General features: G+C 75.5%; 403 protein-coding genes, 4 tRNA genes, 2 pseudogenes and 3 riboswitches (1 of these 412 running past the window's edge). Of the genes and pseudogenes, 174 read left to right on the forward strand and 235 right to left on the reverse strand.

Annotation, left to right across the window (positions count from 1 at the left end):
• Positions 1 to 149: 149 nt before the first annotated feature.
• A complete protein-coding gene (locus FS882_RS02355) occupies positions 150 to 1331 on the reverse strand; it encodes an acetoin utilization protein AcuC (RefSeq protein WP_158370474.1) in 1182 nt (393 codons plus the stop codon).
• 134 nt (positions 1332 to 1465) lie between these two features.
• Here FS882_RS02355 and FS882_RS02360 point away from each other — a divergent pair, with 134 nt between their 5' ends.
• The 5 genes from FS882_RS02360 (at position 1466) to FS882_RS02380 (ending at position 7377) form a co-directional block, all read left to right on the forward strand.
• Positions 1466 to 2842 carry a TrkH family potassium uptake protein gene (locus FS882_RS02360; RefSeq protein WP_158370478.1) on the forward strand — a complete coding sequence of 459 codons (1377 nt, stop codon included), beginning with the start codon at positions 1466 to 1468 and terminating at the stop codon, positions 2840 to 2842.
• A gap of 124 nt (positions 2843 to 2966) precedes the next feature.
• Entirely contained in the window at positions 2967 to 3602 is a 636-nt protein-coding gene (locus FS882_RS02365; protein ID WP_158371161.1) for a potassium channel family protein, read from the forward strand.
• Positions 3599 to 4831 (forward strand): ROK family protein, encoded by a 1233-nt coding sequence (locus FS882_RS02370; protein ID WP_262348016.1) that lies wholly within the window; start codon positions 3599 to 3601, stop codon positions 4829 to 4831. The genes FS882_RS02365 and FS882_RS02370 overlap by 4 nt, the downstream gene beginning before the upstream one ends.
• 115 nt (positions 4832 to 4946) lie before the next feature.
• Positions 4947 to 6227: a PP2C family protein-serine/threonine phosphatase gene (locus FS882_RS02375; protein WP_262348017.1), complete on the forward strand. Its 1281-nt coding sequence runs from the start codon at positions 4947 to 4949 to the stop codon at positions 6225 to 6227.
• 121 nt (positions 6228 to 6348) lie between these two features.
• Positions 6349 to 7377, forward strand: a complete 1029-nt coding sequence (locus FS882_RS02380) for a magnesium and cobalt transport protein CorA (protein WP_222848105.1) — start codon at positions 6349 to 6351, stop codon at positions 7375 to 7377.
• A gap of 111 nt (positions 7378 to 7488) precedes the next feature.
• Here the strand turns inward: FS882_RS02380 and mmsB are convergent, their stop codons facing one another.
• The 18 genes from mmsB to FS882_RS02470 all read right to left on the reverse strand — a co-directional run bounded on the left by mmsB (position 7489) and on the right by FS882_RS02470 (position 30305).
• Positions 7489 to 8670, reverse strand: a complete 1182-nt coding sequence (gene mmsB / locus FS882_RS02385) for a multiple monosaccharide ABC transporter permease (RefSeq protein ID WP_158370481.1) — start codon at positions 8668 to 8670, stop codon at positions 7489 to 7491.
• Positions 8667 to 10205 (reverse strand): multiple monosaccharide ABC transporter ATP-binding protein, encoded by a 1539-nt coding sequence (gene mmsA / locus FS882_RS02390; protein ID WP_158370489.1) that lies wholly within the window; start codon positions 10203 to 10205, stop codon positions 8667 to 8669. Before mmsA ends, mmsB begins: the two co-directional genes overlap by 4 nt.
• A gap of 110 nt (positions 10206 to 10315) precedes the next feature.
• A complete protein-coding gene (gene chvE / locus FS882_RS02395; RefSeq protein WP_158370491.1) occupies positions 10316 to 11458 on the reverse strand; it encodes a multiple monosaccharide ABC transporter substrate-binding protein in 1143 nt (380 codons plus the stop codon).
• 434 nt (positions 11459 to 11892) lie between these two features.
• Positions 11893 to 13401: an L-arabinose isomerase gene (araA, locus tag FS882_RS02400; RefSeq protein ID WP_158370494.1), complete on the reverse strand. Its 1509-nt coding sequence runs from the start codon at positions 13399 to 13401 to the stop codon at positions 11893 to 11895.
• A complete protein-coding gene (locus tag FS882_RS02405; RefSeq protein WP_158370497.1) occupies positions 13398 to 14150 on the reverse strand; it encodes an L-ribulose-5-phosphate 4-epimerase in 753 nt (250 codons plus the stop codon). Before FS882_RS02405 ends, araA begins: the two co-directional genes overlap by 4 nt.
• Positions 14151 to 14175: 25 nt before the next feature.
• Positions 14176 to 15789, reverse strand: coding sequence for a xylulokinase (locus tag FS882_RS02410; RefSeq protein WP_158370499.1), 1614 nt, complete (start codon positions 15787 to 15789; stop codon positions 14176 to 14178).
• 325 nt (positions 15790 to 16114) lie between these two features.
• Positions 16115 to 17152 carry a LacI family DNA-binding transcriptional regulator gene (locus FS882_RS02415; protein WP_316043610.1) on the reverse strand — a complete coding sequence of 346 codons (1038 nt, stop codon included), beginning with the start codon at positions 17150 to 17152 and terminating at the stop codon, positions 16115 to 16117.
• 8 nt (positions 17153 to 17160) lie between these two features.
• Positions 17161 to 18078 (reverse strand): pyrroline-5-carboxylate reductase, encoded by a 918-nt coding sequence (proC, locus tag FS882_RS02420; protein WP_158370501.1) that lies wholly within the window; start codon positions 18076 to 18078, stop codon positions 17161 to 17163.
• Positions 18079 to 18140: 62 nt separating this feature from the next.
• Positions 18141 to 18473: a YnfA family protein gene (locus FS882_RS02425; RefSeq protein WP_158370503.1), complete on the reverse strand. Its 333-nt coding sequence runs from the start codon at positions 18471 to 18473 to the stop codon at positions 18141 to 18143.
• A gap of 121 nt (positions 18474 to 18594) precedes the next feature.
• Positions 18595 to 20817, reverse strand: coding sequence for a biotin/lipoyl-binding protein (locus FS882_RS02430; RefSeq protein ID WP_158370506.1), 2223 nt, complete (start codon positions 20815 to 20817; stop codon positions 18595 to 18597).
• Positions 20810 to 21694: a DUF5666 domain-containing protein gene (locus FS882_RS02435; protein WP_158370509.1), complete on the reverse strand. Its 885-nt coding sequence runs from the start codon at positions 21692 to 21694 to the stop codon at positions 20810 to 20812. Before FS882_RS02435 ends, FS882_RS02430 begins: the two co-directional genes overlap by 8 nt.
• 50 nt (positions 21695 to 21744) lie before the next feature.
• A complete protein-coding gene (locus FS882_RS02440; RefSeq protein WP_158370511.1) occupies positions 21745 to 22977 on the reverse strand; it encodes an ABC transporter permease in 1233 nt (410 codons plus the stop codon).
• A complete protein-coding gene (locus tag FS882_RS02445; protein WP_158370513.1) occupies positions 22974 to 23705 on the reverse strand; it encodes an ABC transporter ATP-binding protein in 732 nt (243 codons plus the stop codon). Before FS882_RS02445 ends, FS882_RS02440 begins: the two co-directional genes overlap by 4 nt.
• Positions 23698 to 24972, reverse strand: coding sequence for an efflux RND transporter periplasmic adaptor subunit (locus tag FS882_RS02450; protein ID WP_158370516.1), 1275 nt, complete (start codon positions 24970 to 24972; stop codon positions 23698 to 23700). Before FS882_RS02450 ends, FS882_RS02445 begins: the two co-directional genes overlap by 8 nt.
• Positions 24973 to 25232: 260 nt before the next feature.
• Positions 25233 to 26795, reverse strand: coding sequence for a methyltransferase (locus FS882_RS02455; protein ID WP_222848106.1), 1563 nt, complete (start codon positions 26793 to 26795; stop codon positions 25233 to 25235).
• A 57-nt stretch (positions 26796 to 26852) separates the two neighbouring features.
• Entirely contained in the window at positions 26853 to 27515 is a 663-nt protein-coding gene (locus FS882_RS02460) for a histidine phosphatase family protein (protein WP_262348018.1), read from the reverse strand.
• Complete coding sequence (locus tag FS882_RS02465; RefSeq protein ID WP_158370519.1) at positions 27512 to 27964, reverse strand: hypothetical protein; 453 nt, start codon at positions 27962 to 27964, stop codon at positions 27512 to 27514. Before FS882_RS02465 ends, FS882_RS02460 begins: the two co-directional genes overlap by 4 nt.
• Positions 27965 to 28010: 46 nt before the next feature.
• The gene (locus FS882_RS02470) at positions 28011 to 30305 is read right to left on the reverse strand and encodes a sodium-translocating pyrophosphatase (protein WP_158370526.1); all 2295 of its coding nucleotides are present in this window, start codon (positions 30303 to 30305) and stop codon (positions 28011 to 28013) included.
• Between the two features lie 258 nt (positions 30306 to 30563).
• Between FS882_RS02470 and FS882_RS02475 the strand changes: the two genes are divergently transcribed.
• Together FS882_RS02475 and FS882_RS02480 are read left to right on the forward strand one after the other, a co-directional pair.
• A complete protein-coding gene (locus tag FS882_RS02475) occupies positions 30564 to 31100 on the forward strand; it encodes a SigE family RNA polymerase sigma factor (RefSeq protein WP_158370529.1) in 537 nt (178 codons plus the stop codon).
• A complete protein-coding gene (locus tag FS882_RS02480) occupies positions 31097 to 32674 on the forward strand; it encodes a PQQ-binding-like beta-propeller repeat protein (protein WP_158370531.1) in 1578 nt (525 codons plus the stop codon). Before FS882_RS02475 ends, FS882_RS02480 begins: the two co-directional genes overlap by 4 nt.
• 53 nt (positions 32675 to 32727) lie before the next feature.
• Here FS882_RS02480 and FS882_RS21515 read toward each other — a convergent pair whose 3' ends face one another.
• Entirely contained in the window at positions 32728 to 33678 is a 951-nt protein-coding gene (locus tag FS882_RS21515) for a GGDEF domain-containing protein (protein WP_158370534.1), read from the reverse strand.
• An 805-nt stretch (positions 33679 to 34483) separates the two neighbouring features.
• On the opposite strand from FS882_RS21515, the gene FS882_RS21520 reads away from it, so the two are divergent.
• Both FS882_RS21520 and FS882_RS02495 read left to right on the forward strand, forming a co-directional pair.
• Complete coding sequence (locus tag FS882_RS21520) at positions 34484 to 35017, forward strand: SigE family RNA polymerase sigma factor (protein WP_262348019.1); 534 nt, start codon at positions 34484 to 34486, stop codon at positions 35015 to 35017.
• On the forward strand, positions 35014 to 35694 hold the full coding sequence (locus FS882_RS02495) for a hypothetical protein (protein WP_158370537.1): 681 nt from the start codon (positions 35014 to 35016) through the stop codon (positions 35692 to 35694). The genes FS882_RS21520 and FS882_RS02495 overlap by 4 nt, the downstream gene beginning before the upstream one ends.
• 8 nt (positions 35695 to 35702) lie before the next feature.
• On the opposite strand, the gene FS882_RS02500 is transcribed toward FS882_RS02495, so the two are convergent.
• From FS882_RS02500 to FS882_RS02510, 3 genes are all read right to left on the reverse strand, one after another.
• Positions 35703 to 36050, reverse strand: coding sequence for an STAS domain-containing protein (locus tag FS882_RS02500; RefSeq protein WP_154729830.1), 348 nt, complete (start codon positions 36048 to 36050; stop codon positions 35703 to 35705).
• A gap of 145 nt (positions 36051 to 36195) precedes the next feature.
• Positions 36196 to 37986, reverse strand: coding sequence for an urea amidolyase family protein (locus FS882_RS02505; RefSeq protein ID WP_262348020.1), 1791 nt, complete (start codon positions 37984 to 37986; stop codon positions 36196 to 36198).
• Between the two features lie 13 nt (positions 37987 to 37999).
• Positions 38000 to 38773 carry a LamB/YcsF family protein gene (locus tag FS882_RS02510; protein WP_158371179.1) on the reverse strand — a complete coding sequence of 258 codons (774 nt, stop codon included), beginning with the start codon at positions 38771 to 38773 and terminating at the stop codon, positions 38000 to 38002.
• Between the two features lie 99 nt (positions 38774 to 38872).
• On the opposite strand from FS882_RS02510, the gene FS882_RS02515 reads away from it, so the two are divergent.
• Positions 38873 to 41461, forward strand: a complete 2589-nt coding sequence (locus FS882_RS02515; RefSeq protein ID WP_410053258.1) for a DEAD/DEAH box helicase — start codon at positions 38873 to 38875, stop codon at positions 41459 to 41461.
• A 117-nt stretch (positions 41462 to 41578) separates the two neighbouring features.
• Here the strand turns inward: FS882_RS02515 and FS882_RS21795 are convergent.
• From FS882_RS21795 to FS882_RS02550, 7 genes and pseudogenes are all read right to left on the reverse strand, one after another.
• A pseudogene (locus FS882_RS21795) lies at positions 41579 to 41980 on the reverse strand (Rv3654c family TadE-like protein); the annotation flags it as partial.
• Positions 41965 to 42282: a TadE family type IV pilus minor pilin gene (locus tag FS882_RS02525; protein WP_262348021.1), complete on the reverse strand. Its 318-nt coding sequence runs from the start codon at positions 42280 to 42282 to the stop codon at positions 41965 to 41967. The pseudogene FS882_RS21795 and the gene FS882_RS02525, both read right to left, overlap by 16 nt.
• Before the next feature lie 41 nt (positions 42283 to 42323).
• A complete protein-coding gene (locus FS882_RS02530) occupies positions 42324 to 42578 on the reverse strand; it encodes a DUF4244 domain-containing protein (RefSeq protein ID WP_262348022.1) in 255 nt (84 codons plus the stop codon).
• Between the two features lie 517 nt (positions 42579 to 43095).
• A complete protein-coding gene (locus tag FS882_RS02535) occupies positions 43096 to 43656 on the reverse strand; it encodes a type II secretion system F family protein (protein ID WP_158370544.1) in 561 nt (186 codons plus the stop codon).
• Entirely contained in the window at positions 43653 to 44522 is an 870-nt protein-coding gene (locus FS882_RS20820) for a hypothetical protein (protein ID WP_187365098.1), read from the reverse strand. Before FS882_RS20820 ends, FS882_RS02535 begins: the two co-directional genes overlap by 4 nt.
• Positions 44519 to 45769 (reverse strand): TadA family conjugal transfer-associated ATPase, encoded by a 1251-nt coding sequence (locus FS882_RS02545; RefSeq protein WP_187365099.1) that lies wholly within the window; start codon positions 45767 to 45769, stop codon positions 44519 to 44521. The genes FS882_RS20820 and FS882_RS02545 overlap by 4 nt, the downstream gene beginning before the upstream one ends.
• A gap of 11 nt (positions 45770 to 45780) precedes the next feature.
• A complete protein-coding gene (locus tag FS882_RS02550; RefSeq protein WP_158370555.1) occupies positions 45781 to 46662 on the reverse strand; it encodes a pilus assembly protein FlpE in 882 nt (293 codons plus the stop codon).
• A gap of 180 nt (positions 46663 to 46842) precedes the next feature.
• On the opposite strand from FS882_RS02550, the gene FS882_RS02555 reads away from it, so the two are divergent.
• Together FS882_RS02555 and FS882_RS02560 are read left to right on the forward strand one after the other, a co-directional pair.
• A complete protein-coding gene (locus tag FS882_RS02555; RefSeq protein WP_158370557.1) occupies positions 46843 to 47718 on the forward strand; it encodes an HAD family hydrolase in 876 nt (291 codons plus the stop codon).
• Positions 47719 to 48059: 341 nt separating this feature from the next.
• Complete coding sequence (locus tag FS882_RS02560; protein ID WP_187365100.1) at positions 48060 to 48791, forward strand: TetR/AcrR family transcriptional regulator; 732 nt, start codon at positions 48060 to 48062, stop codon at positions 48789 to 48791.
• Here the strand turns inward: FS882_RS02560 and FS882_RS02565 are convergent.
• From FS882_RS02565 to FS882_RS02585, 5 genes are read right to left on the reverse strand one after another with little or no spacing between them, the layout of a single operon-like run.
• Complete coding sequence (locus FS882_RS02565; RefSeq protein ID WP_222848107.1) at positions 48749 to 49033, reverse strand: ferredoxin family protein; 285 nt, start codon at positions 49031 to 49033, stop codon at positions 48749 to 48751. The two genes, FS882_RS02560 and FS882_RS02565, sit on opposite strands and share 43 nt — an antisense overlap.
• Positions 49030 to 50343, reverse strand: coding sequence for an FAD-dependent oxidoreductase (locus tag FS882_RS02570; protein WP_158370563.1), 1314 nt, complete (start codon positions 50341 to 50343; stop codon positions 49030 to 49032). The genes FS882_RS02565 and FS882_RS02570 overlap by 4 nt, the downstream gene beginning before the upstream one ends.
• 5 nt (positions 50344 to 50348) lie before the next feature.
• A complete protein-coding gene (locus FS882_RS02575) occupies positions 50349 to 51290 on the reverse strand; it encodes an electron transfer flavoprotein subunit alpha/FixB family protein (protein WP_158370565.1) in 942 nt (313 codons plus the stop codon).
• A gap of 32 nt (positions 51291 to 51322) precedes the next feature.
• Complete coding sequence (locus FS882_RS02580; RefSeq protein WP_158370567.1) at positions 51323 to 52099, reverse strand: electron transfer flavoprotein subunit beta/FixA family protein; 777 nt, start codon at positions 52097 to 52099, stop codon at positions 51323 to 51325.
• 46 nt (positions 52100 to 52145) lie between these two features.
• Positions 52146 to 53288 carry an acyl-CoA dehydrogenase family protein gene (locus tag FS882_RS02585; RefSeq protein WP_158370569.1) on the reverse strand — a complete coding sequence of 381 codons (1143 nt, stop codon included), beginning with the start codon at positions 53286 to 53288 and terminating at the stop codon, positions 52146 to 52148.
• A gap of 191 nt (positions 53289 to 53479) precedes the next feature.
• Between FS882_RS02585 and FS882_RS02590 the strand changes: the two genes are divergently transcribed.
• The 3 genes from FS882_RS02590 (at position 53480) to FS882_RS02600 (ending at position 58056) form a co-directional block, all read left to right on the forward strand.
• Complete coding sequence (locus FS882_RS02590; RefSeq protein ID WP_158370571.1) at positions 53480 to 55036, forward strand: acyl CoA:acetate/3-ketoacid CoA transferase; 1557 nt, start codon at positions 53480 to 53482, stop codon at positions 55034 to 55036.
• Positions 55037 to 55108: 72 nt separating this feature from the next.
• Entirely contained in the window at positions 55109 to 56386 is a 1278-nt protein-coding gene (locus FS882_RS02595) for an OFA family MFS transporter (RefSeq protein ID WP_158370573.1), read from the forward strand.
• Between the two features lie 71 nt (positions 56387 to 56457).
• Positions 56458 to 58056: a class I adenylate-forming enzyme family protein gene (locus tag FS882_RS02600; protein ID WP_158370575.1), complete on the forward strand. Its 1599-nt coding sequence runs from the start codon at positions 56458 to 56460 to the stop codon at positions 58054 to 58056.
• Between the two features lie 12 nt (positions 58057 to 58068).
• Here FS882_RS02600 and FS882_RS02605 read toward each other — a convergent pair whose 3' ends face one another.
• Positions 58069 to 58962, reverse strand: coding sequence for a Fic family protein (locus FS882_RS02605; protein WP_262348023.1), 894 nt, complete (start codon positions 58960 to 58962; stop codon positions 58069 to 58071).
• Positions 58963 to 59050: 88 nt separating this feature from the next.
• Here FS882_RS02605 and FS882_RS02610 point away from each other — a divergent pair, with 88 nt between their 5' ends.
• From FS882_RS02610 to FS882_RS02635, 7 genes are all read left to right on the forward strand, one after another.
• Complete coding sequence (locus tag FS882_RS02610) at positions 59051 to 60493, forward strand: NAD-dependent malic enzyme (protein ID WP_158370577.1); 1443 nt, start codon at positions 59051 to 59053, stop codon at positions 60491 to 60493.
• Between the two features lie 66 nt (positions 60494 to 60559).
• A complete protein-coding gene (gene rlmC / locus FS882_RS02615) occupies positions 60560 to 61684 on the forward strand; it encodes a 23S rRNA (uracil(747)-C(5))-methyltransferase RlmC (protein ID WP_158370579.1) in 1125 nt (374 codons plus the stop codon).
• A gap of 63 nt (positions 61685 to 61747) precedes the next feature.
• Positions 61748 to 62584, forward strand: a complete 837-nt coding sequence (locus FS882_RS02620; RefSeq protein ID WP_158370581.1) for a formate/nitrite transporter family protein — start codon at positions 61748 to 61750, stop codon at positions 62582 to 62584.
• Positions 62585 to 62873: 289 nt separating this feature from the next.
• On the forward strand, positions 62874 to 64286 hold the full coding sequence (locus FS882_RS02625) for a hypothetical protein (protein WP_158370583.1): 1413 nt from the start codon (positions 62874 to 62876) through the stop codon (positions 64284 to 64286).
• Between the two features lie 130 nt (positions 64287 to 64416).
• Entirely contained in the window at positions 64417 to 66456 is a 2040-nt protein-coding gene (acs, locus tag FS882_RS02630) for an acetate--CoA ligase (protein ID WP_158370585.1), read from the forward strand.
• 120 nt (positions 66457 to 66576) lie between these two features.
• Positions 66577 to 66648 carry a putative leader peptide gene (locus tag FS882_RS21800; RefSeq protein WP_374225953.1) on the forward strand — a complete coding sequence of 24 codons (72 nt, stop codon included), beginning with the start codon at positions 66577 to 66579 and terminating at the stop codon, positions 66646 to 66648.
• A gap of 89 nt (positions 66649 to 66737) precedes the next feature.
• Positions 66738 to 68159: a dicarboxylate/amino acid:cation symporter gene (locus FS882_RS02635; RefSeq protein WP_158370587.1), complete on the forward strand. Its 1422-nt coding sequence runs from the start codon at positions 66738 to 66740 to the stop codon at positions 68157 to 68159.
• Positions 68160 to 68327: 168 nt separating this feature from the next.
• Here FS882_RS02635 and FS882_RS02640 read toward each other — a convergent pair whose 3' ends face one another.
• The 4 genes from FS882_RS02640 to FS882_RS02655 are packed head-to-tail and all read right to left on the reverse strand — an operon-like array spanning position 68328 to position 72702.
• Positions 68328 to 69515: a glycoside hydrolase family 1 protein gene (locus FS882_RS02640; protein ID WP_158370589.1), complete on the reverse strand. Its 1188-nt coding sequence runs from the start codon at positions 69513 to 69515 to the stop codon at positions 68328 to 68330.
• Positions 69516 to 69560: 45 nt separating this feature from the next.
• Positions 69561 to 70454 (reverse strand): carbohydrate ABC transporter permease, encoded by an 894-nt coding sequence (locus tag FS882_RS02645; RefSeq protein ID WP_158370591.1) that lies wholly within the window; start codon positions 70452 to 70454, stop codon positions 69561 to 69563.
• Positions 70455 to 70468: 14 nt separating this feature from the next.
• A complete protein-coding gene (locus tag FS882_RS02650) occupies positions 70469 to 71425 on the reverse strand; it encodes a carbohydrate ABC transporter permease (protein WP_158370593.1) in 957 nt (318 codons plus the stop codon).
• A gap of 5 nt (positions 71426 to 71430) precedes the next feature.
• On the reverse strand, positions 71431 to 72702 hold the full coding sequence (locus FS882_RS02655) for an extracellular solute-binding protein (RefSeq protein WP_187365101.1): 1272 nt from the start codon (positions 72700 to 72702) through the stop codon (positions 71431 to 71433).
• A gap of 169 nt (positions 72703 to 72871) precedes the next feature.
• Between FS882_RS02655 and FS882_RS02660 the strand changes: the two genes are divergently transcribed.
• Positions 72872 to 73966 carry a LacI family DNA-binding transcriptional regulator gene (locus FS882_RS02660; RefSeq protein WP_158370595.1) on the forward strand — a complete coding sequence of 365 codons (1095 nt, stop codon included), beginning with the start codon at positions 72872 to 72874 and terminating at the stop codon, positions 73964 to 73966.
• Positions 73967 to 73990: 24 nt separating this feature from the next.
• Here the strand turns inward: FS882_RS02660 and FS882_RS02665 are convergent, their stop codons facing one another.
• Positions 73991 to 74884 carry a LysR family transcriptional regulator gene (locus FS882_RS02665; RefSeq protein ID WP_158370597.1) on the reverse strand — a complete coding sequence of 298 codons (894 nt, stop codon included), beginning with the start codon at positions 74882 to 74884 and terminating at the stop codon, positions 73991 to 73993.
• A gap of 120 nt (positions 74885 to 75004) precedes the next feature.
• Between FS882_RS02665 and FS882_RS02670 the strand changes: the two genes are divergently transcribed.
• Positions 75005 to 76318 (forward strand): MFS transporter, encoded by a 1314-nt coding sequence (locus FS882_RS02670; RefSeq protein ID WP_158370599.1) that lies wholly within the window; start codon positions 75005 to 75007, stop codon positions 76316 to 76318.
• Positions 76319 to 76370: 52 nt separating this feature from the next.
• Here FS882_RS02670 and FS882_RS02675 read toward each other — a convergent pair whose 3' ends face one another.
• Positions 76371 to 77630: an NAD(P)-binding domain-containing protein gene (locus tag FS882_RS02675; RefSeq protein ID WP_158370601.1), complete on the reverse strand. Its 1260-nt coding sequence runs from the start codon at positions 77628 to 77630 to the stop codon at positions 76371 to 76373.
• 198 nt (positions 77631 to 77828) lie between these two features.
• On the opposite strand from FS882_RS02675, the gene mshD reads away from it, so the two are divergent.
• Positions 77829 to 78728, forward strand: coding sequence for a mycothiol synthase (mshD, locus tag FS882_RS02680; protein WP_158370603.1), 900 nt, complete (start codon positions 77829 to 77831; stop codon positions 78726 to 78728).
• 26 nt (positions 78729 to 78754) lie between these two features.
• Here the strand turns inward: mshD and FS882_RS02685 are convergent, their stop codons facing one another.
• Entirely contained in the window at positions 78755 to 79771 is a 1017-nt protein-coding gene (locus tag FS882_RS02685; protein ID WP_158370605.1) for a zinc-binding alcohol dehydrogenase family protein, read from the reverse strand.
• Between FS882_RS02685 and FS882_RS02690 the strand changes: the two genes are divergently transcribed.
• The 3 genes from FS882_RS02690 (at position 79770) to FS882_RS02700 (ending at position 83534) form a co-directional block, all read left to right on the forward strand.
• Entirely contained in the window at positions 79770 to 79976 is a 207-nt protein-coding gene (locus FS882_RS02690) for a helix-turn-helix domain-containing protein (RefSeq protein WP_316043611.1), read from the forward strand. The two genes, FS882_RS02685 and FS882_RS02690, sit on opposite strands and share 2 nt — an antisense overlap.
• Positions 79977 to 80337: 361 nt before the next feature.
• A complete protein-coding gene (locus FS882_RS02695; protein ID WP_187365125.1) occupies positions 80338 to 82551 on the forward strand; it encodes an RNA degradosome polyphosphate kinase in 2214 nt (737 codons plus the stop codon).
• Positions 82548 to 83534 carry an NUDIX hydrolase gene (locus FS882_RS02700; RefSeq protein ID WP_158370611.1) on the forward strand — a complete coding sequence of 329 codons (987 nt, stop codon included), beginning with the start codon at positions 82548 to 82550 and terminating at the stop codon, positions 83532 to 83534. The genes FS882_RS02695 and FS882_RS02700 overlap by 4 nt, the downstream gene beginning before the upstream one ends.
• A 69-nt stretch (positions 83535 to 83603) precedes the next feature.
• Here FS882_RS02700 and FS882_RS02705 read toward each other — a convergent pair whose 3' ends face one another.
• The 4 genes from FS882_RS02705 to FS882_RS02720 all read right to left on the reverse strand — a co-directional run bounded on the left by FS882_RS02705 (position 83604) and on the right by FS882_RS02720 (position 86766).
• Positions 83604 to 84092 (reverse strand): septum formation family protein, encoded by a 489-nt coding sequence (locus tag FS882_RS02705; protein WP_158370613.1) that lies wholly within the window; start codon positions 84090 to 84092, stop codon positions 83604 to 83606.
• Positions 84093 to 84176: 84 nt separating this feature from the next.
• Positions 84177 to 85181, reverse strand: coding sequence for an inorganic phosphate transporter (locus tag FS882_RS02710; protein WP_158370615.1), 1005 nt, complete (start codon positions 85179 to 85181; stop codon positions 84177 to 84179).
• A gap of 6 nt (positions 85182 to 85187) precedes the next feature.
• Entirely contained in the window at positions 85188 to 85808 is a 621-nt protein-coding gene (locus tag FS882_RS02715) for a DUF47 domain-containing protein (protein WP_158370617.1), read from the reverse strand.
• Between the two features lie 352 nt (positions 85809 to 86160).
• The gene (locus tag FS882_RS02720) at positions 86161 to 86766 is read right to left on the reverse strand and encodes a hypothetical protein (protein ID WP_158371186.1); all 606 of its coding nucleotides are present in this window, start codon (positions 86764 to 86766) and stop codon (positions 86161 to 86163) included.
• A gap of 283 nt (positions 86767 to 87049) precedes the next feature.
• Here FS882_RS02720 and FS882_RS02725 point away from each other — a divergent pair, with 283 nt between their 5' ends.
• A complete protein-coding gene (locus FS882_RS02725) occupies positions 87050 to 88507 on the forward strand; it encodes a sugar porter family MFS transporter (protein WP_158370619.1) in 1458 nt (485 codons plus the stop codon).
• Positions 88508 to 88658: 151 nt separating this feature from the next.
• Positions 88659 to 89420 (forward strand): ABC transporter ATP-binding protein, encoded by a 762-nt coding sequence (locus tag FS882_RS02730; protein ID WP_262348025.1) that lies wholly within the window; start codon positions 88659 to 88661, stop codon positions 89418 to 89420.
• Positions 89421 to 89432: 12 nt separating this feature from the next.
• Here the strand turns inward: FS882_RS02730 and FS882_RS21525 are convergent, their stop codons facing one another.
• Together FS882_RS21525 and FS882_RS02740 are read right to left on the reverse strand one after the other, a co-directional pair.
• Positions 89433 to 91385 (reverse strand): ATP-binding cassette domain-containing protein, encoded by a 1953-nt coding sequence (locus FS882_RS21525; protein WP_158370621.1) that lies wholly within the window; start codon positions 91383 to 91385, stop codon positions 89433 to 89435.
• Positions 91382 to 92479: an ABC transporter permease gene (locus tag FS882_RS02740; protein WP_158371192.1), complete on the reverse strand. Its 1098-nt coding sequence runs from the start codon at positions 92477 to 92479 to the stop codon at positions 91382 to 91384. The genes FS882_RS21525 and FS882_RS02740 overlap by 4 nt, the downstream gene beginning before the upstream one ends.
• Positions 92480 to 92596: 117 nt before the next feature.
• Between FS882_RS02740 and FS882_RS02745 the strand changes: the two genes are divergently transcribed.
• On the forward strand, positions 92597 to 93226 hold the full coding sequence (locus tag FS882_RS02745) for a TetR/AcrR family transcriptional regulator (protein ID WP_158370623.1): 630 nt from the start codon (positions 92597 to 92599) through the stop codon (positions 93224 to 93226).
• Positions 93227 to 93348: 122 nt separating this feature from the next.
• On the opposite strand, the gene FS882_RS02750 is transcribed toward FS882_RS02745, so the two are convergent.
• From FS882_RS02750 to FS882_RS02765, 4 genes are all read right to left on the reverse strand, one after another.
• Positions 93349 to 94095 (reverse strand): alpha/beta fold hydrolase, encoded by a 747-nt coding sequence (locus tag FS882_RS02750; RefSeq protein ID WP_187365102.1) that lies wholly within the window; start codon positions 94093 to 94095, stop codon positions 93349 to 93351.
• Between the two features lie 82 nt (positions 94096 to 94177).
• Positions 94178 to 95212, reverse strand: a complete 1035-nt coding sequence (locus tag FS882_RS02755; RefSeq protein ID WP_158370627.1) for a LacI family DNA-binding transcriptional regulator — start codon at positions 95210 to 95212, stop codon at positions 94178 to 94180.
• Positions 95213 to 95410: 198 nt separating this feature from the next.
• Entirely contained in the window at positions 95411 to 97993 is a 2583-nt protein-coding gene (locus FS882_RS02760; protein WP_158370629.1) for an ATP-dependent Clp protease ATP-binding subunit, read from the reverse strand.
• Positions 97994 to 98185: 192 nt separating this feature from the next.
• Complete coding sequence (locus tag FS882_RS02765; protein WP_262348026.1) at positions 98186 to 99301, reverse strand: Fic family protein; 1116 nt, start codon at positions 99299 to 99301, stop codon at positions 98186 to 98188.
• A 288-nt stretch (positions 99302 to 99589) separates the two neighbouring features.
• Here FS882_RS02765 and FS882_RS02770 point away from each other — a divergent pair, with 288 nt between their 5' ends.
• Positions 99590 to 99958 carry a DUF488 family protein gene (locus FS882_RS02770; protein WP_158370631.1) on the forward strand — a complete coding sequence of 123 codons (369 nt, stop codon included), beginning with the start codon at positions 99590 to 99592 and terminating at the stop codon, positions 99956 to 99958.
• Positions 99959 to 100068: 110 nt separating this feature from the next.
• On the opposite strand, the gene FS882_RS02775 is transcribed toward FS882_RS02770, so the two are convergent.
• Both FS882_RS02775 and FS882_RS02780 read right to left on the reverse strand, forming a co-directional pair.
• On the reverse strand, positions 100069 to 101697 hold the full coding sequence (locus FS882_RS02775) for a methyl-accepting chemotaxis protein (RefSeq protein WP_158370633.1): 1629 nt from the start codon (positions 101695 to 101697) through the stop codon (positions 100069 to 100071).
• 161 nt (positions 101698 to 101858) lie between these two features.
• Positions 101859 to 102683, reverse strand: coding sequence for a hypothetical protein (locus FS882_RS02780; RefSeq protein ID WP_158370635.1), 825 nt, complete (start codon positions 102681 to 102683; stop codon positions 101859 to 101861).
• Positions 102684 to 102893: 210 nt separating this feature from the next.
• On the opposite strand from FS882_RS02780, the gene FS882_RS02785 reads away from it, so the two are divergent.
• Positions 102894 to 103766, forward strand: a complete 873-nt coding sequence (locus tag FS882_RS02785) for a Cof-type HAD-IIB family hydrolase (protein ID WP_158370636.1) — start codon at positions 102894 to 102896, stop codon at positions 103764 to 103766.
• 36 nt (positions 103767 to 103802) lie between these two features.
• Here FS882_RS02785 and FS882_RS02790 read toward each other — a convergent pair whose 3' ends face one another.
• The 3 genes from FS882_RS02790 to FS882_RS02800 are packed head-to-tail and all read right to left on the reverse strand — an operon-like array spanning position 103803 to position 105482.
• The gene (locus FS882_RS02790) at positions 103803 to 104276 is read right to left on the reverse strand and encodes an acyl-CoA thioesterase (protein WP_262348028.1); all 474 of its coding nucleotides are present in this window, start codon (positions 104274 to 104276) and stop codon (positions 103803 to 103805) included.
• Between the two features lie 28 nt (positions 104277 to 104304).
• A complete protein-coding gene (locus FS882_RS02795) occupies positions 104305 to 104784 on the reverse strand; it encodes a VOC family protein (RefSeq protein WP_316043612.1) in 480 nt (159 codons plus the stop codon).
• Between the two features lie 56 nt (positions 104785 to 104840).
• On the reverse strand, positions 104841 to 105482 hold the full coding sequence (locus FS882_RS02800) for a TetR/AcrR family transcriptional regulator (protein ID WP_262348029.1): 642 nt from the start codon (positions 105480 to 105482) through the stop codon (positions 104841 to 104843).
• 184 nt (positions 105483 to 105666) lie between these two features.
• Between FS882_RS02800 and FS882_RS02805 the strand changes: the two genes are divergently transcribed.
• Positions 105667 to 106677 carry an ATP-binding cassette domain-containing protein gene (locus FS882_RS02805; protein ID WP_158370638.1) on the forward strand — a complete coding sequence of 337 codons (1011 nt, stop codon included), beginning with the start codon at positions 105667 to 105669 and terminating at the stop codon, positions 106675 to 106677.
• Positions 106674 to 107516, forward strand: coding sequence for an ABC transporter permease (locus FS882_RS02810; RefSeq protein WP_158370640.1), 843 nt, complete (start codon positions 106674 to 106676; stop codon positions 107514 to 107516). The genes FS882_RS02805 and FS882_RS02810 overlap by 4 nt, the downstream gene beginning before the upstream one ends.
• 73 nt (positions 107517 to 107589) lie before the next feature.
• Here FS882_RS02810 and FS882_RS02815 read toward each other — a convergent pair whose 3' ends face one another.
• Positions 107590 to 110886, reverse strand: a complete 3297-nt coding sequence (locus FS882_RS02815) for an AfsR/SARP family transcriptional regulator (protein WP_158370642.1) — start codon at positions 110884 to 110886, stop codon at positions 107590 to 107592.
• Positions 110887 to 111108: 222 nt separating this feature from the next.
• On the opposite strand from FS882_RS02815, the gene upp reads away from it, so the two are divergent.
• The 3 genes from upp (at position 111109) to FS882_RS02830 (ending at position 113398) form a co-directional block, all read left to right on the forward strand.
• Complete coding sequence (upp, locus tag FS882_RS02820; protein ID WP_154730806.1) at positions 111109 to 111744, forward strand: uracil phosphoribosyltransferase; 636 nt, start codon at positions 111109 to 111111, stop codon at positions 111742 to 111744.
• A 261-nt stretch (positions 111745 to 112005) separates the two neighbouring features.
• Positions 112006 to 112335, forward strand: coding sequence for a hypothetical protein (locus FS882_RS02825; RefSeq protein WP_158370644.1), 330 nt, complete (start codon positions 112006 to 112008; stop codon positions 112333 to 112335).
• Positions 112336 to 112732: 397 nt separating this feature from the next.
• A complete protein-coding gene (locus FS882_RS02830) occupies positions 112733 to 113398 on the forward strand; it encodes an NAD(P)H-binding protein (RefSeq protein ID WP_158370646.1) in 666 nt (221 codons plus the stop codon).
• 93 nt (positions 113399 to 113491) lie between these two features.
• Here the strand turns inward: FS882_RS02830 and FS882_RS02835 are convergent, their stop codons facing one another.
• The 7 genes from FS882_RS02835 to FS882_RS02865 form a co-directional block, all read right to left on the reverse strand.
• Positions 113492 to 113791: a DUF1540 domain-containing protein gene (locus FS882_RS02835; RefSeq protein WP_158370648.1), complete on the reverse strand. Its 300-nt coding sequence runs from the start codon at positions 113789 to 113791 to the stop codon at positions 113492 to 113494.
• A gap of 165 nt (positions 113792 to 113956) precedes the next feature.
• Positions 113957 to 116356 (reverse strand): HAD-IC family P-type ATPase, encoded by a 2400-nt coding sequence (locus FS882_RS02840; protein ID WP_158370650.1) that lies wholly within the window; start codon positions 116354 to 116356, stop codon positions 113957 to 113959.
• A 50-nt stretch (positions 116357 to 116406) separates the two neighbouring features.
• On the reverse strand, positions 116407 to 117687 hold the full coding sequence (locus FS882_RS02845; RefSeq protein WP_158370652.1) for a YihY/virulence factor BrkB family protein: 1281 nt from the start codon (positions 117685 to 117687) through the stop codon (positions 116407 to 116409).
• An 83-nt stretch (positions 117688 to 117770) separates the two neighbouring features.
• Positions 117771 to 118391 (reverse strand): TM2 domain-containing protein, encoded by a 621-nt coding sequence (locus FS882_RS02850; protein WP_158370653.1) that lies wholly within the window; start codon positions 118389 to 118391, stop codon positions 117771 to 117773.
• 70 nt (positions 118392 to 118461) lie between these two features.
• Positions 118462 to 119046, reverse strand: a complete 585-nt coding sequence (locus tag FS882_RS02855) for a DapH/DapD/GlmU-related protein (protein ID WP_262348030.1) — start codon at positions 119044 to 119046, stop codon at positions 118462 to 118464.
• Positions 119043 to 120092 (reverse strand): zinc-binding dehydrogenase, encoded by a 1050-nt coding sequence (locus FS882_RS02860; protein ID WP_187365103.1) that lies wholly within the window; start codon positions 120090 to 120092, stop codon positions 119043 to 119045. The genes FS882_RS02855 and FS882_RS02860 overlap by 4 nt, the downstream gene beginning before the upstream one ends.
• A gap of 110 nt (positions 120093 to 120202) precedes the next feature.
• A complete protein-coding gene (locus FS882_RS02865; protein WP_158370654.1) occupies positions 120203 to 120832 on the reverse strand; it encodes a Type 1 glutamine amidotransferase-like domain-containing protein in 630 nt (209 codons plus the stop codon).
• Positions 120833 to 120916: 84 nt separating this feature from the next.
• On the opposite strand from FS882_RS02865, the gene FS882_RS02870 reads away from it, so the two are divergent.
• From FS882_RS02870 to FS882_RS02885, 4 genes are all read left to right on the forward strand, one after another.
• Positions 120917 to 121279, forward strand: coding sequence for a PadR family transcriptional regulator (locus FS882_RS02870; RefSeq protein WP_158370656.1), 363 nt, complete (start codon positions 120917 to 120919; stop codon positions 121277 to 121279).
• Positions 121272 to 122027, forward strand: a complete 756-nt coding sequence (locus tag FS882_RS02875) for a hypothetical protein (protein ID WP_158370658.1) — start codon at positions 121272 to 121274, stop codon at positions 122025 to 122027. Before FS882_RS02870 ends, FS882_RS02875 begins: the two co-directional genes overlap by 8 nt.
• Positions 122028 to 122108: 81 nt before the next feature.
• Positions 122109 to 122747 carry a DedA family protein gene (locus FS882_RS02880; RefSeq protein WP_222848109.1) on the forward strand — a complete coding sequence of 213 codons (639 nt, stop codon included), beginning with the start codon at positions 122109 to 122111 and terminating at the stop codon, positions 122745 to 122747.
• 99 nt (positions 122748 to 122846) lie between these two features.
• Positions 122847 to 123152, forward strand: a complete 306-nt coding sequence (locus FS882_RS02885; protein WP_262348031.1) for a hypothetical protein — start codon at positions 122847 to 122849, stop codon at positions 123150 to 123152.
• A gap of 87 nt (positions 123153 to 123239) precedes the next feature.
• On the opposite strand, the gene nrdF is transcribed toward FS882_RS02885, so the two are convergent.
• The 5 genes from nrdF to FS882_RS02910 form a co-directional block, all read right to left on the reverse strand.
• Entirely contained in the window at positions 123240 to 124214 is a 975-nt protein-coding gene (nrdF, locus tag FS882_RS02890; RefSeq protein WP_147795262.1) for a class 1b ribonucleoside-diphosphate reductase subunit beta, read from the reverse strand.
• Positions 124215 to 124348: 134 nt separating this feature from the next.
• Positions 124349 to 126520, reverse strand: coding sequence for a class 1b ribonucleoside-diphosphate reductase subunit alpha (gene nrdE, locus FS882_RS02895; protein ID WP_187365104.1), 2172 nt, complete (start codon positions 126518 to 126520; stop codon positions 124349 to 124351).
• On the reverse strand, positions 126490 to 126906 hold the full coding sequence (nrdI, locus tag FS882_RS02900) for a class Ib ribonucleoside-diphosphate reductase assembly flavoprotein NrdI (RefSeq protein ID WP_158370664.1): 417 nt from the start codon (positions 126904 to 126906) through the stop codon (positions 126490 to 126492). Before nrdI ends, nrdE begins: the two co-directional genes overlap by 31 nt.
• An 81-nt stretch (positions 126907 to 126987) precedes the next feature.
• Positions 126988 to 127233 (reverse strand): glutaredoxin-like protein NrdH, encoded by a 246-nt coding sequence (gene nrdH / locus FS882_RS02905; RefSeq protein WP_147795259.1) that lies wholly within the window; start codon positions 127231 to 127233, stop codon positions 126988 to 126990.
• 499 nt (positions 127234 to 127732) lie between these two features.
• Complete coding sequence (locus FS882_RS02910; RefSeq protein WP_158370666.1) at positions 127733 to 128407, reverse strand: hypothetical protein; 675 nt, start codon at positions 128405 to 128407, stop codon at positions 127733 to 127735.
• 205 nt (positions 128408 to 128612) lie between these two features.
• Here FS882_RS02910 and FS882_RS02915 point away from each other — a divergent pair, with 205 nt between their 5' ends.
• From FS882_RS02915 to FS882_RS02935, 5 genes are all read left to right on the forward strand, one after another.
• Positions 128613 to 129356 carry a GntR family transcriptional regulator gene (locus tag FS882_RS02915; RefSeq protein ID WP_158370667.1) on the forward strand — a complete coding sequence of 248 codons (744 nt, stop codon included), beginning with the start codon at positions 128613 to 128615 and terminating at the stop codon, positions 129354 to 129356.
• Entirely contained in the window at positions 129353 to 131149 is a 1797-nt protein-coding gene (gene atzF, locus FS882_RS02920; protein ID WP_158370669.1) for an allophanate hydrolase, read from the forward strand. Before FS882_RS02915 ends, atzF begins: the two co-directional genes overlap by 4 nt.
• 50 nt (positions 131150 to 131199) lie before the next feature.
• Positions 131200 to 132183, forward strand: a complete 984-nt coding sequence (locus tag FS882_RS02925) for an ABC transporter substrate-binding protein (protein ID WP_158370671.1) — start codon at positions 131200 to 131202, stop codon at positions 132181 to 132183.
• Positions 132184 to 132244: 61 nt separating this feature from the next.
• On the forward strand, positions 132245 to 133162 hold the full coding sequence (locus tag FS882_RS02930) for an ABC transporter permease (RefSeq protein WP_158370673.1): 918 nt from the start codon (positions 132245 to 132247) through the stop codon (positions 133160 to 133162).
• Positions 133163 to 133193: 31 nt separating this feature from the next.
• A complete protein-coding gene (locus tag FS882_RS02935) occupies positions 133194 to 134009 on the forward strand; it encodes an ABC transporter ATP-binding protein (RefSeq protein ID WP_158370675.1) in 816 nt (271 codons plus the stop codon).
• A gap of 98 nt (positions 134010 to 134107) precedes the next feature.
• Here the strand turns inward: FS882_RS02935 and bla are convergent, their stop codons facing one another.
• From bla to FS882_RS21805, 6 genes are all read right to left on the reverse strand, one after another.
• On the reverse strand, positions 134108 to 135148 hold the full coding sequence (gene bla, locus FS882_RS02940) for a class A beta-lactamase (RefSeq protein WP_222848110.1): 1041 nt from the start codon (positions 135146 to 135148) through the stop codon (positions 134108 to 134110).
• The gene (locus FS882_RS02945) at positions 135138 to 135587 is read right to left on the reverse strand and encodes a heat shock protein transcriptional repressor HspR (protein WP_158370677.1); all 450 of its coding nucleotides are present in this window, start codon (positions 135585 to 135587) and stop codon (positions 135138 to 135140) included. The genes bla and FS882_RS02945 overlap by 11 nt, the downstream gene beginning before the upstream one ends.
• Positions 135588 to 135648: 61 nt before the next feature.
• Positions 135649 to 136662 (reverse strand): DnaJ C-terminal domain-containing protein, encoded by a 1014-nt coding sequence (locus tag FS882_RS02950; RefSeq protein ID WP_158370679.1) that lies wholly within the window; start codon positions 136660 to 136662, stop codon positions 135649 to 135651.
• 127 nt (positions 136663 to 136789) lie between these two features.
• Entirely contained in the window at positions 136790 to 137419 is a 630-nt protein-coding gene (locus FS882_RS02955; RefSeq protein WP_158370681.1) for a nucleotide exchange factor GrpE, read from the reverse strand.
• Positions 137416 to 139278 carry a molecular chaperone DnaK gene (gene dnaK, locus FS882_RS02960; RefSeq protein WP_158370683.1) on the reverse strand — a complete coding sequence of 621 codons (1863 nt, stop codon included), beginning with the start codon at positions 139276 to 139278 and terminating at the stop codon, positions 137416 to 137418. The genes FS882_RS02955 and dnaK overlap by 4 nt, the downstream gene beginning before the upstream one ends.
• Positions 139279 to 139557: 279 nt before the next feature.
• The gene (locus tag FS882_RS21805) at positions 139558 to 140520 is read right to left on the reverse strand and encodes a cold shock domain-containing protein (RefSeq protein WP_158370685.1); all 963 of its coding nucleotides are present in this window, start codon (positions 140518 to 140520) and stop codon (positions 139558 to 139560) included.
• Between the two features lie 103 nt (positions 140521 to 140623).
• Here FS882_RS21805 and FS882_RS02970 point away from each other — a divergent pair, with 103 nt between their 5' ends.
• The gene (locus tag FS882_RS02970) at positions 140624 to 141040 is read left to right on the forward strand and encodes an HNH endonuclease (protein WP_158370687.1); all 417 of its coding nucleotides are present in this window, start codon (positions 140624 to 140626) and stop codon (positions 141038 to 141040) included.
• Positions 141041 to 141136: 96 nt separating this feature from the next.
• On the forward strand, positions 141137 to 142690 hold the full coding sequence (locus FS882_RS02975; RefSeq protein WP_158370689.1) for an SDR family NAD(P)-dependent oxidoreductase: 1554 nt from the start codon (positions 141137 to 141139) through the stop codon (positions 142688 to 142690).
• Between the two features lie 10 nt (positions 142691 to 142700).
• Here FS882_RS02975 and FS882_RS02980 read toward each other — a convergent pair whose 3' ends face one another.
• Positions 142701 to 143570, reverse strand: coding sequence for an AraC family transcriptional regulator (locus FS882_RS02980; RefSeq protein WP_158370691.1), 870 nt, complete (start codon positions 143568 to 143570; stop codon positions 142701 to 142703).
• Between the two features lie 162 nt (positions 143571 to 143732).
• On the opposite strand from FS882_RS02980, the gene FS882_RS02985 reads away from it, so the two are divergent.
• From FS882_RS02985 to FS882_RS03000, 4 genes are read left to right on the forward strand one after another with little or no spacing between them, the layout of a single operon-like run.
• Positions 143733 to 144140, forward strand: coding sequence for a PadR family transcriptional regulator (locus FS882_RS02985; protein WP_158370693.1), 408 nt, complete (start codon positions 143733 to 143735; stop codon positions 144138 to 144140).
• A 1-nt stretch (position 144141) separates the two neighbouring features.
• A complete protein-coding gene (locus FS882_RS02990; RefSeq protein ID WP_158370695.1) occupies positions 144142 to 144507 on the forward strand; it encodes a DUF1048 domain-containing protein in 366 nt (121 codons plus the stop codon).
• Positions 144504 to 145304, forward strand: coding sequence for an ABC transporter ATP-binding protein (locus tag FS882_RS02995; protein ID WP_158370697.1), 801 nt, complete (start codon positions 144504 to 144506; stop codon positions 145302 to 145304). The genes FS882_RS02990 and FS882_RS02995 overlap by 4 nt, the downstream gene beginning before the upstream one ends.
• Entirely contained in the window at positions 145301 to 146077 is a 777-nt protein-coding gene (locus FS882_RS03000; protein ID WP_147795241.1) for an ABC transporter permease, read from the forward strand. Before FS882_RS02995 ends, FS882_RS03000 begins: the two co-directional genes overlap by 4 nt.
• Positions 146078 to 146090: 13 nt before the next feature.
• Here FS882_RS03000 and FS882_RS03005 read toward each other — a convergent pair whose 3' ends face one another.
• The 5 genes from FS882_RS03005 to FS882_RS03025 form a co-directional block, all read right to left on the reverse strand.
• Positions 146091 to 146930: a class II glutamine amidotransferase gene (locus tag FS882_RS03005; protein WP_158370699.1), complete on the reverse strand. Its 840-nt coding sequence runs from the start codon at positions 146928 to 146930 to the stop codon at positions 146091 to 146093.
• Positions 146931 to 147025: 95 nt separating this feature from the next.
• Positions 147026 to 147241, reverse strand: coding sequence for a hypothetical protein (locus FS882_RS03010; protein ID WP_158370701.1), 216 nt, complete (start codon positions 147239 to 147241; stop codon positions 147026 to 147028).
• A gap of 126 nt (positions 147242 to 147367) precedes the next feature.
• On the reverse strand, positions 147368 to 148036 hold the full coding sequence (locus FS882_RS03015) for a TetR/AcrR family transcriptional regulator (RefSeq protein ID WP_187365105.1): 669 nt from the start codon (positions 148034 to 148036) through the stop codon (positions 147368 to 147370).
• A gap of 198 nt (positions 148037 to 148234) precedes the next feature.
• Positions 148235 to 149494, reverse strand: coding sequence for an Nramp family divalent metal transporter (locus tag FS882_RS03020; RefSeq protein ID WP_158370705.1), 1260 nt, complete (start codon positions 149492 to 149494; stop codon positions 148235 to 148237).
• 99 nt (positions 149495 to 149593) lie between these two features.
• Entirely contained in the window at positions 149594 to 150235 is a 642-nt protein-coding gene (locus FS882_RS03025; protein ID WP_158370707.1) for a hypothetical protein, read from the reverse strand.
• A 126-nt stretch (positions 150236 to 150361) separates the two neighbouring features.
• Between FS882_RS03025 and FS882_RS03030 the strand changes: the two genes are divergently transcribed.
• Positions 150362 to 151489: a GNAT family N-acetyltransferase gene (locus tag FS882_RS03030; RefSeq protein ID WP_158370709.1), complete on the forward strand. Its 1128-nt coding sequence runs from the start codon at positions 150362 to 150364 to the stop codon at positions 151487 to 151489.
• A 35-nt stretch (positions 151490 to 151524) separates the two neighbouring features.
• Here FS882_RS03030 and FS882_RS03035 read toward each other — a convergent pair whose 3' ends face one another.
• From FS882_RS03035 to FS882_RS03045, 3 genes are read right to left on the reverse strand one after another with little or no spacing between them, the layout of a single operon-like run.
• On the reverse strand, positions 151525 to 152580 hold the full coding sequence (locus FS882_RS03035; RefSeq protein ID WP_158370711.1) for an ABC transporter ATP-binding protein: 1056 nt from the start codon (positions 152578 to 152580) through the stop codon (positions 151525 to 151527).
• On the reverse strand, positions 152577 to 154349 hold the full coding sequence (locus FS882_RS03040; protein WP_158370713.1) for an ABC transporter permease: 1773 nt from the start codon (positions 154347 to 154349) through the stop codon (positions 152577 to 152579). Before FS882_RS03040 ends, FS882_RS03035 begins: the two co-directional genes overlap by 4 nt.
• A 15-nt stretch (positions 154350 to 154364) precedes the next feature.
• Positions 154365 to 155477 (reverse strand): thiamine ABC transporter substrate binding subunit, encoded by a 1113-nt coding sequence (locus tag FS882_RS03045; RefSeq protein ID WP_158370715.1) that lies wholly within the window; start codon positions 155475 to 155477, stop codon positions 154365 to 154367.
• A 73-nt stretch (positions 155478 to 155550) separates the two neighbouring features.
• A riboswitch (TPP riboswitch) is annotated at positions 155551 to 155684 on the reverse strand.
• Between the two features lie 113 nt (positions 155685 to 155797).
• Between FS882_RS03045 and FS882_RS03050 the strand changes: the two genes are divergently transcribed.
• Both FS882_RS03050 and FS882_RS03055 read left to right on the forward strand, forming a co-directional pair.
• Positions 155798 to 156082 (forward strand): DUF4235 domain-containing protein, encoded by a 285-nt coding sequence (locus tag FS882_RS03050; protein ID WP_158370717.1) that lies wholly within the window; start codon positions 155798 to 155800, stop codon positions 156080 to 156082.
• Positions 156083 to 156197: 115 nt separating this feature from the next.
• Entirely contained in the window at positions 156198 to 156980 is a 783-nt protein-coding gene (locus FS882_RS03055; RefSeq protein WP_262348033.1) for a class I SAM-dependent methyltransferase, read from the forward strand.
• A gap of 7 nt (positions 156981 to 156987) precedes the next feature.
• On the opposite strand, the gene mnhG is transcribed toward FS882_RS03055, so the two are convergent.
• Genes mnhG through FS882_RS03085 form a run of 6 tightly spaced genes read right to left on the reverse strand, consistent with a single transcriptional unit; the run spans position 156988 to position 163786 of the window.
• Positions 156988 to 157392: a monovalent cation/H(+) antiporter subunit G gene (mnhG, locus tag FS882_RS03060; protein WP_158370718.1), complete on the reverse strand. Its 405-nt coding sequence runs from the start codon at positions 157390 to 157392 to the stop codon at positions 156988 to 156990.
• Complete coding sequence (locus tag FS882_RS03065) at positions 157389 to 158024, reverse strand: monovalent cation/H+ antiporter complex subunit F (RefSeq protein WP_158370720.1); 636 nt, start codon at positions 158022 to 158024, stop codon at positions 157389 to 157391. The genes mnhG and FS882_RS03065 overlap by 4 nt, the downstream gene beginning before the upstream one ends.
• A complete protein-coding gene (locus FS882_RS03070; RefSeq protein WP_158370722.1) occupies positions 158021 to 158602 on the reverse strand; it encodes a Na+/H+ antiporter subunit E in 582 nt (193 codons plus the stop codon). Before FS882_RS03070 ends, FS882_RS03065 begins: the two co-directional genes overlap by 4 nt.
• Entirely contained in the window at positions 158599 to 160149 is a 1551-nt protein-coding gene (locus FS882_RS03075) for a Na+/H+ antiporter subunit D (RefSeq protein ID WP_147795228.1), read from the reverse strand. The genes FS882_RS03070 and FS882_RS03075 overlap by 4 nt, the downstream gene beginning before the upstream one ends.
• A complete protein-coding gene (locus FS882_RS03080) occupies positions 160146 to 160688 on the reverse strand; it encodes a Na(+)/H(+) antiporter subunit C (RefSeq protein WP_158370724.1) in 543 nt (180 codons plus the stop codon). Before FS882_RS03080 ends, FS882_RS03075 begins: the two co-directional genes overlap by 4 nt.
• Positions 160685 to 163786: a Na+/H+ antiporter subunit A gene (locus FS882_RS03085; protein WP_158370726.1), complete on the reverse strand. Its 3102-nt coding sequence runs from the start codon at positions 163784 to 163786 to the stop codon at positions 160685 to 160687. The genes FS882_RS03080 and FS882_RS03085 overlap by 4 nt, the downstream gene beginning before the upstream one ends.
• Before the next feature lie 305 nt (positions 163787 to 164091).
• On the opposite strand from FS882_RS03085, the gene FS882_RS03090 reads away from it, so the two are divergent.
• On the forward strand, positions 164092 to 166452 hold the full coding sequence (locus FS882_RS03090) for a (Fe-S)-binding protein (protein ID WP_158371214.1): 2361 nt from the start codon (positions 164092 to 164094) through the stop codon (positions 166450 to 166452).
• A gap of 168 nt (positions 166453 to 166620) precedes the next feature.
• Here the strand turns inward: FS882_RS03090 and FS882_RS20825 are convergent, their stop codons facing one another.
• Both FS882_RS20825 and FS882_RS03095 read right to left on the reverse strand, forming a co-directional pair.
• Entirely contained in the window at positions 166621 to 166788 is a 168-nt protein-coding gene (locus FS882_RS20825; protein WP_187365107.1) for a hypothetical protein, read from the reverse strand.
• A 284-nt stretch (positions 166789 to 167072) separates the two neighbouring features.
• Positions 167073 to 168623 (reverse strand): MFS transporter, encoded by a 1551-nt coding sequence (locus FS882_RS03095; protein ID WP_158370728.1) that lies wholly within the window; start codon positions 168621 to 168623, stop codon positions 167073 to 167075.
• 85 nt (positions 168624 to 168708) lie between these two features.
• Between FS882_RS03095 and FS882_RS03100 the strand changes: the two genes are divergently transcribed.
• The 3 genes and pseudogenes from FS882_RS03100 to FS882_RS21545 all read left to right on the forward strand — a co-directional run bounded on the left by FS882_RS03100 (position 168709) and on the right by FS882_RS21545 (position 173106).
• The gene (locus FS882_RS03100) at positions 168709 to 169227 is read left to right on the forward strand and encodes a TetR family transcriptional regulator (RefSeq protein WP_158370730.1); all 519 of its coding nucleotides are present in this window, start codon (positions 168709 to 168711) and stop codon (positions 169225 to 169227) included.
• Between the two features lie 468 nt (positions 169228 to 169695).
• A pseudogene (locus tag FS882_RS03105) lies at positions 169696 to 172434 on the forward strand (cation-translocating P-type ATPase); the annotation flags it as partial.
• A gap of 72 nt (positions 172435 to 172506) precedes the next feature.
• Positions 172507 to 173106 (forward strand): type II toxin-antitoxin system Phd/YefM family antitoxin, encoded by a 600-nt coding sequence (locus FS882_RS21545; protein WP_410053261.1) that lies wholly within the window; start codon positions 172507 to 172509, stop codon positions 173104 to 173106.
• Between the two features lie 67 nt (positions 173107 to 173173).
• Here the strand turns inward: FS882_RS21545 and FS882_RS03110 are convergent, their stop codons facing one another.
• The 6 genes from FS882_RS03110 to FS882_RS03135 all read right to left on the reverse strand — a co-directional run bounded on the left by FS882_RS03110 (position 173174) and on the right by FS882_RS03135 (position 179403).
• Entirely contained in the window at positions 173174 to 173974 is an 801-nt protein-coding gene (locus FS882_RS03110) for an SDR family NAD(P)-dependent oxidoreductase (RefSeq protein WP_158370734.1), read from the reverse strand.
• Positions 173975 to 174043: 69 nt separating this feature from the next.
• Positions 174044 to 175924 carry a glycoside hydrolase family 15 protein gene (locus FS882_RS03115; RefSeq protein WP_158370736.1) on the reverse strand — a complete coding sequence of 627 codons (1881 nt, stop codon included), beginning with the start codon at positions 175922 to 175924 and terminating at the stop codon, positions 174044 to 174046.
• Positions 175925 to 175955: 31 nt separating this feature from the next.
• Positions 175956 to 176849, reverse strand: a complete 894-nt coding sequence (locus FS882_RS03120; protein ID WP_158370738.1) for an SDR family oxidoreductase — start codon at positions 176847 to 176849, stop codon at positions 175956 to 175958.
• Between the two features lie 171 nt (positions 176850 to 177020).
• Positions 177021 to 178118, reverse strand: a complete 1098-nt coding sequence (locus FS882_RS03125) for a hypothetical protein (protein WP_262348034.1) — start codon at positions 178116 to 178118, stop codon at positions 177021 to 177023.
• Between the two features lie 7 nt (positions 178119 to 178125).
• Positions 178126 to 178701: a dCTP deaminase gene (dcd, locus tag FS882_RS03130; RefSeq protein WP_158370739.1), complete on the reverse strand. Its 576-nt coding sequence runs from the start codon at positions 178699 to 178701 to the stop codon at positions 178126 to 178128.
• A gap of 171 nt (positions 178702 to 178872) precedes the next feature.
• Positions 178873 to 179403: a hypothetical protein gene (locus tag FS882_RS03135; RefSeq protein ID WP_158370740.1), complete on the reverse strand. Its 531-nt coding sequence runs from the start codon at positions 179401 to 179403 to the stop codon at positions 178873 to 178875.
• Between the two features lie 188 nt (positions 179404 to 179591).
• Between FS882_RS03135 and FS882_RS03140 the strand changes: the two genes are divergently transcribed.
• The 3 genes from FS882_RS03140 (at position 179592) to FS882_RS03150 (ending at position 183197) form a co-directional block, all read left to right on the forward strand.
• Positions 179592 to 182084, forward strand: coding sequence for a GH36-type glycosyl hydrolase domain-containing protein (locus FS882_RS03140; protein ID WP_158370741.1), 2493 nt, complete (start codon positions 179592 to 179594; stop codon positions 182082 to 182084).
• Between the two features lie 121 nt (positions 182085 to 182205).
• Positions 182206 to 182276: transfer RNA gene (locus tag FS882_RS03145), tRNA-Gly, on the forward strand.
• A 216-nt stretch (positions 182277 to 182492) separates the two neighbouring features.
• Positions 182493 to 183197 (forward strand): hypothetical protein, encoded by a 705-nt coding sequence (locus FS882_RS03150; RefSeq protein WP_158370742.1) that lies wholly within the window; start codon positions 182493 to 182495, stop codon positions 183195 to 183197.
• On the opposite strand, the gene FS882_RS03155 is transcribed toward FS882_RS03150, so the two are convergent.
• Positions 183159 to 183671 carry an Lrp/AsnC family transcriptional regulator gene (locus FS882_RS03155; protein WP_158370743.1) on the reverse strand — a complete coding sequence of 171 codons (513 nt, stop codon included), beginning with the start codon at positions 183669 to 183671 and terminating at the stop codon, positions 183159 to 183161. The genes FS882_RS03150 and FS882_RS03155 overlap by 39 nt on opposite strands.
• A 126-nt stretch (positions 183672 to 183797) precedes the next feature.
• Here FS882_RS03155 and FS882_RS03160 point away from each other — a divergent pair, with 126 nt between their 5' ends.
• Positions 183798 to 184346, forward strand: coding sequence for a DUF2000 domain-containing protein (locus FS882_RS03160; RefSeq protein WP_158370744.1), 549 nt, complete (start codon positions 183798 to 183800; stop codon positions 184344 to 184346).
• 874 nt (positions 184347 to 185220) lie between these two features.
• Here the strand turns inward: FS882_RS03160 and FS882_RS03165 are convergent.
• Positions 185221 to 185784: a DinB family protein gene (locus FS882_RS03165; RefSeq protein ID WP_158370745.1), complete on the reverse strand. Its 564-nt coding sequence runs from the start codon at positions 185782 to 185784 to the stop codon at positions 185221 to 185223.
• A gap of 156 nt (positions 185785 to 185940) precedes the next feature.
• On the opposite strand from FS882_RS03165, the gene FS882_RS03170 reads away from it, so the two are divergent.
• The 3 genes from FS882_RS03170 (at position 185941) to FS882_RS03180 (ending at position 188780) form a co-directional block, all read left to right on the forward strand.
• On the forward strand, positions 185941 to 186639 hold the full coding sequence (locus FS882_RS03170; protein WP_158370746.1) for a heme oxygenase (biliverdin-producing): 699 nt from the start codon (positions 185941 to 185943) through the stop codon (positions 186637 to 186639).
• A gap of 89 nt (positions 186640 to 186728) precedes the next feature.
• On the forward strand, positions 186729 to 187361 hold the full coding sequence (locus FS882_RS03175) for a TetR/AcrR family transcriptional regulator (protein ID WP_158370747.1): 633 nt from the start codon (positions 186729 to 186731) through the stop codon (positions 187359 to 187361).
• 93 nt (positions 187362 to 187454) lie between these two features.
• Positions 187455 to 188780 carry a sensor domain-containing diguanylate cyclase gene (locus FS882_RS03180; RefSeq protein WP_262348035.1) on the forward strand — a complete coding sequence of 442 codons (1326 nt, stop codon included), beginning with the start codon at positions 187455 to 187457 and terminating at the stop codon, positions 188778 to 188780.
• A 226-nt stretch (positions 188781 to 189006) separates the two neighbouring features.
• Here FS882_RS03180 and FS882_RS03185 read toward each other — a convergent pair whose 3' ends face one another.
• The 7 genes from FS882_RS03185 to FS882_RS03215 form a co-directional block, all read right to left on the reverse strand.
• Positions 189007 to 191055 carry an NHL domain-containing thioredoxin family protein gene (locus tag FS882_RS03185; RefSeq protein ID WP_158370748.1) on the reverse strand — a complete coding sequence of 683 codons (2049 nt, stop codon included), beginning with the start codon at positions 191053 to 191055 and terminating at the stop codon, positions 189007 to 189009.
• Positions 191056 to 191142: 87 nt separating this feature from the next.
• Complete coding sequence (locus tag FS882_RS03190; RefSeq protein WP_187365108.1) at positions 191143 to 191361, reverse strand: hypothetical protein; 219 nt, start codon at positions 191359 to 191361, stop codon at positions 191143 to 191145.
• 43 nt (positions 191362 to 191404) lie between these two features.
• The gene (locus tag FS882_RS03195; RefSeq protein ID WP_158370751.1) at positions 191405 to 192415 is read right to left on the reverse strand and encodes a hypothetical protein; all 1011 of its coding nucleotides are present in this window, start codon (positions 192413 to 192415) and stop codon (positions 191405 to 191407) included.
• 76 nt (positions 192416 to 192491) lie between these two features.
• On the reverse strand, positions 192492 to 192719 hold the full coding sequence (locus FS882_RS03200) for a DUF6458 family protein (protein ID WP_158370753.1): 228 nt from the start codon (positions 192717 to 192719) through the stop codon (positions 192492 to 192494).
• Between the two features lie 156 nt (positions 192720 to 192875).
• Positions 192876 to 194990 carry an alpha/beta fold hydrolase gene (locus FS882_RS03205; RefSeq protein WP_262348036.1) on the reverse strand — a complete coding sequence of 705 codons (2115 nt, stop codon included), beginning with the start codon at positions 194988 to 194990 and terminating at the stop codon, positions 192876 to 192878.
• 12 nt (positions 194991 to 195002) lie between these two features.
• Positions 195003 to 197105 carry a cytochrome c oxidase assembly protein gene (locus tag FS882_RS03210; RefSeq protein WP_158370755.1) on the reverse strand — a complete coding sequence of 701 codons (2103 nt, stop codon included), beginning with the start codon at positions 197103 to 197105 and terminating at the stop codon, positions 195003 to 195005.
• Positions 197105 to 197863 (reverse strand): copper resistance protein CopC, encoded by a 759-nt coding sequence (locus FS882_RS03215; protein ID WP_187365109.1) that lies wholly within the window; start codon positions 197861 to 197863, stop codon positions 197105 to 197107. Before FS882_RS03215 ends, FS882_RS03210 begins: the two co-directional genes overlap by 1 nt.
• Positions 197864 to 198014: 151 nt before the next feature.
• Between FS882_RS03215 and FS882_RS03220 the strand changes: the two genes are divergently transcribed.
• From FS882_RS03220 to FS882_RS03230, 3 genes are all read left to right on the forward strand, one after another.
• Complete coding sequence (locus FS882_RS03220) at positions 198015 to 198704, forward strand: UPF0758 domain-containing protein (RefSeq protein ID WP_158370759.1); 690 nt, start codon at positions 198015 to 198017, stop codon at positions 198702 to 198704.
• Positions 198701 to 199126 (forward strand): NUDIX hydrolase, encoded by a 426-nt coding sequence (locus FS882_RS03225; RefSeq protein ID WP_158370761.1) that lies wholly within the window; start codon positions 198701 to 198703, stop codon positions 199124 to 199126. The genes FS882_RS03220 and FS882_RS03225 overlap by 4 nt, the downstream gene beginning before the upstream one ends.
• Positions 199127 to 199247: 121 nt before the next feature.
• Complete coding sequence (locus tag FS882_RS03230; protein WP_158370763.1) at positions 199248 to 199724, forward strand: PPOX class F420-dependent oxidoreductase; 477 nt, start codon at positions 199248 to 199250, stop codon at positions 199722 to 199724.
• A 121-nt stretch (positions 199725 to 199845) separates the two neighbouring features.
• On the opposite strand, the gene FS882_RS03235 is transcribed toward FS882_RS03230, so the two are convergent.
• The 8 genes from FS882_RS03235 to hisC all read right to left on the reverse strand — a co-directional run bounded on the left by FS882_RS03235 (position 199846) and on the right by hisC (position 209061).
• A complete protein-coding gene (locus tag FS882_RS03235; protein ID WP_158370765.1) occupies positions 199846 to 201423 on the reverse strand; it encodes a dihydrolipoamide acetyltransferase family protein in 1578 nt (525 codons plus the stop codon).
• Between the two features lie 78 nt (positions 201424 to 201501).
• Positions 201502 to 202479 carry an alpha-ketoacid dehydrogenase subunit beta gene (locus tag FS882_RS03240; protein WP_222848120.1) on the reverse strand — a complete coding sequence of 326 codons (978 nt, stop codon included), beginning with the start codon at positions 202477 to 202479 and terminating at the stop codon, positions 201502 to 201504.
• A gap of 11 nt (positions 202480 to 202490) precedes the next feature.
• Complete coding sequence (gene pdhA / locus FS882_RS03245; RefSeq protein WP_158370767.1) at positions 202491 to 203618, reverse strand: pyruvate dehydrogenase (acetyl-transferring) E1 component subunit alpha; 1128 nt, start codon at positions 203616 to 203618, stop codon at positions 202491 to 202493.
• A gap of 153 nt (positions 203619 to 203771) precedes the next feature.
• Complete coding sequence (locus FS882_RS03250) at positions 203772 to 204506, reverse strand: hypothetical protein (RefSeq protein ID WP_158370769.1); 735 nt, start codon at positions 204504 to 204506, stop codon at positions 203772 to 203774.
• A gap of 76 nt (positions 204507 to 204582) precedes the next feature.
• A complete protein-coding gene (locus tag FS882_RS03255; RefSeq protein ID WP_158370771.1) occupies positions 204583 to 205023 on the reverse strand; it encodes a response regulator in 441 nt (146 codons plus the stop codon).
• A 2-nt stretch (positions 205024 to 205025) separates the two neighbouring features.
• Positions 205026 to 206651, reverse strand: a complete 1626-nt coding sequence (locus FS882_RS03260) for a sensor histidine kinase (RefSeq protein WP_158370773.1) — start codon at positions 206649 to 206651, stop codon at positions 205026 to 205028.
• Positions 206648 to 207883, reverse strand: a complete 1236-nt coding sequence (locus FS882_RS03265) for a PP2C family protein-serine/threonine phosphatase (RefSeq protein WP_262348037.1) — start codon at positions 207881 to 207883, stop codon at positions 206648 to 206650. Before FS882_RS03265 ends, FS882_RS03260 begins: the two co-directional genes overlap by 4 nt.
• A 113-nt stretch (positions 207884 to 207996) precedes the next feature.
• Positions 207997 to 209061 (reverse strand): histidinol-phosphate transaminase, encoded by a 1065-nt coding sequence (hisC, locus tag FS882_RS03270; protein WP_158370775.1) that lies wholly within the window; start codon positions 209059 to 209061, stop codon positions 207997 to 207999.
• A 112-nt stretch (positions 209062 to 209173) separates the two neighbouring features.
• Here hisC and FS882_RS03275 point away from each other — a divergent pair, with 112 nt between their 5' ends.
• The 3 genes from FS882_RS03275 (at position 209174) to FS882_RS03285 (ending at position 212566) form a co-directional block, all read left to right on the forward strand.
• Positions 209174 to 209557, forward strand: coding sequence for a phage holin family protein (locus FS882_RS03275; RefSeq protein ID WP_158370777.1), 384 nt, complete (start codon positions 209174 to 209176; stop codon positions 209555 to 209557).
• Between the two features lie 171 nt (positions 209558 to 209728).
• Positions 209729 to 211066, forward strand: a complete 1338-nt coding sequence (locus FS882_RS20830) for a hypothetical protein (RefSeq protein ID WP_187365110.1) — start codon at positions 209729 to 209731, stop codon at positions 211064 to 211066.
• Positions 211067 to 211174: 108 nt separating this feature from the next.
• On the forward strand, positions 211175 to 212566 hold the full coding sequence (locus tag FS882_RS03285; protein WP_262348038.1) for a chaplin family protein: 1392 nt from the start codon (positions 211175 to 211177) through the stop codon (positions 212564 to 212566).
• 216 nt (positions 212567 to 212782) lie between these two features.
• Here the strand turns inward: FS882_RS03285 and FS882_RS03290 are convergent, their stop codons facing one another.
• Positions 212783 to 214339 carry a GAF domain-containing protein gene (locus tag FS882_RS03290; RefSeq protein ID WP_158370781.1) on the reverse strand — a complete coding sequence of 519 codons (1557 nt, stop codon included), beginning with the start codon at positions 214337 to 214339 and terminating at the stop codon, positions 212783 to 212785.
• A gap of 261 nt (positions 214340 to 214600) precedes the next feature.
• Here FS882_RS03290 and purB point away from each other — a divergent pair, with 261 nt between their 5' ends.
• Positions 214601 to 216064, forward strand: coding sequence for an adenylosuccinate lyase (gene purB, locus FS882_RS03295; protein ID WP_158370783.1), 1464 nt, complete (start codon positions 214601 to 214603; stop codon positions 216062 to 216064).
• Positions 216065 to 216323: 259 nt separating this feature from the next.
• Here purB and FS882_RS03300 read toward each other — a convergent pair whose 3' ends face one another.
• Positions 216324 to 217580, reverse strand: a complete 1257-nt coding sequence (locus FS882_RS03300) for a glutamyl-tRNA reductase (RefSeq protein WP_158371224.1) — start codon at positions 217578 to 217580, stop codon at positions 216324 to 216326.
• A 52-nt stretch (positions 217581 to 217632) separates the two neighbouring features.
• Here FS882_RS03300 and hemE point away from each other — a divergent pair, with 52 nt between their 5' ends.
• The 10 genes from hemE (at position 217633) to FS882_RS03350 (ending at position 230791) form a co-directional block, all read left to right on the forward strand.
• Complete coding sequence (hemE, locus tag FS882_RS03305; RefSeq protein WP_158370785.1) at positions 217633 to 218787, forward strand: uroporphyrinogen decarboxylase; 1155 nt, start codon at positions 217633 to 217635, stop codon at positions 218785 to 218787.
• A gap of 55 nt (positions 218788 to 218842) precedes the next feature.
• On the forward strand, positions 218843 to 220438 hold the full coding sequence (locus tag FS882_RS03310) for a protoporphyrinogen/coproporphyrinogen oxidase (protein WP_158370787.1): 1596 nt from the start codon (positions 218843 to 218845) through the stop codon (positions 220436 to 220438).
• A gap of 66 nt (positions 220439 to 220504) precedes the next feature.
• Positions 220505 to 221491, forward strand: a complete 987-nt coding sequence (gene hemC, locus FS882_RS03315; protein ID WP_158370789.1) for a hydroxymethylbilane synthase — start codon at positions 220505 to 220507, stop codon at positions 221489 to 221491.
• On the forward strand, positions 221488 to 222435 hold the full coding sequence (locus FS882_RS03320; RefSeq protein ID WP_158370791.1) for a uroporphyrinogen-III synthase: 948 nt from the start codon (positions 221488 to 221490) through the stop codon (positions 222433 to 222435). Before hemC ends, FS882_RS03320 begins: the two co-directional genes overlap by 4 nt.
• A complete protein-coding gene (hemB, locus tag FS882_RS03325) occupies positions 222432 to 223481 on the forward strand; it encodes a porphobilinogen synthase (protein WP_158370793.1) in 1050 nt (349 codons plus the stop codon). Before FS882_RS03320 ends, hemB begins: the two co-directional genes overlap by 4 nt.
• A 5-nt stretch (positions 223482 to 223486) precedes the next feature.
• On the forward strand, positions 223487 to 224818 hold the full coding sequence (gene hemL, locus FS882_RS03330) for a glutamate-1-semialdehyde 2,1-aminomutase (protein WP_158371226.1): 1332 nt from the start codon (positions 223487 to 223489) through the stop codon (positions 224816 to 224818).
• 302 nt (positions 224819 to 225120) lie between these two features.
• Positions 225121 to 226791: an ABC transporter substrate-binding protein gene (locus tag FS882_RS03335; RefSeq protein ID WP_158370795.1), complete on the forward strand. Its 1671-nt coding sequence runs from the start codon at positions 225121 to 225123 to the stop codon at positions 226789 to 226791.
• A gap of 73 nt (positions 226792 to 226864) precedes the next feature.
• The gene (locus FS882_RS03340) at positions 226865 to 227998 is read left to right on the forward strand and encodes an ABC transporter permease (RefSeq protein ID WP_158370797.1); all 1134 of its coding nucleotides are present in this window, start codon (positions 226865 to 226867) and stop codon (positions 227996 to 227998) included.
• 1 nt (position 227999) lies between these two features.
• Positions 228000 to 229073, forward strand: coding sequence for an ABC transporter permease (locus tag FS882_RS03345; protein ID WP_158370799.1), 1074 nt, complete (start codon positions 228000 to 228002; stop codon positions 229071 to 229073).
• The gene (locus FS882_RS03350; RefSeq protein WP_158370801.1) at positions 229070 to 230791 is read left to right on the forward strand and encodes a dipeptide ABC transporter ATP-binding protein; all 1722 of its coding nucleotides are present in this window, start codon (positions 229070 to 229072) and stop codon (positions 230789 to 230791) included. Before FS882_RS03345 ends, FS882_RS03350 begins: the two co-directional genes overlap by 4 nt.
• Before the next feature lie 97 nt (positions 230792 to 230888).
• Here the strand turns inward: FS882_RS03350 and FS882_RS03355 are convergent, their stop codons facing one another.
• The gene (locus tag FS882_RS03355; protein ID WP_158370803.1) at positions 230889 to 231278 is read right to left on the reverse strand and encodes a VOC family protein; all 390 of its coding nucleotides are present in this window, start codon (positions 231276 to 231278) and stop codon (positions 230889 to 230891) included.
• Positions 231279 to 231381: 103 nt separating this feature from the next.
• Here FS882_RS03355 and FS882_RS03360 point away from each other — a divergent pair, with 103 nt between their 5' ends.
• Both FS882_RS03360 and FS882_RS03365 read left to right on the forward strand, forming a co-directional pair.
• The gene (locus FS882_RS03360; protein ID WP_158370805.1) at positions 231382 to 232344 is read left to right on the forward strand and encodes a nuclease-related domain-containing protein; all 963 of its coding nucleotides are present in this window, start codon (positions 231382 to 231384) and stop codon (positions 232342 to 232344) included.
• A 101-nt stretch (positions 232345 to 232445) separates the two neighbouring features.
• Positions 232446 to 233570, forward strand: a complete 1125-nt coding sequence (locus FS882_RS03365) for an NADH:flavin oxidoreductase/NADH oxidase (protein WP_410053259.1) — start codon at positions 232446 to 232448, stop codon at positions 233568 to 233570.
• 25 nt (positions 233571 to 233595) lie between these two features.
• On the opposite strand, the gene FS882_RS03370 is transcribed toward FS882_RS03365, so the two are convergent.
• The gene (locus FS882_RS03370) at positions 233596 to 234282 is read right to left on the reverse strand and encodes a DUF2510 domain-containing protein (protein ID WP_158370807.1); all 687 of its coding nucleotides are present in this window, start codon (positions 234280 to 234282) and stop codon (positions 233596 to 233598) included.
• 201 nt (positions 234283 to 234483) lie between these two features.
• Here FS882_RS03370 and FS882_RS03375 point away from each other — a divergent pair, with 201 nt between their 5' ends.
• From FS882_RS03375 to FS882_RS03390, 4 genes are all read left to right on the forward strand, one after another.
• Positions 234484 to 236679: a glycoside hydrolase domain-containing protein gene (locus tag FS882_RS03375; RefSeq protein ID WP_158370809.1), complete on the forward strand. Its 2196-nt coding sequence runs from the start codon at positions 234484 to 234486 to the stop codon at positions 236677 to 236679.
• Between the two features lie 55 nt (positions 236680 to 236734).
• The gene (locus FS882_RS03380; RefSeq protein ID WP_158370811.1) at positions 236735 to 238060 is read left to right on the forward strand and encodes a glycosyltransferase; all 1326 of its coding nucleotides are present in this window, start codon (positions 236735 to 236737) and stop codon (positions 238058 to 238060) included.
• A gap of 146 nt (positions 238061 to 238206) precedes the next feature.
• On the forward strand, positions 238207 to 238407 hold the full coding sequence (locus tag FS882_RS03385) for a hypothetical protein (protein WP_158370813.1): 201 nt from the start codon (positions 238207 to 238209) through the stop codon (positions 238405 to 238407).
• A gap of 43 nt (positions 238408 to 238450) precedes the next feature.
• Positions 238451 to 239176, forward strand: coding sequence for a hypothetical protein (locus tag FS882_RS03390; protein ID WP_158370815.1), 726 nt, complete (start codon positions 238451 to 238453; stop codon positions 239174 to 239176).
• Between the two features lie 55 nt (positions 239177 to 239231).
• Here FS882_RS03390 and FS882_RS03395 read toward each other — a convergent pair whose 3' ends face one another.
• Entirely contained in the window at positions 239232 to 239687 is a 456-nt protein-coding gene (locus FS882_RS03395; protein ID WP_158370817.1) for a hypothetical protein, read from the reverse strand.
• 196 nt (positions 239688 to 239883) lie between these two features.
• Between FS882_RS03395 and FS882_RS03400 the strand changes: the two genes are divergently transcribed.
• Both FS882_RS03400 and FS882_RS03405 read left to right on the forward strand, forming a co-directional pair.
• Positions 239884 to 240942 carry a TIGR03885 family FMN-dependent LLM class oxidoreductase gene (locus FS882_RS03400; protein ID WP_158370818.1) on the forward strand — a complete coding sequence of 353 codons (1059 nt, stop codon included), beginning with the start codon at positions 239884 to 239886 and terminating at the stop codon, positions 240940 to 240942.
• Positions 240939 to 242699: an alpha-amylase family protein gene (locus tag FS882_RS03405; protein ID WP_158370820.1), complete on the forward strand. Its 1761-nt coding sequence runs from the start codon at positions 240939 to 240941 to the stop codon at positions 242697 to 242699. Before FS882_RS03400 ends, FS882_RS03405 begins: the two co-directional genes overlap by 4 nt.
• A gap of 101 nt (positions 242700 to 242800) precedes the next feature.
• Here FS882_RS03405 and FS882_RS03410 read toward each other — a convergent pair whose 3' ends face one another.
• Positions 242801 to 244081, reverse strand: coding sequence for an alpha/beta fold hydrolase (locus FS882_RS03410; RefSeq protein ID WP_222848121.1), 1281 nt, complete (start codon positions 244079 to 244081; stop codon positions 242801 to 242803).
• Between the two features lie 135 nt (positions 244082 to 244216).
• Between FS882_RS03410 and FS882_RS03415 the strand changes: the two genes are divergently transcribed.
• The 3 genes from FS882_RS03415 (at position 244217) to FS882_RS03425 (ending at position 246707) form a co-directional block, all read left to right on the forward strand.
• On the forward strand, positions 244217 to 245041 hold the full coding sequence (locus FS882_RS03415) for an SDR family NAD(P)-dependent oxidoreductase (RefSeq protein WP_158370822.1): 825 nt from the start codon (positions 244217 to 244219) through the stop codon (positions 245039 to 245041).
• Positions 245042 to 245204: 163 nt separating this feature from the next.
• A complete protein-coding gene (locus FS882_RS03420; protein WP_158370824.1) occupies positions 245205 to 246299 on the forward strand; it encodes a phosphotransferase enzyme family protein in 1095 nt (364 codons plus the stop codon).
• 30 nt (positions 246300 to 246329) lie between these two features.
• A complete protein-coding gene (locus FS882_RS03425) occupies positions 246330 to 246707 on the forward strand; it encodes a nucleotide pyrophosphohydrolase (RefSeq protein WP_222848112.1) in 378 nt (125 codons plus the stop codon).
• A 7-nt stretch (positions 246708 to 246714) separates the two neighbouring features.
• Here the strand turns inward: FS882_RS03425 and FS882_RS03430 are convergent, their stop codons facing one another.
• Positions 246715 to 247605 (reverse strand): ribonuclease Z, encoded by an 891-nt coding sequence (locus FS882_RS03430; RefSeq protein WP_158371234.1) that lies wholly within the window; start codon positions 247603 to 247605, stop codon positions 246715 to 246717.
• 269 nt (positions 247606 to 247874) lie between these two features.
• On the opposite strand from FS882_RS03430, the gene FS882_RS21310 reads away from it, so the two are divergent.
• Positions 247875 to 248516 (forward strand): excalibur calcium-binding domain-containing protein, encoded by a 642-nt coding sequence (locus FS882_RS21310; protein ID WP_262348039.1) that lies wholly within the window; start codon positions 247875 to 247877, stop codon positions 248514 to 248516.
• Between the two features lie 11 nt (positions 248517 to 248527).
• Here the strand turns inward: FS882_RS21310 and FS882_RS20835 are convergent, their stop codons facing one another.
• Positions 248528 to 248704 carry a hypothetical protein gene (locus tag FS882_RS20835; protein ID WP_187365111.1) on the reverse strand — a complete coding sequence of 59 codons (177 nt, stop codon included), beginning with the start codon at positions 248702 to 248704 and terminating at the stop codon, positions 248528 to 248530.
• Between the two features lie 218 nt (positions 248705 to 248922).
• Positions 248923 to 249345 carry a DUF2809 domain-containing protein gene (locus tag FS882_RS03440; RefSeq protein WP_158370826.1) on the reverse strand — a complete coding sequence of 141 codons (423 nt, stop codon included), beginning with the start codon at positions 249343 to 249345 and terminating at the stop codon, positions 248923 to 248925.
• Positions 249346 to 249453: 108 nt separating this feature from the next.
• Here FS882_RS03440 and FS882_RS03445 point away from each other — a divergent pair, with 108 nt between their 5' ends.
• Entirely contained in the window at positions 249454 to 250221 is a 768-nt protein-coding gene (locus FS882_RS03445; RefSeq protein WP_158370828.1) for an HNH endonuclease family protein, read from the forward strand.
• Positions 250222 to 250332: 111 nt separating this feature from the next.
• Here the strand turns inward: FS882_RS03445 and FS882_RS03450 are convergent, their stop codons facing one another.
• Together FS882_RS03450 and FS882_RS03455 are read right to left on the reverse strand one after the other, a co-directional pair.
• The gene (locus FS882_RS03450) at positions 250333 to 251076 is read right to left on the reverse strand and encodes a M50 family metallopeptidase (RefSeq protein ID WP_262348040.1); all 744 of its coding nucleotides are present in this window, start codon (positions 251074 to 251076) and stop codon (positions 250333 to 250335) included.
• Positions 251073 to 251780 (reverse strand): DUF2993 domain-containing protein, encoded by a 708-nt coding sequence (locus tag FS882_RS03455; RefSeq protein WP_187365112.1) that lies wholly within the window; start codon positions 251778 to 251780, stop codon positions 251073 to 251075. Before FS882_RS03455 ends, FS882_RS03450 begins: the two co-directional genes overlap by 4 nt.
• A gap of 240 nt (positions 251781 to 252020) precedes the next feature.
• On the opposite strand from FS882_RS03455, the gene FS882_RS03460 reads away from it, so the two are divergent.
• From FS882_RS03460 to FS882_RS03470, 3 genes are all read left to right on the forward strand, one after another.
• Positions 252021 to 253952, forward strand: a complete 1932-nt coding sequence (locus tag FS882_RS03460) for an FAD-dependent oxidoreductase (protein WP_158370832.1) — start codon at positions 252021 to 252023, stop codon at positions 253950 to 253952.
• Between the two features lie 177 nt (positions 253953 to 254129).
• Complete coding sequence (locus tag FS882_RS03465) at positions 254130 to 254369, forward strand: antitoxin (RefSeq protein WP_147795162.1); 240 nt, start codon at positions 254130 to 254132, stop codon at positions 254367 to 254369.
• Between the two features lie 8 nt (positions 254370 to 254377).
• On the forward strand, positions 254378 to 255790 hold the full coding sequence (locus FS882_RS03470; RefSeq protein ID WP_158370834.1) for a glucose-6-phosphate dehydrogenase: 1413 nt from the start codon (positions 254378 to 254380) through the stop codon (positions 255788 to 255790).
• Here FS882_RS03470 and FS882_RS03475 read toward each other — a convergent pair.
• Both FS882_RS03475 and FS882_RS03480 read right to left on the reverse strand, forming a co-directional pair.
• Complete coding sequence (locus FS882_RS03475) at positions 255777 to 258317, reverse strand: ABC transporter permease (RefSeq protein WP_158370836.1); 2541 nt, start codon at positions 258315 to 258317, stop codon at positions 255777 to 255779. The two genes, FS882_RS03470 and FS882_RS03475, sit on opposite strands and share 14 nt — an antisense overlap.
• Positions 258317 to 259111, reverse strand: a complete 795-nt coding sequence (locus tag FS882_RS03480; RefSeq protein ID WP_158370838.1) for an ABC transporter ATP-binding protein — start codon at positions 259109 to 259111, stop codon at positions 258317 to 258319. The genes FS882_RS03475 and FS882_RS03480 overlap by 1 nt, the downstream gene beginning before the upstream one ends.
• A gap of 187 nt (positions 259112 to 259298) precedes the next feature.
• Here FS882_RS03480 and FS882_RS03485 point away from each other — a divergent pair, with 187 nt between their 5' ends.
• The gene (locus FS882_RS03485; protein ID WP_158370841.1) at positions 259299 to 259742 is read left to right on the forward strand and encodes a hypothetical protein; all 444 of its coding nucleotides are present in this window, start codon (positions 259299 to 259301) and stop codon (positions 259740 to 259742) included.
• A 71-nt stretch (positions 259743 to 259813) separates the two neighbouring features.
• On the opposite strand, the gene FS882_RS03490 is transcribed toward FS882_RS03485, so the two are convergent.
• The 5 genes from FS882_RS03490 to FS882_RS03510 all read right to left on the reverse strand — a co-directional run bounded on the left by FS882_RS03490 (position 259814) and on the right by FS882_RS03510 (position 266979).
• Positions 259814 to 262942, reverse strand: coding sequence for an AAA family ATPase (locus tag FS882_RS03490; protein WP_158370843.1), 3129 nt, complete (start codon positions 262940 to 262942; stop codon positions 259814 to 259816).
• Positions 262942 to 264135 carry an exonuclease SbcCD subunit D gene (locus FS882_RS03495; RefSeq protein WP_158370845.1) on the reverse strand — a complete coding sequence of 398 codons (1194 nt, stop codon included), beginning with the start codon at positions 264133 to 264135 and terminating at the stop codon, positions 262942 to 262944. The genes FS882_RS03490 and FS882_RS03495 overlap by 1 nt, the downstream gene beginning before the upstream one ends.
• Positions 264136 to 264229: 94 nt before the next feature.
• Complete coding sequence (locus FS882_RS03500; protein ID WP_158370847.1) at positions 264230 to 264595, reverse strand: STAS domain-containing protein; 366 nt, start codon at positions 264593 to 264595, stop codon at positions 264230 to 264232.
• A 214-nt stretch (positions 264596 to 264809) separates the two neighbouring features.
• Positions 264810 to 265322, reverse strand: coding sequence for an aminoacyl-tRNA deacylase (locus tag FS882_RS03505; RefSeq protein WP_158370850.1), 513 nt, complete (start codon positions 265320 to 265322; stop codon positions 264810 to 264812).
• Between the two features lie 10 nt (positions 265323 to 265332).
• A complete protein-coding gene (locus FS882_RS03510) occupies positions 265333 to 266979 on the reverse strand; it encodes an ATP-binding cassette domain-containing protein (RefSeq protein ID WP_158370852.1) in 1647 nt (548 codons plus the stop codon).
• Between the two features lie 263 nt (positions 266980 to 267242).
• Here FS882_RS03510 and FS882_RS03515 point away from each other — a divergent pair, with 263 nt between their 5' ends.
• The 4 genes from FS882_RS03515 (at position 267243) to hrpA (ending at position 275936) form a co-directional block, all read left to right on the forward strand.
• Positions 267243 to 267659 carry a hypothetical protein gene (locus FS882_RS03515; protein WP_158370854.1) on the forward strand — a complete coding sequence of 139 codons (417 nt, stop codon included), beginning with the start codon at positions 267243 to 267245 and terminating at the stop codon, positions 267657 to 267659.
• Between the two features lie 107 nt (positions 267660 to 267766).
• Positions 267767 to 268270, forward strand: a complete 504-nt coding sequence (locus tag FS882_RS03520; RefSeq protein ID WP_158370856.1) for a hypothetical protein — start codon at positions 267767 to 267769, stop codon at positions 268268 to 268270.
• Between the two features lie 287 nt (positions 268271 to 268557).
• Entirely contained in the window at positions 268558 to 271290 is a 2733-nt protein-coding gene (locus tag FS882_RS03525) for a glycoside hydrolase family 3 C-terminal domain-containing protein (protein ID WP_158370858.1), read from the forward strand.
• A 179-nt stretch (positions 271291 to 271469) separates the two neighbouring features.
• Positions 271470 to 275936: an ATP-dependent RNA helicase HrpA gene (gene hrpA, locus FS882_RS03530; protein WP_158370860.1), complete on the forward strand. Its 4467-nt coding sequence runs from the start codon at positions 271470 to 271472 to the stop codon at positions 275934 to 275936.
• Between the two features lie 80 nt (positions 275937 to 276016).
• Here the strand turns inward: hrpA and FS882_RS03535 are convergent, their stop codons facing one another.
• The gene (locus FS882_RS03535; RefSeq protein WP_158370862.1) at positions 276017 to 277405 is read right to left on the reverse strand and encodes an MFS transporter; all 1389 of its coding nucleotides are present in this window, start codon (positions 277403 to 277405) and stop codon (positions 276017 to 276019) included.
• A 239-nt stretch (positions 277406 to 277644) separates the two neighbouring features.
• Between FS882_RS03535 and FS882_RS03540 the strand changes: the two genes are divergently transcribed.
• From FS882_RS03540 to FS882_RS03550, 3 genes are all read left to right on the forward strand, one after another.
• Complete coding sequence (locus FS882_RS03540; RefSeq protein WP_158370864.1) at positions 277645 to 278238, forward strand: DNA-3-methyladenine glycosylase I; 594 nt, start codon at positions 277645 to 277647, stop codon at positions 278236 to 278238.
• A 95-nt stretch (positions 278239 to 278333) separates the two neighbouring features.
• Positions 278334 to 278543, forward strand: coding sequence for a ribonuclease PH (locus FS882_RS03545; protein ID WP_262348041.1), 210 nt, complete (start codon positions 278334 to 278336; stop codon positions 278541 to 278543).
• Entirely contained in the window at positions 278540 to 278917 is a 378-nt protein-coding gene (locus FS882_RS03550) for a hypothetical protein (RefSeq protein WP_158370866.1), read from the forward strand. The genes FS882_RS03545 and FS882_RS03550 overlap by 4 nt, the downstream gene beginning before the upstream one ends.
• Positions 278918 to 278919: 2 nt before the next feature.
• Here FS882_RS03550 and FS882_RS03555 read toward each other — a convergent pair whose 3' ends face one another.
• The 14 genes from FS882_RS03555 to FS882_RS03620 form a co-directional block, all read right to left on the reverse strand.
• Positions 278920 to 279879 carry an SMP-30/gluconolactonase/LRE family protein gene (locus FS882_RS03555; protein WP_187365113.1) on the reverse strand — a complete coding sequence of 320 codons (960 nt, stop codon included), beginning with the start codon at positions 279877 to 279879 and terminating at the stop codon, positions 278920 to 278922.
• Positions 279880 to 279916: 37 nt separating this feature from the next.
• Positions 279917 to 280840, reverse strand: a complete 924-nt coding sequence (locus tag FS882_RS03560; RefSeq protein WP_158370870.1) for a dihydrodipicolinate synthase family protein — start codon at positions 280838 to 280840, stop codon at positions 279917 to 279919.
• Positions 280841 to 280893: 53 nt separating this feature from the next.
• A complete protein-coding gene (locus FS882_RS03565) occupies positions 280894 to 282633 on the reverse strand; it encodes a dihydroxy-acid dehydratase (RefSeq protein ID WP_158370872.1) in 1740 nt (579 codons plus the stop codon).
• Entirely contained in the window at positions 282630 to 283469 is an 840-nt protein-coding gene (locus FS882_RS03570; protein ID WP_158370874.1) for an SDR family NAD(P)-dependent oxidoreductase, read from the reverse strand. The genes FS882_RS03565 and FS882_RS03570 overlap by 4 nt, the downstream gene beginning before the upstream one ends.
• Entirely contained in the window at positions 283466 to 284890 is a 1425-nt protein-coding gene (locus FS882_RS03575; protein WP_262348042.1) for a hypothetical protein, read from the reverse strand. Before FS882_RS03575 ends, FS882_RS03570 begins: the two co-directional genes overlap by 4 nt.
• Positions 284887 to 285696 carry an HpcH/HpaI aldolase family protein gene (locus FS882_RS03580; protein WP_158370876.1) on the reverse strand — a complete coding sequence of 270 codons (810 nt, stop codon included), beginning with the start codon at positions 285694 to 285696 and terminating at the stop codon, positions 284887 to 284889. The genes FS882_RS03575 and FS882_RS03580 overlap by 4 nt, the downstream gene beginning before the upstream one ends.
• Entirely contained in the window at positions 285693 to 286700 is a 1008-nt protein-coding gene (locus FS882_RS03585) for a hydroxyacid dehydrogenase (protein WP_262348043.1), read from the reverse strand. Before FS882_RS03585 ends, FS882_RS03580 begins: the two co-directional genes overlap by 4 nt.
• Positions 286697 to 287794 carry a dihydrodipicolinate synthase family protein gene (locus tag FS882_RS03590; protein WP_158370880.1) on the reverse strand — a complete coding sequence of 366 codons (1098 nt, stop codon included), beginning with the start codon at positions 287792 to 287794 and terminating at the stop codon, positions 286697 to 286699. The genes FS882_RS03585 and FS882_RS03590 overlap by 4 nt, the downstream gene beginning before the upstream one ends.
• Complete coding sequence (locus tag FS882_RS03595; protein WP_158370882.1) at positions 287794 to 288816, reverse strand: NAD-dependent epimerase/dehydratase family protein; 1023 nt, start codon at positions 288814 to 288816, stop codon at positions 287794 to 287796. Before FS882_RS03595 ends, FS882_RS03590 begins: the two co-directional genes overlap by 1 nt.
• A gap of 48 nt (positions 288817 to 288864) precedes the next feature.
• On the reverse strand, positions 288865 to 289767 hold the full coding sequence (locus tag FS882_RS03600; RefSeq protein ID WP_262348044.1) for a carbohydrate ABC transporter permease: 903 nt from the start codon (positions 289765 to 289767) through the stop codon (positions 288865 to 288867).
• Positions 289764 to 290699 (reverse strand): carbohydrate ABC transporter permease, encoded by a 936-nt coding sequence (locus tag FS882_RS03605; RefSeq protein ID WP_158370884.1) that lies wholly within the window; start codon positions 290697 to 290699, stop codon positions 289764 to 289766. The genes FS882_RS03600 and FS882_RS03605 overlap by 4 nt, the downstream gene beginning before the upstream one ends.
• A 7-nt stretch (positions 290700 to 290706) precedes the next feature.
• Positions 290707 to 291969 (reverse strand): ABC transporter substrate-binding protein, encoded by a 1263-nt coding sequence (locus FS882_RS03610; RefSeq protein ID WP_158370886.1) that lies wholly within the window; start codon positions 291967 to 291969, stop codon positions 290707 to 290709.
• A 91-nt stretch (positions 291970 to 292060) separates the two neighbouring features.
• A complete protein-coding gene (locus tag FS882_RS03615) occupies positions 292061 to 293464 on the reverse strand; it encodes a Gfo/Idh/MocA family protein (protein ID WP_158370888.1) in 1404 nt (467 codons plus the stop codon).
• A 180-nt stretch (positions 293465 to 293644) separates the two neighbouring features.
• The gene (locus FS882_RS03620; protein ID WP_158370890.1) at positions 293645 to 294511 is read right to left on the reverse strand and encodes an IclR family transcriptional regulator; all 867 of its coding nucleotides are present in this window, start codon (positions 294509 to 294511) and stop codon (positions 293645 to 293647) included.
• Positions 294512 to 294688: 177 nt separating this feature from the next.
• Between FS882_RS03620 and FS882_RS03625 the strand changes: the two genes are divergently transcribed.
• Positions 294689 to 295552 (forward strand): Gfo/Idh/MocA family oxidoreductase, encoded by an 864-nt coding sequence (locus tag FS882_RS03625; RefSeq protein WP_187365114.1) that lies wholly within the window; start codon positions 294689 to 294691, stop codon positions 295550 to 295552.
• A gap of 234 nt (positions 295553 to 295786) precedes the next feature.
• Here the strand turns inward: FS882_RS03625 and FS882_RS03630 are convergent, their stop codons facing one another.
• A complete protein-coding gene (locus tag FS882_RS03630; protein ID WP_262348045.1) occupies positions 295787 to 298015 on the reverse strand; it encodes a peptidase C14 in 2229 nt (742 codons plus the stop codon).
• A gap of 230 nt (positions 298016 to 298245) precedes the next feature.
• A riboswitch (SAM riboswitch) is annotated at positions 298246 to 298342 on the forward strand.
• Positions 298343 to 298347: 5 nt separating this feature from the next.
• Between FS882_RS03630 and FS882_RS03635 the strand changes: the two genes are divergently transcribed.
• Positions 298348 to 299412, forward strand: coding sequence for a methylenetetrahydrofolate reductase (locus FS882_RS03635; RefSeq protein ID WP_158370894.1), 1065 nt, complete (start codon positions 298348 to 298350; stop codon positions 299410 to 299412).
• Positions 299413 to 299420: 8 nt separating this feature from the next.
• The gene (metE, locus tag FS882_RS03640) at positions 299421 to 301769 is read left to right on the forward strand and encodes a 5-methyltetrahydropteroyltriglutamate--homocysteine S-methyltransferase (RefSeq protein ID WP_158370896.1); all 2349 of its coding nucleotides are present in this window, start codon (positions 299421 to 299423) and stop codon (positions 301767 to 301769) included.
• Positions 301770 to 301847: 78 nt separating this feature from the next.
• Here the strand turns inward: metE and FS882_RS03645 are convergent, their stop codons facing one another.
• The 6 genes from FS882_RS03645 to FS882_RS03670 all read right to left on the reverse strand — a co-directional run bounded on the left by FS882_RS03645 (position 301848) and on the right by FS882_RS03670 (position 307588).
• On the reverse strand, positions 301848 to 302306 hold the full coding sequence (locus FS882_RS03645) for an Hsp20/alpha crystallin family protein (protein WP_154730851.1): 459 nt from the start codon (positions 302304 to 302306) through the stop codon (positions 301848 to 301850).
• A 162-nt stretch (positions 302307 to 302468) separates the two neighbouring features.
• The gene (locus FS882_RS03650) at positions 302469 to 302912 is read right to left on the reverse strand and encodes a (deoxy)nucleoside triphosphate pyrophosphohydrolase (RefSeq protein ID WP_158370898.1); all 444 of its coding nucleotides are present in this window, start codon (positions 302910 to 302912) and stop codon (positions 302469 to 302471) included.
• Between the two features lie 114 nt (positions 302913 to 303026).
• Positions 303027 to 304367 carry an ABC transporter substrate-binding protein gene (locus FS882_RS03655; RefSeq protein ID WP_158370900.1) on the reverse strand — a complete coding sequence of 447 codons (1341 nt, stop codon included), beginning with the start codon at positions 304365 to 304367 and terminating at the stop codon, positions 303027 to 303029.
• Positions 304368 to 304397: 30 nt separating this feature from the next.
• Complete coding sequence (locus FS882_RS03660) at positions 304398 to 305279, reverse strand: carbohydrate ABC transporter permease (RefSeq protein ID WP_158370903.1); 882 nt, start codon at positions 305277 to 305279, stop codon at positions 304398 to 304400.
• Positions 305276 to 306187 carry a carbohydrate ABC transporter permease gene (locus FS882_RS03665; protein WP_158370905.1) on the reverse strand — a complete coding sequence of 304 codons (912 nt, stop codon included), beginning with the start codon at positions 306185 to 306187 and terminating at the stop codon, positions 305276 to 305278. Before FS882_RS03665 ends, FS882_RS03660 begins: the two co-directional genes overlap by 4 nt.
• Positions 306188 to 306466: 279 nt before the next feature.
• The gene (locus FS882_RS03670; RefSeq protein WP_222848114.1) at positions 306467 to 307588 is read right to left on the reverse strand and encodes a YeiH family protein; all 1122 of its coding nucleotides are present in this window, start codon (positions 307586 to 307588) and stop codon (positions 306467 to 306469) included.
• Between the two features lie 70 nt (positions 307589 to 307658).
• On the opposite strand from FS882_RS03670, the gene FS882_RS03675 reads away from it, so the two are divergent.
• Positions 307659 to 308612 (forward strand): LysR family transcriptional regulator, encoded by a 954-nt coding sequence (locus FS882_RS03675; RefSeq protein ID WP_158370907.1) that lies wholly within the window; start codon positions 307659 to 307661, stop codon positions 308610 to 308612.
• On the opposite strand, the gene FS882_RS03680 is transcribed toward FS882_RS03675, so the two are convergent.
• The 8 genes from FS882_RS03680 to FS882_RS03715 form a co-directional block, all read right to left on the reverse strand.
• Positions 308609 to 308839 carry a helix-turn-helix domain-containing protein gene (locus FS882_RS03680; RefSeq protein ID WP_154727738.1) on the reverse strand — a complete coding sequence of 77 codons (231 nt, stop codon included), beginning with the start codon at positions 308837 to 308839 and terminating at the stop codon, positions 308609 to 308611. The two genes, FS882_RS03675 and FS882_RS03680, sit on opposite strands and share 4 nt — an antisense overlap.
• The gene (locus tag FS882_RS03685) at positions 308839 to 309450 is read right to left on the reverse strand and encodes a hypothetical protein (RefSeq protein WP_158370910.1); all 612 of its coding nucleotides are present in this window, start codon (positions 309448 to 309450) and stop codon (positions 308839 to 308841) included. The genes FS882_RS03680 and FS882_RS03685 overlap by 1 nt, the downstream gene beginning before the upstream one ends.
• A 168-nt stretch (positions 309451 to 309618) precedes the next feature.
• Positions 309619 to 309858: a helix-turn-helix domain-containing protein gene (locus tag FS882_RS03690; RefSeq protein WP_154727746.1), complete on the reverse strand. Its 240-nt coding sequence runs from the start codon at positions 309856 to 309858 to the stop codon at positions 309619 to 309621.
• 248 nt (positions 309859 to 310106) lie between these two features.
• Complete coding sequence (gcvH, locus tag FS882_RS03695) at positions 310107 to 310478, reverse strand: glycine cleavage system protein GcvH (protein WP_158370912.1); 372 nt, start codon at positions 310476 to 310478, stop codon at positions 310107 to 310109.
• Between the two features lie 66 nt (positions 310479 to 310544).
• Entirely contained in the window at positions 310545 to 311720 is a 1176-nt protein-coding gene (gene gcvT / locus FS882_RS03700; protein ID WP_158370914.1) for a glycine cleavage system aminomethyltransferase GcvT, read from the reverse strand.
• Positions 311717 to 314731: an aminomethyl-transferring glycine dehydrogenase gene (gcvP, locus tag FS882_RS03705; RefSeq protein ID WP_158370916.1), complete on the reverse strand. Its 3015-nt coding sequence runs from the start codon at positions 314729 to 314731 to the stop codon at positions 311717 to 311719. Before gcvP ends, gcvT begins: the two co-directional genes overlap by 4 nt.
• A gap of 200 nt (positions 314732 to 314931) precedes the next feature.
• Positions 314932 to 315047, reverse strand: a riboswitch (glycine riboswitch).
• Between the two features lie 77 nt (positions 315048 to 315124).
• On the reverse strand, positions 315125 to 315646 hold the full coding sequence (locus FS882_RS03710; protein WP_158370918.1) for a hypothetical protein: 522 nt from the start codon (positions 315644 to 315646) through the stop codon (positions 315125 to 315127).
• Positions 315643 to 316728 (reverse strand): lactate/malate family dehydrogenase, encoded by a 1086-nt coding sequence (locus FS882_RS03715; RefSeq protein WP_158370920.1) that lies wholly within the window; start codon positions 316726 to 316728, stop codon positions 315643 to 315645. Before FS882_RS03715 ends, FS882_RS03710 begins: the two co-directional genes overlap by 4 nt.
• Before the next feature lie 208 nt (positions 316729 to 316936).
• Between FS882_RS03715 and FS882_RS03720 the strand changes: the two genes are divergently transcribed.
• Complete coding sequence (locus FS882_RS03720) at positions 316937 to 318973, forward strand: DUF4214 domain-containing protein (protein ID WP_158370922.1); 2037 nt, start codon at positions 316937 to 316939, stop codon at positions 318971 to 318973.
• A 48-nt stretch (positions 318974 to 319021) separates the two neighbouring features.
• Here FS882_RS03720 and FS882_RS03725 read toward each other — a convergent pair whose 3' ends face one another.
• The 4 genes from FS882_RS03725 to FS882_RS03740 all read right to left on the reverse strand — a co-directional run bounded on the left by FS882_RS03725 (position 319022) and on the right by FS882_RS03740 (position 323108).
• Positions 319022 to 319417, reverse strand: coding sequence for a zf-TFIIB domain-containing protein (locus FS882_RS03725; protein ID WP_158370924.1), 396 nt, complete (start codon positions 319415 to 319417; stop codon positions 319022 to 319024).
• Positions 319418 to 319508: 91 nt separating this feature from the next.
• Complete coding sequence (locus tag FS882_RS03730) at positions 319509 to 320693, reverse strand: pyridoxal phosphate-dependent aminotransferase (protein WP_158370926.1); 1185 nt, start codon at positions 320691 to 320693, stop codon at positions 319509 to 319511.
• A 250-nt stretch (positions 320694 to 320943) separates the two neighbouring features.
• A complete protein-coding gene (locus tag FS882_RS03735; RefSeq protein WP_158371248.1) occupies positions 320944 to 321456 on the reverse strand; it encodes a low molecular weight protein-tyrosine-phosphatase in 513 nt (170 codons plus the stop codon).
• Between the two features lie 104 nt (positions 321457 to 321560).
• Positions 321561 to 323108 (reverse strand): SulP family inorganic anion transporter, encoded by a 1548-nt coding sequence (locus FS882_RS03740; protein ID WP_187365115.1) that lies wholly within the window; start codon positions 323106 to 323108, stop codon positions 321561 to 321563.
• 158 nt (positions 323109 to 323266) lie between these two features.
• Here FS882_RS03740 and FS882_RS03745 point away from each other — a divergent pair, with 158 nt between their 5' ends.
• Positions 323267 to 324151 (forward strand): SDR family oxidoreductase, encoded by an 885-nt coding sequence (locus tag FS882_RS03745; RefSeq protein WP_158370928.1) that lies wholly within the window; start codon positions 323267 to 323269, stop codon positions 324149 to 324151.
• Between the two features lie 201 nt (positions 324152 to 324352).
• Here FS882_RS03745 and map read toward each other — a convergent pair whose 3' ends face one another.
• From map to FS882_RS03760, 3 genes are read right to left on the reverse strand one after another with little or no spacing between them, the layout of a single operon-like run.
• Complete coding sequence (gene map / locus FS882_RS03750; protein ID WP_158370930.1) at positions 324353 to 325123, reverse strand: type I methionyl aminopeptidase; 771 nt, start codon at positions 325121 to 325123, stop codon at positions 324353 to 324355.
• Positions 325124 to 325154: 31 nt separating this feature from the next.
• Complete coding sequence (locus FS882_RS03755; protein ID WP_187365116.1) at positions 325155 to 325760, reverse strand: TetR/AcrR family transcriptional regulator; 606 nt, start codon at positions 325758 to 325760, stop codon at positions 325155 to 325157.
• Complete coding sequence (locus tag FS882_RS03760; protein WP_158370932.1) at positions 325753 to 326610, reverse strand: alpha/beta fold hydrolase; 858 nt, start codon at positions 326608 to 326610, stop codon at positions 325753 to 325755. The genes FS882_RS03755 and FS882_RS03760 overlap by 8 nt, the downstream gene beginning before the upstream one ends.
• A gap of 61 nt (positions 326611 to 326671) precedes the next feature.
• Between FS882_RS03760 and FS882_RS03765 the strand changes: the two genes are divergently transcribed.
• Positions 326672 to 327247: a GNAT family N-acetyltransferase gene (locus FS882_RS03765; RefSeq protein WP_158370934.1), complete on the forward strand. Its 576-nt coding sequence runs from the start codon at positions 326672 to 326674 to the stop codon at positions 327245 to 327247.
• A 347-nt stretch (positions 327248 to 327594) separates the two neighbouring features.
• Positions 327595 to 328230, forward strand: a complete 636-nt coding sequence (locus FS882_RS03770; protein ID WP_158370936.1) for an NADPH-dependent F420 reductase — start codon at positions 327595 to 327597, stop codon at positions 328228 to 328230.
• Positions 328231 to 328274: 44 nt separating this feature from the next.
• Here the strand turns inward: FS882_RS03770 and FS882_RS03775 are convergent, their stop codons facing one another.
• Complete coding sequence (locus FS882_RS03775) at positions 328275 to 328670, reverse strand: winged helix-turn-helix domain-containing protein (RefSeq protein WP_147795124.1); 396 nt, start codon at positions 328668 to 328670, stop codon at positions 328275 to 328277.
• A gap of 236 nt (positions 328671 to 328906) precedes the next feature.
• Here FS882_RS03775 and FS882_RS03780 point away from each other — a divergent pair, with 236 nt between their 5' ends.
• The gene (locus FS882_RS03780; RefSeq protein ID WP_187365117.1) at positions 328907 to 331459 is read left to right on the forward strand and encodes an Ig-like domain-containing protein; all 2553 of its coding nucleotides are present in this window, start codon (positions 328907 to 328909) and stop codon (positions 331457 to 331459) included.
• Positions 331460 to 331632: 173 nt separating this feature from the next.
• Here the strand turns inward: FS882_RS03780 and FS882_RS03785 are convergent, their stop codons facing one another.
• Together FS882_RS03785 and FS882_RS03790 are read right to left on the reverse strand one after the other, a co-directional pair.
• A complete protein-coding gene (locus FS882_RS03785; protein ID WP_262348046.1) occupies positions 331633 to 332541 on the reverse strand; it encodes an endo alpha-1,4 polygalactosaminidase in 909 nt (302 codons plus the stop codon).
• Positions 332538 to 333485, reverse strand: a complete 948-nt coding sequence (locus FS882_RS03790) for an LLM class flavin-dependent oxidoreductase (protein ID WP_158370940.1) — start codon at positions 333483 to 333485, stop codon at positions 332538 to 332540. Before FS882_RS03790 ends, FS882_RS03785 begins: the two co-directional genes overlap by 4 nt.
• Positions 333486 to 333578: 93 nt before the next feature.
• Here FS882_RS03790 and FS882_RS03795 point away from each other — a divergent pair, with 93 nt between their 5' ends.
• The gene (locus tag FS882_RS03795; RefSeq protein ID WP_158370942.1) at positions 333579 to 334142 is read left to right on the forward strand and encodes a dihydrofolate reductase family protein; all 564 of its coding nucleotides are present in this window, start codon (positions 333579 to 333581) and stop codon (positions 334140 to 334142) included.
• Positions 334143 to 334158: 16 nt separating this feature from the next.
• On the opposite strand, the gene FS882_RS03800 is transcribed toward FS882_RS03795, so the two are convergent.
• Both FS882_RS03800 and FS882_RS03805 read right to left on the reverse strand, forming a co-directional pair.
• Complete coding sequence (locus FS882_RS03800; protein WP_158370944.1) at positions 334159 to 334752, reverse strand: dihydrofolate reductase family protein; 594 nt, start codon at positions 334750 to 334752, stop codon at positions 334159 to 334161.
• Between the two features lie 41 nt (positions 334753 to 334793).
• A complete protein-coding gene (locus FS882_RS03805; protein WP_158370945.1) occupies positions 334794 to 335564 on the reverse strand; it encodes a DUF1206 domain-containing protein in 771 nt (256 codons plus the stop codon).
• A gap of 129 nt (positions 335565 to 335693) precedes the next feature.
• Between FS882_RS03805 and FS882_RS03810 the strand changes: the two genes are divergently transcribed.
• Entirely contained in the window at positions 335694 to 336143 is a 450-nt protein-coding gene (locus FS882_RS03810; protein WP_158370947.1) for a hypothetical protein, read from the forward strand.
• 7 nt (positions 336144 to 336150) lie between these two features.
• On the opposite strand, the gene FS882_RS03815 is transcribed toward FS882_RS03810, so the two are convergent.
• The 7 genes from FS882_RS03815 to FS882_RS03845 form a co-directional block, all read right to left on the reverse strand.
• A complete protein-coding gene (locus tag FS882_RS03815) occupies positions 336151 to 336729 on the reverse strand; it encodes a YdeI/OmpD-associated family protein (RefSeq protein ID WP_158370949.1) in 579 nt (192 codons plus the stop codon).
• Between the two features lie 58 nt (positions 336730 to 336787).
• Entirely contained in the window at positions 336788 to 338005 is a 1218-nt protein-coding gene (locus tag FS882_RS03820) for a sensor histidine kinase (protein ID WP_158370951.1), read from the reverse strand.
• Complete coding sequence (locus FS882_RS03825; protein WP_262348047.1) at positions 338002 to 338667, reverse strand: response regulator transcription factor; 666 nt, start codon at positions 338665 to 338667, stop codon at positions 338002 to 338004. Before FS882_RS03825 ends, FS882_RS03820 begins: the two co-directional genes overlap by 4 nt.
• Positions 338668 to 338689: 22 nt before the next feature.
• The gene (locus FS882_RS03830) at positions 338690 to 339643 is read right to left on the reverse strand and encodes a universal stress protein (protein ID WP_158370954.1); all 954 of its coding nucleotides are present in this window, start codon (positions 339641 to 339643) and stop codon (positions 338690 to 338692) included.
• Between the two features lie 108 nt (positions 339644 to 339751).
• Positions 339752 to 340468 carry a GTP pyrophosphokinase family protein gene (locus FS882_RS03835; RefSeq protein ID WP_158370957.1) on the reverse strand — a complete coding sequence of 239 codons (717 nt, stop codon included), beginning with the start codon at positions 340466 to 340468 and terminating at the stop codon, positions 339752 to 339754.
• Between the two features lie 151 nt (positions 340469 to 340619).
• Positions 340620 to 341222 carry a DNA-binding response regulator gene (locus FS882_RS03840; protein ID WP_158370960.1) on the reverse strand — a complete coding sequence of 201 codons (603 nt, stop codon included), beginning with the start codon at positions 341220 to 341222 and terminating at the stop codon, positions 340620 to 340622.
• A complete protein-coding gene (locus tag FS882_RS03845; protein ID WP_158370962.1) occupies positions 341219 to 342496 on the reverse strand; it encodes a sensor histidine kinase in 1278 nt (425 codons plus the stop codon). Before FS882_RS03845 ends, FS882_RS03840 begins: the two co-directional genes overlap by 4 nt.
• 152 nt (positions 342497 to 342648) lie before the next feature.
• Between FS882_RS03845 and FS882_RS03850 the strand changes: the two genes are divergently transcribed.
• Complete coding sequence (locus tag FS882_RS03850; protein WP_158370965.1) at positions 342649 to 343146, forward strand: small multidrug efflux protein; 498 nt, start codon at positions 342649 to 342651, stop codon at positions 343144 to 343146.
• A gap of 136 nt (positions 343147 to 343282) precedes the next feature.
• Positions 343283 to 344044 carry an SRPBCC family protein gene (locus tag FS882_RS03855; RefSeq protein ID WP_158370967.1) on the forward strand — a complete coding sequence of 254 codons (762 nt, stop codon included), beginning with the start codon at positions 343283 to 343285 and terminating at the stop codon, positions 344042 to 344044.
• A gap of 65 nt (positions 344045 to 344109) precedes the next feature.
• Here the strand turns inward: FS882_RS03855 and FS882_RS03860 are convergent, their stop codons facing one another.
• The 4 genes from FS882_RS03860 to FS882_RS03875 form a co-directional block, all read right to left on the reverse strand.
• Positions 344110 to 345825 carry a glycoside hydrolase family 13 protein gene (locus FS882_RS03860; protein ID WP_158370970.1) on the reverse strand — a complete coding sequence of 572 codons (1716 nt, stop codon included), beginning with the start codon at positions 345823 to 345825 and terminating at the stop codon, positions 344110 to 344112.
• 71 nt (positions 345826 to 345896) lie between these two features.
• Complete coding sequence (locus FS882_RS03865; protein WP_158370972.1) at positions 345897 to 346775, reverse strand: carbohydrate ABC transporter permease; 879 nt, start codon at positions 346773 to 346775, stop codon at positions 345897 to 345899.
• A complete protein-coding gene (locus FS882_RS03870; RefSeq protein ID WP_158370975.1) occupies positions 346775 to 347701 on the reverse strand; it encodes a carbohydrate ABC transporter permease in 927 nt (308 codons plus the stop codon). The genes FS882_RS03865 and FS882_RS03870 overlap by 1 nt, the downstream gene beginning before the upstream one ends.
• Complete coding sequence (locus FS882_RS03875) at positions 347698 to 349020, reverse strand: ABC transporter substrate-binding protein (RefSeq protein WP_158370978.1); 1323 nt, start codon at positions 349018 to 349020, stop codon at positions 347698 to 347700. Before FS882_RS03875 ends, FS882_RS03870 begins: the two co-directional genes overlap by 4 nt.
• A 116-nt stretch (positions 349021 to 349136) precedes the next feature.
• On the opposite strand from FS882_RS03875, the gene FS882_RS03880 reads away from it, so the two are divergent.
• Positions 349137 to 350351: an ROK family protein gene (locus tag FS882_RS03880; RefSeq protein ID WP_158370981.1), complete on the forward strand. Its 1215-nt coding sequence runs from the start codon at positions 349137 to 349139 to the stop codon at positions 350349 to 350351.
• A 178-nt stretch (positions 350352 to 350529) separates the two neighbouring features.
• Here FS882_RS03880 and FS882_RS03885 read toward each other — a convergent pair.
• Positions 350530 to 350612: transfer RNA gene (locus tag FS882_RS03885), tRNA-Leu, on the reverse strand.
• A gap of 246 nt (positions 350613 to 350858) precedes the next feature.
• Between FS882_RS03885 and FS882_RS03890 the strand changes: the two genes are divergently transcribed.
• From FS882_RS03890 to pknB, 7 genes are read left to right on the forward strand one after another with little or no spacing between them, the layout of a single operon-like run.
• The gene (locus FS882_RS03890; protein ID WP_158370984.1) at positions 350859 to 351572 is read left to right on the forward strand and encodes an FhaA domain-containing protein; all 714 of its coding nucleotides are present in this window, start codon (positions 350859 to 350861) and stop codon (positions 351570 to 351572) included.
• 21 nt (positions 351573 to 351593) lie between these two features.
• The gene (locus FS882_RS03895) at positions 351594 to 352094 is read left to right on the forward strand and encodes an FHA domain-containing protein (RefSeq protein WP_158370986.1); all 501 of its coding nucleotides are present in this window, start codon (positions 351594 to 351596) and stop codon (positions 352092 to 352094) included.
• Positions 352095 to 352102: 8 nt separating this feature from the next.
• Positions 352103 to 353434: a Stp1/IreP family PP2C-type Ser/Thr phosphatase gene (locus FS882_RS03900; protein ID WP_158370988.1), complete on the forward strand. Its 1332-nt coding sequence runs from the start codon at positions 352103 to 352105 to the stop codon at positions 353432 to 353434.
• Positions 353434 to 354909 carry an FtsW/RodA/SpoVE family cell cycle protein gene (locus FS882_RS03905; RefSeq protein ID WP_158370989.1) on the forward strand — a complete coding sequence of 492 codons (1476 nt, stop codon included), beginning with the start codon at positions 353434 to 353436 and terminating at the stop codon, positions 354907 to 354909. Before FS882_RS03900 ends, FS882_RS03905 begins: the two co-directional genes overlap by 1 nt.
• On the forward strand, positions 354906 to 356363 hold the full coding sequence (locus tag FS882_RS03910) for a peptidoglycan D,D-transpeptidase FtsI family protein (protein WP_158370992.1): 1458 nt from the start codon (positions 354906 to 354908) through the stop codon (positions 356361 to 356363). The genes FS882_RS03905 and FS882_RS03910 overlap by 4 nt, the downstream gene beginning before the upstream one ends.
• Positions 356360 to 357754 (forward strand): serine/threonine-protein kinase, encoded by a 1395-nt coding sequence (locus FS882_RS03915; protein ID WP_158370994.1) that lies wholly within the window; start codon positions 356360 to 356362, stop codon positions 357752 to 357754. The genes FS882_RS03910 and FS882_RS03915 overlap by 4 nt, the downstream gene beginning before the upstream one ends.
• A complete protein-coding gene (pknB, locus tag FS882_RS03920) occupies positions 357754 to 359754 on the forward strand; it encodes a Stk1 family PASTA domain-containing Ser/Thr kinase (protein ID WP_158370996.1) in 2001 nt (666 codons plus the stop codon). The genes FS882_RS03915 and pknB overlap by 1 nt, the downstream gene beginning before the upstream one ends.
• A 183-nt stretch (positions 359755 to 359937) precedes the next feature.
• Here pknB and FS882_RS03925 read toward each other — a convergent pair whose 3' ends face one another.
• The 5 genes from FS882_RS03925 to FS882_RS03940 form a co-directional block, all read right to left on the reverse strand.
• On the reverse strand, positions 359938 to 360801 hold the full coding sequence (locus FS882_RS03925; protein WP_158370998.1) for a hypothetical protein: 864 nt from the start codon (positions 360799 to 360801) through the stop codon (positions 359938 to 359940).
• A gap of 436 nt (positions 360802 to 361237) precedes the next feature.
• A complete protein-coding gene (locus tag FS882_RS03930; protein WP_158371001.1) occupies positions 361238 to 361861 on the reverse strand; it encodes an aminodeoxychorismate/anthranilate synthase component II in 624 nt (207 codons plus the stop codon).
• A 2-nt stretch (positions 361862 to 361863) separates the two neighbouring features.
• A complete protein-coding gene (locus tag FS882_RS20840) occupies positions 361864 to 362025 on the reverse strand; it encodes a hypothetical protein (RefSeq protein WP_187365118.1) in 162 nt (53 codons plus the stop codon).
• Complete coding sequence (locus FS882_RS03935; RefSeq protein ID WP_158371003.1) at positions 362025 to 362876, reverse strand: class E sortase; 852 nt, start codon at positions 362874 to 362876, stop codon at positions 362025 to 362027. Before FS882_RS03935 ends, FS882_RS20840 begins: the two co-directional genes overlap by 1 nt.
• Complete coding sequence (locus FS882_RS03940) at positions 362873 to 363850, reverse strand: DUF881 domain-containing protein (protein WP_262348048.1); 978 nt, start codon at positions 363848 to 363850, stop codon at positions 362873 to 362875. The genes FS882_RS03935 and FS882_RS03940 overlap by 4 nt, the downstream gene beginning before the upstream one ends.
• Before the next feature lie 121 nt (positions 363851 to 363971).
• Between FS882_RS03940 and FS882_RS03945 the strand changes: the two genes are divergently transcribed.
• Complete coding sequence (locus FS882_RS03945; protein ID WP_158371006.1) at positions 363972 to 364220, forward strand: cell division protein CrgA; 249 nt, start codon at positions 363972 to 363974, stop codon at positions 364218 to 364220.
• 257 nt (positions 364221 to 364477) lie between these two features.
• On the opposite strand, the gene FS882_RS03950 is transcribed toward FS882_RS03945, so the two are convergent.
• On the reverse strand, positions 364478 to 365173 hold the full coding sequence (locus FS882_RS03950; protein WP_316043614.1) for a rhomboid family intramembrane serine protease: 696 nt from the start codon (positions 365171 to 365173) through the stop codon (positions 364478 to 364480).
• A 163-nt stretch (positions 365174 to 365336) separates the two neighbouring features.
• A complete protein-coding gene (locus FS882_RS03955; protein ID WP_158371011.1) occupies positions 365337 to 365879 on the reverse strand; it encodes a peptidylprolyl isomerase in 543 nt (180 codons plus the stop codon).
• A 149-nt stretch (positions 365880 to 366028) separates the two neighbouring features.
• Here FS882_RS03955 and FS882_RS03960 point away from each other — a divergent pair, with 149 nt between their 5' ends.
• Together FS882_RS03960 and FS882_RS03965 are read left to right on the forward strand one after the other, a co-directional pair.
• The gene (locus FS882_RS03960; RefSeq protein WP_187365119.1) at positions 366029 to 366985 is read left to right on the forward strand and encodes a hypothetical protein; all 957 of its coding nucleotides are present in this window, start codon (positions 366029 to 366031) and stop codon (positions 366983 to 366985) included.
• Positions 366986 to 367207: 222 nt separating this feature from the next.
• Positions 367208 to 367858 carry a hypothetical protein gene (locus tag FS882_RS03965; RefSeq protein WP_158371014.1) on the forward strand — a complete coding sequence of 217 codons (651 nt, stop codon included), beginning with the start codon at positions 367208 to 367210 and terminating at the stop codon, positions 367856 to 367858.
• 238 nt (positions 367859 to 368096) lie between these two features.
• On the opposite strand, the gene FS882_RS03970 is transcribed toward FS882_RS03965, so the two are convergent.
• The 11 genes from FS882_RS03970 to dnaA all read right to left on the reverse strand — a co-directional run bounded on the left by FS882_RS03970 (position 368097) and on the right by dnaA (position 380464).
• A tRNA-Ala gene (locus tag FS882_RS03970) sits at positions 368097 to 368172 on the reverse strand.
• Positions 368173 to 368240: 68 nt separating this feature from the next.
• Positions 368241 to 368360 (reverse strand): DLW-39 family protein, encoded by a 120-nt coding sequence (locus FS882_RS21315; protein ID WP_218707942.1) that lies wholly within the window; start codon positions 368358 to 368360, stop codon positions 368241 to 368243.
• 26 nt (positions 368361 to 368386) lie between these two features.
• Positions 368387 to 368460: transfer RNA gene (locus FS882_RS03975), tRNA-Ile, on the reverse strand.
• 70 nt (positions 368461 to 368530) lie between these two features.
• Positions 368531 to 369280 carry a DUF3566 domain-containing protein gene (locus FS882_RS21320; protein ID WP_222848115.1) on the reverse strand — a complete coding sequence of 250 codons (750 nt, stop codon included), beginning with the start codon at positions 369278 to 369280 and terminating at the stop codon, positions 368531 to 368533.
• On the reverse strand, positions 369277 to 371892 hold the full coding sequence (gene gyrA, locus FS882_RS03985) for a DNA gyrase subunit A (protein ID WP_158371017.1): 2616 nt from the start codon (positions 371890 to 371892) through the stop codon (positions 369277 to 369279). Before gyrA ends, FS882_RS21320 begins: the two co-directional genes overlap by 4 nt.
• Positions 371893 to 371942: 50 nt before the next feature.
• Positions 371943 to 373943: a DNA topoisomerase (ATP-hydrolyzing) subunit B gene (gyrB, locus tag FS882_RS03990; RefSeq protein ID WP_262348061.1), complete on the reverse strand. Its 2001-nt coding sequence runs from the start codon at positions 373941 to 373943 to the stop codon at positions 371943 to 371945.
• A 277-nt stretch (positions 373944 to 374220) separates the two neighbouring features.
• Positions 374221 to 374814 carry a DUF721 domain-containing protein gene (locus tag FS882_RS03995; RefSeq protein WP_262348049.1) on the reverse strand — a complete coding sequence of 198 codons (594 nt, stop codon included), beginning with the start codon at positions 374812 to 374814 and terminating at the stop codon, positions 374221 to 374223.
• 4 nt (positions 374815 to 374818) lie between these two features.
• Positions 374819 to 376081: a DNA replication/repair protein RecF gene (recF, locus tag FS882_RS04000; protein ID WP_158371022.1), complete on the reverse strand. Its 1263-nt coding sequence runs from the start codon at positions 376079 to 376081 to the stop codon at positions 374819 to 374821.
• A gap of 10 nt (positions 376082 to 376091) precedes the next feature.
• Positions 376092 to 377024, reverse strand: coding sequence for a phosphogluconate dehydrogenase (NAD(+)-dependent, decarboxylating) (gene gnd, locus FS882_RS04005; RefSeq protein ID WP_158371024.1), 933 nt, complete (start codon positions 377022 to 377024; stop codon positions 376092 to 376094).
• A 163-nt stretch (positions 377025 to 377187) separates the two neighbouring features.
• A complete protein-coding gene (gene dnaN / locus FS882_RS04010; protein WP_158371026.1) occupies positions 377188 to 378318 on the reverse strand; it encodes a DNA polymerase III subunit beta in 1131 nt (376 codons plus the stop codon).
• Between the two features lie 709 nt (positions 378319 to 379027).
• The gene (dnaA, locus tag FS882_RS04015) at positions 379028 to 380464 is read right to left on the reverse strand and encodes a chromosomal replication initiator protein DnaA (RefSeq protein WP_222848128.1); all 1437 of its coding nucleotides are present in this window, start codon (positions 380462 to 380464) and stop codon (positions 379028 to 379030) included.
• A gap of 498 nt (positions 380465 to 380962) precedes the next feature.
• Here dnaA and rpmH point away from each other — a divergent pair, with 498 nt between their 5' ends.
• From rpmH to FS882_RS04055, 8 genes are all read left to right on the forward strand, one after another.
• Positions 380963 to 381100 (forward strand): 50S ribosomal protein L34, encoded by a 138-nt coding sequence (rpmH, locus tag FS882_RS04020; protein ID WP_010849920.1) that lies wholly within the window; start codon positions 380963 to 380965, stop codon positions 381098 to 381100.
• A gap of 34 nt (positions 381101 to 381134) precedes the next feature.
• Positions 381135 to 381494, forward strand: coding sequence for a ribonuclease P protein component (gene rnpA / locus FS882_RS04025; RefSeq protein WP_410053262.1), 360 nt, complete (start codon positions 381135 to 381137; stop codon positions 381492 to 381494).
• Positions 381491 to 381808 (forward strand): membrane protein insertion efficiency factor YidD, encoded by a 318-nt coding sequence (yidD, locus tag FS882_RS04030; protein ID WP_158371034.1) that lies wholly within the window; start codon positions 381491 to 381493, stop codon positions 381806 to 381808. The genes rnpA and yidD overlap by 4 nt, the downstream gene beginning before the upstream one ends.
• Before the next feature lie 19 nt (positions 381809 to 381827).
• A complete protein-coding gene (gene yidC / locus FS882_RS04035; protein ID WP_158371037.1) occupies positions 381828 to 383177 on the forward strand; it encodes a membrane protein insertase YidC in 1350 nt (449 codons plus the stop codon).
• A 51-nt stretch (positions 383178 to 383228) separates the two neighbouring features.
• Positions 383229 to 383741, forward strand: coding sequence for a protein jag (locus FS882_RS04040; protein ID WP_158371039.1), 513 nt, complete (start codon positions 383229 to 383231; stop codon positions 383739 to 383741).
• 2339 nt (positions 383742 to 386080) lie between these two features.
• Positions 386081 to 386857: a 16S rRNA (guanine(527)-N(7))-methyltransferase RsmG gene (gene rsmG, locus FS882_RS21550; RefSeq protein ID WP_262348050.1), complete on the forward strand. Its 777-nt coding sequence runs from the start codon at positions 386081 to 386083 to the stop codon at positions 386855 to 386857.
• On the forward strand, positions 386854 to 387843 hold the full coding sequence (locus FS882_RS04050) for an AAA family ATPase (RefSeq protein WP_316043615.1): 990 nt from the start codon (positions 386854 to 386856) through the stop codon (positions 387841 to 387843). The genes rsmG and FS882_RS04050 overlap by 4 nt, the downstream gene beginning before the upstream one ends.
• Positions 387840 to 389066, forward strand: a complete 1227-nt coding sequence (locus tag FS882_RS04055; RefSeq protein WP_158371042.1) for a ParB/RepB/Spo0J family partition protein — start codon at positions 387840 to 387842, stop codon at positions 389064 to 389066. Before FS882_RS04050 ends, FS882_RS04055 begins: the two co-directional genes overlap by 4 nt.
• Before the next feature lie 128 nt (positions 389067 to 389194).
• On the opposite strand, the gene FS882_RS04060 is transcribed toward FS882_RS04055, so the two are convergent.
• From FS882_RS04060 to FS882_RS04095, 8 genes are all read right to left on the reverse strand, one after another.
• Entirely contained in the window at positions 389195 to 390157 is a 963-nt protein-coding gene (locus FS882_RS04060; protein WP_158371044.1) for a D-alanine--D-alanine ligase, read from the reverse strand.
• 136 nt (positions 390158 to 390293) lie between these two features.
• A complete protein-coding gene (locus tag FS882_RS04065; protein ID WP_262348051.1) occupies positions 390294 to 391634 on the reverse strand; it encodes a PLP-dependent aminotransferase family protein in 1341 nt (446 codons plus the stop codon).
• A gap of 128 nt (positions 391635 to 391762) precedes the next feature.
• Complete coding sequence (gene trxA, locus FS882_RS04070) at positions 391763 to 392104, reverse strand: thioredoxin (protein ID WP_158371047.1); 342 nt, start codon at positions 392102 to 392104, stop codon at positions 391763 to 391765.
• An 8-nt stretch (positions 392105 to 392112) separates the two neighbouring features.
• On the reverse strand, positions 392113 to 393174 hold the full coding sequence (trxB, locus tag FS882_RS04075; RefSeq protein WP_154727666.1) for a thioredoxin-disulfide reductase: 1062 nt from the start codon (positions 393172 to 393174) through the stop codon (positions 392113 to 392115).
• A 97-nt stretch (positions 393175 to 393271) separates the two neighbouring features.
• Positions 393272 to 396193, reverse strand: coding sequence for a protein kinase family protein (locus tag FS882_RS04080; RefSeq protein WP_158371049.1), 2922 nt, complete (start codon positions 396191 to 396193; stop codon positions 393272 to 393274).
• A 143-nt stretch (positions 396194 to 396336) separates the two neighbouring features.
• Positions 396337 to 398052 (reverse strand): murein biosynthesis integral membrane protein MurJ, encoded by a 1716-nt coding sequence (gene murJ, locus FS882_RS04085; protein WP_158371052.1) that lies wholly within the window; start codon positions 398050 to 398052, stop codon positions 396337 to 396339.
• A complete protein-coding gene (locus FS882_RS04090) occupies positions 398049 to 400358 on the reverse strand; it encodes a DUF6049 family protein (RefSeq protein WP_158371055.1) in 2310 nt (769 codons plus the stop codon). The genes murJ and FS882_RS04090 overlap by 4 nt, the downstream gene beginning before the upstream one ends.
• Positions 400355 to 400903, reverse strand: coding sequence for an NUDIX hydrolase (locus FS882_RS04095; protein WP_154727845.1), 549 nt, complete (start codon positions 400901 to 400903; stop codon positions 400355 to 400357). The genes FS882_RS04090 and FS882_RS04095 overlap by 4 nt, the downstream gene beginning before the upstream one ends.
• A 297-nt stretch (positions 400904 to 401200) precedes the next feature.
• Between FS882_RS04095 and FS882_RS04100 the strand changes: the two genes are divergently transcribed.
• Positions 401201 to 402640: a CCA tRNA nucleotidyltransferase gene (locus tag FS882_RS04100; protein WP_410053263.1), complete on the forward strand. Its 1440-nt coding sequence runs from the start codon at positions 401201 to 401203 to the stop codon at positions 402638 to 402640.
• 43 nt (positions 402641 to 402683) lie between these two features.
• Here the strand turns inward: FS882_RS04100 and FS882_RS04105 are convergent, their stop codons facing one another.
• A complete protein-coding gene (locus FS882_RS04105) occupies positions 402684 to 403979 on the reverse strand; it encodes an MFS transporter (protein WP_158371057.1) in 1296 nt (431 codons plus the stop codon).
• Positions 403980 to 404039: 60 nt separating this feature from the next.
• On the opposite strand from FS882_RS04105, the gene FS882_RS04110 reads away from it, so the two are divergent.
• Positions 404040 to 404516: a hypothetical protein gene (locus FS882_RS04110; protein WP_158371059.1), complete on the forward strand. Its 477-nt coding sequence runs from the start codon at positions 404040 to 404042 to the stop codon at positions 404514 to 404516.
• A 7-nt stretch (positions 404517 to 404523) separates the two neighbouring features.
• Here the strand turns inward: FS882_RS04110 and FS882_RS04115 are convergent, their stop codons facing one another.
• The 7 genes from FS882_RS04115 to FS882_RS04145 form a co-directional block, all read right to left on the reverse strand.
• On the reverse strand, positions 404524 to 405498 hold the full coding sequence (locus tag FS882_RS04115; protein ID WP_158371062.1) for an NADH-quinone oxidoreductase subunit I: 975 nt from the start codon (positions 405496 to 405498) through the stop codon (positions 404524 to 404526).
• 3 nt (positions 405499 to 405501) lie between these two features.
• Positions 405502 to 406185, reverse strand: coding sequence for a molecular chaperone (locus FS882_RS04120; RefSeq protein WP_158371064.1), 684 nt, complete (start codon positions 406183 to 406185; stop codon positions 405502 to 405504).
• Positions 406186 to 406232: 47 nt separating this feature from the next.
• Positions 406233 to 408671, reverse strand: a complete 2439-nt coding sequence (locus FS882_RS04125) for a DMSO/selenate family reductase complex A subunit (protein WP_158371067.1) — start codon at positions 408669 to 408671, stop codon at positions 406233 to 406235.
• Positions 408672 to 408682: 11 nt separating this feature from the next.
• Positions 408683 to 409621: a dimethyl sulfoxide reductase anchor subunit family protein gene (locus tag FS882_RS04130; RefSeq protein WP_158371070.1), complete on the reverse strand. Its 939-nt coding sequence runs from the start codon at positions 409619 to 409621 to the stop codon at positions 408683 to 408685.
• A complete protein-coding gene (locus FS882_RS04135; protein WP_158371072.1) occupies positions 409621 to 410244 on the reverse strand; it encodes a DMSO/selenate family reductase complex B subunit in 624 nt (207 codons plus the stop codon). Before FS882_RS04135 ends, FS882_RS04130 begins: the two co-directional genes overlap by 1 nt.
• Before the next feature lie 355 nt (positions 410245 to 410599).
• A complete protein-coding gene (locus FS882_RS04140; RefSeq protein ID WP_158371074.1) occupies positions 410600 to 411694 on the reverse strand; it encodes an inositol-3-phosphate synthase in 1095 nt (364 codons plus the stop codon).
• Positions 411691 to 412347 carry a PadR family transcriptional regulator gene (locus FS882_RS04145; protein ID WP_158371076.1) on the reverse strand — a complete coding sequence of 219 codons (657 nt, stop codon included), beginning with the start codon at positions 412345 to 412347 and terminating at the stop codon, positions 411691 to 411693. Before FS882_RS04145 ends, FS882_RS04140 begins: the two co-directional genes overlap by 4 nt.
• A 342-nt stretch (positions 412348 to 412689) precedes the next feature.
• On the opposite strand from FS882_RS04145, the gene FS882_RS04150 reads away from it, so the two are divergent.
• The 6 genes from FS882_RS04150 to FS882_RS04175 all read left to right on the forward strand — a co-directional run bounded on the left by FS882_RS04150 (position 412690) and on the right by FS882_RS04175 (position 417532).
• Entirely contained in the window at positions 412690 to 415095 is a 2406-nt protein-coding gene (locus tag FS882_RS04150; RefSeq protein WP_158371077.1) for a transglycosylase domain-containing protein, read from the forward strand.
• A 188-nt stretch (positions 415096 to 415283) separates the two neighbouring features.
• Positions 415284 to 415577, forward strand: a complete 294-nt coding sequence (rpsF, locus tag FS882_RS04155; protein ID WP_147795064.1) for a 30S ribosomal protein S6 — start codon at positions 415284 to 415286, stop codon at positions 415575 to 415577.
• Positions 415578 to 415646: 69 nt separating this feature from the next.
• Complete coding sequence (locus FS882_RS04160; protein ID WP_147795063.1) at positions 415647 to 416186, forward strand: single-stranded DNA-binding protein; 540 nt, start codon at positions 415647 to 415649, stop codon at positions 416184 to 416186.
• A 113-nt stretch (positions 416187 to 416299) separates the two neighbouring features.
• A complete protein-coding gene (gene rpsR, locus FS882_RS04165; RefSeq protein ID WP_013772910.1) occupies positions 416300 to 416536 on the forward strand; it encodes a 30S ribosomal protein S18 in 237 nt (78 codons plus the stop codon).
• Positions 416537 to 416550: 14 nt separating this feature from the next.
• A complete protein-coding gene (gene rplI / locus FS882_RS04170; RefSeq protein ID WP_147795062.1) occupies positions 416551 to 417000 on the forward strand; it encodes a 50S ribosomal protein L9 in 450 nt (149 codons plus the stop codon).
• Between the two features lie 226 nt (positions 417001 to 417226).
• Positions 417227 to 417532: a hypothetical protein gene (locus FS882_RS04175; RefSeq protein ID WP_158371079.1), complete on the forward strand. Its 306-nt coding sequence runs from the start codon at positions 417227 to 417229 to the stop codon at positions 417530 to 417532.
• A 7-nt stretch (positions 417533 to 417539) separates the two neighbouring features.
• On the opposite strand, the gene FS882_RS04180 is transcribed toward FS882_RS04175, so the two are convergent.
• Positions 417540 to 418856 (reverse strand): MATE family efflux transporter, encoded by a 1317-nt coding sequence (locus FS882_RS04180; RefSeq protein ID WP_262348052.1) that lies wholly within the window; start codon positions 418854 to 418856, stop codon positions 417540 to 417542.
• Between the two features lie 343 nt (positions 418857 to 419199).
• Between FS882_RS04180 and dnaB the strand changes: the two genes are divergently transcribed.
• The 3 genes from dnaB to FS882_RS04195 all read left to right on the forward strand — a co-directional run bounded on the left by dnaB (position 419200) and on the right by FS882_RS04195 (position 422988).
• Positions 419200 to 420570: a replicative DNA helicase gene (gene dnaB / locus FS882_RS04185; RefSeq protein ID WP_154727855.1), complete on the forward strand. Its 1371-nt coding sequence runs from the start codon at positions 419200 to 419202 to the stop codon at positions 420568 to 420570.
• A 113-nt stretch (positions 420571 to 420683) separates the two neighbouring features.
• Positions 420684 to 421928 carry an MFS transporter gene (locus FS882_RS04190; RefSeq protein WP_158371082.1) on the forward strand — a complete coding sequence of 415 codons (1245 nt, stop codon included), beginning with the start codon at positions 420684 to 420686 and terminating at the stop codon, positions 421926 to 421928.
• 88 nt (positions 421929 to 422016) lie between these two features.
• Complete coding sequence (locus tag FS882_RS04195) at positions 422017 to 422988, forward strand: NAD-dependent epimerase/dehydratase family protein (protein ID WP_158371084.1); 972 nt, start codon at positions 422017 to 422019, stop codon at positions 422986 to 422988.
• Between the two features lie 83 nt (positions 422989 to 423071).
• On the opposite strand, the gene FS882_RS21325 is transcribed toward FS882_RS04195, so the two are convergent.
• Complete coding sequence (locus tag FS882_RS21325) at positions 423072 to 424106, reverse strand: hypothetical protein (RefSeq protein ID WP_158371085.1); 1035 nt, start codon at positions 424104 to 424106, stop codon at positions 423072 to 423074.
• Between the two features lie 256 nt (positions 424107 to 424362).
• Between FS882_RS21325 and FS882_RS04205 the strand changes: the two genes are divergently transcribed.
• Entirely contained in the window at positions 424363 to 426930 is a 2568-nt protein-coding gene (locus FS882_RS04205; RefSeq protein ID WP_158371086.1) for a helix-turn-helix transcriptional regulator, read from the forward strand.
• 178 nt (positions 426931 to 427108) lie between these two features.
• Positions 427109 to 428239 (forward strand): glycosyltransferase family 2 protein, encoded by a 1131-nt coding sequence (locus tag FS882_RS04210; RefSeq protein ID WP_187365120.1) that lies wholly within the window; start codon positions 427109 to 427111, stop codon positions 428237 to 428239.
• Positions 428240 to 428280: 41 nt separating this feature from the next.
• On the opposite strand, the gene FS882_RS04215 is transcribed toward FS882_RS04210, so the two are convergent.
• On the reverse strand, positions 428281 to 428907 hold the full coding sequence (locus FS882_RS04215; protein ID WP_158371089.1) for a phosphatase PAP2 family protein: 627 nt from the start codon (positions 428905 to 428907) through the stop codon (positions 428281 to 428283).
• 102 nt (positions 428908 to 429009) lie between these two features.
• Between FS882_RS04215 and FS882_RS04220 the strand changes: the two genes are divergently transcribed.
• Positions 429010 to 430002, forward strand: coding sequence for an SDR family oxidoreductase (locus tag FS882_RS04220; protein WP_158371091.1), 993 nt, complete (start codon positions 429010 to 429012; stop codon positions 430000 to 430002).
• Positions 430003 to 430020: 18 nt separating this feature from the next.
• On the opposite strand, the gene FS882_RS04225 is transcribed toward FS882_RS04220, so the two are convergent.
• Complete coding sequence (locus tag FS882_RS04225) at positions 430021 to 431019, reverse strand: Lrp/AsnC family transcriptional regulator (protein WP_187365121.1); 999 nt, start codon at positions 431017 to 431019, stop codon at positions 430021 to 430023.
• Positions 431020 to 431118: 99 nt separating this feature from the next.
• Between FS882_RS04225 and FS882_RS04230 the strand changes: the two genes are divergently transcribed.
• From FS882_RS04230 to FS882_RS04285, 12 genes are all read left to right on the forward strand, one after another.
• Positions 431119 to 432645: an MFS transporter gene (locus FS882_RS04230; protein WP_187365122.1), complete on the forward strand. Its 1527-nt coding sequence runs from the start codon at positions 431119 to 431121 to the stop codon at positions 432643 to 432645.
• Entirely contained in the window at positions 432642 to 433907 is a 1266-nt protein-coding gene (locus FS882_RS04235) for a M20 family metallopeptidase (RefSeq protein WP_158371098.1), read from the forward strand. Before FS882_RS04230 ends, FS882_RS04235 begins: the two co-directional genes overlap by 4 nt.
• A 29-nt stretch (positions 433908 to 433936) precedes the next feature.
• Positions 433937 to 435325 carry an L-serine ammonia-lyase gene (locus FS882_RS04240; RefSeq protein WP_158371101.1) on the forward strand — a complete coding sequence of 463 codons (1389 nt, stop codon included), beginning with the start codon at positions 433937 to 433939 and terminating at the stop codon, positions 435323 to 435325.
• 97 nt (positions 435326 to 435422) lie between these two features.
• Positions 435423 to 436316, forward strand: a complete 894-nt coding sequence (locus tag FS882_RS04245) for an aldo/keto reductase (RefSeq protein WP_158371104.1) — start codon at positions 435423 to 435425, stop codon at positions 436314 to 436316.
• Positions 436317 to 436666: 350 nt separating this feature from the next.
• Positions 436667 to 436756, forward strand: coding sequence for a potassium-transporting ATPase subunit F (locus FS882_RS21555; RefSeq protein ID WP_147795050.1), 90 nt, complete (start codon positions 436667 to 436669; stop codon positions 436754 to 436756).
• The gene (gene kdpA / locus FS882_RS04255; protein WP_158371107.1) at positions 436756 to 438426 is read left to right on the forward strand and encodes a potassium-transporting ATPase subunit KdpA; all 1671 of its coding nucleotides are present in this window, start codon (positions 436756 to 436758) and stop codon (positions 438424 to 438426) included. The genes FS882_RS21555 and kdpA overlap by 1 nt, the downstream gene beginning before the upstream one ends.
• A 5-nt stretch (positions 438427 to 438431) precedes the next feature.
• A complete protein-coding gene (kdpB, locus tag FS882_RS04260) occupies positions 438432 to 440609 on the forward strand; it encodes a potassium-transporting ATPase subunit KdpB (RefSeq protein ID WP_158371110.1) in 2178 nt (725 codons plus the stop codon).
• Positions 440610 to 440634: 25 nt separating this feature from the next.
• Positions 440635 to 441243, forward strand: a complete 609-nt coding sequence (kdpC, locus tag FS882_RS04265; RefSeq protein ID WP_158371112.1) for a potassium-transporting ATPase subunit KdpC — start codon at positions 440635 to 440637, stop codon at positions 441241 to 441243.
• Between the two features lie 3 nt (positions 441244 to 441246).
• A complete protein-coding gene (locus tag FS882_RS04270; RefSeq protein WP_158371115.1) occupies positions 441247 to 443742 on the forward strand; it encodes a DUF4118 domain-containing protein in 2496 nt (831 codons plus the stop codon).
• A complete protein-coding gene (locus tag FS882_RS04275) occupies positions 443739 to 444473 on the forward strand; it encodes a response regulator (protein WP_158371117.1) in 735 nt (244 codons plus the stop codon). Before FS882_RS04270 ends, FS882_RS04275 begins: the two co-directional genes overlap by 4 nt.
• Positions 444474 to 444588: 115 nt before the next feature.
• On the forward strand, positions 444589 to 444894 hold the full coding sequence (locus FS882_RS04280) for a DUF6457 domain-containing protein (RefSeq protein WP_158371119.1): 306 nt from the start codon (positions 444589 to 444591) through the stop codon (positions 444892 to 444894).
• Positions 444891 to 445130, forward strand: coding sequence for a MoaD/ThiS family protein (locus FS882_RS04285; protein WP_158371122.1), 240 nt, complete (start codon positions 444891 to 444893; stop codon positions 445128 to 445130). Before FS882_RS04280 ends, FS882_RS04285 begins: the two co-directional genes overlap by 4 nt.
• Positions 445131 to 445166: 36 nt before the next feature.
• On the opposite strand, the gene FS882_RS04290 is transcribed toward FS882_RS04285, so the two are convergent.
• Positions 445167 to 445814: a class I SAM-dependent methyltransferase gene (locus tag FS882_RS04290; protein WP_158371124.1), complete on the reverse strand. Its 648-nt coding sequence runs from the start codon at positions 445812 to 445814 to the stop codon at positions 445167 to 445169.
• A 54-nt stretch (positions 445815 to 445868) separates the two neighbouring features.
• Positions 445869 to 446765 (reverse strand): DMT family transporter, encoded by an 897-nt coding sequence (locus tag FS882_RS04295; protein WP_158371127.1) that lies wholly within the window; start codon positions 446763 to 446765, stop codon positions 445869 to 445871.
• A 39-nt stretch (positions 446766 to 446804) separates the two neighbouring features.
• Here FS882_RS04295 and FS882_RS04300 point away from each other — a divergent pair, with 39 nt between their 5' ends.
• The 3 genes from FS882_RS04300 (at position 446805) to soxR (ending at position 448253) form a co-directional block, all read left to right on the forward strand.
• Positions 446805 to 447326 carry a MarR family winged helix-turn-helix transcriptional regulator gene (locus FS882_RS04300; RefSeq protein WP_158371129.1) on the forward strand — a complete coding sequence of 174 codons (522 nt, stop codon included), beginning with the start codon at positions 446805 to 446807 and terminating at the stop codon, positions 447324 to 447326.
• 92 nt (positions 447327 to 447418) lie between these two features.
• Entirely contained in the window at positions 447419 to 447745 is a 327-nt protein-coding gene (gene fdxA / locus FS882_RS04305; RefSeq protein WP_158371132.1) for a ferredoxin, read from the forward strand.
• A 1-nt stretch (position 447746) separates the two neighbouring features.
• Entirely contained in the window at positions 447747 to 448253 is a 507-nt protein-coding gene (soxR, locus tag FS882_RS04310; RefSeq protein WP_158371135.1) for a redox-sensitive transcriptional activator SoxR, read from the forward strand.
• Here the strand turns inward: soxR and FS882_RS04315 are convergent.
• The 3 genes from FS882_RS04315 to FS882_RS04325 are packed head-to-tail and all read right to left on the reverse strand — an operon-like array spanning position 448226 to position 451382.
• The gene (locus FS882_RS04315) at positions 448226 to 448900 is read right to left on the reverse strand and encodes a glycosyltransferase (protein ID WP_262348053.1); all 675 of its coding nucleotides are present in this window, start codon (positions 448898 to 448900) and stop codon (positions 448226 to 448228) included. The genes soxR and FS882_RS04315 overlap by 28 nt on opposite strands.
• A gap of 35 nt (positions 448901 to 448935) precedes the next feature.
• Positions 448936 to 450294, reverse strand: coding sequence for a bifunctional PIG-L family deacetylase/class I SAM-dependent methyltransferase (locus FS882_RS04320; RefSeq protein WP_158371138.1), 1359 nt, complete (start codon positions 450292 to 450294; stop codon positions 448936 to 448938).
• On the reverse strand, positions 450288 to 451382 hold the full coding sequence (locus FS882_RS04325) for an acyl-CoA dehydrogenase (protein WP_262348054.1): 1095 nt from the start codon (positions 451380 to 451382) through the stop codon (positions 450288 to 450290). Before FS882_RS04325 ends, FS882_RS04320 begins: the two co-directional genes overlap by 7 nt.
• Positions 451383 to 451620: 238 nt before the next feature.
• Here FS882_RS04325 and FS882_RS04330 point away from each other — a divergent pair, with 238 nt between their 5' ends.
• Positions 451621 to 452115 (forward strand): hypothetical protein, encoded by a 495-nt coding sequence (locus FS882_RS04330; protein WP_158371140.1) that lies wholly within the window; start codon positions 451621 to 451623, stop codon positions 452113 to 452115.
• Positions 452116 to 452148: 33 nt separating this feature from the next.
• Here FS882_RS04330 and FS882_RS04335 read toward each other — a convergent pair whose 3' ends face one another.
• Both FS882_RS04335 and FS882_RS04340 read right to left on the reverse strand, forming a co-directional pair.
• The gene (locus tag FS882_RS04335; RefSeq protein WP_158371143.1) at positions 452149 to 453135 is read right to left on the reverse strand and encodes an aldo/keto reductase; all 987 of its coding nucleotides are present in this window, start codon (positions 453133 to 453135) and stop codon (positions 452149 to 452151) included.
• 73 nt (positions 453136 to 453208) lie between these two features.
• Positions 453209 to 454120 carry a helix-turn-helix transcriptional regulator gene (locus tag FS882_RS04340; RefSeq protein ID WP_158371145.1) on the reverse strand — a complete coding sequence of 304 codons (912 nt, stop codon included), beginning with the start codon at positions 454118 to 454120 and terminating at the stop codon, positions 453209 to 453211.
• A gap of 101 nt (positions 454121 to 454221) precedes the next feature.
• On the opposite strand from FS882_RS04340, the gene FS882_RS04345 reads away from it, so the two are divergent.
• Both FS882_RS04345 and FS882_RS04350 read left to right on the forward strand, forming a co-directional pair.
• A complete protein-coding gene (locus FS882_RS04345) occupies positions 454222 to 454674 on the forward strand; it encodes a cupin domain-containing protein (protein ID WP_410053260.1) in 453 nt (150 codons plus the stop codon).
• Positions 454671 to 455051: a DUF2255 family protein gene (locus tag FS882_RS04350; RefSeq protein WP_158371147.1), complete on the forward strand. Its 381-nt coding sequence runs from the start codon at positions 454671 to 454673 to the stop codon at positions 455049 to 455051. Before FS882_RS04345 ends, FS882_RS04350 begins: the two co-directional genes overlap by 4 nt.
• 19 nt (positions 455052 to 455070) lie before the next feature.
• On the opposite strand, the gene FS882_RS04355 is transcribed toward FS882_RS04350, so the two are convergent.
• Complete coding sequence (locus FS882_RS04355) at positions 455071 to 455487, reverse strand: GNAT family N-acetyltransferase (protein WP_187365123.1); 417 nt, start codon at positions 455485 to 455487, stop codon at positions 455071 to 455073.
• 97 nt (positions 455488 to 455584) lie between these two features.
• Between FS882_RS04355 and FS882_RS04360 the strand changes: the two genes are divergently transcribed.
• Both FS882_RS04360 and FS882_RS04365 read left to right on the forward strand, forming a co-directional pair.
• Positions 455585 to 457069: an amidase gene (locus FS882_RS04360; protein WP_158371152.1), complete on the forward strand. Its 1485-nt coding sequence runs from the start codon at positions 455585 to 455587 to the stop codon at positions 457067 to 457069.
• A gap of 61 nt (positions 457070 to 457130) precedes the next feature.
• Positions 457131 to 457328 carry the start of a sugar O-acetyltransferase gene (locus tag FS882_RS04365; RefSeq protein ID WP_158371154.1) on the forward strand. The gene runs 393 nt beyond the window's last position, so 198 of the gene's 591 nt are visible here — the first part of the coding sequence; its start codon is at positions 457131 to 457133; its stop codon lies beyond the right edge, outside the window.

Raw genomic sequence — 457328 nt, forward strand, 5'->3', positions numbered from 1 at the left:
GGGGGCGCCCCGCCGGGGGGGGGGGGGGGGGGGGGGGGGGGCGGGGGCCCGCGGAGCGGGGCGGGGCGGGGGCGCGTGGGGCGGGGCCGGGGCCCGCGGGGCGGGGCGGGGCGGCGGGGCGGGGCGGCGGGGCCCGCGCGCCCGCGGGGTCAGTCGTGCAGGGGGTCGAGGCCCAGGGGCGGGAACGCCACCCCGCGGGTGGCGCGGACGGCGCGGTCGACGTCGTCCGCCGGGTCGAAGCCGCCCGCCCACGACCGCCACGCCAGGGCCGCGCCGTCGGACATGGAGCCCGGCGCCTCCCGGCCGTACAGCGCGACGACCTGGTCCAGCCACGCCTGCGGCATCCGCGTCGCCGGGTCGACCGGGGCGTGCGCGGCGACCCCGAGCAGGTGCGTCCACGCCCGGGGCACGACGTCCACGACCGCGTACCCGCCGCCGCCGAGGGCCAGCCACCGCCCACCGGCCACCTCGTGCGCGAGGTCGTGCAGCCACGTCGACACCAGCCGCTGCGCGTCGACGGACACGTCCAGGTCGGCGATCGGGTCCTCGACGTGGGTGTCGCAGCCGTGCTGGGTGACGAGCACCTGGGGGGCGAACGCCCGGAGCACCGGCGGGACGACGGCGTCGATCGCGCGGAGCCACCCCGCGTCGCCGGTGTGGGACGGCAGCGCGAGGTTGACCGCGCTGCCGGGCGCCCCGCGGCCGCCGTTCTCGTCCGGGAACCCGGTGCCGGGGAACAGCGTCGCGCCGCTCTCGTGCACGGACACGGTGAGCACCCGGGGGTCGTCCCAGAACGCCCGCTGCACGCCGTCGCCGTGGTGCGCGTCGACGTCGACGTAGGCGACCCGCTCCGCGCCCGCGGCGAGCAGCGCGCGGATGGCCACCGCCGCGTCGTTGTAGACGCAGAACCCGGCCGCCGCCCCGGGCATCGCGTGGTGCATCCCGCCGAACAGGTTGACCGCGTGGTCCACGCGCCCCTCCCACACGGCGAGCGCGGCCTCGCGGCTGCCGGAGACGATCCGCGCCGCCGCCTCGTGCATGTGCGGGAAGACCGGGTCGTCCTCGGTGCCGATGCCGCGGGCGGGGTCGCCGGCACCACCGCCGGACGCGCGCCGCACGGCCGCCACGTACTCCGGCTCGTGGACGGTCTCGAGCTGCGCGTCGGTCGCCGGTTCGGCGCCGACCACCTCGACGCCCGCCCGGTCCAGCAGCCCGAGCGCCCGCGCGAGCCGCACCGTGAGGTCGAGCCGCAGGGGCGCCATCGGGTGCCCCGGGCCGAAGTCGTAGTCGAGGAGCTCGGGTGTCCACACCACGCGCACCCGGGCCGTCATGACCACACCGTAGCCGCTGACCAGCCGCACCCACCCGGGCGTGCCACAGTGGTGCTCCCCGCGCGCTCGCACGCACGGGCGCACGCGGCGGCGACCTGCCCCGCGCGCGGGCGCGGTGCACGGCAGGAGGGTGGATGGCACGGGGCCTCCCCGGGGTGCTCTGGTCGGGGCGCGAGCTCGTCGACCGGCTGGCCCGCCAGTCCCCCGCCCGGCTCGCGCTGGGCGTGTTCGCGTCGGTGATCGCGCTCTTCACGGCGCTGCTGTCCATGCCCTGGGCGACGGCGTCGGGCGAGCGCGCGCCGTTCGTCGACGCGTTCTTCACCGCGACGTCCGCCGTGTGCGTCACCGGGCTGGTCACCGTGGACACCGGCACGTACTGGTCGACCGCGGGCCAGGTCACGATCCTGGTCGGCATCCAGATCGGCGGCCTCGGCGTGATGACCCTGGCCTCGATCCTCGGCCTCGCGGTGTCCCGGCGGATCGGCCTCACCCAGAAGCTGCTCGTCACCTCGGAGACCAAGACCACCCGGCTGGGCGAGGTCGGCTCGCTGGTGCGGACCGTCATCGTCACGTCGGTGGTGCTCGAGGTGGCGATCGCGCTCGTGCTGATCCCGCGGCTCCGGATGCTCGGCGACGCCTGGGGCGAGGCGGTCTGGCACGGGGTGTTCTACGCGGTGTCGGCCTTCAACAACGCGGGCTTCATCCCGACGACCGAGGGCCTCGCGCCGTACGCCGCGGACTGGTGGGTGCTGCTGCCGATCATCGTCGGCGTGTTCATCGGCTCGCTCGGCTTCCCGGTGATCCTCAACATCGCGCGCACCTGGCGCCGCCCCCGCCGCTGGAACCTGCACTCCAAGCTCACCGTGACCACCAGCGTCGCGCTCGTCGCGTTCGGCGCGGTCGTCGTCGCGGCGTTCGAGTGGACCAACCCGAGGACGCTCGGCGGCATCGGCTGGAACGAGACCCTGCTCGCCGCGCTGTTCGCGGGGGTGATGCCGCGCTCCGGCGGGTTCTCCACGGTGAACGTCGCCGACATGCACGAGGGCACCTGGCTGCTGAACGACGCGCTGATGTTCGTCGGCGGCGGCTCCGCGTCGACCGCCGGCGGCATCAAGGTGACGACGCTCGCGGTGATGCTGCTGGCCATCGTCGCGGAGGCGCGCGGCGACCGGGACGTGGAGGCCTACGGGCGGCGCATCCCGCGCGAGGCCCTCCAGGTCGCCATCGCGGTGTCGCTCGTCAGCGCGACGATCGTCCTCACGGCCTGCCTGTTGCTGCTCGCGATCACCGGGCTGACCCTGGACGTGATCCTGTTCGAGGTGATCTCGGCGTTCGCCACCTGCGGGCTGTCCACCGGGATCACCGCCGACCTGCCCGACGCCGGCAAGTACGTGCTCGCCGTGCTCATGTTCATCGGCCGGACCGGCACGATGACGCTCGCCGCGGCCCTCGCGCTGCGGAGCCGTCGTCGGGTCGTCCGGTTCCCCGAGGAGAGGCCGATCATTGGATGACCTGACCCGCACCGGCGCGACCGGCCTGGGCCCGCTCGCGGGCGAGGGGAGGCCCGGCGGGCGCCGGGGAGACCGCGGCGCCCCCGAGGGCGCGCGCGCGAAGGGCCCCAAGCGCGAGGCCGGCATCCTCGTCATCGGCCTCGGCCGGTTCGGCTCCGCGATCGCCGCGACCCTCGACCGGCTCGGCCAGGACGTGCTGGCCGTCGAGCGGGACCCCGACCTGGTGGCGCAGTGGACCGGCCGCATCCCGCTGGTCGAGGCGGACGCCGCCAACCCCGAGGCGCTCGAGCAGGTCGGCGCGCGCGAGTTCTCCGTGGCCGTCGTCGGCGTCGGGTCGTACCTGGAGGCGTCGGTGCTCATCACCGGCAACCTCGTCGACATGGGCACGCCGCAGATCTGGGCCAAGGCGATCAGCACCGAGCACGCCCGCATCCTGCAGCGCATCGGCGCGCACCACGTGGTGCTGCCCGAGGCCGACGCGGGGTCCCGGGTCGCGCACCTGGTGTCCGGGAAGATGCTCGACTACATCGAGGTCGAGGACGGGTTCACCATCGTCAAGATGAAGCCGCCGCGCGAGACGCAGGGCTTCACGATCGGGCAGTCGAAGATCCGCGAGCGGTACGGGGTCACCGTCATCGGCGTGAAGAGCCCCGGGATCGACTTCGTGTACGCGACCCCCGAGACCCGGATCGCGGCGAACGACCTGCTGATCGTCTCGGGCCACGCGGAGCTGCTCGAGCGGTTCGCGGCGCGGCCGTGATCCCGGCGCCGGGGTGGCGCGGACCCGCCGCGCGCCCCGAGCCGGCGCCCGCCGGCCGCGACGCCGGGGCCGACACCGCGCCCGCGCCGCGGGACAGCCGCGGCCTGCTGCTCGCCGCGCTGCGCCGGGAGGACGGCCGGACCCAGGTCGAGCTGTGCCGCGCGACCGGCCTGGCGCCGGCGACCGTCTCCGCCGCCGTCGCCGCGCTGGCGGCCGAGGGCCTCGTGCGGGTGTCCCCGACGACCCGGTCCGGGCGACGGGCCACGCAGGTGCGGCTCGCGCCGGCGGGCGCGCTCGTCGGGGTGCACTGCTACCTCGACGAGGTCCGGGTCGTGCTCGACCTCGGCGACGGCGCGCCGGTCGAGGCGGCCGTGCCGCTGCGCGCGGCGACCGGTCCCGGGCAGCAGCCGGCCGAGCACGCCGTGCTCGCGGCCCGGGCGCTGCTGGACCGGGTGCTGCGGGACACCGGCACCGACCCCGCGTCGGTCGCCGCGGTCGGCGTCGGCGTCCCCGCGCCGGTCGAGGTGCGGACCGGGCGCGTCGCGGGGGCGGGGGTGCGCGCGGGCTGGGGCGGCATGGTCGCGGCGCCCGCGCTGCTCGCACCGGCGCCCGGGGTGCCGGTGCTGTTCGACAACGACGGCAACCTGGGCGCGCTCGCCGAGGCGCGGCTGGGCGCCGGCCGGGGGCGGTGGTCCGTCGTGCACGTCGCGCTGGGCGAGGGCGTGTCCGGCGGGGTCGTGGTCGGCGGCGAGGTGGTGCACGGGCGGACGGGCACCGCGGGCGAGCTCGGCCACCTGACGATCGACCCGGACGGTCCGGTGTGCTCGTGCGGCAACCGCGGCTGCCTGCAGGTGCTCGCGGGCGCGTCCGCGGTGCTGGACCTGCTCGCCGCGAGCCACGGGCGGCTGACCGTCGCGGAGCTGCTCGCGCAGGCGGCGGCCGGGGACCCGGGGTGCCGACGGGTGCTGTCCGACGTCGGGCGGCACCTCGGCACGGCGCTCGCCTCGGTGTGCACCGTGCTGGACCCGGACGTGCTGGTGGTCGGCGGGTCGCTCGCCGGGGCCGGGGACGTGCTGCTGGACCCGCTGCGCGAGGTGCTCGCCGAGCGCACCGCGGTGACCGCGGGTGCGGTCGTGGAGGTGGTCGCCGGGCGGCTGGGCGTCGGTGCGCCGGCGCGCGGCGCGCTGCTGCTGGCCCGGGACGCGGTGCTCGGGGGCGTCGGCGGCTGAGCCGCACGTCCGTGCACGTGTGCGGCAGCACGTCCCCCGGGGCTCATCCCGGGCCGGGGGATGCCGATGTATCCGGCAGGACAGGAGCGTCGCGCAGACCCGTAGGAGGTGACCGGTGCCGACCCGCACGACCACCCCCTCGGTGCCGACCCCCCGCGAGCCCGCGGGCGACGGCTCCGCCGTCGAGGCCCCCCTCGCCGGGCCGCCCGCCGGCCTGCCCGGCCCGGACGGCGGCCCGGGCCCCACGGTCGTCGTCGCGCCCCTCGACGCGTCGTCGGCCCCCGCTGCCCGGAGCCTCGCGCAGCGCCTGGCCGCGCTGGAGCAGGTGGGCGCCGTGCGCGGCGCGCCCGAGCCGCGGTTCGAGCGCGTCGTGCGCCTCGCCCGCCAGCTCTTCGACGTGCCCACGGCGTCCGTGTCGCTGGTCGGCGCCGGCGAGCCCGCCCCCGCCCCGATGGTCGTGCCCGCCGAGCTGGGCGGGACCGCCGTGCCCGCGACGGGCGCCGACGGCGGTGCCGTCCTCGAGGACCGGGGACCCGGCGCCCGGCTGCGGTTCTACGCGGAGCACCCGATGGTCGGCGGCGACGGCCGCCGGCTCGGCACGCTGTGCATCGCCGACACCCGGCCGCGCCGGTTCACCGCCGACCAGTCCGCACTGCTCCGCGACCTCGCGCACTGGGTGGCCAAGGAGCTGAGCGTCGACGCGGAGCTGGAACGCGCCCAGCAGGTGCAGATGGGCCTGCTCCCCCGCGAGTCCCCGCGCGTCGACGGCTACGAGCTGGCCGGCGCCTGCCTGCCGAGCAACCAGGTCGGCGGCGACTTCTACGACTGGTACCCCGCCGACGACGGGGTGGTGATCAGCCTCGCCGACGTCATGGGCAAGGGCCCCGCCGCCGCGATCCTGGCCGCCGCGGTGCGGGCCGTGCTGCGCGGGTCCGCCCAGGGCGAGGCGGTCGACCGCGCGATGCTCCAGGCGGGCGCCGTGCTGCACGCCGACCTGTCGGGCGCCGGGCTGTTCGCGACCGCGTTCCACGCCCGCCTGGAGGCGGCGACCGGCCGGGTCACCTACGCCGACGCGGGGCACGGCCTGACGCTCGTGGTGCGCGCCGACGGCACGTGGGAGCGGCTGGACGCGCTCGGCCTGCCGCTCGGCGTCACCGACGAGCCCACCCGCGCGCTGGGCGAGACGCACCTCGGGCCCGCGGACCTGCTCCTGACGTTCAGCGACGGGGTGCTCGACCTGTTCGACGGGTCGCTGCGCTGCGTGCCGCTGCTGGTGGGCGAGCTGCTCGACTGCCCGAGCGCCGAGGAGGCCGTGCAGCGCGTGCTGCGGCTCGCGGCGGTGAGCGAGGGCCGGCCGGACGACGTCACGGTCGTCGCGCTGCGCCGCGCGGCCTGAGCCGGGCCGATCGGATCCATCGGCACCGGCACGCCGGGGCGTGTCCGCACGAACGGGTCCATTCGCGCCTGCGGACGGGCGCGCGCGGGACGACCGCGCCCCGCGGACCTATCGTGAGGGCGTGACGGACGTGCAGCGCACCGGGGCCGACGCCGCGATCGGCGACTGCGGCCTCTACACCGGGGGCGAGCGGGTGCCCGGGCGGGTCCCGCTGCGGAAGGCCGCGCACGCCGCCGACGCCACCGACGGCTACGTCTGGGTCGGCCTGCGTGAGCCCACGGACACCGACATCGCCGAGGTCGCCGAGGAGTTCGCGCTGCCGCCGCTGGCCGTCGAGGACGCCGTGCACGCCCACCAGCGCCCCAAGCTCGAGATCTACGACGACGTCGTGTTCGCCGTGCTCAAGCCGGTCCGGTACGTCGACCACGTGGAGGTCGTCGAGGTCACCGAGATCGCGATGTTCCTCCGGCCGCAGGCGGTGGTCTCGGTCCGGCACGGCGAGGGCGGGGTGCTGCGCCAGGTGCGCGCCGAGCTCGACGCCGGCGTGCCCGCGGACGAGGACTTCGGTCCCGCCGGCGTGCTCTACCGGACCGCCGACCGCGTGGTGGACGCGTACGAGGTCGCGCTCGGCCACATCGACCTGGACGTCGACGAGATCGAGCTGCAGGTGTTCGGCCCCGGCGACGACGACCACTCCGAGCGGATCTACAAGCTCAAGCAGGAGGTCGCGGAGTTCCGCCGGGCGATGCTGCCCCTGCAGCGGCCGCTGGAGCGGCTGGCGGCGGGCGAGGTCCCGCACGTGCCCGCCGCGGCCGCGCCGTACTTCCGGGACGTGCACGACCACCTGCTGCGGGCCGTGGACCAGATCGAGGTCATCGACCGGCAGCTCACCGACGTGCTGCAGGCGAACACCGCGCGGGTCACCACCGGCCAGAGCCGGGTGGCGCTGCGGCAGAACGAGGACATGCGGAAGATCTCGGCGTGGGCGGCGATCGCGCTGGTCCCGACGGCGGTCGCCGGGATCTACGGGATGAACTTCGAGCACATGCCGGAGCTCGGCACGCGGTACGGCTACTTCGTGGTGCTCGCGGTCATCGCGGGCGCGTGCGTCGCGCTGCACCGCGCGTTCCGCCGCAACGGCTGGCTCTGACCCACCGGGTGGACCGGTGTCCCCCGCTCGGGACCCCGGACGCGACGAGGGCCGGGACCCGGGGTCTCCCCCCGCGTCCCGGCCCTCACCGGCCGTGCGCTGCGCCCGAGGTCAGCGGGCGGCGCCCGCGCGGCGCTTGTTGTAGATGTCGAACGCCACGGCCAGCAGGAGCACGAGGCCCTTGACGATCTGCTGCGTCGACTGCGGCACGCCCATCAGCTGCATGCCGTTGGACATGACGGCCATGATCAGACCACCGACCATGGCGCCGGTCACGCGGCCGACACCACCGGTCGTCGACGCGCCACCGATGAAGCAGGCGGCGATGGCGTCGAGCTCGAACATGTTGCCCGCGCCGGGCTGGGCGCCGTTGGAGCGGGACGAGTAGATCGCACCCGCGACACCGGCCAGGAAGCCCATGTTGACGAAGATCCAGAAGTTGACCTGCTTGACCTTCACGCCGGACAGCTGGGCGGCGTTGAGGTTGCCGCCGATCGCGTAGACGTGGCGGCCGAACACCGTGCGGGTGGTGACCGTGTTGTAGGCCAGGATCAGCACCGCGAGGATGATCAGCACGATCGGCAGGCCGCGCGAGTGCGCCAGCTGCCAGGCGAACGCCATGACGACGACCGCGATCGCGACGATCTTCAGGATGAACAGCGGCAGCGCCTCGACCGACTGCTGGTAGCGGACGCGGCCCATGCGGGACCGCCAGGCGGAGTACGCGTAGCCGACGATCGCGATCGCGGCGATGATCAGCGTGAAGGCGTCGTAGCCGTTGCCGCCGAGCAGGCCGTTGAGGAAGCCGCCCGCGACGCGCTGGTAGTCCGCCGGGAACGGCGACAGCGAGATGTTGTTCAGCACCTCGTAGGTGAGGCCGCGGAACAGCAGCATGCCGGCCAGGGTCACGATGAACGCCGGGATCCCGACGTACGCGACCCAGAAGCCCTGCCACGCGCCGACGAGCAGGCCCACCACGAGGGCGGCGAGGATGCCGACCCACCACGGCTGGCCGTTCTTGATCACCAGGATCGCGGACACCGCGCCGGTGAGCGCGACCACGGAGCCCACCGACAGGTCGATGTGGCCGCCGATGATGACGATCACCATGCCGATGGCCAGGATCAGGATGTACGAGTACTGCAGGACGATGTTGGTGATGTTGCCCGGTGCGAGCAGCACGCCGTCCGTGAGGATCGCGAAGAGCACGATGATCGCGACGAACGCGATGTAGATGCCACTCGTCCGCAGGTTCTTCGTGAAGATGTCCCGCAGGCCTTCCACAGCCGTCATCGAACCGTTTCCTTTTCCTTCGTCATGAGCTCCATGAGGCTCTCCGGGGTGGCGACCGCGCGCTCCTGCACGCCGGTGATCCGGCCGAACGCGAGGGTGTAGATGCGGTCGCAGATGCCCAGGAGCTCGGGCAGCTCGGAGGAGATGACCACGACGGCCTTCCCCGCGTCCGCGAGCTTGTTGATGATCGTGTAGATCTCGTACTTGGCACCGACGTCGATGCCGCGGGTCGGCTCGTCCAGGATCAGGACCTCGGGGTCCGTGTAGATCCACTTGGACAGCACGACCTTCTGCTGGTTGCCGCCCGACAGCTTGCCGGTCAGCGCCATGACGGTCGGCGACTTGATGTTCATGGACCGCCGGTACTCCTCGGCGACCTTGATCTCCTCGTTGCCGTTGACCCAGCCGGCCTTCGACAGCTTCGAGAGGGCCGCGGCCGAGATGTTCCGGCGGATGTCCTCGATCAGGTTGAGGCCGTAGGTCTTGCGGTCCTCGGTCGCGTACGCGAGCCCGTGGCCGATCGCCTCGCTGACCGAGCGGGTCTTGATCTCCTTGCCGTGCAGGAAGACCTTGCCCGTGACGTTGCGGCCGTAGGACCGGCCGAAGACGCTCATCGCGAGCTCGGTGCGGCCCGCGCCCATCAGGCCCGCGATGCCGACGATCTCGCCGGCGCGGACGTTGAAGGACGCCCCGTCGACGACCACGCGGCCCGGCTGCGTGGGGTGCTCGACGTGCCAGTCCACGACCCGGAACACCTCCTCGCCGATGTGCGAGACGTGCTCGGGGTACCGGTGCTCGAGGTCGCGGCCGACCATGCCCTTGATGATCCGGTCCTGGGTGACCTTGTCCTCGACCATGTCGAGGGTCTCGATCGTCTTGCCGTCCCGGATGATCGTCGTGGAGTTCGCGATCTCGGCGATCTCGTTGAGCTTGTGCGAGATCATGATCGACGTGATGCCCTGGCCCTGCAGGTGCCGCAGCAGGTTGAGCAGGTGCTCGGAGTCCGAGTCGTTGAGCGCCGCGGTGGGCTCGTCGAGGATGAGCAGCTTCACCTTCTTGGACAGCGCCTTGGCGATCTCCACGAGCTGCTGCTTGCCGACGCCGAGCTGGCCGATCGGGGTGGTCGGGTTCTCGTCGAGGCCGACCCGGGCGAGCAGCACGGCCGCCTCGGAGTTCGCCTGGTTCCAGTCGACGAGGCCGTGGCGCGCCCGCTCGTTCCCGAGGAAGATGTTCTCCGCGACCGAGAGGTACGGCACCAGAGCGAGCTCCTGGTGGATGATCACGATCCCCTTGTCCTCGGAGTCGTTGATCGAGGCGAACTCGACCGTCTCCCCGTCGAAGCGGATCTCCCCGTCGTAGGTGCCGTGCGGGTACACGCCCGACAGCACCTTCATGAGGGTGGACTTGCCGGCCCCGTTCTCCCCGCAGATCGCGTGGATCTCCCCGCGCTTGACGTTCAGGTTGACGTCCTGCAGCGCCTTGACCCCGGGAAAGGTCTTGGTGATGGAGTGCATTTCCAGGATGTGGTCGCTCATGCGGCCTCGACCGTCCTCAGTCGTGTCGGGCGATGGAACACGTCGCCGCGGGGCCGGCCGGCACGCGTGGTGCCGGCCGGCCCGCGTCGGTCACGCGGTGGGTCGGGAGGTCAGGAGGCCTGACCCGCCGCGACCTCCTCCTCGGTCCAGTAGCCCGAGTCGATGAGGAGCGACTGGATGTTGTCGGCGTAGACGATGTCCGACTCCAGCAGGTACGACGGGACGACCTTCACGCCGTTGTCGTAGTCCTCGGTGTTGTTCGCCTCGGGCTCGTCGCCGTCGAGGAAGGCCTGCGCCGAGACGACGGCCTGCTCCGCGAGCTTGCGGGTGTCCTTGAAGATCGTCGAGAACTGCACGCCGTCCTTGATGAGCTTCACGGAGGCGATCTCGGCGTCCTGGCCGGTCACGATCGGCAGGCCGGCCTCGATGCTGTCGCCGTAGCCGGCGTTCTGCAGCGCGGTGATGATGCCGCGGGAGATGCCGTCGTAGGGCGAGAGCACGCCGTCGACCTTCGAGCCGTCCGAGTACGTGGAGGTCAGCAGGTCCTCCATGCGCTTCTGGGCGGTCTCCTGCAGCCAGCGCAGGGTCGCGACCTGCTCGATCTCGGTCTGGCCCGACTTCACGACCAGCGTGCCGTTGTCGATGTACGGCTGCAGCGTGTCCATCGCGCCCTGGAAGAAGAAGTGCGCGTTGTTGTCGTCCAGCGAGCCGGCGAACAGCTCGATGTTGAACGGGCCGGCGGCGCCGGCCTCGGAGCCGTCCGCGTTGAGGATGCCCAGGCCGACGAGCAGCGAGGTGGCCTGCTGGACGCCGACGTTGTAGTTGTCGAACGTGACGTAGAAGTCGACGTTCTCGGTGTCGCGGATCAGGCGGTCGTACGCGATGACCGGGATGCCCTGGTCGGCGGCGGCCTGCAGCTGGTTGGCCAGCGCGGTGCCGTCGATCGAGGCGACGATCAGGAGGTCGGCGCCCTTCGTGATCATCTGGTCGATCTGCTGCGCCTGCGTCGGGATGTCGTCCGCCGCGTACTGCAGGTCGACCGTGTAGCCGGCCTCCTCGAGCTGGCTCTTCACGGCGTCGCCGTCGGCGATCCACCGCTCGGAGGTCTCGGTCGGCATCGCGACGCCGATCGTGAGGTCGCTGGGGTCCGCGTTGGTCTCGTCGCCCGTGGTGCTGCCGGCGCCGCCGCCGGAGCACGCCGCCAGGCCGAGCGCGAGAACGCCGCCGAGCGCGACGAACCGGATGCTCTTCATGTCCTTCTCCTCCTCGAGAGGGTTGCTGACCTCGTCGTCATGGGCGCGGATTCGCACCGTCGCCCGTCCTGCCCTGCGCCGCGTGCCGGGGTTGACCTCCCCGCCACCGGCGAGCACGTGCACACTCTCGCGGGCTTGACTTCAAGAAGTCAAGCCAAAGGAACGGGGCCCAGGTTGCAGATGGATAACGGTCGACGAGACCGGCCAGCAGTGGCGCGTCGCCGCAGGTCAGCGCCATTTTTCGCCACCTCGCCGGCCCGTCCGGTCACAGCAGGATCACCCGGCCGGCGCACCTGCTTGGGTTCGGTTCGCGAACTCAACGCGCCGAACGGGCGAACGGCAGGTGAGCGCTCACACGACGACGGCCCGCCCCCGCAGCAGCGGGGACGGGCCGTCGGGACGGGCGCGGCGCGGTGCGCCGGCGCGCCCGGGGCTCAGAAGCCCTGGGCGATCCGGTAGTACACCTGGTTCCAGCGCACCTGGTCGCGGAAGCCGCGCCGGGTGGTGTCCTGGTCGATCACCAGCAGCTCGGTGCCGGCGATGTCGGCGTAGATCTCGAACGCCTCGACGCCTGCCGCGGTCGACATCACCGTGTGGTGCGCGCCGCCGGCGGTCAGCCAGGCCTCGGCCGACGTGGCGAAGTCGGGACGGGGCTCCCAGACCGCGCGGGCGACCGGCAGGTTCGGCAGCTCCTGCGTCGGCGGCACGACGTCGACCACGTTCGCGGTCATCCGGAACCGGTCGCGCATGTCGGCCAGCGACACCACCACGGCCTCGCCCGGGTCCGCGTCGAACACCATGCGGACCGGGTCCTCCTTGCCGCCGATGCCGAGCGGGTGGATCTCCACCTTCGGCTTCGACGTGGTCAGGGAGGGGCAGACCTCGAGCATGTGCGCGCCGAGGATCTTCTCGGCGCCCGGGGTCAGGTCGTAGGTGTAGTCCTCCATGAGCGAGGCGCCGCCGGGCAGGCCCTCGCCCATCACCTTGGCCGCGCGCACCAGGACGGCGGTCTTCCAGTCGCCCTCGGCGCCGAAGCCGTAGCCCTTCGACATCAGGCGCTGCACCGCGAGGCCCGGGAGCTGGCGCAGCGCGCCGAGGTCCTCGAAGTTCGTCGTGAACGCCTTGGCGCCCACCTCGGTCAGGAAGGTCTCGAGCGCGATCTCCTGGCGGGCTGCGTACCGCAGCGACTCGTGGCGGTCGCCGTCCCGGCGCAGCTCCGGCACGACGTCGTAGAGCTCCTCGTACTCCGCGACCAGCGCGTCGACGTCGGCGTCCGCCACGGCGTCCACGGCGGCGACGAGCTCGTTGACGCCCCAGGTGTTCACCGAGACGCCGAACCGCAGCTCGGCCTCGGTCTTGTCGCCCTCGGTGACCGCGACGTTGCGCATGTTGTCGCCGAACCGGACCAGCTTGAGCTCGTGGGTCGCGGCCCAGCCCGCGGCGGCGCGCGCCCAGGTGCCGACCCGCTTCGCCACGGCCGGGTTCGACGCGTGGCCGACGACCGTCGTGCGGGCGACGCCCAGGCGGGACGCGATGTACGCGTACTCGCGGTCGCCGTGCGCGGCCTGGTTCAGGTTCATGAAGTCCATGTCGATGCTGTCCCACGGCAGCTCGACGTTCGCCTGCGTGTGCAGGTGCAGCAGCGGCTTGCGGAGCTGGTCCAGGCCGGCGATCCACATCTTGGCCGGGCTGAACGTGTGCATCCAGGTGATGACGCCCAGGACGCGGTCGTCGGAGTTCGCGTCGAGCATCGCCCGGCGGATCGACACGGAGTCCTTGAGCACCGGCTTCCACACGATGCGGACCGGCACGTCGGCGGCCTCGTCGAGGGTGCGGGCCACCTCCTGGGACTGCTCGGCGACCTGGCGCAGGGTGTCCTCGCCGTAGAGGTCCTGGCTGCCGGTGAAGAACCAGACCTCGCGGTCGGCGTAGGGCTTGGTCATGCGTCCTGCTCCTTCGTGTTGGCGGCAGCCTCGGTGCTGCCCTGGCCGTAGACGTTCTGGTACCGCGCGTACAGCGAGTCGACCTTGTCCTGCGGGATCGGCAGCGGGTCGCCGAGCTGCCGGGAGATGTGCACGGTGCGCGCGACCTCCTCGACCATCACGGCGGCCTTGACCGCCGCCTTGGCGTCCTTTCCGATCGTGAACGGGCCGTGGTTCTGCATCAGCACCGCGGGGCTGCGGGACCCGCGCAGCGTCTCGACGATGCCGCGACCGATCGAGTCGTCGCCGATGAGGGCGAACGGGCCGATCGGGATCGGGCCGCCGAACTCGTCGGCCATCATCGTCAGCACGCACGGCACGGGCTCGGCGCGGGCGGCCCAGGCCGTCGCGTACGTCGAGTGCGTGTGCACGACGCCACCGACCTCGGGCATGTGCGTGTACACGTAGGCGTGCGCCGCCGTGTCCGACGACGGGCTGCGGGTGCCGTCGACCAGGTTCCCGTCGAGGTCGCAGACGACCATCGACTCGGGGGTGAGCTCGTCGTACGTCACGCCGGACGGCTTGATGACGAGCAGGTCGGCGGCCGACGGGCCGGCCGGGTCCACCTGGACGCGCTGGGACACGTTGCCCGCCGTCCAGACGATCAGCTCCCAGCGGGGCAGCTCGGCGTGCAGGGTCGCGACGACCTCGCGGGTGCGCGCGACCGCCTCCTGCACCTCGGCCGGGTAGTCGGCGAGGGTCCGGGTCATGGGGTTCTCCTCCAGTGGTGGGTGGTCAGAGGGCCTCGGTCGCCGCGCGCTCGACGGCCAGGCCGGCGCGGTAGCGGTCCAGGAACTGCTCGTAGCCGGCGACGTCGCCCGCGTCGGGGGTGACGGTGTCGACGTCGGCGCCGGCGAACACGCGCTCGGACAGGTAGGTCGGCAGGTCCTGCTCCGCCGCCGCGTCGAGGTACGCGGCCAGCACCGCGATGCCCCACGCGCCGCCCTCGGCCGCGGTCTCCCCGACGGCGACCGGCGCGTCGATCGCGGCCGACAGCAGACGCTGCGCCACGCCGGCCGTCCGGAACATGCCGCCGTGCGCGAGCATCGCGTCGATCGCCACGCCCTCGCCCCGCAGCACGTGCATGCCGAGGCTCAGCGTGCCGAACGCCGAGTACAGCTGCGTCCGCATGAAGTTCGCGAGCGTCAGCCGGCTGTCGGGGGTGCGCACCACCAGCGGGCGGCCCGCGTCGAGCCCCGTGATCGGCTCGCCGGACAGGTAGTTGTAGGCCAGCAGGCCGCCGCCGTCGGCGTCGCCCTCGAGCGCGGCGCGGAACAGCGCACCGAACACGTCGTCGGCCGCGGCCGGCGCGCCGAGCGCGGTGGCGAACTCGCCGAACAGCCCCGCCCAGGCGTTGAGCTCGGACGCCCCGTTGTTGCAGTGCACCATCGCGACCAGGTCACCGGCCGGGGTGGTCACCACGTCGAGCTCGTGGTGCACCCGCTCCAGCGGCTTCTCCAGCACGACCATCGCGAAGATCGACGTGCCGGCGCTGACGTTGCCCGTGCGCGGGGCCACCGAGTTGGTCGCGACCATGCCGGTGCCGGCGTCGCCCTCGGGCGGGCACAGCGGGATGCCGGCCTGCAGCGAGCCGCTCGGGTCGAGCAGGGCGGCGCCCTCCGCGGTCAGCCGGCCGGCGTCGGCGCCCGCGGGCAGCACCTCGGGCAGCAGGTCCCGCAGGTGCAGGCCGGGGCGGCGGGTCGCGACGATCTCGTCGACCTGGGCCAGCATCGTGGCGTCGTAGTCGCGGGTCGTCGGGTCGATCGGGAACATGCCGGACGCGTCGCCGACCCCGAGGACCTTGCGGCCGGTGAGCTTCCAGTGCACGTAGCCCGCGAGCGTCGTGGCGAAGTCGATCCGGGGGACGTGCGCCTCGTGGTCGAGGATCGCCTGGTAGAGGTGGGCGATCGACCAGCGCAGCGGGATGTTGAAGCCGAGCTTGTCGGTGAGCTCCGCGGCCGCGCGGCCGGTCGAGGTGTTGCGCCAGGTGCGGAACGGCACCAGCAGCTCGCCGTCGGCGTCGAACGGCAGGTAGCCGTGCATCATCGCCGAGACGCCGAGCGCGCCGAACGTCGTCGGGCGGACGCCGTACCGCTGCTCGACGTCGGCGACGAGCGTGGCGATCGACTCCTGCAGGCCCGCCCAGACGGCGTCGAGGGAGTAGGTCCACACCCCGTCGACGTACTGGTTCTCCCACTCGTGGCTGCCCGTGGCGACCGGCGCGTGGTCCGGGCCGATCAGGCAGGCCTTGATCCGGGTGGAGCCGAGCTCGATGCCGAGCGAGGTCCGGCCGTCCGTGATCGCGGCGGCGACCTCGTCGCGGCGTGCGTCGTCGTGGTCCTGCGCCATTGCGTGCTCCGTCCTCGCCGTTCGGGCAGCACTGCCCGCTCGCCTGCGATGTTCCCGCACGCGGCGGTCCGCCGCGTCCTGCCCCCGATGTTAGCGCTCACACGCCGCGCTTCCAACCGCCCTGCTCGCGCCCGCCGCCGCCGCTGCGACCCCCTCCCCGCCGAGTCTCCACTTCGCGCCTGTGCGACACGGGGCCTGCACAGGCGAGAAGTGGAGACTCGGCGCACGCGTGACGCGTGGGCGGGGCGTGGGCGGAGCGCGTGGCGCGGGCGGGGCGCGTGGCGCGGGCGCGCCGCGGGCGCGGCGCGCGGCGCGCGGCGCGGGGTCAGCGCGCGGGCGGGGCGGCGGTGCTCGCGCGGGGGACCAGGGTGGCGGGCAGGAGGGTGCGCGGCGGCGGGTCACCCGCCAGGGCGCCCACCAGGGCCCGGATCGCGCTGCGGCCCAGGGCCGGGAAGTCCTGCCGCACCGTCGTCAGCGGCGGCACGAAGTACGCCGCGCCGGCCTCGTCGTCGAAGCCGACCACCGACACGTCCTGCGGCACCCGCAGCCCGCGCTCCCAGAACGCGCGCAGCAGGCCGAGGGCGAGCTGGTCGTTGGCGGCGAACACCGCGGTCGGCACGCCGGCGTCCGCCAGCCGCAGGCCCTCGCGGTAGCCGGACTCGGCGGACCAGTCGACCTCGACCGGCTCCGGCGACGGCACCCCGGCCGCGGCGCACGCCTCGCGCCAGCCGGCGAGCCGTTCCTGCGCGTCGAACCAGTCCTGCGGCCCGGCCAGGTGCACGACCTCGCGGTGCCCGAGGTCCACGAGGTGCCGGGTCGCCGCGCGGGCGCCCTCGCGCTGGTCGACGCCCACCGCCACGACGTGCGCGGGACCGGGGACCGGCTCGCCCGACGTCACGGAGACGACGGGGACCGGCACCTGGAACGCCGCGACCGCCTCCGCCACGTCGACCTGCGGGGCGATGATCGCGATGCCCTCGACGGCCTGGTCCAGGAAGTGGTCCAGCGCGCCGCGCATCGTGCCGGCGTCGAACCGGTCGATGGCGGCGACGCTCACGTAGTAGCCGACCTCGCGCGCGGCGCTCTCCAGGCCGATGAGCGTGCTGGTGGGACCGTGGTGCACCGACGACGTGGTGACGACCCCGAGCGCTCCCGACCGCCGGGTGACCAGGGCCCGTGCCGCGCTGTTGCGGCGGTAGCCGAGCTCCGCGATCGCGGCGAGCACCCGCTCCCGGGTCTCCGGGCGGACGCTCGGGTGGTCGTTGAGCACCCGCGACACGGTCTGGTGCGACACCCCGGCGAGCGCGGCGACGTCGCTCATCGCGGGCGGGCGCCGTGCCGGGGCACCCGGCGTGCCGGTCACGGCGCGACCTACCGGTCCCCGCGCGGGGCGTCCGCCTCGGCGGCGGCCGGGGCGGACGCCTCGGCGGATGCCGGGGCGTCGGACCGGCCGGCGGGCGCCGGAGCCGCCGCCGCGCCGAGCTCCCGCGAGCGGTCGTGCGCCGCGCGGGCCGCCGCGACCACGCCGGCCCGGACCCCGTGCGCGTCGAGCGCGGCGACGCCGGCCACGGTCGTCCCGCCCGGCGAGGACACCCGCTCGCGCAGCACGACCGGGTGGTCGCCCGTCTGCGCCGCCAGGGCGGCCGAGCCCTCGACGGTCGCGACGGCGAGCCGCGTCGCCAGGTCCCGGGTGAGGCCGAGCAGGACGCCGGCCTCGGCCATCGCGTCGATCAGGTAGAACGCGTACGCCGGGCCCGAGCCGGAGATGGCCGTGACCGCGTCGAGGTCCTTCTCCGCCACGCGCACGACCAGCCCCGTCGCGGCGAGCGCCCGCTCGGCGAGGTCGAGGTGCTCGTCGGTGGCGTGCGTCCCCGGTGCGATCGCGCTGGCGCCCTTGCCGACCAGCGCCGGGGTGTTCGGCATGACCCGGACCACCGGGGTGCCCGCGGGCAGGGCGGCCTCGTAGACGGCGACCGGGATGCCGGCGGCGACCGAGACGACGAGCGTCCCGGGCCGGAGCGTCGGGGCGATCTCCGCCAGCACCTCCGGCACGACTTGCGGCTTGACCGCGATCAGCACCAGGCCGGCGCCCTTGACCGCCTTGGCGTTCGGGTCGGCGGCGCGGACGCCGTACCGGCCGGACAGCTCCATCGCGCGGGCGGCGCTGCGCTCGGTGACGTCGACGTCGTCGGCCGTCCAGCCGGCGGCGAGCAGGGCCGTGACCAGGGCCTCGCCCATGACGCCCCCGCCGAGGACCGCCGCGTGCGGTCGTGCCGTGGTCTGCGTCATCGGGTGTCCTCCGGTGGTCGTCGTGCGGGTGGGGCTGGCGGCGAGCCTAGCCCCGGTGGCGGTCAGGCCGGCCGCGGCGCGTACATGATGACCGCGACCCCGGCGAGGCACAGCAACGCCCCGAGCACGTCCCACCGGTCGGGGCGGAAGCCGTCGGCGACCACGCCCCAGAGCAGCGAGCCGGCGACGGACACCCCGCCGTACGCCGCGAGGATCCGCCCGAAGCTCGCATCCGGCTGCAGGGTCGCCACGAAGCCGTACAGCCCGAGCGCGATCACGCCCGCGCCGATCCACACCCAGCCGCGGTGCTCGCGCACGCCCTGCCAGACCAGCCAGGCCCCGCCGATCTCCAGCAGCGCGGCGAGCGCGAACAGCAGCACCGAGCGCAGCGGCATGCGGGTCCCTCCCCCGCCGGGCCACGGGCGGGCGCCGGCGGGTCCAGGGTGGCAGAAGGGCGCCCGGCCGGTGCCGCGCAGGGGGTACGCAGGACCGGCCGGGCGCGTCGAGGGCCCGGGATCAGCTCCCGGGCGGGCCACCGGCCGGGAGCTGGCCGCCGCCGAATCCGCCACCGCCGGGGAAGGACATCTGGCCCTGGCCCGACGACGAGTCGTCGGTGCTGCCGCCCAGGCCGGAGAGCCCGCCGCTGGACTCCGAGTCGTCCGAGACCAGCGACTGACTCAGGTCCGCCAGCACCACCTGGTCGCCTTCGGACAGGCCGGACACGATCTCGGTGAGCTCGGCTCCGACGGCCCCGCGCTCCACCTCGACCGACTCGACCGTCCCGCCGGCCAGCACCTGCACCGTGGCGGTCGAGCCGTCCAGGTGCACCGCCGACGACGGCACCGTGAGCGTCTGCTCGGACGCGGCGACCGCGATGGACACCTGCGCCGACGAGCCGTTGTAGAGGGCCACGTCCGCCGGGTCGACCGCGATGTCCACGGTGTAGGTCGGGTCGGACGACGTCGTGGACGCGTCGAGGACGCCGATGCCGGTGACCGTGCCGGTCAGGTCCTCGTCGCTGGTGCGCACCGAGAGGGCGGCCTCCTGGCCGACCTCGACCAGGTCGACCTGGCTGAGCGGCACCGTGGTGGACACGGTGTACCCGTCGTCGCCGATGACGGTGATGACCGCCGACGTCGAGGACGCCTCGACCTCGTCGCCCGCGGCGATCGACACCGCCGCGACCGTGCCCGCGATGGGGCTGGTGAGGTCGACCAGGTCCAGCCTGCTCCGCGCGATCGCGAGCTCGGCCTCGGCCAGGTCGATCGCGGCCTGGTCGGCGAGCAGGTCGGCGGCGGTGGCGACGGTCGAGCCGCCCACGGCACCGGACGCGCCCGATCCGGAGATGCCGGAGGGCGCCGAGCCCGTGGTGGCGGACGCGTCGTCCGAGGACGACAGGCCCGTGCCGGACGACGACCCGCTCGGTAGCGCGGCGCCCTGGTCGGCGGTCGCCGAGCCGTCGGTGCCGGTCGTGCCGCCCGTCGTGCCGCCGGTCGACGGCGCCGCGCCGGTGCCGTCGACCGAGCCCGAGGCGGCCGAGGCCAGCGCGTCCTGCGCCGCCGTCACCGCGGTGTCGAGGCCGGTCACGAGGGTCATGAGGCTGGTCTGCACCTCGTCCACGGTCGTCTGCGCCGCGAGCACGGCGGTGATCGCGTCCTGGCACGACGTGAGGTCGTCGGTGGTCGTGCTGGTGGTGAACGCGGCGCCGGTGATCACCGCGCCCGCCGTCGCCGCGGCTCCGGCCGCGGTGGCGTCCTCGGTCGGCGCGTCCTGCGTCGGCTCCTCGCTCGGCTCCGTGGTCGGCTCCTCGCTCGGCTCCGTGGTCGGCTCCGTGGTCGGCCCCTCCGTCGATCCGTCGCCGGCGCCGTCACCCGCGCCGTCGCCGGACCCGTCGCCGTCGCCGTCGCCGGACCCGTCGCCGTCGCCGTCGAGCACCGCCTGGCACGCCTCCTGCGCGGCCGCCGTCGCGGCGGACGCCTCCGCCAGCGCCGCCTGCGCGGTCCGGTACTGCGCGAGCAGCGCCTGCTGCGCGGCCGTCACCGCGGCGATCGCCCGCGTCACGGCGGGGTCCGCCGCCGACTCGCCGCCGCCGGTCGAGCCGTCTCCCGTCGACCCGCCGGTCTGCGCGTCCCCGTCGGTCGCCGCGGCGTCCGGGGCCGAGCCTGTCGAGGCCGTCCCGGACGACCCGGACCCCGTCGCCCCGGTCGTCGACGACCCCGACCCGCCCGAGGCGGACGAGCCGGTGCTGGACGCGCTGCTGCTCGAGCTGCTGCCCGAGGTCTGGGAGTCGAGGTCGTCCTCCAGCTGCTGCTGCGCGTCGGCCACCGCCTGCTCGGCCTGCTCGACGGCGTCCTCCAGCGAGACGGTGTCGAGCGTGGCGAGCACCTGACCCGCCGTGACGGTGTCGCCGACGGCCACGTCGACCGCGCCGACGGTGCCCGCGACGGAGAACGCCCGGTCGTACCGGCTGGCCGAGGCGACGGTGCCGGTCGCGTCGATGGTCTGCTCGATGGTGCCGAGCTCAGCGGTGGCGGTCCGGTAGCCGCTGCCCTTCGCGCTGGTGACGGCGATCGCCACGCCGCCGCCGACCAGGCTGAGCGCGGCCGCTGCGGCGACCCCGCCGAGCACGAGCCGCCGGCGGCGCGTCGCGCGCCGGGTCAGGGCCTTCGGGGTCAGGGGCGTCGCGGGGGCCGCGTCCGCCCGCCGGCGGCCCGCGCGCCGCCTCAGGCTGTCACGCATCGTCGCCCTCGCCCCCGGTCGAGCCGGACGCGCCCGGGAAGCCGCCGCGGCCGCCGAACCCGGTCGAGCAGCCGCCGTCGGTCGCGTCGGACAGCGTGAGGCTGGTCGCCGCGACCTGGCCGCTGCTGTCCGCCTCACCTTGCGCCGTGACGCACCGCCCCACCGCGATGGCCGAGGCGTCGGCCGCGACCGTGCTGGTGAACGTGGTCGCGTCGTCGACGGTGATGGTCGCGGCCGTCGTCGCGTCGTCGGCGCCGGGCGCCCCCGCCGGCTCGACGGTGATCGTGCTGCCGTCGACCGCGGTGACCAGCCCGGCGGTCGCGCCGCCGAACCCGCCACCGGAGCCGCCGCCGGGGACGTCCGTCGGCGCGCCGTCGGGCATCTCGGCGCCCTCGGGCAGGTCGGTCGGCATCCCGCTGGGCATGTCGCCGGCCGACGGGAACCCGCCGGCCGAGCCGCCGCCGAAGCCGCCCGTGCAGCCGTCGTCGGTCGCCGCGGTGATCGCGACCGACGTCGCCGCCGCGCCCTCGTCGCCCGAGGTGAACGCGACCACGCACGACCCGACGGTGACGTCGGACAGCGCGCCGGTGACCGTCTGGCTGATCGTCGTGGTGGCGTCCCACGCGACGGCCGTCTGGCCGTCGTCGCCCTGCACCTGCAGGAGGGCGTCGGTGACGGCGGCGATCTCACCCGAGGTGCCTCCGCCGCCGGGCATCCCCTCGCCGCCCCGACCGGACGGCGCCTGGGTCTGCGCGGCGTCGCCGGCGGCCGCGGTGCCGGTGGACCCGGCGTCGGTGCCGCTCGAGCAGGCCGCGAGCAGGACCAGGACCGCCACGGCGGCGGGGGCGGCCAGCAGACCGGTACGGGTGCGGGACATGTCTCTCCTCGTGGTGGTGGTACCGAAGGGGGCCGCGGGTCGCACGGGCCTCACTCCGACCGCAGGGCGTCGATGGGCGCGAGCTTCGCGGCCCGGGTGGCGGGGTAGACCCCGAACACGAGGCCGATGGCCATCGCGACCGCGACCGAGCCGCCGACGGCGGCGCCCGAGATGACGATCGACGTGTCGAGCAGGTCCGGCAGGGCCTTGGCGGCGACGACGCCGAGCGCCGCGCCGAGCAGGCCGCCGGCCAGGCCGAGCACGCCGGCCTCGACCAGGAACTGCCGCCGGATGGCCCACGGCGGTGCGCCGAGCGCCTTGCGCAGGCCGATCTCGCGGGTCCGCTCGGTGACGGAGACCAGCATGATGTTCATGACCCCGATGCCGCCGACCAGCAGCGACAGCGCCGCGATGCCGGTGAGCAGGACCGTCAACGTCCGGTAGACGGAGGTGGCGGTGCTGACCAGGGAGTCCTGGCTGTCGATGCTGAAGTCCGCGCCGTCCGCGTCGGTGATGTCGTGCAGGTTGAGCAGGAGCTGGTTCGCCTCCTGGTACGCCGCCGCGAGCTGGTCCGCCGAGGCGGCCTGCACGTAGATCGTGGTGAGCGAGTTCCGGTCGAAGCCGCCCGACACCGTGTCGGAGGCGGTGGTCAGCGGGATCACGACCAGGTCGTCCAGGTCGGCGTCCGTGCTGGAGCCCGCGGTGCCGAGGACCCCGACGATCGTGAACGCGGTGCCCGCGATCGTGAGCTGCTGGCCGACGACGTTCGTGGTGCCGAACAGCTCGGTGGCGGTGGTCGCGCCGATGACGGCCACGGTCGCGCCCTCCGCGTCGTCGTCCGCCGTGAGGAACTCGCCGGAGGTGACCGCGCGGGACCGCACGTCGAGCCAGTCCTCGGTCGTGCCGACGACCGTCGTCGTCCAGTTCGTGTCGTTCGCCTCGACGGACAGCGACGACTCCTTCTCCGGGGCGACGGCGCCGACGTCGGGCGCGTTCACCTCGGAGGCCAGGGCGTCGGCGTCGGACCGGGTCAGCGTCGCGCCGGTGCCGAACCCGCCCCGCACGCCGTCGGAGTCGGTCGACGACCCGGGCGTGACGATCAGCAGGTTCGACCCCAGCGCGCTGATCTGCCGGCTGACGTCCTGCTGCGTGCCCAGGCCCAGCCCGACGGTGAGGATCACCGCGGCGATGCCGATGAGGATGCCGAGCACGGTCAGCATCGAGCGCAGCGTGTGCCCCCGCACCGCGGCCCAGCCGGTGCGCAGGGTCTCGGACCAGGTCATCGCGGGTTCACCTCGTCGGACTGGATGAGGCCGTCCCGGACTGTCACGATGCGCCGGGCGTGCTCGGCGACCTCGAGCTCGTGGGTGATGAGCACGATGGTGCGGCCCTGGGCGTGCAGCTCGTCGAAGAGCGCGAGCACGTCCTCGGTGGACCGGGAGTCGAGGTTGCCGGTGGGCTCGTCCGCCAGGATCAGCGCGGGCTCGCCCACCAGGGCACGGGCGACGGCGACGCGCTGCTGCTGCCCGCCGGACAGCTCGCCCGGGCGGTTGTCCAGCTTCTCGCCGAGCCCGACCCGCTCGAGTGCGGCAACCGCACGCTCCTGGCGCTCGGCGGCCGGCACCCGGCCGTAGACCAGGGGCAGCTCGACGTTCCGCCACGCGGTGAGCGAGGGCAGCAGGTGGAACTGCTGGAACACGAACCCGAGCCGCCGGTTCCGGACGTCGGCCAGCTCGACCTCGTCCAGCTCGCCGACGTCCTCCCCCGCCAGCCGGTACTCCCCGGCGGTCAGGACGTCCAGGCAGCCGACGATGTTCATCAGCGTCGACTTGCCGGAGCCCGACGGGCCCATGATCGCGACGTACTCGCCGGCGCCGATGGCCAGGTCGACGCCCCGCAGGGCCTCGAACTCGATGCTGCCGGTGCGGTACGTCTTGCGGGCGCCGGCGAGCGCGATGACGGTCCCCTCCGGGTCGGCCTCTGCCGGGCGGTCCAGGACGAGCTCAGCCATTGCCGCCGCCCGGGAAGCCGCCCTGCGAGAAGTCGGGCATCTCGCCCGACGAGAAGTCCGGCATCTCGCCGCCGCCGGGCCATTGCTGCGTGTCGCCGGAGCCGTCCCCGGAGCCCGAGGCCCGGGGGCTGAACGTGGTGACCAGCACCTCGTCGCCCTCGGCGAGGCCCTCGATGATCTCGACGAGGTCGCCCGAGGTCTCGCCGACGGTGACCGCCGTGGTGACCGTCCCGCCGTCCGCACCCTCCTGCGTGACGACGGACCGGCCGTCCTCGGTGGTCACCGCCGACCCCGGCACGGTCAGCACGTCGGTGCGGCGCTCGTAGATGATCGAGACGTCCACCGACTCGCCGTCGTGCAGCCCCTCGGGGGTGCCGGTGACCGCCACGGTCACCGGGTAGGACGCGACGCCGCCGGAGCTGCTGGACAGCAGCCCGATCTCGGTCACGGTGCCGTAGACGGTGTCGGTCGAGCTGCTGGTCGTGAGCTCCGCCTGGTTCCCGACCGACAGCAGGGCCACGTCCGACTCGCTCACGCTGACGCTGGTCTGCCACGCGTCCGTGCCGACGACGACGAACTGCGCGGTGCTGGCCGACGTGGTCGAGGACGACGACCCCGTCGCACCGCTGCCGCCCGTCGTGCCGCCGGCGCCGGTGCTCCCCGTGCTGCCGGTGCTCCCGCTGCCCGACGACAAGCCCGAGCCGGCGATCACGTCCCCGACCTCGAGGTCCACGGTGGTGAGGAGCCCCGACACCGGCGCGGTCAGCGTCGCGCCGGCCATGTCGGCCTCCGCGGCGTCGACGGCGGCCTGCGCGACGTCGGCCTGGGCGGAGAGCGCGGCGACCTGCGCGTCCGAGGAGTCCGAGCCGTCGGCCTCGTCCTGGGCGTTCGACAGCGACGCCTGCGCGCTCGCCAGGTCCGCCCTCGCCTGCAGCAGCGCGGCGTTCAGCTGCAGCGTGTCGACGGTGGCGAGCTGCTGGCCCGCGGTCACGGTGTCGCCGACCGCGACGTCGACGGAGGTGACGGTGCCGCTGACCGCGAACGACACGTCCTCCTGGACGGTCGGGGTCAGCGTGCCGGATCCCGAGACCGACTGCTGGATCGTCGACAGGCTCGCGGCCACGGCGGTGGTCGTCGGGGCGGCGGCCTGCGCCGGCGCCGTCTCGCGGAACCCGAACCAGTACACCCCGCTCCCGGCGACGCCCACCAGCAGCGCGACGGCCACCACCCGCACCCACGGTCGGGTGCGCCTCCACAGCGACAGCATGTTCTCCCTCGGTCCGTCGGGGACGCGTCGCGCCTGCGGACCAGTGCCGCGGGGCCGTCCCGGCTGGTCAGGACCGTAGGGAGGGAGCCTGGACCGGCCGTAGCACCGACCTGTGCCCAGCCTGTGCGGGCGGTGCGGTCGAGGGGCCGCGCGAGGGGGCGGGTGGATCCACTCGTACCGACACGCCCGGGCGTGTCCGTGCGTATGGATCCATCCGCCGGACGGTGGCGCGCCGAGCGGATCCCTCCGGCGGGCGGGGGTCAGGCCGGGAGGAGGAGCCCGTCCGCCACCAGGCCGCGGACCTCGGGCAGCACGTCCGCCGCGACCGCCTCCGCGTCGACGCCGAGCAGCGCGCCCAGGGCGCCGACGATCTGCCCGACCGTCAGCTCGCCGTCGCACGCGCCCACCAGGCCCGCGAGCGCCGTGCCCGCCTGCACCGTGCGCCCGAACCCGCCGCCCTGGCGCAGCAGCACGATCTGCGGGTCGACGTCGCCGGGCCGCAGGTACCGCTCCTCGGTCACGTCGCCCGGCACCAGCAGCCGCTCGGCCGCGAGCGCCGCGTCGTCCCGGCGCCGGAGCCAGTCGTGGGCGGCGAGCGACGCCCCGATCGCCGGGCCGAGCGGCTGGCGCACGGTGCCGGTGACCTCCTCGAGCCGCCGCAGCCGCGGGCCGTCCGCCAGGTCCGCGGCCGGCCGGCGCAGCACGACGATGCCGAACCCGATGCCCTCGACGTCCCGGGACGCGAAGTCCGCGAGCCAGGCCGCGTACCGGGCGCGCCACGCGGCGGGGTCGCGGTCGGGGGTGGTGCCGCCGTCCCGGATCCAGGTCTCCGCGTACTGGGCGGGGTCCTGCAGCTCGCGCTGCACCACCCACCCGTCGAGCCCGGACGCGTCGAGCCAGGCGCCGACGCGCTCGTCCCAGGACTCGCCGCGGCGCACCTCCCAGTTGCCGAGCAGCTGGGCCACCCCGCCGGGGGCCAGGACGTCGCCGACGGAGGTGATGAGGTCGGAGACGATCGCGTCCCCGGTGCGGCCGCCGTCCCGGTACTCGTAGGTCGGCACGTCCGCCGCCGCGCGCGGGGTGATGACGAACGGCGGGTTGCTGACCACCAGGTCGAACCGCTCCCCGGCGACGGGCTCCAGCATCGACCCGAGCCGCAGCTCCAGCGCGCCGGGTGCCAGGCCGGCGAGCGCGGCGTTGAACCGCGCGAACCCGAGCGCCCGGCCCGAGATGTCCGTGCCGACGACGACCTCGCTGTGCCGGGCCGCGTGCAGCGCCTGGATCCCGCAGCCGGTGCCGAGGTCGAGGGTGCGGGCGCTCGGCTCGCGCACGGTCACCTGGGCGAGCGTCGTGGACGCGCCGCCGACCCCCAGCACGTGGTCGGTGCGCAGCGCGCCGCCGGTCGCGAGCTCCCCGAGGTCCGAGGCCACCCACCAGTCGACGGCCCCCGCCGCGTCCTCGGCCTCGTAGGGGCGCAGGTCGACCCGGGCGCGCACGGCGTCCTCCGCCCCGGCGCCCGCCGCGGCGACCAGCCCGAGCCGCTCCGCCCCCGCCACGCCGAGCGCGGGCAGCGCACGGGCCAGGCGCGCCGCGGGCACCGGCACGCCGAGCACGAACGCGCGGACCAGCGCCGCCCGCGGCTCGTCGCCTGCGGTGGCCAGCAGCGCGGGCACCGGCTCCTCCCGGTGCAGCGCGGCGCTCGCGACCGGGCCCAGCAGCTCCTCGACCCCGGGCACGGTGAACCCGGACGCGGCCAGGTCGGCCCGCAGGGCGGCGACGAGCGCGGGGTCGGCGGTCAGGGGCTCGATGGGTGCGGCGTCCACCGGACCATCCTCCCCGACGCGGCAGGGCGGGGCGGCGGCCGCCCCGCGTCCCCCGCCTCAGACCGGCAGCGGCTCCCCGCCGGGCCCGTCGCCCCCGGCGGGCGCGGCGTGCGGCACCACCTCGTCCTGCCAGCGGGTCGCGTACCACCCGGTCGGCCCGCCGGTCTCGAGCGTCACCACGCCGGTGTTGTCGAGCGACCACCGCCCGGCCGTCGCGGCGTCGAGGTTCCCGGCGCGGGTCATGGCCCACAGCCGGATCATCGCGCCGTGGCTCACCGCCGCGACCGTCGCGGCGCCCGTGCGCAGCATCTCGTCCACCACGGCGTCGAACCGGTCGAGCGTCTCGCGGCCCGACTCCCCGCCCGGCATGACCGCGTCGAGGTCGCCCGACGCCCACGCCACCATCGTCGACAGGTAGCGGTGCACCGACGCCTCGTCCGTGCGCATCTCCAGGTCGCCGGCGAGCACCTCGCGCAACCCTTCCCGCACCCCGACCTCGAGCCCGTGCGGCCGCGCCACCTCCGCGGCCGTCGCCCGCGCCCGGTCGAGCGTCGAGGCGTAGACGGCGTCGAGCGGCGCGGCGGCCAGCGCCCGGCCGACCGCGCGGGCCTGCCGCTCGCCCTCCGCGGTGAGCGCGGCCCCGGGCGCGGCGGTGTCGAGCGCCGAGACCAGGTTGGACGCGGTCTGGCCGTGCCGGACGAGGTGCAGCCGCACGGTCACTCGCAGTTCTCGGTGGTGAACGAGCTCAGCTCGTCGCTCGCCGCGGACAGGTCCTCCGAGTCGGCCGACTCGGCGAACTCCTGCAGCGCGGCGGTGAACGCCTCCTGGTCGGACGGGTCGATGTCGGACAGGGCGTCGTCGAGGTCGGCGAACGTCGAGGTGAACACCTCCCACGAGTCGGCGATCTCGTCCGGCGCCTCGACCTCGTCGAACTGGTCGCGCGCGGAGCCGATCGCGTCCGCGAAGGCCTGCGGGTCGTCGCTCAGCGACCCGGCCGCGGTGATCTCCGACATCGCGTCCTCGCCCGCGGAGCAGAACGCCTGCACCCGGTCGTCGTCGCCGGAGCAGGCGGCGAGCGGGACGGCGAGCGCGAGCAGCGCGGCGCCCGCCGCGGTGCGGCGGAGGGCTCGGCGGGACGGGCGGACGGCGGCGGCGCGGCGCAGGGTCATGGCCCCCACCCTGCCGGACCGCCCGCCGGGCGTCGAGGCGGACGCATCACGCCCGCAGCGGCACCTCGCGCTCCAGCCGGGCCTCCTCGTCCACCCGCGCCGCCCGCAGCCGCGACAGCACCACCGCCGTGGCCGCGATCAGACCCGCCGCGATCGCGATCGCGAGCCGGAGCACGTGGTTCGCGTCCTCGCCCAGGCTCACCGCCACGACGGCCGGAGCGATCAGCAGCGCGACCAGGTTCATCACCTTGATCAGCGGGTTGATCGCGGGGCCCGCGGTGTCCTTGAACGGGTCGCCGACGGTGTCGCCGATGACCACCGCGTCGTGCGCCGGGGACCCCTTGCCGCCGTAGCGGCCGTCCTCGACCAGCTTCTTGGCGTTGTCCCAGGCGCCGCCGGAGTTCGCGAGGAACACCGCCATCAGCACACCCGCGCCGATGGCCCCGGCCAGGAAGCCGGCGAGCGGGCCGATGCCGAGCCCGAACCCGACCGCGACCGGGGCGGAGGCGGCGAGCAGCCCTGGCGTGGCGAGCTCGCGCAGCGAGTCCCGGGTGCAGATGTCGACGACCTTGCCGTACTCGGGGCGCTCGGCGCCGGTCATGATCCCGGGGTGCTCGCGGAACTGCCGCCGCACCTCGTACACGATCGCCCCGGCCGCCCGGGTCACGGCGTCGATCGCCAGGCCGGAGAACAGGAACACCGTCGCCCCGCCGAGGATCACGCCGACCAGCGTCACCGGGCTGATCACCTGGTAGTCCGTCATCGCGAGCACGATGTCCCCCGGCACCCGCGTCAGCTCCAGGTCGCCGAGCGCCCCCGCCACCGCGTCCGCGTAGGACCCGAACAGCGCCGTCGCGGCGAGCACCGCCGTCGCGATCGCGATGCCCTTCGTGACGGCCTTGGTCGTGTTCCCGACCGCGTCGAGGTCCGTGAGGATCTGGGCGCCCTCCTCGGTGACGTCGCCGGACATCTCCGCGATGCCCTGCGCGTTGTCGCTGACCGGGCCGAAGGTGTCCATCGCGACGATGACGCCCACCGTCGTGAGCAGGCCGCAGCCCGCGAGCGCCACCAGGAACAGCGACAGCGAGATCGACCCGCCCGCCAGCAGGAACACCCCGCAGATCGCCGCGGCGATGGTGCCCGCGGTGTAGACGGCGGACTCGAAGCCCACGCCGATCCCGGACAGGACCACGGTCGCGGCCCCGGTCTGCGAGGTGCGCGCCACGTGGATCGTCGGCTTCGAGGTCGTGCCGGTGAAGTAGCCGGTCAGCCAGAGGATCACCCCGGCGAGCACGACGCCGATCGCGACCGCGCCGGCCGCCACGACCCGCGGGTCGCCCGGGTGGTCGCCGAGCCCGGCCGTCCCCGCCAGGTCGGCGAACGAGGACGGCAGGTAGACGAACGCCGCCACCGCCGCGAGCACCGCGCCCGCCACCGCGGCCACCGCGAACCCGCGGTTGATCGCGGTCAGCCCGCTCTCGTCGCCGCGCACCCGGGTCACCACGACCCCCAGCGCCGCGACCACCGCGCCGATCGCGGTCACGATCAGCGGGAACACCAGCCCCTCCTCGCCGAACGCGGCCCGGCCGAGGATCAGCGCCGCCACCAGCGTCACGGCGTAGGACTCGAACAGGTCGGCCGCCATCCCCGCGCAGTCGCCGACGTTGTCCCCCACGTTGTCCGCGATCGTCGCCGCGTTGCGCGGGTCGTCCTCGGGGATGTGCTGCTCGACCTTGCCGACCAGGTCCGCGCCGACGTCCGCCGCCTTGGTGAAGATGCCGCCGCCGACCCGCATGAACATCGCCAGCAGGGCGGCCCCGAAGCCGAAGCCCTCCAGCACCGCGGGCGCCTCACCCCGGTACAGCAGCACGACCACCGCCGCGCCCAGCAGGCCGAGCCCGACGACCGACATCCCGACGACGCCGCCGGTCCGCAGCGCGATCCGCGCCCCGTTCGCCCGCCCGCCGGGCAGCGACGCCGCTGCGGCGACCCGCACGTTCGCCCGGGTGGCGAGCCACATGCCCAGGTACCCGATCGACGCCGAGAACCCGGCCCCCACCAGGAAGAACACCGAACGGCCGATCTTCACCCCGGCGTCGCCGGGCAGCAGGAACAGCAGCGCGAAGACCACCACGGCGAACAGCACCAGCGTGCGCAGCTGCCGCGACAGGTACGCCGCGGCGCCCTCCTGCACCGCCGCGGCGATCGCCCGCATCGACACGGACCCCTCGTCCGCGGCCAGGACCTGCCGGCGCAGCACCACCGCCACGACGAGGGCGGCGACCGCCACGGCCGCGATGACGGCGACCACCACGAGGCTTCCGGACCCGAGCTCGACCATGCATCCTCCTCGGACGCGGGGCACGGCCCTGCCCGAGCCGCCCCCGGTACGCGCCGCTCCGTTGCCGCGCGAGAGGACGCCACTGTAGCCAGATATGTCCGGTTGGGAAGGGGGTGGGCCCGCCTCGTCGGCGCGCAGGCTGCGCTGACCGGGTGAACGCCGCCGGGACCCCAACGTTCGCGCCGACCTGCTCGTCCCACCTCACGACAGGATCGCTCCGGCCGCCCCGCGCGGGCGGTCGACGACGAGGGGGACCACGTGGCGTGGCAGGAACAGGTGACGGAGTTCGTCGCCGCACGCGGCCCGGCGCTGGTCGGGTACGCCCGGCTGCTGACCGGTGACCACGACAGCGCGCAGGACCTGGTGCAGGACGCGCTCGCCAAGGCGTGGTCCCGCTGGCGGGCGGGCGCCGACATCGAGTCGCTCGAGGCGTACGTCCGGAAGGCCGTGCTGACCACCTACCTGGACCAGTACCGGCGCCGACGCCTCTGGCAGGGGCGGGCCCACCTGCTCGTCACGCCCGAGGCCGAGGCGCCCACCGCCGCGGCGACGGAGACCGCGACCGACCTGGAGTCCGCGCTCCGGCACCTCGGGCCGCGCGAGCGGGCGTGCGTGGTCCTGCGGTTCTACGAGGACCTGACCGTCGCGGGCATCGCGGACCGGCTCGGGATCTCGGACGGTGCGGTGAAGCGCTACCTGTCGGACGGCACGAGGCGCCTGGGCGCGCTCATGGGGGAGGTGCGCCCGGCCGCGGAGACGGTCGAGGTGCGGACGGCGACGGAGGACCGGCGATGAACGAGCACGACCTGCACGGTGCGTTCGGCGACCTCGCCCGGCGGGGGGCCGACGACCAGGCGGCGCGGCTGCGCAACGGCGCGGGGCTGTCGGCGGCGGACATCACCCGGCGAGCGGCCCGCGCACGCCAGCGGCGTGCCGGCGCGAGCGCGGTGACCGGCGTCGTGGTCGTCGCGGGTCTGGTCCTCGGCGGCGGCGCGCTCACCCACCGGCCCGAGCCGCAGCCGGCGGACACGCCGAGCCCGACGGTGACCCGGCCCTCCCCGGCACCGAGTCGGACACCGGCACCCACCCCCACGTCGTCGCCGACGTCGACCGGGTCCGCCCTCGACACCGGCGACCCCGTCGCCGACGTCGTGCCGATCGGCCTGCTGCGCCGCTACGCGGGCGCACCGCGGGTCGCGTGGACGGTCCCGGGCGCGGAGCTCCGGCCGCCGGGCAGCGAGGACGCCTTCACCGGGCTCGGCGACGTCACCGCGAGCATGCACGCCTTCAGCCCCTTCCGCGCGGTCGCGGCCGGCGGCGGCTGGATGGTGGCAGCCGGCGGCTTCTCGGACGAGCGCCTCGTCACGGTCGACTCGGCGTCCGGCGGCCTCGGGTGGGTCGCCGACGGTGGCCCCGACGGCGTCATCTCCTGCGGCGGCGGCTACGACGGGCTCATGGTGTGCCTCGGACGGGTGGGCACGTCGACAGACACGGAGGTGCAGCTCCGCGATCCCGCCACCGGCGCCGTCGTCCGCACGGCCGGGTCCGGGGGGCACGGGCTCGCGGTCGTCGGCGACATCGCGCTCGTGTTCGACTCGAACGACACCGACGTGCACCTGCGCACCATCGACCTCGCCCCCGGTGCGACCCGGCGCGAGACCACCGCGGCCGGGCTGGTCCAGCCCGACATGCCCGTCGGCGACGGCGTCGTGTCGTGGGAGAGCGCCGGGTCGCTCGTCCTCGTGCACGGCTACCAGTACAACCTCGCCGTCGACGTCACCGACCTCTCGGTGCGGGCGCGGACGCTCACCGTGCCGACGGCCGTCCGTGCGGACGGCTGGGTCACCGGTCCCGGCGCCGACGAGTCCCTGCGAGCCGTCGGCCCGCAGGGACAGGAGGTGCCGCTGCCGGGCGGCGCCGACGTCGCCACTCCCTCGGTGTGGGCTCCGACGACCGGGGCAGTCGTGCCTCTGCTCACCGGGAGCAGCCCGTACGACGGCGCCGCGGACCGTGTCACGGCTCTCGACACGGGCTCGGGGGCGACCCTCTGGTCCGTGCCGGGCGTCTGGAGCGCGGACGGGGTGGTGGGGGAGACCGCCCTGCTGCGCGGGGACGGCGTCCTGGTGGCGGTCGACGTCCGGACCGGGGCCGAGCGCTGGCGCTCCGCGACGTCGGGCGAGCTGGTCGGGTTCGACGGCACCCGGGTCGTCATCGGCACGGACGACGGGTCCTCCCGCGCAGTGGCCCTCGACCTGAGCGACGGCAGCGAGACCTGGTCGCTCCCGCTGCCCGACCAGCGCGTGGAGCAGGTCGACGGGACGCTCGTGGGCATCGGCGCGGACGGGTCGCTCAGCGCGCTCCTCCCGTGACCCGGCAGGGGTGCCGGCCGACCGGGCGCAGGGGGCCCGGTCGGCCGGCACCGTCAGCCCGGCACGCCCACGGCCGGCAGCGGATCCGCCTTGCGGGCCAGCATCCGCCGCTGGGCCTCCTGGACGAGCGCGTCGGCGTCCGCGGCACCCGGCGCCGAGGCCACCCAGGCCAACCGGACCGGGGGCTCGTCCTGCGCCCGCGGCAGCAGCGCGCGGCCCACGCCCTCGACGACCCGCGCGACCTGCTCCTCCGCCTCCGCTACGGGCACGCCCGGCAGCAGCACCACGGCCATCAGCTCGTCGCTGCCGGTACGGCCGACCAGGGCGCCGGCGGGGACCCCCTCGGCGAACCGCGCGGCGAGCAGCCGGAGCAGCGTGTCGCCCGCCGCACCGCCGAACCGCGCGTTCACACCGGCGAACCCCTCGACGTCGGCCTGCACCAGGAGCAGGCGCCGACCGCTCCCCGGCAGCAGCCGAGCCCACTCCCGCAGCGTGTGCAGCACCAGCTCGCGCCCCGGCAGCCGGGTCAGCGGGTCGTGCAGCGACCGCTCCGACAGCGCGGCGACGAGCGCCCGCACCAGGTCGGACGTCGCGACCGCTCCCCAGGTGCCGGACCGGACCAGCACGTCGTCGTAGCGGGTCTCGCCGGACCGCTCCATCGCCCGGGTCGCCGACTCGACGATGCCGGTGCGCTCGTCGACCACCAGCGGCGACCAGTCCGCGACCTCGCCGACGGGGCGGCGCGCCAGCACCGCCCGCCCGTAGCCGAGCCGGCCGGTCTGCGAGTCGGTGAACCGTGCGCGCGACACCATGCCGATGCTGCCGTCCCGCTCGTCGGCCACCGCCAGGCAGGGCAGGTGCGGCGAGCGGAACAGCACCTCGACCTCGCTCATCGGCAGGTCGCGGTCCACCACCGCCACCGGCACGGCGATCTCGCCCACGGAGCGGTGCACCCCGCCGACGGCGCGGGAGGTGCGGACGAGGAGGTCGACGTCGTTCGGCACGACCGTATGGTGCCGCCCGCCGAGGCCCCACCGGCCCCGTTGCCGGGTCCGGCGGCGAGTGTTCGCGCGCCGTTCACCTCGGGCGGGCTCCTCGGGGCTGCTTCCGGGGACGCGGACGCGCCCGGCCCGGTGGCCACCGGCAGGCCGACACCCCGCCCCACCCGGACACCGAGCCCGACGCCCTCCGGGCCCCCGCTCGTCGAGCTGCCGGCGCTCGACCCGGCGCTCCCGCTGGGCGCGTGCGGGTCCGGTGCGGCGGCGGCACCCGCCGCGCCCGTGCCCGGGGGCCTGGGGGTCGAGGTCACCGCGACGACTCTCGTGGGCGTCGGCGACGCCCTCGCCGTCACCGCGAGCCCGACCGCCGAGGTGGACCGCGGAGGTGGACCGGCGTCGTGGTCGGCTGGGCGACCCAGGAGACCGACCTGCCCAACCAGTCGTTCACCGTCGGAGCGGGTGGCGTCGTCGACGTCTCCGCGTCGCGCACGCTGCGGCTGTGCGACGACGAATCGGCCGGCCTGGACTTCTCCGCGCTCCCAGCGGGCGACTACCAGGTGGTGGCCGTGGTGCCAGGTGGTGGCCGTGGTGCCCGAGATCGTCCCGGACCTCGCCGACCCCTGGGACGCGTACACGGCGGTCGTCGTCTCGGCACCGTGGGACCTCGCCGTGCGGTGATCCGGGTGAGCGCGGTACCGGGGCGGTGCCGGCGCCGTCCTCCTGCGGCCGTTCGGGCGACCCGCACAACCTATCGGCCGCACCGTTCGTCCACCTGTCGAGAGGATCGGCGGGACGTCAGGAGGGCGGCACGGTGCACGACGGGGACGAGGCGATCGCGGTGCTGGCCCGCGAACGAGGCCGCGCGCTCGTGGGCTACGCGTACCTGCTCACCGGAAGCGTCCGCGACGCCGAGGACCTGGTGCAGGACGCCCTGGTGAAAACCATGGTCCGCTCCCGCGGCGGAGTCGACCTGGACATCGTCGAGGGGTACGTGCGGCGCTCGATCCTCACGACGTTCGTCGACGGCCACCGTCGACTCCGGCGGTGGCGCGAGGCGGTGCCCCTGCTGGGGCACGCGAGCACGCTGCCCGCCCCGGACGCCGCAGACTCCGTCGCCGCGCAGCTCGACGTGCGGGCGGCCCTCGCCGGCCTACCCCGGCGCCAGCGCGCCTGCGTCGTCCTGCGGTACTTCGACGACCTCCCGCTCGCCGACATCGCGGACACGCTCGGGGTCAGTCTCGGCGCCGTCAAGCGGTACCTGTCCGACGGCACCCGCCGGCTCGAGCAGCATCTCGGCCCCGTCCACGGTCGTCCCCCGCACCAGCCAGAGAGGACCTCGCTGTGACCACCGACCTCAGCCGAGCGCTCGACGACCTCGCCCGCAGCGCCGCCTCGCTCGCCGACCTCGGTCCGGTGGACCACCTCGTCGCCCGTCGCCGCCGGCGGCGTGCGGCCCGTCGGGCGTCCGCCGGTGCGGGAGCGCTGGCGGTCACGGGCGCACTCGTGCTCGCCGTGTCGACGGGCCCGGGCTGGCGTCCCGACGGCCTCGGGCCGGCGGCGACCGCCTCGTCCCCGGCGACGGCGGCCTCTCCCACCCCGACGGCGCCGGGGGGCGGCGCGGAGCTCCCCGGCTGCGGAGAGCCCGTCCCGCGGGAGTCGCAGACGCTCTCACCCGCCGTGTCGATCGTGCGCGCGGCCATGGGCAGCGAGCTCGATGTCGTGGTGTCGCTGCGCGTGCAGGGTGCCTCGGCGGCGGACCTGGAGGACGCAGACGTCCGGATCTACGTGCTCTGGGACATCGACCACTCCGACGGCGATGACGACGGCGACTACATGCTGGCGCTCCTGGACGTGCCGCCGGGAGGCTGGACCGACGCGCCGGGAGGTGCGACGCGAGACGTCACCGGCACGCCCGAGGGCTGCCCCGGCATCCAGCCTGGTGGCAACCGCCTCGTGGCGGCCATGAGCACGCCCGACGGCACCGTCGTGTCGGGCGTCGCGCAGGCCGAGCGGCGGGGGTGACCTGCGGGTCAGCCCTCGCGGTCGGCGGCCAGCGCCTCGTCCACCGTCTCCCGGATGGTGAACACCTGGGTCAGCGCCGTGATGCGGAAGACCTTGAGCAGCCGCTCGGAGTCGATGACGAGCTGCAGCCGCCCGTCGAGCCCCCGGACCCGCTTCAGCACGCCCACCAGGAGGCCGAGCCCCGTGGAGTCCATGAACCGCACCTCGGTGAGGTTCACGACCAGGTCCACGTGCCCGGCGTCGACCAGGGCGGTGAGCTTCTCGCGCAGCGCGGGCGCGGTGTACACGTCGATCTCGCCGGTCACGTCGACGACGGTCCTGCCCTCGACGGTCCTGCTCGCCACGCTGACGTCCACAGGAGCTCCCCTCTGTCTTCCGGGAGCATTCAAACAGACCGCGCGCCCCGGACCGGCGTGTTGCGTGCTCACGCGTGTCCGTCACCCGCCCCCGGCCGCGGCACCGTCGGGTCGGCGGGTGCGCGCGGGACCCGCGGCGGCGTGGTCAGCGCGTGGTGGCGGGCCCGTCGAGCGCGGCGAACACCACCGCGTCGCCCGGACGGAGCTGAGCGGCGAGGTCCCGCGACCGCGGCTCGACGACCGCGACGACCGGGTAGCCGCCGGTCACCGGGTGGTCCGCGCCGAACACCACCGGTCTGCCGTCGGGCGGCACCTGCACCGCGCCCGGCACCAACGGCTCGGAGGGCAGCTCCCCGCGGTCCGCGCGCGCGACCGGCGGGCCGTCGAGGCGCAGGGCGACGCGGTCGCTCGCCGGGGTGACCGCGTACCCGGCCCCGAGCAGCCGGTCGAACGCGTCCGGCTCGAACCAGTCCGCGCGTGGCCCCGGGGTGACGCGCAGCACGGCGGTCTCCGGCCAGTCGCGCGGCGGGTCGGCCCACGGCTGGGCGGCGTCGACGACCTCGGCGCCGACGGGTAGCACGTCGCCGGCGCCCGGCGCAGCGGGCCCGAGGCCGGCGAGGCGGTCTGCCGCGCGCGACCCGAGCACCGGCGGCACGTCGAGCCCGCCGCGGACCGCCACGTACAGCCGCAGGCCACGCGTCGCCGTGCCGGTGCGCAGCACGCCGCCCGGCGGGACGCGCGTCGCGGCGTGCGGGGCGACCGGGACCCCGTCGACGTCGGCCGGGACCTCGGCGCCCGCGAGCGCGACCACCCCGCCGGCCGGGAACCGGAGCACCAGGCCGCCGAGCAGCACCTCCAGGCCCGCGGCGCCGGGGGCGTTGCCGACGAGGCGGTTCGCCAGCCGGAGCGCGCCGGCGTCGGCCGCGCCGGACCTGCCCACGCCGACTGCCGCCAGGCCCGGACGGCCGCGGTCCTGGACCAGGGTGAGCGGGCCCGGGAGGAGGACCTCGACGACGGCGCGGGAGGCTCGCTCGGCGCGGGGGCCCCGCTCGGCGCGCCGGGCGCCGCCGGCGCGCGGGCGTGGAGCGGTGAGCGCACCGGTCCCGGCGCGTGCACCGGGCTCGAGCGGGTCGGGGCGCGGGCCGGGCGTCGAGGCGCCGGGGCCGGTCTCCGCGGTCATCGGCTCCGCCACCGAGGCGAACCGCACGCGGGTGCCCGGGCGGAGCAGGGCGGGCGGGTCGCGGTCGACGTCGAACAGCGGCACGCCGCAGGTGCCGAGCAGCATCCACCCGCCGGGAGTCGCCGCCGGGTAGACGGCGGCGAACTCGCCCGCGATCGCCACCGCGCCCGCCGGGACGCGCTCGCGCGGCGTCGCCCTCCGCGGGACGTGCAGGGCGGGGTCGAGCCCGGTCAGGTAGGCGAACCCCGGCATGAAGCCGCCGAACGCCACCGTGTACTCCCCCTCGGCGTGCCGGCGGACGACCTGGTCCTCGGTCAGACCCGTCACCCGGGCGACCTCCGCGAGGTCGGCGCCGTCGTAGCGGACGGGGAGGACGACGGCGGCCGTGCGGTCCGTGGCGGCGTGGTCCGAGGCGGCACCGTCCGTGGCCGCACCGTCCGTGGCCGCACCGTCCGTGGCCGCGCGGTCCGTGGCCGCGCGGTCCGTGGCGGCCGGGGGCCGACCGGCGCGGGCCGCGGCGACGGCCGCCCCGGCCGCCTCCGTCAGCACGTGGGCCGCAGCGCGGGCGTCCCCGGGCGTCGCGAACCGCACCAGCACCGTGCGCGCGGCGGGGACGACGTCCACCGCACCGGGCGGCGGGTCGCCCCGCAGGGCGTCGTCGAGCGCGCGGACCGCCGCGAGGTCGGGCAGGTCGGCGAGCAGCGCGTCGACGCCGTACGGCACGACCCGCACCCCGTCCGCCGTCGGGGCCGTCACCGGCAGCCCCCGATCACGGCGCGGCCGGGCGCAGCTCGACCCCGGCCGCCTCGAGGGCCGCGCGGACGGCCCGCGCGACCGGCACCGCGCCCGGCGTGTCCGAGTGCACGCACAGCGAGGCCGCGTCGACCCGCACGAGCGTCCCGTCCACCGCCACCACGGCCCCGTCGGTCGCGATGCGCACCGCGCGCTCGGCCGCCTCGCCCGGGTCGGTGACGAGCGCGCCGGGGCGGTCGCGCGGCACCAGCGTGCCGTCCCCGAGGTAACCGCGGTCGACGAACGCCTCGGTCACCGTCGGCAGCCCGGCCGCACGCGCGTGCCGGAGCACCGCCGACCCGGGCAGGCCGACGACCGCCAGCGAGGGGTCGACGCCCACGACCCCCGCGACGACCGCCGCCGCCTGGTCCTCGTCGTGCACGATCCGGTTGTAGAGAGCCCCGTGCGGCTTGACGTAGCCGACCCGCGCCCCGACGGTCCGGGCGACGGCCTGCAGCGCGCCGACCTGGTAGGCCACCTCGGCGGCGAGCTCGCCCGGCGGCACGTCGAGCCGGCGCCGGCCGAACCCGACGAGGTCCCGGTACGCCACGTGCGCCCCGACCGCGACACCGCGGGCCCGTGCCGTCGCGCACCGGGCCGCCATGATCGACGGGTCACCGGCGTGGAAGCCGCAGGCGACGTTCGCGCTCGTGACCACGGACAGCAGGGCCTCGTCCGTCCCGGGCTCGCCGAGCGTCCACGGGCCGAGCCCCTCGCCGAGGTCGCAGTTCAGGTCGATGTGCGTCGCCACGTGCCCATCCTGCCCCGCGCGCCGCGGCGGGCCGGGATCGCGTGCGGCGTGCGAGCCCCCCGGTACGACGCGGGGCCGCCGAGGGGCGAGGATGGTGCCGTGGTGGGGACCGGCGAGCTGCTCGACGTGCTGCTCGCCGCGGGCCGGCGGGCCGACCGCCTGACGCACGTGCGTCACCTGCCCGCGCGCGAGGGCACCGCGGTGGACTGGCCCGCCTGGGCGGACGCCGACCTGGTGGCCGGCTACCGGGCGCTCGGCGTGGAGCGACCGTGGCGGCACCAGGCGCAGGCCGCCGACGCGGCGTGGTCCGGGCACCACACCGTCCTGTCGACGTCGACCGGTTCCGGCAAGTCGCTGGCGTTCTGGCTGCCCTCGCTGTCGGCGGTCCGGGCGCAGGCCGCGGCGCGCGCCCTCGACCCCGGCCGCATCGAGACGGCGGCCCGCCGCGGGTCCGTCCTCTACCTGTGCCCGACCAAGGCGCTCGCGGCCGACCAGCGGCACGCGCTCGACCGTGTGCTGTCCGCGGCGCGGCTCCGGGACGTCCGGGTCTCGACCTGCGACGGCGACACCGCGCAGGAGGAGCGGCGCTGGGTGCAGGAGCACGCGGACGTGGTGCTCACCAACCCCGACTTCCTGCACTTCGCGCTGCTGCCGCAGCACCGCCGGTGGGCCCGGCTGCTGGGGTCGCTCCGGTACGTCGTGCTGGACGAGTGCCACGCGTTCCGGGGCGTGTTCGGTGCGCACGTCGCGGCCGTCCTGCGGCGGCTGCGCCGCGTCGCCGGGACCTACGGCGCCGACCCGGTGTTCCTGCTCGCGTCGGCGACGACCGCCGAGCCCGCCGTGAGCGCCGCCCGGCTGATCGGCGTCCGGCCCGAGCAGGTCGTCTCCGTCGCGGACGACGCCTCGCCGGCAGGCAGGAAGACCGTGGCGCTGTGGCAGCCGCCCGAGGTCGCGCCCGCCGAGGGGCCGTGGAGCGGGCTGCTGCCCGAGGACGACCCCTGGGCGCTGCCGCTCGACGAGCCGCCCGTCGACGTGGACCGGGCGGGCGACGGGCGACCCGCCGGAGTCGGGAGCGGCGAGGACGACCCGGCCGCCCGCACCGCCGCGCCCGCTCCCGGGCCCGACGCGGGCTCGGTCGGCCCGGCACGCGAGGGCTCCGGTCCGCTGGGCACGGGCGAGGACCTGGTCGCCGACGACCCCGACCGCCCGCGCAGGTCGGCGACGGCCGAGGTCGCCGACCTGCTCGCGGACCTCACCGCGGCCGGCGCCCGGACCCTCGCGTTCACGCGGTCCCGCCGCGCCGCGGAGTCGGTCGCGACGGTGACCCGGGAGCACCTGCGCGAGGTGGACCCCGAGCTCGCCGCGGCGGTCGCCGCGTACCGCGGCGGGTACCTGCCCGAGGAACGGCGCGAGCTGGAGCAGGCCATCCGGACCGGACGGCTGCGCGCGCTCGCCACCACGAACGCCCTCGAGCTGGGGGTCGACATCTCCGGCCTGGACGCCGTCGTGATCGCCGGCTGGCCGGGTACGCGGGTGTCGCTCTGGCAGCAGGCGGGGCGGGCGGGGCGGGCAGGCGCCGACGGGCTCGTGGTGCTGGTCGCGCGCGAGGACCCCCTGGACACCTACCTGGTCCACCACCCCGAGGCGGCGCTCGACGCCCCCGTGGAGGCGACCGTCTTCGACCCCGGCAACCCCTACGTGCTCGCCCCGCACCTGTGCGCCGCGGCCGCGGAGACCCCGATCCGCGCCGAGGAGCTGGACCTGTTCGGCCCGGGGACACGGGAGCTGCTGGACGTCCTCGTCGCCCGGGGTGCGCTGCGCCGCCGGCCGTCCGGCTGGTACTGGACGCACGCCGAGCAGGCCGCCCGGCTGACCGACCTGCGGGGCACCGGGGGCGACCCCGTGCGCGTCGTCGAGTCCACGACCGGGCGGCTGCTCGGCACCGTCGACTCCGCCGCGGCCGACTCGACCGTGCACGCCGGTGCGGTCTACGTGCACCAGGGAGCGACCTACGTCGTCGACGCGCTGCGCCTGGAGGACGGCGTGGCGCTCGTCGACCGGCGCGACGTCGACTACGGCACGTGGGCGCGCTGGGTCACCTCGACCGAGATCCGCTCGGTCACGGCTGAGCGCCGCTGGGGGCCCGTGACCTGGGGCTTCGGCGCGGTGGACGTCACGACCCAGGTCCTGAGCTTCCAGCGCAAGCGGATCCCGGACATGGAGGTGCTGGGCTCCGAGCTGCTCGACCTCCCCGCCCGCACGCTGCCCACGACCTCGGTCTGGTGGACGGCACCCGTCGAGGTGCTCGAACGTGCGGGGATCACCGTCGAGACGGCTCCCGGTGCGCTGCACGCGGCGGAGCACGCGTCCATCGGGCTGCTGCCGCTCCTCGCCACCTGCGACCGGTGGGACCTCGGCGGCGTCTCGACCGCGCTGCACGCCGACACGGAGCAGGCGACGGTGTTCGTGCACGACGCGTACCCCGGAGGCGCGGGGTTCGCCGAGCGCGGGTACGACCTGGGCGCGGTCTGGCTGCGGGCCACCCGGCAGGCGATCGCGACCTGCCCGTGCCGCACGGGGTGCCCCGCGTGCGTGCAGTCGCCGAAGTGCGGCAACGCCAACAACCCGCTGGAGAAGGCGGCGGCCGTGCGGCTGCTCGACGCGGTCCTCGCGCACGCGCCGGCCTGATGCCGTGCGGGGCCACGTCGCCGCGCGTCGGGGCCCCGAGGACGCCCGCCCCGGGGGGCACGGGCGGAGACGGCGCGGGCCGAGGCGGCGCGGGCCGAGGCGGCGCGGGCCGGCGGTCGCCTCGGCCGAGGCCTGCCCGACGGCCGTCCGCACCTCGGCCCGGACCTGGACGTCCCTCCCGGCGACGACGGCGCACCGGACGAGCGCTGCACCGTTCCGCTCGACGACCGTCCGGGCGAGCTCGCAGGCGTCGCCGTGCCCCCGGAGCAGGCGGGCGGCAGCGGCGAGCGCGCCCAGGTCCGCGGCGGCCTGCGCCCGGCCCCGCGCCTGCTGGACCACGCCGAGCATCCCGAGCGCCCCGGCGAGCACCGCCGTCACCGCCGCGAGCGCCACCACGAGGACAGCGGCCGAGCCGCGGTCGCGCACCGCCGGGCCCGTCCGCCTTTCCGTCCTGCCTGCCGGGGTGCCGACCGGACCGCTCCGGACACCCGGCCCCGCCCGGCTCACGGCTCCACCCACGCGGCGGCGGTTCCTCGCACCGTGACCGCGCCGACCAGCGGGAGCGCCGGCCCGACACCCGCCTCGACGGTCACCACGACCCAGGCGTCGTCCCGGGCGACGGCCGTCCGGGCTCCGGGGCCGGCCACCCGCGCCGCCGCAGCCGCGACGGCGGCGTCGCCCTGACCGATCGCCGCGACCCGGGCCGCCACGCGGGCCGCGTCCGCGCACCGGAGCTGGGTCACGGCGCTCGCCGCGAGCGCCACCACCACCCCGATCAGGACGGCGACGACCGGCAGGAGGACCGCGAACTCGGCGGTCACCGAGCCACGATCTCCCTGCGGGTCACGCCGCGGGCGCCCGGTCACACCGCCAGCGCGTCGCGCACGAGGTTCGTCAGCGTCTCCCGGATCTCCGCGCTGCGGAGGATCACGACCAGGAGCCCGGCGAATCCCACCGCGGCGATCATCACGACGGCGTACTCCGCGGTCGCCAGGCCGGCATCCCGGGTCGTGCCGCCGAACCTCGCCCGCACCCGCCGCAGGCCTGCCGGCGCCGTCCGCGCCGCCTCCATCACGCGGCGGCGACACCGCTGCCAGCCCGTCCGCGCGCTGCTCACCTGCTGCATCTCGTGCCTCCCGTGGTCACTGCCGACCGCTCGTCGGCCGGCAGGACCGACCCTGCCGAGGCCGGGGCCCGGGACGCCGAGCCGGCTGGCGCCTCCTGGGGACGGCGCACGTCCCCGCACCTGTGGAGGACTCGGCGCCCGCTCCTCACCACGGGCACGGCCTCCGGGAAACCCGGAGGGCCCGGGCACAGCCGACGGACGCCCGGCAGCGCCCACGTCGTCCCGGGCAGCGACGGGCAGGGCAGCCCGGCGACGGGCAGGGCGGCCCCACGCCGCGCCGAACAGGCAGCGCCGGGCAGCGCCATGCCCACGCCGGGCAGCGCCGGGCAGCGCCATACCCACGGGGCAGCGCCGGACTCCGAGCGAGCATCGGACACGTCGACCGAGTAGCCGGCGGCTACTCGCTCGCCGTGTCGGATGCCCTGTCGGTGCCTCTGCGGGCGGACGTCGAGCACGACCCCGGGGTCGGCGTTCACGGGGTGGAGCAGCACACGGCACCGAGGGCACGTCAGAGGAGACCGCGGCCGAGGGACGCCAGCACGGGGACGAGCCCGACCAGCACGAACGCCGGCAGGAAGCACAGCCCGAGCGGGAGGACGAGCCGCACACCCAACCGGCCCGCCGCCTCCCGCGCCGCGCGGTCGCGCGTCCGCCGGAGCTCGGCGGCCGCGGCCCGCAGCGCCGGACCCGCCGGCGCTCCGGTCCGCCACGCCGCCTCGAGGCCGTCGAGCACGGCTCCGAGTGCCGGGGCGTGCACCCACGCGGCCGTCCAGGGCTCCCCGAGCAGCAGCGCCGTGCCGGCCCGGTCGAGGTCCCGGCCGACCGCCCCGCCGAGCGCGCTCCCGACGGCCGCGAGGGAGCCCGGGACGCTCGCGCCGGCGCGCACAGCCACTGCGAGCAGGTCCACGACGGTCACCAGGTCGACGGCGAGCGTGTCCTCGTGCGCTCCGTGGGCGCCGGTCCGCGCGGCGCCGCGGGCGACGGCGCCCGGTCCGGGTCGGCGGGCCGCCGGAGGCCCGAGCAGGTGCACCACCATGCCGGCGAGCAGGACGAGCAGCGCCTCGCTCACCGCGCGTCACCACGCGCCGACCCGCGCGTTCCCGAGACCCCGCGTCCACCCGCGCCCGCAGAGCCACCCGCAGAGCCGCCCGCAGAGCCGCCCGCAGCCGCGCCGCCACCCGACCCGGCACCCGGGCCCGAGCCCGCCGACCGGGCGCCCGCGACCAGACGGCCGGTCCACCGGCGTCCGACCAGGGTCAGCACGAGTCCCCCGACGCCGGCGGCCGAGCCCGCTCCCCCGCCGAGCAGGACGCCGAACGGGTCGGCACCGAGCAGGGTCCCGAGGACGACCCCGAGCGCGGGGAGCCACGTGAGCAGGGAGGTGGTCTGCCGGGGTCCGGCGAGGGCGCTCTGCACGGCGGTCTCGGCGTCCGCGTCGGCGGCGAGCGCGCGGGCGCACTCCTCCAGCACGCCCGCCGTGGGGGCGCCGAGCTCGGCGGCGAGCCGGCCGGCCGCGAGCACGCCCGCGACCCGTCGCCGCAGCAGGTCCGACGTCGGGTGGGCCGGCGGCGCGCGCCGGTGCGGGGGCAGGACCGCCGCGAGGACGTCCTCGGCGGCGGGCGCGCCGGACGCGACGACGGGGACCCCGAGGACCAGCCGCCAGGCGTCGGCCGGTGCGCGGCCCGCGCGCACCTCGGCGGCCACCGCCGTGACGATCGCGATCAGGAGCACCGAGGGGTCGGTGGCCGGGCGCCCCCACCGACGCCGGCCCTGTGCCCGCCCGACCGGTTCCGCGGCACCGGCGGTGACCAGCCGCGCACCCGGGCCGGCGACCACCCGCCGCCGCGGCGCCGCTCCGGGCCCGGTCCCCAGCAGCACGGCGAGCGCGAGCAGCGTCGCCACGAGCAGCGCGCCCCCTGCGGTTCCCCCGGTCACCCGGGTGCGTCCCGCACGGGGGTCGACCTCGGCACGTGACCGACCGGGCCGCGGGGACGACCGGCGTCGGGGCGACCCCGGTGACCGGCTCGCCGGGCGAGGTCAGCCCACCCGGGCCCGGCGGTCACGGCCCCGTCGGGACCGGCCGTCAGCGCCGTGCGCACCACGAGCGTCCCCCGCTCGACGTCGCGCTCGACGGTCGCGATCTCGGCCACCCGGCGCAGGCCGCCGTCCCGGCGCAGGTGTACGACGGCGTGCAGGGCGCTGGCCGCCTGCGCCGCCAGCGCCTCCCGCGACAGGCCGGCGAGCGCGCCGAGCGCCTCGAGCCGCGCGGGGACGTCGGTCGCGGCGTTCGCGTGCACGGTGGTGCAGCCGCCGTCGTGCCCGGTGTTCAGCGCGCTGAGCACGTCGCGCACCTCCGCGCCGCGGCACTCGCCCAGGACGACCCGGTCGGGTCGCATCCGCAGGGACTCGCGCACCAGGTCACCGAGGTCGACGCCACCCGCGCCCTCCACGTTCGGCCGGCGGGCGAGCAGCCGGACCACGTGCGGGTGCCGCGGGGCGAGCTCGCCCGCCTCCTCGACGCAGACGATCCGCTCCCCCGGGTCGGCGAGCGACAGCAGCGTCGACAGCAGCGTGGTCTTGCCCGTGCCGGTCGCGCCCGAGACGAGCAGGTTGGCCCGCCCCGCGACCAGGCCGCGGAGCACGGTGTCGACCCCGGCGGGCACGGTGCCGTCGCGCACCAGGTCCTCCAGGGTGAACGGCCGGTGCCGCACCACGCGCAGCGACAGGAGGGTGCAGCCGTCGGCGACCGGGGGGAGCACCGCGTGCAGCCGCGTGCCGTCCGGGAGCCGGGCGTCGGCCGCGGGACGGGCGTCGTCGAGGCGCTGCCCGGCCGCCGCGGCCAGCCGCACCGCCAGGCTGCGGACCCGCGCGGCGTCCCCGAGGTCGACGGCGGCCCGCTGCAGCCTGCCGGCGCGCTCCACCCACACGTCGCGCGGGCCGTTCACGAGGACGTCGGTGACGGCCGGGTCGTCGAGCAGGGGCTGGAGCGGCCCCGCCCCCACGATCTCGGCTCGGACCACCCCGTCGAGCTCGGCCAGGGCCGCGCTGCCGAGCACCCGTCCGCTGTCCCGCAGCGCGGCGGACACGCGCGTGCCGGTCACGGGGCCGCCCTCGGCCGCGAGCCGGTGCCGGACGCCCGCGACGAGGTCGGCGACTCCCGGGGCGCCGTCCGCGTCGCGCACGCCGCCGCCGGTCACGTGAGGCGCCGCGCGAGCCGCGCCACGGCGCGCGCAGCAGTCGGCGAGAGCGCCGGGCCGACCCCGCTGTCGACGGCCGCGCCGAGCCCGCGCGCCCACGGCAGCGCCGCCACGACCGGGAGCCCGACGGCAGCGGCGACCTCCTGGACGCCCAGTCCGCCCGGCGCCGGTCCGCGCGCGACGAGGCCCACCCGTCGGCCGTCGCCAACCAGACCGTCCCGGAGCAGCCGCGCCCCCGCGACCGCCGGGACGTCGCGCGGGACGACGACGAGGACCGTCCGGCACGCTGCGAGCAGCGTCGCCCCGCGGGCGTCCTGGCGCGGCGGCGGATGCCGAGGCGGATGCTGCGGCTCGCCCGGTGGCCCACCGGGCGACGCGCCCGCCGCGCCGCCCCCGACCCCGTCGCCCTCGACCGGCGAGCCGCCCGTCGTGCTCCCCGCTGCGGCGCCGGCCCCGGTCCCGGCCCCGGCCCCGAGCAGCGCCGCCCGGTCGAGGTCGAGCACGACCGACCCGTACGCGGCCCGGAGCGCCCGGAGCACGTCGGCGAGCGCGGCCGCGGGGGGTGGGCCGGGCCGGGCGTCGTCGGTCGGCAGCACGCCGCACCGGCCCCACCGCATGAGGTTCCCGGCGAGCAGCACCGGGTCCACCGCGCCGCGGGCCCCGGCGAGGTCCGGCCACCGCAGCCCCGGGTGGGCCTCGAGACCGAGGACCGTGTCGAGCGAGGGGCCGGGCCCGGTGTCGACGAGCACGGTGGTCCCCCGCCGCGCCAGCTCGGCCGCGAGCGCCGCCGCGGTCACCGTCGCCCCGGCGCCGCCGCGCGCGCCGACCACGCCCACCACGCCGGCGCCACCGGCCGGTCGCTCGCCGCCCCTGACCATCGCCACCTCCGTCCGTCGTCGGGCACGCCGCCCGCGACGACCCGCCCGAGCCGACGCTGCCGTCCTGCACCGGCCGGCGTCCCGCCGCCGGGCCCCGACCTGGGGACGACGCACGCCCCGGGCCCCTGTGGTCGTCCGGGTGAGGCTCGATACCCTCGATCCAGGAGGCACCCGTTCCCCATGAGCCCCGGCCACACCTCGCCCACGTCCCCCACCGGTGGCGCGCCGACCGCACGCGCCGCCGCGTTCTTCGACCTGGACAAGACGGTCATCGCGACGTCGGCGGCGAGCGCGTTCGCCCGTCCGTTCCTGTCGGGCGGGCTGCTCACCCGGCGGGCGGCGCTGCGCTCGGCGGCGGCCCAGCTGGCGTTCCTGCTCGGCAGCGCGACCGAGGGCCGCACCGAGCGGGTGCGGGCCCAGCTCTCGGCGATGGTCACGGGCTGGGACGTCGAGCGGGTGTCGGCGATCGTCGCCGAGAGCCTGCAGGACGCGATCGGACCGGTGGTCTACGCCGAGGCGCTGGACCTCGTGGCCGAGCACCACGCCGCCGGGCACGACGTGGTGGTCGTCTCGGCGTCGAGCGCGGAGCTGGTGCAGCCGATCGCCGAGCTGATCGGCGCGGACGAGGTGATCGCCAGCCGGATGGGGGTCGCCGACGGGCGGTACACCGGGGAGATCGCGTTCTACGCCTACGGCCCGGCCAAGGCCGGCGCGATGCGGGACCTGGCGAGCCGCCGCGGGTACGACCTGGCGGCCTCGTCCGCGTACACCGACTCGGCGACCGACGCGCCGATGCTCCGGGCGGTCGGCCACGGGTACGTGGTGAACCCCGACCGCGCGCTGCGCCGGCTCGCCGCGGAGGAGGGCTGGACGCCGCTGGTGTTCCGCCGGCACGTCACGGTGCCGGCGGGCCGACGGTTCGCGACGCTGCGGCAGCTCACCGGACCGGTGGCCCGGGACCGCGTCGCGCTCGGCGTCACCGCGGCCCTCGTGGTGGTCGCGGCGGCGACCGCGTGGGCCGCGCTGGCCGCTCGGCGGCGGCGACCACGCCGGTGACCCCCGGGGTCGTCCGGCATCCGGGCAGCGGTCCCGCCATCCGGGCAGCTGACCGCGTCGACCTGGGACTTCGCCCGGAACCCTTCCCCCGGGCGCGCGGGTCGGCTGGAATGGGCAGCACAACAGAACGGCCCGAGGGAACCCACGCGCGATCCGTCCACGCATAGGACGCGTCGAACGGGCTCGACCCCGTCTCGACTGACCACGTGCACGCCTGATAACCCCCGCGGTCGTCCGTTCGGCAACGGCGTCCTCCCCGGGCGCCGTTGTTCGTGCCGGGCCCGGCGCCGACGCACGGACGGCGTCACCGCCCGACGACGACGGCGACTACCCTCCGACGGGTGACCTCGCCCGACGACCAGCGCCCCCCGGGGCGTCCCCGGGCGCCCGACCTGGAGCGGCGCGCGCTCGCCGCGGTGCTCGACGTCTTCGGCGAGAAGGGCTGGACCGGGCTCACGATCGCCGAGGTCGCGTCCCGGGCCCGCGTGGGCAAGTCGTCGCTGTACCTGCGGTGGCCAAACAAGACGGCGATGCTCGCCGACGCGCTCCGGCAGGTGCAGGCCGAGCCCGCGCCGGCCGGCCCCGCGGACGGCGCGACGCCGGAGGCCGACGAGTCAGCCGACGGCCGCGGCGCGGGCGACTCGCTCCGCGACTACCTCGTCGCCCACGCGCAGCGGCGCGCGGACCTGTACCTCGGCGAGGACGGGCTGGCCATGCTCCGGCTGTACGTCGAGGCGCGGGCGTTCCCCGTCCCCCTCGCGGACGTCCGGCACGAGGCGATCACGCGGTTCGTGCTCAGCGAGCGCGAGCGTGTCGAGCGGGCGGTCCGGGAGGGGGAGCTGCCCCCGGGCACCTCGGCCGTGCACCTCCTGGACGCCATCGAGGGGTCGGTGCTGATGCACGTCCTGGTAACGCCGCCGCACCTGATCGACCGGGTGCGCGCCACCATGCCGGCGTACCTGGAGCGCCTCGTCGACCTGCAGCTGGCCGCCGCCACGGCAGCCGAGGCCGACCCGCCCGCGCCCCCGGCTCAGCCCTCCCGGAAGCGGATCCCGAACCCCCCGCGCGGGTAGCGCCAGGTCAGCGCCCCCGGCGCCGCGACCGCCAGGCAGGTCCCGCACTCCAGGCACGCGGCGTACTCGACGTCGATCTGCCCGTCCCGCTCGGAGTACACACCGGCCGGGCAGACGGCGATGATCCGCTCCCCCGTCCCGGTGGTCCGGCAGAGCTCCTGGTCGACGACGATGTGGGACTCCTCCTCGTCGACCTCGTACCGGTTGGCCCCGAGCCGTTCCGGGATCGTCTGCGCCTTCACAGGGCACGCACCCCCGCCCATCCGTCGCTGAGCACCGTCCGGAGCCCGATCCCGGACCGGCCGAGGGCCGTCCGGGCGACCGCCGCGAGGTGCTTGCGCGGCGTGGTGTCGAGGCTGAACACGTCGTGGAACAGGCCCGCGGCGAGCTCGCCGTACGCCCCGTACATCCGCGGGCGCTCGAGGAACTTCGGCGCCCGGGCGTAGGTGCGCAGGTCGCGCCCGACGAAGCCCTCGTCGAGCCGCCTGCGGTACCCCGCGAGGCCGGCGGCGGTGACGTCCCCGGCGGCGATCGCCTCGGCGACGGCGTCCCCGGCGGCGATCCCCGACCCGATGGCCAGGTCCATCCCCCGGACCGTCAGCCCGGAGTTGATCGTGAGCCCGGCGGCGTCGCCGACCACGACGAGGCCGTCCGTGGCGAGCGTGCCGAGCATCGCCAGGCCGCCCTCGGCCACGAGGTGCGACCCGTACTCGACGACCTCGCCGCCCCGGAGGTAGGGCGCGAGCCCCGGGTGCTGCACGAGGTGGTCGAAGATCCCCGCGGCGGTGTGACCCGAGGCGAGGAGGTCGTCCAGGCGCAGCACGACGCCCACCGACAGCGACTCCGTGTTGGTGTAGAGGAACGCCCCGCCCCCGACGCCGCGGGTGCAGTCGCCGACCAGCGCGTGCGCGGCGCCCTCGTCGCCGGTGAGGCCGAACCGGTCCTCGATCACGCTGCGGGGCAGCCGGACGACCGCCTTCACGCCGACGGCGAGGTGGTTCAGCGGCTCCTTGCCGCGCAGCCCGGCGTCGCGGGCGAGGAACGAGTTCACCCCGTCCGCCGCCACGACGACGCGGGCGCGCAGCTCGTCCTCGCCGGCCCGGACGCCGCGCACGCGCACCGCGCCCGGCTGGGCGCCCGGCTCGGTGAGCAGCTGGTCGACCCGGACGCCGGGCATCAGGTACGCCCCGGCCTCCTCGGCCCGCTCCGCGAGCCACGGGTCGAACTTCGCCCGCAGGACCGTCACCGCGTTCACCGGCTCGGCGAGCCGCTGCGACGCGTAGTCGAGCGACACCGCCGAGTCCGGGGTGAGGAAGGTGGTGACGTGCCGGGTGATGCGCCGCTCGACGGGCGCCTCGTCGGCGAACCCGGGCAGCACCTGGTCCAGCACGCGGCCGTACAGCACGCCGCCGGACAGGTTCTTGGACCCCGGGGCCTCGCCGCGCTCGATCAGCGCGACGGACAGGCCGGCGGTCGCCAGCCGGTGCGCGGTGACGGAGCCGGCCGGGCCGGCCCCCACCACCACGACGTCGAAGTCGGGCTCGTCGGCCATGGCGGTCAGGCCTCCAGGGCCGCGGCGAGCGCGGGCAGGACGGTGTAGAGGTCACCGACGACGCCGTGGTCGCACTGCGCGAAGACCGGCGCGTCCGCGTCCGAGTTGATCGCGACGACGACCTTCGCGCCCGCGACGCCGACCATGTGCTGGACCTGGCCGGAGATGCCCGCGGCCACGTACAGGTCCGGGGCGACGTGCTGGCCGGAGATGCCGATGTAGCGGTCCTTGGTCAGCCAGTCGTGCCCCTCCGCGAGCGGCCGCGAGCAGGCCACCTCGGCGCCCAGCGCCGCGGCCAGCCGCTCGACCAGGGCCAGGTCCTCGCGCGCCTTGAGGCCGCGCCCGATGCCGACGACGACCCGGGCGCCGCCGAGGTCGACCGACGCACGGCCCGAGGCCCGCTCCTCGCGGACCCGCACGGCGGCGGCGGGCACGGGCGCGGCGACCTCCTCGACCGCGACCGGTGCCGCGGGCGCGGCGACCCCGCCCGGCGCGACCGTCACGACCGCCGGGCCGCCCGTGACCCGCTCGGTGCGGACCGCGATGCCGCCGTGCACGTCGCGGCGGACCTCGACGGCGTCGGCGGTCGCGCTCACGCTCGTCGCCCCGGTCAGCACCGGTGCGCCGCACCGCGCGGCCACGGCGCCGGCGAGGGCCCGGCCGCCGTCGCGGGTGGTGGCCACGACCAGGCGCGGCGCGGCCCCGGCGACCACCTCGGCGACGGCGCCGGCCAGCGCCTCGACCGGGACCCCGTCCCCGGGCTCGCCGAGCCACAGCACCCGGTCGACACCGGACGCGGCGACGGCGTCGGCCACCGCCCGCGCGCCGGCGACGACGGCCACGACCGCTGCGCCCGGCGCCGCGGCCGCGCGGGCCACCGCGACCGGTCCCGCGACCGCCGCGTCGCCGTCCACCAGCACCAGGACGTCCTGCGTGCTCTCGTTCATCGTGTCTGCTCCTTCTGGCTGCGGGCCGGCGGTCACAGCGCGCCGGCGGCGCGCAGCGCGTCGACCAGCTCGGCGGCCGCGGCGGCCGGGTCGGCGGTGGTGATGACGTGCCGGCCGCGGGCGCTGGGCGCGGGCCGGGCGGTGCCGACGACCTCCGTGGCGGCGACCGGCGCCGGCACGTCGAGGCCGGCGAGCGCGAGCACGTCGGTGGGCTTCTTCGCGGCCCCGAGGATGTCCTTCATCCCCGGGACGCGCGGGACGACCGCGTCGGCGGCGACCGCGAGCACGGCGGGGCCGGTGACGTCGAGCACCTGCACGCCGCGGTCGGTGGCGCGCTCGACGACGAGGCCGCCGTCGGCCGCCTGCACGTCGCCCACGGCCCCGAGCCCGGGCCAGCCGAGGTGGCCGGCCAGCGTCATCGGCACCTGCCGGTCGCCGTTGTCCACGGACTCCGGCCCCGTGAGCACGACGTCCACGTCCCCGACGGCCCGGACGGCCGCCGACAGGACCGCGGCGACCGCGGTGCTGCCCAGGCCCGCCAGCGCGTCGTCCGCGACGAGGACCAGCCGGTCCGCCCCGCGCGAGAGCATGGCCTTGCGGGCCAGCGGGGTGTCCGAGGCGGCGGGCCCGACGGACAGGGCGACGACCTCGCCGCCGGTGGCGTCCGCGAGGCGGCGGGCCACCTCGAACGCGACGGGGTCGTGCTCGCTGACGGCGCTCTTGGACCGGCTCCAGTCGACGGTGCCGTCCGGGCGCACCTCGGCGTCCTGGGGGTTCGGCGCCCACTTGCAGGCGACGACGATCTTCATGGTTCTCTCCTCCGGCGGGCGGTGGTCGGTGGGGTGCAGCGGGTGCTCAGCTGTGGTCCTTGACGATCTGCCGGCCGGCGATGTGCACCATGATCTCGTCGGTGCCGCCGCCGAACCGGTGGCCGCGGATGTCCCGCCAGAGCCGGGAGACCCGGGTGCCGACCGTGACCCCGACGCCGCCGAACACCTGCATCGCCTCGTCCGCGACCTCGAACGCCGCCATCGCGCAGTACCGCTTGCACAGCGCGCCCTGGCTCCTCAGCGGGACGTCCCGGTCGAGCATCCAGGCGGTGCGCAGCACGAAGTTGCGCATGTTCTCGACCTTGATGGCCATGTCCGTCAGCTTCTGCTGGATGAGCTGGAACTGGCCGATCGGCTTGCCGAACTGCACGCGCTGGGCGGCGTAGGTGGCGGCGTCCTCGTAGGCGCACTCCGCCAGCCCCCAGCACTGGGAGGCGATGACGAGGCGCTCCATCTCGAAGTTCCGCATGAGCTGCTTGAAGCCGGCGCCCTTCACGCCCACGAGGCACGACTCGGGCAGGGTGACGTCGTCGAGGAAGATCTCGCAGGAGTCGGAGATGTGCCAGACGATCTTCTCGAGCGGGTTCGTCGACAGGCCGGGCGCGTCCATCGGCACCAGGTACATCGAGATCGCCTCGCGGGGGTTCGCGACGGCCGGGTCCTTCGCCATGAGCAGCAGGTACCGCGACTGCAGGGCGTTGGTGATCAGCGTCTTGGTGCCGTTGAACGTCACCACCCCGTCGTGGTGCACGGCGGTGGTGGACATCGCGGCGTTGTCGGAGCCGGCGCCGGGCTCGGTGAACCCGAGCGCGAACGGCACGTCGCCGGAGGCCAGCAGGCCCAGGATCTCCTGCTTCTGCTCCTCGGAGCCGAACTCGAGGATGTCCATCGCCTGCAGCAGCTCGAGCCCGTAGCCGTTGTTCAGGCCCTGCCGCGCGACCCGCGCCGCCAGCAGCACGAGCGTCGTGGCGTCGACGGGGGTGCCGCCGTACTCCTCGGGGAAGCCGAGGGACGCGAAGCCGGCCTCGTGCAGGGCCTTGCGGAACGCCGTCGGCGGCGTGTGCGTCGCGTCCAGCTCGGCGATGTACGACTCGGGGCACTCGCGCTCGAGCAGGTCGTCGAGGCTCGAGAGCAGGAGCTCCTGCTCGTCCGTCAGGCCGAAGTCCATGGTGCTGCACCCTCCTGGTGGTGGCGCCGGCTCGCGTCGTCGCGGCCGGGGCGGGCGGGGCGGTGGACCCCCGCGCTCGTCCATCGTGCGGTGGCGCCGACCGCCCGTCCGGGGACGATGGTCCCAATTTCCGACTCTCCCAGTCCGAAATAGTCGGCGTCGCAGCACACTGCCGACGAAGGAGTCCGCCCGTGGCCCAGATCATCACCGCCGACGAAGCCGCCGCCCTCGTCCCGGACGGCGCCACCGTGGCCCTGTCCGGGTTCGGCCTGGCGTGCGTGAACGAGGAGACGATGGCCGCCGTCGAGCGCCGCTTCCTCGCCACGGGCGCCCCGCACGGCCTGCACGTCGTGCACGCGAGCGCCGTGGGGAACCGCCGCGACAAGGGCATGAGCCACTGGGGCCACCCGGGGCTGGTCCGTCGCTGGATGGGTGGCATCGCGATCGCCTCCCCCGCGTTCGCGCAGCTCATCTCCGAGGACGCGGTCGAGGCGTACAACCTGCCGCAGGGTGTCATCACCCAGCTCTACCGGGAGATCGCCGCGCACCGCCCCGGCGTCATCACGAAGGTCGGGCTCGGCACCTTCGTGGACCCGCGGGTCGAGGGCGCGCGGATGTCGGCCCGCACCACGGAGGACTACGTCCAGGTCGTGGAGCTGGCCGGCGAGGAGTGGCTGTTGTACCCCTCCTTCCCGATCCAGGTCGGCCTGATCCGCGGCACCGTCGCCGACACCCGCGGCAACCTGACGCTGAGCAAGGAGGGCCTCAAGATGGAGGTCCTGCCGATCGCCCAGGCGGTGCACAACTCGGGCGGCGTCGTCATCGCGCAGGTCGAGTCGGTCGCGGAGGCCGGCTCCCTCGACCCGAACGACGTCACGGTCCCGGGCCTGCTCGTCGACTACCTCGTGGTCTCCGAGCCCGAGAACCACTTCCAGACCGAGAACACGCACTACAACCCGTCGTTCTCCGGCCAGCTGCGCGTCCCGCTGTCGTCCGTGGCGTCCATCCCGCTCGGCGAGCGCAAGGTGATCGCCCGCCGCGCCGCGATGGAGCTGCGCCGCGGGGCGGTGCTGAACCTCGGCGTCGGCATCCCGTGCGACGTCGGCTCGGTCGCCGCGGAGGAGGGCGTGAGCGACCTGGTCCTCGGCACCACCGAGGCCGGCGCGGTCGGCGGCGTCCCCGCCGGCCTCCAGGACTTCGGCCACTCCTGGAACCCCGAGGCACTGGTCGACCACCACGCCCAGTTCGACTTCTACGACGGTGGCGGCCTCGACGTCGCGGTGCTGGGGCTCGCGCAGACCGACGCGCACGGCAACGTCAACGTCTCGAAGTTCGGGAGCCGGGTCGCGGGCTGCGGCGGTTTCATCAACATCTCCCAGTCGGCCCGCACGCTCGTGTTCGCCGGCACCTTCACCGCCGGCGGCCTCGAGACCGAGGTCCGCGACGGCACGCTGCGCATCGTCACCGAGGGCCGGGCGCGCAAGTTCCTCGCCGACGTCGAGCAGATCACCTTCTCCGGCGCCGTGGCCACGAAGGCCGGGCAGCGCGTGCTGTACGTGACCGAGCGCGCCGTCCTCGAGCTGCGGGACGGCCGGATGACCGTCACCGAGATCGCACCCGGGATCGACCTGCAGCGCGACGTGCTCGACCTCATGGACTTCGTCCCGGACGTCGCGGCCGACCTCCGGACGATGCCCGCCGGGCTGTTCTCCGAGACGTGGGGCGGGCTGGCCGACCTCGTCGGCTGACCCGTCCCGGCACCACCGCTCCCGCACCACCTCTCCCGCGCCACCCCCTCTCGCCGGAAAGGCACCACCGCCATGACCTCGACGACGACGTCGACCCCTCCGATCAACCGCTGGACCGTGCTGTGGTCCTCGGTCGCCGTGCTCATGTGCACGGGTGCGATCTACGCGTTCTCCGTGCTCGCCGGCCCGCTCAGCGAGGCGCACGGCTGGACGATGCCCCAGGTGATGATGGCGTTCACCATCAACGCGGCGGTCGGCCCGATCCCGATGATCGTCGGCGGCGTCCTCACCGACCGCGGCTGGACCCGCTGGCTGGTCCTCGTCGGCGGCCTGATGTTCGCCGCCGGGTTCGCGCTCACCGGCGCGGCCTCGTCGCTGACGGCGCTGTACCTGTCCTACGGGGTGCTCGCCGGCCTGGGCCAGGGCCTGGCGTACTCGGGCTGCCTCGGCAACACGATGAAGCTGTTCCCCGACCGGCGCGGTCTGGCCGCCGGTCTCATCACCGGTGGCATGGGCGCCGCGTCCGTCATCGCGGCCCCGGTCGCGAACGCGATCATCGCCGGCCCCGGCGTCCGGTCGGCGTTCGTCTGGATGGGCGCCGCGTACGCCGTCGTCGTGGTCGTCGCCTCGCTGTTCCTGCGCGCCGCGCCGGTCGGGTTCACGCCCGCCGGGTGGACCCCGCCCGCGGGCCGCCCCGCCCTCGCCGTGCCGTGGCGGCGCACCCTGGCCACCCCGGTGTTCTGGGCGATCTTCGTGATGATGGCGTTCGGCGCGTTCTCCGGGCTGATGATCGCGTCCAACGCCTCCCCGATCGGGCAGAACATGTTCGGCCTGACGGCGGCGACCGCCGCGGTGTTCGTCTCGGTGTACTCCGCCTGCAACGCCCTGGGCCGCGTGCTGTGGGGCGCGGTGTCCGACCGGCTCGGCTACACGACGGCGCTGTCGATCATCTACGGGGTCGTGGCCCTGTGCCTGCTCGTGCTCGTGCTCGTGTCCTCGACGGCCGGGTTCGCCGTGGGCATCATCGGCCTGGGGCTCTGCTTCGGCGGCGTCATGGGCGTGTTCCCCGCGCTGACGATGACGAACTTCGGCCCCCGCTACCAGGGGGTCAACTACGCCATGGTGTTCGTCGCGTACTCGGTGTCCGCGTTCTTCGCCCCGCGGCTCGCGTCCGGCATGGCCGCGGACCGCGGCGGCGACTTCACGGTGCCGTTCGTGGTCGCCATCGTGCTCGCGCTGGTCGGCGTCGGCCTGGCCACCGCGTTCCGCGGGATCCAGCGCGCGCACCTCGCCCGGATGAGCGCCGCCTCGCCCACCGCGCCGGCGCCCGCGCCCGCGGCGGCCCGCTGACCCACCCGCCCGTCCCCGGCCGGCCCACCCCCACGGGGGACGGGCCGGCCGGCCCGCACCCGGAGGAGCCGATGCCCGTCGACCTGAGCACCGCCGCCGCGCTCGAGCAGGTGGCGGTGCACGACCCCGCCGCGCCGAGCCTGGTGTACGGCGCGACGGTCACCTCCGCCGCGGAGCTCGCGGCGACGGTCCGCGCCCTGGCGGACGCCCTCGGCGCCGCCGGGGTCGCGCCCGGGGCGCGGGTCGCCCACGTCGGCCGGAACTCCGCCGCGCTGCTCGTGACCCTGCTCGCCTGCGCGTCGCTGCGGGCCGTCGCCGTGCCGCTCGGGTTCCGCGCCTCGGCCGCCGAGCTCGCGGCGCTCCTCGACCGCTGCGAGCCGGCGGTGGTCGTGGCGGAGCCGGCACACGTCGCCGACGCCGACGCGTGGCCGGGGGCGGGGGGCGCGCTGCGCGTGCAGGTCGACGACGACCCCCTGGCCGGTCCGCCGGTCCCCCGCCCCGGCTGGCGGCCGTGGTCCGCGCTGCTCGCCGCGGGCGACCCGCAGGCGCCCGCCCGGCACCGCGCGCGCCCGGACGACGCCGCGCTGCTGCTGTTCACCTCCGGGTCCTCGGGCCGGCCCAAGGGCGTCCCCCTGACGCACGCCAACCTCTGGTGGAGCGCCGTCGGGGCCGACGCGGCGTTCGGCACCGGCCGGGGCGGGACGACCCTCGCGGTCGCGCCGATGTCGCACATCGGCGGCCTGAACGGGCTCGCGCTGCGCACGCTCGGGACCGGGGGCACCGTCGTGGTCCGCCGGGCCTTCGACGCCGACGCCGTCCTGACCGACGTCGCGCGGCACCGGGTCACCTCGCTGTTCGGGGTCCCGTCGATGTACGCCGCGCTGGCCCGGTCGCCGTGGTTCGCCGGGACCGACCTCAGCAGCCTGCGCACGGCGCTCGTCGGCGGCGCCCCGCTGCCCGCGGCGTTGCTGCGCCGGTACCTCGACCGCGGTGTGCCGCTGCTGCAGTCGTGGGGCATGACGGAGACGGCGCCCGCCTGCACCTGCGTCCCCCGGGACCGGGTCGCGGACCGGGGCACCACGGTCGGGCAGCCGCTCGCGTTCGTCCGGCTGCGCCTCGTCGACCCGCGCACCGGCGCGGACGTCGAGCAGCCCGGCGAGCCGGGCGAGCTGTGGGTGTCCGGCCCGCAGGTCACCGCCGGCTACTGGCGCGACCCCGCGGCGACCGCCCGGGCGTTCCCCGAGCCGGGCTGGTTGCGCACCGGGGACGTCGCGGTGCGCGACGCCGACGGCGGCTACCGGGTCTGCGGCCGGATCGGCGACGTGATCAACACGGGCGGGGAGAAGGTGCACCCGGCCGAGGTCGAGGCGGCGCTCGACGGCTGCCCCGGTGTCGGGCAGTGCGCCGTGGTCGGCGTCCCGGACGAGGTCTGGGGCGAGACCGTCGTGGCCGTCGTCGTCCCCGCGCCCGGGACGGTCCCGGACCTCACCGACCTGCGGACCCACGCGGCGCGCACCATCGGGCGCCACAAGCTGCCGCGCCGGCTGGTCCTGGTCGACGCGCTGCCGAGCACCGCCACGGGCAAGCTCGACCGCGCGCGCGTGCGCGAGCTGGCCCGGGCGGACGGGACCCACGCGGAGCACCTCCGGTCGAGCACCGCGGAGGTGTGACTCCCGCGGCGCTCAGGCGGCGGGTCCCAGCCGACCCGCGAGGACCGCGTCCGCGACCGCCCGCGCCTCCCCCGCGCCGGCCACCACCGCGTCGGCGTAGCCGGTCAGCCACGCGGCCACCCCGTCCGGGGTCCCGGTGGCGAACCGCGCCGCTCCCGCCAGGTACGGCGGCAGCGCGGCCGCCCAGGTCGGCTCGGGCAGCACCGCGCCCGTCGGGTCCAGCCCGCGCACCGCGAGCAGCACCCGCGCGGCCGCCCGCGCCACCACCCCGTTGCCCTGGGCGAACGGACGCAGCGCGAGCACCTCGCCGTGCACGACCGCGGCGACCAGCAGCGCCGGCGCGCGCGTCGAGGCGACGGTCCGGGTCAGCAGCGCGACCCGCGCCGCCGCCGCCCCGCCGTCCGGCGCCTCGCCGAGCCCGGTCAGGTCCTGCGGGAGCGCGCCGGCGCCGCGCAGCCGCCCGAGGTCCGCGTCCGGCCCCCACCCCGCGGCCGCCGCGGTGTGCAGCCGCGCCAGCACCTGGCTCAGCGGCGGCAGCGCCCCCGCCGAGGGCGCGCCGAGGTCCGGTCGCCAGCCGGCGGCGAGCACGGTGGCGCGCAGCGCGCCCGCCGCGACCGCGAGCGCCGCGTCGCCGTCGGCGGGCCCGGGCCCCGGGGAGCCGGTGGCGACCGCGCGCAGGGCGTCCAGCGGCACCCGCGCCCCGTCCGCCGCCGCGCTCGCCCGCGCCGCGCGCAGGTCCGCCTCGGCCCGCACCTCGCGCCACCGCCGCCGGAACGCCTCGTGCCAGCGCAGCTCCTCGCAGGCCGTCCTCGCTCGATCCACCGCGTCCCGGACCCCCGGCAGGTCGAGCAGCGGCGCGAGCGGGTCGTCGCCCGCGGGCGGCGGGGGCGGGGCGACGGGCAGCACGCCGCCACCCTACGAGCGCCGACCGGGAGCGCGGCGCGCCGAGGTCCCGACGTGGGCACCGCACCGTGTTCCGGGTCACACTGACCCCATGCCCTCGACGCCGAGCGTGTCCTCGTCCATCACCGCGCGCCTGCACGTGGAGGCCAGGCCCACGGCCGTCTCCGAGCTGACCTCCGCGATCGAGCAGACCGGCGGGATCGTCACCGCGCTCGACGTCACCGCGTCGGGGCACGAGCGGCTGACCGTGGACGTCACCTGCGCGACCAGCGGTGAGGAGCACGCCGCGCAGATCGTCGCGGCCCTGCGCGCGCTGCCCGGCGTGGACGTCGAGCGGGTCAGCGACCGGACCTTCCTCATGCACCTGGGCGGCAAGCTGTCGATCGAGTCGAAGGTGCCGCTGCGCAACCGCGACGACCTGTCGATGGCCTACACCCCGGGGGTCGCGCGGGTGTGCGAGGCGATCGCCGCACGGCCGGACGACGCCCGCCGCCTGACGATCAAGCGGAACACCATCGCCGTGGTCACCGACGGCAGCGCGGTGCTCGGGCTCGGCGACATCGGGCCGCTGGCGTCGCTGCCGGTGATGGAGGGCAAGGCGGCGCTGTTCAAGCGGTTCGCCGGGATCGACGCGTTCCCGCTCGCCCTCGACACCCAGGACGTCGACGAGATCGTCGAGACCGTCGTCCGGGTCGCCCCGGTGTTCGCCGGGATCAACCTGGAGGACATCTCGGCGCCGCGGTGCTTCGAGATCGAGCGGCGGCTCCGCGAGCGCCTGGACATCCCGGTGTTCCACGACGACCAGCACGGCACGGCGATCGTCGTGACCGCCGCGCTGACGAACGCGCTGAAGGTCGTCCGCAAGGAGATCGGCCAGGTCCGGGTCGTGCTGTCCGGCGCGGGCGCGGCCGGTACCGCGGTGCTCAAGCTGCTGCTCGCCGCGGGCGTGCACGACGTGGTGGTCGCCGACATCGACGGCATCGTGCACGCCGGGCGCGAGCTGGCGTCACCCGAGCTGCGCTGGATCGCCGAGCGCACCAACCCGCGCGGCGTGACGGGCGAGCTGCGGGGCGCGCTCGCCGGGGCGGACGTGTTCATCGGGGTGAGCGCCCCGAACATCATCACCGGGCAGGACCTCGCGACGATGGCCCCGGACGCGATCGTGTTCGCGATGGCGAACCCCCGGCCGGAGATCGACCCGGCCGAGGCGGCGCGGTACGCGGCGGTGGTCGGCACCGGCCGCAGCGACGTCGCGAACCAGATCAACAACGTGCTCGCGTTCCCGGGGGTGTTCCGCGGACTGCTCGACGCCCGGTCGCACGTCATCACCGACGCGATGCTGCTGGCCGCGGCGCGGGCGCTCGCCTCGGTGGTGACCGACGACGAGCTGAACCCGGCGTACATCATCCCGAGCGTGTTCCACCCGGACGTCGCCTCGACCGTCGCCGCCGCGGTCGCGCAGGTGGCGGGTGCGACGGCCGGGCCGCGGGCAGACACGGGGTCGGTGGCGGTCGTCCCGGTCCCGGGGATCTAGGCCGCGGCCTCCCCCGGCGACGCCCCCGCCCCGGGGCGCCGCGCACCGCGCCCGTAGGATCGCCCGGTGCAGTGCCACCACTTCGACGCCGCCCGGTGTCGCTCCTGCACCTGGATCGAGCTGCCCTACGCCGACCAGCTCGCCGCCAAGCAGGAGCGCTGCCGGGAGCTGGTCGACCCGTTCGGCCCGCTCGACTGGCAGCCCCCGGTGGCGAGCGCGGAGTCCGGCTTCCGGAACAAGGCGAAGATGGCCGTCGGCGGCACCGTCGAGGCGCCCACGCTGGGCATCCTCGATTCCGGGGGTGTCGGCGTCGACCTGCGGGACTGCGGCCTCTACCCGGCGTCGCTGCAGGCCGCGCTGCCGGTGCTCGCGGAGTTCGTGACGCTCGCCCGGCTCGTGCCGTACGACGTGCCGACGCGGCGCGGCGAGCTCAAGTACGTGCTGGTCACCGAGTCCCCCGACGGCGAGCTGATGGTGCGGTTCGTGCTGCGGTCCTCCGAGGCGCTGCCGCGGCTGCGCAAGCACCTGCCCTGGCTGCTGACCGCCCTGCCCCGGGCCGTCGTCGTCTCCGCCAACCTGCTGCCGGAGCACAAGGCGGTCCTCGAGGGCGAGCAGGAGGTCGTGCTCACCGAACGCGCCACCCTGCGGATGCGGGTCAACGACGTCGACCTGCACCTGCGGCCGCAGAGCTTCTTCCAGACCAACACGGACGTCGCCGCGGCCCTGTACCGGATCGGGCGGGAGTGGGTGGACGCCGCCGAGCCGCGCTCGGTGTGGGACCTGTACTGCGGGGTGGGCGGGTTCGCGCTGCACGTCGCCCGGCCGGGTCGCGCGGTCGTCGGCATCGAGACGTCGGCCGAGGCGGTGGCGAGCGCCGAGCAGAGCCGCGCCGACCTCGGCCTGCCCGACGTGCGGTTCGCCGCGGGCGACGCGACGGCCTTCGCCCTCGGGGCCGGCGCCGCGCCGGACCTGGTGATCGTGAACCCGCCGCGGCGCGGCATCGGTCCCGCCCTCGCCGGCTGGCTGGAGGACTCGGGCGTCCGGGACGTCGTGTACTCGTCGTGCAACGCCGCGTCGCTCGCGCGCGACCTGGCCGGCATGCCGTCGCTGCGCCCCCGCCGGGCCCGGCTGCTCGACATGTTCCCCCAGACGGGTCACTACGAGGTCGTCGTCGCGCTGTCCCGGGGCTGAACCAGCGGCCGGGCGTGCCTTTCGTCCCACGTCTGGGGCGTCGCGGCGCTGGACCCTGATCGCATGCTCAGCGTCGCCGAGGCCCTCGACTACCAGACGCAGGCGGCCCGGACGAAGACGGACCTCGCCCGCCGCCCCGGCGTCTACCTCGTCAACACGATGCTCGCGGGGGCCTACATCGGCCTCGGCGTGGTCATCATGGCAACCGCCGGCGGGCCGCTCGCCGATGCCGGGTCCGGGTTCACCCCGCTGGTCCAGGGCCTCGTGTTCGGTGTCGCCCTGACGATCGTCGTCGTCGCCGGCGGCGAGCTCGCCACCTCCGGGATGATGGTCTTCACCCAGGGCGCGATGCGCGGCACCATCTCCTGGGCTCGCGCCGGGGGCACGCTGCTCGCCTGCCTGGCCGGGAACCTGCTGGGCGCGTTCGTGCTGGCCGTGATCCTGCACCTGTCGGGGGCGCTCGGCCCCGACCGCCCGGCGGGCCGGATGATCGCGTCGATGATCGCCCACAAGGCCGAGGAGAGCGGCACGGAGCTGTTCTTCCGCGGCGTCATGTGCAACCTGATGGTCTGCCTGGCCATCTGGTGCGCGGGCCGGCTGCAGAACGAGGTCGCCAAGATCATCGTGATCTTCGCCTGCGTGATGGTGTTCATCACCTCCGGCTTCGAGCACGTGGTCGCCAACATGACGACGTTCTCGTTCGGCCTGGTCGGCGGGCTGGAGGGCGCCACGGTCGCCGAGTTCGGGCGGAACGTGCTGCTCGTCGGGCTCGGGAACCTGGTCGGCGGCGGGCTGCTCGTCGGCGCCGCGAACGCGGTCGCGGCCGCCCCGGCGCGCGTGCCGGCCACCCCCGTCGAGCCGGAGCCGGAGCGCGAGCCCCTGGCCGCCGCCGCGCGCTGAGCCCGCGCACCGGTCGAGCACCGGTCGAGTGGAAGGTCTGGCCCGACACGCCGACGGTGTGTCGGGCCAGACCTTCCACCGGCGGGGCCACGCACCGGCTCCCGGGCCCCCAGATCGCACCCGATCCGGACATCTCGGGCGCGCCGGAGGGCAGGTGGCGAGCAGGCCCTCTACCGTCGGACGGAGAACGGACGTGACCAGCACGGCCGCGTCGACACCGAAGCCGCTGCGCGGGAGGCGCCTGACGCTCCTGCCCCGCACACCGTGAGCCGGCGACAAGGGAGCAGAGATGAGCAGCACCTCGGACCGCGAGCAGGACGACACGACGTCGACCGCGCCCGACCCCGCGGAGCAGCCGGCTCCCGAGCCGGGCACGGTCGACGAGGCCGGCACGACCGGAGCGACCCCGGAGGCCGGCGCGACCGCGGCGAACACCGGCACCCCGCCCCGTTCCGCGACCGTCCCGCGTTCGCCGAGCGCGCCCACCACGCCGACCGAGCGGGTGCCCACGGTCCCCGCGTCGGGTGCGACGTCCCGTGACGCGACCGCCCCGACCACGGCCTCGCGGGGCGCCGCCGCACCGGCACCGGCCACCGCGACCGCGGCCCGGACGACCGACCCCGCCCCCGGCGCCACCGGCACCCCGTCCCGCGGCACGAGCACGCACCGGGCCGTCCGCCCGGCGCCGACCCCGCCGGCGCCGGAGGTCCCCCCGGCCTCGGCGCTGCCGAGTGCCGCGCACACCCCGGGCACGCCCGGCGGACCGGGCACCCCGGGCGGGCCCGGCACCCCCGGCGGGCCCGGCACCCCCGGCGGCCCCGGCTCCGCGCGGTTCGCCGCCGACGGCTCCGGCGCGCCGACCGCCCCGCTGCCGACCACGCCCGCGGGCGGCGTCGCCCCCGGCGCCGCCGTCGCGGCGTCCACGCCGACCACCCCGGCCCCCACCGAGCCGGTCCGCACGAGCATCCGCGGGGCCGAGGCGCGCGCCGCGGCGGTGCTCACCCGGGACTCCGACGACGGCTCGAGCCCGGCGGCCCCGGGCGGGGACGGCGCCGGCGGGCTGCCCGGCACCGGGCCGTCCGACGCCACGGTGCCCTACGGCGACCCGTCGGCCCCCGCGCCGGCCGGCCCGCCCGCGCCCGTGATCCCCGGCGCGCAGCACCCCGGCGCGGAGGACGAGCACCCGGCCCGCCCGCGCGGCCGGCGCGCCGCCGCGGCGGCCTCGGTCCCGTCGGCCGAGCCCGCCCACCGTCCCGGCGGGGGTGCTCTCCGGCACGTGCTCGGCGCGCTGGTCGGCCTGGTCGTCGGCGCGCTCGGCGTGTGGACGGTGCTGTTCGGCCAGTCCCGCGTGCTGGCGGCGCAGGCGCCCGGCTGGGACGCCTCGTACGACGCGCTCGGCGTGGTGCTCGTGACGGCCGGCGTCCTGGTGCTGGCCGTCGTGCTGGGCCTCGGCCTGTGGACCCCGACCGTCCCGATCACCGCGGGGCTCGTCGCCTCGGTCGTCGGCGTGGTGCTGCTCTACGTGCCCGCGACGACGCACGTGGACGTCGTCCGGTGGGTCGCCACGGAGGGCACCGAGTACTCGGTCGTGCGGGCGACCGTCACCGCGACGTCGGGCACGGTGTTCGTCGTGGGGGCGCTGCTGCTCGTCGCCGGTCTGGTGCTGGCCGCGGCGCGCCGCCGCTGGCTCCCCCGGGTCTGACGCTCGAGGGCCCCGGCGCCCACGCCAGCGACGACGCACTCGCCAGGGACGAAAGTCCTACTAGAGTGCCGAGAGACGCGGCATCCGAGCCGCGCCAGATCGCACCGACGTCGTTGCGCTGGAGGCACACGTGGCCCTCGACAGCTCCACCCCGCAGTCCGCACCCGACGGGGCCCCCACCCCCGCGGACGGCACCGCCCCGGACGCCCCCGCGCCGGGGCTGGAGAACCTCCTCACCGAGGACCGCCGGTTCCCGCCGGACCCGGCGTTCGCCGCGCAGGCGAACGCGCACGCCGAGCTCTACTCCTGGGCGAACGCGGCGCGGCTCGAGTTCTGGGCGGAGCAGGCACGCTCGCTCCTCGACTGGGCCGAGCCGTTCCACGAGGTGCTCGACTGGTCCGGCGCCCCGCGCGCCCGGTGGTTCGGCGACGGCCGGCTCAACGCCGCGTACAACGCGGTCGACCGGCACGTCGCGGCGGGCCACGGGGACCGGGTCGCGCTGCACTTCGAGGGCGAGCCCGGCGACACCCGCACGCTCACGTACGCGGACCTGCAGCGCGAGGTGTCCCGCGCCGCGAACGCGCTCACCGCCCTGGGCGTGCAGACCGGCGACCGGGTGGCGATCTACCTGCCGCTGATCCCGGAGGCCGTCATCGCCATGCTGGCGTGCGCCCGGATCGGCGCCCCGCACTCGGTGGTCTTCGGCGGCTTCTCGGCCGAGGCGCTGCACACCCGGATCCTCGACGCGGACGCCCGCGTGGTCATCACGGCCGACGGCGGCTACCGGCGCGGCGCCCCGAGCGCCCTGAAGCCCACGGTGGACGAGGCGCTGGCCAAGGGCAGCGGCGACGTCGTCCGGAGCGTGCTCGTCGTCCGGCGGACCGGCCAGGACGTGCCCTGGACCGAGGGCCGCGACGTCTGGTGGCACGACGCCGTCGACGGCGCGTCCGACACGCACGAGCCGGTCGCGGTCGAGGCGGAGCACCCGCTGTTCATCCTCTACACGTCGGGCACCACCGGGAAGCCGAAGGGCATCTTCCACACCACGGGCGGCTACCTGACCCAGGCGGCGTGGACGCACCTCAACGTCTTCGACCTCAAGCCCGAGACGGACGTCTACTGGTGCACGGCCGACGTCGGCTGGGTCACCGGGCACACGTACGTCGTCTACGGGCCGCTGATCAACGGCGCGACGCAGGTCATCTACGAGGGCACCCCGGACACCCCGCACCGCGGCCGGTGGTGGGAGATCGTGCAGAAGTACGGGGTGTCGATCCTGTACACCGCGCCGACGGCCATCCGGACCTGCATGAAGTGGGGCGAGGACGTCCCCGGGCAGTTCGACCTGTCGAGCCTGCGGGTGCTGGGCTCGGTCGGCGAGCCGATCAACCCCGAGGCCTGGACCTGGTACCGCCGGGTCATCGGCGGCGACCGCACGCCCGTCGTCGACACGTGGTGGCAGACCGAGACCGGCGCGATCATGATCAGCCCGCTGCCGGGGGTCACCGTCGCCAAGCCGGGCTCCGCCCAGACCCCGCTGCCCGGCATCGCCGCGGACGTCATCGACGACGACGCGCACCCGGTGCCGAACGGCTCGGGCGGCTACCTCGTGCTCACCGAGCCGTGGCCGGCCATGCTCCGCGGCATCTGGGGCGACGAGCAGCGGTTCCGGGACACGTACTGGGCCCGGTTCCCCGGGATCTACTTCGCCGGGGACGGCGCCAAGAAGGACGAGGACGGCGACATCTGGCTGCTGGGCCGGGTCGACGACGTGATGAACGTGTCCGGGCACCGGCTGTCGACCACCGAGATCGAGTCGGCGCTGGTGTCGCACCCGTCCGTCGCGGAGGCGGCCGTCGTCGGCGCGCACGACGACACCACCGGGCAGGCCGTGGTCGCGTTCGTGATCCTGCGCGGCGGCGCGGCCGAGCAGTCGCCCGAGGACACCGCGACCGAGCTGCGCGCGCACGTCGCGCAGCAGATCGGCCCGATCGCCAAGCCCCGGACGATCCTCGTGGTCCCGGAGCTGCCCAAGACCCGGTCCGGGAAGATCATGCGCCGCCTGCTGCGGGACGTCGCCGAGCACCGGCAGGTGGGCGACGCGACGACCCTGGCCGACTCGTCGGTGATGGACCTCATCCAGCAGGGCCTGGCGGCTCCGAAGGGCTGACCGGGCGCGCCCGCCGTAGACTGGACGCGTGCCCCGCCGACGTGCGGGGCACGCGTCGGTCCGCCACCGTCCTCCGGGCGGGGCCTCGGCCGGCGGGGACCGGAGCAGCAGGGGGCGTCAGTGACCGGGTGGGACCTCACCGCGCGTCGCGCCGTCGACCTGCGCCGGGTCGCCAGCGCGCTCTGTCGCTGAGCAGCCGCCTCCGTCCCCCCGCCCGCGTCACGCGGGCCTCCTCCCACCCCACGGGCGCGCCCCGACGCGCGCCCGCGAAAGGCTGCTGCATGTCCTCCACCGCTCCTGCGGTGCGGGAGCGCTCGCGCGTCCGCACCCTGCTCGGCACCTTCGGCTTCCAGATCATCGCGGCGCTCGTGCTGGGCGTCGCGCTCGGCTGGGTCGCGCTCGCGATGGGCCCGGTGAACGCGGGCACCGACGCCGAGTCGCCGAACTGGCTCACCAGCACGCTCGACACGGTCGGCTCGTCGTTCGTCACGCTGCTGCGCGCGATCGTCCCGCCGCTGATCTTCGCCGCGATCGTCGCGTCGGTCGCCAACCTGCAGAACGTCGCCAACGGCGCCCGCCTGGCCTGGCGGACCCTGATGTGGTTCGCGATCACCGCGCTGATCTCCGTGGTCATCGGCATCGGCCTCGGCCTGGTGCTGCAGCCCGGCAACCACACCACGATCAGCCTGGACGACGCGAAGGAGCCCGGCCGCACCGGCTCCTGGACCGACTTCCTCGACGGCCTGATCCCGGGGAACCCGCTCGGCCTGGGCGCGAGCACCACCGCGGCGGACGACGGCTCGCTCAGCACGTCCGTCAGCTTCAACGTCCTGCAGATCGTCGTGATCGCGATCGTCGTCGGCATCGCGGTGCTCCGCACCGGGTCGAAGGCGCAGCCGTTCCTCACGTTCGTCCGGTCCGCGCTGGCCGTGATCCAGAAGGTGCTGTGGTGGATCATCCGCCTGGCGCCGCTCGGCACGCTCGGCCTGGTCGGCAACGCGGTCGCGTCGTACGGCTGGGACTCGCTGGCGTCGCTCGGCCGGTTCGCGATCGCCGTGTACGTCGGCCTCGCGCTGGTGCTGTTCGTGGTCTACCCGGTGATCCTGCGCGCGAACGGCCTGGGCGTGGCGCGCTGGTTCCGCGGCGCCTGGCCGGCCATCCAGCTGGCGTTCGTGTCCCGGTCGTCGATCGGTACCCTGCCCGTGACGCAGCGGGTGACCGAGCGGAACCTCGGCGTGCCGTCGGAGTATGCGTCGTTCGCCGTGCCGCTGGCCGCCACGACCAAGATGGACGGCTGCGCGTCGATCTACCCGGCGATCTCGGCGATCTTCGTCGCGCAGATCTTCGGCATCGACCTGTCGGTGCTGGACTACGTGCTGATCGCGTTCGTGTCGGTCGTCGGCTCCGCCGCGACCGCCGGGCTCACCGGAGCGATCGTGATGCTCACGCTGACGCTGTCGACCCTCGGCCTGCCGCTGGCCGGCGTGGGCCTGCTGCTCGCGATCGACCCGATCCTGGACATGGGCCGCACGGCGGTGAACGTCGCCGGGCAGACGCTGGTGCCGACGATCGTCGCGAAGCGCGAGGGCATCCTCGACCGCGCGCAGTACGACACCGCCCAGGCGGAGGACCTGTTCACCGACGACGAGGCAGAGCCCGAGCCGGCCCCGACCCGCTCCCCGGAGCCGGCCGCCGCCCGCTGAGGCGGACGGTCCGTCGCCCCGAGCCCGCCGAGATAGGACCGTCACGCCGAGATAGGACGCCCGACGGCCCTATCTCGGCGTGGACGTCCTATCTCGGCGCAGCGGGGCGCTCGGCGCAGTGGGGCGCTCGGCGCAGCGAGGGGCCGGCGCAGCAGCCGGCCCGGCGCGTCAGCGCGCCGGGTGCGTCAGCGTCCCCGTGCGGGCGACCTCGCCCAGCCAGTGCGCGCTGGGCTTCGGGGTGCGCTCGAACGTGTCGCGATCCCAGCCGATCAGGCCGAACGTGGGCGCGTACGAGCCCCACTCGTAGTTGTCGAGCGCCGACCAGTGCAGGTAGCCGCGGACGTCGATGCCGTCGGCCATGGCCTCGTGCACGCCGACCAGCGCGTCGTGCGTGTAGTCGATCCGGCGGGCGTCGTCCTGCGTGGCGATGCCGTTCTCCGTCACCACGACCGGCACACCGCCGGTGCGCTCCCAGGCGTTGCGGATGCCGATGCCGATCGCGGGCGGGAAGTACTCCCACCCCGTGAGCGTGGTCTCGGCGCCCTCGGGGACCGGCAGCGGGTTGCCCTGCGGGTCGATGAACGTGCGCAGGTAGCCCTGCACGCCGATCCAGTCGTCGCCCTTCGCGGCGTCGAGGAAGATGTCCTCCCGCGGGTAGCCGTAGGCCTTCGTGGCCTCCTCGGCACCCGGCGCCGCGTGGTACGCCTGGGTCGCCACCGACCAGCCCGACCGCACCTGCGGCAGCTGCGCCAGCACCCCGCGCGACCGGCGGTGCGCCTCGATCAGCGCGTCGGTGATCTGCGGGTCCGGCGCGGGCAGCCGGGAGGCCGTCATCTCGGTGCCCTCCTCGCCGCGGGTCATGGCGACCATGTTGGGCTCGTTGATGGTGCACACCCACTCGACGTCGTCGCCGAGGACGGGCAGCGCGATCTCGGTGAACCGCTCGAACAGCGCCGGGGCGTCGGGGTTCCGCCAGCCGCCGCGCTTCGCGAACCAGCGGGGGTGCGTGAAGTGGTGGAGCGTCACCGACGGCGTGAGGCCGTGCTCGCGGCAGGTGTCGACCATGCGGCGGTAGTGCGCGAGCTGCGCCTTGGACACGAAGCCCGGCTCCGGCTCGATCCGCGCCCACTCGATGCTGAACCGGTACGAGTTGAAGCCCAGCGACGCGAGCAGCGCGATGTCCTCGGGGTACCGGTGGTAGGAGTCGGCGGCGTCGCCGGACGGCTCGGCGAGGTCGGTGCCCGGCGCGTGCTCGCGCACCCACCAGTCGGAGTTGACGTTGTTCCCCTCGACCTGGTGCGCGGCGGTGGAGGCGCCCCAGAGGAAGCCCTCGGGGAACTGGCGGCTGACGGACATGCGGGTCCTTCCGGTGGTGCGGTGTGCGAGGTACGGGGGTGCCGGCTACTTGAGGCCGACGGTGGCGATGCCCTGGACGAAGTACCGCTGCAGCGCGACGAACAGCAGCAGGATCGGCGTGATGACCAGCACCGCGCCGGCCAGCAGCAGGCCGTAGTCGGTCGCCTGCTGGCCCGTCGAGTACAGGGAGAGCGCGACGGGCAGCGTGTACATGTCCTGGCTCTGCGCCGCGACGAGCGGCCAGAGGAAGTTGTTCCACGAGCCGAGGAACGTGAGGATGCCGAGCGTCGCGAGGGGCGGGCCGCACAGCGGCATGACGACCCGCGCGAAGATGCGCAGCTCGCCGGCGCCGTCGATCCGGGCGGCCTCCATCAGCGGCTCGGGGATGCCGAGCATGAACTGCCGCATGAGGAACACCCCGAGCGGCTGGGTCAGGAACGGCAGGATCAGGGCCGGGTAGGTGTTGAGCAGCCCCAACGAGGTGACCTGCACGAACAGCGGCACGAACGTGACGACGCCCGGGACCATCAGCATGACCATGACCAGGGCGAACAGCGCCTTCTTGCCCGGGAAGTCCATCTTGGCCAGCGCGTAGCCGACCATCGAGCAGAACAGCAGGTTCCCGAGGACGGTCACGACCGCGACGATCACCGAGTTGGTGAAGAACTGCCCGAAGTTCAGGTCGGTGAACCACCGGCCGAAGTTGTCGACCGTCGGGTCCTGCGGCCAGATGGTCGGCGGCTTCGTGAGGATCTCGCGCTGCGTCTTGACCGAGCCGAGCACCATCCAGACGAACGGCAGCAGCCAGAGCAGCACGCCGACGACGAGCACGGTGTAGGTGAGCGCGCGCCCGGTGGGCAGCCGACGGCGGCGCGTCCGGGCCGGCTGCGCGAGCCGGTCGACGGCCGGGTGCGGCGACGGCGGGGTGATCGTGGACATGGTGCGGATCCCCCTCAGTCCTGCGACCGCAGCAGCCGGAACTGCAGCAGGCTCAGGAGCGCGATGGCCAGGAACAGCACGTAGGACGCCGCGGAGGCGAACCCGTACTTGCCGAAGCCGAACTGCTCGAACGTGTAGAAGGCGGTCGACAGCGTGGAGTCGAGAGGGCCGCCCTGCGTCATCACGAAGGCCTCCTCGAAGAACTGCAGGTAGCCGACGGAGATGAGCACCGCGCCGAGCAGCAGCGTCGGGCGGAGCAGCGGCAGCGTGACGCTGCGGAACCGGCGCCACGGGGACGCCCCGTCCATCACCGCGGCCTCCTGGACCTCGGCAGGCACGGACTGCAGGCCGGCCAGGAAGATCACCATGAGCGTGCCGACGTTGCGCCAGACGGCCATGAGGATCAGCGACGGCAGGGCCCAGGTGGTCGAGCTGAGCCAGTTCGGCCCCTCGATCCCGACCCAGCCGAGCGCCGTGTTGAGCAGCCCGTCGGGCTGCAGGATGTACCGCCACACCACCGACACGGCGACGATGCTGGTCACGACCGGGGCGTAGAACCCGACGCGGAACGCCGACCGGAACCGGCTGATCCCGGAGTTCAGCGCGACCGCGAGCGCCAGGGCGACCGCCATCGTCACGGGGATGCCGACGATCACGAACGTGCCGGTCACGCTGAGGGACTTCAGGAACCGCGCGTCGCCGAACAGCGCGACGTACTGGTCGAGGCCGACGAAGTTCACCGCGAACGGCGTGCGCACGTCCCGCGACGTGAAGTCCGTGAACGACATCGCGAACGACGACACCAGCGGCACGAGCATGAAGAACCCGAACACCAGGACGAACGGCAGCGCGAACATCCACGCGACCATCCCCTGGCGCCGGCGGCGGGCGGCGGCCGGCCCGCGGGAGGGGGCCGGCGCCCGGCCGGGTCGCGTGGACCCGGCCGGGCGGGGTGCGGCTGTGGTGGTCATGGGGGTCAGCCCACGCCGATCGACGTCGCCTGCTGCTGCAGCTCCGCGAGGGCCTCCTCGGGCGCCTCGCCGCTGACGGTCATCCGCTCGAGCACGGAGTCGGCGGCCGCGCCGACCTGCACCCACGCGGTGTTCACCGGCGGGGCCTGCGTGTCCTCGAGCTGCTCGCCGAACACGGCCAGCTTCTGGTCGTCGGCCAGCGACGGGTCGTCCCACGCGGACTGCTGCGACGGCAGGTCGCCGGTCACGTCGTACCACTGCACCTGGACGTCCGGCTGGGTCAGCCAGTCGACGAGCTTCCACGCGGCGTCGACGTTGTCGGAGTCCTGGAACACCACCAGGTTGGAGCCGCCCGCGAACGAGGTCGACGACTCGCCGGCCGGGATGCGCGCGGTGGCGTACTTGTCCTCGAAGCCCTCGCCGCCGAGCGTCGCGAGCTGGCCCATCATGAACGGGCCGTCGATGAGCATCGGGGTGGTGCCGGCGACGAACTCCGCCTCCTGGGCGCCCGCGCTGCGGTCGGCCGAGGCGTTGGCGATCCCGTCCGAGAAGAACGACGTGTAGTACTCGTAGGCCTCGACCATCTCCGGGGTGTCGAGCGTCCACTCGGTCTGGTCGTCGTTCATCAGGCTCGCGCCGTTCGACCACGGGGCCCACAGCGAGCCCTGGAACGAGTCGTTGCCCGCGGACTGCAGCCGGATGCCGTAGTCGGCGCCCGCCTTCGCCTGCATGTCGGCGGCCATCTGCTTGAGGTCCTCCTGCGTGGCCGGCGCCTCGGTCCAGCCCGCCTGCTCGGCCAGGTCGGTCCGGTAGTAGAGGACGCGGGTGTCCACGTACCAGGGGACGCCGATCGCCGTGCCGTCCAGCTCGGCGGTACCGAGGGAGCCCTCGAAGATGCCGCTGGTGTCGATGGCGTCCGGGACCGGGGCGAACGCGTCGCCGAACTCGGCCATCCACGTGGTGCCCATCATGGCGACGTCCGGGGTCGTGCCCGCGGCGATCGCGGTCTGGAACTTGTCGCGCGCGGCGTCCCACGGGATCGGCACGACCTCGATGTCGACGTCCGGGTTGGCGTCGGTGAACTCCTGCACGAAGTCGGGCAGGGCCTCGCCCTCGGCACCCATCGCCCACACGGTCAGCTCGCCCGAGGCGGCGCCCTCGGACAGGGTCGCGGCGTCGGTGGCCGCGCCGCCGGTGTCGTCGGAGCGGCCGCACGCGGTCAGTGCGGTCAGGGCGAGCGCGGTCGCGACGGCGACGCGCGCAGCGGGACGGATCATGGTGCGTTCCTCCTCGAACGGACGGGGCGGCGCGGTCGGCGGGCGCCTCGCGCTTCTATGCGCTTAGATCATGGGAGATGTTATGCGCATAGAATGACCGGCGCAAGGGGGACCGGCTCGGGGCGCCGGAGCCCCTACCATCGTGCGGGGCCCCCGAGGAGGTGGTGCAGTGCCGCGTCGACCGACCGTCTACGACGTCGCCGAGCGCGCGGGGGTGTCGATCGCCACCGTGTCGTTCACGTTCCGCCAGCCCGAGCGGGTGCGCGACTCGACCCGCGCCGCGGTGCTCGTCGCCGCGAGCGAGCTCGGCTACGTGCCGAACGCGAGCGCACGGGGCCTCGCGCACGGGCGCACCGGCGCGCTCGGCCTGTACTCGTTCGACCTCATGCTCGCCGCGCCGCAGAAGGGCGCCGACGGCGCGCTGCCGGTCGCGACCCCGATGCCGCCCGACGACACCGACCCCGACGCCGACCCGCGCGCCTTCCCGCTGTACGTGGACGAGGTGCAGCGCGGCTTCGAGCTCGAGTGCTGGCAGCGCGGTCAGGCCCTGCTGCTCAGCAGCGGCAGCGGGTCCGGCGCGTCCGTGACGGAGGTCGCCGGCCGTGTCGACGGCCTCGCGGTGTTCCCCGGCCCGACGCCCGTCGGCACGCTGGAGAACGTCGCGCGGCGCATCCCCGTCGTCGCGTTCAGCACCCCGCCGGTCGCCGACGGCCTGCACCACATCGGCGTCGACAACCGCGCCGGGATGCGGGACGTGGTCGACCACCTGGTCCGCGACCACGACCTGCGGGACCTGGGGTTCGTCGGCCGGCTCACCACCCCCGACTACGCGGAGCGGTTCGCGGGGTTCCGCGAGGCCGTCGCCGCCGCCGGGCTGCCCGAGCCCGCCGAGCCGCTCGACCCCACCGACCTCGCCGAGCCGCACCGGTTCGAGGTGCTGGCCGCGCTCGCCGCCGAGGACCGGCTGCCGCGGGCGCTGGTGTGCGCGAGCGACCAGCTGGCCCTCGGCGTGCTCGACCTGCTCGCCGCGCGCGGGGTCCCCGTGCCGGAGCGGGTCGTGGTGACCGGGTTCGACGGCATCCTCGCCGGACGCCTGGCGCGGCCGTCGCTCACGACCGTGCGGCAGCCGATGGCCGCGATGGGGCGGCTCGCGGTGCAGGTGCTCGTGCGGCACGCCGGGGCGCCCGCGCAGGAGCCGGAGTCGCACCGGCTGCCCGTGCGCGTGGTGCGCCGCGAGTCCTGCGGCTGCCCGCCACCGGCCTGAGCCGGCGGGGGACGGGCGGCGCGGTCAGCCCGCCGCGTGCTCGCGGACGTGGCGGACCAGCGCGGCCGTCGCCGCGGACGGCCGCCGGTCGCGCGGCACCGCGAGCGCCAGCGGCCAGCGCGGCCCGGTGGCGAGCGCGACCGCCGGGAGGTCGGGCGCGGCCTCGGCGGTGAACCGCGGCACGATCGCGACCCCCAGCCCGTGCCGGACGTAGCCCGCCACGGTCCCGATGTCGGCGACCTCGACGGTGACCCGCCGCTCCAGCCCGGCCGCGGCGAACGCCGCGTCCGTCGCCACCCGGTTGCCGTAGCCGGCGGGCGAGTCGATGAAGTCGAGCGCCGCGACCTCGGCGAGGTCGACCGGGCGCCCGCCCGCCCGGTCCGCGAGGTCGTGACCCGGGGGGACGAGGAGGTCCATCGGCGCCGAGGCGAGGTCGAGCAGCCGCACGCCCGGCGCCGCCCCGCCCGGCACGGACACGAACGCGAGATCCAGGTGCCGGTCCGCCACCGCGGCGGCCAGCCCCGCCGAGCCCGAGGTGGACGCGCTGAGCCGCAGCGCGACGCCCGGGTGCGCGCGGTGGAAGGCGCCGAGGAGCGCGGGCACGTCGACCAGGCCGACCGACGGCATGGTCCCGACCCGCACGGTCCCGGTGAGCCCGCCGCGCACCAGCTCGACCGCCTCGCGGGCGTCGCGGGCCGCGTCCAGGGCGGCCCGGGCGTGCGGCAGCAGGGCCGCCCCGGCGTCGGTCAGCGCGACCCGGCGGGGCCCGCGGGTCAGCAGCGGCGCGCCGACCTCGCGCTCGAGCGCCTGCACCGACGCGGACACGGCGGACTGCACGAGCAGCAGCCGCCCGGCCGCGGCGGTGAACGTGCCCTCCTCGACGACCGCGACGAACGCGCCGAGCTGACGGAGCTCCATCGACCCAGGCTATCGCTGTCGGCGATGGCAGGTATCCAGGATCAGTGTTGGACGCGATGGGTCGGCGGGGCGCACCGTGGCGGGGCACGCGCACCCCGACCGAGAGGACGGCCGCCCGACATGTCCACCCCCACGCTCCACCGCTCCGGCCGGGCCGCCGCGCCGACGGTGGCCGACCGCCCCGCGTCCGCGACGAACGCGCCGCACGCCGCGCCCGCCGCCCCGCCCGCGCCCACCGCGTCCGCCGGCCGGCACCGCGCCGGCTTCTGGCTGGTCGCCGCGGCCTTCCTCGCCACCATGGCGTTCTCGACCGTCCCCGCGCCGCTCTACCCGCTCTACCAGGCGGCCGACGGGTTCTCGACGTTCACCGTCACCGTCGTGTTCGCGGCGTACGCGGTGGGCGTCGCGCTCGCGCTCGTGCTCGCGGGTCACGTGTCGGACTGGCTCGGGCGGCGCCGGGTGCTGCTCCCCGCGCTCGCCCTGGAGCTCGCCGCCGCCGCCCTGTTCCTGTCCGGGACGGGCCTGGCGACGCTGCTGGCCGCCCGGTTCGTCAGCGGGCTCGGCGTCGGGATGCTGACCGCGACGGCCACCGCCCACCTCGCCGAGCTGCACGCCGCGCACCGGCCCGGGGACGGCGGGCACCGGCCGCAGGTGGTCGCCGTCGTGGCGAACATCGGCGGGCTGGGCGCCGGGGCGCTCGCCGCCGGGGCGCTCGCGCAGACCGGCGTCGCCCCGCTGCGGCTCTCCTACGCGGTGTTCGCCGGGCTGCTGCTGCTCGGCGTCGTCGGCGTGCTGATCGCGCCGGAGACGGTCCGACGCCCCGCGGCCCGCCCCACGTACCGCCCGCAGCGCCCGCGCCGGGCGGGCGGGGACCCCGCCGCGCAGCGCCTCGCGTACGCCGCGGCGTTCGCGTCGTTCGCGGTGTTCGGGGTGTTCACGTCGGTCGCCCCGGGGTTCGTGGGCGGCACGCTGCACCACACCTCGCGGCTCCTCGCCGGGCTCGTGGTCTTCGTCGTGTTCGGCGCCGCGGCCGCGGTGCAGGCGGCCACCACCCGGGTGCGGCCGGCGACGCGCCTGCGGGCGGGCCTCGTCGCGCAGGCGGGCGGGCTGGTCGTGCTGACCGCCGGGATGCTCGCCGCGAGGCTCGACGTGTTCCTCGTCGGCGGGCTGGTCACCGGTGCGGGGGCCGGGCTGCTGTTCGCGGCCGCGTCGGGCACGGTGGCGGCCCTCGCGGCGCCGCACCAGCGCGGCGAGGCGCTGGCGGGGCTGTTCCTGGTGGCGTACCTCGGGCTGAGCCTGCCCGCGATGGGCCTCGGCCTGCTGGCCCGGGTCCTGCCGCAGGCGACGGCGATGGCGCTGCTGGCCGGCGCGCTGCTGGTGCTGCTCGCGGCGCTCGCCGCGGCGGCCCACCGCACGCGCACGCCCCGCCCCTGACGCCCTCCCGCCGGGTCTGGCGCAGCGGGCGGCGGGCGGGTGGCGCGCGGCGTCAGACGCCCAGGTAGCGGCGGAGCTGGCGGACCGCGGCGCGGCCCGCGCGGTTCGCGCCGACCGTGCTCGCGCTGGGCCCGTACCCGACGAGCTGCACCCGCGGGTCCGCGACGACGCGGGTGCCGTCCATGACGATCCCGCCGCCGGTCCCGCGCAGCCCGAGCGGCCGCAGGTGGTCGAGCGCCGCGCGGAACCCGGTCGCCCACAGCACCGCGTCCGCCGCCACGTGCACCGGGCCCGTGACCCAGCCGTCGGCGAGCGGGCCCGCCGCGGCGGCCTCGTCCCACTCCGCCCCGTCGGGCACCAGCCGGGCGAACACCGGCCGCGCCACCAGGACCCCGCGGGCGATCCCGTCGCGGTACTCGTCGGTGAGCGGCAGACCGGTCGCCGCGACGATGCTCTGCGGGGGCAGCCCGGCGCGGGTCCGCTCGTCGACCCGGGCGACCGCCTCGCGCCCGAGCTCCGGGCTGAACCCGGCGTCCCGCCAGTCCGGCGGGCGGCGGGTGACCCAGGTGGTGGACGCCGCGACGGGGTGGATCGCGAGCAGGTGCTGCACGGCGGAGATGCCCCCGCCGACGACGAGCACCCGGCGGCCGGCGAACTCCTCGGGCGACCGGTAGTCGTGGGTGTGCCGCTGGATCCCGGCGAACGAGCCCGCGCCCGGGTAGGTCGGCCAGAACGGCCGGGTCCAGGTGCCGGTGGCGTTCACGAGGGCGCGCGCGTGCCAGGTGCGGCGCACCCTCCGCCGCGCCGTCGCCGCCTCCGCCCGGCAGGCCCCGGCCCCGCCGCCCAGGCCGTCGTCCGGGTCGGGCGCGGGTGCGGGCACGCGCTCCGTCTCCTCGGTCTCGACGGCGAGCAGCCGCTGCGGCCCGCCGACGTCGCGGACCCGGCGCACCTCGACGGGCCGGCGCACCGCCAGCCCGAGGTCGCGCTCGTAGGAGCCGAAGTACCGGGTGAGGGCGCGGCTGGCGGGCTCGTCGGTGTCGAAGGTGGGCAGCGGCCGGCCGGGCAGCTCGTAGACGCCGTTGACCGTGCGCATCGTGAGGCCGGGCCAGCGCTCGCGCCACGCCCCGCCGGGCCCGGCGGCCGCGTCGAGCACCACGTAGGTCGGACGGCCGACGTCGGCGCTGCCGTCGGACGTGGCCGACGCCGGCACGAACCCCGAGCGCGCCAGGTGGGCCGCCACGGCGAGCCCGGCCTGCCCGGCGCCGACGACCACGACGTCCGCCGAGGCGGCGTTCGGGATCTCGTCGGGCATGACTGGTCCAACGCGGCGCCGGCGCCGGTCGTTCCCCGTGCGCGCCGCCGCGCACCGATCGACCGCGGTGGAGCGCGTCGACCGCGGTACCTCCGGCTGCCGCGCTCGGCGGCACCTGCCGCGCTCGGCGGCTCCCGGTGCCGCGGCGGCGCACGGCCGGTGCACGCGGTCGTCCGCGCAAGGTGGTGGGATGGGGACGTGCCCGATCTCACCAGCCGCACCGGCGCCCTGCCCGCCGCCACCGCCGCCGCCGTGCGCGACCTCGCCGCCGCCGCGGGTGCGCACGACGGGGTCGCCCCGCTCTCCGAGCAGCCGCTGCTCTGGCTCACCGGCGGCGGTCCGGACGTCGTGCACCTGCTGGCCGGCGAGGACGCGGCCCCCGTGGGCTACGCCCAGGTCGACCTCCGCGACCCGACCCTCGCCACCGCCGAGGTCGTCGTCGCCCCGGCCGCGCGCCGCCGCGGCACCGGCACCGCCCTGCTCGACGCCGCCCTGGCCGCGACCCGGGCCCGTGGGGGCGAGGCCGTGGCCGTCTGGGCGCACGGGGACGTCGCGCCCGCGCGGGCGCTCGCCGCGGCCCGCGGCCTGCCGGCCGTCCGCGAGCTGTGGCAGATGGCCCTCGACCCACTGGTGGCCCCGGACCCGGACGCCGCTCCGCTGCCCGCCGGCGTCACGGTGCGGGCCTTCGAACCGGGGCGCGACGAGGAAGCGTGGGTCGCCGTCAACGCGCGCGCGTTCGGGCAGCACCCCGAGCAGGGCCGGCTGACCCGCGCGGACCTCGAGGCCCGCCAGGCCGAGCCGTGGTTCGACCCGGCCGGGTTCCTGCTCGCCGAGGAGGACGGCCGGCTGGTCGGCTTCGGGTGGACCAAGGTCGCGGAGCCCGGCGAGGGCGAGATCTACGCCCTCGGCGTCGACCCCGCCGCCCAGGGCCGGCGGCTGGGCCCCGCGCTCACCGCGCGGATGCTGGCGCACCTGGCCGGGCGCCGGGTACCGCGCGTGGTGCTCTACACCGAGGGAGACAACGCACCGGCGATCCGGGTGTACCGGGCGGCGGGGTTCGACCGGTCCGCTGTGGACGTGGTGTACCGGGTCGGGTGACCCGGGGCCTCGGGAGCGTCCGCGCGTCAGGCCTCGACCACGACCTTGCCGATCGTCCGCCCGGACTCCACCAGCCGGTGCGCCTCCCGCAGCGTCTCGGGCGTCAGCCCGCGCAGCCGCGTCGTGGCGGTGGTCCGCAGCCGCCCGTCGTCCACGAGCGACGCCACCCGGTCGAGCAGGTGGTGCTGCTCGACCAGGTCGGGGGTCTGCTGGACGGGGCGCGTGAACATCAGCTCCCAGTGCCAGGCGATCGACTTGGCCTTGAGCGGGACGACGTCGAGGGTCCCGGGGTCGTCGATCGCGACGACGGAGCCGAACGGGCGGAGCAGGTCCGCGTAGAGCGGGACCTGCCCGGCGGAGTGGGCGGTGATCACGGCGTCCAGCCCGTCCGGGGCCGCCTCGCGGACCTGGGCGCGCAGGTCGCCGCGGTGGTCGACGACGGCGTCGGCCCCGAGCGAGGTCACCCAGTCGACGCCCTCGGGCCGCGACGCGGTGGCGACGGTGCGCACGCCCGGCAGCAACGCCTCGGCGAGCTGCAGCACCATCGACCCGACGCCGCCGGTCGCCCCCACGACGAGCAGGGTGCCGGTCGAGCCCTCGGTGAGCCGCAGCCGGTCCACGAGCATCTCCCAGGCCGTGATCGACGTGAGCGGCAGCGCCGCGGCGTCGGCGTCCGAGAGCGACGCCGGGGCGCGCCCGACGATCCGCTCGTCGACGACGTGCAGCGCGGCGTTCGTCCCGGGCCGGTCGATGGTGCCGGCGTGGAACACCCGGTCCCCGGGGGCGAACAGCGTCACCTCCGGTCCCACCTCGCGCACCGTGCCCACCGCGTCGAAGCCGAGCACCAGGGGCTCCCCGTCCGGGCGGAAGGACGCGCGGCGCTTCACGTCCACCGGGTTGGCCGACACCGCGGCGACCTCGACCAGCAGGTCGTGCGGGCGCAGCTCGGGCAGCGCGGCGTCGACCGCGACGAACGCGTCCGGGTCGTCGACGGGCAGCGGGCGGAGGGAGGCGATGGCGGGCGTGGTGCGCGTCGTGGTCATGCCCGCACTCTCCGCCCCGCCCCGTGGTTGCCGTCAAGACGGGCCCCTGCGGTTCGGCGAGCTCCGCGCGCGGCTCGAGGGCATCAGCCCGAAGGTGCTGACCGCGACGCTGCGCCGGCTCGAGGAGCACGGCCCGCTGACGCGCACGGTGTTCGCCGAGGTGCCGCCGCGGGTCGAGCAGCACGTGGGCCACGCCGCGCCGTAGCCGCGCGCGCGGGTCGCCGTTCGGTCACCCGTCGGACACCTCGTGGTGCCACCATGTGGGGATGACCGACGCCACCTCCTCCGACGGCACGCCCCGCAAGGCGAGCACGCGCCGCGCCGCGTCCGCCGCCACGGCGGCCGCCGGCCGCACCAGCACCAGCACGGGACGCACCTCCGCCCGGGGCAGCGGTGCGCGGTCCACCGGCACCCGCGCCGCGGCGTCCCGGTCGCGCGGTGCCGCCGCCGCACCCGCCGCCGCCCAGCCGGCCCGCCCCGAGGCCGACGGTCAGCCCGGCCAGCCCGGCCAGCGCCCCCGCACGCTCGCCCCCGAGCTGGCGGCGCACATCGCCGAGCACATCGACATGCCGGACGCCCCCCGCGCGCCCGCCGCCGCGCCGCCGGCCGAGTCCGCGGCGCTGCCCGCCGACCGGTTCCTCGACCGCGAGGTCAGCTGGCTGGCGTTCAACCAGCGCGTCCTGGAGCTCGCCGAGGACGAGACCCAGCCGCTGCTGGAGCGGGTGCGCTACCTGGCGATCTTCGCGTCGAACCTGGACGAGTTCTTCATGGTCCGCGTCGCCGGCCTGAAGCGCCGCATCGCCACCGGCCTGGCCGTGACGGCGGCCTCGGGCCTGAGCCCGCGCCAGGTGCTCGAGGAGATCAGCGTGCGCGCGCACGAGCTCGCCGCCCGGCACGCCCAGGTGTTCGCCGACCAGGTGCAGCCGGAGCTGGCGACCCAGGGCATCACGCTCGTGCGCTGGGAGCAGCTGGGCGAGGCCGAGCAGGACCGGCTGCGCAAGTACTTCCGCAAGCAGATCTTCCCGGTGCTGACCCCGCTGGCGGTCGACCCGGCGCACCCGTTCCCGTACATCTCGGGGCTGTCGCTGAACCTGGCCGTCGTGGTGGTGAACCCGTCGACGGGCAAGGAGCACTTCGCGCGGGTCAAGGTGCCGCCGCTGCTCCCCCGGTACATCGCGGTCGACTGGCGCGGCCGCCCGACCGACGCGGCGGGCTCGACCGACCGCGGCCCGATGTCGTTCGTGCCGGTCGAGGACGTGATCGCCCAGCACCTCGACCAGCTGTTCCCCGGCATGGAGGTCAGCGAGCACCACACGTTCCGCGTCACCCGCAACGAGGACGTGGAGGTCGAGGAGGACGACGCGGAGAACCTGCTCCAGGCGATGGAGAAGGAGCTGCTGCGCCGGAAGTTCGGCCCGCCGGTCCGCCTGGAGATCGCGGACTCGATCAGCCCGCGCATCCGGTCGCTGCTGGTCCGCGAGCTCGGCGTCGCGGAGGACGAGGTCTACGAGCTGCCCGCCCCGCTGGACCACACCGGCCTCAACCTCATCGCGGACCTGGACCGGGCGGACCTGCAGTACCCGCGGTTCGTGCCGACGACGCACCGGTTCCTGGCCGAGGTGGAGAGCGCCAACCCGACGGACGTGTTCGCGGCGATCCGCACGCGCGACATCCTGCTGCACCACCCCTACGACTCGTTCTCCACGTCGGTGCAGACGTTCCTCGAGCAGGCCGCCGCCGACCCCAAGGTGCTGGCGATCAAGCAGACGCTGTACCGGACGTCGGGCGACTCCCCGATCGTGGACGCGCTGATCGACGCCGCCGAGGCCGGCAAGCAGGTGCTCGCCCTGGTCGAGATCAAGGCCCGGTTCGACGAGCAGGCCAACATCGAGTGGGCCCGCAAGCTGGAGCAGGCCGGCGTGCACGTGGTCTACGGCATCGTCGGGCTGAAGACGCACGCGAAGCTGTCGCTGGTCGTGCGCCAGGAGTCCGACGGCCTGCGCCGGTACTGCCACGTCGGCACCGGCAACTACAACCCGAAGACCGCGCGGATCTACACGGACCTGGGCCTGCTCACCTGCGACCCGGACGTCGGCCAGGACCTGACCCGGCTGTTCAACCAGCTGTCGGGGTACGCGCCGAAGTCGCGGTTCCACCGGCTGCTGGTCGCGCCGCGCTCGGTGCGCTCCGGGCTGATCGAGCGGATCGACCGCGAGGCGGAGGCCGCCCGCGCGGGCCGGCCGTCCTGGATCAAGCTCAAGGTCAACTCGATGGTCGACGAGGAGACCATCGACGCGCTCTACCGCGCCTCGCAGGCGGGCGTGCCGGTGGACCTGTGCGTGCGCGGCATCTGCGCGCTGCGACCCGGCGTGCCGGGGCTGTCCGAGACGGTGCGGGTGCGGTCGATCCTGGGCCGGTTCCTGGAGCACTCGCGGGTCTTCGCGTTCGCCGCGGACGCCGGGGTCACCGAGGAGGTGGCCGACATCGGCCGCGAGGGCGGGACGCTGCTCCCCGGCCCGGAGGTCTACATCGGGTCGGCCGACCTGATGCACCGCAACCTGGACCGTCGCGTCGAGGCCCTGGTCCGGCTCTCCGACCCGGACCAGGTCGCGGAGCTGGTCGGCCTGCTCGACGAGTCGATGGCCGACGAGACCTCGTCGTGGCACCTCGGCCCGGACGGCGCCTGGACCCGGCACGCGCAGGGCCCGGACGGGCCGCTGCGCGACCTCCAGTCCACGCTGATCTACCGCCAGCGCCGCCGCCTGGGCTCGGGCCGGTGAGCGCCGGGCCGACCGCGCTCGTCCGTGCGGCGGGCGCCCTCGTCTGGCGCGTCCGCCAGGGCCGCCTGCAGGTCGTCCTCGTGCACCGCCCGCGGTACAAGGACTGGTCCTGGCCGAAGGGGAAGCTCGAGCCCGGCGAGCACGTGACGACCGCCGCGGTCCGCGAGGTCGAGGAGGAGGCCGGGCTCGAGATCGTGCTCGGCCGGCCCCTGCCCGGGCTGGAGTACGAGCTGGCGGACGGCCGGCACAAGCGGGTCCACTACTGGGCGGCGCAGGTCGCCGGCCGCCCCGACCGCCCCGCGGTGCACGCGCGCCCGCCGGCGGCCCACGCGTCGCGGGACGAGATCGACGCGGTGCGCTGGGCCGACGCGGACGTGGCCCGCAGGCGGCTGACCCGCGCGGACGACCGCATCCCGCTCGACGCCCTGGTGGCGGCCCACGAGGCCGGCACGCTGGACACCCGCGCGGTCCTGGTCGTCCGGCACGGCCGCGCGAAGAGCCGGTCGTCGTGGAAGGGCGAGGAGGGGACCCGCCCGCTGACCGACGTCGGCCGGCTCCAGGCCGGCGCGCTGGTGCCCGTGCTCTCCGCGTACGGCGTCGCCGACGTCGTCACCAGCCCCTGGCTGCGCTGCTGCGCGACCGTCGAGCCCTACGCCACGGCCGCCGGCCTGACGCCCGACCGGCGCGACCCGCTCACGGAGGCGGACCACGCCGACTCGCCGGAGAAGACCGCCGCGACCGTGGCCGCGGTGCTGCGCACCCGGTCGGACCTCGCGCTGTGCACCCACCGGCCGGTGCTGCCGACGGTGCTGGACGTGGTGCGCGCGCACGCCCCGGCGGCCGTCCGGCGCCGGCTCCCGGCGCAGAACCCGTACCTGCGGCCTGGGCAGGTCCTCGTGTGCCACGTCGTGCGACCCCACGGCAGCGGCCCGGACGAGGTGCGGGTCGAGGACGTCGAGCTGCACACGCCGCTGGGCAGCTGACCGGGCCGTGCACGACGGCGCGCCACCCCTCCCGGGGGTGGCGCGCCGTCGGTGGTGCTGAGGCCGTGCTCAGATCGCGGAGCCCTCCAGCGACCCGGTGACCGGCTCCTCGGTCATGAGGATGCACTGCACCACGCGGTCCCCGTCCTCCCAGGACACCTCGCTCGGGGTGAGCGGGCCGGCGCCGAGGGTGGAGGACTCGTAGGCGAGCCCGACGAACGGCTCGAAGGCCTCGACGCAGAACTGCTCCGCCTGCGCGTCGATGTCGGCCGGGTACTCGTCGCCGGACAGGCTCGTCTCCGCGTAGACCTCGCCGTCGTGCTCGTCGGCGCACGGGACCGTCGGCAGCGACTGGACCTGGGTGTCGGTCACGTCGGCGACGTTGAGGCAGTCGCCCACCTGGAGGGAGAACACGTTCGCCTCGGCTGCGGCGGTGATCTCGCCGGTCGACTCGTCGCGCTGGGCCTCGTCCGCCCCGCAGGCGGACAGGGCGAGGGCCGCACCCGCCGCCATGGACACAGCGGACATCCAGCGCACGGTCAGGTTCTTCGCAGTCATGGGACGAGTGAATCGTCTCCGCGGCCGGGTGTCCAGCTCGTCCCTGTCCGGGAACCGTCCGGGCGCTCGCGCGCGGCGCCCGGCTCAGTTGAGGAAGGGGCTCAGCATGAAGTAGACGAGCGCGGCGACCGCGGCGGCCGCCGGGATGGTGAGCACCCAGGCGATGCCGATGTTCTTCGCGACGCCCCAGCGCACCGCGGACAGCCGCTTGGTCGCGCCCACGCCCATGATCGCCGAGGTGATCGTGTGGGTGGTCGACACCGGCGCGTGCAGCGCGAACGCGTTCACGTAGAGCACCACGGCGGAGACCGACTCGGCGACGAACCCGCGGGCCGGGTCGAGCTCGATGATCTTCCGGCCCAGGGTGCGCATGATGCGCCAGCCGCCGGAGTAGGTGCCGAGCGAGATCGCGGCGGCGGCGGCGAGCTTCACCCACAGCGGGATGCCCTCGTCCGGGTTCGCCCACCCGACGGTGAGCAGCGCCATGAAGATCACGCCCATGGTCTTCTGCGCGTCCTGCAGGCCGTGGCCGAGGGCCATCGCGGCGGCCGACACGGTCTGCGCGAGGCGGAACCGCCGGGTCGTGCGCGACGGCGACGCGTTCCGGATGAGCCAGAGCAGGCCGACCATGACGAGGAACGCCAGGAAGAACCCGATCAGCGGCGAGAAGACCATCGGGAGGACGACCTTGTCCACGATCGCCGAGCCGTAGATCACCAGGCCACCCGCGAGGCCGGCGCCCACGAGGCCGCCGATGAGCGCGTGCGTCGAGGACGACGGCAGGCCGAACCACCACGTGATGAGGTTCCACACGATCGCGCCGACGAGCGCGCACAGCACGACCACGAGCGCCTGGTGCGGTGACGCGTCGCTGAGGTCGACGATCGACGTCGCGATCGTCTCCGCGACCTCGGTCCCGAGCAGGGCGCCGGTGAAGTTCATGACGGCGGCCATGAGCAGCGCGGCCCGCGGCGTCAGCGCGCGCGTCGACACCGAGGTGGCGATCGCGTTGGCGGCGTCGTGGAAGCCGTTGGTGTAGTCGAAGCCGAGGGCCAGGGCGACCACGACCACGACGAGCGCGAGTTCCACCGGGACTCAGGACTCCTTGAGCGCGATGGTCTCGACCATGTTCGCGACCTTCTCGAAGGCGTCCGCGGCGTCCTCGAGCTTCTCGACGACCTCCTTGAGCTTCATCAGGAGGATCGGGTCGGTGATCTCGTCGAACATCTGCGCGAGCAGCTTGCGGTGCGACTTGTCCGCCTGGTTCTCGAGCCGGTTGACCTCGACCCAGTACTCGGCGAGGTTCTCCATCGAGCGCAGCCGGGGCATCGCCTCGGCGGTCAGCTCGGCCGAGCGCTGCAGCACCTGCACCTGGTCGGCGACCCGCGGGGGCAGCTCGTCGATCTTGTACAGGACGATGAGGTCGGCGGCCTCCTCCATGAAGTCCATGCAGTCGTCGAGCGCCGACGCCAGGCCGTAGATGTCGTCCCGGTCGAACGGCGTGACGAACGTCTGGTTCAGCCGCCGCATGATCGAGTGGGTCGCCTCGTCGGCGAGGTGCTCGACGTCGCTCATCTGCTTGGCGAGCGCCTTGCGGGTCGCACGGTCCGCGCCCAGCAGCTCGGCCAGCAGGTTGGCTCCGGTGACCAGGTGCGCCGCGGAGGCGGCGAGGAGGTCGAAGAACGAGGTGTCGCGCGGGGTGAGGCGCAGGCGCACGGGAGGCTCCGGCAGGAGATGGGCTTGGTCAGGCACAGGCTAGGGCAGCCGCGGGGTGAACTCACAACCCCGCCGGTGAACCCACGGTGAACGCACGGCATCCTCAGCGTGACGCACGGCCGCCCGGAGCGCGCGTGGGACGGAGGTCACACGCGCCGCGCCGGGCGGAGAGGGTGAGGACGCCGGACCGGGAAGCGCCTCTCGGCGCGAGGCCGCTCGGAGCGGCTTGAGTTGGAGCCCGGGGCTACCGCGGCCCGGCGTCGGTGACGAGTTTACGCGTCGTCCGCGGCGGCGTCCTGGTCGGAGCGGGTGAGCATGTTCACGGACCCGGCGGGAACAACCGCCGCGCGTCTCACTCCAGGGAGCCGGCCCGCCACAGGTGCGCCGCCTGCTCCAGCTCCTCCGCCGTGCGGACCAGCGAGCCCGCGCTCCGGGTGAGCCGCGCCGAGGCGTCGTCCCCGGTGAGGTCGAGGTGGTCCGCGTCGAACGCCGCACCGGTGGCGAGCACCCGGCAGAACGCCGCGCCGCGCTCCAGGGTGACGGCCAGGTCCCCGGTCCACACGCCCGACAGCACCGCGTCCAGCAGCACGCGCAGCTCCTCGGGCCCGGGCGGGCTGACCACGCCGACGACGACGTGGTGCACCGGCGCCGCCTCCAGCCCGAGGCGGTACCGGTCCGCGAGCGTCGCCGGGTCGCGCCGCACCCACTCGCGCAGCACGTACAGCCGCCAGAGCGTGCCGGGCAGCGTCGTGGCGGGGCTGTCGGACCAGAGCGCGGCGACGACGTCGAGGCCCTCCGTCTCGACCAGTCGCACCAGCCGCTCGACCAGCGCGGGGTCCTCCTCGCCCTCCGCACGCCCCCGGTGCACGATCGCCGCCGCCGTCGTGTGGGCGACCTGCGAGCGCAGCGCGGGGTCGACGTCGCCGGGAAGCTGGTCGGCGTCGCGGGGGTCGAGCATGGCGGGGCGGCGGAACCGCGGGCGGTCGTGGGACGTCACCCGTCGATTGTCCGCCGGATCGGGGCACCCGTCGCGACCGCGACCGGAGCACGCACCCCGCCCGCGCCCCCGCCGTGCACCCCGTCGCCCGCCGGGTTACGGTTCCCGCCGCGCATCGCCACCCGGCCCTCCGGGTGCGGGATGCGCTGCGCGGGTGAAAGGTGAGAACGCCTCGACCGGCGCCCGACGACGTGCTCCGGCCCAGGTGGTTCTTCGCAGGACGAGCGGAGCAAGGAGAGACGTCATGGCCGAGAGCAGTGCCCGACCCTCGACGGGCAGGCACCCGTCGCACAACAAGGCGATCGGTCTCGCGGTGGCCGCCGCGGTCGGCGGCTTCCTCTTCGGGTTCGACTCGTCCGTCATCAACGGCGCCGTCGACGCGATCCAGGGCCAGTTCGACCTGGGCGCGACCCTGACCGGCTTCGCCGTCGCCGTCGCGCTGCTCGGCTGCGCCGTCGGCGCCTGGGCGGGCGGCCGGCTCGCCGACCACTGGGGCCGCACCAAGGTCATGGTGCTGGGCTCCGTGCTGTTCTTCGTGTCCTCGATCCTGTCCGCGATCGCGTTCAGCGTCTGGGACCTGATCATCTGGCGCATCCTCGCCGGCGTCGGCATCGGCATCGCGTCGGTGATCGCCCCGGCCTACATCGCGGAGATCGCCCCCGCGGCGCTGCGCGGCCGGCTCGGCTCGCTGCAGCAGCTCGCGATCACGCTCGGCATCTTCGCCGCGCTGCTCTCCGACCAGCTGCTGCAGGAGGCCGCGGGCGGCGCGTCCGAGGAGCTGTGGCTGGGCTGGGAGGCCTGGCGCTGGATGTTCCTGGTCGCCGTCGTGCCCGCCGCGGTCTACGGCATCCTCGCCCTGCGCATCCCGGAGTCGCCGCGCTACCTGGTCGCGAAGGGCCGCCGGGACGAGGCGGTCGCCGTCCTGCAGAGCGTGCTCGGGCCGGACGAGGACGCCCGCGAGCGGGTCGCCCAGATCGAGAAGACGATCGAGAAGGACAAGGAGCTCGAGGAGCAGGCGACCCTGCGCGGGCCGCGCTTCGGCCTGCTGCCCGTGGTGTGGGTCGGCATCCTGCTGTCGGTCTTCCAGCAGTTCGTCGGCATCAACGTGATCTTCTACTACTCGACGACGCTGTGGCAGGCCGTCGGGTTCGACGAGAGCCAGTCGTTCCTCGTCTCCACGATCACCTCGGTCACCAACGTGGCCGTGACGTTCATCGCGATCGCGCTCATCGACAAGGTGGGGCGCCGGCCGATCCTGCTCACCGGGTCGGCGGGCATGACGATCTCGCTCGCGATCATGGCGCTGGCGTTCACGCAGGCGTCCGGGTCGGGCGAGGACGTGTCGCTGCCGTCGCCGTGGGGCCCGGTGGCGCTCGTCGCCGCGAACGCGTTCGTCGTGTTCTTCGGCGCGTCCTGGGGCCCGCTGGTCTGGGTCCTGCTGGGCGAGATGTTCCCGAACCGGATCCGCGCCGCCGCGCTCGGCGTCGCCGCCGCCGCGCAGTGGATCGCGAACTTCCTCATCACCGTGACGTTCCCGCCGCTGCTCGACACCTTCGGCGCGACGGGGCCGTACCTGATGTACGCGGTGTTCGCCGGCCTGTCGTTCTTCTTCGTGCTCGGCAAGGTCCCGGAGACCAAGGGCGTCGAGCTCGAGGACATGGAGGACCTGCCCCCGGCGAGGCGCCGCGCCGCGCGCACCTGACGCGCGCGTTTGCCAGCGACCGAGCCCCTCGCGGAAACTTCGCGAGGGGCTCGGTCGTTGTCACCGACGGCCGTCATCGCTCGAAGGGACACGCTGTGGGTACGCCGCACGACCACGCCGACCGGACCGACGCCGCACCGGGGGTGACCCGGTGAGCGCCGCGCTGGCCGCGCACGACGTCTGGGCGGGCTACGGCGGCGCCGCGGTGCTCCAGGGCGCCTCGCTGTCGGTCGCCCCGGGCGAGACCGTGGGCCTGATCGGCCGCTCCGGCGCGGGCAAGTCGACCCTCGTGCAGGTGCTGCTCGGCCGGCACAAGCCGACGCAGGGCCGCGCCACCTACGGCGCCCGGCCCGTCACCAGGATGTCCCGCAAGGAGACCAAGGCGTTCCGGTCGACGGTCCGCGCCGTGCACCAGGAGGGCCTGGTGGGCGTCGACAGCCGCACCTCGGTCGCCAAGGTGCTCCAGTCCACGCTGAACGACTCCCGCAAGGCGGGGCGGGCCACCGGGCTGGAGCCCGAGGACGTGCTGGCGCGCGTGGGGCTGGAGCCGCGGTTCCTCGACCGCACGCTGCACTCCCTGTCCGGCGGCGAGAAGCAGCGGCTGGCGCTCGCCGACGCGCTGGCGACGCGCCCCGAGATCCTCGTGCTGGACGAGCCCGCGACCGCGCTCGACCCGGCGCTGCGGGAGGCCGTCGCCGACCAGGTGGCCGCCATCGCCGCCACCGGGGTCGGGCTGCTCGTCGTGTCGCACGACCTGCGGCTGGTCGACCGGCTCGCCGACACGGTGCACGTCCTGGGCGAGGGCCGGATCGTGGAGACGGGGTCGATGCGGTCGCTGCTGTCCGACCCGCAGGCCGCCGAGACCCGCGAGCTGGCCGAGGCGTACCCGGAGGCCGTGGGCGCGTTCCGCTGACGGCGGCCGGGGTCAGCGCGCGCCGAGCGTGAGCACCTCCTCGAGCCGCGCCGGCACCGGCCGGGCCTCGCCGCGCACCCCCGCGCCGGCCAGCGCCCGCTGGACGTCGGCGCGGTCCACCCCGGCGACCCGGACGGCCCGGCCGGCCACGGTCACCGGCAGCCCCGCGGCGCTCAGCGCGCCGAACGCGTCCGCCCAGTCCGGCGTCACCACCTCGACCGCGGTCGTGCCGTCGAGCACGTCCGCCAGCGTCCCGGCGGCCACGCGGCGGCCGCGGGACAGCAGCACGAGCGCGTCGCACTGCTCGGCCTCCTGCATGTAGTGCGTCGTGACGAGCACCGCGACCCCGGCCTCGGCCTGCTCGTGCACCGTGTCCCACAGCGCGGCCCGGGCCAGCGGGTCGACGCCCGACGTCGGCTCGTCCAGCACCAGCAGCTCCGGGGCGTGCGACAGGGCGGCCGCGAACGCGAGCCGCCGCTGCAGGCCGAGCCCGAGCGACCCGACCAGCCGGTCCCGCTCCTCCGCCAGGTCCGCCGGCGGCTCCGGCACCTCGTCCAGGCCGTAGGCCGCCGCGACGAACGCCAGGTTCTCCGCGACGGTGAGGTCCGCCGCCAGGCCGAGACCCTGCGGGACGTAGCCGATCCGGCGCCGGGTGTCCCGCGAGGGCGCGCCGCCGAGCACGCGCACGGTGCCGGACGTCGGGGCGAGCAGGCCCAGGACCGTGCGGATGAGCGTCGTCTTGCCGGCGCCGTTCGCGCCGAGCAGGCCGAGCACCTGACCGGGGCGCACCGTCAGCGAGACGTCGTCGACGGCGCGGAAGCCGCCGAAGGCGGTCACGACGTGGGCGGCCTCGACCGCCGGCGCCGCGGCCGGGCCGGGCGTTGCGGCGGCGCCGGACGCCGCGGCCGGGCCGGGCGTCGCGGCCCGGCGCTCGGCACCGGCCCTGTCGTGCACCTGCGCCGAGCGGGCATCCGACACGTCGAGCGAGTAGTCGGCGGATACTCGCTCGCCGTGTCGAGTACCCCCTCGGGGCGCGGCGGACGCGGCGGACGCGGCGGGCACGGCGGGTGCGGCGGCGGGTGCGGCGGCGGGTGCGGCGGCCGGTGCGGCGGCCGGGGCTGCGGCGCCGCGCCGCTCCAGGGTCAGCGCGATCACCGCGTCCTCGAGGTCGGCCGGCGCCTCGCCCTCCCCGGGCGCGACGAGCGCGTGCACGGCGCCCCCGCGGCGCCACTCCGCGACCGGCGCCGCCGCCGGGCCCGCCGGGCGGCCGCCCGCGCCGACCGCGCGCACCGTGATCGACCCCCGGACCCGGGACGCCGCCTCCGCCGGGTCGCCGCGGTAGACCGCCACCCCGCCGTCCAGCACCAGCACCGTCGCCGCGCGCTCCGCCTCGTCGAGGTACGTCGTCGTCACCAGGACCGCGGTGCCGCCGGCCGCCGCGGCGGACAGCATCCGCCACAGCTCCACCCGGCTCACGGGGTCGACGCCGGTGGACGGCTCGTCCAGCACCACGAGCGCGGGCTCCGGCAGCATCGCGAGGCAGAACCCGAGCTTCTGCCGCATCCCGCCGGACAGCTCCCGTCCGAGGCGGCGCGGCACGTCCACCAGGCCGGCCGCCGTCAGCAGCCGGTCCCCGCGGTCGCGGGCGGTCGCGGCGTCGAGCCCGTAGGCCCGCGCCACCAGGTCGACGTTCTCCGCCACGCTCAGGTCGCCCCACACCCCGGACGTCGCGGGGAGGAAGCCGGTGCGCCGCGCGTCGGCCCGCCGCACCTCCCCCGCGTCGGCGACCTCGCGCCCGACCAGGAGGCGGGCGAGCGTCGTCTTGCCCGCGCCGTCCCCGCCGACGACCGCCGTGATGCGGCCCGCCGGGACGGGCAGCGTGAGGGCGTCGAGCACCGTCCGCCCGCCGCGCCGCACGGTCACGTCCGCGACGCCCCACGGCGCGCGGGCGGCCACGGCGGTCACCGCCCGGTCCCCGCGGCGTCGGCGGCGGCCTCGACCGGCGCGCTCGCGGTACCGGCGTGGCCACCGCGCGGCCGGCGCGGCGTGATCGACGCGCGGAACCGCCACACGGCCGCCCCGAAGACCAGCACCGCCATGCCCGCGAGCACCACGACCGGCAGCCACAGCGCGTCGATCCCGGCGCCGCGCAGCATCACGCCCTGGGACACCTGCGTGAAGTAGGTGAGCGGCAGGCAGTACCCGATCCAGCGCACCCCGAGCGGCATCGCGTCGAGCGGGAAGATGATCCCGGACAGCAGGATCTGCGGCAGCAGCACGAGGATCGCGGCCTGGATCGCCTGCCCGGCGTTCTGCGACACGGTCGAGATGAACACCCCGATGCCGAGCACCACGAACAGGAAGATCGCCCCGGCGAGGGCGAACAGCGCCACGTTCCCCGTGAACGGCACGCCGAAGATCACCATGCCCAGCACCGTCACGACGACGAGGTCGAGCGCGGCGAGCAGGAAGTACGGCGCGATCTTGCCCACGATCACGTCGACCGGGCGCAGCGGCATCACCGCCAGCTGCTCCAGGGTCCCGGCGGCCCGCTCCTTCACCAGGCCGATGCTGGTGATGATCGTGCCGATGAACGTGAGGATCAGGCCGATCAGCGCGGGCACCATGACCCACGAGGTCTCCAGGTCGGGGTTGAACAGGATCTCGGGCCGCACGGCGTCGGCGAGGCGCGCGACCACGACGTTCGCGGCCTGGGCGGCGAACAGGTTCGTGCCGTCGATCAGCACCTCCGGGACGGTCGCCGCCCCCTCCCCGGTGACGACCGCGACGTCGTACCGGTTGGCGGCGAGCGCGTCGACGGCGTCGGCCCGGTCGTCGCCGGGGAGCACGTCCCGGACGTCGAGCGTGCCGCCCGCGGGGGAGCCGGCGATCCGGTCGGCCGCTTGCGTGGCGCCCGGGCCGACGACCAGCGTGGTGAGGCTGTCGACGGTGAAGTTGGCGGCGAAGCCGAAGATCGTCAGCAGCAGCAGTGGCAGGACGACCAGCATCGCGACGGTCCGGCGGTCCCGGCGCAGCTCGCGGAACTCCTTGAGGATCATGGCGCGCACGGCGCTCGCCTCCCGGTATCGGGGCGTCTCCGACGGCGCCCGTCCGCGTCCCACCGTAGCACCGAACCGGAACATCCGGTTCCGCTTACAGCCGCCTATCCTGAGCCGGTGAGGGCGGACGCGGCACGGAACCGGCAGCGGGTGCTCGACGCCGCGCGCGCCCTGTACTCGGCGCGGGGGCTCGACGAGCCGATGGAGGCGGTGGCCCGCGCCGCCGGCGTGGGCGTCGGCACCGTCTACCGGCACTTCCCCGACCGGTCCGCGCTGGTCCGGGCCGTCGTCGCCGACCGGCTGACCCACGTGGGCGGCCTGCTCGACGCGGCGCGCACGGGCCTGGCCGGGGACGACCCGCTCGCGGCCTGGGAGCAGTTCCTCACCGGGTTCCTCGACTCCGGGCTGCCGCTGCTGCTGCCCGTGCTGGTCCCACGCGCCCGGGACGCCGACGTGTTCACCCCGGAGCTCGTGGAGCGCCGCGCGGCCACGGCCACCGCGGCGGCCGGCGTCGTCGGCACCGCGCAGGCGCTCGGCCTGGTCCGCGCCGACGTCGGCGTGCCGGAGATCCTGCTGACCTTCGCGTCCGCGCTGCGCCCGCTCCCCGGGCTCCCGGACGAGCTCAACGCGGCGCTGCTCGCGCGGCGCGCGCCGCTGCTGCGGGCCGCGCTGCGGCCGGGCGGGGACCCGCTGCCGGGGCGGCCGGTCGAGGTGGCGGACCTGCTGGCGGCGATCGGCGGGCCCTGACGCCGACGTCCCGGGCCGCTCGCCGGTCGAGTGGAGCGTTCTGCCCGGACACGCCGGGCGTGTCGGGCAGAACGCTGCACCGGACCCCGCTGGAGGGCCGGTCGGGGCGCGCGCGAGCCCTGTCAGGACCCGTGGGCCGCCAGGAACCCCCGCACCAGCCGGACGAACGCCCCGGGGTCCGACATCGGCAGCCCGTGGTCGGCGCCCGGCACGACCACGCACTCCCCCGCGGGCAGCGCCGCCGCGATCGCCTCGGTGTGCGCCCGCCGGACCACGTCGTGCTCGCCCGCGGCCACCAGCACGGGCACCCGCACCCGCGCGAGCGCCCGCAGCGGGATGCGCGGCTGCCGGACCATCAGGTCGGTCACCTCGGCCCGCGCCCGCGCCGCCGGGTCGACGAGTCCGCGCGCCCGCTGCCCGATCCAGGCCGCCGTCACCTCCGCGCGCGTCCGCGCCGTCAGACCGCCGGGGTCGACGTTCGCCCCGTAGACGACCAGGGACCGGACGACCCCCGGGTGCCGCAGCGCCAGCATGAGGCCGACGTTGCCCCCGTCCGAGTAGCCCACGACGTCCGCGGCACCGGCACCGTGCGCCGCGTCGGAACCTCCGGTGGCCCGTGCACCCCCGCCCGCGCCCGAGGCCGCCGCCAGCACCGCCGCCGCGTCGTCGGCCATCCGCGCGATCGTGAGCGGCCCGCTCCCCCGCGGCGAGCGCCCGTGGCCGCGCGCGTCGGGCGACAGCACCCGGTGGTCGCGGGCCAGGTCGCCGGCGACGGGCGCGAGCGAGGCACCGTCCTCCCCGTTCCCGTGCAGCAGCAGCACCACCGGGCCCGATCCCGCGTCCGCCACGTGCAGCCCGGTCGCGTCCACGTGCCCGACGGTACCGCTCACCGGGTGCGCGGGACCCGGCGGGGCGGACCCGCCGGGTCGGCGGTCCAGGGCGCGCGCCGCGTCAGCCGGCCGCGATCCCCGGGGTGGAGCCGCGCAGCACGACCTCGCCGGCGAGCGGGACGAGCACCGGCTCGGCGGCGGCCGGGAGCAGCGCCAGGCGCGTCACCTCCTGCCCGATCCGTCCGAGCGGCAGCCGGACCGTCGTGAGCCCGGGCAGCACGTCCTGGAGGACGTCGATCCCGTCGAACCCCGCCAGCGCGAGGTCGTCCGGCACCCGCACCCCGGCCCCGTGCGCGGCGGCGAGCGCCCCGGCGGCCATCGCGTCGGTCACCGTGAACACGGCGTCCAGGTCGTCGAGGCCGTCGGCGAGCAGCCGGGACATCGCGTCGTGACCACCGGCGCGCGTGGCGGGGGCGGGCAGCACCCGCGCCGCCGGGACGGGCGCGCCGAGCGCGGCCAGCGCCGCCAGGAAGCCGTCGCGGCGGTCGGCCGTGGCGGCGTGCCCGTCGGACCCGCCCAGGACCGCGAACCGCCGGTAGCCCCGCTCGTGCAGGGCGCGCGCGAGATCGGCGGCGCCGTCGCGGTTCGCGGGCTCGACGCTGTGCACGCCGAGCCCGTCACCGCCGACCGCGGCCACGGCGCCACCGATGCCGCGGAACGACTCCAGCGCGGCCCGCACGGGCTGGTCGGCCCCGACGTCCTCCGCCCGGCCGCCCGCGAGGACGACCGCACGCGCTCGCTGCCGCTCCAGCAGGCGGACGATCTCCACCTCGCGCGCGGCGTCGCCGCCGGTCGAGGCGAGCGTCAGCGTGAGCCCGGCCCGGTCGGCGGCCTCGGCGACGCCTGCGGTGATCGCCGCGTAGTACGGGTCGGCGATGTCGGGGACGACCAGGCCGAGCGAGGTCGTCCGCCCCCGGGCCATCGCCTGCGCGATGCCGTCCGGCGAGTACCGGAGCCGGGCCGCTGCTGCCTGGACCCGCTTGCGCAGGTCCTCCCCGACGGTGCGGTTCGCGGAGCCGTTCAGGGCGCGCGAGGCGGTCGCGAGGGAGACCCCCGCCTCGCGGGCCACGTCGCTCAGCGTCACCTGTCCGGGCATGCCAGCCACGGTAGGCGTTTCCCCTCGCGGCCTCCCGGGGGCGGTGGGTGCAGGCACCCAGGTCAGAGCGCCGCGGGCGGGTGAACCGGGCCGGGCCGCCGGCACCCCCGGTCACCCGCCGCCGGCGACCCGGTCCCGGACGCGCCGAGGGCCGGGCCGCACCCCTGGGGTGCGACCCGGCCCTCCGTGGTCGGTGCGTCAGGCGGGCAGGAGGCCCGTGCCGCCGTCACCGGACGACGCGATCGGCGGTGCCGGCGGGACGTCCGTGCCGGAGCCCGGGGTCCCGGCGGTGCGGGCACCCGCGCCGACCGGCTCCTTCGAGCGCGGCCCGCGGTCCTCGCCGCGGAACACGAACTCGCCGAGGAGGCCCTCGCCGTGCGCGTCCACCACGATCTGCTGACCCGCGTGCAGCTCGCCGAACAGGATCTTCTCGGACAGCGCGTCCTCGATCTCCCGCTGGATCGCACGGCGCAGCGGCCGGGCGCCCAGGACCGGGTCGTAGCCCTTCTCCGAGAGCAGCTTCTTGGCCGCCTCGGTGAGCTCGATGCCCATGTCCTTGTCCCGCAGGCGGGCGTCGAGCTTGGCGATCATCAGGTCGACGATCGCGAAGATCTCCGGCTGCGAGAGCTGCGGGAACACGACCACGTCGTCGACGCGGTTGAGGAACTCCGGACGGAAGTGCGTCTTGAGCTCGTCGTTGACCTTGGACTTCATGCGCTCGTACGACGTCGACAGGTCGCCGCCGGCCTGGAAGCCGGTCTGGACGCCCTTGGCGATGTCCCGGGTGCCGAGGTTCGTGGTCATGATGATCACGGTGTTCTTGAAGTCGACCACCCGGCCCTGCGAGTCGGTCAGGCGACCGTCCTCGAGGATCTGCAGCAGCGAGTTGAAGATGTCCGCGTGCGCCTTCTCGACCTCGTCGAACAGGACGACCGAGAACGGCTTCCGGCGCACCTTCTCGGTGAGCTGGCCGCCCTCGTCGTACCCGACGTAGCCGGGGGGCGAGCCGAACAGCCGCGAGACCGTGTGCTTCTCCGAGAACTCGGACATGTCGAGCTGGATCAGCGCGTCCTCGTCCCCGAACAGGAACTCGGCGAGCGCCTTGGCCAGCTCGGTCTTCCCGACGCCCGTGGGGCCGGCGAAGATGAACGAGCCACCGGGGCGCTTCGGGTCCTTGAGCCCGGCGCGCGTGCGGCGGATGGCCTGCGAGAGGGCCTTGATCGCCGACTCCTGGCCGACGACCCGCTTGTGCAGCTCGTCCTCCATGTGGAGCAGGCGGCTCGACTCCTCCTCGGTGAGCTTGAACACCGGGATCCCGGTGGCCAGCGCCAGCACCTCGGCGATGAGCTCCTCGTCGACCTCGGCGACCGCGTCCAGGTCGCCCGACTTCCAGGCCTTCTCCTTCTCCTGGCGCTTGAGGCCGAGCTGCTTCTCGGCGTCGCGCAGGCGCGCCGCCTTCTCGAAGTCCTGCTCGTCGATCGCGGACTCCTTGTCGCGGCGCGTCTCGGCGATCTGCTCGTCGAGCTCGCGCAGCTCCGGCGGGGCCGTCATGCGGCGGATGCGCAGGCGGGCACCGGCCTCGTCGACCAGGTCGATCGCCTTGTCCGGCAGGAACCGGTCGTTGACGTACCGGTCGGCCAGGGTCGCGGCGGCCACCAGGGCGCCGTCGGTGATCGAGACGCGGTGGTGCGCCTCGTACCGGTCGCGCAGGCCCTTGAGGATCTCGATGGCGTGCTGCAGGTTCGGCTCGGAGACCTGGATGGGCTGGAACCGGCGCTCGAGGGCCGGGTCCTTCTCCACGTACTTGCGGTACTCGTCCAGGGTCGTCGCGCCGACGGTCTGCAGCTCGCCGCGGGCCAGCATCGGCTTGAGGATGCTCGCGGCGTCGATCGCGCCCTCGGCGGCACCCGCACCCACGAGGGTGTGGATCTCGTCGATGAACAGGATGATGTCGCCGCGGGTGCGGATCTCCTTGAGGACCTTCTTCAGGCGCTCCTCGAAGTCACCGCGGTAGCGGGAGCCGGCGACCAGGGCGCCGAGGTCCAGCGTGTAGAGCTGCTTGTCCTTCAGCGTCTCCGGCACGTCGCCCCGGACGATGTCCTGGGCCAGGCCCTCGACGACGGCGGTCTTGCCGACGCCGGGCTCGCCGATCAGCACCGGGTTGTTCTTGGTGCGGCGGGACAGCACCTGCATGACCCGCTCGATCTCCTTCTCGCGCCCGATGACCGGGTCGAGCTTGCCCTCGCGCGCGGCCTGCGTCAGGTTGCGGCCGAACTGGTCGAGGACGGCGGAGCCCGAGGGCTGGCCCTCCTGCGGGCCGCCGGCGGCCACGGGCTCCTTGCCCTGGTAGCCGGACAGCAGCTGGATGACCTGCTGGCGGACGCGGTTCAGGTCGGCGCCGAGCTTGCCGAGCACCTGGGCCGCGACGCCCTCGCCCTCGCGGATGAGGCCGAGCAGGATGTGCTCGGTCCCGATGTAGTTGTGGCCGAGCTGCAGCGCCTCGCGCAGCGACAGCTCCAGCACCTTCTTGGCACGCGGCGTGAACGGGATGTGCCCGCTCGGGGCCTGCTGGCCCTCGCCGATGATCTCCTGCACCTGGGCGCGCACCGCGTCGAGCGAGATGTTGAGCGACTCGAGCGCCTTGGCCGCGACACCCTCCCCCTCGTGGATGAGACCCAGGAGGATGTGCTCGGTGCCGATGTAGTTGTGGTTGAGCATCCGCGCCTCTTCCTGGGCGAGGACGACCACGCGACGGGCTCGGTCCGTGAATCTCTCGAACATGTGCACTCCTCACGAGCGGCGTGCTCGCCGGCGCGGTCGGGCTCTGCGGCCCGGTCTCCCACGCACGGCGAGGCGGCGTTGTTCGATGCTAACGGCGGGGGGTGCGTCGGGCGTCCCGTGTTCGCCCCTGGCGTGAAGAGGGCACTGTCAGCATCCCCGCCCCGAGCGCACGAACCCACGGCAGTGGTCCGGTCAGCGGCCGGGCCGCCGCCGCCCCGCCCGCCGGGCGAAGGCCTCGATCGCGCCCAGCACGTCCGGCGCCTGCCAGGTGCGTCCCCACCGCGCAGCCGACATCGGGGCCAGGACCCCCGCGTCCACGAGGGAGTTGATCGCGTTGAGCGCCGCGCGCCCGCTGGTTCCGGTGAGCTCCGCGGCCACGTGCGCATCGACGACGGGCCGGGCGAACAGGCCGTCGGCGAGCCGCCACGCCGCGGCATCGCTCCGCGCGCGGATGGTCTCCCGCCACCGTGCCCGGATCGCCTCGATGTCCGCGGCCAGCGCGCGCCCGTTGACCACCGCGGCCAGCGCCGCCTCGGCGACCTGCTCGACGACGGGACCGATGTCGCCCGCGCGGTAGGCGGTCAGAGCCCGGAAGTAGGCGCCCGTGTCGCGGAGGAGGCCGGCGGAGACGGGGACCGTGGTGCCGACCGCGACCCCCGCGCGGCGGAGCATCGTGTGGAGCAGCACGCGGCCGGTGCGGCCGTTGCCGTCGATGAAGGGGTGGATGGTCTCGAACTGGGCGTGCACGAGCGCGGCGTGGACGACCGCCGGGATGTCGGTGCGAGCGGCGAAGGACTCCAGGTCGTCGATCAGGCGCGGGATGTGCTCGTGGTGGGGCGCGACGTAGTCGGCGCCGTGCGGGGACACGCTCGAGGCACCGATCCACACCTGCTCGTCGCGCCACCGCCCGGAGTGGTCCGGCTCGTCGATCAGCAGGCGATCGTGGATCGCGAGGATCAGCTCGGACGTCACGACGTCGCCGGCGTCGATGGCCGCCGACATGGCGCGGGTGTTCGCGACGATGAGCCGCGCGTTCGACCTGTCACCGAGTCCGAGCTCCGCGAGCGCGATGTTCCGCGCGCTCGACGTCAGGTGCTCGATCTGCGACGACGAGGCGGACTCGCTCCGCAGCAGGATGGCCGGCATCGGCAGCGGCAGGTGAGCCACGTCGGCATCGAACCGCGCCATCTCCGCCGCGACGTCGTGCGTCAGGACGAGCAGATCAGGTTCGAGAGGAACCGGGACGTCGGCGATCTCGGGGACGACTGCGGCCTTGTAGGGCCGATCGAGTCGGATCCGCTCGAACACGGTGAGCCGCCCCGGGTCGATGCTTGACGTCCAGGGGCGTTCTTCCGCGCCGATGGCCGGCCACGGACTCGGGGCGGCGGGTACCGGGGGCACGGGAGTGGTGCGCACGATCGGCTCTCCCTTCGGCGCGCTACGGGCACCTTTGGAAGGTTAGACCATCTTCCTTCCACAAACGCCGTTGCTTACTGACGGTTTCCTCGCAGGCCGCGCGGCATGGGGCGGCCTGCCCGATCGTCACAGCGCGCCTCGGCCGCGCAGACCCGTCCGGGAAGCCGGGTCCGCGGCAGGATGGGGACCGTGGACGAGGTCGGGGTCGGGCGGGTCTACGAGGCCGGGGACGGCAGGCGGCGGCGGGTGCTGGTCGACCGGCTGTGGCCGCGCGGCGTGCGGCGGGACGACCCGCGGGTGGACGAGTGGCTGCCGCGGGTCGCGCCGAGCACGGAGCTGCGGCGGTGGTACGAGCACCGGGCGGAGGTCCACGACGAGTTCGCCCGGCGGTACGCCGCGGAGCTGGCCGACGGCGAGGGCGCCGAGGCGCTGGCCCACCTGGCGGACGTGGCGGCCGCCGGCCCGGTGACCCTCGTGACCGCGACGCGCGAGGTGGCGCTGAGCCACGTGCCGGTGCTCGCCCGCCTGCTGGCCGATCGGGCCCGCTGAGCCCTTCGCGGGGACCACGACGCCCGCGACCGCGCACGCGACACGTCGAGCGAGCATCCGCCGGGTACTCGCTCGACGTGTCGGTTGCCCGCTCGACGCGGCCGCCGCTCTCAGTACGTGAAGCGGGCGACCCGGCCGCGCAGGTCCTCGGACATGCGCGCGAGCTCGCCGATGGCGTCGCCCATCTGCCCGAGCGTCTGCGAGGACGTCGCCGTCGCCGACGCGACGCCCGTGATGTTCACCGCGATCTCGCCGGAGCCGGTCGCGGCCTCGGCCACCGACCGGGACATCTCGGTGGTCGTCGCGGTCTGCTCCTCCACGGCCGAGGCGATCGTCAGCTGGTAGTCGTTGATGGTCGCGACGATCTCCGCGATCTCGCCGATCGCCGAGACCGCTCCGGCGGTGTCGCCCTGGATGGCCTCCACCCGCCGGACGATGTCCTCGGTCGCCTTGGCCGTCTCCTGCGCCAGCTCCTTGACCTCGCCGGCGACGACGGCGAAGCCCTTGCCGGCCTCCCCGGCCCGCGCCGCCTCGATCGTCGCGTTCAGCGCCAGCAGGTTCGTCTGCTCGGCGATGCTCGTGATCACCTTCACCACGTTCCCGATCTCCTGGGACGACGCCCCCAGCCGCGCGACCTGGTCGTTCGTCACCGCCGCCGCGTCCGTCGCCTGACCCGCGACCTTCGCCGCCTGCGAGGCGTTCTGCGCGATCTCCCGGATCGAGGCCCCCATCTGCTCGGCACCCGCCGCCACCGTCTGCACGTTCCGCGACACCTGCTCCGCGGCCGCCGCCACCACACCCGCCTGCGCGGAGGTCTCGTCCGACCCGGCCGCGACCTGCGACGAGGCAGCCGACAGCTCCTCCGCCGCGGCCGCCACCGCCTGGGAGGTCTCCACGACCCCGGCCATCGTCGCGCGCAGGCTGGTCTGGGCCGAGGACAGGGCCGACGCCATCTCGCCCAGCTCGTCGCGCGAGCGCACGGCGGGCTCGCGGGTCAGGTCCCCCGTCGCCATCGCCTCGACGGACGCGCGCACCCGGGATGCGGCGCGCGCCATGGTCCCCGAGACGCGCAGCCCGGCGAGCAGCGCCGCGAGCACGCCGGCGACGAGGAGCACGGCGGTCACGACCCGGCCGGTCGCGGCCGCGGACGCCGCGTCGTCGGTGGCCTGAACGGTGCGCTCGCGCAACGAGTCGAGCAGCGCCGTCGTCGCGTCCCCGATCGCGTAGTAGACGTCGTACGCGTCCCCGGTGACGAGGGCGTCACCGGCGTCGAGCGCCTCGGGCGTGCCCTCCTCGTACGCGGCGACGACACGGTCGTCCGCGGCGAAGAAGTCCTGCCACAGCGACGCGATCTGCTCGAACGTCGCGGACTCGTCCGCGGTGAGCAGGTCGGTGTCGACGGCGTCCAGCGCCGCCTGCAGGGTCTGCACCGACTCGAGGTAGCCGGCGCGGTTGGCGTTGTCCGCGGCGACGGCCTCCGGCCCGCCGATCCGCCGGGTGTCCCAGGCGTACGCCACCTGCCAGCCCGAGACGTCCGCGTTCATCGTGCGGACCTCGCCGACCTCGGTCGAGACCTCCTGGAGCTCCGCCAGCCGGTCGTTCGCCGCCGACACGCGGCCCAGGAACACCTGCGACCCCACCCCGGCGACCACGGCGGTCGCCACGCCGATCGCCGCGACCCCCAGGACCTTCGCCCGGAGCCCGCTCCACCGCCCTCGCCCGTTCGGCACCGCGCCCATCGTCCGACCTCCGCTCGCCCGTCCCCCGTCGACGTCCGGATCGGCGGGGGCGCGGCCGGACTGAGCCCCCCGGCGGGCGAACCCGGGAGGCGCCGGTCACAGACGGCGACGGGCCGGGCACGCCGCGTCGGCGCGCCCGGCCCGTCGCCGGAGCGGGTCCCTCAGAACCCGAGGCTGCTCATGTCCGCGATCTGGTCGGCGGTCGGCGCGGTGATGTCGACCGGCTCGCCCCAGCCCGAGAACGTGACGTCGGTGGTGGCCCCGGCGACCTCGGTGGTCACCCGGCGCATCTGGTCGTCCGCGTCGATCCAGTAGCTGTAGGTCAGCTCCGGCGGCATCGTGGTGCCCGCGGCGGCGAGCTGCTCGGCGACGGCGGGGTCGGTGAGCGCGGACGAGTCGACGACGACCGCGTACTCCTGCGCGAGCGCGCCGCCGACCTCCTGCGGCTCGCCGACCTTCTCGAACGACTTCACGGCGTCCGCGAGCCCGGCGAGGGTGCCCGTGGGGTCGAACTGCCCCTCCATGCCGGCGAACGACTGCGACAGCGGGTTGCTGGTGTCGTCCGGGTCGATCTGGAGGTACTTGTCCCCGGTGAGCTCCGGCATCTGCATGTAGACGATGCCGCCGACCATCTTGAAGTCGATGGTGCCGGTCCCCGGGACCTCCATGGTCATGGCCAGGTCCTGCGCGCCGTCGGTGTACCGGATGACGCCCTTCGCGGTCTGCGAGGCCCCGAAGCCCGTCGTCGTCATGTCCATCGTCACGGTCCCGGCGGCCTGGGCCGCGGCGGTGACGCGCTCGACGAAGTCGTCCTTGGTCAGGTCGAAGTCCGACTCGACCTCGGCGACCTCCTCGGCCGGGGCCGAGGCCTCGGCGCCCGCGGCGGGCTTCTCCGCCTTCTCGCCGGAGTCGGAGGAACAGGCGGACAGGCCCAGGACAGCGACCGCCGTCAGGGACAGGGCGGCGATGCCACGCGTGACGCGCATGGGAAGGACTCCTCGGTCGTGGGGAGCCGGCCGCCGACGGCGCGGCACGGGCGCACGACGTCGCCGCCGCCCCCTGCGCGCCGGCCGCGCGGCGCGGCTCGGTGCCCGACGACCGTATCCCGCGCCCCAGTCCCCGTGCGCCCGCTGTGCGCCGGCTGGACGCCGCGTCACCCGGACGGACCACGGGGCGCCGGCTGCGAGACTGGACGCATGCCCACCGCCACGACCGCCACCGAGCCCGTCCTCGACCCGCCCGTGCTGCCGGACGTCGACCAGGTGCGCCTCGTCGTCTCCGACATGGACGGCTCGCTCCTGGACGAGCGCGGCCGCGTCCCCGAGACGTTCTGGCCCGTGCTGGACGAGCTCGAGCGGCGCGGGATCGCGTTCGCCCCGGCCAGCGGGCGGCAGTACGCGAACCTGCGGGAGCTGTTCGGCCCGCGCGGGGACGACCTGGTGTTCATCGCGGAGAACGGCTCGTACGTCGTGCAGCACGAGGAGGCGCTGTCCACGGACCCGCTGCCCGCGGAGGTCGTGCCGGAGGTGGTCGGGCGGGTGCGCGAGCTGGCGGCCCGGGGCGCCGACGTCGGCCTGGTGCTGTGCGGGCAGCGCGCCGCGTCGATCGAGCGGGTGGGCGACGCGTTCGCCGAGCACGCCCGCCGGCACTACGCGCGGCTGCAGGAGGTCGACGACGTCACCGCGGTGGACGACGTGGTGCTGAAGATCGCGGTGTTCGACTTCGGGTCGGTCGAGGACGCCACGGCCCCGGCGTTCGCCGACCTCGCCGACCGGCTGCGCGTCGTGGTGTCGGGGCAGCACTGGATCGACGTGATGAGCCCGGCGGCCGACAAGGGCCACGCGCTGCGCCGGGTGCAGGAGCGGCTGGGCGTGACGCCGGAGCAGACGATGGCGTTCGGGGACTACCTGAACGACGCCGGGCTGCTGGACGCGGCCCGCTGGTCGTGCGCGATGGACAACGCGCACCCGGACGTCCGGGCACGGGCCCGGTACGTCGTGCCGGCGAACAGCCGGAACGGGGTCACCCGCACGCTGGCCGCCGCCCTGGGCATGCCGCCGGTCGCGTGACGGCCGGCGCACCGCGGGGCGCCGCGCGCCCGGCCGTCACCAGGCGTGCAGCACCGGCGCCTCGCCGGGGTACGTCTCGAACACCGCGCGCTCCGCGGGCGTGAACGGGCGCGGCTCGTGCGTCCCGCGGTCGAGCTGCACCATCCGGGACCGCGCGCGCAGGTAGACGACGGGCTCCGCCCCGCCCGCGCCGGCGACGTCCAGCACCTCGTAGCCGAAGTCCACCGACGACCGGCCGGTGCGCGGCACCCACACGTCGACGGCGATCGGCTCCGGCCGGAACGCGAGCGGCGCGAGGTACTCGATCTCGTGCTTGACGACGACCAGCAGCGAGTCGGTGGGCCGGCCCGCGGGGTCGACGCCCATCGACGAGAACAGCGCGAACCGGGCGTCGTCGAGGAACCGGAGGTAGGCCGCGTTGTTGACGTGCGCGAACAGGTCGACGTCCGACCACCGCACCTGCATCGTCACGCGTCCGCGCCGGCCGGGGGTGGGGGCGGTGTCTGTCACCGGCCCAGGGTAGGTCGCCCGCGCGGGCTCAGCCGTCCGCCGCGGCGCGCAGGGCCGCCACGTCGAGCTTCTGCATCCCGAGCATCGCCTGCATCGCCCGCTGCGCCCGGGCGGGGTCCGGGTCGCCCAGCAGCTCGCCGAGCGCGCGGGGGACGATCTGCCAGGACAGGCCGTACGGGTCCTTCAGCCAGCCGCACTGCGAGGGCTCACCGCCGCCGGCGATCAGCCCGTCCCACAGCCGGTCGACCTCGTCCTGGGTGTCGACCGACACGAAGAACGAGAACGCCTCCGTGAACCGGAACTGCGGCCCGGCGTTCAGCGCCTCGACGGGCAGGCCGTCGAGCTCGAAGGACACCGACATCACCCGGCCGGCCATCCCGTCCGGTGCGCCCTCGGGGTACGTCCGGGTCTCCGTCACCCGCGAGTTCGGCAGGAGCGAGGTGTAGAGCGCGGCGGCCTGCTCGGCCTGGGAGTCGAACCACAGGAACGGGTGCACGCTGGTCAGCACGGGACGCCTCCTCGTCTCGGGTGGACCCAGTGTGCCCCGGGGCCTCGTGCCCGGCCCTACGCCGGCTCGGCCAGGGCCGCGAGCGACCGGGCCGCGAACCGGGCCGTCCGGAGCGCCGCCTCGGTGTCGCGGTCGGCGAGCCAGACCGTGGTCAGCCCCTCCGTCGCCATCACGAGCGCCCGCGCGGCCTGGTCGAGCGGCACGGTCCAGCGGCACCGCGCCGCGAGCGCCGCGGTCGACAGCGTCGCGCGCGCGGACTCCTGGTAGACCGCGTACTGGGCGACGAGCGCCCCGCGCTGGCCCGGCGTCCGCATCGCGTACAGCGCGAGCTCGAGCAGCGCCTGCTCCCGCTCCGGGCGGGCGACCAGGTGATCGACGTAGCGCTCCAGGCCGCCGGCGATGACGTCCTCGAGCGCCGGCGGCCCCGCGGGACCGTCGACCGCTCCGTCGCCGCCCGCCGTGGCGACGGGCAGCAGGCCGGTCTCCGCGGCGCGGCGCTCCTGCTCGGTCACCTCGACGATGACCGCCTCGAGCAGGTGCTCGCGGGACGGGAACGCGTAGTGCAGGCTCGCCAGGGACATGCCCGCCTCGGCGACGACGGCCCGTGTGGTCGCCGCCGCGACGCCGTCCCGGGCGATCACCCGGACCGCTGCGTCGACCAGCTCCCGGCGCCGCTCCGCCACCGCCATCCGCGGCATGCCCCACCCCCTCGACCCGGTCGGGAGTGTGGCGCACGCCCGCCCGCGCGTCACGGCGCCGCGCGGGCGCCCGGGCCGACGTCAGCCGCACGGGTGGTCGCCGGCGGGCGTGTCAGCGGGACGTGAGCGTCGTGTGAGCGGCGGCCCGGAGGGTGGTGGCCGTCAACCAGGGAGGACCACCACCATGACCACATCCACGGGCGGCAGCACGTGGGCCGTCGAGGCCCGCGGGCTCGTCAAGACCTTCGGCGACAACCGCGCGGTCGACGGCATCGACCTGCAGATCCGGACCGGTGCCGTCTACGGCTTCCTCGGCCCGAACGGCGCCGGCAAGACCACGACCATCCGCATGCTCGCGACGCTGCTGCGCCCGGACGCCGGCACCGCCACCGTGTTCGGCCGGGACGTCGCCCGCGAGGCCCAGGCCGTGCGGTCGCTGATCGGCGTCACCGGCCAGTACGCCTCCGTCGACGAGAGCCTGTCCGCGACCGAGAACCTCGTGCTGTTCGCGCGGCTGCTCGGCCTGTCCCGGGTCGACGCCCGCCGCACGTCGGCGGCGCTGCTCGAGGAGTTCGGGCTCACCGAGGCGGCCGCGCGCCCGCTGAAGAACTTCTCCGGCGGCATGCGCCGGCGCCTCGACCTGGCCGCCTCGCTCATCGCGCAGCCGCCGCTGATCTTCCTGGACGAGCCCACCACCGGCCTCGACCCGCGCACCCGCCTGCAGATGTGGGAGACCGTGCGCCGGCTGGTCGCCGGCGGGTCGACCGTCCTGCTCACCACCCAGTACCTCGACGAGGCCGACCAGCTGGCCGACCGGATCGCCGTCATCGACCGCGGGCGGCTCGTGGCCGAGGGCACGGGCGCGCAGCTCAAGGCCTCCGTCGGCACCTCGCGGCTGCAGATCGGCCTGGCCGAGCCGGCCGACGAGCCCGAGGCGCTGCGGATCGCCCGCTCGGTGCTCGGCGTCGAGCCGACCCGCGCCAGAGACGGCCGGCTGTCCGCCCCCGTCCCCACCGCCGACTCCGCCGGCGACCTGCTGGTCGCCCTGCGGTCCGCCGGCATCCCGCTGCACGACATCGCCGTGCAGGAGCCCACGCTCGACGAGGTGTTCCTCACGCTGACCGGGCACGCCTCCACGGCGCCCGCGCCGGCCGAGGACGCCGCCGACCGCGACCTCGAGGAGGCCCGCGCATGACCACGCTCACCCCGACCCGACCGGCCGCCCCGGCGGTCGACCCGCAGGCCCTGGCCCGCGCCGCCAGCAACCGCGTCACCCTCGGCGCCACCGTCCGGCAGTCGTTCTCGATGGGCTGGCGCGGCCTGCTGAAGGTCCGCCGGACGCCGGAGCAGCTGTTCGACGTGACGCTGCAGCCGATCCTGTTCACGCTGATGTTCACGTACATCTTCGGCGGCGCGATCGCGGGGGACGTGCAGTCCTACCTGCCGTTCTTCATCCCCGGCATCCTGGTGCAGACGGTCATCACGACGTCCGTCGTCACCGGCGTGCAGCTCCGCGAGGACATGGACAAGGGCGTGTTCGACCGGTTCCGGTCGCTGCCGATCGCCCGGATCGCCCCGCTGGCCGGCGCGCTGCTCGCCGACACCATCCGCTACCTCATCGCCACGACGCTGACGATGGTGATGGGCCTGATCATGGGCTGGCGGCCGGACGGCGGCGCCGTCGGGGTGGTCACCGCGGGGCTGCTGGTGATCGTCAGCGCGTGGGCGCTGTCCTGGATCTTCGCGTTCTTCGGCGTGATCGCCCGGTCCGCGTCGTCGGTGCAGGGCATCTCGATGATCGTGCTGTTCCCGCTGACCTTCGCGTCGAACGCGTTCGTCCCCGCAGACACCCTGCCCGGGTGGCTGAGGTCGTTCGTCGACGTGAACCCGGTGTCGCACCTGGTGACGGCCGCGCGCGACCTGACGGTCGGCAACGGGATCACCGCGGACGCGGGCTGGGCGCTGCTCGGGGCCGCGGTCGTCGTGGCGGTGTTCGCGCCGCTGACGGTCCGGGCGTACATGCGCCGGGCCTGAGCGGTCCGCGCGGCGGCCGCCCGGCCCTCGCGGCGCCCGGCCCCCCGCGGGGGGCCGGGCGCCGTCGCCCGCGTCAGGCCGCGCCGACCCCCGCCGCGCGCAGCAGCGCGAGGGCGCGGAGCACGTCGTCACCGTGCCCGAGCGCCGCGGCCCCGGCCCGCGCCCGCGCCACGGCGGCCTCGCCGTACCGGGCGGCCGCGAGCGCCAGGTGCGGGGCCAGCACCCCGCACGGGAAGTCCTGCCGCGCGCCGATGCGCTCGGCCAGCGCGAGCAGCTCCAGGCCGCCCGGGTCCTCGGGCGCCACGGCGATCCGCCACGACCCGACCCCGGTCAGCAGCGTGCCGAGCACCGGCCGGTCGGTGAACCCCGCCCGGCCGGTGAGGTCGTCCTCGCGGATCGCGCGCACGGCGTCCCGGATCGCCGGCTCGTCCGCCCGGCCCTCCAGCACGTGCGCCGCGAGCGCCGCCCCGACCGCGACCAGCACCCACGGACCGGAGTTCCCCCGCGATGCGGCGCGCGCCAGCAGCGCCCGGTACCGGGCCAGCCCGCGGTCCACCTCGCCGCGCCCGCGCTCGGCCTCCGCGAGCCCGAGGCCGGACATCACCTCCGCGTCGCGCACGTCGGTGGTCGCCCGGGCCACGTCCTCGAAGACCCGCTCCGCCTCGTCCCACTCGCCCAGGCTCAGCAGGGTCACGCCGTAGACCTGCTCCAGGCTGTCCTCGAACGCCTGGACCATCAGGTCGCGGTGGGTGATCTGCGGGGCCGCGAGGGCCGTGCGCGCCGCGGTCAGCCAGTCCATCGCCTCCCGGGGGCGCAGGCTCTGGCTGTACGCGCCCGCCAGCGACACCGCGGCCATGACGGCGGTCCACGGGTCGTCCGTGTCGACGGCCAGGTGGTAGGCCTCCTCGGCGTACCCGATCGACGCCGTGAGGTCCGCGTCGTTCTCCGCGAGCGACCAGGACGCCAGCAGCGCGAGCCGCCGGCTCGGCAGGTCGGTCGAGGCCCGCGCCCGGCCGAGCAGCCGGAGGAGCGCCGGGGGGTCCGCGAACCGGTCGACGGCGTCGGCCAGCAGCCGCGCGACCGGGCGCAGGCCGCCCACCGCCGCGGCGCGGCGCACCGCGAGCCGCGCGCGGGCCCCGGCCCGCAGGTCGCCGAACATCAGCTCGGCGCCGGCCAGCATCGCCAGGGCGAGCACCGCGGGCTCGGGGTCGCGGTCCGGCGTCCAGCCGTCGCTCGCCGCGAGGACGCCCCGCTGGACGTCGTGCAGCTCCTCGTGGGCGCCCTGCAGCATCCAGCGCAGCCCGACGACGGCGAAGATCGCGAGCACCGTGCCGGGCCTGCGGGTGCCCGCCGCGAGCTCGCGGCGCAGCAGCGCCACCAGGTTGTCGTGCTCGACGTCGCCGACCGGGTCGAGCAGCACCCGCTCGGGGCTGCCGGCGCGCCGGACGATCCCCGACGCGACGTCGTCCGCCCAGTCCAGGACCGCGTCCCGCACCCGGTCCTCCTCGCCGAGCGCCGCGACCTCGCGCTGGCCGAACTCGCGCACCGTCTCGAGCATCCGGTACCGGACCTCGCCGGTGCGCGGCTCCTCCTCGACCCCGAGCAGCGACTGCGCGACCAGCGCGTCCAGGTCGTCGAGCACCGCGGACTCGCCGGCCTCCCCCGCGACCAGCGCGAGCGCCGCCGGCAGCCCGAAGCCGTCCGGCAGCACGGCCGCCCGGCGGCACAGCGCCCGCTGCCGCTCCGTGAGCAGGTCCCAGGACCACGCGATGACCGCCAGCAGGGTGCGGTGCCGCTCGGGCGTGCCCGCGCCGCCGGACACGAGCAGCGCGAACCGGTCGGACAGCCGGCGCTCCACCTCGGCGACCGTGAGCGACCGCGTCCGCGCCGCGGCGAGCTCGATCGCGAGCGGCAGGCCGTCCAGGCGGGCGCACAGCCGCTCGACGACGTCCGCCGGGAGCGTCACGCCCGGGCGCACGGCGGTCGCCCGTTCGGTGAACAGCCGGACCGCCGCGCCGGGGCCGCCGTCCGCGTCCCGGGTCGGCAGCGGGTCCAGCGGGTGCACCCGCTCCCCCGGCACGCCCAGCGGCGCGCGGCTGGTCGTCAGCACCTGCACGCCGGGCAGCGTGCCGACCACCTCGGCGACCCAGGTCGCGACCCCCTGGAGCACCTGCTCGCAGTTGTCCAGCACGAGGAGTGTCGGCTGCTCGCCGAGCCGGTCGAGCACCCGCTCCGCCAGGGTGCGCAGCCGCTGGTCCGCCACACCGCCGCGCCGGGCCGCCGCCTCGGGCACCTGGAGCGCGCCCGCCAGGGCGGGCAGCACGTCCGGGTCGTCGCGCACCGAGGCGAGCTCGGCGACGTACACCGCGCGGGACCGGCCGGCGGCGCGCCGGGCGACCTCCTGCACCAGGCGGGTCTTGCCGAGGCCGCCGGTGCCCAGCACGGTGACGACCGGGGCGGCGCCGAGCAGCGCCTCGACGGCCGCGATGTCGGCGTCCCGGCCGATCAGCGCGTTGGGGGCGACGCGGAGCCCGTGGGCGGCCGGCGCGGGCGGGAGGACCGCCGCGGGGACCGGCGCGCGGGCGGGAGCCGGGGCGGGCGGGAGCGGGGCGGCCGCCGTCCCGGCGAGCAGCTCCAGGTGGAACGCCGCGACCTCCGGGGCCGGGTCCGTGCCGAGCGCCTCGCGCAGCCGCTCCCGGTACGACCCGAACGCCGCGACCGCCTCGGTGCTCCGGCCCGCCGCGTGCAGCGCGCGCATCCGCAGCAGGTGCGCCCCGTCGTCGAGCGGCGCGAGCGCCAGCAGGTCCTGGGCGGCCGCGAGCGCGCCGCCGTCGCCGAGGTCGAGCAGCGCGGCCGCCCGCACCCGCAGCAGGTCCCGGCGCAGCGCGTCCGCGCGGGTGGCCAGGGCGTCGACCAGGTCGGGCGCGGTGGCGCCGGTCCCGGGCTCCCCGTCCCACAGGGCGAGGGCCGTCCCGGTCGCGGCCGACGCCGCCGCCGCGTCGCCCGCCGCCAGCGCCGTCCGGGCGGCGGCGAGCGCGTCCGTCGCCCGGAGCAGGTCCACGCCGTCGCGGTCCGCGCCGAGCGCGTAGCCGGCCGCGGTGGACGCGAGCAGGCCCGGGTGCGCGCCGCGGAGCCGGGACACCAGCGTCTGGAGCGCCGCGCGACCCGACGCCGGGGCACCGTCCGGCCAGGTCTCGTCCACCGCCCGCGCCGTGGACAGCCCGCGGGGCTCGAGGGCGAGCGCCAGCAGCAGGTTCGCGCCCAGACCGGTCACCGGCAGCAGCGCGCCGTCCGGGCCGGCCGCCCGGACCTGGCCCAGGACGGCCAGCCGCAGCGGCCCTGCGGCGGGCTCGGGCGCGGGACCAGGCACCGCGGCAGTCTAGGTCGCGCACGCCCCTCGGCCGGCGCACCTCACCACCCGGGTGGTCGGGCCCGCCGTCCCCGGCGGGAGCGGGCGCCGCACGTGGATGCGCAGCGGCGACGGTGCAGGCAGGGGGCTGCGCCGTCGCCGCGCGCTGCTGCCCATCGTGGTGCCGGTCACGCCGCGGCGCCCGGGACGTCGGTCCCGGGGCGCGCACGGTAGGTTGGGGCCATGCGCCTGCACGTCGCCGACCACCCGCTCGTCGCCCACAAGCTGTCGGTGCTCCGGAACAAGGAGACGTCGTCCCCGACGTTCCGCAAGCTCGTCGACGAGCTGGTGACCCTGCTGGCGTACGAGGCGACCCGCGACGTCCGCACCGAGCCGGTCGAGGTCGTGACCCCCGTGGCCACCACCACCGGCGTGAAGATCGCCGAGCCGCTGCCGCTCGTCGTCCCGATCCTGCGCGCCGGCCTCGGCATGCTCGACGGCATGACCCGCCTCATGCCGACGGCCGAGGTCGGGTTCCTGGGCATGCAGCGCGACGAGACCACGCTCGAGGCGATCACCTACGCCAACCGGCTGCCCGAGGACCTGACGGGCCGGCAGTGCTTCCTGGTCGACCCGATGCTCGCGACCGGCGGCACGCTGGTCGCCGCGATCGACTACCTGTTCGCCCGCGGCGCGCGCGACGTCACCGCCGTGTGCCTGCTGGCGGCGCCCGAGGGCCTGAAGGTGGTCGAGGAGGCCGTCGGCGACCGGGGCGACGTCACCGTGGTCGTCGCGGCCGTGGACGAGCGCCTGGACGAGAACGCCTACATCATCCCGGGGCTCGGCGACGCCGGGGACCGGCTGTACGGCGTCGTCTGACGCCCCGCGGCGGGCCGCGCCCGCCGTCATCCGGTCTCGGCCGCTGAGACCCTGCACGGAAAGCCCTTGGCGCCCCGCCCGGCTGCTGCCACCATCGGGGGCGTGATGCTCCGCCGACGCCCGACCGACGCCTCCCGGGCGTCCGCCGGCGTCCGCCCGGGAGCGCATCGCACGCGCTGTTGGTCCTGACGCACCGCCGTCCCCCCCGACCACACCCCGGCCGCCCGCCCGCACGCGGCCCCGCGCACCCCGGAGCACACCGTGGCACGACCCCGCACCCCCGCAGCCCCACCGGCACCCCGGCCGGGCGCCGCGCCCGCGGACCCGCACGCCGCGGGCACCGCCGGCCGCGCCGGCTTCGTGCTGTACGTCGGCCTGCAGGGCGACGGCCCGGAGCTCGACGCCGGGCACGCCGCCGACCTGGCCGAGGTGGCCGAGGCGCTGCGCGACCTCGCTCGCGACCTGCTGCCGACCGCGGAGACGTTCACCGCGCTCTCCCTGGTGCCGACCGGCCGCGAGGACGACGTGCAGAGCATCCGGCGCCGGCTCGCGGGGCTCCGGCCCCTCGGCGGCGCGGCCGGGATCGCCTGAGCCACAGCACCCGGCCGTCACGCAGCGGCCTCCCGGTCCCGGCCTGAGTGCTCCACCCGGTCCGGGTCCGGGACCCCTCACTGGGGGCCGATCGGCCACCCAACCTGGCGCGTCCTGCTACTCATCGGTGTGCAACGGGCCCGGTTCCCGCCTAGCGTGATCAGTGCGACGACCACCGCGGACCGGGCCCTCGGGCCAGGACCCCACGAGGTCTCGCGGTCGCCCGACGTTCGCCCCCCTGGCGTCGGGCGACATGGCCGGTCCTCGGTCCGAGCACGACATGGCCCCCTGCCAGGGCCGGGGACCGGCCGCCCGAACGTGCGGCGCCACGGCGCGCCGCACACGCGCGGCCCGGGCAGCGGGTGCGGCGCCCGGGCCGCGCTCCTACCGTGGACGCATGCGCATCGCCATCGCCGGAGGCCACGGTCAGATCGCCCGCCGTCTGAGCAGGCTGCTCGCCGAACGGGGTGACACGCCGCTCGCGATCGTCCGGAACCCGGACCACGTCGCCGACGTCGAGGCCGACGGGGCGACCGCCGTGCTGCTCGACCTGGAGCAGGCGGACGCCGCCGCGCTCGCCGCGCAGCTGTCGGGCGCCGACGCGGTCGTGTTCGCCGCGGGTGCCGGCCCGGGCAGCGGGGCCGAGCGGAAGGACACCGTCGACCGCGGTGCCGCCGCCCTGCTCGCGGACGCGGCCGAGCAGGCCGGGGTCCGGCGGTACCTGCTGGTGTCCTCGGTCGGCGCGGGGTCGGAGCCGCCGGCCGGCACCGACGAGGTGTTCGCCGTCTACCTGCGCGCCAAGACGGCGGCCGAGGAGGACCTGCGCCGCCGGGACCTCGACTGGACGATCCTGCGCCCGGGGGGCCTCACGGACGACGCCGGCACCGGGCACGTGCGCCTCGGCGCCGAGGTCCCCCGCGGGCAGGTGACGCGTGACGACGTGGCGGCCGTGCTCGTCGGACTCCTGGACGAGCCGCGCACGGCGGGCCTGGTGCTCGAGCTGTCCGAGGGCGCCACCCCCGTCGCGGCGGCGGTCGCCGCGGCCACCGAGCGCGAGGACTGACCGCCGGGGCGGGCCGGACCTCGCCCGGCCCCGGACGCAGCGCGGCCCCGCCCCCGGCGAGGGGGACGGGGCCGGCGCACCTCGGCGCGCGGGTCAGACCGGGCTGTAGGTGAGGCAGTCGGCCAGGTCGTGGCCGGCGCCGACGCGCACGGCGTCCGCCGCGCAGGTGAGGTGCTCGTTGTGCGTGCAGTCCGCGCGCTGGCAGGCGCCGACGTGCGAGCCCACCCGGTCGAGCCCGCCCTTCACGTTGAGCGGGATGAACGTCGCGCACTTCGCGTCACCGGCCGAGCCGGCGATCGTGATGGCCGCGGCGCTGCAGGCGTGCTCGTGGTTGTACGAGCAGCCGTCGACCGAGCACTCGGAGACGGGGGGCTGCTCCATGAGGGTGCTCATCGCGGGACCTCCGGGTCGTGGGGGCGTGCCGTTCCTGACGGGACGACGGTAGGTCGCGCATTTCCGGGCGTCTAGCCAGGAAGGCCTTCCTCACTCGCGTCGCCGCAGGTCAGGGCCGTTGCCGCCCGCGAGATCAATCGCCGTCGGGCGCGGTGCCCACATTCTTCAACGAGGGCGTGACGTATTTCCGCCCCCGCCGCCCTCGTCCGGACCGCGCCGTGCGCCCGCCCGCCGGAGCAGCGCCGCCGTGACCCGGCGCAGCAGCACGCCGACCAGCGCGGCGGGCACCGCGACCGCCCAGACCCGCGCGTCGGTGGGGTCGAGGACGAACAGCCGCTGGCCCAGGGGCGTGCCCACGGCGAGGGCCATGCCCAGCACCATCGCCGCGACCAGGCCCACCTTCCAGGGCCGCAGCGGCCGGGCCACCTCGACCAGCACGTCGAACGCGGTGAGCACGAGCGCGAGGAACGCGGCGGTGGCGGCCCGGACGTGTGCGTCCTGGCCGTCGCCCACCACCGCCCGCGCCACCGCGTAGGCGCCGTAGGCCGCGGCGGCGACCGCGACGCCGCCGGGCACGGCGGAGGTGAGCACCCGGCGGACGAACCCGGGACGGGCCGGCTCCTCGTTCGGGGCGAGGCCGAGGACGGTCGCGGGGATGCCGATCGTGAACCAGGCGATCAGCGTCACGTGCCGGGGCAGCAGCGGGAACGGGACCGTGGTGACCGCGACGACCAGCGCCAGCAGGATCGAGTAGACGGTCTTGGACAGGAACAGCGTCGCGACCCGCTCGATGTTGGCGATGACCCGGCGACCCTCGGCCACGACGTGCGGCAGCGTGGCGAAGTCGCTGTCCAGCAGCACGATGCGTGCGACCGCGCGGGCCGCCGGGCTGCCGTTGCCCATCGCCACGCCCACGTCGGCGTCCTTGAGCGCCAGGACGTCGTTCACGCCGTCCCCGGTCATCGCGACGGTGTGCCCGCGGGCGGTCAGCGCCCGCACCAGGCCGCGCTTCTGCTCCGGCGCGACCCGCCCCAGCACCACCGCGGACTCCGCCGCGTCCGCGAGCGCCGCCGGCTCCTCGGGCAGGTCGCGCGCGTCCAGCACGGCGCCGGCGGGGAGCCCCACCTGCCCGGCCACCGCGGCGACCGCGTTCGGGGCGTCGCCGGAGACGACCTTGACCGCGACGTGCTGCCGCGCGAAGTACGCCAGCGTGCCCGCGGCCTCGGGCCGGATCCGCTGGTCCAGCACCACCAGGGCCGCCGCGGTCCGGCCCGCGGGCAGCGCCGCCGCGTCGAGGGGGCCGTCCAGCTCGGCGAGCGCCAGCACCCGGCGGCCCTGCGCGGCCTCCGCGGCGACCCGGTCGAGCGCCGGGTGCCCGGGCAGCAGCAGCACGTCCGGGGCGCCCAGCGCCCAGGCCCGGCCGTCGCCGGTCCGCACGCCCGCCCACCGTCGGGCGGAGGAGAACGGCACGGCGTCGGCCGCGGGGGGCCCGGGGCGGTCCCCCACGTGCTCGATCACCGCGCGCAGGCTGGCGTTCGGCCGCTCCTCGGCGGCGCCGAGCGCGGCGAGCACGGCCGCCACCTGCCCCTCGTCCAGCGCCGGGTCCAGCACCTCGACGGCCCGGACGCGCATCCCGTCCTCGGTCAGGGTGCCGGTCTTGTCGAAGCACACCACGTCGACCCGGGCGAGCGCCTCCATGGCCGGCAGGTCCTGGACCAGGCACTGCCGCCGGCCGAGCCGGATCACGCCGACCGCCATGGCGACGCTCGTCATCAGCACGAGCCCCTCGGGCACCATCGGCACCACGGCGGCCACCATGCCGCGCAGCGCGTCGCTCGGGGCCTGGTCGTTGATCCACAGCTGGTTGACCACGGTGAGCGCCGCCACCGGCACCAGCGCCCAGGTGATGTACCGCAGGATGCGGTCGATGCCGGCGCGCAGGTCCGACGACGGCTTCTTGAACGCCGACGCCTCCCTCGCGAGCCGCGCGGCGTACGCGTCCTCCCCGACCAGGCTCGCGCGGAGCACCCCCGACCCGGCGACGACGACGCTGCCGGACAGCAGCCGGTCGCCGGGCGCGGGCAGCACCGGCTCGGACTCGCCGGTGAGCAGCGACTCGTCGACCTCCAGGCCCGCGGTGCCGACGAGCTCGCCGTCGACGGGCACCTGGTCCCCCGCGGCGAGCCGGACCAGGTCGTCGACGACCAGCTCCGCGGGGTCGAGCTCGGCCACGCCCTCGGCGCGCTGCACGGTCACCGGCGACCGGTTGAGCAGCGCGAGCCGGTCGAGGGTCCGCTTCGCGCGGATCTCCTGGACCATGCCGGCGGCGCTGTTCACGACGATGAGCAGGCCGAACAGGCCGTCGAGCAGGTGGCCCGTGCTCAGCACCACGAGGAACAGCACCAGGTAGATCGCGTTGACCCGCGTCAGGGTGTTGCTGCGCACGATCTCCGCGAGGCTGCGGCTCGTGCCGGTCTCGACGCGGTTGACGTCGCCCCGGGCGACGCGCTCGTCCACCTCGTCGCGCGTCAGCCCGCCGAGCGCCACGGCCTCCTGGTGCACCATGCCCTCGACGGTAGCGGTGCCCGCGGGCGTCTCGGCGCCGTCGCGCACCGCTACTCAGCACGCGTGGCGGGACCCGCGGCCGCCGGGCCCGCACGCCGCGCCCGCGGCCGGGCGGCGTCCACCTCCGCGTTGAGCACGCCGCCGAGCAGCACGGCGATGCTCGACAGCCAGATCCACAGCGCGCCCGCGAGCACCAGGCCGAGCATCTGCGCCGCCGCCTGCACGACGGCCGCGCTGCCCGCGTCGGCGCCCGGCGTCTCGGGCACCGCCACGCCCACGTACGCGACGAACCCGGCCGAGACCAGCAGCACCCCGAGCGTCCCGACCACCGCCCCCGGCAGGCACCGTCGCCAGGTGCTCACGACGTTCGGCGCGTACCGGTAGAGCAGGACCAGGAACGTGCCGCCGAGCGCGAGCACCGCCGGCCAGCGGAGCACCGACCACGCGGCGCGGAACGCGTCCCCGAGCCCCAGGCGCGCCGCCAGGACGTCGCCCCCGCCGAGCAGGGGCCCCACCACGACCAGCAGCAGCACCGCCACCAGGGTGACCAGCGCGCCGATCGTGAACCCGAACCCGAGCAGGTACTGCGTCACGACGTTCTGCCGGGAGGTCACCCGGTACGCGTCGTCGAGCGCACGCACCGCCGCCCGGAACATGCGGCTGGCGAGGTACAGCGTGACCACGAGCGCCCCCAGCGCGAACCCGCCGCGCTCCTCGTCCAGCAGGCCGTCGACCAACGGGGCGAGCACGTCGCCGGCCACCTGCTGCGCGAAGACCGTCGCGAGCCCGTCCACGACGGTCGTGCGGATCTCCTCCACCTGCGCGTCGCCGAGCAGCGGCCGGAGGTACCCGAGGCTGGCGCCGAGCGCGGTCGCGATCGGCACCAGCGAGATCAGGGCGTAGTAGGTCATCTCGGCGGCGAGACCGGTGATCCGCACCTCCCCCGCCCGCACGACGGAGCGCACGCCGATCGCCGTGACGTCCCAGCCGCGCACCGTCCCCGGGTGCCGGTCGGCCAGCCGGACGGCCCGCTCCGCGAGGGTCGGCCCGCCCGCGTGCCGCGCACGGCGCCGGGCCAGCGGCGGCCGCAGGGCGCCGACCACCCAGCCGGCCGCGGCGATCGCCAGCGCCCCCGCGACCGCCGCGGCGGCGCCGCACAGCACGGCGCGTCCGGCCCCGGTGCCCACCGGCGCCAGCGCGATGCCCGCCACGCCCGCGGCGGTCCAGGCCAGGATCGTCGTCGCCGGGACGGGCAGCCGGTCCCGCACCCACGCGAGCCGCCGCGCCAGCACCGCCACGGCGAGGCCGACGAGCACGAGGACGAGGAGCACGGCTCAGGCCCGGGCGACCGGCGCGGGAGTCGTCATGCGCCCGACCCTACGGTGCCCGGCGCCCCGCCACCGGGGCGTCCCGGCTACCGCAGCAGGCGGCCGTACTGGTCCCGGCCCCCGGTCGTCAGCAGCACGATGCCGTCGACGACGGCCCACAGCCAGACGGCAGGGGCGACGACGAACCCGATGAGCACGACCATCAGGACGCAGCCGAGGAAGAACCCGAGCAGCTGCGCCAGGCCGATGCCGATCTGCCCGGCGTAGAGCCGGCCGACGCCGCAGACACCGACCAGCGGCAGGAGCAGCTGCAGCAGACCCGCGGTCGTCTTCGACTTGTCGGACCAGGCGAGGCCGGTGAGCGGGTCGACGCCGTACGCCACCGGGTAGGCGGACGCGTACCCCGGGGCGGCGTACGGGGCGACCGCGTACCCGGGTGCGGCGTAGCCTGCCGGGTAGGCCTCGGGCTGCTGGGCCGGGTAGGGCTGCTCGGCGGAGGTGCCGGCGTACGGGGCGGCGGCGGAGGGGTCGCCGTACGGGGCGGCGGCGTACGGATCGGTGTACGGCTGCCCCGGGTACGGGTCGGCGGAGGGGGCGGCCGGGTAGGCGTCCGGCTGCCCGGCGTCCGGCCCGTACGGGGACGGCCCGGGCGCGGTCCCTCCGGGCTGCGGGTCGCCAGGGGCAGCTGTCGGGTGCTCGTCGCTCATGGCCGGACCCTAGCGCGACGGCGCCGGCACCCCGGTCCAGCAAGCCGCGGGACGCGAGCGGGGCTCGGCGTCAGGACGCGGTCGAGTCGAAGCCGGTCGGGCGCACGACGCGCGCCGGCACCCCGGCGACGACGACGTCCGGCGGCACGTCCCTCGTGACGACGGCACCCGCGCCGACCACCGCCCCGTCGCCGATCGTGACGCCGGGGACGACCGTGACCGAGGCGCCGATCCACACCCGACGGCCGATGACCACCGGTGCGGGTGTCATGTCGGCGCGCCGGGCCGGGTCGAGGGCGTGGTTCAGGGTGGTCAGCGTCGTGCCGTGGCCGATCAGCGTGTCGTCTCCGATCCGGATGCCGCCGGTGTCCTGGAGCCGGCAGCCCTGGTTGACGAAGACCCGGGCGCCCAGCACCAGGTTCTTGCCGAACTCGGTGGAGAACGGCGGGAACAGCGTGACGGACGCGTCGACCGGTCGGCCGGTGAGCCGGGACAGCAGGTCGCGGACCTCGTCCGGAGTCCGGTACCCGGCGTTCAGCTCGGCGACCGTCCGGAGGGCCTCCTGCGCGGCGTCGTGCATGAAGGCGTGCTCCGCGGAGCCGCCGACGATCGTCCGGCCGGCGTCGACGTGCGCGAGGAAGTCGGCGAGGTTCACGGGCGGAGCATGACCTTGAGCGCCTCGCGCGCGTCCATCGCCCGGTACGCGTCGGCGGCGTCGTCCAGCGGCACGGTGCGGTCGAACACCCGGCCCGGGTCGATCGTGCCGTCCAGGACCTGCGTGATCGCGTCCTCGAGGTAGGCGCGCACCGGGGCCGGGCCGCCGTTGAGCGTGATGTTGCGGCCGAACAGCGACCCGAACCCGACGGGCGCCTCCTCGTACTGCGGGACGCCGACGCGGGAGATCACGCCGCCGGCGCGCACGACACCGTAGGCCTGCTCGTAGGCCGGCATGTGGCCGACCGCCTCCAGCACGACGTGCGTGCCCTGCCCGTCCGTCAGGTCCCGGACGCGCGCGACGCCCTCCTCGCCGCGCTCGGCCACGACGTCGGTCGCGCCGAACTCGCGGCCCAGGTCGGTGCGGGCGGCGTGCCGGCCCATGAGGACGATCCGCTCGGCACCGAGCTGCCGCGCCGCGAGCACCGCCGACAGGCCGACCGCGCCGTCGCCGATGACCGTGACGGTCTTCCCGGCCTCGACGCGGCCCATGTGCGCGGCGTGGTAGCCGGTCAGGTACACGTCGGACAGGGTGAGCAGGGAGGCGAGCAGCGACTCGTCCGCGGCCGCGGGGTCGACGTCCGGGACCACCACGAGGCTGCCGTCGGCCAGCGGGATGCGGGACAGCTCGGCCTGCAGGCCGTCCGTCTGCGGGGTGGCGTAGAACCCGCCGTGCGGGCACGCGGTCTGGAAGCCGTCGCGGCAGATCGGGCAGGTGTTGTCGCTGAACGCGAACGGGGCGATGACGAAGTCGCCCTTCGTGACCGAGGTGACGGCCGCACCGGTCTCCTCGACGACGCCGATCAGCTCGTGGCCCATCGACTGGCCGCGCTCGGAGGCGGGCATCGAGTGGTACGGGTGCAGGTCCGAGCCGCAGACGCACGCACGGACCGTGCGGACGATCGCGTCGGTGGGCTGCTGGATGACGGGCTCGGCGGTCTGCTCGACGCGGACGTCGCCCGCGCCGTACAGGAAGGTGGCACGCATCGGGTGGGGGATCTCCTTCTGGGGTGGATCGGGATGCCCCTCCACCCTGCCCCCTCGCGGGCCCGGTCTCACGCCGGGAGCGGGGCCCTGTCAGTACCCCTCTCGACGGGTCAGGCCGAGGCGACGACCTTCCACCCGGGCCCGGTGATCAGCAGCGCCTCGTCGTCGCACAGCGGCACCAGCTCGTGGTCCGAGCCGTACCGGTCGAGCGTCCGGCCGATCAGCTCCAGCGGGTACGGCGGCAGCTTGCCGTCCGCGTGCGGGACGACGACCGCGTCCGTCAGCCCGAGGCCGCGGCGGTCGGTCAGCCCCGGCGCCTCGGCGGGGTCGTCCATGAGCGTGGCCGGCTCGGCGCTGGGACCGGCGACGATCGACCCCGCGCTGGAGCCGATGTAGGGCAGCCCGCCGCGGACGCGCTCGGCGACCACCGCGTCGGCCCCGGACGACCGCAGGGCGTCGAGCAGGGCGAACGTGTTGCCGCCGGCGACGTAGAGGGCGTCGACGCCGTCGAGGGCGTCGGCGACCTCCCCTGTCGTCGCACCGGTGAGGCGGACGTCGACCACCGCGTGCCCGAGGCCGGCGACCCGGTCCCGCTCGGCCACCGCCCAGGGCGCGGCCGCGTCGGCGCGGGCCGCGTCGGGGACGTACCCGATGGTGAGCGGGCGGTCGGCGCGCGCGTGGTCGGCGAGGAAGGCGGGCACGGCGCCGTGGCCGAGCGAGAGCAGCAGCAGAGAGGGCACGGTCGCGACGGTACGCGGTGCTGGCGCGGTGCGGCCGGGCGTCACTATGTTGCGTGCCGATCTAGTCAGCCGTACGATCTAGTCGTGACCGAGGACCGGGAGTGGCCGGGCGAGTGGCTCCGCGGAGTGCTGCCCCAGGCGGTGCTGCGCGTGCTCGACGACGGGCCCACCTACGGGTACGCCGTCGCGACGCGGCTGGCGGAGGCCGGCATCGGCGACATCAAGGGCGGCACGCTCTACCCGCTGCTCGGGCGCCTGGAGGCCGCCGGCCACCTGACCGTCGAGTGGCGCGCCGGCGACGGCGGCCCGGGCCGCAAGTACTACGAGATCACCCCGGAGGGGCGCCGCCACCTGCACGACCTCGTGGGGCGCTGGCGGCGGTTCGCCGCGGTCGTGGACACCCACCTGACCGCACCGCCCCCCGGACGAGAGGACACCCGTGCCTGAGACCCACCGCCCGACCGACGCGCAGCGGATCGCCCCCGACGTCGACCCCCGCTGGGTGGAGGCGTTCGTCCTCGAGGCGCGGCTGCGCGACGTCCCGGGCGACCGCATCGGCGACGCGCTGGCCGAGGTCGGCACCCACTGCCGGGACAGCGGCGAGCCCGCGGACGTCGGCTTCGGCGACCCGACCGCCTACGCCCGCGCCGTCGCCGAGACGTTCCCCACCCCGCGCCCCTCGTGGCTGCCGCACCTCGCGCCGCTGGTGGTCGAGATCGCCGGGATGGTCGTCGTGATCACCGCGGTGGGCGAGCTCGCCCGCGGCCGCGACGTGACCGTCACCTGGGGGCTGCTCGCCGTGCTCGCCGTGCTGGTCGCGGGGTGCGGGGTGGTGGGGCTGCTCGGCGACCGCCTCCTGGAGCTGGTCGTCCGGCGCCCGCTCGTCGCCGCGGTCGGCCTCGGCGCCGCCGCGACCGCCGTCCTCGTGCCCGCCGCCCTGCTGCTGCAGATCGACGCGCCGATCGCCGTCCTGCCCGCGCCGGTCGCCCTGGCCGGGGGCCTCCTGCTGCTGGCCGCGGGGATCGCGGCCGACGTGGCGCTCGCCCGCCGCGGGCGGACCGCCGACCCGGTCGTCGGCCCGGGCGAGCAGACGACCCCGCGCCGGGCCGCCCCGCTGCTGCCGCTCACGGTCCTGGCGTGGACCGCGATCGGGTGCGTCGTCGTCGGCGTCGTCGGCGCGACGTCGGGCGGCTGACCCCGCGAGGGAGGCGCGCGTCACCCCGCGCTCACCCGTCCGCGTCATCCCATGTCTCGTCGGCGGGCGGATACTGGACGGGTGAACCTCCTCGACCCCGGCAGCCTCCTCACGGCGTTCGGGGTCGGCGGGATCTTCGTGATCCTGCTCCTCGAGACCGGCTTGCTCGTCGGGTTCCTGCTGCCGGGCGACACGCTGCTCCTGGCCGCAGGCGTCTTCGCCGCCGGACCCGACCCGCGCCTGCCCCTGGCCGGCGTGCTGCTCGCCGCGACCGCCGGCGCGCTGCTCGGCGCCCAGGGCGGCTACCTCCTCGGCCGCGCGGGCGGGCGGTGGGTCACCCGGACCTCCCCCGACGGGCGGCTGCACGCGGCGCTCGACCGCGCCGGCGCGATGGTCGAGCGGTACGGGACGGCGCGCACGATCGTCCTCGCGCGGTTCATCCCGGTCGTCCGCACCGTGATCAACCCGCTCGCCGGCATGACGCAGGTCCCGGCGCGCACGTTCACCGTGTGGCAGGTCGTCGGCGGCGCCGTGTGGGCGTGCGCGATCCCGCTGGCCGGCTGGGCGCTCGGCACCCGGGTCCCCGGGCTCGAGCGCTACGTCACCGGGCTGGTGGTCGTGGCGGTCGGGCTCACCGCGGTGACGAGCCTGGTGCAGTGGCTCCGGACGCGCCGCCGGGCGGGCGTCGCGACGACGGACGACGTCGCGGGCGGGCGGTAGCACAGCCGACCGCCCGGGGGTCACGACCTTCGGGACCCGATCGCGCTTCCCGGGCCGGGAGACTCGACGGACCCGCCCCCGGACGTCAGGACGACCCGCGTGACCGCCCCCCAGCCCGACCCCGCGTCGGACCCGACCGCCCCCCGCGCCATGACCGTCACCGTGGTCGCCCCGGACCGGGTGCTGCTGTCGGGGCCGGCGGTGCGCGTCACGGTGCCGTCCGTCGCGGGCTCGCTCGGCATCCTCGCGCGGCACGAACCGGTCGCCGCCCTGCTCACCGCCGGCGCCGTGCGGGTGGTGCCGGCGGACGGGCCCGAGGTCGAGCTGCACATCACCGGCGGGTTCGTCGTGGTCGACGACGACCAGGTGACCGTGCTCGTCGACGCGACGCGCGCGGACGGCTGACGGCGCCGGGCCGCGCGGCGCGACGACGACGCCCCGCCGAGCGCGGGGCTCGACGGGGCGGTCGGTGCTGCGGCGGTCAGGCCGGGATCAGAAGTCCCAGTCCTCGTCCTCGGTGTTCACGGCCTTGCCGATGACGTACGAGGAGCCCGAGCCGGAGAAGAAGTCGTGGTTCTCGTCGGCGTTCGGGGACAGGGCGGACAGGATCGCCGGGTTGACGTTCGTCTCGTCCTTCGGGAACAGCGCCTCGTAGCCCAGGTTCATCAGGGCCTTGTTGGCGTTGTACCGCAGGAACGCCTTGACGTCCTCGGTGAGGCCCAGGGGGTCGTACAGGTCCTGGGTGTACTCCACCTCGTTGTCGTACAGCTCGAAGAGCAGCTCGAAGGTGTAGTCCTTCAGCTCCTGGCGCTCGGGCTCGGTGAGCTTCTCGAGACCCTTCTGGAACTTGTAGCCGATGTAGTACCCGTGCACGGCCTCGTCGCGGATGATGAGGCGGATCAGGTCGGCCGTGTTGGTGAGCTTGGCCCGCGAGGACCAGTACATCGGCGCGTAGAAGCCGGAGTAGAACAGGAACGACTCGAGCATGGTCGAGGCGACCTTGCGCTTGAGCGGCTCGTCGCCCCGGTAGTAGTCGAGGACGATCTCGGCCTTGCGCTGCAGGTTCGGGTTCTCCTCCGACCAGCGGAAGGCCTCGTCGATCTCGCGCGTCGAGATCAGCGTCGAGAAGATCGACGAGTAGGACTTGGCGTGCACCGACTCCATGAACGCGATGTTGGTGTACACCGCCTCCTCGTGCGGGGTCAGCGCGTCCGGGATGAGCGAGACGGCGCCGACGGTGCCCTGGATCGTGTCGAGCAGGGTCAGGCCCGTGAACACGCGGGTCGTCATCTGCTTCTCGACGTCGGACAGCGTCGCCCAGGACTGGATGTCGTTCGACACCGGCACCTTCTCGGGGAGCCAGAAGTTGCCGACGAGCCGGTCCCAGACCTCGACGTCCTTCTCGTCCTCGACGCGGTTCCAGTTGATCGCCTGGACCCGGTCGACCAACTTCAGCTTCTCGGCCATCACTGCTCCATGTCGTGTCCGGTGCCGCGCCGTCCGCGGCTCGTGCGGGTCCGTCCCCGCCTCGGTCTGCCCCCTATGGTGCACCCTCGCGCGAGCGCGCCGGCCGGGTCAGGACCCGGCCGGCGCACGTCGCGTCAGAGCATGCAGGAGACGCAGCCCTCGACCTCGGTGCCCTCGAGTGCCATCTGCCGCAGGCGGATGTAGTAGATCGTCTTGATGCCCTTGCGCCAGGCGTAGATCTGCGCCTTGTTGATGTCGCGGGTGGTGGCGGTGTCCTTGAAGAACAGCGTCAGCGACAGGCCCTGGTCCACGTGCTGCGTGGCCTCGGCGTAGGTGTCGATGATCTTCTCGTAGCCGATCTCGTACGCGTCGTCGTAGTACTCCAGGTTGTCGTTCGTCATGAACGGCGCCGGGTAGTACACGCGGCCGAGCTTGCCCTCCTTGCGGATCTCGATCTTCGACGCGATCGGGTGGATCGACGACGTCGAGTTGTTGATGTACGAGATCGAGCCCGTCGGCGGGACCGCCTGGAGGTTCTGGTTGTAGATGCCGTGCTCGCGCACCGACTCGGCCAGCTCGCGCCAGTCGTCCTGCGTCGGGATGTGCACGCCGGAGGTGGCGAACAGCTCGGCGACGCGGGCGGTCTTCGGCACCCAGGTGCCCTCGACGTACTTCTGGAAGTACTCGCCGGTCGCGTACTTCGAGTCCTCGAAGCCGGCGAACGCCTGGCCCCGCTCCTTGGCGAGCAGGTTCGAGGCACGGATGGCGTGGTACGCCACCGTGTAGAAGTAGATGTTCGTGAAGTCCAGGCCCTCCTCGGACCCGTAGAAGATCCGCTCGCGCGCCAGGTACCCGTGCAGGTTCATCTGCCCGAGGCCGATGGCGTGGCCGCCGCGGTTCGCCCGCTTCACGGACGGCACCGACTCGATGTCGGTCTGGTCGGACACCGCGGTGAGCGCGCGGATCGCGGTCTCGACCGAGCGGCCGAAGTCCGGCGAGTCCATCGCCAGCGCGATGTTCATCGAGCCCAGGTTGCAGGAGATGTCGCGGCCGACGTGGTCGTACGACAGGTCCTCGTTGAAGGTCGAGGGCGTCGAGACCTGCAGGATCTCCGAGCACAGGTTCGAGTGCGTGATCTTGCCCTTGATGGGGTTGGCCTTGTTGGCCGTGTCCTCGAACAGGATGTACGGGTAGCCCGACTCGAACTGCAGCTCAGCCAGCGTCTGGAAGAAGTCGCGGGCCTTGATCTTCTGCTTGCGGATGCGTCCGTCGTCGACCATCGCGCGGTAGTTCTCGGAGACGTTCACGTCGGCGAACGGCTTGCCGTAGACGCGCTCGACGTCGTACGGCGAGAACAGGTACATGTCCTCGTTGTTCTTGGCCAGCTCGAACGTGATGTCCGGGATGACGACGCCCAGCGACAGGGTCTTGATGCGGATCTTCTCGTCCGCGTTCTCCCGCTTGGTGTCGAGGAACCGCATGATGTCCGGGTGGTGCGCGTGCAGGTACACGGCGCCAGCGCCCTGGCGGGCACCCAGCTGGTTCGCGTAGGAGAAGGAGTCCTCGAGCAGCTTCATCACGGGGATGACGCCGGACGACTGGTTCTCGATGTGCTTGATCGGCGCGCCGTGCTCGCGGATGTTGGAGAGCAGCAGGGCCACGCCGCCACCGCGCTTGGACAGCTGCAGGGCGGAGTTGATGCCGCGCGCGATCGACTCCATGTTGTCCTCGATGCGCAGCAGGAAGCAGGACACGGGCTCGCCGCGCTGCGCCTTGCCGAGGTTGAGGAACGTCGGGGTCGCCGGCTGGAAGCGGCCGGACACGATCTCGTCGACGAGCTGCGTCGCGAAGGTCTCGTCACCCTCGGCCAGCGCGAGCGCCACCATGGTGACGCGGTCCTCGAAGCGCTCCAGGTACCGCTTGCCGTCGAACGTCTTGAGCGTGTACGAGGTGTAGTACTTGAACGCGCCGAGGAAGGTCTGGAACCGGAACTTCTTCGAGTACGCGTGCTTGAACAGCGCCTTGATGAACTCCGGGGTGTACTGCGCGAGGACCTCGGCCTCGTAGTACTTGTTCTCGACCAGGTAGTCGAGCTTCTCCTCGATGTCGTGGAAGAAGACCGTGTTCTGGTTGACGTGCTGCAGGAAGTACTGCCGCGCCGCCTCCCGGTCCTTGTCGAACTGGATCTCCCCGTTCGCGCCGTAGAGGTTCAGCATCGCGTTGAGCGAGTGGTAGTCCATCTCGGGCGTGATGGTGATGACCTCGGTCGCGTCGGTCATGCCGGCGTCGGTGAGTGTCGCTGCCAAAATCGTCCCCATCCCTCTCGGACGCGTCGCACGTCCTCGGTCGTTCCCATGAGCTCGAAGGCGTACAGGTACGGGACCTGGCACTTCGCCGCGATGATGTCTCCGGCCATGCAGTAGTGCGCGCCGAAGTTGGTGTTCCCCGCCGCGATGACGCCGCGGATCAGGGAGCGGTTGGTCGCGTCGTTGAGGAACTTGACGACCTGCCGCGGGACCGCGCCGCCCTCGTTGCCGCCGCCGTACGTGGGGACCACCAGGACATAGGGGTCCCGCACGTGCAGGAACGGCTCCGTGGGGCGGAGCGGGATCCGCGTGGCGTCGATGTCCAGCTTGTCGACGAACCGGCGGGTGTTCTCCGAGACGGAGGAGAAGTAGACCAGGGAGCTCAACGCCCCACCCCTCCTCGCCCCGGGTGGATCGTGGACCCGTGCGGCCGTGCCGCCCGGGTCACCGGGCGGCGCACGGCCGCGTCAGGCGACGGAGACCGCGGCGCGGTCGGCGAGCGCCTTGATCTGGTCCGGGCGGTAGCCCGACCAGTGGTTGCCGTCGGCCACGACGACCGGGGCCTGCAGGTGGCCGAGGGACATGACGTAGTCACGCGCGTCGGCGTCCTCCGTGATGTCCACGACCTCGTACTGCAGGCCGGCCTTGTCCATGGCGCGGTAGGTCGCGTTGCACTGGACGCAGGACGGCTTGCTGTAGACGGTGATGGTCATCGCTGTCTCCCCGGTGTGAAAAGGCCTGGCTGGTACGTGCGCCCCCGCGCCCGCCCCGCATGCTGCTGGTGGTGCTGTGGTGCCGCTCTCGGGCCGCCCGGTCCGGGCTGCGGGCGTCTCGTCGACGTCCCGGCGCCTGGTGTCCAGCGGCGAGTCATGACACTACACCTAGTGGTGCGTCCGGCAAGAGACCACTAGGGCTGGTGTTACACACATGTCGTTTCCACAGGCTGTGCACCGCCGTCCCGGTGTCCGACTTCATCCACAGGCTACGGGCGACCACTGACACTCCCGCGCGCGGCGAGGCCTGCTGGAAGGCCTGGTCGTCCACAGGTATCCCCAGGTCACGCACAGGGCGGCGCACATGTGGACGACCGTGATTCACCCGCACGGCGGGGTGACGCACGTCGCCTGCGGAGCCGGGCGGGATCTCGTCGCGGCACGGCGTGTCGTGGGCGCGTCGGCGTGTCGCGGCACGCCGACGCGGCGAGGGGGCGCCTCACCCGGACCCGGTCAGGATCACCATGCCCTTGCTGCCGCGCGGCTCGCGGAAGCCCTCCGCCTCCAGCTCCGCCTGCTGCCGGTCGGACGCAGCCGCCGCCCCGACCGTCTCTCCCGGCCCCGCGACCGCCCGGCACAGCGCCGCGGCGTCCGCGAGCGCCGCCGCCCGGTCCGCGCCGGGGTCCCGGAGCGCGACGCGCCCGAGCCACCACGTCGTGCGCACCTGCGGCGCGATCCGGAACAGCCCGCGGCGCTCCTCGGGCGTGCGCTCGGCGCGGTTCCGGAGCCACTGCAGCACGGCGAGGGTCAGCAGGTAGCCGTAGAGCGCGCCCGCGGCGATGAACACCGCGATCGGGGGCATCCCCCCGACGAGCGGCCGGAACAGCAGCCAGATCGCGGCTCCGATCGCGATCGCGACGCCCGGGGAGATCGTGCGGCTCAGCGACACCGTCGTCCTGCGGTCGTCGCGGTGGTACCGGTTCCGGCCGACCGTGAGCACCCGGGCGGGCCAGCACCACGCCGTCAGGACGGTCCGCACGGCGCCGCGCGCGCCCCGGGGCACGCCGTCGGCCGCGAGCGTCCAGGCCACGCCCGCGAGATCGCCCGCTCGGACCGGCTGCCAGCCCACGCTCGCCGCGGCAGCTCGGCGCTCGTCCCGGCTCGGACCCGTCATGGCGGCAGCCTGCCGCAACGCGCCGCAGCCCGCACAGCGACCGCGCTCACGTGAGCACAGAGTCGCTCACGTGAGCGAAGAACGGCTCACCACACCCCCCCGCGCGCGGGCGCGGTGAGCAGCTGTCGACCCCCGCGCAGATCGTCACCTGCCCGCAACATCCGCCGCCACGTGCGGAAACATGTACCCGGTTCTGTATACAGACATGAGTACAGACGTGGTCCCCGGCGCGGGACAGGCAGCCGCGGCCGGCCCCGAGGGGTCCGGCACCTCGCGCCGCGAGCGCGTCTACCTGACCATCCGCGACGAGCTGATGAGCGGTCGGGTCTCCCCGTACGAGCGGCTGACCGAGGAGCGGCTGGCCGAGCGGCACGGCGTGTCCCGGACGCCGGTGCGCGAGGCGCTGGCCCGCCTGCTGGCCGACGGGATCGTCGTGAAGCGCGAGAGCGGCCTGCACCTGTACGTGCCGAGCTTCCACGAGCTGACCGACCTGTACGAGCTGCGGATCACGCTGGAGCTGCGGGGCCTGACCCGGGCGCTCGAGGACCCGACGGTGCACCACGACCGCACCCGCCTCGAGGGCGAGCTCGCGCACTGGTACGGCTTCCGCGACGACCGGCCGGCGCCGGACGCCGGGTTCGTCAGCCAGGACGAGCGGTTCCACTTCACGCTGCTCGACTCCTCCGGCAACCCGGCGCTGACCCAGGCGCTGGCGCAGACGAACCGCCGGATCCGCTCGGTGCGGATGTACGACTACCTCACCGAGGACCGGATGGCCGCGACCATCGACGAGCACATCGGCATCGCCGAGCTCGTGGTGCGCGACCGGCTGCCGCAGGCGCTGGAGGCGCTGCGCGCCCACGTCGGCGCCTCGCGGGAGGTCGTGATGGAGCGCGCCGCCGCCGCGCTGGAGATGACCCGACTGATGGCCCGCGAGGAGCAGCGATGACCGCCACGACCACCACCCCCACGACCGCCGGCGGCACCGCCCTCGACCGCGTCGACCGCGCCTACGCCGCCCTGGAGGCGGCCGGTCGCCCCGACGTGTGGACGCTGGTCCGCGACCGCGCCGACGTCGAGGACGAGGCGCGTGCCGTCGACGCCCGCGTCGCCGCCGGCGAGGACCTGCCGCTGGCGGGCCTGGTGCTGGCGGTGAAGGACAACATCGACGTCGCCGGCCTGCCGACGACCGCCGCGCACCCCGCGCACCAGGTGGTCGCCGCGCGGTCCGCCACCGTCGTGGACCTGCTGCGCGCCGCCGGCGCCGTCGTCCTCGGCAAGACCAACCTCGACCAGTTCGCGACCGGGCTCACCGGCAGCCGCAGCCCGTACGGCGCGGTGGCGAGCGCCGTGGCGCCGGACCGGGTGTCGGGTGGCTCGTCCTCGGGCTCGGCGGTCGCGGTCGCGCTGGGGATCGCCGACCTGGCGCTGGGGACCGACACCGCCGGCTCCGGCCGCGTCCCGGCCGCGTTCAACCGCGTCGTCGGCATCAAGCCGACGCTCGGGCTGGTGCCGAAGGACGGCGTCGTGCCGGCGTGCGCGTCGTACGACTGCGTGACCGTGCTGGCGCAGGACCTCGACCTGGCCCGGCGGGCGATGGCCGTGATGGCGGCGCCGAGCGCGCTCGACCCCTCGTCGCGCACCTGGCCGGCGGACGTCCGGCTGGCGGCCCCCGCTGCGCCGGTGGTCGCGGTGCCGCGCGACGCCGACCTCGCCGAGGTCGCCCCTGGCGTGCGGGCGCGGTTCGACGCCGCGGTCGCGCGGCTCGTCGAGGCGGGCGCCACCACCCGGGTCGTCGACCTGACCCCGTTCCTCGCGGCCGCCCGGCTGCTGTACGGCGGCGGGCTGGTCGCGGAGCGGTACGCCGCGTTCGGCGCGTACCTCGCGGAGCACCCCGAGGGCGCGGACCCGTCGGTCGCCCGCATCGCCGCCGACGCCGGCCGGGTCTCCGCGGCCGAGTACCAGGCGGCGCGGGACGAGGTCGCCGCGCTGCGGGTGGCCGCGATGGCGGCGTTCGACGGCTGCGACGCCCTGCTCGTCCCGACCGCGCCGGAGCACCCGACGCTCGCCGAGGTCGCCGCCGCGCCCCTCACCACCAACGCGCGGCTCGGGCTGTTCACCAACTTCGTCAACCTGTTCGACATGGCCGGCGTCGCGATGCCGCTCGGCCCGACCGGCGCCGGCGAGGCGGGCGTCACCGTCCTCACCCGGGCGTTCGACGACCAGGTGGCGCTCGACCTCGCCGCGCTGCTGGAGAAGGACGGCCGGGCCGACGACGCGGGATGGCGCGCGCAGCCGGCGGCCGACGCCCCGGCGCCCGCTCCCCTGCCGACGGCCGGCGTGCCGGTCGTCGTGTTCGGCGCGCACCTGCGCGGCGAGCCGCTGCACCCGGAGCTGGTGGCGCTCGGCGCCCGCTGGGTCGGCCCCGTCCGCACGGCGCCCGACTACCGGATGCTCGCGCTGGCCTCGACCCCCGCGAAGCCGCTCGTGCACGCGGTCGCCCCCGGGACCGGTGGGGCGCTGGCGGGCGAGGAGTACCTGCTCACCCCCGACGCCCTCGGCCGGCTCCTGCTGTCGATCCCGGCCCCGCTCGGCCTCGGCCGGGTCCGGACCGACGACGGCCGTGAGCTCGTCGGCTTCGTCGGCCAACCCGGCGCCGCCCCGGACGCCGCGGACGTGACGCACCTCGGCGGGTGGCGCGCGGCCCTCGCCGCGAGCGCCGCTGTCGCCCCCACAGCCTGACCACCCCGACCCCTCCCGACCCCCTGCACGCCGAGAGAGAAGAGACCCCCGTGCGCCTCAGCCGCCCCCTCGTGACCGCCTCCGCCGTCCTGCTCGTCGCCGGCCTCGCCGCCTGCTCCCCCGACTCCGCGGGCGCCGCCCCGGTCGACGGCGACGGCCCGACCGTGGTCACCGTCGGCACCCTCAAGGGCCAGCCGCACCTCTACGCCCCGTTCCTCTACGAGGACCTGGCCCCGGAGGGCGTCGAGTTCGAGGTCGTGCAGTTCGACACCTCGCCCGACATCAAGAACGCCGTCGTCAGCGGCAACATCGACTTCGGCGTCGCGGGTGTCCCGTCCGCCGTGTCGGGCGCCGCGGCGGGGCAGGACGTCGTCGTGGTGGCCGCCGCCGCCGACGGCGGCTCCGGCATCATCGGCCGCGAGGGCCTGGACGGCGTCGAGTCGCTGGCCGGCCTGACCGTCGGGTACCCGCAGGGCTCGTCGCAGGAGATCCTGCTCCGGCTGACCCTCGAGGCCGCCGGGATGGACGCCGACTCCGACCTCGAGCTGGTCAACCTGCCGTTCTCCGACATGGCCGGCGCGCTGGCGGCCGGGCGGATCGACGCGTTCGCCTCCGCCGAGCTGGGCCCGTCGACCGCGCTGCAGGCCGGCGCGGTCGAGGTGGCATCGCCGTACGACACCCCGGTGGGGCGCGTGAACATCGGCCTCTACACGACCGGCGAGCTCATCGAGAGCGCCCCGGAGCTCGTGCAGCAGGTCGTCGACACCCACGTGCGGGCCACCGAGCAGATGGCCGCCGACCCGCAGGCGTGGGCGGACGGCGTGGTCGCCGAGTTCGGCATCGACCAGGCCGTCGTCGACACCGCGGTGCAGAACATCTGGCCGCGCTGGGAGATCGACGACGAGTACGCGGCCCAGGTCGGGGCGCTCGTCGAGCAGATGGCCGCCCTGAAGCAGATCGACGGCGAGGTCGACGTGGACGCGCTGCTCGACACCACGTTCGTCGAGGCCACCGAGGCCGGCGGCGACTCCTGACCACCCGGTGCGCCGGCCCGGCCCGCCCGGGCCGGCGCACCCCGCCCGCGAGGGAGACGACATGACCAGCACCCAGGCCACCCCGGCCGCCCCGGCCACCGCCGCGCCGGCCCGCGCCGCGCAGGCCGCCACGCCCGCCGTCCCGGCGACGGCGCGCCCCGAGCGCCGAGCCCGCCGCCGCCCCCGCGTCGGCCCGCTCCTGCTCGCCCTCCCCGTGCCCGCCCTCGTCCTGGTCCTGTGGACCGTCGGCGTCCAGCAGGCCTGGGAGCTGCCGTTCGGCATCAAGATGGGCTTCCTGCCCACCCCGCTGGAGGTCGGCCGCCGCCTGGTCGACCTGGCCGTGGGCGGCATCGTGGACGACGCGTTCAGCGGCACGCTGCTCGCCCACCTCTGGGCGTCGACGCAGCGCGTGCTCGCCGGTTTCGCCCTGGCGGTCGCGCTGGCCGTGCCGCTCGGCGTCGTGATGGGCCGGTTCTCCCTCGCGTTCCGGATGCTCGAGCCGACGGTGAACCTGGCCCGGCCGATCCCGGTCACCGCGTGGGCACCGCTGACGCTGCTGATCATCGGCTACGGCGACGGCTCGGCGATCTTCCTGGTGTTCCTCGCCGCCTTCTTCCCGGTGCTGCTCAACACGATCGCCGGCGTGCGCCAGGTGCCGGTGCGGCTCCTGGAGGCGGCGGCGATGCTCGGCACCAAGAAGGCCCAGGTGCTCTACAAGGTGGTGCTGCCCGCCTCGATGCGGTCGATCGCCAGCGGCCTGCGCGTCGCCCTCGGCCTGGCGTGGGTGATCCTCGTCGTCGGCGAGACCGTGGGCATCAACACCGGGCTCGGCGCCATGATCACGCAGGCCCGCGACCAGTCGAAGACCGACCTCATCGTCGCCGGGATGGTCGTCATCGGCCTGTGCGGCTTCGTGGCCGACCGCCTGCTCACCGGCCTCCTCGCGCTCGCGACCCGCGGCCGCCCCACCCTGACCTGACGCGCCCCGTCCGACCCGACAGGAGACGACCATGCCCCGCATCGGCACCGTCCGTTCCCGCCAGCCCGCCGACGTCCGCGTCGCCGGCCTCGGCAAGCAGTACCCGACCCGCTCCGGCGGCGCCGTCGTCGCGATGGCCGACGTCGACCTCGACGTCCCGGCCGGCGAGTTCGTCTGCGTCGTCGGCGCCTCCGGCTGCGGCAAGAGCACCCTGCTCCGGATCCTCGCCGGCTTCGAGGACGCCACCTCGGGCACCGTCGAGGTCGCCGGGGCGCCGGTGGCCGGCCCCGACCCCGAGCGCGGCGTCGTGTTCCAGGACTACGGCCTGTTCCCGTGGCTGTCCGTCCGGGAGAACATCGCGTACGGCCCGAAGCAGGCCCGGCTGCAGCGCTCCGTCGTCACCGAGCGCACCGACCGGTTCCTCGCCGCCGTCGGCCTGACCCGGTTCGCGGACAAGTACCCGAGCGAGCTGTCCGGCGGCATGCAGCAGCGCGTCGCCATCGCCCGGGTGCTCGCCAACGACCCGTCGCTGCTGCTGATGGACGAGCCGTTCGGCGCGCTCGACGCCCTGACCCGGTCGACGCTGCAGGGCGAGCTCTCCCGGATCCACCGCGACACCGGCACGACCGTCCTGTTCGTGACGCACTCGATCGAGGAGGCCGTGTTCCTGGCCGACCGCGTCGTGGTGATGGCGGGCGGCGCGTCCCACGGGGTCCCCGGGCACGTGAAGCAGATCGTCCCGATCGACCTCGCGGGCGACCGGGACGTGACCTCCGCAGAGTTCAACGCCCTGAAGCGCCGGATCTCCGCCCTGGTCCACGAGGAGGTCGCGGCCCCGGCGGCGTGAGCCGGCCCTCGCGCGGCGGCCCGACCGCCCAGACCCGCCGAGAGAGGACCTGCGCGCCGAGATAGGACGCTCGAGGGCCCTATCTCGGCGCGCAGGTCCTATCTCGCGGCTTCGTCGTGTGCGTGCGCGTCGTAGGCGGCGAGCACCGTCGTGGCCGCCGCCGCCAGCACCGCGTCGTCCGGCTCGGCGGCCTCGTCCGGGTGGTCGGTGAGCACCGCCAGCACGATCGGGGCGCGGCCGGGCGGCCAGAGGACCGCGATGTCGTTGCGGGAGCCGTACCGGCCGGCGGTGCCGGTCTTGTCGCCGACCGTCCAGCCCTCCGGCGTCCCCGCGCGGATCGCGTCGAGGCCCGTCGTGCTCGCGGTGAGCCAGCCGACGTACGCCTGGCGCACCGCGGGGTCGAGCGCGTCCCCGAGGGCGTACGTCGCCAGCCCTTCGGCCAGGGCGCGCGGGGTGGAGGTCCGCGCCGGGTCGCCCGGCGTGAATCGGTTGAGCTCCGGCTCGGCCGCGTCGACCAGGGTCACGGTGTCGCCGCGGGCCGCGAGCGCCGCCTCGAGCGCGGCGGGTCCGCCCAGGTGCCGGAGCAGCACGTTGAGCGCGCCGTTGTCGCTGTCGGTCACCGCCGCCGCGCCGAGCGCGCCGATCGTCAGGTCCGTGCCCGCCGCGCCGGCGGTGACCGGGGCGTGGCCCACGTCCGCGACGTCCTCGGCGGTCACGGTCAGCGGCCGGTCGAGCACCGAGGCGGGCTGCCCCGCCAGCAGCTCGCCGGCCGCGAGCGCCTTGAGCGTCGACGCGTAGCCGAACCGCTCGTCGGCCCGGTACGCCACCGTGTCGCCGGTGCCGGTGTCGTGGGCGTACACGCCGACCCGGCGGCCGGTCGACCGCTCGAGCGCCGCGAGGTCGGCCTCGACCGCGGCGGTGAGGTCGGCGGGCGCGACGGCGGTGGGAGTCGCGGTCGGCGTCGGTGCGGGGACCTCGGCCGCGCGTCCGTCGCGCCCGCCGGGCGGGTCGGACGTGCAGGCCGCGGCGGTCAGCGTGAGGGCCACCGCGAGCGCCGCGCGGGCCAGCGCGGCCGCGGGCAGCCCGGCACCAGCCCGGCGCGCGGCGCGCACCCGGCGCACCCGGCGCTCAGCGCGCACCCGGCCGCCAGAGCACGATCGCCCCGCGCGCACCGACGGCCCGCGGGTCCTCCGAGGGCGCCCCGCCGTCCGCGGCCCCGCGGCGGCGCTGACCACGCCCCATCGCCACGACGTCGCCGGACGGGTGCGCCGTGAACACCCGGCGTCCCGGCTCGGCGAACGCGCGCAGGTACTCCACCTGGCGGCGCAGCCGCTCCACCTCGGACTCGAGCTCGAGGATCCGCTTGATGCCGGCCAGGTTCACGCCCTCCTCCTGGGAGAGCCGCTGCACCTCGCGCAGCGTGGCGATGTCGCGCAGCGAGTAGCGCCGGCCGCGCCCGCGGGTGCGGCCGGGCTGCACCAGCCCGAGCCGGTCGTACTGCCGCAGGGTCTGCGGGTGCATGCCCGCGAGCTCGGCGGCGACCGAGATCACGTAGACCTGCGCGTCCTCCGAGACCATCCCGCCACCTCCTCCGGTCGGTCGGTCGGCGCGCCGCGGGGGCCCCGGGCGCGCCGGCCGGTCAGTCCTTCGCGCGCGCCAGCAGGTCGGCCCGCGGGTCCTCGCCGGACGTCGCGATGCCGAACGCCTGCACGGCCTCCTTCGCGGCGGCGCTCAGCCGCTGCGGGACGACGACCTGCACGGTGACCAGCAGGTCCCCGGTGCCGCTCGTCGTCGTGACGCCGCGGCTCTTGACCCGCAGCGTCCGGCCCGACGGGGTGCCCGCCGGGATCTTCAGACGCACCTGACCGCCGTCGAGGGTCGGCACCGGCACCTCCGCGCCGAGTGCGGCCTCGTCGAACGCGACCGGCAGGGTCACCCGGAGGTTGTTCCCGTCCAGCGCGAACACCGGGTGCGGCGTCACGCGCACGGTGACCTCGAGATCGCCCGGGGGCGCGCCGTTCTCCCCGGGGCGGCCCTTGCCGCGCAGCCGGATCTTCTGCCCGTCCCGCACGCCGGCGGGGATGCGGGCCTTCACGGTCCGCCCCTCGACGCCGAGCGCCACGGTCGAGCCCTCCACGGCCTGCCGGAACGGCAGGGTGGTCACGGCCGCCAGGTCGGCGCCCCGCCGGGCGGTGCGGCCCTGGCCGAAGCCGCCGCCCCCGCCGAACAGGCCGCCGAGCAGGTCCTCGAACCCGCCGCCGCCCGCGCTCGCGCCGCCGGTGCCCGCGCCCTGCGGGAACCGCACGCGGGTGCCGCCGGCGCCGCCGCCGAACACGCCGCCGAACAGGTCCTCGAAGCCGCCGTTGGCGCCACCGGCGCCACCCGGGCCACCCGCGCCCGCGCGGAACCGCGCGCCGCCGGCCATCGCCCGGAGCTGGTCGTACTGCTGCCGCTGCTCGGGGTCGGAGAGCACCGCGTAGGCCTCGCCGACCTCCTTGAACCTCGCCTCCGCCGCCGCGTCCCCCGGGTTGTGGTCGGGGTGCATCGTGCGGGCGAGCTTGCGGTACGCCTTCTTGATCGTGGCCGCGTCCGCGTCCTTGGCGACGCCGAGCACGGCGTAGAAGTCCTTCTCCAGCCAGTCCTGACCGCTCACGACGCCTCCTTCCGCTCTCTCGTCCGGTTCCCCGGGGCCTGCGTCCGGCCCCGGACCGGGGTGGACCCCACGGCCGGGGCCGCGCCGTGACGACGCGGCCCCTGCCGGTGGGTCCTGATGATGCCCGTCACGCCTCCGGGTCGACGACCGCCACCCGGGCGGCGCGGATCACGCGCTCGCCCATGCGGTAGCCGGGCTGCAGCACCTGCTGCACCGTCGGCTCCGTGACGTCGGCCGAGTGCCCGTGCATGAGCGCCTCGTGCACCTGCGGGTCGAACGGCTCGCCGGCGGCGCCGTAGCGCTCGATGCCGAACCGCCCCAGGGTGCCCTCGAGCTTCTCCGCGATCGACGCGAACGGCCCGACCAGGTCGCCGTGCTGGCGCGCCAGCTCGATGTCGTCGAGGACGCTGATCAGCGCCTCGGCGACCGACGCGACGCCCTGGTCCCGGGCGGTGAGCGCCTCGGCCTTGGACCGCTTCACGTACGCGGAGTACTGCTGCTCGAGGTTGAAGTAGTCGGCGTTCCGCCGCTGCAGCTCGTCGAGCCGCTCGGCGGCGAGCTTCTGCGCCTCGACCAGGCCCTCCAGCACCACGGCCTCCTCGGCGGCGGTCGCCGCCGCCTCGGCCTCGGCCAGGACCTGCTCCTCGGCGGTCGGCTCGCGCAGCTCCCCGGTCTCCGGGTCGATGCGCCGCTTGTCGGTCACGCGCGGGGCCTCCTCCTCGGGATCGCGCCCCTGCGGGTTCGGCTGGTCGGTCACTTCTTGTCACCCTCGTCGTCGACGATCTCGGCGTCCACCACGTCGTCGTCCTGCGCGGACGACGCGTCACCCGCCGGGGCCTGGTCGGCGGCCGGCTGCTCGGCGGACTGGTTCGCCGAGTAGAGCGCCTCGCCGATCTTCTGCGACGCGGTGACCAGCGCGGTCTGCTTCGCGGTGACCTCGGCCAGGTCCTCGCCCTCGAGCGCCTTCTTCAGGTCGTCGACGGCCGAGCGGACCTCGGTCTTCACGTCGTCGGACAGCTTGTCGTCGTTGTCGGTGAGCAGCTTCTCCGTGGAGTAGACCAGCTGCTCGGCGGAGTTGCGGGTCTCCGCCTCCTCGCGACGCTTCTTGTCCTCGGCGGCGTGCGCCTCGGCCTCCTTGACCATGCGGTCGATCTCGTCCTTCGGCAGGCCGGAGCCACCGGAGATCGTCATCGACTGCTCCTTGCCCGTGCCGCGGTCCTTGGCGGACACGTGCACGATGCCGTTCGCGTCGATGTCGAAGGTGACCTCGATCTGCGGGACGCCGCGCGGGGCCGGGGCGATGCCGGTCAGCTCGAACGTGCCCAGCGGCTTGTTGTCCCGCGCGAACTCGCGCTCGCCCTGGAACACCTGGATCAGCACCGACGGCTGGTTGTCCTCGGCCGTCGAGAAGATCTCGCTGCGCTTGGTCGGGATGGCCGTGTTGCGCTCGATGAGCTTGGTCATCACACCGCCCTTGGTCTCGATGCCGAGGGACAGCGGGGTCACGTCGATCAGCAGGACGTCCTTGCGGTCGCCCTTGATGACACCGGCCTGCAGCGCGGCGCCGACGGCCACGACCTCGTCCGGGTTGACGCCCTTGTTGGGCTCCTTGCCGTCGGTCAGCTCGCGCACGACGTCCGCCACGGCGGGCATGCGGGTCGAGCCGCCGACGAGCACGACGTGGTCGATGTCGGCGACCTTGATGCCCGCGTCGCGGATGACCGCGTGGAACGGCGCCTTGGTCCGCTCGAGCAGGTCGGCCGTCATCTGCTGGAACTGCGCCCGGGTGAGCTTCTCGTCCAGGTGGATGGGGCCGTTCTCGCTCATCGAGAGGTACTGCAGGCTGATGTTGGTGCTGGTCGCGGACGACAGCTCCTTCTTGGCCTGCTCCGCCGCCTCGCGCAGACGCTGCACGGCGATCTTGTCCTTCGCCAGGTCGACGCCGGTGGAGTTCTTCACCTGGCCGACCAGCCACTCGACGATCCGGTTGTCCCAGTCGTCGCCGCCGAGGCGGTTGTCGCCGGAGGTCGCGCGGACCTCGATGGTCGAGAAGTCGTCGTCCTTGCCCACCTCGAGCAGGGAGACGTCGAACGTGCCGCCGCCGAGGTCGAAGACGAGGATCAGCTCGTCCTCCTTGCCCTTCTCCAGGCCGTAGGCCAGGGCCGCCGCGGTGGGCTCGTTCACGATGCGCAGGACGTTCAGGCCGGCGATCTGGCCGGCGTCCTTGGTCGCCTGGCGCTCGGCGTCGTTGAAGTACGCCGGGACCGTGATGACGGCGTCGGTGACCGGCTCGCCCAGGTACTCCTCCGCGTCGCGCTTCAGCTTGCCGAGGACGCGGGCGGAGATCTCCTGCGCCGTGTACTTCTTGTCGTCGATCTCGGTCGTCCAGTCCGTGCCCATGTGGCGCTTGACGGACGCGATGGTGCGGTCGACGTTGGTGACGGCCTGCCGCTTGGCGACCTCACCGACGAGGACCTCACCGGTCTTGGAGAACGCCACGACCGAGGGGGTCGTGCGCGCGCCCTCCGCGTTGGCGATGACCGTGGGCTCCCCGCCCTCGAGGACGGCCACCACGGAGTTGGTGGTGCCCAGGTCGATGCCGACTGCTCGTGCCATGTCTGTGCTCCTTCGTTCGTGCTGCGTCGTCGGGCGCTGCGGCCGTCCCGGGGCGGGGCGGGTGGCGCCTTGAGCCTGCTGCACTCAAGTCTGCGTCGCGGTCGATCACGGTGCAACTCCGCGGCTGCGAACTTGAGTCCACCCCACTCAACTCCCGACCACCCCGGAATGTTCCCGCCCCCGCCACGGACGCTGAGGACGCAGAAGATGCGGGGTTCGACGTGCGTGAACCCCGCATCTTCTGCGGTCTCGACGAGCCCGGCACGAGCCGGGCGCGGGTCAGATCAGCTCGACGCGGTCCGCCTGCGGGCCGCGGTCGCTCTGGCGGACCTGGTACCGGACGCGGTCCCCCTCGAAGAGCGCCTCCTCGCGCTGCAGGACCGAGACGTGCACGAACAGGTCCGGGCCGCCGTCGTCCGGCGTGATGAAGCCGAAGCCGCGCTCCGCGTCGTAGCGCGCCACGACGCCCTGGCCGCCGCGCTGCGGCGCGCGGGACGGCGCCGGGCCGCGGCCGGAGTCGCGCCGGTCCGACCCGCCGCGACCGCCGTGGCCGCCCCGGGACGGGCCGCCGACCAGCCGGACGCCCTGGGCCTGCAGGCCCTTCTCGCCCTCCGAGGCGCGGTAGGTCACCCGGTCGCCCTCGACGAGCTCGGCCAGGTCGCCGTGCAGCGAGCGCGCGTGCACGAAGATGTCCTGCTCCCCGGAGTCGGGCGTGATGAACCCGAAGCCCTTGCCCGCGTCGTACCAGGTGACGGTGCCGTCGGCCCCGTCGTTCTTCGTGGCCGCGCGGCCCGGGCCCCCCGCGGCGTCGGCACCGAGCGGCAGCAGGTGGTCGGCCTGCGGCCCCTTCTCCCCCTCGACCACGAGGAACGCGACGCGCTGGCCCTCGGCGATCACCCCGCCGCCGACGATCGCGGAGGAGTGCACGAAGATCTCGCCGTCGCCGCTGTCGGGCGTGATGAAGCCGTAGCCCTTGGCCGGCTCGTACCAGTTGACGGTGCCGAGCCGCCCCGGCGCGGCGTCGGTGGCGACGTCGCCGGTGACGCGGACCTCGCGGGCCTGCGGGCCCCGGTCGCCCTCGCCGATCTCGAACTCGACGGTCTGCCCCTCGCGCAGCGACGCCGGGCCGTCCTGGCCGACGATCTCGGACGCGTGGACGAACAGGTCCTCGGCGTCGTCGCCGAGGGCGAGGAAGCCGAACCCTCGCTCGGTGTCGAACCAGCGGACGGTTCCCTGCGGCACGGTGGTACTCCTCGGGTGGTGACGGCGGTTGCTGCGCACCAGTGTCCACCGGTCGGCGGCGCGGGACGAACCCCGAGGCGCCGGCGGGCGGTAGCGTCGCCGCGTGGTCCGCCGTCGCAAGGTCTCGTCGGGAGCGTCGCCGTCGACCCGGGCGCGGTACGCGAAGCGCCGCCGGCGCCGGGTCGCCCTCGCCGACAACGACCTCAGCACGACGGACTGGGCCGACCTCGTCGCGGCGTGGGGCGGCGCGTGCGCGTACTGCGGGGCACCGTCGACGGCGCTGCAGCGGGACTGCGTCCTGCCGATCTCGCGCGGCGGCCGGTACACCCTGGACAACGTGGTGCCGGCGTGCGCGTCGTGCAACGCGAGCAAGCACAACGACGAGGTCACCGGGTGGCTCCGGCGGAAGAAGCTCGACGAGCGGGCGTTCCTGGTCCGGCAGGCGACGATCGTGCGGGCGCTGCGCCCGATCGGGCGCGCCGACACGGCGGACCAGGCCGACCCTGCCGGACCGGTGTGACCAGACGCACCGTGGGCTCGCGGGGGTCCGCCGCGTAGGATCCTCCGGGCCCCGCGCGACCGCGGCGCCTTCTCCCCACCCCAGGACGGACGGCGCATGAGCGCGCAGACGACCACGCCCGCGCAGCACCCGGACGGGCCCGCCGACGAGGCCCTCGACCCCGCGTCCGCCGACCTCGTCGCGGCGGCCGACGCGCCCGGCGTCGACCCCGCCGAGTTCGCCACCTTCCTGCGCGTCGCCGACCAGGTCGCCGCCCTGCCGCAGACGCACCCGCAGCACGCCGCAGCCCGCCGCGCCGCGTCCGCGATGTTCAAGGCCGCCAAGAAGCACCGCCGCGGGGAGAAGCGCCGGCTGGTCGCCGAGGCCGACGCCGCCGTCGTCGCCGCGACCGCGACCGGCAGCCCGGGCCGCATCGACGACGAGACCGCCGGCATCCAGATCACCTCGTCGGCGACCGGCGCCATCGCGGGGACGCTCATCCGGCCGCGCGCCTGCTACGTCTGCAAGCAGGACTACACGGTCGTCGACGCCTTCTACCACCAGCTGTGCCCGGACTGCGCGGCGCTGCACCACGCCAAGCGCGACGCCCGCACGGACCTCGCGGGCCGCCGCGCGCTGCTGACCGGCGGCCGCGCCAAGATCGGCATGTACATCGCGCTGCGGCTGCTCCGTGACGGCGCCGACCTGACGATCACCACCCGGTTCCCCAAGGACGCGGTCCGCCGGTTCAGCGCGATGGACGACTCCGCCGACTGGATCGACCGGTTGCACGTCGTCGGCATCGACCTCCGCGACCCGGCCCAGGTGGTGTCCCTCGCCGACCACGTCGCCGCCCAGGGCCCCCTGGACATCCTGATCAACAACGCCGCGCAGACGGTGCGGCGGTCGCCGGGCGCGTACGCGCGGATCACGGACGCCGAGGACGCCCCGCTGGACACGCACGCCGCGCGGATGATCACGACCTTCGGCCGCACGAGCGACGCACACCCCCGCGCGCTCGCCGGGTCGGTGAGCGACCTGACCAGCCCCGCCCTGGCGATCGAGCGGGCCGGGCGCGCCGCCGCGGAGGAGCTGACCGCGCTGTCGCTGACCGCCGAGGCCGCGAGCCTGGAGCGGCTGGTCGCGGGGACGTCGATCGACGCCGGCGGGCTCATCCCGGACGTGGCGGAGACCAACTCCTGGGTGGCGACGGTCGACGACGTGGACCCGATGGAGCTGCTCGAGGTCCAGCTCTGCAACCAGACCGCGCCGTTCATCCTGGTCAGCCGCCTGCGCTCCGCCATGGCGGCGTCGCCGGCCCGGCGCACCTACATCGTGAACGTGTCGGCGATGGAGGGCGTGTTCGCCCGCGGGTACAAGGGCCCCGGCCACCCGCACACGAACATGAGCAAGGCCGCGCTCAACATGCTCACCCGGACCAGTGCCGGCGAGATGTTCGCCGACGGCATCCTCATGACCGCCGTCGACACCGGGTGGATCACCGACGAGCGCCCGCACCCGACCAAGGTGCGGCTCGCCGAGGAGGGGTTCCACGCGCCGCTCGACCTGGTCGACGGCGCCGCGCGCGTCTACGACCCGATCGTCCGCGGCGAGGCGGGCGAGGACCTGTACGGCTGCTTCCTCAAGGACTACGCCCGCTCCCAGTGGTGACCCGAGCCCGTCAGGCCGGCTCCACCGGGAGCCAGAGCTCGACGGTCGCGGTGCTGAGGTCGTCGGCGCGGTCGAGGACCGCCACGACCTCCGGGCCCGGCCGCAGCCGCCACGGGTTCGACGGGAACCACTCGGTCGCGGTCGCGGCCCACACGCGCTGCAGCGTCTCCGGGTAGGGCCCGGCAGCGCGGAAGACCGCCCACGACCCCGCCGGCACCGGCAGGACGTCGAGGTCGTCCGGCACCTCGACCGCGTCCGAGACGGCGACGCCGTGCAGGTACGTCAGCTCCGTGCCCTCGCGCCGGTCCGGGTCGAGGTCGGCGCTCACGGCGAGCAGGCCGGCGGGCTCGGCGTCGCCCAGCGCCTTGAGGCGCGCGTGCTGCTCGGGCGGGAGCGACGCGACGTGCTGCTGGATCGCGGGGTTCACCCCCTCGTGCACGAGCGGGACGCGGGCGGCGTGGCCCGCGAGACGGAAGTCGGGCCGGGAGACGAGTCGGACGTCCATGGGTGCTGCTCCTTCGACGGTCAGGCGGAACCTGAGACGGGGTTGGGTCCGGAGGGGGCCGCCGTCGCGCCGGACCTGGCCCGGGCTGGCGCCGTGCACCGCGCGGAACGCGCGGCCGAACGCCTCGGCCGACCCGTAGCCGTACCGCACGCCGATCCCGAGCAGGTCGCCGCTGCCGCCGACGACCTCCGCGGCCGCGACCGTCATCCGCCGGCGGCGCACGTACTCCGACAGCGGCATCCCGGCCAGCGACGAGAACATCCGCCGCAGGTGGTACTCGGTGGTGCCGAGCGCGGCGGCGACGCGGGGGACGTCGAGCTCCTCGTCGAGGTGGTCCTCCACGAGATCGACGAGCCGGTTGAGCGAGGCGATCACGGTGCTCCCTTCCGCTACCCAGCCTGCCGACCGCCCCGGTGACGCCGCCCGACCATCCTGGCCCGATCCGATCAGGACTCGTAGGTATTCAGTGTTGCCAAGTACCGGTACCTAGCGTTACGTTGTACCGGTAGTCAGCGACACCGAGTACAGGAGCCCACGATGGCCAACCAGATGACCGAGATGCTCAAGGGCACGCTCGAGGGCATCGTCCTCGCGATCCTCGAGGCGCGGCCGGCGTACGGGTACGAGATCACCGCGCAGCTGCGCGACGAGGGGTTCGTCGACCTGGCCGAGGGCACCGTGTACGCGCTCCTGGTCCGGATCGAACAGCGCGGGTTCGTCGACGTCGAGAAGGTCCCGTCCGAGAAGGGACCGCCGCGCAAGGTCTACTCGCTCAACGCCGCGGGCCGCGCCCAGCTCGACGGGTTCTGGACCACCTGGGCGTTCCTCGCGGGGCGGATCGAGCACCTCCGCGCCGCGCACGCCGACCGCACCGGCACCGGCTCCACCAGCACCGACTCCGGCACCACCCACCGCACCACCGACCGCACCGAAGGGGACGACTGACATGGTCGCGAAGTGGATCGAGGCCCTCACCGGCTCGCTCGAGCAGAAGAAGCAGTACCGGCAGGACATGGCGCGGATCAAGGCGCTGCCGGAGCCCTACCGCACCGCCGCGAAGGCCACGCACCGGTACCTCATGTACTCCGGCGGCGTCACCGACGGCGACACGATGGTCACGATGTTCACCGACCTCGCGGACCTGTGGGAGCGCGCGGCGACCGACGGGACCCCCGTCCGCGACGTCGTGGGCGACGACCCGGTCGAGTTCGCGGAGACGTTCGCCCAGGCGTACGTCGGCGACCGGTGGATCGACAAGGAGCGCGCCCGCCTGACGAAGGCGATCGACGAGGCCGAAGGGGACGCCCGATGAGCGCCGGAGCCGCCGGCGCCCCGGGCCCGGCCGTCGCCGTCCGCGGCGTCGAGAAGTCGTTCGGCGACCTGCGCGTGCTGCGCGGCGTCGACCTCGAGGTGGCACCGGGGACGATCGTCGCCCTGCTCGGCTCCAACGGGGCGGGCAAGACGACCCTCGTCCGGATCCTGTCCACGCTGCTCAAGCCGGACGCGGGCACGGCGACGGTCCACGGGTTCGACGTCGTCGGCCAGGCCGCGGAGGTCCGGGAGTCGATCAGCCTCACCGGCCAGTTCGCGGCCGTCGACGGGATGCTCACCGGCCGGGAGAACCTCCGGCTGGTCGCCCGGCTCCGGCACCTGCCCGACCCGGGGGCGGTGGCGGACCGGCTGCTCGACCGGTTCGCGCTCACCGAGGCGGGCGGGCGCCGGGCGTCGACCTACTCGGGCGGCATGCGGCGCCGGCTGGACATCGCGATGAGCCTGATCGGCGACCCGCCGGTGATCTTCCTCGACGAGCCGACGACCGGGCTGGACCCGCAGGCCCGCAACGAGGTGTGGCGGACCGTCGAAGAGCTCGCGACCAGCGGCACCACCGTCCTGCTCACCACGCAGTACCTGGATGAGGCGGAGCGCCTCGCCGACCGGATCGCGATCCTGCACGAGGGGACGATCATCCAGGACGGCACGCTCGCCGAGCTCAAGCGGCTCCTCCCGCCCGCGCGGGTCGAGTACGTCGAGAAGCAGCCCACGCTCGAGGACGTGTTCCTCGCCCTCGTCGGTGCCGGCAGCACGCCGGCCGGGAAGGACCCGCGATGAGCGCCACCGCCACCACCCACGTCGTCGGCGACACCGTCGCCCTCACCGACCGGTCGCTGCGGCACATCCTGCGCAGCCCCGACACGATCATCACGACCGCGGTCACCCCGGTCGCCCTGATGCTGCTGTTCGTCTACGTGTTCGGCGGCGCGATCCACGGCGGGTCCACGGCGTCGTACGTCGACTACCTGCTGCCGGGCATCCTGCTCATCACGGTCGCGTCAGGCGTCGCGTACACCGCGTACCGGCTGTTCCTCGACCTGCAGGGCGGCATCGTCGAGCGGTTCCAGTCCATGCCGATCGCCCGGCCGAGCGTCCTGTGGGCGCACGTGCTGACCTCGATGGCGGCCAACCTGACGTCGGTCGTCCTGGTCGTGGGGATCGCGCTGCTCATGGGGTTCCGCACGGGGACGACCGTCCTCGCGTGGCTCGCCGTGGCGGGCATCCTGGTGCTGTTCACGCTCACGCTGACCTGGATCGCCGTCCTCGCCGGCCTGTCCGCGAAGACCGTCGACGGGGCGAGCGCGTTCTCCTACCCGCTGATCTTCCTGCCGTTCATCAGCTCGGCGTTCGTGCCGACGGACTCGATGCCGACCGCGGTCGCCTGGTTCGCCGAGCACCAGCCGGTCACCGCCGTGGTCGACTCGATCCGGGCGCTGTTCGCCCAGGAGCCGGTCGGCGGGGACCTGTGGGTGGCGCTGGCGTGGCTGGTCGGGATCCTGGTGCTGGCGTACGCGCTGTCCGTGCGGGCGTACCGGCGCAAGGTGGGCTGACCCCGGGCCGGGGTCAGGCCGTCGCCAGGACGGGCGCGAAGGGCACCAGCTCCTCGCGCCCGTCCTCGACGACGAGGCAGGTGCTCTCCGGGACCTCGAGCCAGGCGCCCTTGAGGTCGCCCAGCGGCTCCGAGACCACGATCCGGGTGTCGTCGGACAGCCCGTGCAGGACCGGGTTGTCCGGGTACTGCGCCCGCAGCACCGCGACGTCCCGGTTCCGGAACAGCGACCGCGACCGGCCCTCGGAGGAGTACCGGAACGTCCACAGCCGCTGCCCGTCCGTCGTCGCGAACGTCCCCTGCACCGGGAACGCCACGCCGTGCCGGAGGGCGACGTCCTCGATCAGGCCGACCGCCCGGGCCACGGCGGCCGGCGGGTCGTCGGTCAGCCCGAAGGTCAGCGCCAGGTAGAACAGGGCCTCCGAGTCCGTGGAGCCCTCGATCAGCGGGTAGAGGTCCGGGTCGACGGCCATGCGCAGGTCCCGCTTCAGGGTGCTGAACCCGTTGATCACGCCGTTGTGCGCGAACAGCCACTGCCCGTGCCGGAACGGGTGGCAGTTGGTCTGCTGCACCGCGGTCCCGGTCGTCGCGCGGATGTGGGCGATGACCATGCCGGAGCGGATGTGCTGCGACAGCTCGCGCAGGTTGCGATCGCTCCACGCGGGCTCGATGCTGCGGAACAGCCCGGGGATCGGCGAGTGGTCGTCGTACCAGCCGACGCCGAACCCGTCGCCGTTCATCGGCTCGACGCCCAGCCGGCTGTGCCGGCTCTGCATCACGAGCGAGTTCTCCGGCTTGTAGAGCAGCTCGTCGAGCGTCACCGGCGAACCCGTGTACGCGAGCCATCGGCACATGGCGGCCTCCCCCTGTGGGTGGGCCCGCGCCGTCGCCGGCCCCTCGGGGCCACTGTGCACCGGGGCCTCGCAGGTAGGCCCCGGTGCGCTCGGGGTCAGTCCTCGGTGGGCGCCTGCACGGCCGGCGCGGGCTGCCGGCGACGCATCAGGACGGAGCCGAGCGAGACCGCCGCGGCGGCGCCCATCGCGGCCAGCACGAGCCACGTGCCCGCCTCCCGCTGCATCGCGACGACGCCGAGGAGGAGCAGCAGGCCGCCGATGCCGAGGAGGGCGGTGGCCGGGTCGGTCGTGGTGTTCTTGTCGGTGTTCATGCTGGTCAGCCTAGGTTCGCGCCCCGGTGCGACGCCTCGGGCGGGCGGCGGATCTTCGCGCTCGGCCGCGCGGGCGAGCCCGGCGCCGCCGGGTCCGTCCCGCGGCGGAGCGGCGGCGCGCCCGGCCTACGCCTCGGGGTCCCAGCGGGACGGCACGAGGTCCGCCAGCAGCGTGCGGTGCGCCCACCGGGCCCAGGCGAGCGCGCTCCACCCGCCCCGCCGCACGAGCGCGTTCCACGTCTCCGGGCCCAGTACGAGCGCCACCACGTCGGTCGCCCGCTCGACGTCGAGCCCCGGGCGCAGCACCCCGTCTCGGTCGCACGCCTCGACGAGCAGCCGGTGCACCGCGCGCCGGCGCGCCTCGTCGCGCTCCCACGCCGCGTGCAGCACCGGGTCGCCGACGGCGTGCGCGCGCACGAGGTCCTGCACCCCGGCGGCCCGCCCCAGCAGCTCGGCCGCCCCGCGCGCGTGCAGGAAGACCCGGCGGGCGGGGTCCGGCTCGGCGACGACGGCGCGCACCCACGGCTGGTCGGCGAGGTCGGGCGCGGCGTCCCGGCGGTCGGCCCCGTCGACGGCGTGGTCCAGGCAGCCGACGAGGATGTCGGACTTGGAGGGGTAGGAGTAGTAGACGGTCTGCACCCCGAGGCCGGCGGCGCGGCCGACGGCCGTGATCGTCGTCGGCCCGTACCCGTCGGTGAGGAACAGCCGGGTGGCGGCCTCGGCGATCCGCGCCCGGGAGGCGGCGGCCCGGGCGGCGCGCCCGTCCCGCGGTGGTGCGGTGTCGCTGCTGGTCACGTGGGTAACCGTAGCAGCGCTACGCATTCCTTTCGGTAGCGCCGCTCCCACAACCGCGCGACCCTGTCGCCGGATGAGCAGTCGATGTCCCCGTCGCGGCGATCGAAGCGACATCTCCTGCCCGCTCGGCAGGGTTCTGGCTGGTCAGAGGGCAGGCACGGGGGCGCAGGGTTGTCGGAGTTCCGCTACCGAAACAGGTCAGTGGCCCGTCGCCAGGAGCAGCAGCAGGGCCAGGTTGAGGGCCACGACCAGGGCGACCACGACCACCAGGACCACCTGCAGCCGCGGGCCGTTCGCGTACCGGCCCATGAGGGACCGGTCCCGGTTCAGCCGCACCAGCGGGATCACCGCGAACGGGATGCCAAAGCTCAGCACGACCTGGCTCACCACCAGCGTCCACGTCGGGTCCGCACCGACGGCGAGCAGCACCAGCGCCGGGACCAGCGTGATCGAGCGCCGCACCAGCAGCGGGATGCGCCGGTGGATCAGCCCCTCCATCACGGCCGCGCCGGCGTAGCAGCCGACCGACGTGGACGCGAGCCCCGACGCCAGCAGCCCGATCGCGAACACCACGCCGACCACCGGGCCGAGCGCGCCGCTGATCGCCGCGTGCGCGCCCTCGATGGTGTCGGTGCCCTCGACGCCGCGCAGGTTGGCCGCGGCGAGCAGCAGGAGCCCGATGTTCACCGTGCCGGCGAGCGTCAGCGCCGCGCCGACGTCCCACCGGGTCGCCCGGAGCAGCCCGGACCGCGCCGACTCGTCGGGCACCCGACCGAACCGGTCCCGGCTCAGCGCGGAGTGCACGTAGATGGCGTGCGGCATGACCGTGGCGCCGAGCATCGACGCCGCGAGCAGCACCGAGTCCGTGCCGGCGAACCGCGGGACCAGGCCGCCGAGCATCTCGCCGGGATCGGGCGGGCCGACCAGGAGCCCGGCCAGGAACCCGACGACGATCACCAGCAGCAGCCCGACGACCACCGTCTCGAACCGCCGCTGCCCGTACCGGTTCTGGGTCGCCAGCAGCAGCATCGAGACGACGCCGACGATCAGGCCGCCGAGGACCAGCGGCAGCCCGAACAGCAGGTGGAGGGCGATCGCGCCGCCGACCACCTCGGCGATGTCGGTGGCCGCCGCGACGACCTCGGCCTGCGCCCAGTACGCCAGCCGCGACCGGCGCCGCAGCCGCTGCCCCAGCACGCCGGGCAGCGAGTCGCCGGTGACGATGCCGAGCTTGGCGGACTGGTACTGCACCAGGACCGCCATCACGTTGGCGCCGACCAGCACCCACAGCAGCAGGTAGCCGTAGCGCGCGCCGGCAGTGAGGTTCGCCGCGACGTTCCCCGGGTCCACGTAGGCGATCGCCGCCACGAAGGCAGGGCCCAGCAGGGGCAGCACGCGGCCGCGCCGCACGGCCTGCCGATCGGTCGTGGTGGTCACCGCACCTCCAAGTTCGGACATCCGAACTCAGTGTAGACACGAGAGTTCGGATACCCGAACTCTCCTCGGTGCCGCGCCACCGCGCACGCGGGACGAGCCGGCAGACGGCCCGCCGCCGGGTCAGGCCGCGGCGGGCTCGACCTCGCGGCGCCACCGGCCGTCGACCCGCGCGAACCCGACGCGCTCGAGGTACGGCCCGGTGTCCCGCGCGTCTTCGGCGACGACGAGCGACCGCAGCCCCGTCCCGGCGAACACCCCCGACCGCCGGTAGACGAACTCGCCCGGCGCGAAGTCCCGGAACCGCGGCGTCACCCAGTCCAGCTCGACCTCGCCGACCCCGTCGCCGGCGTCCCGGACGACGACGACGCCGACGGTCTCGTCGCCGCGCAGGACCAGGTAGGCCCAGCGGGAGTCACCCGCCGCGTCACCCGGAAGGCCGAACGACGGGTAGTACCGCGCGATGTCGTCCGCGTGCACCCCGAGCACGTGCCGCAGGTAGTGGTCGCCCGCCCCGACCGGCACCACCTCGTACACGTCGGCGTCGTGCCGCTCACGCGTCAGCCGCCACAGCCAGTACGCGTCGATCACCGCGATCACGCCGTTCATGGCCGCGAACGGCCAGATGCCGACGATCGTGTTGTACGCGGTCGCGATGACCGAGCCGGCGAAGTTGAGCCACCGGAACCGCAGGACCCGGGCCTGCATCAGCGACACCACGACGAGGACGGACCCGACCCACCCGATGATCTCCAGGACTGGCATGGCGCGAACCGTACCCGTCGCCGGGAGGCGCGGCCCGGGACCCGGTTCCGGTAGCAGCGCTCCGGAAACCGCGGGCCTGCCGGAATTCTGTGGCCCGCCGCGACGGTCCTGACGACCATGGGGGCCATGTCCGCCTCCGCCACCACCCGGCCGCACCTGGTCCCGCTCCCGGTGCCCGCGGCGCTCGACGCCCCGGACGCCTGGCTGCTGCACGGCCTGGTGGAGGCGGCGAACGCCGCCGTGCTCGACGCCTGGGGCGACCTCGACCACGCGCGCACACCCGCCGAGGTCCTGGCGGGCCTGCGGCACCAGGAGTACGACGAGAAGCTGCGGTTCGTCGCGCTCGACGCCCCCGTCCACGACGGGCCGGCGGACCCGGCGCGCGTGCTCGGCTACGTCGCGCTCAACCTGCCCCGGCAGGACAACACCCACACCGGCTTGCTGCAGCTCGACGTCCGGCCGAAGCACCGCGGGCGCGGGATCGGCTCCGCGCTGCACGACCTCGGGGTGTCCACCGCCCGCGCGCACGGGCGCAGCATGCTGACGACGTCGACGGACCACGCGTCGGAGCCCGACGCCGCCACGGACGCCCTGGTACCCAGCACCGGCACCGGCCGCGTCCCCGCGGCGCACCCCGGCGTGACGTTCCTGGTCCGCCGCGGCTGGGACCTGGAGCAGGTGACCCGCCGCTCGGTGCTCGACGTGCCGCTCCCGGCGGAGCGCCTGGCCGCGCACACGGCGCAGGCGGCTGCGGCGGCCGGGCCGGACTACCGGGTCGTGCTCTGGGAGGGCCGGTGCCCCGACGAGCTGCTCGACCGCTTCGCCCTGCTCCAGACCCGCATGAGCACGGACGCCCCGGCGGGCGGGCTCGACCTGCGCGAGGACGTCTGGGACGGCGCGCGGGTGCGCGTCGCCGAGCGGTCGTTCGTCGAGCGCGGGATGACCTACCGGGTCGCGGCGGCGCTCCACGGGCCGACCGGCGCGCTCGCCGCGTTCACCGCGCTGGTCAGCCGACCGGACACGGACGCGTACGTGTTCCAGGACGACACGCTCGTGCTCCGGGACCACCGCGGGCACCGGCTCGGGATGCTGGTCAAGACGGCGAACCTCGCCCGGCTGGCCGAGGTGCAGCCGGGCGCCCGCCGGGTCGGGACCTGGAACGCCGAGGAGAACGCGCACATGCTGGCGATCAACGTCGCGCTGGGCTTCCGCCCGGCAGGCGGCGCCGGCGAGTGGCAGCTCCGGCTGGGCTGAGGCGCGCGCCCCGCCTGACGGTGGAACGACCCGGGTCAGGCGCCGACGACCGCGACCGCGCCCTCCTCGGCCGCGACCCGCACCCGGTCCCCCGGCTCCGGCGCCCCGGCCCCGCCCGCGGGCAGCGCCGCGGTGACCCGGGCGTCCTCGGGCTCCAGCACCGCGACGACCTCCGCCCGGCCGCGCCGGGTCCGGCGTTCCGCGACGACGGCCGCGCGCACCGGGGTCGCCGACCCGGGCTCGGGGTCGGCGGGGCCGAGCACCCGCCAGCCGCCTGCGGCCACCGCGAGCGCCGCGCCGCCGCCCGCCGCGTCACCCGCGCCCAGGAACGTCCGGTACCCCAGGAACTCCGCCACCTCCCGCGAGGCCGGCCGCCGCCACAGCGTCTCCGGCGCGTCGACCTGCAGCAGCCGGCCCGCGGACATCACCGCGACCCGGTCGGCGACCGTCGCCGCCTCGTCCTGGTCGTGGGTCACGAACAGCGCGGTCGTTCCGGTGGCGACGAGCGCCCGGCGCAGGTCGTCGGCCAGCCGCTCGCGCAGCGACCGGTCGAGCGCGGACAGCGGCTCGTCGAGCAGCAGCAGCCGCGGCCGGGGCGCGAGCGACCGGGCGAGCGCCACCCGCTGCCGCTCGCCGCCGGACAGCGTGGCGACGGGACGCCGGCCGTAGCCGGGCAGGCCCACCAGCTCGAGCAGCTCCGCGACCCGCGCGGCCCGGTCCGCCCGCGGCAGGCCGCGCAGCCCGTAGGCCACGTTGCCCGCGACGTCCCGGTGCGGGAACAGCTGGCCGTCCTGGAACACCAGGCCGAACCCGCGCCGGTGCACCGGCACCGCGGCCAGGTCGACGTCGTCCCAGGCCACCGCGCCGGAGGTCGGCGGCTCCAGGCCGGCGACGGCGCGCAGCAGCGACGACTTCCCGCAGCCCGACGGGCCGAGGAGCGCGAGCACCTCGCCCAGGGGGACGTCGAGCGCGACCCCGTCGACGGCCGTCACCGCCGGGGCGCCCCGGCCCGCGCCGGAGTAGCGCACGACCAGGTCGCGCACCGCCAGGCCGCGACCCGCCGGACCCGCACCGGACCCCGTCCCCGTCACAGCTCTCCTCCCGCCGGCCCGCGGAACCGCTCCGCGAGCGCCATCACCCCGGCCGTCAGCACCGCGAGCACCACGCTCGCCGCGAGGGCCATCCCGTAGTTGTCGGCGCCCGGCTGCCCGATGAGCCGGAAGATCACGACCGGCAGCGTCGGCAGGTCGGGCCGGGCGAGGAACGACGTCGCGCCGAACTCCCCCAGCGACACCGCGAACGCGAACCCGACGGCCAGCCCGATCGACCGGGCGGCGAGCGCGCCGTCGACGCCGAGCAGCACCCGGCCCGGTCCCGCGCCGAGCGTGCCGGCCGCCTCGCGCAGCCGCGGGTCGATCGCCCGCAGCACGGGCAGCACGGTCCGCACCACCAGCGGCACGGCGACCACGGCCTGCACGACCGGCACCAGGATCCCGCTGCTCCGCAGGTCGGTCTGGATGCCGAACGGGTGGCCGAGCGTGAGCAGCGCGCCGAACCCGACGGTCACCGCCGACACCCCGAGCGGCAGCATGAACGCCCCGTCCAGCACGCCGACCGCGCGGCGCGCCGCCCGGGCCCGGGGTCGCCGGGACACCACGAGCGCGACCAGGCAGCCGACGAGCAGCGCCAGCAGCGTCGCGTCGACGGCGATCCGCAGCGAGTTCCCCAGCGCCTCCCACACGGTCACCGTCAGCGCGTTCCGGCCGCCGGTGGTGCCGAGCGCCCGGTAGTGGTCGAGCCCCCACCCGTCGCCGGTGCGCAGCGACCCGAGCAGCAGCGCGCCGAGCGGCAGCGCCAGCAGCACCAGCACGACCCCGGTCACGACCGCGGGCACCGCGTGCGGGCGGGTCGGCCCCGCGCCGGACGACCCGGGCGCCACCAGCGACAGCGCCCGCTCCCGCCGCGCCCGAGCCCGGCCGGCCACCGCGAGCGCCGCGACCACGACGACCACCTGCACCACCGACAGCACCGCGGCGGCCCGCAGGTCGAGGAACTGGGTGGTCTGGATCCAGATCTCGGTCTCGACCGTGCCGTACCGCATCCCGCCGAGCACGAGCACCGTGCCGAACGCGGTCGCGCAGAACAGGAACACCAGCGACGCCGCCGACACGATCGCGGGCGTCAGCGCCGGCAGCGTCACCGTCCAGAACGCCCGGGCCGGCGACGCGCCGAGCGACCGCGCGGCCTGCTCGGGTCGCGGGTCGAGCCGCTGCCAGAGCCCCCCGACCGTCCGCACGACCACCGCGTAGTTGAAGAACACCAGCGCCGCGACGATCGCGGCGAACGTTCCGTCCAGGTGCAGGAAGCCGAGCGGCCCGTTCTCCCGGAGCAGCGCGCGGAACGCGACGCCGACCACCACCGTCGGCAGCACGAACGGCACCGTCACGAGCGCCCGCAGCGCGCCCACGCCGCGGAACCGGCACCGGTACAGCACGTACGCGCCCGGCACGCCGAGCAGCACGGACAGCACCGTGCCGATCGCACCCTGGGCCAGCGTCAGCCCGACGATGCGCCAGGTGCGCGGCCGGGAGAACACGTCCGCGAACCCCGACAGGTCGAGCGCGCCGTCCGGCAGGAAGCCCCGCCCGACCAGCGACAGCACCGGCCAGGCGAAGAACGTGCCGAGGAACAGCAGGGGAACGGCGGCGGCGAGCGCCCACGCCCCGGCGCGGCCGAGCGCCCAGCCCCGGGACGGCGCGCGGAGCGGCGGGCGCCCCGCCACGGCGCCGGCCGGCCCCGGGCGCGCGGGCACCCCCGGCCGGCCCGTGCCGGTCGGGGGCGTCCGCGTCGCCGTGCTCATCGGGTCAGCCGCGCCTCAGCCGACGACCAGGTCGGTCCACTCGCGGACCCAGGCGTCGCGGTTCGCCGCGATGTCGTCGAGCGGCACCTCGTACGGCGCGTCCGACAGCGGCGCCCACTGCGCCCACGCCTCCGGCAGGTCGACGGTCGTGCTCACCGGGTACATGTACATCGACCCGGGGATGTCGGCCTGGACCGCGTCGGACAGCAGCCAGTCGACCAGCTGCTGCGCGCCCTCGGGGTTCTGGGCGCCGGCCAGCACGCCGGCGTACTCCACCTGCCGGAAGCAGGTGCCGAGCAGCGCGCCGGTGGTCGGCTCGCCGCCGCCCTCGGGGATCGTCTCGGGCGGGCTCGACGCGTAGGACAGCGCGATCGGCCGCGGGCCGCCCCCGCCGCCGCCGGAGAAGTCGGTGTAGTAGGCGTCCGACCAGCCCTCGGCGACCTTCAGACCGTTGGCCGTCAGGTCGGTCCAGTACTGCTGCCACCCGTCCTCGCCGAAGGCGCCGACGGTCGCCAGCAGGAAGGCCAGGCCCGGGCTGCTGGTCGCGGCGTTGGTGACGACGGTCAGGTCCTTGTACTGCGGGTCCGTCAGGTCCTCGAGCGTCGTCGGCTCCGTGATCCCCCGCTCGGCGAACCAGGCGTGGTCGACGTTCAGGCACACGTCGCCCCTGTCGACGGCGGTGAGCGAGTGCGACCCGTCGGGCGCGTACGCGGCGGCGTCGGCCGCCGCGGGCGCCTGCGACTCGTACGGCTCCAGCACGCCCTCGTCGATCGCCCGCGAGGCGAAGGTGTTGTCGATCCCGTAGACCACGTCGCCGAGCGGGGCGTCCTTGGTGAGGATCAGCTGGTTGACCAGCGCGCCGCCGTCGCCGGGCGCGACCTGCTTCACGGTCAGGCCGGTGTCGGCCTCGAACTGCTCCAGCAGGCCGTCGCTCACGTGGAACGAGTCGTGCGTGACCAGCGTGACGGTGCCGCCGGCGGCGCCGGAGCCGTCGTCGGACGCGGCGTCGGAGCCGGAGCCCGACCCGGTCACGGAGCAGGCCGTCAGGGCCAGGACGCCGGCGAGGGCGGCGAGCCCGGCCGTGGTGGTGCGCCGGGGTGCCCGGCTGCGTGCGCGCGTGCGCGCCATGGTGGTTCCTCCTCGATGTGCACCGAGGGGGTCGCACCGCACCACCGCGCCCCGGGGAGCGCGACGGCACGGGGCGACTGAGATCCCGACTCCCTACGCCGGTGCTAACCGGATCAGGTGCGAGGGTCTGCGGATTCCGTCCGCACTCTCAGCGTCGGTCGGGCCGCGGTGTCGCGCACGGCCCGGGACGCTCCCCTGTCGTTCGCCGCCGACACTACACCGGCGCGGCGCGGCCCCCGTCCGGCGCGGGCTGACCTGCGGGGGCGCACCGGCGGCGCTAGCGTGGGGCGGAGCACAGCCGTCCCGACGCAGGAGGTCCCGTGGCCGACGAAGAGACCCAGTCCACGTTTGCGAAGATCACCGGCCTGGTGGTCGCGGGCGCCGTCGCCTGGATCGCGGGCAAGGCCGTGGACGCGGCGTGGAAGGCGGCGTCCGGGCACAAGCCGCCCAAGCCCGAGGACGACGACGACCCGCGCATCGCCGAGGTCGTCGCGGCCGCCGCGGTCACCGCCGCCGCCGTCACGGTCGCCCGCGTGTTCGCGACCCGCGGGACGAAGAAGTTCGTCGAGCGCGTCGACAAGAACCGCCGGCTCCCGAAGGCCTGACCCGGGGCCCCTCGGCACCGGGGTCGTCGCGCCGTCGACGGCCGGAGGTCCCGCCCGCGGGGCGCGGGCGCGCCCTAGCCTGAGCACCCCGTCCAGACGAAGGTGCAGGTCAGCCGTGTCCCACCCCTCCTCCCGGCCCGCCGTCGGCGCCGGCCGCTCGGTGCACACCGTCGACGACGTCCTGGCCCTCATGGACCTGCTGTTCGCCGAGCGCGCCGACCGGTGGACCGACCGCGGCGGCGCCGACTTCTGGGACCGGTTCTACGCCGACCGCGGCCGCCCCGTGCCGTTCTTCCGCTGGGCGCCGGACGAGAGCCTCGTCGCCTGGGCCGCCGACGGCCGGCTGCCGCTCGCTCCCGGCACCCGCGTGCTCGAGCTCGGCTGCGGACCCGGCCGGAACGCCGTGTGGCTCGCGCAGCAGGGGTGCGCCGTCGACGCGCTGGACCTGTCCGCGACGGCCGTCGCGTGGGGCCGGGAGCGCGCCGCCGAGGCCGGGGTGGACGTGCGGTTCGCGCGCGCCGACATCTTCGGGTGGCAGCCGCCCGCGGAGCCGTACGACCTGGTCTACGACTCCGGCTGCTTCCACCACCTGCCGCCGCACCGCCGCGTGTCCTACCGCGCGCTGCTGGAGCGCACGGTCCGCCCCGGGGGCCGGTTCGGGATCGCGTGCTTCGCGACGGGCGAGGACGGCCACGACGACCGCGGCGGCACCGGGGCCGACGACGTCGACCTGTACCGGGAGGGCGGGCTGGGCGGCGGGCTCGCCTACCGCGCCGACGACCTGCGGCGGGCGTTCGCCTGGCTCGACGAGGTGGAGCTGCGCCGGATGCGCCCGGCCGCCGACGCGGACGACGCCTTCGGCGAGGACTTCCTCTGGGCGGGGCTGTTCCGCCGCTGACGCCGCGTCAGCCCCGGTCGCCCGAGCCCGGTGCGTCCTCGGGCGGCGTGCCGCGCAGCGTGGCCTCGTCCTGCGCCTCGGTGAGCTCGTCGACCACCAGCAGGTCGCGGCGCACCTTGCCCGTGCGGTAGCCCGCGCGGCCGACCAGGTGCGCCGCGACGGGCGCCGTCAGCATCTGGAACAGGGCCACGAGCACCAGCGCCCACACCGCCCCGCCGGAGCGCAGCCGGAGCGACAGCCCGATGAGCACCAGGATCAGCCCGAGCACCTGCGGCTTCGTCCCGGCGTGCATCCGGGACAGCAGGTCGGGGAACCGCAGGACGCCCACGCCGGCGGCGAGCGCGAGCAGCGCGCCCCCGATCAGGCAGATCGACGCCACGACGTCGGCGACCACGTCCCAGTCCCAGCTCATCGGTCGCTCCCCTCGTCGTGCGTGCCGCGGGCGGCGGCGTCCTGGTCCGCGGCGGTGTCCTCCGCCGCCAGCTCGTCGCCGTCCGACCCGCCGCCGTGCTCGCCCGACCCGTGCTCGTCCACGTGCGGCTCGTCACCGTGCTCGCGCCGGTCCTCGTCGGGCACGACCTCGGCGCGGCGCGCCTCGTCGCCGTGGGCGGCGTGCTCGGCGCGGACCTCCTCGGGGTCCGACGCGGGCCGGGGGGCGTCGGTCGCGGCGCCCTCGGCCTCGCGGGCCCGGCGCGCGCGGCGGGCCTCCTCGGCCTCGTCCTCGGCGCGGATCCGCTCCGCCTCCTCGGCCGCGATCTCCTCGCGGGTGCGGACCCGGCCCTCGCCCGCGGGCTCGACGGACGCGAACCGCGCGATCGTGGTGGAGCCGACGAAGCCGACCAGGGACAGCACCACGAGGATCGGCACCACGTCCGCGCGACGCTCGGCCGAGGCGTAGAGCGCGACGGCCGCGACCACGACGGTCACGATGATGTCGAGCGCCACCGTCCGGTCCAGCATCGACGGCCCGCGCTCGGCGCGGATCAGCGCGAGGACCCCCGCGACCGTCAGCAGCGCGGCGCAGATCAGCAGCACGGCGGTCACGCGCGCACCTCCTGGCGTCGGGACGACCGGCCGCCGGGCGTCAGGCCCGCCTCGCGGAGCTCGTCGTCGGAGGCGAACGCACGCAGCACCCGCTCCTCCTGGTCGAGGACGTTCTGCCGGGCGCGCTCGACGCCGCCGGACTGCTCGACGTCGAGGACGTGCAGGTAGAGCATGCCGGTGAGCCGGTGCGCCTCGACGACCAGCGAGCCGGGCACGAGCGAGCAGAGCTCGGCGGTCATCGTGAGGTACAGGTCGGAGTGGTTCCGGAGCTGGACGCCGATCACGGCGCCGCGCGGGGTGTGCCGCGGCCGCAGCGCGACCCAGGACACCTCGACGGACGCGTGCAGCAGGTCCCAGGCGAACCGCCCGATCAGCACGAGCAGCGGCCAGGGGCGCACGGTGCCGTGGAAGTCGATCGGCGTCATCCGGAGCAGCCCGGTCACCGCGACGGCGATCACGGCGCCGGCGAGCACGTTGCCGACGGACAGGTCGCCCCAGAGCAGCACCCAGACGACGACGAGCCAGACCATGGTCGGCCACTGGGCGGCCAGCTTCTTGCGGCGCGGGTGCAGGCTCACGCGTCGTCACCCCCGTGCGCCACGTCGACGGACTCCCCGGAGCCGCGGCCGCCCTCCGGCAGCACCGACTGGATGTACACGGACCGGTCGGCCAGTGCCCCGGCGGCACGCTCGGCGTAGCCGTACAGCGGGCCGGCCCCGACGGTCAGCGCGAGGCCCAGCACGACGAGCGCGGCGGCGGAGCCGACCATGCCCTTCGGCAGCGTGGCGTCGGGCAGCGGCTCGGGCGGCGTCTGCCAGAACGCCTTGTTCCACGCCTTGATCAGCGCGTAGAGCGTGAGCAGCGAGGTGGCGACACCGCCGACCACCAGGGTCAGCGCGAGCCACGAGCCGTCGGCGACGCCGGCCTGCAGCAGGCCCACCTTGCCGAGGAACCCGGACAGCGGCGGGATGCCGCCGAGGTTCATCGCCGGGATGAAGAACAGGATGGCGAGCACCGGGGCGAGCTTGGCCAGGCCGCCGAGCGAGTCGAGCGACGTGGACCCGCCCCGCCGTTCGATCAGCCCCGCGACCAGGAACAGCCCGGTCTGCACGATGATGTGGTGCGCGACGTAGTAGATCGACGCGGACCAGCCGGCCTCCGAGGCGAGCGCGATGCCGAAGAGCATGTAGCCGATGTGGCTGACCAGCGTGAACGACAGCAGTCGCTTGAGGTCGTCCTGCGCCACCGCCCCGAGGATGCCGACCACCATCGTGGCGAGCGCCGCCCACATGAGGACGTCGTCCATCCGGCCCTCGGGGAACAGCAGGGTCTGGGTGCGGATGATCGCGTAGACGCCGACCTTGGTGAGCAGGCCGGCGAACACGGCCGTCACCGGCGCGGGCGCCGTCGGGTACGAGTCGGGCAGCCAGGCCGACAGCGGGAAGATCGCCGCCTTGATGCCGAACGCGAGCAGCAGCAGCACCTGGAGCAGCAGCCGCACCCCGGGGTCGATCTCCGGCAGCCGCTCGGCGAGCTGCGCCAGGTTGACCGTGCCCGCGGCCGCGTAGGTGAGGGCGATCGCGATGAGGAACAGCAGGGACGACAGCAGCGCCACGACCACGTAGATGCTGCCCGCGCGGATGCGCTCACCGGTCCCGCCGAGCGTCAGCAGCACGTACGAGGCGGCCAGCAGGATCTCGAAGCCGACGTAGATGTTGAACAGGTCGCCGCTGAGGAACGCGTTGGCGACGCCCGCGGCCAGGATCAGGTACGTCGGGTGGTAGATCGAGACGGGCGCGGCCTCGTCGCCGTCGGCCTCGCCCTGGGCGAGCGAGTACAGCTGGACGCAGAGCGTCACCGCCGCGGACACCGTCAGCATGAGCGCCGACAGCCGGTCCGCGACGAGGTCGATGCCGACCGGTGCGGCCCAGCCGCCGATGTCGACCACCAGCGGGCCGTCGTCGGCGAGGACCAGGAGCGTCGCGGCGACGACCAGCACGATGCTCAGCGCGATGACGCTGATGATGCGCTGCAGCCGCGGCCGCCGGTACAGGGCGAGCGCGAGGCCGGCGCCGAACAGCGGGACCACGACGGGCAGCGGCACCAGCCAGGTGTACTCGGTCATCGGCTGCCCTCCCCGCGGTCGTCGGTCGGTCGGTCGTGCTCCCCGGCGGCGCTCCCGACGCCGGCCGGCGAGGGGCCGCCCTCGTCCGTCTCGTCGCGGGTCTCGGCGGCCTCCTCGTCGAGGGTGGTCGTCGACTCCTCGGTGTCGTCGTCCTCGAAGGCGCGCTGGTCGCGGGCGGCGAGCCGGGCGATGCGGCGGTCCTCGACGTCGTCCTGCACCTCGTCGTGCCGGTGCAGCTGCCAGGACCGGTAGGCCATCGCGAGCAGGAACGCCGTCATGCCGAGCGTGATGACGATGGCGGTCAGCACCATCGCCTGCGGCAGCGGGTCGGCCATGTCGCGCTCGAGCTCCAGCCCGACGATCGGCGGCCGGCCGGCGGCGCCGCCCGCGACCAGGAACAGCAGGTTCGCGCCGTTGCCGATCAGGACGACCCCGATCAGCACGCGGGACAGGCTGCGCTCCAGGAGCAGGTACACGCCCGCCGTCACCAGGACGACGATGACGCCGACCAGGACGAGGTTGGGGCTCATGTCGATCATCGCGGGCCCTCCCGGTCGTCGTGGTGCTGCGGGGCGACCCGCCCGGCGGCGACCGCGTCCACCCGGACCTCCTCGGCGGGCTCGGCGTCGCCGCCGACCGCCTCGGGGTCGCCGTCCTGCTCGGCCTGCCGGTCGATCTCGGCGCCGAGGCTGCGGAGGATGTCGAGCACCAGGCCGACGACGACGAGGTACACGCCGACGTCGAAGAACAGGGACGTCACCAGGTGGATGTCGCCGATCAGCGGCAGCGAGACGTCGATGATCCAGGACTGCAGCACGGTGCCGCCGAAGATGAGCGCGCCCAGGCCGACGCCCGCCGACAGGAACAGGCCGCTGCCCAGCAGCAGACCCGGCTGGACGGGGGCCGCCTCGCCGAGCTCGTACCGGCCGCCCGCGAGGTAGCGGACGATCAGCGCGATGCCCGTGACGAGCCCGGCCGCGAACCCGCCGCCCGGGGCGTTGTGCCCGGAGAACAGCAGGAACAGCGAGTACACGATCATCGTGTGGAACAGCAGCCGGACGACGACCTCGAAGACCACGGACCGGCGGCGCGGCGCCAGCGTCCGGCCGGCGCGGAGCCACTCGCGCGGCTGGTAGCCGGCGCGCGCCTCGACCGGCTTGCGCAGCGCGGCCTGCGGGTCGTCCTCGCTGCCCCACACCGCGCGGTGCTCGGGCGCGTCGCCCGCGCGGAAGATCGCGCCCGACCGCTTGCGGAGGAACACGAGCGAGGCGACGCCGGTCGCCGCGACCAGCAGCACCGAGATCTCGCCCATCGTGTCCCAGGCCCGGATGTCGACCAGGGTCACGTTGACGATGTTCTTGCCGCCGCCGAACGAGTAGGCCTCCTCGGCGAAGTCGACCGACACCGGGATGTGGATGCGCGCGCTCGGCACGATCAGCGCGAGCGCGCCGACGGTCAGGCCCACCGACAGCGCCACGACCAGGCGGACCCAGCGGGACGCCACCAGGGGCCGGTCGGAGAAGTACGGGGGGAGCCGGCGCATGACGAGCACGAACACGACGAGGGTCACCGTCTCGACCAGCACCTGGGTCAGCGCGAGGTCCGGCGCGCCCTGCAGCAGGAACAGCGCCGCGATGCCGTAGCCGGACACGCCGAGCAGGATGACGGCCTTGAGCCGACGGCGCGCGCGGGCGACCAGCACGGCGGCCACCGCGACGAAGGCGCCGATCACGAGCTGCGCGGGCCGGTCCCAGGCCCGGGTCTCCGTCGGCAGCGAGGTGAACCGCACCAGCGGCACGCCCACGGTCACGACGAACACCACGAGGATGCCGCCGAGGTAGAACGGCAGCGAGCCACGCTGGGTGATCGCGGTGACGTCCGCGGCGACGTCGTCCAGGCGGCGCATGAACCGGCGGTAGAGCCGGTCGGCCTCGGGGACGTGCGGCACGGCGGCCTGCGCCGCCTCGACGGGGCCCCGGGCCAGGAACAGCAGCACGCCGACCGCGAGCACGACGACCGTGATCGCCAGGGTCGGGGTGAAGCCGCCCCAGAGCAGCAGGTGGCCCGGCTCGCCCTCGGGGTACCGGTCCGCCTGGGGCGCCAGCAGATCGTCGCCGACCTTCGGAGCCAGCGCGACCACGAGCCCCAGCACCGCGAGCAGCATCGCCGGCCACACGAGGAGCAGCGACGGGCGGCCGACGGCGGCGGGCTCGGCCCGGTCGTCCTCGGCCGGGGCGTCGAGCTCGGGGACGCTGCGCTCGTCGCGCGCGGCGGGCTCGTGCTTCGCGGCCCGCGCCTCGCGGGCGAGGGTGAGCGCCTTCACCGCGGCGGGCGACAGCACCGGCTTGGTGGCGAACGCGCCCCACCACAGACGCAGGCCGTACGCGACGGTCAGGGCCGACCCGACCGCGACGAGCACGAGCACGACGAGGTCCAGCGGGTGGCCGCCGTGACCCAGCGCCTCCAGCGCCGCCTCCTTGGCGACGTACCCGGCGAACGGCGGGGCGCCGATCATCGACAGCGTGGCGAGCGCGCCCGCGACCGCGGTGATCGGCAAGGCCCGGCCGACGCCGGACAGCCGGCGCAGGTCGCGGGTGCCGGTCGCGGCGTCGACGACGCCGACCACGAGGAACAGGGCGGCCTTGAACATGGCGTGCGCGCCGACCAGGGCGAGGCCGGCGAGCGCCGTGGCCTTCGTGCCGTAGCCGACCAGCAGCACGATCAGGCCGAGCTGGCTGACCGTGCCGAACGCGAGGATCAGCTTGAGGTCGTGCTGGCGCAGTGCGCGGTAGCCGCCGAGCAGCAGCGTGCCGCCGCCCATGACGACCACCATCCACCGCCAGGCCGGCAGCTCGGAGTACGCCGGGGCGAACCGCGCGACCAGGTACACGCCGGCCTTCACCATCGCCGCCGCGTGCAGGTACGCGGACACCGGTGTGGGCGCGGCCATCGCGGCCGGCAGCCAGAAGTGCGTCGGGATCAGCGCGGCCTTGCTCATCGCGCCGACCAGCAGGCAGACCACCGCGGCCGTGACCATGGCGCCGTGCGGCGGGTTCGCGAGCGTCTCGGAGATCCGGTACGTGCCCGCGGCCTCGCCGAGCAGGATCACGCCGACGAGCATCGTCAGGCCGCCTGCGGTCGTGACGACGATGGCCTGCATCGCCGCCCGGCGGCTGGCCTTGCGCTCGTGGTAGTGCCCGATGAGCAGGTAGGAGAAGACCGTGGTCAGCTCCCAGAACACGAACAGCAGCAGCGTGTCGTCGGCCGTGACCAGGCCGAGCATCGCGCCGGCGAAGGCGACCAGCACCCCGCTGAACCGGCCGAGACCGCTCGCGCCCGCCTTGAAGTAGGCCGAGCAGTAGACCAGGACGATCGCGCCGACGCCGCCGACCAGCAGCGACATCAACCACGAGAGCGTGTCCAGCCGGAACGACAGCTCCATGCCGAGGCCGGGGATCCACTGGACCACCTGGGTCGGCCCGTCGCCGTCCAGCACGCGGCTGGTGAGGGAGAGCGCCCACACCGCCACCGCGGCGGGGGCGAGCGCGAGCACCCAGAACGCCTTGCGGCCGATCCACGCGACGAGCGCGGGCGCGACCAGGGCAGCGACGAGGTGCACCGCGAGGAGCTGCAGCACGTCCGCTCCGTCCTGTCGTGGGCGGGTGGTCGGTCGGTCGGTCGCGCCGATCCGGGCCCACGGTGGGCCTGGGGCGCCCGCGGCGGTTCGACGGCTGTGGTGTTGTCAGCGGGCAGGTACAGGGACGCACGGCGGCACCGCGCGCGCAAGCGTGCGGAGGCCGACCGTGGTCGAGGGATTACCTGGACTCTATCAAGTGATGGCGCAGCACCACCGGGCGGCGGGCGTGTGGGACCTCACCCGGGACCTCCGGTCGCGGGGTCGCCGCCCCGGGCGATTAGCGTGACCACGTGGACCTGCTGCGGATGACCTGCCTCGTCGTGGTGCTCGCCGCCACCGTCGTCGGGGTCGCGACGTTCGCTCTCGGCGCACGGCGGCTCACCCGCACGATCCGGGTCGGGCGACCGGCGCCCGGCCGGCTCCGGCCGGTGGGTCGGCGGGCGTGGCTCGTCGTGCGGGAGATGGTCGGGCACGGCCGGTTCCAGCACACGCCGGTGGTCCGCGCCGCGCACTGGGTCGTCATGGTGTCGTTCCCGGTGCTGTTCTTCACGCTGGTCGCCGGGTACGCGCAGGTCGTGGACCCGCGGTGGGCGCTGCCGCTGCTGGGGCACCTGGCGCCGTGGGAGTGGCTCACCGAGGGGATCGCCTGGCTGTCGCTCGCCGGGATCCTCGCGCTGATCGCGGTGCGGGTCCGCCGGACGCCGCGGGGGCTTCCGGCGACGCCCGCGCGCGCCGTGGCGGCCGTCGGCGCGGGGACCGGCGACGGATCGGGGCCGGTGGCGGACCCGGGGTCCCTGCCGCAGCGGCGGTCGCGGTTCTTCGGCTCGAGCACCGCCCAGGCCGTGGTCGTGGAGGCGACCGTGCTGCTCGTGGTCCTGGCGGTCCTGCTGCTGCGCGGCCTGGAGCACGAGCTCGCGGTACGCGACGGTTCCGCGCTGGCGAGCGCCTGGCACTTCCCGACCACCGCGTGGATCGGCGGGCTGTGGTCCGGGGCCTCGACCGGTGCGGTCGAGGCGGCCGTCGTCGTGTGCGCCACCGTGAAGATCCTGGTGTCGATGGCCTGGTTCGTCGTCGTCGGGCTCCAGCCCACGATGGGCGTCGCCTGGCACCGGTTCCTGGCCGTGCTGAACGTGTACGCCCGCCGGTCGGCGTCGGGCGCGCCGGCGCTGGGACCGCTGGAGCCGGTGCGGGTCGGCGACGTCCCGCTGGACGTGGCGGCGCTCGAGGACCTGCCGGACGACGCCCGGCTCGGCGCCCGCGCCGTCGAGGACCTGACCTGGAAGCAGCTGCTCGACGTCTCGACCTGCACCGAGTGCGGGCGGTGCCAGGACCAGTGCCCCGCGTGGGCGACCGGCAAGCCGCTGTCCCCCAAGCTGCTGACGCTGGCGCTCCGGGACCACGCCGCCGCGACGGCGCCGTACCTGCGGGCCGCGCGCGGCGGCGCCGACGTCGAGCCCGGGCACGTCGACGTCGACCTGGTCGCGTCCGGCGTCATCGACGCGGAGGCGCTGTGGGCGTGCACCACCTGCGGCGCGTGCGTCCAGCAGTGCCCCGTCGACATCGAGCACGTCGACACCATCGTCGACATCCGGCGCTACCAGACCCTCATGGAGTCGGCGTTCCCCGCGGAGCTCGGCGGCACGTTCACCAAGCTCGAGCGGCGCGGCAACCCCTGGGGCCTGCCCGCGCGGCAGCGCCTCGACTGGGCGAAGGGGCTGCCGTTCGACGTGCCCGTCGTGGGGGCGGACGTGGCCACGGCCGCCGAGGTCGACTACCTGTTCTGGGTCGGCTGCGCGGGGGCGTACGAGGAGAAGGCGAAGCGCACCACCCGGGCCGTGGCCGAGCTGCTGCACACCGCGGGCGTGACGTTCGCGGTGCTCGGCGACGGCGAGGGCTGCACCGGCGACCCGGCCCGGCGCGCGGGCAACGAGGTGCTCTACCAGATGCTGGCCTCGGCGAACGTCGAGACGCTGGCCGCGGCGGAGGCACGGGCCGTCGTCGTCACCTGCGCGCACTGCTTCAACACGCTGTCCCGGGAGTACCCGCAGCTCGGCGGGCGGTACGACGTCGTGCACCACACCGAGCTGCTGGACCGGCTGGTCGGCGAGGGGCGGCTGACGCCGGTGGCGGCGCCGGACGCGCAGGCGCAGCGCGTGACCTACCACGACCCCTGCTACCTCGGCCGGCACAACGAGGTCTACGAGCCGCCGCGCGAGCTGCTCGCCGCGCTCCCGGGGGTCGAGGCCGTCGAGATGCCGCGCACGCGGGAGCGGTCGTTCTGCTGCGGGGCCGGCGGGGCGCGGATGTGGATGGAGGAGTCCCTCGGCACCCGCATCGGCACCGCCCGGGCCGAGGAGGCGATCGCGACCGGCGCCGACGTCGTCGCGACCGCGTGCCCGTACTGCACGGTGATGCTGACGGACGGCGTGGCGGCGGCGGGCGGCGCCGGCGCGGGCGGCGCGGCCGCGGGCGGCGCGGGCGGGGCGGACGCGGGCGGCGCGGGCGGGGCGGACGCGGGCGGCGCGGACGCGGGCGGGGCGGACGCGGGCGGCACGGCCGCGGGCGGCACGGCCGCGCAGCCGGGCGTCGACCGCGGCGCGGTCGGCGTCCCGGAGGTCACCGACATCGCCCTGCTGCTCCTGGACCGCGTGCGCGCCGCCCGCTGACCCGCTTCACCTCGCCGAGCGCTGCCATCTCGCCGAGTCTGCAAAACGCGCCTTTGCAGGAGCGGGCGCTCACAGGCCGGAAGCGGAGAGTCGGCGGGAGGGGTGGCGCGGGAGGAGAGTCGGCGGGAGGGGTGGCGCGGCGGGCATCGGGGTGGCGGGGCGCAGGGGTCAGCGCGGGGCGGAGCGGCGGGCGCGGACGGCCCGGACCGCCACCACCACGCCCGTCAGCACCAGCAGCACGCCGATGCCCTGCAGACCCGGGGAGTCGTCCGCCTCACCGGCGACCACCGCCGCGGCGCCGAGCAGGACGGCGAGGGCGGCGAGCACGTACGACATGGGGACCTCCGGGACCGACGCGCGCGGCGGGTCCGCGACGCACGATCGACTGTCGACCGCGATCGATCGACGGTCAACCGATCGCACGAGACGCACGCACACCCTCCACCGACCGCGGTGCTCCCGCCGCGCCCCACTCCCGCCGCGCACCGCACCGCCCCGCGCACCGCACCGCGCACCGCACCGCCGAGGTCGCAGAACCCGCGGGGTTCCCGCGCCCGGAAGCCCGCGCCTTCTGCACGCTCGGCGTGGGCGCCTCGCGAGAGGCCTCGCGGGAGGGCGGGTCAGAGGGCGGTGGCGCGGCGGAGGGTCACGAACGAGACGAGCGCCGCGCCCACCGCGACGACCGCGCCCACCGCGGCGGCGTGCTGGGTGCCCGCGTCGAACGCCAGGCGCGCCGACTCCAGGAGCGCCTCGCCCGTGCCGGCACCGACCTCGCCCGCCACCCGGGTCGCGCCGCCGAGGGTCTCGGCCGCGGCGTGCGCCTGGTCGGTCGTCAGCGTCTCCGGGAGCGCCACGCGCGCCCGGTAGGTCGCGTTGAGCACCGAGCCGAGGATCGCGACGCCCAGGGTGGTGCCGAGCTCGTAGGCCGTCTCGGAGATGGCGGACGCGGCGCCGGCCTTCTCCGGCGGGACGGCGGTGGTGATCTGGTCGTTGGTCAGCGTCTCGGCGAGGCCGACGCCCAGGCCCATCACCACGAACGTCACGGCGACCGTCGCCGGCGTCGGGACGTCGCCGACCAGGGTCAGGACGCCGTAGCCGACGGCGGCCAGCAGGAAGCTCGACCCGATGAGCACGCCCGGCCGGACGTACCGCACCAGCCGCACGGCGAGCAGGCCCGCGGCGACGGACGCGACGAGCCCCGGCAGCAGCACCAGGCCCGCGTCCATCGGGCTGAGCCCGGCGGCGAGCTGGAGGAACTGGGACACGATCACCAGCAGGCCGGAGAACCCGAGCACCGACAGCAGGTTGGCGGACACCGCGCCGGAGAAGACCGGGTTCGTGAACAGCCGGACGTCGAGCATCGGGGAGGCGAGCCGCCGCTGCCGCCGGACGAACGCCCACCCCGCGACCAGGCCCACGAGCACCGAGGCGCCGGTGGTCGGCGTCAGGCCGTGCTCGCCCGTCGCGATGATCGCGTAGACCAGCGGCAGCATGGTCGCGAGCGCGAGCACGCTGCTCCACGGGTCGAGCGGGCCGGGGGCGGGGTCCTTGGACTCGGGCACGAGCGCCGCGGCGAGCGGCAGCAGCACCAGGAGCACGGGCACGTTGAGCAGGAACACCGAGCCCCACCAGAAGTGGGTGAGCAGCGCGCCGCCCACGATCGGGCCGAGCGCGGCACCGCCCGCGAAGCCGGACGCCCAGACGGCGATGGCGAGCCGCCGCTGCGCGCGGTCGAGGAACACGTTGCGGATCAGCGACAGCGTGGACGGCATCAGCGTGGCGCCGAACAGGCCCAGCGCGGCGCGGGCGGCGATCAGCATCGCCGGGCTGGTCGACCACGCCGCGAGCAGCGAGACGACCGCGAACCCGGTCGCGCCGATCATCAGCAGCCGCTTGCGCCCGACGCGGTCGCCGAGGCTGCCCATCGGGACCAGCAGGCCCGCGAGCACCAGCGGGTACGCGTCGACGATCCACAGCAGGTCCGACCCGGACGCGCCGAGCGCGGCCGTGATCGACGGCAGCGCGAAGCTCAGGACCGTGTTGTCCACGGAGATGAGCAGCACCGGGAGCATGAGCACGGCCAGCACCGCCCAGGGGCGGACGGGACGGCCGCGGTGCTGGAGCGGCGCCGGGACGGCGGCAGTGGGACCGGTGGTGACCGGGGCGGACATGACGACCTCGTTCGTTTCGTACGTGCGGACCGACGGAACTGTACCGTCTGGACGGTAAAGCGTCACGGCCGGTACGGTCATTCCCATGTCCGCGACCCGCGACCGCCTCCTCGACGCGTTCGAGGGCCTGCTGATCGCGCACGGCCCGCGCGCCGCCACGCTGGACGCGGTCGCCGCGGCGGCCGAGGTGTCCAAGGGCGGGCTGCTCTACCACTTCCCCAGCAAGGCCGCGCTGGTCCAGGGCCAGCGCGAGCGCCTGGCGGGGCTCGGCGAGGCCGACGTCGCCGCGATGCGCGCGGCGCCCGAGGGCGCGAGCGAGTACTACCTGCGCGAGTCCCAGCAGTCCGGCGGGCCGCTCGACCGCGCGCTGATCGCCTTCGCCCGGCTCGCGGAGGAGGCGGGCGGCGACGCCACCGCCGTCCTCGACGACCTGCGCCGGCACTGGTTCGAGGCGCTGGCCGACGAGCTCGGGGACCCGGCGCTCGCCCACGTGGTCCAGCTCGTCGGCGACGGCATGTACTACAACGCGGTCACCGGGGTGCGGGACGACACCGCGCTCGCCGACGCGCGCGCGGTGCTCGGCCGGCTGCGCGGCAGGGCCTGAGCGCCCGCACCCGGGGACGACGACGGCCCCGCGGCGGGTGCCGCGGGGCCGTCGGAAGCGGTGTGCCGCCCGGTGCGGAGGGCACCGGGCGGGACGGGTCCGGCGCGTCAGATCCGCACGCGCCGGGGGTTGCTCACGCTCGTCCAGGTGATGTCGTCGAACTCGGTCTCCGACGCCTGCTGGTCCGTCGTGCTCATCTCCATGACTCGCCCCCCTCGATCCGGTGTGTCGGTGCCATCCTGCGTCGCCCGCCCGCCCGCCGCACCCCCGGCGGGTGAACTCCGCGTAAAACCTCCCGGCCGCTCTCACCCGCCGGACCGTGGGACCGACGTCCCGACCGATCCCGCTGACGCGCATGGCATCACGCGCGTGATCAGCGCCGCGCCGCACGGAGAAACCCGTCCCCGCTCGATCGACGGCGACGCGGCGTGCCACCATGGCTCGGACGCCGAACGGTCAGGTGGTGACATGACGACCTCAGCCCTCACGACGCCCTCGCCCGCGGACACCGCGGGCGTGCGCTCCCCCGCGGGTCCCGCGCCCTACGCCGAGACCCCGGAGGCGGTGCTCGCCGAGCTGCGCAGCACCCCCGCGGGCCTCCGCGAGACGGACGCCGCGCGGCGCCTCGCGGAGCACGGCCCGAACCGGCTGCCGGAACCGCCGGGGAGGAGCTGGCTGCGCCGGCTGCTCGGCCACTTCGACGACATCCTCATCTACATCCTGCTCGCCTCCGCGGTGCTCAAGGCGCTCCTCGGCGACTGGATCGACTTCGCCGTCATCCTCGCCGTCGCCGTGATCAGCGCCGCGCTCGGCTTCCTGCAGGAGGGCCAGGCCGAGCGGGCGCTCAAGGGCATCCGGACCATGCTGTCGCTCGACGCCCAGGTGCGCCGGGACGGCGAGTGGCAGGTGGTCGACGCCGACTCGCTCGTCCCGGGCGACGTCGTGCGCGTGCGGTCCGGCGACCGCGTGCCCGCCGACGTGCGGCTGATCGAGTCCACCAACCTCCAGGTCGAGGAGGCGGCCCTCACCGGCGAGTCCGTCCCCGCGAGCAAGCACGTCGAGGCGGTCGGGCCCGACGCCGGCCTGGGCGACCGCGCCTCGATGCTCTACTCCAGCACGATCGTCACCGTCGGCACCGGCACGGGCGTCGTCACCGCGACCGGCGGCGGCACCGAGATCGGCCGGATCCAGTCGCTCATCGCGGACGCCTCGGACGACCTCGACACCCCGCTGTCGCGCAAGCTGGCCCAGTTCGGCAAGACCCTGTCCCTGGGCATCCTCGGCATGGCCGCGTTCATGCTGGTGGTCGGCCGCGTCATCCACGACTGGGACGTGCCGGAGCTCATCTCGGCGGCGATCGGCTTCGCGGTGGCCGCGGTGCCCGAGGGTCTGCCCGCGCTGGTCACGGTGACCCTGGCGCTCGGGGTGCAGCAGATGGCGCGGCGCAACGCGATCACCCGCAAGCTCACCGCCGTCGAGGCGCTGGGCTCGGTGACCACCATCTGCTCGGACAAGACCGGCACCCTCACGAAGAACGAGATGACGACGCGCACCGTCGTCACCGCCGCCGCGACCTACGACGTCGAGGGTCTCGGCTACGCGCCCGAGGGCAGGATCACCCGGGACGGCGAGCACGCACCGCTGGGCGCGCACCCGGACCTCGCGGCCCTCGTCGCGACCGCTGCGTCCGCCAACGACGCCCGGATCGTCCAGGACGGCGGCCTCTGGAAGGTCGTCGGCCAGCCGACCGAGGGCGCCATCGCGACTCTGGCCCTCAAGGCCGGCGTCGACCGCGCGGGCGTCGAGCGGGTCGCGGTGCTGCCGTTCGAGTCCGCCACGAAGTACATGGCCACGCTCGACCGCGTCCCCGGCGCCGGCACCCGGATCCGCGTCGTCGGCGCCCCGGACCGGCTGCTCGACCGGTGCAGCCACCAGCGCGCCGCCGACGGCGGCACCGAGCCGCTGGACCGCGCCCGGTGGGAGGCCGTGATCGACGGGCTCGCGTCCCAGGGCCTGCGGACGCTGGCCGCCGCGGAGCGCCCCGTCGCGGACGGCACCAGCACCCTCGACGTCGCGGACGTCGAGGAGGGCCTGGTGTTCCTCGGCATGTTCGGCATCGTGGACCCGCCGCGGCCCGAGGCCGTGCAGGCCATCGCGGACTGCCACCGCGCCGGCATCCGGGTCAAGATGATCACCGGCGACCACGTCGGCACCGCCACCGCCATCGCCCGCGAGCTCGGCATCGCCGCCGCGGACGGCGACGTGCACGCGCTCACCGGCGCCGAGCTCGAGGCGATGACCCAGGAGCAGCTGCGCCAGCGGGTCCGCGACGTCGACGTGTACGCGCGCACCAGCCCGGAGCACAAGATCCGGATCGTGCGGGCCCTGCAGTCGCACGACGAGGTCGTGGCGATGACGGGCGACGGCGTGAACGACGCCCCCGCCCTCACCCGGGCCGACATCGGCATCGCGATGGGCATCAAGGGCACCGAGGCCACCAAGGAGGCCGCGGACATCGTCCTGGCGGACGACAACTTCGCGACCATCGAGCGGGCCGTCGAGGAGGGGCGGCGGATCTACGACAACATCGCGAAGTCCGTCGTCTTCCTGCTGCCCACCAACGGCGCGCAGTCGCTCGTCATCCTGGTCGCGGTGCTGTTCGGCCTGACGCTGCCGCTGTCCCCGGTGCAGATCCTGTGGGTCAACCTCGTCACGGCCGTCACGCTCTCGCTCGCGCTGGCGTACGAGCCGGCCGAGCCCGGCGTGATGTCCAGGCCGCCGCGCGCACCCGGAGGGTCCGTCATCTCGGGCCGGTCCCTGCGGCAGGTCGTCATCGTCTCGCTGCTCATCGGCGGCGCGACCCTGGCCGTGTTCTTCATCGAGCGCGCCCGCGGCACCGACTACGCGGTGGCCCAGACGACCGCCGTCACGATGCTCGCGCTCGGCCAGCTCGCGTACCTGTTCAACTGCCGGTTCCTGGGCGAGTCCAGCCTCACCCTGCGCGTGCTGCGCGGGAACCGGGTGGTGTGGACCGCGACCGGTGCGCTGATCGCGCTGCAGATCCTCTTCACCTACGTGCCGTTCATGAACGCCTGGTTCGACTCGGCGCCGATCGGCCTGCGGGAGTGGGGGCTGACCCTCGGGTTCGCGATCGTGGTGTTCCTGCTCGCCGAGGGCATGAAGGCCGTGACCCGGGCGATCGACGCGCGGGGCGCGGCCCGGACCGCCGCCGCGGCGGAGACCGGGGGCGCGCTCCCGGGCGCGCCCGTGCCCGGGGCCGTGGCGCTCGACGACGCCGCGGCCCGGCTGGCCGAGCTGGTGCACGCCGTCGAGCACGGCGACGAGGTCACGCTCACCCGCGACGGACGCCCGGTGGCGCGGATCGTCGCGGTGGCCGGCGCCGCGCGGCGGACCAGCGGCCGGGGGACCGCCGCCGGCGCCACCGTCGCAGCCGAGGTGAGCACGACGGCGATCCAGCTGTCGCCCCCGGACGAGTCGGGCGCGAGCCCGGCACCGGAGGCGGGGGCACCGGGCGACGGGCGGCACACGGCCGGCGACGAGACGGTCGGGGCGTCCGCTCCGGAGGCGCCCGCGGCTCCCCCCGCGTCCGCTCCGGACGTGACCCCGGCGCCCGCCGCGGAGGAGCCCGCACCGGCCGCGCCGACCCGGGTGAGCACCCGCGCGCCCGAGCCCGGGGCGCCGGCCCCGGCGGCCACGGACGCGACCATCGTCCTCGACCCGGTGCCGGCCGCCGGGCCGGGCCCCGATCCCGCCGCCGACCCGGAGCGCCCCGACCCGCCGCGGCGCCGGTCCCGGCGGGAGCTCGCCGCCCCGACCGAGCCCCTGGGCGCGGTGCGGCCGGAGACCGACGGGGACTGAGCGACGACGCGCCGACGGGGCCGTCACCTCCGGGTGGCGGCCCCGTCGACGTCCCGGCGGCGACGCGTCAGATCGTCGCGACCGACCCCGAGTCGACCCGGTAGTTCGACCCGTTGACGAAGGACGCGCGCTCGGACACCAGGAAGCCGATCACCGCGGCCACCTCGTCGGCCCCGCCCCGCCGCTTCGCGGTGAGGAACGGCCGCTCCTCGTCGAGGAACGACGCGATCGCCTCGTCCCGGTCGGTGCCGCGCTCCTCGGCCCGCTGGTCCATCATCGCGTCGGTCATCGGCGTCGCGATGAACGCCGGCGACACGGCGTTCACCAGCACGCCCTCCGGGCCGTAGGACTTCGACAGCCCCTTGGCCAGGGAGAGCACCCCCGCCTTGGACGCGCAGTACGGCAGCTCGTCGACGTAGGGCTGCACGCCGTCCTCGGACGCCAGCAGCACGACCCGGCCCCACCCGGCCGCCCGCATGGGGGCGAGGACCGCGCGCACGACGCGCACCGCCGCCAGCAGGTCGACCTCGATCGTCCGCGCCCAGCCGGCGTCGTCGATCTCGTGGAACAGCCCCTGCGCGCCCGTCACGCCGGCGGCGTGCACCAGGATCTCCGGCGCGCCGAACGCGTCGCCGGCGCGGGCCACCAGCGCCTCGACCTCCGCCGGCACGGTGACGTCGGCCAGCACCGGCAGCAGGCGGCCCGGTCCCGCGCCGAGGTCGGCGACCGCCGCCTCCAGCGCGGCCGCGTCCTGGTCGGTCAGCACGACGCGGGCGCCCTCCTCGAGCAGCAGGCGGGCGGTGGCGAGACCGATGCCGGAGTCGCCGCCGGTGACGAGCGCGACGCGGCCGGTGATGCCCAGGTCCATGGGGTCCTCCTCGGGTTCGGGTGCGGCGCGGGCCGGTGGGCGGGCGCCGGTCGTGCTGCCGCCGGCGGGTCAGCCCGCCGGCGGGTGGTCCTCGGCCAGCGCGGGTGCCAGCGTCAGCGCGGCCTGCACGAGCGCCAGGTGGCTCAGCGCCTGCGGGACGTTGCCGAGGAAGTCGCCCGTCGCCGGCTCGATCATCTCGGGCCACACCCCGACGTCGTTCGCGAGCGCCAGCAGCTCCGTCATCCAGTCCGCCGCCTCCCGGGGTCGCCCGACCAGCGCCAGCGCCGCCACGCCCCAGAACGCGCACGCGACGAACGCGCCCTCCTCCTCGGGCATGCCGGTGTACCGGTGCAGCAGCGGGCCGGAGCCCAGCTCGGCCCGGAGGGCGTCCACCGTGCGGCTCATCCGCTCGCCGGTGTCGAAGCCGCTGCGGGCGTGCAGCAGCACCGAGGCGTCCAGCCGGTCCGAGCCCGGGTGCATCACGTACGCGCCGCGCTCCTCGGACCAGCAGTGCTCGCCCACCCAGCGGGCGATCCGGTCGGCCTCGGCGCGCCAGCGGTCGGGCTCTCCGGGGATCTGCCCGAGCTCGGCGAGGTGCACCGCGCAGCGCAGCGCCTGCCAGCAGCCGAGCTTGGACGAGGTGTAGTGCTGCTCCTCGGTCAGCTCCCACATGCCGGCGTCCGGCCGGTGCCACGCGTCGGCGGCCTCGTCGGCGACGGCGGCGAGCAGCCGCCCGGTCTCGGCGTCCAGCAGGTTGCCGGCGTCCACGTACCCGCGGACCACCGCGAGGACGTCGCCGTACACGCCGAGCTGGAGCTGGCCGTCGGCGCGGTTGCCGGTCACGACCGGGCCGGTGCCGCGCCAGCCGGGCACGTCGTGCTGCTCGGGCGGGGGCGGGAGGGAGCCGTCGAGCCCGAAGAAGATCCGCGTGCCGTGCGCGCGCAGGGTGCGCAGGGTCCACGAGATGGCAGCGTGCACCTCCTCGCGCAGCCCGAAGCCGATCCACGCGTCCAGCGTGTACGCGGCGTCCCGCACCCAGGCGTACCGGTAGTCCCAGTTCTTCCCGCCGGACCGGCTCTCCGGCAGCGAGGTCGTGGCCGCCGCCGCGATCGCGCCGGTCGGCTCGTGCAGCAGCAGCTTCAGGGCGAGCGCGCTGCGCTGCACCGCCTTGCCCCACGGCCCGTCGTAGTGGAACTCGCGGGTCCAGGCGCGCCAGTTGTCGACCGTCCGGTCGATGCCGCGGTCGACGTCCTCCGGGTCGGGCACCAGGACCGGCTCGCGCTCGGTGCCCACCACCGCGACCAGGTGCCGGGAGCCGGGCGTCGCCTCGAACGCCCCGGCGCACGCCTGGTCGTCGACCACGGACGTCATCTCCCCGAGCGTCCGCACGGTGAGCGTCACGCCGTCGGCGCGCAGCACCGGGCCGAGGTGGGTCCGCTGCACCCACGGCGAGGCGCTGCCGAGCACCGTCCCCGGCGCCACCCGCCACGCGACCGGGACCGAGCCCGCCAGGCCCTCCACCCGGGCCGCGAGCTCGCTCCACGGCAGCCGCCCCGCCACGCCGGTGTTCATCGCCTGCGTCACCCGCACCCGGCCGCCGGCGGTGTCGTACGTCGTGACCAGCACGTTCGTACCGACGACGTACTGCCGGCGCAGCCGGTACGGGACCGCCGGCGCGATCTCGACGTACCCGCCCGCGTCCGCGTCCAGCAGGGCCGCGAACACCGGCGGCGTGTCCAGGTCGGGCACGGGGAACCAGTCCACCCGCCCGTCGTCCGCGACCAGCGCGACCGTCCGGCCGTCGCCCAGCGCCGCGTACGCGCGCAGGTCGACGTACCCGTCGGTGCGCGGGGTCGGGTCGCGCGGCTCGTCCGCCGCCGCGTGACCCGACCCCTGCGTGCGCGTGCCGGCGTCGCCGTCGAGGTTCTCCAGCCCCGGCTGCTCCGTCACGCGCGCCCCGCCGGGCCGGTCGCCGCACCCGTCACGGGGTCGGCATCCCCCCGTTGACGTTCAGCGTCTCGCCGCTGACGTAGCTCGACTCCTGCGAGGCGAGGAACACGTACGCGGGCGCGAGCTCGGCCGGCTGACCGGCGCGGCCGTACGGCGTCTGCGTGCCGAAGTCCGGCAGCTTCTCCGGCGGCTGGCCGCCGGCGGTCTGCAGCGGCGTCCAGATCGGACCCGGCGCCACGACGTTGACCCGGATGCCCTTCGGGGCCAGCTGGCCGGCCAGCGCCTTGGAGATCGTGTTGATCGCCGCCTTGGTGGTCGCGTAGTCGACCAGGATCGGCGCCGGCTCGTAGGCCTGGATCGAGGACGTGGTGATGATGCTCGCGCCCTTCGGCAGGTGCGGCACCGCCTCCTGGACCAGCCAGTAGAGCGCGTACACGTTCGTCTTGAACGTCTCGTCGAACGACTCCGGCGTGAGCTCGGTGATGTCCTCGACGTACTGCTGGCGCCCGGCGATGATCGCGAGCGTGTCCAGGCCGCCGAGCTCGTCGAGCGCCGTGCGGACCAGCGACCGGGTGTAGTCCTGGTCGACCACGTCACCGGGCGCGAGGACGATCTTCCGGCCGGCGTCGCGCACGAGCTGTGCGACGTGGTCGGCGTCCTCCTGCTCCTCGGGCAGGTACGACAGCACGATGTCGGCGCCCTCGCGGGCGAACGCGATGGCGACCGCGCGGCCGATGCCGGAGTCGCCGCCGGTGATGATCGCCTTGCGTCCCTCGAGCCGCCCCGAGCCGCGGTAGGTGTCCTGCCCGTGGTCGGCCTTCGGCCGCAGGTCGGCGTCGAGCCCGGGGCCGTCCTGGCTCTGCTCCGGCGGCTCGGGCATCGCGTACTGCGCGATCGGGTCCTGGAACGTGTACTGGTCGGCCATGAGGCGTCCTTCCCGTCCGGCGATGAGAGCGAAAGGCGACGCCCGCCGGTGTCGTGCAACCGGCGGGCGTCGTCCCGCGTTCATCGTGTGCCGGTGGGCCGCAGCCCGCAACCGCGGGGCGGTCCGGCGGGCCGCTGCGGCGCGGCGTGGGCCGGGGTGCGCCGGGGTCGGCTAGAGGTCGGCGGGGTCCACCAGGAAGCCCGCCATGTCGGCGATCTCCCCGCCCACCTCGGCGTGCACCTCGCGCGCGACGCCGCGCACCACCCGCGCCGCGCGGCCGCGGGCGACCCGGTGCGGCAGCGACGGACGCTCGGACTCCAGCTGCTCGACGTCCGGCGCCTCCCAGCGGACCCGGTACGCGACGACCTCGCCCTGCGCCCAGTCGACCGCGGCCAGCGCCAGGGGCACCTCCGCCTCGGCGGCCACCTCGACGACCACGATGCCGTCGACCCCGAGGTCGACCTGCAGGCCGAACGCCTCGGACGGCGGCGGGTTCTCGCGCATGTGGGCGTCGAACGCGTCCGCCTCGGCGTGCAGCCGCCGGCGCTCCTCCGCGTCGGCGACGCCCGCCCCCACCCGGTCGCGCCCGGCCAGCGCGGCACCCGCCTGCTGCGGCGACGCCCGGCGCGCGTCGGGGGCGGGCGGCACGTCCAGCGCCGCCCGGGACGACACCCGGCGGGCGGCCTCGAGGACCGTCCCGGGCTCCACCCAGCGGTCGGTGAGCACCGTGAGGTCGAGGGCGGCGTCCATGTCCGGCTCCAGCACCACCCCCGAGTCGACCCGCAGCGCACCGCCGAGCCGGCGGGCCACGGCGACGAGCCACTGCACGACGCGCTGCTCCTCGCGCACCGGGCCGGCGGTCCCGAACGCCCGGCGCAGGCCGTCCCGGTCGCCGCCGAACGCGGGCTGCTCGGCGCGCTCCCGCGGGCAGTCCACGACCCAGGCGACGCGCGCGTCGGACGGCAGCCCCCAGCGCGCGAGCTGCGCGGGCTCCAGCGCGAACGGCCCGGTGAGGGTCGACAGCCGGCCGAGCCGCAGCACCCCGGGGGTCGCCGCCGGGGCCGCGGTGCGTGCGGCCCCCGACGCGCGCCGGCCGGACGGCACGCGCGGCGGGCGCTCCCACCGCGCGGCGGCGAACCTGCTGGTCGCGAGCACGTCCAGCTCGTCCGGCACGACGCCCTCCGGCAGCACGAGCAGGTGCCGCCCGGGCGGCGGCGTGACGCCCGCCGCGGCGGGGACCTCGGGCAGCGGCGGCAGCGACGCGGTCACGGCCGGGTCAGACCTGGGTGCGGTGGAAGTGCTGCCAGGAGCGGGAGGCCGTCGGCCCGCGCTGACCCTGGTACCGGGAGCCGGTGGCGCCCGAGCCGTACGGGGCGAGCGCCGGCGAGGACAGCCGGAAGAAGCACATCTGCCCGATCTTCATCCCGGGCCACAGGGTGATCGGCAGCGTCGCGACGTTCGACAGCTCGAGCGTCACGTGGCCGGAGAAGCCCGGGTCGATGAACCCCGCGGTCGAGTGCGTGAGCAGGCCGAGGCGGCCCAGCGAGGACTTGCCCTCCAGCCGGGCGGCGATGTCGTCGGGCAGCGTCACCTGCTCGAACGTCGAGCCGAGGACGAACTCGCCGGGGTGCAGGACGAAGGGCTCGTCGCCGTCGACCTCCACCAGCCGCGTGAGGTCCGGCTGGTCCTGCGCCGGGTCGATGACCGCGTACTTGTGGTTGTCGAACAGCCGGAAGAAGCGGTCGAGGCGGACGTCGACGCTCGACGGCTGCACCATCGCGGGGTCGTGGGGGTCGAGGACCACCCGACCGGAGTCGAGCTCGGCGGTGATGTCGCGGTCGGAGAGCAGCACGGGACCACGGTACCGGGGCGGGCGGGGCGGTTGAGATCGGGCTTCCGTCCCCGGACGATGCTTCGCTAGAGTGCCCCCATCGCCCGGGGAGCTGATCCTCGTGGAAGTCGAGGGCCCGAGACCCGTCCGGAGGACGTGGCGTTCGGGCCCTACGCACGTGCGGGGCGCCCCTCACACGTCGACGACCGCCGCCGTGAGCGGAGCGGCCCGCCGCCGCCGCTCGCCCCCGCGGGCCCAGCACCACGCCACAACGTCCGGGAGCGCGAGCAGCGGTTCCTGCCCGGCTCGCCGGTGCTCGTAGCTCAGCCCTTCTCGGCGCCCAGCCGCGCGCGTGATCTCGAGCAGGTCCCGGCGGTCGCGGGCGTCCTGGGTCTCGTCGGACTCCAGCACCAGCCGGTCGCACCCCGTAGCGAGGTCGGTGACCAGCCGCGCGAGGCAGGCGCGTCGCCTGGCGATCTGGGTCCGGGCGGGCGGTCCGCCCGCCGAGTAGATCGTCGTGCCGAGCCCGAGCTCCGCGAGGGCGCTCAGGATGATCCGACGGCGGCGGTCGGACTCGTGCTTCATGTGGACGCGCGACTGCCGCGGGAGCACCAGGCGGCGGACCTCCTGGCGGGCGCCGTGGACGCTGCCGACGTCGACGATCGTGGCCGCGAGGAGGTAGTCGCGCGCCTTCGACTCGTCGACATACGCGTGGGACGTCACGACCGGCCCCGCTGGTGTCCGCGCATCCCGGGACGGTAGGCGCCCGTTCCCGGCACTGAGTGGGACCTCCGCTCCGGGCCGGGACCACCGCCCGCCGGAAGCGTTTCGACCGTGCGCTACGCTGACCGACGCACGCCGCGTGGGAGCGCTCCCGCAGCGGCCACCACTGACGACCGGAAGGCGCGACGATGCGGTACGGCCACTTCGACGACGAGGCACGCGAGTACGTCATCACGACGCCGCGCACCCCGTATCCCTGGATCAACTACCTGGGCTCGGAGGAGTTCTTCTCGCTGCTGTCGCACACCGGCGGCGGCTACTCCTTCTACCGCGACGCGAAGATGCGCCGGCTCACGCGCTACCGGTACAACAACATCCCCACCGACGAGGGCGGCCGGTACTTCTACGTCCACGACGGCGGAGACGTGTGGACGCCGGGCTGGCTGCCGGTCAAGGCCGAGCTCGACCACTACGAGGCCCGGCACGGCCTGGGCTACTCCCGGATCACCGGCGAGCGCAACGGCCTGCGGGTCGAGACGCTGTTCTTCGTGCCGCTCGGCGAGACCGCCGAGGTCCAGCACGTGACGCTGACCAACACCTCCGACGCCGAGAAGACGGTCAGCCTGTTCTCGTTCGTCGAGTTCTGCCTGTGGAACGCCCAGGACGACCAGACCAACTACCAGCGCAATCTGTCGCTGGCCGAGGTCGAGGTCGAGCTGGACGGCCCGCACGGGTCGGCGATCTTCCACAAGACCGAGTACCGCGAGCGCCGCGACCACTACGCGGTCTACGGCGTGAACACCCGCGCCGACGGGTTCGACACCGACCGCGACGCCTTCACCGGCCCGTACAACGGGCTGGGCGAGGCGGCCGTGCCGCACGCCGGCAGTGCCACCGGCTCGATCGCGTCCGGCTGGTACCCGATCGGCTCGCACCAGGTCGACGTCACGCTCGCCCCGGGCGAGAGCCGGTCGCTGACCTACGTCCTCGGCTACGTCGAGAACCCGCACGAGGAGAAGTGGGCGCCCGCCGACGAGGCCGCCGGCGTCCCGGCGATGCAGCGGGTGAACCGCGAGCGCGCGCACGCCCTGCTGTCCCGGTTCGCGACGACCGAGCAGACGCTCGCCGCGTTCGAGGCGCTCCGGACGTCGTGGACCGACCTGCTGTCCACCTACTCGGTGACGAGCACCGACGAGAAGCTCGACCGGATGGTCAACATCTGGAACCAGTACCAGTGCATGGTCACGTTCAACATGTCCCGCTCGGCGTCGTACTTCGAGACCGGCATCGGGCGCGGCATGGGCTTCCGGGACTCCAACCAGGACCTGCTCGGCTTCGTGCACCTGGTCCCGGAGCGCGCGCGGCAGCGGATCATCGACATCGCGTCGACCCAGTTCCCGGACGGCTCGGCGTACCACCAGTACCAGCCGCTGACGAAGCGCGGGAACAACGACATCGGCTCCGGCTTCAACGACGACCCGCTGTGGCTGATCCTCGGCGTCGCCGCGTACATCAAGGAGACCGGCGACTGGGGGATCCTCGACGAGCCGGTGCCGTTCGACAACGAGCCCGGGTCCGAGGTGCCGCTGTTCGAGCACCTGACCCGGTCGTTCCGGTTCACCGTCGAGAACCGCGGGCCGCACGGCCTGCCCCTGATCGGGCGGGCCGACTGGAACGACTGCCTCAACCTCAACTGCTTCTCCACCGAGCCGGGCGAGTCGTTCCAGACGACCGAGAACCAGGCCGGCGGGGTCGCGGAGTCGGTGTTCATCGCCGCGATGTTCGTGCACATCGGCCCGGAGTACGCCGAGCTGGCCGAGCGCCGCGGGCTCGCGGACGTGGCCGCCGAGGCGCGCGCCGCCGTCGAGGAGATGCGCGGCGCGGTGCTGGAGCACGGCTGGGACGGCGAGTGGTTCCTGCGCGCCTACGACTTCTACGGCAACCCGGTGGGGACCGACGCCAAGCCCGAGGGCAAGATCTGGATCGAGCCGCAGGGCTTCGCGGTCATGGCCGGCATCGGCGTCGACCCCGCCGACCCCGCCTCGCCCGCCAGCCCGGCGGTCCGCGCGCTCGACTCGGTGCACGAGCACCTGGCGACGCCGCACGGGATGGTCCTCCAGTGGCCCGCCTACACGAGCTACCAGATCGAGCTCGGCGAGGTCTCCACCTACCCGCCGGGGTACAAGGAGAACGGCGGCATCTTCTGCCACAACAACCCGTGGGTGATCATCGGCGAGACGGTCCTGGGCCGCGGGGAGCGCGCGTTCGACTACTACCGCCGGATCACGCCCGCCTACCGCGAGGACATCTCCGACGTGCACCGGCTCGAGCCGTACGTGTACGCCCAGATGATCGCGGGCAAGGAGGCGGTGCGGCACGGCGAGGCCAAGAACTCCTGGCTGACCGGCACCGCCGCGTGGAACTTCGTGGCCGTCTCCCAGTACCTGCTGGGCGTGCGCCCCGAGCACGACGGCCTGGTCGTCGACCCGCAGATCGGGCCGGACGTGCCGTCCTTCACCGTCACCCGGGTCGCCCGCGGTGCCCGGTACGAGATCGCCGTGACCAACGCCGGCGCGCCGGGTGCGCGCGGGCGGCTGGTCGTGGACGGGGTCCCGGTCGAGGGGTCGACCGTCCCCTACGCGCCCGCGGGGACGACCGTGCGGGTGGAGGTCACCGTCTGAGGACGCGTGACGCGCGCTCCGGGCGCCTGCGTGTGCGGGCGTCCGGAGCCGCTATGCTGGACGCGCGTCCTCCCCGAGGGGACGCGTCGACCGCCCGGCTCGAGCAGCCGGGGACGGTCACGCGGGTGTAGTTCAATGGTAGAACTTCAGCTTCCCAAGCTGATAGCGCGGGTTCGATTCCCGTCACCCGCTCTCCCGACAGGGCCAGGCCGGCAGCCGCCGCGCCTGGCCCTTCGCCGTTCCCGGCGCCGCTCTCGCCCCGGCGCTCCCGTCGCCGCCACCCTCGGCCGGTCCCCCTCACACCGAATGAGGCAATCCCGTGTAACGCGGTGATTCCCCCTACTCAACGAGCGAGGGGCTGGATCGCCGCCGCCAACCTTCCCAGGGCCAGCCCGACGGAAGGACCGCATGAAGCACGAGATCTCCCGGATCGACCTGCGCCTGCCCGAGCGGTGGCGCGGGTGGCGGCCGGGCGACGCGCCGCGGGTCGCGCAGCGGTTCGCCGCCGAGCTCACCTCGGGCCCCGTCGCCGCCGCGCGGCTCCGCTCCGCCCTCGAGGCGGTCGACCGCGCCGTCGTCGGCCTGAACGCCCGGCACGTGCGCGCCGGCGCGTGGGTGCCGGAGCCCACCGGCGACGTGGTCGCGGGGCTCGCGTGCGAGATCCTGGCCGAGGTGCCCGCCGGGCCGGCCGCGGCGACGGCGCACCTGCACCGGGTGCGGCGCAAGATCGCCCGCTCCCGGCGCACGGCGACCCGCATCACCTACCACGCGGCGTCGCTGCGGGAGGTGCCGGCCGGGGACGCGGTGGTGACGCTGCGCAGCCACGGCGTGCTGCGCCACGAGGTGATCTGGACGGTGTTCCCGCCGGGAGCCGCCGAGGCGGTGGAGCTCCGGTTCGACACCCGGTCCTCCGAGCGCTACCAGGACGTCGTCGCCCACGCGGAGACGATCGCGCTCCGGCTCCGCGTGGGCCTCACGGCGCGGCGGGCGACGTCGTCCCGCCCCCTGACGACCGCGGTGCCGCGGCAGGCCGCCCGACGCACCGGCCCCGCCGCGACGCCGCCGTCCGCCGGCTCACCGCCCCCGGGGGCCCTCCCCGCCGGCGCGCGCTGACCGGACCGCGCCGGGCGCCGGGTCCACCCGGCGTCGGCGGATGTGCTCGAAGACGACCGAGGTCCGCACGTCCACGACCTCCGGGCGCTCGGTGAGCCGGTCGATGACGAACCCGTAGAGCGCCTCGTTGTCCGGCACGGCCACGTGCACCAGGAAGTCCTCGGTGCCGGTCGTGACGAACACCCCGAGGGTCTCGGGCAGGGCGACGACCCACGACCGGAAGCCCTCGATGTTCCGCCGGGTCGGGGGACGGATCCGCACGGCGACGAGCGCCTGCACGGGCCGCCCGATCGCCGCGAGGTCGACGTCGAGGGTGGCACCCCGGATCACGCCGCGGTCCCGGAGCGCGCGCGTCCGGTCCAGCGCGGTGGTCGGTGCGACGCCCACCGCGGCGGCGACGTCGCGGTTGGTGCGCCGTGCGTCCGCCTGCAGCTCCCGCAGGATCGCCGTGTCGAGTGCGTCGAGATCGGCCATGACGGGAGCCTATCCGTACGTCGTACGGAGTGACTCGACATCGGTCGTACCGGTGCCTAGCGTCACTGCTCGTCGCCGGACGGCGACCGCCGCGCTCCGCGGCGCCACCCGCCTCGAGAGGTCGCCGTGCCCGCCACTCCTGCGCCCGCCACCGCCCCCGCGCCCGCGCCCGTCCGCACCCCCGCCACCGCCTCCCCCGCCGCCGCGGCCGCGCCGTCCGTCGGCTTCGAGCCCGACGAGATCCGCCTCGACGAGCCCACGCGCTCCGCCCGGCTGAAGTGGGTGGTCGTCGTCGACGAGCAGCTCGACCCCGGCCGCGCCGCGAACGCGGTCGCCTGCGTGACCGCCGCGACGGTCACCGGCGTGCACGGCCTGCTCGGCCCCGCCGCCGCCGACGCCGAGGGCGGCCAGCACACCGGCCTGCCCTGGACCGGCTGCACCGTGCTGGGCGCGCCCCGCGCGGCCCTCGCGGAGCTGCGCGCGAAGGCCGCTGCCGCACCCGGCGTCCACGTGGCCGACATGCCGGCCATCGCCCAGCAGATCCGCGTGTACACGGAGTACCTGGCGGCGATGGCCGCGCGGCCCGCGGACGCCCACGACTACCTGGCGCTGAGCATCGTGGGACCGAAGAACCGCATCGATCGCCTCGTCGGGAAGCTGCGCCTGCTGTCCTGACCGCGCCCGTCCCCAGACCGGCGCCCCGTGACCGCCGCCCGTCCCCAGCCGTGCAGCACGCGTGCACACCGCGTCCACAGCTCGCTGTGGGCGTCCCCCGCACGATCCACGGCTCCGTGCACAAGGTGGGGACAAGTCCTGTGGACAGATCCGGGCATATCACCCGACCGCGTGGTCCGAGGGGCTGTCCGAGCGACACGAAGATGTGGACAACCCCGACCACCCTGTGGGTAACCCCGGCCCGGGCACGGAGAAGGGCCCCTCGGAGTAAGCGTCCGAGGGGCCCTCCCCGATCGTCGTCCCTACGCCCCCGACGGATCGGGGACCGGCGGCCGCTCTGACGGTGCGGCTCCGCCCCGGCACCCGGCGGCGACCTCGGGGGGCACCAGCCGCGGGCGGGGCGGCGACGATCCGACCCTCGGGGTCCTGCGGGCCGCTGCGTCGTCATCCGCAGCTCGTCGGGTCGCCCCGCCGAGGTGGTCCGTCGTTCTCCCTCCGGTCCCGACCCCGCCGGTCCCGCTCCGCCGGGCACCCGCCGAGGCGGGCCTCCCTGCGGTGGACGGTGCGTCCGTCGAGGTCGTTGGAAGAGTTCTAGACCAGCCGCGAGGACGGCCGCAAGGGCTTCCGGCGGCCAATTCTCGTCCACCGCCGGGTGCACATGTTGTCCACAGCGTCACCTGCAGGATCATGCGGTGTTCACAGGGTTGTGCACAGAATCTGTGGATGACGGCGCGATCTCGCGTCGGGCCAGGACGGGTCCGGCGCGCCTGCCGCCGGGACGCCGGTGCGGCCCGTAGCGTCGTCCACGGATCGAGGCCCCTCGGAGTAAGCGTCCGAGGGGCCTCGCCGCGCCCGAGGGGCCTCGCCGCTCCCGTCAGGCGCGCACGTCGTGCAGGTGGTGCACCACGTCGTGCAGGAAGTACTGCCCCAGCGTGGTCACCGTGAACGTCGAGCCGTTCGACCGGCGCCCGACGCGGTCCCACTGGTCCGGGCGGACCGCGGCGAAGCCGGCGGCGAGCGCCGCTGCGGCGTCCGCGAGCTCGTCCGACACCCGGCCCGGGTCCTGCCGGTCGTACCGCTCGGCGACCGCGGTGGCGTCCTGGTCCCAGTTGGGGAACAGCGGGTCGTCCTCGTCGAGCATCAGGCGCAGCCGCTCCGCGAACACCCGGTGCACGTCGCGCACGTGGGCGCCGTACTCGAGCGGCGACCAGGTACCGGGGCCCGGCCGGTCCCGGACGTCCAGCCGGTTGAGCGCCGCGCGCCACCGGGGCACGAGGTCGTGCACCGTCCCGGCGATGTCGGGGCCGGCCACGTCGGTCCCCGCGAACCCGCACTCCGGGCACCGCTCGGAGATGACCCAGGTCCAGTCCTTGGCGTCCGGGTCGGCGGGGCGGTACTCGTCGGCGGGGTCGGCGTCGGGGGGCGTCGCGGCGGTCACGTCACGCACCGTATCCCGAGCCCCCACCGGCCGGGCGGCGACGGCGGCGGCGCGGTGCACTACCGTCCACGGACGGAGGGTAGGCAATCCTTACTTGGTGCGGTACGTTCTGACGCGGCGTCATCTCGACGCCCGCCGCCGCCCCCGGGAGCACGCATGACCACGACGCAGGACCTGCCCGCCGCCACGCCGCGCACCCCGGGCGCCGCCCCCACCGACGCCGTCCCGCTGTCGGCGCTGCTCCGCGAGGGCACCCGCCCGGAGCACGAGGCGGCCGAGGGCTCGACGTTCGTCGAGGACCTGCTGGGCGGGCGGCTGACGACCGCCGCGTACGTCGACCTGGCGCTGCAGCTCCACGCGGTCTACACGGCGCTGGAGGAGGTCGGCGAGCAGGTGCGCCGCACCCCGGCCGGGTCCGGCGTCGTGTTCGACGAGCTGCGGCGCGTGCCCGCGGTCGAGGCGGACCTCGCGCACCTCGCGGGTCCGGGCTGGCGCGAGCGCGCCGTGCCGCTGCCCGCCACGGCCGCCTACGCGGCGGCGATCCGGGCGGGCGGCGCCGACGTCGGCGCCTACGTCGCCCACGCCTACACCCGGTACCTCGGCGACTTGTCGGGCGGCCAGGTCATCGGCCGGATGGTCCAGCGGCACTACGGCGTCGCGGACGAGGGCGTCGGGTTCTACGCCTTCCCCGCGATCCCCAAGCCCAAGCCGTTCAAGGACCTGTACCGCGCGCGGGTCGACGCGCTGGACCTGACGGACGCGCAGCGGGCCGCGGTGGTCGACGAGGCGCGGTCCGCGTTCCGGCACAACCGCGCGCTGTTCGCCGCGCTGGCCGACGTGCACCGGGCCGCCTGACCGCGCGGGGCCGGTACTCCCGCGACACCTGCACACCCCCGTCACACGCGCCAGGGCGATGTGCTGACGTTTCGTGCGAGGATGTCAGCATGCCCAAGATCATCGGCGGGTCGCTGCACGAGCACCGCGAGCAGACGCGGCTCCGCCTGTTCGGCGCCATGTCCCGGCTGATGGCCGAGCGCGGGTTCGACTCGATCACGCTCGCCGACATCGCGCAGGCGGCCGGCGTGGGCCGGACGGCGGTGTACAACCACTTCGCCGACAAGGAGTCGATGCTCGTCGGCTTCATCATGCACGAGACCGGGCAGTACGTGGCCGCGCTCGAGGCCGAGCTCGCGGGCATCGACGACCCGACGGAGCAGCTCCGCGCGTACGTCCGGGCGCAGTGCGAGCTCAAGCGCGACTACCACCTGGCCCCCGGCCCGGACCTGCGCTCGGTGCTGTCGCGCGGCACCCAGCAGCGGGTCCGCGAGCACGTGGTGCTCGTCGAGGCGCTGCTGCGCCGCGTGCTGTCGGCCGGCATCGAGTCCGGCGCGTTCCCCGAGCAGGACCTGGGCACGACGGTGTCGCTCGTCAACGCCTGCCTCAGCAGCCGGACGCTGCCGGACGACCAGCCCGCCCGCGAGCGCGCGATCGAGTCCACCGTGCTGTTCGTGCTCCGCGCCGTGGGCGCCGGGGAGCGGGCCGCGGCCGGGCTGCTCCCGGAGGCCGTGCCCGCCTGACCCGCGCCGACTCCGTCGTCCCGCGTTCACCCGCACGGCGGAGCGCCGGTGCGTCCACGTGTGGCGGCGAGCCCGACACGCGATGATGTGCGCGTGACCGACGCCCCGCCGCCGGCCCGGACGAGCGCGCCCCGCGGTGGCGGGGACGACGCCCGGCACTTCGCGCTGCTCGCGCACCGCCTCGGGGGCGCGACCGCGCTCGGCGAGGTGCACGAGGCCGCCGTGGTCGCCGCGCGCGACCTGCTCGACGTCGAGGTGGCCGCCGTCGCTCGGCTGGAGCAGGACGACTGGCACGTGCTCGCCGCCGAGCCCACCGACGAGCTGCCCGCGGCCGAGGACGTGCTGCGCGACGGCGAGGCCGTGCGCGCACTGGTCCGGCGACGGGAGACCTGGCTGTCCGCGCCGGGCGACGCCCCGGGCCGGCCGCGCCCCGCGCTGGTGGCGCCCGTGGTCGTCAACGGCGACCTCTGGGGCGTGCTGTGCGCCGTGCGCGACGAGCGCGCGCCCACGTTCACCGCGGACGACGCGGCCCGCGGCGAGGTGCTGGGCGCGCTCCTGGGGGCCCAGATCGCGCGGCTCGACCTCGCGGAGCAGGTCCGGCACCTGGTGTCCGACGACGCGTTGACCGGCCTGAGCACCCGCCGCGTGGCCGACGAGGCGGCGCAGGCCGCGATCGACTCCGGCGACGAGACCTGCATCGTGATGTGCGACGTCGACGGCCTCAAGCGGGTGAACGACGAGCTCGGCCACGACGCCGGCGACGAGCTGCTGCGCAGCGTGGCGGGCGTGCTGCGCCGGGCGGGCGGCGGGCTGCCGGGGTCGACGGTGGCCCGGATCGGCGGCGACGAGTTCTGCGTGGTGACGTCCGGCATCCCGCGGACCACGGTCGTGCAGGTGATGGACGCGACCGTCGGGGACAGCGCCCTGCCGTTCGGGGCGTCGCTGTCCTACGGCATCGCGTCCTCGGCGCGCGGCTCCCTCGGCGCGGCTCCCACCCCCCGGTCGCTGTTCCGCCGCGCGGACGCCGCGCAGTACCACGCCAAGCGGAGCCACGCAGCGGCGCGGGCCCGGCAGTACCGCGCCGACGACCCGGGAGCCGTGCTCGGCCGCACCGTCGCGGCCACCGTCACCGCCCTGTCCGCGACCGGCCCCGCCCCGCTGTCCCGGCTGTGCGCCCTGGCGGCGGCCGCGACCGAGGCGATGGGCGGGTCCGGCTGGTCCGTGCAGCGCGAGGACGGCCCCGAGCCGGTGCTCGTGGCGCGCGGCGGCACCGGCTCGCTGCACGTCTCGGGCGTCCGGCAGGTCGAGCTGCGGCGCGCGCCGTGGGCCGTCACCGTCGAGTCGACCCTGCCCGACGACCGCACCGTCACGACGACGCTGCAGACGCTGCTCTCGCTGGCGGTGCTGGGCGCGTCCTGACCCCGCGCCGGACGGGCGCGGGGCCGGGCGCAGGGCCGCCGGGCGCAGGGCCGCCGCCGGTGCGCGCAGGTCGCCGAGGGGGTACTCGACACGTCGAGCGAGTACCCAGCGGGTACTCGCTCGACGTGTCGGTTGCTCGCTCGGCGCTGGCAGCGGACGCGGCCGGCGCGGCGGCCGGCGCGGCGGGCGGCGCGCGGCGCGGCGGGCGGCGCGGCGCGGCGGGCCGTCAGCCGTGCAGCGGGAGGGACAGCTCCGCCGGAGCGCCCGCGGTCACGCGGACCGGCACGCCCCAGTCCTGCGAGTTCAGGTGGCACGCGGGGAACTCGATCGCCGGGTCCGCGTCGCAGCTCGCCGCGCGCGCGGTGACGTGCAGGACGCCCTCGGCCACCGCGGGGTTGATCCGCAGCGTCCGGGTGAGCGGCACGTCGTCGCCCGCGCCGTCGAGCAGCAGCTCCGCCGGCGTCGCGGACACCCGCAGCATCGTGGACGGGCCGAACCGGTCGTCGTACTTCTGCCCGGCGGCCGGCGTGAACACGACGTCGAGCGCCAGCTCGCCCGGGGCGATGTCGGTGACCGGACGCTGCGTCCGGTGCGCGCCGGCGTCGAGCACCTCGCCCGCGAGCGTCGCCGGGAGCGCGATCCGGGTCAGCCGGTGCGCGGCGGACTCGACGACGAGCAGCGTGACGCCGCCCGCCTCCGCGTCGGCCTGCACGACGATGCCGCTCGGCTCGGCCAGGCCCGTCGCGAGCGTGCTCACCTCGCCGGGGCCGTCGCCGCCGGTCGCCGGCGCCCAGCGGCGCACCGCCCCGTTGTAGGTGTCGGCGACGACGACGGACCCGTCCGGCAGCACCGCCACCCCGAGCGGGTGCTGCAGCAGCGCCTGGTCGGCCGCGCCGTCCCGGTGCCCGAAGTCGAACAGGCCCGCGCCGACCGCGGTGCCCACCACCGCACCGGACCAGGCGTCCGCGGGGCCGGTGGGCGCGGTCCGGGCGGCGGCGAGCGCGGCGCCCGCACCGACCAGGCCCGCGAACCCGCCGGTCGCCGGGGCGGCCTCGGCCGTCGCGACGGCCGGGGTCCCGGGGTCGATCCAGCGCAGCGCCGACACCTCGGAGTCGGCGAGCCACACCCGGCCGTCGGCGGCGAGCGCGGTCCCCGACGTCTGGGCGAACCACGCCTCGCGCGGGTCGCCGTCGGTCAGGCCCTCGTTCATCGTGCCGGCGACGGGCTCGACGACGCCGTCCCGGGGGTCGAACGCCCAGAGCTGGTGGTTGCCGGCCATCGCGACCAGCGCGGTGCCGGTCTGCGGGGACCACACGACGTCCCACGGCGAGGACAGCGGCACGGAGGTCGCGGCCCGGGCCCCGCCGGCGCGCCACAGGTCGGTGCGACCGGGCAGCGGCGACGGCACGGTGGGCTCGCCGACCAGGTACTGCTCGCCGGTACCCGCGACGGTCGTCACCGCGCCGTCGGACAGCCGGACGCCGCGCAGCGCGTGGTTCACCGTGTCGGCCACCAGCACGTCGTAGCCGACCTCCGCCGCGACGTCCTCGGGCAGCAGGGTCAGGCCGTTGGGCTCGCTGAACCGCGCGTCGTCCGGGCCGCCGTCGACCAGCCCGCGCTCGCCCGAGCCGATCCGGCGCAGCAGCGTCTCGCCGTCCGCCGCGAGCTCGGCGAGCGAGTGGTGCCCGGCGTCGGCGACCAGCAGCGTGCCACCCGGCAGCGCGACCGCCTTCGCGGGGAACCGCAGCGTGCCCGCGGTGGGCTCCGGCGGGACGTACGGGCCGCCGCCGCGGTGCAGCGTGCCCTTGGCCTCGTGCTCCGCGACCAGGTCCCGGACCAGGCGCTCGACGTTGCTCTGGTGCCCCTCGCCCGCCATCTGGGCGACGATGTAGCCTTCGGGGTCGATCACCACCAGGGTCGGCCAGGCGCGCGCGGTGTACGCGGACCAGGTGACCAGCTCCGGGTCGTCCAGCACGGGGTGGTGCACCTCGTACCGCTCGACGGCGGCCGCCAGCGCGACCGGGTCGGCCTCGTGCACGAACTTCGGGGAGTGCACGCCGACGATCACCAGGACGTCGCGGTACTGCTCCTCGAGGGCGCGCAGCTCGTCGAGGACGTGCAGGCAGTTGATGCAGCAGAAGGTCCAGAAGTCGAGCAGCACGATCTTGCCGCGGAGGTCCGCGAGCGCGACGTCCTGGCCGCCGGTGTTGAGCCAGCCGCGGCCGACGAGCTCGGACGCGCGGACCTTGGGGAGACGGGTGCTGCTGGTGGTCACAGGAGTAGTGAACACGACGCGGCCCGCGGATCGTCCCGCCGGCCGCGGACCGGGACCGCGCCGGTGCCGGGCGACCCGGACGCGGCGTCAGCCGAGCGGACGCACGGCGCCGACGACGCGCACCTGGACGGCGACGCCGTCGACCGCGGCGGGGACCGCGGCGGCGTCGGCGCTCGTGGCCACGCTGACCCGGAGGCGGTAGCCGCCCTCGGCCCGGGCGAGCCCGATCCCCCGCACGCCGGGGCGGCCGTCGAGCTCCCGCCGCAGCCGCAGCTTGGCGGTGCGGGCCCGGTCGATGTCCGCCACCTGCACCACCGCCCTCGCTCCGAGCCGGGCGGTGGTCGCCGGGTCAGGCGGCGGGCGAGCCCAGCAGCCGGGCGCCGAGCGCCGTCAGCACGGCGTCGATCGGGTTGACGTACGTCAGCCCGGTCCCATTGTCGCCCCCGGTCTCGGAGCCCGCAAAGAGCAGGCCGAGCGCGACGCCGTCGGCGCGGTAGACCAGGGAGCCGGAGTCGCCGCCGCGGGAGAACGGGCCCGTGCCGGTCGACTCGACCTCGATCTGGTCGTCGAACCGCAGCTCGCCCAGCTCCTCGCCGTACCCGACGACCACCTCGTCCAGCTCGATCGCGGACACGCGCCCGCGGGTGACGGCGGTCGTGCGGCCGATCTTCGCGACCTCCTCGCCGCCGACCGCGACCGCCGTCGTGGTGACGAGGCCGACCGGGTACGTCGGGTCGACACCGGGGTCGTCCAGCAGGGCGACGGCGGCGTCGACGGTGGCGACCCGGCCGGGCGCCAGCGGGACCGTCGCGGCGAGCGTGCCCACCCGGTCGGCCGGGGCGGTGCCGCCGTCGGCGGGCCCCGGTTGCAGGACGACGTCCCCCGCCCGCGCCCGCGGGGAGCCGGCGAGCACGTGGTAGTTGGACAACGCGTGCACGGCACCGTCGACGGTGACGAACGCGCCGAGCGTGCCGGCGGTGACGTCGACGTGCGCGATCGACACCCCGGGGCGCAGCGGGCGGACGCGGCCCGTCTCGCCGACGGCCTGCGCGGTCGCGACCGGGGGCCGCGGCGCGGGGACCCGGCGCAACGGCCGGATGCGGCCGGTGCGCCGCACGTCCGCGGCGGGACCCACCTGCTCCGCCACCCGTCGCGCGACGCTCCGCACGCCGGGCAGCCCGAGCCGGTAGCGCACCGCGACCCCGTACGACCCGTCGGCCCGCGGCGCCAGGCCGAGGGCGACGGCCGACCGGCCGGGTGCGCCGTCGTCGGCGGCCGCGGCGACGACGCCGTGCTGCGCGAGGTCCTGCAGGTAGCCGACCAGCTGCTGCTTCAGCCGGCGCGCCTCGTCCTGGTCCATGCGTCCTCCCCCTCGGCCGGTCGGTCGGTGGCCGGCGGGGACATCCTCACGCCGGCCACCGACACGCCCCTGCGGGTCAGGCCGCCGGGGGCGGGGTGCGGCCGTCGTACCGCTCGACGACCTCGCGGTGCGAGGTGTGCGCCCGCTGGCTGTTCAGGACCAGCGCGAGGATCAGCGCGAGCACGCCCGCGCCCATGCAGATGTAGCCGATGACCGTGAGGTCCACGTTCGCGATGTTGTCGCTGACGCCGAACGCGAGGATCGCGCCGATGACGATCAGGGCGATGCCGCCGCCGATGCCCATGGTCGGACTCCTTCCCGGCCCGGGCGGGGGTGCCCGGGGCTCCGGGACCGAGTCTGGCGGCGGACGCCCTGCTCCGCGCGTCGAGCGACCCGGTCGGGTGACCGCCCGGACGAGCCGGGCCGCCCGGGCCGCGGTCCCGCGGCCCGGGCGGCGCCCTCAGCCCAGGACCTCGGGCAGCGGCGGGAGCTCCTCGCCGCTGAGCCCGAGCACGTGCTCCGCGAGGAACGCGTCGACGACCTGGTACCAGACCTTCGCGTGCTGCGGGCTGAGCACCCAGTGGTTCTCGTCCGGGAAGTACAGGAACCGGTGCGGGGTCCGCCCGTTCTCGTCCGCGGCGAGCGCCGACCTCGACAGCAGCTCGTACCAGAGGCGCAGGCCCTCGCCGATCGGGACCCGGTAGTCCTTGTCGCCGTGCACGACCAGCATCGGGGTGACGATCTTCTCCACCGACAGGTGCGGGGAGTTCGCCAGCGCCATCTCCGCGGTCATCTCCCGCTCCCAGTAGAAGGAGCTGTCGGTGGTCGGCCCGAACTGGTCGAGGGCCCACAGGCTGGCGTGCGTGACGATCGCCCGGAACCGGTCGGTGTGCCCGGCGACCCAGTTGGCCATGTAGCCGCCGAACGAGCCGCCCATCGCGGCGGTGCGGGTCTCGTCGACGTCCGCGCGCGCGACGGTGGCGTCGGTGATCGCCATGAGGTCGGTGTACGGCGCCGCGCCCCAGGCGCCCCAGCCGCGCTGCACGAAGTCCTGGCCGTAGCCGGTGGACAGCGCCGGGTCCGGCAGCAGGACGGCGTAGCCGCGGGCCGCCATGATCCACGGGTTCCACCGCCAGGACCACGCGTTCCACGAGTTCAGCGGGCCGCCGTGGATCCACAGCAGCAGCGGCGCCGGCGACGCCGCGGACGCGCCCTCCGGCAGCACCAGCCACGCGCGGACCTCGGCGCCGTCCTCGGCGGTCGTGCTGACCTCCGTGAGGGTGCCGGGCAGCGCGGGCAGCGGCGCGGGCGCGGGCAGCGCCACCGCCTCGACCGGCTGCCCGGTCGAGAGCGCCGCCGCGAGGTCGATCCGGACCGGGTGCGACGGGGCCGCGTAGGACACGCGCAGGGCGTACAGCGTCGCGCCGTCCGGGCTCACCCGCAGGTCGCTGAACACGGCGTCGTCGGCGGTCACCTGCGTGACGACGTCCGCGCCGAGCGCGACGTGGAACACCGGACCGCGGCCGAGGTGGTCCGCGCCGACCAGCAGGCCGGCGCCGTCGCGGGTCCAGGCGATCTCGTGCGGCCAGCGGTCCCAGTCCGCGGCGACCCGGCGCGGGGCGGCGTCGGCGGCGTCCAGGTCGGCGACCCAGAGCTGCACCTGCGGCGCGGCGGTCGGCGTGGTGATCGTCTCCCGGAGGTACGCGACCCGCCGGGAGTCCGGGGACACGACGGGGCCGGCGACGTCGGCCGCCGTGTCGTCGACCAGCACGCGGCGGGTGCCGGTGGCGACGTCGATCGCCACGAGCTGCTGGCGGACGGTGCCGCGGGCGCCCGGGCGGGCCCAGGAGGTGACGAGGGTGCGGCCGTCCGGGGACAGCACGGCGTCCTGGTGCTGCAGCGCCGCGCCGGCGTCGGGGGCGAGGTCCCGCAGCACGAGCCGCGGCGCGGCGGCGCCGGCCTCGAGCGACGCGTCGACGGTGGTCAGGTCGCCCGCGAACAGCCGCGGCTGCGCCGGGCCCAGGTCGTGGTCCCAGTACCGCACGGGGTAGGAGGAGTGCAGGATCGCGGCGACCTTGGCGTCCTTGCGGGCGCCGATCAGCCGCTCGTCGTCGGCGTCGTCGGCCGCGCTGGGCAGCACGTCGGACGGGACGACGACCACGGGCGCGTCCTCGGCGACGACGACGCCCCCGATGCCCGCCCTGCGGGACGCGACGACCCGGGCCTCGGCACCGTCGGCCGGGAGCAGCCAGAGCGCGGCCGGCGGCTCGTCGTCGGGGGCGTCGGCGTCGGCGTCCGGGCGCGCGGACGTGAACAGCAGGTCCCCGGACGACGCGAACCGCGCGGACGACTCGCCCTTCGCGGACCGGGTCAGGCGGCGCGCCGGGCGGTCACCCTCGGGGTCCACCTCCCACAGCGCCGTGACGTAGCGCGTGCGCTTGGCGTCGAGCGTCGACACGGCGGTGACGAGCCGGGTGCCGTCCGGGGACAGCGCCAGCCCGGACATCCGGGGCAGGGCGACGTAGGCGTCGAGGTCGTGGAACGGGCTGGGCGGCGTGGATCGGCTCTCGGTCACCCCGCCGTCCTATCACGGCTCGCGGGGCGCTCCCCCGGCATCGCCCGTCCCGCGCGGGTCCCGCTGCGCCAGCCGGGCGAGCATCGCGTTGTACTCGTCCATCTCGGTGTCGCCGTCGCGCTCGACCTTGCGGTCCCGGCGCTTGGCGGTGCGCTCGTCGTCCCGTGCCCAGGCGAACGCCACGGCCACCGCGAGCGCCAGGGTCGGCAGCTCGCCGATGCCCCAGGCGACGCCGCCGCCGCGCTGCTGGTCGACGATCGCCGACGGCCCCCACTCGCGGCCCAGCAGACCGAACCAGTCCGGCACCAGGAGCACGTCACCCGTGGTGAGCGCGACGCCGAAGAACGCGTGGAACGCCATCGTGGCGAACAGCAGCAGGAGCCGCTGCGGGTACGGCGGGCGGTTGGGCCCCGGGTCGATGCCCACCAGCGCGTTGACGAACAGGTACCCGGCGAGCGAGAAGTGCAGCACCATCGCGTAGTGGCCGACCTCGGAGGTCAGCGCCCAGCGGAAGACGTCGGTGTAGTAGAAGACGATCATCGACCCGGCGAAGTTCACCGCGGCCACGACGGGGTTCGCGAGGAACCGGCCCCACCGGCTGTGCACCAGGCCCAGCAACCACTCCCGCGGCCCCCGCGACGCGTCGGCGCCGCCGCGCCCGGCACCCGACCGGCTGGCCCGCGACGGCAGCGCCCGCAGCGCCAGGGTCACGGGCGCCGAGAGCGCCAGCAGCACCGGGATCACCATGGCCAGGATCATGTGCTCGACCATGTGGGCGCTGAACAGCACGTGCCCGTACATCGCCGGCCCGCCGGAGGTGGTCCAGAAGAACAGCAGCATGCCGGCCACCCAGGACGCCGTGCGTCCCCAGGGCCACGCGTCCCCTCGACGGCGCAGCCGGAGCACCCATCGCAGGTAGACGACGATCCCGGCCACCGCCGCGGACGCGAGCAGCACGTCCCACCGCCACTGCGTGATCCAGGACAGCGTGGTCGGCTCGGGCGGCAGCGCGTGGCCGGTGACGATCTCCGCGGGGGTGGGGTCGGTGATCGGGTCGTCCGGCACCGGCGGCGGCGAGGAGCCGAGCGCGACGGCGACGCCGGAGACGGCGCCCATCACGGTGAGCTCGACCAGCACCAGGCGCCAGAACAGCCACGTGGCCGGCGCCCGCTCGTCACCGCGCAGCCGGCCGACGACGCGGCGGCGGTGCGCCAGGCCGAGCAGCCCGAGCACGCCGAACAGGGCGATCTTCACCAGCAGCAGCACGCCGTACCGGGTCGTGAGGTCGTCCCACGAGCCGAGCCGGATGACCGAGTTCACCGTGCCGGACACCGCGACGGCGGCGAAGCACCAGGCGGCGATGACGGAGAACCGCGCGACGGCCGGGGCGAGGTCGGCGCCGAGCCGGTGCGCGAGCGGGGACAGGGCGAGCAGGGTGCCGATCCACAGGGCCGCGCCGACCAGGTGCAGGAACATCGACGACGTGGCGAGGTCGTGGCTCGCGGCACCGGCGGCGTGCCCGGTCTGCGCCGACTGCCAGAGCGCCACCAGCACCAGGCCGGCGATCCACGCGGTGCCCACGGGCGAGGTGGTCATGAGCGCGAGCGCCGTCGTGACGGCCGCCGCCACCGCGACGAACAGCAGCACCCGGCCGAGCTCGAACTGGGTGACGAACTGGCCGAGCTCGCCGCCGAACGCGGGGTCGGTGGGCGACAGGCCGGCGACGTTCGCGTAGGTGAGGACGAGCTCGACCACGGCGGTGAGCGTCCACACCGCGGCCGCGACGGCGGTGATCCCGGACGCCGCGCGGACGACGGCCTCGTCCCGCCGCACCAGCACGGTGGCGAGCAGCACCAGGCCGCCGAGGGTCGCGGAGGCGGCGAGCTCGGCGCCCGTCGACGCGATCGGCAGCCCCCAGCGCACGAGGGCGCCGGGGTCGCGCAGGGCGGTGGGGGCGGCGGCGCCGGTGAAGGCGATGCCGGCGACGACCGCCGCCAGCGCGGCGACCGCGAGGGCGGCGAGGCGCAGCCAGTCCGCCGAGCGCCCCGGGCCGTCCGCGGCGCGCGGGCTGCGGGCGGTGCGGGGGCCCGCCGGGGCGGTGACGCCGGGCGCCATCAGCCCTCCGCCCGGCCGTCCCCGCCGGTGGGCCCGGTCGGGCCGGTCGGTCCGTCGGTGCCCGCGGGGCCGTCGGCCGGGTGCGACCGGCGCCGCTCCCGCACCACGAACACCGCCACCGCGCCCGCGGCGAGCACGGCCACGACGATCGCGGCGACCATCCCGGCGGCGATCCCGGCGTCCTCGTCCTCCGCGAGCTCCTGCTGCGGCGCGAGGGTCGCGGAGGCGGTGGCCTCGGCCCGGGGCTCGGCCGTCGGCGCGGCGGTCGGCTCGATCGTCTCGGGCGCGGCCGGGACGGCGGCCTCCGCGCCGGACGCCGCCGTGAAGGCGAGCGTCCCGGACAGCGGGTGGCCGTCCGCCGAGGTCACGCGCCACTCGACGGTGTACGCCCCGGCGGGCAGCCCGGTGGACAGCGCCTGGGACACGGTGTTGTCGACGAGCGCGGCGTCCCCCGAGCTCACCACGCCGCCGTCGGGGCCCAGCACGACGATCTCGGTGCCCAGCGACTGCGCCGGCTGGTCGAAGGTCAGCGTGATGCTCGCGGGCGGCGCGTCCACCGTCGACCCGTCCGCCGGGTCGGTCCCCAGCAGGGAGTTGTGCGCGTCCGCGCGGCCCGCGGTCAGCAGCACCGCCGCGAGCGCCAGCAGCACCGCGGCGAGGGCGGCGAGCGCACGGGGCACCGGGGCGGGCGCCGCGACGGCGCGGGCGGAGCGGGCGGGCGCGGCGGGGGTGCGGGTCGTGCGGTCGGAGGGGATCACGGCTCCATCATCACCCGGGGCCGCCGTCCGCCGCGCCACGGGTGGCGCGGATCACCCGCTGCGACGCCGGCGGCGATCGGGGGCGGTCGGGCGGGGAGCCGGCCTGTGGACAACCGGATCGGGGCCGGGTGCCGCCCCTAGGGTCGAGGAGGTGAGGACCCCGATGCTCGCCGACCTCGACCCGGACCAGCGGCCCCGGGAGCGGATGCTGCGCCTGGGCGCGGACGCGCTCTCCGACGTCGAGCTCGTCGCGCTGCTGCTGGGCTCCGGCCGCCGGGGCTCCAGCGCCCTCGACACCGCCCGGGACCTGCTCCTGGCGCACGGCGGCCTGGCCGGCCTCGCGCGCGCCGAGCCGCCGGACCTGCTGCGCTCCCCCGGCGTCGGCCCCGCCAAGGCGACCCGCGTCGTCGCCGGCCTCGCGCTCGCCCGCCGGTTCGGCACCTCGACCGACCGCCGGGCGACCGTGCGCACGCCGGCCGACGTCGCGCGGCTCGCGGCGCCCCTGCTCACCGGGCCCGCGGACGGGCGCGTCGTGGCCGTCGTCGGCGACCGCGCGGCCCGGCTGCTCGGCGCCGTGGTCGTGCCGGCCGCGTCCGCGCACGCGACGCCGCCCGCGGTGCGGGAGGTGCTGGCCGAGACGCTGCGTCGCGGTGGCGTGACGCTCGCGCTCGCCCACCGGCACGAGCCCGACGACCCCCGGCCGCACCCGGTCGACGCGCAGGCGGCGGACGCCGTCGCCGACGCGGCCGCGCACTGCGGCGTGCGGCTGCTGGACAGCCTGGCGCTCTGCGGCGAGGGGTGGACGTCGGTGCTGCCGGCACCGGGGGTGGGGGCAGGATGAGCGACGTGACCGACGCGCAGCCCACCCTCCGGATCGCCGCGGCGGTCATCGTCGACGACGCGGGCCGGTGGCTCCTCGTCCGCAAGCGGGACACCGCCGCCTACATGCAGGCCGGCGGCAAGATCGAGCCGGGCGAGGACCCGCGCGCCGCGGTGGTCCGGGAGATCGGCGAGGAGCTCGCGGTGGTCGTCGACCCGACCCTGGTCCGGGACCTCGGCCGCCGGGACGCCCCGGCCGCGAACGAGCCGGGGCACCGGCTCGAGGCGCACGTGTTCGCCGTCGACGGGGTGACCGGCGCCGTGCCGACCGCCGAGATCGCGGAGGCGGTGTGGGTGACGCCGGCCGAGGCGGCGCGGCTGCCGCTCGCGCCGCTGACCGTCGACCTGCTGCGCGAGGCGGGCGCGGCGTCAGCCCCACGATGAGCTCCTCCGGCCGCGAACGAGGACTCCCTCAGGTCGGACTGCCCAGCCTCGGAGCGTGCTCGCCCGGAGCCGCTGCCCGCCGCGGACTGGCGGCGTCCTCCGCCCGGCCTAGGGTCGGGGCATGGCCCGCTCCATCGCGACGAACACGACCGTCGACCTGCCCGCGCTGCTGGACTTCGTCCGCACCCGGCACCACCTGCTGCTCGCGACCGCCCGGCGCGACGGCCGCCCGCAGATCTCCCCGGTCAGCGGCGGCGTCGACGACCAGGGTCGCATCGTCATCTCGACCTACCCCGGCCGCGCCAAGGCGGTGAACGCCGAGCGCGACCCCCGGGTGTCGGTGCTCGTGCTGTCGGACGACTGGGACGACGCCTGGGTGCAGGTCGACGGCGACGCCGAGGTGCTGCACATGCCGGAGGCCGAGGACGCGCTGGTCGACTACTACCGGTGCATCGCCGGCGAGCACCCCGACTGGGACGAGTACCGCGCCGCGATGCGCGTGCAGGGCAAGAGCCTGATCCGCGTCACCCCGACCCGCTGGGGCCCGGTCGCCACGGGCGGCTTCCCGGCGGAGGTCGCCGCGCGCCTGGACGGCTGACCGGCCGCCGCGTGCGCGAGCGCGGCAGGTCGCGCCGAACGCGGGCGCCCGAGCTACCGCGGCCGGCGGGGACCACCGCGCTCGGCGGGGGCCACCCGCGCGGCGGAGGCTCCGGCGCCGGTCAGCCCCAGACCAGCGCCTGCGCCGGGTCCTCCAGGACCGCCGCGACGTCGGCCAGCACCATCGAGCCGAGCGCGCCGTCCACGAGGCGGTGGTCGACGCTCAGCGCGAGCTGCGTGACGTGCCGGACCTTGATCTTGCCCTTGTGCACCCACGGCTGCTCGCGGATCGCCCCGAACGCCAGGATCGCGGCCTCGCCCGGGTTCAGGATCGGGGTGCCGGTGTCGATGCCGAACACGCCGACGTTGGTGATCGTGATCGTGCCGTCCGACATGTCCCGCGGCGTGACCTTGCCCGCGCGCGCCGTGGACGTCAGGGCGGCGAGGCCCTCGGCCAGGTCGTGCAGGCCGAGCCGGTGGGCGTCCTTGATGTTCGGCACCACCAGGCCGCGCGGGGTCGCCGCGGCGATGCCCAGGTTCACGTAGTGCTTGTAGACGATCTCCTGCGCCGCCTCGTCCCAGGACGCGTTGACGTCCGGGTGCCGGCGGACCGCGAGCAGCAGCGCCTTGGCGGCGATCAGCAGCGGGGTGATGCGGACGTCCGCGAACTCCTTGTCCTGGCGGAGCCGCTGGACGAGCTTCATGGTCCGGGTGACGTCGACGGTCTGGAACACGGTGACGTGCGGGGCCGTGAACGCGGAGGTCACCATCGCCTCGGCGGTGCGCTTGCGGACCGACTTCACCGGGACACGGGTCTGCCGGCCGTCGGGCGACACGGTGCCGGACGCGAGCCACGGCTGGTCGTCGGCGGGGTAGGTCGCGAGCACGCGCGCCTCGGCCGCGGCCTGGTGCGCGAGCACGTCCTCGCGGGTGACGATGCCGCCCGGGCCGGTCGGCACCACGGAGTCGAGGTCGACGCCGAGGTCGCGGGAGAGCTTGCGCACCGGAGGCTTGGCCAGCGCGCGCCGGCCGGAGACGGCGGCGGGCTCGCCCGTGGCGACGGCGCCCGGGCGGACCGTCGGCATGGCGGCCGGCGCCGGGGAGGCGGACGGGGCCGCGGGTCCGCGCGAGGCGCCCGGCCCGGCGGTCGCGGGCCGCACCGGCGCCGCGCCCGTGGTGGCGTCCGGGCCGGCCGCGCCGGCGTCGACGTCGCCCTCGGCGGAGGTGAACCGGGCCCGGCGGGCGGTCGGCGCGGCGGCCGTGCCGTAGCCGACCAGCACCGCCCCGCCCGGCTCCTCGGACTCCGCGGCCGCGGAGGCCGCGGGCTCGGCGGCGACGGACGCGTGCCGTGCGACCGGGGCACCGGCCTGCACCGGGTCGGCGTCGGACGTCGGCCCGTGCACCGGCACCTCGGGCCCCGCGCCCGGCGCGGCGTCGGCGGGTGCCTCGCCGGTCGGGTCGGTGTCGATCTCGATGATCGGGGTGCCGACCTCGACCGTGGTGCCCTCCTCGACCAGCAGCCGCGTCACCACGCCCGCGAACGGGCTGGGCAGGTCCACCAGCGACTTCGCGGTCTCGATCTCCACGATCGTCTGGTTGATGGCGACGGTGTCGCCCACGGCGACGTGCCAGGCGGCGATCTCGGCCTCGGTCAGGCCCTCGCCCGCGTCGGGGAGGCGGAACTGCTGGAAGGACGGCACGGTCGGTGCTCCTCGGGGTGGTGCGGGCGGTGGTCGGCGGGGGCGCGGGCCGCGCGGGCGGCGCGGCGCGCCCGGCGGTCAGGAGGCGAGCACGCGGTCGACGGCGTCCAGGACGCGGTCGAGCCCGGGCAGGTACTCGTGCTCCAGCTTGGCCACGGGGTAGGGGGTGTGGAAGCCGCCGACCCGGAGGACCGGCGCCTCGAGGTGGTAGAAGCACTCCTCGGTGACTCGCGCGGCGACCTCGGCGCCGGTGCCGTAGAGCACCGGGGCCTCGTGGACGACGACGCACCGGCCGGTGCGCCGGACCGACGCGGCGACGGTCGTGATGTCGAGCGGCGAGATGCTGCGCAGGTCGACGACCTCCACGCTGCGGCCCTCGGCGGCCGCGGCGTCGGCGACGCGCAGGGCGGTGGCGACCGTCGGGCCGTGCGCCACGAGCGTGACGTCGGTGCCCGGGCGGAGCACCCGCGCGCCGTCCAGGACGGAGTCGGCGGCCAGCGGGTCGGCGTCCGTGTCGACGTCGCCCTTCTCCCAGTACCGGCCCTTGGGCTCGAAGAACATCACCGGGTCCGGCGAGGCGACGGCCTGCTGGATCATCGTGTAGGCGTCCTGCGGGTCGGACGGGCTGACCACGCGCAGGCCGGCGGTGTGCGCGAACAGCACCTCGGGCGACTCGCTGTGGTGCTCGACCGCGCCGATGCCGCCGCCGAACGGCACCCGGATGACGACCGGGAGGTTCAGCCGGCCGCGGGACCGGTAGTGCATCTTCGACAGCTGGGTCGTGATCTGGTCGAACGCCGGGAAGATGAACCCGTCGAACTGGATCTCGCAGACCGGGCGGTAGCCGCGCAGCGCGAGGCCGATCGCGGTGCCGACGATGCCGGACTCGGCGAGCGGGGTGTCGACGACCCGGTCCGTGCCGAAGTCCTTGGCCAGCCCGTCGGTCACCCGGAACACGCCGCCGAGCGCGCCGATGTCCTCACCCATGAGCAGGACCTTCGGGTCCCGCTCCAGCGCGGCCCGCAGGCCCGTGTTGATCGCCTTGGCGAACGTCATCCGCTGCGTGCTCACCGGTGCTCCCCTCCCGCGAACGAGGCCTCGTACCGCTCGAACCAGGCGCGCTCGGCGTCCACCACCGAGTGCGGGGTCGCGTACACGTGGTCGAACATCGTGCTGGTGGCCGGGCGACCGAGCGCCCGGACGTACGTCCGGATCTTCTCGCCGAGCGCGTCGGCCTCGGCCGACAGCCCCGTCCGGAAGTCCTCGGACAGCTCGCCGGTCGCGGCGAGGTGCTTCTCCAGCCGGTCGATCGGGTCGCGCTGCCGCCAGTAGTCCTCCTCCGCCGCCGACCGGTACCGGGACGGGTCGTCGGAGGTGGTGTGCGCGCCCATCCGGTAGGTGAAGGCCTCGACGAGGGTCGGGCCGCCGCCGGACCGGGCGCGCTCGAGCGCCTCGGCGGTCACGGCGTAGGTCGCGAGCACGTCGTTGCCGTCGACCCGGACGCTCGGCACGCCGAAGCCCGGGCCGCGCGCGGCGAGCGGGACGCGCGCCTGGCGGGTCGTCGGCTCCGAGATCGCCCACTGGTTGTTCTGCAGGAACAGCACCAGCGGGGCGTTGTTCACGGCGGCGAACACCAGCGCCTCGTTCACGTCGCCCTGCGCTGTCGCGCCGTCGCCGAAGTAGGTGACGACCGCGGTGTCGCGCTCGGGGTCGCCGGTGCCCACCGCGCCGTCGCGCTGCACGCCCATCGCGTAGCCGGTGGCGTGCAGGGTGTGCGACCCGATCACCAGCGTGTACAGGTGGAAGTTGAACTCCTCCGGGTCCCAGCCGCCGTGGTCGACGCCGCGGAACAGCTGGAGCAGCTGCGTGAGGTCCAGGCCCCGGGTGTGCGCGACGCCGTGCTCGCGGTAGGAGGGGAACACGTAGTCCTGCGGGGCCAGCGCGCGGCCGGAGCCGACCTGGGCGGCCTCCTGCCCGAGGGACTGCGCCCACAGGCCGAGCTCGCCCTGCCGCTGCAGCGCCGTCGCCTCCGTGTCGAAGCGGCGCACGAGCACCATGTCGCGGTACAGGCCGCGCAGGGCGTCGGCGTCGAGGTGCGCGACCCGGGCGCTGTAGTCGGGGTGGTCGACGCGCTCGCCAGCGGGGGTGAGCAGCTGGACCAGGCCGTCGTCGGTGAGCGGACCGCTGGTGCCCACGGTTCTCCTTCGGCTGGGTGGCGCCCCCGCGTTCTCCGGGGGCCGGTCGTAACCTACGCCAGCGTAGGCTACGCAACCGTAGGTCCAGGGCCCCGGGCGGCGTCAAGACGGGCGTGCCCCCGTTGTGGGGTCCCGACAACCCCCGTGCGCGGCTCAGGTGGGGCCGGGTCCCCGGCGCTGCTGCCCGGGCCACGCCGGGGCGGGGCCGGTCCGCGCGCGGCCGGCCGACGACGCGGCGGAGGGGTCCGCGCCGGGAGCCGCCGGCGGAACCGCGGGGGAGCTCGGCCCGGGCGGCGCGGCGTACGGCCCCGGCGCGGGCGGCCCGGCGAAGGGGCCCGGCCCGGGCGGCGCGGCGGAGGGGCCCGGCGCGCCCGGCGCAGGCGGGTACCCCGGCGCGGCGGGCGGGTACGCGGGGCCGACGGCGCCCGGCACCGGAGAGGGCGGAGCACCGTGCACCGCCCCGGCGCCGGGCGCCTGCTGGTAGCCGTCGGCGTACGGCCCTGCACCCGGCGCGGCGAGCCCGGGCGGCACGCCGTACCCGCCGGCGGCGGACACCCCGGGCACGGCGGCGCCGGGCAACCCCGGGGCGCCGCGCGCACCGGGGCCGGGACCACCGCCCGAGCGCGCCCTCCGGCCCTGCACCTGCAGCTCCATCACCCGCAGCTCCAGCTGCTCGACCCGGCGCTGCACCGGCCAGGCGCGCACCACGAACAGGATCATCACCACCAGCGAGACGACCGGCAGCACCAGTGCCAGGCACCACCACCGGGAGTAGCCCGCACGGGCCGCGACGGTCGCGTACGCCCACAGCCACAGCGCCGTGACCACCAGCGCGGACACCAGCAGGAGCTCCAGCGGCAGCTCGTCGACGAACGCGTACGGGTCCATCCCACCGAGACTGGCCCGCGCGGGCACCACTCAGCGGCCACCTAGCCCGGCACCGGAGCCGGAGGGCTCGCGCAGGTCAGCGCTGGGGCAGGCGCACGACCTCGACGAAGAACTCGTCGATCTGGCGGACGACCTCGATGAACCGGTCGAAGTCGACCGGCTTGGTGACGTACGCGTTGGCGTGCAGCGAGTAGGACCGCACCACGTCCTCCTCGGCCTCCGAGGTGGTCAGCACGACGACCGGGATGCTGCGCAGCGCGTCGTCGCCCTTCATCGCCTCCAGGACCTCGCGGCCGTCCATGCGCGGGAGGTTGAGGTCGAGCAGCACCAGGTCGGGCGTGGGGGCGTCGGCGTGCTCGCCCTCCTTGCGCAGGAACGCCAGCGCGCTCACGCCGTCGGAGACCACCTGCAGCCGGTTGGCGACCTTGTTGTCGTCGAACGCCTCGCGGGTCATCAGGACGTCGCCCGGGTCGTCCTCGACGAGCAGGACGTCGATCACCTTGCCGCTGCGTGCCACGTTCACTCCGATCCCTCGGCCCGGGGGCCGTCCTGGTCCTGACGGTCGGTCGGCTCCGGCTCCGGGTCCGCGACGGCGGGGAGCGTCCAGCGGATGCTGGTGCCCGGGCCGTCGGCGTCGCCGAGCCAGATCCGACCGCCGTGGTACTCGACGATCTTCTTGCACAGGGCCAGGCCGATGCCGGTGCCCTCGTACACGTCCTTGGGGTGCAGCCGCTGGAAGATCACGAAGACGCGTTCCGCGTACTGCGGGTCGATGCCGATCCCGTTGTCCCGGCACTCGAGCTCCCACGAGTCTCCCACCCGCCGGGCGGTGATCCGGACCTCCGGGGTCCGGTCGGGGTCGCGGAACTTGATCGCGTTGCCCACCAGGTTCTGCAGCAGCTGCACCAGCAGCGGGCGCTCGCCCCGCACGACGGGCAGGCCGTCGCGCGTGACGACGGCCCCGGTCTCCTCGACGAGGTTGTCGAGGTTGTCGAGCGCCGAGGCCAGCGCCTCGTCCAGCGGCACGTCCGCGAGCTCGCCGCCGACCCGCCCGACCCGGGAGAACCCGAGCAGGTCCTGGATCAGCTGCTGCATCCGCTTCGCGCCGTCGACGGCGAACGCGATGTACTGGTCCGCGCGCTCGTCCATCTGCCCGCCGTACCGCTTCTGCAGCAGCTGGGTGAACGAGGCGACCTTGCGCAGCGGCTCCTGCAGGTCGTGCGACGCGACGTAGGCGAACTGCTCGAGGTCGCGGTTGGACCGGCGCAGCTCCTCCGCCTGGTCCGCGAGCCGGTCGTGGGCGTCGGCGATCTCCGCGCGCTGCGCCTCGACGGCCTGCACCTGGGCGACGAGGCCCAGCCGCATCCGCTCGACGGTGTCGGCCAGGTCGGCGATCTCGCCCGGCCCGGTGGTCCGCACGGGGTGGTGCAGGTCGCCCTCGCTCACGGCGCGGGCGTCGGCGGCGAGCGCGTCGAGCGGCTCCGCGATCCACGAGCGCAGCGTGCGCCACAGCACCGCGCCCGCCACGGCGCCGGCGACCACGAGCGCGACGAGCGAGCCGATCACGACCCGCGTCCACATCGCCAGGTCCGCCGCGGCCCCGTCGCGGCGCTCCCGCAGCACGTCGAGGTACTCCTGGACGGCGGTGCGTGCCTCGTCGAACAGCGCGCGCCCGCCCTCGACCTCCTCGGCGGTGACGGCGGCCGGCCCGCCGGCGGCGACCGCCGCGATCGTCGGCTGCGCGAACTCCTCGTCCCACCGCTCCGCCGCGACGACCGCCGCTGCCGCGGCCTCCCGGACGGGCGCGGACGAGTCGCCCCGGGCGACCGCGTCGAACGCGTCGGTGGCGTCCTGCGCGTTCTCGTACGGCTCGAGCGTGCCGTCGAAGCCGGTGAGCGCGTAGCCGCGCACGGCCGTCTCGCCGTCGACCAGCTGGGTGTACGCGGTCTCGGCGCTGGTGATCGCGTCGAAGTACCGCTCCGTCACGAGGTCCTGGGCGTCGAGCATGCGCCACAGGGCGACCCCGGACCCGATGAACACGAGCGCGAGGACGACGGCGGCCGCGACGAGCGCCGCGCCGAGCCGGCGACGCAGCGTCGTGCGGGGCCGCGCGGCGGTGCCGGCGGCCGGTGCGGGAGCGGTCACGACGCGGGCCCGTCCCAGCCGAGCACCACGACGGCCGTGTCGTCGACCAGCTCGCCGCCGTGCCGGCGGCGCACCTCGCGCAGGACGTCCTCGACGGGGTCCCGGGCACCCGTCGCCAGCACCTGGTCCACCAGGTCGAGCAGCCCGGCCTTGCCGATCCGCTCCTGCGTCCCGCCGATGGTCGCCTCCAGCACGCCGTCCGTGTACATCATCAGCCGCCACCGGCCGCCCAGCTCCAGCCGCTGCGGGCGCCAGACCCCGTCGACCGGGATGCCGAGCGCGCGCCCCCGCAGCTCCCGCGGCAGCAGCTCGGACCGCCGGCCGGTCGCCGGGTCGCCGAGCAGGAACGGCACCGGGTGGCCCGCCAGGTACAGGTCCACCGTCGCGCGGTCGGGCGCGATCTCGACCATCGACATGGTGGTGAACACCTCGTCGCGGGTCCGCTCGGACGCCAGCACGCGCTCGAGCAGCGGCAGCAGGTCGGGGGTCGCGGTGCCGGCGAGCACGAGCGTGCGCCAGGCCGTGCGGAGCACCGCCCCGAGCGCCGCCTCGTCCGGGCCGTGGCCGCACACGTCGCCGACGATCGCCAGCACGGTGCCGTCGGGGCGCTCGAACACGTCGTAGAAGTCGCCGCCCAGCACGCCCTCCCGGCCCGCGCGGTAGCCGACCCGCACCTCCAGCCGCGCGTCCCGCACGGACGGGCGGGGCAGCAGCGCGCTCTCGAGCCGCACCGTCTCCTCGGCCCGGACCATGCTGCGGTACAGCTCCCGGTCGACGGCCTGCAGGCGACGCCGCTGGACCGCGTACCGCACGGACCGGCCGAGCAGCTCGCCGTCGACCTCGCCCTTGACCAGGTAGTCCTGCGCGCCGGCCGCGACCGCCTGCAGCCCGGTCTCGGTGTCGGTGCGGCCGGTCAGCACGACGACCGCGGGGGCGCCGGCCGCCAGCAGCGTCTGCAGCGCGCCGAGACCCACGGAGTCCGGCAGCCCGAGGTCGAGCAGGACGCAGTCGACGTCGAGGCGGGCCGTCGCCTCGTCGAGCGTCCGGGCCCGCACCAGGCGGACGTCGAGCCCCGCGTCGCTCAGGTGCTCCTCGACGAGCACCGCGTCGCCGTCGTCGTCCTCGACGAGCAGCAGCGCGATCGGGCCGCCGTCCACGGGGTCGACGGGGTGACCGGCGCGGCCGGGCCACGCGGGCGGCGTCGCCACGCCCGGCGTCGTGCTCTCGGTCACCCCTCCACCTCTCTGCTCGTCGCAGCATAGGCGAGGCCCGGACCGGCGCGCGGCGAGGACGCCGGGCTCGTCGGCCCGGTGACCTGCGCGCACACGGTCCCGGCCGCCGTCGGTCAGTGACGAAGGTCGCGCGCGACCCGCAGCACGACGTCGGTCGCCTCGGGCTCCCCGACGCTGATCCGGACGCCGTCACCCGCGAACGGCCGCACGAGCACCCCCGCGCTCGTCGCGGCGTCCGCGAACCGCGCGGTGCCCTCGCCGAGCGCCAGCCAGACGAAGTTCGCCTGGCTGTCCGGGACGTCCCAGCCGTGCTCGCGCAGACCGGCGAGCAGGCGGGTGCGCTCGCGCACGATGCCGTCGACCCGCTCCAGCAGCTCGTCCTCCGCGCGCAGCGAGGCGACGCCCGCGAGCTGCGCCAGGTGCGACACCCCGAACGGGGTGGCGGCCGCGCGGATCCCCGCCGCGAGCCGCGCGTCCGCGACCGCGAACCCCACCCGGAGACCGGCCAGGCCGTAGGCCTTCGAGAACGTGCGGAGCAGCACCACGTTGGGGTGCGCGGCCAGCACGCCGAGACCGTCCGGCGCCTGCGGGTCGCGCACGAACTCGACGTACGCCTCGTCCAGCACCACCAGCACGTCCCGCGGCACCGCCGCCAGGAACGCGTCCAGCTCGTCGGCGTGCACGGCCGGCCCCGTCGGGTTGTTCGGCGTGCACACCAGCACCACGCGGGTCCGCCCGGTCACGGCGGCCGCGAGCGCCGGCAGGTCCAGCCGGCCGTCCGCGCCGACCGGCACCGGGACGCCCGTGGCCCCGGCCAGGGTCACCGCGATCGGGTACGCCTCGAACGACCGCCACGGGTGCACCACCTCGTCGCCGGCGTCGCAGAACGCGCTCAGCACGTGGCCCAGCACCGCCACCGAGCCGCAGCCCGCGACCACCTGGTCCGCCTGCACCCCCAGGTGCGCCGCGACGGCCTCGACGAGCTCGGTCGCGTACATGTCCGGGTAGCGGTTCACGTCCACCGCGCCGTCCGCGATCGCCGCCACGACGGACGGCAGCGGCGGGTACGGGTTCTCGTTCGAGGAGAGCTTGAACGCGGCGGCGCCGACGGGGACCCGGGCGCCGGGGACGTACGGCGGGAGGCTCGCGAGGGCGGGGCGGAGGGGGACGCGCTTCACGCGGCCAGGATGCCACCGCCGGGTGCCGGCCGGGACCCGGGGTCACGGTCCGGGCAGGTCCCGTCCGCGGTGAGGGCTGCGGGTGAGGGTGCCTCGATGGCAGGATCGGCGCATGAGCTTCGTGCTGCGGGTCCTGATCAGCGGCGTCGCCCTGTGGCTGGCCGAGGTGCTGCTGCCGGGCATCAGCATCGTCGGCGCCGACACCACGTGGGGGCGGGTCGGCGTGCTGCTCGCCGTGGCGCTCGTGTTCGGCATCGTGAACGCCGTCGTCAAGCCGATCGTCAACATCATCTCGATCCCGCTCTACATCCTCACGCTGGGGCTGTTCACGCTGGTCGTCAACGCGCTGATGCTCATGCTCACCGCGTGGATCACCGAGCAGACCGACTGGGGTCTGCGGATCGACGACTTCGGCGACGCGTTCGTCGGCGCGCTGATCGTGTCGGTCGTCTCCTTCGCGCTCAGCGTGGCCATCCCGCGCAGCCGGGAGCGCTGAGCCCGCGGCTCCTTCCCCCGCGTCGTCGCAGGTCGCGGGCGCCGCGTCACCCGGACGGGGGATATCACCCGCTCCGATGTGTTGCCCGCCCCGCCGGGCGCTCCTACCGTCGACGGGGTCAGGGCCCGCCAGCGTCGGGGGGACCGCCACGGAGACTCGGGGGGAGTCGCCATGACAGCGCGACCGGGTGCCGCACAGCGTGCGCGCTCGCTCGCGTCGCGATGGGCCCGCCGAGGTCTGTACGCGGCGGGCGGGCTGACGCTCGCCGGTGCCGCCGTGGTCGCGCTCGCCCCTGCAGCCGCCGCCGACGAGGTGCCGCCGCCCACGTCCGGGACCACCTCGCTGCTCGGCGGGGTGGGCGACCTGGTCGGCGCCGTCGTGGAGCCCGTGGGCGAGCACGTCGTGGCGCCCGCGGTGCAGGCGGTGCTGCCGCCGGCCGCGGCCACCCCCGCTCCGCCAGCCCCCGCGGCCGACCCTCCTGCCCCCGCGCCCGCCCCGCCGACCCACGCGCAGCCTGCGGCGCCGGCCGCGCCGACACCCTCGGCGGCCGGACCCGCCTCGGCGGCGCCCGCCGCGGGGCACGCCGCACCGGCGGCCGGGTCGGGCGCGGCCGCGGTCGTGGCCTCGACGCCCGACGCGGGCACGCCCGCCGCGGACGCCCCCGGGCTGCTCGGCGCGGTGACGTCCGCCCTCGGCGACGCCGTGGTCGTTCCGGTCGTGGACGCCGCGTCCCCGCTGGTCGACGACGTGCTCGACGACCTGGTGGCCCCCGCCGCCCGGGCGACGGAGCCGCTGGCGCCGGCGCTCGGCCCGGTGACGTCGGGCGTCCTGGCCCCCGTGGTCGACGCCGTGCCGGTCCCGGTGCTCGTCGCGCTCGTCCCCGTGCTGACCCCCGTGGCCGACGCCGTCGCGCCGGCCCTCGCGCCCGTCGTCACCCCGGTGGTGACGGATCTCGTCGGTCCCGTGCTGGGGAGCGTCGGAGGCACGCCCCTCGGGGACGCGCTCGCGCCCGTCCTGGGCGTGCTGCGCCCGGTGACCGAGACCCTCGCGCCGCCGACGGTGACGCCACCGACGGCGCCGCCCGCGGTCCCGGCCGGCCCCGATGCCGCCGCGGCCGCACCCGGGGATCCCGACCTCGCGGCGCTGCAGCCCTGGACCGGTGCCGGTCCCGTCGCCCTCGGTGAGCGGACCGGCGCCCCGGCGGACGCCCCCGCCGACCGCGGGGCCGAGGCCCTGCGCCCCGCTTCCTCCGGCGTCGACGACGCCGCGCGCTCGGCGTCCGCGCCGGTGGGCGGCGGCGACCACCCCGTCCCGCCGGCACCGAGCGCGCCGGCCCCGTCCGGCACGGGCGCCTCCGGGAGCCCGCTGCGCACGTCGGCCGGCCAGGACGTCCTGGCGGTCCTCACGACCCTCGCGCTGGTCCTGGGCGGGTCGCGGCTCCTCGCCGTCGCCCGCGGCCGCGTCGAGCTCCCGCTGCGTCTTCGCGACGTCCCCGTCTTCCCCGCCTGAGTCGGGCCCCGGCGCCCGCGGCATCCGTGCCGCCGCGCCCCACGGGCCCTCGCGCCGCACGCCGGCGCACCGACTCAGGATCAGGGGAAGACCACCATGCACAGGAACATGAAGCGAGCGGTGCACACCGCCCTGCTGGCCGGCGGCCTCGTCGTCGCCGGGGCCGTGTCGGCGTCCGCCGCCGACGACGACGGCCTGCTGTCCGGCCTCGGCATCGAGGCACCCGTCGACGTCTCCGTGGACGTGTCCGGCCTCGCCGCCGGCGTCCTCGGCGACGCGACGACCACCACGGCGGCGGTGCCCGTCGAGCCCGCCGCACCGGCGCCGGCCCCCGCGGCCACCGCCGGCGGGGGCACCTCCGACGGGGTGGCCTCCGGCACCGCCGTCGCCGCCCCGGTGCACGTCCCGGTCGACGTCTCCACGGTCGCCGTCGGCGTCCTCGGCGACGCGACGGCCACCGCTCCGGCACCCGCGGCACCCGCGCCGGCTGCCGCGCCCGCCCCGACGGCGACGGTCGGGGGTGGGGACGCCGACGGCATCGCCTCCGGGACCGGGGTCGCCGCCCCGGTGAGCGTGCCGGTCGACGTCGACGGGGTCGCCCTGGGCGTCCTCGACGACGCCTCGACCACCGGCACCGGCACCGGCACCGGCGACGCGACGGCGATCGACGGCAGCACCGCCACGGTCGGCGGCGGCGACTCCGACGGGATCGCGTCCGGGACCGGCGCAGCCGCGCCGATCAGCATCCCCGTGACCGTCGGCGACGTGGCCCTCGGCCTGCTCGGCGACGCGTCCAGCACGTCGCCCGGCACCGGCACCACCGGCACCAGCACCGACGGCCCCACCGCCACGGTCGGCGGCGGCGACTCCGACGGGATCGCGTCCGGGACCGGCGCAGCCGCGCCGATCAGCATCCCCGTGACCGTCGGCGACGTCGCCATCGGCCTGCTCGGCGACGCGTCCAGCACGTCGCCCGGCACCGGCACCACCGGCGCCGACGGCCCCACCGCCACCGTCGGTGGCGGTGACTCCGACGGCCTGCTGGGCGGGATCGGCGTCGTCCTGCCGATCGAGGTCCCGGTCGCGATCGGGGACATCGCCCTCGGCCTCGTCGGCGACGCGACGGTCGCCGACGAGGTCGGCACCGACCCGGCCACCGACCCGGGCACCACGGACCCGGGCACCGGCCTGGGCACCGACCCGGGCACCACGGCCCCCGGCACGACCCCGGGCATCGCGGACGGCACCGGCACCACGGACGGCACCACGACGGTCTCCGCGGTGACCTCCCTGTCGGACGTCCTCGCGGCTGCCGACGTCGCCGCCGCGCTCGAGGACGCGGCCGGCACCGCCGCCACGGCCGGCACGGCCGTGGCGGCCACCGCACCGGCCGCGCTGGCCTCGACGGGGGGCCCGGCCGTCCTGACCGGCCTCGCCGCCCTGGGGCTGCTGGCCCTCGGCCTGCTGCTCCGCCGGGTCCCGCGGGTGGTGCTCGTCTGACCACCCGCCGCTAGACCCGTCGGCCGGCGGCGGGTGCGGGACCTCCGCCGGCCGACGGACTCACGTCCGCAGACCCCGCAGCCCGGGGACGGCACACGCTGACGCCGACCCCGGAACCGACGAGTGGAGTGCAACCGGCCACCGCGGCCGGCGACGGGTGCGGGCCCGTCGCCGGCCGGCGGCGCGCCTCGGGGCGACCGGAACGCGCCCCGGGGCTCAGGAGGCGCGGAAGGACCGCGCCATCTCGCGCTGCTCGTCGAGCACCTCGCCGATCCGGGCCTGGACCTCGTCCATCCGCCGGATCGTCGTGCTGACCGACTCGATGCCGCGGGACACCGCGGCGGTGTTCGCCTGGATGTCGGCGACCTGCTGCTCCACCCGCGACGTCGCGGTGGACGTCCCGCCCGCGAGCTCCTTGACCTCCGTGGCGACGACCGCGAACCCACGCCCCGCCTGCCCGGCGCGGGCGGCCTCGATGGTCGCGTTCAGCGCGAGCAGGTTCGTCTGGTCGGCGATCGACGAGATGACGCGGATGACGTCGCCGACCGCGGAGGACGACGCCTCGAGCGTGCGGACCTCCTCCGCCATGGCGGCGGTCTGCGCGACGGCCTCCTCGGCGACGCGCACGGCCTCGGCCGCGCTCTCCGACAGCCGGGCGACGCTGCCGAGCAGTGCCTCGGACGCCCCGCGGTCCCGCTGCGAGGCCCGGAGGATGTCGACGCGCTGGGACACCAGGCGGGCGACGTTGCGCAGCGAGCTGCGCCGGCTGTCGGTCAGCTCGATCGTCTCCGTGGTGAAGAAGTCCATCGTGCCGAGCACCTCGTCGCCGACGACCACCGGGATGCACACCCCGGACCGGACGCCGGCGCGCTGCGCCGCGGGGGCACGCACGCAGTCGGTGAGCTCGCCGAGGTCCCGGACGAACACCAGGTCCCGCGCCCGCCAGGCGCGACCCGCCAGGCCCACGCCCTCCGCGAAGCTCGCGGCGAGCGTCACCCGGCGGAACTCCTCGCCCGCGGTGCCGGACTCGACCGCGAACCGCAGCACCCGCGCCTCGGGGTCCACCGCCCAGTAGGAGCCGTAGTCCCAGCCGAACTCCTCGCGCACGGTGTCGAGGGCGACCCGCAGCGCCTGCTCCTCGTCGGTGCACTGGCCGACCTTGGCCACCGAGGTCGTCACGGCCTGCTGGTCGCGGGCCACCTGGGCGATGGACTCCGCCGCGCGACGCGCCTCGAGCGCCTGCGACACCGTGCGCGCGAGCACGTCGAGGACCAGCACCTGCGCCGGACCCTCGGCCCGCCGCTCGGTGGACAGGAAGTCGAGGACGGCGACGACCTCCCCGCGGTGCCACAGCGGCATCGTCATCGCGCCGCGCGCACCGGCGCGCAGGAACACCTCGCCGCGGGTGCAGTTGGTCGCGTGCTCCCGCAGGTCGGCCACCGGCAGCACCCCGTCCTGCTGCCAGGCGAGCCCGCACAGCCCGACGCCCTTCGGCATCCGGTACCCGGGCGTCATGTCCGTGAGCTCCCGGGACAGGTGGCCCGTCTGCGCGACGAACACCAGGGCGCCCTCTCCCGGGTCGACCTGCCAGGCCGACGCGTAGTCGAAGCCCAGCGCCGCCCGGATCGTCTCGACGATCTCGGGGAGGTCACCACCGCCCGACGACGCCCCGAGCGCCCGGACGACGTCGTCGAGCGCCCGGAGCTCCCGCTCGACCGCGACGCCCTCCGCCGGCTCCGTCGCGACGCCGCGGCGCCCCCTCAGTCCCGCCATGTCCGTACCCCTCGCTGCTGTGCCCGCGCGGCCCTGCGTCTGCTCCGCACGGCGTCCCCCTGAGTGGCCTCCGTATCGGCAGCGGCGGCGCACCTGTGAGGGGTCGGGCGAGCGCTCTCCGCCGACCGGCCCCGCGGCGTCACCCGCGCGGGCGGCCCCGACGACCGCCCCCGCCGCCCTGACCTGCCCCGACGGAGGACGCGCGTCCGCGGACCGCGCGGCCCGGATCACCCGCCTGCGCGCCGTGGGAGGATGCGGCCCATGCCCGCGCACGAGAGCAGCCCGTCCGCCGCGCCCGCCCGCACGTCGCTCGCCGACGTCGAGCCGCCGATCGCCCTCGGCCCGCTGGACGGGCGGTACCGCCGGACGGTCGCCCCGCTCGTGGACCACCTCTCCGAGGCGGCGCTGAACCGGGAGCGCGTGCACGTCGAGGTCGAGTGGCTGATCCACCTGACGACCCACGGCGTCGTGCCCGGCGCCCCGGCGCTGTCGGCAGCCGAGCAGGCGTACCTGCGCGCGGTCGTCACGGACTTCGGCGCCGCCGACGTCGCGCGGCTGGCCGAGATCGAGCGCACCACCGTGCACGACGTGAAGGCGGTGGAGTACTTCCTCAAGGAGCGCATCGCGGCCGCGCCCGCGGTGCTGGGCGAGGGCACCGTGCTGCCGGCCGTCTCGGAGCTCGTGCACTTCTGCTGCACCAGCGAGGACATCAACAACCTGTCCTACTCGCTCATGGTCCGCGGCGCCGTGCGCGACGTGTGGCTCCCGGCGGCGAGCGGGCTGGTCGACGACCTCGCCGCGATGGCGCGCGACCTGGCCGACGTGCCGCTGCTGGCGCTCACGCACGGCCAGCCGGCCACGCCGACCACCCTCGGCAAGGAGGTGGCGGTCCTCGCGCACCGGCTGCGTCGGCAGCTCCGCCGGGTGGCGGGCGCGGAGTACCTGGGCAAGCTCAACGGCGCGACCGGCACCTACGGCGCGCACGTGGTGGCCGTCCCGGGCGCCGACTGGCCGGAGGTCAGCCGGACGTTCGTCGAGCACCTCGGCCTCACCTGGAACCCGCTCACCACCCAGATCGAGTCGCACGACTGGCAGGCCGAGCTGTACGCCGACGTCGCCCGGTTCAACCGCGTGCTGCACAACCTGGCGACCGACGTCTGGACCTACATCTCCCGGGGCGTCTTCACGCAGATCCCGGTGGCGGGCGCGACCGGCTCCTCGACGATGCCGCACAAGGTGAACCCCATCCGGTTCGAGAACGCCGAGGCCAACCTCGAGGTGTCCTGCGCCCTGCTGGACTCGCTCGGCGCGACCCTGGTGACGAGCCGGCTGCAGCGCGACCTCACCGACTCCACGACGCAGCGGAACATCGGGCCGGCGTTCGGGCACTCGCTGCTCGCGATCGACAACGTGCGCCGGGGCCTCGCGGCGCTGTCGGTGGACCGGGACCTGCTGGCGCGCGAGCTCGACCAGAACTGGGAGGTGCTGGGCGAGCCGGTGCAGTCGGCGATGCGCGCGGCGTCGGTCGCGGGCGTCACCGGGATGGAGAACCCGTACGAGCGGCTCAAGGAGCTGACGCGGGGTCGCCGGCTGACGGCGGACGACATGCGGGAGTTCATCGCGGGCCTGGGCCTGCCGGCCGACGTCGAGGCACGCCTGCAGGCGCTGACGCCGGCGTCGTACACGGGCCTGGCCGCGGACCTGCTCCGCTACCTCGAGGACTGACCCCGGCGCGACGGCGGCCCCGCGCCCCCGGTCCGCGCCCGCAGACCTCGCCCGCAGACCTCGCCGAGATAGGGCCTCCGCGCCGACGTAGGACCGCGGGACGCCCTCTCTCGGCCGAACGGTCCTATCTCGGCGAGCGCGGGCGCGCACGGGGCTCGGCGAGCGCGGGCGCGGGCGGGGCTCGGCGCGCGCGGGGCTCGGCGCGCGCGCGGCTCGGCGCGCGGGGCTCGGCGGGCGCGGGCGCGGCGGGCCGCGGGGGTCAGCGCGCGGGGGTGGCGGCCGCCGCGGCGCGCGGGACCTCGACCGCCGCCAGGTCCGCCAGGGCCGCGGCGTAGGCGGCGGCGTCGCCGGCGCGGGCGGCCTCGCGGGCGCGCACGGTCGGGCCGTGCAGCGCGGAGCGGACCCGCCGGCGCAGCGCACGCGCGTCGGGCTCCGGCAGGTCCGCGACGGCCAGCCCGAGCTCCTCGAGCACGCGGCGGCGCTCGGCGACGACGGGCGGGTTCCACTGCCGGGTGCGCAGGTCGCGCTCGAAGGTGGCCGCCTGCTCCTCGACGAGCGCCCGGGCCTCCGCCACCGTCGCGGAGTGCCCGTCGGGGGCGTGCTCCGCGACCGTGGTGAGGCTGACCAGCCGGACGCCGGGCAGCTCGCCGACCGCCGGGTCGACGTCGTGCTGCAGCGCGAGGTCGAGGACCGCGAGCGGCCGCGCGCCGAGCGCCGCCTCGGCGGACCGGGACCGGATCAGCGCGTCGACGTCGAGCACCTTGCCGGCGGCGCCGCTGCACGCCACCACCAGGTCGACGCCGGCGAGGCTCGCGGCGAGGTCGTCGGTGGCGGCGGTGACCCCGCGCTGCGCGGCGAACTGCCCGGCGCGCCCGCTGGCGGAGTACACGAGGACGTCGCGGCAGCCGCGGGCCTTGAGCGCGGCGAGGCTGGCGCCGGCGTAGGAGCCCGTGCCGATCAGCAGGCAGCGCACGTCGGACCAGTCGGGCAGGCCGTCCTCGACCAGGTCGAGCGCGACGCCGACGACGGAACGGCCGGCCGCGCCCAGGCCCGTGCGGCCCTCGACGGCGCGGGAGGTCCGGGAGGCCGCCTGGAACAGGCCCTCGAGGTCGGAGGTCGTGGTGCCGTCGCGGCGGGCGGCGGTCAGCGCGCGCCGCACCTGGCCCGCGATCTCCCGCTCCCCGACGACCATCGACTCCAGGCCGGAGGCGACCGCGAACAGGTGCTCGACCACCCCGGGACCGGTGGCGGGGGCGAGGGAGTCGGCGACGCGCTCGGGGGTGTAGCCGGAGCGCGCGGCGACGGTCCCGGCGACGGCGGACCGCGCGGCGTCGGCGTCGGCGGCGTCGGCGACGTCCAGGTACAGCTCGAAGCGGTTGCAGGTCGCCAGGACGACCGCCCCCGCGATCGACTCCGACGCCGTCACGATCTCCCGCCCGACGGCGTGGGTGTCGGCGGACAACCGCTCCAGCACGGACAGGTCGAGGTCGTGATGGCTGGCCACCAACGACAGCATCACCACGCCAAGAATTTAATCACTCCAGGGAAGACGGGGCACAATCGTGGTGATGTCGACTCCGTCACGCCCCGACGCGCCCGCGAGCGCCCCGGCGACCCCCGCCCCCGCCCTCCCGTCGCACCCGGACGGCACCGGCCTGCCCGCCGACCACCCGCTGGTGGACGGCCGGACCGCGCACGCGCCCCTGGTGGACGCCTACCGCGGCCGGACCCCGGACCGGCGCCCGGTGTGGTTCATGCGCCAGGCCGGCCGGTCGCTGCCCGAGTACCGGGAGGCCCGGAAGGGTACGGCGATGCTCGACGCCTGCCTGACCCCGGACCTCGCGTCGGAGATCACCCTGCAGCCGGTGCGGCGGCACGGGGTGGACGCGGCGATCTTCTTCTCGGACATCGTGATCCCGCTGCGGCTGGCCGGCGTGGACGTCGACATCCAGCCCGGCGTCGGCCCGGTCATGGGCTCCGCGGTGCGGACCGCCGACGACGTGGCCCGGCTGCGCGCCGAGCACCCGGCGGAGTCCCTGACCCCCGAGGTGCTCGCCCCCGTCGTCGAGGCCGTGCGGCTGACCACGGCCGCCCTCGGGTCGACGCCGCTCATCGGGTTCGCGGGCGCGCCGTTCACGCTGGCCGCCTACCTCGTCGAGGGCCGGCCGTCCCGCGACCACCTCGCCGCCCGCACCCTGATGCACGCCGACCCGGCGACGTGGCGGTCCCTGACCGAGTGGGCCGCCGACGTCACGGGCGCGTTCCTCCGGGCCCAGGTGCTCGCCGGCACCAGCGCCGCGCAGCTGTTCGACTCCTGGGCGGGGTCGCTGTCGCTGGCCGACTACACCGAGCGCGTCGCGCCGGCCTCGACCCGGGCGCTCGCGCACGTCGCCGACCTGGGCGTGCCCCGGGTGCACTTCGGCACCGGGACGGGCGAGCTGCTCGCCGCGATGCGGGACGTCGGGGCCGACGTGGTGGGCGTGGACCACCGGATCGGCCTCGACGAGGCGGTGCGCCGGCTCGACGGCCGCGTCCCCGTGCAGGGCAACGTCGACCCGGCGCTGCTCGCGGCGCCGTGGCCGGTGCTGGAGGCGCACGTGCGGGACGTGGTGGCGCGCGGCGCGACCGCCCCCGGGCACGTGGTGAACCTGGGCCACGGCGTCCCGCCGGAGACGGACCCCGACGTGCTCACCCGCGTCGTGCAGCTCGTGCACACGCTCTGACGGACGGGTCCGGGGTCCCACGCTGCGTGGTGCCCCGGCGCGGCAGGCTGGACGGATGAGGAAGGACGCGGCCACGAACGACGACGACCGGGCAGCCGGCACGACGGGACCCGCCCCCCGGGGCGCGGACGCGGCGCCGGACCCCACCCCGGCACCGCCCGCGGAGCCGGGCGCGGGGCGCGGCGCGGGGGCGCCGACCGGGCCGTGGGACGCGGTCGTCGTCGGCGGCGGCGTCGCGGGCCTGGTCGCCGCGCGCGAGCTCGCGCTGAGCGGGCTGCGGCCGCTGGTGCTGGAGGCGTGGCGGTCCCCCGGCGGCGTCGTCGGCCGGCACGAGGTCGACGGGCTGGCGCTGGACGCCGGGGCGGAGTCGTTCGCGACCCGCGGCGGCGTCGTCGCGGCGCTGGCGGACGAGCTCGGCCTGGCCGACCGCGTGGTCACGCCCGAGCGGCACGGCGCGTGGGTGCGGCTGCCCTCCGGTGCGGGACCCCTCCCCCGCACCGGCCTGCTCGGCATCCCCGCCGACCCGTGGGCGGCGGACGTCCGCCGGACGATCGGGCTCGCGGGCTCGCTCCGCGCCTCCCTGGACCGGCTGCTGCCCGCGCGGCTCGGCACCGCCGAGGGCACGACGCTCGGCGCCCTGGTGCGCGCCCGGGCCGGTCGGCGGGTGCTCGACCGCCTGGTCCGCCCCGTCGTGGCGGGCGTGCACGCCGCGGAGCCCGACGACGTCGCCGCGGACGCCGTCGCCCCCGGTCTCGTCGCGGCCGTGCGCCGCGAGGGGTCGCTCGCCCGCGGGGTGACCGCGCAGCGCGCGCTCGCACCGGCGGGCTCGGCGGTCGCCGGGTTCCGCGGCGGGCTGCACGTGCTGGTCGACGCGCTGGCCGCCGACCTCGCCGCGCACGGCGGGGCGGTGCGCACCGGCGCCCCCGTCCAGGCGGTCACCCGCGCCGGCGACGGGTTCGCCGTCACCCTCGACGGGCCGGACGGGGCCGCGGAGACGCTGACGACCCCGCGCCTGGTGGTCGCCACCCCGCGCGCCGTCGACCTGCTCGCCGGCGTCGCCCCGGCGCTGACGGGCCTGACCACCGACCCGGGCGCGGACATCGTGCTCGTCACCCTGGTGCTGGACGCGCCCGCCCTCGACGCCGCGCCACGCGGTACCGGGGTGCTGGTCGCCCGCGGCGTGCCGGGCGTGCGGGCCAAGGCGCTCACGCACGCGACGGCCAAGTGGGCGTGGCTGGCCGAGGCGGCCGGCCCGGGCCGGCACGTCGTCCGGCTGTCGTACGGCCGCGCCGGCGAGGACGCCGGCGCGGCGGACGCGCTGCCGCGGGACCCGGACGCGCTCACCGACCTCGCGCTGCGGGACGCCGCCGCCGTGCTCGGCGTGCCGCTGCGCCGCGAGCAGGTGCGCGCCGCGGCCCGGGTGCGCTGGCGCCAGGGGCTCCCCGTGCCCAGCGCCGCCCACCGGGAGACCGTGCGGCGGGTCCGGGCCGCCGTCGCCGACGTCCCGGGCCTGGCCGTCGTCGGCGCGTGGGTCTCCGGCAACGGGCTCGCGTCCGTCGTCCCCGACGCCCGGGCGACCGCCGCCGCCCTGGTCACGGCGACCACCGGCCCCGCGGCCGCGGCCGCCCGCCCCGCCGCGCCGGGGGCCTGACCCGTGCGCGGCAGCCCGCGACCCGCGGTTTCGACAGATCCGCGCGGGGTGGCCGAGACTGGGGGCATGCCCCAGACGGTCCGGGTCGGCACCCGTGCGAGCGCGCTCGCCCTCACCCAGACGGGGCACGTGGCGGACGCGCTGACCGCCCTCGGCGCCGGACCGCACGAGCTGGTGCGGGTCCGCACGGACGGCGACCGGCTCACCGGCTCGCTCGCCACGCTCGGCGGCACCGGCGTGTTCGTCACCGCCCTGCGCGACGCCCTGCTGGACGGCCGGTGCGACGTCGCGGTGCACTCGTTCAAGGACCTGCCGACCGCCGTCGCCCCCGGCCTGGTCGTCGCGGCGGTCCCGGTCCGTGAGGACCCGCGGGACGCCCTGTGCGCCCGCGACGGCCGCACGCTGGCGACGCTGGCCGAGGGCGCGGCGGTCGGCACCGGCTCGCCACGCCGCGCCGCGCAGCTGCGGGCCGCGCGCCCCGACCTGCGGGTGGTCGACATCCGCGGCAACGTCGACACCCGGCTGCGCCGGATCGAGGACGACCTGGACGCCGTGGTGCTCGCGCGGGCCGGCCTGGCGCGCCTCGGGAGGCTGGACGCCGTGACCGAGGCGCTGCCGTTCGACGTGATGACCCCCGCGCCCGCGCAGGGCGCGCTGGCGGTCGAGGTCCGCGCCGAGGACGCCGTCTCGGGCACGCCGCTCGCCCGGGCGCTGGCGGCGCTGGACCACCGGCCGACGCACCTCGCCGTGCTCGCCGAGCGCGCGCTGCTCAGCCGGCTCGAGGCGGGGTGCGCCGCGCCCGTCGGCGCGCACGCGCGGATCGGTGCGGACGACGAGCTGACGCTGGAGGCGGTCGTGCTGCGCACCGACGGCACCGAGGCGCTGCGTCGCACCGCGTCCACCACCCTCGCGGGCGGCGCCTCGGGCCCCGCGGGCGCGGACCCCGCCGCGGCCGCCGGGCGCGCCGCGCTGGCCGCCGCCGCGCTCGGCACCCGGCTCGCCGAGGACCTCCTGGGCGCCGGCGCCGCCGGGCTCGCGGAGCTCGGGGCGTGACGGGCCTGCCGGCCGACGGCGCGCCCGCGACGGTGCCCGCCGGGCCGCTCGCGGGACGGACGGTCCTGGTCCCGCGCGCGACCGAGGGCCTGGACCCGCTGGTCATCGCCCTGCACGCGGCGGGCGCGGACCCCCTGGTGGTGCCGCTCATCCAGACCGTCCCGCCGTTCGACCCCACCGAGCTCGACGACGCGCTGCTCGCGCTCGAGGTCGGCTACTACGGCTGGGTCGCCGTGACGAGCGCCGCCGCGGTGCCCGTGCTCGAGGACCGCGCCGAGGAGACCGGGCACACGCTGGCCGGCCTGCTCGACGGCGTCCGGGTGGCAGCCGTCGGCGGCAGCACCGCCCGGGCGCTGCGCGAGGCGGGCGTCCGCGTCGACCTGGTACCCACGGGCCGGTCGTCGGCCCTGGCGCTGCTCGCCGCCTGGCCGCCCGCCGACGAGGAACCCGCCCGGGTGCTGCTCCCGCTCGGCGACCTCGCCGCCCCGACGATGGCCGAAGGGCTGGCCGCGCGCGGCTGGCCGGTCGACGTCGTCGTCACCTACCGCACCGTGCCCGGCCCCGCGCCGGAGCCGGACGTGCGGGACGCGTACGCCGCGGGGCGGGTGGGCGCCGTGCTGCTCACCTCGGGCAGCACCGCGCGGAACCTGCTGTCGATGCTCGGGGCGCCGCCCGCGGGCACGCTGGTGTGCTGCATCGGCGAGTCCACCGCCGCGGAGGCGCGGCGCGCGGGGCTGCCGGTGCACGCCGTCGCCGACGACCAGACCCCGGGCGGACTGGTGGCCGCGCTCGCGCGCGCCGCCGCGGCCGAGCACCGCGGGGACGACGCCCAGGACGCGGGCGCCCCCGCCGACGAGAGCCCGGTCGCGGCCCACCCCGCCGCCCCGGGCGACACCCCCGCCGCCGCACCCCCGGCGGCCCACCCCGACGGAGAGCACGCATGACCGCACCCGGACCCGACGCCCCCACCCTCCCGCTGCCCGCCGCCGCCGCGGCCGCGGCCGCCCGGCCCGGACGGGTCCGCCCCCGCCGGCTGCGCGGCACCGCCGCCCTGCGGCGCTCGGTCAGCGAGGTCCGCCTGCACCCGGCCGACCTGGTGCTGCCGATGTTCGTCAAGGAGGGGCTCGAGGAGCCGGCGCCGATCGCCTCGATGCCGGGCGTCGTCCAGCACACCCGCGACTCGCTGCGCCGGGCCGCCGCCGAGGCCGCCGCGGCCGGCGTCTCGGCCGTCAACCTGTTCGGCGTCCCGCTGATCCGCGACGCGGTCGGCTCCGGCGCCACCGACCCCGACGGCGTGCTCAACCGGGCCATCGCCGACGTGCGGGCCGAGGTCGGCGACGCGCTGGTGATCCAGGCGGACCTCTGCCTCGACGAGTTCACCGACCACGGCCACTGCGGCGTGCTGACCGCGGACGGCCGGGTGGACAACGACGCGACGCTCGAGCGGTACGCGGAGATGGCCCTGGTCCAGGCCGAGGCGGGCGCCCACATGGTCGCGCCGAGCGGCATGATGGACGGCCAGGTCGGCGTGATCCGCGACGTGCTCGACGCCGCCGGGCGGGACGACGTGGCGGTGCTGGCGTACGCCGCCAAGTTCGCGAGCGTCCTGTACGGGCCGTTCCGCGACGCGGTCGAGTCGACGCTGGAGGGCGACCGCCGGACCTACCAGATGGACCCGGCGAACCGCCGGGAGGCGCTGCGCGAGGTGGCCCTGGACATCGAGGAGGGCGCGGACCTCGTCATGGTGAAGCCCGCCGGCGCGTTCCTGGACGTGCTGGCCGACGTGGCCGCCGTGAGCACCGTGCCGGTCGCGGCGTACCAGGTGTCCGGCGAGTACGCGATGGTCGAGGCCGCCGCTGCGCAGGGCTGGCTGGACCGCCGCCGCGCGATCACCGAGTCCGTGCTCGGCATCCGCCGGGCGGGGGCCGACCAGGTGCTGACGTACTGGGCCGTCGAGCTGGCCCACTGGCTGCGGGAGGAGTGGCGGTGACCGAGGTGACGAGCACGAGCACGTCGAGCACGAACGAGGGGCTGTTCGACCGGGCGCGGGGCGTCGTGCCCGGCGGCGTGAACTCGCCCGTGCGCGCGTTCGGGTCCGTGGGCGGGGCTCCCCGGTTCCTGGCGTCCGCCCGCGGCGCGTACGTCACCGACGTCGAGGGCCGCGAGTACGTGGACCTGGTCGGGTCCTGGGGTCCCGCGCTGCTCGGGCACGCGCACCCGGAGGTCGTCGAGGCCGTCCGCGAGGCCGCGGGTCGGGGCCTGAGCTTCGGCGCCCCCACGCTGGCCGAGGTCGAGCTCGCCGAGGCCGTCCGCGCGCGGGTGCCCGCCGTCGAGCGGCTGCGCCTGGTGTCCACCGGCACCGAGGCGACCATGACCGCGATCCGGCTGGCCCGCGGCGTCACCGGCCGGGACACGGTCGTGAAGTTCGCCGGGCTGTACCACGGGCACTCCGACGGCCTGCTCGCCGCCGCCGGCTCGGGCCTCGCGACGTTCGCCCTGCCGGGCTCCGCGGGCGTGCCCGCGGCGATCGCCGCCGAGACGATCGTGCTGCCGTACAACGACGTCGCCGCCGTCGAGGCCGCGTTCGCCGAGCACGGCGCGCGGATCGCCGCGGTGATCACCGAGGCCGCGCCCGCGAACATGGGCGTCGTCCCGCCGGAGCCCGGGTTCAACGCCGCGCTCTCCCGGATCACCCGGGAGCACGGTGCCCTGCTCATCCAGGACGAGGTGCTGACGGGCTTCCGGGTCGGTCCCGCCGGCTGGTGGGGCCTGGAGGCCGCGCGCGAGGGCTGGTCGCCCGACCTGCTGACCTTCGGCAAGGTCGTCGGCGGCGGCATGCCGGTCGCGGCGCTCGGCGGCCGCGCCGAGGTGATGGACGCACTGGCCCCCGTCGGCCCGGTCTACCAGGCGGGCACGCTGTCCGGGAACCCGGTGGCCGTCGCCGCGGGCCTGGCCACGCTCCGCCTGGCCGACGACGCGGTGTACGCGGCGGTCGACCGGGCGTCGGCGACCCTGCGGGCCGCGGTGGACGAGGCGCTCACCGCAGCCGGCCTGCCGCACGCCGTCCAGCACGCCAGCAACCTGTTCAGCACGGTGCTCGGCACCGACGCCGGCGCGCGGGACTACGCCCAGATGCTCGCGACCGAGTCGTGGCGGTACCCCGCCTTCTTCCACAGCCTGCTGCGGGACGGCGTGTACGCGCCGCCGTCCGCCTTCGAGGCGTGGTTCGTGTCGGCGGCGCACGACGACGCGGCGCTGGGCCGGGTCGTCGAGGCGCTGCCGGCGGCCGCCCGTGCGGCGGCCGCGGCGACGCCGCCGGCGGCCTGACGCCTGACCCGGAGGGAGCCCGACCTACCAGGAGGTCGGTATTTCGTCGCGGCAATCATTCCTACTCATCAGTAACATCGCGCTCCGGGTGCCCTGACCTGGACCTTTTCAGTTCCGAAATGTCCGCGTAACACGGGAATGTTCGAAAATCTCACATCCTGTGCTACTCCTATGACCCACGTCACGGGCGCCCCGAGCGCCCGCGACCACGCGACACCCCCCACGCGACCGGGGACGCGCCGCCGGGTCATCCCGGGCGGCCGCGCCCCGGCTGGACCTCCTTCAGGGAAGAGGTACACGCAATGACTGCGGTTCCCCTCGGCCGCCGGCGCGGCATCGTCTCCGCGGCCGGCCTGGCCGCCACCGCCCTCGTCCTCGCCGCCTGCGGCGGCGGCTCGGACGGCGGCGACGACACCTCCGACGGCGGCAGCTCGTCCGGCGGCGGCTCGCTGCTGATCGGCACGACCGACAAGATCACGACGATCGACCCCGCGGGCTCCTACGACAACGGCTCGTTCGCCGTGATGAACCAGGTGTACCCGTTCCTCATGAACACGCCCTTCGGCAGCCCGGACGTCGAGCCGGACATCGCCGAGTCGGCCGAGTTCACCTCGCCGACCGAGTACACGGTGACCCTGAAGCCGGGCCTGACCTTCGCGAACGGCAACGACCTCACGTCCTCCGACGTGAAGTTCACGTTCGACCGCCAGCTCGCGATCTTCGAGTCGGGCGCGGACGACGGCAACGGCCCCGGCTCGCTGCTCTACAACCTGGACAGCGTCGCGGCCCCGGACGACACCACCGTCGTGTTCACCCTGAAGTCCCCGGACGACCAGGTGTTCCCGCAGATCCTGTCGAGCCCCGCGGGCCCGATCGTCGACGAGGAGGTCTTCGCCGCCGACGCGCTGACCCCCGACGACGAGATCGTCGACGGCCAGGCGTTCGCCGGCCCCTACACGATCACCGGCTACAGCCAGAACGACCTCGTGTCGTACGAGGCGAACCCGGAGTACCAGGGCCTGCTCGGCGCGCCGAAGAACGAGGAGGTCTCGGTCACGTACTACGCCGAGGCGTCCAACCTGAAGCTCGCCGTGCAGCAGGGCGACGTCGACGTGGCGTTCCGCAGCCTGTCCGCGACCGACATCGAGGACCTGCGCGGCGACGACAACGTCAAGGTCGTCGACGGCCCCGGCGGCGAGATCCGCTACATCACGTTCAACTTCAACACCCAGCCGTACGGCGCGACGACGCCGGAGGCCGACGAGGCCAAGGCGCTCGCCGTCCGCCAGGCCGTGGCCGACCTGATCGACCGCGAGGAGATCGCCGACCAGGTCTACAAGGGCACCTACACGCCGCTGTACTCGTACGTCCCCGAGGGCCTGACCGGCGCCACCGAGTCGCTCAAGCCGCTGTACGGCGACGGCGAGGGCGGCCCGGACGCCGACAAGGCCGCGTCGACCCTCGAGGCCGCGGGCGTCGAGACCCCGGTCCAGCTGTCGCTGCAGTACAGCAACGACCACTACGGCCCGTCCTCCGGCGAGGAGTACGCGCTGATCAAGGACCAGCTCGAGTCCACCGGCCTGTTCACGGTCGACCTGCAGACCACCGAGTGGGTGCAGTACGCCAAGGACCGCACCTCGGACGTGTACCCGGCCTACCAGCTCGGCTGGTTCCCGGACTACTCGGACGCGGACAACTACCTGACGCCGTTCTTCCTCACGGAGAACTTCCTGGGCAACCACTACGACAACCAGGAGGTGAACGACCTGATCCTGCAGCAGGCCGTCACCGCCGACGCCGGCGAGCGCACCGCGCTCATCGAGCAGATCCAGGACGCGGTCGCCGCGGACCTGTCCACGGTGCCGTACCTCCAGGGCGCCCAGGTGGCCGTCGTCGGCGCGGACGTGACCGGCGCCGAGGACACCCTCGACGCCTCGTTCAAGTTCCGCTACGGCGCACTCTCCCTCGGCTGATCCGACCGACACCACGCCCGGCGCGGGCCGCTCACCCGAGCGGCCCGCGCCGCGGCGTCACCGGGAAGAAGAGATGACCTCCACCTCCACCACCGGTCCGCTGCAGCCCACCGGCGCAGCGGACGCGACCGCCACCGGGGGCGGCGCGACGCCCGGCCGCAAGGAGCCGCGCACCCGCGGCGCCGGCGGCGGACTCGGCCGCTACCTGCTCGTGCGGTTCCTCCTGATCATCCCGACCGTGTTCATCCTGGTCACCGTCGTGTTCGTGCTGATGCGCGCGACCGGTGACCCGATCACGGCCGCCCAGGGCGGGCGCCTGCCCGCCGACCAGCTCGCCGAGCGGATCCACCAGGCCGGCTACGACCGGCCGATCCTCGTCCAGTACGGGGAGTACCTCGGCGACCTCCTGCGGGGCGACTTCGGCACGACGCTCAGCGACAGCCGGCCGGTCACCGAGGTGCTCACCACCTTCGGCGCCGCCACCCTCGAGCTCGCGTGCTACGCCCTGCTCGTCGCGTTCGTCGTCGGCATCCCGCTGGGCCTGCTCGCCGCCTACTTCCGCGACCGGTACCACGACGCCGTCCTGCGCGTGTTCGCCATCGCCTGCTACGCCACGCCGGTGTTCTTCGCCGGCCTGCTGCTCAAGCTGGTGTTCGCCGTCCAGCTCGACTGGCTCCCCGTCTCGGGACGCGCGTCGACCCGCTCCGAGATCGAGATGCGGCAGCTCGACGACCCGACCGGCATCTACCTGATCGACGCGATCCGCACCGGCAACGGCGAGGTCGTCGCGGACGTCCTGCAGCACGCCGTGCTGCCGGCCATCGCGCTCGGCCTGCTCACCGCCGGCGTGTTCCTGCGGCTCGTGCGCACCAACGTCATCGGCACCCTCGGCTCCGGCTACGTCGACGCGGCCCGGTCGCGCGGCGTCCGCGAGTCCCGGCTGCTGCGCAAGCACGCGTACAAGCCCGCGCTCATCCCGATCATCACCGTGGTCGGCATGCAGGTCGCGATGCTGCTCGTCGGCGCGGTGCTGACCGAGACGACGTTCGAGTGGCGCGGCCTCGGCTTCCAGCTGTCGCAGTACCTGCAGGCGCGCGACTTCGTCGCCGTCCAGGGCATCGTCGTGCTGCTCGCCGTGATCGTCGCCGTGACGAACTTCCTCGTCGACGTCATCGCCGCGCTCATCGACCCGAGGGTGAGGTACTGACATGGCGACCACCCCCGCCGCCCCCGAGGCGGCTCCGGCCGCTCCCGCCGCCCCGGCCCGCCGCGGCTGGCGGCGGCTGCCCGTCGTGCACCAGCTCCGGCAGAGCGTCGGCCTCCAGCGCGGCATGCTGATCGCCGGCCTGGTGCTCACCGGCCTGCTGGTCCTCACCGCGCTGCTCGCGCCGCTGCTCGCCCCCTACGGGTTCAACCAGCTGCGCGACGCCGACGGCCCGTTCGGCGCCCAGCAGCCGCCCTCGGCCGAGCACTGGCTCGGCACCACCGTCGGCGGCTTCGACGTGCTGTCCCGGGTGATCTACGGGTCGCGCACCGCGCTGCTCGTCATGATCATCGCGATCGCCGCCTCGCTGTTCGTCGGCGTGCTGCTCGGCCTCGTGTCCGGCTACTTCGGCGGCTGGCTCGACCGGGTGCTCGTCGTGATCGCGGACGCCGTGTACGCGTTCCCGTCCCTGCTGCTCGCGATCGTGCTCGCCATCGTCATCAGCGGCGGCCAGTCCGACATGTGGGGCGGCGTCCTCGCCGCGGCGCTCTCGATCACCGTCGTGTTCACGCCGCAGTACCTGCGGGTCGTGCGGGCGGAGACCATCCGGATCAAGTCCGAGGCCTTCGTCGAGTCGGCCCGCGTCATCGGCGCGAGCAACACCCGGATCATGACGAAGCACGTGCTGCGCAACGCGACCCGCACGCTGCCGCTGATCATCACGCTGAACGCGTCCGAGGCCGTGCTCACCCTCGCGGGGCTCGGCTTCCTCGGGTTCGGCATCGAGCCGACCCAGGCCGCCGAGTGGGGCTACGACCTCAACCGCGCCATCGCCGACGTCACGTCGGGCATCTGGTGGACCTCGGTGTTCCCGGGCGTCGCCATCGTGCTGTCCGTCCTGGGCATCACCCTGGTCGGCGAGTCCCTGAACGACCTGGCGGACCCGCGGCTGCGCACCCGCCGCGCGTCGGCCGACGTGACCGGCGACGTCGCCGCGACCTCGGTCGTGCCCGGCGGCGCGCTCACCGCCCCCGGCGGCCTGGAGGGCCTCGAGCCCGGGACGGAGGCGGCCCGATGACCGCACGCATCGACACCGCGCCGCACCAGGGCGCCCCGGCCGCGCCGGTCGTCGAGATCACCGACCTGTCGGTGTCCTTCGCGACCGACGCGGGCGACGTCCGCGCCGTCGACGGCGTCTCGCTGACCGTGGCGGCCGGCGAGGTGCTGGCCGTCGTCGGCGAGTCCGGCTCCGGCAAGTCGGTGACGGCCAAGACCCTCCTGGGCCTGCTGCCGTCCACCGCGACCACCCGGGGCGCGGTCGTGCTGTCCTCCCGGGACGGCGCCGTCCGCAGCGACGTGGTCGCCCTCGACGGCTCGGCGCTCCGCCAGGTGCGCGGCCGGGACGCCGCCATGGTGTTCCAGGAGCCGTCGACCGCGCTGAACCCGGTCTACCCGATCGGCTGGCAGATCGTCGAGGGCCTGCGCGCCCACCAGAAGATCAGCCGGTCCGAGGCCCGGGCCAAGGCCGTCGACATCCTGCGCCGCGTCGGCATCCCCGACCCCGAGCGCCGGATCGACCACTACCCGCACCAGTTCTCGGGCGGGCAGAAGCAGCGCATCGTCATCGCCCAGGCGCTCGTGCTCGACCCCGGCGTGATCATCGCCGACGAGCCGACCACCGCCCTGGACGTGACCGTGCAGGCCGAGATCCTCGACCTGCTCCGGCGCTGCCGCGACGAGTTCGGCGCGGCGATCGTGCTCATCACGCACAACATGGGTGTGGTCGCCGACCTCGCGGACCGCGTGGCCGTGATGTACCAGGGGAAGATCGTCGAGCAGGCGCCGGTGCGCGACCTGTTCGCCGCCCCGCAGCACGCGTACACCCGGTCGCTGCTGGACGCCGTGCCGCGGATCGGCGGCGGTGGAGCGCACGCCCGCGCCCGGGCCGCCGCCCGCCCCGTCGGCTGGGCCGAGGAGATGCCGGTGGTCGAGGCGCGGGACCTCGAGATCGTCTACCCCGGGCGGCTGCGGCAGCCCGGGTTCCGGGCGGTCGACAGGGTCTCGCTCGCCATCCGGCCGGGCGAGGTCGTCGGCCTGGTCGGCGAGTCCGGCTCCGGCAAGACGACGATCGGGCGGGCGATCGCCGGCCTCACCCGGGTCACCGGCGGGTCCCTGCAGGTGCTCGGGCTGGAGATGAACGGGGTGCGCGAGCGCGCCCTGCGGCCCGTGCGGCCGCGCATCGGGTTCGTGTTCCAGGACCCGGCGACGTCGTTCAACCCGCTGCTCACCATCGCCGAGTGCGTGGCCGAGCCGCTGGTCGTGCACGGCCGGGCGCGCGACGCCCGGGCGGCGCGGTCGCGGGTCGACGAGCTGCTGGAGTCCGTCCAGCTGCCGCGGTCCTACGGCGACCGGTTCCCGCACGAGCTGTCCGGCGGCCAGCGCCAGCGCGCGTCGCTCGCCCGGGCGCTCGCGCTCGACCCCGAGCTGCTGATCGCGGACGAGCCCACCTCGGCGCTCGACGTCTCGGTGCAGGCGCGGGTGCTCGAGCTGTTCTCCGAGCTGCAGGAGCAGCTCGGGTTCGCCTGCCTGTTCATCAGCCACGACCTGGCCGTGGTGGACCTGCTCGCCGACCGGATCGCGGTGCTGCACCGCGGCAGGCTGGTCGAGGAGGGCACCGGCGAGGAGGTGCTGGGCGCACCCCGCGAGGAGTACACGCAGCGGCTGCTGGCGAGCCTCCCCGTCCCGGACCCGGACGAGCAGGCCCGGCGGCGCGAGGCGTGGCGGGCGCTGGCCTGACCCACGCCCCGCCGCGGCACCCGCAGGGGCGCGCACCCGGGACACCCCGGGGGCGCGCCCCTGCGGCGTCCCGCCTCCGGGAGCCCGGCGGCAGCGGTCAGGCGGGGAAGACGCAGAACTCGTCGCCCTCCGGGTCCGCCAGGACCACCCACGTGTCGTGGTCGGCGACCACCGCCGCGCCGCGGGCCACCAGGTCCGCGACGCCCGCCGCGAGGTCCGGCACCGTCAGGTCGAGGTGCACCCGGTTCTTCACGGTCTTCGGCTCGGGGACGCGCTGGAACCAGATCCGCGGCCCGGGCCCGGGCGGAGCGGGCTCGACCAGCACCGTCGGGTCGTCCTCCGGGTCCTCGACCCCGGCGGCGCGCAGCCGGGCGAGCTCGTCCTCGTCGTACGGCGCCACGCGGTAGCCGTCGAGCGTCCCCGCCCACCAGCGCGCGAGCGAGGCGGGGTGCCGGCAGTCGACGACGACGTCGCGCAGGGCGGCCATGCGCCGAGCCTAGGGCGGGCCGCCCGGACCGCGCTTCCCCTCCGCGGCACCCGGATGCGCCGTTCCGCTCAGCATCCTGCCCCGGGGTGTCGATAGGTCCCGTGTGGAGCAGGGGATCGGCACCGAGCCGACCGCGCGGCGCACGCGCCGGCGCGGGCTGTGGCGCACGGCGGCACGCAGGGCGTCCGGCGTCCCCTCGGCGCGCCCCGAGGCCGACCGCTCCGACGACTGGTTCGACGCCTGGCTGACCGACGCCGCCGACCTGGCGGGCGCCCGGCGGGCGCTCGCCGAGGCGGAGGCCGCCGGGTGGACGGTGCTGCGCGACCTGCACCGGCCCGGCAGCACGGACGCCACCGTCGAGCACGTCGCCGTCGGCCCCGGTGGCGTGGTCCTCGTCGAGACGCTGCGGTGGACCGGCGAGGTCACGGCCCACGACGGCACCCTGCGGCACCGCGGCTACGGCCGGACCGCGGACGTGGCGGCGGTCGCGGACGCGGCGGGCGCCGTCACCGCGCTGCTCGCCCCGGCGCACCGGCGGGCCGTGCGCGCCGTGGTGTCGCTCGCCGGCCGCGACCTCGACCCCGCGGCGGTCCGGGGCGGGGCGACGGCGGTGGGCGAACCGCAGCTCGCGGCCCACCTGGCCGCGCTGGAGACGGTGTTCTCCGCGGAGGACGTGACGCTGGTCGCCGAGTACCTGGCCGCCGAGCTCGGCGGGGCCGCCAGCCCGGAGCAGCTCACCGTCGACGACGTGTTCCGACCCCCCGCGGTCTGGCAGCCGGACGTGCGAGCGACGGCCCCGTCGGAGCCGGCCGCGGCCCAGGACGGGCCCGAGGCGGGCACGGGCCCCGCGGGCCGGCCCCGCGCCGGAGGGCCGCCGCGGTACACGCAGCCCCCCAACCGGCAGGTCGCCGGCCTGCACGCCGGTCAGCACGAGGACGGCCCCGACCGGACCGCGGGGTCGCCGCGCGGCGCCGTCGGCGACGGGCTGCTGCGGGTCGGCCTGCTGGTGCTCGGCCTGCTGACGGCGGGCAACGTCCTGCTCGCCTGGCTCGACGCCGCGCGCTGACGAGATGCGCGTCGGCACCGTGGGTGCGCGCACCGTGTGACCTGCGTCACCTGCGCGCAGCGACGGGATGACGGGCGTCGCCCGCACGGTTCGATCCAGACGTGAGCCTCCTGATGAGCCCCCTGACGCTGCGCGGCACCACGTTCCGGAACCGGGTCTGGCTGGCGCCGATGTGCCAGTACTCCGCCGCCGGCGACGGGGTGCCCACCGACTGGCACCTCGCGCACCTCGGCGCCCGCGCGGTCGGCGGGTTCGGCCTGGTGCTCGCCGAGGCCACCGCTGTCGTCCCCGAGGGCCGGATCTCCCCGGAGGACGTCGGCATCTGGGGCGACGAGCACGTGGTCGCGTGGCGCCGGGTCACCGACTTCGTCCGGAGCCGCGGCGCGGTCGCCGGCGTCCAGCTCGCGCACGCGGGCCGCAAGGCGTCGACCTACCGCGGGTTCGGCGAGGGCTCCGGCACCGTCCCCGTGGCGGCCGGCGGCTGGGACACGGTCGCGCCGTCCGCCGTCGCGTTCGACGGGTACGCCGCGCCGCAGGAGATGACCCCCGAGCAGGTCGCGGCCGTGCCGGGCCAGTTCGCCGCCGCCACCCGTCGCGCCCTGGACGCCGGCTTCGACCTCGTCGAGGTGCACGCCGCCCACGGGTACCTGCTGCACCAGTTCCTGTCCCCGCTGTCGAACCACCGCGACGACGCCTGGGGCGGCGACCTGGCCGGCCGGGCCCGGCTGCTGCTCGACACCGTCGACGCGGTCCGCGCCGTGCTCCCCGAGGACCGCCCGCTGCTCGTCCGCGTCTCCGCGACCGACTGGACCGAGGGCGGCCTGACCGTCGAGGACGTCGCGCAGGTCGCCGTCTGGCTGCGCGAGCACGGGGTCGACCTGGTGGACGTCTCCACGGGCGGCAACGTGCACGCGCGCATCCCGGTCGGCCCGGGCTACCAGGTGCCGGCCGCCCGGACCATCCGCGAGACCGCCGGCGTCGCCACCTCCGCGGTCGGCCTCATCACCACCCCGGAGCAGGCGGAGCAGGTGCTCGCCGAGGGCTCCGCCGACGTCGTCATGCTGGGCCGGCCGGCGCTGTTCGACCCGCACTGGCCGCTGCGCGCCGCGCACGCGCTGGACGACAAGACGCCGGCGCTCGACCACGCCGGGGACGCCGCCGCCACCGTGCTCCCGGGCCAGCCGACCGGCTGGCCGGTGCAGTACGCGCGGGGCTCCTGGGGCTGAGCGGGACGACCTCGCCGCGCCCGCCTCAGGCGGTCAGGGCACCCGAGGCGAGCAGGTAGGCGAGCAGGCCGGTCGCGGCCGTCCCCACGACGACGGCGAACACCCCACGCCCCCGGCCGTGGCCGCCCGCGGCGCCCCGGCGGACCGCCCACAGCCCGAACCAGATCGCGAACGGGCCGAGCGGCCAGATCAGCAGCGCGAACAGACCGACGTAGCCCGCGACGATCGACTGCCAGGACCGGCCCGTCGGGAGCAGCCAGTGCACGGGGTCCCGCGGGCCGGCACCGAGGCGGGCGGGCTCCGGCTCGGGGTACCAGGGCCCCGCCGGTGCGGCGTGCGCGTACCCCGGGCCGTACGGCGGGCCGGCGAGGGCGGCCGTCGCGCTCGGCGACCGCGGCGCGTACGGGTTCGCCCCCGACGACGGTGCCACGGGTGCGCTCGCCCCGGTCGCAGCCGCCCCCGAGCCCGGCCGCCGGACGTGCGCCGGGCTCCCGGCGGCCGCCGCCGCGTGGGCCCCCGGCGGGCGGTGCACCGGGGCGTCCGGGACCGGCTCCGCGACCGGCACCCGTGCGGGAGGCGGCACGGGCACCCGCGCCGCCGGGTCCGGCGCGGTGTGCTCGGTCCAGCCCGCGCCGTCGAACCAGCGGAGCACCCCGGACGTCACCCCGTCGGGGTACCACCCGGCGGGCGGGAGCGGCAGCGCCTCGGTCATGCACTCCCTCTCGGCGGGTCGGGCCGCCGTGATGACCCCGCGGCGGGCCAGGTCCCCCGTTCGGACCAGCGGGCGACGCCGTGGACCACCCCGGGCCCGCTGGCGCGCCGTAACCCCCCGGACACCTTCCGCGCGTACGGTCCCGTCCACCGGTCGCGCCGACGCGCCCGGACGGCCGGGCCCGACGGGAGGTGACGCGAGGTGTTCGAGCACGTCGACCCGTTCATCGGGACCGAGGCCACCGCGCTGCCGCCGCAGAGCGGGCTGGCCGCCACGTGGTGGTGGCCGAAGCCGCAGGTGGGCAACACGCACCCCGGGGCGACCTACCCGCTGGGCATGGTCAGCGCCTGCGCCTACTCGGGTGCCTACCCCACCGGGTACGGCCGGTACGACCTGTCGACCGAGGGCGTCCCGCCCGCGCTGCACGCGAGCCAGCGGGCCTCCGGGTTCACGCACTTCCAGCAGTCCGGCACCGGCGCGATCCGCAAGTACTACAACTACGTGCGCGTCACGCCGATGCTGCAGCCGCTCGACGACCTGGGGCAGCTCTGGGAGGTGTCCGACGAGCGCGCCGAGCCGGGCTACTACGCCGCGACGCTCGACTCCGGCATCCGGTGCGAGGTCACCGTCGGCCCGAAGTCCGCGGTGCACCGGTACACGTTCCCCGCGCACCGGGACGCCCGGCTGGTCATCGACCTCAGCCTCGGCGGCCTCGACATCCCCTACGGCCGGACCGTGCCGCTGCGGGCGCACCTGGAGTCCGTCGAGCCGGGCGTCGCGCAGGGTGAGATCACCGTCGAGGGCGCGCCGCTCGCCGTGCACGTCGAGTGCGACACCCTGCACTGGCGCCAGCTGCTCTGGTACGACCGCCGCCTCATGCCGGGCGGCACGCGGCTCGACTTCGACCGCATCCGCCCGACGACGCTGCGCCCGTTCGGCCTGATGTGGGCCGGGCCGACCGAGCCGGGGCAGGTGGTCGAGCTGCGGTTCGGCTTCTCGCTGCGCGGCGTCGAGCAGGCCCGGGCGAACCTCGTGCGCGAGTGCGGGCCCGGGCCGTCGAGCTTCGCCGAGCGCCGCGCCCGCACCGCGCACGAGTGGCGCCGCCAGCTCGGCAAGGTGCAGGTCGACACCCCGGACGCCGGCAAGCAGACCGTGCTGTCCACGGCGCTCTACCACTCGCTGATCAAGCCGTGCCTGGCGCCGGACGAGAGCCCGTTCTGGCCGACGGACACGCCGTTCGCCTACGACATCGCGACCATGTGGGACATCTACCGCACGCAGCTCCCGCTGCTCACGGCGCTCGTGCCGGACAAGGCCGTCGAGCTCGCCACCGCGATCCTGCACATCGCCGAGGAGGAGGGGAACTTCCCCATCGGGTACCGGATGGCCCGCGGGGCCGACCGGTTCTCCCGGCAGGGCAGCGCCCTGGCGCACACGTTCCTGGCCGACCTGTGCGCGCTCGGCCTGCCGTTCGACTGGGACTGGGCGCTCGTGCACCTGCACAACGACCTGCGCCGGACGTACGGCGAGGAGTTCCTGCTGCACGGCCGCACGCACCCGATCAGCCACACCCTGGACCTCGCGTTCGGCTACTTCTGCACGGCGGTCATCGCCCGGCAGGTCGGCGACCGCACGCTGCTCGAGCAGTTCGCGCCGCTCGCCGGCCGGTGGCGCAACGCCTTCGACCCGGCGACCGGCCTGCTGCGGGACTCGACGTTCTACGAGGGCGGCCGGTGGAACTACTCGTTCCGGCTGCTGCACGACATGGCGGGGCGGATCGACCTGGCGGGAGGCGACGACGCCTTCGTGGCGCTGCTCGACCGGTTCTTCGGCTACGGGGCCGAGCCGGTGAAGCAGCCCGGCCTGGCCCCGTCCGAGGACGAGATGCTCGCCGGGTACGGCCTGCACCGGTTCGAGGGCCTGAACAACGAGCCGGACATGGAGGCCCCCTGGGCGTACCAGTACGCCGGGCGCCCCGACCGCACCGCCGAGGTCGTGCACGCCGTGACCCAGCAGCAGTTCGGCACCGGGCGTGGCGGGCTGCCCGGCAACGACGACTCCGGCGGCCTGTCGTCCTGGTACGTGTGGGCGTCGCTCGGGCTGTTCCCGGTCGCCGGGCAGAACCTGTTCCTGGTCAACGCACCAGCGTGGCGCGAGTCCCGGATCGAGGTCGGCGGGAAGGCGTTCACCGTCGAGACCAGCGGGTTCGTCGAACCCGAGCCCGACGGTTCCGCGCAGTACGTGCAGCGCGTGCGGCTCGACGGGGCCGACCTGGACCGCACGTGGCTGACCGGCACCGAGCTGCACGCCGGCGGCCGGCTGCAGGTCGACCTGGGTCCCGAACCGGGCCCGTGGACCGCCGCCGCCCGCCCGCCGTCGCACAGCACCCGCGCCTGACGGCCCGCACCCCGCACTCCCCACCCCTTCCGCACGACCCTCCCGGAGGCCTGCCGTGACCGACGCGACCCTCAGCCCCGCCACCGACGCACCCGCGCCCCGCCGGGTCGACCGCCGCCTGGTGATCGTCGTGCGCGCCGACCCGGTGATCTGCGGCCACTCCGGCGAGGCGCGGAACCTCGCCGAGGCGGCGCTCGACCGCGGGTTCGACGAGGTGCGGATCGTCACCTGGCCGATCGACCGGCTGCAGGCCGCCGGCCTGCCGCTCAAGCCGCTCGACCGGGTGCTGCCCTACCGCGAGGGCGTGATCGTCGAGCGGCCCGGGCCGGTCGGCGACTACAAGGTCCCGGACGGCCGCTGGGTCGCCGGGCTCATCGGCCGGCTCGTGGAGCTGTTCACCGACGGGGTGCCCACGGTGGCGCTGTCGCTGTACCTGAGCCCGCACGCCACCGCGGTCGCGGACGCGGTGCACGTCGCCCGGCGCACCGGGCTCCCGGTGAACGTGACGACGGTCGCCGAGGCGGTCGGCTCGGACGTCACCAACGTCGTGCGCGCCTGCGTCGAGGCCGACCAGTTCGGTGCCGCCGCGCACGTGCTCGCGTCCTACCTGGAGCACGACGTCTGCCTGGCGGTGTCCGAGTACACCCGTGCCCTGATCGTCTCCGAGGCGGAGGCCCTCGACGCGAAGCACGGCACGACGTTCGCCGCGCAGTGCCGCGAGCGGGTCCGGATCTCGTACCCCGCCGTCGACGTCGCGCAGTACCTCGCGCGCGACGACGCCGAGACGGACGCAGTGCTCGGCGCGCGGGGCCTGGACCGGGACGGGTACGTGCTCTACCTGTCCCGGCTGGCCGCCGCCAAGGGCGTGGACGACCTGATCGACGGCTACGCCGCCAGCAGCGCCCCTTCGACGCACCGCCTGGTGATCGCCGGCAACGGGCCCGAGGCGGCGCAGCTGCGCGCGCACGCCGCCGCGTCGCCCGTCGCGGACCGCGTGCTGTTCCTCGACGACGTGTCCGACGACGAGAAGCCGCACCTCATGGCGGGCGCCGCCGCGTACGTGCTGCCGAGCAAGCCGCGGCCCGAGTTCGTCGAGACGTTCGGCATCGCGCTCGTCGAGAAGATGCTCTCCGGCGGCGGCCCGGTCATCACGACCGACACCGGCGGCATCCCCGAGGCCGTCGGCGACACGGCGATCATCGTGCCGGTCGAGGACCCCGCGGCGATCGCGGCGGCGCTGGACCGGGCGCTGGCGGTCACCGGCGCCGACCGCGAGGAGTGGGCCGACGCGGCGCGGGAGTTCGCGCTGCAGTTCGACCGCGCGGTGGTGCTGGACAAGATCCTCGAGGCGGTCGACGCGGTGGTGCCCGTGCGGGGGTGAGCGGGGGGCGGCGGGGTTGCGGCGGGCCGCTCCGGCGCCCGCCGAGATGGGGCTGGACAGCGCAGAGCGCGGTGCGGCTAGCGTGATCGGCGTCGGTCCGGCAGCCGCCCCGAGGGACCGTCCGTCGACGTCGAGGAACGACGACCATGCAGGTCATCCCCAAGAGCTACGGTGAGCTCGTCATCATGACCGAGGAGGAGATGCGCGAGAAGCGGGAGCAGGAGCTCGCGAGCATCGGCCTCGACCTGGAGACGATCGAGGAGCGGTACGAGACCTGGCAGCTGTCCCGCGAGCAGCGCATCGCGTACGAGGAGTACCTCACGCTGGGCAGGCTGCTCGGTGAGTGACCGGGAAGCGGAGGGGGGCGCACCGCCCGGGACGGGCCCCGAGGTGGGAGACGACGACCTGGCGACCGTCGCGGAGCGGTTCGCCGAAGATCTGCGCAGCACCCTGCGCGGGGTCCTGGCGGGCGACGACGTCGGGACCTTCCGCGTCCGGCCCACGGCCACGCCACGGTCGCGCCTGATGGTCGAGCAGAAGCCGGCCGACGGGATCCCGCTGGCCGTCGACGGCCTCGTCGTGCTCCGGGTGCGGGCCTCCTTCGACTGCGGCTGGGACCACACCGGCCGGTTCCTCGCCGTCCGCCGCTCCACGATCGCGGCGGTCGCCGAGGGCACCGAGGAGCCGCTGTTCCGGTACGACTACGACGCGGGCTCCGACGACAAGGTCCCCGCGGCGCACCTCAACGTGCACGGCCACCGCGACGAGCTGGTGTTCGCGATGATGGCGGCCGGGCACCGGCTGCGCGGCCGGGCCCGCACCTCGGCGGTCCGCCGGGGCCGGGTGCCGCGGGTGTCGACGCTGCACTTCCCGCTCGGCGGGCACCGGTTCCGGCCGTCGTTCGAGGACGTGCTCGAGATGCTGGTCCGGGAGTTCGGGCTCGACACCCGGCCCGGCTGGCGCGCGGCGGTCTGCGCCGGGCGTGCGCGGTGGCGTGCGGTCCAGCTCCGCGCCGCCGTCCGGGACGACCCGGCGGGCGCGGCCGAGGCGCTCGTCGACCTCGGGTACGCGGTCCGCCGGCCCGTGGGGGGCGGGGCACCGGCGGTGTCGCGGTAGCGGCTCAGCCGCAGCGGCGCCTCACCCGCAGGAGCGGCCCGGTCGCAGGAGCGGCTCAGTCGCAGTAGTCGCAGATCCCCGTGCCCGGGAGCACCATCGAGCACGTCGGGCAGGTCTTCGTGAACTCGACCGGCTCCGGCTTCCTCGCCCGCGGAGTGGCGGCGGCCCGCGGCGCGCGCGGGGCCTTCGGAGCGGCCGACCGCGCCCGGGCCGGGGCCGCGGCGCGCGCGGTAGCAGCCGCCTGCGGCACGTCGAACCCGCGCCGGGCCAGCAGCGCCTGCGCCGCGTCCTCGCCGCCGTGGAACTCGTCGGCGCCGGCGAGCCGCCCGGTCGCGAACCGGTGGGCGACCCCGAGGATCGCGGTCGTCGGGTAGGGGCGGTCCTCGTGGAGGAAGAAGCCGCCGCCTGCGGGGAAGCCGTAGACGCCGAGGAAGGCCTCGGCCCCGCGGGAGTCGTGCTCGGCGATGGCCTGGAGGATGTGCGCGCGCGTCACGGCGGAGAAGGTCGCCACGTCGCAAGAGCCTACGTCGTCCCCTCGGACCGATCCGCGGCCGAAGGGCCCGGGGCGCTGTGACGTCCCTTGCACCCCGTTCCGCCCCGACGGCGCCGCCGCGCCCTCGGCACGCGCGTCCGGCACCGCGACCGGCGGCCGGTTCGGCGCACGCTCGGCGCGCGGACCCGTCCCGCAGCCGGTAGGAACAGGAGGCATGACCACCCGCGTCGGCTTCCACAGCTCGCACGAGCAGGTCCACCCGTCCGCACTCCTCGCGGCCGTCCAGCACGCGGAGGAGGCCGGCTTCGACGCCGCCATGTGCTCCGACCACTGGGCACCGTGGGGCACGAACCAGGGCCACTCCGGCTTCGCCTGGACCTGGCTCGGCTCCGCCCTGGCCACCACCCGGCTGCCGTTCGGCACCGTCAACGCGCCCGGCCAGCGGTACCACCCGGCGATCATCGCCCAGGCGGCCGCCACCCTCGCCGCGATGTACCCGGGGCGGTTCTGGGTCGCGCTCGGCTCGGGCGAGAACATGAACGAGCACATCACCGGCGACCCCTGGCCGCCGAAGCCGGAGCGGGACGCCCGGCTGCGCGAGTGCGTGCAGGTCATCCGCGCGCTGCTGGCCGGCGAGGAGGTCACGCACCACGGCCTGGTGACGGTCGACCGCGCCCAGCTCTGGACGCTCCCCGAGGTGCCGCCCCGGCTGATCGGGCCCGCCGTGACGCCGGAGACCGCCCGGGCGCACGCCGACTGGGCCGACGGCCTGGTCACGGTCAACCAGGACCTCGAGACGATGCGCCGGGTCGTCGGCGAGTACCGGGACGCGGGCGGCCGCGGGCCGATCGCGCTGCAGGTGCACGTGTCGTACGCGTCGGACCCCGACGAGGCCTGGCGGCTGGCGCGGGAGCAGTGGGCGGGGAACGCCGCCGGGCCGCCGGCCGCGTGGGACATCGCGACGCCGGAGGCGTTCGACGAGCTGGCCGCCAACGTGGACGACGACACGCTGAGCACCGGGGTGGTGATCGAGCACGACCCCGCCCGGCTCCGGGACCGCCTGGTCGAGCTGGTCGAGGTCGGCTTCGACGAGGTCTACCTGCACCAGGTGGCCACCGACGTCCGGCCGGACCACGGCAAGCACGACGACGCCGCGCCGACGGTGACGCACCCGCCGTCGTCGCTGGACGCGTTCATCGACCTCGCGGCCGAGCACCTGCTCCCGGCGCTGCGGGCCGTCGACGCCGGAACCGAGGGGACGGACGCCGCATGAGGATCCGCGACACCGGCGACCTGTGGTGGAAGAACGCCGTCGTCTACTGCCTGGACGTCGAGACGTTCATGGACTGGAACGACGACGGCGTCGGCGACCTGCCCGGGCTGGTGCAGCGGCTCGACCACCTGGCGGACCTCGGCATCACCTGCCTGTGGCTGATGCCGTTCTACCCGACGGCCGACCGGGACGACGGCTACGACATCACCGACTTCTTCGGGGTCGACCCGCGCCTCGGCGACGCCGGCGACCTGGTCGAGCTCATCCGCACCGCCAAGGACCGGGGCATCCGGGTCATCGCCGACCTGGTCGTCAACCACACGTCCGACCGGCACCCGTGGTTCAAGGCCGCGCGGAGCAGCCCCGACAACCCGTTCCGCGACTTCTACGTCTGGCGCACGGACGAGCCGCCGCCCACGGGGGACGAGGTGATCTTCCCCGACCAGGAGCAGGGCATCTGGACGTACGACGAGCAGGCCGGCGCCTGGTACCGGCACCGGTTCTACCGGCACCAGCCCGACCTCAACACGGCGAACCCGCAGGTGCGGGACGCGATCGCCAAGGTCGTCGGCTACTGGGCGGAGCTCGGGCTCGCGGGGTTCCGGGTGGACGCGGTGCCGTTCATGCTCGCCGACGCCGCGAACTCCCCCGCCGACGACATCGAGCACCCCCACGAGTTCCTCAAGGCGCTGCGGTCGTTCCTGAGCCGGCGGACCGGCGACGCGATCCTCATGGGCGAGGTCAACCTGCCGTACGAGCAGCAGCGGATGTTCTTCGGCGACCAGGACGGCGACGGGTCGGCCGAGGGCGACGAGCTGAACCTCCAGTTCGACTTCGTGGCCATGCAGCAGATGTACCTGGCGCTGGCCCGGCAGGACGCCGGCCCGCTGGCGCAGGCGCTGCGCGACCGGCCGCACATCCCGCACGACGCGCAGTGGGCGACGTTCGTCCGCAACCACGACGAGCTGACCCTGGACAAGCTGTCCGACGACGAGCGCGCCGAGGTGTTCGCGGCGTTCGGCCCCGACGAGGACATGCAGCTCTACGGCCGCGGTCTGCGCCGCCGGCTGCCGCCGATGCTCGACGGGGACCCCCGCCGGATCCGGATGGTCTACTCCCTGCTGTTCACGCTGCCCGGCACGCCCGTGCTGTTCTACGGCGAGGAGATCGGCATGGGCGAGAACCTCGCCGCCGACGGCCGGCTCGCCGTGCGGACGCCGATGCAGTGGACGTCCGGACGCAACGGCGGGTTCTCCGCTGCCGCCCCGCGCCGGCTCGCCGGCCCGGTCACCGACGGCGGGTACGCGCCCGCGCACGTCAACGTCGCCGACCAGCGGCGGGACCCGGACTCCCTGCTGTCGTTCATCAAGACCCTGGTCCGGCGCTACCGGGAGTGCCCGGAGCTCGGCTGGGCGGAGCGGGCGGAGATCCTCGACCAGCCGCACGCCGCGGTGCTCGCGCACCGGTCGACCTGGCAGGACGCGTCGATGGTCGCGGTGCACAACCTCGGCCCGGAGGCGGTCACCGTGCCGCTGCGGCTGCGGGACCTGGTCCGCGAGCCCGGCGACGCCGGACCGGCGGACGGGACGGCCACCGAGCGCAGCGCGGCGGGCGACGACGACCCGGTCCGCCTGGTCGACCTGCTGGAGGACGGGGCGTGCGAGGTCGACCCCGACGGCCGGGTCGAGGTCGAGCTCCCGGCGTACGGCTACCGCTGGCTCCGCGTCGTGCGCCCCGGCTCCCGCCGTCTGCTCTGAGGCAGGTCCGCCGAGCGCGGGGGTTCACGCCGAGCGCGGTGGCTCCGGCTACCGCGCTCGGCGCGACCTGCCGCGCTCGGCGGGCGCACGGGCGCGCCCGGTCAGGGGCGGGTGACCGTCCGGCGGCCCGCGGCCAGGTCCAGCAGGCGCGGGAGGATCACGTCGCCCGCGGCGCGGAGGCCGTCGTGCAGGTACTCGTTGGTCACCCAGACCTGCGTGTTGCCGACGGCGTCCGCGGTCGCCGTCGCCAGGTCGAGGTCCACGTACGGGTCGTCGACGTACTGCACCGCGGCGACCGGCACCTCGTTGGCCGCCAGCCGCTCCGGGTCGTAGAGGGCGGGCCAGGACGTGCGGGCCGCGAGCGCCTCCGCCGCCGCCCGGAACGGCCGCAGCGCCCGGACCTCGTCGAACATCCACGGGAACACCGCCTCGCCGGTCAGCGCGAGCGGCCGGGCGTCGGGCGCGTGGTCGGGCCGGCGGTCGACCTCGGCCTGCGCGGCCCAGCCGCCGTCCCGCTCGCCCTGGTGGTAGATGACCTCCTGCAGCACCGCGTACAGCGGGTTCGCGTCGAACCCGGTCTGCGTCTGCACCGCCAGCGCGAACGCGTCGTCGGGCGCCCCGTCCGCGTCGAGGTCGACGGTGTCGAGCAGCCAGTGCAGCCCGTCCACCCCGGTGCTCATGCCGAGCGGCATGCCGAGGGTCTGCAGCCGGCGCACGGTGAAGGGGTCGCCGTCGGGCAGCGTCACGTCGCCGGCGGCGAGCCGGTCCGCGAGCGCCCCGAGCAGCTGGACGTCCTCCGGGTACCGACGCGCGAACGCCGCGACCCGCGCGGCCTGCCGCGGGAACGTCCGGGCGTAGACGTCCTCGGCGGTCGCCGCGATGCCCGGCAGGCCGCCGGTCACGTAGCAGGCGGTCAGCGCCTCGGGGTGCCGGGACAGGTAGGTCAGCGTGAGGAAGCCGCCGTACGACTGGCCGAGCGTCGACCACCGCCGCCCGCCGTACACCGCACGGCGCACCGCCTCGGCGTCCTCGACGATCGCGTCCGCCCGGAAGCACGCCAGGTAGTCGGCCGCCTCCTCGCCCGAGCCGAACCGGGCGATCGTGCGGCCGTCGGCCCGGGACGACCGCCCGGTCCCCCGCTGGTCGAGCAGCACCACCCGGTGCGTGCGCAGGGCCGTCGACCACCAGCCGCCGCCGAGCGGGCGCGGGCCCATGCCGCCGGGCCCACCCTGCAGGAACAGCAGCAGCGGCAGGTCCTCCCCGTCGCGCGCCGGGTCGACCAGCTCGCGCGCGAACACCTCGATCGTCGGGTACCGGGACGGGTCCTCGCGGTCGACGGGCACCCGCACGCGGTGGTCCCGGACCAGCACCGGCGGCACCAGGCGCGGCTCGGAGGTGCGGACGGCGGACGTGCGGGCGCGACGGCGGGCGGCCGGGGAGGCGGGGGTCACGGCAGCACCCTAGGGTGTCGCGGACCGCTCCGGACCCGGGTCGGCACCCCGACGGCGGAGGACCCCGTGCCCGGACGGACGATCGTGATCACGGGCGCCAGCGACGGCATCGGCGCCGCCGCGGCGCGCCGGCTGGCAGCCGATGGCGAGCGGGTCGTGCTCGTCGGGCGGGACCCCGTGCGCACCGCCGGCGTCGCCGCGGAGCTCGGCGCCCCGCACCACCTCGCCGACTTCGCCGAGCTCGACCAGGTGCGCCGCCTGGGCGCCGAGCTGCGCGAGGCCTACCCGCGGATCGACGTCCTGGCCAACAACGCCGGCGGCATCATGGGGCCGCGCGCGGTCACCGTCGACGGGTTCGAGCGCACCCTCCAGGTGAACCACCTCGCGCCGTTCCTGCTGACGCACCTGCTGCGGCCGACGCTCGTCGCGAGCCGGGCGTCCGTGATCGCGACGTCGAGCGTCGCGGCCGCGCGCTGGGGCCGGATCGACCTCGACGACCTCGGGAACGAGCGTGGCTACCGCCCCGAGCGGGCCTACGGCGACGCCAAGCTCGCGAACGTCCTGCACACGGTCGAGCTCCAGCGCCGGTACGGGCCCGAGGGCCTCGCCGCGGTCGCGTTCCACCCGGGCATCGTCGCCACGAGCTTCGCGAAGGAGACGAGCAGCCTGATGCGGTTCGTCTACCACACCCCCCTGCGCCGGCTGCTGACGATCACCCCGGAGCAGGGCGGCGGCTACCTGGCGGCGCTCGCGGCCGGCACCCCGGGCGTCGACTGGGAGCCCGGCGGGTACCTCGAGCAGGGCCGCGCCGCGGTGCCGCCCCCGCAGGCCGCGGACCCCGACCTCGCCCGACGGCTCTGGGACGTGAGCGCGTCGCTCGTCGGCGTCTGAGGCGGCCCGGGGACGGCGGTGTTTCCGCGGCGTCACCGCCGCCGATCCCGGGTGACACCTGCGTGAAATCCCGGGCGGGCCCCTGTCCCGGCGCGCCGCGCCCCCTCGACACTCGGCTCGGGCCGCACGGCCCGGCGACGACGCGAGCACCCGGGGGCAGACCATGACGACCGACGACACGCTCGGGAGCACCGGGCTCGCGGAGCCGGACCCGCCGTTCGGGCGGCTGGCGGTCGGCGCCCCCGCCCCGCGGTGGTTGCACGCCGCCCTGTGCGCGGCGTGGGGGTGGGACCCGGCCCGGACGGCGATCGCCCTCCTGGCGCTCTCGCACAACGCGACCTTCCGGGTCTCGGTCGGCGGCCGGCCGGTCGCGGTCACCCGGGTCGCGCCCCCGGCCTACATGGAGGACACCGCGGCCGTCGAGTCCGAGGTGGCCTGGATGGCCGCCCTGGGCGAGGCGGGGCCCCTCCGGGTGCCGGTCGTGGTCCCGCCGGTCGACGGCCGGGACGTCGCCGTCGTGCCCGACGACGAGGACCGGCACTGGGTCTGCCTGACCTGGCGGTACGTGCCCGGGCCCTCGCTGGAGGACGCGCTCGCGGGCGCACGGCCCGGCGCGGGGCCCGGTGCCGCGGACCCGGGCGCGTGGCACCGCCGCGTCGGCACCACCGCCGCGCTGCTGCACGAGCACGCCCTGGGCTTCCACCGTCCCCGCGACTTCGTGCGTCCCACCTGGGAGCCCGCGGACCTGGTCGGACCCGGGAGCCGGTGGGGCGCGTGGGAGCAGGCCCGCCTGCCCGCCGCCGACCTCGCGCTGCTGGGCCGCGCCCGCGACGCCGCCCTCGACATCCTCCGCGAGGCGTCGCGCGCGCCCGACTCCTGGGGTCTGGTGCACGCCGACCTGCGGCCCGGGAACCTGCTGCTCGACGGCGACGACGTCACGCTGATCGACTTCGACGACTGCGGGTTCTCCTGGTTCGTCCTCGACCTGGCCGCCGCGCTGTCCTACGTCGAGCACCTGCCCGACGCGCCCGACCGCGCGCAGGCGTGGGTGGCCGGGTACCAGGAGGTGCGGCCGCTGACCCGGCAGGACGCCCGGAACGGCTGCGCGCTGTCGCTGCTGCGCCGGCTGCAGCTGCTGGGGAGGACCGTGACCGACCCCCGCGGCGGACCATCGGGCGCGCTCCGCGCGGAGCAGCCGGCGGGCTCGGTCCTGGTGGCCGAGCGCTACCTGCGTTCTCCGACCTGGCTCCTCGCGTGAGCCGCTGCGGGGGCGTGCCAGGCTGAGGGCGTGACCGACGCATCCACCACCGGGGGCGGGACCGGCGACCTCGCCCGGCTGACCGCGCTCATCCGCGAGTTCAGCGACGAGCGCGACTGGGGGCAGTTCCACGACCCGAAGTCGCTCGTGCTCGCCCTGGTCGGGGAGGTCGGCGAGCTGGCCGAGCTCGTGCAGTGGCTGCCCGCCGGCGACGCGGTCGCGCACTTCGCCGATCCCGACCGCCGGCGGCGCGCCGGCGAGGAGATCGCCGACGTCCTGGTCTACCTGCTGCGGCTCGCGGACGTGCTCGGCGTCGACGTCCTGGCCGCGACGCTCGACAAGCAGGCCGAGGCGCGACGGCGGTTCCCCGTGGACGACGTGCGCGGGGTCGCGCCGCGGCGGGACTGAGCCCGCGTCACGCCGTCGCGCGGCGCCGGGGCAGGCCGAACCGGTCCAGGTCGTGCGCGACGTGCACCGCGGCGGAGCCCGCGGTCGCGCGCGCCTGCTCCCCCAGCGGCCCGAGGTCCTCGTACCGCCCGGAGAAGTGGCTGAGCACGAGCGTGCGCGCGCCGGCCCGCGCCGCGAGCGCCCCGGCCTGCCCCGCCGTCAGGTGCCGGTACTCCGCGGCGAGCTCCGCGTCCTCGTCGGCGAACGTGCACTCCGCCAGCAGCAGGTCGGCGCCGTCCGCGAGCGCCTCGGCACCCGGGCACGGGGCCGTGTCCATGACGACCGCCACCCGCTGCCCGCGCCGCGGCACGCTGACGTCCGCGAGCCGGACCGCCCCCAGCCGCCCGGCGCGCTGCAGCTCGCCCACCGCGGGCCCGGTGATCCCCGCCGCAGCGAGCCGGCCCGGCAGGAGCGTGCGCCCGTCGGGCTCCGCGAGCCGGTAGCCGAACGTCTGCACCCGGTGCCGCAGCGGCTCGACCGCCAGTCCCGGGGCGACCTCGCCCGCCGTCCCGTGCGGGTGCAGGCGCAGGTCCAGCCCCGGCGTCGCGAGCCCGACCAGCGCCCGCACCACCGCCCCGCCCTCCGCCGGGAAGTGCAGGTGCACGGGGTGCTCGACCCGGTCCAGCACCATCCGGGACAGCACCCCGGGCAGGCCGTAGCTGTGGTCGCCGTGCACGTGGGTCAGGCAGATGCGGGTGATCGACGGCGGTGCGACGCCCGCCAGCGTGAGCTGGCGCTGGGTGCCCTCGCCCGGGTCGAACAGGTACGCGTCCCGGTCCCAGCGGAGCAGGTAGCCGTTGTGGTTCCGCGTGCGGGTGGGGACCTGGGAGGCCGTCCCGAGGACGACGAGCTCGCGCACCACGCGGCCAGTGTGGCCGGGCGGGCGGACGGGCGCGAGGCCGTGCGGGAGCCCGGCGACCCGGGCACCGAGCGGGGACCGTCCCGTCGGGTCCCCCGGACGGCGGCACCCGGACGCCGCGCGCTCAACCACCGGCACCAGCCTGCCGATGGGGACCGGGACACGGCCGCGCGGGTGCGGCCCGGATCAGGGGGCACACCATGGCACGTCCGTCCGACCTCAGGCCGGTCCCGCCGGCACCGCACGCAGGGCAGACGGCCGAGGTCCCGGTGGCACCGTCGCCCGCCTCCCCGTGGTCCGGGCCGCCCGCCCCGGGACCCGCCCGCCCGGCACGTCGTCGGCGCGGCGCCCTGCTCGGGGCGGGGGTCGCGGGGCTGGTCCTCGGGCTGGTCGCCGGGATCGGGATCGGCGCAGGCAGCCTGTCCGACGAGCGCGCCGCGGTCGCCGCGGAGCAGGAGCGCCTCGCCGACGTGGACGCCGCGCTCACCGACCGGGAGGCCGACCTGGACACCCGCGACGACGAGGCCACCCGACGGGAGCAGGCCCTCGCCGACGGCGAGGCCACGCAGCAGGCCACGGCGGACCAGCAGGCGGCGCGGGCCGACGAGCTGGCGGCTCTGCAGGCGCAGCTGGACCAGCGCTCCGCCGAGCTCGACACGACCGCCGCGGACGTCGCGGCCCGGGAGTCGGCCGTCGCCGCCCGCGAGGCCGCCGCGTCGAGCGCGCGGGCGTCCTCGTCAGCCGGCACCTCCTCCGGGGGCGGGTCGACGACGGCCTCGTCGGGCGGCGGATCGGTGTACTTCCAGAACTGCGACGCCGCCCGGGCCGCCGGCGCGGCGCCTGTGCACTCCGGCGACCCGGGATACCGCCCCGCGCTGGACCGTGACGGCGACGGCGTGGGCTGCGAGTAAGCGGGCGCGGGTCAGCTCGGAGACGCGGTGCCCTCGGACGCGGGCACCGCGTCCCCGACCCACTCCTGCAGCCGCGCGATGAGCGCGTGCACGTCGAAGCCGCCGAACCGCACCGGCCTGCCGCGACCAGCCACGGTGATCACGACCGACTCCGACCAGGACGGGCGGCCGTGGACGGTGCCGTCCACCGCCCGGACCGCCTCCCGAGGTGCGCGCAGCGGGCGCACCGCCGCTCGACGAGCAGCGCGTCGTCGGTGAGGACGAGCGTCGCCCGGAGGTCGACGACGGCGAGGACCACCGCGTCGTCGCCACGATGCCGCGGGCGCACCGGGACGACCACAGCCCGCGGAACCGTCCTCGTCCCCAGGCCGCGGGCACGTGCCCTCGCGGCGAGCGGTCCCTCGCGTCAGCCTCGGGAGACCGCGGCGCGCCGGGCGCCGCCGATCCGAGAGGCGAGCGCCGTGCCGCACGAGGCGAGCACCACCCCGACCGCGTACCAGAGCAGGTCCGTGGCGACGAACGTCGTGCCGAGCAGGTACCGCAGCGGCGGCCATGCGTCCGCGGCGGCCGCCGGGACGCCGGTGAGCTGCGCCAGCTCGACCGCCCAGCACAGCCCGACTGCGAGGCCGGCCCGGGCCGGGGTCGACCACCGGGGCACGGCGAGCCCGACGAGCAGCGCCACGAGCGCCGCGTACAGGGCGTCCCCCAGCCCGTCGGCGACGGCCCCGGTGCCGTACCGCGCGGTCGCGAGCCCCGCCGCCACGACGAGCACGGCCGCCACCGTGGTTCCCGCCCACGGGCGTCCGCCCTGGTCACACCACGTCCGCACCGCGCCACCTCCCGCACCGACGCTAGGGCGTCCTCGCGGGTCCGGGGCGGCGCGCCGGCCCGGGTCGGGAGGAGGTGTCGTGTCGGTCCCGTGTGCGACGGTTCCGCGGTGACCAGCACCACCCGCACCTCCCGCTCCGCGCTCCCCGCCTCGCCCCGACGCCGGCCGCCGGCGCGGAACCGGAGGGGCCGCGGCGGCGGTCGGCTGGGCTGGGTCTGGCTGGTGCTGGTGGTCGCGGTGGCCCTGGGCGCCGGGATCCCGGTGTGGTCGGACGCCCGCGAGTCCGCGCGGTTCCCGGTCACCGCCGCCGACCTCGACCGTGCCCGCTCCGAGCTCGCCGGCCTGGACGTCAAGGGCCGCGCCCCGAGGACCGGGTACGACCGCGAGCAGTTCGGCCCCGCGTGGGCGGACGTCGACCGCAACGGCTGCGACACCCGCAACGACGTGCTCGCGCGTGACCTCACGGACGTGACGTTCGAGGAGGGGACGCACGACTGCGTCGTCCTCACCGGCACGCTCGCGGACCCCTACACCGACGAGGTGATCGAGTTCGAGCGCGGACCCCGCAGCGCGGAGGTGCAGATCGACCACGTCGTCGCGCTGTCCGACGCGTGGCAGAAGGGCGCGCAGCAGTGGGACGCGGAGACCCGCCGACAGTTCGCCAACGACCCGGCCAACCTGCTCGCGGTCGACGGCCCCGCCAACGGCGCGAAGGGCGACGGCGACGCCGCCACCTGGTTGCCGCCGAGCACCGGGTACCGGTGCGCGTACGTCGTCCGGCAGGTCCGGGTGAAGGCGGCGTACGGGCTGTGGGTCACTCAGGCCGAGCACGACGCGATGGGCCGGCAGCTCGACGGCTGCGCGGTGGCGGGCTGACTCCCCGTCGTGAGGTCGTCACAAGTCGGTCAGGTCGTCACACGGGAGTGACGACCTCAGCAGGGTGTGACGACCTCACGGGTCGCCCCGGCGGAACCGGCCGCACCGACCTCAGAGCAGCGGACGCTCCAGGATCCACGAGCCGCCCAGCACCAGCGCCCCGCCGCACACCAGCAGGAACACCGTCACCCACACGCCGCCCGGCACCCGGGTCAGCCGCGCCAGGACGTCCGCGTCCGAGGTCCCGCGGCCGCGCGCCCGCCGGCGCTGGGACTGCATCTCCAGCACCGCCCGCGGCGCCCCGAGCAGCAGGAACCAGGTCACCGCGTACGCGACCGCGACCTGCACCGCGGCGCTCCCCCACCACGAGACGCCCACCAGCACGACGCCCGTCGCCAGCACCGCCCACAGCCCGTACCAGTTCCGGATCTGGACCAGCACGACCACCAGCACGACCAGCAGCGCCCACAGCAGCCCCACGGCGTACCCCCGGCCGAGCAGCCACGCGGCCCCGAGGCCGAGCAGCGCGGGCCCCACGTAGCCGGCGAAGGCCGTCGCCACCATGCCCGGACCGCGCGGCCTGCCCACGGACACCGTGAGGCCCGAGGTGTCCGAGTGCACCCGGATCCCGGACAGCCGACGGCCGGACAGCACCGCGACCAGTCCGTGCGCCGCCTCGTGCACGATCGTCAGCAGGTGCCGGGAGACGTGCCAGAGCGTCGGGACGGCGAGGCAGAGCAGCGCGGCGCCCAGCGTCCCGAGCAGCACGGCCTGGCCCGGCGCGGGCTGGACGGTGGTGGCGCGGTCCCAGATCTCCCCGGGCAGCGTGCGCAGGGCTTCGAGGAACCCGGTCACAGGCTGTCGAGGGTCACGTCGGCGAGCTCCACGGTCAGGTGCAGGCCGTCCGCCTCGATCACGGCGCCGGTCACCTCGGCGCCGGCCGGCAGCTGGTCCGCGACGTCGACCTCGGCGATCCGCGAGGCCAGGCCGTCGGGGAGCAGCCCGGCGTCGATCGAGAACCCGCCCAGCGACGCGCTGGTGATGGTCGCGACGAGGCCGTCGGCGCCCGCCGGCGCGAGCGCCAGGGTCACGCCGACCGGGACGCCGGCGACGGCGCCGGTGGCCACCAGGGCCTCGCCGTCGACCGCGAGCGCCAGGTCCCAGCCGGTGCGCTCGCGGAGCAGGGACTCCAGCGATGCGGTCGGCACGGTCGCGGTCGCGACGACGTGCTCGGCGCCGCGCGGCTCCCGCACCGCCACGCCGGTCGCGACGACGTCGAGGTCCGTGACGTCGAGCCCGCGCAGCGTCGCGCCGGTGGCGGTGAGGTGCACGTCGTCGAGCGTGCCGCGGGCGAGCTGGGTGAGGAACGGGAAGCCGGTGACGTCGACCTGCGGGTCGGTGGCCCCGAGCTGGGACCGCACCGCGTCGGCGGCGACGTCCTCGGCGATCGAGTGGGTCACGCGGTCGGCGAGCAGGGTCCCGCCGACGAGGACGAGCACGGCGGCGGTCAGGCCGACCACGCATCCGACGCGACGGCGGGGGCTGCGGGTGCGGGTCACGCCCCGAGGGTACGGGCCGGCCACCCCCGCCGGGACCCCGGACGTGGCCCGGCGCAGGACCTTCACCCCGACGACGCATCCGGGTGGTCGCGCGCGTCCACCGGCGCGAACCCGCCCGGATCGGGACGAACGACCCTGCCGACCGCCTGGTCGGTATCCGACGATCGAGGAGTCTCGCTGATCCGTCAGGAATCCCGGCGCCACCCCAGCCGCGCCGCACCCGCCCCAGGAGGACCCGACATGACCGCCACCTTCGACCACGTCCTGCAACCCGGCCGCATCGGCTCGCTCGACCTGCCCAACCGTGTCGCCCTCGCCCCCATGGGCACCGAGATGGGCACCCACGAGGGCCTCATCACCGAGCGCGAGATCGCGTACTACACCGAGCGCGCCAAGGGTGGCACCGGCCTGGTGATGACCGGCATCTCGGCCGTGTCGCAGGACTACGAGGTCATCAACCCGGGCCTGTGCCGCGTCGACACCGACGCCGCGCTGCCGGGCCTGACCGCACTCGCGGAGTCGGTCCACCGCGTCGGCGGGAAGATCTCGCTCCAGCTCACGGCCGGTCTCGGCCGGAACATCAACAACGTGGACCCCGAGCGGCTGCCGATCTCGGCGTCGGACAACCCGCACTACGCGCACCCCGAGGTGCTGTGCCGACCGCTCGAGGTCGACGAGATCCGGGTGATCGTCCGCCGGCATGCCGAGGCCGCCGCCCGCGCCGCGCGGGCCGGGATCGACGCCCTCGACATCCACGGCCACACCGGCTACCTGGTCGACCAGTTCCTGAGCCCGGTGTGGAACCGGCGCACCGACTCCTACGGAGGCTCGACGGAGAACCGGTGCCGGTTCGCCGTCGAGATCATCCGGGCCGTGAAGGAGGCCGCACCCGGCCTGCCGGTGTCGTTCCGGCTGTCCGTCGACCACCGGTTCCCGGGCGGCCGCACCGTCGAGGAGTCGCGGAGGATCGCCGTGGTGCTCGAGGCGGCGGGCCTGGACCTGCTCATCGCCGACGACGGCTCCTACGAGGCGATGGACTACGTGTTCCCGCCGTACTACCTGGGCGACGCGTGCATGGCGCCGGCCGCGAAGGCGATGAAGGAGGTCCTGTCCATCCCGGTGATGGCGGTGGGCAACCTGACCCCGGAGAACGCCGAGGCCGTCATCGCGGCGGGCGAGGCCGACTTCGCGGGCATCGGCCGCGGCCTGATCGCGGACCCCGAGTGGGCGAACAAGCTCCGGGAGGGCCGCCGGGGCGACGTGCGCCCGTGCATCCGGTGCAACGCGATGTGCGTCGGCCACGCGTTCTTCGCCGAGGCGCTGGGCTGCGCGGTCAACCCGCAGGTCGGCTTCGAGCGCGAGCGGGTGCTCACGATCGCGCCCCGGCCGAAGCACGTCGTCGTCGTGGGCGGCGGCCCCGGCGGGCTGGAGGCCGCCCGGGTGGCGGGCCTCCGCGGCCACCGCGTGGACCTGTACGAGAAGGGCTCGAACCTCGGGGGCGTGCTGTGGCCCGCCGCGACGCCGGAGTTCAAGAAGGAGCTGCGCGGCATGGTCGGCTGGTGGGAGCGGCAGCTCGCCGACCTGCCCGTCACGGTGCACCTGGGCACGGAGATCACCGCCTGCTCCCCGGAGCTCGACGGCGCGGACCAGATCATCGTCGCGACCGGCTCGCTGCCGATCGTGCCGCGGTCGATCCCCGGCATCGACGGCCCGAACGTGGTCGAGGTGCTGGACTTCCACCTCGGCACCCCGGTCGGGCAGCGGGTCGTCGTCGCCGGCGGCGGCCTGTCCGGCGCGGACTCCGCTCTGGAGCTCGCCCAGGCCGGCCACGAGGTGACGATCGTCGAGATGGCGTCCGAGCTCGCGAAGGACATGATCGTCATCAACCGGATCACGCTGCTCCGGCAGCTGGCCGAGGCGGGCGTACGGATCCTCACCGGCCACACCGTCACCGCGATCGACGAGAAGGGCCTCTCCGCGACCGGCCCCGACGGCGAGCAGGTCCACGTCGACGCCGACACCGTCCTGTCGGCGTTCGGCGTCCGCCCGAACACCGCGCTGCCGGAGGCGCTCGCCGGCCGCGCGGACGTGGTCCCGGTGGGCGACTGCGTCAAGCCGGCGAAGGTCGGCGAGGCGATCAACGCGGGCTTCCTGGCGGCCTACGCGATCTGACCCGCCGACTCTCCTCGCCGAGATAGGACCTCTCGTCCGAGGTAGGACCGCGCACGGTCCTATCTCGGCGCGGCGGTCCTCTCTCGGCGAGGGAGGGGACCGCCGCCCGGTTGCGGGGGTCCGGGGCCCGACGTTGACTCGTGGCAGGCATCCACCTGCGCCACGACGGGAGCGGACATGGGCATCGGGGACTTCGTCGACAAGGCCAAGAAGGCCGTCGCCGGCAACGAGGACAAGATCGCGGGCGCGATCGACAAGGCCGCCGACGCGGTGAAGTCCCGCACCTCGGACTCCACCGACCGCAAGGTCGACCAGGCCACCGCGAAGGCGCGCGACTTCCTCGAGAAGCAGAAGCGCGAGGGCACCCACGAACCGCCGGTGCGGCACCCGGAGCGCACCGACCCGCCCGCCCTCTGAGCCGCGGCATGGCACCCACGACGCCGGTCGAGACGCCGGTCCTGTTCGTCCTGCACGGCGCCCGCGGCGACCTCGCCGAGCGCATGGTCTACCCGGGCCTCGCCCAGCTCGCCTCGCGCGGGCTGCTGCCGGAGCGGTGGGCGCTCATCGGCACCGGCCGCAAGCCCATCGGCGACGACGAGCTCGCCGACCTGGTCCGGTCCTCGCTCGAGGAGCACGGCGAGCCTGGGCACGCCGACGCCCTCGACGGCCACGTGTCCTACGCGCTGACCTTCACCGAGGACGACCCGGGCGAGCTGGTGGACGCCGTGCGGGACGCCCGGCGCGACCTCGCCGGCGGTGACGACGGGGACGTGACCGTCGTGCACTACCTCGCGGTCCCGCCGTCGGCGTTCGCCCCGACGACCCGCGCCCTGCGCGCGCACGGGATGGCCGAGGGCGTCCGGGTGGTCTACGAGAAGCCGTACGGCACCTCCCCGGAGTCGTTCGAGGAGCTCGACGCCCTCGTGCACGAGGTGCTCGACGAGGACCAGGTGTTCCGGATCGACCACTTCCTCGGCAAGGAGGCGACCCAGAACCTGCACGTGCTCCGGTTCGGCAACGAGCTGTTCGGCGGGGTGTGGAACCGGCGGCACGTGGCGCAGGTGCAGGTCGACGTCCCGGAGACGCTGGACGTGGCCGACCGGGCGGACTTCTACGACGAGACCGGGGCCGCCCTGGACATGCTCGTCACGCACCTGTTCCAGATCGCGGCCGAGGTCGCGATGGAGCCGCCCGCCGCGCTCGACGCGGACCACCTGGCGACGGCGCGCGAGGCTGTGATCGGCTGCTTCCGCCCGCTCGACCCCGCCGAGGTCGTCCTGGGCCAGTTCGACGGCTACCGGGACATCGACGGCATCGCCGACGACTCGACGACCGACACGTTCGTCGCCGCGCGGCTGTGGGTGGACAACGACCGCTGGCGCGGCGTGCCGTTCCTGCTGCGGACCGGCAAGCGCATGGCGGTGTCGGCGCAGCGGGTCACGCTGGTGCTGAAGACGCCGGACGAGCTGTTCGGCGAGCCGGCCGGCCCGGGCCGCATCAGCCTGTCGCTGGCGGGCGACGGCGCCATCGACATCACGACGACCGTCAAGCAGCCAGGGCCGGACCTCCGACTCGCCACCGGGACCGCGTCGCTGGGGCTGGACGACGTCGAGCCCGGCGACCCGATCGCGCCGTACGCGTCCCTCCTGCACGACGTGCTGGTGGGCGACCGGACGCTGTTCACCACGCCGCACGGGCTGGAGGCGGCCTGGCGGGCGTTCGCCCCGCTGCTGGGGCCGGACCGGCCCGAGCCCGAGCCGTACGCGCCCGGTTCCTGGGGCCCCGCCCGGGCCGACGACCTCGCCGGCCCGGACGGGTGGGTGCTCACTCGTAGCTGACGGCGTCCAGCACCCGCATCCGGGCCGCCCGGGTGCCGGGCCACAGCGCGGCCAGCACCCCGACGACGACGGCCAGCCCGAGCATGCCCACCAGGTTCCCCCACGGGATCACCAGCTCGGACAGGCCGTCGTCGGCGTACACGGACGGCAGGGCGGACGCGAGCGCCACCCCGACCACGAGACCGACGACGGTGCCGAACACCGCTGTCAGCACGGACTCCACCGTGACGGTGCCGGCGAGCTGGAGCCGGCCCAGGCCCACGGCCCGGAGCAGGCCGATCTCCCGGGTGCGCTCGATGACGGACAGGGCGAGCGTGTTCACGATGCCCAGCACCGCGATCACGACCGAGAGCCCGAGCAGCGCGTACAGGATCACCAGCACCTGGTTGACCTGGTCGGCGATGCTCGACACGAACTCGTCCTGGGTCAGCACCGAGACGACGACGTAGGGCGCCACGGCCGCGGTCACGGCGTCCTTGAGCGCGTCGGCGCCGACCCCCGGGGCGGCGTCGACCGCCAGGAGGTCGACCATCTGCTGCTCGGGCGGCACCAGCGCGTCCAGGACCTGGGTGCCGACGACCACCGGGGCGCCGATCACGTTGCTGGTGAACACCGCGCCGATCGTGACGTCCCGCGGGCCGGTGGCGCCGGCGATGCGCAGGGTGTCGCCGACGGCCCACCCCTGGTCGTCCGCCGTCGACTCCTGGACAGCGGCCTCGCCGTCGGCGAGCGACGCCAGGTCGCCGTCGATCGTCTCCGCCTCGATCGTGGTGTCGAACAGGTCGTCCCGGGCCCCGGCGACGTACTGCGTCCCGGCCTCGTCGCCGTCCGAGGACACCTGGAGCGGCGCGAACGCGAACGCCGCCGTGTCCCCGACCTCCGGGAGCGCGTCGACGTCGGCGATCACGCCCTTCGGCAGGTCCCGGGTGGCGGACTGCAGGACGAGGTCGGTGTGCAGCTGCGACTCGACGACCCCGGCGACCGAGGCCTGCGCGGAGGCCGCGATCACCGACACGCCGCCGACCAGCGCCATGCCGATCATCAGCGCACCCGCCGTGTTGGCGGTGCGGCGCGGGTTGCGCACGACGTTGCCGCGCGCCAGCCGGCCGACGGGCCGGAGCAGCCGCACGACCGGCCACGCGAGCGTCCCGACGACGGTCCGCGCGAGGCTCGGCGCCAGCATGAGCACGCCGACCAGGACCCCGGCGGCGCCCGCCCCGAGCGCGGCGTCCAGCGTCTCCTCGCCGGTGTTCAGGACGGCGGCGAGCACCGCCGCGGCGCCGAGGCCGGTCAGGAGCGTGCCGAGGACCGCGCGCACCCGGATCGAGCGCTCGGGCACCGCGACGTCGTCGCGCATCGCCTCGACCGGCGGCACCAGGGCGGCGCGGCGCGCGGGCACGGCGGCGGCGAGGACGCTGACCACGGTACCGACGACCAGCGAGACGCCGATCGTCGCACCGTCGACCGGGATGTCCCCGGCCAGGTCCATGCCCATCGCCTCGAACACGGACTTGAGCCCCTGCACGAGGCCGAGCCCGCCGGCGATGCCGAGCGCGGAGCCGATCAGGCCGACGACCGCCGCCTGGACCAGGATCGAGGCGAACACCTGCGCCGGCGACGCCCCGACCGCGCGGAGCAGCGCGAACTCGCGCATCCGCTGCCGGACCGACATCGCGAAGGTGTTGGAGATGATGAACGCGCCCACGAACAGCGCGATCGCCGCGAACACCAGCAGGAACGTCGTGATGAAGCCGAGCATCTCGCCGATGGCGTCCTTGTTCTCGTCCCGCAGCTCCTGCCCGGTGACGACCTGCAGGTCGCCGGGGACGAGCGGGGCGATGGCGTCGACGAGCTCGGCCGGCGTGGTGCCGTCCTCGGCGTAGACCGCGATGTCGGCGACGTCGCCGTCGGGCGCGAACAGCGCGTAGCCGGTGCCGGGGTCGACCACCACGAGCGTCGCGCCGGCCATGGGCGCGCCCATGTCGAACCGGCCCACGACCTCGGCGTCCGACAGCTGCCCGCCGAGGACGACCTGCGTGCTGTCGCCGACCTCGAGGCCCGAGGAGGCCAGCGTGGCCGTCTCGAGCGCGATCTCGCCCGGTCGCTCCGGGCCGCGGCCCTCGACCACGTCGAGCGACGGGTCGTCCGGCAGGTAGGAGAAGACCAGGCTGGGCGCCTGCGTGCTCTGGACGGCGGTGCCGTCCGCGCCGACGAGGACGATCGAGCCCTGCGCCTCGGGAATCGCGTGGGCGACCCCGTCGAGGGCGGCGATCTCGTCCGCGAGCGTCATCGGCACCGCCGGGCCGGCCGTGGTGCCCTCGACCACCGACGAGCCCTCGGCGGGCTCCGCGCGGACGTAGGCGTCGCCGGGGGTGCCGGCGTCGACGATGCCGTCGAAGGTGCTCGACATCATGGTGCGGAGCGAGAACGTGCCCGCGACGAAGGCGACGCCCAGGGCGACCGCCAGCAGGGAGAGCAGGAACCGGACGAGGTGGGCGCGGATGCCGCGCAGCGCCACCCGCAGCATCAGCGCCGCCCGTCGGCGGCCGCGACGGCGACCGGGGCGGCGGCACCGGCCGGGACCGGGCGCAGGGCCGCGAGCGCGGCGAGGACGGAGTCCGGGGTGGGGTCGGCGAGCTCGCCGACGAGGCGCCCGTCCGCGAGGAACAGCACCCGGTGCGCGTAGGACGCCGCGGTCGGGTCGTGGGTCACCATGACGACCGACTGGCCCAGGTCGTCGACCGAGCGACGCAGGAAGCCCAGCACCTCGCCCGAGGAGGTCGAGTCGAGGTTGCCGGTCGGCTCGTCCGCGAACACCACCGAGGGCCGCGACACCAGGGCGCGCGCGCAGGCCACGCGCTGCTGCTGGCCTCCGGACAGCTCCGTCGGCTTGTGTCCGAGCCGGTCCGCCAGGCCGACGGCCTGCACCACGGCGTCCAGGTGCGCCCGGTCGACGGGGCGGCGCGCGATGTCCAGCGGCAGCGTGATGTTCTCGAGCGCCGTCAGGGTCGGGACCAGGTTGAACGCCTGGAACACGAAGCCGAGGTGGTCGCGGCGCAGCCGGGTCAGCTTCCGCTCGTTCATCGCGCTGACCTCGAGGCCGTCCACCACCACGGTGCCGGCGTCCCCGCGGTCCAGGCCCGCCATGCAGTGCATGAGGGTCGACTTGCCGGACCCCGACGGGCCCATGATCGCGGTGAGCTCCCCGCGCCCGAAGTCCACGTCGACGCCGTCGAGCGCCCGCACCGCCGCTTCACCCGTGCCGTACGTCTTCACCAGACCGCGCGCGCTCGCGATCGGCGTGCCGTCGTTCGTGGCCATGATCCCCATCCCTGGTCGTGGTCGCTCCCCTGCCAACCTGTGGATCGTCCCGCTCTCCCCTCGCACGCGGGCATCCGGGAGCACCCTGGTCCGTCCCTGATCCCGTCCCCGAGGGACCGAGGTCCCGACCCGCCCCGACTGTGGCGCGGGTCACACCCTCGGCCTACGCTGGTCGCGAGGTGCTCCGATGGCGTGGTGGCTGGTGCTCTGGCTCGTGCTGCCGGCGCTGACGTTCGCCGTCGTGCTCAGGCTGATCCCGGGGGCGGAGTCGTCGCCGCGACGGAGCGCTGCCCGCGAGCGGCGCCGCGCCCGGGTGGCAACCGTGCTGGACCGGGTGGCCAGCCGTGTCCGGCACGGGCGGCACGGCGGGCCGCCCGCCCCCGACCCCTTCGACGCGCTGCACGTGCAGGTCCGGCTGGGGATCGTCGCCGACCACCTCCGGCGTCTCGAGGAGGACACCCACGCGTGGGCGCGGGCCGAGCGCATCATCGCCAGCCAGCTCGCCTACGACGCGCTGCTCGCGGAGGCCTGCCGGCTCGCGGGGGTCGAGGTGCTGCCGCGGGCCAAGGGCGACCCGTGGGAGCGGATGCGGGAGGAGGTCGAGCTGGCCTCGCGCGGCTGGACCTGGTGACGCGCGGCTCGGCGCGGCTGCCGGCGGGCGACCGCGGTCGGGCGGCGGCCGCGACCGGGCGATGGCGACCGTCAGCCGGCCACCACGGTCAGCGTGCTCGACCCGTCGACCCGCCGGCGCACCTCGATCCGCTCGGCCACCGCCTGCTTGAGCGCCTCCACGTGCGACACCACCCCGACCACGCGGCCGCCCGCGCGCAGCCGACCGAGCTCACCGAGCACCGCGTCCAGGGTGTGCGGGTCGAGCGTCCCGAAGCCCTCGTCGATGAACAGCGTGCCGAGCTCGACGCCGCCCGCCTCGGCGGTGACGACGTCCGCCATGCCGAGCGCCAGGCACAGGGACACGTAGAACGTCTCACCCCCGGACAGCGTGCGGGGGTCGCGGGCGGCGCCGGTGGTGTGGTCCACCACCCGCATCGCGAGCCCGGTGCGCCGGGTGCGGACGTCCTCGCGCTCGTCGCTGCGCTCCAGCTCGTACCGGCCGTCGGACATCTCCCGCAGCCGGTCGTTCGCCGCGGCGACGACGTCCTCGAACCGGCGCACGAGCACGTAGGTCGCGAGGGACAGCGCGCGGGCGTTGTCGGCGTCCGCGCCCCCGGCGAGGCGGGCCATGCGGGTCACCGGGGCGGCCTGCTCCTCGGCCGCGGCGAGGGCGGCGGCGGACCCGGTGACGTGCCGCGCGGCGTCCGCGGCGCGCGCCGCCCGGTCCCGGACGGAGCCGAGCCGCGCGCCGGCGGCGTCCGCCGCGCCCACCGCGTCGGCCAGCGCCTGCTCCAGCTCGGCCACCTCGGCGGCGAGGGCCCGCGGGTCCCCCGCCGCGAGGTCCGCGAGCTCCGGGTCGCGGAGCCCCTGCTCGACGCGCGCGACCGCGGTCCGGTACGCCTCGACCGCGCGCTCGGTCACGGCGACGTCGGCGGCCTCGGCGACGGCGGCGCGAGCGGCCGCCTCGTCGCCCAGGTCCTGCTCGGCGAGCACGCGGGCGACCTCGGCGTCCCGGTCGGCCACCGCGCGGGCGGCGGCGGCCCGGCGGTCCAGCGCCGCCAGGACCCCGTCGGCGGCGTCGACCCGCGCCTGCTCGGCACCCTGACGGGCCAGCACCGTCGGGTGCCCGTCGCGCGCCGCCTCGACCTCGGCGGCGTCCCGGGCGAGGTCCTCCTCGACGCGGACGAGCGCGTGGCCGGCGGCGACGTGCTCCTCGCCGAGCGCGGCGCGGGTCAGCCGCAGGTCGTCGGTGACCCGGTCGTGCTCGGCGACCTCCGCGCGGAGGCGGTCGCGGGCCGCCTCGGCGTCCCGGGCACCGGCCAGGGCCACCCGGGCGCGGTCGACGGCCGCCGCGGCCTCGGCCCCCTGGTCCGCGCGCAGACCGCCGGTGCGCTCGCGCAGGGCCGAGCACCGCTCGGTCCGCCCGACGACGCGGACCTCGGCGGCACGCACGGCGTCCTCGGCCGCCCGGCGCGCGTCCTCGGCCGCCGCCACGTCCTCCTCCGCCACCGGGGCGTCGCCCAGCGGGGCCGGGTGCGGGTGCTCGGTGCCGCCGCAGACCGGGCACGGCTCCCCCGGCACCAGACCGGCGGCGAGCTCGCCGGCGAACCCGGCGAGGCGCGCGCGGCGCAGGCGGGACTCCTCCTCGACGGCGGCGACCGCGGCGTGCGCGGCGGCCGCGCGGGCGTCCGCGGCGACGGCGAGCTCCGCCTCCGCCGCGGCGAGGTCACGGACCGCCGCGGCGACGGCCTCGGCGTCGGCCAGGTCGCGCGCGCGGGTCGGGACGGTCCCGGCGAGAGCGGTGGCCGCCTCCAGGTCCGCGACGAGCGCCGCCCGGCCGTCCGGTCGCACCGCGAGCAGGTCGTCGGCCTCGGCCATCGTGCGCGTCCGGGTCGCCTGGACCTCGCGCAGCCGGTCCCGGTCGCGTGCCCGCTGGGGGAGCGTGCGCTCGAGCCCGACCACCCGCGTGAGGGTGGCGACGAGCGCGGCGCTCGTCGCCCGCACGGCGGCGAGCGCGGCGGGCAGTCCCGCGTCCGCGAGCGCCGCCTCCGCGTCCGCCGGGGCGAGCCCCGCCGGTGCGGCGTCGAGCGCGGCCCGCAGCTCCTTGTCCGCGCCCGCGAGCGCGCCCCGCGCGTCGTCCAGGCCGCGCAGGACCGGCCGGGCCACGGCAGCGCGCCGCGCCCGGTCCACCCGCGCCACGTCCGCGGCGTGCTGCTCGGCGGCCTCGGCCAGTCGGGCGCGCTCCTCCTCCAGCGCCGCGCGGCGCCGGACCAGCCGCAGCCGGGCGCCCGCCCCGTCGGACGCGGCGCGGGCCTCCGCCACGCGGGCCGCGGCGGCGTCGGCGGCGGCGCGGGCGGCGACCTCGTGCGCGTGCAGCGCGGCGAGCCGGTCGGCCACGAGCGGGGTCAGGGCGGTGACGTCCTCCGCGGCGGCCGCGCGCAGCGCCGCGACGCCCTCCTCGTCCGCCGCGGCCGCGCCGGCGAACCGCGCAGTGCACTCCTGCACCTCGGTCCGGGCCTCGGCGACGGCGCGCTGGGCCTCGCGGCGCAGCTCGTCCAGGCGCTGCTGCACCCGCTCGTACACCTCGGTGCCGAAGATCCGCTGCAGCAGCCCCCGCCGCTGCTCGGGGTCCGCGCGCAGGAAGGCGGCGAACTCGCCCTGGGGCAGCACCATCGTCTGCACGAACTGGGCGCGGTCCAGGCCCACCACCCGGGCGAGCTCGGCGCCGGCCTCGTCGAGGCGGGTGGAGAGCAGCTCACCGGGCGGGTCGCCGACGTCCGTGGCCGCGCGCTCCGCGCCGCCGTCGGCGCCCGGGACGTCGTCCGCGAGCGGCACAGGAGCGCTCTCCGGCGCCGCGGTGAGCCGCCACAGCTTGACGGTCGCCTGCTGCTTCGCCCGGCCGGTGCCGCGCTTCTTGGCCCGCTCGTAGGCCGGCGTCCGGCGCACCCGGTACACGCCGGACCCGGTCTCGAACACCAGGTCCACGACCGTCTCCACGTCGTCCGCGGCGAACGCCGACCGCAGCCGGTCCTCGCTCGCGGACGCCGAGGCGACCTTGCCGTACAGCGCGAACACGACCGCGTCGATGACGGTCGACTTGCCCGCCCCGGTCGGCCCCTCGAGGAGGAACAGGCCGCCCGCGGACAGCGCGGCGAAGTCGACGGTGTGCCGGCCGGCGAACGGGCCGACCGCCTGGATGGTCAGGGTGTGCAGCCGCATCAGGCGCTCCGCTCCGCGGCGACGACCTGCTCGTAGGCGCGGCGCAGCACGGCGGCCTCCGCCGCCGTGGGGCGGGACCCGCTCACGTGGTGCACGAACTCGGCGGCGACCTCCAGCGGGTCGCGCGCCGCCGTCACCTCGGCGACCCGCGGGCCGGCCTCCCGGGCGGGCGGCTGGTGCTGCACCACGAGCGCGTGGGGGAACCGCGCCCGCACGCGCCGGTACAGGTCGGCCGGCCGGTGCGCGTCGGTGACGGTGACCCGCACCCAGTCGTCGACGTGCGGCTCGCCCGCGGCCCCGAGCAGGTCGTCGAGCGGGCCGGTCAGGTCGGTGAGGCGGCGCGGCACGGGAAAGGGCACCAGCCGGACCGCCGGGACGCCCGTCGCGCCCAGCTCCACCAGCACGGTCGACTTGGCGTGCCGGGCCTCGGAGAACGAGTACGCGAGCGGCGAGCCCGAGTACCGCAGCACGGTCGGGCCGTCGCCGTCGCCGACCCGCTGCGGGCCGTGCAGGTGCCCGAGGGCGACGTAGTCCACGCCGTCGAACACCGCGGCGGGCGCGTGGTCCACGCCGCCGACCCGGATGTCCCGCTCGGACTCGCTGGCCGCGCCGCCGACCACGAAGGCGTGCGCGAGGACCACCGACCGCGGCGCGCCCCGGCCCGTGGCGGCCGCCTCGGCCGTCCGCGCGGTCAGGTCCGAGCGGACCCGGTCCATCGCGGCGCCGAGCACCGCGGCGTGCGAACGCGGCAGCGGGCCACCGGCACCCGGGTCGGCCAGCGCGTGCCGCGCGGCGTCGGGGTCGAGGTACGGCAGGCCGTAGACCAGCACGTCGTGCCCGTCGCCCGGCAGCACGACCGGCCGTGCGAGGTCGTCCAGCCGCGCGAGCACGCGGACGCGGTCGCGCATGAGGTCCGCCCCGAAGCCGAGCCGGATCGCCGAGTCGTGGTTGCCCGGCGTGACGACCACCGCGGCGTGCTCGGACAGCCGGCGCAGTGCGTCGGACAGCTGGGCCACCGACTCGACCGGCGGGATCGCGCGGTCGTACACGTCGCCCGCCACCAGCACCGCGTCCACCCGCTCCTCGCGGACCACGTCCACGAGGTGGTCGAGGAACGCCTGCTGGTGCGTCGTGAGGTCGACGCCGTGCAGGGTGCGGCCCAGGTGCCAGTCGGAGGTGTGCAGGAGCCGCATGCGTCGAAACTAGCCGCCACCACCGACATCCCCGCGCACCGCCCGCGTCGCCTGTGGACGACGGGCGTGGCGCCCGCGCCGGTCCCGGGGGTCGTCAGGCGATCGCGCGCTCCGGCGCCGGCTCCGGCTCCGGCTCGAGCGCGAACTCCCCGGCCATGCCGAGCATGTCGAGCTTCTCGAGCACCTGCCGGTGCGGGTCGCGCAGGGTCAGCCCCTGCCGGGTCTCCCCCGCCGCCAGGTTGAGCTGCAGGACGAACGCGAGGCCGGACGAGTCGATGAACGTCACGTCCTGCGCGTCCACGACCACGGGCGCCGGGCTGGCCAGCGCCTGGGCCATCGACATGCTGGCCTCCGCCCGCAGCGCGCCGTCGACCTCGCCCCACAGCCGGACCACCGTGCGCCCGTGCGCGGCGGTCACGTCGATCCCCCCGACGGGGGCGGGATCCTCGGTCAGGTTCATGTCCTCGTTCTCTCCAAGTCTGCGTGGGGCCGCCCGATCATGGACCCCCGAGCACGTCCGCGCATGCCGAGCGCGTCTCGCGGGGTCCGCCGGTGTTCGACCGGTGCGTTCTCCGCCGTGGACAACGCGCCCGCGGGCCGCTTCGTTCCCCGATCCGAGGATCAGTTCTTGACCGGACCTTGACCGTCCGGTCGGGATCGCGGGGGCGGGCCCGTCAGGCAGCGTCCTCCGGCAACGGCTCCGTCACGTCCGCCACCGTCGCGCCCAGCACCCGCACCAGGTCGTCGCCGTCGACGCGCGCACCGACGCCGTGCCCGCCGCCACCGATCGACGCGGGCCGGCCGGGCACCCGCTCGTCGGCCACGACCGGCCAGGCGCGCAGCGACCCGAACGGGGTGATCGTGCCGCGCTCGTAGCCGGTGACCTCCCGGGCCGTGGCGGCGTCCGGCATGGACATCCGGCTCACGCCGAGCAGCGCCCGGAGCTTGGGCCAGGAGATCGTGCGGTCGCCCGGGACGAGCACGAACAGGTAGTCGTCGTCCCCCCGGCGCACGACCAGCGTCTTGACGATGCCCGACGGGTCGATCCCCCGCGCAGCCGCCGCCTCGGCCAGCGACCGCACCGGGCCGTGCCGGACGATCTCGTGCGCGATGCCCGCGGCCGCGAGCGCCTGCGCGGCGCGCCGCTCGCCCTCGGTGGCCCCGCCCTGGTCCTGCTCGCTCGTCATGCCCGCCACCCTACGAGCCGCCCCCGACACGGAACCGGCCGTCCACCACCTCGGCCGTCGTCCCGTGCCACGTCCGGCGCAGCCACCGGTCGTGCGACGCGACCACCACAGCGCCCGGCGCCGCCCGCAACGCGTCCGCCAGCTCGTCCGCGAGCGCGAGCGAGATGTGGTTCGTCGGCTCGTCCAGCAGCAGCACGTCCGGGGCCTGCGCGACCAGCAGCGCGAGCACCACCCGTCGCCGCTGCCCCACCGACAGCTCGCGCAGCGGCCGGTCGACGTCACGCGCCGCGACCAGCCCGAGCTCGGCGAGCGGCACCGCCCCCGGAACCCCGGCCGTCACCAGGCCGTACACGTCCCGGGGCGTGCGGGGGTCGTCCGCCAGGCCGACGTCCTGCTCGAGCAGCGCGACCCGGACGTCCTGCGCGCGGCGCACCGTCCCCGCGGCGGGCACCAGGTCGCCCGCCAGCAGGTGCAGCAGCGTGGACTTGCCCGACCCGTTGGCCCCGGTGACCAGGAGGGCGGTGTCCCGGTGCACGTCGAGCGCGTCCACCCGCAGCCGGCCCGGCACCTCGGCGCCGCGGACGGCGAGCGCGGCGCCGTCGCCCCGGCTGCCGCCGGTGAGCGCCCCGCGGAACCGCAGCGGGCGCGGCGGCCGGGGCACGGGATCGGCCTCGATCTCGTCCAGCCGGCGCCGTGCGTCGCGGACCCGGCGCGACACCTGCTGCTCCACCCGGTCGCCCGCGCGGCCGTAGGCCATCTTGTTCCGGTCGGCCATCTCCCGCCCGGGTGCGAGCGTCCGCGCCGCCCCGCCCTCGCCCAGCGCCAACCGGAGACCGGCGACCTCGTCCTGCTCGGCCGCCCACCGCTCCTGCCACCGCTCGCGGGCGGCCTGCCGCGCCGCGCGGTAGTCCGCGTAGCGGCCCCCGACCACCCGCGGCCCGCCCAGGACCGGATCGAGGTCGAGCACCTCCGTGACCACCTCGTCCAGGAACACCCGGTCGTGGCTGGCCAGCACCACCGCGCCGGGCAGCGCCGCGAGCGCAGCCGCCAGGAAGTCCGCTGCCTCGTCGTCCAGGTGGTTGGTCGGCTCGTCCAGCAGCACCGCGCGCGGCCGGCGGACCAGCACCGCGGCCAGCGCGAGCCGGGACCGCTGGCCCCCCGACAGCGTCCCGCTGGGTCGACCCGGGTCGACCCCACCGAGGCCCAGGCCCGCCAGCACCCGCTGCGCGCGGGCGTCGGCGTCCCACACGCCGACCGCCGCGGCGCGGGCCAGGGCGTCGTCGTAGCGACCGGCGGCCCCCGGGTCGTCACCCGCGAGCGCCGCGGCGGCGTCCTCGAGCGCGGCCGCCACCGCGTGCACCTCGGCGAGCGCCGCGCCCAGCACCTCGTCGAGCGTCGCGTCCGGCCCGAACGGCGGCTCCTGCGCCAGGTGCACGAGGTCGGCAGGGCGGTGCACCGCGCCGGCGTCCGGCTCCTCGACGCCGGCCAGCAGCCGCAGCAGCGTCGACTTGCCGATCCCGTTCTCCCCGACCAGCCCGAGCCGGTGCCCCGGGTCGACCGCGACGGACAGGTCGGTCAGCACCCGGCGGTCGCCGTAGGCGCGGGACACGCCGACGGCCCGCAGGACGGGCGCGGGTGCGGGAGGGAGGGCTGGCACGGGGATCACCACCGGCTGCCGACGCGCGCGGTGGGCACCGCGGGAGGTCGGCGGGGAGTCGGGACGGGGACTCGGGGCCGGTCAGATCCGCATGGTGGCGACGGTACGCGCGTGGTGGCGCCCCGCGCGAGGGATATGCGCGGGCTCAGGGCAGATCGGCACCTACCCGGGCCGGAAAGCCCCTTCGGGGACGTTCGTGCGTCCCTAGCGTCGGCCGGGCGGGTCGCCGACGCGACCCCCTGCGCAGCGCGGCTGGAGCGAGCATGGTCCGGAACCGTCCCGTCCCCTCGACCCTCGACATCCCGGTGCGTGGTGGCAGGCATCGGCGCGTCGGCGTCCTGACGGCCGCCGCGCCCGCCCTCGCGCCCCTGCTCGCCACCGCCGGCCCGGCCGGGGCCGCCCCGGGGGAGGACGCGGGTCACGTCGCCGACGAGGAGGGCGAGGACGTGCGCTCGGGTGGCGGCGCCGGCGCCACCCATACCGAGCAGGCCGGGCCGGCCGTCGCCCGCGACGCCGCACCCAGCGGTACACCGGACTCGTCCGGGCGAAGCCCCTCCTCGACCGGCGCCGCGCTGGCATGGGCGGCGGCCGCCGCAGAAGCCCTGCTGCTCGCCGGGGGGACGGCGCGCTTCCTCTCCCGGGACCGGACGGGGTCTGACACATCCACCGACGGGTCCTGACCGCCGTGACAGGCCCGGAACGGAGCGCTCGCCGGGACGTGCGCCTGCGTGCCTGGCTCCTGCGTCGGTACGAACACCCGCCGTCGGCGCGCGGGCAGCGCCGACGGGTGCGGCTGGCAGCCCTCGTCCTCGTCGTGCTCTACGCCGTGGTCGGATGCCGGGCCGAGTCCGCCCGCACCTGGACCCAGGTCGACATCCTGCGCGACGCCCTCGCCGACGGTGCCTGGGACCACCGGACCAAGAGCACGATGAATGTGGGTTCGGGTTTCGTGGACAACATCGTCAGGGGCGCGTGGGGAGTCGCGAAGGTCCACCAGACCCCCGAGGAGGTCCTGGACAACCTCGCCGCCGGCTCGCGCGCCGCCGGGATCAGCCCACCCCTGTGCGTCACGCTGGACGCCCGCAAGCGGGCCGACCTCACGAGCATGCGCCCGGACGCCAAGTACGCCACATACGCCTGCGAACCCATCCGCCACCGACGCGCCTTCGGCTGGCTCCTCATCATCCCCTACGGCAGGAACGAGGCCGGCAGACCGAACACCCAGGTGCAGTACGGCCTCGGCCCCAACGCCGGCGGCCTCCGCCTCTTCTACCGCTGGCCCGACGGATGACCGACCTCGCGTGCTCCACCCGCGCGCCTTCCACATCGTGACCCCCCACGATCCGTTCCCCGGACACCCGCCCCGCCTCGCGCCCGGGGTCTCCGTCGGCGCGCGGATGCCCCCGACCCGCGACCCCGGAGGCCAGTCCCCCGCCGCCCCCGCGCGACCGCCCCCGCGCCCCGGTTGCCCCCGGCAAGCGCCCCTTGACCGTCACCCGAACGGGTGACCTACTGTCCCGACGACGCGACGGCCGGCCGCAGGACGCACGGGCGGCCGCGATCCCAGGGGGTTCGACGATGCACCCACGTTCCCGGCGCGCAGGCGCGACCGCGGTCCTCGCGGCACTGGCCCTGACCGTTCCCGTCGGAGCCGCCGCGGCGGCCTCGCCCGACGACGATCCCGCGGTCGAGACCGCGGTCACCGAGGCCCTGCAGGAGGGCCGGTCGTTCCCGTCCGACTTCTGGTGGGACGAGTCACCGGACGACACGGCCCGGGCGCGAGCGATCCTCCGGCAGATGACCCTCGACGAGAAGGTCAACATGATGCACGGGGAGCTGAACAACTTCTTCGGCTTCTACAACGCCCCGATCGAGCGGGTCGGCATCCCGGCCCTGACCATGGCCGACGGGACCGCGGGCGTGCGGATCGCGAACCCCGACGTCAACGGCAAGCTGTCCACCCAGCTGCCGTCGCCGCTCGCGCTGGCCGCGACGTGGGACGGCTCGCTGGCGCAGGAGTACGGCCGGCTGGCCGGCGACGAGGCGCACCGCACCGGGCACAACGTGCTGCTCGGGCCGGCGCTCGACATCGGGCGCGTGCCGCAGGGCGGTCGCAACTTCGAGGGCTTCGGCGAGGACCCGCTGCTGTCCGGGACGATGGCCGCCGCCGAGGTGCGGGGCATCCAGTCGAACCCGGTGATCGCCGACCTCAAGCACTACAACGTCTACACGCAGGAGCAGAACCGGCTGATCGGGGGCAACGCCGTCCTCGACGAGCGGACGCTGCAGGAGATCTACACCCGGCCGTTCGCGATCGCCCAGGCCGACGGCCGTGCCGGGTCGGCGATGTGCTCGTTCAACGGCATCAACGGCGTCCGCGGCTGCGAGAACGACGAGACGCTGAACCAGATCCTCAAGCAGCAGCTCGGCTTCCAGGGCTGGGTGATGAGCGACTACGGCGCCACGCCGAGCACCGTGCAGGCGGTCCTGGCGGGGATGGACCAGGAGATGCCCGGCAACTTCACCCCCGAGGTCGGGCCCGGTGACTGCTTCTTCTGCGGGCCGCTGCTCGACGCGGTGCGCGCGGGCCAGGTCCCGGTGTCGCGGATCGACGACGCCGTGCTGAGGATCCTGCGGCCGATGGTCGCCCTCGGGCTGTTCGACAACCCGCCGACCATCAGCCCGCTGCCCGAGGACGCGAACTCCGCGTTCGCGCGGCAGGTCTCCGAGCGGGCCTCGGTGCTGCTCAAGAACGAGGGCGCGCTCCCGCTGGGCGCGAACGTCGGGTCGATCGCCGTCGTGGGCGCCGACGCCGACGTGGTCGTGCAGGGCGGCGGCTCGTCGCTGGTGAACCCGACGCGGACGATCAGCCCGCTGCAGGGCATCCAGGACCGCGTGGGCGCGGGCGTCACCGTCACGCACACGCCGGGCACCGACCCCGTCACCTCGGCGTCGCTGCTGGCCGGACCGGACCTCATCCCGTCGGACTTCCTGACCTCGGCCCTCGGGGACGGCGCGGGCGTCCGCGTCGAGTACTTCGACAGCGACGACCTCTCCGGGTCCCCCGCGGTGGACCGCACCGAGCCGTACGCGGGCATCAACGGCGGGTTCTACCTGTTCGAGGGGCTCAACTCGCAGTCGCCGCACTTCCCGCTCCAGACCAACGAGCACACGGCGTCGATCCGGTGGACCGGCACGCTCACCGCACCGGTGAGCGGGACGTACGAGCTCGCCGCCACCACCAACGGCACCAGCACCGTCTACCTGGACGACCAGCCGGTGCTGACCACCGGCCCGTCCGGCGACCCCGCCGCGGTCACCACGGCGCCGGTCGAGCTGACCGCCGGCCAGACCTACGCGCTGCGGGCGGAGTACACGAACGACTCCCCGGGCGGCACCGACGCCGGTGCCGTGTTCCGGCTCGGCTGGACCCCGCCGGAGCCCGTCGTCACCCCGAGCGTCCAGGCGGCCGCGCAGGCCGCCCGGTCCGCCCAGGCGGCGGTCGTCGTGGTGCGGGACTACTCCTCCGAGGGCGGCGACCGGCCCAGCCTCGACCTGCCCAACGGCCAGGCCGAGCTGATCCGGCAGGTCGCGGCGGCCAACCCGCGCACGATCGTCGTGCTCGAGGTCGGCAGCGTCGTGCAGACGTCCGACTGGGACGCCGGTGTCGGCGCCGTCCTGCACAACTGGTTCGGCGGGCAGGAGCAGGGGGCCGCGGTCGCCGGGATCCTGTTCGGCGACGTCAACCCGTCCGGCCGGCTGCCCGTCACCATCCCGGTCGACGAGGAGTCGACACCGGTCAGCGACCCGTCGCAGTACCCCGGCGACGGACTCGACCAGCAGTTCAGCGAGGGGATCTTCGTCGGGTACCGCGGGTACGTCGAGAACGGCATCACGCCGCAGTACGCGTTCGGACACGGCCTGTCCTACACCTCGTACGAGTACACGAACCTGCGCACCGCGGCCGTCCCCGGGCCCGAGGGCGGCACGCAGCTGCAGGCGACGGTGGACGTCCGCAACACCGGGGCGGTCGCCGGGACCGAGACCGTCCAGGTGTACGTCGGGAACCTGCCGACCCGCCGGGTCAGCAGCGCACCGGTGTCCCTGGCCGGCTTCGGCACCGTCACGCTCGCTCCCGGCCAGACGCAGTCCGTGACCGTGACGCTGAGCCCGGAGTCGCTGTCCTACTGGGACGTCGGCCTGGACGAGTGGCGCACGCCGACTGGCACCATCCCGGTGCTGGTGGGGGCGGCCTCCGACGACATCCGGCTCACGGGGCGCCTGGCGATCTCGGACGCGCTCGTGCGCTGAGCCGCCTGGGTCCCTCCGAGGTCGAGATAGGGCCTCCGGCACGAGGTAGGACCGTCCACGGTCCTACCTCGGCGCGGGGGCCCTATCTCGGCGTCCGGGTGCGACGGGGGTGGCGCGTGATCGCCCTGCGCGAATCGAGATCGCGTCACCGGGGGCCGTGCGGTGACAATGGACCGCCGATGACAGCCGCCGACCCCACCAGCCCCGCCCCTGCCCCCCGTCCCGCGAGCGGCGACGGCGGCGACGCCGCACCCGGGCGCCCCCGGCGGCGACGCGGCGGACGCGGGCGGCGCCCCGCCGGCGACGGCCGCGCGCCGGAGCAGCGCGGCCCCGACCAGCGCGCCCAGGACCCCCGCCGCGGCCGCGAGGCCCGCGCCCGCCGCCTGACCGCCCTCGCCGACGCCCGCCGCGCCGTCGTCCTCCCCCCGGTCGTCTACCCCGAGCAGCTCCCGGTGTCGGCCCGTCGGCGCGAGATCGCCGACGCGATCCGCGACCACCAGGTCGTCATCGTCGCCGGCGAGACCGGGTCCGGGAAGACCACGCAGCTGCCCAAGATCGCCCTGGAGCTCGGCCGCGGCCGGGACGGCCAGATCGGGCACACCCAGCCCCGCCGGATCGCCGCCCGCACGGTCGCGGAGCGGATCGCCGAGGAGCTCGGCACCACGATCGGCGAGCTCGTCGGCTACCAGGTGCGGTTCACCGACGAGTCGTCGGACCGCACGCTGGTGAAGGTCATGACCGACGGCATCCTGCTCGCGCAGATCCAGCGCGACCCGGAGCTGCGCGCCTACGACACGCTGATCATCGACGAGGCGCACGAGCGGTCGCTCAACATCGACTTCATCCTGGGCTACCTCGCCCAGCTGCTGCCGCGCCGCCCCGACCTCAAGGTCGTCATCACGTCGGCGACGATCGACTCGGCGCGGTTCGCCGCGCACTTCGCCGGCCCGGCGGACGCCGAGCACCCCGACGGCGTCCCGGCGCCGGTCGTCGAGGTGACCGGGCGGACCTACCCGGTGGAGATCCGGTACCGCCCGCTGTCCCCGGACCGGCCGACCGACGACCCGGACGACCTGGACGCCGACGACGTCCGCCCGCGCGCCGGCTCCCGCGGCGCCGCGTCGAAGGGCGCGAAGACGCCGCCGCCCGCCGAGGACCGCGACCTCATGTCCGCGATCTGCGAGGCCGTGGACGAGCTCGCGGCCGAGGGCCCCGGCGACGTGCTGGTCTTCCTGTCCGGCGAGCGGGAGATCCGGGACGCCGAGGAGGCGCTGCGCGGCCACCTCGGCGTGCGGGTGCAGGACGCCCGCCGCCCCGACGCGGTCGAGCTGCTGCCGCTGTACGGCCGGCTGTCCGCCGCGGAGCAGCACCGGGTGTTCCAGCCGCACGGCACCCGCCGGGTCGTGCTGGCCACCAACGTCGCCGAGACGTCGCTGACCGTGCCGGGCATCCGGTACGTCGTCGACCCGGGCACCGCGCGCATCTCCCGGTACTCGAAGGCCACGAAGGTGCAGCGGCTGCCGATCGAGCCGATCTCCCAGGCGTCGGCGAACCAGCGGTCGGGCCGGTGCGGTCGCGTCGCCGACGGCATCGCGATCCGGCTGTACTCGGAGGACGACTTCGGCTCCCGCCCGCGGTTCACCGAGCCCGAGATCCTGCGCACGTCGCTCGCCTCGGTGATCCTGCAGATGATCTCCGTCGGGGTCGCGACCGGGCCGGACGACGTCGCGTCGTTCCCGTTCGTCGACCCGCCGGACACCCGCGCCGTCCGCGACGGCGTCCAGCTGCTGACCGAGCTGGGCGCGCTCGAGACCGGCCCGTCGGGCACCCGGCTCACCGACACCGGCCGCGCGCTCGCCCAGCTGCCGATGGACCCGCGGCTGGCCCGGATGATCGTCGAGGGCGGTCGGCGGGGCGTCGCGCGCGAGGTGATGATCGTCGCCGCGGCGCTGTCGATCCAGGACCCGCGCGAGCGCCCCGTCGAGCAGCGCGCGCAGGCCGACCAGCTCCACGCGCGGTTCGCCGACCCGACGTCCGACTTCCTCGCGTACCTGAACCTCTGGCAGTACGTCCGCGACGCGCAGCGGGACCTGTCGGGCTCGGCGTTCCGCCGGCTGTGCCGGTCGGAGTACCTCAACTACCTGCGGCTGCGGGAGTGGCAGGACGTCGTCACTCAGCTCAAGGAGCTCGCGAAGCCCCTCGGCATCACGATGAACCCGCCGCGCCGCACCGACCGCGACCTCTCCGAGGAGCGGGACCCGGCGACGGAGGGCCGCGGCGCGCACCGGCTGGAGTGGGACGCCGACCGGGTGCACGTCGCGCTGCTGTCCGGTCTGCTGTCGCAGATCGGCATGCAGGAGGCGTCGGACCTGTCGGGTGCGTCCGCTCCCCGCGGCAAGGGCCGTAGTGACGGCGGCCGGACGCCCGACCGGCGCGGCCGCAACGAGTACCTCGGCGCGCGCGGCGCGAAGTTCGCGATCTTCCCGGGCTCCGGGCTGGCCAAGAAGCTGCCGGCCTGGGTGATGGCGGGCGAGCTCGTCGAGACCTCCCGGCTCTGGGCCCGCGACGCCGCGCGCATCCAGCCCGAGTGGGCCGAGGACCTGGCCGGGCACCTGGTGAAGCGGTCGTACTCCGAGCCGTCCTGGTCGTCCAAGCAGGGCGCCGCCATGGCCCTGGAGCGGGTCATGCTCTACGGCGTCCCGATCGTCACCGGGCGGCGGGTGCTGTTCGGCAAGGTCGACGCCGAGCACGCGCGCGAGCTGTTCATCCGGCACGCGCTGGTCGAGGGCGACTGGACCACGCACCACGCGTTCTTCGCCGAGAACCGCCGGCTGCTGCGGGAGGCGGAGGACCTGGAGGCCCGGTCCCGCCGTCGCGGCCTGGTGGTCGACGACGACGCGCTGTTCGACTTCTACGACGAGCGGATCCCGGACGACGTCGTGTCCGCGCGGCACTTCGACCAGTGGTGGAAGGGCGCCCGCCGGAGCGACCCCGACCTGCTGACCTTCACCCGCGAGCTCCTCGTGACCGACGAGGGCGGCGTGGACGAGTCGTCCTTCCCGTCGACCTGGCCGCAGGGCGACCTCGCGCTGCCGCTGACCTACCAGTTCCAGCCGGGCACCGACGCGGACGGCGTCACCGTGCACGTCCCGCTCGTCGCGCTGGCCCGGGTCCGTCCGGAGGGCTTCGACTGGATGGTCCCGGGGCTCCGCGAGGAGCTGGTCACCGCGACGATCCGCGCGCTGCCGAAGCCGGTCCGGGTGCAGCTCGTGCCCGCACCGGACGTCGCGCGCGACGTGGTCGGGTGGCTCGACGCGCACACCGCCTCCTGGGAGGACACCGTGCGGGCGGCGGACGCCGCGCCGTCGTACGAGACCGCCTTCGGGCAGGCCGTCCGGGCGCTCCGCGACGTCGTCGTGCCCGACGGCGCGATCGACCTCGACCGGCTGCCGCCGCACCTGCGGATGACGTTCCGGGTGTCGGACGACCGCGGCCGCGTGCTCGACGAGGGCAAGGACCTCGCGGTGCTGCAGCGCAAGCTCGCCGCCCGCACCCAGGACGCGGTGAGCACCGCCGTCAGGACCGCGGTGCGGGACGCGATGGTGGACGCGCGGGCGCGCTCGGGCGCGGCGGACGGCGACGGCGGCCCTGCCCCGGCGGCCCCCCGCGGCGGGTCGGCCGCCGTCCCCGGTCCCGGGGCCCGGGCCGCGACGCCCGCGCTGCCCGGCTTCGACGGCGCCGACCTCGACACCTGGCCCGCCGACCTGCCCGGCGGAGCGCTGCCGGAGCGCGTGGAGACGCAGGACGCGAGCGGGCTGACGGTGCGCGGCTACCCGGCGCTCGTCGAGCACGGCTCCGGGCCGGCGGCGACCGTCCGGGTCGAGGTGCTGGCCGACGCGGGCGACCAGGCCGTCCGGCACCGCCGCGGCCTGCGCCGGCTGCTGGTCCGCGACGTCGGGCTCGCCGCGGGCCGGATCACCTCGCGGTGGTCGGGCACCCAGGCGCTCACGCTCGCGGCCAGCCCGTACCCGAGCACCGAGGCGCTGGTCGCCGACGTGCAGCTCGCCGCCGTCGACCGGCTGCTGACCGAGCACCTCGCCGGTCGCCCGGCGACGGCCGTCCGGTCCGCCGACGCGTACGCCGCGGCGCGCGGGTTCGTCCGCGACCGCCTCGAGGACGCCGTGCACCGCGTGGTGCAGGACCTCGTCGCCGTGCTCGCCGCGGCGCGGGACCTCGACGGCGCCGTCCGCGGCACCCGGTCGCTCGCCCTGCTCGGCACGGTCCGCGACGTCCAGGAGCAGGCCGAGCGCCTCGTGCACGACGGGTTCGTCTCCGACACCGGCGCGGACCGGCTGCCGCACCTGGCGCGCTACCTGCGCGCCGCGGCGTACCGGCTCGACAAGGCGGCGGCCAACCCGGCGCGCGACGAGCAGCTCGCCTGGCAGGTCCGGGACCTGGAGCAGCTGCTCGGGCAGACCCGCGCGCGGGTGACGAGCCGGACCCTCGTGCCCGCCGACCTGGCGGCGCTCGACGACGCGCGGTGGCTGCTGGAGGAGCTCCGCGTGAGCCTGTTCGCCCAGCAGCTCGGCACCCCGGTCCCGGTCAGCGAGAAGCGCATCCGCAAGGCCCTGGCGGCGCTGGCCTGAGCCCGGCGGTCCGGCGGGCCTGCGGCCCGGTCTCCCTCACCCGGCCAGCACGCGCCGCACGGGTGCGGCGTGAGGCAGGGTCAGTCCGCGTGCGAGGACCTCGCGTAGTCCTGGTCCTTCGTCTCCTTCGAGAGGACCAGCGCGAGCAGGGTCAGCACGCCCATCGCCGACAGGTACACGCCGACGAGCCAGGTGCTGCCGTCGGCGGCGGCCCACAGGGCGAGCGCCACGATCGGGGCCAGCGCGGCGCCGAGGATCGACGACACGTTGTAGGCGACCGCGGAGCCGGTGTAGCGGACGTTCGTCGGGAACAGCTCGGGCAGCAGCGCGCCCATCGGGCCGAACGTCGCGCCCATGAGCAGGAACCCGAGCACCAGGAACGCCTGGGTCAGCGCGCCGGTGAACACGAGGTCGTCCCGCACGGTGAGGAACAGCGGGAACGAGAACCCGAACACGATGATCGCCGACGTGACCCCGATGAGCAGGCGCCGACGCCCCAGCCGGTCGGCCAGCGGGCCGGACAGCATCGTGAAGATCCCGAAGAACAGCACGCCGATGATCTGCATGAGCACGAAGTGCACGTACGGGATGCCCAGGCCGCCGGGCTCGCCGTCCTCCGGCGCGACGGCGCGGGTGCCGTAGGTGAGCGTGAAGTTCGTCATCAGGTAGAACAGCACGTAGGTCGCCAGCATGATGAACGTGCCGAGCAGGGTCTCGCGCCAGTGGAACCTGAGCGTCGTGCCGAGCGGCACCTTGGTGATGGTGCCCTTCTTCTCGGCCTGGGTGAACGCCTCGGACTCGACGAGCTTGAGCCGCACCCACAGGCCGATGATCACCATCACGGCGGAGAACAGGAACGGCACGCGCCAGCCCCAGGACATGAACGCGTCCGAGCCCTGGCCGAGGACGCCGTTGATGACGAGGAAGATCCCGTTGGCGATGATGAAGCCGAGCGGGGCGCCGAGCTGCGGGAACGTGCCGTACCAGGCGCGCTTCCCGGCCGGGGCGTTCTCGGTGGCGACCAGCGCGGCGCCCGACCACTCGCCACCGAGGGCGAAGCCCTGCGCGAGCCGCAGCACCAGCAGCGCGACCGTGGCGCCGACGCCGATGTGGCCGAACGTCGGCAGCAGGCCGATGAGGAACGTCGCGACACCCATGGTGAGCAGCGAGTAGACCAGCGTGGTCTTGCGGCCGCGGCGGTCGCCGAGGTGGCCGAAGAAGACCGCGCCGATCGGGCGGGCCACCATCGCGGCGCCGAACACCGCGAACGACGCGAGCAGCGCCGTGGTGTCGTTCCCGGTCGGGAAGAACAGCTTCGGGAACACGAGGACGGCGGCCGTCGCGTACACGTAGAAGTCGTAGAACTCGATGGTGGTGCCCACGAGGCTCGCCGCGATGACACGGGACGGCGAGTTGAGCGGCCGGGACGCGGCCGGCGGCGTGGTGGTGGGCACGGTGGTGGCTGACATGCGGGGCTCCTCGACGATCCGGGTGGCGCGGACCACCGGCGGTCGTCGGGGGTCGGCTCCAGGGTCGGCTCGGACGGGTCGGTGCTCCAGCGCCCGGCCGACCTTACGCCGTCTCACAGGTCAGACAAGTCGCGACCGGATGATGGACACCTCGACCGCTGTCGTCCCCAGCCGGGCGGGGCGGTGCGGGTTGTGGAGGACGGCCGCCGCGTGTCGGACACCTGCGGCAGAGTGGCGGCATGACGAGCAGCGACGCCCCCGCAGACCGCCGCCGGTGCTTCGGCGACGGCGACCCGCTCTACGAGCGGTACCACGACGAGGAGTGGGGTCGCCCCGTGCACGGCGAGCGGGAGCTGTACGAGCGGCTGACCCTGGAGGCGTTCCAGTCGGGCCTGGCCTGGATCACGATCCTGCGCCGCCGGGAGGGCTTCCGCGCGGCGTTCGACGGGTTCGACCCGGCCGTGGTCGCGGGGTACGACGACCACGACGTCGAGCGGCTCATGGCCGACACCGGGATCATCCGCAACCGGGCCAAGATCACGGCCGCCGTCGCCAACGCGCGCGCCCTGCTCGACCTGCACGGGCGCGGTCTCAGCCTCGACGAGGTGTTCTGGTCGGCGGCGCCGGTCGCGGCGGAGCCCCGGCCGCGACCGCGCACGTTCGCCGAGGTGCCGGCGGCCACGCCGGAGTCGGCCGCCCTGGCCAAGGAGCTGAAGCGGCTCGGCTTCCGGTTCGTCGGGCCGACGACCGCGTACGCGGCGATGCAGGCCTGCGGCGTGGTCGACGACCACCTCGCGGGCTGCCCGGTCGTCCTGGACCGCGCCGCGGGGTGACCGGTGATCGGGAGAAGCCTGGGCGCCCGGACCCGACGCACAGGTCGTCTAGGTCGATGTTGCCTTGAGTGTCTAGGCTGGGCCGGACTACGCTCGTGAAGCGGACGGCAGTGCTCCGGCGCCTGCGACGGGCGGCCCGCGACGCGGGCGTGTCCTACGAGGTCGTCGAGCTGACGAACCACACCGGCGTCGTCGTCGGCGGGGTGCGCTCCACGCTCGGGCGGCACACGGAGATCGACGACGTCACGGTGCGGAAGTTCTTCGACCAGTACGCGGCGGTGCTCGGGAAGGGGTGGTGGCGGTGACGCGGTACACGGTGACGGCCGAGCGCGGCCGGCGTTGGTGGGTGCTCCAGTGCGTCGAGCATCCCGGCGCCATCTCCGAGGTGGCCCGGCTCGACCAGGCCCGGGACGCCATGCGCGAGGTGATCGCGTTCGTCGCGCAGGTCGATCCCGTCGAGGTGGAGATCGACCTGCGGCCCACGGTCCCGGACGAGGTGGGCGCGCACGTGCGGACGGCGGCGCGCCTGCGCGAGGAGGCGCACCGCGCCAACCGGGAGGCCGCAGCGGAGTCACGCGCGGCGGCGCGGGTCCTGCGTGAGGCCGGGCTCTCCGTCCGCGACGTCGGGACGGTCCTCGGCGTCTCGCACCAGAGGGCTCACCAGCTGCTCACCCGCTGAGCTCAGCCGCGGAGCCCGGGCACCGCGCCCTCCCCGAACGCCCGCACCGGCAGCCCGTCGACCGCCACGTCCACCCCGAGCACGGCCCCCGCCAGCGGGTCCCCGTCCGCGTGCGCGGTCGTCACGTACGCCCGCCCGGACCCGGGCGCCCCGAACCCCAGGCAGGTGACCTGCGCCGTCGGCACCCGCACCGCGCCGAGCGGGCTGCCGTCCGGCGCGAACCGCAGGACCGCGCCGCCGCCGTACAGCGCCACCCACAGGCAGCCGTCGGCGTCCACGGTCGTGCCGTCCGGCTGCGGGCCGGAGGGATCGAAGGACAGGAACGCCTCCGGCGCCCCCGCGCTGCCCGTCGCCTGGTCGTACGGCGCCCGGTACACGGTCCAGGTGCCGGTGTCGGTCAGGTAGAGCGTCGCCCCGTCCGGGCTCCACTGGACGCCGTTGCCGCAGCCGACCCCGGTGACGGCCGCGGTCACCTCCAGGGCGCGGCCGCCCTCGCCGCCCGCCACCACGCGGTACACGGTGCCGTCGCCGACCGAGCCGTCGCGCGGCATGGTCGCGACCCACAGCCGGCCGGCCGCGTCGCAGGCGCCGTCGTTGAACCGGTACCCGGCGGGCATCCCCTCCGGCCGGGTGAGCGGGCCGAGCGTCGTCCCGTCGTGCAGCCCGAGACCGTCCGCGGTCGCGAGCAGCAGCCCGCCCCGCGCCGCGGGCCACGCGAGCGAGACCGGCGACGGGAGGCTGGTCACGGCGTCCCGCGCGTGGTCGCCGTCGGCCCACCGGTGCACGCTGCACGCGTCGATGTCCACCCACACGACGGAGCCGTCGCGGGCGTCGTGCACCGGCCGCTCGCCGAGGCGGGCCCGGACCTCACCGAGGACGACCCCCTCCGGCGCGTCCGGCGGGATCAGGTCACGGGTGTCGATGCGGCGGTCGGGCAGCGGGACGGTGCGCAGGTCGGTCACCCCCGGCAGCCTCGCACGGCCGCGCCCGGTGCGCGCGTCACGCGGCCCGGGCCGAGAGGGTGCGGGCGCGCAGCAGGTCGAACAGCCGGTCGACCTCGTCGCGGGTCTCGCGGTCGAGCACGAAGCCGTGCGGCGCGCGCGCGTCGGTGCGCTCGAGCACGCCCTGCCGGACCAGCAGGTGCTTCTCGACGGCCACGAACACGTCGATCGAGGTCTGCAGCGCGACGAGGGCGGACAGCGGCCCGCTGATCTCGTACGCGGTGTCCCACCGCCCGGCCTCGACGAGCTCCCAGAGCCGCACGATGGCCCAGGTCACCTCCGCGCCCGGCATGGTCCCGACGACGCCGCGCCGGTAGGAGTCGACCAGCGCGGCGCCGCCGGTGCCCTCGAAGACGCGGGCGCGCCCGCCGGTCGCCTCGCGCAGCTGGGTGAGGCGCTGGCCGATCGGGGCCGCCTCCGGCTTGAAGTACACCCGCTCGCCGTACCGGTCGAGCAGCCGCATCTGCAGGTCGATGGACAGGGACCGGCCCACGTACCCGGACGCGTCCTGGACGACCACGCCCAGACCGGTGGCCTCGACGATCGCGGAGTAGTAGCCGAACAGGGCGTCGTCCTCGAGCTGCACCGTGATCGGCGGGATCGCCATGACGGCGTCGGCGCCGACTGCCTCGGCGTGCCGCGCGGCCTCGACCGCGCCGAACGTGGACTCGGCGCCGCAGCTCACGACGGCCAGGGCGCCGCGGGCGCGCGCCTGCTCGGCGACCACCTCCGCGAGCCGGGCGCACTCGGTCGAGGTCATGCGCAGGATCTCGCTGACCATGCCGGTGGTGACGCCGTGGGCGCCCTGGTCGACGACCCAGTCGACCTCGCGGCGCAGCGCGGCCTCGTCGATCGTCCCGTCGGCGGTGAAGGGGGTCTGGACGACCGGCAGGACGCCGGCCAGGGGCCGCGGTGCGGACATCGGGTCTCCTCGGTGAGTGGGTCGTGCGGTCGGGTGGGGGTCGCGGGGCGCGGTCACGAGCGGCCCACGACGGGTTCGACGAAGGTGCGGTGCGCCGGGGTGGGCGCGGTCAGGAAGTCCAGGTCGGCGCCGCGGTCGGCCTGCAGCACGTGGTCGGCGTACAGGCGGGGCCAGCCGCGCAGGTGCCGCGCCCCGGCCCGCGGGCCCGCCTCCCCGCGCGCGGAACGCCGGCGTGCCAGCTCCGCCTCCGGCACGAGCAGGTCGAGGCGCCGCGCCGGGACGTCGAGCCGGACGCGGTCACCGTCCTCGACGAGCCCGAGCGGGCCGCCCACGGCCGCCTCGGGGGCGACGTGCAGCACCACCGTGCCGAACGACGTGCCGCTCATCCGGCCGTCGCTGACGCGCACCATGTCGCGGACGCCGCTCTCCACGAGGCGCTGCGGGATCGGCGCCATGCCCCACTCGGGCATGCCGGGCACCCCGACGGGGCCGCAACCGCGGACGACGAGCACGTCGCCGGGGTCGACGTCGAGCGCGGGGTCGTCGAGCCGGGTCCGCATGTCGTCGTAGGAGTCGAAGACCACGGCCCGCCCGGTGTGCGCGAGCAGGTCCGGGCTCGCGGCGGCGACCTTGATCACGGCGCCGGACGGGGCGAGCGTGCCGGAGACGGCCGCGAGGGTGGGGGCCGGCAGCACGGGGTCGGCGAGCGTCCGCACCAGCGAGCCGTCCGCCCCCGGCGCGGGGTGGCCCGGCAGGACGTCGCGCCACGCGCGCCCGTCGCCGGCCACGGCGTCCAGGTCGACCAGGCCCCCGGCGCCCAGCGCGGCGAGCACCGTCGGCAGCCCGCCGTCGCGGCGCAGCCGGTGCACCAGGCCCGACCCGCACGGCTCGACGTCCGCGAGCAGCGGCACGTCCCGCCACAGGGCGTCGAACCGGTCGAGGGACGCGTCGAGCCCCAGCCGCCCGGCCACCGCGGCCAGGTGGATGACGGCGTTCGTGGAGCCCCCCACGGCGGCGAGCACCCGCGCCGCGGTGTCCAGCGCCGCCTGGGTCAGCCGGGCCGACGGGCGCTCGTCGGCCCGCACCATGGCGACGAGCCGCTCGCCCGTCGCGCGGGCCGCCGCCTCGATGTCGGGGCCCACGGCGTCGAGCAGGGCGGTCCCCGGCAGGGCCATGCCCATCGCCTCGGTCAGCATCGCGAGCGTCGACGCGGTGCCCATGACGTTGCAGGCGCCGGGGCCGGCGCACGCCAGGCACTGCTCCAGGCCGCGCCAGCCGGCGTCGTCGAGCACCCCGGCGCGCCGGTCGTCGAGCGCGCGCCACAGGTCGGTGCCCGCGCCGAGGGCCCGGCCGCGGAACTCCGGCGCCGAGCGCGCACCGCCGAGCAGCAGCAGGGCGGGCACGTCCGCGCTGGCGGCGGCCATGAGCGCGGCGGGGACGGTCTTGTCGCAGTTGGCGAGGTGCACGACGCCGTCGAGCGGGTACGCGCGGACGGTCTCCTCGAGCTCCATCGCGACCAGGTTCCGGTAGAGCATCGCGGACGGCTTCATCAGGTCCTCGCCCAACGACATCACGGGGAACCGGACCGGGACGCCGCCGGCCGCGCGGACCCCGGCGGCGACGTGCCCGGCGAGCGCGGTGAAACCGGCGTTGCACGGGTTGAGGTCGGAGGCGGTGTCCGCGATGCCGATCACGGGGCGGCCGGCGTCCTCGGGCCCCAGCCGCAGGGCCACGCGGTGCAGCACCGCCACCTCGTCGTCCCCGGCGAACCAGCCGGCGCTGCGCAGCGTCACGCGCCCACCCCCGACCGCCGCGCGCCCGGGTCCTCGGGGTCGGCCCCGAGCGCCGCGGTCCAGCCGCCGTCGATCGCGATGGTCTGCCCGGACACGTACGACGCGTCGTCGGAGAGCAGGAAGGCGACGACGGCGGCGACCTCCTCCGGCTCGGCGATGCGCAGGGCCGGCGACCGCCGGGCGAGGAACGCCTCGGCGGCCGCGGGGTCCGGGGCGCGCCCGAAGGACGCCTCGAGGGCCGGGGACCGCACGGCCCCGGGCGCGACGGCGTTGGCCCGGATGCCGCGGGCCGCGTAGGTCACCGCCACCGACCGGGTCAGCGCCTCGACCGCGGCCTTGGTCATCTCGTACACGGTGTGCTCGGGGTAGGCGGCGCGGCCGTGCACGGACGACATGGTGACCACCGACCCGCCGAGGCCCTCGGCGACCCAGTGCGCGACGGCGGTCTCGCAGCCCCACAGCGAGCCGAGCTGGTTCCCGCGGACCATCTCGAGCGTGACCTCCTCGGACAGCTCGGTGAGCCCGTTGCGGACGGTGGTGCCGGCGCAGTTCACCCAGCCGCCGAGCGGCGCCAGCCCGAGCGCCGCCGCGAGCAGCCGGGGGTGCAGGGCCCGGTCCGCGACGTCGCCCACGCACCCGGCCGCGGTCCCGCCGGCGGCCTCGACCTCGGCCACCACCGCGTCCACCCGCCCGGCGTCGCGGCCGACGACCACCACGGCCCAGCCGTCCGCGGCGAGCCGGTGGGCGATCGCCCGGCCGATCCCGGAGGACGAGCCGGTGACGACGACGGAGCGGCCGGACGGGGCCGGACCGGACGGGGCGGCGGGAGCGGTCATGCGGTCACCTCGCGGGGTCGGGGCAGGGCGGCGACGAGGGCGTCGGCGGCGTCGGTCAGGTCCTCCAGGCCGCCCGGAGCCAGGAGCGTCTGCCACACCTGGTACCGGTCGCGGTCGTAGGAGGCCCGGTCCGGCAGGTAGACGAACCCGGGGCCGTTGGTGAGGTTGAGGACGAGCACCGCGCGGTCGGGGTGCCGGCGGCGCAGCTCGGTCTGCAGGGCGGAGAACGCCTCGCCCGGGTGCGCCACCAGCACGGCGTCGCCGAGGCCCCAGACCCACAGCGGGTGGGCGGCGACGCCGTCCGCCACGTAGCCGTCGGCCAGCCGGGTGGCGCGGCGCACGCGCTCGGCGGCCGCGACCGGGTCGATCCCGGCCCACTGCTCGGCGACCTGCGCCGCGGTCGGCGCCGGCCGCGCCGCGAGCGGGACGGTGCGCGCGACGCAGCGCACCCCGGCCGGGTCGGGGGCGGGCTCGCGGACCCAGAGCCCCAGCGGGGCGCCGGACTCGACCACGCCGTCGAACCGCAGCCGGGTGCCGGGGTCGCCGAGCTGCTCGAGCACGGCGACCGCCGCGTGCCCGAGCGCCCGGCCGTTGCGGTCCGCCTGCTCGGTGCCCGGCCCGTACTGCTCGCGGGGCGACAGCTCGCCCGAGGCGCCCTGCAGGAACAGGCACGGCGCCCCCGTCGCGGCCTCGACCACCTCGCGCGCGGCCCCCACGAGGTCGGGCGACACCAGGCTGTTGCGGTGCGCGAGCGTGGTCGGGTGGCAGGCGTAGTTGAGCAGGACGCCGAGCGGCGCGCCGCCGCCGGCCGGCGACACCCGCCCGACGAGGAGGGTGCCGTCGGCGGGCGTCCCCGGGTCGAACGCGACGACGTCCCGGTCCCCGCACGGCAGGTTCCGGGCGACGGCCAGGTCGGACCACCCCGAGCCCCAGGTGACCACGGCGTCGACGGCGGCGTCCCGGGCCGTGCGGCAGGCGGTGCGCGCGCCCGCCTCCAGGCTGCGCTGGTAGCCGTCGAGCAGGTCCGCCCCGGGCAGGTCGAGCCCCAGGTCCGACACCGACGGGCCCGCGTGGGTGTGCACCAGGTGCAGCAGCAGGTCGTCGGGCTCCGCCCGCAGGGCCCGCAGCAGCGGGTCGCGCAGCCGTTCGAAGGACGCCGCGTCCCGCCACCAGCCCAGGTCGAGCGTCAGCAGGTACCGCCACCGCCCGGCGCCCGGGTCGTGGAAGGCGAGCGCGGTGGCGGTCAGCGGCCGGTGCACACCGGTGGCGACCTCGGTGCGGGACGCGCCCCAGTTGTGCGCCCGGACGCCGACCGGAGGGGTGATGTCCGCGCGGCCGACGCCGGCGCGCAGCCGGGACTCCCGCGGGGTCCAGGTGGTCACGGCCGGCGCGACGTCCCGCAGCACGGGCGCCCCGGTCACCGCGCACCCCCGGGCGACGCGGCCGGCGCACCGGACCGCGGGTCGCCGCCGGCGCGCGCGAGGGCGTCCGCCGAGCCGGTCCGCAGCAGGGTCGTGTCGGTGGCGACGGTGAGCATCCGCACGCCGCGGTCCTGCCAGTACGCCGCCATCTCGGGGGTCGCGCAGTGCAGGCCGAGCACGGTCCCGGCGCCGGCCGCCGCGGCGACCAGGCCGTCGAGCGCCGCGTGCACGTCCGGCGAGGTCGCGTAGGTCGCGCGGCCGTGGCCGAGGGACAGCGCGAGGTCGTTCGGCCCGACGTAGACGGCGGCCACTCCCGGCACCGCCGCGATCGCGGCGGCGTTCCGCAGCCCGGCCGCCGTCTCCACCATGACGACAACGAGCCGGCCGGCGTCCGCTTCGGCCGGGGCGGGCGTCGCGCCGTCGACGTCGCCCCACGCCGGGCCCCAGGACCGGACGCCGCCGGGCGGGTAGGTGCAGGCGGCGACCGCGGCCGCCGCCTGCTCCGGGGTGTCGACCATCGGGACGACGACCCCGTCCGCGCCCAGGTCCAGCGCGCGCATCATCAGCTCCGGGTCGGGCCCGGGCACCCGGACGAGCGTCGTCGCCGGCGCGTGCCGCAGGGCCTGCAGGACCGGGAGCACCGTGCCGGGCCCGGTCATCCCGTGCTGCAGGTCGACGCACACGTAGTCGTAGCCGGCCCGGCCGAGCAGCTCCGCCACCACCGGGTCCGGCAGCGTGCTCCACACGCCGCGCGCCGGCTCCCCCGCCGCCCACCGCTCCCGCACCCGTGCCTCGTGCCCGCTCATGCCATCCGCTCCAGGTCCTCGTCCGTCACCGCGTGCCGCAGCGCGTCGCCGCGCGCGTACCGCGCCACCTCGTCCACCACGATGCCGCCCTGTCGCAGCCGGCTCTCCACCGTGCCCGCCGCGTGGTGCGGCGTGAGCAGCACGTTGGGCAGCCCGCGCAGCGGGTGCCCGACCGGCAGCGGCTCCTCGTCGAACACGTCCAGCGCCGCGTCGATCCGACCGGAGCGCAGCTCGGCCAGGAGGGCCGCCTCGTCCACCAGCCAGGACCGCGCGGTGTTGACCAGGCCGGCCCCGTCGGGCAGCAGGGCCAGGCGCCGGGCGTCGATCAGGTGGTGGGTGCCGGGCAGGGACGGCGCGTGCAGCACCACGATCCGCGAGCGCCGCAGCAGGTCGTCCAGCGCCGCCGGTTCCACCCCCAGCGTCGCGGCGTCCTCCGTCGTCAGGTACGGGTCGCTGACCAGGACGTGGGCACCGAGCGCCCGGAGCATCGCGATGTTCGCCCGGCCGGTCCGCGAGGCGCCGACGACGCCGATCGTGGTCCCGAGCACCTCGTGCCGCGGGGGCGCCGCCTCCGCCGCGGCCCAGGGCGCGCCCGCGTGCAGCGCGTGGTCGAACCGCGGCACCCGGTGCAGCAGCGCCAGGGTGAACGCGAGCGCCACCTCGGCGACCGACCGCGCCATCCCCTGCCCGGCCTGCGTCACCGCGATCCCCCGCGCCGCGACGGCGGGCGTGCGGAACGGCCGGACGGTCGCGCCGGTGTGCGCGACGAGGCCGAGCGCCGGCAGCCGGTCGAGCAGGCCGGCGTCCAGCGGCGGCTGCCCCCAGGTGGTGACCAGCACGCGGGCCTCCGGCCAGCGGGTCGCGCCGAGGAGCGCCGCGCCGCCGTCGAGCCACGTCACATCCCCGCCCAGCGCGGCGGCGGCCGCGCGCAGCCGAGCGGTGGCGGCGTCGTCGAAGAACGCGGCCCGGAGGTCCGGCGGCACCGCGACCAGGACGGCCGTCACGCCAGCCACCCGTCGAGGTGCTCGGCGACGAACGCGTCGTCGGACAGCCAGGGGTGCAGCCGGAGCACCCGGTCGATCTCGTCCGCCTGCCCCGGGGACAGGGTCTCGTCCGGGTCGAGGCACCAGGTCCCGGCGAGCAGGCCCTGGCGGCGCAGCACCTCGTGCACGCCGGCGATGCAGCCCGCGAACCCGTGCTGCGGGTCGAACAGCGCCGCGTTGGCGTCGGTGACCGCGGCGGACCGCGCGACCAGGTCGGCCAGCGCCTCCCGGTCGCCGGCGCGTGCCCGGCCCACCTGCGCGTGCAGCTCGACGGCGCGGCGCGTCCACACCGACCAGTGCCCGAGCAGCCCGCCGACCACCCGCCGCGTGACCGGCTCGCCGTCCGGACCGTCGAAGGTGAGGTCGGCGAGCAGGTCCGCGACGATCGCGTCGTCGTTGCCCGTGTACAGGGCGATCTCCGCGCCGCGGGACGCCCCCGCGACGGCGCGCGCCACGTCGAGGGTGCGGTAGCGGTCGAACGGCGCCGCCTTGATCGCCACCACCGCCTCCAGCTCCGCGAACCGCCGCCAGAAGTCGAGCGAGAGCCGAGGCCCGCGGATGGCGGACTGCAGGTAGAAGCCGATCACCGGCAGCACCTCGCCGACGGCCGCGGCCCGCTCGATCGCGTGGTCCTCGAGCCGGGCGGCGTCGGCGAGCAGGGGGTCGCCGGGGGCGGGGCGGGGCGGGCTCAGCAGCACCGCGTGGTACCCGAGCGACGCGGCGACCTCGGCCTCGGCCACCGCCTGGGCGGTGGGACCCGCGACGCCGGCGACCCGGACGAAGGGTCGCGGGTCCGCGGCGAGCGCGCCGTCCAGGGTGTCGGCCGCGAGCGCGAGCACCGGCTCGTACAGGCCGACGTCCCGGATCTCGAACTGCGTGGTGTGCACCCCGACGGCGACCCCGCCGGCGCCGGCAGCGGCGTAGTACCGGGTCAGCGCGCGCTGGTGCCGCTCGTCGAACCGGCGGTCCTCGGTGAGCGCGAGCGGGTGCGCCGGGATCACCGTCCCGGCGCGGAGCAGCGCCGCGACGTCGCGCGGCAGGGCAGGCGCGGCCATCAGAACCGCCCGTCCCGGACGGCCCACTTGGTGGGCTTCCCGCTGGTCGGCAGGCCGGCGGCGAGCCACTGCGCCTGCCAGTCGACGAGCGTGCCCGCGGTGACGTCGGGGTAGCCGAACAGGTCGAGGCACCGGCTGGCGTCGTTGAGCAGCGCCGTGCCGGCCGGGGCCCCGGTGAACGCGACGTCGCGCCCGAGGCCCGCGGCCAGCCGGCGGGCGACCCGCTCGACCGGCAGCACCTCCGGACCGGTGAGGTTCAGCGTGAACACGTCGGGCGACGCGTGCGCCGCGGCGCGCAGCGTGACCTCGTTCGCGTAGCCCTGCCACACCACGTTCACGTGGCCGGTGGTGAGGTCGACCGGCTCCCCGGCGAGGATCGTCGAGGCGATGTCGTAGAGCACGCCGTACCGCAGGTCGACGGCGTAGTTGAGCCGGATCAGCGACACCGGTGTGCCCCGCGTCAGCGCGCCGTGCGCGAACACCCGCTCCCGGCCCAGGCAGGACATCGCGTACTCGCCGACCGGCCCGACCGGGTGGTCCTCGGCGGCGCCCTGGCTGCCCACCGGCACCAGCGGGTAGACGTTCCCCGTGGAGAACGCCGTGATCCGGCTGTCCCGGTACCGGCGCGCCACGCGGTCCGGCAGCGCCGCGTTCACGGCCCAGGCCCAGGAGGGCGCGGCCGTCGCGCCGAACTTCGCCCCCACCATGAACAGCACGTCCGCGCCGTCCGGCAGCGCCGCGAGGTCGTCGTCGCCGAGCAGGTCGGCCGTCACGACCCGGACGCCCGCGGCGCGCAGCCGCTCGGCCTGGGCGGGGTCGGACCACCGCGACACGGCGTGCACCGCGTCGCCGTCGCGGCCGGCCGCGTCGAGGGCGCGCCGGGCGAGCACGGCGAGCGTGGGGCCCATCTTGCCGCCGGCGCCGAGGATCACCAGGTCGCCTGCGCCGGGGGCGAGGTCGGCGACCAGGGCGGGCGACGGCGTGGTGAGCCGGTCCTCGAGCTCCTGCTCGGACGTGAACATGCGGGTCCTTCCGGGTGGGACGTGCGGGGAGGGAGGGCGGGTGGCGGCTCAGCCCTTGATGCCGGTCTGCGCCACGCCCTCCTGGAACGAGCGCTGCGCGACGGCGTAGGCCGCGAAGATCGGGACGAGCGCGACGACGGAGCCCGCCAGAACCACGGACAGCGGCACCTGCTGCTGCCGCAGGGAGGCGATGCCGACGGTCAGCGTCCACATGTCCGCGCTCTTGCCGATGATCAGCGGCCACAGGAAGTCGTTCCAGTGCCAGAGGAAGACGAACGTGCCGAGCGTCGCGAGCACCGGCTTGCACAGCGGCAGCACGATCGTCGCGAAGGTCCGCCACTCCCCCGCGCCGTCGATCTTCGCCGCCTCGAACAGCTCGTCCGGCAGCCCCTTGATGAACTGCCGCATGAGGAACACGGCCTGGGCGTTCGCGAGCGACGGCAGGATCAGCCCCCAGTACGTGTCCACGCCGCCGAGCTTCGCCATCACGATGAAGGTCGGGATGAGCGTGACGTGGTACGGCACCATCACCATCGCGAGGAACGACCAGAACATCGCCTCCCGGCCCGGGAACCGCTTCTTGGCGAACGCGTAGCCGGCCATCGACGCCATCACGAGCACCGCGACGACGGACACCACCGAGTAGACGACGCTGTTCAGGGTCCAGCGCAGCATGTCCTGGCCGGCGAGCACCTCGCGGAACGCCGAGGTGTCGAGGTTCCACGGCAGCAGGGAGGACGGGAAGTCGATCGCCGTCTCCGGCCGCAGCGCGATGACGACCATCGCGTAGAACGGGAAGATCGTGAGCACCGAGCCGGCCGCCAGCAGCAGCCCGCGCAGGACCTTGCCGCGGCGGGTGGGCTCGAGCGCACGGTACGGGCGGCGGCGCGCTCCGGCGGCGGCGGGCGGGGTGGCCGGCGGGGCGCCGACCGGCAGAGTGGGGGCGCTCACGATTCCCTCCCGAGGAAGCGACGCTGGATCACGGCCACGACGAGGGTCATGGCGAACAGCGCGACGCCGATCGCCGCGGCGTAGCCGTAGTCCACGTACTTGAAGCCCTGGTCGTAGAGCATGTAGACGAGGGTGTAGCTGCCGCGCGCGGGGCCGCCCTGGGTCATGACGAAGATCAGGTCGAACACCTGGAACGACGCGGTCGTCTCGATGACCGCGAGGAAGAACAGCGACGGCTTCAGGTGCGGCAGCACGATGTGCCGGAACCGCGCCCACGGGCCGGCGCCGTCGGTCAGCGCCGCCTCCTCGAGCTCGCGCGGGACCTCCTGGAGGCCGGCGAGCAGGATGAGCATCCCGTAGCCGAACCGCGACCAGACGCCGACGAGCACGAGCGCCGGGACCACGAGCAGCGACGAGGAGAGCCACGACTGGCCGCTGCCGCCCAGCCACTGCGAGATCGTCGACACCGGGCCGTCGGTCGAGAACACCCAGACGAACACCGTGCCCGCGAGCACCAGCGACGTGATGACCGGCAGGAAGAACACCGAGCGGAAGAACCCGACGCCGCGGAACCGGCGGCGGACGGCGAGCGCCATGACGAGCGACATCCCGAGCGACAGCGGGACCGCGAGCACCGTGTAGAGCACGGTGACCCGCAGCGCCTGCCAGAACACCGGGTCCCCGACCATGCGCTCGAAGTTGGCGAGCCCCTCCCACTCGAGGGTGCCGGAGATGTCGTAGTCGAAGAACGACAGCCCGACGCCCGCGATGGCGGGGCCGAACCGGAACGCCAGGAACAGCAGGAACGTCGGCAGGGCGAACAGCAGACCGATGCGAGCGTCCCAGCGCGCCATCACGGAGCGCCGGCCGGCCCGGGCGGGCCCGCCGCGGCGCGCGGGCGCCGCGGCGGGCTCGTGCAGTGCGGAGGTCATCGCCTGGTCAGCCCAGCATCGCGTCGGCCGAGGCGGCGGCGTCGTCCAGCGCCTCCTGCGCGGACTTCTGCCCGAGCAGCGCGGCCTGGATCTCCGGAGCGAGGACGCCCATCACCTCGCGCGCGTGCTCGTTGACCGGGCCGACCGTGGTGTCGGGGATGGTCTGCTCGATCGCCCCGTACACCGGGTCGTCGGCGTAGAGCTCGCCCGTCGAGGAGAGCGGGGAGAACATCTTCGCGGTGGTGACGAACTCCGTGACCGGGTCGGCCGAGGTGACGAAGTCGATCCACGCGCCCGCGGCGGCCTTGTTCTCCGAGCCCTTCAGCATCGACAGCGACCCGACCGTGCCGTAGCCGACCGTCTCCTCGTGGGTCAGCGGCGGCTGGATGACGATGTTCTCCGTGCCCCAGTAGGACTCGACGTCCGCCGGGCCGGACTGCCAGGTGCAGGCGACCTTGTTCTGCGCGAGCGCGGTCTGCTCGATGCTCGGGGTGGTGGTGATCAGGTCGGGCTCCAGGTAGCCGCCCTCGTTGAGCTCGACCAGGAACTCGAGCGCCTCGACGCCCTCGTCGGAGTTGAACGCCACCGACGTGCCGTCCTCGCTGAACACGTCGCCGCCCGCCTGCCACAGCAGGGGGTAGAACGTCATGTTCAGCGTGACCTCGGGCGAGCCCCAGTAGTTGGTCGCGTAGATGCCCTGCTCGGCGAGCTCGGGCGCGAGGTCGAGCAGGTCGTCCCACGTGGCCGGGTACTCGGTGGCGCCGATGGCGTCGAACGCGGCCTTGTCGCACACCAGCGGGTTGGAGCTGGTCAGCAGGGGCGCCCCGAGCATCTGGCCGTCGACCGTGATCGAGTCGGCGACGTTGGGGAGGATGTCGGCGACGTGCTCCGCGGACAGGTAGTCGTCGACCGGCTCGATCGACGACTGGTACGTCGCCAGCTGGTCGGGGATCAGGTAGACGACGTCCGGGCCGGTGCCCGACGCGATGGCGGTGGTGAGCGACTCGTCGCGGCCGGCCCACGGGTACACCTGGACGGTCACGTCGACGTCCGGGTTCTCCTCGGTGAACGCCGCGACCTGCGCGTCCCAGAAGCCGGTGTGCGCGGCCTCGTCCGCGATGATCGGGTAGATCCACATCGTCACCTCGCCGGACAGCGCGCCGTCCTCGCCACCGCCGGCGGAGCCGCCGTCGGAGGAGGAGGAACAGCCGGCGAGCAGGACGGTGCAGGCGGCTCCGGCCGCCACCAGCGACTTCGTCGCGAGTCTCATCGCATCTCCTTGGTCAGGACCCTGGGGTCGGGGGAAGGCAGGGACTGCTGGGGGACGTGCGGGTGGTGCGTGGTGCCCCGGTCGGCGGCCGTCACGCGGCGCCCACCTCCCGGACCTGGCCGGTGCGGCGCGCCTGCTCGGCGGCGAACACGACGAGGTGGCTGTCGAGGGACTCGGCCGCGCCGGACCGGACCCAGGTGCGGTCGCCGGTGGCGACCGCCGCGGTGAAGGCGTCCATCAGGCCGGCGTCGCCGCCGCCGTGGCCGTCCGCGGCGTTCGACCCCGCGGTGCCGGTGTCGAGCACGCGGACGGTGTTGTCGCGGAAGTCCACGACCCGCACCCGCTCGCCGTCGCCCTCCAGCGACCCGTGGGTGCCGAACACCCGGGTCTGCCGGTGGGTCTGCTCCGAGAACGCCGTCATGGTGAACGTGGCCGCGGCGCCGCCCTCGAGCCGCATCGCGACCACCTGGTGGTCGACGACGTCGTTGTCGCAGTCCCAGACGCACCGCCCGTACGGCCCGGTGCGCAGCGCGTCGACGACCCCCTGCTCGTCGGTGCGCGGCGTGACGACCGTGACCGGCCACACCGGGCCGTCGGCCCGCAGCGTGCCCAGGTAGAGCCGGGGCGCGGAGTAGGGGCAGGTCGGCTCGAGCGCGCAGTCGAGGCACCGGTCCGCCGCACCGGCCGGCCGGTTCTCGGGGCGGAACTCCGTCAGCGACCCGAAGGAGGAGACGGACTCGACCCGCAGGCCGGTCACGTAGCGGATCCAGTCGACGTCGTGGCACGACTTCGCCAGCAGCATCGGCGCCGACTCGTCCTCCCGCCGCCAGGGGCCGCGCACGTACGAGTGCGCCATGTGCCACCAGCCGACCGGCTCCAGGTGCTGCACGTCGACCACCCGGCCGAGGACGCCGGAGTCGACGACCTCCTTCACCAGGTCGGTGTACGGCGTGTACCGCAGGACGTGGCACACCCCGAACAGCACGCCGGCGCGCTCGATCGCGGCGACGATCCGCCGGCAGTCCGCCTCGGTGGGCGCGATCGGCTTCTCGAGCAGCACCGCGTAGCCCAGGGCCGCGAAGGCCTCCGCCGGCTCCGCGTGGTCCCGGTCCTGGGTGGCGATGACCACCATGTCCGCGACCCGGCCCTGCGCGGCGAGATCGCGCCAGTCCGCGTAGTGCGCGACGCCGGGGTCGCCCGCCGCCACGAGGTCGCGCCGGTGGCGCTGGGGGTCCGCGACCGCCACCAGCCGGGCCCGGCCGGGGTGCTCGCGCGCCCACGAGAGGTACGTCTGGCCGCGGTTGCCCGCACCCACCAGCGCCACGGTGACCGGCGGGAGGCCGGCCACGGCGTCGGCGGGCTGCCGTCGCGGGGACCGCCGCCAGGTGCCCGGCGCGGGGGCGGCAGGCGCCGTGGGCGACCGCGTCCCGGAGGGCGCGGCGGCGTCCGCGGGCGCACCCGCCGTGCCGCGGGACGTCTCGCTGCTCGTTGCCATGCCGACCGCCTGGGGACTCGTCGCGTCTGGACTCGTCCGCGCGGTGCGCGTCGTGGCGTCGGGGGCGGTGCTGGCGGTCGTCCTCCCCGTCGAGGGCGACCGTCTGGCGGAGCGCAGGGGGCTGGCCTGCGTCGCGACGACCCTCCCGGGCTGGGGCGGGTCGTGCAGTGGGACGGGACGCTAGCCCGGGGGCGCCGGTCCGTCAACCACCTCGGGACCGCCGACCGTGGTCACCGCGGGGGCGTCCGGGTCGTACCCGAGGTCGCGCGAGATGCGCCCGGCCGCGTCCCGCACCGTGCGGCCGAGCTCCTGGTAGTGCCAGGACGGCTGGTCGAGCTTGAGGCCGGTGATCGAGATCGCCCCGACGCACGCGCCGTCGTGCCCGAGCAGCGGCGAGCCGATGCAGAACACCCCCTCGGCGTCCTCCTCGTCGTCGATCGCATAGCCCTGGGCGCGGCTCTCGGCCAAGTGGGCGACCAGCGTCCCGGCGTCGGTGATCGTGCGGGACGTGCGGCGCAGCAGGCCGACGCGACCCACCAGCTCCCGGACCTGCTCCGGGGGCAGGCAGGACAGGATCGCCTTGCCCAGCCCGGTGGAGTGCGGCAGCTCGTGGCTGCCCATCCGCAGGTCGAGCCGGACCCGCTCGTTCCCCCCGACCTGGTCGATGACGACCGCCTGGTCCTGCACGAGGGTCGCCAGCCGCGCGGTCGCGGCCGTGGTGCGGGCGAGCGCGACGAGGTGCGGGCGCGCGACGTCCCGCAGCGACGTCTGCGCGAGGGCCTGCGAGCCGAGCCGCGCGAGCGCCATGCCGAGCCGGTACCGCCGCGACATGCCCGCACCGTCGTCGGCGACCAGGCCCCGGCGGGTCAGCGTGTACAGCGTCGCGAAGGCCGCGCTCTTGGACAGGCCGAGCGCCTGGCCGATCTCGGTCACCGACATGCCCTCGCCGGGCGGGCGCGCGGCGAGCAGCTCGAGGACGTCGACGGCACGGGCCACCGAGCGCACCCAGTACCGGGAGTCCTCGGGCTCGGGCGGGCTGGGCTCCATGCGGTCTCCCCTGCTGGCCGGGGCGCCGCGCCGGCGCCGTGCTGCCAGGCTAGCCGCTGTTCGGTATCGCCGACTAGTGTCGTCGCCAGCCGCGCGGGCCGCCCGGGCGGCGCGGCCGGGCCGATGAGGCGGAGCGCCGCGAAAACCGTTCGGCACTCGCGAACGAGGGGTGGTGCAGTGCGACTGGCGATCGTCGGCGCGGCGTCCTCGCACGTCGACCAGGTCCTGCGGCTCGCGCGCGCGGACGCCCTCGGCCTGGAGGTCGACGTCGTCGTCGTGGCCGCCCCCGACGCCGAGCCGGTGCCGGACGACCGCCTGGCCGCGCTCGGGGTCCCGGGCGCGCCGGTGGTGCGGACGGGGGGCCCGGCGGCCACGGCGCGCGCCGTGGTGCGGCACGGGGCGGACGCGGTGCTGGTCGCCACCCGGGACGCCGCCGGCCACCGGGCCCTGACGGCGGCGCTCCTGCGCGCGGACCTCCCCGTGCTGGTGGACAAGCCCTTCACCGCCGACCCCGACGACGCCGCGGCCCTGGTGGCGCTCGCGGCGGCGCGCGGCGTCGGGCTGACCAGCGCCTCGGCGCTGCGGTTCCACGCGGGCGCGACGGCGCTCGCCGCGCGCTGGCGCCCGGCGCCCGGCGGCCTGGCCGTCCACGCCGCCGGTCCGGCCGACCCCACCTCGCCGCACGGCGGCCTCGCGTTCGCGGCGGTGCACGTCGTCGAGCTCGCCATGGCCGTCCTGCGCGACCGGCCCGCCGGGCCCGTGTCCGTGGCCGCGGCGGCCGGGGTGCGGACGGCGGTCGTGCCCGCGGGCCGCGACGTCGCGACGATCACGGTGACGACCCCGCTCGATCGCGCGAGCACCCCGTACCACCTCGCCGTCACGGGCCCGGCCGGCCGCGAGGACCTCCGGGTGGACCTGGCGGACGACTACCTGGGGCCGGTGCTCGCCCGGTTCGTGGCCGGCGTCCGGACCGGCGTCGTCGCACCCTCCGGCGCCGCGCTGGTCGACTCCGTCCGGGTCCTCGCCGCGCTGTGCGCGTGACGGGGCCGGACGCGGCGGAGGGCAGCACCCGGTCGGGGTGCTGCCCTCCAGGGGTGCGGTCCAGCCCGGCCGCGGCCCCGAGTACTGCCTCGCGCTCCGCCAAGAGCACTTACCAAACGCCATTCGGCACAACCGAACGGACGCTTCATTCAAGCGCTCGGTCCCCGGCGGGGCAAGGGCTGGGCGTTACGGTTCTGTAAAGCCTGTCGGTGTTCGGCAGAGCCGAACCCGCTCTCACACGACGAGGTTGCCGTCCGTGAGCACCCGGTCACCCGTCGCCGGGAGCGCCGTGCGGACGACCCCCCGCTCGACGTTCGCCGTGTGCAGGAGGGAGGAGCCGGCCCCGAACGCGCCGTCGCCCAGCTCCAGGCGCCCGCCCTCGAAGGTGCACCCGGTCGCCCGGTAGTGGTTCGTCCCGCCCGTCAGCGCCACGTGCGCGACCTCGGCCGAGCCGACGGCCGACGTGCAGCCGTCGAAGGACCACGTCGACGTCCCGGCGCCGGCGGCCCGGCCGAACACCACCCCCGACGCCGGCGCACCGGTCACCCGGGAGCCCCCGGTCACCGCCAGGGTCTGGTCGCCGGTGCCCGCGAGCAGGACACCCGTCCCGTCCAGCACGGTGCCGTCGAGCACCAGCCGGGACGCGGCCACCGTGATCGCCGCGGCGCCCTCCCGCCCCGCCAGCGTGCAGCCCGTGAGCGTGAGCGGCCCGGTCCCCGCGAACAGCGCCGTCGCGCCGTCCAGCCCGGTGATCGTCGTGCGCACCAGGTGCACCGGCGTCGTCACGTTCGCCGCCACGAACGGCATCGACGCCTGCTGGTCGGCCAGCCCGATCACGCAGTCCTCGATCACCGTCGGCCGCGCCGACAGGTCGGTGGCCTGCGACAGCTGGAACCGGCCGTCCACCCGGCACCCGCGCATCTGCAGCCCGTCGGCGTTCACCCACATCCAGGAGACGTAGTCCGGCATGCTCGGGTCGCGCACCACCTGGCAGTCCTCCAGCGTGAGGTCGACGACGCCGACCCGCGCGAAGAACAGCGCCGCCACCTGCTGCCGGACCGTCACCCGCTTCGCGCGACCACCCCAGGTGGCACCCGAGTTGGCGAACGTCATCAGGCCCGAGTTCCCGACGTAGGTCAGGTCGTGCTCGTACTGGCCGTGCGTCACGAACGGACCCTGCACGTCGCCGTCGCCGTGGCAGTTCTCGACGGTCGAGTACGCGGCGCAGGTGAAGTCGTTCAGGTGCCGCGCGTTCGACGTCCGGCAGTCGACCACGTGCGCGTACAGGCAGGAGATCTGCTGGGTGAGGTAGCCCGCGCCGCCGAGGGTGACGCTCACCGGGTTGGCCAGCGAGCACTGCGACGTCACGTACGAGGTGTTCCAGCGCCGCATGACCACCGGCCAGAACGTGTGCTCGGCCTCCACCTGGTGCACGTCGCAGCGCGTCGCGTACTCGAAGGCGACCGGGTGCGAGCCGGTCACCTGGTCCGTGCCCGTCCCGCGGAACCGCATCCGCTGCACGGTGACCCGCTGGACGGGCTCGACCCGCGTGAACGTCAGCACCCGCCCGGCGTCCAGCGGCCACCCGGTCTTGTAGCCGAGCCGCACGTGCGTGCCGTCGACCAGCTGCGTCACCTGGACCAGGTACATCAGCTCGCGCTCGGCGCTGCCGCCCCCGGGCCGCGTGTCGGTCTGCACCGCGTACCAGTCCCCGACCGCGAACGCCGCCGAGTCCGGCACGGGCACGATGTCGACCAGCTCGGGCAGCGGCGCGGCCAGGGTCGACGTGACCACCTGCTCCGTGACGGCGCCCCGGAAGAACAGCACCGCGGCGAACGGGTCGTTGGCCGCGGCCGGCTCGATCCCCTCCGTGGTGACCAGGCGGCCCCCGAAGTCCAGCACCAGGTCGGAGCGGGTGAACCGGTGCCGGCGCACGAAGTTCAGGTCCGTGTGCGCCTCGATGCGGTGCACGCCGGGGTCGCCGACCATCGCGTCGAGGGCGTCGTCCGCGGGGGTCGACGCGTCCAGGACGCCGAACTGCCGGAAGTCGAGCGTCCCGTCGTGCACCAGCAGCCAGCGCCCGCGGGCGCGCCGGTCGGACGCGATCACCGTCCCGCCGTTCGGCTCGGCGGTCGACCCGCCGTCCCACCGCGCGACCATCCCGCCGCCGTCGCCCGGCGCCGCGTACCCCGCGACCAGGACGACGTCGCCCGCGGAGGGCGTGCGGCGCCGCAGGTCCGCGACGGTGGCGACGGTCGCCGCGGGGGCGGCGGACGCGGGCAGGGGCGGGGCGGCCGGGGCGGCGGACGCGCCGCGCGCGGACCCGAGCGCCACGGCGGTGGCGAGCAGGCCGGCGCCGCCGCCGCGCAGCAGCGCGCGGCGGGAGGACCGGGCCGGGACCGGGCCCGGCGCGCTCGGGGACGTCGGGCCGGGCGTGACGGTGTCGTCGGGGGTGGTGCGCATGCGAGGACCTCCAGGACGAGTCGGTGCGGACCGTCCGTGGGAGGTGCCGGGGGCGTGCGGTGGTGCGGGTGGCGGAGCGCCCGGGGCCGGGCGGCCGCGGCCTCGCGCCGGCGGGCGCCCGCGACCCGCCGAACGTAGGGCCGGCCCGGAGAGGGTGTCAACGGTTCGACCTCGGTCGATGACACGTCAGGGGCAGTAGACGGCGCGCTCGTCGCGTCCTACTGTGGCGGAACCCATCCAGAGCGACCGAGAGACCTGGCTCGTCGACGTCGCAGCAACCCCCCTCCTCACCGAGGGTGCGGGTGCTTCCGCCAGGACCGATGGAGCTGACGATGACCAGTCACGACGTACCCGCGCACCCGGCGGGGACCGCCGTGCCCGACGGCCTCGGGGCCGTGGACCGCCCGACCGTCTCGTTCGAGCTGTTCCCGCCCCGGAACCCGGACGCCGCGCCGCGGCTGTGGGCGACCGTGCAGCAGCTCGCCTCGGCCCGCCCGGACTTCGTGTCGGTCACCTACGGCGCCTCGGGCAGCACCCGCACGACCACCCGGCAGCTGGTGCGGCGGCTGCTCCGCGAGACGTCGCTGACCCCGATCGCGCACCTGACCTGCGTGGCGAGCTCCCGGGAGGACCTCGCCGCGACGGTCGAGGAGTTCCTGGACGAGGGCGTGCGGTCGTTCCTGGCGCTGCGCGGCGACCCGCCCGCGGACCGCTCGTGGGAGCCGCACCCCGAGGGGCTGCCCACCGCGAGCGCCCTGGTCGAGCTGCTGCGCGACGTCGAGCGCCGCCGCTGCGCGAGCAGCCCCGCGCAGGCGGTGCGCGCGGCGACCCGCCCGCTGTCGGTCGCGGTCGCGGCCTTCCCGCGCGGCAACGCCGGCGCGGGCAGCACCCGGGAGCAGGACGTCGCTGCCCTGCTCGCCAAGCAGCAGGCCGGCGCGGACTTCGCGATCACCCAGGTGTTCTACGACGCGGGCTCGTACCTCGAGCTGGTGGCCCTCGCCCGCGACGCGGGCGTCACCATCCCGATCCTGCCGGGCATCATCCCGACCACCGACCCGGCCCGGCTCCGGCGGGTGCAGCAGCTGACCGGCGTGCCCGTCCCGGAGCGGCTGCTCGCCCGGCTCGACGCCTTCGACCCCGACGACCCGGCGGACCTGGCGGCGCGGCACCGCCTGGGCACCCGGCTCGGCGTCGACCTGGTGAACGCCGTGCTCGACGGCGGCGCACCCGGCGTCCACCTGTACACGTTCAACGCGCACGGCCCGGCGCTCGACCTGCTGGACGGCGCGGGGCTCGGCGGCGACGCCCCCCGCGCGCACCTGCGGGTGCCGCCCCCCGAACCGGCGGCGACGTCCGCCGCCGCCACGACCACCCCGACCCCTGTCCCCACCATCTGAGGCGAGAGATGACCGACCTGACCCACCCGTTCCCCGCCGGCACCGTCCTCGGCTACCCCCGCATCGGACCGCGCCGCGAGCTGAAGAAGGCCCTCGAGGCGTTCTGGGCCGGGCGCGCGAGCGCCGAGGAGGTCGAGGCCACCGCTGCCGACCTGCGCCGCCGCACCCGCACGCGCCTGGCCGGGCTCGGCCTGGACACCCGGCTGCCCGCGATCCCCAGCGCGTTCTCGTTCTACGACCACGTGCTCGACGCCGCCACCGTGCTCGGCGCCGTGCCGGAGCGGTTCGCCGACCTGGTGCCCGCCGAGGGCGGTCTCGACCTGGCCGGGTACTCCACCGTGGCCCGCGGCCGCGGGGACGACCTGCCGCTCGAGATGACCAAGTGGTTCGACTCCAACTACCACTACCTCGTGCCGGAGATCGGCCCCGCCACGGCGTTCCGGTACGCGAGCGACCGACCGGTGCGCGAGCTGGCCGAGGGCCTGGCCGACGGCGTGCTCACCCGCCCGGTGCTGGTCGGCCCCGTGACGTTCCTGGCGCTCGCCAAGGCCGCCGAGGGCGCGCCGGAGGACTTCTCCCCGATCGACCGCCTCGCGGACGTGCTGCCGGTGTACGCCGAGCTGCTCCGCGACCTGGCCCGCGCCGGCGCCACCTGGGTGCAGCTGGACGAGCCGGCGCTCGTCTCCGACTCCACGGGCGTCCCGGCCGACCGGCTGCTCGCGGCGGCGACCGATGCCTACCGCGCCCTCGCCACCGACCTGCCGGCGACCGAGCGCCCGGCGATCCTGGTCGCGGCTCCGTACGGCGACCTGCGCGACGCCCTGCCGGTGCTCGCCGGCACGGACGTCGAGGGCCTGGCGATCGACCTGGTCCGCGGCGCCGTGCCCGCCGGGCCCGTCCCCGGCCTCGCGTCGAAGGTGCTCGTCGGCGGCGTGGTCGACGGCCACAACATCTGGCGCGCGGACCTCGACGCCGCGCTCGGCTCCCTCGAGTCGCTCGAGGGCCTCGGCGCCCGCCAGGTCGCCGTCGCCACGTCGACGTCGCTGTTCCACGTCCCGCACGACGTCGAGGACGAGCCGCAGCTCGACCCGACGCTGCGCTCGTGGCTCGCGTTCGCCGACCAGAAGGTGGCCGAGGTCGTCACGCTCGCGACCGGGCTGACCGAGGGCCGCGAGGCCGTGCACGCCGAGCTGCTCGCCGCCGCCGACGCGCGCCGGTCCCGGGCCGAGGCACCGGGCGTGGTGCGGCCGGAGGTCCGCGAGCGCCTCGCCGGGCTGCCCGCGGACGCGTTCCGCCGCGGCGACTTCGCCGCCCGCCAGGTCGCCCAGGCCGAGCGGTTGCAGCTGCCGGTCCTGCCGACCACGACCATCGGCTCGTTCCCGCAGACCCCGGAGATCCGGGTGGCGCGGGCCGCCTTCGGCCGCGGCGAGCTCACGGCGGAGCAGTACGAGGACGAGATGAAGGCGGAGATCCGCCGCGTCGTCGAGCTGCAGGAGCAGATCGGCCTCGACGTCCTGGTGCACGGCGAGCCCGAGCGCAACGACATGGTGCAGTACTTCGCCGAGAACCTCGACGGGTTCGCGGTGACGGCCAACGGCTGGGTCCAGTCCTACGGCTCGCGGTGCACCCGCCCGTCGATCCTGTGGGGCGACGTGTCCCGGCCGGCGCCGATCACGGTGCCGTGGACGACCTACACGCAGTCGCTGACCGCGAAGCCGGTCAAGGGCATGCTCACCGGCCCGGTCACGATCCTGGCCTGGTCGTTCGTGCGGGACGACCAGCCGCTCGCCGACACCGCGAACCAGGTCGCGCTCGCCCTCCGGGACGAGATCGCCGACCTGGAGGCCGCCGGCACCGCGATCGTGCAGGTCGACGAGCCCGCCCTGCGCGAGCTGCTGCCCCTGCGCGCCGAGGACCACGACGCCTACCTGGACTGGTCGGTGCGGTCGTTCCGGCTCGCGACCGCGGGGGTGCGCCCGGACACCCAGATCCACACGCACCTGTGCTACTCGGAGTTCGGCGAGATCTTCGGCGCGATCGACGGCCTCGACGCGGACGTGACGTCCATCGAGGCCGCGCGGTCGAAGATGGAGATCCTCGGCGACATCGCCTCCGAGGGCTACCCCCGGGGCATCGGCCCCGGGGTGTACGACATCCACTCGCCCCGGGTGCCGAGCGAGGCCGAGGTGACCGAGCTGCTGACCGAGGCGGTCCGGGTCGTCGACCCCGCGCAGCTGTGGGTCAACCCGGACTGCGGCCTCAAGACCCGCCGGTACGCCGAGGTCACGCCGTCGCTGGAGCACGTGCTGGCGGCGACCCGCACCGTCCGCGCGTCGCTGGCGGTGCCGACGGCCTGACCGCACCACCCGGGCACGCGACCGCCCCGGTCCCCTCGCGGGGGGCCGGGGCGGTCGCCGTGGGGCCGCGTCGGGCGGTCAGGCGCTCGCACGCTCCTGGGGAGCGGCGTCGGCGCCCGCCTCGATGGTCGCCGGTGTCCCACCGGTGCTGACCTCGATGCGGCGCGGCTTGGCCTCCTCGGCCACCGGGATGGTCAGCGACAGCACGCCGTCGGTGTAGGACGCGGTGATGGCGTCCAGGTCGAGCCCGCGCCCGACGGTCAGCTGCCGCGCGTAGGTGCCGACCGGGCGCTCCTTGGCGAGCCACTGCACGCCGTCCTCCGTGCGCGCCGTGCGCTGCGCGCGGATCGTGAGCGTGCGGTCGTCGACGGCGACGTCGATCGAGCCGGGGTCCGCGCCGGGCAGGTCGACGTTCAGGACGTAGTGGTCGCCCGAGCGGAACAGGTCCATCGGCATCGTGGCCGAGGCGCGCTGCTGGCCGAGCACCTGGTTCATCAGCCGGTCCATCTCCTGGAACGGGTCGAATCGCGTAGCCACAGCCCGTCACCTCCTCGAAGCGTCACGGCGGTCCGGACGGTCCGGGACCGCTGCTGCCCCGGCGCTGCCGCGCCAGGAGGGCTACGAGACATGTTCTAGCACTCTCGGCTGGCGAGTGCTAAGCGGAACGGCGCGCTGTTCGCCAAGAGATGAACACGCAGGTCAGACGGTGTGCGAACCGGCATCCGCGCGGTCCGTCGCCGCCGCGAGCGCGGTCACGATCCGCACGTCCGCGTCGAGCCAGGGCACCGTCAGCCACTGCCCGCGCGGGAGCCAGCGCAGCGCGTCGTGCTCGACGAGGGGGCGCGGCTCGCCCTCGGCGATCCGCGCCTGCCACAGCCGCATCACGTACCGGTCGCTCAGCCGCCAGGCGCCACCGTCCGGGCCCGGGAGCTCGCTCCCGAGCTCGATCGCGACGCCCAGCTCCTCGCGGATCTCCCGGTGCACCGCGTCCTGCGGGGACTCGCCGGGCTCGACCTTCCCGCCGGGGAACTCCCACCGCCCCGCCAGGCTCACCGGCGCGCTGCGCCGCGCGGCGAGCAGCGCACCGGGGGCGGCGAGGTCGTCCACCAGAGCAGCGGCGACGACGAGCACGGGCCGGTCCATGCCCCGCAGTCTCCCACCGCACTCGCCGAGCGTGCAGAAGGTGCGGGGTTCCGGGCGCCGGAACCCCGCACCTCGTGCAACCTCGGCGAGCGCGAGCGCGAGCGGGGCGGGGGGTCAGTTCTGGCGGAGCTCGTTCTTCAGCTCGCGCTGCGCCTGGTCCAGGGCGTCGCGGGCGGGGACGCCCGACTCGTAGATCTCCGTGAGCGTCACGGTGCCGAACCGGCTGTTCACCGCGGGCAGGTCGGGGCTGCTGAACGACTCGAAGTGCTCGATGCCGTCCTTGACCTCGTTCAGCACGTCGAACAGGTTGGTCGTGAAGTACTGGTTGAACTGGTTGTCCGGGTTCCGGGTGACCTCCTCGTCCTCCCACACCGCCATGTTCACCGGGTCGAAGCCGAGCACCTCCCACACGGCGACGTTGGCCTCCGGAGACAGCTTGGCGAAGGCGAGCCAATCGGCGGCGAGGTCCCGGACCGGCGAGTCCGCCGCGACGGCCGTGCCGGTGCCGCCGCCCCCGATGGTGACCGTGTCCGACCCGGCGACGACAGGCGCGGGCGCGATCGCCACCTTGCCCGCCAGGTCCGGCATGTAGTCGACGAACCGCGAGGTGTACCAGGCGGGATACACGATCGCGGCGAAGTCACCGCGCGCGATCGAACCGTAGGCCTCCTCGTCGTCCGGGCTGGACCCCGGGATCGGCGAGATCGCGCCGGCCTCGACCATGTCCTGCATCATCTCGAAGGACTCCACCACGACCGGGTCGTCGACCTGGACGGTCCCGTCCTCGGCGAACAGCTCCCCGCCGTTCTGGGCGATGACGAGCGGCTCCACGAAGAACACGTCGGTGTTCGCCGTGCCGAACGCCCGGCCCGTGGCCGCGTGGTACTCCGCGCCGGCCGCCGCGAAGTCGTCCCAGGTCACGATGGTCGAGTAGTCGATCCCGGCCTCCTCCAACAGCTCGGTGTTGTAGAAGGTGACGAACGCGCCGACGTGGGTGGGGTAGCCGTAGACCGCGTCGCCCCGGCTGTACAGGTCCAGCCGGGCCTCCACCACGTCCTCGCGGTAGGGCTCCGCCGCCGCGGACAGGTCCATCAGCGGCGGGTCGTCCCCGCGCACGAAGTTCGCGAACTTCGTGACCTCGATGTCGGCCAGGTCGGGCATCCCGGCGCCCGAGTTGGCGGCGAGCTGCAGCTTGTTGTGCATGTCCTGGTAGGGGTAGACGGTGAGCCGCAGGTCGATCGCCCGGTCGGGGTGCAGCTCGTTCCACCGGTCGGCCATCTGCTCGTAGAGCACCCCGTGCAGCTCGCCGAAGATCCACATCTCCATGGGCGTGGCGCCGTCGGCGTCGGCCGTGGTGCCCGCCCCCCCGCCCGGGCTCCCGCCGCCGCACCCGAGGCACGCCGCCAGCACCGCCGCCACGGTGGCCGCGGACGCCGTCGTCCTGATTCGTGACATGACTTCTCTCCTTTGTGTGCGTCGCACGGGTCAGCCCTTGACGGCGCCCGCGGTCATTCCCTCGACGAAGAAGCGCTGGAAGGCCAGGAAGAGGACGAGGATCGGGATCAGCGAGAAGAAGGACCCGACGATCAGCAGCCCGTAGTTGTTCGCGTACGGGGTGATGAGGGTGTTCAACCCGATCGGGAGCGTGAACTTCTCCGAGGAGCGCAGCACGAGGAGCGGCCACAGCAGGTTGTTCCAGCACATCATCCCGTTGAGGATCGCCATGGCCGCGACGGCCGGGCGGGCGATCGGCAGCACCAGCCGGAAGAAGATCCCGAACTCCGTGACCCCGTCGACGCGGCCGGCCTCGAGGATCTCCTTCGGGACCCCGAGGAAGTACTGCCGGAAGAAGAAGATCGTCACCGCGGCGGCCAGGAACGGGATGACGATGACCGCGTAGGTGTCCGCCAGGCCCATCTCGTTCACCTGGACGTACAGCGGGAGCATCACCATCTCGAACGGGACCGCCATGATGGCGAGCACCGCGATGAACAGCGGCGTACGCCCGCGGAAGTCGTACATCGCGAAGCCGTAGGCCACGAACGAGCTCACCAGGAGCGTCCCGACGACCTGGAGCACGGTCACGACGAGCGAGTTCGCGAACCAGCGGAAGTACGGACCCGAGTCGGTGAACAGCATCGCCCAGTTGTCCAGGCTGAGCGTCGCCGGGTCGACGGCGAGCGAGATGCCGCCGCGCATGATGTCGGCGCCGGTCTGGAACGTGGCCACGAAGATCGCGAGCAGGGGAACCAGCGCGATCAGCGCGATCGTGACGAGCACGACCGACTGCAGGACGGACAGGGTCCGCGGGGCCCGGGGCTGGCGCCGACGGGTCGGCGGGCGGGTGCGCAGGGCGTTCGCGGTCATCGCACGTTCTCCTTCCGGAAGGTGCCGGCGAGGGTGAGCTGCGTGAGGTTGATCGCCATGACCGCGACGAGGAGCACGATCCCGACCGCGGAGGCGAAGCCGAGGTCGTTCTGCTCGATGCCCTTGCGGTAGAGGTAGCCGACGACCGTCAGGCCCTGGTTGTTGGGCGAGGCGTTCCCGCCGTAGAGCATGAAGCTCTCGAGGAACATGGCCAGGCCGCCGTAGACGCTGATCGTCGTGACGTAGACGATCGTCGGGCGCAGGTTCGGCACCGTGATCCGCAGGAACTGCTGGCGCCGGTTCGCGCCGTCGAGCGCGGCCGCCTCGTAGTACTCCTCGGGGATCGACTGCATCCCGGCGATGAAGTACATGGTGTTGACGCCGGTCCAGCGCCACACCGCGAGCGCGAGCAGCGCGGCGAGCCCCGTCAGGTCCTCCCGGAGCCACCGGACCGGGCCGATCCCGATCACCTGGACGACCTGGTTCATCAGGGCGTTCTCCGACTCCGAGAACATCAGCCGGAACACCAGCCCGGCGACGACGACCGACGTGAGGGCGGGGACGAACATCGAGGCCTTGAAGAACGCCTTCACCCGCGGGCTGCCGATGCGCGAGCTGACGACGGCGGCGAGCAGCATCGGGATCGGGATGAGCAGCAGCAGGCTGAGCACCATGTACCGGGCGCTGTTGGACATCGCGGTCCAGAACACGCCGTCGTTCCACAGCCGCGCGTAGTTGTCCATCCCGACCGAGGTGGTCTGGCCGTACATCACCTCCTGGGTGGACATCACGAACGACCGGGCGACCGGGATGATCCAGAACAGGGCCAGCGTGGCCACGAACGGCAGGACGAACAGGTACGGCGCGAGCTTCTGGGAGTACAGGAGCCGCCTCGCGGACGCGGGCATGACGGCAGGACCTCCTGGGGACGGGTGGCGGAGGGGTCGCACGGTGGTGCTGCGACCCGCCGGTCACGCCGTCCGGGCACGGCTGAGCCCGCGGAGACGGATGCCAGGACGGACGGTCGGTGCACGGCTGTGTGCACCGGACGTAGGCTGGAAACTCTTTCGTGTCGAGTGGATGTGGCGTCAACGTATCGACGCCGCACAGCGGCGTCAACCACGAGTTTCACCCGGCTTCACGGGCGGCCTGGGCCCACCGAAGCGCGTGGAAACTCTTTCGTCGCGTCAGCCCGTCGCGAGCAGCCCCGCCAGGCTCACGGTCATCGCGACCGCGGTCGCCGCGGCACCCAGGGCGAGGGGCCGTGCCCCGGTCCGCACCAGCCGGCCGAGGTGGATCTGCGTGCCCAGGGCCGTCATCGCCGCGCCGAGCAGCAGGGTGGTCACCGGCTTCACCGCCGGGAGCACGGCGTCCGGCACCAGCCCGGCCGACCGGACGGCGACCGCCGCGACGAAGCCGACGACGAACAGCGGGACGAGCGGCGCCGCACCCCGTCCGGGGGCCGCCGCGACGCCGCCGCCGCTCTCGGCCGCCGCGCGCGCCGTCGCCCGGCGCCGCACCAGCCCGACCCCGGCCACCAGCGGCGCCAGCAGCACCACCCGCGCGAGCTTCGCGACCACGGCGACCGACAGCGCCGCCGCCGACACCGTGCCCGCCGCGGCCACCACCTGCGCCACCTCGTGCACCGACATCCCCGCCCAGAGCCCGGCCGTCCGGTCGGCCAGGCCGAGCGCCCCGGCCACCAGCGGCACGACGACCAGAGCCAGGCTCCCGTACACCGTGACCAGGGCGACCGCGGTGGCCACCTCGTCCTCCTCGGCGTCGGCGACCGGGCTCATCGCGGCGACGGCCGCGGCGCCGCAGATCGAGAACCCGGAGGCGACGAGCAGCGTCAGCCGCCGCCCGACGCCCAGGCGGGGCCCGAGCCAGGAGGTCGCCGCGAACGTGGCGGCGACGGTCACCACCAGGACGAGCGCCTCCCGGGCGCCCAGCCCGAGCAGGTCACCGACCGACAGCTGCAGGCCGAGCAGCACCACGCCCGCGCGCAGCAGGCGGCGGCCGGTCCAGGCGAGGCCGGGGTCGAGGGCGGCGGGCAGCCACCCGGCCGATCGGGCGACCGCGCCGACGAGGATCGCGATCAGGAGCCCGGGCACCACCGGCACGGCCGACGCCAGGGCGAGGCACGCGGCACCGACGGCGAGCGCGGCGACCACCCCGGGCGCCTGCGTGCGACCGGGGAGCGTCGCGCGCAGCCCGGCGAGCGCGCGGGCCCGGCGCGTCGGGGCCGGCGCACCGGGGTGGGCCCGGGTCGCGAGGGCCGGGTCGGGAGCAGGGCGGGGTTCGGGCACACCCCCAGCCTCCGCCGCGCACCCCGCCCACCGGAACGCCGACCTGTCTCGCGGGATCTAGCCTGAGGCTATGCCCGACACCGCCGCGACCCCGGGCGCCGACGCCGTCGGCGCACCCACGGCCGGCCGCCGCATCCCCCTCGCGGCGCTCGAGCTGCTCGCCGCCGTCGACGCGCACGGGTCGCTGTCGGCCGCCGCCCGCGCCCTCGGGCTCGCCCAGCCCTCGGTCAGCACGGGCCTGCGTCGCCTCGAGCGGCAGACGGGCCTCACCCTGGTCGCCCGCGCCGCCTCCGGCACCCGCCTGACCCCGGCGGGCCGGGCCGTGCTCGCCCGGGCGCGCGACGTGCTCGCCGCCTCCGACGCCCTGGAGCGGGAGGTCGCGGCCCTGCGCACCGCCCGGCAGGGCCGGGTGCAGGTCGCGGCGAGCCTGAGCATCGCGGAGTACCTGGTGCCGGGGTGGCTCGCGTCGCGGCCGGCGGGGTCGCCCCTCGTCGACCTGGTCGTGGCGAACTCCCGGGACGTGGTGGACGCGGTGCTGCACGGCCGCGCCGACCTCGGCTTCGTCGAGGGCCCCGACGTCCCCGACGGCCTCAACGCCCGGTCCGTGGGCGAGGACGAGCTGGTCGTCGTCGTGGCCCCCGGCCACCCCTGGGCGCGGCGGCGCCGGCCCGTCACGGCCGCGGAGCTGGCCGGCGCCCCGCTCGCCGTCCGGGAGGCGGGGTCGGGCACCCGCGCGGTGCTGGAGCGCGCGCTCGCCGTGGCCGGCCACCCGCTCTCCGGCTCGCCGGCGCAGCTCGGGTCGACGTCCGCGGTGAAGAACGTGGTGCGGGGCGGGGGCGCCGCGGCGGTGCTGTCCCGGCTCACCGTCGCGGACGAGGTCGCCCGCGGCGACCTGGTCCGGGTGCCCGTCGAGGGCGTGGACCTGAGCCGCACGCTCCGCATGGTCTGGGCCCGGTCCCGCCGGCCCGCGCCGGCCGCCCGGGAGCTCGCCGCGCACGTGGCCCGCGCGACCGCCCGGGGCTAGGGCCGCGGGGCGACGACGAGGAGGTCGCCGACCTGGCAGCCGAGCACGTCGCAGACGGCGGTCAGCGTGGAGAACCGGATCGCGCGCGCCCGGTCGTTCTTCAGCACCGACAGGTTCACGACGGTCACGCCGACGAGCTCGGCGAGCCGGGCGAGCGTCATCCCGCGCTCCGCGAGCAGCTCGTCGAGCCGGCAGTGGATCCGGCCCGCGTCGTCCTGGGGCGGCATCAGACGAGGCCCTCGGTGTCGCGCTGCAGCTTCTCGCCCGCGTGGAACGCCGCCGCGAGGGCGCCGACGGCCATCGAGGCGAGGATCGGGGTCCACGACACCTCGAAGGTGATCTGCTCCGCGAACGCCCGGTCGGCGACCAGCGCCAGGACCCCGTTGGACGCCAGCACCGAGCAGCCGAACCAGGCGGCCCAACCGCCGGCGATCAGCAGCGACACCGCCGTGATCAGGCGGGTGATGGTGCCGGAGAAGAACTGACCCGCGAGCATCCGGCGGCACAGCAGCAGGACGCACACCGTGACGCCGATGGTGGCGAGGGGCGGCACGGCGGCCGCGCCGATCGCCGCCAGGTGCGTGGCGACCGGCATGTCGGACACGGTCAGCGTCGCGGACTCGACGGTGGCCGCGACGGCGGCGCCGTCGGGGCCCAGCGGCAGGTCCACCGGGACGCCCATGAGCAGCACGTCCACGGGCGCGTCGCGGTTCGGCACGATCCTGGCCACCGAGACGACCAGCCCGATCGCCTGCCAGACGATGACGACCCCACCCACCACCAGGACGGACAGCAGGTCGGACCGGCTGGTGAACCACGGCGCGCGGGTGGTCGTCATGTCAGCTCCAGACATATCGAGGATCGATGTTATCGACTGACGATATGCCATGGCCGCGACCTCGTCGACCTCGCCCGCGCGCGACCGGGACGACGCAGGGCCGCGACCCGCCGTGGTGGCGGGTCGCGGCCCTGGGACCACGCGCCCCCGGCGAGGGGGGAGGGTCGGTCAGCGGATGCCGGCGGCCTCGGCCCAGGCGACCGCCTCGGCCCGCGTGGAGACGCCGATCTTGCGGTACACCGACCGCACCTGCGACTTCACGGTGTTGCGCGTGACGAACAGCTTGCGGGCGATGTCCTCGAGGGTGACGTCCTCCGCCAGCTCGGCGAGGACGACCCGCTCACGGGTCGTGAGCGGCTCACCCAGGATGCTGGTGGACGCGGTGGGGGCGATCTCCAGGGTGGCCATCTGGTCCTCCGGTTGCGTGTGGCGAGTCCCGGCTGCTGGGGGTCTCCGGCGGCCGTCTACCGGTGTTGATCGGCAAGTGTGGCCGCCGTGATCGCAGTCGATTCTCACCCGTTCTGCCGAGGGTCCGGAGGATGCGGGACCGAGGGCCCATGTGCTAGGACCGAAGTCCCTGGTCACCGTCCGGGAAGCGATCTCCTGAGAGTTCTCTCAGAAACACCCGAACGGGCTAACCGCCGTCCGGGGGAGTCTCAGTCCGTGAGCGTCGCCGCGTACTCGTCCGCGGACAGCAGCGGGCCGGTGCTCGTGACGTCCACCCGGAACAGCCAGCCGGCGCCGTACGGGTCGGCGTTGACGACGGACGGCTCGTCGACCGCCTCCTGGTTGACCTCGACCACGGTGCCGGCGACGGGCGAGTACAGCTCGGACACGGACTTCGTGGACTCCACCTCGCCCACGACCGCGCCGGCCGCGATCTCGCTGCCGACCGTCGGCAGCTCCAGGTAGACGATGTCGCCGAGCGCGTCGGCGGCGTTCTTCGTGATGCCGACCGTGGCGGGCTCCGCGCCGTCGATCCACTCGTGCTCGGCGGTGTACTGCAGGGTCGTGGGGACGTCGCTCATGGGTGCTCTCCGGGGTTCTCGCGAGCGGGACGCTCGGCGGGCGGGGGAAGGGGGGGACGGGCGCGGTCAGGACCGACGGTAGAACGGCAGTGCGACCACGCGGACCGGCTCGCGCCGACCGCGCACGTCCACGGCGAGCTCCGTGCCCTCGGCGCTGACCTCGGGCGTCACGTAGGCCATCGCGATCGGTGTGCCCAGCGTCGGGGAGGGCGCACCGGAGGTGACCCGGCCGACCGTCACGGCGTCGTCCGCGGTCGAGGTCAGCACCTCGTACCCGTGCCGGGCGGCGCGGCGGCCGGAGCCGACCAGGCCGACCAGGACCCGGGACGGGTTCGCGTGCGCCCGGGACGCCAGCGCGGCGCGCCCGACGAACGGCAGCGGCTCGCCGTCGGCGGTCGTCTTGTCCAGGCGGACCACCCGGCCCAGGCCCGCGTCGTGCGGAGCGGTCGTGGTGTCGAGCTCGTTGCCGTACAGCGGCATCCCGGCCTCCAGCCGGAGGCTGTCCCGGGCGGACAGGCCGGCGGGCACCAGGCCGAGCGGGGCGCCGGCGGCGAGCAGGTCGCGCCACAGGCCCGGGGCCGCGTCCGCGGGCACGAACAGCTCGAAGCCGTCCTCGCCGGTGTACCCGGTGCGGGCCACGAGGGCCTCGACGCCGCCCACGGTCGCGGGGACGCCCGCGTAGTACTTCACGTCGCGGACGGCGTCGGCGTGCGCCGGGTCGGTGAGGCCGACGACGATCTCGGCGGCGCACGGGCCCTGCACCGCGATGAGCGCCGTCTCCAGCGACCGGTCGGTGAGCGAGGCGTCGAACGGCGCGAGCCGGTCGGCCAGCGCGGCGGCCACGACCGCCACGTTCGAGGCGTTCGCGACGACCAGGTACGCCTCGTCGCCGAGCCGGTAGACGATCAGGTCGTCGAGGATGCCGCCGTCCTCCTGGACGATCATCGTGTAGCGGGCCCGGCCGACCGCGAGGCCGGAGATGTTCCCGACCAGCGCGTGGTCGAGCCCGGCGCCGGCACCGGGGCCGTCGACGTGCAGCTCGCCCATGTGCGACAGGTCGAACAGCCCGGCCGCGGTCCGGACGGCCTGGTGCTCCGCGAGGTCGCCGGCGTAGCGCAGCGGCATCAGCCAGCCGGCGAACGGCGTCATCGTGGCGCCGAGCGCGACGTGCTCCGCGTGCAGCGGGGACAGCACGGCGCCCGACGCGGCGTCGGTGGCGGGGGTGGTGGTCGGCTCGGTCACAGCGCGGCTCCCTCGGCGTAGGCCTCGATGGGCGGGCAGGCGCACACGAGGTTCCGGTCCCCGTGCGCCCCGTCGATCCGCCGGACCGGCGGCCAGTACTTCCCGGCGCGGAGTCCCGCGACCGGGTACGCCGCGAGCTCGCGGCCGTAGGGCTTGTCCCAGTCGTCCGCGACCAGCGACGCCGCGGTGTGCGGGGCGTTCCGCAGCGGCGACTCCGCGACGGACCAGCGCCCGGCGGCGACCGCGTCGATCTCGGCGCGGATCGCGACCATCGCGTCGACGAACCGGTCGAGCTCGGCGACGTCCTCGGACTCGGTCGGCTCGACCATCAGCGTCCCGGCGACCGGGAACGACAGCGTGGGCGCGTGGAAGCCGTAGTCCATCAGCCGCTTGGCGACGTCCTCGGCGGTGACCCCGGTCTGCTTGGTGATCGCGCGCAGGTCGAGGATGCACTCGTGCGCCACCAGCCCGGCGGGGCCGGTGTAGAGCACCGGGAAGTGCGGGGCCAGGCGCGAGGCCAGGTAGTTGGCCGACAGCACCGCGGTCTCGGTCGCGCGGCGCAGGCCGTCGCCGCCCATCAGGGCGACGTACGCCCAGGAGATCGGCAGGATGCCGGCGGACCCGAACGGCGCGGCCGACACGGCCGGGGCGGCCCCGCCGGCCAGCGCGCCGGTGTCCCCGGTGAACACCGCGTCGGTCGCCGGCAGGTACGGGACGAGGTGGGCCGCGACGCCGATCGGGCCGACGCCCGGGCCGCCGCCGCCGTGCGGGATGCAGAACGTCTTGTGCAGGTTGAGGTGCGAGACGTCGCCGCCGAACTCGCCCGGCCGGGCCAGGCCGACGAGCGCGTTGAGGTTGGCGCCGTCGATGTACACCTGGCCGCCTGCGGCGTGCACCAGGTCGCAGACCTCGCGCACGTCCTCCTCGTAGACGCCGTGCGTCGACGGGTACGTGATCATGATCGCGGCCACGCGCGGGCCGTGCTGCTCGAGCTTCGCCCGCAGGTCGTCCAGCTGCACCGAGCCGTCCTCGGCGGTCGCGACGACGACCACGCGCATCCCGGCGAGAGCGGCGGAGGCCGCGTTCGTGCCGTGGGCGGAGGCCGGGATCAGGCAGAGGTCGCGCACGGGGACGTCCTCGGGTGCGGCGCCGGCCGCGATCGCCTCGGCGCGGCGGCCCTCGTGGTACCCGCGGATCGCGAGCAGCCCGGCGAACTCGCCCTGCGAGCCCGCGTTCGGCTGCACCGACACCGCGGCGTACCCGGTGATCTCGGCGAGCCAGGCGGTCAGGTCGCCGATCAGCTCGGCGTAGCCCGCGGCCTGCTCGGCCGGGACGAACGGGTGCAGCCCGGCGAACCCGGGCCAGGAGATGGCCTCCATCTCGACCGTCGCGTTGAGCTTCATCGTGCAGGAGCCCAGCGGGATCATCGTCCGGTCGAGCGCGAGGTCCTTGTCGGACAGCGCGCGCAGGTACCGGAGCATCGCGGTCTCGGAGCGGTGCCGGTGGAACACCGGGTGCGTGAGGTAGTCGCTCGTCCGGCGCAGGTGCACCGGGATCGCCGGGGCGTCGAGGCCGTCGGCCGGGCCGGTGGCGAGCGCGCCCGCGTCCGCGTCGGCGAACGCGGCCAGGACCTCGGCCACGTGCGCCTCGGTCGTCACCTCGTCGCAGGTCACCTGGACGTGGTCGTCGTCGGCCGCCCACACGTTGATCCCGCGGGTGGCCGCGGCGGCGACCACCGCGCGCGCCCGGCCCGGCACGACGGCGCGGACGGTGTCGAAGAACTGCGCGTGCTCGACGGCCACGCCGCCGGCGCGCAGCCCGTCCGCGAGCGCGACGGCCCGCCCGTGCACGCGCTCGGCGATCTCCCGCAGGCCGTCGGGGCCGTGGTAGACCGCGTACATCGAGGCGACGATCGCCAGCAGCGCCTGCGCGGTGCAGATGTTGCTGGTCGCCTTCTCGCGGCGGATGTGCTGCTCGCGGGTCTGCAGCGCGAGCCGGTACGCGGTGGCGCCGTCGGCGTCGATCGACACCCCGACCAGGCGGCCGGGCAGCGAGCGCTCCAGGCCGGTGCGCACGGCCATGTAGGCGGCGTGCGGGCCGCCGTAGAACAGGGGGACGCCGAACCGCTGCGCCGAGCCGACCGCGATGTCGGCGCCCTGCTCCCCCGGGGGCGTGAGCAGGGTGAGCGACAGCAGGTCCGCGGCGACCGTGACCAGCGCGCCCGCGTCCTTGGCGGCGGCGACCAGCGGCGCGAGGTCGCGCACGGCGCCGGACGCGCCGGGCGCCTGCAGCACGAGGCCGACGAGCGCCTCGTCGCCGAGGTCCGGCAGGCCGTCCGTCAGGTCGGCGACCCGGACCCCCAGGCCCGCGGCCTCCGCCCGGCCCAGCGTCACCGCGAGGGTCTGCGGCAGGCAGTCGGCGTCCAGCACGACGACGCCCGTGCGGCCCTTGGCGGCGCGGTGCATGAGCGCGACCGCCTCGGCGACCGCGGTGGCCTCGTCGAGCAGCGACGCGTTCGCGACCGGCAGCGCGGTGAGGTCGGCGACGACGGTCTGGAAGTTCAGCAGCGCCTCGAGCCGGCCCTGGGAGATCTCGGGCTGGTACGGCGTGTACGCGGTGTACCAGGCCGGGGACTCGAGGACGTTCCGGCGGATCACCGGCGGGGTCACGGTGTCGTGGTAGCCCAGGCCGATCATCTGGGTGAGCACGGTGTTCTTGTCCGCGATCGTCCGCAGCGCGGACAGCACCTCCGACTCGCCGCGCGCCTCCGGCAGCGCGAGGGGGCGGTCGGTGCGGATGCTCGCCGGGACCGCCGCGTCGATCAGCGCGTCCAGGCTCGGCCAGCCGTCGCCGACGTGCGCGAGCAGGCCCGCGACGTCGCCCGGGCGGGGGCCGACGTGCCGGTCGGCGAAGCCGCGCGCGGCGTCGGTGCGGTCCGCGGGCGCGGCGGCGCGCGGGGTCCCGGCGGCCGTCGTGCGGGCGTCGGTGGGGAGGTCCTCGAGGTGGGTCACGCGGCTGCTCCGGGCGGTCGGACGTGCATGGGCGGACGGGCGGGTGGTGCGCGTCTCCCCGCTCTGTCATCCGCCGGCCGCGGTGCGTCCGCGGGCGTGCGACCTGAGAGTTTTGCCGGTCCGCCGTGCCCGTGAGGGCCGGGGCGCGCCGACTTGCACCGTCGGTGGGCCGGCGTGCGCCGGCCGCTTTCCAGAGTTGCCTCGCCACGGCGGTACGGGGGCCTGAGAGATTCCCGGGGAGGGTTGCTCCTTCGGCGCCTCGCGGTCACGGCCGCCCGGGGGCGGTCGCGCGGGAGGGCTCTCCCGCCGCGGTTCGAGCAGCGTGTTGAGTTGTCCGGGTCACAGCCTAACCGCGGTCGCGGGTCTTTCGTCCCGACGGCCGCCCCCGGGCCGTTACGGCTCGGTGAACTCTGCCGCGGGCAGCGGCAGCACGACCGTGGCGGCCGAGTCGGCGCCGCGGGCGCGGGCGTGCGACACCACGCGCTCGACCTCGGGGAGCGGCCCCTCGACCAGCACGGGCTGCCCGGCGGACGGGTCACCCGACCAGCGCACCACGGCACCCTCGGGCGGCGCGAACGGCCCGGCGGCGGCCGGCAGGTGCACCACGGCGGCGGCGCGCACCGCCGGGTCGTCGACCGCGCGCACCTCGGCCGACCGGACGGCCGCGAGCCGTCGCACGGTGCGCATGAGCAGCCGCTGCCGGCGCTCCGACGCGGTGAACGTGACGACGATGAGGCCGACGCCGTCGGCGACGTCACCCGTGGTGAGCGAGTCGAACGAGACGCCGCGGGTGGAGAACACGCCGGTCAGCGCGGTGAGGGTGCCTGTCGCGTCGGCGCCGGCCACGAAGGCGACCCAGCGGCGGTCGGGGCCCGGCACGGCCGCGGCGGCGCCCGTGGGACCGACGGCGGTCACCGGCCCGCCCCCGCGCCCAGCCCCCACGGCGCGAGCATCGCGTCGATCCGGCCGGCAGAGGCCAGCAGCCGGCGCGCCTCGTCCGGCTCGGGCTCGTCCAGCAGCACGCGCGTCCAGCCCTCGGGCCCGAGCACCACCGGCACCCCGAGCACCCCGCGCAGCGGCGTCCCCGCCACGGCCCCCTCCCCGTCGAGCGCCACCTGGCCCGCGACGACGATGTCCCGCCCGTCGAGCACGGTGTCCACCAGGTCGACCGTCGCGTTCGCGGTGGCCGCCGCCGTCTTGGCGCCGCTCTGGTGCGTGAGCCACGGCCGCGCGACCCCGCGGAGATCCGGCGGCCAGGTCTCGACCAGGTCGAACGCCGCGGCCACGTCGTCGGCCATCAGGCCGCCGAGGTCCCGCTTCGCGTCCTCGATCTCGGCCGCGAACCCGTCGAGGGTCCGCCCGCCGCGCAGCGCCGCCACCGCGCGCCGCCGCTCCTCGACGTCGAGGCCGCTGATCCGGACCGTCGACCACAGCGGCACCAGGTCGTCCCCGTGCTGGCCCGCGACGAAGCCGCCGACGCGGTGCCGGCGCACGCCGAGGGACACCGCGACCTCGCGGCGGAACCGCAGCGTGTCCAGCCAGGCGCCCATGCCGATCACCCGGTGCCGGCCCAGCTCGCGGGCCACCACCGCGACGCCCAGCTCCACCGGATTCGACACCACGACGACGACCTCGTGCCCCGAACCGTGCCGGGCGATGGCGCGGGCGTAGGAGGCGAACACCTCGTGGTTCTCGGCCGCGAGCGCCGCGCGGTCGGCGACGGCACCCGCGCGCGCCGGGGCCGTCCTGCCCGCGGTCAGCACCACGACGTCGGCGACCACGTCCTCGGGGTCCAGGGCGACGTCGATGAGCGGCGCGTGCTCGTCGTAGGCGTCGACCAGGTCGGCGCGCAGCCCGTAGGACGCGCGCCCGGACGCGCCGCCCGGGCGTCCCACGAGCTGCAGCCGCGACGAGGTCGGCAGCACCCGCCGCTCGATCAGCTGCGCGCACACCTGCCGACCGACGTCACCCGTCGCTCCCAGCACCGCCACGTCCACGGGGCGACCCTAGGTCACCGCGGTGGCCGGCGATGCTCAGGAGCCCTCAGCCGCGGCGCCCGGCCGCCGATGGACACACCACGTCGACGTCGCCCTCCGAAACACCCGTCGGACCAGGCCCCCACCGGGCATGATCACCATCGACGGGGCGATGCCGGTCGTACCCGCAGCCGCCCGCCCTCGCGAGGGGCCCCAGGAGGACCACGTCATGAGCGCTCTGATCGCCCGAGGAGGCGTCGCGCGCCGCCGCCTCGCCGTCGCCGTCGTGACCGCGGCGGGCGTCGCCCTGTCCGCACCGGCGGCCGGCGCCGACGACCTCACCGCGCGGTACGAGGTCGTCGGGCGGGTGGTCTACCTGACCGCCGACCTCGCCTCGCCCCACGAGGACCAGCACTTCGCGGAGGGGTCCGTGACCACCGCGTACTCGGACGTCGACGGCACGCTGGTCGACCTCTCGGCGGTGCAGGAGCCCCGTGTCGGCACGGCACCGGCGGCCCCGGAGAGCCTCCCGGCCGGCGCGGGGGTCGCGGTCACCATCGAGGCTCCTGCGGGACTGGCGGACCCGGAGGCCGCCGCTCTGGTCTCCGGGGGCGGCGCGGCCGCGGAGACGGGCACTGCCGAGGTCGTCGCGGCGGTCGTGACCGACGAGGCCACGACGCGGGACCCGGCACCCACCGCAGCGATGGCCCTCGGCGTGCACCAGCTGGTGATCGTGCCCGTCCGCTGGACGGACGCGGACAGCGTGCCGGTCGCCGCGCTCACGACCGCTGCCGCGGGGACCGAGTCCTACTGGGAGCGGCAGAGCGGCGGGCAGCTGGACATCCAGCAGTCGGTGCGAGCCGCGGTGACCGTCCCGAAGCCGGCGACCTGCGACGTGGACGGTCTCCTGGAGGCGGTGATCGGGGCCACCGGCCTCGCGCCGACCACCCGGCTCCACGTGGCGCTCGCGCTCCCCGATCACCCCGGGTGCCCGTGGGCCGGCCTCGCGTCCATCAACGGCGGCGCGATCTGGCTGAACGACGCGCCCTTCACCTATGTGCTCGCGCACGAGCTCGGGCACAACTTCGGCCTCGGGCACGCGAACACCCTCACGTGCACCGCGCCCGGTGGCAGCCGCGTCCCGCTGAGCGCCTCGGGCACCTGCTACGAGAAGGAGTACGGCGACAACACCGACGTCATGGGCCAGGGACGCAACCTGGACACGCCGGGCAACCTCAGCTCGGCTCCGAGCTTCGCCCTGGGCTGGTCGAGCGTCCACCTCGTCGGGAACGCCGTGCAGAGCACGACCTCGCTCGACCTGCCGCCGCTGTCGCAGGCATCGGGGACCCGGGGTGTCAGGTTCCAGTCGGAGATGGGCACCGTGTTCGTCGACTACCGACCCGCCGTCGGAGCGGACGCCCTGCACGAGCCGGGCTGGGCCGGGGTCCAGGCCCGCCTCGCCGTGACGGACCCCGTCTACGACTTCCTCACCACGTACCTGCTCGACCTCCAGCCGGAGCGGCAGCCGTTCACCAACCCCTCGCTCCCGGTCGGGCGTTCGTGGGAGATCGCCGGTGCCGGTGCGACGCTCACCACGACGACGCTCGGTGCGACGGCCCGCGTCACCATCTCCCCCACGTCCGCCACCACCGCGCTCCAGCGGTACGTCACCCGCGTCTACGAGGACCTGTTCGACCGCCAGCCCGACCCGCAGGGCCTGACCACCTGGACCTCCGGGCTCGCGGCCGGCACACCGCGGGTCGCCGTCGCGAACGCGATCACCTACTCCGACGAGTACCGGTCCCGGTTGATCGCCGCCACCTACCAGACGTACCTGGGGCGCGGGCCGGACCCCGCCGGCGCTGCGGGCTGGCTCGACGGCATGCGCGCCGGCAGCACCATCCAGCAGCTGGAGGTCGGGTTCGTCGCCTCCGACGAGTACTACGCGAAGGCCGGCGGGACCGACACGGCCTGGGTCGGCCGGCTCTACCAGCACGTCCTCGGCCGCTCCGCGGCGCCGTCGGAGATCCGGGGCTGGACGACGGGCCTGGCCCGGGGGGCGTCGCGGAGTCAGGTCGCCCTCGGGTTCCTGGTCTCGACGGAGCACCTGACCACGGTGGTCGACGGGTACTACGTGGACCTGCTCGGCCGGCACATCGACGCGACCGGGGCCCGGTCGTGGGTCGCGGCGATCCAGGCGGGCACCCGGGTGGAGGCGATCATCGGCGGCATCATCGCCAGCGACGAGTACTTCGGCCGGCCCTGATCACGCAGGAGGGGGTCTCCGCCCGGGCGGAGACCCCCTCCGCGCCGGTCAGTCGAAGTCGAGCAGGTCGCCGAGCCAGGACTCGCGCTTCTTCTTCCTGCCGTACGGCGAGCGGGGGTCACGGCGGTCGTCGTACCGGCGGTCGTCGCGGTACCGGTCGTCGCGGTACCCGCCGTCGCGGTAGCCGGGCTCCCGGTACCCGCCGCCGTCCCGGGGACCGGGATCGCGGTAGCCGTCGTAGCCGGGTGCCGGCGGAGGCGGGTAGCCACCGGGGGCCGCCGCGGGGCCCGGGTCCGCCGGCCCTGGGGCGCCGGCGGCGCGGTCGAGGATCTTGTCCAGCTCGCCGCGGTCCAGCCAGATGCCGCGGCACGAGGGGCAGTAGTCGATCTCGACGCCCTGCCGCTCCGCCATCACCAGCTCCGCCCCGTCCGTGGGACACCTCATGCCGACCTCCTCGCCCGTGCGCGCCCTCGCGGCCGCGCGTCCTGCCCCGCCCAACGGACGGGCGCGGGGGTCGGTTCCTCCGCCGGGACCGCTACAGCGTGCGCTGCCAGGCGACGACCCGGTCCACCGCCTCCGCGACGACGTCGGGCGCGGACGCGAACGACAGCCGCACCCAGTCGTGCCCGTCGACGGAGTCGAAGTCGGTGCCCGGGGTCAGCGCGACGCCGGCCTCGTCGAGCAGCCGGGCGCACCAGGTGCGCGAGTCGAGGCCGGCCGCGGACACGTCGGCGTACACGTAGAACGCCCCGTCGGCGGGCGCGACGCGGGACCAGCCGAGCTCCGGGAGCCGGTCGAGCACCGACCGCCGCGACGCCGCGTACTGCGCGACGTTGGCCTCGGCCGCGGCGTAGCCCGCGGGCGTGAACGCCGCGACGCCGGCGTGCTGGGCGAGCGCGGGCGGGCAGAGGGCGACGTTCCCGGCGAGCGCGTCCACCGGCGCCGCCAGGTCCTCGGGGAGCAGCAGCCAGCCGAGCCGCCAGCCGGTCATCGCCCAGAACTTGGAGAACGAGTTGACCACCACCGTCCCGGTGCCGAGCGACGTCGCGGCTGTCGGCGCCCCGGCCGGCCCCGGCTCGGCGGCGACCGCGTCGGGGTAGGTGATGCCGTGGTAGATCTCGTCCGACACCAGCCGGACGCCGCGCTCGGCGCACCACGCGGCCAGGCCGTCGAGCGCCGCGCGGTCGATCAGGGTGCCGGTGGGGTTGGCGGGGCCGGCCACCACGAGGCCGTCCACGGGGCGGTCCAGCGCCTCGAGCTGCTCGACGGTCGGCTGGTACCGGGTCTCCGGGCCGCACGGCAGCTCGACGACCTCGCAGCCGAGCGACGCGAGGATGTTCTTGTACGCCGGGTACCCGGGCCGGGCCAGGGCCACGCGGTCGCCCACGTCGAACGCCGCGAGGAACGCGAGCATGAACCCGCCCGACGACCCGGTGGTCACGGCCACCCGCGCGGGGTCGACGTCGACCCCGTACCAGGACCGGTAGTGGCCCGCGATCGCCGCACGCAGCGCCGGGCTGCCCAGCGCCTCGGTGTACCCGAGGTCCCCGCCGGCCAGCAGCTGCACCGCGCGCTCGCGCACCACGTCCGAGGCGCCGGTCGACGGCTCGCCGACGCACAGGTTGAGCACCGACTGGCCCGCGGCGCGCCGCGCGTTGGCGGCCGCGACGATGTCCATCACGGCGAACGGGGGCACCTGGGACCGCGCGGAGACCTTCACCCGACCCATCCTGCCCCGGCCCGCGCCCGGCGCGCCCGCCCGCGCGCCGGTGCCCGCCGAGCGCGGCACTTCCAGCCGAGCGCGGCACTTCCAGCCGAGCGCGGCACCTCCAGCCACCGCGCTGGGCGCGAGCTGCCGCGCTCGCAGGGAGCCGCCTACGGTCTCCTGCGCGGACGACCCCGATCCGCGCGGGCGGCGCCGGAAGGCGTAGGCAGCGCCGCCGCGGCCGCCGCGACGCGCGCGCCCGCGGTCAGGCCCGCGCGGCGTCCCGGTCCGCGAGGGCCGCGCGGACCGCGTCGACGACGCCGTCGGCGGCCGCCTCGATCTCGTCGAGGCAGTGCTCGAAGTTCTCCGGCCCGCCGTACCAGGGGTCGTCGACGTCGAGGAGGTGCTCGTCGTGCACGTCCGCCACCCGCGGCGCCGCCGGGTCGAACGTCCGGAACATCACCACCCGCCCGGCCGCCTCGTCGTCGCCGGCGATCCGGCGCAGCGCGCGGGCGTGCGACGCGGTCATCGCCAGCACCAGGTCCCGGTCGGCGAGGTCGGCCGCGCGCACCTGGCGCGCCTCCCGCCGCGGGACGTCGTAGCCGCGCGCCGCGAGGGCCGCCCGGGCGCGCCGGTCGATCGGGTTGCCGTGCTCCTCGTCGCTGACCCCGGTGGAGTCGACGACCACCCTCTCGCCGAGGCCGGCGTCCTCCAGGCGCGCGCGCAGCACCACCTCGGCCATCGGGGACCGGCAGATGTTGCCGGTGCACACCGTCATCACGCGGTAGCGGTCGTCCGTCACGCCGGGTCCTCCCAGGGGTCTTCGGTCCGGCGTCCATCCTGGCACCCGGACCGGGGCCCCGGCCCGGGCGACCGGGCGGCTCAGTGCCCGCCGCCCCCGAGCGCCGCCGCCAGCCGCCCGAGCCGCCGCGCGCTGTCCGCGTTCAGCCCGACCACCTCGGCGGTCTTCCCCTTGGCGGCGTACTTGGTGACGATCGCGTCCAGCGTCGCCGCCGTCGACGCGTCCCAGACGTGGGCGTCCGCCAGGTCGATCACGACCCGCGCCGGGTCGCCGTCGTAGTCGAACTGGTAGACCAGGTCGTTGGACGACGCGAAGAACAGCGCCCCGGACACCGCGTACCGCCGCACGCCGGGGTCCTCCCCCGCGTCCAGCCGGGTCACCGTCGTCAGGTGCGCCACGCGCCGGGCGAACAGCACCGTCGCGACGAGGACTCCCGACACCACGCCGTACGCGAGGTTGTGCGTGGCGACCGTGACCGCGACCGTCACGAGCATCACCGCGGTCTCGCTCAGCGGCATCCGCCGCAGGGTCGACGGCCGCACCGAGTGCCAGTCGAACGTCGCGACGCAGACCATCACCATGACGGCCACCAGCGCGGCCATCGGGATCGCGCCGACGACGTCGCCGAGCACCACGACCAGGACCAGCAGGAACGCCCCGGCCAGGAACGTCGAGATCCGGGTGCGCGCGCCCGAGACCTTCACGTTGATCATCGTCTGGCCGATCATCGCGCAGCCGCCCATGCCGCCGAACAGGCCGGACAGCACGTTCGCCGCGCCCTGACCCCAGGCCTCGCGGGTCTTGTCCGAGTGGGTGTCGGTGACGTCGTCGACGAGCTTCGCGGTCATCAGCGACTCGAGCAGCCCGACCAGCGCGAGCCCGACGGCGTACGGCGCGATGATCCGCAGCGTCTCCAGGCTCAGCGGGACGTCGGGCAGCACGAACCCCGGCAGGCTGTCCGGCAGCTCGCCCTGGTCGCGCACCCGCGGCACGGCCAGACCGGCGACGACCGTCACGACCGTCAGCAGCACGATCGCGACGAGCGGTGCCGGCACGACGGTCGTGAGCCGCGGCAGCAGCGCGATGATCCCGATCCCCACCGCTACCAGCGGGTAGACGACCCACGGCACGTCGACCAGGTGCGGCAGCTGGGCGACGAGGACCAGGATCGCCAGCGCGTTGACGAACCCGACCATCACCGAGCGCGGGATGAACCGCATGAGCCGGGCGACGCCGAGCAGCCCCAGGGCCACCTGGATCACGCCGCCGAGGACGACGGTCGCCAGCAGGTACTGCACGCCGTGGTCCCGCACGACCGGGGCCACCACCAGCGCCACGGCCCCGGTCGCCGCGGAGATCATGGCCGGCCTGCCGCCGAGGAACGCCAGCGACACCGCCATGACGAACGACGAGAACAGCCCGACCCGCGGGTCGACGCCGGCCACGATCGAGAACGAGATCGCCTCCGGGATCAGCGCGAGGGCCACCACCAGGCCGCCGAGCACCTCGGTGCGCAGGCGGGCCGGCGAGCGCAGCGCGGTGCGCACCGACCACGAGGTGTCCGCCTCGGGCACGGCGGGGTGCCCGCCGTGCGGCGGCGCGGGGGCGGGCTGGGGGGTCGCTGGCACGCGGGATCCGTTCGGGGTCGGTGGGTGGCCGACCGGATCGTACTCTCACGCGACGTCAGGGTTGCCCCGCACCCCCGTCGCCGACGAGCCCACGCACCGCTACCGTCGCTGCCAGCCGGGGCACGCGCCCCGCGGGCCGACCGGTGCGGAGGAGACGCATGGACGACGACCTGATCGTGGTGACGGGCGCCTCGGGGCGGGTGGGCCGGCGGCTGGCCGTCCGGCTCGCCGCGGAGGGGGCGCACCAGCGCCTGGTGGTCCGCTCCCCCGACCGCGCCCCGACGATCCCGGGCATCGAGACCGAGGTCGCCCTCAGCCCCGGCTACCGCGACGTGGCCTCGATGCGCGCGGCGTTCGCGGGCACGCGCACGGTGTTCCTGGTCTCGGGGCGCGAGTCCGCGGACCGGGTCGCCGAGCACCGGGCCGCCGTGGACGCGGCGGTGGACGCCGGGGTCGAGCGCGTGGTCTACCTGTCGTTCATGGGCGCGGCGCCCGACGCGACGTTCACCTTCGCCCGCGACCACTGGGCCACCGAGGAGCACATCCGCGCGTCCGGCCTGCGGTTCACCTTCCTGCGGGACTGCCTCTACCACGACGCGATCGTGCACTTCGTGGGCGAGGACGGCGTGATCCGCGGCCCGGCGGGCGACGGCCTGGTCGCGGCGGTCGCGCACGACGACGTCGCGGACGTGGCCACCGCGGTGCTGCTCGACGAGCGGGCGCACGCGCACGACGGCGCCACCTACGACGTCACCGGCCCCAGCGGGTACACGCTCGCCGAGGCGGCGCAGGTGCTGTCCTCCGCGACCGGGAGGGAGATCACCTACCACCCGGAGACGGTCGAGGAGGCCTACGCCTCCCGCGCGGGGTACGCCGCCGAGCCGTGGGAGGTGGATGGCTGGGTGTCGTCGTACACGGCGATCGCGGCCGGCCAGCTGGCGACCCCGTCGCCGGCGGTGCGCCGGCTGTCGGGCCGGCCCGCCCAGTCGCTGCAGGAGTGGCTGGCGCTCAACCCGCGGGAGTGGGCGCACCTGCGCGCGTGACGCCCGGCGTCGCGTGCGGCGGAGAGGCGGGGGCGGCGCCCGACCTCCCCCGAGCGCGCGCCGCCCCCGCCCGTCCAGGCGTCCGCGCGGACCGCGACGGGCGTCCGGCCCACGCTCGCCGACCGCGCTGGCCGGGGGGCGACCCCGGGGTGAACGCGGGGCGTCGGTCGCGCGTCGGTCCCGCGTCGGCCGCCCGCCGCGTCAGCCCTTGCGCGCGGTCAGGACCAGCGGCCCGTCGGGCGTGATCGCCACGGTGTGCTCGGCGTGCGCGGCGCGCGACCCGTCGGCGGTGCGGATCGTCCAGCCGTCCGGGTCGATGACGTAGCCGTCGCCGCCGGCCATGAACCACGGCTCGATGGCGATGACCAGGCCCGCCTTCAGCTTGAGCCCCGTGCCGCGGCGGCCGAGGTTCGGCACGTGCGGCTCCTCGTGCATGGTGCGCCCGACGCCGTGGCCGCCGAAGTCCGCGTTGATCCCGAGCCCGGCGGCGCGGCCGACCTCGCCGATCGCCGCGGAGATGTCGCCCATCCGGTTGCCCGGCCGGGCCTGCGCGATGCCGGCCGCGAGCGCCTCCTCGGTGACCCGGATGAGCCGCTGCGACTCCGGGTCCGGGGTGCCGAGCTGGAAGGTCAGCGCGGAGTCGGCGACCCAGCCGTTCACCTGCGCCGCGAAGTCGATGCTGAGGACGTCGCCGTCCGCGAGCACCTGCTCCGACGGCAGCCCGTGCAGCGCCGCGTCGTTGACGCTGGTGCACAGCACGCCGGGGTAGGGCATCGCGCCGAACGACGGGTGGTAGCCGAGGTAGACCGAGTGCGCGCCGGCGTCGTCGATCAGCCGGTGCGCGTGCGCGTCGAGCTCCTTCAGCGTCATCCCCACCCGGGCGACGTCCTGCAGGCTGGTGAGCACGCGGGCCACGAAGGCGCCCGCCGCCCGCATCGCCTCGATCTCGCGGGGTGTCTTCAGGTCGGCCACGCGCCCACCCTAGACGCGCACGCGGTGCGGTTCAGCCGGCCGCGCCCGCCGTCCCGGCGGCGAGCGCCGCCACGCCGGCGACCAGCATCCCGACGAGCACGTCGAAGCTGCGGTCGCGGTCCTGCGGCATCCGGAACCCGCCGCCGAGCTCGAGGGCCACGAAGCCGTGCACGCCCGCCCGCACGGCCCGCACCGCGTCGACCGACCGGTCCTCGGGCAGGTCGAACCCGCGCAGCGCCGCGGCGATCACCTCGACGGTGCGCGCGGCCGCCGCGGCGAGCGGCGCGGCCTCGGGGTCGTCCGGGTCCGGCGCGACCTGCACGGCCGCGTACCGGCCGGGGTGCGCGTGCGCGTAGTCGCGCATCGCGTGCGCCAGCGCCCGGAGCGCGTCGGGCCCGGACCGCCCGACCGTGCTGTCGACCAGCCGCGCCGTGAGGTCCTGCACGGTCAGGACGGCGACCTCGCGCCGCAGCGCGGCCAGCGAGCCGACGTGCTTGTACAGGCTCGGCGTCGCGACCCCGGCCCCGGCCGCGACCTTGGCGAGGGTCAGGTCGGCGAACCCGGTCGGCCCACCGCCGTCCACCAGGTCGAGCGCGATCCGGACGACGGCCTCGCGGGACAGGCCGGCCCTAGGCACCGGGCACCGCGTCCACCGGGGCGACCTCGGCGAGCAGCCCGAGCACCGCCTCCGCCACCACCTCCGGCGCCTGGTGCTGCGGGTAGTGCCCGGCGTCGTCGACCAGCAGTGCCCGGGCGCCGATGGCGTCCCGTACCCACGCCAGCTCGGCCGCCGGGTCCGACCAGTCGGGGTCGAGCGCCCCGACGACGGCGAGGGCCGGTGCCTGGATGCGCGCCACCCGCGCCTCGACCGGTGCGTGCGTGAGCGCCAGAGTCAGGTGCCGGAAGGCGCGCAGGTACCCCGGGCGGCGCAGAGCGGCCCGGATCGCGTCGGTGTGCGCGGCGAGCCGGGGCGAGCGCGTGCCCCGGTTGAGCGACCGGTAGTACGCCGCCCAGACGGCGGCGCCCCACGGCCCGGAGAACAGCACCCGGTACGCGACGGGCAGCAGCGCGCGCACCGCGGCGGGCTGGGCGGGGTCGCGCAGGAACGGGGCCAGCAGGACCAGCCCGCGGACCAGCTCCGGCCGGTCCGCCGCGACCACGGCCGCCGCGGCCGACCCCATCGAGTTCCCGACGAGGACCGCCGGCGCGGCGCCCAGGTGCTCGACCAGCGCGGCGACGTCTCCCGCGGTCGCCTCGTCGCCGTGCGCGGGGAAGCCCGGGTCCGAGTCGCCGTGGCCGCGCAGGTCGGTCGTCACGACCCGGTAGCCGGCGGCGAGCAGCGCGGCCCGGAGCTCGTCGTAGGTGGACCGCAGGTCGCCCATCCCCGGGACCATGACGACGAGCGGGCCGGTGCCGGCGTCGTCGTACGCGACCCTCCCCCCGGGCCGCGGCAGGTGCAGCGTGCGTCGTGCGTCGTTGATGTCCATAGCCCACAGGCTAATGCCATTAGCCTTCGCCGACAAGAGCGGTGTCTGGGATGCTCCTCGGGTGCTGCACGACCTCGCCCTCGAGGGCCACGGAACCCGTCTCGTCCCGCTCGACCTCCCGCACGCCGAGGCGCTCGCCGCGTTCGTCGACGCGCGGGTGTGGGCCGGGATGTCGTCCGCGCTGCCGGAGGGCGTGGCGGGCTGGCGGGACCACATCACGGCCGCCCGGGAGGCGCCGGGACGGCTCGCGTTCGCGGCGCTCGACACCGCGACGGGCGAGGTCCGCGGCAGCACGTCGTTCTACGACTGGGAGCCGCGCGTCCGGCGGGTCGAGATCGGCCACACCTTCTTCGCCCCGCGCTGGTGGGGCACGTCGAACAACCCGGCCTGCAAGCTCCTGATGCTGGAGCACGCGTTCGGGACCTGGGGCTGCGCGCGGGTCGCGCTGCGGGCCGACACCCGGAACAGCCGCTCCGTCGCGGCGATCACCCGGCTCGGCGCCGTGCCCGAGGGGGTGCTGCGGAACCACCGGCTCGCGCCCGACGGCACCCGGGGCGACACCGCGTACTTCTCGATCCTGCCGGCCGAGTGGCCGGGGGTGCGCGCGGGCCTGCTCGCGCGGCTCGGCGCCGCCTGACCCCGGGCAGGGAACAGCCCGTGGGCCGGGCCTCCTGCTGGAGGGCCCTGCCGCGAAGGACGAGGTCGCGGCTCCCACGGGCTGCGGTGACTGCGGGGATTCGCCCGTCGCGGCCGCCGGTCGGACCGGCGGGGCGGCGAACGGATCGCAATCCGTCCGAACACTGCTGTCCGCGACTAGCGGGCAGTCACCTCACGCGTCCAAGAAGACTTCATGTCTCGGACCACCTCCTTCCCGTGTGCCTCGACCGTACGTCCGCACCGGCGCGTCGGCCAACGGTTTTTCCGCACGGCGGAACCGGGACGCCTGACCAGGAACAACGGGACTGCCCAGCCCGTTGGCCCGACATGACCACGATCGGATTCATCGGCGCCGGCCACATCGGCGGCGCCCTCGCGCGCCTGGCCGTCCAGCACGGGCAGTCGCCCGTCGTCAGCAACTCCCGCGGCCCGCACACGCTCGTGGACCTGGTGTCCGACCTCGGCGACGGCGCGCGCGCCGGCACCGCCGAGGAGGCCGCGACGGACGGCGACGTCGTCGTCGTCACCGTGCCGTTCCACGCGTACGCGCAGGTCCCCGCAGCGCCGCTGGCGGGCAAGGTCGTCATCGACACCAACAACTACTACTGGGAGCGCGACGGCCACGTGGCCGCGCTCGACGACGGCTCCACCACCAGCGCCGAGCTGCTGGCCGACCACCTGGGCGGCGCCCGGGTCGTCAAGGCGTTCAACCACATCACCGCCGCCGACCTCGGGACGAAGGGCACGCCCGCCGGGACGCCCGGCCGCCGCGCGCTCGCCATCGCCGGGGACGACGCGGACGCCAAGGCCGAGGTGACCGCGCTCATCGACCGGTGGGGCTTCGACGTCGTCGACGCGGGGCCGCTGTCCGAGGGCTGGCGGTTCCAGCGGGACACCCCGGCGTACGGCGCCGAGCTCGACGCCGAGGGGCTGCGCGCCGCGCTCGCCGCGGCGACCCGCTGACCCGACCTCCCGCGGCGCCCGGGCCGGCGCGGCGGCGGCGCGGCTCAGCCCGCGGTGCCGTCGCGCTGCTCCGGGACCCGGACCTCGGGCGTCAGCCGGTAGCCCAGGCCCCGCACGGTGCTGATCGCGGTCCGGTCGCCCGACCCCTCCGCGAGCTTCCGGCGCAGGTTCGCCATGTGCACCTCGATGCTCCGCCTGTCGGCGTCCGTCGGCGTCGGCACGGCGTGCGGCCCGTGCACCGCGACCGCCACTGCGAGCTCGTCCTTCGACACCGGCTGACCCGCGCGCTCCGCGAGCGCCACGAGGATCTCGAACTCGCTGCGCGTCAGCGGGACCGGCCGGTCCGCGACGCGCACGCACCGCGCGGGCACCTCGACCACGAGGTCCCCGCGCACCAGCACCCGGCCGTCGTCGAGGCCGGAGTCGTCTCCGATCGCCATCGGCTCACGGTACGTCGGGTGCGTCGCGGCGTCGCGCGGTGCCGCGTCGCCGCCGGTCGGCGCCCCGCGGCCCCGGGATCGGGGTGGTACCACCCACGCGCGCGGAACCGAACCTCAGAATCCCTGACGCGTCCCGCCCTCGCGCCGATGAGGCCCCCGTTCAACGAGCACGGGGATCGCTCCCCGTCCGACAGGGGGAGAACCCAGTGCACACTTCGCGCACGCGATCGGGGCGCATGAGGCGTCCTGTGGCCCTCGCGACCGCCGCGGTCGTCGCGGCGATGCTGATCCCGGCAGGCGCCGCGGTCGCCGACGAGGGCGAGACCGACCCGAACGCCGTCGTCGAGACGCAGCCCGTCGCGGACCCGCAGCCGCCCGCCGACCCGCAGCCGCAGCCGGACCCGCAGTCCGACGCCCCGGAGCAGGGCTCGACCACGCCGGTCGAGTCGACCCCGGTCGAGTCGACGCCGGTCACGACCGGGTCGGGCTCCGAGGAGGACACCTCGCCGACGCCGGACACCCCGGCGCAGGGCGACACCTCGGACACCGACCTCCCGGCCGGCACCACGCCGGTCACCAGCCAGCCGTCGACCGGCACGACCACCCCCGAGCAGGACGCCCCGGACACCGACCAGGGCTCCACCGACGCCGGTCCGTCGTTCTCCGCCGGCGGCTTCCGCGTCTCCGGCTACTCGCTCGACCAGCAGGGCAACCGCGTCGCCGTCGCCGGCCGGACGCTCACGCTCGAGCGCACCGAGCCGACGCCCGAGGGCACCGAGTACTCCTGGGACTGGCGCACGAACGCCGGCTGGCGCGGGGCCTCCGCCCAGTTCACCCCGACGTCGGACGACATCGGCGAGGAGCTCGTGCTCACGGTGATCGCGTACACGGACGGTGGGTGGTACCCCGTCCTCACCGAGAACCTCGGCATCGTCCTCGCCGAGGCGCCCGCCTCCGGCCCGGTCACGACGCAGCCGAGCACGCCGGTCGACACCACCCCGGTCGACGACGGCCAGCAGGCGGACGACCGCGTCGAGGCGCCGGACGAGTGGACCGACTTCGTCTTCTCCGGCACGACCGCCGACGAGTGGGGCGACCCCGTCGCCACCCTCGGCACGCCGATCACCGTGCGCCCGACCACCAACTGGATGGCCGGCACGACCTTCACCTACGAGTGGCGGCTGGACGACTGGGACGGCCCCGTCGTCGGGGAGGGCACGAGCTACGTCCCCACCGCGCTCAACCGCATGATCTACCTGGTCGCCGACCCGACGTCGCCCGACGGCAGCACCCGCGGCGCCGGCACGATCGTCGCCTGGAACACGATCGACCCGACGATCCCGGGTGACTCCGACGACTCGGACGACTCCGACGACGACCCGGGCCTGAAGCCGATGCCCGAGGGCTGGTTCCAGATCGACGCCGCGAACGGCTACGAGCTGGCCTACGGCAAGGAGTACACCGCCACGCCGACCGGCTTCGCACCGGGCGCCGAGTACACGGTCCGCTGGACCGTCGACGGCGTGCAGGTCGGCTCGGGCCGCACGTTCACCCCGGCCGCCGGCCAGATCGGCCAGTTCGTCGACCTCGAGTTCGAGGTGCGCGCCGAGGGCTACGAGACCTACACGTCCGTGCGCTCGGCCGGCTGGGTCCAGGCGCAGCCCACGGTCACCGTGTCCGCCCCGACCATCAGGGCCGGCGCGGCCGCGACCGTGACGATCTCGGTCACGGGCCCGGCCAAGGGTCCCCAGGTCACCGGACCGGTGGACCTGTCCGTGCACGGCAACGGCTACAGCCTGCCGCTCACCGGCCAGTCGCTCCAGAACGGCGTCGCGACCTACCGCGTCCCGAACCTGCCGGCCGGCTCCTACGAGCTGACCGCGTCCTACACGGGCGACCAGATGTGGGCACGCTCGCTCTCGATCCAGTCCGTCTCGTTCGGCGGCTACACGTCCGCGCAGGGCGAGGGCACCCTGACGGTCCTGCCCGCCGTCGCCACGGTCACCGCCCCGGCCACGCTCACGGTCCCGGTCGCGATGCGCTCCATGTTCGACGCCACCGTCTCCGTGCCGGGCTCGGTGCTCCCGGCCTCGTGGACCCTCCGCGAGGGCACGACGGTCCTGAGCCACGGCGCGACCCACGACGGCCGGTTCGCCGTCACCGTCCCGGTGCTGACCGCCGGCACGCACACCCTGGTGCTCGAGGTCCCTGCGACCGAGTTCTCGGCTGCGGCCGCCGCGACCATCACGGTCACCGTCGTCGGCGAGCCCGTCCGGACCGGCACCGCGCCGTCCGCCGTGCTCGACACCCCGAAGGCCGCCACGGCCCCGGGGCAGCAGATGGAGCTCGTCGCCGAGGGCTTCCAGCCCGGGGAGACGGTCGCGTTCTACCTGCACTCCGAGCCGGTGTTCCTGGGGACCGCGGTCGCCGACGCCAACGGCGTCGCCCGGCTGATGTCCACGGTCCCCGCCGACGTCCCGACGGGCGCGCACACGGTGTTCGCCACCGGCGGCGCGACCGGCCGCTGGGCGACCCTCGCAGTGCAGCTGGCCGTCCCGGTGCCCTCGGTGGTCACCCCGGTGGCCGCCCCCGAGGCCGCCCCCGAGGCCGCTCCCGTGGCCGCTCCGGTCGCTGCGGCCCCTGCGGCCGCCACGCCGGCGGCGACCCACGCCGGTGAGCTCGCGGTGACGGGTTCCGAGGGCGGCGCCCTCGGCGTGGCCGCGGCGCTCCTCCTCGGGCTCGGCGGCGCCCTGGTGCTCGCCACCCGCCGGCTGCGCGCCGCGCGCTGACGTCCGCCGCTCGACGGCCCCTCGACCCGCGGATCGGGTCGGGGGGCGTCGTCGTCCCCGGCGCCCGTCCCGACCCGACCCGATCGTCCCGCCGCGCCCCGGTCGATCGGGTGGCTGCGCGCCGGGCGAGTGGGGATCGGCGCGCGACCGGCGCGGGCCCGGGTCTCCCCCGGTCAGCAGGCGTCGAACGCGTAGCCCGGGCCGTCCGGGGTCGTCAGGTCCCGGTCGCGGCGGATCGTGGACGCCGGGCGGCGGGGATCGGCGCACGCCGCCGCGAAGCCCTCGTCCGTGTACTCGACGTCCAGCACCGCGTCGCCGTAGACCGCGGTGTACGCCGCGCACTCGTCGTACTGCGCGCACTCCTCGGCCACCGCGAAGTCGAACCCGGCCTCGTCCCGCCCGCGCACGCCGAGCTGCGGGGTGTTCTTCTGCCCCGCGGCCAGCCCGGCCTCGTGCGCGACCGCCACCAGCCGCGCCGCCAGGTCGACCGCCCCGTCCTCGTCCAGCCGGCCGCCGGACCGCGTCCAGGAGTCGAGGTTGTCGAGCTCGACGGCGGCGAACCCGCGTTCGGCGCACGCCCGCACCTGCCGGCCGACGACCTCCGCGAGCGCTTCCCGATTTGCGGGGGTCGACGTGTCGAGCAGCAGCTCGTCGGGCCACCCCTCGTCGACCACCGGCTGGCCCGCGTCGTCCCGGAGCACCAGGTCGGGGTGGTCGGCGAGCCACGCGTCCCGTTCCCCGGGCTGGGTCTGGAAGCCGTTGACGTAGCAGGCGGACCACAGGCCGGGCGCCGGCTCGCCGGTGACGTCGCGGACCACGCCGCCGACCCCCGCCGCAGGCGGGTAGCCGCCGCCGAGCTGGTAGTCGACGACCACGCCGGCGGGCGGACCGCCGGGACGGTCCTGCCGGGCGCCGGGACCCGTCGCCGGCGTCGACCGCGTCGCCGCCCCGGTCGTCGCCCCGTCGCGTGCCGCGTCGGCGCCTCCCCCACCGGCGTCCCCGGCCGCGCACGCCGCGACGAGCGCCAGCACCAGCGCCAGCACCCCCGCGCGCGCCGGCCGGCTCGTGCGCCCTGCGCTCACAGCACCGCCGCGAGCCCCTCGAGCGCCGCGAGCGGGTCGGGACCGGCGGGCGCGAGCACCACCGCGTCCGCCCCGGCCAGCGCGAGCCCGTCCAGCCGCGCCCGGGCCTGCTCCGGCGTCCCGACGACCGCGAGCCGGTCGACCCAGGCGTCCGGCAGCGCGGCCGCGAACGCCGCCCGGTCCGGGGTCCGGTCGCGGAGGTCGCGGAACTCGGTCGCGAAGTCCATCGGGTCGATGTGCGGCGCCCAGCCCGGGTCGCCGATCCAGGCCAGCGCGGGGCGCACCCGGTCGCGCGCGGCGGCCGCGTCGGCGTCCACGGCCGCGACGTCGTAGGCCACCACGCGGTGGCCGGGGGCGTGGCCGATCTGCGCGCTCGCCGCGGCCAGGTACTCGGGCCCGACGGGCTCGGCGAGCACCGTCCCGTCGGCGCACCGGCCGGCCGCGGCGAGCGACTTCGGGCCGCGCACCCCGGCCAGCACCGGCGGGACCTCGGCCGGCGGGTTCTCCAGCCGCACGCCGTCCAGCCGGACGTACCGGCCGTCGACGGTCACCTCCTCGCCCCGCAGCAGCGCGCGCAGGGCGGTCACGTACTCCTCGAACGCGGTCACCGGGCTCGCGGGCCACGCGCCGACCTGGCGCATCCAGTCCGGCATGCCGTGGCCGATGCCGAGGTGCAGCCGGCCGGGGAACAGCTCGGCGACCGTGGCCGCCTCCATCGCGGCGAACGCCACGTTGCGCGCGCCGACCGGGAGGATGCCGACGCCGACCCGGATCCGCTCCGTCGCCGCGAGCGCCGCCGCGGCCTGGGCCATCCCGCCGCGGAAGCCGAGGTCCTCGACCACCCACAGCTCGGCGAACCCGAGGGCGTCGGCGCGCCGCGCGTACGGCAGCACCTGGTGGGCGGGCAGGTCACGGGGCAGCAGGACGCCGACGTCGAGGCTCATGGCCCGACCCTACGGGCGGACGGGGCCCGCGTGTGCTGTCCTGGTGCCCTGACCCGCGGCGTCGCGGGACCCGCCCACGCCGGGAGGTCGGCCATGGCCAGGCTCGTCTACTCCGCGATCACGTCCCTCGACGGCTTCGTGGCGGACCGGGACGGCCGGTTCGGGTGGAGCACGCCGGACGAGGCGGTGCACCAGCGGGTCAACGAGCTGCACCGGGGCGTCGGCACGTACCTCTACGGCCGCCGGCTGTACGACGTCATGGTGGCGTGGGAGACGATGGAGACCGCCGACGAGCCGCCCGCGGTCCAGGAGTACGCGCAGCTCTGGCGCGCGGCGCACAAGGTCGTCTACTCGACCACCCTCACCCAGCCCCGCAGCACCCGGACCCAGGTCGAGGCGACGTTCGACCCGGAGGCGGTCCGCCGCCTGCTGCACAGCTCGCCGCACGACGTGCTGGTCGGCGGCGCGCACCTCGCCGGGCAGGCGCTGCGGGCGGGGCTCGTGGACGAGGTGCACCTCTTCGTGTCGCCGGTGCTGGTCGGCGGCGGGACGCGGGCGCTGCCGCGGGACGTCCGGGTCGACCTGGAGCTGCTGGGGCTCGAGCGGTTCGCGAACGGGGTGGCGCACCTGCACCACCGGGTGCACGCGGTCCACTGACCGCGCGGGCGGGACCTCAGCGCCGGACGGGGAAGCTCAGGTGCGTGACACCCCGGGACGGCACGACCGTCGTCGGGTCGTCCAGCGCGACCGGCCCCGCGTCGGCGGTGAAGTACGGCCGGCCCGACCCGAGGAACACCGGCGCGAGGTCGACGTTCACCGCGTCCAGCAGGCCCGCGCGGTGGGCCTGGGACGCGATCGTCCCGGCCGCGACGCCCACGACCCGGTCCCCCGCGAGCTCCTGCGCCGCGGCGACAGCCTCCCCGATGCCCTCGTGCATCACCACCAGGTCGGGCGACCCGAGGGCCGCCGAGTCCCGGACCGGCCGGTGCGTGAGCAGCACGTACGGCACCCCCAGCGGGTGCGTCCCGCCCCAGCCGTCGGTGAGGTCGAACAGCTCGCGGCCCACCACGAGCGCGCCGAGCGACTCCCGCCAGGCGAGCCAGTAGGCGGCGCTCTCCTCGGTCAGCCGGAAGGGCGGCAGGTCGCCGTGGTTCTCCACCACGACGTCGCCGGCGTCGTACCAGCCGAACAGCTCGTCGATCCCGTGGTCCTGCCGCGCGATGAAGCCGTCGAGCGACGTGGTCGCCGAGGCGATGACCTGGCCCATGCCGCCGACGGTAGCCGCAGGGCCTCGCGAGGGGCAGCGGGTCAGACCTTCGCGTGCCGCGCCCGCCCGAACCCGTACACCCCGTACGCGGCGAACCCGAGGGCCACCAGCGTGAGCAGGACCGCCCCGAACGGCAGCCCGGCCAGGGCGTGCAGCGCCGCGTCCAGGCCCGACGCCTTCTCGGGGTCGGCCTGGACGGCGGCGACCACGAGCAGCACGCCGACGACCGCCAGCGCCGCGCCCTTGCCGATGTAGCCGACCCTCCCGGCCTTCCGCACCCAGGGCGCCGGGCTGGACTCGAGGTCCTCGAGGAACGTCTCCTTCCAGCCCTTCACCACGTGGTACCCGCCGACCGCCACGACGCCGAGGCCGACCAGCCCGACCAGCACGCGCCCGATCCCGGAGGACAGCAACCCCGACGTCGCCCCGCCCGAGGATCCGCCGGACCCGCTGGTCAGCACGGACACGGTCGTGACCGCCAGCACCGCGTAGACGACCGCCTTGGCGGCGGCCCTGGCCCGGTCGGCCGCCTTGCCCCAGGCGATCGCCTCGGTCGCCTGCCACAGCGCGAGCAGCACGAACCCGACCAGCAGCACCCAGAGCAGCGCCTGGCCGAACCCGTTGCCGGCGAGCTGCTGGAGGGCACCCTGCTGGTCCGCCTGCTCCCCGCCGGAGGTCCACGCGAGCTGCACCGTCACCCAGGCGAGCAGCAGGTGCAGGACGCCGCTGGCGGCGTAGCCGAGGCGGGCGCCCTTCTCGAGGAGCGGGTGGTCACCGGCGCGGGCGGCTGCGTGCTGGACATCTCCGGTCATGCGCTGAGCGTGGCACCGGGCGGGCCGGGGCGCGCGGCGAGCGCGGCGCCGCGCCGGAGGCGCGCGTCACACGCCACCTGGGCCGATGGTCGCAGCCGCCGCCCGTGGTCGGGGGAGCAGGGTGGGCCCGTGCAGTCGGACGAGTGGGCTCAGCCGGACGGGCTCGGGCAGGACGGGCTCGAGCAGGACGTCATCCAGCAGGCGCGGCACCGCGCCGAGGTGGTGCGCGACCACGTCGCGCACGCCATCGACCTGGCCGAGCGCGACGGCGGCCCGTTCGACTTCCTGTCCATCGCCATCGCCGCGCACTGCTCCGTGTCCTACCTGCGGCAGCACCGGGAGTTCGCGGCGCGGATCCGCGCGCTGCAGGCCACCGTGCCGCCGGAGCCCGTCGACCGGCGGGACGCCGCGCTCCGGCGCCGGCTCGCGGACGCGCAGCACCGCGCCGCCGCGCTGGCCGAGCGGGTGGGTCTGCTGGAGGCGGAGAACGCGCGGCTCCGGGACAGGCTGGCGTCGAGCCGGCGCGTCGCGCCCGTCCGCCTCGGCCCGGGCGTGCGCCGCCCCGGGACGCCGCGGTGACGCCGCGCTACTCCCCGGCCAGCGCCCGCACCGCCCGCGCCACCCGCTGCGCCCGCACCTCGGGGGTGGGCGCGACCATCAGCGGGTGCAGCACCGAGTACCGCGCCTGGCGGTCCAGGGCGTCGAACGCCGCCCGGGCACCCGGGACCGCGTCGAGCGCCGCCAGCAGGTCCGCCGGCGCCTCGGCGGTCGCCGAGCCGGCGTAGGCGCGGTCCCACCGGCCGTCCGCGCGGGCCAGCTCGACCTCGCCGTGGCCGCGCGGCCGCATCCGGCCGTCGGCCGTGAGCCGGGCGACGTGCTCCACGTTGCGCTGCGACCAGATCGACCGCGCCCGCCGCGGCGTGAACCGCTGCAGGAAGGTCGCGTCGTCCCGGCTCCGCTTCTGGCCGTCGATCCACCCGCTGCACAGGGCCTCGTCCAGCGCCTCGGCGTAGGTCAGGCTCGTCGGCTCGACGGTGCCCTTCTTGGCGAGCACGAGCCAGACGCCGTCGGTCTCGTGCTCGTGGGTGTCGAGCCACGCGCGCCAGGCGGTGGCGTCGGCGACGACGAGCGGGGCCGGGGCCGCGGCGGGCTCGGGGGCGGTCATGCGCCCAGCCTGGGGCGGTCCCCGGCCGGGCACAAGCACCCCGCCGCGCGCCGCGCGCTCACCGGTCGGCGGTGATCGCGAACGGCAGCCGGAAGGTGAGCCGCCCGCCGCCCTCGGGGTTGGTGCCGAGCGAGAGCGTGCCGCCGCGGTGCTCGATCCGCTCGCGGTGCCGGTGCAGGCCGTGCAGCGTCGGGTCCGGCCGGGTGGGCCCGGTGCCGTCGTCATCCACGACCGTCGTGAACACCCAGCGCAGCGGGTCGTCGGTCGGCTCGGCGTCGGCCCGGACCCGGACGGTGCCCGCGTGCCCGTGCTTCAGCGCGTTGGTCACCGCCTCCTCCACCGTGTAGATCACGACGAGCCGCTCGGCCATCGGCATGCGGGCCGCCCCGCTCTCGACGAGGTCCCGGTAGGTGGGCCCGACCTCGATGGACGTCCGCACCTGCGGCGGCAGGCGGTGCAGCAGGAGGGCGATCGCCTCCTCGGTACCGAGGTCGGCGCCGCTCGGGAACACGGCGTGGCTGAGGGAGCGGACGTCCTCCTCGCGGATCTCCTCGAGCGTCTCCGCCCACCGGCGCAGGTCCGCCGCCCGGTCCCGGTCCCCCTGGGCGGCGAGCTGGGCGGCGAGCCCGTCGAGCCCCGCGGTCACGCTGACCAGGTGGTACTGCAGGGTGCCGTGCAGCTGGTCGAAGACCATGCGGCGGACCCGGATCTCCTCGTCCTGGAGCGCGTCGACCGCGCGGCGCGCTCGCGCGGCCTCGGCCTCGCGACGACGCTCCTCGCTCCGCGCGCGGTCGACGAGCGTGGCGGCGAACAGCGCGGCGAGCATGCCGACGACGCCGGAGAGGATCCCGAGCGAGCCGATCGCGACGACGTAGGTCGTGCTGGCCGGCGTGCTGCTCACGGCCACCAGCGCGACCATCCGCGGCACCGAGGCGACGGCCGCGAGCGCCGCGGTGATCAGGACGCGGGCGCCCCACCCGCGCCGCAGCACGCCGAGCGCGAGCGAGCCCGCCAGCACCAGCAGCCCGTACGCCAGGTTGATCACGACGACGACCACGGCGTCCGCGACCACGCCGACGACGCTCCGCTCGTGCTCGACGGCCTCCTGCAGGCCGCCCCACGCGACCCAGGCGCCCATCGCCATGAACGCGTACAGCGTCACGTTGGTGACGCCGACGATGATCGTGATCCGCCGACGGTCCCGGTCGTCCCGGGCGGCCGCCGCCGCGCGGTCCCGGGCGGCCGGTCGCGTGTCGGCGGCGTGCGTCGCGGTCACGCCCGCCACGCCCGTCCGGTCTGGTCCAGGAACGCGAGCACCGCGGCCACGCGGCGGTTGTGCCCCTCGCCGTCGATCCCCAGCCGCTGGTAGATCGACTTCAGGTGGCTCTCGACGGACCGCTCGTTGATGCCGAGCCGCTCCCCCGCCGCCTGGTTCGACAGTCCCTCCGCGACGAGCCGCAGCACACCGAACTGCGCGGGGGTCAGCTCCGCCACCGCGGAGCCCGCGCGAGGCGTGGAGCGCTGGACCAGGTAGGGGTCGAGGACGACCTGACCGCGCGCGCTGGCGACGACGGCGCGCACCAGGACGTCGCGCGCGAAGCTGGACCGCTTGGACAGGTAGCTCCACGGGCGGCTGACCTGCTCCTGGACCGTCGTGAACAGGCCCATCACGTCCTCGCTGGACAGCAGCATCACCGCCAGGCGGGGGTCGGCCCGCTGCAGCGCGACCCCGAGCGCGACGCCGTTCCCGTCCGGCAGGTTGACGTCGAGCAGCGCGACGTCGCACGAGCCCGGGGTGAACACGAGTCGGGCCTCCGTGACCCCGGGCACCGCGTGCACGACGCGGATCGACTCCTCGGCGGACAGCGTCTGCTCCAGCATGCCGCGCAGCAGCGCCTCGTCCTCGACGATGCCGACCCGTGTGATGGGCGTCACCATGCGGCGATCGTAGGCCGGGGGATCACGCCGTGGTGAGCTCCACCGGGAGGTGCTCCGCGGGCAGGTGCCCGACGACCGGCCGCGCGACGAGCACGGGGCAGTGCGCCCGGTGCAGCACCTGCTGGCAGGTGGACCCCAGCAGCAGGCCGCGGAACCCCCCGATCCCGCGGGAGCCGACGACCAGGAGGTCGGCCGACGTCATGCACTCGAGGAGCCCGCTCGGCGCGGTCGCCTCGACGACGGCGCCCTCGACGGGGACGTCCGGGTGGTGGGCACCCAGCCGGTCGGTCACCCGCGCCAGGTCGGCCCGGGCGGTCGCGACCAGCTCGTCGCGGACGCCGGACCGCTGCCACGGTGCGCGCCGCCAGGTGCCGGTCGGCACCGCCCGCACCACCAGCAGGGACGACCGCCACGCGCGCGCCTGCTGCACCGCGTGGTGCAGCGCCTCGGAACCGGGCGACCCGTCGACGCCGACGACGACGCGCCCGTGCCGCGGGGCCTCCTGCCGCGCGGACGGGGCGCCGCGCCGCACCGGGTGGTGCCGCGCCGGCACGACGACGGTCGGGCAGTGCGCGTGCGCGGGCAGGGTCGCGGAGACCGTGCCGAGCAGGCGCTCCGCGACGCGACCCGCGTTGCGCGCGCCGACGACGACGAGCGCGTGCTCGGCCGACCGCTCCACGAGGACGGCCGTCGGCTCGCCCTCCGCCACCTCGGTCGACGCGGAGACGCCGGCGCGCTCGGCGCGCTCCCGCCCCTCGTCCAGCACCTGCTCGACCCGGCGGCGGACCGCGCAGTCCTCGATGAGCGGGTGGGCGTACGGCCAGTCGCCGCGGGGGTGGGTGTCGGGCAGCTGGTAGCTGCACACGAGGTGCAGCGAGCGCCCGGTGCGCCGCGCGTACGCGGCCGCCCAGTCCAGCGCCTGCCGGCTCGGTGCCGTGCCGTCGATCCCGACGAGCACGGTGTCGCGCCGGCTCACGACCGCCACCCCCCTCGGTCGGTGGTGGGCGTCGCCGCGGTGGACGCGGTGGTGGACAGGGTCAGTGACATCGGGACCTCCTGGGACGGGTCGGGTCGGGTCGGTGCGTCAGGCCGCGCGGGACTCACCGGGCGCGGGAGCGGCGGCCGCGTCCGCGGTGCGCGACCACAGCCGGTCCATCGCGAGGTCGAGCGCGTTCGTGACGGCGGCGGAGCGCCGCAGCGCGGCGGCGACCGGGACGGGGACCGGGGCGTGGTGCCGGTAGGCGAGCCGGTGCTCCAGGCACGCCCAGAAGTCCATGGCGACGGTGCGGAGCTGCATCTCGACCGTGACCTGACCGGCGCCGCGGACGGGGACGCCGACGACGAGGTGCAGGCTGCGGTAGCCGCTGGCCTTCGGCCGCGCGGTGTAGTCCCGCTCCTCGAGCAGCACCAGCCCGGGGAGGGCGAGGACCGCGTCCCGGACGTCACGCAGGTCCGAGAGGAACGCGCACACGACGCGCAGCCCCGCCAGGTCCTGCATCTCGCGGCGGAGGGCGCCGTCGTCCAGCGGGATGCCCTTGCGCCGGGCCTTGGCCTCGATCGACGCGGCGGACTTGAGCCGCCACGTCATGTGCTCCACCGGGTCGTGCGCCCGGCCGTCCCGGACCTGGTCGCGGAGGCCGGCGATCTCGAGGAGGAGCACCGCGAGGGCGTGCCGGTGGTCGAGCAGGAGCCGGTCGGTGTCGACGGCGCCGGTGCGGGCGGCCACGGGGACCGCCGCGACGGCGGGGTCCTCGAGCGCGGTCCCGGCGAGGGCGGGCGGGGCGGTCAGGGTGGCGTGCACGGTGGTCCTCGGTGGTGGTCGGGGAAGGTGACTCCCTGATCTCACGCGGGGACGGCACCGCGTCGGCCGCGCTCTGCGTGGAACCACGCACGCGGGGTCCGGCTACCCGGACCCGCCGTCGTCCCGCGTGCCCGTCGCGCGGCCGGCCGGCTCAGATCCAGCCGCGCTCCTCCGCGACCAGCACCGCCTGCTGCCGGGTGGCCACCCCGACCTTGCCGAGGACCGACGACACGTGGTTCCGCACCGTCCCGGGCGACAGGTGCACCGCCGCCGCGATCTGCGCGATCGTCTCGCCCCGCCGGCCCGCGCGCAGCACGTCCAGCTCGCGGTCGGTCAGCGGGCTGCGCTCGTCGGCCAGGGCGTCCGCCGCCACCTCGGGGTCGACGTACCGGCGTCCGGCGGCCACCAGGCGGATCACCTCGGCCACGTCCTGCGCGGGCCGGGACTTCGGCAGGAACCCGTCGACGCCCGCCTGCAGCGCACGGCGCAGCACCCCGGGGCGCGCGTGCCGGGTGACGACCAGGCAGCGGGTCGGCACCGTGCGGGCCAGCCGCGCGGCGGTGTCGATCCCGTCGGTCCCGGGCATCTCCAGGTCCAGCAGGCACACGTCCGGCCGGGTCCGCACGGCCGCCGCCAGCGCCTCGTCGCCGGAGGCGCACTCGGCCACGACGTCGAGGTCGGGCTCCAGCCGGAGCAGGGCCGCGAGGGCCGTGCGGATCATGTCCTCGTCGTCGGCGATCAGCACCCGGATCACGCGCCCACCCCGTCCGCCGCGCCCTCGGGCCCCGCGCCCTCGGGCCTAGCGCCCTCCGGCACCGCGACCTCGGGCACCGCGACCGTCAGCACGAACTCCTCGTCCGCCCGCACCTCCACCGTCCCGCCGAGGGCGGCGATCCGGTCCCGCATCGCGGCCACCCCGGTCCCCCGCGACGCCCCGGCACCGGGTGCGGCCGGGTCCCGGTCGTTCGCGATCGCGTACCGCCACATGCCGCCCTCCCGGCGCAGGCTGATCCGGGCACGGCCGCCGGCGCCGTGCTTGAGGACGTTCGTCACGCTCTCCCGGACGAGCGGGCCGAGCACGTCGGCGGGCGCCCGCTCCGCGCCGCGGTCGAGCTCGACCTGCACCTCGTGGCCCGCCGCGCGGAGCAGGTCGGCGGCGTTCGCCAGCTCGTCCGGGAGCGGCACGCCCCGGAACCGGGTCGCCAGGTCGCGGGTGCCGGCGCGGGCCTCGTCGACCGACGCCCGCGCGGTCCGGATCTGCTCCGCCGCCGCGGCGGGGTCGCGGTCGATCAGCCGCTCGGCCAGCTCGAGCTGGAGCGCGACGACCTGGAGGTGGTGGCCCTGCAGGTCGTGCACCTCGCCGGCCAGCCGCAGCCGCTCGCGCATGGCCGACACCGCCGCCGCGGCCTCCCGGGCCCGGTCGAGCTCCCGCACCAGGTCCCACCACCACAGCGAGAAGGCGGACAGCGCCGGCAGCAGCAGGATCAGCGTGGGCGGCAGCGTCGACAGGTCGGCGTCGGCGGTGTCGATGCCGAGCCGCGGCGCGTCGACCACCCACAGCCCGCCGAGCACCAGGGTGAGCAGCGCGACGAGCCGCCACCGCACGCCCCGGGGCCAGGGCAGCAGGCTGAGCAGGAACGCCAGCACGCCGACCCCGAGCATCCAGGAGCCGGTCGTCACGCCGAGCAGCGCCGCCCCGGCCGCGCCGACCGCCAGGGCCACCGCGCCCCGGCGGCGGCGGGGCGCGGTCACGGTGTCCTCGGCGTCGGCCGGCCGCACCGCGACCGGGTAGTCCCGCACGAGCACCGCCGCCGCGCCGAGCTGGAGCGCCACGCCCAGGGCCGCGAGCGCCGGCCCGCCGGGCAGCACCGCGTGCGCCGGGAGCTGGCCCAGCCACAGCCACCAGTTCATCAGGACGACGAGGTCGAGGAACACGAGGCCGGCGACCGTGTACCACCAGGTGGCCCGCACGCCGCCGGCGTACGGGCTGCCGACCGCGGCGCCCACCCCTGCCGCCCGAGAAGCCATGCCGCCGACCGTACGGCCATGACATCCGTCACGGGCGGACGCGCGCGACCCCACGTGCGCCGGTGACACCGCGGCACTGCCGCGCGACCCGGCGACCACGTTGGCTGGAGGCACCGAGAAGCACCACCCCAGCCGCACCCCCGGAGGTCACCATGGCAGGTCTGCCCGACATCGTCCCCGAGTTCCAGGAGCTCGTGGCCCAGCTGCCCGACTGGCTGCAGCCCGCGGGCGTCGCGCTCGCCGGCGCCGTGCCGTTCGTCGAGGGCGAGGGCGCCGCCGCGATCGGCGTCGTCGGCGGGATCCACCCCGTCGCCGCCGTCGTCGCGGCGATCGCCGGCAACTTCCTCGCGGTGCTGCTCGTCGTGACGGTCGGCGTCCGCACCCGCGCGGCGGTCGTCACCCGCGGGGGCCGTGCGCCCGTCGCCCCGAGCCCGCGCCGGCAGAAGTTCGACCGCGCGTTCGCCCGGTACGGCGTCGCCGGCGTCAGCCTGCTCGGCCCGCTGCTCATCCCGACCCACTTCACCGCCGCCGCCCTCTCCGCGTCCGGGGTCTCCCGAGCCCGGATCCTCACGTGGCAGGGCGTCGCGATCACCCTGTGGACCGTCGCGATCAGCCTGCTCATCACGGGAGTCGTCGCGTTCGCGCGGTGACCCAGGGCGCGCTCCCCGGCGCCCGCGCTCCCCGCGTCCGCGCGGTGACCGCGGGCGCTGCCACGCGTCCGCGCGCATGCTGGACGGGCCGGGTGCAGCGCTGCCGCCCGGCGCCCAGCTCGGACGAGGAGACGTCATGACGACGAAGGTCGAGGAGTCGGTCCTGGTGAACGTGCCGGTGAGCGTCGCGTACAACCAGTGGACGCAGTTCGAGGAGTTCCCGCGGTTCATGGGCGGTGTGAAGTCCGTGACGCAGCTCGGCGACGACCGGCTCCGCTGGGTCGCCGAGATCGCGGGCATCAAGCGGGAGTGGGAGGCGCGGATCCTCGAGCAGGTCCGGGACAGCAAGGTGGCCTGGGCGGCCACCGAGGGCGCGACCAACGCCGGCGCCGTGACGTTCGAGGACCTGGGCGGCGGGCAGACCTCCGTGCACCTGTCGCTCGAGTACGAGCCCGAGGGCCTGGTCGAGAAGGTCGGCGACAAGCTGAACGTCGTGGAGAACCGCGCCGCGAAGGACCTCGAGCGGTTCAAGGAGTTCATCGAGGCCGAGGGCTACGCCACCGGTGCCTGGCGGGGCGAGGTGCACGAGGGGGCCGGCGTGGGGACCCCCGGGGTGGCGGACGCCGCCGCGTCGCAGGGCGACTCCGGCAAGGCCGGGCTCTCCGGCAAGGCCGTCGCCGCGGGCCTCGGCGCCGCTGCGGCGGGTGCGGCCGCCGCCGTGGTCGGCGCCGCGAAGGCGGGCGGGACGAGCGACCGGCCGACGGCCGACGAGGTCGAGCCGGTGGAGCCGGTCGTCGTCGAGACGGAGACCCTGGTCGTCGAGACCGAGCCGGTGGTGGACGTGCCGCCGCCCGGCACGACGCCGGACGACGGGACCGACCCCGCCGCGCGGATCTGACCCGGAGGCACGACCGCGGAGACGCGGTCCCCGGCCTGATCGTCCCGGCCGGGGACCGCGTCGTCTCAGCCCTCGCCCCCGGCGCCCCACACGGTCGCGCGCGGGGGCACCACGACGCCGCCGGGCTCCGCGGTCGCCGGCGCACTCGCCACCACGACCTCCCCGACGCCTGCGACGGCGTACGGCTCGTCCCCGAGGTTCGCGACGACGTGCCAGCCACCGGGCCGGACGTAGTGCAGGACGTCGTCGCGTCCCGTCTCCACCCAGGTCAGCCGCTCGGCGCCCTGGAGCCGCCGCCGGGCCGCGAGCGCCCGGCGGTACAGCGCCAGCGTCGACCCCGGGTCGGCCTCCTGCGCATCGACGGCGTGCTCGGCGAACCACGCGGGCTGCGGCAGGTGCGCGCGGCCGTCGCCGAACCCGAACGACTCGCCGTCCGCCGTCCACGGGATCGGCACCCGGCAGCCGTCCCGGCCGACCTGCGCCCCGCCGGTGCGGAAGAACGTGGGGTCCTGGCGCTGCGCGTCCGGGATGCCGGCGACCTCGTGCAGACCCAGCTCCTCGCCCTGGTAGAGGTAGGTCGACCCGGGCAGGCCCAGGACCAGCAGCGTCGCGGCCCGCGCGAGCCGCAGGCCCCGGTCCCGGTCGAGTGCCGACTCCGGGCCGCCCGTCAGCAGCCAGTCCGCGGCGCGCTCGCGCGGCGCCCGCCCGTCGCCGGCGGGGCCGATGCCGTACCGGGTCGCGTGCCGCACCACGTCGTGGTTCGACAGCACCCAGGTGCTCGACGAGCCGGACCGGGCCGCGAGCGCCAGGTTGTCGGTGATGATCCGCCGGAACTCCCCCGCGTCGGGCTCCGCGAGCAGCAGGTCGAAGTTGAACGACTGCCCCAGGCTCTCGGGCCGCGCGTACAGCGGCACCCGCTCCGAGTCGACCCAGGCCTCGGCGACCGCGGCGCGCGGCGGGTCGTAGGAGTCGAGCACGGCGCGCCACTCGGCGTAGACCTCGTGCACGTCGTCCCGGTCGTAGAGCGGGTGGTTCCCGTCCCGGGGCAGCGCCTCGATCTCCGCCGCGGACGGCAGCGGCTCCGTCAGGTCCTTGGTCAGCATGTGCGCGACGTCGATCCGGAACCCGTCCACGCCCCGGTCGGACCAGAACCGCAGGGTCCGGACGAAGTCGGCGCGCACCTCCGGGTGGTCCCAGGCGAGGTCCGGCTGCTCGGGGGCGAAGCTGTGCAGGTACCACTGGCCGTCCGGGACCCGGTCCCAGGCCGGCCCGCCGAACGTGGACTCCCAGTCGGTCGGAGGCTCGGACCCGTCCGGGCCGGACCCGTCGCGGAAGATGTACCGGTCCCGCGCCGGGGACCCCGGGCCCGCGGCCAGCGCCTCGCGGAACCACGCGTGCTGGTCGGAGGTGTGGTTGGGCACGATGTCGACGACCACCCGGATGCCGCGGGCGTGCAGCGCCTCGACCAGCGCGTCGAAGTCGTCGAGCGTGCCGAGCCGCGGGTCCACGTCGCGGTAGTCCGCCACGTCGTACCCGCCGTCGGCCAGCGCCGAGGGGTAGAACGGGCTGAGCCAGACGGCGTCCACCCCGAGCGCGGCGAGGTAGTCCGCGCGCCGGGTGATCCCCGCGAGGTCGCCGAGGCCGTCGCCGTCGGCGTCCGCGAAGCTGCGCGGATAGACCTGGTAGACGACGGCCTGGCGCCACCACGCCGGGACGTCCCCGGGCGGGGTGCCGGCGGCGGGCGGCGGGGCGGGGGTGGTGGTCGTGTCCGGTGCGGTCATGCGGATGCGTCCTCCTGGCGGGATCGGCGGGGGGTGGTCCGGTGCGGTCGGGTGTGGGCGCGGGCGCGCGCTCAGCCCTTCACGGCGCCCTGGGTGACGCCCTCCATCACCCAGCGCTGGGTGAACAGGTAGGCGACGATCGCGGGCGCCATCGCCATCAGGTACGAGGCGAACGCCACGTGGTAGTTGTTGCTGAACTGGTTCTGGAACAGGTTCTGCCGCACCGGGAGAGTCTGCAGCGCCGGGTCGGAGATGATCAGCGACGGCATCATGAAGTCGTTCCAGGCGTACAGGAACGCGAAGATGCCGACGGTCGCGCTCATGGGCGCCAGCAGCGGGAAGATCAGCCGCCAGAACGTCTGCCAGGTGGTGGCCCCGTCCAGCCGCGCGCTCTCCTCCAGCTCCTCGGGGATCGACCGCAGGAACGCCGTGAACAGCAGCACGCTGAAGCTGAGCTGGAACATCGTCGCCAGCAGGATCACGCCGAACGGGTTGTCGAGCCCGACCCGGCCGGTGAGCTGGATCTGGGGCAGCGCGACCACCGGGAACGGGATGAACATCGCCGCGAGCAGGTAGTAGAAGGAGTACCGGAACAGCCGGTGGTCCCAGTTCCGCATGATCGCGTACGACGCGAACGCGGCCAGCAGGATGGTCGCCACGACCGTGCCGGCCGTCACGAGGAGCGAGATGCCCGCGCCGACCGGGAACTTCGTGAGGTTCCACGCCTCCACGAAGCCGTCGACGCTGAACGGCGCCGGCAGCGAGAAGGCCTGGCCGTCGACGGCCTGCCCCTGCGTCTTGAACGCCATCGACACGGTCACGTAGAGCGGGAGCAGCACCGTCACCGCGCACAGCACGAGGACGACCGTCCCGGACCAGTTCGTGCGCTCGGACCGGACCCGCCCGGTGCCGCGGGCGGGCGCGGCCGCCGCTGTCGTCTGCGTCGCCATCACGAGGCCTTCCGGGTGCGCGTCAGGGAGAGCTGCAGGAGGGAGATGAGCACGGCGACGACGAAGAAGATCGTCGCGTTGGCCATCTGGTAGGCGTAGTCGCCGCCGTTGAAGCCCGCGATGATCGTCATGGCGACGCTGCGGGTCGCGGTGCCGGGGCCGCCGTTCGTGAGGCCGACGATGATGTCGTAGGCGTTCAGGTACCCCTTGAACCCGAGGATCACGTTGATGACGACGTAGCCGGCCACCAGCGGGACGGTGATCCGGAGCAGCTGCTGGACCTTGCTCGCGCCGTCCAGGTCGGCCGCCTCGTACACGTCGCCCGGCACCGACAGCAGCCCGGCGATGTAGATGAGCATCGTGCCGGGGATCGACTGCCACGCCGTCACCAGGACGATCGCGACCCACGCCAGGTCCGGGTTGGCCAGCAGGCTCGTCTCGAGCCACCCGATCCCGGTCGCGGCGCCCGCGGCGGGCAGCGAGTTCGAGAACAGGAAGTTGAAGACGTACGCGATGATGATGCCGCTGATCACCATGGGGACCACGAACACGGTCCGCAGCGCCGTCTTCATCCGGATCCGCGAGGTCAGCCCCACCGCGAGCAGGAACGCCACCAGGTTGACGACGACCACCGTGGCGACCGCGAAGCCGAAGGTGAACAGGTAGCTCTGCAGGATCGCCGGGTCGCTGAACATCGCGACGTAGTTGGTCAGCCCGACGAAGCTCCAGTCCCCGATGCCGATCGAGTCGGTGAAGCTGAAGAAGATGCCGATGATCCCCGGGACCGTGATCGCGAGGGTGAACAGCACGACGGTCGGCAGCAGGAGCAGGTAGTAGATCGGCTCGACGCGGCGCCGCGGACGCCTCGGCGCCGGGCTCGCGGCGGCCGCGCGGGCGGCGGTCCCGGTCGTGACGGTGTCGGTCATCGCGTCGGCTCCTTCGTCTCCGTCACCGGGGCCGGCTGCCGGAAGGCGAGCCGCGCCCAGTCCGCGTCGAGCGTGCGCAGCATCCGGGCCGGGTCCTCGCCGAGCAGGACCGCCTGCGCGTAGTTGTTGACCGGGATGGTCTTCGGGATGAGGACCGAGGGGCCCTGGTACACCCGGTTGTCCTCGTAGTACGCGGCCATCCCCGCGACCCGCGGGTCGTCCACGGGGGCGGCGTCCGTCGTCGGCGTGAAGCCGAGCTGCGAGGCGTTGTAGGCCTCGATGACCTCCGGCCGGTACAGGTACTCGAGGAAGTCGCGCGCCGCCTCCGGGTGCTTCGCCTCCACCGGGATCCACGCGGCGAGGTCGACGTTCACCCGGACCCGCAGGTCGTCCGGGTCGTCGGTCATCGGCAGCGGGAACGTGCCGACCGGGAGGTCCGGCGCGGTCTTCGCGATCTCGCTGAACGCCCAGGGCCCCTGCAGGTACATCGCCGCCTCGCCCTGCGCGAACGCGAGGTTGCCGTCGCCGTAGCCGCGGCTGGCCGCGTCCGGGTTCACGTACTGCGCGAGCTCCGTCGCCTGCTCGAGCGGACCGGTGAAGTCCTGCTGGAACGACACCGCGCTGCCCGGACCGACGTCGGTGCCCTGCTCGGCGAGCCGGTCGAAGAAGTCGAGCACGTCGACCTGACCACCGACGGCGTAGTCGAACCACCCCTGCGCGACGGTCCAGTCGTCCTTGAACGTGGCGTAGATCGGGGTGATGCCGGCTGCCTGGAGGGCCTCGCACGCGGCGATCAGCTCGTCCCAGGTCTGCGGCACCTCGATCCCCTGCTCGGCGAAGATCTGCTCGTTGTAGATGACCGACGCCGCCATCACCGAGTACGGCAGCGCGCTGGTCCGGCCGGGGTACGACCCGTACTGGTCCATGAGCGGCTGCAGGTCCGGGCGGATCCGGGTGGCCGCCTCGGTGTCCGACAGGTCGCTCAGCGCCCCGCGCTGCACGAACCGCGCGGACTCCATGTTGTAGTTCGCCAGGGCGATGTCCGGCGGGTTGCCCCGCACGAAGCTCGCCGACACCACGTCGACGCCCGAGGTGTCCAGCACCACCCGGGCGTCGTCCTGCGAGGCGTTGTACTCGTCGACCAGCTCCGTCATGAAGCCGATCGCCTCGCGCTTGCTGAACGCGAACCGCACCTCGTCGCGGCCGTCGCCGGCGCACGCGCCGAGCAGCACCCCGCTCACCAGGACCACCAGCCCCGACGCGACGGCCCGGCGCACGCGCCGCACCCGTCCCGCCCGTCGTGAGATCTCCCCCACCATCGTCCCCTCCGTCGCGGACACCGGTCGGGCGACGTCATCGTCACCCACTAGATCTACTTGGCAAATCAAGTCTGCTCGGGCAGTGTGTCAGCGCCGAGGAAGGACGGTCAAGACCTGTGACGACGCAGACCCCCCGCACGGCGGCGCGGCCCGCGAGCCTCGACGCCGTCCTGTCCTGCGCCTGGGACGCCGCCGAGCTCACCGCCAGCGACGTCATCGCGGCGACCGGCCTCACCCGGTCGACTGCCATCGAGGCGCTCGACGCGCTCACCACCGCGGGACTGCTCCGCGAGCTGCCGAACGCGCGCGCGGCCGGCGCGTACCGCAAGGGCCGCCCGGCGCGGCGGTTCGGGCTGCGGGCCGACGCGGCCGTCCTCGTCGGGGTGGACAGCGGCCAGGTGCACGTCACCGCCACCGTCGCCGACCTGCGCTGCACCCCGCTCGGCACCGCGCGCACCGTCCTGGGCGCCGCCCACGACGACCCGGACGAGCGGCGCGCCGCCGTCCTGGCGACCGTCGACGCGGCCCTCGCCGACGCCGGCCGGCACCGCGCGGACGTCCTGGCCCTGTGCGCCGGCGTCCCGGCCCCCGTCAACACCCGCGGGGACTCGCCCCCGCACCCCGACGGGTTCTGGGACCGGATGAACCCCGGCCTCCGGGACGCCCTCGCCGACCTCGCGCCGCTCGTGCGGGTCGAGAACGACGCCTCCCTCGCCGCGATCGCGGAGGGCACCCGCGGCGCGGCGGTCGGCAGCCGCAACTACGTGGCGCTGCTCGCCGGCGAGCGCCTGGGCGCCGGCGTCGTCGTCGACGGCCGGGTGCTGCACGGCGCGCACGGCGGCGTCGGCGAGATGGTGGCGTTCGACCTGGTCGAGGGCGTCGGCGCCGCGTACGGCCTGGGTGCACGCGCCGCGGAGTGGGCGGCCGAGGCGGTCGCGCGCGGCGAGGTGGCGCCGGACGGCCCGCTCGCGGCGGCCGCTGCCGCGGCTGCCCCGCTCGACGGTCGGCAGGTGCTCGAGCTCGCGGCCGGCGGCGACCCGGACGCCCTGCGCGTCGTGCAGCGGGTCGGCGCCATGCTCGGGCGGGTGGTCAGCGTGCTGGCCAGCATGTTCGACCCCGAGCGGATCGTCGTCTCCGGCGCGGTCGCCGCCGGCGTGCACCAGGTGGTCGACGCGGCGCGGGCGGCCCTGCCCCCGGGCCTGCACCTCCCGGCGCCGGCGCTGGGCATCTCCCCGCTGGGCGCCGACGTGGTGGTGACCGGGGCGATCGCGGAGGCCTGCGCGGCGGCGCGGCGGCACGCGCTGGACCTGTGGGCGGAGCGCGGGGCCTGACCGGCGCCGACCCTTCCTCTTCGCCGAGATAGGGCCTTCCCGCCGAGATCGGACCGTACAAGGCCCTATCTCGGCGGGAGGGTCCTATCTCGGCGCGGTTCGCCGCCGCGCCGGCGGACCCCCGGGACGCGAAGAACCCCCGGCCGGATCTCTCCGACCGGGGGTTCCCCGTCATGTGTGCGCGAGGGGGGATTTGAACCCCCACGCCCTTTCGGACACTGGCACCTGAAGCCAGCGCGTCTGCCGTTCCGCCACTCGCGCGCCGCAGAAGATTAACACGATTCCGAGGGGCCTCCTGACCACTCCCCGGACGGGGCTCCCGACGCCCCCGGCGGCCCCGCCTGCACAGCGCGCGCACACCCGCCGCGACCTCTTCACCAGGGACGCGCCACTCCCGTCGTCCACAGGGAGAGCCTGCGCACCTGGTCCGCGGCTACCATCGACGCAGTGTGTCGGGTGCACGTCGGTGCCCGACCGTTCGCGCGTGCGGTGAGGAGGTGGTGGGCGTTGGGCATCCTGGACCGGTTCGAGCACGGTGTGGAGCGCGTCGTGAACACCGCGTTCGCCAAGGCCTTCCGCAGCGAGGTGAAGCCCGTCGAGCTGGCGAGCGCCCTGCGCCGCGAGGTCGACGACCGGGCCGCCGTCGTGGGCCGCGACCGCACGGTCGTGCCGAACGAGTTCACGCTGGAGCTGTCCCCGTCGGACTACGACCAGGTGGAGGCGTGGGGCGCCGAGGCGCTCGCCGACGAGCTGGCCGCCAACGTCACGGAGCACGCGACGGGCCAGCGGTACGCGTTCGTGGGTCCGGTGACGGTGGCGTTCCACGAGTACGAGGACCTGGAGACGGGCCGGTTCCGGGTGAAGTCGGCGACGGTGCGCGGCGCGGCCGCCCCGGCGACCACCGCCGCCCCGAGCCCGCGGCACCCGCTCATCGACATCGACGGGCAGCGCTACCTGCTCACCGGCCCGGTGACGGTCATCGGCCGCGGCTCGGAGGCGGACATCGTCGTGGACGACCCGGGCGTGTCCCGGCGGCACCTCGAGATCCGCGTCTCCCCGCAGGGCGTCGTCGCCTCCGACCTCGGCTCCACGAACGGGTTGTTCGTGGAGGGCCACCAGGTCCCGGCCGCGACACTCCTGGACGGGAACACGCTGACCATCGGCCGGACCCGCATCATGTTCTGGACGGGCGACGGCGACGGACAGGACCAGGACGAGTGAGCCACGGCACGCAAGGCACGCATGAGTGAGCTGACGGTCACCCTGCTCCGCCTGGGCTACCTCGTGCTCCTGTGGGCCTTCGTGCTGTCCGCGATCGGGGTGCTGCGCCGCGACCTGTACGGGACCCGGATCACCAGCCGCCGCAAGCCGCGCGCCGCGGCCCCGGCCGCCGGCCCCGCGGCCACCCCGGCCCCGGCGCCCGCCGCCGAGCGCGGCCGCGGCCGGCGCGCCGGTCCGACCCGGCTCGTCGTGACCGAGGGTCCGCTGCGCGGCACCACCCTGCCGCTCGGGTCGACGGCGGTCCTGATCGGCCGGGCACCCTCCTGCACGCTGGTGCTGGACGACGACTACTCGTCCTCGCGGCACGCCCGGGTGTACCCCGAGGGCGGGCAGTGGCTGGTCGAGGACATGGGGTCGACCAACGGCACGTTCCTCGACGACCAGAAGGTGACCTCCGCGGTCCAGGTCCGCCCCGGTGCGCAGATCCGCATCGGGCAGAGCGTCCTCGAGCTGCAGGGGTAGCGGGGATCGTGGGCATCGCGCTGCGGTACGCCGCCCGGTCCGACGTCGGGCTGGTCCGGTCGAACAACCAGGACTCGGCGTACGCCGGGCCGCACCTGCTGGTGGTCGCGGACGGCATGGGCGGGCACGCCGGCGGCGACGTCGCGTCCTCGGTGGCGATCGCCGCGCTCGCCCCCCTGGACGGCGAGTCGCACGGCCCCGACGACGCGCTGGACGAGCTGGAGCGCGCGCTCGAGGAGGCCCGCGAGGAGATCATCAGCCGCTCGGAGTCCAACCCCGAGCTCGCCGGCATGGGGACGACGGTCACGGCGATCCTGCGCGCGGGCAACAAGCTCGCGATGGTGCACCTCGGCGACTCCCGCGGCTACCTGCTCCGCGACGGCGTGCTGACGCAGGTCACGACGGACCACACGTTCGTCCAGCACCTGGTCAACACGGGGAAGATCACGCCGGAGGAGGCCGAGACCCACCCGCAGCGCTCCGTCGTCATGCGGGTGCTCGGCGACTTCGACGTCGACATCGCACCCGACCTGTCCGTCCGCGAGGCGCGCGCCGGCGACCGGTGGCTGCTGTGCTCCGACGGGCTCTCGGGCTTCGTCAGCGGCGAGACGATCGCCCGGACGCTGTACGAGCTGCCCGACGTCGACACGTGCGCCGAGCGGCTGGTCCAGCTCGCGCTGCGCGCGGGCGGCGGCGACAACGTCACGGTCGTCGTCGCGGACGTGCTCGAGCTCAACGACGTGCGCGACGGCGCCGGGCCCACCACGAACGCCGTGGTCGTCGGGTCGGCGGCCGTCTCGCGCAACCGCCCGACCGCGGCGCAGGACGGGCCCGCCGCCCGCGCCGCCGAGCTGTCCCGCCAGGCGAGCACCCCCGGCGGGGGCGTGGCCGTGGTCGACGACGCCGACGACGCGGAGGACGACCCGGACGAGCGCCGCGCGCGCCGTCGGCGCCGGGTCCGCCGCGTCGTGCTGAGCGTGCTCGCCGTCGCGGTCGTGGCCGCGGCCGCGTTCGGCTTCTACCGCTGGACGCAGACCCAGTACTACGTCGGCGTGGACGGCGAGGTCGTCGCGATCTACCGCGGCATCCCCCAGTCGGTGGGCCCGCTGTCGCTCTCCGAGGTCGTCGAGACGAGCGACGTCGTCGTCGACGACCTGCCGGCGTTCGTGCGCGAGCGCCTCGACCAGACCATCCACACCGCGACGCTGGCCGACGCACGCGAGCGGGTCGCGTCGCTCGCCGAGGACGCCGAGCCGGAGCCGAGCCCGACGCCGACCCCGACGACACCCACCGCCCCGGCCGCCACGCCCGGTGCCACCGCCCCGCCGGTGGGGCCCTGATGGCGACGGTGGAGGCGCACCGCGTGCGCGCCGGCCGCGGCACGGAGCTCGGTCTGCTGGTCCTGGCGCTGGCGATCGCCATCGCGGCGTACGCGCTGGTCGGGCTGGGCGCGACCGACGAGCTGCCGGCCGACGTGCTGGGCTACGGCGCCGGCCTCGCGGGTCTGGCCCTGGTCGTCCACCTCGTGCTGCGCTGGCGCGCGCCCTACGCGGACCCGGTGATCCTGCCGTCGGTGATCGCGCTCAACGGCATCGGGCTCGCGATGATCTATCGCATCGACCTGGCCCGCCAGGCCCGCGGCGGCACGGAGATGTTCGCCGGCAAGCAGCTCGCGTGGTCGGCGATCTCCGTGGTGCTCGCGTGCGTGGTCCTGGTCGTGCTGCGGGACCACCGCACCCTGCGCCGCTACACCTACACCGCGATGGTCGTCGGCCTCGTGCTGATCGTGCTGCCCCTGGTCCCGGGCCTCGGCGTGACGATCAACGGCGCCCGCATCTGGGTCCGCGCGCTCGGGTTCTCGCTGCAGCCCGCCGAGCTCGCCAAGATCGCCCTCGCCGTGTTCTTCGCCGGCTACCTCGTCACGCACCGCGACACGCTCGCGCTGGCGGGACCCAAGGTGCTCGGCCTGCAGCTCCCCCGGCTGCGCGACCTCGGCCCGATCGCCGTGGTCTGGGCCGCCTCGATCGCCGTCCTGGTGCTGCAGAGCGACCTCGGCACGTCGCTGCTGCTGTTCGGCCTGTTCGTCGCCATGCTCTACGTCGCGACCGAGCGGCTGTCCTGGATCATCATCGGCCTGGTGATGTTCGCGGGCGGCGTCGCCTTCGCGACCACCGCGTTCGGGCACGTCGCGGCGCGGTTCCACATCTGGTTGCACGCCCTCGACCAGGATGTCTTCGAGCGGGCCCCCGGCGGCTCCGGCCAGCTCGTGCGCGGGCTGTTCGGCCTGGCCAGCGGCGGGCTGTTCGGCACCGGCTGGGGCCAGGGGCGCCCGGACCTGGTGCCGTTCGCCGAGTCGGACTTCATCATCGCGTCGCTCGGCGAGGAGCTCGGCCTGACCGGGCTCATGGCGATCCTCACGATCTACCTGGTGCTGTGCCAGCGCGGCCTGCGTACCGCGATCGGCGTCCGGGACGGCTTCGGCAAGCTGCTCGCCGCGGGCCTCGCGTTCGTCATCGCGTTCCAGTGCTTCGTCGTCGTCGGCGGCATCACGCGGATCATCCCGCTCACCGGCCTGACCACCCCGTTCCTCGCCTACGGGGGCTCCTCGCTGCTCGCCAACTGGATCGTCGCCGCGCTGCTGCTGCGGATCTCCGACGACGCCCGGCGTCCCGCGCCCGAGCCCGGCGGCGAGCTGCTGTCGACCCCCGCCGGGGGCCTGCCGCTCGACGAGGACGCCCGCAACCCCGTCGCCGTCGCCGGCGACGACCAGCCCACCGAGCAGCTGCGCCGCACGTCCGGAGGTGGTCGCGCGTGAACACCGCCCTCCGCCGCCTGGCGACCGTCGTCGTCGTCATGTTCCTGGCCCTGCTCGCCGGCACCACCTGGGTGCAGTTCGGGCAGGCGTCCGCGCTGAACAACGACTCGCGCAACGTGCGGACCCTGTACCGGGAGTACGGCAAGCCGCGCGGCCCGATCATCGTCGCCGGGCAGCCGATCGCGCAGTCGACCCCCGTGGACGACCCGTTCGGCTTCCAGCGCTCCTACAGCCAGCCCGAGCTCTACTCGACGGTCACCGGCTTCTACTCGGTCGTCAACGGCGGGTCGCAGCTCGAGCGGGCCATGAACGACGTGCTCACCGGCCAGGCGGACTCGCTGTTCTGGTCGCGCATCCAGGACCTGATCACCGGCGCCCAGCCGCAGGGCTCGTCGATCGAGCTCACCCTCGACCCGGCGGCGCAGCAGGCGGCGTACGACGCGCTCGGCGGCCAGCAGGGTGCGGTCGTGGCGGTCGAGCCCTCGACCGGCCGGATCCTCGCGATGGTGTCGACGCCGGGCTTCGACCCCAACGCGCTGGCCACGCACGACACCACGGCGGCGAACGCCGCGTACCAGCAGCTGCTCGCGGCCGACGGCGACCCCCTGATCAACGCCACGACCAGCGAGAACTACCCGCCCGGGTCGACGTTCAAGCTGGTCACCGCCGCCGCCGCGCTCGAGTCCGGCGGCTACACCCCGGAGTCCGTGCTGTCTGCCCCCGACGTCTACACGCTGCCCGGCACCCGCACGACGCTGCCGAACTTCGGGGGCTCCTCGTGCGGCGCCAACCAGCAGACCACCCTCGCCGACGCCCTGCGCATCTCCTGCAACACCGCGTTCGCGTCCCTCGGGGTCGACCTCGGGGACGACGCGATCCGCGCCCAGGCGGAGAAGTTCGGCTTCGGCCGGACCGACCTCACCGTGCCCATGCGCGTCGCCGCGTCGCAGTACCCCGACGACCTGAACGACGCCCAGACCGCGCTGTCCGCGATCGGGCAGGAGTCCGTCCGGGCGACGCCGGTGCAGATGGCGATGGTCGCCGCCGGGATCGCCAACGGCGGCACGGTCATGACGCCGTACCTGGTGCAGACGGTCCGCACCGCGAACCTCGACGTCGTCAGCGAGGCCGAGCCGGCGGAGCTGTCCCAGGCGGTCTCCGCCACCACCGCGCAGCAGCTGACCGACATGATGGTCGGCGTCGTGCAGTCCGGCTCCGGCACCTCCGCGCAGATCCCGGGCGTCAGCGTCGCCGGCAAGACCGGCACCGCGCAGACCGGCGTGGAGGGCGACGCCCCGCACGCCTGGTTCACCGGGTTCGCACCCGCCGACGACCCGCAGGTCGCCGTCGCGGTCATCGTCGAGCACGGCGGCTCCGTCGGCTCCGAGGCCACCGGCGGCCGGGTCGCCGCGCCGATCGCCAAGGCCGTCATGGAGGCGGTGATCAACCAGTGAGGCCCGCACCCGGCGTCGTCCTCGGCGGCCGCTACCGCCTGACCCGCCAGATCGCCGTCGGCGGCATGGGCGAGGTCTGGGCCGCCCACGACGAGTCCCTGGCCCGGGACATCGCCATCAAGGTGCTCCGCGAGGAGTACGCCGGCGACACCGGGTTCCTCGAGCGGTTCCGCACCGAGGCCCGCAACGCCGGCAGCCTGTCGCACTCCGGCATCGCCGCGCTGTTCGACTACGGCGAGCAGGACGGCTCCGCGTTCCTCGCGATGGAGCTCATCGTCGGCGAACCCATGAGCGACCTGCTCGAGCGCGAGCCCGTGCTGCCCCCGCGCCGGCTGCTGCCGATCCTCGCCCAGACGGCGCGCGCCCTGCACGCCGCGCACGAGGCCGGCGTCGTGCACCGCGACGTCAAGCCCGGCAACATCCTCATCACGCCCACCGGCAAGGTGAAGATCACCGACTTCGGCGTCTCGCTGTCGAGCAACCAGGTCCCGATGACCGCCACCGGCATGGTCATGGGCACCGCCCAGTACCTCTCCCCCGAGCAGGCCGTCGGCGGCCCCGCCACGGCGGCGTCCGACATGTACGCGCTCGGGATCGTGGCCTACGAGGCGCTGGTCGGGCACCGGCCGTTCACCGGGCCGACGGCCGTCGACATCGCGGTCGCCCACGTGAACACGCCCGTGCCGCCGCTCCCGCCGTCGGTCGACCGGCAGATCGCGCGGCTCGTCATGCGGCTGCTGGCGAAGGACCCCGCCGACCGGCCGCGGACCGCCGAGGAGCTCGCGGACCTGTTCGACGCGCTCGTGCCGCACACGCCCGCCGGCGGCAGCCCGCCGGTGTCGATCGTGCCCGGGAGGGCGGCGTCGTCCGCCGGCGGGGCGCGCGCGACCTCCGGGACCGGCGCGAGCACGCGCGGTGCCGACTCCCCGGCGCGCGGCGTCACCGGCTCGCGGCCCAGCGAGGCCGGGGCGATGCGGGTGCGCGGCTCGGCCGCCCCCGTGCACGCCGCGACCGCCGCGGCGCCGCCGTCGTTCGACCCCCGGACCGGGCGGCCGACCACCGGCGCCGGTGCGGCTGCGCCCACCTACCGCGCGACCGCGGGCCGCGGGGGCGCGCACAGCAACCCGACGACCCGGGCGCACGCCCGCGTGCAGGCGGGCGCCGGCGGCGGGCGGTTCCACGTCCGCTGGCCGCTCCTGGTGCTCGCCGTGCTCGTGGTGGCGCTCCTCGGCGCCGCGCTCGCCGACCGCCTGACGGGGGACACGGGCTCGCTCGCCCCCGTGGGTACCAGCGAGGACACCCGGGCAGCCGCCGAGGGTGGGATGATCTGGCGAGCACAGTCCGGCGCAGCCGCGCCGGACGCGCAGACGACGACAGCGAAGGACGCCTAGTGGTGGACGACGGATCCCGGATCCTCGCCGGACGGTACGAGGTCGGTGAGCTCATCGGCCGCGGTGGCATGGCCGAGGTGCACATCGGGCACGACGCGCGCCTCGGGCGCACCGTGGCGATCAAGATCCTGCGCTCCGACCTCGCGCGCGACCCGTCCTTCCAGGCGCGGTTCCGCCGCGAGGCGCAGGCCGCCGCGGGGCTCAACCACCCGTCGATCGTCGCCGTGTACGACACCGGCGAGGACGTCTACACCGAGCCGACGGGCGCGACCGCGCACGTGCCGTTCATCGTCATGGAGTACGTCGAGGGCCACACGGTCCGCGACATCCTCCGCGACGGGCAGGCCGTGCCGATCGAGGAGGCCATCGAGATCACCGCCGGCGTGCTGTCGGCGCTCGAGTACTCCCACCACGCCGGCATCGTGCACCGCGACATCAAGCCGGCGAACGTCATGCTGACCCCCACGGGCGCGGTCAAGGTGATGGACTTCGGCATCGCGCGCGCCGTCGCCGACTCCGCGGCCACCATGACGCAGACCCAGGCCGTCATCGGCACCGCGCAGTACCTGTCGCCCGAGCAGGCCCGCGGCGAGACCGTCGACGCCCGCTCCGACCTGTACTCCGCCGGCTGCCTGCTGTTCGAGCTGCTCACCGGCCGGCCCCCGTTCATCGGCGACTCGCCCGTGGCCGTCGCCTACCAGCACGTCCGCGAGATCGCGCCGGCGCCGTCCTCGGTCGCCTCCGACGTCCCCGAGGTGCTCGACCGGATCACGGCCAAGGCGCTGGCCAAGGAGCGGGACGCCCGCTACTCGTCCGCCGCGGAGTTCCGCGCCGACCTCGAGGCCGCCGCCCGCGGCGGCGCCGTGTCCGCGCCCGCCGTGGCGCCCGCGCTGCTCGGAGCCGGTGCCGCGACCCAGGTGCTCACCCCCGACGCCGGTGCGACCCAGGTCATGCCCGGCGACGCCCCCGCGTGGGCGCCCACCGGCCCCGGGACCTCCGTGCTGCCCCCGCAGGACGGCGAGGAGCCGGAGGAGGAGAAGAAGTCGAAGCGGTGGCTGTGGATCACGCTGAGCGTGGTCGCGGTTCTCGCGGTCGCCGGGATCGTCTGGCTGCTCACGCAGGACCGGGAGCCGGACGTCCGCATGGTCGAGGTACCCGCGGTCGCGGGCCAGGCCGAGGCGGCCGCGACCAGCGCGCTCACCGACGTCGGCTTCGAGGTCGTCCGCCAGGAGGAGCCGAGCGCCGACGTGCCGCAGGGCAGCGTCACGCGCACCGACCCCGCCGGCGGCGAGGACGCCGAGGAGGGCTCCGAGGTCACCCTCTTCGTGTCCACGGGACCGACCGCCGTCACCGTGCCGGACGTCTCCGGGCTCACCCAGGACCAGGCGCGGCAACAGCTCACCGACGCCGGCCTCACCGTGGGCTCCGTCCGCGAGGACGACAACCCCGCGCAGCCCGAGGGCCGGGCGCTGGGGACCGAGCCCGGGGCGAACCAGTCGGTCGCCGACGGGTCGTCGGTGACGCTCGTGATCTCCTCCGGCCTGGTCCAGCTCCCCGACCTGTCCGGGCAGACCGAGGACGCCGCGAAGCAGGCGCTCAACGGCCTCAAGCTGACGGCGAACACCTCGACCGAGGAGAGCGCGGACGTCGCGCCCGGCACCGTGATCCGGCAGGACCGCGCACCCGGCCTCGTGCCGCAGGGCACTCCGGTGAGCCTCGTGATCGCCACCGCACCGACGACGGTGACCATCCCGAACGACATCGTCGGCAAGACCGAGGCGGACGCCACCGCGCAGCTCCAGGGCCTCGGCCTCACGGTGGACGCGGTGTCGTCCGACGACCCGTCGAGCCAGCCCGCGGGCACGGTCATCTCGTCCGACCCCCGCGTCGGATCGAAGGTCGCGATCGGCAGCACCGTGACGCTCACCCTGTCCTCGGGCCCGAACCCCACGGGCGGCAACGAGGGCAACGGCGGCGGCAACGCCGGCACCGGCGGCTGACCCGCACCCGCACCCGCGCGGGCCCCGGCCCTCCCCCCTGGGGAGGGCCGGGGCCCGCGCTGTCTCCTCCCTGCCTTCCGCTCCCCTCCCCGCGCCCCCTCTCCGCCGCCCTCCCCCTAGCGCCGAGATAGGACCCGCGTGTCGACGTAGGGCCTTCCGGGGCCCTATCTCGGCGCGCAGGCCCTATCTCGGCGAGCGCGACGACCGGGCCGCGCGGCGGAGGGCGCGCGTCAGGCGGTCACCGACGGCGCCGAGGTCCGCGAGGTCGGACCACGTGACGCGGACGACCGTCCAGCCCTCGTCCTCCAGCGCGTCCTGGCGCCGCTTCTCCTCGAAGACAGCTCGCGCCGCGGTCGCGCGATCCCGGCCGTACTTGATCCGTCCGTCGAACTCGACGGCCACGCGCTCCGCCCGCCATCCCAGGTCCACCCACCGCCAGCCGAGGCGGGTCGCGACGGCGACCTGCAGGTCCGGCGCCGGGAGCCCCGCAGCGATGACCGCCCACCTCGTCAACGACTCGCCGGCCGACTCCGCCCGGCCGTCGGCATGCTCGAGCACCTCACGCGCTCGGCGCACGCCTCGACGGCCGACCGCCCGCTCGGTGATCTCGGCCAGCAGGGCCGGGTCCGCGCCGGCACGCAGCGCTGAGTCGGCCACCACCAGTCCGGGCCCCGGCGGCAGGATCGCCGCGCAGTCGAACGCGGTGCGCTCCAACGGCGACACCGGGAGGGTGAGGGCGCGGCTCACCTCGGAGGCCCGGTCCGCAGTGCTCGTCCAGTGCCAGGCGACCTCGGCGCCGTCCTGCCGACGGCGGACGTGCGGGTTCATCGGGCTGGTGACGTGCACCCGACGCGGGACCGACCCGACGTCGCAACCCCACAGCACGGCGGCGGTCGTGTGGCTGAACCAGTGCTCGCCGGTGAGCACGAGGTGCAGCGCCGCGGCGCGCGCGAGCAGCGCGTGCCTCTGCGCGGTCCACGGTGGATCGGAAGGGCCCGGCGCACCGTAGACGCCGCGGAGCACCCGGACGAGAGTCCCGTCGCGCACGCGTCGGCGGATCTCGTCGGGCCGGAGGCCGGCAGCACGCACGACCGGCGGAACCTCGGGCCGCACGACCGGTGGGGACGGCCGACGGGGCGGGCCGTCTCCGTGCGCGAGCTCGGACGCCCGGCCGGGGCGGGGCGTGCGGTCGGTTGCGCGCGTGCGGTCGGGTGCGGTCGTGCGGTCGGCGTCCGGGTTCACCCACCCACCGTCCGCTCACGACGGTGCCCGCCCCGCCGGTCGTCCACAGGGAACGCTCGCCCAGCACCGTTCCGGCCCCTGTGGTCGTCCCGGCACCCGCTGATCGGGCGGGCTCCCGCTCGCCGAAGTAGGACCCCCACCTCGAGATAGGACCGTCCTGGGCCCTATCTCGGCCGGGCGGTCCTATCTCGGCGAGGGGGCGGGCAGGGTCGCGGGGTGCCGGTGCCGGACCGGGAGGGCGTCAGGGGCGGACGAGGGGGTGGAGGTCCGCGGAACGGGCGACCGCGTCCCGCTCACCCGTCAGGGTCAGCCAGTTCGCCAGGAGGCGGTGGCCGCCCTCCGTGAGGACGCTCTCCGGGTGGAACTGGACGCCGTGCAGCGGGAGCGTCCGGTGCTGCAGGCCCATGATGATCCCGTTCGCCCGCGCGGTGACCTCGAGCTCGTCGGGGACCGTGCCGTCAACGACGGCCAGCGAGTGGTACCGGGTCGCGGTGAACGGCGTCGGCAGGCCCTCGAAGACGCCGTGGCCCTCGTGGGACACCAGGCTGGTCTTGCCGTGCATCAGCTCCGGGGCGTGGGTGACGGTGCCGCCGAACACCTCGCCGAGCGCCTGGTGCCCCAGGCAGACCCCGAGCATGGGCGTGCCGGACTCGACGCAGTCGCGGATCACCTGCATGGACGCGCCGGCCTCGGACGGCGTGCCCGGACCGGGCGACACGAGGACCCCGTCGAACTCCCCGCGCTCGGAGACCGGCGGCACGGCGTCGTTCCGCACGACGACGGTCTCGGCGCCGAGCTGGTCCAGGTACCCGACGATCGTGTAGACGAACGAGTCGTAGTTGTCGACGACCAGGATGCGGCTCATCGTCAGCCCTCCCCCACGGTGGTGTCGTTGAACGGCATGTAGGGGGCGAGCCAGGGGAACACCCACGTGAAGCAGGCGGCCAGGACGGCCACCGCGAGGACCAGCAGGATCAGGACGCGCACCAGCGCCGGCCCGGGCAGGTGCCGCCACAGCCACCCGTACATCAGGAGACCTCCGCGAGCTCGGCGGGCACGCCCTCGGAGACGGGGGCCCAGTAGTCCAGGACGCCGTGCACGATGTACCGCTCGCGCGCGGAGAACATCGGGTGGCAGGTGGTCAGGGTGATGAACCGCTCGGTCGGCTCGGCGTCCGGCTGGTCCGGCACGGGCGCGATGACCTGGACGTCGTCCGGCATCACGATCTGCGAGGACGTGACCCGGTAGACGTACCAGGTGTCCTCGGTCCACACGACGATCGGGTCGCCCTCCTGGAGCTCCGCGATCCGGTTGAACGGCTTGCCGTACGTGGTGCGGTGCGCGGCCAGCGAGAAGTTGCCGACGCCGCCGGGCATCGCGGTGCCCTCGTAGTGCCCGACGCCGAGCGGGTTGAGCACGTTCGGCCGGTCGGTGCCCTGCGTGATGGTGCGGGTCGGCTCGCCGTCCCAGCGCGGCACCCGCATGGACGCGAACGTCGTGAGGTACTCGGGCTCGGCCGGCACCGGGGGCTCGTCGTACCGGGGCGTGACGATCGCAGGGCCGTCGGACGCCTCCAGCGGTGCCAGCGGCTCGTCCCAGCCCTGCTCCTGGACGAGCTGCGCCTGCTCGCGGTTCGACTCGACGTCGGTCCACCACAGCTGCCAGGCGAGGAACGCCAGCAGCAGCACGCCCGCGGTGATCAGCAGCTCGCCGAGCACGCCGACGGCGCCGAGGACCACACCGCCCCCGCGGGAGGGCCGCCGGTCGCCCGACCCGTGCGCGCGGTGCGCGGACCGCCGGCCCCCGCCGGAACCCCCGGGCGTCGCGGGCTCGTCGCCGCGCCCGCCCACCCCGTGCGGGGCGGTCTCCGTCCCGCTCATCCCTCGGTGCCCTCCTGTCGCGCGCCCGTGCCGGTCGCGGTGCCCTCCTCGGCGACGAGCCCCGGGAGGACCTCCGTGCCGGAGGGCACGCTCGCGTACCGCATGTCGACCGCGCCATCGTAGGCGGGCACCTGGACGCCCTGGTCCGGCCGGGTGACCTGGTACCCGAGCCCGACGGCGTCTACCCAGGACCGGTACGCGCGCACGGCGGGGTCGGTGGCCAGCGCGGCGAGCAGGTCCTCGGGGTCGCCGACGGCGGTGACGACGTAGGGGGGCGAGTACCGGCGGCCCTGGAGCGACAGCACGTTGCCGATGCACTGGAAGGCGCTGGTCGAGATGACGCGCTGGTCCATCAGCGCCATCGCCTCCGCTCCCCCGGCCCACAGCGCGTTGATGACCGCCTGGAGGTCCTGCTGGTGCACGACCAGGTCGTCGGGGCCGGTGCCGGCCGGGCGGGGGCCGTCGGCCGGGGCGTCGTCCAGGCTGACCGTGATGCCGGTGCCGGTCACGGCGACCTTGCCCGAGGCGATGTCGAACGCCTCGCCCGCGGACTGCCACTCGAGCCCCACCGAGTCGGTCTGCTCCTGGGTGAGCTCGTCGACCTCGGAGCGCAGCGCGGCGACCTGGTCCGCCAGGTGCTCCCGGCGGGCGTCCTCGTTCGACTGGAGGCCGGCGAGGTCCTGCGGCTGGCGGGTGTCGGTGCCGCTGGCGAGCCGGGCGTTCGCCGTGAACAGCGCGCCCGCGAGCGCCATGACCAGGCCGATCGACAGCGTCCCCCGCAGCGCGCGGCCGCGGCGGTGCCGCTGGATGCGGTGCTGCGCGTGCTCCCGGGCGGCCCGCAGACGCGCCGACGGCTCGGCGGGCTGCGCCGGCTCCGGGGCGTCCGCGGGCGCGCCCGGGCCGGCCGGCGCGTCTGGCGCCGCCGGCGCCGCGTGGACCCCGTGGGCCCGACGCTCAGGGTGCTGCTCGGGCACGCTCATCCCCCTCGGTCATCCGCCACTACGCTAGGCCACGTCCACGCGGGTCCGTGCGCGCGTCCGCTGCGCGGCGCGGGCGAGATCCGCCGAGCCAGACGGTCGACGTCAGGAGCATCCCGTGCCCAAGTCCAGGACGCGGCAGAAGTCGCACTACACCGCGCCCACCGAGCGCCCCTCCGGCCCCACGGTCAACCCGCCGTGGTTCGTCCCGGTGCTGGGCGGCCTGCTCGTGGCGGGTCTGCTGTGGATCGTCGTCACCTACCTGACGAACTTCGACTACCCGATCCCCGGCATCGGCTCGTGGAACCTCGCGATCGGGTTCGCCTTGGCGCTGGTCGGGCTCGGGATGGCCACCCGCTGGAAGTGACCGCGGCGCCGGTACCGGGACGACGACGCCGTCCCCCGGACCGGCGCCCGGGCCCCCGTCGCCGCCGCGCCCGGTGGTCCCGCGGCGCGGCGCGCGCGACCGTCGTCCCCAGGCCGGACCCGGTTGTCCCCAGCTCGTCCCCGGGTGATCTCGCGGTGGACCGGGACGATCCGGGCCCGTGTCCCCAGCGGTGCACAACCCTGTGGATAACTACACGGTTGTAATTCCACACCTGTGAGCAGCGCTGGGGATCGCGCTCAGACCCGCGCGTAGGTCACCAGGGCCGCTCCCACGAGCAGCACGGCGACCGCCACGCACGACCCGACGGCGACCGCGGTGCGCCGCTCCCGCGGGGCGTAGGCGAACGCCGCACCGAGGGCGGCGCCCACCACCAGGCCGCCCAGGTGCGCCTGCCAGGCCACGCCGGGGAGCACGAAGCCCAGGACGGCGTTGATCACGAGGACGCCGACGATGCCGCCGGCGGACCGGCCGACCCGGCGCAGCACCACCAGCACGGCGCCGAACAGCCCGAACACCGCGCCGGAGGCACCCACCAGCACGGTGAACCAGGACGCCGCGTACGGCGTCGCCAGCAGCAGGAACATCACGGACCCGCCGATGGCACTGAGCAGGTACAGCGCGAGGAAGCGCCAGCGGCCGAACGAGGCCTCCAGGAACGGACCCACCGACCAGAGCGCCACCATGTTGAACAGGATGTGGAACAGGCTGCTGGGCGAGTGCAGGAACGCCGAGGTGAGGAACCGCCACGGCTCCGTCTCGCCGAGGAACGGCACGAACGCGAGGTCGATCGTCCAGCGGTCGCTGACCTGCTGGAGCACGTAGCTCACCACGCAGAGCCCGATGAGGGTGAGCGTGACGACGGGGCGTCCCCCGGTGATCCGGCCGCCGAAGGCCGTACGGGCGGGGCGCTGCGCGCGCTGCCCCTCCCGCACGCAGTCGACGCACTGGATCCCCACCGCAGCCGGGCGCTGGCACTCCGGGCACGTCGGCCGGCCGCACCGCTGGCACCGCACGTAGGCGATGCGGTCGGGGTGCCGCGGGCAGACGGGGGGCGGGGTGGGCGCAGGGCCCGGCTGCGGTTGGGTCATCGAGGCGTCAGGACTCGAACGAGACCGACTCGATCACCACGTCCTCGACCGGGCGGTCGCCCGGGCGGGTGCGCGTGGTCGCGATCGCGTCCACGACCGCGCGGCTCTCGTCGTCCAGGACCCTGCCGAAGATGGTGTGCTTGCCGTTGAGGTGCGGCGTCTCCGTCACGGTGATGAAGAACTGCGAGCCGTTCGTGCCGCCCACCTGACCGGTGATCGGGTCGCGGCGCAGGCCGGCGTTCGCCATCGCGAGCAGGTACGGCTCGGAGAACCGCAGCTCGGGGTGGATCTCGTCGTCGAAGGTGTAGCCGGGGCCGCCGGTGCCACGACCGAGCGGGTCGCCGCCCTGGATCATGAAGCCGTCGATGACGCGGTGGAAGATCACACCGTCGTACAGCGGGGCACCGGTGCGGGCCTCGCCCGTCGCCGGGTCGGTCCACTCCTTCTCCCCCGTCGCGAGGCCGCGGAAGTTCTCCACGGTCTTCGGGGCGTGGTTCTCGAACAGCTCCAGGCGGATGTCGCCACGGTTGGTGTGCAGGGTCGCTCGCATGCCCGTCATCCTGTCACGGTCCACGGGACGGTGACCCGGTGAGGATCGCGTGTTCACGCGGGACGAACACACGCCTGCCACCTGCGCGGGAGGCCGGACGGTGGCAGAGTGGGAGGTCACCTGACCAGCCCGAGCAGGAGAGTGTGGACATGGCGTTCCTGACCCGACGGAGCAAGATCGAAGCCGTCACCGACCACCTGACGTCCGAGCGCCTCAAGGGCCAGGCAGCCGCGGCCCTCGCCGACGCCGGCTCCAAGGCCGCCGACGGCGCCGGCAAGCTCGCCGCGACCGCGAAGATCCAGGCCGGCGAGGCGGCCGTCCTGGCCAAGGGCGCGGCCGAGCAGGCGGTCGAGTGGACCCAGCCGCGCGTCGAGGCGGCGGTGGAGTGGCTCATCCCGCGCATCGACCACCTGTACAAGGAGAGCGTCAAGGCCGCCGCGCCGCGGGTCGAGAAGGCCGCCGAGAAGGCCAGCCCGGTGATCGACACCGCCCACGACAAGCTGGTCGACGACCTGCTGCCCAAGCTGGTCCAGGCGGTCAACGAGGCCGCCGAGCGCGCCGGCTCGGCCGTCGAGCACGTCGCGGACAAGGAGGCGGGCAAGAAGAAGGCCCGCGCCGCCGCCGCGGCCGCCGCCGCCGCTGCCGCCGCCAAGAAGGCGGACAAGAAGCAGCACAAGGGCGCCAAGCGCTTCTTCCTCGTCGCGACGCTCCTCGGCGCGGGCGCCGCGGTGTTCGCCTGGACCCGCTCCCGGACCACCACGGACCCGTGGGCCGAGCCGTGGGAGCCCGAGGCCCCCGCCGGCGACCAGCTCCGCGCCCGCGCGGGTGACGCCGCCGACGCCGTCGGCCAGGCCGCCGGGGAGGCGGTGGCCCGCGGCCGCGAGGCCACCCACAAGGCCGCCGAGCGCGTCGCCGAGGTCCGTGAGGCCGCCGAGGAGCGCGTCGCCGAGGCGACCGAGAAGGTCACCGAGGCGGCCAAGAAGGCGACCCCGCGCCGCGCGGCCCCGAAGAAGCCGGACACGCCGGCCGAGGGCACGACGGGCACGACGGGCACGACAGGCACGACAGGCACGACAGGCACGGACGAGGGTTCGACGCCCGCCTGAGCCTTTTCAGCACGCCGCGACGACGGCCCGGCCACCCGCGAGGGTGCCGGGCCGTCGTCGTGCAGGATCGATGACCGCGCCTGGCCGAACCTGGACATATGCGGCATTTGCTCGGGACATTTCACTCGTTTACGTACATATCCCCGGAATGTCAGACCCTCGCAATACGGTCACCACACACAGCCACCGCTGTGTATACCGGCCGTAGGCAAGGAGACGGACATGAGTGACTACTGGCTCGCAGTACTCGTAGGCGCAGGTCTCGGCGTCGTTGCCGTCGCAGCACGGTTGCTGCACACGGCGATCGTCCGGCACCGGCACACCCGAGGAGCGCTGGACCCCGCGAAGATCGACTTCGAGTCTCAGGCCTTCCTCGCCGCCCTCTACGCGACCACGCACGAGCCGGGCGCCGAGGTGCCCGTCGGAGGCTACTGGCGGGCTCGCGGCCTCGACGCTCACCAGGCCTACGTCGTCGTCACCGAGCTGATCCAGCGAGGCTCGGTCGTCGTCAGATACAGCGACCAGTGGTCGATGCAAGCCGCACGCTTCCTCTGCCTCGCACCGACCAGGGTCATCCTGGCGAGACGCGAGTACGACGAACGCTCCGTCGCAGCCGGCATCGGACGGGCACTGGGTCCCCACACCCGCGCATCCATCTCATCACTCAGCACGGAGCAACTTGAGCACATCGCGGCAGCGCTTGCGCAGGACGGTGCGCGAGGGATCGCCGACGCCGTTGTTGCGGCCATCAGGGCTGACAACAAGCCGTCCGCCGTGGACACCGTGCTCAAGGTGGTGTCGGCGATCTCCGACGGTCAGGCGCTGTGGCAGATCACCGCGAACGTTGTCACCGCGATGGCACGCGCCTTCTGATCCTCCCCGCGCGAGAGTCGGCGCGGTCGCGCTCTAAGCGGGTGGAGTTTGCCGGCAAGGAAGTCGCGCCTGCCGGCAGTGCGCCCCGGCGACCACGCCCGCGCGCCTCCCGGAGTCAGGACGCCGGCGAGGTTCGTCGACACGAGCGGTCGGCAGCCTCTGTCACGCAGACCGCGGCCCACCGGACAGAACGACGACCCCGGCAGCCCTTGGGGTACCGGGCCGTCGTCGATCGTGCTGGTGGAGCCAAGGGGACTCGAACCCCTAACCCCCTGCTTGCAAAGCAGGTGCGCTACCAATTGCGCCATGGCCCCGCGCGGCCGTCCGCCCCGGGGCGGCGGCCAGGTCCCGCGGCCCAGGGGCAGCGGGGTGCGGGCGGGTCCTACTCGACGGAGTCGGTGACCTCGGCCCACAGGTCGCGGTCGTCGCGCTCGGCGGCGTACCGCGTCCAGAGGACGTAACCCGCGGCGGCGACCGCCACGAGGAGCAGCAGCTTCTTCACGGAGTCCTCCAGCGGGTCTTCGGGAGTGGGCCTAAGAGGACTTGAACCTCTGACCTCTTCCTTATCAGGGAAGCGCTCTAACCGTCTGAGCTATAGGCCCTCCGCACACCAGGCGCGCTGGCGTGCCGGACGAGACTACCCCAGCCGGGGCGTCCCGCCCAAACCGGGGGTCACTCGTCCGTCATCGTCACGTGCACGCCGCCGACCAGCGCGGCGGTGATGTTGTACAGGAACGCGCCGATCGTGGAGAGCGCGGTGATGAGGAAGATGTCGACGACCGCGACCAGCGTGGCGATCGACAGCACCCGGTCGAACTCGACGTACTGCATGAGGTTGATCTCGGAGTCCGCGAGGATCTCGGTCACGAGGTCGTTGATCGTGGCGAACACGTGCAGCGAGTCGAGCGTGATCCACACGACCGCCGTCGCGACGACGATCATGATGCCGATCGCGACCGACATGAGGAACGACAGCTTCATGACCGACCACGGGTCGACGCGCGAGATCGCGAGCCGCACCCGGCGCGGGCCGGAGCCGGTGAGCGCGGTCGTCCCCGAGGGGCGCGCGGCGGTGGCGGTCGACGTCCCCGCACCGGACGTGGCGGCGCCCGAGGCCGCGGCCGTCGACGCGGCGGCCGGCTTGGCCGACCCGCGGGCCGCGGACCCGCCCGCGGCCGGGCGGACCGGCTCCTGCGTGGTCGTCGTCGCCGCGGCGGGCGCGGACGTGCGCCCGGAGCCGCCGGGGGCGGCGGCCGGCGTGGCCTTGGTCGCCGGGCCCTTGGCCGCGGGGGAGGCCGCGGCGGGGGCCTTCTTCGAGGCCGGAGCGGTGGCGCGGTCGGCCTGCTCGGTGGCGGTGCGGCCGGTCGGCTTGTCGCCGGCGTCGCCCTTGCGGGGCGGGATCGACGGAGGCGTGTCGGTCACGCGTCCTCCTCGGAGGTCTCGTCAGCCACCGGGGCGTCCGGAGCTGTGGTGGCGCTGGTGTCCTCGAGGGCCGCGGACGTGGTCACGTCCGGCTCGCCCGACTCACCCACGGTACCCGCCTCGTCACCGAGGTGACGCTCGATGTTCCGCGCGACCGCGATGATGCGGTCCCCGTTGTCGGGCTTGGCGAAGATGACACCCTGGGTCGTGCGGCCCGTGGCGTTCACCTCGGAGGTCGCGGAGCGGACGATCTTGCCGCGCTCCATGATGACCAGCACCTCGTCGTCCGCGTCCGTGACCAGCGCGCCGACCAGGTCGCCGTTCGCCTCGGGCAGGTTGGCGACCTTGATGCCGAGGCCGCCGCGGCCCTGGACCCGGTAGTTCTCCACGGTGAGCGCGGTGCGCTTCGCGATGCCGCCCTGGGTCACCGTGAACAGGAACGCCTCCTCGCGGACGACGTCCATGGCGAGCAGCTCGTCGTCGGCGCGGAACTTCATGCCGGTGACGCCGGACGTGGCCCGGCCCATCGGGCGCAGCGCCTCGTCGGTCGCCGTGAACCGCAGCGACTGACCCTTGCGGGACACCAGGATCAGGTCGTTCACCGAGTCGACGATGCGGGCCGACACCAGCTCGTCCGGCTGGCCGTCCTCGTCCTCGCGCAGGTTGATCGCGATGACGCCGCCGGACCGGTTGGAGTCGTACTCCGACAGCCGCGTCTTCTTGACCAGCCCGCGCTTGGTGGCGAGCACGAGGAACTCGGCCTGCTCGTAGTCCCGCAGGTCCAGGACCTGGGCGATCTTCTCGCCGGGCTGGAACGCCAGCAGGTTCGCGACGTGCTGGCCCTTGGCGTCGCGGCCGCCCTCGGGCAGCTCGTAGGCCTTGGCACGGTAGACGCGGCCCAGGTTGGTGAAGAACAGCAGCCAGTGGTGCGTCGTCGTCACGAAGAAGTGGTCGACGATGTCGTCCTCGCGCAGCTGCGCGCCGCGCACGCCCTTGCCGCCGCGGCGCTGGGCCCGGTAGTTGTCCGAGCGGGTGCGCTTGGCGTAGCCGCCGCGGGTGATGGTGACGACCATCTCCTCCTCGGCGATGAGGTCTTCGACCGACACCTCGCCGTCGAAGGGCAGGATCGTCGTGCGGCGCTCGTCGCCGTACTTGTCGACGATCTCGTCCAGCTCCTCGCGGACGATGCCGCGCTGGCGCTCGGGGGACTCGAGGATCGCCCGGTAGCCGAGGATCTCCTGCTCGAGCTTGGCGTACTCGTCGAGGATGCGCTGGCGCTCCAGGGCGGCCAGCCGGCGCAGCTGCAGGGTGAGGATCGCGTTGGCCTGGACCTCGTCGATGTCCAGGAGCGCCATCAGGCCCGAGCGCGCCTCGTCGGCGTCGGGGGAGCGGCGGATGAGCGCGATGACCTCGTCCAGCGCGTCCAGCGCCTTGAGGTAGCCGCGGTAGATGTGGATCTGCTCCTCGGCCTTGCGCAGCCGGAAGCTGGTTCGCCGGACGATGACGTCGAGCTGGTGGGTCGTCCAGTGCCGGATGAACGCGTCGAGGCTGAGCGTGCGCGGCACCCCGTCGACCAGCGCGAGCATGTTGGCGCCGAACGTGTCCTGCAGCTGGGTGTGCTGGTACAGGTTGTTCAGCACGACCTTGGCGACGGCGTCGCGCTTGAGCACGATCACCAGGCGCTGGCCGGTGCGGCCGGAGGTCTCGTCGCGGATGTCCGCGATGCCCTGGACGCGGTTCTCGCGGACCAGGTCGGCGATCTTCTTGGCCAGGGTGTCCGGGTTGACCTGGTACGGCAGCTCGGTGACGACGAGGCAGATCCGGCCCTGGATCTCCTCGACCTCGACGACGGCGCGCATCGTGATGGAGCCGCGGCCGGTCCGGTACGCCTCCTCGATGCCCCGGTGGCCGAGGATCGTGGCGCCGGTGGGGAAGTCGGGGCCCTTGACGCGCGTGAGCAGCGCGGCGAGCAGCTCCTCCTTCGACGCCTCCGGGTTGTCCAGGTGCCACCGGACCCCCTCGGCGACCTCGCGCAGGTTGTGCGGCGGGATGTTGGTCGCCATGCCGACGGCGATGCCGGCGGAGCCGTTGACCAGCAGGTTCGGGAACCGGGACGGCAGGATCGACGGCTCCTGGGTGCGGCCGTCGTAGTTGTCCTGGAAGTCGACGGTGTCCTCGTCGATGTCCCGGACCATCTCCATGGCCAGCGGCGCCATCTTGCACTCGGTGTACCGCGGGGCGGCGGCCGGGTCGTCGCCGGGGGAGCCGAAGTTGCCCTGGCCGGCGACGAGCGGATACCGCAGCGACCAGTCCTGCACCAGGCGGACCAGGGCGTCGTAGATCGCCGTGTCGCCGTGCGGGTGGTACTTGCCCATGACGTCGCCGACGACGCGGGAGCACTTGGAGAACTGGCGGTCGGGTCGGTAGCCGCCGTCGTACATGGCGTACAGGACGCGGCGGTGCACCGGCTTGAGGCCGTCGCGGACGTCCGGGAGCGCGCGGCCCACGATGACGGCCATCGCGTAGTCCAGGTAGGACCGCTGCATCTCGAGCTGCAGGTCCACCTGGTCGATGCGGCCGTGCTCGATGTTGTCGCCGGTCAGCTCTGTCACAGGTCAGTGTCCTTCGGGTGGTGGCGCGACGGGACGTCGGGAGAGCGGGGTCAGATGTCCAGGAACCGCACGTCGCGCGCGTTGCGCTGGATGAACGAGCGGCGGGACTCGACGTCCTCGCCCATGAGCACCGAGAAGATCTCGTCCGCCGCGGCCGCCTCGTCGAGCGTGACCTGCAGCAGCGTGCGGTGCTCCGGCGCCATGGTGGTCTCCCACAGCTCCGAGTAGTCCATCTCGCCCAGACCCTTGTACCGCTGGATGCCGTTGTCCTTCGGGATCCGCTTGCCGTTCGCCTGGCCGTCGGCGAGCACGGCGTCCCGCTCGCGGTCCGAGTACACGTAGTCGTGCGGCGCGTTCGACCACTTGATGCGGAACAGCGGGGGCTGCGCCATGTAGACGTGGCCCTTGAGGATCAGCTCCGGCATGTACCGGTAGAGCAGCGTGAGCAGCAGCGTCCGGATGTGCTGGCCGTCCACGTCGGCGTCGGCCATGAGCACGATCTTGTGGTACCGCAGCTTGGACAGGTCGAAGTCCTCGCCGATGCCGGTGCCGAACGCGGTGATCAGCGCCTGGACCTCGGCGTTGCCGAGCGCGCGGTCGAGGCGCGCCCGCTCGACGTTGAGGATCTTGCCGCGCAGCGGGAGGATCGCCTGGGTCTGCGGGTTCCGGCCGCGGACGGCGGAGCCGCCGGCGGAGTCGCCCTCGACGATGAAGATCTCGCACTCGGCGGGGTTGTTGGACTGGCAGTCCTTGAGCTTGCCGGGCATCGAGTTGGACTCGAGCAGGCCCTTGCGGCGGGTGGCCTCGCGGGCCTTGCGGGCCGCGAGCCGCGCCTGGGACGCCTGGATGGCCTTGCGGATGACGTCCCTGGCCTCGTTCGGGTGCGAGTCGAGCCAGTCGCCGAACTGCTCGTTGACCACGCGCTGCACGAAGGTCTTGGCCTCGGTGTTGCCCAGCTTGGTCTTGGTCTGGCCCTCGAACTGCGGCTCGCCGAGCTTGATCGACACGACGGCGGTGAGGCCCTCGCGGATGTCGTCGCCCGTGAGGTTGTCGTCCTTCTCCTTGAGGATGCCCTTGTCGCGCGCGTACCGGTTGACCAGCGAGGTCATCGCCGCGCGGAAGCCCTCCTCGTGCGTGCCGCCCTCGGTGGTGGAGATGGTGTTCGCGTAGGTGTGCACCGACTCGGAGTAGGCGCTGGTCCACTGCATCGCGACCTCGACCGAGATCTTGCGCTCGGTGTCCTCGGCCTCGAAGTCGATGACGTCGGGGTGCACGAGGTCGACCTTCTTGGCCGAGTTCAGGTGCTTCACGTAGTCGACGAGGCCGCCGTCGTACTTGTAGGTGACGGTGCGGGCCGCGTGCGCGTCCGTGGCGGGGGTGTCGTCGCCGGCGACCTCGTCCTCGGTGTCGCCGTGCTGCGGGCGCTCGTCGGTCAGCGAGATCTGCAGGCCCTTGTTGAGGAACGCCATCTGCTGGAACCGGGAGCGCAGCGTCTCGAAGTCGAACTCGACGGTCTCGAAGATGCTGGGGTCGGCCCAGAACGTCTGCGAGGTGCCGGTCTCCTCGGTGGCCTCGCCCTTGCGGAGCTCGCCGTTCGGCTTGCCGCCGTCCGCGAAGTCCTGCTCCCAGGTGAACCCGTCGCGCTTGACGACGGTCTGCACCTTCGTGGAGAGCGCGTTCACCACGGAGATGCCGACGCCGTGCAGGCCGCCGGACACGGCGTAGCCGCCGCCGCCGAACTTGCCGCCCGCGTGCAGGATCGTCATGACGACCTCGACGGTGGGCCGGCCCTCGGTGGGGTGGATCGCGACCGGGATGCCGCGGCCGTTGTCGACGACGCGGACGCCGCCGTCGGCCAGCAGCGTGACCTCGATGTGGTCGCAGTAGCCGGCGAGGGCCTCGTCCACGGAGTTGTCGACGACCTCGTACACGAGGTGGTGCAGGCCGCGCTCTCCGGTGGAGCCGATGTACATGCCGGGACGCTTGCGGACGGCCTCGAGGCCCTCGAGGACGGTGATCGCGGACGCGTCGTAGGCGGGAGTCCCGTTCACCGTCCCCCCGGGTGCGGCGGAGGAAGGTCCGGTGGAGGGGCTCTGGTCAGCCACGGGCGGTGGTGCTCCTCAGTTCTCACACGCGGCGGAGGCGGCCGTCCTCCGCGCGGGAGGGCGGATCACTCCACGACGACGGAGATCGTGCGTCCTGGACCGGCGCAGACGCGCCAGAGATGTCGATTCCCAGTGTACCCGGCCCCGCGCCGGAAACCCCTGCGAACCGCCCTGCCTGTGGACGCGCTCCACCGCGTCGTCGTGCGGGACGGGCGCCGCCTCGTCAGCCCCAGGTGTCCCGGGGCCCGCGGCCCTTGACGGAGCGGCGCCCCTTGCCGAACCCCGGGCCCTGCGGACCGAGCACGCGCACGTCCTTCACCACGCCCTCGCCCACGTCCTCGGCCATCCGCCGCACGAGCTGCGGCGCCAGCATCTTGAGCTGCTGCGCCCACGCCGAGGAGTCGGTCCGGACCACCAGCACCCCCTCCGCGAACGTCTCCGGCGTGCAGTGGTCGGCGATCTGGTCCCCGACGACCTCGCGCCACCTGCCCACGACCCCGCCGACCGACACCTCCTGCACCCAGCCGCGGTCCCGGAACAGCGACGCCATCGTCGCGGACACGGTGAGCGGGTCCCGCGGGTGCACGCCGGCGCCCCCGAGCTCGGCGGGGGAGAGCGGTGACCGGCCGCGGGGCGCCTGACCCGGGCGGTAGCCCTTCGCCCGCGCGACGGAGCGGAACCGGGCGAGAGACAGCCGGGCCATCTGCGCGGCCGGCGTGACGTCGAGCTGCTCGGACACCGGGACCGCGGGGTCGAACGACGGGGCGTCGTCGGCCGAGGCACCGGCAGCCGGGTCCGCGCCGGCGGGGGACGTCACGTCGTCAGGCGACACGGGCGACCTCCGACGCCAGCACGTCGTAGCGCGAGCCGGCCAGCCGCTCGGGCACGTCGCCCGGGACCGCCGCCGTGACGAACACCTGCCGCGCGCCGGCCACCATCTCGGCCAGCCGCTCGCGCCGCTTCGCGTCCAGCTCGGCGAACACGTCGTCCAGCATGAGCACCGGCTCACCGTCGGGCCCGGAGTCCGCGACCCACAGCTGCGCGGCGTCCTCGGTGGTGCCCGCCTGCGGGCCGTTCGTGAGCAGCTCGTAGGAGGCGAGCCGCAGCGCGAGCGCGACGGACCAGGACTCGCCGTGGCTCGCGTACCCCTTCGCGGGCAGGTCGCCGAGCGTGAGCACCAGGTCGTCGCGGTGCGGGCCGACCAGGCACACGCCGCGCTCGAGCTCCTTGGGCCGGACCCGCGCGAGCGCCTCGAGCATCTGCGCCTCGACGGCGCGGGCGGGGGTGGCGGAGTCGGCACCGGGCTGGGCCGGTCCGGCGGCGGGCGGCAGCGTGTCACGCTCGGCGTCCGCGCCCGCCAGCGCCGCGGCGAGCGAGGACCGGTAGCCGACCTGCGCCGCGCCCTGGCCGTCGCTCACCCGCTCGTACGCGTCGCCGACGTAGGGGTCGAGCGCGGCGACCACAGCCTGCCGGGCGACGATCACGTGCGCCCCGAGCTCCGCCAGCTTCGCGTCCCAGACGTCGAGCGTGCTCAGGTCGAGGTTCGACCGGGAGCCCCGGAACCCCGCCGCGGACTTGAGCAGGGCGGTGCGCTGCTTCACGACCCGGTCGTACTCGGAGAACACGCCCGCGAGCCGGGGCGTCACCTGCACCGCCAGCTCGTCGACGAACCGCCGGCGGCCGTCCGGGTCGCCCTTGACGAGCGCCAGGTCCTCGGGCGCGAACAGCACCGAGCGCAGCGCGCCCACCACGTCGCGGGCCCGGGACGGGGCGCCGTTGAGCTTCACGCGGTTCGACCGGCCCGAGCCGAGCTGCGCCTCGATGACCAGCGCGCGCTCGGAGCCGTCGTCCTGCGCGCGCACGATGCGCGAGCGCACCACGGCCGCCGACGCCCCGGCTCGCACGAGCGGGGCGTCGGTCGGCACGCGGTGGCTGCTGAACGTCGAGACGTAGCCGATCGCCTCGACGAGGTTGGTCTTGCCCTGCCCGTTCGGCCCGACGAGCGCGGTGATCCCGGGCTCGAAGGTGAGGTCGACCTGGTGGTACGACCGGAAGTCCGTCAGGGACAGGTGCGAGACGTACATCGGCGGGGCGTCAGCCCTCCGAGCGCACGCCGGACGGGGCGTCGCCGGAGATGGGGGCGCCCGCGGCCTTCACCGCGTGGCCGCCGAACTGCTGGCGCAGCGCCGCGACCGCCTTCATCGCGGGGGACTGCTCCTGGCGGGACTGGAACCGGGCGAACAGCGCGGCCGTGATCACCGGCAGCGGCACGGCGGCCTCGATCGCCTCGTCGACGGTCCACCGGCCCTCGCCCGAGTCGGCGACCCAGTCGTCGATCGCCTCGAACTGCTGGTCCTCCTCGAGCGCCTTGACCAGGAGCTCCAGCAGCCAGGAGCGCACGACCGTGCCGCGCTGCCAGGCCTTCATCGTGCCGGCGACGTCGGTGACGATGTCCTTGGCCGCCAGCAGCTCGTAGCCCTCGGCGTACGCCTGCATGAGGCCGTACTCGATGCCGTTGTGCACCATCTTGGCGTAGTGGCCCGCGCCGACCGCGCCGGCGTGCACGAAGCCCTCCTCGCGGGGGCCCTCGGGGCGCAGCGCGTCGAAGACCGGCATCACGCGCTCGACCTGCGCCTGATCGCCGCCGACCATGAGGCCGTAGCCGTTCGCCAGGCCCCACACTCCGCCGGAGACGCCGACGTCGACGAAGTGGATGCCCTTCGCGCCCAGCTGCTCGGCGTGGCCCTTGTCGTCGCCGAAGTACGAGTTGCCGCCGTCGATGACCAGGTCGCCCTCGGCCAGCAGGCCGCCGAGCTCCTCGATCACGGAGTGCGTGACGGCGCCGGCCGGGACCATGACCCACACGACGCGCTCGCCGGCGGGGAGCGCCTCGACGAGCTCGGCCAGCGACGCGACGTCGGAGACCTCGGGGTTCCGGTCGTAGCCGGTGACCTCGATCCCCGCGTTCCGCATCCGGTCGCGCATGTTCGCGCCCATCCTGCCCAGACCCACCAGGCCGATCCGCATCGCTCCACCTCTCCTCGCCCGACCGCCGCCGGGACGGCTTCGCGTCCCGCGGCGTCCTTGTCGCCCGCCATTCTCCTGCGGCGACGAGGGTGCTGACGACCGGTGGGCTCGTCTCGCAGGTCACACCCGGTGCGCGCCCGGCCCGGCCGGGTGCGCCCTCGCGTCAGGACGCGAAGCGGATGGGGACCAGCAGGTAGCGGTACTCCTTGAGGTCCTCGCCCTCGAGCGACTCCTGGCCGGTGAACTCCACCGGCTTGTTCGGGTGCGTGAACGACAGCCGCACGAACGACGTGGTCAGGGCGCCCAGCCCGTCGAGCAGGAACTGCGGGTTGAACGCCACCGCGATGTCCTCGCCGACGAGCGTGGCCTCGAGCGCCTCGGACGCCTGCGCGTCGTCGCCCTGGCCCGCGTCGAGCACGACCTGGCCGTCGGTGAACGTCAGGCGGATCGGGGTGTTCCGCTCCGCGACGAGCGCGACGCGCTTGGCGGCGTCCGCCAGCAGCTGGGTGTTCACGACGGCGTGGATCGGCGACTCGTCCGGGAACAGCCGGCGCACGGCCGGGTAGTCGCCGTCGACCAGCAGCGACGTGGTGTGCCGGCCGCCGGCCTCGAAGCCGATGAGGTCGACGCCCTGGCCGGTGGCCAGGCCGACGTTCACCGAGCCGGAGGCGCCGAGCGACTTGGCGGCGTCCGACAGCGTGCGGGCGCGGACCAGCGCGACCTCGGAGATGCCGGGGTCGGACGGGTGCCAGCGGAGCTCGCGCAGCGCCAGGCGGTACCGGTCGGTGGCGAGCAGGGTGACCTTCTCGCCCTCGATCTCGACGCGGACGCCGGTCAGCAGGGGGAGGGTGTCGTCGCGGCTGGCGGCGACCGTCACCTGCGCGACGGCGCGGGTCAGCTCGTCGCCGTCGACCGTGCCCGTCAGCGCGGGCATCGCGGGCAGCTGCGGGTAGTCCTCGACCGGCATGGTGAGCAGGGTGAACCGGCTGGCCCCGCAGGTGACCGAGACCTTGGTGCCGTCGAGCTGGACGTCGACCGGCTTGTTGGGCAGGGCGCGCGAGATCTCGGCGAGCAGGCGACCCGAGACCAGGACGGTGCCGGGCTCGCTCACGTCGGCGGGGATCTCCGAGCGCGCCGACACCTCGTAGTCGAAGGAGGCGAGACGGAGCGTGCCGTCGGCCTCCGCCTCGATGCGGACCCCGGCCAGCACCGGGACCGGCGGGCGGGTGGGCAGGCTGCGAGCGATCCACGTGACGGCTTCTGCGAGGACGTCACGTTCGACGCGGAACTTCATGCCCCACCCTCTCGGTCTGGGGGATCGCGAGGATCCCGTGCGCGGTGCTGAACGACCCCGGCCGGTGGAGGGCAGGGGTCGCCCCGAACACTACGCGAGTGACCAGGGCTCCGGTACCGAGACCGGGAGGGCTGTGGACGGGTGCGAAGGGGCCGGAACGTTCGCCAGGACGGCACCAGAGCGGGTCCCGGCGGTCGACCGCGACCGCGTGCGCGGGAGGCACCCCGCGCACGACGGCGCTGGGCGAACGATTCGGGCCTTCGCCCGTCATGCACAGGCCTGGTGGTCGCGGGCCTCGTCCGCAGACGGTCGGGCAGCCCGGCCGGTCGGGCGCAGGTCGGGCCGGCAGGGCACTGACGGGCTGTGGATCTCTTTCCTAGGGATCGGTCGTCGTCATCGTCGCTTCTGTGCACTCTGGGGATGACCGGTCTTCGTGCTGGTCAGCGCAGTAACGAGCGTGTGCACGGTGGCTGTGGACCGGTTGGGGACGACGCGCCCGGACGTGGACAGTGCTCCAGGCGTCCTTCTCCGTCCACCGTGACCGCAGGAGCCATCCACACGAACCCGGGGGGTCATCCACCGGTTTCCACAGGCGTGTCCACAGGTGTGCACATTCGTCCCAGGCCTGCTTTCTTCGCCCTGCGGGCACCGGAACGCGACGACCCGCCGCCGGCCGGAGCCGGGGCGGGTCGTCGGGGGCTGGCGGTGGTCAGCCGCGGCTCTCCTGCTTGATCCGGTTGGTCAGCTCGGTGACCTGGTTGAAGATCGACCGGCGCTCGGCCATCAGCTCGCGGATCTTGCGGTTCGCGTGCATGACGGTGGTGTGGTCGCGCCCGCCGAACGCCTGACCGATCTTCGGCAGCGACAGGTCGGTCAGCTCGCGGCACAGGTACATGGCGATCTGCCGGGCCGTGACCAGCACGCGCGACCGCGAGGAGCCGCACAGGTCCTCGATCGTCAGGCCGAAGTACGCGGCGGTCTGCCCGATGACGGCGGTCGCGGTGATGTCCGCCTGGTCGTCGTCGGTGATGAGGTCCTTCAGGACGATCTCCGCCAGCGACAGGTCGACCTGCTGGCGGTTGAGGTTCGCGAACGCGGTGACCCGGATCAGCGCGCCCTCGAGCTCGCGGATGTTGGTCGAGATCTTCGACGCGATGTACTCATGCACGTCGTCCGGCGCCTGCAGCTTGTCGTTGGCCGACTTCTTCCGGAGGATCGCGATGCGGGTCTCGAGGTCCGGCGGCTGCACGTCCGTGATCAGGCCCCACTCGAACCGGGACCGCATCCGGTCCTCGAAGCCGTTGAGCTGCTTGGGCGGCAGGTCGGACGTCAGCACGATCTGCTTGTTCGCGTTGTGCAGGGTGTTGAACGTGTGGAAGAACTCCTCCATCGTCTGCTCCTTGCCCTGCAGGAACTGGATGTCGTCGATGAGGAGCACGTCCACCTCGCGGTAGCGGCGCTGGAACGCGCCCGCCTTGCCCTCGGAGATGGAGTTGATGAAGTCGTTGGTGAACTCCTCGGAGTTCACGTAGCGGACCCGCACCGAGGGGTACAGGTTCCGGGCGTAGTGCCCGATCGCGTGCAGCAGGTGCGTCTTGCCCAGGCCCGAGTCGCCGTAGATGAACAGCGGGTTGTAGGCCTTGGCCGGCGCCTCGGCCACCGCGACCGCCGCCGCGTGCGCGAACCGGTTGGAAGAGCCGATGACGAACGTCTCGAACAGGTACTTCGGGTTCAGCCGCGCCGGCTCGGCGCTCGGGGTGGGTCCGGCGGGCTCGCGGCGGAACGGCTCCGCCCGGGACGGCTCGACCTGCGCGGCCTCGCCCGTGCTCGGGTGGCCGGTGGCGGCGTGCGCGACGACGGGCGTCGGGCCGGACTCGGGGCCGCGGGCGGGCGGTGCCGTCGCGAGGCCGGGCGCGCCGGTCTCGAGCGACGGGTCGACGGTGATGGCGAACCGCGCCTCGCGGCCGAGGGCGGCGGCCAGGGCGTCGGACACCTCCTGGCGGACGCGCGTCTCGAGGTAGTCCTTGGTGAGGTCGTTGCCGACCGCGAGGAGCATCGTCCCGTCGAGCAGGCCGAGCGGCTTGGCCAGGCGCACGAAGGCGAGCTGGCGCGGCGTGATGTCGGGGCTCACCTCGAGCTGCGCCATCGCGGCCGACCAGACCTGCGTGAGCTGATCGTCCTGTGCTGACACCTGTACCTCGCTGCCGTCGTGAGTCGCGTGGTCGAGTGTCGCACGCCCCGGTGACGTGTCCACAGACTTGTCCACACCTGTGCGTGACGGTGGATCACGCAGGATCTCGGGCCCGCCGTGGCGCGTCCGGTCGTCCGGTGCGGCGTCGTCCACAGGCTCGGCCGGCTCTGTCCACGGGGTGGGGACCGGGTTGCTGCGGGACGCGTCGGTGGACGATGCTAATCGCCGCGGGGACCGCGCGGGAGGGGACCGGGACGATCCGTCCGGCGCCCCGGGCCTCGCGGTTTGACCCGTGAGCGCGCGCGACGTAACGTTGACCAGCCTTGAGATGGCTCCTGCTGGCGTGCCCTGACGTCGGCCGCGTCGCGCGACGTGGGTACCGGAGCAGTCGAGCAACGGGCACCGAGACCTGGCCGGACGTCGGCCGATGTACCGAAGTACTTGGAGACCATCGTGAGCAAGCGGACCTTCCAGCCGAACAACCGGCGGCGCGCCAAGACCCACGGCTTCCGTCTGCGCATGCGGACGCGTGCCGGCCGCGCGATCCTCGCCGCCCGCCGGCGCAAGGGTCGCGCCGAGCTGTCGGCCTGACCCACCCGACGCGGTGCTGCCCGCCGCGCACCGGATGCGCCGGTCCGCCGACTTCGAGCGGGCCGTGCGCGGCGGTGCTCGCGCCGGGCGGAGCACGCTGGTGGTGCACCTCGTGACGCGAACCGACCCCGGACCTGGTCCGGCGGTCGGTTTCGTCGTGTCCAAGGGCGTCGGCAACGCCGTGACCCGGAACCGGGTGAAGCGGAGGCTGCGGGCCCTGACGGGCGAGCGCCTCGCGTCGCTGCCGTCCGACGCCGACCTCGTGGTCCGGGCGCTGGCCCCGGCGGCCGAGGCCGACTACGCCGCGCTCGGGCGGGACCTCGACGGGGCGCTGCGCACGGCGTCCCGGCGCCGCGCCGAACGCGCGGGCGCCCCGGCGGGACCGGGCCGATGACGTCCGACCGGGCGGGCGCCGTGGCCCGCGCCCTGCGCGCCGTCGTGCGGCTTCCGCGCCGCGTGCTCGTCCTCCTGATCCGCGGGTACCAGCGCTTCCTGTCCCCGCTCACCCCGCCGACCTGCCGGTTCTACCCGTCGTGCTCCGCGTACGCCGTGATCGCCCTCGAGCGGCACGGCGTCGTGAAGGGCACGCGGCTGGCGGTCTGGCGGATCCTGCGCTGCAACCCGTGGAACCCGGGCGGCGTCGACGACGTTCCACCGGCGGGGTCGCACCGTCGACACCCGCACGACGCGGTCGCCGCCGCGCACTGACCACCTGGAGAAGTCCACGATGTCCTGGTTCGACAACATCCTGTACCCGATCATGGTCGCGGTCGCCTGGATCATGGTGCAGTTCCACTCGCTGCTGACGTGGCTGGGTCTCGACCCGGCCGGCGGCGCCGCGTGGGGCTTCTCGATCGTCGGCCTCGTGATCGTGATGCGGATCATCCTGATCCCGCTGTTCTTCAAGCAGATCAAGGCGTCCCGCGGCATGCAGATGCTCGCGCCGGACATGAAGAAGATCCAGGCGAAGTACAAAGGGAAGACGGATCCGGCGTCCCGCGAGGCCATGAGCCGCGAGACGATGGAGCTGTACCGCAAGCACGGGACGAACCCGTTCTCGTCCTGCCTGCCGATCCTCGCGCAGTCGCCCATCTTCTTCGCCCTGTTCCGGGTGCTGAACTCGCTCCCGCAGCTCGCCAGCGGCGACTACCCGCGCCCGAACCTCGGCCCGCTGACCCAGGAGCTCGCCGCGCAGGCCGAGAGCGCCAGCATCTTCGGCGCGCCGCTGTCGGCGACCTTCATGAACGCCGCCCAGTTCGGGACCGCCGCCGCGAACGTGCGCTGGGTGACCATCCTGCTCGTCGTCGCGATGTCGCTCACCACCTTCACCACGCAGCGCCAGCTGACGATGAAGAACATGCCGCCCGCCGCCCTCGAGGGCCCGATGGCGCAGCAGCAGAAGATGCTCATGTACGTCTTCCCGCTGATCTTCGCCTTCTCCGGCGTGAACTTCCCGATCGGTGTCCTCATCTACTGGACCACCACGAACCTGTGGTCGATGGGCCAGCAGTTCTACACGATCCGCCGGATGCCGGCGCCGGGGTCGCAGGCGGAGGCCGCCCTCAAGGCGCGGCAGGCCAGGAAGGCCTCGCACAAGGGCCTGGCCATCGAGGAGTCCGACACCCTCACGATCGAGGAGAAGCCGGTCAGCGGTCAGCGGCAGCAGCCCGTCGGCAAGGCGCGCGCGAAGAAGCGCCCCGTGGGCACGCCGGGCGCTGCCGTGGGCACGTCGGCCGGCGCGAGCGCTCCGGGTGGTGCGGCGAAGGCCGTCTCCGGTGCTGGTGACGCCTCCGGTGCCAAGGGCGGCGCGGGCGCGGCCACGGGCGCTGCTGGCACGACGAAGGGCGCCGGTACGACGAAGCGCGGTGGCGCGGCCAAGGGCGGTGGCGCGGCCAAGGCGTCGGGCTCCGGCTCGTCCGGCTCGGGCACGCCGCAGGGCAGCCGGCCCGCGGGTGGCGCGGGCTCGGGCCAGGCGACCTCCGGCAAGAAGAAGCGGAGCGGCACCGGTCAGGGCACGAGCGGCTCGGCTCAGCGCCGGCCCGGCAGCACCCCGTCCGGCAGCGCGACGGACGACTGAGACCTCCGCGCCTCGGCGCGACCCCGACCCTCCCAGCAAGGAGAGCCCCACATGACCACACCCACCGACGCAGCCGGTGAGGCCGGCGCCGTGACCCGCCTCGAGGAGGAGGGCGAGATCGCGGCCGACTACCTCGAGGAGCTGCTCGACATCGCCGACCTGGACGGGGACATCGACATCGACGTCGACCACGGTCGCGCCGCGGTGGAGATCGTCGCAGAGGAGGGCACCGAGCGCGCCCTCCGTCGGCTGGTCGGCGAGGACGGCGAGGTCCTCGACGCCCTGCAGGAGCTGACCCGGCTCGCGGTCCAGGCGAAGACCGGCGATCGCAGCCGGCTCATGCTGGACATCGCCGGCTACCGTGCCGGCCGCAAGACCGAGCTCGTCCAGGTGGCCGAGCAGGCGATCGCGCAGGTGCGGTCGTCCGGCTCGGAGGTGGCGCTGGAGCCGATGAACCCGTTCGAGCGGAAGGTCGTGCACGACGCCGTGGCGGCGGCGGGGATGACCTCCGACTCGGAGGGCGTCGAGCCGGCGCGCTACGTCGTCGTGAAGCCCGCGAGCTGACGCCCGCCGACGTTTCCGCAGGAGTCATCGAGAGGCCGGTCCCGAACGGGGCCGGCCTCTCGGCGTTTCGTCGACGGCCGGAGAATACGTCCCAGGGAAGTCGTTTTCTGGTGAACGAACGACGGAAACGTGGTGAACCGCGGAAGTCTGCCACACCCCCCAGCGGAAGCACGTTCGCGCTCTCAGCTCCTCCCTCGGCCGGCGGCGGGGGTCACCAGGTCGAGATCGGTGAGTGAGCGCGAGATCGGTCGGTGGGACCGGCCTCCCCGCGACGCGCCGGTCGCGCGGGTTGCTCATGATCGGTCCTGTGGCAGTGGGTGGAACCCCGAACGGAATCGGTAGGACCTGTCCGACGCGTTCGCGAGACTCGGAGCCCGGGCGGCCACCCTCCCGGGTGGATCGGCCGCGGGTGCACCTGCGCAGTGGGGCGCACCGTCGACACAGCGGCGAGCCGGGGGGTGGGACCGGGGACGAGCGGGGAGGTGCTCGGGGTCGCCGTGCACCGGCCGGTCGAGATCCCCGACCCTCGCCGTCGAACCCGGCGCACGCTGGACGCTGCGGCTACGCGGGAGGTCCTCCAGAGCCTCGGCGCGCGCCCCGACGCCCGGCACGTGCAGCGAGACGTGGCGGGTGGCGTTCGCGATCGCACGTCGTCGCAACCCGACGCGGTGCCTGCGTGGCAAGCGCGACGTGTCGCGCCGCACGCCTGGCACGTCGTCGGCTGTGGAGCGGGGAGGGAGGTCACGACACAGTCGCCGCCTCGGCCGCACCTGGGTATCCGTTGCAACGTCATGGGCTGGGCACGGCGTGAGCGCCTGAAGCCACGGGGGCATGAGCGGCGTGCGGCGTGCGACGCGCGGCGTTCGGCGTGCGGCCGTGGATGGTGCGGCGTGCGGCGTGCGGTCTCGCGTGTCGGCGCCTGCCGGATGGCACACGTTCCACGTGGAACGGGCCGCCGAGATGATCGCACTCCCGGCGTTGGTCCGTGGGACCACTGCGCGCGGCGGGCGAGCGCCGGCCGGGGGAGGGAGCTCCGCGTCCGCGACGCGAAGGCGTGCCGTCGGGCACGTGCGTCGCGGGATAGCGAGCGCGGACGTCGCGCCGTGCGGGACGGTTCCACGTGGAACACGCGCGAGTGACCACTCGGTGGCGCGGTGCCCTTCGCACCCTCCCCGCGTGCACGCCGCCCCGGGCGCCGCCGATGCCGGTTGCCCGGGCGGGACGAAGGGAGCGGACCGCGCGGCGATCCGCGCCGACCTGACAGTGCGCACGCGTTCCACGTGGAACGAGCGGGCCCGGTCGGAGCGGTACGTCGGCGGCAGGCGGCGCGAAGTCGGTCACGCATCCACGTGGGACGACGCCTCCACGGAGCGCGTCCTCGACGGAGGGCGACGCTCGGGGCGCGCCCACGTCACGTGGAGCAAGGGCTCGACGGCACTCGCACGCGACGCGGGCAACGGCTCAGCGGGGTCGCTCACTGCGTGGTCGCGGCCTACCCGACCCGACCGTGGCTCGCACCTTGCGGACGGCGCCCGGCAGGGCCCGTGCGTCGCGTGGACCGTGGGCCGACCCCGGCGTACCGGCCGGACCGGGGGGCGACGACCCTTCGAAGGCGGGCGGAGCGAGCCGGGCCAGCCCCGGGGCGGCGGCGGGTGCACGAGCGGGCCCGTCTCGGCCGAGGAGTACTCCGCGAGCAGGTCCGCCCGCACGAGGGCTCAGACCGGGGGAGGCGGGGCCGGGCCAGGGGGAGTAGCGGCGGGATGCTGGGGAACCACCGCCACGAGCGGTCGGGTCTGCAGCGCATGCGACGGCATACGCGCGAGCGCGGGGTGGGATGCCGGCGCGCAGTGAGGCCGATGTCGGATGCCCGCGCCCAACGGTGGTGGTGGGTGCCGGCGCCCGGTGCGCGGGCACCGTGTTTCACGTGGATCACCGCCCCTCTCCCACCGGAGGCAGCGCGGACGGTGTGCATCGCCTGGCGCTCCCGCGCCCGGGTGTCCCCGACACCCGCTCTGGTCACGGCGGAGGATGTCCCGCGCCACCACCAGGAGTGCGCAGCGGCCCTGAGGATCCTCCTGGTCCCGGCAGGACGGGCGACCACCCGGAAGACCGAGACCATCCGCGTCAGCCCGTACGTGCCGGTCTTCGCCTCGGCGTCGCCGACCCGCGCGGATGTCCGAGGTTCCACGTGGAACCGGAGTTCCACGTGGAACCGGACCCCCGCCACGCCCGTTCCGGCGCCGGGTGCGTCGGAGCCGCGCGGTACCGTAGGACACCAGTGCGCACCGGTCCCGGACCGCCCCCCGCGCACCACCCGATCCCGAGACCAGGGGAGTGCTGTGCGGCCTGAGTCCGCCCCCGAGCGTGACGACGAGCAGCGTGACGCGCCCGTCGACCCCCTGGACGGCGACCCGCGCCTGCCGGAGCTCTTCGGCTCCGCGTGGCCGGTCGTCGAGGGGTTTCACGCCATGCTGCGTGACCAGGGCGTTCTCCGTGGTCTGGTCGGTCCGCGCGAGGTCACGCGACTCTGGGAGCGGCACCTGGTGAACTCCGCCGCCGTGGTGCCGTTCCTCCCCGAGACCGGGACGATCGTCGACGTCGGCAGCGGCGCCGGCCTGCCCGGGATCGTCGTGGCGGCGATGCGGCCGGAGGCGGAGGTCGTGCTCCTGGAGCCGATGGAACGCCGGACCGACTGGCTGTCGGAGGTCGTCGACACCCTCGGGCTGTCCAACGCCCGCGTGCTGCGCGGTCGCGCCGAGGACCAGATCGGTCACCTGCAGGCGGGCGCCGTCACCGCGCGCGCCGTCGCGGCGCTCGACAAGCTGTACGGCTGGACGCTGCCGCTGCTCGCGGTCGGCGGCCGCCTGGTGGCGCTCAAGGGCGGACGGGCGCAGGACGAGGCGGAGGCGGCCGCCTCGGTGGGGGAGCGGTACGGCGGTGGACCGGCGGCGATCGAGGTCGCGCCGACCCTGCCGGGACTGGAGCCGACCAGCGTCGTGCTGGTGACCCGGACGGCCGCCGGCACCACGCCGGCCCCGGCGGCCGGCCGCGTTTCACGTGGAACGGAGGGCCGGTCCCGCCGACCGCGCCGCTCGACGAAGGGACAGGGCGCGTGACGACGGACCCCAGCCGCTGGGAGATCGAGGACCCCGACGAGCGGCGCCGCGCCGCGCTCGTCGAGAGCCTGCCGCCCGCGGACGACGACACCCCGCTGATGGCGGAGCTGCGCCAGGACGCCCGCCGCCGCATCGAGCTGCGCGGCCGGACGTTCCCCCGGCCGGACCGCACGCGCGTGATCACCGTCGCCAACCAGAAGGGCGGCGTCGGGAAGACGACCACGACGGTGAACCTGGCGGCAGCGCTGGCGCAGTCCGGTCTGCACGTCCTCGTGATCGACAACGACCCCCAGGGCAACGCGTCGACGGCCCTGGGTGTCGACCACCGCGCCGGGGTGACCTCGGTGTACGACGTGCTCGTGGACGGGACCCCGCTCGCCCAGGCGGTGTACCCGAGCCCGGACGTGCCCAACCTCTGGTGCGCCCCGGCGACGATCGACCTCTCCGGAGCCGAGATCGAGCTGGTGTCGATGGTGGCCCGCGAGACGCGGCTGCGGAACGCGGTGCACGCCTACCTGGAGGAGCGCGAGCGCCGGGGTGAGCCCCGGATCGACTACGTCCTCGTGGACTGCCCGCCCAGCCTGGGACTGCTGACGGTGAACGCCTTCGTGGTCGGCGACGAGGTCCTGATCCCGATCCAGTGCGAGTACTACGCCCTGGAGGGCCTGAGCCAGCTGCTCAAGTCGATCGAGCTGATCCAGGCCCACCTCAACCGCGGGCTGCACGTGTCGACGATCCTGCTCACCATGTACGACGGCCGGACCAACCTCGCGCAGCAGGTGGCGCAGGAGGTGCGGGAGCACTTCCCCGACAAGACCCTCCGGACGACGGTGCCCCGGTCCGTGCGCGTCTCGGAGGCGCCGTCCTACGGGCAGACCGTCCTGACGTACGATCCCGGCTCGAGCGGTGCGCTGGCCTACCTGGAGGCGGCGCGCGAGCTCGCCGAGCGCGGCACCACGGCCGACCGGAAGAAGGAGGACGCGTGAGCGACAAGCGGCGAGGTCTCGGGCGCGGCCTGGGCGCGCTCATCCCCACCGGGGCGGAGCCCCGCGAGGGGGACCGGCCCGTCGACGTCTTCTTCCCGGACCGCACCATCGCGGACTCCGACGGGCGCGCGACCGCGGACGGCCGCGAGGCGCGCGAGGCGCGTTCCGACGCTCTGACCAGCGAAAATATCGGGAGCGCCGTCGACGCGACTGCCGCGGGGGCCCCGGCGCCCGCCACCCCCGCCACGCGGTCCAACGGCCGCAAGGGTGTCCCGTCGCTCACGGTGCGGCAGCCCACGCGCACCCGGGCCCGGACTGCCGCCGAGCGCGCCGTCGCCCAGGACCCGGCGCCCGCCGCCGAGGTGCCCCCGATGCCACCCACGGCCGAGGTCGACGACCTGGTTCCCGTGCCGGGTGCGACTTTCGCCGACCTCCCGGTCACCGCGATCCGGCCGAACCCGCGCCAGCCGCGCTCGGTGTTCGACGAGGACGCGCTGGACGAGCTCGTGGGGTCCATCCGCGAGATCGGCGTGCTGCAGCCCGTCGTCGTGCGCGCGGTCGACGACGGCTACGAGCTCATCATGGGGGAGCGGCGCTGGCGCGCGACCCAGGCGGCGGGCCTCGACACCATCCCGGCGATCGTGCGGCAGACCGAGGACGGCGACCTGCTGCGCGACGCGCTGCTGGAGAACCTGCACCGGTCCCAGCTCAACCCGCTGGAGGAGGCGGCCGCGTACCAGCAGCTGCTGGACGACTTCGGCTGCACGCACGACGAGCTGGCGCAGCGGATCCACCGCTCCCGCCCGCAGATCTCCAACACGCTGCGTCTGCTCCGGCTGCCCCCGCTCGTGCAGCGCCGGCTCGCCGCGGGCGTGCTCTCCGCCGGACACGCCCGCGCCCTGCTCGGTCTGAGCGACGGTGCCGCCATCGAGCGCCTCGCGCAGCGGATCGTGGCCGAGGGGCTGTCCGTGCGGGCGGTCGAGGAGATCGTCGCGCTCGGGGCGGAGGACGGTGCCCCCAAGAAGCGCCGTCCGCGCGCCGGGCTGCGGAACGAGGCTCTGGACGACCTCGCGAGCCGGCTCTCGGACCGGTTCGAGACCCGGGTGAAGGTCGACCTCGGCAAGCAGCGGGGCAAGCTCACGGTGGAGTTCGCCTCGGTGCAGGACCTCAACCGCATCCTGTCGAGCCTCGCGCCCGACGACCCGGGCATCCTGCGCTCCTGACGATCGGCGCCGCGGGACGCCGGCCGGGCAGAGGCCCGCTCAGCGCCCCGCTCCCGCCACGAGGCGCCGGCACCCTCCCCGGGGTTGCTGGCGCCTCGTCGTGCGGCTCCAACGGGGCCTGGGCGCCTTCAGCGCCCCGACAGACCCGCCTCGACGAGCCGCCGGTAGAGCGTCGGCAGGTGGTGGCCACCGGCCTCGGCACCCTGCGGGAACAGCGACGTCTCCGTCATCCCCGGGGCGACATTCACCTCGAGGAACCACGGCTGCCCGTCCGCGTCGATGATGAGGTCCGTCCGGGACAGGTGCCGCAGGCCCAGCACCTGGTGCGCGAGCACCGCGGTCTCGGCGGCCCGCGCCGCGAGGTCGTCGGTGAGCCGGGCCGGGGCGAAGTACTCCGTGCGGCCGGGGTTGTACCGGGCGTCGTAGTCGTAGGGGCCGTCGGTGACCACCTCGACAGCCGGGAGGGCTACGGGGGAGCCGTCCAGCTCGACGACGCCGACCGCGACCTCGACGCCCTCGACGGCGCGCTCGATCAGCGCGGTGTCGCCGTAGGCGAAGCAGGCGACCATCGCGCCGGGCAGCTCCTCGGCGGTGCGGACGAGCGTGACGCCGAGCGCGGAGCCGCCCCGTGACGGCTTCACCACGAGCGGCAGCCCCAGCTTCGCGACCACCGCGTCCATGACCCGCCCCGCGCCGAGATCCCGGAACAGGCTCTGCGGCAGCGTGACGAACTCCGGGGTGGCGATGCCGGCCCGGGTGACGGTGGTCTTGGCGATCGGCTTGCTCCAGGCGACCCGGCTCGCGCGGGGACCGGTGCCGAGGCTCGGGACGTCCAGCAGCTCGAGGACGTCGCGCACCGAGCCGTCCTCGCCGCTCGCGCCGTGCAGCAGCGGCCACACGAGGTCCGGCCGGGTCTCCGCGAGGGCGGGGACCAGGTCGGCGTCCACGTCGTGCACCGACACGTCGACCCCGGCGGTGCGCAGCGCCTCGGCCACGCGCCGGCCCGAGCGGAGGGAGACGTCCCTCTCGTGCGACAGGCCGCCCGCCAGGACGACGACGCGCGGAGCGGCGGGGACGGGGTCGTGCGGCACGGTTCGGGTCCTCCTGGTGCGGCCGCGGGGGCCGGTCGTCGACGGGCGGTGTGGTGCCGGTGCTCGGGGCAGCGGGCGCCGCCCCGACCGTACCGGGTCCTGGGCCGCGGCCGGTCGGTCCCGGCCGCGGCCTGCGTCAGGCCAGGTCGGGGCCGGGCGACTGCACGTCGCCACGCGACGCGCCGCCGCCGGTGCCGAACAGCGACACGAGCTCGCTCTCGGCCGAGACGACGCCCGCCAGCCGGCGGACGCCCTCCCGGATGCGCTCCGGCGTCGGGAAGCAGAACGACAGCCGCATGTGGTCGGTCCCCTGCCCGTCGAAGTAGAACGCCGTGCCGGGCACGTAGGCGACCCGGGCGGTGACGGCCCGGGGCAGCATGGCCTTGGCGTCCAGGCCCTCGGGCAGCCGGACCCAGGTGTAGAAGCCGCCGTCAGGGACCGTCCACGTGGCGTCGGGCAGGTGCTCGGCGAGGGCGCCGATCATCGCGTCCCGCCGCTCGCGGTACAGCTCGCGGAAGGCCTTGACCTGGCCCTTCCAGTCGCAGGTCGCGAGGTAGGCGCTGATGGCCAGCTGGGAGGCGTTCGAGGGCGACAGGATCGCCGACTCCGAGGCCAGCACGAGCTTCTCCCGGACCGCGTGCGGCGCGACGGCCCAGCCGACCCGGTACCCCGGGGCGAACGTCTTGGAGAACGACCCGAGGTAGATGACGCCCTCGTCGCTCATCGACCGCATGGCCGGCAGCGGCTCGCGGTCGAAGCCGAGCAGCCCGTAGGGGTTGTCCTCGAGCACGAGGACGCCGTAGCGCGCCGCGATCTCGAGGATCCGCGGACGGCGCTCGGCGGACAGCGTCACGCCGGCGGGGTTGTGGAAGTTCGGCACCGTGTACAGGAACTTGACCCGGCGGCCCTGGCGGGCGAGGTCGGCGAGCGTGGTCTCGAGCGCCTCGGGGATCAGGCCCTCTGCGTCGAGCGGCACGTGCACCACGTCGGCCTGGTACGCGCGGAACACGCCGAGCGCGCCGACGTAGGACGGGGCCTCCGCGACGACGACGTCGCCCGGGTCGACGAACAGCCGGGTCACGAGGTCGAGCGCCTGCTGCGAGCCGGTCGTCACCACGACGTCGTCGGGGTGCGCCTCGATGCCCTCGAGCCGCATCACCTCGAGGATCTGCTCGCGCAGCGTCTCGTCGCCCTGGCCGGAGCCGTACTGCAGGGCGGTGGTGCCGCGGGTGGCGACGACGCGCTGGGCGAGGTCGCCGATCACGTCCAGGGGGAGGCCCTCGAGGTACGGCATGCCGCCGGCGAGCGACACCACCTCGGGGCGGTTCGCGACGGCGAACAGCGCGCGGATCTCCGAGGCGCGCATGCCGTGCGTGCGCTCGGCGTAGGAGCCGAGCCAGCGGTCGAGCCGCGTGCCGGCGGCCGGGGTCGGGTGGGGGCCCGACGCCATGCCGTCGGGCCGCTCGAGAGCGGTCATCTCCCGAGTGTGCCACGCCACTCCTGGCACTCTCCGCCCTGTCCACCACGGGCGTGCCGCACGCGCACGAAGCCTCCCCGTCCGGCGGACGGGGAGGCCCCGGGGTCAGCGGGCGGCGCGGGGCGCCGTCACCAGGTGGCGATCTCGGCCAGCGCGGCGTCGAGCTCGGCCGCGTAGGCCCGCTTCTCGCGCGCTCCGACCAGCGTGCGGACCAGGTCGCCCTGGTGGAAGACGTACAGCGTCGGGATCGAGACCACGTTGTACCGCGCGGCCAGGTCCTGCTCCACCTCGGTGTCGACGGCGACGAACCGGAGCCGCCCCGCGTAGGTGACCGCGAGCTCCTCGAGCACGGGGGTCACCATGCGGCACGGCACGCACCAGTCCGCCCAGAAGTCGACGACCACGGGCAGCTCGGACCGCAGCACCTCCTGCTCGAAGGTGCCGGCGGTCACCGCGAGGGCGGCGGCCACGCCCGGGCTCAGTGCCCGGCGGCGGCCGCGGCCGAGGCGGTGTCGGCGCCCTGGGCGTCCAGCGCGTCCGCGGCGTCGACGTCGGCCTGCTCGACGGCGGCGGGGATCTCGGCCGGGGAGGCCGGGTCCACGTCGCCGAGCGCGGCCAGGTAGTGCTGCGCGTCGAGTGCCGCGGAGCAGCCCGAGCCGGCGGCGGTGATCGCCTGGCGGTAGGTGTGGTCGACCGCGTCGCCCGCGGCGAACACGCCCGGCAGGTTGGTCCGGGTGGACCGGCCCTCGACGACGATGTAGCCGTTCTCGTCCAGGTCGACCTGGCCCGCGAGGAGCTCGGTGCGCGGCACGTGGCCGATCGCGACGAACACGCCGGTCGCGCCGTGCTCGCGCGTCTCGCCGGTGACGGTGTCGCGCAGGGTCACGCCGGTGACCTTCTCGTCGCCGTGGATGCCGACGACCTCGGAGTTCCACGCGAACTGGATCTTCGGGTCGTTCTTGGCGCGGTCGGCCATGATCTTCGACGCCCGGAGCTCGTCGCGGCGGTGCACGATCGTCACCGACTTGCCGAACCGGGTGAGGAAGGTGGCCTCCTCGACCGCGGAGTCGCCGCCGCCGACCACGATGATGTCCTGGTCGCGGAAGAAGAACCCGTCGCAGGTCGCGCACCAGGAGACGCCGCGGCCGGAGAGCCGCTTCTCGTCGTCCAGGCCGAGCTCGCGGTACGCGGAGCCGGTCGAGAGGATCACCGCGCGGGCGCGGATCGTCTCGCCGCCGCCGGTGACGATCGTCTTGACCGGGCCGGCCAGGTCGAGCTCGACGGCGTCGTCCCACAGCACCTCGGCACCGAACCGCTCGGCCTGCTTCTGCAGGTTGTCCATGAGGTCGGGCCCCAGGATGCCGTCGGGGAACCCGGGGAAGTTCTCGACGTCCGTGGTGTTCATGAGGGCGCCGCCGGCGGTGACGGAGCCCGCCACCACGTAGGGGGCCAGGCCCGCGCGCGCCGCGTAGATCGCGGCGGTGTACCCGGCGGGGCCGGAGCCGACGATGACGATGTCGCGGACGGGGGTCTCGGTCACGGTGCTTCCTCGAGGTCGGGGAACTCTGCTGTCGCTGCGGAGAACAGATCCTAGGCGCGGGATGTTCCGCGCCGTGGTGCTGCCTGGTGGGACGGGGTCAGGACACCGCGAGGTTGGTGATCTCGATGCGGTTCTGGCCGTCGGGCGTCTGCGCGAGCGAGGGGAACCAGAGCACGAGGCTCTGGGTCTCGGTCGGCTGGGACAGGGTCAGGACGGTCTGCGGCGCGAGCGCTCCGGAGGCCAGGACGTCGCCCGCCGTCGGGTTCGCGGCATCCGTCGACCTGACCTCCACGGCGCCGCCGGACCCGTTGACGTCGAGCGTGATCGCCGTGACGGTCGCGGGCGCCTGCAGCGTGACGACGAGGCCCACGGCGTCCTTGAACCCGGCGTAGTCGGGCCGGTTGTAGGTGTGGGTGTACCAGGAGGTCGCGGGGTCGCCGTCGGTCAGCCGCCCCACGAGCTCCTCGTGCTCGCCGTCGCCGTCGGACGGGTCGATCGTGGTGACGGCGGCGATGGCGGGTGCCACTGCGGCAGGGGCGGGCTCCTCGCCGGCCGGCGGCTGCTCCTCCGCGGGCGCCTCGGCGGCCGGGGCCGACGTGGCCGGGGCGGGCGTCGGCTGGGCGGTGCTGTCGCCCGGCGACCGGAACGGCGCGAGCACGTTGCTGATCGCGATGACGACCCCGATGACCACCGCCAGCGCGACGCCGCCGAGCACCCAGCGCGTCGGGTCGATGCGCCGCTCGGCGACGGGCGTGGCGCGCTCCTCGGCCGGGAACGGCAGGTCCCAGCCCGGCCGGCCGGCCGCGACGTCGGCGGGCGCCGAGGCCTCTGCGGTGCCGTCGGGCTCGGAGCCGAACGGGGGGAACACGGGCGGCTCCCCGGCCTCGGGGACGGCCGGGAGCCAACCGCCGGAGGGCACGGGCTCGACGGGGTCGGGTGTCGCCGCACCGGCAGGGCCGGCGGGCTGGACGGCGGCCGCCGCACCGGAGGCGGCGGCACCCGCGGCGCCGGCGGAGGTCGCCGCCGACCGGTTCGTGGACCGGCCGAACGCGGAGGTGGTGCGGCGCACCGGCGGCGCTCCGGCCGGGGTGGCGTCGTGCGCGGTCTCCCGCGCGTCGGGGACGCGGTCGGCCGGGTCGGACCCGGGCTCCCCCGAGCGACCGGCGCCGACGCCGGTGATGCCGGCGACGGCCAGGTCCGCGGCAGCCGGCTCGCGCGGCGCGCCGTCGTCGCTCGCAGTCGTCCCCGGGGACGCGGGGGCGGCGGTCGCGGGCTCGGCGGCGGGGGCGGGCTCCGCGGGGGACCCGGAGCGTGCCGGGGGGACCGCGGGCGTGGCTGCTCCGGGGACGGCGGGGCCCGTGCTCGCCTCGGCGTCCGCCGCAGCCGGGGCGGGCGCCGGGGTCGGGGCGGGCGCCGGGGTCGCGGCGGGGGCAGGGGTCGCGGCGGGGGCGCCTGCGCGGTCGGCGGCGGCACCGCTGGGCGCGTCGGCGCGAGGGGTGTCGGCGGACGCGGGCCCGCCTGACGTGGCCTCGGGCCGCGCGCCCGCCGCGGCGTCCGCGGGGCGGGCCGCCGGCACCGCCGCGGTCCCACGGCTCGAGGTCCGCACCGGACCCCGTCCCGCCGGCGGGATCGAGGCCGGCTGGCTGGCCGGGGGGATCGCCGGGGGCGGCGTGCCCGGTCGGCGCGCGCCGGCGCTCGGGGTGCTGGTGCTGAACGCGGAGCGCACGGACTGCCGGGCGACGCTGCCGGCCGCGGCACCGGCGGCTGCCGTGCCGGCGGCGGCGCCGGTCGCGGCGGCGCCGGTCGCGGCGGCGCCGGCCGTCGTGCTCGCGGTTCCGGGAGCACCCGCACCGGCCGCGCCCGTCGCACCGGCGGAACCGGCCGCGCCCGCGGCCGCGCCGCCCGCGCCCGTCGCACCGCCGCGCGGCGCGCCCTGCGCCGGCGTCGTGGTGTCGTCCGCTGCGGGCTTCTGGTCGTCGGTCATCGGGCTGCTTCCCGTCGGAGGTGCGGTGGTCGTGCCGTCCGGCGCCGCGGCGGAGGCGCCGGCGGCACCGGCTCCTGCGGCTGCCCCGCCGGCGGCCGTCGCGGACGCCTGACCCGGCAGGGCGGGCCAGCGCCCGGCGTCGGCGGCACGGAAGATCTCGTCGGCGCGGACGGCGCGCCAGGGCTCGAGCTCGCGGACGAGCTCGCCGGGGCTGTGCGGCCCGTCGTCGTGCGGCCCGAGCGTGACCGCGCACAGCGTGTCGAGGTCGGCGGGGACGCTCGGCACCAGGTCGACCGGCGGCAGCGCCGCGCCGTCGTGCTCGGGCGCGAGCGGCAGTCCGGCGTCGAGCTCGACGGCCGCGCGGGCCGGGGGCCCGCCCGCCGACCACTCGGCGAACGTCGGCACGGCACCCTGCCCGGAGGCGGACACCGAGGGCCACCGGCCGGTCAGGGCGGCGTAGAGCACGCGGACCAGGCCGACCGCGTCCGCGCGGCTCATCGCGTGGGCGGTGCCGCCGGCGGCACCGAGCAGCTCGCCGTCGACCGCGAGGCCCTCCAGCACCACCCGGCCGGCGGCGGTGAGGACGACGGCGTCGGGACGCAGGGCGAGGTGGTGCACGCCGCGACGGCGCGCGGCCTCCAGGGCCGCGGCGACCTCGCCCACGACGGCGCGCGCCTGGTCGGCGGGCAGCGGGGCGCGGCCGGCGAGGGCCGCCAGGCTGCGGCCCTCCACGGCGGCCGTGACGACGTACCCGGTGCCGTCGGCCTGGCCGACGTCGAGGATGCGGGCGAGCCGGGGCTCGACGACGAGCGCGGCGCGCCGGGCGGCGTCCAGGACGGCGGCGGTGCGCGGGCCGGACACCAGCGTCACGGTCACGGGCCGCGCGAGGATCTGGTCGGTGGCCGTCCAGCGCTCGGCGCCCGGCAGGTCGGTGGGCCGGCGCTCGTCGAGCCGGTAGCGGCCGGCGATCGTGCCGCCGAGCCGGCCGAGCACGGGGGCGTCGGGGCGTCCGGGGTCGCCGGGGCGGGCCTGCACCACTCGTCCTCCGTCCGGTCGTCGGTGTGCGTCGAGCCCGGCCGCCGGGGGCCGAGGCTCCTTGCCATGCTAGACGGGCAGGGGGTCCCCGCGTCCGACACGCGCCCGGCCCCGGGACCCCGGACGGGCCCGCGCGCCGGCGGTCACGAGCGCCCGATCCGGCGGAGCACGGGGGCGGCCAGCGTGCGCAGCTCGTGCACACGGAGCAGCACCAGCACGCCGACGTAGACGCCCGACATCACGACGGCACCGAGCACGCAGGCGAGCACCGCCTGTCCCCAGGTGTCGACGGGCCCGAGCAGCGCGAGCAGGCCGAGGCCGGCGCCGGCGGCGAGCGCCGCGCCCACCGCCGCCTTGGCGTGCAGGACCAGCACCCGGCGCCCGTCGATCCCGCCGAGCCGTCGGTGCACGGACACCAGCGCGACGCCGGCGCCGACGGCGTAGGACACCGCCATGGAGAGGCAGGCCGCCGCGACCCAGTACCGGTCGTCCAGCGTGGCGCGCCCGAGCTCGGTGCCGCCGACCACCACGGCGGCCATCAGCACCTGCACGGGCACCATCGACCGGGCGTCCTCGTAGGCGTAGTACACGCGCTGGCAGAGCGACCAGATGCCGAAGGCGACGAGGCCGAGCACGAGCGCCACCACGGTCGTCGCGAGCGCGTGCACCTCGCCGTCCGGCGAGTCCGGGAACAGCGCCCGGCCGAGCGGGAACGCCAGCACCGCGATGCCCGTCGTCGCGAGCACCGTGAACACGCCGACCGTGCGCAGGCCGAGCGACAGGTCGGACCGGACGGCCGCCGTGTCGCCGGCGGCGGCGCGGCCGGACAGCCGGGTGAACAGCGCCGTCGCGAGCGACACCGTGACCAGCGAGTGCGGCAGCATGAAGATGAGGAACGCGCGGTCGTAGACCGCGTTGCCCGCGGCGCCCTGCGTCGCGACCGAGCTCGCGACCACGCTGATCCGCCAGACGCCGACCTGGCCGACGAGCAGCCCGAGGAACGTCCAGCTCGCCACCCGGCCCGCGTTGCCCAGGCCGGAGCCGCGCAGCCCCCACCGGGGCCGGTACCGGAAACCGCTGCGGTACAGCGGCACCAGCAGCACGAGCGCCTGCACGACGATCCCCAGCGTGGCGGCGCCGCCGAGCAGCGCGGTCTGACCGGCGCTCCAGTCGCCGACCTCGGCGCCGTCGGCGTTGCGCCCGAACACCTGCGCGAGCAGCAGCAGCCCGGCGATGAACACGACGTTGTTGACGACGGGCGCCCACATGTACGGGCCGAACGAGCCGCGGGCGTTGAGCACCTGCCCCAGCAGGGAGTACAGCCCGTAGAAGAACACCTGCGGGATGCACCAGAACGCGAGCGCGGTCGCGAACCGCGTGACCTCCGGGTCCGGGAACGAGGAGTAGAACGCGACGAACAGCGGCGCGGCGGCGGTGAGCACGACGGTGAGCCCGCCGAGCAGCACGATGCCCACGGTGAGCAGCCGGTCGACGTAGTGCTGCCCGTCGGCGCGCTGGTACGCGCGCACCACCTGCGGCACCAGCACCGCGTTCAGCACGCCGCCCGCGATCAGCAGGTACAGCGTGTTGGGCAGCTTGTTCGCGACGGAGAACGCGTTCGCGACCTCCCCGGTGACCCCGATCGCCCAGCCCAGCAGGGCCGTGTTCACGACGCCCAGCACGCGGGAGGCCGCCGTGCCGGACGCCATGATGAGCGAGGACCGGCGCAGGCCCGGCGCGCGGGTGGCGGTGGCGCCGGCCGGCGCGCCGGGCCCGGTGTCCGTGCCGCCGCCGGCCGTGGTGCCGGCGGCGGTGCCGTCCGGGTCCGGTGCGCCCGCGTCGGGGACGGGGGAGGTCATGGCTGGTCCTGTCGTGAGGGGGGTGCGCCGCCCGGGCCGGTGCCGGGTGCGGGCGTGGGCGCGGGGTCGTCGTCGGCGGCGGCGTCCCGGACGACCCGGGCGCCGCGGCGGGCGGTCTGTCCCCGGCGCACGGTGCGCCAGATGCCGAACGTGAGCGCCAGCGCCAGCAGCACGCCGACGACCACGCCGCCGACGCTCTCGATCGTCGGGGCCACCCGCGCGGAGAACTCCTGCGGCGTGGCGAGCTGGCGCCCGGTCTCGGACACGAGCGACACGTCCACCGTCACGTCGCAGTTCGCGCTGGCGCGCAGGGTCATCGTCACCGTGGTGTCGGCGTTTGGCGCGACCTCGGTCACGGGCGAGCGCGCGGTGTCCAGGCACGCCTTCTGCGGGCGGAGCTCGACCCGGACGCGCGCCGGCTGGTCGAGCGTGCTGCGCACGGCGACGCTGATCTGCGCCGAGCTCGAGATGACGGTGAACTGCTCGTTGAGCACCACCTCGAGCCCGGACTGCCGCTGCTGCGACTCGGCGATCGCGTCGTTGATGGCGGCCGCGCGGCCGTCCGGGTCCGCGCGCCACGCGACGGCCAGGGGGGCCACGAGGTCGGCGTCCAGGCCCGTCAGCAGCGCGGCCGGGTCGGGGACCACGGCGGCGAACTCGCCCGCGGACCGCCACTGGGCCGCGAGCGCGTTCACCCACGCGGGCGTCAGCTCGGTGTCCGAGCGCTGCGACGCGGGCAGCTCGGCCCGCTCGGCCTCGTCCCCGTCCGCCCGGCCCGCCGCGTGCGCGGTGAGCATCTCGGCCACGGTGGTCGTCTCGACCCAGGGTGCCGACCCGAGGGCGGCGAGCTGGGCCTGGGTGACGCCCGCCGAGGGCTGCCAGTCGCGCGGCGTCGCGGCGAGCACGTAGGTGGTGCGCGACTCCTCGGACCGCGCGAGGACGGCCGTCTCGGCGAGTACCCGCTGCGCCGCCGTGGCCGCGGTGACACCCGGCTGGGACGCCGCGGGGTCGGACAGCAGGTCCGACAGCGTCGGGTCCGGGACCAGCGCGGTGAGGTCGCCGGCGGTGGTGCGGACCGTCGTCGGCGAGCTCGGCGACTCGGAGTCCTCCGCCGGCATCGCGTCCGAGCCCACCACCAGCGGCGTGCCGGGGTCGGACTGCGCGGCGCGCGCCGCGGTGACCTGGTCCGGGACGTCGTCCGCGGTCCACAGCACGGGGTCGGCGTCCGCCCACAGGTCCGCGCCGGCCTGCGAGGGGACGCCCCGGGCCAGCGCGAGCAGGTCCGCCGCCCCGTCCGCCGCGCCCGCGTGCGCCACCGCGGCGAGGTCGGGGTCGGCCCACGGCAGGCGCAGCACCTCGCGGTCCGCGGCCGCGCCGGTCAGCGCGGACAGCCACGCCTGGTCCGCGCGGGAGCCGGTCGCCGCGCTGTCGACCAGCGCCGGGTCGATCGCCCAGGAGACGAACGGGTGCTCCCCGGTCGCCTGGAGCAGCTTGCTCAGCCGGCCGCCGGCCGCCGTGAGCGCCGCGAGCCGGTCGTCGGTGGCGGTGCCGTCGTCGCCGCTGGTCGCGGCGGCCTCGCCCCCGGTGGGGGTCGGTGTCGGGGTGGGCGCGGCGCCGTCGGCCGCGCCGTCGTCGGCGCCCTCGTCCTCCTCGTCGTCGAGCGACGGGTCGGTGGCGGGCCCGACGACCGCGGACAGCACGCCGACCTGCGCGGTCGGCAGCTCGGTCGCGGAGTTCCAGATCAGGTAGGAGCGGTCCAGGCCGACCCGGGTGCGGCCGTCGGCGACGTCGAGGGTGAGGCCGCGCGGGCCCCAGGCGTCGTCGGTGCGCAGCAGCCCGATGTCGGCCGCGGGCACGGTCACCTGGACGGTGGCGCTCGCGCCGGGCTCGAGCGGGGCGTCGAGCGTGGTCACGGCGGCGACGTCGCCGATGGGACTCGCGTCGCCGGCCTCGGCCCACGCGGCGACCTGCTCGCGGGTGGACATCCGGTAGCGGTAGATGCGGACCGACGCGCGCGGGGACTCGACGACCTCGTCGCCGTCGTTGCGCAGCGTCGCCGTGACGGTGAGGTCGTCGCCGGGTTCGAGCACCTGGGGCGCGACCGCCGTGATCGCGACGGAGACCGGCAGGTCGTCGGTGGACGGGGCGGCGGGGGCGACGGGGGTCGCGGGAGCGGGCGCGCCCGCCGGGAGCGGCGCCGCGGGGACGGAGCCGAGCGCCGGGACGCCCGAGAGCGCGACCACGCAGGCGGCCAGGACCGCCGCCGTGACCGCCCGTGCGCGCCCCGCGGTGCCGCGCAGCCTCATGCCTCGCCGACGAGGACCACGTGGGCGGCCTCGGCCAGTCGTCGCTCGTTGGGGTACGCGAGCCGCCCCGGCAGGTCCACCACCGGTACCCACGCCACGTCCTCCGCCTCGCCGTCCGGGTCGCCCTCGACGGTCAGCTCGCCGCCGACCGCGCCGAGGAGGTAGTGGTGCACCATCTTGTGCACGCGGCGGTCGTCCCCGGTGAACCAGTAGTCGATGACGCCGAGGCGGCGCACGATGCGGCCGACGATGCCCGTCTCCTCTGCGATCTCGCGGACGGCGGCCTGCTCCGGCGTCTCCTCGCCCTCCAGGTGCCCCTTGGGCAGGCACCACTCGAGCCGGCCGGCCCGGTTGCGGCGCGCGATGACGGCGGCGACGTGCAGCCCGGCGTCCAGGCGCACGACCAGTCCCCCCGCGGAGGTCTCCTCGACGACGGGCAGGTGCGGGTGCCGCGGCCGGGTCGCGCGAGGGTCGATCCGCAGCGCGTGACCGCCCGGCGGCGCGGGGACGCCCTGCGGGGGCAGGGCGCGCGCGGGCTCGGGCATGCAGGCCACTGTAACGACTCCGTCACGGCCCCCGGACGGACTCGGCGTGGAGGACCTGTGCGTGCCGACCGGCGGCGGAGCCGCGGAGGGACCTCCGCGCGGCGGTGCTCGCGACCGCCCGGGCCCGCGACCGGGACCCCGGTCGGGACGGGCCGCCGCCCCGATCTGGCAGGCTTGGTCGTCGTGCCGTCCGACGACCTGACACCCCGTACCGCGCCCGACGACTCCCCGGACGCGGCGGACGTCCCCGCGCCCGCGGGGGCGGGGACCGGCGTCGACGCGGAGGCCCTGCTCGCCCTGCAGAAGCGTGCGCTCGGCGTGATCGCGGGGCTGGCGCCGGCGGCCCTCGAGCTCGGCGAGCTGTTCCGCGCGGCGGGCCACGAGCTCGCCCTGGTCGGCGGACCCGTGCGCGACGCGTTCCTCGGCCGGCCCAGCGCCGACCTGGACTTCACCACGTCGGCCACGCCGGACGAGACCGAGCGGATCCTCGCCGCGTGGGGCGACGCGCACTGGGACATCGGCCGGGCGTTCGGCACCATCGGCGCGCGGCGGCACGGGCGCCGGGGGTCCGAGGACGTGGTCGTCGAGGTGACCACCTACCGGACCGATGCGTACGACCCCTCCTCCCGCAAGCCCGAGGTCGCGTTCGGCGACTCGCTGGAGGGCGATCTGTCCCGCCGTGACTTCACCGTGAACTCCATGGCGATCCGGCTGCCGGACCTCACCTTCGTCGACCCCTTCGACGGCCTGCGGGACCTGGCGCGCGGGGTCCTGCGCACCCCGGTCGACCCGCGCCAGTCGTTCGACGACGACCCGCTGCGCATGATGCGGGCCGCCCGGTTCGCCGCGCAGCTCGGGTTCCACGTGGAACCGGCGACGCTCGCGGCCGCGACGGACATGGCGGACCGGGTGGCGATCGTGTCGGCCGAGCGGGTCCGCGACGAGCTGGTCAAGCTGCTGCTGTCCCGGCAGCCGCGCCCGGGTCTGCGCGTGCTCGTCGACACCGGCCTGGCGCAGCAGGTGCTGCCCGAGCTGCCCGCCCTGCGGCTCGAGATCGACGAGCACCACCGGCACAAGGACGTCTACGAGCACTCGCTGACGGTGCTCGACAAGGCCATCGCGCTGGAGACGGGTCCCGACGGCCCCGTGCCCGGGCCGGACCTCGTGCTGCGGCTGGCGGCGCTGCTGCACGACATCGGCAAGCCCGCGACCCGCCGGTTCGAGTCGGGCGGCGGCGTCTCGTTCCACCACCACGAGGTCGTGGGCGCCAAGCTCGTCGCCAAGCGGCTGCGGGCGCTGCACTTCGACAAGGCGACCGTCCAGGCCGTCGCGCGCCTGACCGAGCTGCACCTGCGGTTCCACGGCTACGGCGAGGGCGCGTGGACGGACTCGGCAGTGCGCCGCTACGTCACCGACGCCGGCCCGCTGCTGGAGCGGCTGCACCGGCTGACCCGGTCCGACTGCACCACCCGGAACGTGCGGAAGGCCCGACGGCTGTCCGAGGCGTACGACGACCTGGAGGAGCGGATCGCGCGGCTCGCCGAGGCGGAGGAGCTGGCGTCGATCCGGCCCGACCTCGACGGTACGCAGATCATGGCGGCCCTCGGCATCGGCCCGGGCCGCGAGGTCGGCGAGGCGTACAAGCACCTGCTCGAGCTGCGGATGGAGCACGGGCCGCTGGGGGAGGAGCGCGCCCGCGCGGAGCTCGCGTCCTGGTGGGCGGCCCGGCAGGCCTGACGCGCCCGTCCGTGCCCCGTGCGCGGGGCGAGCGCGGGCTGGGTCAGGCCGGGGCCGGGACCTCGGTGGGCTCCGTGGCGCGCGTGCGGTACACCAGCGCGGTCGCCAGGTAGCCCGCGGCGATCAGCGCGAACACGGCGGGGGACCACCCGGTGTCCGGCAGCGCGACCGCGGCCAGCGCCGCCGCGCCCACGAACGCCGCGTTGAACAGCACGTCGTAGAGCGCGAAGGCCCGGCCGCGGAACGCGTCGGCCGTGTCGCGCTGGACGATCGTGTCGACGGCGATCTTCGCGCCCTGCGCCGCCAGGCCCAGCACCAGCGACCCCGCGAGGACGGCCGGGTAGGCGACCGTGAAGACGAGCAGCACCTGGGTCGCCGCCGCGAGGAGCAGGCAGACCGTGATCCAGCCGTGCGGCCCGATGAGCGGTGACACGACCGGCGTCACGACGATCGCCAGCGCGAACCCGACGCCCGTGACCGCCGCGACGGTGCCGAACGTGACGAGGCCGGCGCGCGCGTCCGTGGGGTCGGAGAGCAGGTTGCGGGAGATGAGCAGGCTGGCGATGAACACGGCGCCGTAGAGGAACCGGTGCACCGCCATCACCCCGAGCGCGCGGGCGGGGGTGCCGCGGCGCACCAGGTACCGGGCGCCGTCGACGAGGCCACGCGCCAGCGTCCCGAGGGCCTGGCGCAGCTCGGCGGCGTCCGCCCGGACGTCGGGTCCCAGGCGGTCCTTGCCGAGGCGCGTGGCCAGGAGCGACGCGACGCTCATCAGCACAGCCGCGGCCAGCAGCGAGGCGACGTCCTGGGCCCCGCCGTCGGGCAGGGCGAGGCTCAGCAGGAACCCCACGCCCCAGCCGACCCCGGAGGACACCGTGCCGAGGGTCGGGGTGATCGAGTTCGCGGTGAGCAGCAGCGGCCCGGCGACCACCCGCGGCTGGGACGCCGACAGGGCCGACAGCAGGAAGCGGTTGACCGACAGCGTCGCCAGCGCCAGGACGTACACGGCGGGCCCGACGCCGGCCGTCGCCATGACGAGCGCGACGACGAGCGTCAGCCCGGCGCGGACCAGGTTGCCCACCAGCAGTACCTGCCGACGTCGCCAGCGGTCGAGCAGGACGCCCGCCCACGGCCCGACGACCGTGAACGGCAGCAGCAGCACGGCGAACGCGGCGGCGACGCCGGTCGCGGTCGTGGCGTTCTCCGGCGAGAAGAAGAACAGCGTGGCCAGGCCGGCCTGGAACAGGCCGTCGGAGCACTGGCTGACCAGGCGGACGGTGAGCAGCCGCCGGAAGTCCACCAGGGGCCACAGCTGCTTCAGATCGGAGACCACCTGCACCGGGCCAGGCTATCCGGGCCGCCGCCTAGACTCGGCGGACCCCCGGAACCGAGGAGACGCATGACCACCGAGCCCCAGGACGCCGCCCCGCTGCCCGAGGGCTGGCACCTCATCCCGCCGGAGACGCTCGGGACGCCGGGCATCGCCTTCGCCGCCGCCCACGAGACCCCCGACGCGGGCTTCACCGCGAACGTCACGGTCGGGGTGCAGCGCTCGGCCGACCCCGGTCTGGTCGTCGCGCTCGGTGCCGAGGCGGTCCGGGCGATCGAGGCGACCGAGCAGGAGGTCGTCGTGGCGCGCCGGGAGCAGCGGGGCGACTCCGCGGTCGCGCAGGAGGTGCACTTCACCACGACCGTCGACGGCGGGGCGGTGCCGATGACGCAGGTGCAGGAGTTCGTGGCGGTCCCGGTCGGAGACGGCGGGCCCGACCGGGTGTGGACGGTGTCCGCCACCGCGACCCGGGCGCAGGCCGAGGTGCTCGCGGACGGGCTCGCGACGCTGCTCGACCAGCTGCGCGCGGAGATCGCGGGCTCCTGAGCGGCGCTCAGCCCCGGGCGGGCGGCGCCGACGAGCCGAACGGGTGCGCCCGCCGGTAGGCGCACACCGGGCACAGCCCGCCCTCGCCGCCGCCGAACGGCGCGCGGCAGCGGGCGCAGGTCCGGGTGAGCACACGGGCGACGTCGTGCACGCCTGCGCCGACGACCGCGGCCCAGGGCGGGGCCGGGGCCAGTCGCAGCGCGCCGGTCGGGCACAGCTCCGCGCACCCGCCGCAGCCGGTGCAGGCGGCCACGTCCTGGCGCAGCACGACGGCGGCGGGTCGGTCGTCGGTGCCGACGAGGCGCAGCGCGTCCTCCGGGCAGCCGCGGACGCACACCCCGCACGCCGTGCAGCCGGGGGCGCCGAGGACGAGGACCGACCGGTCGGCGCCCCGGCCCGGGCACGCGTCCCCGGGGCCCGGTGACGCCGACCCCTGTCCGGCTCGTCCGTTCCCCGGCGCCTCCTCCGGCACGTCCGCCGGCCGGTCGGCCGGCACGCCCAGCGCGGCGAGGGCGTCGCGCAGCCGGGCCGGCTCGGTGCCCGCGCGCCTGCGCCCACCGGGCCGCACCGCCGCCGCGGGGGCGAGCGCCGCCCGCCTCGGCAGACCCAGCCCGGCGGCGTCCCTGACCGGGCGCGCCCGCGCACCGGGCGGGTCGCGCGGAGGGACGACGAGCACGCGCTCGGGCCGGCCCGCGCGGCGCAGCACGTCGTCGGCCGCCGCCGCGCCCGCGCCCGGGTGCACGTCGTGCACGGTGACGGACAGCGCCCCGGCCGCGACGAGCTCGAGGAACGCGGACGCCGGGAGGTCGGCGCCGCACCCCGCCAGCCGCACCGCGACGGCGCGGCGCGGCGCGCGCAGGCGGCCGGGCGTCCCCGCGCAGAGCAGGTGCAGGTGGACCGGGTCGGGGAGCCGGGCGAGCCAGCGCAGCACAGGACCGAGCGCGTCGGAGGCCTCCTGGGTGCCCCCGGACCCGCCGGCCACCGGTCAGCCGTCCGCCGTGAGCAGGGCCGCGTGCGCCAGCACCCCGGTGCCCAGCAGCGCCACGCCGCGGAAGAAGTCGGTCCGCGCGTGCCGCTGCACGAGGGCCAGGCAGTCGCGGCCCCAGGCGAGGGGGTGGTCGACAAGGAACTCGCGCAGCGCGACCGCGGTCGCGATCGCGCGCGCCTCCTCGCCGGCGTCCAGGGCGTCGAGCACCCGCAGGCTCAGGTGCGCGACGAAGTCGAGCTCGAGCCCCAGGTGGTCGTCGGGCTCGCGGTTGAGCGCCGGAGCGACCCGGTCGAACGCGCGGTAGGCGGCCCGGACCGCGAACGTCGGCGCCTCAAACAGCAGCCGGTCGCGGCTGCGGTGCACGGACTCGTACGGCGGGGCGAGGAGGGGTCCCGGGCCGGTGAACAGGGTCTGGTGGTCGCGGCGCAGCGCGGCGAGGTCGTGGCCCGCGCCGCTGCTGAGCAGTGCCGCCCCCTCCCGGGACCCCGGGTCGGTGAGCGGCCAGCCGTCCATCAGGCCGGGTGCGCGCAGCCGCCCGACGAGGCCCGCGTCGGGCGGCTCGAGCAGCAGGCGGGACAGCAGGACGCAGCAGCCCGCGAGGTCGTCGAGGTGCCGGGTCCACGCGCGGGGCCCGGCCGTGCCGGCGGGGGGATCGGCGGCGGTGCGCTCGGTGGGGGTCACGGCAGGGCTCCTCGGTGGGTGGGCTCGGCGGCGGGCGGTCGCGCGGGTCAGGTCCTCGTCACCTCCACCAGGTTCGTGTGCTGCGCGTTCCCCTTGGCCAGCGGTGACGGGTGCAGGCTCGTCAGCGTGTTGACGCTGCCGCCGAGGTCGACGCCGTCCTCGTCCGGCGCGAACCACGCGCCCTGCGGGATGGAGACCACCCCGGGCGCGATCCGCGGCGTCACGCGCGCGACGATCCGCACCCGCCCGCGGTCGTTGACCACGTCGACCGTGTCCCCGTTCTGCACGTCGCGGTCAGCCGCGTCGGCGGGGTTGATCCACATCTCCTGCGGGTGCGCCTCCTGCAGCCACGGGACGTTGCCGTAGGTCGAGTGGGTCCGGGACTTGTAGTGGTGCCCGATGAGCTGCAGCGGGTACCGCTCGCGCAGCGGGTCCTCGGGACCCTCCCGGGAGGCCAGGTACTCCGGCAGCGCGGTGATCCGGTCGCCGTCCGGGAGCACCCAGGTGTCGGCGATCTCCTGCAGCGCCGCCGAGTAGATCTCGATCTTCCCCGACGGCGTGCTCAGCGGGTGGGCCTCGGGGTCCGCCCGGAAGTCGGCGAGCGGCACCACCGGGCCGTCGGGGTTCATCTCCTTGTAGATGCCCTGCTTCCGGAACGTCTCGTAGTCGGGGACGCCGGGGGTCAGCTCGCGCGTCTCCGCCAGCACCGCGCGCACCCACTCCTCCTGGGTCTTGCCCTCGGTGAAGTCGTCCGCGACGCCCATCCGCTCTGCGACGCCGGTGAGGATGTCGTACACCGGCCGGCACTCCCACATCGGCTCGATCGCCCGGTCCGCGAACACCAGGTAGCCGAGCGCGCCGGCGGAGCCCTGCTGCGCGAGGTCGACCTGCTCCGCCGTGGACGCGTCTGGCAGCAGGATGTCGGCGTACCGGGCGGAGACAGTCATCTGGTGGTCGATGACGACGATCGTGAGGTCGTCCGGCTCGGACAGGATCTCGCCGGTCCGGTTGATGTCGGCGTGCTGGTTGACCAGGGCGTTGCCGGCGTACTGCCAGATGAACCGGATGGGGGCGGTGAGCCGGTCGGCCCCGCGGATCCCGTCGCTGAGCGCGGTCATCTCCTCGTGCCGGACGATGGCGTCCGTCCAGTTGAACACCGACACCTCGGTGCTCACGGGGTTCTTCAGGGTGGGGAACGCGGCCGTCGCCATCGAGTACGCCGCCTCGCGGCCGCCGGTACCGCCGCCGGGCACGCCGATCTGCCCGATCATCGCCGCGAGCGTGAACACGGCGCGCGCGGAGTTCTCCCCGTTGGAGTGCCGCTGCGGGCCCCAGCCCTGGTTGATGCTGCACGGCTCGGCGCTCGCGATCTCCCGGGCCAGCCGCGTGATGGTGCCGGCGGGCACCCCGGTGACCGCGGCCGCCCACTCGGGTGTCTTCGCCGTGCCGTCCGGCCCGCGGCCCAGCACGTAGGACCGGTAGGAGGACCCGGGGGCGGCACCGGCCGGCAGGTGGTCCTCGTCGAAGCCGACGCAGTACCGGTCGAGGAACGCCTGGTCGTGCAGGTCCTCGGTGATCATCACGTGCGCGAGGCCGGCGACCAGCGCCGCGTCGGTGTTCGGCCGGATCGGCACCCACTCGTCGGCGAGCGTCACCGCGGTCTCGGACTGCCGCGGGTCGATGACGATCGTGCGCACCTGCGACGCCTGCTTGGCCCGGGTGGTCACGAACAGCTCGCCGCCGCCGCTCATCCGGGTCTCGTGCGGGTTGTTGCCGAACAGGACGACGAGCTGCGAGTTCACCAGGTCGTCGAACGAGTTGCCCGACACCCACTCGCCGTAGTGGAACGGGTAGGCGGTGGTGATCTGCGCGGTCGAGTAGTCGGAGTAGTGGTTCAGGTAGCCGCCGAGCAGGTTCATCAGCCGGGCGACGCCGGTGGCGGCGGGCGGCCAGGAGCAGGCGACGGTGGCGCCCAGCACCCCGGTGCCGTAGTTGAGGTAGACCGCCTCGTTGCCGTACCGGTCGATCGTGGCGCGCAGCGCGTCGGCGACCGCGTCGAGGGCCTCGTCCCAGGAGATCTGCTCGAACTCGCCGGAGCCGCGCGGGCCGACCCGGCGCATCGGGTGCTTGAGCCGGTCGGGGTTGTGCACCCGCTGCCGGATCGCGCGGCCGCGGACGCACGCGCGGATCTGCGGCAGCTCCGGGTCGTCGCCGCCGGTGGGGTCGGAGTCGACCCGCGTGATCTGGCCGTCCTCGACGGTGAGCAGCACCGGGCAGCGGGAGCCGCAGTTCACCATGCAGGCGGACCACACCTGCCGAGGGCCGTCGGGGTCCTGCGCGGCCCGCGCCGGGGCGAGCGGCAGCAGCCCGAGGCGCGCGCCGGCCGCGCCCGCCGCGGCGGCCCCGCCGGCGGCGGCGCTCCAGGCCACGAACGACCGCCGGCTGACCGGGGCCTCGAGCGGGGTGCGGGGGGTGGTGGTCGTCATGGCGGGCTCCCTCAGATCCCGATGCGGGCGTAGGACTCGAAGAACTGCACGCGGCCGACCGTCTCGGCGACGAGCACGAGGACGAAGGCGCTGCTCGCGGTGACCAGGAGCAGCCGGCGGCCGCCCGCCGCGGCGGCCCGGTAGAGGAACAGCGCGAGCACGCCGGCGCCCAGCACCGCGAGCACGAGGCGCAGGTGCAGCCAGCCGCCGGCGGTGAGCGCGGCCGCCGCGGCGGTCGCCGCGGGGCTGCCGTCGTTCGCGAGGCCGAGCAGCCACGCGGGCAGGACGAGCAGCTCGACCGCGAGCACGCCGATCGACGCGAGGCCGATGCCGCGCAGGCTGCTGCGTAGCATCGCGTCCAGGACCGCCTCGGCGCCGTCGGCCCGCTCCGCGCCCTCCGCCCCCGGGCGCCGCGCGCGGAGGCTCGCCGCGACGACGAAGGTGGCTCCCACCGCGAGGCAGCCGAGCAGGGACGTCGTGGCGAAGAACGCCACCGGCGTCGTCCAGGTGTTCCAGGCCGGCACGGTGGGGATCAGGTACACCTGCGCGCTGGCCCAGACGAACGCGAGCCCGACCAGCGCCGTCACCGCGGCGACCGCCTGCCGGATCCCCGGGGTGAGCCAGCGCCGCCACTGGCAGAGCGCGAACCCCGCGCCCAGGGCGGTGAACACGCAGCCCAGCAGGATCTCCCGGGACAGCCACGACGAGCCGAGGTTGTTCAGGACGTTGAGCAGGTTCACCGGGTTGCCCAGGTGCAGCAGCGACACCGCCAGCGCGGCGACCATCACCGGGCCGATCGCGTAGAGCGCGGGGTCCGAGAGCCGGTCGACGGTCGCGGCGGGGTACCGCCGGCGGGCCAGCACCTGCACCGCGCCGAGCACGACGAACGAGCCGACCGACATCTGGGTGAGCAGCGTGAACAGGACGAGCGGGAGCTCACCGACGTGCATCAGATCTCCTCCGGGTTCGTGATGGAGCCGGTGCCCGCGTCCGCGGGCTCCGCGTGCCGGTGCGGGGTGATCACGAGGTTGGGCCGGGTGATCGACGGGTCGGGCAGCGGGGCGACGTCGGCGCGGTCGCCGTGCGCCGCCCGCAGGTCCGTGATGTCGCCGTAGTGCAGGACGCGGGACGGGCACGCGGCGACGCACGCCGGGTCGCGGCCCTCGGCCAGCTCGTCCGCGCACAGGTCGCACTTGGTCATCACCCCGGCGGACGGGTCGAACTGCGGCGCCGAGTACGGGCACGCCCACTCGCAGAACCGGCAGCCCACGCACTTCGCCGGGTCGACCGAGACGATGCCGTCGGCGCCCTTGTGCATCGCGGTCGTCGGGCAGACGGCCACGCACACCGGGTCGTCGCAGTGGTTGCAGGAGATCGACGTGTAGTAGGTGAACACGTTCGGCGTGAAGGTGCCCGCGGCCGGGTCGGTGGACCAGCTGCCGCCGGAGTACTCGACCACCCGGCGCCACGTCACGCCGAGCGGGAGGTCGTGCTTGTCCTTGCAGGCGACCTGGCAGGCCTTGCACCCCGTGCAGTACTGCTGGTCGATCCAGAAGCCGAGCTGCTGCGCCATCGTCGTGCCCTCTCGTCTCGACGGGATCGCTGTGCTGCGACCCGTCGGGCTCGGTGGGCTCGGACGGCGGACGGCACAGGCTGGACCCGTGCGGGCGTGGCGACGTCGGTGTCGCCAGCGGCTGTGCTCGCGCGAACCCGTCCAGTCTCCGAGCGCCACGCCGAGACCCCAGGGACGAATGTCCCGGTCGCCGCGATGACCTGCGGTGACGTGGGGTGGACTGAGGCTGCCCTTCGTCGCGGCCGAGCACGACGAAGGGCCCGGCACCAGGAGGTGCCGGGCCCTTCGGCCGTCGATCAGCGGATCAGCGCTCGATCCCGCGGTCGCGCTGATCCTGCGTTCCGCTACGGGCGGGTCAGCGCTCGATCTCGCCGCGGATGAACTTCTCCACGAGCTCCCGGCCGTGCTGGTCCTCGTGCTGGACCGGCGGGGACTTCATGAAGTAGGTCGACGCCGACAGGATCGGGCCGCCGATGCCGCGGTCCAGCGCGATCTTCGCGGCGCGGACGGCGTCGATGATGATGCCGGCCGAGTTCGGGGAGTCCCAGACCTCGAGCTTGTACTCCAGGTTCAGGGGCACCTCGCCGAACGCGCGACCCTCGAGGCGGACGTACGCCCACTTGCGGTCGTCGAGCCAGGCGACGTAGTCCGACGGGCCGATGTGGACGTTGCGGTCGTCCTTCTTGCCGGCCAGCGGGCCGTCCTCGAGGTTCGAGGTGACGGCCTGCGTCTTCGAGATCTTCTTGGACTCCAGGCGCTCGCGCTCGAGCATGTTCTTGAAGTCCATGTTGCCGCCGACGTTCAGCTGGTACGTGCGGTCCAGGATGACGCCGCGGTCCTCGAACAGGCGGGCGAGCACGCGGTGCGTGATCGTCGCGCCGACCTGCGACTTGATGTCGTCGCCGACGATCGGCACGCCGGCCGCCTCGAACTTCGCCGCCCACTCCGGGTCGGAGGCGATGAACACCGGCAGCGCGTTGACGAAGGCCACGCCCGCGTCGATCGCGGCCTGGGCGTAGAACTTGTCGGCCTCCTCGGAGCCCACCGGCAGGTAGGAGACGAGGACGTCCACCTTCGCGTCCTTGAGCGCCTGGACGACGTCGACCGGCTCCGCGTCGGACACCTCGATCGTCTGCGCGTAGTACTTGCCGACGCCGTCGAGGGTCGGGCCGCGCTGGACGGTCACGCCGAGCGGCGGGACGTCGGCGATCTTGATGGTGTTGTTCTCGGACGCGACGATCGCCTCCGACAGGTCGAAGCCGACCTTCTTGGCGTCGACGTCGAACGCCAGGACGAACTCCAGGTCGGAGACGTGGTAGTCGCCGAACTGCACGTGCATGAGGCCCGGGACCTTGGTGCTCGGGTCGGCGTCGGCGTAGTAGTGCACGCCCTGGACAAGCGACGAGGCGCAGTTGCCCACGCCCGCGATCGCAACGCGGATGGCGGTCATCCTCGCTCCTTCTGAGGGGGTTGTGCCGCGACGATGGAGTCATCCTCGACAGCGTTCGTGCGGGGGTCGGCCGGACGGCCGGCACCCCGGGGACGGGCGCCGCGGTTGCTGCGCTCGTGGTCGATGAGGTCGTCGAGCCAGCGGACCTCGCGCTCGACCTGCTCGAGCCCGTGACGCTGCAGCTCGAGGGTGTACTCGTCCATGCGGACGCGGGTGCGGGACACGGAGTCCTTGATGAGCTCCAGCCGCTCGGTCATCCGGGTGCGCCGGCCCTCGAGGATCCGCAGCCGGGTCTCGGCGTCGGTCTGCCCGAAGAACGCGAACCGGAAGCCGAAGTTCTCGTCCTCCCAGGCCGCGGGCCCGGAGGACGCCAGCACGTGCTGGAACTGCTCCTTGCCCTCCGCGGTGAGCTGGTAGACGATCCGGGCGCGCTTGCCGGCCAGGCCGTGCGCGGGCGCCTGCTGCGGGTCGGACCCCGCGATGAGGCCGCGCGCCACCAGCGACTTGAGGGCCGGGTACAGCGAGCCGTACGACAGCGCGCGGAACGAGCCGAGCAGCAGGTTGAGCCGCTTGCGCAGCTCGTACCCGTGCATCGGGGAGTCGTGGAGCAGGCCGAGGATGGCCGACTCGAGCACGTCGGAACGTCCGCGCACCGTGGCCTCCCTCCCGCTGTCCGCATCGCGATGTATCGAACTGATACATCGGGGAGGGTAGGACGAACGGGGTGATCCGGGCAACACCTGGCCCGCGCTCGGCGTGGCGCCCGGCGCCGTCGGCGGTTCGCGGCCCAGGTCACGTCCTCGCGGGTCGCCGGACTGCCAGGATGTTCAGCGGGCCGGGAAGCCCCGCGGGGGGCCTCGTGGCGATCAGGTGAAGGTCGCCGGGAGGGGTCGCCCGCCCGCGGGCGCGGCACGCCCGCTCGCGCATACTGATCCGGGCCCGGACGGCTCCCTGCCGCCCGCCCTCCCCCCAGCAGTCCACAGGAAGGCAGTGCCGTGGCAGGCTCCACCCGACGATCCACCGGGACCCCCGCGCGCGGCGCCGCCGCGTCCGGCGGTCGGCGGCGGATCATCGACTACCCCCGGCGGGGCTACCGCGGTCTGCACCGCTGGCTGCCGTCGTGGCGGTTCGTCGTCGGCGCCGTCACCGGCTTCGTCTTCCTGTGCCTCGGGCTCGCGGTCGCCGCGTACGCGCTCACCGACGTGCCCGCCCCCGACGAGTTCGCGGAGGAGCAGGCGTCGACCGTCTACTTCGCCGACGGCACCACCGAGATCGGGACGTACCCCGGGCCGAACCGCACCCTGGTGGACTACGAGACGCTGCCCGCCCACGTCGGCGAGGCCGTGGTGTCCTCCGAGGACCGGACGTTCTTCGAGAACTCCGGCGTCTCGATCACCGGCATGGCGCGCGCGTTCTGGAACAACGTCCGTGGCGGGGCGACGCAGGGCGGGTCGACGCTCACCCAGCAGTACGTCGAGCGCTACTACGTCGGCGAGACCACGGTCAGCTACGTCGGGAAGGCCAAGGAGGCCCTGCTGGCGATCAAGATCGCGCAGTCCGAGACCAAGGAGCAGATCCTCGGCCGGTACCTCAACACCATCTACTTCGGCCGCGGCGCGTACGGCATCGAGGCCGCCGCCCAGGCGTACTTCGGCAAGCCCGCCGCGGACCTGTCCGTCTCCGAGGCCGCGCTGCTGTCCGGCATCATCCCGTCGCCCGGCAACTGGGACCCCGCGGTCAGCCCGGAGAAGGCCGAGCAGCGGTGGAACGGCGTGCTCAACGGAATGGTGCGGGACGGCTACCTGACCCAGGCCGACCGGGACGCCCAGACGTTCCCCCCGACGGTCGAGTACACCCAGAGCGACCGGCTCGGCGGCACCAACGGCTACCTGCTGAACTACGTCCAGCAGGAGCTCGTCGCGACCGGGACCATCACCGAGGACATGCTCGAGCGGCGGGGCCTGAAGATCGTGACGACGATCGAGCCGCAGGTCCAGCAGGACGCCGTCGACTCCGTGATCAAGCTGCTCGACCAGGACGACGACATGTACGAGCACGCCAACGGCGAGGTCCCGTCGCCCAACCTCAAGGTCGGCGTCGTCTCGATCGACCCGGCGACGGGCGGCATCGTGTCGATGTACGGCGGCCGCGACTTCCTGACGGACCAGATCAACCGCGCCACCCGCGGCACCCAGCAGGCCGGCTCGACGTTCAAGCCGTTCACGCTGATCGCCGGGCTGGAGAACGGCGTCCCGCTCACGAAGTCGTACCCGGGGTACTCCCCGCAGGAGTTCGGGGACTGGAAGGTCAACAACTTCGGCTTCGAGGACTTCGGCACGATCGACCTCGTCAAGGCCACCGAGCAGTCGGTCAACACCGTGTACGCCCAGCTGAACCTCGAGGTCGGCCCGGAGAAGACCGCCGAGGTCGCCCAGCGGGCCGGCGTGAAGTCGCCGGTCAACAGCGAGCGGTCGAACGTGCTCGGCACCGACGCGGTCACCACGCTCGACATGGCGTCGGCGTACGCGACGATCGCCGCCCAGGGCGTCTACCACAAGCCGTTCATGGTCGCGCAGGCCACCTACCCCGACGGCGACGTGGCCTACTCCGGCCAGACGCAGCCGGTCCAGCAGTTCGAGGCCGACGTGATGGCCGACACCACCTACGCCATGACCCAGGTCGTCGAGAAGGGCTCCGGCCGGGCGTACGTCAAGCCGCTCGACCGCCCGATCGCCGGCAAGACGGGTACCTCGAACGACAACAAGTCCGCGTGGTTCGTCGGCTTCACCCCGCAGATCGCCACCGCGGTGTCGCTCAGCCAGGTCGGCGACAACGGCAGCGACCCGGTGACCATCACCCCCTGGGGCGAGGACGCGTCCGGCCGGTCGCTCACGGTCAACGACCGCGGGATCACGGGCGCCACCTGGCCCGCGGCGGTGTGGGCCGACTACATGGGCAAGGTCTTCCAGGTCGAGAAGTACGCCCCGGTGGTCGACTTCCCGGAGCGCGCGAACGTGAACCGCGCGGCGGCGCCCACGTCCACGCCCACCACGCAGGCGCCGGTCGAGACCCAGGCGCCGGAGCCGGAGCAGCCGACGACGGTGGCGGTGCCGTCCGGGCTCACCGGCCAGCTCTCCGGCGACGCGCAGGCCGCGCTGCAGAACGCGGGTCTGGTGCCCTCCGTGGCCGAGGAGTTCAACGCCGCGGCCCCCGGGACCGTCCTCGGCGCGAGCCCCGGCGAGGGGTCGCAGGTGGCGCCCGGGTCGACCGTCACCCTCCGGGTGTCCAAGGGACCGCAGCCGCAGCCCCAGCCGACGCAGCAGCCGACCCAGGGCGCCGGCCAGGCCGGCAACAACGGGCAGGGCGGCAGCAACCAGGCGAACCCCGGCACCGGCGGCTGAGCCGCGCACCAGGACCCGCACCGTCCACCCGGTCGGGCGGCCCCGAGGGGTCGCGCGACCGGGTAGACTGGTGCGCTGCTGTGCCCGCCCCACCGTCGCCATCGACACCACGGGGCCCGGGGGCAGCGACGCAACGACACCCTCCTGCCACGGAACGACCGTGGCCGCCGAGACCAGAGGAGGTGGGTATGAGCCTGCGTCAGTACGAGATCATGATCATCCTCGACCCCAGCATCGACGAGCGCACCGTCGCCCCGTCGCTCGACAAGTACCTGTCGGTCGTCAAGACCGACGGCGGCTCCGTCGACAACGTGGACATCTGGGGCCGTCGCCGCCTGGCGTACGACATCAAGAAGAAGTCCGAGGGCATCTACGCCGTCGTCGACTTCTCCTCGACGTCGGACACCGCCAAGGAGCTGGACCGTCAGCTGGGCCTGAACGAGGTCGTCCTGCGCACGAAGGTCCTCCGCAAGGAGTCCTGACGCGTCAGACCGCGCGCGTACCGTGCGGGACACCCCTTCGACGAGCATCGACGAGAACGAGGAGCTGGCATGGCTGGTGACACCACCATCACGGTGATCGGGAACCTGACCGCCGACCCGGAGCTGCGGTTCACGCCGTCCGGCGCCGCGGTCGCGAACTTCACCGTGGCGTCCACGCCGCGCACGTTCGACCGCCAGAGCAACGAGTGGAAGGACGGCGACACGCTGTTCCTCCGCTGCTCGATCTGGCGGGAGGCGGCGGAGAACGTCGCCGAGTCGCTCACCAAGGGCACCCGCGTGATCGTCAGCGGCCGACTCGTCCAGCGGTCCTACGAGACCCGCGAGGGCGAGAAGCGCACCGTCTACGAGCTGCAGGTCGACGAGGTCGGCCCGTCGCTCCGCTACGCCTCGGCCAAGGTCACCCGGACCCAGCGGTCCGGCGGTGGCGGCGGCGGGTTCGGCGGCGGCGGTGGCGGCGGCTTCAACGGCGGTGGCGGCGGCGGTGGCGGGTTCAACGGCGGCGGCCAGTCCGCGCAGCAGGACGACCCGTGGGCCACGCCCGCGGGCGGCGGCGGCGCGGGTGGCTACTCCGACGAGCCCCCGTTCTGATCGAGCACCGCTGACCGCCAGGTCGGCACCGGCGCCGCGCGCGCCATCCCGAACATCCCATCCCGGGGCATGGCAACGCCCCGGGCTCCGTACGTAGAACAAGGAGCACCACGATGGCCAAGGCCGTTGTCCGGAAGCCCAAGAAGAAGCAGAACCCGCTCAAGGCGGCGAAGATCGAGTCGGTCGACTACAAGGACACCGCCCTGCTGCGGAAGTTCATCTCCGACCGCGGGAAGATCCGCGCCCGCCGCGTGACCGGCGTGTCCGTCCAGGAGCAGCGCGCGATCGCGCGGGCCGTGAAGAACGCCCGCGAGATGGCGCTCCTGCCGTACTCGTCGTCGGCTCGCTGAGAAGGAGCAACAAGATGGCCAAGCTCATCCTGACCCACGAGGTCACGGGCCTCGGCGCTCCCGGCGACGTCGTCGACGTCAAGGACGGGTACGCCCGCAACTACCTCGTCCCGCGTGGTCTCGCGACCGCGTGGAGCAAGGGTGCGGAGAAGGAGATCACGGCGATCCGCCGTGCTCGCAAGACCCGCGAGATCGCGACCCTCGACGAGGCGCGCGCCGTGCGCGACTCGCTGCAGGGCAACCCGGTCACCGTGGCGGCGAAGTCCGGCGACGCCGGCCGCCTCTTCGGTGCGGTCACGACCGCCGAGATCGCCGACGCGGTCAAGGCCGCCGGCGGCCCGTCGATCGACCGCCGCAAGATCGAGGTCGCGCAGCCGATCAAGGCGACCGGCGAGTACGCGGTGCAGGTCCGCCTGCACCCGGAGGTCTCCGCGAAGCTGACCGTCAAGGTCGTCGCGGCCTGACGCCACGCGCCAGCGCGCACCGCGCCCCCGTCCCGGTCCCCGGGGCGGGGGCGCGGTCGTGTCCGGGGCGCGCGCTCGGTGCGTGCGCCGAGATCGGTGGTTCGGTCCGAGATCGGTGGTTCCAGGGACCGATCTCGGCGCGAGGCACCGATCTGGGCGCCCGACGCGCCGGATCTCCGCCGCGCGGCCGAGGCGCGGCGCACCCGGGTCGGCCTACGGTCGAGGCATGTCGGACGAGCGCGCACCCGCCCCGCCGGACGAGCCGGGCGGTCCCCGGACCGGTTCCGCCCCGGAGCCGGAGCAGGACTCGGCGGGTGCCGGTGCCGCGTACCTGCCGATCGGGATCGTGTTCCTCGTGCTCGGCATGTCCGGGCTGCTGAACGACTCCATGCGGTACGCGTCGTTGGCGTTCTTCCCGGTCGGCGTGGTGTTCCTCGTCCTCGCGATGCAGGGCCGCTCCGCCGAGAGCGCCGACCCCGAGGCCCACCCGGGTGAGCCCTCTGCGGACGACGAGAGGCCGCCGCGGGTCTGAGCTCCCCTCAGGCCCCGGTCACCATCCAGGTGTCCCGACGCGCGCGCAGGCCCGTCGTGACCGCGCGGGCGAGCATGAACACCCCGGCGAACGCCGCCCACAGCCACGCCAGCCCCGCCCAGCCGTCCGGCGCCCAGGCGCGCACCGCGAGCGCGAAGGGCACGTAGACGGCGAGCGTCACCATGCCCGCCGCGGCGAGGAACCGGCCGTCGCCGGCCCCGATCAGCACGCCGTCCAGCACGAACACCCACCCGGCCATCGGCATCAGCACCGCCGCCACCGCCAGGCTCAGGGTCACCGCGTGCCGCACGTCGGGGTCCGAGGTGAACAGTGCCGACAGCCACCAGCCGAGCCCGCCGGTGACCACCCCGAGCACCACGCCGGCACCGACGCCCCAGGCCAGCGTGCGGCGGAGCAGCGCGCGCACCAGCCCGGTGTCGCCGGCGCCGAGGGCGTGGCCGATGAGTGCCTGCGCGGCGATGGCCAGCGCGTCCAGCGCGAACGCCACGAAGCCCCAGATCGCGTTGACCACCTGGTGGCCCGCCAGCGCGACCGGTCCGAGCCCCGTGGCGACCCACACGGTCAGCAGGATCGCCGCGCGCAGCGAGAGCGTGCGGAGCAGCAGCGGGGTGCCGGTGCGGACCCCGGCGAGGATGCCGCCCGGCGCGGGCCGCAGCGAGGCGCCGGCGGACCGCGCACCGGGCACGACGACCACCGTCAGCACGATCCCCATGCCCACCTGCGTCGCGGCGGTGCCCGCGCCCGAGCCCGCGATGCCGAGGTGCAGGCCGTAGACGAGCACGACGTTGAGCACGGCGTTCACGGCGGCGCCGACCCCCGCGACCACGAGGGGCGTCTTTGTGTCCTGCAGCCCGCGGAGGGCGCCGGTGGCCGCCAGCACGACCAGCATGCCCGGCAGGCCCGGGGCGGACGCGCGCAGGTAGAGCACCGCCTGGTCCGCGACGTCGCCCGTCGCGCCCAGCGCGCCGACGGCCCACGGCGCGACGAGCACCGCCACCGCGGCGAGCACCACGCCGAGCCCGGCCGCGAGCCACAGCCCGTCCACACCGACCTGGAGCGCGCCCGAGCGGTCGCCGGCGCCGAGCCGGCGCGCGACCACCGCCGTGGTGGCGTACGCGAGGAACACGCACAGGCCGACGACGGTCACCAGGAGGGTCGACGCGAGCGACAGCCCGGCGAGCTCCGTGGTCCCCAGCCGACCGACGATGGCCGAGTCCACCAGCACGAACAGCGGCTCGGCGACCAGCGCGCCGAGCGCGGGCACCGCGAGGCCGAGGATCTGGCGGTCGACGGTGGACGGCATCTGTCCGAGGCGTGAAATGGCGGCCAACGACTTCTCCGTCCACATGGGTTCACCGTGTTTGCGCCGGTGAGAACGCCCTGATCACAGGCGTGCCCGGCTTCATCCACACCTGTGTCCACGACCTGTGGACATCTCGCGGCGTGCGTCCACAGCCTTCCACAAGGTCGTCCCCACCCCCTGTGGACGTCTCGCTCGACGGACCGTCCCCGGCGGCCCTAACCTCGCGTCGGCGCGCGTACCGGACACGGTCGCCCGCCCTCCCCGGACGTGTGGGTGGGCGGTGCTAGAACGGGTGTTCGACGGCAGTCGCCGGGGGACGAGCGAAGGTGGGGCGGGCAGCAGCGTGACGATCGAGGAGCTCGAGTACGGAGCCCCCGCGGGGCAGGGCCGCGCGGCGTTCGACCGGACCCCGCCGCAGGACCTCGACGCCGAGCAGAGCGTCCTCGGCGGCATGATGATCTCGAAGGACGCCATCGCGGACGTCGTCGAGGAGATCCGCGGCAGCGACTTCTACCGCCCGGCGCACGAGGCGATCTACGACGCCGTCCTCGACCTGTACGGCCGCGGCGAGCCCGCCGACGCCGTCACCGTCGCGGACGAGCTCACCAAGCGTGGCGAGATCGGCCGCGTCGGCGGCGTGCCCTACCTGCACACCCTCATCTCGATGGTGCCGACGGCGGCCAACGCCGGGTACTACGCCCGCATCGTCCGGGAGCGTGCCGTGCTGCGCCGCCTGGTCGAGGCCGGCACCCGCATCGTCCAGCTCGGCTACGCGACCGACGGCGGCGACGTCGAGGAGATCGTCAACAACGCCCAGGCCGAGGTGTACGCCGTCAGCGACCGCCGCACGACCGAGGACTACCACCGCCTCGGCGAGGTCGTCGCCGGCACCCTGGACGAGATCGAGTCCGCCGGGCACCGCGGCGAGGGCATGGTCGGCGTGCCGACCGGCTTCGCCGACCTCGACCGGCTCACCAACGGTCTGCACCCGGGCCAGATGATCGTCATCGCAGCCCGCCCCGCCATCGGCAAGTCGACGCTCGCGCTCGACTTCGCGCGCGCCGCGTCGATCAAGCACCAGCAGGCGTCCGTCGTCTTCTCGCTCGAGATGAGCCGATCCGAGATCACCATGCGTCTGCTGTCCGCCGAGGCGCGCGTCCCGCTGCAGAAGATGCGCAACGGCTCGATGGGCGACGACGACTGGCAGAAGCTCGCCCAGATCCAGGGCAAGCTCACCGAGGCGCCGCTGTTCATCGACGACTCGCCGAACATGTCGCTGATGGAGATCCGCGCGAAGTGCCGGCGGCTCAAGCAGAAGCACGACCTCAAGCTCGTGATCATCGACTACCTGCAGCTGATGTCGTCCGGCAAGCGCGTCGAGTCCCGCCAGCAGGAGGTCTCGGAGTTCTCGCGTGCGCTCAAGCTGCTCGCCAAGGAGCTCGAGGTCCCGGTCATCGCGCTGTCGCAGCTGAACCGTGGCCCGGAGCAGCGCACCGACAAGAAGCCCGCGATGTCCGACCTGCGTGAGTCCGGGTCCATCGAGCAGGACGCCGACATGGTGATCCTGCTGCACCGCGAGGACGCGTACGAGCGGGAGTCCCCGCGCGCGGGCGAGGCGGACCTGATCGTGGCCAAGCACCGCAACGGCCCCACCGACGTGATCACGGTGGCGTTCCAGGGGCACTACTCGCGGTTCGTGGACATGCAGGCCTGAACAGCCCTCGTCGCGAAAGACCGTACCGGTCATGTGTACAGACGTACACATGACCGGTACGGTCGTGCACCTGGCTCCGACCACGCACCACCGAACCGGAAGACAAGCCCACCGTGTACTCGCTCCTCCTGGCGGTCATCTACGTCGCCTTCGTCAGCCTCGGGCTCCCGGACTCCCTCATCGGGGCCGGCTGGCCGGTGATGCACCGGGACCTCGGCGTCCCGGAGGCCTTCGCCGGCCTCGTGACCATGATCATCGCCGGCGGCACGATCCTGTCCAGCCTCGCGTCGGAGCGGGTCACCCGTCGGTTCGGAGCCGGCCTCGTCACCGCGGTCAGCGTGGGCCTCACCGCCGCCGCGCTCGTGGGGTTCTCGGTCTCCGGCTCGTTCTGGATGCTCTGCCTGTGGGCCATCCCGTACGGACTCGGCGCCGGTGCCGTCGACGCCGCGCTGAACAACTACGTGGCGCTGCACTACGCCGCGCGGCACATGAACTGGCTGCACAGCTTCTGGGGGCTGGGCGCGTCGATCAGCCCGTTCATCATGAGCTACGCCCTCACCTCCGGCCTCGGCTGGTCCAGCGCCTACCGGACCGTCGGCATCGTCCAGGTGGTGCTCACGATCGCGCTGGTCGTGAGCCTGCCGCTGTGGGGCAAGGTCAACCCGCGCGTCCCGGCGGGGCCCGCCGACGCGGGTGGCGACGCCGCGGAGGGCGAGGACGAGGAGCACGGGAGGGGCGCCGGCCACGTGCCGCTCGGGCGCGCGCTGCGGATCCCGGGCGTCGTGCTGATCCTGGTCGCCTTCTTCGCCTACTGCGCGCTCGAGAGCACCTCGATCCTGTGGGCATCGACGTTCCTCGTCGCCGACCGCGGCGTCGCCCCGGCGACAGCGGCGGCGTTCGCGTCGCTGTTCCTGCTGGGCATCACCGGCGGTCGGTTCCTCGCCGGGTTCTTCGCCGACCGGGTCGGCGACCGTCAGCTGATCCGGGGCGGCTTCCTGACGGTGGCGGTCGGCGTCGGCATGATCGCGGTGCCGCTGCAGGCCGACCTGCTCGTCCTGATCGGGCTGGTGGTGACGGGTCTCGGGTGCGCGCCCATCTACCCGGCGATCATCCACTCCACCCCGGTCAGCTTCGGCCGGCGCAACTCGCAGGCCATCATCGGCATCCAGATGGCGGCGGCGTACACCGGCTCGACCCTCGCGCCGCCGCTGTTCGGCGTCCTCGCCGCGTGGACAGGGATGTGGATCTTCCCGCTGTTCCTGGGGGTGCTGGTCGTGCTCGGCCTGGTGATGTCCGAACGGCTCAACCGGCTGGTGGGGCGCCGAGCAGCGGTGGACCCGGTCCCCGCGCGGTCCTGAGCCGCGACCACCCCGCCGCTCACCAGGACGGGCGCGCCCGAGACCCGACGCCTACCGTCGGCAGGGTCGTCCGAGCCGAGGGAGCACCATGCGCGTCGTCGTCATCGGCGGGAGCGGCCACATCGGCTCGTTCCTCCTCCCCCGCCTGGTGCGGGCCGGCCACGAGGTGGTCACGATCAGCCGCGGCACGTCCGCGCCGTACGTCGACGCGCCGGAGTGGCGGGACGTCGAGCGGGTCGTCGCCGACCGGGAGCAGGAGGATCGCGCCGGGACGTTCCCCGACCGGGTCGTGGCGCTGCGCCCGGACGTCGTGATCGACCTGGTGTGCTTCACCCGGGAGTCGGCGGAGCGCCTGGTCGAGCGGCTGCGCGGGCAGGTGGGGCACCTGGTGTTCTGCGGGTCGATCTGGCGGTCCGGCCCGAGCCGCACCCTCCCGGTGTCCGAGCGCACCGCGACCCCGCCGCTGGGGGAGTACGGCGTCCAGAAGGACGCGATCGCGCGGATGCTCGCCGCGGAGACGGCCGCGGGCGGCCTGGTCACCACGTCGCTGCACCCCGGCCACATCAGCGGGCCCGGGTGGGCGCCGATCGGCCCGACGGGCAACCTCGACCCCGCGGTGTGGCGGACGCTGTCAGCGGGGGAGCCGCTGCGCGTCCCCGGGATCGGTGCGGAGGCGATGGCCCACGTGCACGCCGACGACGTGGCGCAGGCGTTCGAGCGCGCGGTCGCGCACCGGGAGGCGGCGGCCGGCGAGGACTTCTTCGTGACCGCGGCGGACGCGTTGACGGTCCGCGGCTACGCCGAGCTGGCCGCGTCCTGGTTCGGGCGGACCGCGACGCTGGAGCCGGTGACCTGGGACGCCTTCCGGGCTGGTCTGACTCCCGAGCACGGGGAGCAGAGCTGGGAGCACCTGGTCCGCAGCCACGTGTTCACGGTCGAGAGGGCGGAGCGGCTGCTCGGCTACCGGCCGCGGTACACCGCCGGCGAGACGGTGCTCGACGCCGTGCGGTGGCTGGTGCAGCAGGGCCGCGTCGAGGTGGCGGCGCCGATGGTGGTCTGAGCGCGCGGACGCCGCCGGTCCGGGCCCGGTGGACGGGGTCCGGACCGGCGGCAGCACGGGGCGCACGGCGCCGGCGTCGTGTCTCAGCGGTGCCGGCGACGCCGCGAGACCGCCGTGAGCGCGACACCGGTCGCACCGACCAGGCCGGCGACCAGGGCGGTCGCCGCCGCACCGGCACCGGTGACCGCGAGCGCCGGGATCGTGGCACGCGCCGCGGCGGCCGGGACGGTGTCGGCAGGCACGGCCGTGGCGGCGGGGACCGCCGTGCTGGCGGGCACCTCGACCCCGGGGGTCCCGGGCTGCTCGGGCCGGATCGGCTCGGACGGCTCGTACGGTGCCGACGGCTCGCCGGGGTCGGTCGGGTCGGTCGGGTCCGTGGGGTCGGTCGGGTCGGTCGGGTCCGTGGGGTCGGTCGGGTCGGTCGGGTCCGTCGGGTCGCTCGGGTCCCCCGGGACGCAGTACTCCCAGCCCCGCTCGTCGACCCCGCCGCGGCCGGAGTTGTCCTCACCGAAGTGGTAGTTGTACCCGTTCGACTCGGTCCAGGCGATGCACATGCCCGGCTCCAGCCCGAAGTACGACCACGGGACGAAGGTCGCGCCGATGAGCTCGCGGTGGATGTCGACGTTCAGGTTGCTCGCGCCGGGGATGTTGATGTTCACGTATCCGTTGGCGGGGATCGGGTCCCGGAAGTGCAGGCCGTCGCTCTCCCACCAGAACGGGCGCTCGTAGCCGTCGTCCTGGTACCCGTCGGTCACGGGCGTGCCCAGCGTGCTCGACTCGCCCGCCAGGTCGCAGGTGACGCACGCGGTCCCCGCTGCGTCCTCGGGGCCGAGCAGGGTCTCGGGCAGGTCCGACGGGGTGGCGACCTCGGGCTCGACGGTCTCGACCGCGTCCGCCTCGACGGTCTCGGCCTCGACGTCCTCGCTCTCGACCACCCCGCTCTCGGCCGCCCCGCTCGCGGCCGGCGCGCCGCCTGCCTCGACGGGGTCCGCCGGGGCGGAGGCCTCGGCGCTCACGACGGGGGTGCCGGCGGGGGTGGGCTCCTCGACCGCGGGTGCCGCGGTGGGAGCCAGCAGCAGCGCCACGGCGGCGGCTGCTGGCACGGCGATGGTGGACATGGTTCCTCCTCGCGGATCGGTGGGGCGGACGCGGGCGTCCGGCTGCTGGGGGTCGCGGGCCGCTCGCGCGGTCGCGGTGACGTCTCCATGTGACGGCCGCGGCGACCTCGCACAGCCGCGGGACGACGAGGTGGAGCAGCTCCGGGGGTGCGGTGGAGCACCCGGGTCGGCGGCGTTGAGCAGGCGGGAGGCCGGGCTGAGCAGCGGGCACGCCGGGCGCGCGCGGGTTGGGGCCCGCCTCGGTAGCGTGGTCCGGGTGCAGGGGGAGTCCTGGAGCGACGACGTGGTCGGCCAGGTCCTGGACGCGCTGCGTTCCGGCACCGGGGTCCTGCTGACGGGGGTCGCGGGCGCAGGCGCCGGGGCGCTGGCCGAGCGCGCCGTGGGCGTGCTCGCCGAGGACGGGTGGCAGGTGGTCCGGGTGCCCGGCCGGCCGGGGGTGCGGGGCCGGCCGCTCGGGGCCCTGTCGCTGGCGGGACCGGCGGCGCGTGCCGCGTCCGGGGAGCCGCTCGCGCTCGCGGTGTCCCGCGTGCAGGAGGCGGTCGGCGCCGGGCGCGCGGTCGTGCTCGCGCGGCGTGCGGACCTGCTGGACGAGGAGACCCGCGCGGTGCTCGCGACGGTCGTCGACCGGACCGCCGCGCGTCCGCTGCTCACCTCGCGCCCCGACCGGAGCAGCCGGCTCGCCGCGCTGCGTGCCGCCGGGGAGGTGCCCGTCGCGGCGCTCGCGGTGCCGTCGCTGCGGTTCGACGACCTCCTCGCGGTGCTGGCGGACGAGCTCGGTGCCCCGGCGGCGCCGGACGCGGCCGCCCGGGTCTACGCGCTGTCGGCGGGCCTGCCGGGGGTGGCGCGGGCGATCGCCTCGGGCGCGCGCCGGGCCGGCCGGCTGGTGGAGGCGGGTGGTGCGTGGACGGCGGTCGCGGACCTGCGCACGCCGGGCCTGGAGACCGTGGTCGACCAGCTGCTGGAACGGCTGGACGGGGCGGCGCGGTCGGCGCTGGGCGTGCTGGCCACGCTGGGCCCGGCGAGCCCCGACGTGGTCCGGCGCGTGCTCGGCTGGGACGAGCTGGCCGCGCTCGAGGACGCCGGGGTGGTCCGGCTGGTCGAGTCGGGGGACCGGACGGAGGTGGTGGTCGTCCCGCCGCTCGTCGCCGAGCACCTCGTGGCGTCGCGGAACCGGGTCGAGGAGCTGCGGGCGCGCGACCGGGTGGAGCAGGCGCTCGGGGTCGCGCCGGCGGACGTGGCCGACACGCGGGCCGGGCTGACCGTGACGGGGTGGGCGGCGTCCCGCGAGGGGGTGGCGGTGCTGGGCCGGCGGCTGCGGCACGCGGCGGGCATCCGCCTCGCCGTCCGCCGGGCGGAGTGGCAGCACGACCCGACCCCGGCGACGACGGTGCGCCTCCTCGACGCGATGGCGCAGGCCGGGGTCGGCCGCGCGGACGTCGAGGAGGTGGTCGCCGCGGCCCGCGAGCGTCCCGGGCCCGGGGGGACCGGCCCCGTCGACGAGTGGTACGCGCGCTACCTCGGCCTCGCGTGCGGCGAGCCCGACGCCGCCCTCGCGGTGCCGGTCCCGCCCGGCGCCGACGGCAGGCGCGCGCGGGCGCGCCTGGAGCTGCTCCTCGGCCGCCCCCTGCCGTCCGCGGAGCCGACGGAGACCGCAGCAGCCGCCGACGCCCCCGAGGACGACGGCGTCCGGGGTGACGCGACCCCGCCCGACCCGGCGGGCGGCGCGGCCGCGGACGCCTGGCCGCTGCTCGCCCGCGGCCGGGTGCGGGACGCGCTCGAGGCGTCCGGCCCGGAGGGCGGCCGGGAGCAGTCGCCGCCGACCGCCGAGGACCGGGCGGTGCACGGGATCGCCGCGATCCTCGCGGGCAGCATCGACGCGGCGGTCCGGGACGCCGGCCGCGCCCAGGACGCGGCGCGCGCGGACCTCGACGGGCCGGCGGTGGAGATCAGCGCGGCGGTGGCGGCGTTCGGCCTCGCGCTCGCGGGCCGGTCCCGCGAGCTGCGGGAGCACCTCGCCGCGGCGCTCGCGCTGGGGCCGACGGCGCCGCTGCAGCCCTGGGCCCGGGCGGGCCTGCTCTGCGTCGGCGCGGCGCTCGCCGCCGCCGACCACCGGGTGGTGGCCGCCCGGGCCCTGGCCGACGGGCTCACGGCCCTGCGGCTCCCGCTGAGCCCGGTGCCGCTGACGTCCGCCGCGCTGGCGCGGCTGCGGGTGTCCGTCGTGGCTGGCGAGGACCCCCGGGAGGGCGCGGAGGCCCTGTGGCGGGAGGTGGACCAGAGCCTCGACCGCGGGTTCGTCGCCGCGGCGGTGCTCTCCGGCGCGGCCGCGGCGGAGGTGCTCCCGGACCACCCCGTGGCGGCGCGGGTCGCGGCGGCGGGCGCCGCGAGCCAGGGGACAGTGCTGCCGCTGCTCGGCCGGTACGTCGGCGCGCTGGCGTCCGGGCGGCCGGACCGGGCCGCGGAGGTGGCCCCGGCGCTCGGCTCCGCCGGGCTGCGGATCCACACCGTCCGCGCGCACGCCCGCGCGGCGTCCCTGGCCGCGCTCCAGGGCGACCCGGCGTCGGCGCAGTCCGAGCTCGCCGCGGCGGACGCCGTCGTCGCGCGGGCCGGCGGGGACCTCGACGGTGCGGTCGACGCGCTGGGCCCGGTGTCGGGGCTGAGCGGCCGCGAGCTCGAGATCGCCCGCCTCGTCGCGGCGGGCTCGTCCAACCGGCAGGTCGCCGAGGCGCTGGGTGTCTCGGTGCGGACGATCGACAACCACCTGTACCGGATCTACCGGAAGGTCGGCGTCAGCGACCGCGAGAGCCTGGCCCGGCGCATCCACTGACGCTGAGCAGGCCACCCGGCGGTCGCTCGCCGTCGTGCCGCGCGCTGCTCCCCGGCGGAGCCGGCCCTGCTCCACCCCCCGGGGCGGGCCGCTGAGCACCGCGCCCGCGGCGGTCGGATGGAGGCACCACGCGCCCGGTCCGACCGACATCCGGGCGCCCCAGACCTCGGAGGTCCCCGTGCCCGGTGCCGCCGGCATCCGCCCCCACGACCAGCCGCGGCGGGTCAGCGCCCGGCGGACGGTCGACCACGCCCGTTTGGTGGTCCTCGTCCCCGCGCACGACGAGGAGCAGGCCCTCCCCGGTGCCCTGCGCGCCCTGCGGCGCCAGACCGTGCGCCCGTCGGCCGTGACCGTCGTCGCGGACCGCTGCACCGACGGCACCGCGGAGGTCGCCCGGTCGTTCGGCGCCCGGGTGCTGCCGACCCGGGACAACGAGCACCGCAAGGCGGGCGCGCTCAACCAGGCGCTCGCGGCGCTCGCGGTCGCCCCGCCGGAGTACGTGCTGGTCCTCGACGCCGACACCCGCATCGCGCGGACGTTCGTGGAGACCGCCCTCGCGCACCTGGACTCCGACCCGTCGCTCGGCGCGGTGAGCGGCATCTTCCACGGCGACGACCCGCACGGGACGCTCGAGCGCTGCCAGGCCAACGAGTACACCCGCTACGCGTCGAAGATCCTCACCACGGGGCGGGTCAGCGTCGTCACCGGGACGGCCTCGATGTTCCGCTACCGGGCGCTGGCCGACGTCGCCGACCACCGTGGCACGGGGCTGCCGGGGTCGCCGGGCGACGTGTACGACCGGGGGGCGATCACGGAGGACTCCGAGCTCACCCTCGCGCTGCGCACGCGCGGCTGGCGGCTCGTGGCGCCGTCCCACTGCCGGTGCAGCACGGAGCTCATGCCCACCCTGGCGACGCTGCACCGGCAGCGGGTGCGGTGGTACAGCGGGATGCTCGACAACCTGCGCGCCCACGGCCTGACCCGGGTCACCGCCCCGTACCACCTGCAGCAGGCGGCCCTGACGCTCGGGACGCTGACGTGGTGGCTCCTGCTGCTCCTGATGCTGCTCGCGGCGGTGGGCGGGACGTTCGCGTGGCAGACGCTCTGGCTGGCCGTCGGCGGCGTCTTCCTCGTCGAGCGGCTCGTCTCCGTCTGGGACGGCGGCCGCCGGGCCCGGTGGCTCAGCCTCGCGGTGCTGCCCGAGCTGCTGTACGACACGGCGCTGCAGCTGGCCTACCTGCACGCCTGGGTGGCGCACGTCCGCGGCCGGCAGCCGAACTGGGGGCACCTCGCGCCGGCGCGCGCCTGACCGTGCGGCGGGCCCCGGCCGCCCTCGCCGTGCGGGCGCTCTCAGCCGCGGGGGCGCCCCGCACGCAGGCGCCGGTGCGCGACGACGGCGCACCACCCGGCGCCGGCGGCCACGACCGCCCCGAGCACCGCGCCGAGCGCGACGTCGTGCAGGTAGTGCACCCCCTCGAGCACCCGCCCCGCCGCCACCAGCAGCGCCAGGACGACAGCGGCCCACGTCGCCCGGGCCGACCGGGTCGCGAGCGCCACCACGACCACGGCGGCGACCGCGACGGTCGCGTGGTTGGACGGCAGGGACCAGTCGCCGGCGGGCGGGCAGTCCGCCGCACCTGCCCACCGCGCGCAGGGCCGCGCCTGCGTCAGGAGCGCCTTCGCCGTCTCGCTCGCCGCGTAGGCGAGCACCACCCCGGCGGAGGCGCCGAGCACGGCCGGCAGCCGGTCGCGGTGCGCGCGCCGGACGTGCAGCACGGCCGCGGCGGTCACCGCGCCGAGCACCCCGATCGCCCCCAGGGACAGCAGGTCGATCGACGGCAGCGGTGCGGTGGACGACAGGGCCCACCGGGAGACCACCACGCTCAGGCTCCCCGGGAAGGGCAGCAGCAGGGCCACCAGCGCGAGGGCGGCGAGGAGCAGGAACGGTGCGAGCGGGGCGCGTGTCGTCGTCGGCATGGCCCCGACGCTAGGAGCGCGCGTGCCGGCGGTCGTCGCCCCGCGGTGGGACCCCGGCACGGCCCGGGTGCGACCGTCGTCGGACCCGATAGCGTGCCGGGCATGGCAGCAACGCGGCTCCTCGTCATCGGCGGCACCGGCGTCATCAGCTCGGCCGTCACCCGGCTCGCGGTCGAGCGGGGCCTCGACGTCACGGTCCTGAACCGCGGGTCGAGCGCGACCCGTCCGCTCCCGGAGGGCGTGGAGGTGGTCCAGGCCGACGTCCGGGACCCGGCGTCCGTCCGCGCCGCGCTGGGCGACCGCGAGTTCGACTCGGTCGTCGACTGGGTGGCGTTCACCCCGGAGCACGTGCAGACCGACGTCGACCTGTTCGCCGGGCGGACCGGGCAGTACGTGTTCATCTCGTCCGCGTCGGCGTACCAGACGCCCCCGGAGCGGCTGCCGGTCACCGAGTCGACGCCGCTGCGCAACCCGTTCTGGCAGTACTCCCGGGACAAGATCGCCTGCGAGGACCTGCTGGTGCGGGCGTACCGCGACCACGGCTTCCCGGCGACGGTGATCCGCCCGTCGCACACCTACGACCGCACGCTCGTCCCGCTCGACGGCGGCTGGACGGCGATGGAGCGGATGCGGCAGGGCCGCGAGGTCGTGGTGCACGGCGACGGCACCTCGCTGTGGACGCTGACGCACCACGAGGACTTCGCCCGCGGCCTGGTCCCGCTGCTGGGGCACCCGCGCACGCTCGGTGAGGCGTTCCACATCACCTCGGACGACGTGCTGACCTGGGACCAGGTGGTGCGGGCGCTCGCGGCCGCCCTCGGGGTGGAGCCGCGGATCGTGCACGTGCCGTCGGGCGCGATCGCGGCCGCGGACCCGGAGTGGGGCGCAGGCCTCCTCGGCGACAAGGCGCACTCGATGGTGTTCGACGCGACGAAGCTGCGCCGGCTGGTCCCCGACTTCGCGACGACGATCCGGTTCGAGCAGGGCGCGCGGGAGATCGTCGCGTGGCACGACGCGGACCCGGCGCGGCGCGCGGTGGACGCCCGGCTGGACGGGGTGATGGACGACCTGGTGGCGCGGTACCGGGTGGCCTGAGGCGCGCGCCGGGCCGCCTCAGGGCATCGGGACGATCCCGGCGGTGGCCCGCCCACCGGCGTCGAGCAGGTGCCCCAGGTGCTTGGTGGTCCGCAGCACCACGGACCGGTCGGCGATCGTCACGCCGGGCAGGCGCTCCTCGACGACGGCCTCGAGCCTTCCGACGTCCTGCAGGGTCCGCAGCCAGACGGCGACGATCACGTTGTACTCGCCCACCGTGGTGACGACCAGCCGGACCTCGTCCATCCGGCCGAGCTGCGGGCCGACGCGCGCGACCATCGCCGCCGGCACCCGCAGGAAGTACCAGGCGTAGATCGGCCACGGGGTGTGCGCCCGCGCCACGTCGACCCGCATGACGAACCGGCCGGACGCCCGCATCGCCGCGAGGGCGTCCCGGGTGCGGCGGGGGGTCATCCCGACCCGGGCGGCGAGCTCGGCCACGCCGATCCGCGCGTCCTCGGTGAGCGCCTCGCTCAGCGCCCGCGCCTCGTGCGGGCGCACGGCGACCGCCCCGCCGGTCGGCCGGGCGTCCAGCGCGGCGACCCGCGCGACCTCCTCCTTCGACAGCGCGCGCATCCGCCAGCTGCGGGCGTCGGTGACGACGTCCGACACCAGGTGGGTGCGCATCGCGCGGACGCCGGAGACGCCGCGGATCCGCTCGAGCGTCCAGGACGCCACGGCCTCGGTCCCGGTGGAGCCGAGGCTGAGCATGATGTCGCGGCCCCCGGCGGTGAGGTCGATGGTGAAGGCCTCGCCGTCGGCCGCCAGCGCGTGGGCGACCGCGAGGGTCTCGCCGGGGCTGCACTCGATCTCGATCAGGGACAGCTGGGTCTGGTCCCCCCAGCCGTACCCCGTGACGTAGACGAGGCCCTCGCGGGTGAGCCGGGCCCAGCGCCGGGACAGGGTGACGGGGTCCGCCCCCAGCACCGGCGCGAGGCCGGACCACGGCGCGCGCGGGCTGATCTGCAGCGCATGGATCAGGCGCTGGTCCAAGTGGTCGAGAGCCTCATCCTGCACAGAGCACCGCCTTTCGGTCTGTTTCCGGCAGTCTGCACCATCGACGCCGGTGCGCCTCCTAGCGTCGCGCCACCTCGTCGGCCCGTCCCAGGAGACCTCATGACCGCCTCCGCACCTCCCGGCACCGCCCAGGCCCGCCCCGCGCTCCGCGGGGTCGTCGGCTTCCTCGTCGTCATGGAGCTCGGCTCCGGCATGCTGCAGGGCTGGTACCCCGTCCTGCTGTCGGCCATCGGGTCCGAGTTCGGCGTCACCGCGGCCTCGCTCAACTGGGTCAGCGCCGCCTACATGCTCGCCACCGTCGTGTGCGTGCCGATCATCGCGAAGCTCGGGGACCGGTACGGGCACCGGCGGATGCTGACCGTCGCCGCCGCGCTGGTCGCGCTCGGCTCGGTCGTCGTCGCGCTCGCCCCGAGCTTCGCGGTGCTGCTGGTCGGGCGCGCCCTGCAGGCTCCGCTGGCCGCCTTCCTGCCGCTGGAGTTCGCCATCGTGCGGGACCGGGACCCGAAGTCCGCCGGCCGGTCCATCGGCAAGCTGGTCGGGGCGCTGACGTTCGGTGCCGCGATCGGGTCGCTCGGGGCCGGCGCCCTCTACGGCGCGGTCGGGGACCTGCGGCTCGTGCTGTGGGTGCCCGCGCTGTTCCTCGCGGTCTGCGTCCCGGTCGTCGCGTTCCTGGTGCCCGAGTCCCGGGTGCGGGCGAGCGGCACGACCGACTGGCTCGGCGCGGCGCTGCTGGGCGTCGGCCTGCTCGCCGTGCTCGGCGGGATCTCGAACGCCGCGTCCTGGGGCTGGACGAGCCCTCTCACGGCGCTGGCGGTGCTCGGCGGCCTCGTCCTGCTCGTCGCCTGGGTGGCCGTCGAGCGCCGGGTCGCGCACCCGCTGGTCGACGTGACGCTCCTGGTCCGCGGCGGCATCGGCCTGCCGATCGTGATCGCGTTCCTGTTCGGTGCGCAGCTGTTCGGCAGCCAGACCGCCTCGACCCTCTTCATGCTGAGCGACCCCGGCGCGGTCGGCTTCGGCCTCGGCCTCACCTCGGCGGCGGTCGGCATCGTCTCGCTCGTCGTGGCGCTCGCCGCGTTCGTGGCCTCCAGCGCCGGCGACCGGGTCGCGACGCGGCTCGGCGTGCCGGGCGCCGTCGCGCTCGGCGGCGCCCTGCTCACGGTCAGCTACGTCGGCCTGCTGCTGGGATCGGGGTCCGCCGTGGTCGTGGTCGCCGCGATGCTGGTCGGCGGGCTCGGCAACGGCGTCCTGATCTCGGTCCTGCCGACGATCGTCGTGACCCGCGCCCCGGCCGACTCGGTGGGGATCGCCTCGGCGCTGTACAACACCTCGCGCACCGCGGCCGGCGCGGTCGCCGGCGCCGTGTTCGCGCTCCTCATGGCCAGCTTCGTCGCCACCGTGGGGTCGGGTGACGCGGCCGTCACCACCACGTCGTTCACCGGGTACGTCGCCGTCTGGGCGGTGTGTGCCGCGATCGGCGTCGCGGTCACCGCCCTCGCCCGGTTCCTCCGCGGACCGGCGCCCGCCGACCCGCTCGCGGCCGCGCCCGCCGAGGCCGCGCCCGCCGAGGCCGCGCCCGCCGCCACCGTCCCCGCCGTCCAGCCCGTCACCGCAGGAGAGCACGCATGACCCTCACCGGATCCGTCAGCCCGACCACCCCGACGCCCGCCCCGGCGCGCATCGACGTCGGCGAGGCGCGGCGGCGCACCGCCGAGGTCGTCCGCGGCTGGGAGCAGCGGCTGCTCGCGGTCAGCCACGAGATCCACGCGCACCCGGAGGTCGCGTTCGCGGAGCACCGGGCGGCCGGCCTGCTCGCGGACGCCCTGCGGGACGCCGGGTTCGACGTCACGGTCGGCGCCTTCGGGCTCGACACCGCGATCGACGCGACGGCCGGCTCGGGGGAGTTCGTGGTGGCGGTGTGCGCGGAGTACGACGCCCTCCCGGGCCTCGGGCACGCCTGCGGGCACAACATCATCGCCGCGGCCGGACTCGGGGCGGCCGTCGCCCTGGCGTCCGTCGCGGACGAGGCGGGCCTGACGGTCCGGCTGCTCGGCACGCCGGCCGAGGAGCACGGCGGCGGCAAGGTGCACATGCTCGAGGCCGGCGCCTGGGAGGACGCGACGATCTCGCTCATGGTGCACGGCGCGCCCGGCGTCGACGTGCGCTGCGACGAGTTCACGACGCAGGCGGTCGACCGGTTCGAGGTCGTCTACACCGGGCGGGCGGCGCACGCGGCCGCCGCGCCGCAGGCGGGGATCAACGCGCTGGACGCGGCGACGATCGCGCTCGCCTCGATCGGGCTGCTGCGCCAGCAGCTGCCGGGCACGGTGCGGACCGCCGCCGTGGTGACCTCGGGCGGCGAGGTCACCAACATCATCCCGGCGCGGGTCGTCCTGCAGGCCGAGGTCCGCTCGTTCGACCTCGACGAGCTCCGCGACGCCAAGCGCCGCGTCCTCGCGTGCTTCGAGGCCGGGGCGATCGCCTCGGGCTGCACGTGGGAGCAGCGCCGGACCGAGCCGCGGTACGACCCGCTGCGGCAGGAGCCCGTGCTGGCCGAGGCGTGGAACGCGGCGCTCGCGGACCTGGGTCGCCCGACCGTCTCTCTCGGCGGCGCCGCCGGGGGCTCGACGGACATGGGCAACGTCTCGCAGGTGGTGCCGTCCATCCACCCGGGGATCGCGGTGCGGGGCTCGACCGCCGCCCCGCACACCGTCGGCTTCGCCGCCGACGCGGCCTCCCCGGCGGCGGACGCCGCGGTCCTGGACGCCGCGACGGGCCTGGCGTGGGCGGCGTGCGCCGCGGCGCTGTCGCCGCAGACCCGCGCCGACCTCCTCGCCCGGCAGGCGGCCCGGCCGGCGGGCGCCACCACGACGCCCCAGGGACGCGAGTGACGGCGGCGCCGGTCGGGTCGCGCGAGGATGTGGGCGTGTACGTCTCCGCCCTCGACCTGTTCTCCATCGGCATCGGCCCCTCGTCGTCGCACACGGTCGGGCCCATGCGGGCCGGGGCGGACTTCGCGCGCCGCGCGCTGGCCGCGCTCCCGGGCCGCGTGACCCGGGTCGGCGCGGTCCTGTACGGGTCCCTCGCCGCCACCGGGCTCGGGCACGGGACGCCGGACGCGCTGGTCGCCGGCCTCGCGGGCCTCGCGCCGGAGACCTGCGACCCCGCGGCCGTGCGCGGCGCCTGGTCCGCGCACCCGGAGGGCCAGGTCCTGCTGCTCGGCGGCGTGCTGCCGGTCGCGTTCGCGGCCGCCGACGTCGTGCTCGAGCCCCGGGTGCGGCGACCCGGGCACCCCAACACGCTCGTGCTGCGCGCGTGGGCCGACGGCGCCGACGAGCCCGCGCTGGAGAAGACCTACGAGTCGGTGGGCGGCGGCTTCATCCGGTGCCTGGGGGACGAGCCGGCGGAGCCCGTCGCCCCGGTGGCCGCCGCCCGGGAGGCGGCCGCCGCCGACCTGCCGGTGTTCCGGTCGGGTGCCGAGCTGCTGGCGCGCTGCCGCGGCGGGCGGACGATCGCGGACGTCGCCTGGGCGCACGAGGTCTCCCGGCGGGAGCCCGCGGACGTGCGGGCGGGCCTGGACGCCGTGTGGGCGGCGATGCGCGCGTGCGTCGAGGCGGGGACCACGACCGAGGGCACGCTCCCGGGGGGCCTGCGCGTCCGGCGGCGGGCCGCCGCGATGCGCGCGAGCCTCGAGGCCGCGGAGGCGGGGGGCCGGCGCACCGGGAGCGAGTGGCTGCAGGTGTACGCGCTCGCGGTGAACGAGGAGAACGCCGCCGGCGGGAGGGTCGTCACCGCACCGACGAACGGCGCGGCCGGCATCCTGCCCGCGGTGCTGCACCACTACTGGGCCACGGAGCCCGGGGCGTCGACCGAGGGCGTGCACCGGTTCCTGCTCACCGCGGCGGCCGTCGGGTCGCTGATCAAGGCGAACGCGTCGATCTCGGGCGCCGAGGGCGGGTGCCAGGCGGAGGTCGGGTCGGCGTGCGCGATGGCCGCCGCCGGGTACTGCGCCGTGCTGGGCGGGACGCCGGAGCAGGTGGAGAACGCGGCCGAGATCGCGATGGAGCACCACCTCGGGCTCACCTGCGACCCGATCGCCGGGCTGGTGCAGGTGCCGTGCATCGAGCGGAACGCGATCGCGGCGACGACCGCCGTCACCGCCGTCCGGCTGGCGCTGCACGGGGACGGGTCGCACATCGTCTCCCTCGACGCCGTGGTGGAGACCATGCGGCAGACCGGCGTGGACATGAGCGACAAGTACAAGGAGACGAGCCGCGGCGGTCTCGCCGTCAACGTCGTGGAGTGCTGAGCGGCGTCGGGATGCTCCCGGCGGGCGGCGGCGGGATGCTGGACCCCGGCCCCGCCGCAGCCCGCCGCGGGGCAGCACCCCGCGCGAAGGAGCACCCGTGCAGCACCGCAGCATCGGCCCGTACACCGTCTCCGCGATCGGCCTCGGCGCCATGCCGATGTCGATGAACAACGACAAGGTCTACCCCGACCACGACGAGGCGATCGCGACGGTGCACGCCGCGCTCGACGCGGGCGTCACGCTGATCGACACGGCCGACATCTACGCGCCGTCCTGGGACCAGATGGGGCACAACGAGCGCATCGTGGCCGAGGCCGTGCGCACCTGGGGCGGCGACACCGACGGCCTGCTCATCACGACGAAGGGCGGCATCACCCGCAGCGAGGGCGAGCGGTGGGGGCGCGACGGCTCCCTCGCCTACCTGCGCTCGGCGGTCGAGAAGTCGCTCCGCGAGCTCGGCGTCGAGGCGATCGACCTCTACCAGTACCACCGCCCCGACCGGTGGCTCGTCTACGGCGAGATCATGGAGCACCTGGCGACGCTGAAGCAGGAGGGCAAGATCCGCGAGATCGGCATCTCCAACGCCAGCGTCGAGGAGATCGAGATCGCGCAGCAGGTGCTGGGCGAGGGCGGCCTGGTCAGCGTGCAGAACGAGTTCTCCCCGCGGCACCCCGGCAGCTACGACGAGCTGCGGTACTGCGAGGAGCACGGGATCGCGTTCCTGCCGTGGAGCCCGCTCGGCGGCACGGGCGGCGGCGGCCGCGGCGTCGGCGACCGGTTCTCCGTGTTCCGGGAGGTCGGCGAGGCGCACGGGGTCAGCCCGCAGCAGGTCGTCCTCGCGTGGGAGCTCGCGCTGAGCGACGTGCTGGTGGCGATCCCCGGCGCCCGGCGGCCGGCGTCCATCACCGACTCCGCGCAGGCGGCCGACCTGGCGCTCACGGCCGAGGAGGTCGAGCGCTGCTCGCGCGCCGTGGGGCTCGACGTCGGCTGACGCCTCGCGCCGACGACGCGCCGCCCCCGGTCACCGCAGCCGCGTGACCGGGGGCGGCGTCGTCCCCGGGGGCGGCACCGCCCGCTGCGGGGCCCCGGCGCACGCGATCCGTCAGGAACCGGCGGCGGCCCGTATGGAACCCGTGAGGATGGCCGCCGGCGCGGCCGGGCGGGAGTCGGATGGGACACGACCCGGGGAACCGACCCGGGTCCGCCGGCAGGGCGCCCACCCCGGGCCCCGCCGGCGCGGTTCGACGTCTGGAGTCCCCCCGTGCTGGACCTGGTGTTCGTGGCGGCCGCGGTCGCCCTGTTCGCGCTCGTGAGCGCCGTCGCCGCGGGGGTCGAGAGGCTGTGATCGTGCTCGACCTCGTCGCGGCCGCCCTCGGCGTCGCGGCGGTCGTCTACCTCGTGTGGGCGCTCGTGAAGCCGGAGCGGTTCTGATGGCCGGCTGGCTGGCCGCGGGCCAGCTCCTCCTGGTCGTGGCCGTCCTCGCCGCGCTGTACCGCCCCCTCGGCGACCACCTGGCCCGCGTGTACACGTCGCCGCGCGACCTGCGGGTCGAGCGCGTCCTGTACCGGCTGGTCGGCGTCGACTCCCGGTCCGAGCAGTCCTGGCGCTCCTACGTCCGGAGCGTGCTGGCGTTCTCGCTCGTCGGGCTGCTGCTCGTCTACCTGCTGCAGCGGGCGCAGGCCTGGCTGCCCTGGGACCTCGGTCTGCCGGCGGTCCGCCCCGACCTGGCGTTCAACACCGCGGCCTCCTTCGTCGGCAACACCAACTGGCAGTCGTACTCGCCGGAGCAGACCCTCGGGTACTCCGTGCAGGTCCTCGGCCTGGCGGTGCAGAACTTCGTGTCGGCGGCCGTCGGGATGGCGGTCGCGGTCGCGCTGGTGCGCGGGTTCGCCCGCCGCCGCGCGGGCACGATCGGCAACTTCTGGGTGGACCTCACCCGCGGCACGCTGCGCGTGCTGCTGCCGGTCTCGGTGCTCGGCGCGGTCGTCCTGATCGCCGGCGGCGTCATCCAGAACTGGGCCGCCCCCACGGACGTCACGACCCTGGCCGGCGGCGTGCAGTCGATCCCCGGCGGCCCCGTGGCCTCGCAGGAGGTCATCAAGCTGTTCGGCACGAACGGCGGCGGGTTCTTCAACGCCAACTCCGCGCACCCGTTCGAGAACCCGACGGGCTGGACCAGCCTGTTCGAGGTCGTGCTCATGCTCGCGATCCCGTTCTCCCTGCCGCGCACGTTCGGCCGCATGGTCGGCTCGCACAAGCAGGGCTACGCGGTCCTCGCCGCGATGGGCGCGATCTTCCTGGCCAGCACCGTCCTGCTCACGGTGGTCGAGAGCCACGGCGCGGGCACCGCCCCGCAGCTGGCCGGCGCGGCGATGGAGGGCAAGGAGCAGCGGTTCGGCATCGCCGCGACCACGCTGTTCGGCAGCGTCAGCACGCTGACGTCGACCGGCGCGGTCAACGGCATGCACGACTCGTTCACCGCGCTCGGCGGGCTGTTCCCGATGCTCAACATGATGCTCGGCGAGATCGCGCCCGGCGGCGTCGGGTCCGGGCTGTACGGGATGCTCGTGCTCGCGGTCATCGCGGTGTTCGTGGGCGGCCTCATGGTCGGCCGCACCCCCGAGTACCTGGGCAAGAAGATCGGCCCGCGCGAGATCAAGCTCGCGTCGCTGTACATCCTGGTGACCCCGACGCTCGTCCTGGCCGGCACCGCGCTGTCGTTCGCGATCCCGGCGGTGCGGGAGTCCGTGGAGTCCACGTCGATCTGGAACCCCGGGGTGCACGGCTTCTCCGAGGTGCTGTACGCGTTCACGTCCGCGGCGAACAACAACGGCTCGGCCTTCGCGGGCCTGACCGCGAACACCCCGTGGTTCAACACCGCGCTGGGCGTCGCGATCCTGCTCGGCCGGTTCGTCCCGATCGTGCTGGTGCTGGCGCTCGCGGGCTCGCTCGTCGCGCAGGACAAGGTCCCGGCCACCGCCGGCACCCTGCCCACCTCCCGGCCGCAGTTCGTCGGCCTCCTCACGGGCGTCGCGGTGATCGTGACCGCCCTGACCTACTTCCCCGTTCTCGCGCTGGGTCCCCTGGCGGAAGGTCTGTGACGTCGATGAGCACTGCCCTGCAGCACGACGCTGCCCCGACGACGGGCCCGGCCGACCCGGCCGCGCCCGCCCCGCGCCGCCCCCGCGGGCTGAGCTCCGCCCAGGCCCGGGAGGCGCTGCCGGACACGTTCCGCAAGCTCGACCCCCGCCTGATGTGGCACAACCCGGTGATGTTCGTCGTCGAGGTCGGCGCGGCGCTCACCACGGTCCTGGCGGTCGTCGAGCCGTTCACCGGAGGCCCGGAGCAGTCCGGCGGGACCGACACCCCGGCCACGTTCACCGCCGGCATCGCCGTGTGGCTCTGGCTCACGGTGCTGTTCGCGAACTTCGCCGAGGCCGTCGCCGAGGGCCGCGGGAAGGCCCAGGCGGACAGCCTCCGGCAGACCCGGTCGAGCACCACGGCCGCGGTGGTCGACGGCTACGACCCGGTGCGCGACCCGGGCGCCGAGCGCGCCCGCACCCGGCCGGTCGCCTCGCCGGACCTGGCGCTCGGCGACGTGGTGGTGGTGACCGCCGGGGAGCTGATCCCGGGCGACGGCGACATCGTCTGGGGCATCGCCTCGGTCGACGAGTCCGCCATCACCGGCGAGTCCGCCCCCGTGGTCCGGGAGTCCGGCGGCGACCGGTCGGCCGTCACCGGCGGCACCCGCGTGCTGTCCGACCGGATCGTCGTGCGGATCACGTCCAAGCCCGGCGAGACGTTCGTCGACCGGATGATCGCGCTGGTCGAGGGCGCGGCCCGGCAGAAGACGCCGAACGAGATCGCGCTGAACATCCTGCTGGCGTCGCTGTCGATCGTGTTCGTGGTCGTCGCGCTGACCCTGAACCCGATCGCCGGGTACTCCGGGGCGTCGGTGAGCGTGCCGGTGCTGACCGCCCTGCTGGTGTGCCTGATCCCGACGACGATCGGGGCCCTGCTGTCCGCGATCGGCATCGCCGGGATGGACCGGCTGGTGCAGCGCAACGTGCTGGCGATGTCCGGCCGCGCCGTCGAGGCGGCGGGCGACGTCACGACCCTGCTGCTCGACAAGACCGGCACCATCACCTACGGCAACCGCCGGGCCGTCGCCTTCCTGCCGCTGACCGGTGTCGACGCGCACGACCTGGTGCGGTCCGCCGCCCAGGCCTCCGCCGCCGACCCGACGCCGGAGGGGAGGTCGATCGTCGACCTCGCCGCCGGGCAGGGCGTGGCGGGCGACGCCGCCACGATCGCCGCCGGCACGGAGGTCGTGCCGTTCACCGCGCAGACCCGGATGAGCGGCGTCGACCTGCCGGACGTCACCCGGATCCGCAAGGGCGCCGGCAGCGCCGTCGTCGCGTGGCTCGAGGAGGAGGGCACCCTGCCCGCCGCCGTGCGCCGCGAGCTCGACGGCCACGTGGAGCGCATCTCGTCCGAGGGCGGCACCCCGCTGGTCGTCGCGGCGAAGGACTGGTCCGGCCGCGGCCGGGTCCTCGGCGTCGTGCACCTCAAGGACGTCGTCAAGGACGGCCTGGCCGAGCGGTTCGCCGAGCTGCGCGCCATGGGCATCCGCACCGTGATGATCACCGGCGACAACCCGCTGACCGCGAAGGCGATCGCCGCCGAGGCCGGGGTCGATGACTTCCTCGCGGAGGCCACCCCGGAGGACAAGCTCGCGCTGATCAAGCGGGAGCAGGAGGGCGGCAACCTGGTCGCGATGACCGGCGACGGCACCAACGACGCCCCCGCGCTCGCGCAGGCCGACGTCGGCGTGGCGATGAACACCGGCACCTCGGCCGCCAAGGAGGCCGGGAACATGGTCGACCTCGACTCGGACCCGACCAAGCTGATCGACGTCGTCCGGATCGGCAAGCAGCTGCTCATCACCCGCGGGGCGCTGACGACGTTCTCCATCGCGAACGACGTGGCGAAGTACTTCGCGATCATCCCCGCGCTGTTCGCAGGGGTGTTCCCCGGGCTGGCGGCGCTCAACATCATGCAGCTGTCGTCGCCGGCGTCCGCGATCCTCTCCGCGATCGTGTTCAACGCGCTGGTCATCGTCGCGCTGATCCCGCTGTCCCTGCGCGGGGTGCGGTACCGCGCCGCGGCCGCGTCGTCGATCCTCGGCCGCAACCTCCTGGTCTACGGCCTCGGCGGCGTCGTCGCGCCCTTCCTCGGCATCAAGCTGATCGACCTGGTCGTCAGCCTGCTGCCCGGCTTCTGACCCCCTCGGACTGAAGGAGAGAGCCGTGAGCTCCCCTCGCACCACCTGGTCGCACCTCGTCGTCTCCCTGCGGGCGATGCTGGTCCTGACCGTCATCCTCGGGGTCGCGTACCCGCTGCTCGTCACCGGGCTGGGCCGGCTGCTGCCGGCGCGGGCCGACGGGTCCCTGGTGACCGGGGCGGACGGCGCCGTCGTCGGGTCGTCGCTGATCGGCCAGTCGTTCACCGACGCCGACGGCGCGCCGCTGCCCCAGTACTTCCAGTCCCGGCCGTCCGCGGCCGGCGACGGGTACGACGGGGCCGCGTCGTCCGGGTCGAACCTGGGGCCGGAGAACCCGGACCTGGTCGCGGCGATCGAGGACCGCCGCGCCGCCGTCGCGGACCTGGAGGACGTCGACCCCGCCGCGGTGCCCGCCGACGCCCTGACCGCCTCGGCCTCGGGCCTCGACCCGCAGATCAGCCCGGAGTACGCCGACCTGCAGGTCCCGCGGGTCGCCGCCGAGCGCGGCCTGTCCGAGGACGAGGTCCGCGGGCTGGTGGCGGCGGCCACCACCGGGCCGGACCTGGGCTTCCTGGGCCAGGCCGGCGTGAACGTGCTCGAGCTCAACCTCGCGCTCGACCGGCTGGCGGGCTGAGGCGTGCCGAGGGGGCGGCTGCGGGTCCTGCTCGGCGCGGCGCCGGGGGTCGGCAAGACCTTCGCGATGCTCGAGGCGGGGCGGGACATGCACCGCGACGGCAAGGACGTGGTGGTCGCGGTCGTGGAGACCCACGGCCGCGCCGCCACGGCCGCGCTGCTCGACGGCATGGAGGTCGTGCCGCGCGCCGAGGTCGAGCACCGCGGGGTGCGGCTGGCGGAGATGGACCTGGACGCGGTCCTCGCCCGGCGCCCGGTGGTGGCGCTGGTGGACGAGCTCGCGCACACGAACGCCCCGGGGTCGCGGAACGAGAAGCGCTGGCAGGACGTGGCGGAGCTGCTGGACGCGGGGATCCACGTGGTCACCACGGTGAACATCCAGCACATCGCGTCGCTGAACGACGTGGTGCGCACGATCACGGGGGTGCCGCAGCGCGAGACGGTGCCCGACGCGGTGCTGCGCGCCGCGGACGACGTCGAGCTGGTGGACCTGGCGCCGCAGTCGCTGCGCGACCGGCTGGCGGAGGGCAACGTGTACCCGGCGGAGCGGGTGGACGCGGCGCTGTCGAACTACTTCCGGCTGGGGAACCTGACCGCCCTGCGGGAGCTGGCGCTGCTCTGGCTGGCGGACGAGGTGGACTCGGCGCTGCGCTCGTACCGTGCCGAGCACGCGATCGAGGCCCCGTGGGAGGCCCGGGAGCGGGTGGTGGTCGCGCTGACCGGGGGACCGGAGGGCGAGACGCTGCTGCGTCGCGGCGCGCGGATCGCCGCGCGGTCGGCCGGCGGGGAGCTGCTCGCGGTGCACGTCTCCGCCCAGACCGGGCTCCGGGACGCGAGCCCCGGCGCGCTGGCGGCGCAGGCGGCGCTCGCGGAGCAGCTCGGGGGCAGCTTCCACCAGGTGGTGGGGGAGGACGTGCCCGACGCCCTCGTGGGGTTCGCGCGCGGGCAGGACGCGACGCAGCTGGTCATCGGGCTGAGCCGGCGGAGCTGGCTGAAGGCCGCGCTCACCGGCCCGGGCATCGGCGCGACGGTCATCCGGCAGGCCGGTGCCATCGACGTGCACATCGTCAACCACGCCGCCGCCGGCACCCGGCTCGCGCTGCCGCGGCTCACCGGGGCGCTGACCGTGCGCCGCCGGGTGCTGGGCTTCCTGCTCGCCCTGGTGCTCGGCCCGCTGCTCACCTGGCTGCTGGTCGTCGCCCGCAACGAGCAGTCGCTCGCCGGCGACGTGCTGGCCTACCAGCTGCTGGTCGTCGTGATCGCGCTGGTCGGCGGCCTGTGGCCCGCGCTGTTCACCGCTCTGATGTCCGGGCTCACCCTCAACTACGTGTTCGTCGCGCCGGTGCACACCATCACGGTGAGCGAGCCGGTGCACGCGCTCGCCCTCGCGCTGTACGTGGCCAACGGGGCGCTGGTCAGCCTCGTCGTCGACCAGGCCGCGCGGCGCAGCCGGGTCGCGCAGCGGGCGGCCGCGGAGTCGGAGATGCTGATCGGTATCGCCGGCGGCGTGCTGCGGGGCGAGGACGCCCTCGGCGCGCTCCTGGCCCGCACCCGGGAGGCGTTCGGCCTGGACGCCGTGCGGTTGCGGGTGGCGGGTGCCCTCCGGGTGGAGAAGGGCGACGCGGCGGCGGGGTCCGCGCCGGTGGTGGTCCCGGTGACCGCGGACGCGACCCTCGAGCTGGCGGGCCCGCCCCTGGACCGCTCGGCGAGCCGGCTGCTCCCGGTCGTCGTCACCCAGGCCGCGGCAGCCCTCGAGCACGAGCGGCTCACCGCGACGGCACGCGAGATCGCCCCGCTCCTCGAGACCGACCAGGTGCGCAGCGCCCTGCTCTCCGCGGTGAGCCACGACCTGCGCCGCCCGCTCACCGCCGCCGCGACCGCCGTGAGCAGCCTGCGCGCCGACGACGTCGTCTGGTCGCCCACCGACCGCGCCGAGCTGCTCGCCACGGCCGAGGAGAGCCTCGACACCCTGACCGTGCTGGTGACGGACCTGCTGGACGTCAGCCGGGTGCAGGCCGGCGTGCTCGGCGTCTCCTGCACCAGCACCGACGTGGACGACGTGATCCTGCCCGCGCTGGACGAGCTGCACCTCGGCCCGGACGACGTGGAGCTGGACCTGGACCCCGACCTGCCGCGGGTGCAGGCCGACCCCGCCCTGCTGCGCCGGGTGGTGGTCAACGTGCTGGCCAACGCCGTGCAGTTCAGCCCGCCGGGGTGCCGCCCGCGCCTGACGACGAGCGCGTTCGCGGACCGGGTGGAGATCCGGGTCGTCGACCACGGGCCGGGCGTGGCGGCCGAGCGGCGCGCGGACCTGTTCGTGCCGTTCCAGCGGCTCGGCGACACCGACAACACCGCCGGCCTCGGGCTCGGGCTCGCCCTGTCCCGGGGCTTCGCGGAGGGGATGGGGGGCACGCTGACCCCCGAGGACACCCCCGGTGGCGGCCTCACGATGGTCGTCGGGCTGCCGACCGCCCTCGACCCCGCGGAGGTCCGGCCGTGAGGATCCTGGTGGCCGACGACGACCCGCAGATCCTGCGCGCGCTGCGGATCACGCTGCGCGCCCGCGGGTACGAGGTGCTCACCGCCTCCGACGGCACGGAGGCGATCGAGCGCGCCGCCGCGCACCGCCCCGACCTGTACCTCGTCGACCTCGGCATGCCCCGGCTCGACGGCATCGCACTGATCCAGGCGCTGCGCGGGTGGACGCAGGCGCCGATCCTCGTCGTCTCCGGCCGCACGGGGTCGGACGACAAGGTGGAGGCCCTCGACGCGGGCGCGGACGACTACGTGACCAAGCCGTTCCACCTGGACGAGCTGCTCGCGCGGCTGCGCGCGCTCGGGCGGCGCTCCGGCGCGCCCGACGACGAGGCACCCGTCGTCACGTTCGGCGGGGTGCGGGTGGACCTGGCGGCCAAGGTCGTGACCCGCGACGGCGTGGGCCCGGTGCACCTCACGCCGACCGAGTGGCAGGTGCTGGAGATCCTCGTCCGGAACCCCGGCCGGCTGGTGACCCGGCGGACGATCCTGTCGGAGATCTGGGGCACCCACCACGTCACGTCGTCCGGCTACCTGCGGCTCTACCTGTCGCAGCTCCGCAAGAAGCTGGAGGCGGAGCCCGGCGCGCCGCGGTACCTGCTGACCGAGCAGGGGATGGGCTACCGGTTCTCGCCGGAGGGGGCGGCGGAGCCGGGAGAGCCGCCCGGCCCGACCGGGGCGGCCCGGCGGGGGTGACCAGGATGCCGGTGACGGGGGCGCGGTCGCGTGAGAGGCTGGCACGGACCCCGGCGCGCGCGTGCTCGGTCCGTCCGCCGGGCAGGGAGCACCCGAGCCGTTCGGAGGGACGAGCGTGAGCAGCACCCCGCAGCACCAGCCGGCCGGTGACGACCTGCACCGCTGGGTCGCGGCCCAGGCGGCGGCCCTGAGCGTGGACCCGGCGGTGGCGGACGTCGGGGTGCTGCTCGGCCTCGCGCGCGACGTCTCGCACGGCGTCTCACGGCCGGCGGTGCCGCTGACGGCGTTCCTGGTCGGCTGCGCGGTCGGCGGGGGGACCGGCGACCGCGCGGCGCTCGACCGCGTCGTCGCGCAGGTGACGGCGGACGCCGCGCGGTGGGGCGGCACGGCACCCGCCGCGCCGCCGGAGGAGGCCCCGTGATCACGGTGCGCTACTTCGCGGCCGCCGCCGAGGCCGCGGGCACGGGGACCGAGGAGGTCCCGGCGCTGACGGCGGCCGAGCTGCGCGCGGCGCTCGTCGAGCGGCACGGGGACGGCCTGCGCCGGGTGCTCGAGCGGTGCGCGCTGCTGCACGAGGGCGAGCGCCTCGACGACCCGCGGGCGCCGCTGCGGCCCGGCGGCCTCGTGGACGTGCTGCCCCCGTTCGCGGGCGGCTGACCCGCGGCGCCGGCCGGCCGGCCCCGCGGTGCGGGGTCACCCCGGCCGGCGGGCGAGCACGCGCCCCTCCGGCGGGTCGCCGTCCGGGTCGCGCACCGCCTGCAGCTCGACGGTGAGCCCGGCCGCCCGGACCCACCCGGCGACCCGGTCGACGGGACGGCGCTGGGACCGCAGGACGACGGGGATGCCGCCGTACGCGTGCGACGGGGCGCGGACCTCGTCCCCGACCTGGAAGCCGAGCAGCAGGACGCCGCCGGGACGCAGCGCCCGTGCGACCCGCGCGATCACCCCGGGGGCGGCGGCGTCCGGCACGTGGATGAGCGAGTACCAGAGCAGCGCGCCGCTCAACGACCCGTCCTCGAGGTCGATCCGGGTCATGTCGCCGACGTCGAACCGCACGCCCGGGTGGGCCGCCCGGGCGATCTCGACCATCCGGGGCGAGACGTCGACGCCGACCACCGGGACGCCGCGCGCGTGCAGGTGGCCGGTGACGTGGCCCGGGCCGCACCCGAGGTCCGCGACCGGGCCGCCGCCGACCGCCGAGGCCAGCTCGCCCGCGAGGTCGAGCAGCGCGCGGTCCTGGGGGTCGCGCTCGGGGTAGCCGCGGGTCACCAGCTCGACGTAGGCGTCGGCGACGGCGTCGTAGGAGGTGCGGCTGCGCTCGACCCAGTCCTCGGTGTCCACGCGGGGGACGCTATCGGCCGCCACCCACGGGCCCGGTCGACGGGATCCGCCGGGTCACCGGGGAGAGCGGACGGCCCCCGCCACGGCGGGCTCCCGGCGCCGCGACCGGGTCGCCCCCAGCGCCATCGCCGCCAGGACGACCGCGATCCCCAGCACCTGCCGCCACGTCAGCACCTCCGCCGCGAGCACCGTCCCCAGCAGCACGCCCGTCACCGGGTTGAGCAGCCCGACCAGCCCGACCGTCGACGGCCCGAGGTGCCGCAGCGCCGCGAACCAGGCCACGTTCGCCACCGCCGTCGCGACCAGCGAGACGTACGCGAACCCGAGCACGGCCGTGCCGTCGAGGGCCGGCGGCGCCCCCTCGACCGCCACCGCGACCGGGAGGAGCACGAGGGCCCCGGCGACGAGCTGCCAGGCGGTGAGCGGCAGCACCTCGACCTCGCCCTGCCAGCGGTTCGCCAGGACGTAGCCGACCGACGACATCAGCATCGCCGCGACCGAGGCGACGATCCCGCGGGGGTCCAGCCCGGCTCCGTCGCCGCCGCCCAGCAGCATCACCGCGACGCCGACGACGCCGAGCACGCCGCCGACGACGGCCCGCAGCAGCGGCCGCCGGCCCAGCAGCACCCAGGCGGCGAGCATCATGACGACCGGCCCGACGGCCATGACGGTCGACGCGATGCTGCTCGGCAGCGCCTGCGCGGCGACGTAGACCAGCGCGAAGAACGCCCCGACGGTCAGCGTCCCGAGCACGAGCGACCGCCACCACCACGACCCGCGGGGGAGCCGGCGCGCCAGGACCAGCAGCACGATCCCGGCGGGGAGGGCGCGGAGCACACCGCCCCACAGCGGGCTGTCGGCGGGGAGGGTGTGCCGCGTGACGTAGTACGTGCTGCCCCAGAGGACCGGCGCGATCGCGGCGACCGGGAGCCAGCGGCGGTTGTCTTCCACGGAAGCGACTATACCTTCCGTGGAAGATACGATGGCGGCATGGGACCGGACCACGTCGACCGCATCCAGCAGGAGTGGGCTCGCGAGCGCCCCGACGTCGACGTGCGCCCGCAGGGAGTGATCGGGCGGCTGCACCGGCTCGCCCTCGCCCTGACCGGCGAGATCACCGCGGTCTACCGCGAGCACGAGCTCGGCGAGGGGGAGTTCGACGTGCTCGCCGCGCTGCGCCGCGCCGGGGCGCCGTACGAGCGCGCGCCGGGGGACCTCGCCGCCCACACGATGGTGACGACCGGGGCGATGACCAAGCGGGTCGACCGGCTGGAGCGCGCCGGCCTGGTCACCCGGCGGCCGAGCGCCGAGGACGGGCGCGGGCGGGTGGTCGCGCTGACGCCCCGCGGGCGCGAGGTCGTCGACGCGGCGTTCACGGCGCACATGGCCAACGAGCGGCGGCTGCTCGACCTGCTCGGCCCGGAGGAGGACGCCGCCGCGCTGGAGGGGCTGCTGCGCCGGTGGCTCGCGGCGCTGGACGGCGGAGGCGGCCCCGGCCGCACCGGGGTGTGACCTCGGCCACCGCGCCTTGATCTCAACCACGGTCGAGGTCGTAGCGTCGGGGTGGCTCGGCCGCCGGGGCAGCGGGCCAGGACGGAGGCCTCGTGACGTACGTGATCGCCCAGCCCTGCGTGGACGTCAAGGACAAGGCGTGCATCGAGGAGTGCCCGGTCGACTGCATCTACGAGGGCAAGCGGTCGCTGTACATCCACCCCGACGAGTGCGTGGACTGCGGCGCCTGCGAGCCGGTCTGCCCCGTCGAGGCCATCTACTACGAGGACGACGTCCCCGAGCAGTGGAGCGCGTACTACCAGGCGAACGTCGAGTTCTTCGACACCCTCGGGTCGCCCGGCGGCGCCGCCCGCACCGGGGCGCAGGACGTCGACCACCCGCTGATCGCCACGCTGCCGCTCCAGGTGCGCGAGGACTGAGGTGGCGCGTCCCGAGCCGGACGACACCCTGTCCGTCGGCGAGGTGAGCCGGCGCACCGGCGTGCCGGTGTCGGCGCTGCACTTCTACGAGCGCCGCGGCCTGATCGTGTCGACGCGCACGGCCGGGAACCAGCGCCGGTACGCCCGGCACATGCTGCGCCGGATCTCGCTGATCGTCGTCGCCAAGCGGCTCGGCGTCCCGCTGGCGGAGCTCACCGAGGTGTTCGCGACGGTGCCGCACTCCCGAGCGCCCACGGCCGGCGAGTGGCGGCGGCTGTCGCGGGCGTGGAAGGAGCGGCTCGAGGAGCGCCGCCGCACGATCGAGCGCCTGGAGCGGGACCTGGCGGGGTGCATCGGCTGCGGCTGCCTGTCGCTGAAGGCGTGCGCGCTGCTCAACCCGGACGACGTGTTGGGCGAGCACGGGGCAGGGCCGGTGCGGTTCGACGCGGAGGTGGCGGGGGACGCCGCACGCGGCGACGGTCAGGCCGGGAACGCCTCGCGCAGGTAGCCGGCGTACCCGCCGGGCGTGCGGCCGACGGTCCGGCCGGACGTGACCACGTCCACCTCGTCGGCCGCCCGCACCACCGTGCCGCGGTCGGCGCGCAGCCGCGCGACGAGGTCGACGTCCTCGTGCTCCACCAGCGGGCCGAACCCGCCCGCGCGCAGGTAGGCGTCGGCACGGACCCCGAGGTTGGCGCCGTGCACGTGCCCGTTGGGGCGGCCGGCGACGCGGGTCGCGCGCCAGGCGGCGAGCTGCCGCGGGGTGAGGTCGCGCGGGTCGGGGCGGACGGTCCCGACCACGACGTCCGCACCGGCGTCCGCGAGCGCCCGGTGCGTCCGGAGCCAGTGGGGCGGGACGACGGTGTCCGCGTCGGTGCACGCGATCCAGACGGCGCCCGGGTCGCCGGCGCACCGGTCGAGTCCCGCGGCGATCCCGGCGGCCCGCGCGGCGCCGACCGCGCCGGCCCGCACGGTGACCGTCCGGACGCCCGCCGCCCGGGCCAGCGCGGCGGACCCGTCGCGGCAGTCGTCGAGGACGACCACGACGTCGACCGGCACCCCCGCCCCGTCCGCCGCCGCGCCGACGGACGCCAGGCACGCGGCCAGCAGCTCCTCCTCGTCGTGCACCGGGACGACGACGAGCACCCGGGCCACAGGGGGCCGCGGGGTGGCACGGGCCGGCCGCGGGTTCACCGGAGCAGGCCCTCGCGCTCCGCCACCGACGCCGGGTCGGCGCTCCACACGTCCAGCGCCACGTCGGCGTCCCGGTAGGACGCCACCCGGGCCAGGCCGAGCGCGCGGTCGAGGACGGCCTGCACGTCGTCGCCGGTCTGCGCGTGCTCCGCGACCGGGTGCCGCCAGTGGCAGCCGAGCACGGTCGCGCCGGGGGCCAGCTCCGGGCGCAGCCGCTCCACGAGGTCCAGCAGCTCCGGCCGGGTCAGGTAGTACGCCACCTCCGACAGCACCACCAGGTCGTAGGGGCCCGCGGGGACCCCAGACCGGACGTCGTGCCGGCGGACCGTGACGTGCGGGTGCCCGGCGACGCGCTCGCGGGCGGACTCGACCGCGGCGGGCACGACGTCGGTGGCCAGCAGCCGCTCGCTGCGCCCGGCGAGCTCCGCCGTCAGCGTGCCGACGGAGCAGCCGACCTCCAGCACCGAGCCGTACCGGCGGGCGGGCAGCGACGCGAGGGTGAGTGCGCGCTTGCGCTCCTCGTACCACCGCGACGCCAGGTGCCAGGGGTCGTCGCGCCGCGCGTACTTCGCGGTGAAGTACTCCGGCGGGACGGAGGCCGGGAGGTCGTCGCCGACGACGAACGGCTCGACGTCCCGGTCGAAGTTCCGCAGGAACTCCGGGTGCAGGGGCGCGGCGTCCTCGGGCGCCGCCGACCAGGGCTGGGTCTGCGTGACGTGCTGCGCGAGCGCCCGGCGCTTGGCGGTGAGGTCGCGGTCGTCGAGCGGCAGCGCCCGGAGGCGGTCCCACGGCACGTCCGCGTGCTCCGGGGTCGCCCAGTGCCACAGCCACACCGGGTACTCCAGCAGCCGGGCGCCCGTGGCGGCGGCGAGCTCCGCGCACACCTCGCCGACGACGCGGTGGTCCCGGTGCCCGTCGCCGCGCCACGGCGCGACCAGGACCGCGAGCGGCTCGTCGCCGACCGCCGCGCGCAGGGCCGCCGTGACCGCCTCGCGGTGCTCCCGGGTCCCGCCGTCCGGGAAGCCCAGCGCCGTGACGGTGGAGCCCGGCGACAGCACGGCGACCCCCGCCGCCAGCTCGCGGGCGCGCATCGGCACCAGGTCCTCCGGCGCCAGGGTGGCGGAGCCCGCGTGCGACCCTGCGCCGTCGGTCACGACCACCACGTCCGCCGGACGCCCGGCCTCGGCGAGCCGGTGCAGCAGGCCGCCGGCGCCGAGCGTCTCGTCGTCCGGGTGCGCGGCGACGACGACCGTGCGGCCGACGGGCAGCGCCAGCCCGGGCAGCGCGGCGAACCGCGCCGCGGCCTCCCAGATGCCGGCCGGCGTGCCGCCCGCCCGGCCGTCGAAGATCACCACGGCGCCGGCCCCGACGCGAGCAGGCCGCCCAGGGAGGCGTCATCGCGCTCCGCGTGCTGCTGCCGCACGTAGACCTCCAGGTCCGCGACGCGCTTGGCGTGCTCGTCCTCCTGGGTCAGCGGCCCGGGGCCGAGCGCGTGGCCGGAGAGCCGCAGCACGTCCTCGCAGGTGCGGGCCACGGTCGCGCGCACCCGCTTGGCGAGCACCCGGCCCGCGGCGCGCGCGTCCTCCGGCTCGGGGTCCCGTCCGCCGCGGGTGGCCGCGCCCGACGCGTCGACCCGCGCCGCCGCGTCGGCCAGCAGGACGCGGGCGGCGGACAGCCGCTCGTCGACCGCGCCCAGGTGCATGGCGAGCAGCCGGTCGTCGGGCCGCGCGGCGGCGTGCGCGTGCAGGCGGCGGGCGACGCCGACCGCGCCCCCGAACCAGCACGCCGCGACGCCGATCGCGCCCCACCAGAAGCCGGGCCGGTCCAGGTACCAGGACCCCTCGGCGACCAGGGTCGCCCGCGCCCGGTCGAACCGGACCGGCGTGCTCGGGATCTCCGCGAGGCCTCGGGACGGCCACGGGGCGTCGACCGGCTGCACCTCGGCGGCGCGCAGGTCGACGGCGAACAGGCCGCGGCGGCCGTCGTCGCCCGCCAGGCGCGCGGTGACGAGCGCCGCGTCCAGGTGCCGGGCCAGCGAGCACCACGGCTTCGTACCGTCCAGGAGCCAGGCCTCGCCGGTGGCGCCGGGGTCGCCGGCGGTCGCGACCGGGCTCGCGGTGAGCGCCGCACCGGGGCCCTCGGCGGCGTAGACGCCCCAGGTGGACGCCGCGCGGTCACCGGGGACCGTGCTCGCGGCCTGGTCGAGGACCGCCCGGGCGTCGAGGTGCGGCTCCACGGCCCGCGCGACGGCGAGGTCGTGCGCCGCGAGCGTGGCGAGCACCTCCCAGAGGGCCGCGGTCGCACCCGCGCCGGGGCGCAGCCCGCCCGGCCAGGTGGTGACCGCGCGCAGCGCGTCGGGGACCGTCGCCGGCAGCGGGGCGAGGAGCAGGTCCGGCGGCGGGCTGCCGTCCTGGAGGCGGACGGGGCGGGTGCCGTCGGGCATGGGTCTCCTCGCAGCTGGTCGGTCGGCGGCCCGCCGGGGGTGCGGATCCGGTCGCGATCATCGCCCGGGAGGGGGCCGCCCGCCAGCGGGGGAAGCGCTGACCAGCGGGATCGCCCGTCCGGGCTCCGGGCCCGGGTCGGCCGGAGGGACCCGGTCGCTCCGCCCCAGGGCGGATGCGGGCGGCGCGGCCCGCTGGTTAGCGTGGCCGGACCACCCGCCGACCCCCGGAGGACCCGACATGCCGTCCACCCCGCCGGCCTCCCGCGTGCTGAACGCCGCGGTGACCGGACTGGCCTCGACCGCCTACTACGCCACCCCGGACCTCATCCGGTCCCGTGCCGCGCGCGGCTGGGCGAAGGTCGCGCTGACCGGCGTCGTCCTGGCGGCCTCGGTGCCCGACCTGCGCCGCGGGCTCGAGGAGTCCCGTGCCCGCCGCGCCGCCGCGGCGCAGGACCCGGAGGAGGAGCAGGTCGACTGGGGCGAGCTGTGGGGGTCGATGACGCCGCGCCGCCGCGCCTCGGTGTGCGCGGCGGGCGCCGCCGCGCTCGCCGTCTCCGTCGGGTCGGTCGTCGCGATCGAGCGGGCGGTGTTCCGGCGCGGGGAGCGCCGCCGGGCCGCGGGCGTGCGGTTCGCCCACACCCGCCCGGCGGTGGTCTGGGGCGTTCTGGGCACCGCCCTGTCGCTCCTCCCCGACGACACGGGCACCCCGCCCCGCCCGCTCCCGCACGCCTGACGCGCCGCGCCGGTCACCGGTCCGGCGGGCCGGTCAGCGGCCGACCAGCGACATCCCCGCGTCGTCGTAGCGGTTCCCCCGGACGCCCAGGGTCGACGCGAGCGCGTCCAGCTCGGCTCGCTCGTCCGCCGAGAGGGCCACGGTCGTCGCGTCCGCGTTCTCCTGGACCCGCGACAGCCGCCGGGTGCCCGGGATCGGCACGATCCACGGCTGCCGGGCGAGCAGCCACGCGAGCGCGACCTGCCCGGGCGTCGCCCCGCGGGCCTCGGCCAGCGTGCGCACCCGCGCCACGAGGGCGGCGTTCGCGTCCCGGTTCTCCGCGGTGAACCGCGGCACCCGGTGCCGGATGTCGCCCTCGGCGAAGGTGGTGGTCGCGTCGACCGTGCCCGTGAGGAACCCCTTGCCGAGCGGGCTGAACGGCACGAAGCCGATCCCGAGCTCCGCGCAGGTCGGCAGCACCTCCGGCTCGGGGTCCCGCGTCCACAGCGAGTACTCCGACTGCACGGCCGTCACCGGGTGCACGGCGTGCGCGCGCCGGATCGTGACGGCGCCGGCCTCGGACAGCCCGAGGTGGCGGACCTTGCCCTCGGCGACGAGCTCGCCGACCGTCCCGGCGACGTCCTCGATCGGCACGTCCGGGTCGACCCGGTGCTGGTAGAAGAGGTCGATCGTCTCGACGCCGAGCCGCCGCAGCGAGGCCTCGGCGACCGCGCGGATCTGCTCGGGCCGCGAGTTCAGCCCCACCATCCGGCCGTCGGCGATCTGCCAGCCGAACTTGGTGGCGAGGACGACCCGGTCGCGCAGCGGCGCGAGCGCCTCGCCGACCAGCTCCTCGTTGACGTACGGGCCGTAGACCTCGGCGGTGTCGACGAACGTGACGCCGAGGTCCACCGCCCCGCGCAGGACGGCGATCATGTCGTCGCGGGTGCCGGGGTTCGGGCCGTAGGACATGGACATGCCCATGGCGCCGAGGCCGACGGCCGAGACCTCGAGCCCCTGTCCGAGCGTGCGGGTGTGCATGGCGGGTCCTCCGTGGGGTCGGCGGGACGCACCCGGCCGGGTCGGACGGGCGCGAGGTGGGGTGCGGCCGCGGTCAGCCGACGGCGGTCGTGGGGCTCGTCCCGGGGGCGGGGGTGGCGGCGGGCGCGTCGCCGCTCGCCGCCCAGCTGGCCAGCAGCTGGAGTGCGTCCGCGGACGCCGTCCCGGGGGCCGCCGTGTAGACGAGCATCGTCAGCCCGGGAGCCTGCGCGATCGGCAGCGTGTCGTACATCAGGTCGAGCCGGCCGGCCACGGGGTGCTGGATGTGCTTGAGGCCGCCGCGGTGCAGGTGCACGTCGTGCCGCGCCCAGCGCTCGCGGAACTCCTCGCTGCGGGTGGACAGCTCCCCGACCAGGTCGTGCACCGCCTTGTCGTGCGGGTCCCGGCCGGCGGCGGTGCGCAGGATGCCGACGGTGTCCCGGGCGGCCTTCTCCCAGTCGACCCAGTAGTCGTGCGCGGCGGGGTCGAGGAACGCGAACCGGGCGTGGTTGGCGGGGCGGCCCTCGACGTGCGACGGACCGCTGAGCAGCGGCGCGTACAGCGCCCGGCCGAGCGCGTTGGTCGCGAGGATGTCGAGCCGGTCGTTCCGGACGACGGCCGGCGCGCCGGTCATGGCGTCGAGCATGACCTGGACGCTCGGCGGCACGGGCGGCGTGGGTCGGCGGCGGGCGCGTGCGGTGCGGGGCCCGGCGGCGCGGGCGAGGTCGTGCAGGTGCAGCGTCTCGGCCTCGTCGAGCTGCAGCGCCCGGCCGATCGCCGCGAGCACCGAGTCCGAGACGCCCGAGAGGTTCCCCCGCTCCAGGCGGACGTAGTAGTCGGAGGACACCCCGGCGAGCATCGCGACCTCCTCGCGGCGCAGACCGGCGACGCGGCGGTTCGACCCGTAGGCGGTGAGCCCGGCCTGGGCGGGCGTGATCCGCGCCCGGCGGGACGCCAGGAAGTCACGCACCTCGTCGCGGTTGTCCATGCCTCGACGGTACGTCCGCCCCCGGTCGCGGAGGCAGGTCCTGCCAGTACCCGTCACGCCGGGACCTCCCGGACCGGCGCCGCCGGGTGTCTGCTGGGACGGTGCGCGACGGACCCGCCGCGCACGACGCCCAGGAGGTACCCGTGGAGATCCGCACCGAGGAGCCGACGACCGCCGGCCCGTCCGCCCTGTTCACCGGCGACGTCTGGTTCGACGTCCTCGCCGCGCCGCCCGCGCCGTCCCGCCTGCGGGTCAACGTCGTCCGGTTCGCCCCGGGCGCCCGCACCCACTGGCACCGCCACGCCGCGGGCCAGTCGCTGCACGTCACCCAGGGCGTCGCCCGCGTCGGCACGCGCGACGGCCGGGTGCTGGAGGCCCGTCCGGGTCAGACCGTGTGGTGCCCGCCGGGGGAGGAGCACTGGCACGGCGCCGGACCCGACGCCTTCATGGAGCACCTGGCGATGTGGGAGACCACCGACGCCCGGGACGGCTCCGAGACCACGTGGGCCGAGCCGGTCACGCAGGAGCAGTACGCGGGGGGCGACGCGCGATGAGCACCTGGACCGCCGACGAGCTCGACCGGGTCGGGGCGGCCGAGGAGCTGCGGCTCGCGTCGTACCGCCCGGACGGCACCCTGCGGCCGGCCGTGACCATCTGGGTCGTGCGGGTCGGCGGCGACCTCGTCGTCCGCTCGGCGTACGGGCCGGGGAACGGCTGGTTCCGCCGGGCGCAGGCGTCCGGGCGCGGGCGGGTCGAGGCCGGCGGGGTGACCAAGGAGGTGCGGTTCGCGGCCGCGGACCCCGGCACGCACGAGGCCGTGGATGCGGCGTACCACGCGAAGTACGACCGGCACGGGCCCCGCATCGTCGGCACGGTGGTCGGGCCGCAGGTCGTGGACGTGACGCTGCGGCTGGAGCCGGCGGAGGACTGAGGCCCCGGGGCCCGGCGCCTCAGCGCGGGTCGACCACGCGGACCATGCCGGTCATGTCGCCGACCTCGAACCCCGCCGACCGGTACAGCGCGCTCCCCTCGGCGGTGGCGAACAGCGTCACGAACGCCGGGGCCGGTGCGCGCTCGGCGATCAGCTCGAGGACCCGCGCGACCAGCGCCCGGCCGATGCCACCGCCCTGCCGGGCGGGCAGCACGACGACGTCCTGGACCATGAAGTACTTGACGCCGTCGCCGACGACCCGGGCCATCCCGACCGCCCCCCCGTCGTCGACCGCGACCACCCCGAGCGTCGACCCGGCGAGCGACGCGGGCTGGGACGGCCAGTCGAAGGCGTGCCCCCAGCCGACGGCCTCGGCCAGCCGGCGGTGCTCCTCGGGCGTGGGCAGGCGGTCCTCGAGGGCGACGGCGGCGGTCATGCGGTCCATGGTCCCGCACGCGGACGCGCCCGTCGGCGGGGTAGGTGGTGGCCGAGACCGGGGCGGGTGCGCCCCGAACCGTGCCTAGGCTGGCCGGGTGACCGCGCTGCACGAGATGACGGCCGTCGCCCTGCGCGACCTGCTCCGGTCCGGCGACCTCGCTCCCGCCGACCTGACCGAGCACTACCTCCGCCGGATCGCCGACCGCGACCCCGCGCTCGGCGCCTTCGCCACGGTGACGCCCGACCTGGCCCGGGAGCGCGCGGCTGCGCTGGGCCGCGGCACGGCCCCCGGCCCGGACGCGCCGCTGTGGGGACTGCCGACGGCCGACAAGGACCTCACGGACCGCGCGGGCGTGCCGACCGGGTTCGGGTCGCGGGCGTTCGCCGGCCCCTACCGGTACGTGCCCGAGGTCAGCAGCGACATCACGCAGGTGCTCGACGCCGCGGGCATCGTGTCGCTCGGCAAGACCGCGGCGCCGGAGCTCGGCTTCCCGTCGTACACCGAGACGCTGGTCGGGCCGCCCGCGCGCAACCCCTGGGACCTCGGGCGCGGGTCGGGCGGGTCGAGCGGCGGCGCCGCGGTGGCCGTCGCCGCCGGGCTGCTGCCGGTCGCGCCCGGGTCCGACGGCGGCGGGTCGGTCCGCATCCCGGCCGCCGCCTGCGGTCTCGTCGGGCTCAAGACCACCCGCGGGCTGCTGCCGGCCGGCGGCGGCGTGGAGTCGCTCGGCGGCCTGGTCGTGCACGGGCCGATCGCGCGCACCGCCGCGGACGCCGCGCTGCTGCTGGAGGGCATGCTGCCCCGGCGGGCGGACGGGACGGTGGACCACCCGCGGACCCTGCGCACCGCGGCGGGACCCCGCGGGTCCTACCTCGACGCCGCCCGGCGGGGCCGCACGCCGGACGGGCGGTCGGCGTTCCGGATCGGGGTCAGCACGTTCAGCGCGTGGGAGGGTGCCTACGACATCGTGCTCGGGCCGGAGGCACGCACCGCGCTCGACACCGGTGCCGCGACGCTCGACGCGCTCGGGCACGCCGTGCGCGATGCCGGCACCTGGGAGCCCGACCCCGCCTACGCGCCGGCGTTCCGGACCCTGTGGATGGCGGGTGCGTCGGCCGTCCCGATCGACGACCCCGAGCGGCTGGCGCTGCTCGAGCCGCTGACGCAGTGGCTGATCGCGCGCGGTCGGGCGGTCCCGGCGCGGCAGCTCGTCGAGGCGGTCGGGGCGCTCGCCGCCTTCGAGCGGACGATGGTCGCCCGGGTCGAGAAGTACGACGCGGTGCTGCTGCCGGCGATGGCGCTCACCCCGCGGCCGGTCGGCTGGTACGACGCCGAGGACCCGGAGCGGAACTTCGCGCAGCAGTGCGAGTACACCCCGTACACGTCCATGCTCAACGTGTGCGGCCTCCCGGCGATCACGGTGCCGACCCACTGGACCGAGCCGGACGCCGCCGCGCCGGCCGGCCTGCCGATGGGCGTGCAGCTGGTCGGGCGACCGGGCGGCGAGCACGTGCTGCTGGCGCTCGCGGCGCAGCTGGAGGAGCGGCTGCGCTGGCCGGAGCGGCGGCCGCCGGTCTGGTGAGGCGCCGCGGGCAGCCGACCGTTGTGTACGAACGTACACAACGACGCGTACCATCGTCCGCATGACGACGACCGACTACTTCGCCGACGACCCGCGCAGCAACCTCGAGCGGATGCTGGCGGGCGATCTGTACATCGCCGACCAGGAGATCGAGGACCTCACCCGCCGGTCCGCCCGGCTCGCCGAGGCGTACGGTCGCGTCGCGCTGCTCGACGACGAGGCCGCCCGCGCCATCCTCGCCGACCTCCTCGGCACGCTC

The sequence above is a fragment of the Cellulosimicrobium cellulans genome, from assembly GCF_007679345.1.
Lineage (GTDB): Bacteria > Actinomycetota > Actinomycetes > Actinomycetales > Cellulomonadaceae > Cellulomonas > Cellulomonas cellulans_A.

Excerpts from the sequence above, each read along its gene's own strand:
- FS882_RS03745 (WP_158370928.1), top strand. The coding sequence starts at position 323,267 with ATGGACGACGACCTGATCGTGGTGACGGGCGCCTCGGGGCGGGTGGGC.
- FS882_RS03615 (WP_158370888.1), bottom strand. The coding sequence starts at position 293,464 with ATGGCAACGAGCAGCGAGACGTCCCGCGGCACGGCGGGTGCGCCCGCG.
- FS882_RS03690 (WP_154727746.1), bottom strand. The coding sequence starts at position 309,858 with ATGGCCACCCTGGAGATCGCCCCCACCGCGTCCACCAGCATCCTGGGT.
- FS882_RS03665 (WP_158370905.1), bottom strand. The coding sequence starts at position 306,187 with ATGCCCGCGTCCGCGAGGCGGCTCCTGTACTCCCAGAAGCTCGCGCCG.
- hrpA (WP_158370860.1), top strand. The coding sequence starts at position 271,470 with ATGACAGCCGCCGACCCCACCAGCCCCGCCCCTGCCCCCCGTCCCGCG.
- FS882_RS04040 (WP_158371039.1), top strand. The coding sequence starts at position 383,229 with ATGACCACACCCACCGACGCAGCCGGTGAGGCCGGCGCCGTGACCCGC.
- FS882_RS02665 (WP_158370597.1), bottom strand. The coding sequence starts at position 74,884 with ATGGAGCTCCGTCAGCTCGGCGCGTTCGTCGCGGTCGTCGAGGAGGGC.
- FS882_RS02770 (WP_158370631.1), top strand. The coding sequence starts at position 99,590 with ATGGGGACCGTGGACGAGGTCGGGGTCGGGCGGGTCTACGAGGCCGGG.
- FS882_RS03350 (WP_158370801.1), top strand. The coding sequence starts at position 229,070 with ATGACCGCACGCATCGACACCGCGCCGCACCAGGGCGCCCCGGCCGCG.
- FS882_RS02635 (WP_158370587.1), top strand. The coding sequence starts at position 66,738 with ATGTCCTCCACCGCTCCTGCGGTGCGGGAGCGCTCGCGCGTCCGCACC.
- FS882_RS03005 (WP_158370699.1), bottom strand. The coding sequence starts at position 146,930 with ATGTGCCGATGGCTCGCGTACACGGGTTCGCCGGTGACGCTCGACGAG.
- FS882_RS04175 (WP_158371079.1), top strand. The coding sequence starts at position 417,227 with ATGTCGGACGAGCGCGCACCCGCCCCGCCGGACGAGCCGGGCGGTCCC.
- FS882_RS03310 (WP_158370787.1), top strand. The coding sequence starts at position 218,843 with ATGAGGAAGGACGCGGCCACGAACGACGACGACCGGGCAGCCGGCACG.
- FS882_RS20825 (WP_187365107.1), bottom strand. The coding sequence starts at position 166,788 with ATGTCGTACGTGCTCGCCGCCCTCGCCGTCCTGCTCGGCGCCGCGGCG.
- FS882_RS03660 (WP_158370903.1), bottom strand. The coding sequence starts at position 305,279 with ATGACCGCGAACGCCCTGCGCACCCGCCCGCCGACCCGTCGGCGCCAG.
- FS882_RS02985 (WP_158370693.1), top strand. The coding sequence starts at position 143,733 with ATGGCCAACCAGATGACCGAGATGCTCAAGGGCACGCTCGAGGGCATC.
- FS882_RS03000 (WP_147795241.1), top strand. The coding sequence starts at position 145,301 with ATGAGCGCCACCGCCACCACCCACGTCGTCGGCGACACCGTCGCCCTC.
- FS882_RS02550 (WP_158370555.1), bottom strand. The coding sequence starts at position 46,662 with ATGGTCAGGGGCGGCGAGCGACCGGCCGGTGGCGCCGGCGTGGTGGGC.
- FS882_RS03175 (WP_158370747.1), top strand. The coding sequence starts at position 186,729 with ATGCCCAAGATCATCGGCGGGTCGCTGCACGAGCACCGCGAGCAGACG.
- FS882_RS02705 (WP_158370613.1), bottom strand. The coding sequence starts at position 84,092 with ATGACTGCGAAGAACCTGACCGTGCGCTGGATGTCCGCTGTGTCCATG.
- FS882_RS03800 (WP_158370944.1), bottom strand. The coding sequence starts at position 334,752 with ATGGGCCAGGTCATCGCCTCGGCGACCACGTCGCTCGACGGCTTCATC.
- FS882_RS02725 (WP_158370619.1), top strand. The coding sequence starts at position 87,050 with ATGGCCGAGAGCAGTGCCCGACCCTCGACGGGCAGGCACCCGTCGCAC.
- FS882_RS02690 (WP_316043611.1), top strand. The coding sequence starts at position 79,770 with ATGCCCGCACTCTCCGCCCCGCCCCGTGGTTGCCGTCAAGACGGGCCC.
- rpsF (WP_147795064.1), top strand. The coding sequence starts at position 415,284 with ATGAGCCTGCGTCAGTACGAGATCATGATCATCCTCGACCCCAGCATC.
- FS882_RS02840 (WP_158370650.1), bottom strand. The coding sequence starts at position 116,356 with ATGGTGCACCAGGAGGCCGTGGCGCTCGGCGGGCTGACGCGCGACGAG.
- FS882_RS03025 (WP_158370707.1), bottom strand. The coding sequence starts at position 150,235 with ATGCCAGTCCTGGAGATCATCGGGTGGGTCGGGTCCGTCCTCGTCGTG.
- FS882_RS02740 (WP_158371192.1), bottom strand. The coding sequence starts at position 92,479 with ATGATCCTCAAGGAGTTCCGCGAGCTGCGCCGGGACCGCCGGACCGTC.
- FS882_RS02675 (WP_158370601.1), bottom strand. The coding sequence starts at position 77,630 with ATGCCCGACGAGATCCCGAACGCCGCCTCGGCGGACGTCGTGGTCGTC.
- FS882_RS03385 (WP_158370813.1), top strand. The coding sequence starts at position 238,207 with ATGCAGGTCATCCCCAAGAGCTACGGTGAGCTCGTCATCATGACCGAG.
- FS882_RS03195 (WP_158370751.1), bottom strand. The coding sequence starts at position 192,415 with ATGGACCAGGACGAGGCGCGCCGGCTGAAGCAGCAGCTGGTCGGCTAC.
- FS882_RS03860 (WP_158370970.1), bottom strand. The coding sequence starts at position 345,825 with ATGACCGCACCGGACACGACCACCACCCCCGCCCCGCCGCCCGCCGCC.
- FS882_RS03775 (WP_147795124.1), bottom strand. The coding sequence starts at position 328,670 with ATGGCGATCGGAGACGACTCCGGCCTCGACGACGGCCGGGTGCTGGTG.
- FS882_RS03200 (WP_158370753.1), bottom strand. The coding sequence starts at position 192,719 with ATGGGCATCGGCGGCGGCATCGCCCTGATCGTCATCGGCGCGATCCTC.
- FS882_RS04220 (WP_158371091.1), top strand. The coding sequence starts at position 429,010 with ATGGCAGCAACGCGGCTCCTCGTCATCGGCGGCACCGGCGTCATCAGC.
- rpsR (WP_013772910.1), top strand. The coding sequence starts at position 416,300 with ATGGCCAAGGCCGTTGTCCGGAAGCCCAAGAAGAAGCAGAACCCGCTC.
- FS882_RS03075 (WP_147795228.1), bottom strand. The coding sequence starts at position 160,149 with ATGACCGAGTACACCTGGCTGGTGCCGCTGCCCGTCGTGGTCCCGCTG.
- FS882_RS03370 (WP_158370807.1), bottom strand. The coding sequence starts at position 234,282 with ATGACCGAGGCGCTGCCGCTCCCGCCCGCCGGGTGGTACCCCGACGGG.
- FS882_RS03720 (WP_158370922.1), top strand. The coding sequence starts at position 316,937 with ATGAGCGCTCTGATCGCCCGAGGAGGCGTCGCGCGCCGCCGCCTCGCC.
- FS882_RS02450 (WP_158370516.1), bottom strand. The coding sequence starts at position 24,972 with ATGCTGTCGCTGTGGAGGCGCACCCGACCGTGGGTGCGGGTGGTGGCC.
- FS882_RS03610 (WP_158370886.1), bottom strand. The coding sequence starts at position 291,969 with ATGAGACTCGCGACGAAGTCGCTGGTGGCGGCCGGAGCCGCCTGCACC.
- FS882_RS03030 (WP_158370709.1), top strand. The coding sequence starts at position 150,362 with ATGTCCGCCTCCGCCACCACCCGGCCGCACCTGGTCCCGCTCCCGGTG.
- FS882_RS02575 (WP_158370565.1), bottom strand. The coding sequence starts at position 51,290 with ATGAACGAGAGCACGCAGGACGTCCTGGTGCTGGTGGACGGCGACGCG.
- metE (WP_158370896.1), top strand. The coding sequence starts at position 299,421 with ATGACCGACCTGACCCACCCGTTCCCCGCCGGCACCGTCCTCGGCTAC.
- FS882_RS03170 (WP_158370746.1), top strand. The coding sequence starts at position 185,941 with ATGACCACGACGCAGGACCTGCCCGCCGCCACGCCGCGCACCCCGGGC.
- FS882_RS04110 (WP_158371059.1), top strand. The coding sequence starts at position 404,040 with ATGACCACCGAGCCCCAGGACGCCGCCCCGCTGCCCGAGGGCTGGCAC.
- FS882_RS02650 (WP_158370593.1), bottom strand. The coding sequence starts at position 71,425 with ATGACCACCACAGCCGCACCCCGCCCGGCCGGGTCCACGCGACCCGGC.
- FS882_RS02595 (WP_158370573.1), top strand. The coding sequence starts at position 55,109 with ATGACCTCGACGACGACGTCGACCCCTCCGATCAACCGCTGGACCGTG.
- gnd (WP_158371024.1), bottom strand. The coding sequence starts at position 377,024 with ATGCGGATCGGCCTGGTGGGTCTGGGCAGGATGGGCGCGAACATGCGC.
- kdpB (WP_158371110.1), top strand. The coding sequence starts at position 438,432 with ATGAGCACTGCCCTGCAGCACGACGCTGCCCCGACGACGGGCCCGGCC.
- rplI (WP_147795062.1), top strand. The coding sequence starts at position 416,551 with ATGGCCAAGCTCATCCTGACCCACGAGGTCACGGGCCTCGGCGCTCCC.
- araA (WP_158370494.1), bottom strand. The coding sequence starts at position 13,401 with ATGACCAAGCCCTACGCCGACCGCGAGGTCTGGTTCTTCACCGGCAGC.
- FS882_RS02645 (WP_158370591.1), bottom strand. The coding sequence starts at position 70,454 with ATGTCCACGATCACCCCGCCGTCGCCGCACCCGGCCGTCGACCGGCTC.
- FS882_RS20830 (WP_187365110.1), top strand. The coding sequence starts at position 209,729 with ATGACAGCGCGACCGGGTGCCGCACAGCGTGCGCGCTCGCTCGCGTCG.
- FS882_RS03620 (WP_158370890.1), bottom strand. The coding sequence starts at position 294,511 with ATGGAGCCCAGCCCGCCCGAGCCCGAGGACTCCCGGTACTGGGTGCGC.
- FS882_RS03960 (WP_187365119.1), top strand. The coding sequence starts at position 366,029 with ATGGCGTTCCTGACCCGACGGAGCAAGATCGAAGCCGTCACCGACCAC.
- FS882_RS02975 (WP_158370689.1), top strand. The coding sequence starts at position 141,137 with ATGAGCGCGCAGACGACCACGCCCGCGCAGCACCCGGACGGGCCCGCC.
- FS882_RS03090 (WP_158371214.1), top strand. The coding sequence starts at position 164,092 with ATGACCTGCCTCGTCGTGGTGCTCGCCGCCACCGTCGTCGGGGTCGCG.
- FS882_RS02440 (WP_158370511.1), bottom strand. The coding sequence starts at position 22,977 with ATGACCTGGTCCGAGACCCTGCGCACCGGCTGGGCCGCGGTGCGGGGG.
- FS882_RS03485 (WP_158370841.1), top strand. The coding sequence starts at position 259,299 with ATGGCGTGGTGGCTGGTGCTCTGGCTCGTGCTGCCGGCGCTGACGTTC.
- FS882_RS02775 (WP_158370633.1), bottom strand. The coding sequence starts at position 101,697 with ATGGGCGCGGTGCCGAACGGGCGAGGGCGGTGGAGCGGGCTCCGGGCG.
- FS882_RS02860 (WP_187365103.1), bottom strand. The coding sequence starts at position 120,092 with ATGCGTGCCACCTTCCTGTACGGCGCGGGCGACGTCCGCGTCGAGCAG.
- FS882_RS04230 (WP_187365122.1), top strand. The coding sequence starts at position 431,119 with ATGACCGCCTCCGCACCTCCCGGCACCGCCCAGGCCCGCCCCGCGCTC.
- FS882_RS03505 (WP_158370850.1), bottom strand. The coding sequence starts at position 265,322 with ATGACGAGCGAGCAGGACCAGGGCGGGGCCACCGAGGGCGAGCGGCGC.
- FS882_RS03870 (WP_158370975.1), bottom strand. The coding sequence starts at position 347,701 with ATGACCGACACCGTCACGACCGGGACCGCCGCCCGCGCGGCCGCCGCG.
- FS882_RS03470 (WP_158370834.1), top strand. The coding sequence starts at position 254,378 with ATGGCACCCACGACGCCGGTCGAGACGCCGGTCCTGTTCGTCCTGCAC.
- FS882_RS04095 (WP_154727845.1), bottom strand. The coding sequence starts at position 400,903 with ATGCCCGAGCCCGCGCGCGCCCTGCCCCCGCAGGGCGTCCCCGCGCCG.
- FS882_RS03465 (WP_147795162.1), top strand. The coding sequence starts at position 254,130 with ATGGGCATCGGGGACTTCGTCGACAAGGCCAAGAAGGCCGTCGCCGGC.
- FS882_RS04325 (WP_262348054.1), bottom strand. The coding sequence starts at position 451,382 with ATGCCCGACGGCACCCGCCCCGTCCGCCTCCAGGACGGCAGCCCGCCG.
- FS882_RS03805 (WP_158370945.1), bottom strand. The coding sequence starts at position 335,564 with ATGACCGGAGATGTCCAGCACGCAGCCGCCCGCGCCGGTGACCACCCG.
- FS882_RS02410 (WP_158370499.1), bottom strand. The coding sequence starts at position 15,789 with ATGGCGCAGGACCACGACGACGCACGCCGCGACGAGGTCGCCGCCGCG.
- hemC (WP_158370789.1), top strand. The coding sequence starts at position 220,505 with ATGCCCCAGACGGTCCGGGTCGGCACCCGTGCGAGCGCGCTCGCCCTC.
- FS882_RS02800 (WP_262348029.1), bottom strand. The coding sequence starts at position 105,482 with ATGCCGCGGATGGCGGTGGCGGAGCGGCGCCGGGAGCTGGTCGACGCA.
- FS882_RS03930 (WP_158371001.1), bottom strand. The coding sequence starts at position 361,861 with ATGAGCCGCATCCTGGTCGTCGACAACTACGACTCGTTCGTCTACACG.
- FS882_RS02655 (WP_187365101.1), bottom strand. The coding sequence starts at position 72,702 with ATGATCCGTCCCGCTGCGCGCGTCGCCGTCGCGACCGCGCTCGCCCTG.
- dnaK (WP_158370683.1), bottom strand. The coding sequence starts at position 139,278 with ATGGCACGAGCAGTCGGCATCGACCTGGGCACCACCAACTCCGTGGTG.
- FS882_RS04340 (WP_158371145.1), bottom strand. The coding sequence starts at position 454,120 with ATGGACAACCGCGACGAGGTGCGTGACTTCCTGGCGTCCCGCCGGGCG.
- FS882_RS02945 (WP_158370677.1), bottom strand. The coding sequence starts at position 135,587 with ATGGTCTCGGAGGACGCGCAGGTCTACGTGATCTCGGTCGCCGCCGAG.
- FS882_RS03120 (WP_158370738.1), bottom strand. The coding sequence starts at position 176,849 with ATGGCCGACCAGTACACGTTCCAGGACCCGATCGCGCAGTACGCGATG.
- FS882_RS02640 (WP_158370589.1), bottom strand. The coding sequence starts at position 69,515 with ATGTCCGTCAGCCGCCAGTTCCCCGAGGGCTTCCTCTGGGGCGCCTCC.
- FS882_RS03515 (WP_158370854.1), top strand. The coding sequence starts at position 267,243 with ATGGTCCGGAACCGTCCCGTCCCCTCGACCCTCGACATCCCGGTGCGT.
- FS882_RS02755 (WP_158370627.1), bottom strand. The coding sequence starts at position 95,212 with ATGCCCGGACAGGTGACGCTGAGCGACGTGGCCCGCGAGGCGGGGGTC.
- FS882_RS02850 (WP_158370653.1), bottom strand. The coding sequence starts at position 118,391 with ATGAGCGACGAGCACCCGACAGCTGCCCCTGGCGACCCGCAGCCCGGA.
- FS882_RS03020 (WP_158370705.1), bottom strand. The coding sequence starts at position 149,494 with ATGTCCGAACTTGGAGGTGCGGTGACCACCACGACCGATCGGCAGGCC.
- FS882_RS03040 (WP_158370713.1), bottom strand. The coding sequence starts at position 154,349 with ATGAGCACGGCGACGCGGACGCCCCCGACCGGCACGGGCCGGCCGGGG.
- FS882_RS03155 (WP_158370743.1), bottom strand. The coding sequence starts at position 183,671 with ATGGCCGATCTCGACGCACTCGACACGGCGATCCTGCGGGAGCTGCAG.
- FS882_RS03685 (WP_158370910.1), bottom strand. The coding sequence starts at position 309,450 with ATGACGACCACCCGCGCGCCGTGGTTCACCAGCCGGTCCGACCTGCTG.
- FS882_RS03560 (WP_158370870.1), bottom strand. The coding sequence starts at position 280,840 with ATGTCCGCACCGCGGCCCCTGGCCGGCGTCCTGCCGGTCGTCCAGACC.
- FS882_RS02360 (WP_158370478.1), top strand. The coding sequence starts at position 1,466 with ATGGCACGGGGCCTCCCCGGGGTGCTCTGGTCGGGGCGCGAGCTCGTC.
- FS882_RS03965 (WP_158371014.1), top strand. The coding sequence starts at position 367,208 with ATGAGTGACTACTGGCTCGCAGTACTCGTAGGCGCAGGTCTCGGCGTC.
- nrdF (WP_147795262.1), bottom strand. The coding sequence starts at position 124,214 with ATGGCCGAGAAGCTGAAGTTGGTCGACCGGGTCCAGGCGATCAACTGG.
- hemE (WP_158370785.1), top strand. The coding sequence starts at position 217,633 with ATGTCGACTCCGTCACGCCCCGACGCGCCCGCGAGCGCCCCGGCGACC.
- FS882_RS02555 (WP_158370557.1), top strand. The coding sequence starts at position 46,843 with ATGAGCCCCGGCCACACCTCGCCCACGTCCCCCACCGGTGGCGCGCCG.
- FS882_RS03535 (WP_158370862.1), bottom strand. The coding sequence starts at position 277,405 with ATGTCAGCCACCACCGTGCCCACCACCACGCCGCCGGCCGCGTCCCGG.
- FS882_RS04180 (WP_262348052.1), bottom strand. The coding sequence starts at position 418,856 with ATGCCGTCCACCGTCGACCGCCAGATCCTCGGCCTCGCGGTGCCCGCG.
- FS882_RS03010 (WP_158370701.1), bottom strand. The coding sequence starts at position 147,241 with ATGAACACCGACAAGAACACCACGACCGACCCGGCCACCGCCCTCCTC.
- FS882_RS03475 (WP_158370836.1), bottom strand. The coding sequence starts at position 258,317 with ATGCTGCGGGTGGCGCTGCGCGGCATCCGCGCCCACCTCGTCCGGTTC.
- FS882_RS20840 (WP_187365118.1), bottom strand. The coding sequence starts at position 362,025 with ATGTACGGGTGGCTGTGGCGGCACCTGCCCGGGCCGGCGCTGGTGCGC.
- chvE (WP_158370491.1), bottom strand. The coding sequence starts at position 11,458 with ATGAAGAGCATCCGGTTCGTCGCGCTCGGCGGCGTTCTCGCGCTCGGC.
- FS882_RS03140 (WP_158370741.1), top strand. The coding sequence starts at position 179,592 with ATGCGGTACGGCCACTTCGACGACGAGGCACGCGAGTACGTCATCACG.
- FS882_RS04300 (WP_158371129.1), top strand. The coding sequence starts at position 446,805 with ATGGGACCGGACCACGTCGACCGCATCCAGCAGGAGTGGGCTCGCGAG.
- FS882_RS03250 (WP_158370769.1), bottom strand. The coding sequence starts at position 204,506 with ATGGACCCGTACGCGTTCGTCGACGAGCTGCCGCTGGAGCTCCTGCTG.
- FS882_RS02355 (WP_158370474.1), bottom strand. The coding sequence starts at position 1,331 with ATGACGGCCCGGGTGCGCGTGGTGTGGACACCCGAGCTCCTCGACTAC.
- hemB (WP_158370793.1), top strand. The coding sequence starts at position 222,432 with ATGACCGCACCCGGACCCGACGCCCCCACCCTCCCGCTGCCCGCCGCC.
- FS882_RS03590 (WP_158370880.1), bottom strand. The coding sequence starts at position 287,794 with ATGGCCGCGCCTGCCCTGCCGCGCGACGTCGCGGCGCTGCTCCGCGCC.
- FS882_RS03230 (WP_158370763.1), top strand. The coding sequence starts at position 199,248 with ATGGCCCGCTCCATCGCGACGAACACGACCGTCGACCTGCCCGCGCTG.
- FS882_RS02620 (WP_158370581.1), top strand. The coding sequence starts at position 61,748 with ATGCTCAGCGTCGCCGAGGCCCTCGACTACCAGACGCAGGCGGCCCGG.
- FS882_RS03110 (WP_158370734.1), bottom strand. The coding sequence starts at position 173,974 with ATGGACCTGGGCATCACCGGCCGCGTCGCGCTCGTCACCGGCGGCGAC.
- FS882_RS02935 (WP_158370675.1), top strand. The coding sequence starts at position 133,194 with ATGCCCCGCATCGGCACCGTCCGTTCCCGCCAGCCCGCCGACGTCCGC.
- FS882_RS02995 (WP_158370697.1), top strand. The coding sequence starts at position 144,504 with ATGAGCGCCGGAGCCGCCGGCGCCCCGGGCCCGGCCGTCGCCGTCCGC.
- FS882_RS03895 (WP_158370986.1), top strand. The coding sequence starts at position 351,594 with ATGAGTGAGCTGACGGTCACCCTGCTCCGCCTGGGCTACCTCGTGCTC.
- FS882_RS02805 (WP_158370638.1), top strand. The coding sequence starts at position 105,667 with ATGACCACATCCACGGGCGGCAGCACGTGGGCCGTCGAGGCCCGCGGG.
- FS882_RS03635 (WP_158370894.1), top strand. The coding sequence starts at position 298,348 with ATGACCAGTCACGACGTACCCGCGCACCCGGCGGGGACCGCCGTGCCC.
- atzF (WP_158370669.1), top strand. The coding sequence starts at position 129,353 with ATGACCGCCACGACCACCACCCCCACGACCGCCGGCGGCACCGCCCTC.
- FS882_RS02465 (WP_158370519.1), bottom strand. The coding sequence starts at position 27,964 with ATGACCCTGCGCCGCGCCGCCGCCGTCCGCCCGTCCCGCCGAGCCCTC.
- FS882_RS03905 (WP_158370989.1), top strand. The coding sequence starts at position 353,434 with ATGGCGACGGTGGAGGCGCACCGCGTGCGCGCCGGCCGCGGCACGGAG.
- FS882_RS02445 (WP_158370513.1), bottom strand. The coding sequence starts at position 23,705 with ATGGCTGAGCTCGTCCTGGACCGCCCGGCAGAGGCCGACCCGGAGGGG.
- FS882_RS02810 (WP_158370640.1), top strand. The coding sequence starts at position 106,674 with ATGACCACGCTCACCCCGACCCGACCGGCCGCCCCGGCGGTCGACCCG.
- FS882_RS03655 (WP_158370900.1), bottom strand. The coding sequence starts at position 304,367 with ATGTCACGAATCAGGACGACGGCGTCCGCGGCCACCGTGGCGGCGGTG.
- kdpA (WP_158371107.1), top strand. The coding sequence starts at position 436,756 with ATGGCCGGCTGGCTGGCCGCGGGCCAGCTCCTCCTGGTCGTGGCCGTC.
- FS882_RS03150 (WP_158370742.1), top strand. The coding sequence starts at position 182,493 with ATGAAGCACGAGATCTCCCGGATCGACCTGCGCCTGCCCGAGCGGTGG.
- FS882_RS02785 (WP_158370636.1), top strand. The coding sequence starts at position 102,894 with ATGCCCACCGCCACGACCGCCACCGAGCCCGTCCTCGACCCGCCCGTG.
- FS882_RS03725 (WP_158370924.1), bottom strand. The coding sequence starts at position 319,417 with ATGAGGTGTCCCACGGACGGGGCGGAGCTGGTGATGGCGGAGCGGCAG.
- yidC (WP_158371037.1), top strand. The coding sequence starts at position 381,828 with ATGTCCTGGTTCGACAACATCCTGTACCCGATCATGGTCGCGGTCGCC.
- yidD (WP_158371034.1), top strand. The coding sequence starts at position 381,491 with ATGACGTCCGACCGGGCGGGCGCCGTGGCCCGCGCCCTGCGCGCCGTC.
- FS882_RS03100 (WP_158370730.1), top strand. The coding sequence starts at position 168,709 with ATGTCCGCGACCCGCGACCGCCTCCTCGACGCGTTCGAGGGCCTGCTG.
- FS882_RS04140 (WP_158371074.1), bottom strand. The coding sequence starts at position 411,694 with ATGACCGCCATCCGCGTTGCGATCGCGGGCGTGGGCAACTGCGCCTCG.
- FS882_RS03405 (WP_158370820.1), top strand. The coding sequence starts at position 240,939 with ATGAGGATCCGCGACACCGGCGACCTGTGGTGGAAGAACGCCGTCGTC.
- FS882_RS03045 (WP_158370715.1), bottom strand. The coding sequence starts at position 155,477 with ATGGCGCGCACGCGCGCACGCAGCCGGGCACCCCGGCGCACCACCACG.
- FS882_RS02915 (WP_158370667.1), top strand. The coding sequence starts at position 128,613 with ATGAGTACAGACGTGGTCCCCGGCGCGGGACAGGCAGCCGCGGCCGGC.
- FS882_RS03865 (WP_158370972.1), bottom strand. The coding sequence starts at position 346,775 with ATGGCGACGCAGACGACAGCGGCGGCCGCGCCCGCCCGCGGCACCGGG.
- FS882_RS03540 (WP_158370864.1), top strand. The coding sequence starts at position 277,645 with ATGACGAGCAGCGACGCCCCCGCAGACCGCCGCCGGTGCTTCGGCGAC.
- FS882_RS03355 (WP_158370803.1), bottom strand. The coding sequence starts at position 231,278 with ATGGCCGCCCTGCGCGACGTCGTCGTCGACTGCCGGCACCCCGCCTCG.
- mnhG (WP_158370718.1), bottom strand. The coding sequence starts at position 157,392 with ATGAGCTGGGACTGGGACGTGGTCGCCGACGTCGTGGCGTCGATCTGC.
- FS882_RS02570 (WP_158370563.1), bottom strand. The coding sequence starts at position 50,343 with ATGGCCGACGAGCCCGACTTCGACGTCGTGGTGGTGGGGGCCGGCCCG.
- FS882_RS02720 (WP_158371186.1), bottom strand. The coding sequence starts at position 86,766 with ATGCTCGACCCCCGCGACGCCGACCAGCTTCCCGGCGACGTCGACCCC.
- FS882_RS03460 (WP_158370832.1), top strand. The coding sequence starts at position 252,021 with ATGACCGCCACCTTCGACCACGTCCTGCAACCCGGCCGCATCGGCTCG.
- FS882_RS04065 (WP_262348051.1), bottom strand. The coding sequence starts at position 391,634 with ATGACCGCTCTCGAGCGGCCCGACGGCATGGCGTCGGGCCCCCACCCG.
- FS882_RS02405 (WP_158370497.1), bottom strand. The coding sequence starts at position 14,150 with ATGACCCGGACCCTCGCCGACTACCCGGCCGAGGTGCAGGAGGCGGTC.
- FS882_RS04090 (WP_158371055.1), bottom strand. The coding sequence starts at position 400,358 with ATGAGGCTGCGCGGCACCGCGGGGCGCGCACGGGCGGTCACGGCGGCG.
- FS882_RS21325 (WP_158371085.1), bottom strand. The coding sequence starts at position 424,106 with ATGTCCACCATCGCCGTGCCAGCAGCCGCCGCCGTGGCGCTGCTGCTG.
- FS882_RS03650 (WP_158370898.1), bottom strand. The coding sequence starts at position 302,912 with ATGGACCGGCCCGTGCTCGTCGTCGCCGCTGCTCTGGTGGACGACCTC.
- FS882_RS03290 (WP_158370781.1), bottom strand. The coding sequence starts at position 214,339 with ATGGCGGGACTGAGGGGGCGCCGCGGCGTCGCGACGGAGCCGGCGGAG.
- FS882_RS04215 (WP_158371089.1), bottom strand. The coding sequence starts at position 428,907 with ATGCCGACGACGACACGCGCCCCGCTCGCACCGTTCCTGCTCCTCGCC.
- FS882_RS02580 (WP_158370567.1), bottom strand. The coding sequence starts at position 52,099 with ATGAAGATCGTCGTCGCCTGCAAGTGGGCGCCGAACCCCCAGGACGCC.
- murJ (WP_158371052.1), bottom strand. The coding sequence starts at position 398,052 with ATGACCTCCCCCGTCCCCGACGCGGGCGCACCGGACCCGGACGGCACC.
- FS882_RS02910 (WP_158370666.1), bottom strand. The coding sequence starts at position 128,407 with ATGACGGGTCCGAGCCGGGACGAGCGCCGAGCTGCCGCGGCGAGCGTG.
- FS882_RS03340 (WP_158370797.1), top strand. The coding sequence starts at position 226,865 with ATGACCTCCACCTCCACCACCGGTCCGCTGCAGCCCACCGGCGCAGCG.
- dnaN (WP_158371026.1), bottom strand. The coding sequence starts at position 378,318 with ATGAAGTTCCGCGTCGAACGTGACGTCCTCGCAGAAGCCGTCACGTGG.
- FS882_RS03735 (WP_158371248.1), bottom strand. The coding sequence starts at position 321,456 with ATGACGGTGTGCACCGGCAACATCTGCCGGTCCCCGATGGCCGAGGTG.
- FS882_RS03675 (WP_158370907.1), top strand. The coding sequence starts at position 307,659 with ATGCCCGACACCGCCGCGACCCCGGGCGCCGACGCCGTCGGCGCACCC.
- proC (WP_158370501.1), bottom strand. The coding sequence starts at position 18,078 with ATGACGCAGACCACGGCACGACCGCACGCGGCGGTCCTCGGCGGGGGC.
- FS882_RS03500 (WP_158370847.1), bottom strand. The coding sequence starts at position 264,595 with ATGAACCTGACCGAGGATCCCGCCCCCGTCGGGGGGATCGACGTGACC.
- FS882_RS03630 (WP_262348045.1), bottom strand. The coding sequence starts at position 298,015 with ATGCGCACCACCCCCGACGACACCGTCACGCCCGGCCCGACGTCCCCG.
- FS882_RS03790 (WP_158370940.1), bottom strand. The coding sequence starts at position 333,485 with ATGAGCCTCGACGTCGGCGTCCTGCTGCCCCGTGACCTGCCCGCCCAC.
- FS882_RS02670 (WP_158370599.1), top strand. The coding sequence starts at position 75,005 with ATGTCCACCCCCACGCTCCACCGCTCCGGCCGGGCCGCCGCGCCGACG.
- FS882_RS04350 (WP_158371147.1), top strand. The coding sequence starts at position 454,671 with ATGAGCACCTGGACCGCCGACGAGCTCGACCGGGTCGGGGCGGCCGAG.
- FS882_RS02685 (WP_158370605.1), bottom strand. The coding sequence starts at position 79,771 with ATGACCACGACGCGCACCACGCCCGCCATCGCCTCCCTCCGCCCGCTG.
- FS882_RS04330 (WP_158371140.1), top strand. The coding sequence starts at position 451,621 with ATGCCGTCCACCCCGCCGGCCTCCCGCGTGCTGAACGCCGCGGTGACC.
- FS882_RS02425 (WP_158370503.1), bottom strand. The coding sequence starts at position 18,473 with ATGCCGCTGCGCTCGGTGCTGCTGTTCGCGCTCGCCGCGCTGCTGGAG.
- FS882_RS03525 (WP_158370858.1), top strand. The coding sequence starts at position 268,558 with ATGCACCCACGTTCCCGGCGCGCAGGCGCGACCGCGGTCCTCGCGGCA.
- FS882_RS02585 (WP_158370569.1), bottom strand. The coding sequence starts at position 53,288 with ATGGACTTCGGCCTGACGGACGAGCAGGAGCTCCTGCTCTCGAGCCTC.
- FS882_RS02760 (WP_158370629.1), bottom strand. The coding sequence starts at position 97,993 with ATGTTCGAGAGATTCACGGACCGAGCCCGTCGCGTGGTCGTCCTCGCC.
- FS882_RS03420 (WP_158370824.1), top strand. The coding sequence starts at position 245,205 with ATGACGACCGACGACACGCTCGGGAGCACCGGGCTCGCGGAGCCGGAC.
- FS882_RS03225 (WP_158370761.1), top strand. The coding sequence starts at position 198,701 with ATGAGCGACGTGACCGACGCGCAGCCCACCCTCCGGATCGCCGCGGCG.
- nrdH (WP_147795259.1), bottom strand. The coding sequence starts at position 127,233 with ATGACCATCACCGTCTACAGCAAGCCGTCCTGCGTCCAGTGCAACGCG.
- rnpA (WP_410053262.1), top strand. The coding sequence starts at position 381,135 with ATGCGCCGGTCCGCCGACTTCGAGCGGGCCGTGCGCGGCGGTGCTCGC.
- dnaA (WP_222848128.1), bottom strand. The coding sequence starts at position 380,464 with ATGGCGCAGCTCGAGGTGAGCCCCGACATCACGCCGCGCCAGCTCGCC.
- FS882_RS03495 (WP_158370845.1), bottom strand. The coding sequence starts at position 264,135 with ATGCGGCTCCTGCACACCTCCGACTGGCACCTGGGCCGCACCCTGCAC.
- FS882_RS03480 (WP_158370838.1), bottom strand. The coding sequence starts at position 259,111 with ATGGCCACGAACGACGGCACGCCGATCGCGAGCGCGCGCGGTCTGGTG.
- FS882_RS02780 (WP_158370635.1), bottom strand. The coding sequence starts at position 102,683 with ATGCGCGTCACGCGTGGCATCGCCGCCCTGTCCCTGACGGCGGTCGCT.
- FS882_RS03760 (WP_158370932.1), bottom strand. The coding sequence starts at position 326,610 with ATGGACATCAACGACGCACGACGCACGCTGCACCTGCCGCGGCCCGGG.
- FS882_RS02930 (WP_158370673.1), top strand. The coding sequence starts at position 132,245 with ATGACCAGCACCCAGGCCACCCCGGCCGCCCCGGCCACCGCCGCGCCG.
- FS882_RS04135 (WP_158371072.1), bottom strand. The coding sequence starts at position 410,244 with ATGGCGCAGCAGCTCGGCTTCTGGATCGACCAGCAGTACTGCACGGGG.
- FS882_RS03285 (WP_262348038.1), top strand. The coding sequence starts at position 211,175 with ATGAAGCGAGCGGTGCACACCGCCCTGCTGGCCGGCGGCCTCGTCGTC.
- FS882_RS02830 (WP_158370646.1), top strand. The coding sequence starts at position 112,733 with ATGCGCATCGCCATCGCCGGAGGCCACGGTCAGATCGCCCGCCGTCTG.
- upp (WP_154730806.1), top strand. The coding sequence starts at position 111,109 with ATGCGCCTGCACGTCGCCGACCACCCGCTCGTCGCCCACAAGCTGTCG.
- FS882_RS02480 (WP_158370531.1), top strand. The coding sequence starts at position 31,097 with ATGAACGAGCACGACCTGCACGGTGCGTTCGGCGACCTCGCCCGGCGG.
- FS882_RS02990 (WP_158370695.1), top strand. The coding sequence starts at position 144,142 with ATGGTCGCGAAGTGGATCGAGGCCCTCACCGGCTCGCTCGAGCAGAAG.
- FS882_RS03850 (WP_158370965.1), top strand. The coding sequence starts at position 342,649 with ATGGCAGGTCTGCCCGACATCGTCCCCGAGTTCCAGGAGCTCGTGGCC.
- FS882_RS03300 (WP_158371224.1), bottom strand. The coding sequence starts at position 217,580 with ATGCTGTCGTTGGTGGCCAGCCATCACGACCTCGACCTGTCCGTGCTG.
- FS882_RS02835 (WP_158370648.1), bottom strand. The coding sequence starts at position 113,791 with ATGAGCACCCTCATGGAGCAGCCCCCCGTCTCCGAGTGCTCGGTCGAC.
- FS882_RS02430 (WP_158370506.1), bottom strand. The coding sequence starts at position 20,817 with ATGCGTGACAGCCTGAGGCGGCGCGCGGGCCGCCGGCGGGCGGACGCG.
- FS882_RS02695 (WP_187365125.1), top strand. The coding sequence starts at position 80,338 with ATGCCGGACGCCCCCCGCGCGCCCGCCGCCGCGCCGCCGGCCGAGTCC.
- FS882_RS03955 (WP_158371011.1), bottom strand. The coding sequence starts at position 365,879 with ATGCGAGCGACCCTGCACACCAACCGTGGCGACATCCGCCTGGAGCTG.
- FS882_RS02610 (WP_158370577.1), top strand. The coding sequence starts at position 59,051 with ATGCCCTCGACGCCGAGCGTGTCCTCGTCCATCACCGCGCGCCTGCAC.
- FS882_RS03795 (WP_158370942.1), top strand. The coding sequence starts at position 333,579 with ATGGCCAGGCTCGTCTACTCCGCGATCACGTCCCTCGACGGCTTCGTG.
- FS882_RS03825 (WP_262348047.1), bottom strand. The coding sequence starts at position 338,667 with ATGGTGACGCCCATCACACGGGTCGGCATCGTCGAGGACGAGGCGCTG.
- FS882_RS03815 (WP_158370949.1), bottom strand. The coding sequence starts at position 336,729 with ATGACCGCCCCCGAGCCCGCCGCGGCCCCGGCCCCGCTCGTCGTCGCC.
- FS882_RS03845 (WP_158370962.1), bottom strand. The coding sequence starts at position 342,496 with ATGGCTTCTCGGGCGGCAGGGGTGGGCGCCGCGGTCGGCAGCCCGTAC.
- FS882_RS02435 (WP_158370509.1), bottom strand. The coding sequence starts at position 21,694 with ATGTCCCGCACCCGTACCGGTCTGCTGGCCGCCCCCGCCGCCGTGGCG.
- FS882_RS03680 (WP_154727738.1), bottom strand. The coding sequence starts at position 308,839 with ATGCCGCCCCAGGACGACGCGGGCCGGATCCACTGCCGGCTCGACGAG.
- FS882_RS04355 (WP_187365123.1), bottom strand. The coding sequence starts at position 455,487 with ATGACCGCCGCCGTCGCCCTCGAGGACCGCCTGCCCACGCCCGAGGAG.
- FS882_RS03580 (WP_158370876.1), bottom strand. The coding sequence starts at position 285,696 with ATGAGCGGGCACGAGGCACGGGTGCGGGAGCGGTGGGCGGCGGGGGAG.
- FS882_RS04160 (WP_147795063.1), top strand. The coding sequence starts at position 415,647 with ATGGCTGGTGACACCACCATCACGGTGATCGGGAACCTGACCGCCGAC.
- purB (WP_158370783.1), top strand. The coding sequence starts at position 214,601 with ATGCCCGCGCACGAGAGCAGCCCGTCCGCCGCGCCCGCCCGCACGTCG.
- FS882_RS03210 (WP_158370755.1), bottom strand. The coding sequence starts at position 197,105 with ATGGCGCCCGGCGTCACCGCCCCGGCGGGCCCCCGCACCGCCCGCAGC.
- FS882_RS03855 (WP_158370967.1), top strand. The coding sequence starts at position 343,283 with ATGACGACGAAGGTCGAGGAGTCGGTCCTGGTGAACGTGCCGGTGAGC.
- FS882_RS03490 (WP_158370843.1), bottom strand. The coding sequence starts at position 262,942 with ATGCGGCTGCACACCCTGACCATCCAGGCGGTCGGCCCGTTCGCCGGC.
- FS882_RS02470 (WP_158370526.1), bottom strand. The coding sequence starts at position 30,305 with ATGGTCGAGCTCGGGTCCGGAAGCCTCGTGGTGGTCGCCGTCATCGCG.
- FS882_RS04195 (WP_158371084.1), top strand. The coding sequence starts at position 422,017 with ATGCGCGTCGTCGTCATCGGCGGGAGCGGCCACATCGGCTCGTTCCTC.
- FS882_RS03595 (WP_158370882.1), bottom strand. The coding sequence starts at position 288,816 with ATGTTCACGTCCGAGCAGGAGCTCGAGGACCGGCTCACCACGCCGTCG.
- FS882_RS02625 (WP_158370583.1), top strand. The coding sequence starts at position 62,874 with ATGAGCAGCACCTCGGACCGCGAGCAGGACGACACGACGTCGACCGCG.
- FS882_RS03400 (WP_158370818.1), top strand. The coding sequence starts at position 239,884 with ATGACCACCCGCGTCGGCTTCCACAGCTCGCACGAGCAGGTCCACCCG.
- FS882_RS03935 (WP_158371003.1), bottom strand. The coding sequence starts at position 362,876 with ATGAGCGGGACGGAGACCGCCCCGCACGGGGTGGGCGGGCGCGGCGAC.
- FS882_RS04130 (WP_158371070.1), bottom strand. The coding sequence starts at position 409,621 with ATGCACGTCGGTGAGCTCCCGCTCGTCCTGTTCACGCTGCTCACCCAG.
- mmsA (WP_158370489.1), bottom strand. The coding sequence starts at position 10,205 with ATGAGCGACCACATCCTGGAAATGCACTCCATCACCAAGACCTTTCCC.
- FS882_RS03095 (WP_158370728.1), bottom strand. The coding sequence starts at position 168,623 with ATGTCCGCCCCGGTCACCACCGGTCCCACTGCCGCCGTCCCGGCGCCG.
- FS882_RS03875 (WP_158370978.1), bottom strand. The coding sequence starts at position 349,020 with ATGGTGGGGGAGATCTCACGACGGGCGGGACGGGTGCGGCGCGTGCGC.
- FS882_RS04335 (WP_158371143.1), bottom strand. The coding sequence starts at position 453,135 with ATGCACACCCGCACGCTCGGACAGGGGCTCGAGGTCTCGGCCGTCGGC.
- FS882_RS04125 (WP_158371067.1), bottom strand. The coding sequence starts at position 408,671 with ATGACGACCACCACCCCCCGCACCCCGCTCGAGGCCCCGGTCAGCCGG.
- FS882_RS02600 (WP_158370575.1), top strand. The coding sequence starts at position 56,458 with ATGCCCGTCGACCTGAGCACCGCCGCCGCGCTCGAGCAGGTGGCGGTG.
- FS882_RS03240 (WP_222848120.1), bottom strand. The coding sequence starts at position 202,479 with ATGACGTTCGCCAAGGCGATCAACACGGGCCTGCGGGCCGCGCTGGAG.
- mmsB (WP_158370481.1), bottom strand. The coding sequence starts at position 8,670 with ATGACGGCTGTGGAAGGCCTGCGGGACATCTTCACGAAGAACCTGCGG.
- FS882_RS03335 (WP_158370795.1), top strand. The coding sequence starts at position 225,121 with ATGACTGCGGTTCCCCTCGGCCGCCGGCGCGGCATCGTCTCCGCGGCC.
- FS882_RS03770 (WP_158370936.1), top strand. The coding sequence starts at position 327,595 with ATGACCACGATCGGATTCATCGGCGCCGGCCACATCGGCGGCGCCCTC.
- FS882_RS03275 (WP_158370777.1), top strand. The coding sequence starts at position 209,174 with ATGAGCTTCGTGCTGCGGGTCCTGATCAGCGGCGTCGCCCTGTGGCTG.
- gcvH (WP_158370912.1), bottom strand. The coding sequence starts at position 310,478 with ATGAGCGACGTCCCCACGACCCTGCAGTACACCGCCGAGCACGAGTGG.
- recF (WP_158371022.1), bottom strand. The coding sequence starts at position 376,081 with ATGTACGTCTCGCACCTGTCCCTGACGGACTTCCGGTCGTACCACCAG.
- FS882_RS03780 (WP_187365117.1), top strand. The coding sequence starts at position 328,907 with ATGAGGCGTCCTGTGGCCCTCGCGACCGCCGCGGTCGTCGCGGCGATG.
- FS882_RS03080 (WP_158370724.1), bottom strand. The coding sequence starts at position 160,688 with ATGATCGACATGAGCCCCAACCTCGTCCTGGTCGGCGTCATCGTCGTC.
- FS882_RS04235 (WP_158371098.1), top strand. The coding sequence starts at position 432,642 with ATGACCCTCACCGGATCCGTCAGCCCGACCACCCCGACGCCCGCCCCG.
- FS882_RS03345 (WP_158370799.1), top strand. The coding sequence starts at position 228,000 with ATGGCGACCACCCCCGCCGCCCCCGAGGCGGCTCCGGCCGCTCCCGCC.
- FS882_RS03570 (WP_158370874.1), bottom strand. The coding sequence starts at position 283,469 with ATGACCGCTCCCGCCGCCCCGTCCGGTCCGGCCCCGTCCGGCCGCTCC.
- FS882_RS03605 (WP_158370884.1), bottom strand. The coding sequence starts at position 290,699 with ATGACCTCCGCACTGCACGAGCCCGCCGCGGCGCCCGCGCGCCGCGGC.